402 protein-coding genes, 7 tRNA genes, 3 rRNA genes, 5 pseudogenes and 1 riboswitch (2 of these 418 running past the window's edge) are annotated in these 461,373 nt (G+C 69.4%); of the genes and pseudogenes, 127 read left to right on the top strand and 290 right to left on the bottom strand.

Annotated features, from left to right (window positions below; genetic code table 11):
• Positions 1-227, bottom strand: partial view of a hypothetical protein gene (locus J2S35_RS08765; protein ID WP_309852363.1) — the beginning only. 1,417 nt of this gene lie to the left of the window's left edge; only the first 227 of its 1,644 coding nucleotides appear in the window; its start codon is at positions 225-227; its stop codon lies off the left edge, out of view.
• A 190-nt stretch (positions 228-417) separates the two neighbouring features.
• Here J2S35_RS08765 and J2S35_RS08760 point away from each other — a divergent pair, with 190 nt between their 5' ends.
• From J2S35_RS08760 to J2S35_RS08750, 3 genes are all read left to right on the top strand, one after another.
• The gene (locus J2S35_RS08760; RefSeq protein WP_309852360.1) at positions 418-1,509 is read left to right on the top strand and encodes an AI-2E family transporter; all 1,092 of its coding nucleotides are present in this window, start codon (positions 418-420) and stop codon (positions 1,507-1,509) included.
• 52 nt (positions 1,510-1,561) lie between these two features.
• On the top strand, positions 1,562-2,257 hold the full coding sequence (gene nucS, locus J2S35_RS08755) for an endonuclease NucS (RefSeq protein ID WP_309852357.1): 696 nt from the start codon (positions 1,562-1,564) through the stop codon (positions 2,255-2,257).
• A gap of 334 nt (positions 2,258-2,591) precedes the next feature.
• Entirely contained in the window at positions 2,592-2,795 is a 204-nt protein-coding gene (locus J2S35_RS08750; RefSeq protein ID WP_309852355.1) for a cold-shock protein, read from the top strand.
• A 237-nt stretch (positions 2,796-3,032) separates the two neighbouring features.
• On the opposite strand, the gene J2S35_RS08745 is transcribed toward J2S35_RS08750, so the two are convergent.
• From J2S35_RS08745 to J2S35_RS08685, 13 genes and pseudogenes are all read right to left on the bottom strand, one after another.
• Positions 3,033-3,410 carry a DUF2550 family protein gene (locus J2S35_RS08745; protein ID WP_309852351.1) on the bottom strand — a complete coding sequence of 126 codons (378 nt, stop codon included), beginning with the start codon at positions 3,408-3,410 and terminating at the stop codon, positions 3,033-3,035.
• 115 nt (positions 3,411-3,525) lie between these two features.
• Positions 3,526-3,834, bottom strand: coding sequence for a F0F1 ATP synthase subunit epsilon (locus tag J2S35_RS08740; protein ID WP_309852347.1), 309 nt, complete (start codon positions 3,832-3,834; stop codon positions 3,526-3,528).
• Positions 3,835-3,836: 2 nt separating this feature from the next.
• Entirely contained in the window at positions 3,837-5,297 is a 1,461-nt protein-coding gene (atpD, locus tag J2S35_RS08735; RefSeq protein WP_309852344.1) for a F0F1 ATP synthase subunit beta, read from the bottom strand.
• 71 nt (positions 5,298-5,368) lie between these two features.
• Positions 5,369-6,262 (bottom strand): F0F1 ATP synthase subunit gamma, encoded by an 894-nt coding sequence (locus J2S35_RS08730; protein ID WP_309852342.1) that lies wholly within the window; start codon positions 6,260-6,262, stop codon positions 5,369-5,371.
• A 96-nt stretch (positions 6,263-6,358) separates the two neighbouring features.
• Positions 6,359-7,891 (bottom strand): annotated as a pseudogene (atpA, locus tag J2S35_RS08725) (F0F1 ATP synthase subunit alpha); the annotation flags it as partial.
• A 118-nt stretch (positions 7,892-8,009) separates the two neighbouring features.
• Entirely contained in the window at positions 8,010-8,819 is an 810-nt protein-coding gene (locus tag J2S35_RS08720) for a F0F1 ATP synthase subunit delta (RefSeq protein ID WP_309852340.1), read from the bottom strand.
• Entirely contained in the window at positions 8,819-9,373 is a 555-nt protein-coding gene (locus tag J2S35_RS08715; RefSeq protein WP_309852336.1) for a F0F1 ATP synthase subunit B, read from the bottom strand. The genes J2S35_RS08720 and J2S35_RS08715 overlap by 1 nt, the downstream gene beginning before the upstream one ends.
• A 59-nt stretch (positions 9,374-9,432) precedes the next feature.
• A complete protein-coding gene (locus J2S35_RS08710) occupies positions 9,433-9,636 on the bottom strand; it encodes a F0F1 ATP synthase subunit C (protein ID WP_309852333.1) in 204 nt (67 codons plus the stop codon).
• A gap of 117 nt (positions 9,637-9,753) precedes the next feature.
• Entirely contained in the window at positions 9,754-10,548 is a 795-nt protein-coding gene (atpB, locus tag J2S35_RS08705) for a F0F1 ATP synthase subunit A (protein ID WP_309852330.1), read from the bottom strand.
• 138 nt (positions 10,549-10,686) lie between these two features.
• On the bottom strand, positions 10,687-10,902 hold the full coding sequence (locus J2S35_RS08700) for a hypothetical protein (protein WP_309852328.1): 216 nt from the start codon (positions 10,900-10,902) through the stop codon (positions 10,687-10,689).
• Complete coding sequence (locus J2S35_RS08695; RefSeq protein WP_309852326.1) at positions 10,899-11,357, bottom strand: hypothetical protein; 459 nt, start codon at positions 11,355-11,357, stop codon at positions 10,899-10,901. The genes J2S35_RS08700 and J2S35_RS08695 overlap by 4 nt, the downstream gene beginning before the upstream one ends.
• The gene (locus tag J2S35_RS08690) at positions 11,354-12,394 is read right to left on the bottom strand and encodes an MraY family glycosyltransferase (RefSeq protein WP_309852323.1); all 1,041 of its coding nucleotides are present in this window, start codon (positions 12,392-12,394) and stop codon (positions 11,354-11,356) included. The genes J2S35_RS08695 and J2S35_RS08690 overlap by 4 nt, the downstream gene beginning before the upstream one ends.
• A 6-nt stretch (positions 12,395-12,400) precedes the next feature.
• A complete protein-coding gene (locus J2S35_RS08685) occupies positions 12,401-14,236 on the bottom strand; it encodes a polysaccharide biosynthesis protein (RefSeq protein WP_309852320.1) in 1,836 nt (611 codons plus the stop codon).
• A 116-nt stretch (positions 14,237-14,352) separates the two neighbouring features.
• On the opposite strand from J2S35_RS08685, the gene J2S35_RS08680 reads away from it, so the two are divergent.
• Genes J2S35_RS08680 through J2S35_RS08670 form a run of 3 tightly spaced genes read left to right on the top strand, consistent with a single transcriptional unit; the run spans position 14,353 to position 17,487 of the window.
• The gene (locus J2S35_RS08680) at positions 14,353-15,360 is read left to right on the top strand and encodes a glycosyltransferase (RefSeq protein ID WP_309852318.1); all 1,008 of its coding nucleotides are present in this window, start codon (positions 14,353-14,355) and stop codon (positions 15,358-15,360) included.
• 1 nt (position 15,361) lies between these two features.
• Positions 15,362-16,426, top strand: coding sequence for a glycosyltransferase (locus J2S35_RS08675; RefSeq protein WP_309852316.1), 1,065 nt, complete (start codon positions 15,362-15,364; stop codon positions 16,424-16,426).
• The gene (locus J2S35_RS08670) at positions 16,423-17,487 is read left to right on the top strand and encodes an NAD-dependent epimerase/dehydratase family protein (RefSeq protein WP_309852313.1); all 1,065 of its coding nucleotides are present in this window, start codon (positions 16,423-16,425) and stop codon (positions 17,485-17,487) included. The genes J2S35_RS08675 and J2S35_RS08670 overlap by 4 nt, the downstream gene beginning before the upstream one ends.
• Here the strand turns inward: J2S35_RS08670 and J2S35_RS08665 are convergent.
• The 9 genes from J2S35_RS08665 to argS form a co-directional block, all read right to left on the bottom strand.
• Positions 17,484-18,494, bottom strand: a complete 1,011-nt coding sequence (locus J2S35_RS08665) for an L-threonylcarbamoyladenylate synthase (RefSeq protein WP_309852310.1) — start codon at positions 18,492-18,494, stop codon at positions 17,484-17,486. The genes J2S35_RS08670 and J2S35_RS08665 overlap by 4 nt on opposite strands.
• Positions 18,491-19,402: a peptide chain release factor N(5)-glutamine methyltransferase gene (prmC, locus tag J2S35_RS08660; RefSeq protein WP_309852307.1), complete on the bottom strand. Its 912-nt coding sequence runs from the start codon at positions 19,400-19,402 to the stop codon at positions 18,491-18,493. The genes J2S35_RS08665 and prmC overlap by 4 nt, the downstream gene beginning before the upstream one ends.
• Positions 19,386-20,468: a peptide chain release factor 1 gene (gene prfA, locus J2S35_RS08655; RefSeq protein WP_309852304.1), complete on the bottom strand. Its 1,083-nt coding sequence runs from the start codon at positions 20,466-20,468 to the stop codon at positions 19,386-19,388. Before prfA ends, prmC begins: the two co-directional genes overlap by 17 nt.
• Before the next feature lie 142 nt (positions 20,469-20,610).
• The gene (rho, locus tag J2S35_RS08650) at positions 20,611-22,641 is read right to left on the bottom strand and encodes a transcription termination factor Rho (protein ID WP_309852302.1); all 2,031 of its coding nucleotides are present in this window, start codon (positions 22,639-22,641) and stop codon (positions 20,611-20,613) included.
• A 275-nt stretch (positions 22,642-22,916) separates the two neighbouring features.
• Positions 22,917-23,912 (bottom strand): homoserine kinase, encoded by a 996-nt coding sequence (thrB, locus tag J2S35_RS08645; protein ID WP_309852298.1) that lies wholly within the window; start codon positions 23,910-23,912, stop codon positions 22,917-22,919.
• Positions 23,909-25,009: a threonine synthase gene (gene thrC, locus J2S35_RS08640; protein WP_309852295.1), complete on the bottom strand. Its 1,101-nt coding sequence runs from the start codon at positions 25,007-25,009 to the stop codon at positions 23,909-23,911. The genes thrB and thrC overlap by 4 nt, the downstream gene beginning before the upstream one ends.
• Positions 25,010-25,011: 2 nt before the next feature.
• The gene (locus J2S35_RS08635) at positions 25,012-26,325 is read right to left on the bottom strand and encodes a homoserine dehydrogenase (protein ID WP_309852292.1); all 1,314 of its coding nucleotides are present in this window, start codon (positions 26,323-26,325) and stop codon (positions 25,012-25,014) included.
• 87 nt (positions 26,326-26,412) lie between these two features.
• Positions 26,413-27,819, bottom strand: a complete 1,407-nt coding sequence (gene lysA, locus J2S35_RS08630; protein WP_309852289.1) for a diaminopimelate decarboxylase — start codon at positions 27,817-27,819, stop codon at positions 26,413-26,415.
• Positions 27,820-27,822: 3 nt separating this feature from the next.
• The gene (gene argS, locus J2S35_RS08625) at positions 27,823-29,472 is read right to left on the bottom strand and encodes an arginine--tRNA ligase (RefSeq protein WP_309852286.1); all 1,650 of its coding nucleotides are present in this window, start codon (positions 29,470-29,472) and stop codon (positions 27,823-27,825) included.
• Between the two features lie 196 nt (positions 29,473-29,668).
• Here argS and J2S35_RS08620 point away from each other — a divergent pair.
• The 3 genes from J2S35_RS08620 to J2S35_RS08610 all read left to right on the top strand — a co-directional run bounded on the left by J2S35_RS08620 (position 29,669) and on the right by J2S35_RS08610 (position 32,547).
• A tRNA-Arg gene (locus tag J2S35_RS08620) sits at positions 29,669-29,744 on the top strand.
• Between the two features lie 599 nt (positions 29,745-30,343).
• Complete coding sequence (locus J2S35_RS08615) at positions 30,344-30,922, top strand: hypothetical protein (RefSeq protein WP_309852283.1); 579 nt, start codon at positions 30,344-30,346, stop codon at positions 30,920-30,922.
• Positions 30,923-31,101: 179 nt separating this feature from the next.
• Positions 31,102-32,547 carry a dihydrolipoyl dehydrogenase family protein gene (locus J2S35_RS08610; protein ID WP_309852280.1) on the top strand — a complete coding sequence of 482 codons (1,446 nt, stop codon included), beginning with the start codon at positions 31,102-31,104 and terminating at the stop codon, positions 32,545-32,547.
• A 143-nt stretch (positions 32,548-32,690) separates the two neighbouring features.
• Here J2S35_RS08610 and J2S35_RS08605 read toward each other — a convergent pair whose 3' ends face one another.
• Genes J2S35_RS08605 through J2S35_RS08595 form a run of 3 tightly spaced genes read right to left on the bottom strand, consistent with a single transcriptional unit; the run spans position 32,691 to position 35,437 of the window.
• Positions 32,691-33,464, bottom strand: a complete 774-nt coding sequence (locus J2S35_RS08605) for an ABC transporter permease (RefSeq protein WP_309852278.1) — start codon at positions 33,462-33,464, stop codon at positions 32,691-32,693.
• On the bottom strand, positions 33,461-34,363 hold the full coding sequence (locus J2S35_RS08600; RefSeq protein ID WP_309852276.1) for an ABC transporter ATP-binding protein: 903 nt from the start codon (positions 34,361-34,363) through the stop codon (positions 33,461-33,463). Before J2S35_RS08600 ends, J2S35_RS08605 begins: the two co-directional genes overlap by 4 nt.
• A 15-nt stretch (positions 34,364-34,378) precedes the next feature.
• Positions 34,379-35,437 (bottom strand): ThiF family adenylyltransferase, encoded by a 1,059-nt coding sequence (locus J2S35_RS08595; RefSeq protein ID WP_309852274.1) that lies wholly within the window; start codon positions 35,435-35,437, stop codon positions 34,379-34,381.
• Positions 35,438-35,895: 458 nt separating this feature from the next.
• On the opposite strand from J2S35_RS08595, the gene hrpA reads away from it, so the two are divergent.
• The gene (hrpA, locus tag J2S35_RS08590; protein WP_309852272.1) at positions 35,896-39,987 is read left to right on the top strand and encodes an ATP-dependent RNA helicase HrpA; all 4,092 of its coding nucleotides are present in this window, start codon (positions 35,896-35,898) and stop codon (positions 39,985-39,987) included.
• On the opposite strand, the gene J2S35_RS08585 is transcribed toward hrpA, so the two are convergent.
• The gene (locus J2S35_RS08585; RefSeq protein WP_309852270.1) at positions 39,984-40,373 is read right to left on the bottom strand and encodes an HIT family protein; all 390 of its coding nucleotides are present in this window, start codon (positions 40,371-40,373) and stop codon (positions 39,984-39,986) included. The genes hrpA and J2S35_RS08585 overlap by 4 nt on opposite strands.
• Before the next feature lie 44 nt (positions 40,374-40,417).
• Complete coding sequence (locus tag J2S35_RS08580) at positions 40,418-41,590, bottom strand: NAD(P)-dependent alcohol dehydrogenase (RefSeq protein WP_309852268.1); 1,173 nt, start codon at positions 41,588-41,590, stop codon at positions 40,418-40,420.
• A 211-nt stretch (positions 41,591-41,801) separates the two neighbouring features.
• Between J2S35_RS08580 and J2S35_RS08575 the strand changes: the two genes are divergently transcribed.
• Positions 41,802-42,797: a PLP-dependent cysteine synthase family protein gene (locus tag J2S35_RS08575; protein ID WP_309852266.1), complete on the top strand. Its 996-nt coding sequence runs from the start codon at positions 41,802-41,804 to the stop codon at positions 42,795-42,797.
• Positions 42,798-42,937: 140 nt separating this feature from the next.
• Positions 42,938-43,345 carry a Fur family transcriptional regulator gene (locus J2S35_RS08570; RefSeq protein WP_309852263.1) on the top strand — a complete coding sequence of 136 codons (408 nt, stop codon included), beginning with the start codon at positions 42,938-42,940 and terminating at the stop codon, positions 43,343-43,345.
• Between the two features lie 12 nt (positions 43,346-43,357).
• On the opposite strand, the gene J2S35_RS08565 is transcribed toward J2S35_RS08570, so the two are convergent.
• The 5 genes from J2S35_RS08565 to J2S35_RS08545 form a co-directional block, all read right to left on the bottom strand.
• A complete protein-coding gene (locus tag J2S35_RS08565) occupies positions 43,358-44,209 on the bottom strand; it encodes a metal ABC transporter permease (protein ID WP_309852258.1) in 852 nt (283 codons plus the stop codon).
• Complete coding sequence (locus J2S35_RS08560; protein ID WP_380083431.1) at positions 44,206-45,078, bottom strand: metal ABC transporter ATP-binding protein; 873 nt, start codon at positions 45,076-45,078, stop codon at positions 44,206-44,208. Before J2S35_RS08560 ends, J2S35_RS08565 begins: the two co-directional genes overlap by 4 nt.
• The gene (locus J2S35_RS08555) at positions 45,068-46,066 is read right to left on the bottom strand and encodes a metal ABC transporter solute-binding protein, Zn/Mn family (protein ID WP_309852255.1); all 999 of its coding nucleotides are present in this window, start codon (positions 46,064-46,066) and stop codon (positions 45,068-45,070) included. Before J2S35_RS08555 ends, J2S35_RS08560 begins: the two co-directional genes overlap by 11 nt.
• 179 nt (positions 46,067-46,245) lie before the next feature.
• Positions 46,246-47,292: a hemolysin family protein gene (locus J2S35_RS08550; RefSeq protein ID WP_309852254.1), complete on the bottom strand. Its 1,047-nt coding sequence runs from the start codon at positions 47,290-47,292 to the stop codon at positions 46,246-46,248.
• Positions 47,289-48,644 carry a hemolysin family protein gene (locus J2S35_RS08545; RefSeq protein ID WP_309852251.1) on the bottom strand — a complete coding sequence of 452 codons (1,356 nt, stop codon included), beginning with the start codon at positions 48,642-48,644 and terminating at the stop codon, positions 47,289-47,291. Before J2S35_RS08545 ends, J2S35_RS08550 begins: the two co-directional genes overlap by 4 nt.
• Before the next feature lie 312 nt (positions 48,645-48,956).
• Here J2S35_RS08545 and J2S35_RS08540 point away from each other — a divergent pair, with 312 nt between their 5' ends.
• From J2S35_RS08540 to J2S35_RS09950, 3 genes are all read left to right on the top strand, one after another.
• Complete coding sequence (locus J2S35_RS08540) at positions 48,957-52,736, top strand: multifunctional oxoglutarate decarboxylase/oxoglutarate dehydrogenase thiamine pyrophosphate-binding subunit/dihydrolipoyllysine-residue succinyltransferase subunit (RefSeq protein ID WP_309852248.1); 3,780 nt, start codon at positions 48,957-48,959, stop codon at positions 52,734-52,736.
• A gap of 101 nt (positions 52,737-52,837) precedes the next feature.
• Complete coding sequence (locus J2S35_RS08535) at positions 52,838-53,437, top strand: GDSL-type esterase/lipase family protein (RefSeq protein ID WP_309852245.1); 600 nt, start codon at positions 52,838-52,840, stop codon at positions 53,435-53,437.
• 94 nt (positions 53,438-53,531) lie between these two features.
• A complete protein-coding gene (locus tag J2S35_RS09950; RefSeq protein ID WP_104061284.1) occupies positions 53,532-53,606 on the top strand; it encodes a 50S ribosomal protein bL37 in 75 nt (24 codons plus the stop codon).
• A gap of 224 nt (positions 53,607-53,830) precedes the next feature.
• On the opposite strand, the gene rsrA is transcribed toward J2S35_RS09950, so the two are convergent.
• Together rsrA and J2S35_RS08525 are read right to left on the bottom strand one after the other, a co-directional pair.
• Entirely contained in the window at positions 53,831-54,094 is a 264-nt protein-coding gene (gene rsrA / locus J2S35_RS08530; RefSeq protein ID WP_309852242.1) for a mycothiol system anti-sigma-R factor, read from the bottom strand.
• Between the two features lie 53 nt (positions 54,095-54,147).
• Positions 54,148-54,798 carry a sigma-70 family RNA polymerase sigma factor gene (locus J2S35_RS08525; RefSeq protein WP_309852239.1) on the bottom strand — a complete coding sequence of 217 codons (651 nt, stop codon included), beginning with the start codon at positions 54,796-54,798 and terminating at the stop codon, positions 54,148-54,150.
• A 178-nt stretch (positions 54,799-54,976) separates the two neighbouring features.
• On the opposite strand from J2S35_RS08525, the gene J2S35_RS08520 reads away from it, so the two are divergent.
• The 5 genes from J2S35_RS08520 to J2S35_RS08500 are packed head-to-tail and all read left to right on the top strand — an operon-like array spanning position 54,977 to position 59,838.
• Entirely contained in the window at positions 54,977-55,567 is a 591-nt protein-coding gene (locus J2S35_RS08520) for a DoxX family protein (RefSeq protein WP_309852237.1), read from the top strand.
• Positions 55,567-56,919 (top strand): 3-phosphoshikimate 1-carboxyvinyltransferase, encoded by a 1,353-nt coding sequence (gene aroA, locus J2S35_RS08515; RefSeq protein WP_309852233.1) that lies wholly within the window; start codon positions 55,567-55,569, stop codon positions 56,917-56,919. Before J2S35_RS08520 ends, aroA begins: the two co-directional genes overlap by 1 nt.
• A complete protein-coding gene (gene rsgA, locus J2S35_RS08510) occupies positions 56,916-58,076 on the top strand; it encodes a ribosome small subunit-dependent GTPase A (RefSeq protein WP_309852230.1) in 1,161 nt (386 codons plus the stop codon). Before aroA ends, rsgA begins: the two co-directional genes overlap by 4 nt.
• Positions 58,073-59,023, top strand: a complete 951-nt coding sequence (gene hisN / locus J2S35_RS08505) for a histidinol-phosphatase (RefSeq protein ID WP_309852227.1) — start codon at positions 58,073-58,075, stop codon at positions 59,021-59,023. Before rsgA ends, hisN begins: the two co-directional genes overlap by 4 nt.
• Before the next feature lie 17 nt (positions 59,024-59,040).
• On the top strand, positions 59,041-59,838 hold the full coding sequence (locus tag J2S35_RS08500) for a class I SAM-dependent methyltransferase (RefSeq protein ID WP_309852225.1): 798 nt from the start codon (positions 59,041-59,043) through the stop codon (positions 59,836-59,838).
• A gap of 50 nt (positions 59,839-59,888) precedes the next feature.
• Here J2S35_RS08500 and J2S35_RS08495 read toward each other — a convergent pair whose 3' ends face one another.
• Positions 59,889-60,932 (bottom strand): NADP-dependent oxidoreductase, encoded by a 1,044-nt coding sequence (locus tag J2S35_RS08495; RefSeq protein ID WP_309852222.1) that lies wholly within the window; start codon positions 60,930-60,932, stop codon positions 59,889-59,891.
• A gap of 109 nt (positions 60,933-61,041) precedes the next feature.
• Here J2S35_RS08495 and J2S35_RS08490 point away from each other — a divergent pair, with 109 nt between their 5' ends.
• The 4 genes from J2S35_RS08490 (at position 61,042) to J2S35_RS08475 (ending at position 63,208) form a co-directional block, all read left to right on the top strand.
• Entirely contained in the window at positions 61,042-61,449 is a 408-nt protein-coding gene (locus J2S35_RS08490; protein WP_309852220.1) for a winged helix-turn-helix transcriptional regulator, read from the top strand.
• 198 nt (positions 61,450-61,647) lie between these two features.
• Positions 61,648-62,355 (top strand): metal-dependent transcriptional regulator, encoded by a 708-nt coding sequence (locus J2S35_RS08485; RefSeq protein WP_309852217.1) that lies wholly within the window; start codon positions 61,648-61,650, stop codon positions 62,353-62,355.
• Complete coding sequence (locus J2S35_RS08480) at positions 62,352-62,786, top strand: fluoride efflux transporter FluC (protein ID WP_309852212.1); 435 nt, start codon at positions 62,352-62,354, stop codon at positions 62,784-62,786. Before J2S35_RS08485 ends, J2S35_RS08480 begins: the two co-directional genes overlap by 4 nt.
• Positions 62,783-63,208: a fluoride efflux transporter FluC gene (locus J2S35_RS08475; RefSeq protein WP_309852209.1), complete on the top strand. Its 426-nt coding sequence runs from the start codon at positions 62,783-62,785 to the stop codon at positions 63,206-63,208. Before J2S35_RS08480 ends, J2S35_RS08475 begins: the two co-directional genes overlap by 4 nt.
• Positions 63,209-63,217: 9 nt before the next feature.
• Here J2S35_RS08475 and xerD read toward each other — a convergent pair whose 3' ends face one another.
• From xerD to J2S35_RS08430, 9 genes are all read right to left on the bottom strand, one after another.
• Positions 63,218-64,198: a site-specific tyrosine recombinase XerD gene (gene xerD / locus J2S35_RS08470; RefSeq protein ID WP_309852206.1), complete on the bottom strand. Its 981-nt coding sequence runs from the start codon at positions 64,196-64,198 to the stop codon at positions 63,218-63,220.
• Positions 64,182-64,859, bottom strand: coding sequence for an NUDIX hydrolase (locus J2S35_RS08465; protein WP_309852203.1), 678 nt, complete (start codon positions 64,857-64,859; stop codon positions 64,182-64,184). Before J2S35_RS08465 ends, xerD begins: the two co-directional genes overlap by 17 nt.
• Entirely contained in the window at positions 64,859-66,550 is a 1,692-nt protein-coding gene (locus J2S35_RS08460; protein WP_309853103.1) for a CTP synthase, read from the bottom strand. The genes J2S35_RS08465 and J2S35_RS08460 overlap by 1 nt, the downstream gene beginning before the upstream one ends.
• A 1-nt stretch (position 66,551) precedes the next feature.
• Positions 66,552-68,297, bottom strand: a complete 1,746-nt coding sequence (gene recN, locus J2S35_RS08455; RefSeq protein ID WP_309852200.1) for a DNA repair protein RecN — start codon at positions 68,295-68,297, stop codon at positions 66,552-66,554.
• Entirely contained in the window at positions 68,294-69,316 is a 1,023-nt protein-coding gene (locus J2S35_RS08450; RefSeq protein ID WP_309852195.1) for an NAD kinase, read from the bottom strand. The genes recN and J2S35_RS08450 overlap by 4 nt, the downstream gene beginning before the upstream one ends.
• Positions 69,317-69,442: 126 nt before the next feature.
• A complete protein-coding gene (locus tag J2S35_RS08445) occupies positions 69,443-70,345 on the bottom strand; it encodes a TlyA family RNA methyltransferase (protein ID WP_309852192.1) in 903 nt (300 codons plus the stop codon).
• Positions 70,342-70,587: a hypothetical protein gene (locus J2S35_RS08440; RefSeq protein WP_309852190.1), complete on the bottom strand. Its 246-nt coding sequence runs from the start codon at positions 70,585-70,587 to the stop codon at positions 70,342-70,344. The genes J2S35_RS08445 and J2S35_RS08440 overlap by 4 nt, the downstream gene beginning before the upstream one ends.
• Positions 70,584-71,414 (bottom strand): HAD-IIA family hydrolase, encoded by an 831-nt coding sequence (locus J2S35_RS08435; RefSeq protein WP_309852185.1) that lies wholly within the window; start codon positions 71,412-71,414, stop codon positions 70,584-70,586. The genes J2S35_RS08440 and J2S35_RS08435 overlap by 4 nt, the downstream gene beginning before the upstream one ends.
• Positions 71,411-72,427 (bottom strand): hypothetical protein, encoded by a 1,017-nt coding sequence (locus tag J2S35_RS08430; protein WP_309852182.1) that lies wholly within the window; start codon positions 72,425-72,427, stop codon positions 71,411-71,413. The genes J2S35_RS08435 and J2S35_RS08430 overlap by 4 nt, the downstream gene beginning before the upstream one ends.
• A gap of 3 nt (positions 72,428-72,430) precedes the next feature.
• Here J2S35_RS08430 and J2S35_RS08425 point away from each other — a divergent pair, with 3 nt between their 5' ends.
• The 3 genes from J2S35_RS08425 (at position 72,431) to J2S35_RS08415 (ending at position 75,279) form a co-directional block, all read left to right on the top strand.
• A complete protein-coding gene (locus J2S35_RS08425; RefSeq protein ID WP_309852179.1) occupies positions 72,431-73,405 on the top strand; it encodes a hypothetical protein in 975 nt (324 codons plus the stop codon).
• 118 nt (positions 73,406-73,523) lie between these two features.
• Positions 73,524-74,480, top strand: coding sequence for a phosphotransferase family protein (locus J2S35_RS08420; protein ID WP_309852177.1), 957 nt, complete (start codon positions 73,524-73,526; stop codon positions 74,478-74,480).
• A gap of 157 nt (positions 74,481-74,637) precedes the next feature.
• Positions 74,638-75,279: a TetR/AcrR family transcriptional regulator gene (locus J2S35_RS08415; RefSeq protein ID WP_309852173.1), complete on the top strand. Its 642-nt coding sequence runs from the start codon at positions 74,638-74,640 to the stop codon at positions 75,277-75,279.
• 197 nt (positions 75,280-75,476) lie between these two features.
• Here J2S35_RS08415 and rrf read toward each other — a convergent pair.
• From rrf to argC, 14 genes are all read right to left on the bottom strand, one after another.
• Positions 75,477-75,593, bottom strand: a 5S ribosomal RNA gene (gene rrf / locus J2S35_RS08410).
• A 204-nt stretch (positions 75,594-75,797) separates the two neighbouring features.
• A 23S ribosomal RNA gene (locus tag J2S35_RS08405) occupies positions 75,798-78,932 on the bottom strand.
• 479 nt (positions 78,933-79,411) lie between these two features.
• Positions 79,412-80,942, bottom strand: a 16S ribosomal RNA gene (locus J2S35_RS08400).
• The 16S, 23S and 5S rRNA genes sit together here, the layout of an rRNA operon.
• A gap of 519 nt (positions 80,943-81,461) precedes the next feature.
• A complete protein-coding gene (gene tyrS / locus J2S35_RS08395; RefSeq protein ID WP_309852169.1) occupies positions 81,462-82,805 on the bottom strand; it encodes a tyrosine--tRNA ligase in 1,344 nt (447 codons plus the stop codon).
• On the bottom strand, positions 82,802-85,102 hold the full coding sequence (locus tag J2S35_RS08390; protein WP_309852167.1) for a HelD family protein: 2,301 nt from the start codon (positions 85,100-85,102) through the stop codon (positions 82,802-82,804). Before J2S35_RS08390 ends, tyrS begins: the two co-directional genes overlap by 4 nt.
• A 61-nt stretch (positions 85,103-85,163) precedes the next feature.
• Positions 85,164-85,745 (bottom strand): pyridoxamine 5'-phosphate oxidase family protein, encoded by a 582-nt coding sequence (locus J2S35_RS08385; RefSeq protein WP_309852165.1) that lies wholly within the window; start codon positions 85,743-85,745, stop codon positions 85,164-85,166.
• A 118-nt stretch (positions 85,746-85,863) separates the two neighbouring features.
• Positions 85,864-87,309 (bottom strand): argininosuccinate lyase, encoded by a 1,446-nt coding sequence (gene argH, locus J2S35_RS08380; RefSeq protein WP_380084119.1) that lies wholly within the window; start codon positions 87,307-87,309, stop codon positions 85,864-85,866.
• Positions 87,309-88,544 carry an argininosuccinate synthase gene (locus J2S35_RS08375; RefSeq protein WP_309852161.1) on the bottom strand — a complete coding sequence of 412 codons (1,236 nt, stop codon included), beginning with the start codon at positions 88,542-88,544 and terminating at the stop codon, positions 87,309-87,311. The genes argH and J2S35_RS08375 overlap by 1 nt, the downstream gene beginning before the upstream one ends.
• A gap of 211 nt (positions 88,545-88,755) precedes the next feature.
• A complete protein-coding gene (argR, locus tag J2S35_RS08370) occupies positions 88,756-89,247 on the bottom strand; it encodes an arginine repressor (RefSeq protein ID WP_309852158.1) in 492 nt (163 codons plus the stop codon).
• Entirely contained in the window at positions 89,244-90,221 is a 978-nt protein-coding gene (gene argF / locus J2S35_RS08365; RefSeq protein WP_309852155.1) for an ornithine carbamoyltransferase, read from the bottom strand. Before argF ends, argR begins: the two co-directional genes overlap by 4 nt.
• Complete coding sequence (locus tag J2S35_RS08360; protein WP_309852154.1) at positions 90,218-91,444, bottom strand: acetylornithine transaminase; 1,227 nt, start codon at positions 91,442-91,444, stop codon at positions 90,218-90,220. Before J2S35_RS08360 ends, argF begins: the two co-directional genes overlap by 4 nt.
• Positions 91,441-92,388, bottom strand: a complete 948-nt coding sequence (gene argB / locus J2S35_RS08355) for an acetylglutamate kinase (RefSeq protein ID WP_309852151.1) — start codon at positions 92,386-92,388, stop codon at positions 91,441-91,443. Before argB ends, J2S35_RS08360 begins: the two co-directional genes overlap by 4 nt.
• 13 nt (positions 92,389-92,401) lie before the next feature.
• Positions 92,402-93,619: a bifunctional glutamate N-acetyltransferase/amino-acid acetyltransferase ArgJ gene (gene argJ, locus J2S35_RS08350; protein WP_309852149.1), complete on the bottom strand. Its 1,218-nt coding sequence runs from the start codon at positions 93,617-93,619 to the stop codon at positions 92,402-92,404.
• 26 nt (positions 93,620-93,645) lie between these two features.
• Positions 93,646-94,692, bottom strand: coding sequence for an N-acetyl-gamma-glutamyl-phosphate reductase (gene argC, locus J2S35_RS08345; protein WP_309852147.1), 1,047 nt, complete (start codon positions 94,690-94,692; stop codon positions 93,646-93,648).
• A 154-nt stretch (positions 94,693-94,846) separates the two neighbouring features.
• Here argC and J2S35_RS08340 point away from each other — a divergent pair, with 154 nt between their 5' ends.
• From J2S35_RS08340 to J2S35_RS08330, 3 genes are read left to right on the top strand one after another with little or no spacing between them, the layout of a single operon-like run.
• Positions 94,847-95,806, top strand: coding sequence for a quinone oxidoreductase family protein (locus J2S35_RS08340; protein WP_380084121.1), 960 nt, complete (start codon positions 94,847-94,849; stop codon positions 95,804-95,806).
• Entirely contained in the window at positions 95,803-99,708 is a 3,906-nt protein-coding gene (locus tag J2S35_RS08335) for a Pls/PosA family non-ribosomal peptide synthetase (RefSeq protein WP_309852141.1), read from the top strand. The genes J2S35_RS08340 and J2S35_RS08335 overlap by 4 nt, the downstream gene beginning before the upstream one ends.
• Before the next feature lie 16 nt (positions 99,709-99,724).
• The gene (locus J2S35_RS08330) at positions 99,725-101,059 is read left to right on the top strand and encodes a M1 family metallopeptidase (protein WP_309852139.1); all 1,335 of its coding nucleotides are present in this window, start codon (positions 99,725-99,727) and stop codon (positions 101,057-101,059) included.
• 221 nt (positions 101,060-101,280) lie between these two features.
• Here J2S35_RS08330 and J2S35_RS08325 read toward each other — a convergent pair whose 3' ends face one another.
• From J2S35_RS08325 to J2S35_RS08305, 5 genes are read right to left on the bottom strand one after another with little or no spacing between them, the layout of a single operon-like run.
• Positions 101,281-102,573 carry a SulP family inorganic anion transporter gene (locus J2S35_RS08325; protein ID WP_309852135.1) on the bottom strand — a complete coding sequence of 431 codons (1,293 nt, stop codon included), beginning with the start codon at positions 102,571-102,573 and terminating at the stop codon, positions 101,281-101,283.
• A 9-nt stretch (positions 102,574-102,582) separates the two neighbouring features.
• Entirely contained in the window at positions 102,583-103,167 is a 585-nt protein-coding gene (locus J2S35_RS08320; RefSeq protein WP_309852134.1) for a 4'-phosphopantetheinyl transferase family protein, read from the bottom strand.
• Positions 103,168-103,190: 23 nt separating this feature from the next.
• Positions 103,191-105,776 (bottom strand): phenylalanine--tRNA ligase subunit beta, encoded by a 2,586-nt coding sequence (pheT, locus tag J2S35_RS08315; RefSeq protein ID WP_309852132.1) that lies wholly within the window; start codon positions 105,774-105,776, stop codon positions 103,191-103,193.
• Positions 105,777-105,779: 3 nt separating this feature from the next.
• Positions 105,780-106,847, bottom strand: a complete 1,068-nt coding sequence (pheS, locus tag J2S35_RS08310) for a phenylalanine--tRNA ligase subunit alpha (protein ID WP_309852129.1) — start codon at positions 106,845-106,847, stop codon at positions 105,780-105,782.
• Positions 106,848-106,904: 57 nt separating this feature from the next.
• A complete protein-coding gene (locus J2S35_RS08305) occupies positions 106,905-107,435 on the bottom strand; it encodes a (deoxy)nucleoside triphosphate pyrophosphohydrolase (protein ID WP_309852126.1) in 531 nt (176 codons plus the stop codon).
• Positions 107,436-107,491: 56 nt separating this feature from the next.
• On the opposite strand from J2S35_RS08305, the gene J2S35_RS08300 reads away from it, so the two are divergent.
• Both J2S35_RS08300 and J2S35_RS08295 read left to right on the top strand, forming a co-directional pair.
• On the top strand, positions 107,492-108,712 hold the full coding sequence (locus J2S35_RS08300; protein ID WP_309852124.1) for an MFS transporter: 1,221 nt from the start codon (positions 107,492-107,494) through the stop codon (positions 108,710-108,712).
• A gap of 93 nt (positions 108,713-108,805) precedes the next feature.
• Complete coding sequence (locus J2S35_RS08295) at positions 108,806-109,756, top strand: DUF808 domain-containing protein (protein ID WP_309852122.1); 951 nt, start codon at positions 108,806-108,808, stop codon at positions 109,754-109,756.
• Between the two features lie 32 nt (positions 109,757-109,788).
• On the opposite strand, the gene J2S35_RS08290 is transcribed toward J2S35_RS08295, so the two are convergent.
• The 4 genes from J2S35_RS08290 to infC all read right to left on the bottom strand — a co-directional run bounded on the left by J2S35_RS08290 (position 109,789) and on the right by infC (position 113,162).
• Positions 109,789-110,706 (bottom strand): TrmH family RNA methyltransferase, encoded by a 918-nt coding sequence (locus tag J2S35_RS08290; protein WP_309852119.1) that lies wholly within the window; start codon positions 110,704-110,706, stop codon positions 109,789-109,791.
• A 160-nt stretch (positions 110,707-110,866) separates the two neighbouring features.
• Complete coding sequence (rplT, locus tag J2S35_RS08285) at positions 110,867-111,568, bottom strand: 50S ribosomal protein L20, sunset domain variant (protein WP_309852116.1); 702 nt, start codon at positions 111,566-111,568, stop codon at positions 110,867-110,869.
• A gap of 109 nt (positions 111,569-111,677) precedes the next feature.
• Entirely contained in the window at positions 111,678-111,872 is a 195-nt protein-coding gene (gene rpmI / locus J2S35_RS08280) for a 50S ribosomal protein L35 (RefSeq protein WP_309852113.1), read from the bottom strand.
• Between the two features lie 126 nt (positions 111,873-111,998).
• Entirely contained in the window at positions 111,999-113,162 is a 1,164-nt protein-coding gene (infC, locus tag J2S35_RS08275; protein WP_407649788.1) for a translation initiation factor IF-3, read from the bottom strand.
• 236 nt (positions 113,163-113,398) lie between these two features.
• On the opposite strand from infC, the gene J2S35_RS08270 reads away from it, so the two are divergent.
• The gene (locus J2S35_RS08270) at positions 113,399-113,764 is read left to right on the top strand and encodes a DUF1844 domain-containing protein (RefSeq protein ID WP_309852110.1); all 366 of its coding nucleotides are present in this window, start codon (positions 113,399-113,401) and stop codon (positions 113,762-113,764) included.
• 171 nt (positions 113,765-113,935) lie between these two features.
• Here J2S35_RS08270 and J2S35_RS08265 read toward each other — a convergent pair whose 3' ends face one another.
• The 8 genes from J2S35_RS08265 to J2S35_RS08230 form a co-directional block, all read right to left on the bottom strand.
• Entirely contained in the window at positions 113,936-115,255 is a 1,320-nt protein-coding gene (locus tag J2S35_RS08265) for an MFS transporter (protein ID WP_309852107.1), read from the bottom strand.
• A gap of 87 nt (positions 115,256-115,342) precedes the next feature.
• A complete protein-coding gene (locus J2S35_RS08260) occupies positions 115,343-116,263 on the bottom strand; it encodes an SseB family protein (RefSeq protein WP_309852103.1) in 921 nt (306 codons plus the stop codon).
• Positions 116,260-116,994 carry a bifunctional 1-(5-phosphoribosyl)-5-((5-phosphoribosylamino)methylideneamino)imidazole-4-carboxamide isomerase/phosphoribosylanthranilate isomerase PriA gene (gene priA, locus J2S35_RS08255; protein WP_309852099.1) on the bottom strand — a complete coding sequence of 245 codons (735 nt, stop codon included), beginning with the start codon at positions 116,992-116,994 and terminating at the stop codon, positions 116,260-116,262. The genes J2S35_RS08260 and priA overlap by 4 nt, the downstream gene beginning before the upstream one ends.
• A gap of 41 nt (positions 116,995-117,035) precedes the next feature.
• On the bottom strand, positions 117,036-117,197 hold the full coding sequence (locus J2S35_RS08250; protein WP_309852096.1) for a hypothetical protein: 162 nt from the start codon (positions 117,195-117,197) through the stop codon (positions 117,036-117,038).
• Positions 117,194-117,835 (bottom strand): imidazole glycerol phosphate synthase subunit HisH, encoded by a 642-nt coding sequence (gene hisH, locus J2S35_RS08245; RefSeq protein ID WP_309852092.1) that lies wholly within the window; start codon positions 117,833-117,835, stop codon positions 117,194-117,196. The genes J2S35_RS08250 and hisH overlap by 4 nt, the downstream gene beginning before the upstream one ends.
• On the bottom strand, positions 117,832-118,470 hold the full coding sequence (gene hisB, locus J2S35_RS08240; protein WP_309852091.1) for an imidazoleglycerol-phosphate dehydratase HisB: 639 nt from the start codon (positions 118,468-118,470) through the stop codon (positions 117,832-117,834). The genes hisH and hisB overlap by 4 nt, the downstream gene beginning before the upstream one ends.
• On the bottom strand, positions 118,467-119,669 hold the full coding sequence (locus tag J2S35_RS08235; RefSeq protein WP_309852089.1) for a histidinol-phosphate transaminase: 1,203 nt from the start codon (positions 119,667-119,669) through the stop codon (positions 118,467-118,469). Before J2S35_RS08235 ends, hisB begins: the two co-directional genes overlap by 4 nt.
• 135 nt (positions 119,670-119,804) lie before the next feature.
• Positions 119,805-120,188: a LysM peptidoglycan-binding domain-containing protein gene (locus J2S35_RS08230; RefSeq protein ID WP_309852087.1), complete on the bottom strand. Its 384-nt coding sequence runs from the start codon at positions 120,186-120,188 to the stop codon at positions 119,805-119,807.
• Between the two features lie 280 nt (positions 120,189-120,468).
• On the opposite strand from J2S35_RS08230, the gene lexA reads away from it, so the two are divergent.
• On the top strand, positions 120,469-121,281 hold the full coding sequence (lexA, locus tag J2S35_RS08225) for a transcriptional repressor LexA (RefSeq protein WP_309852084.1): 813 nt from the start codon (positions 120,469-120,471) through the stop codon (positions 121,279-121,281).
• A 61-nt stretch (positions 121,282-121,342) separates the two neighbouring features.
• On the opposite strand, the gene J2S35_RS08220 is transcribed toward lexA, so the two are convergent.
• A complete protein-coding gene (locus tag J2S35_RS08220; protein WP_309852081.1) occupies positions 121,343-123,385 on the bottom strand; it encodes an ATP-dependent DNA helicase in 2,043 nt (680 codons plus the stop codon).
• A gap of 200 nt (positions 123,386-123,585) precedes the next feature.
• On the bottom strand, positions 123,586-125,193 hold the full coding sequence (gene hflX, locus J2S35_RS08215; RefSeq protein ID WP_407649785.1) for a GTPase HflX: 1,608 nt from the start codon (positions 125,191-125,193) through the stop codon (positions 123,586-123,588).
• A gap of 108 nt (positions 125,194-125,301) precedes the next feature.
• On the opposite strand from hflX, the gene J2S35_RS08210 reads away from it, so the two are divergent.
• Positions 125,302-126,021, top strand: a complete 720-nt coding sequence (locus J2S35_RS08210; RefSeq protein WP_309852076.1) for a class I SAM-dependent methyltransferase — start codon at positions 125,302-125,304, stop codon at positions 126,019-126,021.
• An 85-nt stretch (positions 126,022-126,106) separates the two neighbouring features.
• Here J2S35_RS08210 and J2S35_RS08205 read toward each other — a convergent pair whose 3' ends face one another.
• From J2S35_RS08205 to J2S35_RS08115, 20 genes and pseudogenes are all read right to left on the bottom strand, one after another.
• Positions 126,107-127,159, bottom strand: a complete 1,053-nt coding sequence (locus J2S35_RS08205; RefSeq protein WP_309852074.1) for a diaminopimelate epimerase — start codon at positions 127,157-127,159, stop codon at positions 126,107-126,109.
• A gap of 67 nt (positions 127,160-127,226) precedes the next feature.
• Positions 127,227-128,150, bottom strand: a complete 924-nt coding sequence (gene miaA, locus J2S35_RS08200; protein ID WP_309852072.1) for a tRNA (adenosine(37)-N6)-dimethylallyltransferase MiaA — start codon at positions 128,148-128,150, stop codon at positions 127,227-127,229.
• Positions 128,147-129,694, bottom strand: coding sequence for a tRNA (N6-isopentenyl adenosine(37)-C2)-methylthiotransferase MiaB (gene miaB / locus J2S35_RS08195; RefSeq protein WP_309852069.1), 1,548 nt, complete (start codon positions 129,692-129,694; stop codon positions 128,147-128,149). Before miaB ends, miaA begins: the two co-directional genes overlap by 4 nt.
• A 35-nt stretch (positions 129,695-129,729) precedes the next feature.
• Positions 129,730-130,119 carry a RecX family transcriptional regulator gene (locus J2S35_RS08190; protein WP_380084113.1) on the bottom strand — a complete coding sequence of 130 codons (390 nt, stop codon included), beginning with the start codon at positions 130,117-130,119 and terminating at the stop codon, positions 129,730-129,732.
• Positions 130,120-130,347, bottom strand: a pseudogene (locus tag J2S35_RS09945) (hypothetical protein); the annotation flags it as partial. It lies immediately after the preceding gene.
• Entirely contained in the window at positions 130,344-131,396 is a 1,053-nt protein-coding gene (gene recA, locus J2S35_RS08185; RefSeq protein WP_309852066.1) for a recombinase RecA, read from the bottom strand. The pseudogene J2S35_RS09945 and the gene recA, both read right to left, overlap by 4 nt.
• A 188-nt stretch (positions 131,397-131,584) precedes the next feature.
• On the bottom strand, positions 131,585-131,806 hold the full coding sequence (locus J2S35_RS08180) for a DUF3046 domain-containing protein (protein ID WP_309852063.1): 222 nt from the start codon (positions 131,804-131,806) through the stop codon (positions 131,585-131,587).
• Between the two features lie 138 nt (positions 131,807-131,944).
• Positions 131,945-132,361 (bottom strand): helix-turn-helix domain-containing protein, encoded by a 417-nt coding sequence (locus tag J2S35_RS08175; RefSeq protein WP_309852058.1) that lies wholly within the window; start codon positions 132,359-132,361, stop codon positions 131,945-131,947.
• A 246-nt stretch (positions 132,362-132,607) separates the two neighbouring features.
• A complete protein-coding gene (locus J2S35_RS08170) occupies positions 132,608-133,189 on the bottom strand; it encodes a CinA family protein (protein WP_309852055.1) in 582 nt (193 codons plus the stop codon).
• The gene (gene pgsA, locus J2S35_RS08165; RefSeq protein ID WP_309852052.1) at positions 133,186-133,842 is read right to left on the bottom strand and encodes a CDP-diacylglycerol--glycerol-3-phosphate 3-phosphatidyltransferase; all 657 of its coding nucleotides are present in this window, start codon (positions 133,840-133,842) and stop codon (positions 133,186-133,188) included. Before pgsA ends, J2S35_RS08170 begins: the two co-directional genes overlap by 4 nt.
• 9 nt (positions 133,843-133,851) lie before the next feature.
• On the bottom strand, positions 133,852-137,031 hold the full coding sequence (locus J2S35_RS08160) for a DNA translocase FtsK 4TM domain-containing protein (RefSeq protein WP_309852049.1): 3,180 nt from the start codon (positions 137,029-137,031) through the stop codon (positions 133,852-133,854).
• A 101-nt stretch (positions 137,032-137,132) separates the two neighbouring features.
• Positions 137,133-138,818, bottom strand: a complete 1,686-nt coding sequence (locus J2S35_RS08155; protein WP_309852046.1) for a ribonuclease J — start codon at positions 138,816-138,818, stop codon at positions 137,133-137,135.
• Between the two features lie 8 nt (positions 138,819-138,826).
• A complete protein-coding gene (gene dapA / locus J2S35_RS08150; RefSeq protein ID WP_309852043.1) occupies positions 138,827-139,768 on the bottom strand; it encodes a 4-hydroxy-tetrahydrodipicolinate synthase in 942 nt (313 codons plus the stop codon).
• Positions 139,769-139,784: 16 nt separating this feature from the next.
• On the bottom strand, positions 139,785-140,231 hold the full coding sequence (locus tag J2S35_RS08145; protein ID WP_309852040.1) for a hypothetical protein: 447 nt from the start codon (positions 140,229-140,231) through the stop codon (positions 139,785-139,787).
• The gene (gene dapB, locus J2S35_RS08140) at positions 140,231-140,983 is read right to left on the bottom strand and encodes a 4-hydroxy-tetrahydrodipicolinate reductase (RefSeq protein ID WP_309852038.1); all 753 of its coding nucleotides are present in this window, start codon (positions 140,981-140,983) and stop codon (positions 140,231-140,233) included. Before dapB ends, J2S35_RS08145 begins: the two co-directional genes overlap by 1 nt.
• Entirely contained in the window at positions 140,980-141,609 is a 630-nt protein-coding gene (locus J2S35_RS08135) for an arsenate reductase/protein-tyrosine-phosphatase family protein (protein ID WP_309852035.1), read from the bottom strand. Before J2S35_RS08135 ends, dapB begins: the two co-directional genes overlap by 4 nt.
• Positions 141,606-142,925: a M16 family metallopeptidase gene (locus J2S35_RS08130; RefSeq protein ID WP_380084123.1), complete on the bottom strand. Its 1,320-nt coding sequence runs from the start codon at positions 142,923-142,925 to the stop codon at positions 141,606-141,608. The genes J2S35_RS08135 and J2S35_RS08130 overlap by 4 nt, the downstream gene beginning before the upstream one ends.
• Before the next feature lie 63 nt (positions 142,926-142,988).
• Positions 142,989-145,223 (bottom strand): polyribonucleotide nucleotidyltransferase, encoded by a 2,235-nt coding sequence (locus J2S35_RS08125; protein WP_309852028.1) that lies wholly within the window; start codon positions 145,221-145,223, stop codon positions 142,989-142,991.
• 284 nt (positions 145,224-145,507) lie between these two features.
• Positions 145,508-145,777, bottom strand: a complete 270-nt coding sequence (gene rpsO, locus J2S35_RS08120; protein ID WP_309852024.1) for a 30S ribosomal protein S15 — start codon at positions 145,775-145,777, stop codon at positions 145,508-145,510.
• A gap of 138 nt (positions 145,778-145,915) precedes the next feature.
• The gene (locus J2S35_RS08115) at positions 145,916-146,908 is read right to left on the bottom strand and encodes a bifunctional riboflavin kinase/FAD synthetase (protein ID WP_309852022.1); all 993 of its coding nucleotides are present in this window, start codon (positions 146,906-146,908) and stop codon (positions 145,916-145,918) included.
• 239 nt (positions 146,909-147,147) lie between these two features.
• Between J2S35_RS08115 and J2S35_RS08110 the strand changes: the two genes are divergently transcribed.
• The gene (locus tag J2S35_RS08110) at positions 147,148-148,299 is read left to right on the top strand and encodes an IS1249 family transposase (protein ID WP_309852019.1); all 1,152 of its coding nucleotides are present in this window, start codon (positions 147,148-147,150) and stop codon (positions 148,297-148,299) included.
• Positions 148,300-148,420: 121 nt separating this feature from the next.
• Here the strand turns inward: J2S35_RS08110 and J2S35_RS08105 are convergent, their stop codons facing one another.
• The 10 genes from J2S35_RS08105 to J2S35_RS08065 all read right to left on the bottom strand — a co-directional run bounded on the left by J2S35_RS08105 (position 148,421) and on the right by J2S35_RS08065 (position 156,830).
• Entirely contained in the window at positions 148,421-148,753 is a 333-nt protein-coding gene (locus J2S35_RS08105) for a hypothetical protein (protein ID WP_309852016.1), read from the bottom strand.
• Positions 148,741-149,247, bottom strand: coding sequence for a hypothetical protein (locus J2S35_RS08100; RefSeq protein ID WP_309852013.1), 507 nt, complete (start codon positions 149,245-149,247; stop codon positions 148,741-148,743). Before J2S35_RS08100 ends, J2S35_RS08105 begins: the two co-directional genes overlap by 13 nt.
• Before the next feature lie 159 nt (positions 149,248-149,406).
• Positions 149,407-149,820, bottom strand: a complete 414-nt coding sequence (locus J2S35_RS08095) for a hypothetical protein (protein ID WP_309852010.1) — start codon at positions 149,818-149,820, stop codon at positions 149,407-149,409.
• 38 nt (positions 149,821-149,858) lie between these two features.
• A complete protein-coding gene (locus tag J2S35_RS08090; RefSeq protein WP_309852008.1) occupies positions 149,859-150,236 on the bottom strand; it encodes a hypothetical protein in 378 nt (125 codons plus the stop codon).
• Entirely contained in the window at positions 150,236-151,156 is a 921-nt protein-coding gene (truB, locus tag J2S35_RS08085; protein WP_309852006.1) for a tRNA pseudouridine(55) synthase TruB, read from the bottom strand. The genes J2S35_RS08090 and truB overlap by 1 nt, the downstream gene beginning before the upstream one ends.
• Positions 151,157-151,597 (bottom strand): 30S ribosome-binding factor RbfA, encoded by a 441-nt coding sequence (gene rbfA, locus J2S35_RS08080; RefSeq protein WP_309852003.1) that lies wholly within the window; start codon positions 151,595-151,597, stop codon positions 151,157-151,159.
• Between the two features lie 198 nt (positions 151,598-151,795).
• A complete protein-coding gene (gene infB, locus J2S35_RS08075; protein WP_309851998.1) occupies positions 151,796-154,684 on the bottom strand; it encodes a translation initiation factor IF-2 in 2,889 nt (962 codons plus the stop codon).
• A 167-nt stretch (positions 154,685-154,851) separates the two neighbouring features.
• Positions 154,852-155,172, bottom strand: a complete 321-nt coding sequence (locus tag J2S35_RS09940) for a YlxR family protein (RefSeq protein WP_407649787.1) — start codon at positions 155,170-155,172, stop codon at positions 154,852-154,854.
• Between the two features lie 73 nt (positions 155,173-155,245).
• Entirely contained in the window at positions 155,246-156,259 is a 1,014-nt protein-coding gene (gene nusA / locus J2S35_RS08070) for a transcription termination factor NusA (protein ID WP_309851996.1), read from the bottom strand.
• A 1-nt stretch (position 156,260) separates the two neighbouring features.
• Complete coding sequence (locus J2S35_RS08065) at positions 156,261-156,830, bottom strand: ribosome maturation factor RimP (protein WP_309851993.1); 570 nt, start codon at positions 156,828-156,830, stop codon at positions 156,261-156,263.
• Positions 156,831-157,128: 298 nt separating this feature from the next.
• Between J2S35_RS08065 and J2S35_RS08060 the strand changes: the two genes are divergently transcribed.
• The gene (locus J2S35_RS08060; protein WP_309851992.1) at positions 157,129-158,079 is read left to right on the top strand and encodes a hypothetical protein; all 951 of its coding nucleotides are present in this window, start codon (positions 157,129-157,131) and stop codon (positions 158,077-158,079) included.
• Positions 158,080-158,242: 163 nt separating this feature from the next.
• Positions 158,243-159,484, top strand: a complete 1,242-nt coding sequence (locus J2S35_RS08055; protein WP_309851988.1) for a PRC-barrel domain-containing protein — start codon at positions 158,243-158,245, stop codon at positions 159,482-159,484.
• Between the two features lie 129 nt (positions 159,485-159,613).
• On the opposite strand, the gene J2S35_RS08050 is transcribed toward J2S35_RS08055, so the two are convergent.
• The 6 genes from J2S35_RS08050 to dxr form a co-directional block, all read right to left on the bottom strand.
• Positions 159,614-160,408, bottom strand: coding sequence for a TSUP family transporter (locus tag J2S35_RS08050; protein WP_309851983.1), 795 nt, complete (start codon positions 160,406-160,408; stop codon positions 159,614-159,616).
• 5 nt (positions 160,409-160,413) lie between these two features.
• Positions 160,414-162,213 carry a proline--tRNA ligase gene (locus tag J2S35_RS08045; RefSeq protein ID WP_309851980.1) on the bottom strand — a complete coding sequence of 600 codons (1,800 nt, stop codon included), beginning with the start codon at positions 162,211-162,213 and terminating at the stop codon, positions 160,414-160,416.
• A gap of 234 nt (positions 162,214-162,447) precedes the next feature.
• Positions 162,448-163,374, bottom strand: a complete 927-nt coding sequence (locus J2S35_RS08040; protein WP_309851977.1) for a GNAT family N-acetyltransferase — start codon at positions 163,372-163,374, stop codon at positions 162,448-162,450.
• 5 nt (positions 163,375-163,379) lie between these two features.
• Complete coding sequence (ispG, locus tag J2S35_RS08035; protein WP_309851974.1) at positions 163,380-164,534, bottom strand: flavodoxin-dependent (E)-4-hydroxy-3-methylbut-2-enyl-diphosphate synthase; 1,155 nt, start codon at positions 164,532-164,534, stop codon at positions 163,380-163,382.
• Between the two features lie 74 nt (positions 164,535-164,608).
• Complete coding sequence (locus J2S35_RS08030; RefSeq protein ID WP_309851970.1) at positions 164,609-165,952, bottom strand: M50 family metallopeptidase; 1,344 nt, start codon at positions 165,950-165,952, stop codon at positions 164,609-164,611.
• On the bottom strand, positions 165,949-167,160 hold the full coding sequence (dxr, locus tag J2S35_RS08025) for a 1-deoxy-D-xylulose-5-phosphate reductoisomerase (RefSeq protein WP_309851968.1): 1,212 nt from the start codon (positions 167,158-167,160) through the stop codon (positions 165,949-165,951). The genes J2S35_RS08030 and dxr overlap by 4 nt, the downstream gene beginning before the upstream one ends.
• Before the next feature lie 94 nt (positions 167,161-167,254).
• Between dxr and J2S35_RS08020 the strand changes: the two genes are divergently transcribed.
• Positions 167,255-167,731 carry a GNAT family N-acetyltransferase gene (locus J2S35_RS08020; RefSeq protein WP_309851965.1) on the top strand — a complete coding sequence of 159 codons (477 nt, stop codon included), beginning with the start codon at positions 167,255-167,257 and terminating at the stop codon, positions 167,729-167,731.
• Here the strand turns inward: J2S35_RS08020 and J2S35_RS08015 are convergent.
• The 6 genes from J2S35_RS08015 to rpsB form a co-directional block, all read right to left on the bottom strand.
• A complete protein-coding gene (locus J2S35_RS08015) occupies positions 167,728-168,681 on the bottom strand; it encodes a hypothetical protein (protein ID WP_309851963.1) in 954 nt (317 codons plus the stop codon). The genes J2S35_RS08020 and J2S35_RS08015 overlap by 4 nt on opposite strands.
• Before the next feature lie 22 nt (positions 168,682-168,703).
• Entirely contained in the window at positions 168,704-169,552 is an 849-nt protein-coding gene (locus J2S35_RS08010) for a phosphatidate cytidylyltransferase (RefSeq protein WP_309851960.1), read from the bottom strand.
• 31 nt (positions 169,553-169,583) lie between these two features.
• Positions 169,584-170,147 (bottom strand): ribosome recycling factor, encoded by a 564-nt coding sequence (gene frr, locus J2S35_RS08005; RefSeq protein WP_309851957.1) that lies wholly within the window; start codon positions 170,145-170,147, stop codon positions 169,584-169,586.
• 65 nt (positions 170,148-170,212) lie between these two features.
• On the bottom strand, positions 170,213-170,938 hold the full coding sequence (pyrH, locus tag J2S35_RS08000) for a UMP kinase (RefSeq protein WP_380083971.1): 726 nt from the start codon (positions 170,936-170,938) through the stop codon (positions 170,213-170,215).
• Positions 170,939-171,114: 176 nt separating this feature from the next.
• Positions 171,115-171,951, bottom strand: coding sequence for a translation elongation factor Ts (tsf, locus tag J2S35_RS07995; RefSeq protein WP_309851950.1), 837 nt, complete (start codon positions 171,949-171,951; stop codon positions 171,115-171,117).
• 42 nt (positions 171,952-171,993) lie between these two features.
• Positions 171,994-172,839, bottom strand: a complete 846-nt coding sequence (gene rpsB, locus J2S35_RS07990; protein WP_309851947.1) for a 30S ribosomal protein S2 — start codon at positions 172,837-172,839, stop codon at positions 171,994-171,996.
• 319 nt (positions 172,840-173,158) lie between these two features.
• On the opposite strand from rpsB, the pseudogene J2S35_RS09935 reads away from it, so the two are divergent.
• A pseudogene (locus J2S35_RS09935) lies at positions 173,159-173,677 on the top strand (M23 family metallopeptidase); the annotation flags it as partial.
• A 150-nt stretch (positions 173,678-173,827) separates the two neighbouring features.
• On the opposite strand, the gene J2S35_RS07985 reads toward J2S35_RS09935, so the two are convergent.
• A complete protein-coding gene (locus tag J2S35_RS07985) occupies positions 173,828-175,012 on the bottom strand; it encodes an acyl-CoA dehydrogenase family protein (protein WP_309851944.1) in 1,185 nt (394 codons plus the stop codon).
• Positions 175,013-175,228: 216 nt separating this feature from the next.
• Here J2S35_RS07985 and J2S35_RS07980 point away from each other — a divergent pair.
• Positions 175,229-175,302 (top strand) — tRNA-Ile (locus J2S35_RS07980).
• Between the two features lie 231 nt (positions 175,303-175,533).
• Here J2S35_RS07980 and J2S35_RS07975 read toward each other — a convergent pair.
• From J2S35_RS07975 to J2S35_RS07950, 6 genes are all read right to left on the bottom strand, one after another.
• The gene (locus J2S35_RS07975) at positions 175,534-176,718 is read right to left on the bottom strand and encodes a glycosyltransferase (RefSeq protein WP_309851942.1); all 1,185 of its coding nucleotides are present in this window, start codon (positions 176,716-176,718) and stop codon (positions 175,534-175,536) included.
• A complete protein-coding gene (locus J2S35_RS07970; protein WP_309851939.1) occupies positions 176,705-177,715 on the bottom strand; it encodes a DMT family transporter in 1,011 nt (336 codons plus the stop codon). Before J2S35_RS07970 ends, J2S35_RS07975 begins: the two co-directional genes overlap by 14 nt.
• 144 nt (positions 177,716-177,859) lie before the next feature.
• Complete coding sequence (locus J2S35_RS07965; protein WP_309851937.1) at positions 177,860-178,819, bottom strand: phage holin family protein; 960 nt, start codon at positions 178,817-178,819, stop codon at positions 177,860-177,862.
• A gap of 160 nt (positions 178,820-178,979) precedes the next feature.
• Positions 178,980-180,401, bottom strand: coding sequence for a sugar porter family MFS transporter (locus J2S35_RS07960; protein ID WP_309851935.1), 1,422 nt, complete (start codon positions 180,399-180,401; stop codon positions 178,980-178,982).
• A 90-nt stretch (positions 180,402-180,491) separates the two neighbouring features.
• Positions 180,492-181,781 (bottom strand): LssY C-terminal domain-containing protein, encoded by a 1,290-nt coding sequence (locus J2S35_RS07955; RefSeq protein ID WP_309851931.1) that lies wholly within the window; start codon positions 181,779-181,781, stop codon positions 180,492-180,494.
• Positions 181,782-181,789: 8 nt separating this feature from the next.
• The gene (locus J2S35_RS07950) at positions 181,790-183,346 is read right to left on the bottom strand and encodes an FMN-binding glutamate synthase family protein (protein ID WP_309851928.1); all 1,557 of its coding nucleotides are present in this window, start codon (positions 183,344-183,346) and stop codon (positions 181,790-181,792) included.
• A 230-nt stretch (positions 183,347-183,576) separates the two neighbouring features.
• Between J2S35_RS07950 and J2S35_RS07945 the strand changes: the two genes are divergently transcribed.
• Positions 183,577-184,182: a hypothetical protein gene (locus J2S35_RS07945; protein ID WP_309851925.1), complete on the top strand. Its 606-nt coding sequence runs from the start codon at positions 183,577-183,579 to the stop codon at positions 184,180-184,182.
• A gap of 173 nt (positions 184,183-184,355) precedes the next feature.
• On the opposite strand, the gene J2S35_RS07940 is transcribed toward J2S35_RS07945, so the two are convergent.
• The 3 genes from J2S35_RS07940 to J2S35_RS07930 all read right to left on the bottom strand — a co-directional run bounded on the left by J2S35_RS07940 (position 184,356) and on the right by J2S35_RS07930 (position 188,297).
• Complete coding sequence (locus J2S35_RS07940; RefSeq protein WP_309851922.1) at positions 184,356-186,509, bottom strand: MMPL family transporter; 2,154 nt, start codon at positions 186,507-186,509, stop codon at positions 184,356-184,358.
• 269 nt (positions 186,510-186,778) lie between these two features.
• Positions 186,779-187,489 (bottom strand): hypothetical protein, encoded by a 711-nt coding sequence (locus J2S35_RS07935; RefSeq protein ID WP_309851920.1) that lies wholly within the window; start codon positions 187,487-187,489, stop codon positions 186,779-186,781.
• A gap of 735 nt (positions 187,490-188,224) precedes the next feature.
• Positions 188,225-188,297 (bottom strand) — tRNA-Asn (locus J2S35_RS07930).
• Between the two features lie 302 nt (positions 188,298-188,599).
• Here J2S35_RS07930 and J2S35_RS07925 point away from each other — a divergent pair.
• Positions 188,600-189,925 (top strand): hypothetical protein, encoded by a 1,326-nt coding sequence (locus J2S35_RS07925; RefSeq protein ID WP_309851918.1) that lies wholly within the window; start codon positions 188,600-188,602, stop codon positions 189,923-189,925.
• Between the two features lie 45 nt (positions 189,926-189,970).
• Here J2S35_RS07925 and dnaG read toward each other — a convergent pair whose 3' ends face one another.
• The 6 genes from dnaG to J2S35_RS07895 all read right to left on the bottom strand — a co-directional run bounded on the left by dnaG (position 189,971) and on the right by J2S35_RS07895 (position 197,719).
• Positions 189,971-191,821 (bottom strand): DNA primase, encoded by a 1,851-nt coding sequence (gene dnaG, locus J2S35_RS07920; protein ID WP_309851917.1) that lies wholly within the window; start codon positions 191,819-191,821, stop codon positions 189,971-189,973.
• A 100-nt stretch (positions 191,822-191,921) separates the two neighbouring features.
• Positions 191,922-193,205, bottom strand: a complete 1,284-nt coding sequence (locus J2S35_RS07915) for a deoxyguanosinetriphosphate triphosphohydrolase (RefSeq protein ID WP_380083979.1) — start codon at positions 193,203-193,205, stop codon at positions 191,922-191,924.
• Positions 193,198-194,373, bottom strand: coding sequence for a tRNA dihydrouridine synthase DusB (gene dusB, locus J2S35_RS07910; protein ID WP_309851914.1), 1,176 nt, complete (start codon positions 194,371-194,373; stop codon positions 193,198-193,200). Before dusB ends, J2S35_RS07915 begins: the two co-directional genes overlap by 8 nt.
• Positions 194,370-195,350, bottom strand: a complete 981-nt coding sequence (locus tag J2S35_RS07905) for a GNAT family N-acetyltransferase (protein WP_309851912.1) — start codon at positions 195,348-195,350, stop codon at positions 194,370-194,372. The genes dusB and J2S35_RS07905 overlap by 4 nt, the downstream gene beginning before the upstream one ends.
• A gap of 4 nt (positions 195,351-195,354) precedes the next feature.
• The gene (locus J2S35_RS07900) at positions 195,355-196,737 is read right to left on the bottom strand and encodes a glycine--tRNA ligase (protein WP_309851909.1); all 1,383 of its coding nucleotides are present in this window, start codon (positions 196,735-196,737) and stop codon (positions 195,355-195,357) included.
• Between the two features lie 64 nt (positions 196,738-196,801).
• Positions 196,802-197,719: a DMT family transporter gene (locus J2S35_RS07895; RefSeq protein WP_309851907.1), complete on the bottom strand. Its 918-nt coding sequence runs from the start codon at positions 197,717-197,719 to the stop codon at positions 196,802-196,804.
• Between J2S35_RS07895 and J2S35_RS07890 the strand changes: the two genes are divergently transcribed.
• Positions 197,718-198,023, top strand: a complete 306-nt coding sequence (locus tag J2S35_RS07890) for an RNA-binding S4 domain-containing protein (RefSeq protein WP_380083983.1) — start codon at positions 197,718-197,720, stop codon at positions 198,021-198,023. The genes J2S35_RS07895 and J2S35_RS07890 overlap by 2 nt on opposite strands.
• Here the strand turns inward: J2S35_RS07890 and J2S35_RS07885 are convergent.
• Complete coding sequence (locus J2S35_RS07885) at positions 198,001-198,627, bottom strand: alpha/beta hydrolase (protein ID WP_309851904.1); 627 nt, start codon at positions 198,625-198,627, stop codon at positions 198,001-198,003. The genes J2S35_RS07890 and J2S35_RS07885 overlap by 23 nt on opposite strands.
• A 72-nt stretch (positions 198,628-198,699) precedes the next feature.
• On the opposite strand from J2S35_RS07885, the gene J2S35_RS07880 reads away from it, so the two are divergent.
• Positions 198,700-199,569, top strand: a complete 870-nt coding sequence (locus J2S35_RS07880) for an SGNH/GDSL hydrolase family protein (protein ID WP_309851901.1) — start codon at positions 198,700-198,702, stop codon at positions 199,567-199,569.
• A 73-nt stretch (positions 199,570-199,642) separates the two neighbouring features.
• Here the strand turns inward: J2S35_RS07880 and J2S35_RS07875 are convergent, their stop codons facing one another.
• The 16 genes from J2S35_RS07875 to ligA form a co-directional block, all read right to left on the bottom strand.
• On the bottom strand, positions 199,643-200,380 hold the full coding sequence (locus J2S35_RS07875; protein ID WP_309851898.1) for a CE1759 family FMN reductase: 738 nt from the start codon (positions 200,378-200,380) through the stop codon (positions 199,643-199,645).
• Positions 200,381-200,392: 12 nt separating this feature from the next.
• Positions 200,393-201,550, bottom strand: coding sequence for a CE1758 family FMN-dependent luciferase-like monooxygenase (locus tag J2S35_RS07870; protein ID WP_309851895.1), 1,158 nt, complete (start codon positions 201,548-201,550; stop codon positions 200,393-200,395).
• Between the two features lie 209 nt (positions 201,551-201,759).
• Entirely contained in the window at positions 201,760-203,367 is a 1,608-nt protein-coding gene (locus J2S35_RS07865) for a solute symporter family protein (protein WP_309851893.1), read from the bottom strand.
• Positions 203,364-203,738 carry a DUF485 domain-containing protein gene (locus tag J2S35_RS07860; RefSeq protein ID WP_309851890.1) on the bottom strand — a complete coding sequence of 125 codons (375 nt, stop codon included), beginning with the start codon at positions 203,736-203,738 and terminating at the stop codon, positions 203,364-203,366. Before J2S35_RS07860 ends, J2S35_RS07865 begins: the two co-directional genes overlap by 4 nt.
• Positions 203,739-203,883: 145 nt before the next feature.
• A complete protein-coding gene (gene metX / locus J2S35_RS07855; protein WP_309851888.1) occupies positions 203,884-205,092 on the bottom strand; it encodes a homoserine O-acetyltransferase MetX in 1,209 nt (402 codons plus the stop codon).
• Between the two features lie 35 nt (positions 205,093-205,127).
• Positions 205,128-205,247: riboswitch (SAM riboswitch) on the bottom strand.
• 171 nt (positions 205,248-205,418) lie between these two features.
• Entirely contained in the window at positions 205,419-207,476 is a 2,058-nt protein-coding gene (locus J2S35_RS07850) for an ABC transporter ATP-binding protein (protein ID WP_380083987.1), read from the bottom strand.
• Positions 207,473-209,209 carry an ABC transporter ATP-binding protein gene (locus J2S35_RS07845; RefSeq protein WP_309851885.1) on the bottom strand — a complete coding sequence of 579 codons (1,737 nt, stop codon included), beginning with the start codon at positions 209,207-209,209 and terminating at the stop codon, positions 207,473-207,475. Before J2S35_RS07845 ends, J2S35_RS07850 begins: the two co-directional genes overlap by 4 nt.
• Before the next feature lie 50 nt (positions 209,210-209,259).
• Entirely contained in the window at positions 209,260-210,063 is an 804-nt protein-coding gene (locus J2S35_RS07840; protein ID WP_309851883.1) for a CPBP family intramembrane glutamic endopeptidase, read from the bottom strand.
• A 35-nt stretch (positions 210,064-210,098) separates the two neighbouring features.
• The gene (locus J2S35_RS07835) at positions 210,099-210,677 is read right to left on the bottom strand and encodes an HNH endonuclease family protein (protein WP_309851880.1); all 579 of its coding nucleotides are present in this window, start codon (positions 210,675-210,677) and stop codon (positions 210,099-210,101) included.
• Positions 210,678-210,871: 194 nt separating this feature from the next.
• Complete coding sequence (locus J2S35_RS07830) at positions 210,872-212,089, bottom strand: glycine C-acetyltransferase (protein ID WP_309851878.1); 1,218 nt, start codon at positions 212,087-212,089, stop codon at positions 210,872-210,874.
• Positions 212,090-212,111: 22 nt separating this feature from the next.
• Positions 212,112-213,155, bottom strand: a complete 1,044-nt coding sequence (gene tdh / locus J2S35_RS07825; protein ID WP_309851875.1) for an L-threonine 3-dehydrogenase — start codon at positions 213,153-213,155, stop codon at positions 212,112-212,114.
• Between the two features lie 205 nt (positions 213,156-213,360).
• Entirely contained in the window at positions 213,361-214,857 is a 1,497-nt protein-coding gene (gene gatB, locus J2S35_RS07820; RefSeq protein WP_309851874.1) for an Asp-tRNA(Asn)/Glu-tRNA(Gln) amidotransferase subunit GatB, read from the bottom strand.
• Positions 214,857-216,392 carry an Asp-tRNA(Asn)/Glu-tRNA(Gln) amidotransferase subunit GatA gene (gene gatA / locus J2S35_RS07815; protein WP_309851872.1) on the bottom strand — a complete coding sequence of 512 codons (1,536 nt, stop codon included), beginning with the start codon at positions 216,390-216,392 and terminating at the stop codon, positions 214,857-214,859. The genes gatB and gatA overlap by 1 nt, the downstream gene beginning before the upstream one ends.
• Before the next feature lie 8 nt (positions 216,393-216,400).
• A complete protein-coding gene (gene gatC, locus J2S35_RS07810; protein ID WP_309851870.1) occupies positions 216,401-216,697 on the bottom strand; it encodes an Asp-tRNA(Asn)/Glu-tRNA(Gln) amidotransferase subunit GatC in 297 nt (98 codons plus the stop codon).
• A gap of 155 nt (positions 216,698-216,852) precedes the next feature.
• Positions 216,853-218,136 carry an inositol monophosphatase family protein gene (locus J2S35_RS07805; RefSeq protein WP_309851867.1) on the bottom strand — a complete coding sequence of 428 codons (1,284 nt, stop codon included), beginning with the start codon at positions 218,134-218,136 and terminating at the stop codon, positions 216,853-216,855.
• A gap of 114 nt (positions 218,137-218,250) precedes the next feature.
• On the bottom strand, positions 218,251-220,527 hold the full coding sequence (ligA, locus tag J2S35_RS07800; protein ID WP_380083991.1) for an NAD-dependent DNA ligase LigA: 2,277 nt from the start codon (positions 220,525-220,527) through the stop codon (positions 218,251-218,253).
• A gap of 232 nt (positions 220,528-220,759) precedes the next feature.
• Here ligA and J2S35_RS07795 point away from each other — a divergent pair, with 232 nt between their 5' ends.
• Complete coding sequence (locus tag J2S35_RS07795) at positions 220,760-221,461, top strand: hypothetical protein (protein ID WP_309851861.1); 702 nt, start codon at positions 220,760-220,762, stop codon at positions 221,459-221,461.
• 95 nt (positions 221,462-221,556) lie between these two features.
• Here J2S35_RS07795 and J2S35_RS07790 read toward each other — a convergent pair whose 3' ends face one another.
• The 6 genes from J2S35_RS07790 to J2S35_RS07765 all read right to left on the bottom strand — a co-directional run bounded on the left by J2S35_RS07790 (position 221,557) and on the right by J2S35_RS07765 (position 227,615).
• Positions 221,557-222,120: a hypothetical protein gene (locus tag J2S35_RS07790; RefSeq protein WP_309851858.1), complete on the bottom strand. Its 564-nt coding sequence runs from the start codon at positions 222,118-222,120 to the stop codon at positions 221,557-221,559.
• Between the two features lie 350 nt (positions 222,121-222,470).
• Positions 222,471-223,685 (bottom strand): Nramp family divalent metal transporter, encoded by a 1,215-nt coding sequence (locus J2S35_RS07785; RefSeq protein ID WP_309851855.1) that lies wholly within the window; start codon positions 223,683-223,685, stop codon positions 222,471-222,473.
• A gap of 158 nt (positions 223,686-223,843) precedes the next feature.
• Positions 223,844-225,133: an adenylate/guanylate cyclase domain-containing protein gene (locus tag J2S35_RS07780; protein ID WP_309851854.1), complete on the bottom strand. Its 1,290-nt coding sequence runs from the start codon at positions 225,131-225,133 to the stop codon at positions 223,844-223,846.
• Positions 225,130-225,699, bottom strand: coding sequence for a PH domain-containing protein (locus J2S35_RS07775; RefSeq protein WP_309851852.1), 570 nt, complete (start codon positions 225,697-225,699; stop codon positions 225,130-225,132). Before J2S35_RS07775 ends, J2S35_RS07780 begins: the two co-directional genes overlap by 4 nt.
• A complete protein-coding gene (locus J2S35_RS07770; RefSeq protein WP_309851849.1) occupies positions 225,696-226,655 on the bottom strand; it encodes a biotin--[acetyl-CoA-carboxylase] ligase in 960 nt (319 codons plus the stop codon). The genes J2S35_RS07775 and J2S35_RS07770 overlap by 4 nt, the downstream gene beginning before the upstream one ends.
• An 81-nt stretch (positions 226,656-226,736) precedes the next feature.
• Positions 226,737-227,615: an SDR family oxidoreductase gene (locus J2S35_RS07765; protein ID WP_380084034.1), complete on the bottom strand. Its 879-nt coding sequence runs from the start codon at positions 227,613-227,615 to the stop codon at positions 226,737-226,739.
• An 86-nt stretch (positions 227,616-227,701) separates the two neighbouring features.
• Between J2S35_RS07765 and J2S35_RS07760 the strand changes: the two genes are divergently transcribed.
• Together J2S35_RS07760 and J2S35_RS07755 are read left to right on the top strand one after the other, a co-directional pair.
• On the top strand, positions 227,702-229,321 hold the full coding sequence (locus J2S35_RS07760) for an acyl-CoA carboxylase subunit beta (RefSeq protein WP_309851844.1): 1,620 nt from the start codon (positions 227,702-227,704) through the stop codon (positions 229,319-229,321).
• Complete coding sequence (locus J2S35_RS07755) at positions 229,318-229,563, top strand: acyl-CoA carboxylase subunit epsilon (protein ID WP_309851841.1); 246 nt, start codon at positions 229,318-229,320, stop codon at positions 229,561-229,563. Before J2S35_RS07760 ends, J2S35_RS07755 begins: the two co-directional genes overlap by 4 nt.
• An 87-nt stretch (positions 229,564-229,650) precedes the next feature.
• Here the strand turns inward: J2S35_RS07755 and J2S35_RS07750 are convergent, their stop codons facing one another.
• Together J2S35_RS07750 and J2S35_RS07745 are read right to left on the bottom strand one after the other, a co-directional pair.
• Positions 229,651-230,187: an acyltransferase gene (locus tag J2S35_RS07750; RefSeq protein ID WP_309851839.1), complete on the bottom strand. Its 537-nt coding sequence runs from the start codon at positions 230,185-230,187 to the stop codon at positions 229,651-229,653.
• A gap of 7 nt (positions 230,188-230,194) precedes the next feature.
• Positions 230,195-231,415, bottom strand: coding sequence for a glycosyltransferase family 4 protein (locus J2S35_RS07745; protein ID WP_309851837.1), 1,221 nt, complete (start codon positions 231,413-231,415; stop codon positions 230,195-230,197).
• A gap of 76 nt (positions 231,416-231,491) precedes the next feature.
• Here J2S35_RS07745 and J2S35_RS07740 point away from each other — a divergent pair, with 76 nt between their 5' ends.
• The 3 genes from J2S35_RS07740 to J2S35_RS07730 all read left to right on the top strand — a co-directional run bounded on the left by J2S35_RS07740 (position 231,492) and on the right by J2S35_RS07730 (position 235,800).
• On the top strand, positions 231,492-233,201 hold the full coding sequence (locus J2S35_RS07740) for a DUF885 domain-containing protein (RefSeq protein WP_309851834.1): 1,710 nt from the start codon (positions 231,492-231,494) through the stop codon (positions 233,199-233,201).
• The gene (locus J2S35_RS07735) at positions 233,198-233,827 is read left to right on the top strand and encodes a Maf family protein (protein WP_309851831.1); all 630 of its coding nucleotides are present in this window, start codon (positions 233,198-233,200) and stop codon (positions 233,825-233,827) included. Before J2S35_RS07740 ends, J2S35_RS07735 begins: the two co-directional genes overlap by 4 nt.
• A 185-nt stretch (positions 233,828-234,012) precedes the next feature.
• The gene (locus J2S35_RS07730; RefSeq protein WP_309851830.1) at positions 234,013-235,800 is read left to right on the top strand and encodes an ATP-binding protein; all 1,788 of its coding nucleotides are present in this window, start codon (positions 234,013-234,015) and stop codon (positions 235,798-235,800) included.
• A gap of 137 nt (positions 235,801-235,937) precedes the next feature.
• Here J2S35_RS07730 and J2S35_RS07725 read toward each other — a convergent pair whose 3' ends face one another.
• Positions 235,938-237,344, bottom strand: coding sequence for an MFS transporter (locus J2S35_RS07725; RefSeq protein WP_309851828.1), 1,407 nt, complete (start codon positions 237,342-237,344; stop codon positions 235,938-235,940).
• A 135-nt stretch (positions 237,345-237,479) separates the two neighbouring features.
• Positions 237,480-238,412 (bottom strand): N-acetylglucosamine kinase, encoded by a 933-nt coding sequence (locus tag J2S35_RS07720; RefSeq protein ID WP_309851826.1) that lies wholly within the window; start codon positions 238,410-238,412, stop codon positions 237,480-237,482.
• A 76-nt stretch (positions 238,413-238,488) separates the two neighbouring features.
• Between J2S35_RS07720 and J2S35_RS07715 the strand changes: the two genes are divergently transcribed.
• Positions 238,489-240,303 (top strand): tetratricopeptide repeat protein, encoded by a 1,815-nt coding sequence (locus J2S35_RS07715; RefSeq protein ID WP_309851824.1) that lies wholly within the window; start codon positions 238,489-238,491, stop codon positions 240,301-240,303.
• Between the two features lie 163 nt (positions 240,304-240,466).
• Here the strand turns inward: J2S35_RS07715 and J2S35_RS07710 are convergent, their stop codons facing one another.
• From J2S35_RS07710 to galU, 3 genes are all read right to left on the bottom strand, one after another.
• Positions 240,467-241,102 (bottom strand): hypothetical protein, encoded by a 636-nt coding sequence (locus tag J2S35_RS07710; RefSeq protein ID WP_309851822.1) that lies wholly within the window; start codon positions 241,100-241,102, stop codon positions 240,467-240,469.
• A 309-nt stretch (positions 241,103-241,411) separates the two neighbouring features.
• Positions 241,412-242,056, bottom strand: coding sequence for a GNAT family N-acetyltransferase (locus tag J2S35_RS07705; RefSeq protein ID WP_309851820.1), 645 nt, complete (start codon positions 242,054-242,056; stop codon positions 241,412-241,414).
• Positions 242,057-242,088: 32 nt separating this feature from the next.
• Entirely contained in the window at positions 242,089-242,991 is a 903-nt protein-coding gene (gene galU, locus J2S35_RS07700) for a UTP--glucose-1-phosphate uridylyltransferase GalU (protein WP_309851818.1), read from the bottom strand.
• Positions 242,992-243,084: 93 nt separating this feature from the next.
• Between galU and J2S35_RS07695 the strand changes: the two genes are divergently transcribed.
• Together J2S35_RS07695 and J2S35_RS07690 are read left to right on the top strand one after the other, a co-directional pair.
• The gene (locus J2S35_RS07695; RefSeq protein WP_309851816.1) at positions 243,085-243,744 is read left to right on the top strand and encodes a 5-formyltetrahydrofolate cyclo-ligase; all 660 of its coding nucleotides are present in this window, start codon (positions 243,085-243,087) and stop codon (positions 243,742-243,744) included.
• 94 nt (positions 243,745-243,838) lie between these two features.
• Positions 243,839-244,501: a hypothetical protein gene (locus J2S35_RS07690; RefSeq protein WP_309851814.1), complete on the top strand. Its 663-nt coding sequence runs from the start codon at positions 243,839-243,841 to the stop codon at positions 244,499-244,501.
• A 407-nt stretch (positions 244,502-244,908) separates the two neighbouring features.
• Here J2S35_RS07690 and J2S35_RS07685 read toward each other — a convergent pair whose 3' ends face one another.
• From J2S35_RS07685 to groES, 9 genes are all read right to left on the bottom strand, one after another.
• The gene (locus J2S35_RS07685; RefSeq protein WP_309851811.1) at positions 244,909-248,718 is read right to left on the bottom strand and encodes a DUF4011 domain-containing protein; all 3,810 of its coding nucleotides are present in this window, start codon (positions 248,716-248,718) and stop codon (positions 244,909-244,911) included.
• A 50-nt stretch (positions 248,719-248,768) separates the two neighbouring features.
• Entirely contained in the window at positions 248,769-250,316 is a 1,548-nt protein-coding gene (gene guaA, locus J2S35_RS07680) for a glutamine-hydrolyzing GMP synthase (protein WP_309853084.1), read from the bottom strand.
• A gap of 135 nt (positions 250,317-250,451) precedes the next feature.
• On the bottom strand, positions 250,452-250,862 hold the full coding sequence (locus J2S35_RS07675) for a DUF3817 domain-containing protein (protein ID WP_309851809.1): 411 nt from the start codon (positions 250,860-250,862) through the stop codon (positions 250,452-250,454).
• A complete protein-coding gene (locus tag J2S35_RS07670) occupies positions 250,859-251,719 on the bottom strand; it encodes an SURF1 family protein (protein WP_309851806.1) in 861 nt (286 codons plus the stop codon). Before J2S35_RS07670 ends, J2S35_RS07675 begins: the two co-directional genes overlap by 4 nt.
• A 5-nt stretch (positions 251,720-251,724) precedes the next feature.
• The gene (locus tag J2S35_RS07665) at positions 251,725-252,852 is read right to left on the bottom strand and encodes a GuaB3 family IMP dehydrogenase-related protein (RefSeq protein ID WP_309851804.1); all 1,128 of its coding nucleotides are present in this window, start codon (positions 252,850-252,852) and stop codon (positions 251,725-251,727) included.
• Between the two features lie 66 nt (positions 252,853-252,918).
• Positions 252,919-254,466, bottom strand: a complete 1,548-nt coding sequence (guaB, locus tag J2S35_RS07660) for an IMP dehydrogenase (RefSeq protein WP_309851801.1) — start codon at positions 254,464-254,466, stop codon at positions 252,919-252,921.
• Positions 254,467-254,514: 48 nt separating this feature from the next.
• Entirely contained in the window at positions 254,515-256,638 is a 2,124-nt protein-coding gene (locus tag J2S35_RS07655) for an acyltransferase family protein (RefSeq protein ID WP_309851798.1), read from the bottom strand.
• 198 nt (positions 256,639-256,836) lie between these two features.
• A complete protein-coding gene (groL, locus tag J2S35_RS07650) occupies positions 256,837-258,450 on the bottom strand; it encodes a chaperonin GroEL (RefSeq protein WP_309851794.1) in 1,614 nt (537 codons plus the stop codon).
• 86 nt (positions 258,451-258,536) lie between these two features.
• Positions 258,537-258,833, bottom strand: a complete 297-nt coding sequence (gene groES / locus J2S35_RS07645) for a co-chaperone GroES (protein ID WP_309851791.1) — start codon at positions 258,831-258,833, stop codon at positions 258,537-258,539.
• Positions 258,834-259,012: 179 nt separating this feature from the next.
• Between groES and J2S35_RS07640 the strand changes: the two genes are divergently transcribed.
• Positions 259,013-260,311 (top strand): class I SAM-dependent methyltransferase, encoded by a 1,299-nt coding sequence (locus tag J2S35_RS07640; protein ID WP_309851788.1) that lies wholly within the window; start codon positions 259,013-259,015, stop codon positions 260,309-260,311.
• 92 nt (positions 260,312-260,403) lie between these two features.
• Here J2S35_RS07640 and J2S35_RS07635 read toward each other — a convergent pair whose 3' ends face one another.
• Positions 260,404-262,107, bottom strand: coding sequence for a glycoside hydrolase family 3 N-terminal domain-containing protein (locus J2S35_RS07635; RefSeq protein WP_309851785.1), 1,704 nt, complete (start codon positions 262,105-262,107; stop codon positions 260,404-260,406).
• Positions 262,108-262,246: 139 nt separating this feature from the next.
• Between J2S35_RS07635 and J2S35_RS07630 the strand changes: the two genes are divergently transcribed.
• On the top strand, positions 262,247-263,428 hold the full coding sequence (locus tag J2S35_RS07630; protein WP_309851783.1) for a glutamate--cysteine ligase: 1,182 nt from the start codon (positions 262,247-262,249) through the stop codon (positions 263,426-263,428).
• A gap of 61 nt (positions 263,429-263,489) precedes the next feature.
• Here the strand turns inward: J2S35_RS07630 and tsaD are convergent, their stop codons facing one another.
• The 4 genes from tsaD to alr are packed head-to-tail and all read right to left on the bottom strand — an operon-like array spanning position 263,490 to position 267,535.
• The gene (gene tsaD, locus J2S35_RS07625; RefSeq protein WP_309851780.1) at positions 263,490-264,569 is read right to left on the bottom strand and encodes a tRNA (adenosine(37)-N6)-threonylcarbamoyltransferase complex transferase subunit TsaD; all 1,080 of its coding nucleotides are present in this window, start codon (positions 264,567-264,569) and stop codon (positions 263,490-263,492) included.
• The gene (gene rimI / locus J2S35_RS07620; protein WP_309851777.1) at positions 264,566-265,063 is read right to left on the bottom strand and encodes a ribosomal protein S18-alanine N-acetyltransferase; all 498 of its coding nucleotides are present in this window, start codon (positions 265,061-265,063) and stop codon (positions 264,566-264,568) included. The genes tsaD and rimI overlap by 4 nt, the downstream gene beginning before the upstream one ends.
• Positions 265,060-265,824 (bottom strand): tRNA (adenosine(37)-N6)-threonylcarbamoyltransferase complex dimerization subunit type 1 TsaB, encoded by a 765-nt coding sequence (gene tsaB / locus J2S35_RS07615; RefSeq protein WP_309851774.1) that lies wholly within the window; start codon positions 265,822-265,824, stop codon positions 265,060-265,062. The genes rimI and tsaB overlap by 4 nt, the downstream gene beginning before the upstream one ends.
• A complete protein-coding gene (alr, locus tag J2S35_RS07610; RefSeq protein ID WP_309851772.1) occupies positions 265,817-267,535 on the bottom strand; it encodes an alanine racemase in 1,719 nt (572 codons plus the stop codon). The genes tsaB and alr overlap by 8 nt, the downstream gene beginning before the upstream one ends.
• A gap of 408 nt (positions 267,536-267,943) precedes the next feature.
• Between alr and J2S35_RS07605 the strand changes: the two genes are divergently transcribed.
• Entirely contained in the window at positions 267,944-269,341 is a 1,398-nt protein-coding gene (locus tag J2S35_RS07605) for a sugar transferase (protein WP_309851769.1), read from the top strand.
• 54 nt (positions 269,342-269,395) lie between these two features.
• Here J2S35_RS07605 and J2S35_RS07600 read toward each other — a convergent pair whose 3' ends face one another.
• A complete protein-coding gene (locus J2S35_RS07600; RefSeq protein WP_309851767.1) occupies positions 269,396-269,749 on the bottom strand; it encodes a holo-ACP synthase in 354 nt (117 codons plus the stop codon).
• 180 nt (positions 269,750-269,929) lie between these two features.
• The gene (gene glmS, locus J2S35_RS07595; RefSeq protein ID WP_309851763.1) at positions 269,930-271,816 is read right to left on the bottom strand and encodes a glutamine--fructose-6-phosphate transaminase (isomerizing); all 1,887 of its coding nucleotides are present in this window, start codon (positions 271,814-271,816) and stop codon (positions 269,930-269,932) included.
• 70 nt (positions 271,817-271,886) lie between these two features.
• Here glmS and coaA point away from each other — a divergent pair, with 70 nt between their 5' ends.
• Together coaA and mscL are read left to right on the top strand one after the other, a co-directional pair.
• Positions 271,887-272,867, top strand: a complete 981-nt coding sequence (coaA, locus tag J2S35_RS07590) for a type I pantothenate kinase (RefSeq protein ID WP_309851760.1) — start codon at positions 271,887-271,889, stop codon at positions 272,865-272,867.
• Positions 272,868-272,974: 107 nt separating this feature from the next.
• A complete protein-coding gene (gene mscL / locus J2S35_RS07585; protein WP_309851757.1) occupies positions 272,975-273,352 on the top strand; it encodes a large conductance mechanosensitive channel protein MscL in 378 nt (125 codons plus the stop codon).
• 211 nt (positions 273,353-273,563) lie between these two features.
• On the opposite strand, the gene glmM is transcribed toward mscL, so the two are convergent.
• Positions 273,564-274,907, bottom strand: a complete 1,344-nt coding sequence (gene glmM / locus J2S35_RS07580) for a phosphoglucosamine mutase (protein ID WP_309851755.1) — start codon at positions 274,905-274,907, stop codon at positions 273,564-273,566.
• A gap of 124 nt (positions 274,908-275,031) precedes the next feature.
• On the bottom strand, positions 275,032-275,763 hold the full coding sequence (locus J2S35_RS07575; protein WP_309851752.1) for a glucosamine-6-phosphate deaminase: 732 nt from the start codon (positions 275,761-275,763) through the stop codon (positions 275,032-275,034).
• Between the two features lie 115 nt (positions 275,764-275,878).
• Between J2S35_RS07575 and J2S35_RS07570 the strand changes: the two genes are divergently transcribed.
• On the top strand, positions 275,879-277,081 hold the full coding sequence (locus J2S35_RS07570) for an N-acetylglucosamine-6-phosphate deacetylase (RefSeq protein ID WP_309851750.1): 1,203 nt from the start codon (positions 275,879-275,881) through the stop codon (positions 277,079-277,081).
• Between the two features lie 184 nt (positions 277,082-277,265).
• Here the strand turns inward: J2S35_RS07570 and rpsI are convergent, their stop codons facing one another.
• The 8 genes from rpsI to infA all read right to left on the bottom strand — a co-directional run bounded on the left by rpsI (position 277,266) and on the right by infA (position 282,531).
• Complete coding sequence (gene rpsI / locus J2S35_RS07565) at positions 277,266-277,769, bottom strand: 30S ribosomal protein S9 (RefSeq protein WP_309851748.1); 504 nt, start codon at positions 277,767-277,769, stop codon at positions 277,266-277,268.
• Between the two features lie 38 nt (positions 277,770-277,807).
• The gene (rplM, locus tag J2S35_RS07560) at positions 277,808-278,251 is read right to left on the bottom strand and encodes a 50S ribosomal protein L13 (RefSeq protein WP_309851746.1); all 444 of its coding nucleotides are present in this window, start codon (positions 278,249-278,251) and stop codon (positions 277,808-277,810) included.
• A 224-nt stretch (positions 278,252-278,475) separates the two neighbouring features.
• Positions 278,476-279,351, bottom strand: coding sequence for a tRNA pseudouridine(38-40) synthase TruA (truA, locus tag J2S35_RS07555; RefSeq protein WP_309851744.1), 876 nt, complete (start codon positions 279,349-279,351; stop codon positions 278,476-278,478).
• A 156-nt stretch (positions 279,352-279,507) separates the two neighbouring features.
• A complete protein-coding gene (gene rplQ, locus J2S35_RS07550; RefSeq protein WP_309851742.1) occupies positions 279,508-279,978 on the bottom strand; it encodes a 50S ribosomal protein L17 in 471 nt (156 codons plus the stop codon).
• A 75-nt stretch (positions 279,979-280,053) separates the two neighbouring features.
• Positions 280,054-281,067, bottom strand: a complete 1,014-nt coding sequence (locus J2S35_RS07545; RefSeq protein ID WP_309851740.1) for a DNA-directed RNA polymerase subunit alpha — start codon at positions 281,065-281,067, stop codon at positions 280,054-280,056.
• A 154-nt stretch (positions 281,068-281,221) separates the two neighbouring features.
• The gene (gene rpsK, locus J2S35_RS07540; protein ID WP_226337795.1) at positions 281,222-281,623 is read right to left on the bottom strand and encodes a 30S ribosomal protein S11; all 402 of its coding nucleotides are present in this window, start codon (positions 281,621-281,623) and stop codon (positions 281,222-281,224) included.
• 90 nt (positions 281,624-281,713) lie between these two features.
• Complete coding sequence (gene rpsM / locus J2S35_RS07535) at positions 281,714-282,091, bottom strand: 30S ribosomal protein S13 (protein ID WP_309851738.1); 378 nt, start codon at positions 282,089-282,091, stop codon at positions 281,714-281,716.
• 218 nt (positions 282,092-282,309) lie between these two features.
• Positions 282,310-282,531: a translation initiation factor IF-1 gene (gene infA, locus J2S35_RS07530; protein WP_309851736.1), complete on the bottom strand. Its 222-nt coding sequence runs from the start codon at positions 282,529-282,531 to the stop codon at positions 282,310-282,312.
• Positions 282,532-283,058: 527 nt separating this feature from the next.
• On the opposite strand from infA, the gene J2S35_RS07525 reads away from it, so the two are divergent.
• The 3 genes from J2S35_RS07525 to J2S35_RS07515 all read left to right on the top strand — a co-directional run bounded on the left by J2S35_RS07525 (position 283,059) and on the right by J2S35_RS07515 (position 286,228).
• A complete protein-coding gene (locus J2S35_RS07525; protein WP_309853081.1) occupies positions 283,059-283,922 on the top strand; it encodes a carbohydrate ABC transporter permease in 864 nt (287 codons plus the stop codon).
• A complete protein-coding gene (locus J2S35_RS07520; RefSeq protein ID WP_309851734.1) occupies positions 283,919-284,773 on the top strand; it encodes a carbohydrate ABC transporter permease in 855 nt (284 codons plus the stop codon). The genes J2S35_RS07525 and J2S35_RS07520 overlap by 4 nt, the downstream gene beginning before the upstream one ends.
• 111 nt (positions 284,774-284,884) lie before the next feature.
• The gene (locus J2S35_RS07515) at positions 284,885-286,228 is read left to right on the top strand and encodes an ABC transporter substrate-binding protein (RefSeq protein WP_309851732.1); all 1,344 of its coding nucleotides are present in this window, start codon (positions 284,885-284,887) and stop codon (positions 286,226-286,228) included.
• A 154-nt stretch (positions 286,229-286,382) separates the two neighbouring features.
• Here J2S35_RS07515 and map read toward each other — a convergent pair whose 3' ends face one another.
• The 33 genes and pseudogenes from map to rpoB form a co-directional block, all read right to left on the bottom strand.
• Positions 286,383-287,210 (bottom strand): type I methionyl aminopeptidase, encoded by an 828-nt coding sequence (gene map, locus J2S35_RS07510; RefSeq protein WP_309851730.1) that lies wholly within the window; start codon positions 287,208-287,210, stop codon positions 286,383-286,385.
• A 3-nt stretch (positions 287,211-287,213) separates the two neighbouring features.
• Complete coding sequence (locus J2S35_RS07505; protein ID WP_309851727.1) at positions 287,214-287,789, bottom strand: adenylate kinase; 576 nt, start codon at positions 287,787-287,789, stop codon at positions 287,214-287,216.
• Positions 287,786-289,102 (bottom strand): preprotein translocase subunit SecY, encoded by a 1,317-nt coding sequence (secY, locus tag J2S35_RS07500; protein ID WP_309851725.1) that lies wholly within the window; start codon positions 289,100-289,102, stop codon positions 287,786-287,788. The genes J2S35_RS07505 and secY overlap by 4 nt, the downstream gene beginning before the upstream one ends.
• A 224-nt stretch (positions 289,103-289,326) precedes the next feature.
• A complete protein-coding gene (gene rplO / locus J2S35_RS07495) occupies positions 289,327-289,791 on the bottom strand; it encodes a 50S ribosomal protein L15 (protein WP_309851723.1) in 465 nt (154 codons plus the stop codon).
• Positions 289,792-289,793: 2 nt separating this feature from the next.
• Positions 289,794-290,000, bottom strand: coding sequence for a 50S ribosomal protein L30 (gene rpmD / locus J2S35_RS07490; protein WP_309851721.1), 207 nt, complete (start codon positions 289,998-290,000; stop codon positions 289,794-289,796).
• Between the two features lie 2 nt (positions 290,001-290,002).
• Entirely contained in the window at positions 290,003-290,692 is a 690-nt protein-coding gene (gene rpsE, locus J2S35_RS07485; RefSeq protein ID WP_309851719.1) for a 30S ribosomal protein S5, read from the bottom strand.
• 29 nt (positions 290,693-290,721) lie between these two features.
• Entirely contained in the window at positions 290,722-291,105 is a 384-nt protein-coding gene (rplR, locus tag J2S35_RS07480) for a 50S ribosomal protein L18 (protein WP_309851714.1), read from the bottom strand.
• A gap of 2 nt (positions 291,106-291,107) precedes the next feature.
• On the bottom strand, positions 291,108-291,644 hold the full coding sequence (gene rplF / locus J2S35_RS07475) for a 50S ribosomal protein L6 (protein ID WP_309851712.1): 537 nt from the start codon (positions 291,642-291,644) through the stop codon (positions 291,108-291,110).
• 27 nt (positions 291,645-291,671) lie between these two features.
• Entirely contained in the window at positions 291,672-292,070 is a 399-nt protein-coding gene (rpsH, locus tag J2S35_RS07470) for a 30S ribosomal protein S8 (RefSeq protein ID WP_309851709.1), read from the bottom strand.
• Between the two features lie 64 nt (positions 292,071-292,134).
• Complete coding sequence (gene rplE, locus J2S35_RS07465) at positions 292,135-292,701, bottom strand: 50S ribosomal protein L5 (RefSeq protein ID WP_309851707.1); 567 nt, start codon at positions 292,699-292,701, stop codon at positions 292,135-292,137.
• On the bottom strand, positions 292,701-293,060 hold the full coding sequence (gene rplX, locus J2S35_RS07460; protein WP_309851704.1) for a 50S ribosomal protein L24: 360 nt from the start codon (positions 293,058-293,060) through the stop codon (positions 292,701-292,703). Before rplX ends, rplE begins: the two co-directional genes overlap by 1 nt.
• Positions 293,061-293,063: 3 nt before the next feature.
• Positions 293,064-293,432 (bottom strand): 50S ribosomal protein L14, encoded by a 369-nt coding sequence (gene rplN, locus J2S35_RS07455; RefSeq protein ID WP_043119386.1) that lies wholly within the window; start codon positions 293,430-293,432, stop codon positions 293,064-293,066.
• A gap of 200 nt (positions 293,433-293,632) precedes the next feature.
• Complete coding sequence (locus J2S35_RS07450) at positions 293,633-295,348, bottom strand: ABC transporter ATP-binding protein (RefSeq protein ID WP_309851696.1); 1,716 nt, start codon at positions 295,346-295,348, stop codon at positions 293,633-293,635.
• Between the two features lie 3 nt (positions 295,349-295,351).
• The gene (locus tag J2S35_RS07445) at positions 295,352-296,542 is read right to left on the bottom strand and encodes an ABC transporter ATP-binding protein (RefSeq protein ID WP_309851693.1); all 1,191 of its coding nucleotides are present in this window, start codon (positions 296,540-296,542) and stop codon (positions 295,352-295,354) included.
• 432 nt (positions 296,543-296,974) lie between these two features.
• Complete coding sequence (gene rpsQ / locus J2S35_RS07440; RefSeq protein WP_309851688.1) at positions 296,975-297,265, bottom strand: 30S ribosomal protein S17; 291 nt, start codon at positions 297,263-297,265, stop codon at positions 296,975-296,977.
• Between the two features lie 14 nt (positions 297,266-297,279).
• Positions 297,280-297,504: pseudogene (gene rpmC, locus J2S35_RS07435) on the bottom strand (50S ribosomal protein L29); the annotation flags it as partial.
• 1 nt (position 297,505) lies between these two features.
• A complete protein-coding gene (gene rplP / locus J2S35_RS07430) occupies positions 297,506-297,922 on the bottom strand; it encodes a 50S ribosomal protein L16 (RefSeq protein WP_309851685.1) in 417 nt (138 codons plus the stop codon).
• Positions 297,923-298,729, bottom strand: coding sequence for a 30S ribosomal protein S3 (rpsC, locus tag J2S35_RS07425; protein ID WP_309851681.1), 807 nt, complete (start codon positions 298,727-298,729; stop codon positions 297,923-297,925).
• Positions 298,730-299,098, bottom strand: a complete 369-nt coding sequence (rplV, locus tag J2S35_RS07420) for a 50S ribosomal protein L22 (protein WP_309851678.1) — start codon at positions 299,096-299,098, stop codon at positions 298,730-298,732.
• Between the two features lie 31 nt (positions 299,099-299,129).
• On the bottom strand, positions 299,130-299,411 hold the full coding sequence (rpsS, locus tag J2S35_RS07415; RefSeq protein WP_309851676.1) for a 30S ribosomal protein S19: 282 nt from the start codon (positions 299,409-299,411) through the stop codon (positions 299,130-299,132).
• A 12-nt stretch (positions 299,412-299,423) separates the two neighbouring features.
• Positions 299,424-300,260, bottom strand: coding sequence for a 50S ribosomal protein L2 (rplB, locus tag J2S35_RS07410; RefSeq protein ID WP_309851673.1), 837 nt, complete (start codon positions 300,258-300,260; stop codon positions 299,424-299,426).
• A 30-nt stretch (positions 300,261-300,290) separates the two neighbouring features.
• Entirely contained in the window at positions 300,291-300,596 is a 306-nt protein-coding gene (gene rplW, locus J2S35_RS07405; protein ID WP_309851671.1) for a 50S ribosomal protein L23, read from the bottom strand.
• Positions 300,593-301,207 carry a 50S ribosomal protein L4 gene (gene rplD / locus J2S35_RS07400; RefSeq protein ID WP_309851669.1) on the bottom strand — a complete coding sequence of 205 codons (615 nt, stop codon included), beginning with the start codon at positions 301,205-301,207 and terminating at the stop codon, positions 300,593-300,595. The genes rplW and rplD overlap by 4 nt, the downstream gene beginning before the upstream one ends.
• A 4-nt stretch (positions 301,208-301,211) precedes the next feature.
• Complete coding sequence (gene rplC, locus J2S35_RS07395) at positions 301,212-301,865, bottom strand: 50S ribosomal protein L3 (protein WP_309851667.1); 654 nt, start codon at positions 301,863-301,865, stop codon at positions 301,212-301,214.
• Positions 301,866-301,876: 11 nt separating this feature from the next.
• Positions 301,877-302,185 carry a 30S ribosomal protein S10 gene (rpsJ, locus tag J2S35_RS07390; RefSeq protein WP_013349689.1) on the bottom strand — a complete coding sequence of 103 codons (309 nt, stop codon included), beginning with the start codon at positions 302,183-302,185 and terminating at the stop codon, positions 301,877-301,879.
• Positions 302,186-302,614: 429 nt separating this feature from the next.
• Positions 302,615-305,086, bottom strand: a complete 2,472-nt coding sequence (locus J2S35_RS07385; RefSeq protein WP_309851640.1) for a hypothetical protein — start codon at positions 305,084-305,086, stop codon at positions 302,615-302,617.
• Positions 305,087-306,993: 1,907 nt separating this feature from the next.
• Positions 306,994-308,184, bottom strand: coding sequence for an elongation factor Tu (tuf, locus tag J2S35_RS07380; RefSeq protein WP_309851638.1), 1,191 nt, complete (start codon positions 308,182-308,184; stop codon positions 306,994-306,996).
• A 230-nt stretch (positions 308,185-308,414) separates the two neighbouring features.
• The gene (gene fusA / locus J2S35_RS07375; protein ID WP_309851635.1) at positions 308,415-310,529 is read right to left on the bottom strand and encodes an elongation factor G; all 2,115 of its coding nucleotides are present in this window, start codon (positions 310,527-310,529) and stop codon (positions 308,415-308,417) included.
• Between the two features lie 87 nt (positions 310,530-310,616).
• Positions 310,617-311,087 (bottom strand): 30S ribosomal protein S7, encoded by a 471-nt coding sequence (gene rpsG, locus J2S35_RS07370; RefSeq protein WP_309851631.1) that lies wholly within the window; start codon positions 311,085-311,087, stop codon positions 310,617-310,619.
• A complete protein-coding gene (gene rpsL / locus J2S35_RS07365) occupies positions 311,087-311,458 on the bottom strand; it encodes a 30S ribosomal protein S12 (RefSeq protein ID WP_309851629.1) in 372 nt (123 codons plus the stop codon). The genes rpsG and rpsL overlap by 1 nt, the downstream gene beginning before the upstream one ends.
• A gap of 358 nt (positions 311,459-311,816) precedes the next feature.
• Positions 311,817-313,922: a neutral/alkaline non-lysosomal ceramidase N-terminal domain-containing protein gene (locus tag J2S35_RS07360; protein WP_309851627.1), complete on the bottom strand. Its 2,106-nt coding sequence runs from the start codon at positions 313,920-313,922 to the stop codon at positions 311,817-311,819.
• 463 nt (positions 313,923-314,385) lie between these two features.
• Positions 314,386-318,276 carry a DNA-directed RNA polymerase subunit beta' gene (locus J2S35_RS07355; protein WP_309851624.1) on the bottom strand — a complete coding sequence of 1,297 codons (3,891 nt, stop codon included), beginning with the start codon at positions 318,274-318,276 and terminating at the stop codon, positions 314,386-314,388.
• 115 nt (positions 318,277-318,391) lie between these two features.
• Complete coding sequence (gene rpoB / locus J2S35_RS07350) at positions 318,392-321,898, bottom strand: DNA-directed RNA polymerase subunit beta (protein WP_380084023.1); 3,507 nt, start codon at positions 321,896-321,898, stop codon at positions 318,392-318,394.
• Positions 321,899-322,150: 252 nt separating this feature from the next.
• Here rpoB and J2S35_RS07345 point away from each other — a divergent pair, with 252 nt between their 5' ends.
• Positions 322,151-323,350: an acetyl-CoA C-acyltransferase gene (locus J2S35_RS07345; RefSeq protein WP_309851620.1), complete on the top strand. Its 1,200-nt coding sequence runs from the start codon at positions 322,151-322,153 to the stop codon at positions 323,348-323,350.
• Between the two features lie 180 nt (positions 323,351-323,530).
• Here the strand turns inward: J2S35_RS07345 and rplL are convergent, their stop codons facing one another.
• From rplL to J2S35_RS07310, 7 genes are all read right to left on the bottom strand, one after another.
• Positions 323,531-323,902 carry a 50S ribosomal protein L7/L12 gene (gene rplL, locus J2S35_RS07340; protein ID WP_309851617.1) on the bottom strand — a complete coding sequence of 124 codons (372 nt, stop codon included), beginning with the start codon at positions 323,900-323,902 and terminating at the stop codon, positions 323,531-323,533.
• Positions 323,903-324,015: 113 nt separating this feature from the next.
• Positions 324,016-324,552: a 50S ribosomal protein L10 gene (rplJ, locus tag J2S35_RS07335; protein ID WP_309851614.1), complete on the bottom strand. Its 537-nt coding sequence runs from the start codon at positions 324,550-324,552 to the stop codon at positions 324,016-324,018.
• Positions 324,553-325,019: 467 nt separating this feature from the next.
• Positions 325,020-325,727, bottom strand: a complete 708-nt coding sequence (gene rplA / locus J2S35_RS07330; protein WP_309851611.1) for a 50S ribosomal protein L1 — start codon at positions 325,725-325,727, stop codon at positions 325,020-325,022.
• 123 nt (positions 325,728-325,850) lie between these two features.
• Positions 325,851-326,282, bottom strand: coding sequence for a 50S ribosomal protein L11 (gene rplK, locus J2S35_RS07325; protein ID WP_309851609.1), 432 nt, complete (start codon positions 326,280-326,282; stop codon positions 325,851-325,853).
• A gap of 132 nt (positions 326,283-326,414) precedes the next feature.
• Complete coding sequence (gene nusG, locus J2S35_RS07320; protein ID WP_309851606.1) at positions 326,415-327,254, bottom strand: transcription termination/antitermination protein NusG; 840 nt, start codon at positions 327,252-327,254, stop codon at positions 326,415-326,417.
• 166 nt (positions 327,255-327,420) lie between these two features.
• On the bottom strand, positions 327,421-327,681 hold the full coding sequence (secE, locus tag J2S35_RS07315; RefSeq protein ID WP_309851603.1) for a preprotein translocase subunit SecE: 261 nt from the start codon (positions 327,679-327,681) through the stop codon (positions 327,421-327,423).
• A gap of 134 nt (positions 327,682-327,815) precedes the next feature.
• Positions 327,816-327,888 (bottom strand) — tRNA-Trp (locus tag J2S35_RS07310).
• Between the two features lie 137 nt (positions 327,889-328,025).
• Here J2S35_RS07310 and J2S35_RS07305 point away from each other — a divergent pair.
• From J2S35_RS07305 to J2S35_RS07295, 3 genes are all read left to right on the top strand, one after another.
• The gene (locus J2S35_RS07305) at positions 328,026-329,255 is read left to right on the top strand and encodes a pyridoxal phosphate-dependent aminotransferase (protein ID WP_309851600.1); all 1,230 of its coding nucleotides are present in this window, start codon (positions 328,026-328,028) and stop codon (positions 329,253-329,255) included.
• Between the two features lie 4 nt (positions 329,256-329,259).
• Positions 329,260-329,532 carry a PspC domain-containing protein gene (locus tag J2S35_RS07300; RefSeq protein ID WP_309851597.1) on the top strand — a complete coding sequence of 91 codons (273 nt, stop codon included), beginning with the start codon at positions 329,260-329,262 and terminating at the stop codon, positions 329,530-329,532.
• 105 nt (positions 329,533-329,637) lie between these two features.
• A complete protein-coding gene (locus J2S35_RS07295; protein WP_309851594.1) occupies positions 329,638-330,666 on the top strand; it encodes a 6-phosphofructokinase in 1,029 nt (342 codons plus the stop codon).
• Between the two features lie 24 nt (positions 330,667-330,690).
• Here J2S35_RS07295 and J2S35_RS07290 read toward each other — a convergent pair whose 3' ends face one another.
• The 4 genes from J2S35_RS07290 to J2S35_RS07275 all read right to left on the bottom strand — a co-directional run bounded on the left by J2S35_RS07290 (position 330,691) and on the right by J2S35_RS07275 (position 333,919).
• Positions 330,691-331,146, bottom strand: a complete 456-nt coding sequence (locus J2S35_RS07290; protein WP_309851592.1) for an ankyrin repeat domain-containing protein — start codon at positions 331,144-331,146, stop codon at positions 330,691-330,693.
• Positions 331,143-332,288, bottom strand: a complete 1,146-nt coding sequence (gene ygfZ / locus J2S35_RS07285) for a CAF17-like 4Fe-4S cluster assembly/insertion protein YgfZ (RefSeq protein WP_309851591.1) — start codon at positions 332,286-332,288, stop codon at positions 331,143-331,145. The genes J2S35_RS07290 and ygfZ overlap by 4 nt, the downstream gene beginning before the upstream one ends.
• Positions 332,285-332,974: an FABP family protein gene (locus tag J2S35_RS07280; protein ID WP_309851588.1), complete on the bottom strand. Its 690-nt coding sequence runs from the start codon at positions 332,972-332,974 to the stop codon at positions 332,285-332,287. The genes ygfZ and J2S35_RS07280 overlap by 4 nt, the downstream gene beginning before the upstream one ends.
• 177 nt (positions 332,975-333,151) lie before the next feature.
• Positions 333,152-333,919, bottom strand: coding sequence for a hypothetical protein (locus J2S35_RS07275; protein ID WP_309851586.1), 768 nt, complete (start codon positions 333,917-333,919; stop codon positions 333,152-333,154).
• Positions 333,920-334,025: 106 nt separating this feature from the next.
• On the opposite strand from J2S35_RS07275, the gene J2S35_RS07270 reads away from it, so the two are divergent.
• The 8 genes from J2S35_RS07270 (at position 334,026) to asd (ending at position 342,467) form a co-directional block, all read left to right on the top strand.
• A complete protein-coding gene (locus J2S35_RS07270; RefSeq protein ID WP_309851584.1) occupies positions 334,026-334,712 on the top strand; it encodes a winged helix-turn-helix domain-containing protein in 687 nt (228 codons plus the stop codon).
• Positions 334,713-334,995: 283 nt separating this feature from the next.
• Positions 334,996-336,057: a mycothiol synthase gene (mshD, locus tag J2S35_RS07265; protein ID WP_309851581.1), complete on the top strand. Its 1,062-nt coding sequence runs from the start codon at positions 334,996-334,998 to the stop codon at positions 336,055-336,057.
• 65 nt (positions 336,058-336,122) lie between these two features.
• Positions 336,123-338,333, top strand: a complete 2,211-nt coding sequence (locus J2S35_RS07260) for an RNA degradosome polyphosphate kinase (protein ID WP_309851579.1) — start codon at positions 336,123-336,125, stop codon at positions 338,331-338,333.
• Entirely contained in the window at positions 338,320-339,324 is a 1,005-nt protein-coding gene (locus tag J2S35_RS07255) for an NUDIX hydrolase (RefSeq protein ID WP_309851576.1), read from the top strand. The genes J2S35_RS07260 and J2S35_RS07255 overlap by 14 nt, the downstream gene beginning before the upstream one ends.
• Positions 339,325-339,332: 8 nt before the next feature.
• Positions 339,333-339,863, top strand: a complete 531-nt coding sequence (locus J2S35_RS07250; RefSeq protein WP_309851574.1) for a hypothetical protein — start codon at positions 339,333-339,335, stop codon at positions 339,861-339,863.
• Positions 339,860-340,669 carry a thymidylate synthase gene (locus J2S35_RS07245; RefSeq protein WP_309851572.1) on the top strand — a complete coding sequence of 270 codons (810 nt, stop codon included), beginning with the start codon at positions 339,860-339,862 and terminating at the stop codon, positions 340,667-340,669. The genes J2S35_RS07250 and J2S35_RS07245 overlap by 4 nt, the downstream gene beginning before the upstream one ends.
• Positions 340,666-341,241 carry a dihydrofolate reductase gene (locus tag J2S35_RS07240; RefSeq protein WP_309851569.1) on the top strand — a complete coding sequence of 192 codons (576 nt, stop codon included), beginning with the start codon at positions 340,666-340,668 and terminating at the stop codon, positions 341,239-341,241. The genes J2S35_RS07245 and J2S35_RS07240 overlap by 4 nt, the downstream gene beginning before the upstream one ends.
• Before the next feature lie 104 nt (positions 341,242-341,345).
• Positions 341,346-342,467: an aspartate-semialdehyde dehydrogenase gene (gene asd / locus J2S35_RS07235; RefSeq protein ID WP_309851566.1), complete on the top strand. Its 1,122-nt coding sequence runs from the start codon at positions 341,346-341,348 to the stop codon at positions 342,465-342,467.
• 101 nt (positions 342,468-342,568) lie between these two features.
• Here asd and J2S35_RS07230 read toward each other — a convergent pair whose 3' ends face one another.
• The 6 genes from J2S35_RS07230 to J2S35_RS07205 form a co-directional block, all read right to left on the bottom strand.
• The gene (locus J2S35_RS07230) at positions 342,569-343,675 is read right to left on the bottom strand and encodes a UDP-N-acetylmuramate dehydrogenase (protein WP_309851564.1); all 1,107 of its coding nucleotides are present in this window, start codon (positions 343,673-343,675) and stop codon (positions 342,569-342,571) included.
• Positions 343,672-344,115, bottom strand: coding sequence for a MaoC family dehydratase (locus J2S35_RS07225; RefSeq protein ID WP_309851562.1), 444 nt, complete (start codon positions 344,113-344,115; stop codon positions 343,672-343,674). Before J2S35_RS07225 ends, J2S35_RS07230 begins: the two co-directional genes overlap by 4 nt.
• Positions 344,112-344,564 (bottom strand): FAS1-like dehydratase domain-containing protein, encoded by a 453-nt coding sequence (locus J2S35_RS07220; RefSeq protein WP_309851558.1) that lies wholly within the window; start codon positions 344,562-344,564, stop codon positions 344,112-344,114. The genes J2S35_RS07225 and J2S35_RS07220 overlap by 4 nt, the downstream gene beginning before the upstream one ends.
• A gap of 159 nt (positions 344,565-344,723) precedes the next feature.
• A tRNA-Met gene (locus J2S35_RS07215) sits at positions 344,724-344,797 on the bottom strand.
• Positions 344,798-344,842: 45 nt separating this feature from the next.
• Positions 344,843-344,914, bottom strand: a tRNA-Thr gene (locus J2S35_RS07210).
• A gap of 67 nt (positions 344,915-344,981) precedes the next feature.
• Positions 344,982-347,084 (bottom strand): DEAD/DEAH box helicase, encoded by a 2,103-nt coding sequence (locus J2S35_RS07205; RefSeq protein WP_309851555.1) that lies wholly within the window; start codon positions 347,082-347,084, stop codon positions 344,982-344,984.
• 299 nt (positions 347,085-347,383) lie between these two features.
• On the opposite strand from J2S35_RS07205, the gene J2S35_RS07200 reads away from it, so the two are divergent.
• Positions 347,384-347,827 carry a hypothetical protein gene (locus tag J2S35_RS07200; protein ID WP_309851552.1) on the top strand — a complete coding sequence of 148 codons (444 nt, stop codon included), beginning with the start codon at positions 347,384-347,386 and terminating at the stop codon, positions 347,825-347,827.
• A gap of 52 nt (positions 347,828-347,879) precedes the next feature.
• On the opposite strand, the gene J2S35_RS07195 is transcribed toward J2S35_RS07200, so the two are convergent.
• Positions 347,880-349,043, bottom strand: coding sequence for a cystathionine gamma-synthase (locus tag J2S35_RS07195; RefSeq protein ID WP_309851550.1), 1,164 nt, complete (start codon positions 349,041-349,043; stop codon positions 347,880-347,882).
• Between the two features lie 93 nt (positions 349,044-349,136).
• Complete coding sequence (locus J2S35_RS07190) at positions 349,137-350,579, bottom strand: pyridoxal-phosphate dependent enzyme (RefSeq protein WP_309851546.1); 1,443 nt, start codon at positions 350,577-350,579, stop codon at positions 349,137-349,139.
• Positions 350,580-350,658: 79 nt separating this feature from the next.
• Here J2S35_RS07190 and J2S35_RS07185 point away from each other — a divergent pair, with 79 nt between their 5' ends.
• Entirely contained in the window at positions 350,659-351,609 is a 951-nt protein-coding gene (locus J2S35_RS07185; protein ID WP_309851545.1) for a DNA-3-methyladenine glycosylase family protein, read from the top strand.
• Positions 351,610-351,739: 130 nt separating this feature from the next.
• Here the strand turns inward: J2S35_RS07185 and trxA are convergent, their stop codons facing one another.
• Complete coding sequence (gene trxA, locus J2S35_RS07180; RefSeq protein WP_309851543.1) at positions 351,740-352,135, bottom strand: thioredoxin; 396 nt, start codon at positions 352,133-352,135, stop codon at positions 351,740-351,742.
• A gap of 40 nt (positions 352,136-352,175) precedes the next feature.
• Positions 352,176-352,652, bottom strand: a complete 477-nt coding sequence (locus J2S35_RS07175) for a MarR family winged helix-turn-helix transcriptional regulator (RefSeq protein WP_309851540.1) — start codon at positions 352,650-352,652, stop codon at positions 352,176-352,178.
• Positions 352,653-352,813: 161 nt separating this feature from the next.
• Here J2S35_RS07175 and J2S35_RS07170 point away from each other — a divergent pair, with 161 nt between their 5' ends.
• Positions 352,814-353,965, top strand: a complete 1,152-nt coding sequence (locus J2S35_RS07170; protein WP_309851537.1) for an IS1249 family transposase — start codon at positions 352,814-352,816, stop codon at positions 353,963-353,965.
• Between the two features lie 109 nt (positions 353,966-354,074).
• On the opposite strand, the gene J2S35_RS07165 is transcribed toward J2S35_RS07170, so the two are convergent.
• A tRNA-Tyr gene (locus tag J2S35_RS07165) sits at positions 354,075-354,156 on the bottom strand.
• A gap of 150 nt (positions 354,157-354,306) precedes the next feature.
• On the opposite strand from J2S35_RS07165, the gene J2S35_RS07160 reads away from it, so the two are divergent.
• On the top strand, positions 354,307-354,798 hold the full coding sequence (locus tag J2S35_RS07160) for a YajQ family cyclic di-GMP-binding protein (protein WP_309851534.1): 492 nt from the start codon (positions 354,307-354,309) through the stop codon (positions 354,796-354,798).
• Positions 354,799-354,966: 168 nt separating this feature from the next.
• Here the strand turns inward: J2S35_RS07160 and efeB are convergent, their stop codons facing one another.
• The 3 genes from efeB to efeU all read right to left on the bottom strand — a co-directional run bounded on the left by efeB (position 354,967) and on the right by efeU (position 358,487).
• The gene (gene efeB / locus J2S35_RS07155) at positions 354,967-356,307 is read right to left on the bottom strand and encodes an iron uptake transporter deferrochelatase/peroxidase subunit (protein ID WP_309851532.1); all 1,341 of its coding nucleotides are present in this window, start codon (positions 356,305-356,307) and stop codon (positions 354,967-354,969) included.
• Positions 356,304-357,470 carry an iron uptake system protein EfeO gene (gene efeO, locus J2S35_RS07150; RefSeq protein ID WP_309851529.1) on the bottom strand — a complete coding sequence of 389 codons (1,167 nt, stop codon included), beginning with the start codon at positions 357,468-357,470 and terminating at the stop codon, positions 356,304-356,306. The genes efeB and efeO overlap by 4 nt, the downstream gene beginning before the upstream one ends.
• A 135-nt stretch (positions 357,471-357,605) precedes the next feature.
• The gene (gene efeU, locus J2S35_RS07145; RefSeq protein WP_309851526.1) at positions 357,606-358,487 is read right to left on the bottom strand and encodes an iron uptake transporter permease EfeU; all 882 of its coding nucleotides are present in this window, start codon (positions 358,485-358,487) and stop codon (positions 357,606-357,608) included.
• A gap of 363 nt (positions 358,488-358,850) precedes the next feature.
• On the opposite strand from efeU, the gene J2S35_RS07140 reads away from it, so the two are divergent.
• The 8 genes from J2S35_RS07140 to J2S35_RS07105 all read left to right on the top strand — a co-directional run bounded on the left by J2S35_RS07140 (position 358,851) and on the right by J2S35_RS07105 (position 371,131).
• Positions 358,851-359,831, top strand: a complete 981-nt coding sequence (locus J2S35_RS07140) for an ABC transporter permease (protein WP_309851524.1) — start codon at positions 358,851-358,853, stop codon at positions 359,829-359,831.
• 4 nt (positions 359,832-359,835) lie between these two features.
• Positions 359,836-360,849: an ABC transporter permease gene (locus tag J2S35_RS07135; protein ID WP_309851521.1), complete on the top strand. Its 1,014-nt coding sequence runs from the start codon at positions 359,836-359,838 to the stop codon at positions 360,847-360,849.
• On the top strand, positions 360,846-363,104 hold the full coding sequence (locus J2S35_RS07130; RefSeq protein ID WP_309851518.1) for an ABC transporter ATP-binding protein: 2,259 nt from the start codon (positions 360,846-360,848) through the stop codon (positions 363,102-363,104). The genes J2S35_RS07135 and J2S35_RS07130 overlap by 4 nt, the downstream gene beginning before the upstream one ends.
• A 30-nt stretch (positions 363,105-363,134) precedes the next feature.
• Positions 363,135-364,841 (top strand): ABC transporter family substrate-binding protein, encoded by a 1,707-nt coding sequence (locus J2S35_RS07125; RefSeq protein ID WP_309851516.1) that lies wholly within the window; start codon positions 363,135-363,137, stop codon positions 364,839-364,841.
• 473 nt (positions 364,842-365,314) lie between these two features.
• A complete protein-coding gene (locus tag J2S35_RS07120; protein ID WP_309851513.1) occupies positions 365,315-366,295 on the top strand; it encodes an ABC transporter permease in 981 nt (326 codons plus the stop codon).
• A gap of 2 nt (positions 366,296-366,297) precedes the next feature.
• Positions 366,298-367,248 (top strand): ABC transporter permease, encoded by a 951-nt coding sequence (locus J2S35_RS07115; RefSeq protein ID WP_309851511.1) that lies wholly within the window; start codon positions 366,298-366,300, stop codon positions 367,246-367,248.
• Positions 367,245-369,398 (top strand): dipeptide ABC transporter ATP-binding protein, encoded by a 2,154-nt coding sequence (locus J2S35_RS07110; RefSeq protein ID WP_309851508.1) that lies wholly within the window; start codon positions 367,245-367,247, stop codon positions 369,396-369,398. The genes J2S35_RS07115 and J2S35_RS07110 overlap by 4 nt, the downstream gene beginning before the upstream one ends.
• 14 nt (positions 369,399-369,412) lie before the next feature.
• Entirely contained in the window at positions 369,413-371,131 is a 1,719-nt protein-coding gene (locus tag J2S35_RS07105) for an ABC transporter family substrate-binding protein (RefSeq protein WP_309851505.1), read from the top strand.
• A gap of 190 nt (positions 371,132-371,321) precedes the next feature.
• Here the strand turns inward: J2S35_RS07105 and htpX are convergent, their stop codons facing one another.
• Together htpX and J2S35_RS07095 are read right to left on the bottom strand one after the other, a co-directional pair.
• Complete coding sequence (gene htpX / locus J2S35_RS07100) at positions 371,322-372,218, bottom strand: zinc metalloprotease HtpX (RefSeq protein WP_309851503.1); 897 nt, start codon at positions 372,216-372,218, stop codon at positions 371,322-371,324.
• Between the two features lie 53 nt (positions 372,219-372,271).
• On the bottom strand, positions 372,272-373,045 hold the full coding sequence (locus J2S35_RS07095) for a type 1 glutamine amidotransferase domain-containing protein (RefSeq protein ID WP_309851500.1): 774 nt from the start codon (positions 373,043-373,045) through the stop codon (positions 372,272-372,274).
• A 204-nt stretch (positions 373,046-373,249) separates the two neighbouring features.
• Between J2S35_RS07095 and J2S35_RS07090 the strand changes: the two genes are divergently transcribed.
• Together J2S35_RS07090 and J2S35_RS07085 are read left to right on the top strand one after the other, a co-directional pair.
• Entirely contained in the window at positions 373,250-373,768 is a 519-nt protein-coding gene (locus J2S35_RS07090; protein WP_309851498.1) for a Fur family transcriptional regulator, read from the top strand.
• Positions 373,761-375,203, top strand: a complete 1,443-nt coding sequence (locus tag J2S35_RS07085; RefSeq protein WP_309851495.1) for a catalase — start codon at positions 373,761-373,763, stop codon at positions 375,201-375,203. Before J2S35_RS07090 ends, J2S35_RS07085 begins: the two co-directional genes overlap by 8 nt.
• A 173-nt stretch (positions 375,204-375,376) precedes the next feature.
• Here J2S35_RS07085 and J2S35_RS07080 read toward each other — a convergent pair whose 3' ends face one another.
• Both J2S35_RS07080 and J2S35_RS07075 read right to left on the bottom strand, forming a co-directional pair.
• On the bottom strand, positions 375,377-376,060 hold the full coding sequence (locus tag J2S35_RS07080; RefSeq protein ID WP_309851493.1) for a TetR/AcrR family transcriptional regulator: 684 nt from the start codon (positions 376,058-376,060) through the stop codon (positions 375,377-375,379).
• A gap of 136 nt (positions 376,061-376,196) precedes the next feature.
• Complete coding sequence (locus J2S35_RS07075) at positions 376,197-378,317, bottom strand: sigma-70 family RNA polymerase sigma factor (protein ID WP_309851489.1); 2,121 nt, start codon at positions 378,315-378,317, stop codon at positions 376,197-376,199.
• 158 nt (positions 378,318-378,475) lie between these two features.
• On the opposite strand from J2S35_RS07075, the gene J2S35_RS07070 reads away from it, so the two are divergent.
• Positions 378,476-379,204: a hypothetical protein gene (locus tag J2S35_RS07070; RefSeq protein WP_309851485.1), complete on the top strand. Its 729-nt coding sequence runs from the start codon at positions 378,476-378,478 to the stop codon at positions 379,202-379,204.
• Positions 379,205-379,290: 86 nt separating this feature from the next.
• On the opposite strand, the gene J2S35_RS07065 is transcribed toward J2S35_RS07070, so the two are convergent.
• Positions 379,291-380,697 (bottom strand): FAD-dependent oxidoreductase, encoded by a 1,407-nt coding sequence (locus tag J2S35_RS07065; protein WP_309851483.1) that lies wholly within the window; start codon positions 380,695-380,697, stop codon positions 379,291-379,293.
• A 120-nt stretch (positions 380,698-380,817) separates the two neighbouring features.
• Between J2S35_RS07065 and rarD the strand changes: the two genes are divergently transcribed.
• Positions 380,818-381,777: an EamA family transporter RarD gene (gene rarD / locus J2S35_RS07060; protein WP_309851480.1), complete on the top strand. Its 960-nt coding sequence runs from the start codon at positions 380,818-380,820 to the stop codon at positions 381,775-381,777.
• 69 nt (positions 381,778-381,846) lie between these two features.
• Positions 381,847-382,359, top strand: a pseudogene (locus J2S35_RS09930) (helix-turn-helix domain-containing protein).
• A 227-nt stretch (positions 382,360-382,586) separates the two neighbouring features.
• Here J2S35_RS09930 and J2S35_RS07045 read toward each other — a convergent pair.
• The 3 genes from J2S35_RS07045 to J2S35_RS07035 all read right to left on the bottom strand — a co-directional run bounded on the left by J2S35_RS07045 (position 382,587) and on the right by J2S35_RS07035 (position 386,818).
• A complete protein-coding gene (locus tag J2S35_RS07045; RefSeq protein WP_309851475.1) occupies positions 382,587-383,234 on the bottom strand; it encodes a hypothetical protein in 648 nt (215 codons plus the stop codon).
• Positions 383,235-383,849: 615 nt separating this feature from the next.
• The gene (locus J2S35_RS07040; RefSeq protein ID WP_309851473.1) at positions 383,850-384,923 is read right to left on the bottom strand and encodes a hypothetical protein; all 1,074 of its coding nucleotides are present in this window, start codon (positions 384,921-384,923) and stop codon (positions 383,850-383,852) included.
• A gap of 221 nt (positions 384,924-385,144) precedes the next feature.
• Complete coding sequence (locus tag J2S35_RS07035; RefSeq protein ID WP_309851471.1) at positions 385,145-386,818, bottom strand: glycoside hydrolase family 13 protein; 1,674 nt, start codon at positions 386,816-386,818, stop codon at positions 385,145-385,147.
• 132 nt (positions 386,819-386,950) lie between these two features.
• Between J2S35_RS07035 and J2S35_RS07030 the strand changes: the two genes are divergently transcribed.
• From J2S35_RS07030 to J2S35_RS07010, 5 genes are all read left to right on the top strand, one after another.
• A complete protein-coding gene (locus tag J2S35_RS07030) occupies positions 386,951-388,207 on the top strand; it encodes an ABC transporter substrate-binding protein (RefSeq protein WP_309851468.1) in 1,257 nt (418 codons plus the stop codon).
• Between the two features lie 70 nt (positions 388,208-388,277).
• Complete coding sequence (locus J2S35_RS07025; RefSeq protein WP_309851465.1) at positions 388,278-389,297, top strand: carbohydrate ABC transporter permease; 1,020 nt, start codon at positions 388,278-388,280, stop codon at positions 389,295-389,297.
• Between the two features lie 50 nt (positions 389,298-389,347).
• Positions 389,348-390,220, top strand: coding sequence for a carbohydrate ABC transporter permease (locus J2S35_RS07020; RefSeq protein ID WP_309853078.1), 873 nt, complete (start codon positions 389,348-389,350; stop codon positions 390,218-390,220).
• Positions 390,221-390,298: 78 nt separating this feature from the next.
• A complete protein-coding gene (locus J2S35_RS07015; RefSeq protein WP_309851462.1) occupies positions 390,299-390,535 on the top strand; it encodes a hypothetical protein in 237 nt (78 codons plus the stop codon).
• On the top strand, positions 390,532-391,599 hold the full coding sequence (locus J2S35_RS07010; RefSeq protein WP_309851459.1) for a LacI family DNA-binding transcriptional regulator: 1,068 nt from the start codon (positions 390,532-390,534) through the stop codon (positions 391,597-391,599). Before J2S35_RS07015 ends, J2S35_RS07010 begins: the two co-directional genes overlap by 4 nt.
• Before the next feature lie 115 nt (positions 391,600-391,714).
• On the opposite strand, the gene gabT is transcribed toward J2S35_RS07010, so the two are convergent.
• Complete coding sequence (gene gabT / locus J2S35_RS07005) at positions 391,715-393,058, bottom strand: 4-aminobutyrate--2-oxoglutarate transaminase (RefSeq protein ID WP_309851456.1); 1,344 nt, start codon at positions 393,056-393,058, stop codon at positions 391,715-391,717.
• Positions 393,059-393,226: 168 nt separating this feature from the next.
• On the opposite strand from gabT, the gene J2S35_RS07000 reads away from it, so the two are divergent.
• The 5 genes from J2S35_RS07000 to J2S35_RS06980 all read left to right on the top strand — a co-directional run bounded on the left by J2S35_RS07000 (position 393,227) and on the right by J2S35_RS06980 (position 398,112).
• Positions 393,227-394,747 (top strand): helix-turn-helix domain-containing protein, encoded by a 1,521-nt coding sequence (locus J2S35_RS07000; protein ID WP_309851453.1) that lies wholly within the window; start codon positions 393,227-393,229, stop codon positions 394,745-394,747.
• Between the two features lie 7 nt (positions 394,748-394,754).
• Complete coding sequence (locus J2S35_RS06995; RefSeq protein WP_309851450.1) at positions 394,755-395,408, top strand: trimeric intracellular cation channel family protein; 654 nt, start codon at positions 394,755-394,757, stop codon at positions 395,406-395,408.
• Positions 395,409-395,503: 95 nt separating this feature from the next.
• Positions 395,504-395,926 (top strand): hypothetical protein, encoded by a 423-nt coding sequence (locus J2S35_RS06990; protein ID WP_309851448.1) that lies wholly within the window; start codon positions 395,504-395,506, stop codon positions 395,924-395,926.
• Between the two features lies 1 nt (position 395,927).
• The gene (locus tag J2S35_RS06985) at positions 395,928-396,500 is read left to right on the top strand and encodes an HIT family protein (RefSeq protein WP_309851444.1); all 573 of its coding nucleotides are present in this window, start codon (positions 395,928-395,930) and stop codon (positions 396,498-396,500) included.
• A gap of 136 nt (positions 396,501-396,636) precedes the next feature.
• Positions 396,637-398,112 carry an MFS transporter gene (locus tag J2S35_RS06980; protein WP_309851441.1) on the top strand — a complete coding sequence of 492 codons (1,476 nt, stop codon included), beginning with the start codon at positions 396,637-396,639 and terminating at the stop codon, positions 398,110-398,112.
• A 54-nt stretch (positions 398,113-398,166) separates the two neighbouring features.
• On the opposite strand, the gene J2S35_RS06975 is transcribed toward J2S35_RS06980, so the two are convergent.
• From J2S35_RS06975 to J2S35_RS06965, 3 genes are all read right to left on the bottom strand, one after another.
• Positions 398,167-399,180, bottom strand: coding sequence for a polyprenyl synthetase family protein (locus J2S35_RS06975; protein ID WP_309851438.1), 1,014 nt, complete (start codon positions 399,178-399,180; stop codon positions 398,167-398,169).
• 122 nt (positions 399,181-399,302) lie between these two features.
• On the bottom strand, positions 399,303-400,586 hold the full coding sequence (locus tag J2S35_RS06970) for a geranylgeranyl reductase family protein (RefSeq protein WP_309851436.1): 1,284 nt from the start codon (positions 400,584-400,586) through the stop codon (positions 399,303-399,305).
• Complete coding sequence (locus J2S35_RS06965) at positions 400,586-401,380, bottom strand: demethylmenaquinone methyltransferase (protein WP_309851433.1); 795 nt, start codon at positions 401,378-401,380, stop codon at positions 400,586-400,588. The genes J2S35_RS06970 and J2S35_RS06965 overlap by 1 nt, the downstream gene beginning before the upstream one ends.
• Before the next feature lie 66 nt (positions 401,381-401,446).
• Here J2S35_RS06965 and J2S35_RS06960 point away from each other — a divergent pair, with 66 nt between their 5' ends.
• The 4 genes from J2S35_RS06960 (at position 401,447) to J2S35_RS06945 (ending at position 405,332) form a co-directional block, all read left to right on the top strand.
• Positions 401,447-402,796, top strand: coding sequence for an isochorismate synthase (locus J2S35_RS06960; RefSeq protein ID WP_309851430.1), 1,350 nt, complete (start codon positions 401,447-401,449; stop codon positions 402,794-402,796).
• A gap of 74 nt (positions 402,797-402,870) precedes the next feature.
• Complete coding sequence (locus tag J2S35_RS06955; protein ID WP_309851427.1) at positions 402,871-403,662, top strand: ABC transporter substrate-binding protein; 792 nt, start codon at positions 402,871-402,873, stop codon at positions 403,660-403,662.
• Between the two features lie 94 nt (positions 403,663-403,756).
• Positions 403,757-404,548, top strand: a complete 792-nt coding sequence (locus tag J2S35_RS06950; RefSeq protein ID WP_309851425.1) for an amino acid ABC transporter permease — start codon at positions 403,757-403,759, stop codon at positions 404,546-404,548.
• A 10-nt stretch (positions 404,549-404,558) separates the two neighbouring features.
• Positions 404,559-405,332: an amino acid ABC transporter ATP-binding protein gene (locus tag J2S35_RS06945; RefSeq protein WP_309851422.1), complete on the top strand. Its 774-nt coding sequence runs from the start codon at positions 404,559-404,561 to the stop codon at positions 405,330-405,332.
• A 90-nt stretch (positions 405,333-405,422) separates the two neighbouring features.
• Here J2S35_RS06945 and menD read toward each other — a convergent pair whose 3' ends face one another.
• Complete coding sequence (menD, locus tag J2S35_RS06940) at positions 405,423-407,243, bottom strand: 2-succinyl-5-enolpyruvyl-6-hydroxy-3-cyclohexene-1-carboxylic-acid synthase (protein ID WP_309851419.1); 1,821 nt, start codon at positions 407,241-407,243, stop codon at positions 405,423-405,425.
• 128 nt (positions 407,244-407,371) lie between these two features.
• On the opposite strand from menD, the gene J2S35_RS06935 reads away from it, so the two are divergent.
• Entirely contained in the window at positions 407,372-409,321 is a 1,950-nt protein-coding gene (locus tag J2S35_RS06935) for a hypothetical protein (protein ID WP_309851416.1), read from the top strand.
• Between the two features lie 2 nt (positions 409,322-409,323).
• Positions 409,324-409,980 carry an ATP-binding cassette domain-containing protein gene (locus J2S35_RS06930; RefSeq protein ID WP_309851413.1) on the top strand — a complete coding sequence of 219 codons (657 nt, stop codon included), beginning with the start codon at positions 409,324-409,326 and terminating at the stop codon, positions 409,978-409,980.
• Positions 409,981-410,072: 92 nt separating this feature from the next.
• Here J2S35_RS06930 and J2S35_RS06925 read toward each other — a convergent pair whose 3' ends face one another.
• The 4 genes from J2S35_RS06925 to J2S35_RS06910 all read right to left on the bottom strand — a co-directional run bounded on the left by J2S35_RS06925 (position 410,073) and on the right by J2S35_RS06910 (position 415,525).
• Positions 410,073-412,127 (bottom strand): PhoX family protein, encoded by a 2,055-nt coding sequence (locus J2S35_RS06925; protein ID WP_309851411.1) that lies wholly within the window; start codon positions 412,125-412,127, stop codon positions 410,073-410,075.
• 114 nt (positions 412,128-412,241) lie between these two features.
• Positions 412,242-413,366, bottom strand: coding sequence for an enolase C-terminal domain-like protein (locus J2S35_RS06920; RefSeq protein WP_309851409.1), 1,125 nt, complete (start codon positions 413,364-413,366; stop codon positions 412,242-412,244).
• A 9-nt stretch (positions 413,367-413,375) separates the two neighbouring features.
• Positions 413,376-414,644, bottom strand: a complete 1,269-nt coding sequence (locus J2S35_RS06915) for an MFS transporter (protein ID WP_309851407.1) — start codon at positions 414,642-414,644, stop codon at positions 413,376-413,378.
• Positions 414,641-415,525 carry an MBL fold metallo-hydrolase gene (locus J2S35_RS06910; RefSeq protein ID WP_309851404.1) on the bottom strand — a complete coding sequence of 295 codons (885 nt, stop codon included), beginning with the start codon at positions 415,523-415,525 and terminating at the stop codon, positions 414,641-414,643. The genes J2S35_RS06915 and J2S35_RS06910 overlap by 4 nt, the downstream gene beginning before the upstream one ends.
• Positions 415,526-416,113: 588 nt before the next feature.
• On the opposite strand from J2S35_RS06910, the gene ptsP reads away from it, so the two are divergent.
• Positions 416,114-417,847, top strand: a complete 1,734-nt coding sequence (gene ptsP / locus J2S35_RS06905) for a phosphoenolpyruvate--protein phosphotransferase (protein ID WP_309851401.1) — start codon at positions 416,114-416,116, stop codon at positions 417,845-417,847.
• 140 nt (positions 417,848-417,987) lie between these two features.
• Here ptsP and J2S35_RS06900 read toward each other — a convergent pair whose 3' ends face one another.
• The 8 genes from J2S35_RS06900 to J2S35_RS06865 form a co-directional block, all read right to left on the bottom strand.
• Positions 417,988-418,260 (bottom strand): HPr family phosphocarrier protein, encoded by a 273-nt coding sequence (locus J2S35_RS06900; RefSeq protein WP_309851398.1) that lies wholly within the window; start codon positions 418,258-418,260, stop codon positions 417,988-417,990.
• Positions 418,261-418,379: 119 nt separating this feature from the next.
• Entirely contained in the window at positions 418,380-419,525 is a 1,146-nt protein-coding gene (locus J2S35_RS06895; protein ID WP_309851396.1) for a mannitol-1-phosphate 5-dehydrogenase, read from the bottom strand.
• Positions 419,525-421,582 carry a PTS mannitol transporter subunit IICBA gene (locus tag J2S35_RS06890; RefSeq protein ID WP_309851393.1) on the bottom strand — a complete coding sequence of 686 codons (2,058 nt, stop codon included), beginning with the start codon at positions 421,580-421,582 and terminating at the stop codon, positions 419,525-419,527. The genes J2S35_RS06895 and J2S35_RS06890 overlap by 1 nt, the downstream gene beginning before the upstream one ends.
• Positions 421,583-421,590: 8 nt before the next feature.
• Positions 421,591-422,472 (bottom strand): TetR/AcrR family transcriptional regulator, encoded by an 882-nt coding sequence (locus tag J2S35_RS06885; RefSeq protein ID WP_309851389.1) that lies wholly within the window; start codon positions 422,470-422,472, stop codon positions 421,591-421,593.
• Positions 422,473-422,533: 61 nt separating this feature from the next.
• Complete coding sequence (locus tag J2S35_RS06880) at positions 422,534-423,817, bottom strand: APC family permease (RefSeq protein WP_309851387.1); 1,284 nt, start codon at positions 423,815-423,817, stop codon at positions 422,534-422,536.
• Positions 423,818-423,858: 41 nt separating this feature from the next.
• A complete protein-coding gene (locus tag J2S35_RS06875; RefSeq protein WP_309851385.1) occupies positions 423,859-425,313 on the bottom strand; it encodes a dihydrolipoamide acetyltransferase family protein in 1,455 nt (484 codons plus the stop codon).
• Between the two features lie 2 nt (positions 425,314-425,315).
• A complete protein-coding gene (locus J2S35_RS06870; RefSeq protein WP_309851382.1) occupies positions 425,316-426,308 on the bottom strand; it encodes an alpha-ketoacid dehydrogenase subunit beta in 993 nt (330 codons plus the stop codon).
• Positions 426,305-427,585 carry a thiamine pyrophosphate-dependent dehydrogenase E1 component subunit alpha gene (locus J2S35_RS06865; RefSeq protein WP_380083856.1) on the bottom strand — a complete coding sequence of 427 codons (1,281 nt, stop codon included), beginning with the start codon at positions 427,583-427,585 and terminating at the stop codon, positions 426,305-426,307. The genes J2S35_RS06870 and J2S35_RS06865 overlap by 4 nt, the downstream gene beginning before the upstream one ends.
• A 299-nt stretch (positions 427,586-427,884) precedes the next feature.
• Between J2S35_RS06865 and J2S35_RS06860 the strand changes: the two genes are divergently transcribed.
• Positions 427,885-428,361, top strand: coding sequence for an Lrp/AsnC family transcriptional regulator (locus J2S35_RS06860; protein ID WP_309851377.1), 477 nt, complete (start codon positions 427,885-427,887; stop codon positions 428,359-428,361).
• A 23-nt stretch (positions 428,362-428,384) separates the two neighbouring features.
• On the opposite strand, the gene J2S35_RS06855 is transcribed toward J2S35_RS06860, so the two are convergent.
• The 7 genes from J2S35_RS06855 to paaA all read right to left on the bottom strand — a co-directional run bounded on the left by J2S35_RS06855 (position 428,385) and on the right by paaA (position 433,651).
• Positions 428,385-428,885 (bottom strand): FBP domain-containing protein, encoded by a 501-nt coding sequence (locus J2S35_RS06855; RefSeq protein ID WP_309851374.1) that lies wholly within the window; start codon positions 428,883-428,885, stop codon positions 428,385-428,387.
• A gap of 30 nt (positions 428,886-428,915) precedes the next feature.
• On the bottom strand, positions 428,916-429,692 hold the full coding sequence (locus J2S35_RS06850) for an enoyl-CoA hydratase/isomerase family protein (RefSeq protein WP_309851371.1): 777 nt from the start codon (positions 429,690-429,692) through the stop codon (positions 428,916-428,918).
• Between the two features lie 28 nt (positions 429,693-429,720).
• Positions 429,721-430,893, bottom strand: a complete 1,173-nt coding sequence (paaE, locus tag J2S35_RS06845; protein WP_309851368.1) for a 1,2-phenylacetyl-CoA epoxidase subunit PaaE — start codon at positions 430,891-430,893, stop codon at positions 429,721-429,723.
• The gene (paaD, locus tag J2S35_RS06840; protein ID WP_309851365.1) at positions 430,894-431,379 is read right to left on the bottom strand and encodes a 1,2-phenylacetyl-CoA epoxidase subunit PaaD; all 486 of its coding nucleotides are present in this window, start codon (positions 431,377-431,379) and stop codon (positions 430,894-430,896) included.
• A gap of 6 nt (positions 431,380-431,385) precedes the next feature.
• Positions 431,386-432,246: a 1,2-phenylacetyl-CoA epoxidase subunit PaaC gene (gene paaC / locus J2S35_RS06835; RefSeq protein ID WP_309853074.1), complete on the bottom strand. Its 861-nt coding sequence runs from the start codon at positions 432,244-432,246 to the stop codon at positions 431,386-431,388.
• A gap of 107 nt (positions 432,247-432,353) precedes the next feature.
• Positions 432,354-432,644, bottom strand: coding sequence for a 1,2-phenylacetyl-CoA epoxidase subunit PaaB (gene paaB / locus J2S35_RS06830; RefSeq protein WP_309851363.1), 291 nt, complete (start codon positions 432,642-432,644; stop codon positions 432,354-432,356).
• On the bottom strand, positions 432,641-433,651 hold the full coding sequence (gene paaA, locus J2S35_RS06825; protein WP_309851360.1) for a 1,2-phenylacetyl-CoA epoxidase subunit PaaA: 1,011 nt from the start codon (positions 433,649-433,651) through the stop codon (positions 432,641-432,643). The genes paaB and paaA overlap by 4 nt, the downstream gene beginning before the upstream one ends.
• Before the next feature lie 187 nt (positions 433,652-433,838).
• On the opposite strand from paaA, the gene J2S35_RS06820 reads away from it, so the two are divergent.
• Positions 433,839-435,326, top strand: a complete 1,488-nt coding sequence (locus tag J2S35_RS06820) for an alanine/glycine:cation symporter family protein (protein WP_309851358.1) — start codon at positions 433,839-433,841, stop codon at positions 435,324-435,326.
• Between the two features lie 525 nt (positions 435,327-435,851).
• Here J2S35_RS06820 and J2S35_RS06815 read toward each other — a convergent pair.
• Positions 435,852-437,372: a serine hydrolase domain-containing protein gene (locus tag J2S35_RS06815; RefSeq protein WP_309851357.1), complete on the bottom strand. Its 1,521-nt coding sequence runs from the start codon at positions 437,370-437,372 to the stop codon at positions 435,852-435,854.
• Positions 437,373-437,536: 164 nt separating this feature from the next.
• Here J2S35_RS06815 and J2S35_RS06810 point away from each other — a divergent pair, with 164 nt between their 5' ends.
• A complete protein-coding gene (locus J2S35_RS06810) occupies positions 437,537-440,527 on the top strand; it encodes an FAD-binding and (Fe-S)-binding domain-containing protein (RefSeq protein ID WP_309851355.1) in 2,991 nt (996 codons plus the stop codon).
• A 47-nt stretch (positions 440,528-440,574) separates the two neighbouring features.
• Here the strand turns inward: J2S35_RS06810 and J2S35_RS06805 are convergent, their stop codons facing one another.
• Entirely contained in the window at positions 440,575-440,982 is a 408-nt protein-coding gene (locus J2S35_RS06805) for a hypothetical protein (RefSeq protein WP_309851352.1), read from the bottom strand.
• A 173-nt stretch (positions 440,983-441,155) separates the two neighbouring features.
• On the opposite strand from J2S35_RS06805, the gene J2S35_RS06800 reads away from it, so the two are divergent.
• From J2S35_RS06800 to J2S35_RS06785, 4 genes are all read left to right on the top strand, one after another.
• Complete coding sequence (locus J2S35_RS06800; RefSeq protein ID WP_309851350.1) at positions 441,156-443,378, top strand: S9 family peptidase; 2,223 nt, start codon at positions 441,156-441,158, stop codon at positions 443,376-443,378.
• A gap of 253 nt (positions 443,379-443,631) precedes the next feature.
• Complete coding sequence (locus tag J2S35_RS06795) at positions 443,632-444,174, top strand: PaaI family thioesterase (RefSeq protein ID WP_309851348.1); 543 nt, start codon at positions 443,632-443,634, stop codon at positions 444,172-444,174.
• Positions 444,175-444,268: 94 nt separating this feature from the next.
• Positions 444,269-445,585: a phenylacetate--CoA ligase family protein gene (locus J2S35_RS06790; RefSeq protein ID WP_309851345.1), complete on the top strand. Its 1,317-nt coding sequence runs from the start codon at positions 444,269-444,271 to the stop codon at positions 445,583-445,585.
• Positions 445,586-445,714: 129 nt separating this feature from the next.
• On the top strand, positions 445,715-446,314 hold the full coding sequence (locus J2S35_RS06785; RefSeq protein ID WP_309851342.1) for a TetR/AcrR family transcriptional regulator: 600 nt from the start codon (positions 445,715-445,717) through the stop codon (positions 446,312-446,314).
• 58 nt (positions 446,315-446,372) lie between these two features.
• On the opposite strand, the gene paaZ is transcribed toward J2S35_RS06785, so the two are convergent.
• On the bottom strand, positions 446,373-448,439 hold the full coding sequence (paaZ, locus tag J2S35_RS06780; RefSeq protein WP_309851339.1) for a phenylacetic acid degradation bifunctional protein PaaZ: 2,067 nt from the start codon (positions 448,437-448,439) through the stop codon (positions 446,373-446,375).
• Between the two features lie 252 nt (positions 448,440-448,691).
• Here paaZ and J2S35_RS06775 point away from each other — a divergent pair, with 252 nt between their 5' ends.
• The 6 genes from J2S35_RS06775 (at position 448,692) to J2S35_RS06750 (ending at position 452,695) form a co-directional block, all read left to right on the top strand.
• Positions 448,692-449,306, top strand: coding sequence for a sunset domain-containing protein (locus J2S35_RS06775; RefSeq protein ID WP_309851337.1), 615 nt, complete (start codon positions 448,692-448,694; stop codon positions 449,304-449,306).
• A 67-nt stretch (positions 449,307-449,373) separates the two neighbouring features.
• Positions 449,374-449,781, top strand: a complete 408-nt coding sequence (locus J2S35_RS06770; RefSeq protein WP_309851335.1) for a PaaI family thioesterase — start codon at positions 449,374-449,376, stop codon at positions 449,779-449,781.
• 48 nt (positions 449,782-449,829) lie between these two features.
• Entirely contained in the window at positions 449,830-450,237 is a 408-nt protein-coding gene (locus J2S35_RS06765) for a helix-turn-helix domain-containing protein (RefSeq protein ID WP_309851332.1), read from the top strand.
• 152 nt (positions 450,238-450,389) lie between these two features.
• Positions 450,390-450,890 (top strand): VOC family protein, encoded by a 501-nt coding sequence (locus tag J2S35_RS06760; protein ID WP_309851330.1) that lies wholly within the window; start codon positions 450,390-450,392, stop codon positions 450,888-450,890.
• Positions 450,891-450,906: 16 nt separating this feature from the next.
• Positions 450,907-451,653: a MerR family transcriptional regulator gene (locus tag J2S35_RS06755; RefSeq protein WP_309851326.1), complete on the top strand. Its 747-nt coding sequence runs from the start codon at positions 450,907-450,909 to the stop codon at positions 451,651-451,653.
• A 571-nt stretch (positions 451,654-452,224) separates the two neighbouring features.
• The gene (locus J2S35_RS06750; RefSeq protein ID WP_309851323.1) at positions 452,225-452,695 is read left to right on the top strand and encodes a hypothetical protein; all 471 of its coding nucleotides are present in this window, start codon (positions 452,225-452,227) and stop codon (positions 452,693-452,695) included.
• A gap of 258 nt (positions 452,696-452,953) precedes the next feature.
• Here J2S35_RS06750 and J2S35_RS06745 read toward each other — a convergent pair whose 3' ends face one another.
• The 4 genes from J2S35_RS06745 to J2S35_RS06730 form a co-directional block, all read right to left on the bottom strand.
• Positions 452,954-453,898 (bottom strand): 3-hydroxyacyl-CoA dehydrogenase family protein, encoded by a 945-nt coding sequence (locus J2S35_RS06745; protein WP_309851320.1) that lies wholly within the window; start codon positions 453,896-453,898, stop codon positions 452,954-452,956.
• On the bottom strand, positions 453,895-454,689 hold the full coding sequence (locus tag J2S35_RS06740; protein ID WP_309851317.1) for an enoyl-CoA hydratase/isomerase family protein: 795 nt from the start codon (positions 454,687-454,689) through the stop codon (positions 453,895-453,897). Before J2S35_RS06740 ends, J2S35_RS06745 begins: the two co-directional genes overlap by 4 nt.
• A complete protein-coding gene (locus J2S35_RS06735; protein ID WP_309851315.1) occupies positions 454,686-455,915 on the bottom strand; it encodes a thiolase family protein in 1,230 nt (409 codons plus the stop codon). The genes J2S35_RS06740 and J2S35_RS06735 overlap by 4 nt, the downstream gene beginning before the upstream one ends.
• Positions 455,916-456,177: 262 nt before the next feature.
• Positions 456,178-456,546: a roadblock/LC7 domain-containing protein gene (locus J2S35_RS06730; protein WP_309851312.1), complete on the bottom strand. Its 369-nt coding sequence runs from the start codon at positions 456,544-456,546 to the stop codon at positions 456,178-456,180.
• Between the two features lie 305 nt (positions 456,547-456,851).
• Between J2S35_RS06730 and J2S35_RS06725 the strand changes: the two genes are divergently transcribed.
• The 3 genes from J2S35_RS06725 to J2S35_RS06715 all read left to right on the top strand — a co-directional run bounded on the left by J2S35_RS06725 (position 456,852) and on the right by J2S35_RS06715 (position 458,336).
• On the top strand, positions 456,852-457,430 hold the full coding sequence (locus J2S35_RS06725; RefSeq protein ID WP_309851309.1) for a hypothetical protein: 579 nt from the start codon (positions 456,852-456,854) through the stop codon (positions 457,428-457,430).
• Positions 457,427-457,897 carry a roadblock/LC7 domain-containing protein gene (locus tag J2S35_RS06720; RefSeq protein ID WP_309851306.1) on the top strand — a complete coding sequence of 157 codons (471 nt, stop codon included), beginning with the start codon at positions 457,427-457,429 and terminating at the stop codon, positions 457,895-457,897. Before J2S35_RS06725 ends, J2S35_RS06720 begins: the two co-directional genes overlap by 4 nt.
• Positions 457,898-458,036: 139 nt before the next feature.
• Complete coding sequence (locus J2S35_RS06715) at positions 458,037-458,336, top strand: helix-turn-helix domain-containing protein (protein ID WP_309851304.1); 300 nt, start codon at positions 458,037-458,039, stop codon at positions 458,334-458,336.
• Positions 458,337-458,450: 114 nt separating this feature from the next.
• Here the strand turns inward: J2S35_RS06715 and J2S35_RS06710 are convergent, their stop codons facing one another.
• Positions 458,451-459,968, bottom strand: coding sequence for an amino acid permease (locus tag J2S35_RS06710; RefSeq protein WP_309851301.1), 1,518 nt, complete (start codon positions 459,966-459,968; stop codon positions 458,451-458,453).
• A gap of 245 nt (positions 459,969-460,213) precedes the next feature.
• On the opposite strand from J2S35_RS06710, the gene J2S35_RS06705 reads away from it, so the two are divergent.
• Both J2S35_RS06705 and J2S35_RS06700 read left to right on the top strand, forming a co-directional pair.
• Entirely contained in the window at positions 460,214-461,173 is a 960-nt protein-coding gene (locus J2S35_RS06705; RefSeq protein WP_309851299.1) for a 1,4-dihydroxy-2-naphthoyl-CoA synthase, read from the top strand.
• 30 nt (positions 461,174-461,203) lie between these two features.
• On the top strand, positions 461,204-461,373 hold the 5' end (the start) of the coding sequence (locus J2S35_RS06700) for an AMP-binding protein (RefSeq protein WP_309851296.1). The gene runs 991 nt beyond the window's last position; 170 of the gene's 1,161 nt are visible here — the first part of the coding sequence; the start codon lies at positions 461,204-461,206; its stop codon lies beyond the right edge, outside the window.

Genomic DNA, 461,373 nt, shown 5'->3' with positions numbered 1-461,373 from the left:
GCCTTGACGTCCAGGGAGCGGATGAGGGACACGTTCCACGGGCCCTGCCCGTCGATGGTCAGGTCCAGGCCGTCCTGGCCGCCGACCTCGGCGGGGATGCGCAGGATCTTCGAGTGCTCACTGCCCGCAGGCATGGCCACGTTGACCGTGGACTGCTCCGTGGTCTTCAGGAAGGTGAGGCCGGCGGCGCCGACCAGGGCGAGAAAGAGGCCGACGATGGCGGCCACGATGGGTAGTTTTGTTCGCACGACTCGTACCTGACGTCTCAGAGATGGGGATAGCAGCCCGTCGCCGCTCTGGGCACGGGAAAATGGCCAGATTCCATCGTATCGAACGCCCGCCTCGGCGCGGGCGCCGGGCCCGATGCCTCACCGACCGGGCCGGGAGGCGAGGACGCCCGTGGACTATCGTGGACAGGTGAGCAGTTCTTCCCTCCCCCAGCAGCGAAATCGCCCCCACGACCACCGCGGGCTGCGGCCCCAGGGCCCCTTGGCCGTGGGCTTCTTCGGCACCGTCGGGGTCGGCCTCGCTCTCCTCTTGTACTACATCTTCGACCACACCGGCCCCCTCCCGATGTGGATCACCGCCGCCCTCTTCATCGCCCTGGGCCTCGACCCGGTCGTCCGGTTCCTCCAGAACCGGAAGGTGCCCCGCGGCGCCGGCGTCCTCATCGTCTTCCTCGGCGTGGCGGGCGTCGTCGCACTCTTCGTCAGCCTCATCGTCCCCGTGACGGTCAGCCAGCTGACCATGTTCTTCCAGTCCCTCCCGCGCACGCTCGAGGAAGCGACCCAGACGCCCACGTTCCAGAAGATCAACTCGGCGATCGGCGTCCAGGACCAACTGACACAGGCCATCAACAAGCTTGCGAAGGACGCCACGAACCCCGGCGGCCTCATCGAGCGGGCCATCTCCGCGGGGCAGGCCATCGTCAACGGACTCTTCGGCACCCTGATCGTCCTGGTGCTGACGCTGTACTTCCTCGTCTCCCTGCCGACGATGAAGAGTTGGTTCTACAGCCTCGTTCCCAGCTCGCGGCGCAAGCGGGTCTCCGAGCTGACCGAGGACATCACGAAGTCCGTCGGCTCGTACGTTCTCGGCCAGACGACCGTCGCGGCCCTCAATGCGACGTTCGCGCTCATTGTCATGCTCATCGTGGGCGTCCCCTTCCCCTGGCTCTTCTTCTGCGTGGTCGCCCTCCTCGCCGTCATTCCTCTCGTGGGGCCGCCGATCGCCCTCGTCGTCGTCTCTCTCGTCGCCCTGACGGAGGGGTGGGGCACCGCCGTCGGCTTCGCCATTCCCTATATGGTCTACCTCCAGGTCGAGGCCTACCTGATCTCACCGCGCATCATGCAGCGCGCTGTCTCGGTTCCGGGGCCGGTCGCGGTCATCGCGGTCATCGCGGGCGGCTCCGTCCTCGGCGTCCTCGGGGCGCTCATCGCCATCCCGACGGCGGCGGCCGTGATGCACCTCCTCCGCGAGGTCGTCATCCCACGCCAGGACAGGCGCTAGAACCTCCCCGGAGCCGGGCGGGAAGCGCCCCCACGCCGTAGAGTGGGATCTCGTGCGACTACTCATTGCCGATTGCTCAGTGGACTACATCGGGCGCCTCAACGCCCACCTCCCCCTTGCCCGACGACTCATCGTCGTCAAGGCGGACGGCTCCGTCCTCGTTCACTCCGACGGCGGCTCCTACAAGCCGCTCAACTGGATGTCGCCGCCCGCGCGCCTGCGCATCGCCACTCCGGAGGAAAGCGGGGCCGGCGAGGGCGTGGCTGAGTCGTGGATCGTCCAGCACGCCAAGAGCGACGACAAGCTCGTGATCCACATCCACGAGGTCCACTCGGACTCCGAGCACGAGCTTGGAGTCGACCCAGGGCTCGTCAAGGACGGCGTCGAAGCTGACCTCCAACGCCTCCTGGCCGAACAGATCCATCGCCTCGGCGAGGGGTTCACCCTCGTCCGCCGCGAGTACCCGACCGCCATCGGCCCGGTGGACATCCTCGCGCGCGACGCGACAGGCGGCTGCGTCGCGGTCGAATTGAAGCGGCGCGGGGACATCGACGGCGTGGAGCAGCTCTCCCGGTACCTCACTCTCCTCAACCGTGACCCGCGCCTGGCGCCGGTCCGAGGGGTCTTCGCGGCGCAGCAGATCAAGCCCCAGGCGCGGGTTCTCGCGGAGGATCGCGGCATCACGTGCCTGACGCTGGACTACGACGAGATGCGCGGCGTCGACGACTCGCACACCCGCCTGTTCTGATCCAATCCGCACCTCAGGGTTTGGCCATTATTCACCCAGGATCCATTTATGGGCTTTTCGGCACCCGCCTGAAATCCTCGCTCAAATGACCGGCATCCCGCGAGAAATGAGCCAGATCTCGGCCATTCGCGCCTGAGCCCGAGCAGGCCATGCGGCGCCTCAGGCAATTGACAAGCCCTCAAGGGCGTGCCATGCTTACAGAAGCGGCCCGTCATCCAGGCAGGTCGTGAAAGCGTAGGGCACCATTTGCATTACCAGCTAAACCCTTCTCGCTTTTTATCTCACTCACGCGTTCCAAGAACATTGGTCCGCATAATGCTTGAAGGAGCACATCATGGCTGAAGGAACTGTCAAGTGGTTCAACGCTGAAAAGGGCTTCGGGTTCATCACCCCGGACGGCTCGAACGACGATGTTTTCGTCCACTACTCCGAGATCTCCACGAACGGATTCCGCACGCTCGAGCCCGAGCAGCGCGTTTCCTTCGAGATCGGCGAGGGCGCCAAGGGCCCGCAGGCCACCGGCGTCAGCCCCCTCTAAGCACTCGCGTCTCACCGGCGCTTCGCGCCCCTCGGCTCCGGCCTTGAGCGACCGCGCCTGAGATAGCAGGAAGGGCCCGCACACAATGTGTGCGGGCCCTTTCGCATGCCCAGAGGACGCCTGGGGGCCGATCAGGTAGACCATGCGCCCCGTGGGCGCTCGTGGGCACCGTGGGCGCTCCTTGGGGACCGTAGCCGCTGCTGGGCACCGCGGGCGCCCGTCCTGCCAGTCCCCCAGCTACTCCCGCCAGTCCCCCAGCCCGACGACTCCGAGCGCCTCGATCCACGCGCACACCCCGGCGGAGGCCGCGAAGTCCATGGCCAGGAACTCGTCGTAGACGAGGTCTGGAGACGAGAAGCGGACGACGACCCACCCGTGCCTCTCAGGACCGCCGGAGTCCCGCACAGAGCGCGTGAGGGCAGACTCGGGGGCGAGGCGCTGCATGTCCAGCCGCCTCCTGCCCAGGCGCAGGCAGGAACCAGGGCGCACCGACGCGTCCTTGTACCAGTGGATGGCGTCGGGGCGCGTATGGGCTGTCCCCTCGTGCCAGACGCCGTCGCGCAGGAGGAGAGCCGGGAACGCACCAAGGGTGCGCCGCAGTTGCCTGCGACGCACCCTTGATGCCATTCGGATTCCGAGCGTGCCGAAGAGCGCAAGGCCCGCAAGGGCTGCGCAGACTCCGATCAACCAGAACCCGTGGTGATTCATGCTGGTGCTAGAGAATCACCATCTATGAAGCGACAGAGACCGGCCCTGCGGCGGGGGCCTCTGTCCGTGTGCAGTTGTCCGCTACGACGATCACGCGGCCGCCATCGCCCTCGACGGACAGGAATCCGCCGTCGGCGTGGAAGTGCTCGCGCGCGCCGCCCGCCGCGGCCACGACGAGCTCGCCCGCGCCCAGGACGGCGAGGAGGGGCTGGTGCCCCGGCAGGATGCCGATCTCGCCTTCCGTGGTGCGCACGCGGATCATCGACGCCGCGCCGGACCAGACCTGAGAGTCCGGCGCGACGATCTCAACGTGAAGTTCGGAAGCGGCCATGGCTACTTCGTCGACTTCTGGATCTCAGCCCACTGGCGCTCGACGTCGTCCATGCCGCCGACGTTGAAGAAGGCCTGCTCCGCGATGTGGTCCACATCGCCGTTGCAGATGGCGCGGAAGCCCTCGATGGTGTCCTTGATGGACACGGTGGAGCCTTCGACGCCGGTGAACTGCTTGGCGGTGTAGGTGTTCTGCGAGAGGAACTGCTGGATGCGACGAGCTCGCGAGACCGTCACCTTGTCCTCCTCGGAGAGCTCATCGACGCCGAGGATGGCGATGATGTCCTGGAGCTCCTTGTTCTTCTGGAGGATCTGCTTGACGCGGACCGCCGTGTCGTAGTGATCCTGACCGATGTACTGCGGGTCGAGGATGCGGGAGGTCGACGTGAGCGGGTCAACGGCCGGGTACAGGCCGCGCGAGGCGATCTCACGGGACAGCTCGGTCGTCGCGTCGAGGTGCGCGAACGTCGTGGCCGGGGCCGGGTCCGTGTAGTCATCGGCGGGGACGTAGATGGCCTGCATCGACGTGATCGAGTGGCCACGCGTCGAGGTGATGCGCTCCTGGAGGAGGCCCATCTCGTCGGCAAGGTTCGGCTGGTAGCCCACGGCGGACGGCATGCGGCCGAGCAGCGTGGAGACCTCAGAACCGGCCTGCGTGAACCGGAAGATGTTGTCGATGAAGAGCAGCACGTCCTGGTTCTGAACATCGCGGAAGTACTCCGCCATGGTCAGGGCCGAGAGGGCCACGCGGAGTCTCGTTCCCGGCGGCTCGTCCATCTGGCCGAACACGAGGGCCGTGTCCTTGAGGACGCCGGCCTCTTCCATTTCGACCCAGAGGTCGTTGCCCTCACGCGTGCGCTCGCCGACGCCGGCGAACACCGAGGTGCCGCCGAAGTTGCGGGCCACGCGAGTAATCATCTCCTGGATGAGAACGGTCTTGCCGACGCCTGCGCCGCCGAAGAGGCCGATCTTGCCACCCTTGATGTAGGGCGTGAGGAGGTCGATGACCTTGATGCCGGTCTCGAGCATCTCCGTCGAGCCCTCGAGCTGAGCGAAGTGCGGGGCCTTCCGGTGGATGGGCCAGCGCTCGGAGACCTGAATCTCAGAGTTCGGGACGTCGAGGGCGTCGCCCAGGACGTTGAAGATGTGGCCCTTGACGCCGTCGCCGACGGGCACGGAGATCGAGTCACCCGTGTCCTGGACGATGGCACCGCGAACGAGGCCGTCGGTCGCCTGGAGGGAGATTGCACGCACGAGGTTGTCGCCGAGGTGCTGCGACGTCTCGAAGGTGATCGTGCTCTCTTCACCGTTCAGGTTGATGGTGGTGGTCAGGGCGTTGTAGATCGCCGGCATCGCGTCGGAGGGGAACTCGACGTCGACGACCGGCCCGATGACACGAACGATACGGCCCGTGGCACCAGAGGGAGCGGCAAGCTCAACGTGCTCAACAGTGTGGGCAGTCATCTCTCTCACTTCTCAGGTTGATGGCAAAAACGGTCAGGTTGCTGGGCTGCTTCGCCCGGCATGAGGTGTGGTTAGGCGCTGAGCGCGTCGGCGCCGGCAACGATCTCGGACAGCTCCTGCGTGATCTCCGCCTGGCGGGCGTTGTTGCGCAGTCGCGTGAACTTCTTGATGAGCTCCCCGGCGTTGTCGCCGGCAGCCTTCATGGCTCGCTGACGCGCCGCCAGCTCACTGGCCGCCGCGAGAAGCATGGCGCTGAAGACCTTGGACTCGATGTAGCGCGGCATGAGCTCGTCCAGGACGCTGTAGGCGTCTGGCTCGAACTCGTACAGCGGCAGCGGGCCGGCAGCCTTGGCCTCGGCGTCGACCTCGTCCTTGGTCAGGGGCAGGAGCATCCCGGAGGTGGGCTCTTGGACGACCATGGAGTCGAAGCGCGTGTAGACGAGGTGGACGTCGTCCACTCCCCCGTTCTCCGATCCCTTGACGAACTGCTCGAGGAGGGCCTCGCCGATCTCGACGGCCGTCTCGTGGACGGGCGCGTCCGTGTTCCCGGTCCAGAACGCCTTGTACGGCATCTGGCGGAAATCGAAGTATGCCTGTCCCTTGCGGCCATAGAGGTACACATCGACGTCCTGACCGGCAGCCTGGAGCTGCTCAATGAGCGCCTCGGCCTCCTTGAGGACTGACGAGGAGTAGGAGCCGGCAAGCCCGCGATCGCTCGTCATGATGAGGACCGCGGATCGCTTCACAACGGCCCGCTGGGTCGTGAGCGTGTGGTCGATGTCCGCCTGGGCGGACACGGCGGCCACCGCGCGCGAGATGGCATCCGCGTACGGGCCCGCAGCGGAGACGCGCTGACGCGCCTTGCCGATGCGAGAGGTCGCGATCAGTTCCATCGCCTTGAAGATCTTGGCCATCGACTGGGTCGACTTGATCTTCTCGCGGTAGACCCGAATCTGGGCTCCCATGCTCTTCCTTTCTTGCCCACCCGGCCCGGGGCGTCGTCTCGACGCCCCGGGACCGAGGGATCAGCGGCCTTAGTTGGCTGTCGTCTCGCTCGGCTGGAAGCCGGACTTGAACTCGGACATCTGGGCCTTGAGCTCGTCAACCGTGGAGTCCTCGAGCTTGCCGGTCTCGGCGAGCGTGGTGAGGACCTGGCTGCGGTGGCGCAGGTGACCGATGAACTCCGACTCGAAGCGGCGGACGTCGGCGACGGGGATGTCGTCGAGGTAGCCGTTCGTGCCGGCCCACACCGAGACGACCTGGTCTTCGACCGGGTACGGCTGGTACTGGCCCTGCTTGAGGAGCTCCATGAGGCGCGCGCCTCGCGTGAGCTGCTGGCGCGAGGCGGCGTCCAGGTCCGAGGCGAACATGGCGAATGCCTGCATGTCGCGGTACTGGGCGAGCTCGAGCTTCAGCGTGCCGGAGACCTTCTTCATGGCCTTGACCTGCGCTGCGCCGCCGACTCGGGAGACGGAGACACCGACGTCGACCGCCGGGCGCTGGTTGGCGTTGAAGAGGTCCGACTGCAGGAAGATCTGGCCGTCGGTGATGGAGATGACGTTGGTCGGGATGAACGCCGAGACGTCGTTGGCCTTCGTCTCGATGATCGGCAGACCCGTCATCGAGCCCGCACCGAGCTCGTCAGAGAGCTTGGCGCAACGCTCGAGGAGGCGGGAGTGCAGGTAGAAGACGTCACCCGGGTATGCCTCGCGTCCCGGCGGACGGCGGAGGAGGAGGGAGACAGCGCGGTAGGCCTCAGCCTGCTTGGAGAGGTCATCAAAGACGATGAGGACGTGCTTGCCCCCGTACATCCAGTGCTGACCGATCGCCGATCCGGCGTACGGGGCGAGGTACTTGAAGCCGGCCGGGTCGGAGGCCGGCGAGGCCACGATGGTCGTGTACTCCAGCGCGCCGTTGTCCTCGAGGGTCTGGCGCACGGCCGCGATCGTCGAGGCTTTCTGACCGATGGCGACGTAGATGCAGCGAACCTGCTTGTTGACGTCGCCGGACTCCCAGTTGGCCCGCTGGTTGATGATGGCGTCCACCGCGATGGCGGTCTTGCCGGTCTGGCGGTCGCCGATGATGAGCTGGCGCTGTCCGCGGCCGATCGGGATCATGGCGTCGATGGCCTTGATGCCGGTCTGAAGCGGCTCGTGAACCGACTTGCGTTCGGTCACGCCCGGCGCCTGAAGCTCGAGGGCGCGGCGGCCCTCGGGGACGATCTCGCCGAGGTCGTCGATGGGCTGACCCAGCGGGTCAACGACGCGGCCGAGGAAGTTGTCGCCGACGGGGACAGAGAGGATCTGCCCCGTGCGCTGAACTTCCTGGCCCTCTTCGATCTTGTCGAAGTCGCCGAGGACGACGACGCCGATCTCTCGCGTGTCGAGGTTCTGGGCGAGGCCCAGGGTGCCGTCCTCGAAGCGAACGAGCTCGTTCGCCATGACGGACGGAAGTCCCTCGACGCGAACGATGCCATCGCTCGCGGTGATAACGCGTCCGACCTCTACGCGGTCGGCCTTGCCCGGCTCGTATGACGCCGCGAACTCGTTCAACGCACTGCGGACGTCATCGGCATTGATGGTCAACTCGGCCATCTGTGCTCCCTGCTCTCCGTGTCTTGGGATTCGCTCCATGGTGCCGGCTCTGCCGGAGTGATCCGGAGCGGATCGTCGTGTACTGCTCCCGCCCGGCTTGGGCCGGGGACGGGGGTGACTAGCTCGCTAGCCGCTGCTTGAGGCGGTTGATGTGCGCGAGGGCCGAGGAGTCGATGACCTCGTCCCCGACGGTGATGCGCACGCCGCCGATGAGCGACGGGAGCGTCGTCGCGTTGATCTTCAGTTCGCGGCCGAAGTAGCGCGTGAGCGCTTCAGCCAAACGCTGACCCTGCTCCGGGGTCAGCTCCTGCGACGTCTCCACGTGCGCGATCCACAGGTTGTGGCGGGCTGCCACGAACTGCGAGAAACGCTCCACGAGGGTGACGACCTTGAGCCCGCGGGGGCTCAGCACTGCCTGCGTGATCAGGACACGAGCGGGCTCGGACACGTGTGCCGTGAGCCCCTGCGCGAGTCGTTCACGAGATTCGCGGGGAGCCGAGACCATGCTCAGCGCCCGCTGCAGCTCGTGGCTGTCACCGACAGCGTTGCGGAAGGCGAACAGCTCGTCCTCGAGCCGTGCGATGCCGGTCTCGCCGCCGCGCTCTGCCACGAGGCAGGTCGCGTCGACACCGAGCGTCTCGAACGTATCGAGGAAGTCGCCCATGGAGGAGAAACGGCTTCCGGCAACCTGCGCAGCGAGATCGACGACGATGTCCGACACCTGGCCACTGAAGAGCCGCCGTGCCAGTGCACCACGCTCTTCCGTGCTCCGGGCCGGGTCCGTCAGGGCCCGCTGGAGGGCCGGGTTTTCGTCGAGGACACCCAACACGCCGAAGAGGTCCGTTGCCGTCTTCAAGGAGACGGAGTCGCGGCTTCCCTCCAGCGCTGCCCGCGCCGTTGCCAGCGATTCACTCGAGACGCTAGCCATCAGCGGGTCACACCTGCGCTCGTCGAGGACTCGAGGTCCGCGATGAAGCGGTCAACGACGCGCTGCGAGCGTGCGTCGTCCTCGAGGGATTCGCCGACGATCTTGCTCGCGAGCTGCGTTGCCAGCGTGCCGACCTCGCTCCGGAGCGAGACGAGTGCAGCCTGGCGCTCGGACTCGATCTGGACGTGGGCCTGCTCCGTGATGCGAGCAGCATCCGCGGCGGCGCGGGCCTTGAGCTCCGCGAGAATCTGCGCGCCCTCGGCACGAGCCTCTTCGCGAATGCGGTTGGCCTCTGCTCGCGAGTCAGCGAGCTGGCGCTCGTACTCTTCGAGCTTGGCGTTGGCCTCGGCCTGAGCCCGCTCGGCCTTCTCGATGCCGCCTTCAATTGCCGCCACGCGATCCTGGTAGACCTTCTCGAACGCCGGAACGACGAACTTGACGACGATGTAGAGGAGGACCAAGAACGTAATGGCCGCGACAATGATGTCCCACGTGGCCGGAACGATCGGGTTGATCTTGCCCTCAGCCGCGATGACTGAAAGAGATTCCTTCATGAGTTCACCCATCCTTAAGGGTCAACGAGCAATAATGATTGCCTCGCACCTGGGACGGACTAGAGAACGAACGCGAGAACCAGGCCGAGGATGGCGAGGGCCTCGGTCAGCGCGAAGCCGAGGAGGGCGATCTGGTTGAGGACCGCGCGGGACTCGGGCTGGCGAGCAACACCGTTGATGTACGCCGCGAAGATGAGGCCGACGCCGATGGCGGAGCCGATTGCCGCGAGACCGTAGCCGACGAGGTTGAGGTTGCCTTCCATTGTGTTTCCTTTCGATGCCAAGGACTCTTACCTTGGAGGTTTAATTGGGAGGTCATCCCCCCGCAAGCGGGGGAAAACTAGGAATCTGTGAGCTCCGGCGGCTGAACCGCACGGGAACTAGTGCGCGTCAGCGTGCTCGGCACCCTGAATGTAGATCGCCGTGAGGAGCGCGAAGACGAAGGCCTGGAGAACCATGATGAGGGCCTCGAGGAGTCCCATGGCCACGGCGCCGCCGATGACAAAGATGCCCGCGCCCTTGAGGAAGAGGTTTTCCTGGACCGTGATGAGGTACTCGGCACCCGTGGCACCGAGGGCTGCGATGAGGTGGCCCGCCAGCATGGTGGCCATGAGTCGCAGCGAATGTGTCACGGGCCGGACGATGAAGTTCGAGATGATCTCGATCGGCACGAGGATGAACAGAAGCATGAAGGGGACACCCGCGGGGACGACCATGAGCTTGAAGAACTTCAGGCCGTACTTCTTGATGCCGACCCCGACCCACGTCACGTAGATCATGGCTGCGATGGCATAGGCGCTGCCCACGTGAGAGAAGCTCGGCAACTGGAGAATCGGGATGAGCCCGAAGATGTTGTTGACGAGGACGAAGAAGAACACCGTGAACAGGAGCGGGACCCACTTGAGGAAGCCCTGGCCGATGATCTCGCGGCCCAGGGAGTTGCGCACGAATGCGTAGCCCTCCTCCGCCACGAACTGCAGCTTGCCCGGCACCATGGCTCGGTGGCGGATGGCCACGAGGAAGAAGCCGGCGATGAGGATCACCGAGAGAACGAGGAGCAGCATCTGCTTCGTGAGCCCGAAGTCCCCAATCTCGAAAATGGGGGGCAAGTGAAGATCTTCCAGGGTCGGAGGAACAAACTTCTCCGCCCCGGCCGGGAGTGCAAGCGCGTTCAACGCGTTTCCTCTCTGCTGTGTCCGTCGTCGGGCAACGTCCGCCCTGTCTTGTGTCAGGGAAGACTTGGTTTCGCGGCGTTCTGAGCGGCTTCCCCGAGAAGTCCCCGGGGGCCGCACTGTTCGTCCTTGAGGGCCTCGTCAGGGACGGTCTTCGGAGTCTGCCGGGGGTTGCCCGGCGTTCTTCTCGTCCATCCTCTGCCGCAGGAAAGCCATGTAGACCCCGCCAGCCAGACCGACCAACAAGCCTACGTATCTCAGGAAGTTCACATGGAACAGCGCATCCAGCCCCCAGCCTATCAAAAACCAGGCGATGAGACCGCCGAGGATGTACTGAACGAGGTAGGAGGCCTTCATCGCCGTCCCCTTTCGACCGTCGGAGTCGAGTCGCCGGTTGGCGAGTCGAAGAGCAGAACCCGGGAGCGCGCGACCGCACGGAAGGCGACGGCTTGCCACATCAGCACGGCCACGCCCGCGGCCAGAACCGCAGGAACAGGACGCAGCCAACCAGGCGCGCTCAACGTCAAGACCAGAATCGCAACCACGAAGACCTTCAGCACGTAGACAGCGATACCCGCAAAGACAATGCCCTGCCCCAGGCGCGGCGCCAGCACGGCCATGATCACGGCCGAGGCGCCGAAGGACACCCACACCACGCCGACGCCGAGAAGCGCCGACAGGCCGGCGTCGTGGCCAGGAAGAAGCGCCCAGGCCCCGGCGAGCACCGCAAGCGCGAGGGACGCCAGGCTCCCCGTCTTGAGCTGATCCCAGTGCTGGCGCCCGATGGCGGCGCCGCCCGTATCCGTGGTCACGAGACTCCTTCGCGGTGCGGGCGGGAGGGGCCGCGCAGTGCGCGCACCGCCTCGGGCAGCACCAGGTAGATGATGATGGCCGCCACCGTGGCGAAGGCGGCAACGTTGAGCCGGTTCCCCTGGCCAGACGCGCCGAGCGTGCCGAGGACGCACGTCAGCACCGTGAAGCCGATGACCGTGCCCGCCGCGCCCACGTGGGAGAAGCCGACGTCGGTCAGCCGCTGGTAGACATGCTCGCGGTGCGAGAGGGTGACCTGTGCGCCGGTGATGACCCGCCGGGCAAGGGTGTAGCCCGTGTCCGCGAGATAGATGAGGAACGGTGCGGCGACGCGCTCGATCGGCACACCGACGAAGAACGCGCCGAGCGCAAGGGCCGCGAGCGTTCCCCCGAGCAGGTACGAGCCGGAGTCCCCCATGAAGGAGGCGGGCCAGCGGAACCAGCCGAAGTTCCACGGCAAGAAGCCGACGAACGCGCCAGCAAGGGTGAGGCCCGCGATGGCGAGCCACGGCTCCGCGTACTCGGCCCCCTGCAGGGCGAAGAACCCACCCGCCACAAGCCCGTACAGGCCCGAGATTCCATTCACGCCGTCCATGAAGTTCACGGCGTTGACCAGCACGGGCACCGCGGCCGCGCCCGCGAGGAGGAACCACGGGCTGATGTCGACGGACGCGAGCATGATGGCGCACGTCACGAGGCCGATCCCGGCCTGGACGGCCATGCGCCCAACAATGGACACCCCCCTCAGGTCCTCCTGCCACCCGAGCGCCCCGCACGCGAGGCCGCAGGCGAGACTCGCCCAGCCGAGGCCCGCGCTCTCGAGGCGGTGAGAGAGGTAGAGGGCAGCCGGCGTCGCAATGGCCATGGCGAGCACGCACGAGAGACCGAGACCGCGCACCACCGTCCCCACGTGCGAGGAGCGCGCCGAGGCGACGTCCACGACTCCGAGGCGCTCGAGGCGAGGCCGCAGCCACACGGGCGCCGCGAGGGACGCGAGCAGCGAGAGCGCTGCCGCGACGAGAAGGTGGTCTGAGTGCATGCCGGCCTAGGACTCCGGCGTGATCCGGCGGGCCACGCGCAGGGCCTCGGTGGCGGGGCGGGAGGCGCGGCCCTGACGGAAGAGGTCAAGGTCCAGCTCTCCCGGGGCGAGCGGCGGGACGGCGGTGTGGGCGATGAGGGGATGGAAGGGCGAGCAGACCTCCTCGTCCTCGCGGACAAGCGCCTCCGTCATCTTCTCCCCAGGGCGCAGACCGGTGATGACGATCTCCGTGTCCCGGCCGGAGAGGGCAATGAGCTGGCGGGCAACGTCGATGATCTTGACCGGCTGGCCCATGTCGAGGATGAGGACCTCTCCCCCGCGTCCCACCGCCCCGGCCTGGAGCACGAGCGCCGTGGCCTCGGGGATGGTCATGAAGTACCGCTCCACGTTGGGGTCCGTCACGGTGACAGGCCCGCCGCGCTCAATCTGCTGGGTGAAGAGCGGAAGCACGGAGCCCCGGGAGCCGATGACGTTGCCGAACCTCACCGAGACGTAGCGCGCGTTGGACACCCCGGCCGCCCAGGAGGTCAGGCGCTCCCCCAGCCGCTTCGCGTGCCCCAGGGCGGTGGAGGGGTCGGCCGCCTTGTCCGTGGAGATGTTGACGAAGGTCTCGACGCCCGTGTTGATGGAGGCGATGAGAACGTTGGCGGTGCCGAGGACGTTGGTCTTCCACGCCTCGAGCGGGTACTGCTCCAGGAGGGGGACGTGCTTGAGGGCCGCCGCGTGGAAGACGACCTCGGGCCTGCGGCTCGTGAAGATCTCCTCGAGGGCCTGGGCGTCGCGGATGTCCGCGAGGACGGTCTCCGAGCCGGTGAGGAGGCCCGTGCCCGTCAGGGAGAGGCTCGTGGCCTGCATCGCTGACTCGTCCCGCTCCAGCAGGATGAGCTCGTCGGGCCCGAGCTCGGCGACCTGCCGGCAGATCTCCGAGCCGATGGACCCGCCCGCACCCGTGACGAGCACGCGGCGGCCCTCGATGTAGGAGCGCAGGCTGGGGACGTCGAGGTCAACGGGCGTGCGGCCGAGCAGGTCCTCAAGGCGCACCTCTGTCAGCTGGTCCGCGAGGGCGTTGTCCTCGGGGTGCAGGAGCTCGGAGAGCCGGGGCATGCGGAGCAGGCGAGCGCCCGTGTCCCTCAGCTGCTCGTTGAGCCGGCGGAGCATCGCGGGGTCCGCTTGGGCAACGGCAACGACGACGACGTCCGCGCGGTGCTTCTCCACGAGCGCGCCGAGATCCCGTGTGGACCCGACCACGGGGACCGAGGCCACCCGCAGGTACTTCTTGTGGGGGTCGTCGTCGACCATGCCGACCACCTGGAACTGTCCCGCCGGGTCGTGCATCATCTGGTTGACCATCCCCGTGCCGAGGAAGCCCGCACCCACGACAAGGGCCCGCCGCACCGGAGCCGCGGGCCGCGCCTTGCCCTCGACGTACATGCGCTTCAAGTAGCGCACGCTCGCCATGAAGAGGCACGCGAAGGGGAAGGCGATGATGCCGGAGGAGCGGGGGATGCCGAGGGCGAGGCCGAAGAAGAGACTCGTCGTCACCAGGAGCGCGGTCACCGCGCCCGTGACGACGACGAGCAGACGCAGCTCCTCGAAGCTGCCGAAGGGGTGCTTTCCCCGGTACAGGCCCGCCAGCCACCCGATGATCATCTGAGCCGTGACCGCGAGGGACGCGAAGACGGCGAAGCCGCTCCAGTCGATCGTGTCCACCGTGAGCTCGTAGCGCAGCACCAGGCCGAGGATGATGGCCACGCACCAGCTCAATGCGTCGCAGAGACACTGGACCACGATCCAGAGGCGCGGCTTCTCGTCGGCGACGACGGCGCGGGCGGTGGGGCTCATCGTGGGCTTGCTCTCCTCGGTCCCGGTGGACGGTGCGGCTGTGGAACTAGACTGTGGGGTGCGGCTCGGGCGAGCAGCCTCTGCCGCCGAGCCTCCCGCCGATGAAAGCGAGAACCATGCCCCTGCTGGACGCCGACTCCGTGGCCGTGGCGGCCGTGACGTACAACCGGCCGCAGGATCTTGCGGTCCTCCTCGGCGCCCTGGGGTCCCAGTCACAGACCATCGTACGCATCAGCGTCGTCGATTCGGGGACTCAGCCGGCGTCGGATGTGCTGGAGAATGCCCGCCCGGGGCTCGCCGCCGCCGGGACGGAGCTCGACGTCATCCGCAGCGAGGCCAACCTCGGCGGGGCCGGCGGGTTCTCCCTCGCCATCCTCCACGCTCTCGCCTCAGGCGCTCAGTGGGTCTGGATCATGGACGACGATGCGCGCCCCGAAGACCCTGACTGCCTGTCTGTCCTCTTGTCCGAGGCGCGCGCCCGCTCCCTGCCCGTCGTCCTGCCGATTGTCGCGTCCCCCGAGGACGAGCGCCGCCTCTCCTTCGGCTTCCGCCTCGACGGGCGGCTCGAGTTCAGCCGGAACGCCGTGGAGCGCAAGGGCTTCCTGCCGGACGTGGGCCACTTCTTCAACGGGGCCCTCGTCCACCGTGACGTGTTCTTCCGCGTGGGCCTGCCCGACCTCAAGCTCTTCATCCGCGGGGACGAGACAGACTTCATGCTGCGCCTGCGCCGCGCTGACATCCCCTTCGGCACGGTGTCGACGACGGCGCTGCGCCACCCGACGGGATGGTCCGAGGTCCGCCCCGTGCTCGGCGAGCGCTGGCACGTGCTGGTCCCCGACACGGCGATGAAGCGCGAGGCGTTCTTCCGCAACCGCGGCTATCTCATCCGCCGCCACCGCCGCCTGAAGTCGTTCGTGGCGGACGCCGTGGGATACCCCGTCCACTTCGCTCGCACGCGTGACCTGGCGGGCCTGCGCGAGTGGTCGCGCCCCTTCCTCGACGGGCTCCGGGGCCGCGGGTTCTCCGCCCCCGAGGCTGCGCCGGCCGCCCAGCCTGGTCAGGCGGCGCCCCGGTCCGCGGCTGGCGGCGCCGCGCCTGCCCCCACGCCCCACACGGGAGACTGACGTGACACCGCGTCCCCCGGTCACGGCCCCGTACGCCGGCTCCCCGCTCCTGACTCCGGGGCGGACCATCGCGGTCATCACGACCTACAACCGGGCGAGCCTGCTGGCTGGGCTGCTCGAGTCGATCGCGCGGGAACCCGTCGCGCCAGCCGCCGTCGTCGTCATTGACAACGCGAGCGAGGACGAGACGCCCGCGCTCCTGGAGGGTCTCGCAGGCGGCCTCGAAGGCCCCCGCGGCCACACCGTGCCGCTCGTGGTGGAGCGCCTGCCCCGCAACACGGGTGGGGCAGGCGGCTTCCGGCGCGGCATGGAGCTCGCGCTCTCGGAGCGCTTCGACGCGCTGGTCCCCCGGGAGGAGCGGTGGGTCTGGCTCATGGACGACGACGTCGCGCTCATCCCGGGCGGGCTCGCACGCCTTGCGGCCCGGGAGCTCCGCGCGGACGTCATCCACGGCGCGCGGCTCAACGCGGACGGGACGCCCTTCTTCTGGCGGCACGTGCTCGACCCGGCGACGGGCGTGCACTGGCCCATGCGGGAGCCCGCCAGGAGCGCCCCCGTCGCGGAGACGAACGTCGCGTGCTTCGAGGGCGCGCTCGTCTCGGCGCTGACGGCGGAGACCGTGGGGCTGCCTGACGCGCGGTTCTTCCTCGGCTCGGACGACACGACCTACGGGTTTCTGGCCTCCCGTGCCGTCCGCGTGGTCGTGTGCGATGAGCCGCTGCTGCGCAAGATGCGCGCCCAGGCGTCGATCGACCTCCGCGTACGGCACCTCAACGACGCCTCAGATCTCTCCCGGCGACTCACCCTGCGCAACCGGGCGCTCATGGCTCAGCACCTCGCGCGCGTCGGTGCCCACTCCCCCGCGAGATTCGCCCTGGGCACGGCGCTGACCGCCGCCAAGGAGGCCGTCCGCCTCCTCGCTGTCGAGGCGCCGGCCGCAGTCCGGGAGGACGGGGTTCGGGCGGCGGCGGCCAGGGCCGCGCGCTCGGCGGCCGCCATCGCCCGGGGCCTGCGCGAGGCCAGGCAGGTCAGATCGGGGCGGCTCGACCTGGGGCCCCTGCCGTGAGCGCACCCCGTGGACCGCTGCCCTCGCACGCTGGCCAGGCGGGCGCCCTCGACGCCCGCGAGGCAGCACGGCGCGCCGCGGGAACGGGCCCGCTGACCATCGCCGTCGTCGGGGCCAGCGGTTTCGTCGGCCGGCACGTCGCGGCGGAGGCCGAGGCGAGAGGGCACCGGGTGCTCCGCGTCAGAGCGCCCCGCCTTGACGCCCCGCTTCGCGGCGGCCGCGCCCCGCTCTGGCGCGAGCACGAGGCCCTCGCCCACCGCGCGGCGGAGTTTGCCGCGAGCCTGACCGTGCCCGCCGACGCCGCGAGGGCCCTGGGGCGCGCCGACATCGTCATCAACGCGGCGGGCCTCGCCCGGCCCGACGGGGCCGCCGAGGCTGCCCTCCTCGGGGCCAACGCCGTCCTGCCGCCCCTCCTCGCCCGGGCCAGCGGCGCGCCCCTCATCCATCTCTCCTCGGCGGCCGTCCTCGGGGACCGCCCGCTGACGAGCGCGGCGGAGTGCGCGCCGTTCTCCGACTACTCGGCGTCCAAGGCGGCCGGCGAGCTCGCACTCGACTCCGCCGGCTCGCCGGTGTGCATTGTGCGCGCCACGAGCGTCCAGGGGCCAGAGCGCGCCACGACACGCGCCTTCGCCCGTCTCGCCTGCTCCCCCGCGGGCACATGGAGCGACGACGCGCCGACGCCGCTCACCTCTGCCCTGTCCCTCGCGCGGCTGACCGTGGGGCTCGCGGAGGACGCCGCTGCTGGAAGGGACGTTCCGCGCCGGGTCCTCCAGCCCTGGGAAGGCGCCACGACGCGCTCCGCCCTCGACGCAGCCCGAACCGCGGCTGGACTCGGACCGGCGCGCCGCGTCCCCGCCCCCGCCGCTCGGGCAGCCCTGTGGGCGGCGAGCTCTGCAGGGCGTGTGCCGGGACCCGCCGGGCAGAAGGCGTCCGCGGCACAGCGCAGGCTCGAGCTCTTGTGGCGCGGGCAGCCCCAGACAGACGAATGGCCCCGAGCGAGTCTCCTCGCGGGGCCATCCGAGATTCACGGCGTGCTGGCTGACACCGCCCGTTCACGCTAGAGGGCGCGGCGCGGCTCCGTCGAGGGCCGCGGCACGTCCTCGTCCGCGAGGTTGGGCAGCGGATCGAGGTTGACGGCGTCGCGCGTCGTGTCCGCCCGGCGCGGCCCGGCGGGAGACGCGTGCTCCTGTACCGCCTCGTCGGGGCCCGGCGTGCCGGCGGGGTCAACCTGTGCGGGCGGCGCGTCGTCGAGCACCGCGACCGCCGGGTCCGGCTCGTCCGCGGCCTCCGCTGCTGCCGCAGGCGCGTCGTCGTGCACCCCGCCTGCGAACTCCGCCTCGACGCCCTCCGCGGGCGGCTCGCTGGCCTCGCCCACCGCCTCGCCTGGCGTCTCAGGCTCCTGCGAGGGAGCCTCCTCACCGAGGCCAAGGATGGACGGCACCACGTCCCGCAGCGCCTCAAGGCTGATGGCCCCCTGACGGACGACGCGCAAGACCTCGCCGGTGGCGTCGACGATCGTCGAGGCGACGCCCTCGCCCCCGCCGCGCGGACCCGCCGAAAGGTACGCGTCCACCGCCTCTCCGAGCTGCTCCTGAGCGTCCTCGGCCGTCTCCGCGGCAGGATGGCCCGTGCGGTTCGCAGACGAGACCGCGAGCGGTCCGGTGAAGGCGAGAAGATCGAGGGCGACATCGTCGTCCGGCATGCGCACAGCGACCGTGCCCATGGAATCCCCGAGATCGAGGTTGACGCTCGGCTGCTGGTGGACGATCACCGTCAGTGCACCGGGCCAGAAGGCGGCAGTCAGGTCCCGGACCTCCTGAGAGATCTCCGTCCCGATGCCGTCGAGCGCCTCAGGCCGGTGAACGAGCACCGGCGCGGGCATGGAGCGCCCTCGGCCCTTCGCAGCGAGAAGAAGGCCCACCGCGTGCGGCTCGAAGGCGTTGGCGCCCACGCCGTACACCGTGTCGGTCGGCAGCACCACGAGGCGGCCGTCCTGAATGATGGCCGAGGCGGCGGCAAGGCCCTCACGGCGCTGGATGGGGTCCGTCATGTCAAAGAACTGGCTCACGATGTCATCCTTCCATGTCTGAGCACGCCGTGGGTCATTCGCTCCCGCCCCGTGAGGTCCGGCGACGAGCGCACGTCCTCGAAGCCAAGGCCCGTGAGAGCCTCGCGCAAGGGCTGGCCCTGCCGTTCACCGTGCTCCATGACGAGGAACCCGCCCGGGCGCAGCCACTCCGCGGCCCGCTCCGCGAACAGGAGCGGCAGCCGCAGGCCGTCCGCCCCGCCCCCGTAGAGGGCGATGGCCGGGTCGGCGGCGGCCTCGGGCTGGGTGGGGCGGTCGTCGTCGGGCACGTAAGGCGGGTTGGCGACGACGACATCGAAGGAGGAGAGGAAGTCCTCGCTCGGCGCGGTCGCGTCGGCCTCGATGAGACGCACGCGCGTCCCCAGAAGGTTGCGGGCGGCCCACGCGAGGGCCTCCGGGGAGATGTCGACGGCGGTCACGCGCGACTGGGGCCTCTCCTGCGCTACGGCGGCTGCGATGGCCCCCGACCCCGTGCCGAGATCGATGACATCCATCGCGCCGTTGACGTCGATGCGCTCAAGGACAAGGTCCACGAGGAGCTCCGTCTCGGGACGGGGGACGAGACAGCCCGGGCCGACCTGCAGCTCCAGACGCCGGAACGGGGCCGTGCCGAGGACGTGCTGAAGGGGGACCCGCTCGCGGCGGCGCAGCGCCACCGCCGTCAGCCGGCCCGCCTCCTCGTCCGTCAGCGGCCTGTCCCCCACACTCGGCAGGATGAGGTCGCGGGGCTCAGCGGAGACGGCCGCCGCGGTGAGCGCCCGCGCGTCGTGCCCCGGAGAGTCCACGCCGGCCTCGCGGAGCACTCGCTCCACGGCCCGGTGGGCCTCCCTGACCGAGACGCCGGGGCCGATTCCGGGCAGGTGCGCCTCTGCGCTACTCGCCAGTGCCACCGATGGCCTCCAGCCGGCTCGCCTCGTCGGCGTCGATGCAGGACTGGATTACGGCCTGGAGGTCGCCGTTGAGGACCTGGTCGAGGTTGTACGCCTTGTACCCCGTGCGGTGGTCCGCGATGCGGTTCTCGGGGAAGTTGTACGTGCGGATGCGCTCACTGCGGTCCATGGTGCGGATCTGCGACTTGCGCTGCTCGGCGTTCTCGGCGTCGATCTGCTCCTGCTGGTGCGCCAACAGGCGCGAGCGGAGCACGCGCATGGCGGCCTCGCGGTTCTGCAGCTGCGACTTCTCGTTCTGCATGGCGACGACGATGCCCGTGGGCAGGTGCGTGATGCGCACGGCGGAGTCAGTCGTGTTGACGGACTGGCCGCCCGGGCCGGACGAGCGGTAGACGTCGATCTTGAGGTCGTTCTGGTGGATCTCCATCTCCTCGGGCTCGTCCACCTCCGGCAGCACGAGCACGCCCGCCGCCGACGTGTGGATGCGGCCCTGAGACTCGGTCACCGGCACGCGCTGGACGCGGTGGACGCCGCCCTCGAACTTGAGGGACGCGTACACGCCCTGGGCCGGGTCGTTGGACTTGCCGTGGATGGCCATCTGGACGTCCTTGTACCCGCCCTGGTCCGACTCGGTGGCCGAGATGATCTCCGTCTTCCAGCCGCGCGTGTTCGCGTAGCGCTCGTACATGCGCAGGAGGTCGCCGGCGAAGAGCGCGGCCTCGTCGCCGCCCTCGCCGCCCTTGACCTCAAGGATGACGTCGCGCGCGTCGTTGGGGTCCCGCGGGATGAGGAGGCGGCGCAGCTTCTCCTGCGCCTGCTCGAGGTCGGCCTCGAGCTGGGGGATCTCCGACGCCAGCTCAGCGTCCTCCGCCGCGAGCTCCCGCGTTGCCTCGAGGTCCTCGGTGAGCTGCGTGTAGCGACGGTGCGCGTCCGCGATGCCCGTCAGCTCCGCGTAGCGGCGCCCGAGCTTCTTCGCCAGGGAGGCGTCGGCGTGGACAGCCGGGTCAGAGAGACGGATCTGGAGTTCGGCGTGCTCGTCGAGCAGGCCTTTGACTGATTCGAACATGGTTCCTCTCACCGTGAGGCGGCTGCCTCACCAGGGTATCGGCGTGGGGGCTTCCGCCCCCGGGGTACGACGACGGCGCCCGCCCCACTCCGCCCCCGCCCCGGATGGGGGCAGGGTACGGGGCGGGACGGGCGCCGGGCCGCTAGTCGTCGTCGGACTTGACGCCGAGCGTGGTCTTCTGCACCTGCATGAGGAACTCGACGTTCGAGCCCGTCTCGCGGATGCGCTGCGTGAGCAGCTCCAGCGCCTGCTGGGTGTCCAGACCCGAGAGGACGCGGCGGAGCTTCCACATGATCTTGACCTCTTCGCTGGACATGAGGTTCTCCTCGCGGCGCGTGCCGGACGCGTTGACGTCCACGGCCGGGAAGATGCGGCGGTCCGCGAGCTGGCGCGAGAGCCGAAGCTCCATGTTGCCCGTGCCCTTGAACTCCTCGAAGATGACCTCGTCCATCTTGGACCCGGTCTCGACGAGCGCCGTGGCGAGAATGGTCAGCGAGCCGCCATTCTCGATGTTGCGGGCTGCACCGAAGAAGCGCTTGGGCGGGTACAGCGCCGCCGAGTCCACGCCTCCGGAGAGGATGCGGCCCGAGGCCGGGGCCGCGAGGTTGTACGCGCGCCCCAGGCGAGTCATCGAGTCGAGGAGGACGACGACGTCCTTGCCCATCTCGACAAGGCGCTTCGCGCGCTCGATCGCGAGTTCGGCGACGGTCGTGTGGTCGTCGGCAGGGCGGTCGAAGGTCGAGGCGATGACCTCGCCCTTGACGGAGCGCTGCATGTCCGTGACTTCTTCGGGGCGCTCGTCGACGAGCACCATCATGAGATGGACCTCAGGGTTGTTCGTCGTGATCGCGTTGGCGATGGACTGGAGGACCATCGTCTTGCCCGCCTTGGGCGGCGAGACGATGAGGCCGCGCTGGCCCTTGCCGATGGGCGCCACGAGGTCGATGACGCGCGTGCCCACCTTCTTCGGCTCGGTCTCGAGTCGCAGGCGCTCCTGCGGGTAGAGGGGCACGAGCTTGTTGAACTCGACGCGATCCTGGTTGGACTCGGCCGGGCGCCCGTTGATCGTCGTCACGCGCAGGAGGGCGTTGAACTTGGCGCGAGCGGAGTTGCCGCGGTTCTGCTCCTCCCCGTCGCGGGGCGCGCGCACGGCGCCGACCACGGCGTCGCCCTTGCGCATGTTGTACTTCTTGACCTGGTTGAGCGTCACGTAGACGTCCTTGGGGCCCGGGAGGTACCCGGAGGTGCGGACGAACGCGTAGTTGTCCAGGACGTCGAGGATGCCAGCCACGGGCAGGAGGACGTCGTCCTCGGTCAGCTCGGTGTCGTCGACATCCGGCTGTCCGCCGCGGCGGCGGTTGGTGCGATCGTTGCGGTCGTTCCGGTTGCGGTCCCGGCGGTTGCGCCGCGAACGGCGGTCCCCGTCCTGGTCCGAGTCGCCGTTGCGGCCGTTGCGCCCGCCGCGGTCCGACTGCGAGTTGCGGTCCGACTGCGAGTTGCGCTCGTCGTTGCGCTCGCTCTTCTCGGAGCCATTGGCGCTCTTGTCCCCGCGGCGCTCGTTCTTCTCGCCTCGGTCCTGGGTGTTCTCGGCCTCGCCGTCGCGGCCGCGACGGTTGCGGTTGCGGCGGTTGCGGCTGGGGCGCTCGCCGTCCTGGCCGTTGTCCTGGCCGTTGTCCTGGCCGCCGTCCTGCTTCTCGGCCTTCTCGGCGGGCTGCTCGGAAGAGCTCTCTGCGGCGGCCTCGCTCGGCGCCCCTGCGGGGCTCGTGGCCTTGCGGCGGGTGCGGCCGCGGCGGCTGCCGCTCTCCTCGGCCGGGGCCTCGGTCTGCTCGGCCTGAGGCGCGTCCGCTGCGGGGGCCTCTTCGGCCTTCGGCGCGCGACGCTGGCGCGCGGGCTTCTCTGCGGCAGGCTCAGCGGCCTGCTCCGGCGCCGCGGCCTTCTCGGCGCGTGCGCGGTCCTCAGCCTGGTCCTTCGCCACAATGGCGGAGCCGCGCTGGTGATCCTGGATGGCGGACACGAGGTCCGACTTGCGCATGCGCTTGGCCCCGGTGATCCCGAGCTGCGATGCGAGGTTCTGAAGCTGGGCGAGCTTGAGGCTCGCGAGTCCGGCGCCCGCAGTGGAGCGTGCCGGAGAGGTCGATTCCGTGCCTGGCGTCAGGTCGGTGGATTCGGTCACGAAGGTTCCTTCCCCCTCGTCGGGCGCCCCCTCGGCAAGGCGGGGAGCGCGGTGTGTGTGTCTTCGGGCCTGGCCACTGTGGCCGGCATATGCCGATCTGCTCGGCGCACGCGCCGATTCATCAGGGAAGACTCGAAAGAGGCTGTCCGGCGGCTGATGCGGCGAGTCTTCTCAGACAGGGTGGTTCATGAGCGGAGCGTCAAGGCGGGTCAACCGCAGGACGGGGTCCGGTTCACGGCACACATGCGAGCAAGACTCGTCTGGCCGGGTTCGCGTCAACCCGAGGTTCCAGAGGCGGCCTCGCGATTCGACGACAACTCCACCCTAGCACCGCAGTCCGTGAATTCGGGCGTCAGGACGGCGAAGCCGCGCCGTGCGAACTCCTGCGAGGCGGCGTCGGCCTCCCCCGCGTCCCGGGCGAGCGCGATGACCGTGGGGCCCGCACCGGAGATCGCCGCAGCGACGGACGCCGAGCGCAGCGACTGCATCGCCTCATAGGCCTCGGGCATCGCGCTCGCCCGGGCGTCCTGGTGCAGGTAGTCGCGAGTCGCGGCCATGAGGAGCTCGGGCCGCTCGGTGAAGGCGAGGAGCAGAAGTGCCGCGCGCCCCGCATTCGCGGCGGCGAGCGCGTGGGGCACGGCGGCGGGGAGGGCGGCGCGCACCGCCTCCGTCTTCACCTCGAACTCGGGGATGCCGACGACGGGCGTCACCCCCGCCGAGGGCTGGACCACGGCCGTCTCGAAGCGCCCGCCCCCAGCGTCCTCCGTCCACGAGACGCTCAGGCCGCCGAACACGGCTGGGGCGACGTTGTCCGGGTGCCCTTCGAGGCGGCTCGCCCGCTGGAAGATGTCCGCCTGTGAGGGCCTCAGATCCGGGTCCTCGACGAGGGCCGCGGCGGCGGAGAGCGCGCCGACGATTGCCGCCGCGCTCGAGCCCAGTCCCCGTGCGTGGGGAATGACGTTCTCGCAGGAGAGCTCCAGGACGAGCCCGGTGAGGTCGGCGCCGAGCTCCCTCCAGGAGCGGGCCATGAGGTCCGCGATGAGGTGCGTCGCGTCCGAGGGCAGGCTGTCCGCACCGTGGCCGGAGACGCGCACCTGGGCCGAGAACGGTGCGCTCTCCTCGCCGGCGCGCTCGAGGCGGGCGGTCACGGAGTCGCGGAGGCCCAGCGCGAGGCCGGCCGAGTCGAATCCGGGGCCCAGGTTCGCGCTCGTCGCGGGCACGGAGACCGTGACGACCTCCCCCAGGCGGAGAATGCCGCCGGCGGGGCTCACGCGAGGCCCAGGGCAGCGGCCACCTGGACGACGTCGTTCTCGACGACCGTCGGAGTGATGTCCGAGCCGTCCGCGGCCCGCAGCGCCCACTGGGGGTCCTTGAGCCCGTGTCCCGTCACGGTGATGACGATGGTCTTGCCGCTCGGCAGCTCCCCCGCCTCGTGCATCTTGAGCAGCCCGGCCACTCCCGCCGCAGAGGCGGGTTCGACGAACACGCCCTCCTTCGCGGAGAGCCAGCGGTGAGCCTCGAGGATCTCCTCGTCCGAGACCGAGTCGATCCGCCCCCCGGACTCGTCCCGCGCCGCAATGGCGCCGTCCCACGAGGCGGGGTTGCCGATCCGGATGGCCGTGGCGATGGTCTCCGGCTCCGTGACGGGGTAGCCGGCCACGAGCGGCGCCGCGCCGGCCGCCTGAAAGCCCATCATGGCGGGTCGCTTCGTCGAGACGGCGGGAAGCACACGCCCGTCCGCCGTCGTGAACTCCTCCGCATACTCCTTGTACCCCTTCCAGTACGCGGTGATGTTCCCGGCGTTCCCGACGGGCAGGAAGTGGAAGTCCGGGGCGTCGCCGAGGAGGTCGACGACCTCGAAGGAGGCCGTCTTCTGGCCCTCGATGCGTGCCGGGTTGACGGAGTTGACGAGGTACGCAGGGTAGTTCTCGGAGAGCTTGCGGGCGATCTCGAGGCAGTCGTCGAAGTTGCCCTCGACCTGCAGGAGCTCCGCGCCGTGCGCCACGGCCTGCGAGAGCTTGCCCATCGCAATCTTCCCGTTGGGCACGAGAACGGCGCACGTGATGCCCGCCTGCGCGGCGTAGGCCGCGGCGGACGCGGACGTGTTGCCCGTCGAGGCGCAGACCACGGCCTCGGCCCCGTCCGCGATCCCGCTCGTCACGGCCATCGTCATGCCGCGGTCCTTGAACGAGCCGGTGGGGTTCATCCCCTCGACCTTGAGGAGGACCCGGTTGCCCGTGTGCGCGGAGAGCTTCGGCGCCTCAACGAGCGGGGTGCCGCCCTCGCCGAGCGTGATGACGCGCGTCTCCTCGGTGACGGGGAGGCGGTCGGCATACTCGCGGATCACTCCGCGCCAGACATGGGCCATGGCTATTTCGCTCCTACTCGCATGAAGGTGGGCTTGCGGATGACGGACGGCAGGGAGGCGAGGTCCTGGACGGTCGCGTGCAGGTCCCCCTCCGCGCCCTCGTGGGTGATGATGCGGAGCTCCGCCGCCGCGTCCGCTCCCTCGGGCGCACGGCCCTGGGACATGGACTCGATGGACTGGCCGTGCGCCGAGAAGACGCGCGCAATCTGCTCCAGGACGCCCGGGCGGTCCTCGACGACGACAGCGACTGCGTACCTCGTCCGCGACTCAGCGAAGGGCAGCGCCTCGATGCTTCGGGCCGCCGCCTCCGTCCGGCCCGGTCCGCCGGCGACGACCCGCCGGGCCGCCGAGACCAGGTCGCCCATGACGGCCGAGGCGGTGGGGGCGCCGCCCGCACCCTGGCCCATGAACATCAGCTCGCCCGCGTTGTCCGCGGTGACGTAGACGGCGTTGAACGCGCCGCGGACGGCCGCGAGCGGATGATCGGCGGGCACGAGCGTGGGGTGAACACGGACCGAGGCGGCGTCCGCGCCGCCTTCGCGTGCCACCCGCTCGGCGATGGCCAAGAAGCGGATGACGTGGCCGGACGCGCGTGCGGCCTCGATGTCGCGGCTCGTCACCTCGGTGATGCCCTCGGTGTGCACAGCCTCGAGGGGGAAGACGGTGTGCAGGCCGAGGGAGGCCAGGATGGCCGCCTTCGCCGCGGCGTCCCCGCCCCCGACATCGGCCGTGGGGTCCGCCTCCGCGTAACCGAGCTCCTGGGCACGCGCCAGCGCGTCGTCGAACCCCGAGCCGTGCGTGGTCATCATGTCGAGGATGTAGTTCGTCGTGCCGTTGACGATGCCCATGATGGACGTGATCCGGTCGCCGGCCAGCGAGTCCCGGATGGGGCGCAGGATGGGGATGGCTCCCGCAACGGCAGCCTCGTAGGAGAACTGCACTCCGCTCTCCGTGGCAGCCGTCGACAGCTCCTCGAGGCGGGCGGCGATGAGCGCCTTGTTCGCGGAGACGACGGTCTTGCCCGCGCGCAGGGCCCGGAGGATGAGCGACCCGGCCGGCTCAAGGCCGCCCATGAGCTCCACGACGATGTCGGCCCGGTCCACGAGCCCCTCGAGGTCCGCAGTGACGATGTCTCGGCTCACGTGCGGCCCGCGATCAGCCGAGGTGTCCCGCACGCCCACCCCGACGAGGTCCAGACGGGCCCCCGTGCGCGCGGCGAGCTCCTCCGCGTCCTCCATGAGAATGCGGGCCACTTCCTGGCCGACAGTGCCGCAGCCGAGGAGGGCTACGGAGAGTGCAGTGGGGCTCGGGGCCATGATGTGCGGTCTCCTAGAACGGGGTCAGGTCTGGGTCCTTCAGGGCGGCGTCGTTGACGGCGGGGGCCCGGCGCCGGTCAGCCGTGCTCAGCCGATGTCGCGCGCCAGCAGGTCGTCCTCCGTCTCACGGCGGACGATCAGCCGCGCCTCGCCGCCGCGCACCGCGACGACGGCCGGGCGGGGAAGGTAGTTATAGTTGCTGGACAGCGCCCAGCAGTAGGCGCCCGTGGCCGGAACCGCGAGGAGGTCCCCAGCGGCCACGTCGCCGGGCAGGTAGGCGTAGCGGACCACGATGTCACCGGACTCGCAGTGCTTGCCGACGACCCGGCTGAGGACCGGCTCCGCAGCAGACGTGCGCGAGGCGAGCGTCACCGAGTAGTCCGCCCCGTAGAGGACGGGACGGGGGTTGTCGCTCATGCCGCCGTCCACCGCGACATAGCGCCGCACCGCGCCACCCGCGCCGGACTCGAGGCGGACATCCTTGACCGTCCCGGCCTCGTAGAGCGTGAAGGTCGTGGGGCCGACGATGGCGCGGCCGGGCTCCACAGACACACTCGGGACGGCCAGGGAGTGGGCCGCGCACTCGCGGGCGACGACGTCCGCGCTCGCCTCGGCGAGCTCCGCGACGGGGCGGGGCGTGTCCTCGGGGGTGTACGCGATGCCGTGTCCGCCGCCGAGGTCCAGCTCACTCAGCTCAACCCCGTGCTCGTCCCGGATCTCCGCAAGGAAGGCGATGAGACGCGCAGCGCTCTGCTCGAAGCCCGTGGGCTCGAAGATCTGCGATCCCACATGGGCGTGGACGCCGAGGAGCTCGAGGTGCTCGCTCGCGATGGCCCGGGCGGCGGCCTCGTGCGCCTCGCTGCGTCCCTCGTCTGAGGCCATCGAGAGGCCGAACTTCTGGTCCTCGTGCGCCGTGGCGATGGACTCGTGGGTGTGCGCCTGCACCCCGGTCTTGAGCCGGAGCATGACGGGGGCGACGACGCCGCGTTCCCGCGCGATCCGCTCAACGAGGCTCAGCTCGTCGAGCGAGTCCGAGACGATGCGGCCAACGCCGTCGTCCAATGCCCGCGCGATCTCCGCCGCCGACTTGTTGTTGCCGTGGAGCGCGACCCGCGCGGCCGGGAAGCCGGCCCGCCTGGCCACGAGCATCTCCCCCGCCGAGCACGTGTCCAGGCCGAGACCCTCGGACTCGACCCAGCGCGCGACCTCCGTGCAGAGGAACGACTTGCCCGCATAGTAGACCTCGGCCTCGGCACCGATCCTCTTGAACGCCTCCGCGAAGGTGTCGCGGAACAGGCGCGCTCGGCGGCGGAAGTCCTCCTCGCTCAGGACGAAGAGCGGGGTGCCGAACTCGCGCGCGAGCTCCGCCGCGGGGAGGCCGGCGACGGACACCTCCCCCGCGGCCGACCGGGCGACGTCGGCCGCCCACTCATCCGGGCGCAGGGCGTTGACGTCGTCTGGGACCGTGAGCCAGGCAGGGGCGTGCGCGTTCATGCCCTACATCCTTGTCGGAGCGGAGACGCCGAGCAACGCGAGTCCATTGGCCAAGACCTGCGTCGTCGCGTCGTTGAGGTGGCGGCGCGCGTGGTGCGCGGGGGTCAGGTCCTCGCCCGCGCGCGGCGCGATGCGGTTCTCCCCATACCAGGAGTGGTAGTCGCTCGCGAGGGACTCGAGATAGCGCGCCACCCGGTGCGGCTCGCGGAAGCGGGCGGCTTCGGCGACGACGGCGGGGAAGCGGCTCAGCGCGGCCAAGAGTGCCTCGTCGCCCGCCGAATCGAGGCGGGCCGGCTCGAAACCGGTGCGCGTCACGCCGGCGGCCTCGGCCTTCTCCGCTGCGGAGCAGGAGCGAGCGTGGGCGTACTGGACGTAGAAGACGGGGTTGTCGTTGGTCCGCGAGCGCAGCAGGTCCGGGTCGATCGTCATGGGCGAGTCCGCCGGGAAGCGCGCCAGGGAGTAGCGCAGCGCGTCCGTGCCGAGCCACTCGACGAGGTCCTTGAGCTCGATGATGTTGCCGGCCCGCTTGGACAGGCGGGCCCCGTTGACGCTGATGAGCTGGCCGATGAGGATCTCGATGTTGTGGTCCGCGTTGTCCCCCGCCGCGCTGGCGATGGCCTTGAGGCGGCCGATGTAGCCGTGGTGGTCGGCGCCGAGGAGGTAGATCTTCTGGTCGTAGCCGCGGTCCTTCTTGGAGAGGTAGTAGGCGGCGTCGGCGGCGAAGTAGGTGGGCTCGCCGTTGGCGCGGATCATGACCCGGTCCTTGTCGTCCGTGAAGTCGGTGGTGCGCAGCCAGACCGCCCCGTCCTGCTCGTAGACGTGGCCCTGCTCGCGGAGGCGCTCGACAGCCTTCTCGACGGCGCCCGACTCGTGCAGGTCAGACTCGGAGAAGTAGGTGTCGAACTCGACGTTGAAGGCCGCGAGCGTGTCCTTGATGTCCTGCATCTGGAGCGCGTAGCCCTCGGCCCGGAGGACGGGGAGCGCGGCCTCGTCCGTGAGCTCCTTGACGTCAGGGTGGTCCGCGGCGATCGCGTCCGCGAGCTCCTGGACGTACGCGCCGGGGTACCCGCCCTCGGGGACGCTCTCCCCCTTGAGGCGCGCGAGGATCGAGGCTGCGAAGACGTTCATCTGCGTGCCGGCGTCGTTGATGTAGTACTCGCGGGTGACGTCCGCGCCGCTGGCGGAGAGGACGCGGCCCAGCGCGTCGCCGAGCGCGGCCCAGCGGGTGTGGCCGATATGGAGGGGGCCGGTCGGGTTGGCGGAGACGAACTCGACGTTGATGACCTGCCCGGCGAGGGAGTCGTTGCGCCCGTAGGCGGCGCCCTGCTCGAGGATCGCGGCGGCAAGCTGGCCCGTCGAGGCCGCGTCGAGACGGAGGTTGAGGAAGCCCGGGCCGGCGATCTCGACGCTCGAGACGCCCTCGATCTCCGTGAAGCGCGGGATGAGGAGTTCGGCGAGCGCGCGCGGCGCCATGCCTGCCTTCTTGCCCAGCTGGAGGGCGATGTTCGTGGCCCAGTCTCCGTGAGCTCGCGACTTGGGGCGCTCCACTCGGACCTCGGGCAGGGACTCGCCTTCGGGGAGGCGGAGGTCCCCCGCCTCGATAGCGGCGGAGAGGGCGGCGGTCAGGGCTGCGGAGAGTTGTTCTGGAGTCACCCGCCCATTCTAGGCGGCACGGCGCTGGACCGCTCGGGCGTCCGCAGGCGCCGGCCCGCCCTGGCCTCCCCTTGACGGTGCGGGGGCGGGTGTCCGGTCCGTCTTCCCTCAGGGATCACGACGACGGGGCCGCCGATTCCTCATCCCCCGTCAAGAACTGCTAATCTCGGTGATGCGCGTGTTTCATGCGCAAGCGGCCCGCGTAGCTCAGTGGATAGAGCGTCTGCCTCCGGAGCAGAAGGTCGTAGGTTCGAATCCTGTCGCGGGCACCACACAAGAGAGCCCCCGCCTGTCAGTCAATGCGCTGAACGGGCGGGGGCTCTCGCTGTCTGTCGGGGCCCCGCGGTCCCCGCCTGCCGATTCACGGCATCGTCAGCCGATCCACGTCAGCTTCCCGGCCTTCGACCCGCGACATCAGGCTCCGCTCCGAGCGCAGTTCGATCATTCATGGCGCAGACCGACACTCATCCGGAGGCCCCTTAGGCCACCTGCACCCGCGAGTCCCTGGTCACCGAAACCCCAGGCCTCGCCTTTGGGCCACGCGACTGTTGCATAGGGCTCGTGCCCGAGTGCGCGGCCGAAGAACCCACGCGAGCGGTACCCCCGCGGCGTGACCCCTCCCCGCCCGCGAGGCCACCCGCGCCCGCCAGACAGGAGCGATCTGGGTGGTTCATTGACTGGGACATCCGACCCGGCCCCAGGGGGCGCCCCAAGCGACAAGCGGCATGGAAGGCTCAGTGCGCACAAGCACCACTGCGAACCCAGGTGTCCAAAAAGTAAGACGAACGCCTTGACTACTTATTCAACATCTAGTTAGGCTAACGATGACAATTGAAAACAATTGTCCACCCACCCGAATGAGGAGACACCCTTGGCACAGTCCATCCCACGTCGCAAGATCGCCGCAGGCGCCGCGTGGTCCGCCCCCGCCGTCGCGCTGGCCTCTGCAGCCCCGGCCCGCGCCGCCTCCAAGCACTGCACCCCCTGGAGCAACTGGAACTACAGGATCGAGAATGTCCAATACGTTGGCATCGACGGGGCGCTCGGCACCGTCTCGTTCTGGACCGTCGTCGAGCCCGGCACCCAGCCCGTGGGCGGCTGCGCTGCTCCCGATGACATCAGCACGGTCAGCCTCACCGTGACCGTCACCCGCAACGCGGGCAGCGTCAACCGGTTCCGCACCGTGACACTCGCCCAGCTGGACCGCATCACGCAGGTCGTCAAGACCTACGACGTGGCCAAGACCAAGCACCACCCGATCGGCGGCACCGACTACGAGTGGGTCATCACGTTCAACCCGAGCGACGTGTACCGCCTCAACGGGCAGCACCGCTTCTACACCACGCTGCACGCCGGCGACGGCGGAATCCTCGGGGGCCGAATCACCAACCGACTCCAGATCAATGGCGTCACCCAGACGTTCGAGAACCAGGGAGACCAGGTCTTCTGATCCTGCGGAGGTGCCGCGCGCCACGGCGCACAGCCGCTCACCTGCACGGTGGGCGGCCTTCGCATGTTCCCGACGCCCCTGCCCCGCCTCCTGCTCGACACGCGGAATACGCCACCGCCGCCCGGACGTTGAACGCGAGAGAATTGATGACACGTGGACACTTCGAGCGAAAGGCAGCCATGACTGACGCGACCAGCACCCCTGACACCCACGAATCCACCCATGTCGAGACCCTCGTGATCGGCTTCGGCAAGGCGGGAAAGTCCCTCGCCGTGCAGCTCGCCAAGGCGGGACGCCAGGTGACGCTCATCGAGCAGAGCTCCCGCATGTACGGCGGCACGTGCATCAACATCGGCTGCGTGCCCACCAAGACCCTCGTGCACAGTGCCGACGTGCGCCGCGAGGCCCCGTCGTCGCCCTCCCCTGAGGAGTTCTACGCGAGCGCCGTGGAGCGCAAGGAGACGCTCCGGGAGAAGATGAACGCCGCGAACCTGGCCATGGTGGAGACCCCGGGCGCCACGGTGGTCACGGGCCGGGCCCGCTTCGTGGGCGAGCGCACCGTCGAGGTGACGGCCGGCGAGGACCGCCTTCGGATCACGGCGGACAACGTCGTCATCGGCACGGGCGCCACGCCCCGCCTGCCGAGCATCGAGGGCCTGCCGGAGAACCCCCTGGAGGACCCCCGCGTGGTCACGAGCACCGAGCTCATCGACCGCACCGAGCTGCCGCGCCGCCTCGCAATCCTCGGCTCCGGCTTCATCGGCCTCGAGTTCGCGAGCATGTACTCCGGCTTCGGCTCGGAGGTCACGGTCATCGGCCGCGAGGACCGCCTCGCGCCCCGCGAAGACGAGGCGGCGTCCGAGGCCATCGCGGAGCTCCTGGAGAAGCAGGGGGTCGCCCTGAAGCTCGGGCGCACCCTCGAGTCCGTCTCTGCGGGCGACGACGGCGGGCCGCTCACCCTGAACCTCGCGGGCGGGGACAGCGCCGAGCGGGTCGAGGCGGACGTCCTGCTCATCTCCGCCGGCCGCATCCCGGCCACCGAGGGGCTGGGCCTCGCCGAGGCGGGGGTTGAGACGGACGAGTCAGGCGCCGTCGTCGTCGACTCCCTCCTGCGCACGAGCGCTCCCGGCGTCTGGGCCGTGGGCGACGTCAAGGGAGGGCCGCAGTTCACGTACGTGTCGTTCGACGACTTCCGCATCCTCAAGGACCAGCTGCTCGCGGGCAAGGGCGAGTCCGGGCGCACCACGGAGGACCGCGGGCCCGTCCCGAGCACGACCTTCCTCACGCCCCCGTTCTCCCGCGTGGGTCTCACGGAGCGCGAGGCCCGCGAGCGCGCGGCCGACGAAGGCTGGGACGTGGCGGTGGCCCGAAAGAAGGTGGCCGAGCTGGCGGCAATGCCGCGGCCCAAGGCGCTCGGGCAGACGGACGGCTTCTACCAGGTCGTGGTCGACAAGACCTCCGGGAGGATCCTCGGCGCCACGCTCTTCGCGGTGGACAGCCAGGAGGTCATCAACCTGGTCACGATGGCCATGAAGCACGACCTGCCCTACACGGCACTGCGGGACGCGATCTACACGCACCCGTCCTCGAGCGAGGGCCTCAACGAGCTGCTCGCGGGGATCTAATCACGTAGATCTCAGCGGCGCAGTCACGGTGCCTCAAGCCGCGCGAGGCCCGCGCCTCCCAGACCCGGGAGACGCGGGCCTCTCGCGCGTCTCGTGTGTGCGGCGGCGGGCACCCCTGTGCAGGGTGCCGGCCCGCCTGCGCGTCAGCCGCGCCGCGCGACCCCCTTGAGGGCGAGGACGAAGAAGAGCGCGCCCCACGCGACGACCGAGACGAGGTCCGTCCACGCCGGGCCAGCCCCCGTGGGGAAGAAGCCCTCCCGGACGAGGTTCGCTGCGGGTGTGAAGGGCAGGATGCTGTGCACCACCACGGCCCAGTCCGGGATCCGGTCCGCGGGGTACGTGATGGGCGAGAACAGCATGGCGCCGAGGATGATCACCTGCTGGACGAGGCCGGCCATGGCGGGCGGGATCCACAGGGCCACCGAGTAGCCGATCATGAGGTACGCGAGGAGCGCGGCCAGGACGAGGATGAGCGTCCGGCCGTCCACCGTGGGCCGCACGCCCAGGTGCAGAACCGCGAGCCCGATGGAGACGAGGAATCCCGGCAGACACGCGAGCGACCAGACGGTGGCGTCCGCCAGGAGGAGGACGGGCCGCGGGATGGGCAGCGTCCTCTGGAACTCCTGGAAGCCATCGAGGAGGGAGGACGCCATCTTGGTGGGAACCACGAGGCAGCCGATCATCATGAGGCTCAGTGCCCACGAGCCAGCGGCCAGGTGCCGCGTCCACTCCGCCTGGGACGTGTCCGCCATAATGGCCAGGCCGAAGATGACGGAGCCGCTGACGAGCATCTGCAGGATGAGATAGAACGGCAGCTCCCCCTTGTTTCGCAGGAACGTGAACCGCGTCAGCTCGACGTAGGACCGAAGTGCGCTGTGGCCCCTCGGGATGGCGAGGTCCGGTGAGGTGGTCTTCATTCGTGCGCCTTTCCGTAGACGTTCTCAAGGCTCATCGGCTCGAGGACGAAGGACTCGGCCACGCCGGACTCGGTGAGGCCGGCAGCCCACCGAGCGGCGTCCGGGACCTGCGCCGGGGCGAGGAGGATGCTCGTCTGGCGGGGCAGCTCGGCGCTAACCCCGAGGTTCGGCGGGAGGCCCTCTGCCTGGGACTCCCCCGCCCAGAGCACCTTGAGCGTGGACGCCCCGGCCGCCGCTGCAATGCTCTGGGGCGTGCCGTCCATGACCACCTTGGCCTCCTTCATGAGGACAACTCGGTCAGCGGCGCGCTCCACCTCCAGGAGGTTGTGACTCACGACGACGACGATGTGCCCGTCCTCCGCGAGCCCCCGAAGGTCCCGCCAGATGACGGGGCGGCGCTGCGGGTCGACGTCGTTCGTCGGCTCGTCGATGAGGAGGATTGGCGGCGGCAGGACCACGGCCATGGCGTAGCTCGTCATGCGCCTGAGGCCGCCCGAGAGCTTCTGGCCGGGCTTGTCCGCCCACTCGCCGATGCTCAACCGCTCGATGACATCGGCCGTCCGCGCCTGCGCGTCCGCCGCCGACGCGCCCCTGAGGCGCGCCACGGACGAGATCATGGCCCGCGGCGTCATCCCCTGAATGGGCGCGTGGAGCTGGGCCATGAGCGAACACGCGCGCCGCGCCAGGTCCGGCTGGGACACGAACGAGACTTCCCCGAACCGGATGTCGCCGCTCGTGGGGCGCACGACCCCGCAGATTTGGGACAGGAGCGTCGTCTTCCCGGCCCCGTTGTGCCCGATGAGCGCCGTCAGCTCGCCCGGACGAAGCTCGATCGAGACCGCGTCATTGACGAGCGGCCCCTTTCCGTACCGCTTTGAGATGGACTCGATGCGCAACATCTTCGAAGCACCTCCTCATTTCTGCCCTGCGGATGGGTGGAATCGATTCTGGATTTGAAAGATCGGCCAGTCGTCATAGTTCCCGGATCCACATGTAGGGCAGTCACGCTCGTCACGATCCCATTCAAGAACCGTTTCGCACCGACGACTGACATAGTTGACCTCGAGCTGCCGACCCACAGACATAGGCTCACTGTACGAGTTGATAAGACGTACCACTTCATCCGAGATTGAACTGCATAGTTGCATCATCGCCGGAGGATAGGCCGAAGAGGGTGGTCTAAATCCACTATCCTCCAGGGCTTTGAACTGGTCTGCGAATTCTGGATCGACGCGGGAGTAGTATACCTGGAGGCAGTCGAAGCACCCCGAGTCATGCGGAATGACGGAGTAAACTCGGCCCGTGAAATTGAACGAAAATCCATAGACACAGGTCACACCCTCGCGAACACAGGCCTGATTCACCATTCGCTGGATGAGGAACCTCGGCTCATCGATCAAGCAGACAACGATGTCCGCTCCCTTGATGATCGGTCTAAGCTCTTCTGATGACGTAACTTTCATCTCAACCGGAGTAATGTTCAGAGATTCTGCCATCCGCGAGAGGTTCCGTGTCGCCACGTCCACTTTGGAGAGACCGACATCATCGAGTTTGTATAGAAATTGCCGGCCGAGATTTCCTGTCTCCACGAGGTCGAAGTCCAGAATGGTCAATTGCCGAACCCCAGCCCCTACAAGCATTGTGGCAACGTTGCTACCACCACCGCCTAGACCAAGGACAACAACGCGCGCCTCAGAAATAGCCTCAACCCTCGGGCGCTTCCTATCGAAAACACGATGAAACCCGTCGAAAAAATTTTGCGTCGGAATGAGAGACTTCTCAACTGAACCCTCACGCGCGTCGACATCCTTAAGGAACCCGTACTGGTCGAGAACTCGAAGGCCCTCATGAACATCGGTTTCCGAAAGACCAGAATGCCGCTGACGCACATGGGAAACGATAGACTCGACGGATCGCCCATCCAACACCTCCAGCATCGTCAGAAGCTGACCATCCGGGTCATCGAACTCCATTGTTACGCCTCTTTCAGCGCCAACCCGAATGCGGCCACTTTCCATTCGATAGTATGGAATAGACTCTTTTAGCTTAAGCTGCACCTATTCTCTCCTTCCGCGAAAACTTCAAGAAGTGTGCCGCACCGCCACTGACGATGCGGCACACCGCGTAGGTTCCTAGACGACACCCCAGCTGATCTGGATGTCCCGGACCGGGGCTGCTGCTGCAAACGTCATGACTCCCTCCTCTCTCCGACTCGAGCCAAGCGACGCTTGATCGCGCCTACTGCAATATATATCACATCCATGCGTACAAGACAAGTCTGTGGTCTCTATCCCAGTGAGGACGCTCCACTGCGGCTCTTCTTGTCTCTCAGGCGAGGCAAGGGTGCGGCTAGCGCAGCAACGGCGGCTCAACGCTCGGCCCCGCCACCCGCCGCGGCTCTCGGGCCCGCTCGGTAGACTCGAGTGCAACCATGGACATCACGTACCCCGCTTCCCTTCCCGTCTCCGCGCGCCGGGACGACATCATGAAGGCCGTCCGCGAGAACCAGGTCGTCATCGTCGCCGGCGAGACCGGTTCCGGCAAGACCACCCAGCTGCCGAAGATGCTGCTCGAGCTCGGCCTCGCCGAGCCCGGCCCCGACGGCCGCCCGCGGATCATCGGCCACACCCAGCCGCGCCGTATCGCGGCCCGCTCCGTCGCGGAGCGCATCGCGGAAGAGCTCGGGGAGAAGCTCGGCGAGACCGTGGGCTACCAGGTCCGCTTCACGGACGAGTCCTCGCGCGCCACCCGCGTCAAGCTCATGACGGACGGCATCCTCCTCGCGGAGATCCAGCACGATCCCCTCCTCACCAAGTACGGCGCGATCATCGTCGACGAGGCCCACGAGCGCAGCCTCAACATCGACTTCCTCTTGGGCTACCTCCGGCGGATCATGCCGCAGCGGCCGGACCTGAAGATCGTCATCACGTCCGCGACGATCGACCCCGAGCGCTTCGCCGCCCACTTCGCGGCGGGGGCCGCGGAGACAGCGGCGGAAGAGTCCGGCGGGTCGTCGTCGGGCTCTGGGGGCGACGACGGGCCCGCCCTGGCGCCCATCATCGAGGTCTCGGGGCGCACCTTCCCGGTGGAGATCCGGTACCGGCCGCTCGAGGCGGCCGCGGACGAGGAGCTCGACGACGAGCTGGAGGACGACAGGGACCCGCTCGACGGGGTTCGGGACGCCGTGGACGAGCTGTCCAAGGAGGCGCCCGGCGACATTCTCGTGTTCTTCTCCGGCGAGCGCGAGATCCGCGAGGCGGCGCAGATGCTCGAGGGACATATCGAGCGCAACCGGCGCCTCACGGGAACGCAAGTGCTCCCCCTCTACGGCCGCCTGTCCCTCGAGGAGCAGTCGCGGATCTTCAAGCCCTCGGGCCGCCCGCGGATCGTGCTCGCCACGAACGTCGCCGAGACGTCCCTGACCGTGCCGGGCATCAAGTACGTGATCGACACGGGCACGGCGCGCATCTCGCGATACTCGCCGCGGACCAAGGTCCAGCGCCTGCCCATCGAGCGGATCAGCCAGGCGAGCGCCCGTCAGCGCTCCGGCCGCTCTGGCCGCGTCAGCGACGGCATCGCCATCCGCCTCTACTCCGAGGAGGACTTCGAGTCCCGGCCGGAGTACACGGACCCCGAGATCCTCCGCACCAACCTCGCCTCCGTCATCCTCCAGATGGCGAGCATCGGCGTGGCCCGCGAGGCCAAGGAGGTCGCCGCGTTCCCGTTCGTCCAGCCTCCCGCGTCCCGCGCGGTGAGCGACGGCGTGGCCCTCTTGACCGAGCTCGGTGCCCTCGAGAAGAACGGCACGCTCACGCCCCTGGGCCGCAAGCTCTCCCGCATCCCCCTCGACCCGCGCCTGGCCCGCATGGTCCTCGAGGCCGAGTCCCGGGGCGCGCTCCAGGAGGTCGTGGTCCTCACGGCCGCCCTGACCATCCAGGACCCCCGCGAGCGCCCCAGCCAGGACGAGGGCGCCAAGGAGCGCGCGGCCACCCTCCACAAGCGCTTCGCGGACGACAAGTCCGACTTCATCGGCTTCCTCAACCTGTGGGTGTACCTCCAGGAGAAGCAGGCCGAGCTGTCCTCGAGCGCCTTCCGCCGCCTCTGCAAGGCGGAGCACATCAACTACCTCCGCGTGCGCGAGTGGCAAGAGCTCGTCACGCAGCTGCGCCGCGTCCTCAAGCAGATCCGCATCCCCGTGCCTTCTAGCGCGGTGGACCCGGCCGGCCGCGAGGACACGATCCACCAGAGCCTCCTCGTGGGCCTCCTCGGCCAGATCGGTGCGTACGACGACGCCAAGCGCGAATACGCCGGCGCCCGCGGGATCCGCTTCAACGTGTTCCCGGGCAGCGCGCTGTTCAAGAAGAAGCCCGAGTTCGTCATGGCGGCCGAGCTCGTGGAGACGAGCCGCCTGTGGGCCCGCACGGTCGCCGCGATCGACCCGGCCTGGGTGGAGCTCGTGGCCCCGCACCTCGTCAAGCGCCAGTACTCCGAGCCGCACTGGTCCCGGAAGCAGGGCGCCGTCATGGCGTACGAGAAGGTCACGCTCTTCGGCGTCACGCTCGTCTCCCAGCGCCGCGTCAACTACAGCCGCGTGGACCCCGCCCTGGCCCGCGAGCTGTTCATCCGGCACGCGCTCGTCGAGGGCGACTGGCAGACGCGGCACGCGTTCTTCCACCACAACCGGGCCGTCCTCGCCGAGCTCGAGGACCTCGAGACGCGCACTCGGCGTGCGGACCTGCGCCTCGACGACGAGGCCCTGTTCGAGTTCTACGACGCGAGGATCGGCCCCAAGGTCGTCTCGGAGCGACACTTCGACTCGTGGTGGAAGCAGGCCTCCCGGGAGGACCCCGAGCTCCTGCACCTCGACCGGGACAGCGCCGCGAGCGACGCGGCGGACGAGCTCAACATCGACGACTTTCCCAAGACGTGGCCGTTCGGCGCGGTGGACCTGGACCTGTCCTACGAGTTCCACCCCGTGGCGCCCGGAGCGGCGCCCAACCCGGCGGACGGCGTCACCGTCCACGTGCCCGTCGTCATCCTCAACCAGCTCTCGGAGCGGCCGTTCCTCTGGCTCATCCCGGGCCTGCGAGAGGAGCTCATCACGGCGCTCATCAAGTCCCTGCCGAAGTCCGAGCGCCGCCACTTCGTCCCCGCCCCGGACGTGGCCCGGCAGGCGCTGGCGAAGCTCACGGAGGACTTCTCCCCCGAGACCGACGACCTCCCGGAGGCCCTCGCGCTGACGCTGCGCCGCCTCAAGGGCCATGTCGTGGACCCGTCCGCCTTCGAGTGGGACAAGGTCCCGCCCCACCTGCGCATGACGTACCGGGTCCTGGGCGCGCGCGGCCAGATGCTCGGCGAGAGCATGGACCTCGCCGCGCTCCAGGACGAGCTCGCCCCCCAGGTCCGCACGGCCGTGGCCGCGTCCGTCGACCCGACGGCGATGCAAGCCCACCTCGACGCCGCCAAGCGGCGCGCGCCGAAGAAGGGCCAGAGCGGGCGGGGCGCGCAGGGGACGCCCGCAGATCAGGGCGCAGCCCGTCCTCAGGCCGGCCGCAAGGGCGGGCCAGGCGGCAAGACGGCCAGCCTTCCGGGGCCCCTCGCGACCCCCGCAGGCACAGCCGCGGCGACCTCCGCAGCCCGCGAGCGCACGGGGCTCACCTCATGGCCCAAGGACCTCGATGAGCTGCCGGCGACCGTGGGCGGCACATCCGCCGGTCACGCCGTCACAGGCTATCCGGCCCTCGTCGACGAGAAGCCCGCGAGCGGCAAGGCGACCGCGGGCGTGCGGATCTTCTCCGAGCGGGAGGAGGCCGACACAGCGCACCGCCAGGGCCTGATCCGGCTCCTCGTCTGCACGCTGCCCTCACCACAGCGGTACGTCGTCGACCACCTGAGCAACAAGGAGAGACTGACGTTCAGCCAGAACCCGCACGGCTCGGTGGCGGCGCTCGTGGACGACTGCACGCAGGCCGCCGTGGACAAGCTGCTCACTCGCGTGCCGGAGCGGCTGCCGCGCACAAAGGCGGCGTTCGACAGGGTCTTCGACGAGATTCGCGCCGAGCTGATCGACACGGTCTTCCAGGTGACGGCCGTCGTCGAGCAGACGCTCTCCCGCGCACTGACGCTCACGGTGGCCGTCAAGAGCCCGACGCCCGCCCTCGCCCCCCTCGCGGCCGACATCTCCTCGCAGCTGTCCCAGCTCGTGTACCCGGGGTTCGTGGCCGCGACGGGGCACGAGCATCTGCAGCACCTGCCGCGCTACCTCCAGGCGGCCCAGGTGCGGCTCGACCGCGCCCCGAACGCGATCGCCAAGGACACCGCGACGATGACGCTCATCCAGGACCTCGAGGACGCCTACGACGACGCGGTGGCCCGCGTCCCGAAGACCCGCGCCATCCCGGCGAGGCTCGCCGAGGTCCGCTGGATGATCGAGGAGCTGCGCGTCAGCCTCTTCGCCCCGGGCATGAAGACGGCGTACACCGTCTCCGAGAAGCGCGTCCGGCAGGCCCTCAAGGGGTTCTAGAGGGCGGCGAGGAGCTTGGCGTGCGCCGCGTCGAGGGCCTCGTCCGAGGCGGGCTTGGCGCGGCCCAGCTCGTGGTCGGCGATCTCGTTGGTCGGGAAGACGTGGATGTGCGTGTGCGGCACCTCGAAGCCAACGATCTCCAGGCCGACGCTCGCCGAGCCGAACGCCTGCTTCTGCGCCTTGGCGATGCGCTGCGCGACGACCATGAGGTGGCTCGCGAGCTCCTCCGGGAGGTCGGTCCACTGGTCGATCTCCTCGCGCGGGACGACGAGGACGTGGCCCTCGGTCTGCGGGGTGATGTCGAGGAACGCCACGCACTTCTCGTCCTCGTGGACGAACCGGCCCGGGATCTCGCGGTTGATGATCTTCGTGAACACCGTGCTCACAGTGTGCTCCTTCGTGTCTCGTGTGTGTCAGAGGCCGGGGCTGCTCAGCTCAGGCGAGCGCCCGCACCCGCCTCGAGCGACTCGGGCTCGGGCAGGGTCGCAATGTCGAGGACGAACCGATACGCCACGTCTCCGGCGACCATGCGCTCGTACGCCTCGTTGATCTCGTCCGCGCCGATCATCTCGATCTGGGCGCTCACGCCGTGCTCAGCGCAGAAGTCCAGCATCTCCTGCGTCTCGGCGATCCCGCCGATGAACGAGCCCGTGTAGGAGACGCGCTGGGCGGCGAGGATGCGGGGGTTGACGGGCGGCATCGGGTCCGCGGGCAGGCCCACCTGGACGAGGCGGCCGTCGCGGGCGATCGTGGCCAGGTACGGGTCCAGCTCGTGCGGCGCGGCCACCGTGTCGATGACGACGTCGAGGCTCTGCCTCGCGGCCGCCATGGCGTCCGGGTCCGAGGAGACGACGAAGTGGTCCGCCCCGAGCAGCCCGGCGTCGTCGGCCTTTGAATCCGTGCGGGAGAAGACGGTGACGCTCGCGCCCATCGCCTTGGCGAGCTTCACGGCCATGTGCCCCAGGCCTCCCAGGCCGACGACGCCGACTCGCGTCCCCTCACCCACGCCGGCGCGGCGAAGCGGCGCATACGTCGTGATGCCGGCGCACAGCAGCGGCGCTGCGGACGCCGCGTCCAGCGACGTGGGCACGCGCAGCACGTAGTCCGCGTCCACGACGATGGCCTGGGAGTAGCCGCCCTGGGTGCGGCCCCCGCCGTTGCGGTAGTCCACGGACCCGTAGGTGCCGACGCCGGCCCCCTGCTCGTTGCCGGAGCAGAACTGCTCGAGCCCATCCCGGCACGCCTCGCACGTGCGGCACGAGTCCACGAGGCAGCCGACGCCGACCCGGTCCCCGATCCCGAACGCCGTGACGTCCGCGCCGACCTCGCTCACGCGCCCCACGATCTCGTGGCCCGGCACGAGCGGGTACTCGACCTCCCGCCACTCGCCGCGCACCATGTGGACGTCTGAATGGCACAGGCCGCAGTACTCGATCTCGATGACGACGTCCCGCGCGCCCGGCTCGCGGCGCTCAATGGCGAGGGGGCGCAGGGGCTCGTCCGCGCTCACCCCGCCGACGGCGCTCACGCGGCGGGCCGCGCCGTCATGCGCGGTCTCGGGGGATGCTGCGGCGGACAGGGGCTCCAGGCGGTCTTGGCTCATGCTCCCCATCATGCCACCGGCGCCCTCACATCCCGCCCCCTCCCCGTTGCGCGGCGACTTCCGCACAGAGAACGGCGCCCCCGCGTGCGAACGCCGCCCGGAACGGGATGGAGGAGGACCGGGGGTGCGTGCGGGAGGCGGGCAGGGGGCGTGAGGGAGGCGGGCAGGGGCGTCCCTCGTGGGGAGGGAAATCTCTGAGAGGATCGGAGGCATGGACCAGCCGCTGTCTCGATCCCACCGGGCCTTCGTCGCCGACGCCGTCAGACACCTCCGGCACGACGCCGACACCTCGACGCCCACCCCGATGACCCGCCACGCCCTCCCCGGCTACCCGGGCATCGACGTGCTCATCAAGGACGAGTCAGCGCACCCGACCGGCAGCCTGAAGCACCGCCTGGCCCGCTCGCTCCTCCTCCAGGGCCTCGTCAACGGGCGGATCGGCCCGGACACGCTCATCATCGAGGCCTCGAGCGGCTCGACGGCGGTCTCGGAGGCCCACTTCTGCCGGGAGCTCGGCCTCCCGTTCGTCGCCGTCATGGCCCGCAGCACCTCCCCGGCCAAGGTGCGCCTCGTCGAGGAGGCCGGCGCCCGCTGCGAGCTCGTCGACGACCCGACGGGCGTCTACGAGGTGGCAGCGCGCCTCGAGCGAGAGTCGAACGGCTGCTACCTGGACCAGTTCACCAACGCCGAGCGGGCCACGGACTGGCGGGCCAACCACAATCTCGCCGAGGAGCTCTTGAGCCAGGCCCGCGACGCCACGGGCTCGTGCCCGGACTGGATCGTCGTCGGGGCGGGGACGGGCGGGACGAGCGCCACCCTGGGACGCCATATCCGCTACTGCGGGTCCGAGGCGCGTCTGGCCGTCGTCGACCCGGAGGGATCCGCGTTCTACCCGCACTGGGCGCGCCTGCGCGGGCGCGAATGGGACGCCGAGGAGGAGATCCGGCCCTCGAAGATCGAGGGGATCGGCCGGGCGCGCGTGGAGCCGAGCTTCGTCCCCGAGGTCGTTGACGAGATGTACCGCATTCCCGACGCCGAGTCCTTCGAGTGGGCCGCCGAGGCCGCGAGGACCTTCGGCGTGCACGCGGGGCCATCGACGGGCACGAACATGGCCGGCGTCATCCGCCTCGCCGAGGCCATGCGGCGCGAAGGGCGCACGGGGACCATCGCGACCCTCGCCTGCGACTCGGCCTCGCGGTACGTCTGACGTCTCCCCGGCCCGCGTCGGGGCCTTCCGGTCCGTCCCTGCGCGTCGGCGGGCCCCTCAGCGCGTCCTGACGCGGGCCTGAGCCTCCCGGCGGGGCTCCCCCGGCGCCCGCCCGCGTCGTCGTTGCTAGGCTGGAGAGCATGGCCTCACCGACCGGACAGCGCATCACCAAGCAGCGCGTCGCCGTCTCGGACGCCCTCCAGGCGCTCCCGGACTTCGTCTCCGCGCAGGAGATGCACCGCTACCTCGTGGACGGGGACAACAAGGTCTCCCTCGCCACGACGTACCGCATCCTCACGCAATTGGCCGACGACGGCCTCGTCGACACCGTCCGCCGCGAGGACGGCGAGACCGTGTACCGGCGGTGCGAGGTCGAGGCGCACCACCACCACCTCGTCTGCACCCGCTGCGGGCGGGCTGTGGAGATCGAGACCCCCGCGGTGGAGGAGCTCGTCTCCCGCGCCGCGGAGGCCCACGGGTACACGAGCGTGCGGCACACGATGGAGATCTTTGGGCTGTGCCCGGCCTGCACTGCTGAGCTCGCCTGAGACGACCGTGGCCTAGGCTCCCGCCACCGCCGGACGGGCGCGCCGACGCTTGCCGACGAGCCGACAGACCACGTAGATCCCGAACGAGATCGTGGTGACGAACGGGCTGATCGGCACGCGAGAGCCCAGCGCCACGAGGATGCCCCCGCACACGCTGACCATCGCGAACACGACCGACAGCGCGACAACGAGGCTCGGGCGGCTCGCCACGAGAGTCGCCGCGGCGGCGGGCGTCACCATGAGCGCCATGACGAGCAGCGCGCCGACCACCTGGATCGACAGCGCCACGGACACGCCCAGCACGAGCATGAAGGCCAGGGAGAGGCCCCTGACCGGGATGCCCCGCGCCTCCGCCACGAACGGGTCCGTAGACGCGAACATGAGCGGGCGCCACATGACGGCCATCGCTGCGAGGACCAGCGCCCCGCCCACGGCCATCGTCGTCAGCTCCGCCGCGTTGACGGAGACGATCTGGCCCGTCAGGAGGCTGAACTTGTTGGCGCTGCGCCCTTGATAGAGGGACAGGAACAGCACCCCGAGGCCCAGGCCGAACGGCATGAGAACGCCGATCACAGAGCCGCGCTCATGCGCCTTGACGCCGAGCGCACCGATGGCCAGCGCCGCCACGACGGACCCGATCAGCGAGCCCTGGACGACATTCGCCCCCACGAGCAAGGCGAACGCCGCACCCGCGAAGGACAGCTCCGCGATGCCGTGGACCGCGAACGCGAGCCCCCGGGCCACGACGAAGACGCCGACGACGCCGCCGACCACCCCGAGCACTGCCCCCGCGAGGACGGACTGGTACAGCAGCCCGAGCAGCTCGCCGTAGTCCTGGAAGGAGAACACGTCACTCCAGCTCACAGCGCACCTTCCTCGATGTGGTGGGCGTCCTCTCCGCCGGCGACGAGGACGCGGCCTCCAACCCGGACGACCTCGACGGGCCTCCCGTACAGCGAGCTGAGGACCTCGCTGCGCAGGACGTCGTCGGGCGCCCCCACGGAGTGACGCCCGTTGGCGAGGTAGAGGACCCGGTCCACGTGGTGGATGATCGGGTTGATCTCGTGGGTCACGAAGAGCACGGCCGTCCCGCGGCGGGCCTGGGCGGCGATGAGGTCGCTGATGCCCTGCTGATGCTTGAGGTCGAGGCTGAGGAGGGGCTCGTCGCACAAGAGCACGTCGGGCGAGGACGCGAGGGCCTGCGCGGCGCGGAGCCGCTGCTGCTCGCCGCCGGAGAGAAGGCCCACCGGCTCGTCGGCGACGTGCGCGGCCTCGACGCGTTCAAGGAGCTCGTCGACCCGCTGACGGGTTCGGCCCGGGCGCAGGCCCGGGCCCCAGCGGTGCCCGTCGAGCCCCTGCCGGACGAGGTCCCTCCCGCGCAGCGGCGTCTCGGGCGGGAAGAGGCGCTGCTGCGGGATGTAGCCGATCCGCCGGCTGCCGCGCGTGACAGGCTCCCCGCCGACCTCTGCACGCCCTGAGGTCAGGCGCGTCAGGCCGAGGAGGACGTGCAAGAGCGAGGTCTTGCCGGAGCCGTTGGCCCCGAGGACCGCCACGAACTCGCCCGGCTGCACCTCGAGGTCGAGCCCGGACCAGACGGTGCGGCCCCCGTAGTCGAGGCGGGCATCCCGGAGGGCGACGGCGGGCCTGGCGGCACCGGTCCCCGCCGCCTCGAGGGGCAGGCGCTCGGCGGCGGCAGTGCGCGGGGCCTGCCCGCCGCGGGGGTCAGCGGCCACGACGCAGCCCGGCCGCGATGGATTCGAGGATGCCAGTCATCCAGGCAGTGTATGTCGTATCCCCGGGCATCGTCTCGGCGACCGACACCACGGGGACCCCGGCCGAGCGCGCCGCGTCCGCGAGCTGCTGTGTCTGCGGCGAGGCGGTGTGGCTGTTGAACGCGAGCAGCTGCACCCTCTTCGCCCCGAGGGCGGTCTTCGCGGAGGCGAGGACGGTCGCGGGGATGTCGGTCTCGCTCTCGACGGCGGCCACGAGCTTCGGGTCCGTCGCGTCGACGCATCCGAGGTCCTGCATGAGGTACTGCGGCGCAGGCTCGGTGACCATAACGCGCGCGCCCTTGGCCGTGGGCCTCAGCGCGGCGATGCGCTCCTCGATCTTTCCGAGGTCTGCCTCGAGCTCGCGCAGGCGCCCCTCGTAGTCCTCGCGGTGCTCGGGGTCCGCCTCGCCGAGCCGGGCGGCGAGAGCGCGGGCCACCGATGTCACGGCCGAGACGCTGTACCAGATGTGCTCGTTGAACGAGCCGTCCTCGTGCGAGTGGGGCTCCCCCTCGGCGTGATCGTGACCCTCCGCGTGCTCGGCGGCCTCCTTGGCACCCGGCAGACCGGACGCGGCCGTCGCGTCCAGCACCGCGCCCTCCTTGCCCCCCGCCTTCGCGAGGGTGGTGAGGAAGGCGTCGTATCCCCCTCCGTTGGCGAGGATCAGGTCGGCGCGGGAGACGGTGAGGCGGTCCTTCGCGCTCGGCTCGTAGGAGTGCGGGTCCTGCGCCTCGGGAATGAGGGCGACGACGTCGGCCCGCCCGCCGGCGACCCGCCGGGCGATGTCGGCCCACACGCCGGTGGAGGTCACGACCTTGAGGGAGCCACCGCTTGCCTCCGGGACCCCCGGCGAGCCGCACGCCGCGAGGAGCGTGCCCAGGCCGAGGAGGCCGGCTGTCCCCAGGACGGTGCGGCGGGACGGGGCGAGGCGGGGGGCGGCGGGGTTCGGCATGGACGCGGCGAGGCCTTTCAGAGCGAGCGGGAATCACAAATGGGAATCGTTTGCAATAACCTCACTCTAGGCCGGGCGTCCCCAGTCCGCAACACGGCGGCCGCACACAGAAACACGGCAGCCGCGCGCAGAGGGGCCCGCCCCGAATCGAGGCGGGCCCTTCTGCGTGCGGAGCGGAGCTAGGAGCGCCGGGCCCCGGACTGCGTCGCGTCGTGAATCTCGCCGACGAGCTCCTCAATGACGTCCTCAAGGAACAGGACGCCCACGGTCTCGCGGCTGCGCGTCAGGACGCGGGCCATGTGCGCGCCCGTCTTCTGCATCTGGGCCAGGGCCTCCTCGACCTCGTCATCCGCGGAGATGTTGGCGAGCGTCCGAACCCGGTTGTCCGAGATCGGCCGGTCCGAGTGCAGCTCGCTGATCCCCATGACGTCCTTGAGGTGGAGGTAGCCGGTCAGCTCCCCGTCCTCTTCCACCGCAAACCGGGAGAAGCCGGTCTCGCGGACCGCCGCCTCGAACTCGTTCGGCGTGCAGCGCGCCTCGACGGTCCGCATCTGCGAGAGCGGAACCATGACGTCGGCTGCTCGCAGCTTGGAGAACTCGAGGGCAGACGAGATGACGCCCGCATCGTCCTCGACGAGGCCGCCCTTGCGGCTCTCCTCGACGATGTTCGCGAGCTCATCCTTCGTGAACGTCGAGGCGACTTCGTCCTTCGGCTCGACCCCGAGCATCCTCAGGATGCCGTTCGCCGCCCAGTTGAGGAAGGCGATGACGGGCTTGATCGCCCGGGCCACCGCCACCAGGGCCGGTGCCAGCACGAGGACGGCGCGGTCCGCGATCGACACCGCGACGTTCTTCGGGATCATCTCGCCGACGATCACGTGCAGGAGCGTCACGATGCCGACTGCCACGACGAGAGCCACGACGTCCGCCACCCCGACCGGGACGCCGACGAACTCGAGCGGCACGGCGAAGAGATGGTGGATGGCCGGCTCCGCCACGAGGAGGATGAGCAGGGAGCAGACCGTGATGCCGAGCTGGGCGCAGGCCAGCATGAGCGAGACATGCTCCATGGCCCACAAGGTCGTCTTCGCCCGCGGATTGCCCTGCTCCGCGAGAGGCTCAATCTGAGAGCGGCGCGCGCTCATGAGGGCGAACTCGCTCGCCACGAAGAAGGCGTTTCCCGCCAAGAGGACGATCAGCCACAGGATTCCCACGAGGTCGCTCATGCCGAGGCCTCCTTTCCGGCGGCGGACACGGGCCGCGGCGTCGCGTCGTCGTCGTTCTCATCCTGGGGCTCAGGCGCCGGGTGGAAGCGCACGCGGTCCACGCGCCGCCCGTCCATGCGCTCGACCGTGAGGGTGCCCCCGGGGAGCTCGATCGCGTCACCGCGCGCCGGGATGCGCCCGAGCATCTTCATGACGAAGCCGCCGACGGTCTCATAGGACCCGTCCGTCGGGATGTCGAGGACGCGGATCTGCGATGAGATCTCGTCCGGGCGGAGCATCGCCGGGAAGTACCAGTCGCCTCGGACGGACTGGAGGACGCCGGGCTTGATGCGGTCGTGCTCGTCCGCCACCTCCCCGACGATCTCCTCCACGAGGTCCTCGAGCGTCAGGGCGCCGGCCGTTCCCCCGTACTCGTCGAGGACGAGGGCGAACTGCAGGTTGGACTCGCGCAAGAGCGTCAAGAGCTCGTCCAGCTCAACCGTCTCCGGGACGACGACGATGTCCTGGCGGATGGCCATCGCCGGAATCTCCTGGCGCCGCTCCCGCGGGACCTGGACGGCCTTCTTCACGTGGACGACGCCGAGCACCTCGTCAGCAGACTCGCCGATGATCGGGAAGCGGGAGTAGCCCGTGCGGCGCGCGATGGCGATGACATCCTCCACGGAGTCCTCGTGGCCGACCGTCTCGAGCCGCACCCGGGGCGTCATGACATCAGCGGCGACGCGGTCCGAGAAGAGGAGGGTGCGGGTGAGGAACGTCGCGGTCTCCTCGTCCAGCGTTCCGGCCTCAGCCGAGTGGCGGACCATGGACTGAAGCTCCTGCGGCGTGCGCGCGCTCGAGAGCTCCTCCTTGGCCTCAAGGCCCATGCCGTGCAGGGCCCGGTTCGCGGCGCCGTTCATGACGTAGACCAGCGGACGGAAGACCGCCGTGAACGCGAGCTGAGCCGGGGCCAGGGCTCGGCCCACGGCGAACGGCTTGGCGATGGAGAGGTTCTTCGGGACCAGCTCGCCGAGGATCATCGAGATGAAGGTCGCGAGCGTCATGGACAGGAGGAAGCTCACCGTCGTCAGGACGCCCGGGGGAAGCGGCACGCTCTGCGTGGCCTGCCCGAGGATCGTGGACATGCCCGGCTCGAAGACGTAGCCCGTCAGCAGCGTGGTCAGCGTGATGCCCAACTGGCAGCTCGAAAGCTGAGTGGAAAGCGTCTTGAGGCAGCGCAGCAGGGGCTCGGCGCGCGTGTCGCCGTCGGCAATGGCGCGCTGCACGGCGCTCTGGTCGATGGCCACGAGCGCGAACTCAACGGCCACGAAGAAGCCTGTGCCCGCGATGAGCACGAGGCCAATGAGGATCATGACCCACTCATTCACGGGGCAGACCCCCGTCCAGGCAGGCGGAGCGCAGGGGCAGAGTGGACAGGGCGACGCGAGACGCGACTCGCAGAGGGTCATCCATAGTCTTGCCAGTATAGGGAACGAACCCAGGGACAGGCTTCAACGAACCTCGTTGCCGGCTCCACGCCGCCCGCACCCCGGCTCGGAGAAGAGCACGGCGGAAAGTTAGCCAGACAGCGGAACGTGTCACTAGACTGGGGTGAAGCGGAGCCGCGAGCGAGGACGCGCGCGGTTTACATGACGTCGCAGCATCAGGGAAGAGGCGAAGAGACAGTGCCAACGAATGAAGGCCACACGCTCCCCGACGAGTTCGGTGGAAACGAATGGCTCGTCGACGAGCTCTATGAGAAGTACGTCAAGGACAAGAATTCCGTTGACAAGAAGTGGTGGTCCATCTTTGAGGCCCGCGACGAGTCGGGTTCGTCCTCCAAGCCCGTCGCCGAGAAGCCGGCGGCCGCACAGCCCGTGGCCGCGTCGTCGTCCGCTTCCCCCCAGAAGCTCGCAGAGGCCAAGGCGCACGTCGCTGACGGCCCCAAGGCCGCAGAGGCGCAGGCAGGCAAGGGAGACGCCCCGGCCGACAACCCGCAGTCTGACGTCGTGGCCAACGCCCCGGCCGTGACGCCCGCGGAGCCCACCAAGGCCTCGCGGCCCGCCGAGGCCCCCAAGCCCATCCCGGCCCAGCTGCCCGCTAAGAAGGCCAGCGAGGAGCCCACCGAAGAGGACAAGGTCACGCCTCTGCGCGGACCGGCCAAGGCGATCGCTACGAACATGGACGCCTCCCTCACGGTTCCCACGGCCACCACGGTGCGCGCTGTCCCCGCGAAGCTCCTCATCGACAACCGCGTGGTCATCAACAACCACCTCGCCCGCGCGCGCGGCGGCAAGATCTCCTTCACCCATATCCTCGGCTACGCGATCGTCAAGGCTGTGACGCAGATGCCGTCCATGAACGTCATCTACGACGTCAAGGACAACAAGCCCGTGGCCATCCAGCCCGCGCACGTCAACTTCGGCCTCGCCATCGACATGCCCAAGCCGGACGGCTCCCGCCTCCTCGTGGTGCCGAACATCAAGAAGGCGGAGACCCTCAACTTCGCCGAGTTCTGGCACGCGTACGACGACCTCGTCAAGCGCGCGCGCAACGGCAAGCTCGGCGCCGACGACTACGCGGGCACGACCATCTCCCTGACGAACCCCGGCGGAATCGGCACCGTCCACTCCGTGCCGCGCCTCTCGAAGGGCCAGGCCGCCATCATCGGCGCTGGCGCCCTCGAGTACCCGGCCGAGTACCAGGGCGCGTCCCCGAAGACGCTCGCCCGCCTCGCGATCTCCAAGGTCATCACCCTGACCTCGACCTACGACCACCGCGTCATCCAGGGCGCCGGCTCCGGCGAGTTCCTCAAGATCGTCCACGGCCTTCTGCTCGGCGAGCAGGGTTTCTACGACGAGATCTTCGAGGCCCTCCGCATCCCGTACGAGCCCGTGCGCTGGTCCGCCGACATCCAGGTTGACCCGGACGACGAGATCAACAAGGTCGCCCGCATCCAGCAGCTCATCCACGCCTACCGCGTGCGCGGCCACCTCATGGCAGACGTCAACCCGCTCGAGTACGTTCAGCGCAAGCACTCCGACCTCGACATCAAGACCCACGGCCTCACGCTGTGGGACCTCGACCGCGAGTGGCCCACGGGCGGCTTCGGCGGCAAGCCGAAGCTCCTCATGCGGGACATCCTCGGCGTGCTCCGCGACGCCTACTGCCGCACGACCGGCATCGAGTACATGCACCTCCAGGACCCCGAGCAGCGCCTCTGGTTCCAGAACGAGCTGGAGCACCCCTACTCCAAGCCGAGCCGCGAAGAGCAGCTGCGCATCCTCTCCAAGCTCAACGCTGCCGAGGCCTTCGAGACTTTCCTTCAGACGAAGTTCGTCGGCCAGAAGCGGTTCTCCCTCGAGGGCGGAGAGTCCCTCATCCCGCTGCTCGACTCGCTCGCCTCTCAGGCGGCCGACGACGGGATGGACGAGGTCACGATCGGCATGGCCCACCGCGGCCGCCTCAACGTCCTCACGAACATTGCGGGCAAGAACTACGCCCAGGTGTTCCGCGAGTTCGAGGGCCGCACGGACTCCAACGAGGGCTCCGGCGACGTCAAGTACCACCTCGGCTCCTCCGGCACCTACACCTCGGACTCGGGCAACGAGACGAAGATCTACCTCGCCGCGAACCCCTCGCACCTTGAGGTCGTGGACCCCGTTCTCGAGGGCATCACGCGCGCCAAGCTGGATCAGCTCGACCCGGCCGAGAACACCTTCCCGGTCCTGCCCGTCCTCGTCCACGGTGACGCGGCCTTCGCGGGCCAGGGCGTCGTCATGGAGACCCTGCAGCTCTCGCAGCTCAAGGGCTACAAGACGGGTGGCACGGTCCACGTCATCGTCAACAACCAGATCGGCTTCACCACGGCGCCGAGCAGCTCGCGCTCCTCGGTCTACGCGACGGACGTCGCCAAGACCGTCCAGGCGCCGATCTTCCACGTCAACGGCGACGACCCCGAGGCCGTTGTCCGCGTTGCCGAGCTCGCGTTCCGGTACCGCCAGCGGTTCAACAAGGATGTCGTCATCGACCTCATCTGCTACCGCCGCCGTGGTCACAACGAGGGAGACGACCCCTCGATGACGCAGCCGCTCATGTACAACCTCATCGAGGCCAAGCGCTCTGTCCGCAAGCTGTACACCGAGGCCCTCATCGGCCGCGGTGACATCTCCCAGGACGAGGCCGAGCAGGCTCTCCGGGACTACCAGGAACGCCTGGAGCGCGTCTTCGCGGAGACTCACGCCGCGCAGACGGACTCCATGCCCGTGGTGCAGGCCGGGAACACGCGCAACGACGATGCAGTCCAGGACGTCAAGACCGCCATCTCGGCGGACACCCTCGCCGCTATCGGCGAGGCCCACGTCAACTACCCCGAGGGCTTCACGGTCCACGCCAAGCTCAAGCAGATGCTCGAGAAGCGCGCGCAGATGAGCAAGAACGGCGGCATCGACTGGGGCTTCGCGGAGATCGCCGCGTTCGCCTCGCTGACGATGGAGGGCATCCGCGTCCGCGTGGCCGGTCAGGACTCCCGCCGTGGCACGTTCGTCCAGCGCCACGCAGTCATTCACGACCGCGCCAACGGCAACGAGTGGTACCCGATCGAGAAGATCACCGAGGACGCCGCGAAGTTCGAGATCTACGACTCGCTGCTCTCGGAGTACGCGGCGCTCGGCTTCGAGTTCGGCTACTCCGTCCAGGCTCCGGATGCGCTCGTCATCTGGGAGGCGCAGTTCGGCGACTTCGTCAACGGCGCCCAGATGATCATCGACGAATACCTCTCGTCATCGGAGCAGAAGTGGGGCATGCGCTCCAAGGTCGCTCTCCTCCTCCCCCACGGTTACGAGGGCCAGGGCCCGGACCACTCGTCCGCCCGCATCGAGCGCTTCCTTCAGCTCGCCGCGGAGAACAACCTGGTCATCGCCAACCCCTCGACGGGCGCGAACCACTTCCACCTCCTCCGCCGCCACGCCCTCAGCAAGCAGGTCAAGCCGCTCGTCGTCTTCACGCCGAAGCAGCTCCTGCGTCTGAAGGCTGCGGCGACGGATGTCGACGCGTTCACCGAGGGCAGCTTCCAGCCGGTCATCCCGGATGCTGAGGCCGCGGCGTCCGCCGTCACGAAGGTTCTCCTCGTCTCGGGCCGCCTGTACTACGACCTGGCCGCAAAGCGGGCCAAGGCGGGCGACGACTCGGTGGCGATCGTGCGAGTCGAGCAGCTCTACCCGCTGCCGGTCGAGGCCATCAAGGCTGAGCTCGCGAAGTACCCGAACGCAGACGTCGTGTGGGTCCAGGACGAGCCGCGCAACCAGGGACCGTGGCCGTTCATGGCCATCAACCTGGCGCCCGAGCTGGACCGCCCGCTCACGGTCGTCTCCCGTCCGGCGTCGGCCTCCACCGCCGCTGGTTCGATGAAGCGCCACACCGGAGAGCAGGACGCTCTCCTCGGGGAGCTCTTCGAGCAGTCCTAGTCCGAACCGACGCGGGGCAGCCGGTCACGCACCGGCTGCCCCGCACTGTTGACAACCCGTCTCCGCGCACCAGCGCGGGGCACGATGAGAAGGTGAAGAACGTGGAAGAACGGACGATTCGCATCGTTGCAGTGGGCGACGAGCGCCTCGCCGGAGTCGGTGACCCCCGTGCCTTGGGATGGTACGGACGGGTGCTGGCCCGGACGAGCGACGAGGAGGTCCGTGTCGAGTCCTTCTCCCTCCCCGCGCCCGGGGAATCCGTGGAGGCGCTGTCTCTGCGGTGGTTCGAGGAGGCCATGCGCCGCTTCGGGCAGAACACGGACAACCGGCTCGTGGTCGCGCTCAACGACCGCGACGTCGACCTCTCCCAGTCCACGGCGCGCTCTCGTCTGAACCTGGCAAACATCCTCGACTCGGCGAGCCAGAACGGCATCCGCGTGTTCGTCGTCGGTCCCGCGCCGTCGGTTGACGACGAGCGCAACCGCGTCCTGAGCGAGCTCAACGCGGCCTACGCCGACGTGACCACGCGGCGGAGCCACGCCTACGTGGACGCCTTCAACCCCCTCGTGGACCACGAGAACTACCGGCGGGACCTCGCGGCCAACGGCGGTCAGCCGGGGCAGACGGCGTACGGCCTCATCGCCTGGCTCGTCCTGCACCGCGGCTGGTACCAGTGGCTTGGCCTCCCGCAGGCAGACTAGCCACCCCCGCCTCAGAGTCAGTTAGGCCACGCGGCCCGGCTGTGGGAGAATCAGAGGCAGTCTTTATTCATCACCGAGCAAGTAGGAGGCAGCCATGTCGAAGCGTGCACGCAAGCGTCGCGATCGCAAGCGCGGCGGCGCAAACCACGGCAAGCGTCCCAACGCTTAGTCCCTGCGTTTCAGCCTAGAAGGGCCCCGGCACACGATGTGTGCCGGGGCCCTTCTGTGCGTGTGGGGCGCGGTCTGCTCGCCGGTCTGCGCGGTCTGCTCGCCGATCCGCGTCATCATCGACCCAAGCGGGTCATGGTCGAAGCCTGTTTCCGGGCCTCGATCTCGCCAAAGCCGACGTGGTCCCGTCAAAGCCGGCGTGGTTGGTCAGCCCAGCCCAGCGCCCTAGTGGGCTGAGTGGTCGCCCGCCGCATCTATGCTCGCGATGATTCGGTCCTTGAGGCTCGTCGGGGCGGCCTCCTCGCACGAGCGCTTCACGGCGGCGCGGATGACGCACTCGAGGTCGTGCTGGGACGCACAGTCCGGGCACGCGTCCAGGTGGTCCTTGACAGCCGCGAGGTCTTCCTCGCTGAGCTCACCGTCGAGATACTCGTAGATGCGCTGGAGCCGGGAGTCCTCGCAGTCGCCGAGTTTGTCGCAATCGGTCATGGTGTCTCTTTCCTCCACAGTCGTCGTGGGATGGTCTGCGGGCGTCGCGGCGGTCATGCTTTGGCCTTCGAGATGCCCTGTTCGGCGGCGTAGTCCACGAGGGCGGCGCGCAAGAGCTTGCGGCCTCGGTGGAGGCGCGACATGACCGTGCCGATGGGCACGTCGAGGATGTCCGCTGCCTCCTTGTAGGAGTAGCCCTCGACGTCCACGAAGTAGACGGCCATGCGGAAGTCCTCGCTCAGGCTCGCGAGGGCATCCTTGACGTTGCTGGCCGGCAGCCGGTCCAGCGCCTCGGTCTCGGCGGATTTGAGGCCAGTGGCCGTGTGCTCCGCCGCCGCGGCGATCTGCCAGTCCTGCAGCTCGTCGCCACTGGTCTGATACGGCTCGCGCTGCTTCTTGCGGTACAGGTTGATGTACGTGTTGGTCAGGATCCGGTAGAGCCAGGCCTTGAGGTTGGTCCCGGGCCTGTACTGGTGGAAGGCCGAGTACGCCTTGGCGAAGGCCTCCTGGACGAGGTCCTCGGCGTCGGACGGGTGGCGCGTCATGCGGAGCGCAGCCGAGTACAGCTGGTCCACGTAGACGAGCGCATCTCGCTCGAAGCGTGCTCGACGCTCAGACTCGGTCTCGGTGGCACGGACGTCGTCGGACTCACGCGGAGCGGCGGCGGCAGCAGTCTCCGCAGCGGTGGTCTTGTTCTGGGGCATGGGTGTCATCCCTACCCATGGTACGGATACGCGCGGTTCCGCTAACGTAGTGCTCATGCAGTTCGCAACGCGGAGGGCACGGCGGTTATTCCGTCACGGCCCTCGGCGCATGCGCTCTTGCCGTCCCCACGACGGTCCATCGACCGTCGCACACGACACCCGGATGGAGATCCTCCTCATGACCGCAGTTCGATCGCTTGCACGCCCCCTCCTCTCCGCCAGCCTCGTCGCTTCCGGCGTGAACCAGCTTCGCCGGGCCGAGGAGACGGCCGAGTACATCGCACCCGCACTGAAGACGGTGGAGAAGGTGGCGCCCCCGCAGGCCAAGGGCATCGCCCGTGACCGCGTGCTGGTGGCCCGCGTCCTCGGCGGCGCCCAGGTCGGCGCCGGCATCCTCCTGGGCCTCGGCAAGATGCCCCGCCTCGCCTCCGCGGTCCTCATCACCACTCAGGCCGTGAACACGTTCGTTGAGCACAAGCAGGCCTCGAACACGGCCGCCACGAAGGGCGCCCGCACGCAGGCGCTCCTGAAGAACGTCTCCCTCCTTGGCGCCGTCATGCTGGCCACGGTGGACACGAACGGCCGCCCGGGCCTCGCGTGGCGTGCAGAGCACCTCGGTGAGCAGGCGAAGCGCCAGGCGTACTACATGGGCCAGGACGTCAAGTTCAAGGCCCTCGGCGCGCAGAACCAGCTGGCCCACGCGAACCTGGACCTGACCAAGGGCGCTCACGACCTCGTGGCCAAGGCGCAGAAGGCCGTCAGCCACTAATGACACCGGAGCGCCCTGCGGCGTGGCCCGCGCCGACGGCCTCGGGTCCCCTTCAGGCACGTGTCCGCCTTCCCGGCTCCAAGTCCCTGACGAACAGGATTCTCCTGCTCTCGGCCTTGTCCGGGGAGGAGACCCTGGTCCTGGGGGCCCTGGAGTCGGATGACGCGCGGGCCATGCGCTCGGCGCTGGAGGCGTTCGGGGCGCGTTTCACCCCGTCCGCCGGTCCGGACGGGGTTGCCGCGCTCCACGTCTCCCCCATTCCTCCTGCCGAGCCGGGTGCGCGCCGCGTCATTGACGCGCACCAGGCCGGCACGGTCATGCGCTTCATCCCCGTGGTGGCGGCGCTGCTCGGCGGTCAGACGGACCTGCTCGTCCACGAGTCTGCCCGTGCCCGCCCTATGGGCCCCCTCTTCGCCGCGTTGCGCGGCATCGGCGCGGAGATCGTCTCTCTCGACGACGGCGACCCGGCCACCGACCACCTTCCTGCCCGCATCACCGCTCCGCAGGCCCGCACAGAGCCGTTGCGCATCACGGTGGACTCCACCGCGAGCAGCCAGTTCCTCTCCGCCCTTCTTCTGGGGGCCTGCGCACAGGCGGCGCCCGTCGTCGTCTCCCACGCCGGGGGCAGGATCCCGAGCCGCGCGCACATCCGCATGACCCTCGAGTCCTTGCGCGAGTTCGGCGCGGAGGTCGAGGAGCTCGCCGAGGACTCCTGGCGCGTCACTCCCCGGGTCCGGTCGCCGCGCCCGATGGCTGTGGTGGAGCCGGATCTGTCCAACGCGGGCCCCTTCCTCGCGGCCGCGCTCGTGGCCGGCGGGACGGTCCAGGTGCCGGGCTGGCCCCTGGCCACCACGCAGATCGGGGACCGCTGGCGGGAGATTCTCCCGCGCCTGGGCGCCTCGGTTGACCTGGCGCACGACGACGCGGCTGGCGCCGGCACGGGAACCCTCACGGTGGCGGGCGGGCCGCGCATCCTCCCCGCTGAGATCGACGACGCCGCCGAGCTCGCCCCCGTCCTGGCCGCCCTCATGGCGCTGGCGGACGGGGAGTCCCGTCTCACGGGCATCGCGCACCTCCGGGGCCACGAGACGAACCGTCTCGCGGCGCTCGTGGAGGAGATCGAGGCCCTGGGCGCGCACGCGGAGGAGACGCCGGACGGCCTCGTCATCCGCGGCACGTCCGCCCCGCGCCCGGCACTTCACAAGGCGTGGCACGACCACCGCCTCGCGACGGCCGCCGCCGTGTGGGGGCTGACCGCGCCCGGCACGGAGCTGGACGACATCGCCGCGACCGCCAAGACGATGCCCGACTTCCCCCAGATGTGGGCCGCCATGTTGGGCCAGACCCGATGAGCCGGCTCGGCAGCCTCGGCGAGTGGGACGAGTCCCGCGTCAAGATCCGGGCCAACAAGAAGGGCTCGCGCCCGCGGACCAAGGATCGGCCCCGCCACGAGGACTCGGTGACGGGCCGCATTGTCACCGTGGATCGTGGCCGCTACCGCGCCATCGTGGCCGAGGACACCCCGGAGGAGCGCCTCGTCATCGCGGCCCGGGCCAAGGAGCTGCGGCGCCAGCCGATCGTGCCGGGTGACCTCGTGCAGCTCGTCGGGGACACGAGCGGGGCCAAGGACACGCTGGCGCGCCTCGTCCGCATCGACGAGCGGGCGTCCTTCCTCCGCCGCAGCGCGGACGACACGGACCCCGTTGAGCGGCCCGTCGTCGCGAACGCCGACCAGCTCGTCATCGTCGTTGCCGCCGCAAACCCCGAGCCCCGGACCGGGTTCATCGATCGCGCGCTCGTCGCGGCCTTCGACGCCGGGATCACGCCGGTCCTCTGCATCACGAAGTGCGACCTCAAGGACCCCACCGAGCTGATCGAGGCGTACAGCGCCATTGACATCACGGTCCTCGCGACCCGCACCCTGGACTCGGGCGGAGACGCGGCGCCGCACTCCCCCGAGGCCAACGAGCCCCGCGGCAGCGCGGACGTCGAGGAGAGCGCCGTCGAGGCCGTCCGCCGCGCCTGCAACGGCAAGGTCTCGGTGCTCCTCGGCCATTCCGGCGTCGGCAAGTCGACCCTCGTCAACGCCCTCACGGGGGCGGACCGGGCCACGGGCGGCGTGAACGCGGTGACCGGCCGCGGGCGGCACACGTCGTCGTCCGCCCTCATGCTCCGCGTTCCTGACGCGGACCCGGGGACCTGGATCATCGACACCCCGGGCGTGCGCTCGTTCGGCCTGGCTCACGTTGAGCCGGACAACGTCGTCGCCGCCTTCGAGGACCTGGCACCCGCGGTTGCCGACTGCGAGAGGGGATGCACGCACTCCCCCACCGCCCCCGGCTGCGCGCTGGACGCCTGGGTTGCCGAGGGCCACGCCGGGCCCACCGGCCCCGCCCGCCTCGCGTCCCTCCGCCGCCTCATCCAGGCGGAGACGGACGAGCACCAGCGCGAGAAGCATCTGGGCCACCACCCGGCGCCGGAGCCGGACCTGCCGAAAGGAACCCCATGACGGAGCCCCGCGAGTTCAAGACCGCGAGCGACTACACCGAGGACCTGCGCCTGGCCCATGTCCTCGCGGACTCGGTGGACAGCCTGACGATGGACCGCTTCAAGGCGCTCGACCTCACGGTGGAGACCAAGCCGGACCTGACGCCCGTCACGGACGCTGACACGTCCGCGGAGACGCTCATCCGGTCGCAGCTGGCCCGCGTCCGGCCGCGGGACAGCGTCCTCGGCGAGGAGTTCGGCGTGACGGGCTCGGGGCCGCGGCAGTGGATCGTGGACCCGATCGACGGCACGAAGAACTTCGTCCGCGGCACGCCCGTGTGGGCCACGCTCATCGCCCTCGTGGACAACGGCACGCCCGTGGTGGGGCTCGTGTCCGCGCCTGCGCTGGGCCGCCGCTGGTGGGCCTCGCTGGGCGGCGGCGCCTACACGGGGCGCTCCCTGTCCTCCGCGCGGCGCATCAGCGTGTCCCGTGTGTCCGAGATGTCCGACGCGTCCTTCTCCTACTCCAGCCTGACCGGGTGGGAGGAGCGCGGCACCCTGGACGAGTTCCTCGACCTCACCCGCGCCGTGTGGCGCACGCGGGCCTATGGCGACTTCTGGTCCTACTGCCTCGTCGCCGAGGGCGCCGTGGACATCGCCGCCGAGCCCGAGCTGAACCTCTATGACATGGCCGCCCTCGCGCCCATCGTCACCGAGGCCGGCGGCCGCTTCACGGACCTCGAGGGCACGGACGGGCCCTTCGGCGCCAATGCGCTGGCAAGCAACGGGCTCCTGCACGACGGCGCCTTGCGGATCCTGTGGCCCGTGGACGAGTCCGAGGACGCCGCGGCGGATGCTCCCGCCGGCGAGGACGCCGGGAGCTCCGCGGTCCGTTCAGAGGGTGCCCGTTCAGCGGGTGTCCGTTCTGAGGCCGGGTCCACGCGCGACGTCGATCGCGACGAGGCCTGAGCCCTAGGACCGAGAACGTGCATCACGGTCCCCGGGTGGCCCCCGAGCGCCGCGCCGAGCTGGCGAGCGCGTACGCGCACGGCGCTGGCGAGTATGACCTCGCCCGCCCTGGGTACCCGGCGGAGATTGCCGGCGTCTGCCTCTCGGGGCTCGCGGACACCTTCGGGTCCCTTCGCGTGGCCGACGTCGGGGCGGGCACCGGGATCTTCACCGAGCAGCTGCGCGCCGTCAGCGATGCTCGGGGTGAGGCGGCGGAGTTCGTCGCCGTCGACATCTCCGAGGCCATGCTCTTGCGAGCCCGCGACCGCGGGTTCCCCACGCGGGTGGCGAGCGGGGAGGACACCGGGCTCGAAGCGCAGTCCTGGCACCTGGTGACGTACGCGCAGGCCTGGCACTGGGTGGATCCGGTGGCGGCCGGCGTCGAGGCTGCGCGGCTCGTCCGCCCCAAGGGGAGGTTGGCCCTCGCGTGGAACCAACTCGATGTGACGGTGCCGTGGGTGCACCGCCTCAGCCGCATCATGCGGTCCGGAGACGTCTTCTACGACCCGGCGCGTCCGCCGCGCCCGGGAGGGCGGTGGCGCTCCCCCGAGCTCACCGTCGCGAGGTTCTCGCAGCGGGCCACGCCCGGGCAGATCACCGAGCTCGCCCGGACTCGCTCGAGCTGGCGAACGTCCTCAGCTGCGCAACGGGAGCGCACCGAGGCCAACCTCAGCGACTACCTGCGCAGCGAGCTCGGATTCGGCGAGGATGACGTGCTGGAGCTGCCCTACATCTCGTTCGTCTGGACCTTTGTCCGCAGCAGCCGAGTGGACTAGAGACCAGCCACGGCGGCAGCCGTCGTCGTCGTCATGGGTGCGGGGCAGCGCTACTCTGCGGCCGGGTGTGCGGAATCGGCGGTGACGGCCGCGGGGTCCGTGCTGACGAGAACCTTGCCGCGCGCGCCGCCGGCGAGGACGGCCTGGACGGCCTCGGGCGTGTGGTCGAACGGAAGGACGCGGCCCACGACGGGCCGCAGCGTGCCCTCGTCAGCGAGGCCCGCGAGGCTCGACAGCGCTGCGCCGTCCGGCTCGATGAAGAGGAAGCGATAGGTGACGCCCAGCCGGCGGGCACGACGGCGCAGGCGCGCACTGACCACCGCGAGGACGGCCTTGACGAGCCGGGGTGCGCCGGCCTGATCCGCCATGGCGGGGTCTGGGGTGCCAGCGATGCCGACGACGAGCCCGCCGCGCCGAACCACCTCAAGGGACCGCATGGTGATGTCGCCGCCCTGCGTGTCCAGAACGAGGTCGACGGGTGCCTGCTCCAGGACGGTGACAAAGTCCTCGGCCGCATAGTCGATGACCTGGTCCGCCCCGAGGCTGCGGACGAACTCGGCGTTGCGCGCCGACACCGTGGTGATGACGGTGGCCCCGAGGTGCTTGGCGAGCTGGATGGCGATGGTGCCGACTCCCCCGGAGCCGCCGTGGATGAGGACGCGCTGGCCGGGCTGGAGATCCCCCATGGCCACGAGCGCCTGCCAGGCGGTGAGCCCAGCCACGGGCAGCGCGGCGGCCTCGGTCAGGGAGAGGCGTCGAGGCGCGCGCGCGAGCGCCGCGGCCTCGACGAGAGCGAGCTCCGCCCACGCGCCCTGGTCCACGACGCCGGTGTAGGCCACAACCGAGTCCCCCACGCTGAATCCGGAAACGCCCTCCCCGATGGCGACGATGTCGCCGGAGAGCTCGCTGCCGGCGATCACGGGCAGCTTCGGGCGGTAGAGGAGCTTGAACTGACCGCTGCGGCTGCGCTCGTCCGCGTGGTTGATGCCAGCGGCCGCCATGCGCACGAGGACCTGACCCGGGCCGGGAACGGGCGTCGGCAGCGTGGCCTCTTCAAAGGGAGCGCCGTAGGTGGTCAGAGTGAAGGCCTTCATGCGAATGTCCATTTCAGGCGGGGCTGACCCCGCACGTAGTTTCAGAATGTAACTAGTCGACGAGGCTACACTCGAGTAGTCACAACCTGCAACTGCCTGAAGGGGTGCCATGATCGTCGACGCCCGCTCGGCCTGCCCGATCAACCGCGCCCTGGAGATGGTCGGCGACCAGTGGAGCCTGCTGATTCTGAGGGACATTGCCCTGTGGGACCGCAGGTCATTCCGCGAGCTCCTGACGAAGAGTGACGAAGGCATCAGTGCGCCGGTCCTCTCCCGGCGCCTCACCGATTTGGTGACCGCCGGGTTTCTGACCAAGGCCAGCGCCCCGCGAGGCAAGCAGGGTCAGTACTCACTGACCGAGCTCGGGCTCGCCACGATCCCGGTCATCGTGGAGCTTGCTCGCCTGGGTCGGGCGATTGCCCCGGACTCCGAGGGGCCCGAGTCCATCCCGACGGACCTCTCAGAGCACATCAGGGCGCTCCGCCTCAGCCACCTTGGCGACGCGGCCACGCCGTAGCCAGGGAGTGCCCAGTTTCATGCCGCTGACGGGCATCGGCGAACTTCTTGGCAAAGTGTTCGAGTCGGCGCCAGCCGCCGTCGTCGTGATCACAAAGAATGGTCCGGGGAGGCCCCGCAGGACCCCACTGCCAGCCGCCCAGGTACCGTAGTAACAGCCAGCCCGCCGCGCATCCGCGGCCCAGATGGAAGGACCCGCGTGACAGGGAGCCCTCGTCCCACCACCGCCGAAGAGGACTACCTCAAGGCGGTTTTCGCGCTCTCGGAATGGGCGAGCGCGCCCGTGACCTCGTCGGACCTGGCTGCGGAGCTCGGAGTGGCGAACTCCTCGGTGACGGTCATGGTCCGCAAGCTCGTCCAGCGCGGCTGGCTCTCCCACGAGAAGTACTCCCCCATCCTTTTCACGCCCGAGGGCTACACGGTGGCCCTGAGCGTGGTGCGGCGGCACCGCCTCCTCGAGACCTTCCTCGTCCGGCAGCTCGGCTATACGTGGGAGGAAGTCCACGATGAGGCGGATGCGCTCGAGCACGCCGTCTCTGACCTCTTCATCGAGCGGCTTGACGCCCTGCTCGGCCGGCCCGCGGCGGACCCACACGGGGACCGCATTCCGCGCGCGGACGGCACCCTTGAGAACACGAGCGCCATCCTCGCCGCTGTGCTCGACGACGGTCATCCCGCCGTGCTGGAGCGCGTGTCCGACGCGAACCCGGCAACCCTGCGGGCCCTGAGCCAGGCGGGCCTGGAGCCTGGCTCCCGGGTGCAGGTCAAGGGCTCGGCGCTCGTCTCGGCGGACGGCGGGACCGCCCGCGGGGTCACGGGTGACGTGTGGGTGCGGGCCCTGGAGCACGAGTCGTGCTCGCTTGAGACCATCCCGGCGTCCGACGCCGACTCCGGGGACCCGCGGTGACACAGCCCCGCGCGGGTGTCCTCGGGGCCGTCTTCGCGGGCGGCGCGCTCGGCACGCTGGCGCGGTGGGCGGTGCAGTCGCCGTTTGAGGCCTTTCCTCTTGCCGCGGCGGTGGCAACGCTGTGCATCAACACGCTGGGAGTCGCCGTCCTCGCTGCGTCCGGGCCGATCACTGCCCGCAGCGGGCCCACAGTTAAGGCCTTCATTGGGCCCGGGCTCATGGGCGGGTTCACGACGTTCTCGGCCGTCATGCTGCTCCTCGCGCACCCCGGGGCCGTGCTGGCGGCTCTGGGCCTCCCGGACACGGCCATCCTCGGCGCGGCTGCTGCGGCCCTGTGGCTGGTGGTCTCCCTGGCGCTCGGGTGGGCGGCCGCGGGCCTCGGCTCAAGGGCCGGTCATCGACTCGCCGGCGCCCGCGGGGCGCGCCCGTGACGCCGGGGGGCTCGGCCGTGCTCGTCGCGGCGGCCGTGGCTGCGGCCGGCGGCATCGGCAGCGTGGCCCGCTACCTTCTCGACACGTCGTCCCCCGCATCCGCCCAGGGCAACTGGTGGGCGCGGCAGCCGCGGGGGCTGTGGGCCGCGAATCTCCTCGCCTGCCTCGTCATCGGGGCGGCCGCTGCCGTGCGCGCGCCCTCATGGCACCTCGTCCTCGCGACAGGCCTCGCGGGCGGGCTCTCGACATGGTCGTCGTGGATCGTCGGCGCCCGCTCCCGCTGGGCGGCTGCGCGGGACCTCGACGCCGTGACCCGCCGCTCAGAGCGCCGCTCGGCCCTCGTCCAGGTTCTGGGCCAGGCAGCCGGGGGCCTCGCGTGTGCCGGGCTCGGTCTCGCCCTCGGGCGGCTCGTTCTCGTCTGAGGGCGCCCGTCAGCGCGCCCGCGGATGACTCGTCGCGTAGACCTCGCGCAGCGTGTCCACGGTGACCTTGGTGTAGATCTGCGTCGAGGAGATCGAGGCGTGCCCCATGAGCTCCTGCACCGCCCGGATGTCCGCCCCGCCCTCCACGAGGTGCGTGGCAAACGAGTGGCGCAGCGTGTGCGGCGAGACGGGGTCCGCGATCCCGGCGGCCTCCGCGGCGCGCTGGATGATGGTCCACGCGGACTGCCTGCTGAGCCGCCCGCCGCGCGCGTTGAGGAAGAGCGCTCCCCCGTTGCCCGTCTTCCCGGAGTTCTTCGCGGCAAGCGCCGGCCTCCCCCGCACCCGGTACTCGTCGAGGGCACGCAGGGCGAAGGAGCCGATCGGCACGAGCCTCTGCTTGCTCCCCTTGCCCATGAGCCTCACGAGCGCGAGCCCAGTCCCGTCGTCCTCCTCCACCTGGTGGAGGTCGTCGAGCGCAAGCCCCACGGCCTCGGACACGCGCGCTCCCGTCCCATAGAGGAACTCGAGCAGCGCCCGGTCCCGCAGCCCCAGGGGCTCCTCCACGGACGCGGACTCAAGCATCCGAGACACCTGGTCCACCGTCAGCGCCTTGGGCAGGCGGGACGGAGGCGACGGCGGCCGCACGCGCGCGGCGGGATCCGTCGTCGTCGTTCCCTCAGCGAGAAGGAACGCATGGAATCCGCGGATGGCGACGACGATGCGCGCCGCCGAGCGAGGCGCCAGAGCGGGCCCCTCATCCCCGCTCCGCAGGGCCACCGCGAAGTCCGAGACGAGGTTCGCCGTGACGTTCCCGGGACGGTCGATTCCCCGCACGGCGAGGAAGCGCTCGTACCGGGCCAGGTCCCGCCCGTAGCTGGCGATGGTGTTGGCCGCGAGCCCGCGTTCGAGGGCGAGGTGCCGCAGGTACTCGTCTGCGGCGGCCCTCAGGGGTGTGGGGGGTGCGGCGGCGGGGTCAGGACCAGTCGGCATGGCGGGGGTGGGCCTGCCAGGGCGCGTCCGCCGGGCGCAGCTCGAGGGAGCCGGCCAGGAAGCGGTCCACCGCGAGAATGCCGAGCACGGCCCCAACGTTGTGAACGGTGCCCGCGAAGACGGCGGCGACGGCCTCCTCGACTGGAACCCAGGCGCGCTCGATCTCGGCCTCCTCGGCGTCCCGCTCGTGAAGGTCCGCGTCCGGCACCGGGGTGAGCCCCCGCGCCAGGAACACGCGCGTGGCCTCCGTGGACCCGCCCGCCGAGTTCTGAACGTCCACGAGGGTGTGCCACTCGCTGGCCACCGCGTCCGCCTCTTCGGCGAGCTCGCGCGGAGCGCCGTCCCACGGGCTCTCCCCCTCAACGTCGAGAAGACCCGCCGGGAGCTCCCACATGAGCATGCGGGCGGGGTGCCGGTACTGGCGAATCATGAGGAGCTCATTGCGCTCGTTGAGCGCGGCGACGACGACGGCGCCGGGGTGCTGGACGAAGTCCCGCGTCAGCGTCACATCCCCGCTGAGCCGGAACTCCTCGCGGACGAGCGTCTGGACGTGCCCGCGCTGAAGCACCTCGTGGGAGAGGACCTCGCGCTGGCTGGGCTCGTCCACGAGCTCCTCGCGGCCCAGGCGAGGGACCGCCTGCTCCCCGGCGCCGTGCGTCATCAGGACTTCGCCGCGAGGGCCGCTTCGACGAGAGCCGCGAAGAGCGGGTGCGCGTTCGTCGGGCGGGACTTGAGCTCAGGGTGCGCCTGCGTGCCGACGTAGTACGGGTGCACCTCAGCGGGCAGCTCGACGAACTCGACGAGCTTGCCGTCCGGGGACGTGCCGGAGAACACGAGGCCGGCCTCGGCGATCTGATCCCGGTACGCGTTGTTGACCTCGTAGCGGTGGCGGTGGCGCTCGGTGACCTTCGTCGTGCCGTAGACGCCCGCGACGACAGAGCCCTCGTCCAGCTTGGCCTCGTAGGAGCCGAGGCGCATCGTGCCGCCGAGGTCGCCCTCGCCCTCGACGATCGAGGCCTGCTCGGCCATCGTCGCGATGACCGGGCTCTTGGCCTGCGGATCGAACTCCGTGGAGGAGGCGTCCTCAATGCCGACGACGTTCCGCGCGTACTCGATGACCATCGACTGGAGACCGAGGCACAGGCCGAGGGTCGGGATGCGGTTCTCGCGGGCGAAGCGCAGGGCCCCGAGCTTGCCCTCGATGCCGCGGATGCCGAAGCCGCCCGGGACGCAGATCGCGTCGACGTCGCCGAGCTCGCGGCGGGCGCCCTCCTCCGTCTCGCAGAGGTCGGACGGGACCCACTTGACGTTGACCCTGGCGCTGTTGGCGAAGCCGCCCGCGCGGAGGGCCTCCGTCACGGACAGGTAGGCGTCCGGGAGGTCGATGTACTTGCCGACGAGCGCCACGGTGACGTTGTGACGCGGGTTGTGGACGCTCTCGAGGAGCGCGTCCCACTTGGTCCAGTCCACGTCCTGGAACTTCAGGCCCAGGTGCTGGACGATGTACGCGTCGAGGTTCTGCGCGTGGAGCTTCTTCGGGATGTCGTAGATGCTCGGGGCGTCGGCGGCGTTGACCACGGCGTCCGAGTCGACGTCGCACATGCGGCCGATCTTCTCGCGCATCGCGTCCGGGACCTCGCGGTCCGAGCGGATGACGATGGCGTCCGGCTGAATGCCGATGGAGCGGAGGGCAGCGACGGAGTGCTGCGTGGGCTTCGTCTTGAGCTCCTGCGACGGGCCGATGTAGGGCACGAGCGAGACGTGGAGGAAGAAGACGTTGCCGCGGCCGACATCCTGGCGGACCTGGCGGGCGGCCTCGAGGAACGGCTGGGACTCGATGTCGCCGACCGTGCCGCCGATCTCGGTGATGATGACGTCCGGCTGGGGGCGCCCTGCTACCTTCTCGGCGGGCAGGCGCATGCGGCGCTTGATCTCGTCCGTGATGTGCGGGATGACCTGGACCGTGTCGCCGAGGTACTCGCCGCGGCGCTCCTTGGCGATGACGGTGGAGTACACCTGGCCCGTGGTCACGTTGGCGTCACCGGAGAGGGCCTCATCGAGGAAGCGCTCGTAGTGTCCGATGTCGAGGTCGGTCTCGGCGCCGTCCTCGGTGACGAAGACTTCGCCGTGCTGGAAGGGATTCATCGTGCCGGGATCCACGTTGAGATAGGGATCCAGCTTCTGCATCGTCACGGCGAGGCCGCGAGCGCGAAGGAGGTGACCCAGGCTCGAGGCAGTCAGTCCCTTGCCGAGCGACGAGGCGACACCGCCCGTCACGAAGATCTGCTTGACGGCTTGAGGGGACTTTGACGTGTTCTTTGTTCGATGCACCACGGAATTCGAGCCTATCACCTCATGCACGGCGGTGCTGTCCCTTCTTCGTTGCCTCTCGCGAGCGCGCGGCGAAGGCCGCGGCGTCGTCGAGCAGTTCCTGAGCGTGCGCCTGGGCGGCGTCCGAGGTCTCGTGGCCGGCGAGCATGCGGGCGAGCTCCGTGACGCGTTCAGCGGCAGGCAGAACCCGGACGTCGGAGCTCGTCACTCCCTCGCTCTCCCCCTTGAGGATCCGCACGTGGGTCTGCGCGAACGCGGCGACCTGCGGCAAGTGCGTCACGACAATGACCTGCACGTGCTCGGCGAGCATCGCGAGCCGCTGCCCCACCGCGACGGCGGCCTTTCCGCCGACGCCCGCGTCGACCTCGTCGAAGACGAACGTCGGCACGGGGTCCGCGGTCCCGAGGACGACCTCGAGCGCGAGCATGACGCGCGAGAGCTCACCTCCCGAGGCGCCCTTCCCGAGGTTGAGTGCGGGGGCGCCGGGGTGCGGCGCCAGGAGGAGGGCGACGACGTCCGCGCCGTGCGGGGTGAGCGCCCCGGCCTCGGTGACCTCGACCGTGAGGCGGGCCGACGGCATCGCGAGCGCCGCGAGCTCCTCCGAGACCCGCCGGGCGAGCTCCGCGCCCGCCTGCGTGCGCAGCGCCGTGAGCTCGGACGCGAGGCTCGTCGCCTCCGCGTGGGCCGCGTCCCGCTCGGCGGCGAGCCGCTCGAGTGTGGCGTCGTCGTTGCCGATCTCCTCGAGCCGCGGCCGCTTCTCCTCCGCCCAGGCGAGGACCGCCTCAGGGGTGGGCCCGTAGCGCCGGGTGACGTGGGCGATCGCGGCGCGGCGCTCCTGGATCTCGTCGAGCCGCTGCGGCCCCTCGGTGTCGAGGTCCGTGACGAACGCCGCGGCCTCGACAGCGACGTCGTTGAGGTCCGCGGAGACCGTCTCGAGGCGGGCGGCGAGCCGGCTGAGCACCGGGTCCTCCTCGGACTCGAGTGCGCGCTTGGCTGCCTCGACGAGGCCCAGGGCCGTGGGCGCGTCGCTCGCGTCTTCCGTGCCGGTGAGGGCCTCGCCCGCGAGGGCGCCCGCGCGGCGCAGGCCCTCGACGTTCTCGAGGCGGAGGGCGGCCTCCTTGAGGGCCTCGTCCTCGCCGGGCTGGACGTCGAGCGCGTCGATCTCCTTCAGCGCCGCCCGCAGCTGCTCGGCCTCAAGGAGACGCTCCCGGGCCGTCGCCGAGATCTCCTCGTGGAGGGCGCGGGCCGTCTCGTAGGCGCGGAACGCCGCCTTGTACTGGGCCTTGACGCGGGCCAGCTCCTCGCCGCCGAAGCGGTCGAGGGCGCGGCGCTGGGCTGAGGCGGTCGCGAGCCTGAGCTGCGCCGTCTGCCCGTGGACGGCCACGAGGGAGCGGCCGATCTCCCCGAGGGTCGCCGCCGGGACGGTCCGGCCCGAGACGATGGCCCGGGAGCGGCCGCTCGCTGAGAGCGTCCGGGCCAGAATGAGCTCCTCGCGGGGGCCGTCCTCCTCCGCCGCACCAGCCTCGACGGCGACGTCCCACGCAGGGGACTCCGCGGGGACAGCGATGATCGCCTCGGCCCCCGCCTTGGAGCTGCCGACCCGCACGCGGGCCGCCTCGACCTTGTCGCCGAGGATCATCGAGAGGGCCGTGAGGATCATCGTCTTTCCCGCGCCCGTCTCGCCCGTGAGGACGGTCAGGCCAGGCGAGAGCTCGAGGCTCGCCTCCTCGATCACCCCGATGTCGCTGATGCGGATCTCTTCAATCACGAGTGCTCCCTTTCAGAACTCGACTCGCCCGCCGCCAGGCCCCCGTCGTCGGCCAAGGCCCCCGGAGGGCAGCCGTCCGAGGCGAGGGACGGCGGGGCGCCCGGGACACTGTCCGCGCCCCGCCACCCCTGGGTGGGCAGATGAAACTTGCGGACCAGGCGCTCGGAGAAGGGCGTCCGGTTCAGGCGGGCGATCCGCACGGACCGCTCCGCGCGCTCGATGTCCACGCGGGCGCCGGGACCGAGCTCGATCTCCTCCCGGCCGTCGCTCCACAGCACGCCCCGGGCGTCCGTGCGGTGCAGCAGCTGCACCGACACATGCGAGCGAGGCGAGATGACGAGAGGCCTCGCGAAGAGCGCGTGCGCGGCGATGGGCGTCACGACGATCGCCTCGACCTCCGGCCAGACGACCGGGCCGCCAGCAGAGAACGAGTACGCGGTGGAGCCCGTCGGCGTGGAGATGCAGATGCCGTCGCAGCCGTACGAGGAGACCGGGCGGTCATCGACGCCGAGGACGACCTCGATCATCCGGGCCCGGTTCTCCTTCTCGATGGCCGCCTCGTTGAGGGCCCACGTGCGGTGCACCGTCTGGTCCCCGTCAACGACCGTCACCTGCAGGGCCAAACGCTCCTCCACCGTGTACCGGCGCTCGACGACGGCGCGGACCGTGTCCGCGAGATCCGCCCGCTCGCTCTCCGCGAGGAAGCCCACGTGGCCGAGGTTCACGCCGAGCAGCGGCACGTCGGCCTCGCGGACGACCGCGGCAGCCCGGAGGATCGACCCGTCCCCGCCGAGGACCATGCACAGCTCAACCGGCTGGGCGTCCTCCAGGGCCTCAACCACGAGGATGCCGGGCGCGGCCTCAAGGAGCGCCGGGTGCTCCTCCGCGTCCGCGGCGAGCAGGACAGGAGTGATGTGGGACGCCGCCAGCTGGACGAGTGCCTCGCGGGCGGCCCGCACGGCGTCCTCCCGGCCCAAGTGGGCCCGCACAAGGACGCGCCTCTCCTCGGAGCGTGTCATGGTCGGTCCCCTCCTCGTTCCTCACGGCGTTCCTCGGCTCGCCCACTGTCCGGCATCCCGATGTGGCAGCGTCACCCGACACGGGCCGCCTGGTCATCCCGATGAGACACGGCTCCTGGGCCGGCGTCACCCCGGCGGCGCGTCGAAGGCCCCCGCCGAGCGAAGCTGAGCGAGCGCCTCGGTCACGTCGATCATACGGCCCGCCCCCTGAGCGTTCCCAGGGGTGCGGGGCCCTGCCTCCGCCGCGGGGCGCGTGTCGGCGGCGGCCGGGGCGTCGTCGTCCACCCCTGCGGTCCCGCGCACCCAGTGCGCGAAGTACTCACGGTTGCCGTCCTGCCCCGGCAGGGGCGAGGGGGCCACCGCGCTCAGCGCCAGCCCATGCCGCTCCCCAGCCTCAAGGACCCGGCGCACCGCGGCCTCGCGGGCCAGCGGATCGCGGACCACGCCGCCACGGACCCGCTCTCGCCCCGCCTCGAACTGCGGCTTGATCATGAGAACCAGGTCCCCGCCCGGCACGGTGGCCCCGGCGAGAGGACCCAGCACGAGCGTCAACGAGATGAAGGAGAGATCCCCCACCGTGACGTCCACTGGGCCGCCGATCATCTCCGGTGTCAGGGCCCGCACGTTGAGGCCCTCGTGCACGTCCACGCGCGAGTCCGCCCGCAGAGAGTCCACGAGCTGCCCGTGCCCCACATCGACGGCTACCACGCGACCCGCGCCCGCGCGCAGCAGGACATCCGTGAAGCCGCCTGTCGACGCGCCCGCGTCGAGACAGCGCCGCCCAGCCACCGAGACACCCGGAAGCGCTCCCAGCGCCCCGTAGAGCTTCTGGCCCGCCCTCGAGACGAAGTCCGGCGTGGCGCCCTCCACGACCTCCACAACGTCCTCCGGCGAGACCCTGGCCCCCGGTTTGGCGGCGGCACGGCCGTTGACCCGCACCCGCCCCTCCGCGACGAGGGCCGCAGCGTGCGTGCGAGAGGAGGCGAGGCCCCGCTCCGCGAGGGCGACGTCCAGGCGGGTGCCGCTCATACCCGTCCCTCGGGGGTGCGCGGCGCGTGGCCCGCGGCGTCATCGGGTTGCGGGGCGGCCTGGCCCGCCGCGGGGGCGTCAGGAATGCGCTCGTCCTCGAGGAGGCGGCGGAGCTCGGGCTCCATGTCCTGCACGCTCACCTCGCCTGCGAGCATGCGCTCCTCAAGTCGCGCGGCCCTCGCCTGCCAGGCGGCATCCTCCGCCGCCGGGTTGCCGGCTGCGCTGCGTTGCGCGCCCGTCACCGTGCGTCCAGAGAGAACGACGACGCCTCCCCGTTCACCAAGTCCCGGAGCGACCCGATGACGAAGTCCGGGCGCTGGTCCGCGCTGGCGGCCTCCGCCGACTCGCGGGAGTCGATGCCCGTGAGCACGAGGGCCGAGGCGAAGCCAGACGCCCTGCCCCCCGCGATGTCCGTGTCGAGACGGTCCCCCACCACGAGCGGCCGGCTGCACCCCAGTGCCTTGGCTGCCCGGTGGAAAATTGCAGGCTCCGGCTTGCCCGCCACGACTGGGTCCCGGCCGGTTGCGCGCCGGACGCCCTCGACGAGGGAGCCGTTGCCGGGGGCGATGCCCTCTGCCCGCGGGATCGTCGCGTCCATGTTCGTGGCGATCCAGTCCGCCCCCGCCTCGATCGCGTAGCTCGCCGCGGCCAGGTGGCGCCACCCCGTCTCGGGGCTGAAGCCCTGGACGACGACGTCGCAGCCCTCCCCCGCCTCCATGGCGTCAAGGCCCACGACCGTGAAACCAGCGTCCGTCACGAGGTCCGCCAGGGACGGGCTCCCCACGACGAAGACACGTGCGCCCTTCTCAGCGCGGTCATCGAGGAGTGACATGGCTGTCCGGGCGGACCCGAAGACGGTGCTCTCCTCCGCGGGCACGCCGAGCTCGCGCAGGTGTGCCGCGACGTCCGCTTCCGAGCGGGAGGCGTTGTTCGTCACGAAGCCCACGGGCCGCCCCGCGTCCCGGAGCGCCGTGATGGACTCCGGGGCGCCGTCAATGGCCCCCTGGCCGGCGTACACGACGCCGTCCAGGTCGAACAAGAAACCGTCGAACTCCTCAATGAAGGTCACTGTCCCGCGTCCTCCCGGTCTGCGCGGTCCTGGTCGGCGTCGTCACGGTCTGCGCTGGCGCCGTCAGCATCGTTGCGGCCAGCGTCGTCGGCGCCCTCGCGCGCCTCGGACACGACGGGTGCCTCAGCCTCCGGCGCGCTCGGGTCGACGGCGGTGGATCCGGTCTCGGCGTCATCGGCGCTGCTGGGCGTCTCGTCGTCGGACTCGGTGCCCGCGCGGCTGGCCTCGTCGTCGTCCGCGTCCGTCCGCGCCCCGCGGTCAACGTCGTCGTCCGCGTAGCCGCCGTCCAGCGAGGTCTCCTCGTCCTCGAGGTCCTCCTCCACGTCATAGAACTCGACGTCGTCCTCGTCATCGGCGATCCCCAGCGCGCGCTCAGCGACAACCGCCTGCGCGAACCAGGTGTCCGCCTCGCCCTCACGCCCAACGTTCGTCAGCGCCTCGCCGTATGCGCGGAACAGGCGCGGCGAGAAGCTGAAGCCCTTGGTCAGGTCCAGCTGCGGCACCTCGAGGGCGGCCAGGGCCTCATCGAATCGCTCGAGGTCCCCGAGGGCGCCGGCGGCGACAATCGCCATCTCGACCTTGCCGGAGGTGTCCAGCGAGGACGCCTCCTCGCTGCGCGCCAGCTCCAGGGCCTTCTCGGGGCGGCCGAGGCCCCGCTCAGAATCGGCCATGAGCGGCAGGTGAATGTTGGAGCCGCTGATGCGGCGGAACGTCCGCAGCTCGCGCAGAGCCGCCGCGTACTCGCCGGCGGCGTAGGCGGCCACGCCCACGGCCTCCCGGACCAGGGAGACCCGCCCGCCGGACTGGGCAGCCGCAGAGGCGTGCTCAAACGCGCGGCGCGGGTCCTCATCCAGGTAGCGCCCCGCCATGACGAGGTGCTGGGCCACACGCTCTGCGTTCTTCGCCTCGAGGGTGCGGAGCTCAGCGAGGGTGCCCTTGTCGAGCTCCTTGCCCGTCACATCCTTGTCGATGGGCGGCGCCTTGGGGCCTGCCGGGCGACGACGGTCCCCCATGGCGTGTGCATCACCGTCGCGAGAGGCCGGACCGCGCCCGGCCGGGCGGCCGCCGCGGTCCTCACGGGGGCCTCGGAACCCACCGCGGTCCTCGCGGGGACGCTCATCCCGGCTGCCACGGAAGCCACCGCGGTCTTCACGCTTCTGGAAGCCACCGCGATCCTCGCGACGCTCAAAACCGCCGCGCTCCTCACGCTTCTGGAAACCACCGCGATCCTCACGGGGACGCTCATCCCGGTTGCCCCGGAAACCACCACGGTCCTCACGGGGTCCACGGAATCCACCACGGTCCTCACGCTTCTGGAAGCCGCCGCGATCTTCGCGACCCTGGAACCCGCCACGATCCTCACGGGGACGCTCGTCCCGGTTGCCACGGAATCCACCGCGGTCATCGCGACCCTGGAACCCGCCACGATCCTCACGGGGACGCTCGTCCCGGTTGCCACGGAACCCGCCACGGTCATCGCGACCCTGGAACCCGCCACGATCCTCACGCGGCCCACGGAATCCACCACGGTCTTCCCGACCCTGGAACCCACCACGATCCTCACGCGGCCCACGGAATCCACCACGGTCTTCCCGACCCTGGAACCCACCACGATCCTCACGCGGCCCACGGAATCCACCACGGTCTTCACGCTTCTGGAAGCCACCGCGATCTTCGCGACCCTGGAACCCGCCACGATCCTCACGCGGTCCACGGAATCCACCGCGATCCTCACGGGGACGCTCGTCCCGGTTGCCCCGGAACCCGCCACGATCCTCACGACCCTGGAACCCGCCACGATCCTCACGGGGTCCACGGAATCCACCGCGATCCTCACGGGGACGCTCGTCCCGGTTGCCCCGGAACCCGCCGCGATCCTCACGACCCTGGAACCCGCCACGGTCCTCACGCGGCCCACGGAATCCACCGCGGTCATCGCGACCCTTGAAGCCACCACGATCCGATCGCGCGTCGTTGAATCGGTCGCCTGAACCAGCCATGGGTGCTGTCCTCCGTAGTGAAAAGTCTGTGTGTGCGGGTGCCCCGCACGGAGCTGTCAGTCTATCGCCCCACACTGCGCCGCCGAGCGGCGACCCATAGAATGGCCCCATGAATCCACCCCTGCCCTCCCCCACCGACATCTGGGACCGGGCCGAAATGGCCTGGCTCAAGGACGTCTTCGGATCCTTCTCCGTCGAGGCAGATCTGTCCTGGGGCATCCAGGGAATTCAGGTGACGAAAATCGACACGACCCGCGGCCCCGTCGTCGTGAAATCCGGGAAGAAGTGGGTGCGGCCGGACGCCGAAGGCGAGCAGCGCGCATTGGACCCCGAACCCAATCCGCACAATCTTCGTGAGATCCGCGCCTATACCCAGTGGATGCCTCAACACAATGACCTCGCCCCGCAGCTGATTGCGGCGGAACCTCGGCTCGGGATTCTCGCCATCTCGTTCCTTGACGGAGATCTCGTCTTGGGCTCCGCGCAGGTCGAAAACCCCGAGGTGTGGCAGGCCGCTGGTGAAACGACGCGGCGCTTCCATGGCGAAGCTCGACGCGTCACAAGCTCATTCGACGGCGGGAATCTCTCGCTCCTGCCAAACCGGGTCGACGCAGCTGAGAAGGGGGCGGAATGGCTGCCGACGGACCCCAACTTGCGTTCACGCGTCATGGCCGTGGCCGAGACAGCCCGCGCATTCCTCCGGACCGCGATACCTCGCGAACTCCCTCTCTACCCGACCCACGCGGACAACTCGCCGCGCAACTGGATGATGACACCCCAGGGATTCCGGCTCATCGACTTTGGCCGCGCAGGGATAAGGCCCCGATACACGGAACTCGACTTCGCGTGGGGTGCCCCAGGACCGTGCAGGGAGGCATTCATGAACGGACTCGGCGTCCCCACCGACCTTGCTGCGTGGGATGAGCACGAGCGGGCCTCGTGCCAGCTGTACCTGCTCGCACAGTATTTCCGTAGCCTTGAGTGGGCGTGGGAGCACGGCGACCATGGCTTCTACAGTGAGGTCCTCAACCGCGACGAGACCATTCACCAATTCAGCACCGTGTAGGAGACCGAACGGCGCTCTAGGTGGCGCTTCAGCCAAGCACTGTCAACGCGGTCTGGACATGCAAGCACGAACGCCGCGCGGACCAAAACCTCCAATGTGGGCAGACTCATGACGAACGTCCAGGCAACGGCCTCGCCCGATCAATAGGCTTGAATGCGTGCAAGAACGAACAAGGCCTCAGAACGACGAACACTCAACCGGGCCCACGCGCCGCGGCCCCTACAAGAAGAGCGGACGCCGCCGCGCTGCCATAGCGCAGGCTGCCATGCGTGTCTTCTCCGTGCACGGATTCCATGGCGGGTCGGTCCAGGCGATCGCCGCGGCAGCGAAGATCTCGCCTGCCACATTGCTGCACCACTTCCCCTCGAAGAAGCATCTGTTGGAGAGCGTCCTTGAGCTGAAGAACGACCGCACCTCAAAGGCCGAAAGCGTTCTCCTTGGGCAACATGCCCCGCCCATGCGGGAAGCCATCAAGCCGGTCTGTGAGTCTTACGAGTCCACTCCGGAGCTGCGCACCCTGTATTGCATCCTGGCCTCCGAAGCCATCCATCCTCAGCACCCAGCGCATCCACACTTCAAGGAACGCTTCAATGTCAGTCGAAACGTGCTGGAGCGCGCCCTCGAACGGGAGCGTCAAGCCGGGCGGCTGCGTCCGTACGTTGACATCCCGGCCACTGCTGCCAACCTCATGGCGACCTGGTACGGGCTACAGCTTCAGCGTGCGTACACGCCTGATATCGACGTCGTCCAGCATTTCATGCACGCCGTGGACCAAGTGCTTCTCCCGGAAGAGGACTGAGAAACGACGAGGCACGAGCGAGGCCCCTCTTGGGGCCCAGCGGTGCGCCCGCGCCCGTTACGTTGACCGGGTTCGGCAACGGTGACAGGCGCGGGCAGGGCGAATGCGGGCGGCCCGGGGTGCAGATTCTGGGCATAAAAAAGAGAGGGAAGAAAAAGAACAGTGTATGTTCTTTTTCTTCCCTCTCAGGAAAAATTGTCCGGCTGCGACCTACTCTCCCACACCCTCACGAGTGCAGTACCATGGGCGCTGTGGGCCTTAGCTTCCGGGTTCGGGATGGGACCGGGCGTTTCCCCCACGCTATGACAGCCGTAACACTATACCCAACACCCACACACACATGGCGGGCTGGGAAACCTATGATCAAAACATATCCTACCACAACCCACAGCCAATCCACAAAAGACAGACCACAAAGGGGGGGTGGTGGGGTTCTTGATCAAGAACCGCATAGGGACGCGAACACAACAGTCATTGCGACGTGCACAATCAACACCCACACACAAACGGTGTGGGGGGTGGTGTAAGTTATCGGCTTATTAGTACCGGTCAGCTCCACGGGTCTTTAGTCCCCGCTTCCACATCCGGCCTATCAACCCACTGGTCTAGGTGGGAGCCTCTCACACCAAAAGGTGCATGGAAATCTCATCTCGAAGTGGGCTTCCCGCTTAGATGCTTTCAGCGGTTATCCCTTCCGAACGTAGCGAATCAGCGGTGCACCTGGCGGTACAACTGACATACCAGAGGTTCGTCCGTCCCGGTCCTCTCGTACTAAGGACAGATCTTCTCAAATTTCCTGCGCGCGCAGCGGATAGGGACCGAACTGTCTCACGACGTTCTAAACCCAGCTCGCGTACCGCTTTAATGGGCGAACAGCCCAACCCTTGGGACCTACTCCAGCCCCAGGATGCGACGAGCCGACATCGAGGTGCCAAACCATGCCGTCGATATGGACTCTTGGGCAAGATCAGCCTGTTATCCCCGAGGTACCTTTTATCCGTTGAGCGACGGCCATTCCACAATGTACCGCCGGATCACTAGTCCCGACTTTCGTCCCTGCTCGAGATGTCTCTCTCACAGTCAAGCTCCCTTGTGCACTTACACTCGACACCTGATTGCCAACCAGGCTGAGGGAACCTTTGGGCGCCTCCGTTACTCTTTAGGAGGCAACCGCCCCAGTTAAACTACCCATCAGGCACTGTCCCTGACCCAGATCATGGGCCGAAGTTAGATATCCACGATAGCCAGAGTGGTATTTCAACGATGACTCCACGAACACTAGCGTGCCCGCTTCACAGTCTCCCACCTATCCTACACAAGCTACAGCGAATACCAATACCAAACTATAGTAAAGGTCTCGGGGTCTTTCCGTCCTGCTGCGCGTAACGAGCATCTTTACTCGTACTGCAATTTCGCCGAGTTTATGGTTGAGACAGCGGGGAAGTCGTTACTCCATTCGTGCAGGTCGGAACTTACCCGACAAGGAATTTCGCTACCTTAGGATGGTTATAGTTACCACCGCCGTTTACTGGGGCTTAAATTCTCAGCTTCACACCCAAAGGATGTTAACCGGTCCTCTTAACCTTCCAGCACCGGGCAGGAGTCAGTCCGTATACATCGTCTTGCGACTTCGCACGGACCTGTGTTTTTAGTAAACAGTCGCTTCCCCCTGGTCTCTGCGACCCTGACCCGCTCACCACAGCATGTGTGGATCACAGTTGGGGTCCCCCTTCTCCCGAAGTTACGGGGGCATTTTGCCGAGTTCCTTAACCATAATTCTCTCGATCGCCTTAGTATTCTCTACCTGATCACCTGTGTCGGTTTGGGGTACGGGCAACAGCCAACCTCGCGTCGATGCTTTTCTCGGCAGCATAGGATCACTCAATCCCCCCAAACGGGGGTCCCATCAGATCTCAGGCTCACACGTGACGGATTTGCCAATCACGCACCCTACATCCTTAGACCAACTCTTCCAATCGTTGGCTGAGCTACCTTCCTGCGTCACACCTGTTAATACGCTTACCTCCCCAGTTCAGGTCCCGCGCTCCCCGTCACAGTCATCACAAAACCAAAGGCCTTGCAACAATCACGGACGGTTCGGGCGGTTAGTATCACCAGCTCAGTATGGGCGGTTGACCACTGGTACGGGAATATTAACCCGTTGTCCATCGACTACGCCTGTCGGCCTCGCCTTAGGTCCCGACTAACCCAGGGCAGATTAGCTTGACCCTGGAACCCTTGATCATCCGGCGGACGGGTTTCTCACCCGTCTTTCGCTACTCATGCCTGCATTCTCACTCGTGTGGGCTCCACGACTAGTTCACACTGCCGCTTCACTGCCCACACGACGCTCCCCTACCCATCCAGACAACTGAACCACGAAGGCTAGTCGAATATCTGAATGCCACAACTTCGGCGGTGTACTTGAGCCCCGCTACATTGTCGGCGCGGAATCACTTGACCAGTGAGCTATTACGCACTCTTTCAAGGGTGGCTGCTTCTAAGCCAACCTCCTGGTTGTCACAGCAACTCCACATCCTTTCCCACTTAGCACACGCTTAGGGGCCTTAGTTGGTGGTCTGGGCTGTTTCCCTCTCGACTATGAAGCTTATCCCCCACAGTCTCACTGCTACGCTCTCACTTACCGGCATTCGGAGTTTGGCTGACGTCAGTAACCTTGTAGGGCCCATCGGCCATCCAGTAGCTCTACCTCCGGCAAGAAACACGTAACGCTGCACCTAAATGCATTTCGGGGAGAACCAGCTATCACGAAGTTTGATTGGCCTTTCACCCCTACCCACAGCTCATCCCCTCCATTTTCAACTGAAGTGGGTTCGGTCCTCCACGACGTCTTACCGTCGCTTCAACCTGGCCATGGGTAGATCACTTCGCTTCGGGTCTAGACCGTGCCACTCAAACGCCCTATTCAGACTCGCTTTCGCTACGGCTTCCCCACACGGGTTAACCTCGCGACACAGCACTAACTCGCAGGCTCATTCTTCAAAAGGCACGCTATCACCCCACAAAAAGGGCTTTAACGGATTGTAGGCACACGGTTTCAGGTACTATTTCACTCCCCTCCCGGGGTACTTTTCACCTTTCCCTCACGGTACTTGTCCGCTATCGGTCATCAGGAAGTATTTAGGCTTACCAGGTGGTCCTGGCAGATTCACACGGGATTTCTCGGGCCCCGTCCTACTTGGGAAACAACACACAAGCGCACGCACGTAACCGGTTACGGGACTCACACCCTCTCTGGTCGGCCATTCAAAACCGTTCACCTCACGCCATGCCATCCTTGCCACAGAAAAGCAGCCCTGTGACGGTTGCTCCCACAACCCCGCTGATGCAACCCCTGCTCGGTATCACACACCAACGGTTTAGCCTCATCCGCTTTCGCTCGCCACTACTCACGGAATCACTTTTGTTTTCTCTTCCTATGGGTACTGAGATGTTTCACTTCCCCACGTTCCCTCCACATGGCCTATGCGTTCAGCCATGGGTCACCGCATCAAGTGCGGCGGGGTTCCCCCATTCGGACATCCTGGGATCAACGCTCGGTTATCAACTCCCCCAGGCTTTTCGCAGATTCCCACGTCCTTCATCGGCTCCTGATGCCAAGGCATCCACCGTGCGCCCTTAAAAACTTGACCACACCACACAACACCCACAAGGATGCCGCATGGATGATCGCACACAGAACAATCAAGAAAAAATTCTCGAACATTGCAATAAAATTGATGCTCGCGTCCACTATGCAGTTCTCAAACAACAACCCACTCCACACCAACCAACCACACACAGTGCGATCAGCCCAGCTGCAGGCAGGACAACCAGAAACACACAACCCGACCATCCAACAGGACAGCCCAGATTGTTGCTTCAGGACCCAATAGTGCACCAAAGACCAGCCACACACCCCAACACACCCCTTTCCATCCCAACCAGGCCCCCACCGAAGCAGGAAACCCATCAGAAGTACTCAGGACACGCCAGAAACATGACCAGCCACAATTCGTTGAGATTCCACCCATGAGCACTCACCACGACACACTCGGCCGTGCAATGAGTAACACTGACACACACCCACCACCACAATCGCGGTGACAGGCCATGTGTAGTAGCTCCTTAGAAAGGAGGTGATCCAGCCGCACCTTCCGGTACGGCTACCTTGTTACGACTTAGTCCCAATCGCTCGTCCCACCTTCGACGACTCCCTCCCACAAGGGGTTAGGCCATCGGCTTCGGGTGTTACCAACTTTCGTGACTTGACGGGCGGTGTGTACAAGGCCCGGGAACGTATTCACCGCAGCGTTGCTGATCTGCGATTACTAGCGACTCCGACTTCACGTGGTCGAGTTGCAGACCACGATCCGAACTGAGACCGGCTTTTTGGGATTAGCTCCACCTCACAGTATCGCAACCCATTGTACCGGCCATTGTAGCATGCGTGAAGCCCAAGACATAAGGGGCATGATGATTTGACGTCGTCCCCACCTTCCTCCGAGTTGACCCCGGCAGTCTCCCACGAGTCCCCACCATTACGTGCTGGCAACATGGAACGAGGGTTGCGCTCGTTGCGGGACTTAACCCAACATCTCACGACACGAGCTGACGACAACCATGCACCACCTGTGAACCAGCCTCAAAGAGGGGCGACCATCTCTGGCCGTTACTAGTCCATGTCAAGCCTTGGTAAGGTTCTTCGCGTTGCATCGAATTAATCCGCATGCTCCGCCGCTTGTGCGGGCCCCCGTCAATTCCTTTGAGTTTTAGCCTTGCGGCCGTACTCCCCAGGCGGGGCACTTAATGCGTTAGCTACGGCGCGGAAAACGTGGAATGTCCCCCACACCTAGTGCCCAACGTTTACGGCATGGACTACCAGGGTATCTAATCCTGTTTGCTCCCCATGCTTTCGCTCCTCAGCGTCAGTTACAGCCCAGAGACCTGCCTTCGCCATCGGTGTTCCTCCTGATATCTGCGCATTTCACCGCTACACCAGGAATTCCAGTCTCCCCTACTGCACTCTAGTCTGCCCGTACCCACTGCAGACCCGGGGTTGAGCCCCGGGCTTTCACAGCAGACGCGACAAACCGCCTACGAGCTCTTTACGCCCAATAATTCCGGATAACGCTTGCGCCCTACGTATTACCGCGGCTGCTGGCACGTAGTTAGCCGGCGCTTCTTCTGCAGGTACCGTCACTTTCGCTTCTTCCCTACTGAAAGAGGTTTACAACCCGAAGGCCGTCATCCCTCACGCGGCGTCGCTGCATCAGGCTTGCGCCCATTGTGCAATATTCCCCACTGCTGCCTCCCGTAGGAGTCTGGGCCGTGTCTCAGTCCCAGTGTGGCCGGTCACCCTCTCAGGCCGGCTACCCGTCGTCGCCTTGGTGAGCCATTACCTCACCAACAAGCTGATAGGCCGCGAGTCCATCCAAAACCACTACAAACGTTTTCCACTCCCATGCCATGCGGCAGGAAGTCGTATCCGGTATTAGACCCAGTTTCCCAGGCTTATCCCAGAGTTAAGGGCAGGTTACTCACGTGTTACTCACCCGTTCGCCACTCATCCACACCAGCAAGCTGGTGCTTCAGCGTTCGACTTGCATGTGTTAAGCACGCCGCCAGCGTTCATCCTGAGCCAGGATCAAACTCTCCGTAAAAAACATACGAAAGAACACCAGCAACCAGACCGGGAAAACGGTCACAGCACTGATGCCAATCAAAATTGGTTTTCACCATGGCTATAAAACTTTTGTCACTGACCAGCCCACGGGGTGCGGACCAGCCAGACAACTATTGTCTACAACCAAATGTAAATAATTCGGTCTCAACAAACTTGGCACACTATTGAGTTCTCAAACAACAATCACTAGTCCGGCACCACAACCAACCCGAAACCCTCAGGCTCCTCATCGTTGGCCGCTCGCTCCGAAGCAACTTTTCAAGCTTACCAGGTCTTCCAGCTCTTCGCAAGTCCTGATCCGTTCGTTCCCGAACCGTTCATCCCTTGCGCTGCTTTCCGTAACCCGGCGCGAGATAAAACTCTACACGGGCCCCGCCGAGAACACAACTCGAACGGGCTCCGAACGGCGTGACGTGCGACACCTAACGCGAGCGGGGGCCGGCCCACTGGCCGACCCCCGCTCCCCTGAGCCCGCTCCCGCGGCGCTTGCCTGGTGCTACTCAGCGTCCGTGACGAGGACGCGAGCCTTGTTCTTCTTGCCCCGCGACACGAGGTACACGCGCTCCCCCGTTGCCAGAGCCAGCGGCTCCACCTCGCTGAGCACTGTCGTCTCGTCAGAGACGCGCTCATTGTTGACGCTCACCGCGCCCTCACCCATGAATCGCCGCGCTGCCGTCTTGGACTCAGCGAACCCCGCTGCGATGACCGCGTCAAGCACGGTGTCTGCCACCCCGACCTCGGCGGAGGGGAGTTCCGCCAGGGCACCACCGAGGATGGCGGGGTCCAGGGAGCTCAGGTCCCCTCCCCCGAACAGCGCGGCAGCCGCGGCGATCACCTGGTGGGCGGCCTCCTCCCCGTGAACGAGCGCCGTGACCTCGAACGCCAGCCGCTTCTGGGCCTCGCGCTTGAACGGACGCTCCGCCACAGCCTCCGCATACTCCTCAATCTGCTCCCTCGAGAGGAACGTGAACACCTTGAGTCGGTCAACGACGTCGGCATCCGTGGTGTTCAGCCAGAACTGGTACATCCGGTACGGAGAGCACATCTCGGGGTCGAGCCAGATGGCGTTGCCCTCGCTCTTGCCGAACTTGGTGCCGTCCGAGTTCGTGATGAGCGGGGTTCCAAGCGCGTGGACTGACTCGCCCTCGACCTTGCGGATGAGCTCGGTCCCGGACGTGAGATTGCCCCACTGGTCCGAGCCGCCGCTCTGCAGCCGGCAGTCGTGACGGCGGAACAGCTCGAGGTAGTCCATCCCCTGGAGCACCTGGTAGCTGAACTCGGTGTAGGAGATCCCGGCCTCGGAGTTGAGGCGAGTGGCCACGATGTCCTTCTTGATCATCGTGCCCACGCGGAAGTGCTTGCCGACGTCGCGGAGGAAGTCGAGCGCGCTCATGGGCCCGGTCCAGTCGAGGTTGTTGACGAGAGTGGCGCCCGCGGCCCCGTCAAAGTCCAGGTACCGCTCCACCTGGCCCTGCAGCTTGGCCACCCACTCCTCGACGACCTCGCGCGGGTTGAGCACGCGCTCGGCCGTCTGCCGGGGGTCGCCGACGAGGCCCGTCGAGCCGCCGACGAGCGCCAGTGGCTTGAGCCCCGCGAGCTGGAGGCGGCGCATGACCAGGATCTGCACGAGGTTGCCCAGGTGCAGGCTCGGGGCCGTCGGGTCGAACCCGCAGTAGAACGTGCCGCCCGGCGTCGACACGAAGGCCTCGAGCGCCTCGGCGTCCGTTGTCACCTGGAGGAGGCCCCGCCACTCCAGCTCCCGATAGACGTTCGGGAATGAGGGGTCGAGCTGCTGCGGCGCGCTCGTCGTCGGCTCCCGGTCTGCGGTCTGCTGGGTCATGTCGTCAGGTCCCTTTCGTGGCTGTCCGGGCCGCTTGTGCCTGCGCGGCCCTCCTTGATTATGGCCGCCATCTCGGCCGGGAGTGAATCCACGGCGAGGATGGTGAGCCGGTGCGTCGGCCTCGTCATCGCGACGTACAGCGAGCCCGAGCGGCCCCCGGCGTCGGCCAGGATGGCCTCAGGGTCCATGAGGACCACCGAGTCGAACTCGAGCCCCTTGGCCTCGTCCGCGTCAAGGACGCGCACATCGGGGGTGCTCGCGAGTGCCTCGCGCGCCAGCGGCACGGCCCGGGAGGGGACGACGGCGGCCACGAGCCCCTCGTCCACCGCGAGAATCTCCTCCGCCACCGCGGCCCGAAGCCCGTCCCTCCAGGCGGACCCCTCCACGGTGATGAGCCGCGGCGGCTCGCCCTCGCGGATAGCCTGAGGCGCGTCGAGCTCGGCGCCCAGGGCCCGCGCGGTCTCCACGGCCGCGTCCGAGATCGGCCGCGGCGTGCGGTAGTTGATGGTGAGACGGAGCTCCTCGAAGCGGTCCGAGGCGAAGGGCTCGAGCGCCTCGCGCCACGACCGCGCGGCTCCGGGACTCGACGCCTGAGCGATGTCCCCGACCACGGTGAGGGACTTGATGGGGACGCGCTTGAACACCGTGTGCCACTGCATCTGCGTGAGCTCTTGCGCTTCGTCGACGACGACGTGGCCGTACGCCCATTCGCGGTCGAGGTCCGCGGCGGTCGCGGCGTCGACCTTCGCCGCACGGCCACGCAGGGAGGCCTTGACGTCCTCGGCCGTGACCACGCCGTCAATGCCGGCGTTCTCCAGCATGGTCTGCACGTTCTCCAGGGCCTTCTCCGCGTTGACCGTGTCCCGGGCGTCCTGCGCCTCGGCCTCCGCAAGGCGGCGGGCGTCCTGGCCCTCGAGGGGGCCGAGGAGATCCGCGAGCTCGTCGAGGAGCGGCACGTCCGAGACGGTCCACTCCCAGGCCTCGGCCCCGTCTGCTGGCTTGCGCACGAGGGACGCGATCTCAGAGCTCGAGAGCTCGGGCGCCGCGGCCACGAGCTGCTCCGGGCGAGTCCAGAGCTCGCGCAGAAGCCGCTCCGGGGTCATCGGCATCCACGCGAGGTTGACGGCGACGCGGACGTCATGTGAGGCGGCCACGTCGTCGGCCACATAGGAGCGGTCCGCGGTGTTGCCCTGACCGGACTCGGCGATCTGCTCCTTGACCCGCTCCGTCACCATGTCCATGAGCGCCTGGACGAACACCTCGCGGGCCTTGTTGTACGGCTGCCGGGTGGCCCGGGCGCGCTCCTGGGCCGCGCGGACCATCTTCGGGGTGATCGTCGTCCGGAAGCCCTCGACGTTGACGGGCCGGGGGCCCGCGAAGTTCCGCTGGCGCTGCCGCACGGCGCGCTCGAGGATCCGGCGCCAGACCAGGCGGCCCTTGACCTCGGCGGCGAGCGGCGCATCCTCGGCCGTCGCGGCCACGGACGGGTAGAGCTCCCCCACAGTGCGCATGACGACGCCCGTCTCGCCGAGGGACGGCAGGACACGCTCGATGTAGTCGATGAACGCCGTCGAGGGGCCCACGAGGAGGACGCCGCTGCGGCCAAGGCGCTCACGGTAGGTGTAGAGGAGGTAGGCGGCGCGGTGCAGGGCGACGGCGGTCTTGCCCGTGCCCGGCCCGCCCTGGACCAGGGTGATGCCGGGGAGGGGCCGCCGGATGATGGCGTCCTGCTCCTTCTGGATCGTGGCGACGATGTCGTTCATGCGCCCCGTGCGCTTCGCGGTGACGCCCCGCAGCAGGGCCGCGTCGCCGCCGGAGCCGACGGCGGGGCCGTCGTACGCCTCGGAGAGAATCTCGTCCTCGATCCCCACCAGCGCGCGGCCACGCAGGAAGAGGTGCCGACGCCGGGCAATGCCGCGGGGGTCGAAGGCCGTCGCCTGATAGAACGTGCCGGCCTCGGGGGCGCGCCAGTCGATGAGGAGGCGCTCGGAGTGCTCGTCTGTGAGGCCGATGCGCCCGATGCTGCGGTCCTGAGATCCGTCCCCCGGGGCCCCGTCCGGTGTCAGGGTGCCGAAGACGAGGCGATCCTCCACCGCATACAGCTGCGCCAGGCGGTCCTCGTAGAGCGCGGCGAAGGAGTCTCGCTCGGAGATGTTCTGGAACGTGCCGGACGGGCCCTGCCTGCGCACCTCGGCGAGCTGGGCCTCTTTCTCCGCGCGGAGTTCGTCGAGCCTCGCGTAGAGGCGGTCCACCCGGCCCTGTTCGGCGCGGCGGATCTCGTCGTCGTGCTGGCTCACGCGGTCTCTCCCCTAAGTGTTGTGGCGGCGGGCCTGACGCCCGCCTGCCCGCTGGCCGATCCTACATGCCCGGATCGGCGGCCGAGCGCGAGAACGGCTCGGCAGCCGAAGCGCGCGAATAGACCATGCGCCGGTGCTGGCGCTCGGGGTCAGCCTGCCAGAACTCCACTGACAGTGCCTCGAGCCCGTACGCCCTCCACAGGGGGTCGATCTCCGTGCCCGCCATGGGGCGCTGCCGGAAGTCCTCCGCCGAGGCCTCGTCGCCGAGGTCCCGGGCCTCGCCGCGCACGAGGACCTGCCGGCCCGTCTCAGGCCAGTAGAACGTCAGGGCCGCGCTCGGATTCTCGGCGAGGTCCGCGACCTTGCGGGTGTCCTGGTGCGTGGCGAAGTGCCACACATCCCCCTGAAGGTCCTTGAGGATGAGGGTGCGCGCCGTGACGTTGCCCGAGGCGTCCGCGGTGGAGAGCGTGGCTGCGTGCGGCTCGACGACCTGCAGGTCCAGCGCCTCGTCCAGCCACCCCAGGAACGCGTCCGCCGGGGACTCCGGCCAGGCTGCCGGGTCCGCCTCGAACGCCGGGAAGATCTCCGGGAACACCGGCAGCGCGCGGAGGCGGTGGCGAACGGGAAGCGCGGGCGTGGTCATGGGAGGGGTCTCCTTCTCGTCGCTGTGGTCATGCATCCGTCTGCCGCGGGTCGCCTCGACGGGGCGCACGACGACGGGGCTGGCGCGCGGCGCCCACCGCGGGCGCCGCACTCCCAGCCTATTCGGTGGGCTGCTGTCCGAGAACGCTCTGCGCCGCGAAGGCCTCGAGCGGTTCCCGGCACGCCTTGAGGGCCTGAAGCTGGCTCGCCACGGCCTCCGGCGCCGTCCCGCCCTGCGCGTTGCGCGTGGAGAGCGAGCCCTCCGTGGACAGCACGGACCGGACCTCCGGGGTGAGCCGAGAGTCCACTCCTCGCATCTCCTCGTCCGTCAGGTCCCACAGCTCGACACCGCGGGCCTCGGCCACGCGGACGGCCCCGCCCGAGATCTCGTGGGCCTCCCGGAACGGGACCCCCTCGCGGACGAGCCACTCGGCGATGTCGGTCGCGAGGGCAAAGCCCTGAGGCGCGAGCTCCGCCATCCGCTCCGTGTTGAAGAGGAGGGTGGCGATCATTCCGCTCACCGCCGGGAGGAGCAGCTCGAGCGTGTCGGCCGCATCGAAGACCGGCTCCTTGTCCTCCTGGAGGTCGCGGTTGTACGCCAGCGGGAGGGCCTTGAGGGTAGCCAGGAGGCCCGTGAGGTCGCCGATGAGGCGGCCCGCCTTGCCGCGGGCCAGCTCCGCCACATCCGGGTTCTTCTTCTGCGGCATGATCGAGGACCCCGTGGAGTAGGCGTCGTCCAGCGTGACGAACCCCACCTCCTTCGTGGCCCAGAAGATGACCTCCTCGCTCACGCGGGAGAGATCCACGCCGATCATCGCGCAGACCCACGCGAACTCCGCGAAGACGTCGCGGGCCGCTGTGCCGTCAATCGAGTTCCACACGGCCGAGTCGAACCCGAGGTCCGACGCCACCGCGTTGGGATCGAGCCCCAGGCTTGAGCCGGCGAGGGCGCCGGAGCCGTACGGCGAGACCGCTGCGCGGCGATCCCAGTCCATGAGGCGCTCGACGTCCCGCAGCAGAGGCCAGGCGTGCGCCAAGAGGTGATGGCTCAAGAGGACCGGCTGCGCGTGCTGCAAGTGCGTGCGGCCGGGCATCGGCGCGTTGGGGTGCCGCTCCGCCTGCTCAACGAGCGCGGCGACGGTCTCCAGGACGCCGCGGGCGATGATCCGCGCGTGGTCTCGAAGGAACATGCGGCCGAGCGTCGCGATCTGGTCGTTCCGCGACCGCCCCGCGCGAAGACGCCCGCCGAGCTCCGTCCCGGCCCGCTCAATCAGGCCGCGCTCGAGAGAGCCGTGGACGTCCTCGTCGCTCTCCGCGGGCGAGTAAGCGCCGGAGACGACATCGGCCTCGAGACGGTCGAGGGCGTCAATCATGCGCGCCAGCTCGTCGTCGGACAGAAGACCCGCCGTGGCGAGGACGCGAGCATGCGCCCGGGAGCCCGCGATGTCATACCGCGCAAGGCGCCAGTCGAAGTGCGTGGACTTCGAGAGCGCCGCGAGGGCATCCGCCGGCCCGCCGGAGAAGCGGCCGCCCCAGAGGGCGCCTTCGTTGGTTCCGGCCACGATCAGCCCAGCTTCGCGACGTCGTCGGTGGACTGGACCTCGCCGAGGCGCATAGAGCGCTCCGACGCGACCTTGGAGGACAGGCCGTAGATGTCGATGAAGCCGCGAGCGCTCGACTGGTCGAAGGAGTCGCCCTCGTCGTACGTCGCAAGGTTGAAGTCGTAGAGGCTCGTCTCGGAGCGCCGGCCGTTGACGATGGCCTGGCCGGCGTGCAGGGACAGGCGGATCTCGCCGTTGACGTGCTTCTGCGTCTCGTCGACGAACGCGTCGAGCGAGGTCTTCAGCGGTGAGAACCACTGGCCGTCGTACACGAGCTCGGTCCAGCGCTGGTCCACGGTCCGCTTGAAGCGCGCCTGCTCGCGCTCGAGGGTGATGTCCTCGAGGTGCTTGTGCGCGGTCATGAGGGTCATGGCGCCGGGCGCCTCGTAGATCTCGCGGCTCTTGATGCCCACGAGGCGGTCCTCGACGACGTCGATCCGGCCGATTCCCTGGGCGCCGGCGCGGCGGTTGAGCTCCTCGATGATCGCGAGCGGCGACAGGGCGCGGCCGTCGAGCGTCGTGGGGATGCCGCGCTCGAAGCCGATGATGACCTCGTCCGGCGCGGGCGGGAACTCGGGGGTGGCGGTGTACTCGTAGACGTCCTTCGTGGGCGCGTTCCAGATGTCCTCGAGGTAGCCGGTCTCGACGGCGCGGCCCCAGACGTTCTGGTCGATCGAGTACGGGTTCTTCTTCGTCGTGACGATCGGCAGGCTGTTGGCCTCCGCGTAGTCGATGGCCTTCTCGCGCGTCAGGGCGAGGTCGCGGACCGGTGCGAGGCACGTGAGGTCCGGGCCGAGGGTCTGGATGCCGACCTCGAAGCGGACCTGGTCGTTGCCCTTGCCCGTGCAGCCGTGGGCCACGGTGGTGGCGCCGAACTGCTTCGCCGCGGCGACGAGGTGGCGGACGATCACGGGGCGGGACAGGGCCGAGACGAGCGGGTAGTGGCCCATGTAGAGGCCGTTGGCCTTGAGCGCCGGCATGCAGTACTGCTCGGCGAACTCGTCACGGGCGTCCGCGACGTAGGCCTCGACGGCGCCGCAGTCAAGGGCGCGCTGCCGGATGGTCTCGAGGGACTCGCCTCCCTGTCCCACGTCGACGGCGACGGCGACGACCTCGGCGCCGGTGGCCTCTCCGATCCATCCGATGGCCACGGAGGTGTCAAGGCCTCCTGAGTAGGCGAGGACGACGCGCTCGGTCATGGGGGTGCTCCTTGTGTCAGTGGCGGTATGGCCCGGCCCAGCGTCAGGACGGACGGCATTGAGCCCATTCTATACATAGGGCTGAATAAATATTCACATTGGTGGGGTGGGGTGCTCGCCCCGCGCCCGGCATTCGCCCCCTCGTCTGGCGTTTGCCCCGTGCATTGCAGGGGGCAAACGCCAAAGACGGGGGCAAACGGTGGAGTGCGGGCTAGGACTCCGCGAGCGCGAGGAACGACTCCGCGAGGGCCTCTCCCCCGGCCGGGTCGGCGGAGATGACCATGACCGTGTCGTCGCCCGCGATCGTGCCGAGCACCGTCGGCAGGGCCGCCTGGTCAATGGCCTGCGCCAGGAAGTTCGCCGCGCCGGGCGGGGTCGTCAGCAGGCAGATGTTCGCGCTGGCCCGCGACGTCTCCACGAGCTCGGCGCACAGCTTGGACAAGCGGCTCGCGGCAACGCCGGGCCCCATCTCGGACGGGGCCCCCGAGGCGTCGTCGCGCAGCTGGTACCGCAAGGCGCCGTCGCCGTCTCTGACCCGCACCGCCCCGAGCTCGACGAGATCCCGGGACAGCGTCGCCTGGGTAACCTGAAGCTCGTCGTCGGCCAAGAGGCTGGCGAGCTCGCTCTGGGAGCGGACCACGCGCTCCCGGAGGATCGTGCGAATGTGGGCCTGGCGGGCCGTCTTCGTCGTGGGGATGCTCACGCCACGGCCTCCTCTCGCTCGGCCAACGCGGGCCGGCCCTGCCGCAGCAGCCACACGAGGACGGCCTTCTGGGCGTGCAGGCGGTTCTCCGCCTCGTCCCAGACAAGCGAACGGGGGCCGTCGATGACGGACGCGTCCACCTCGAGACCCCGGTACGCGGGAAGGCAGTGCAGGAACACGGCGTCCTCCCCCGCGAGCCCCATGAGCTCGTCGGTGACACGGTAGTCGGCGAACCGCGCCTTGCGCTCCGCGGCCTCGTCCTCCTGACCCATCGACACCCACGTGTCCGTCACGACGACGTCCGCCCCGCTCGCGGCCTCGCGCGGATCGGCCGTCACGAGCACGGAGCCGCCCGTCGCGGCGGCCACGGCTGCCGCCTCCTCGACGACGCCCGCGTCCGGCCAGGCGCCCTCGGGGGCCGCGATCCTCACGTGCATGCCGGCCGTCGCACCGGCGAGCAGGTAGGAGTTGCTCATGTTGTTCGCCCCGTCACCGAGGTAGGCGAGGACGCGGCCCTGCGTGGAGCCGAAGCGCTCGCGGATCGTCAGGAGGTCGGCGAGGAGCTGGCACGGGTGGTAGTCGTCGCAGAGCGCGTTGACCACGGGCACGTGCGAGATCGCGGCCATGCGCTCGAGTCCCTCGTGGGCGAAAGTCCGCCACACGATGGCCGCCACCATGCGCTCGAGCACGCGCGTCGTGTCCTCAATGGACTCCTTGTGGCCCATCTGGGACGAGCCCGGGTCCACGACGAGTGCGCTGCCGCCCAGGTCGGCGATGCCGCTCGCGAACGAGAACCGCGTGCGCGTCGAGGTCTTGTCGAAGAGCACAGCGACGGTCTCTCGGGACGCGCCGCGGGCCAGCGGCGTCGTTGAGCTGCGGTCCCGCTTCAGCTCCGCGGCGAGGTCGAGGACCTCGGCCTGCTCGGCGGGGCTCAGGTCCGTGTCCTTGATGAAGTGCCGGATGCGCTGCGTCACGAGCGCTCCTTTCCGTGGGGGTCGTGGCCGGCGGGGCCGTGGGGATCGGTGGCAGCGAGGGCTTCGCCGAGGCGCGCCAGGCCCGCCTCCGCGTCCGCCTCCGTGAGGACGAGCGGCGGCGCGAGACGGAGCGTGGACGGCCCCGTGGCGTTGACAATCACGCCGGCCTCGAGTGCGCGGGCGACGACGGCTGGCGCAGAGACCCCGCCGCGGAGATCGGCTCCGAGGAGCAGGCCCTCGCCCCGCACGGCGGTGACCTGCGGCAAGGCCTCGAGCCCGGCCCGCACGAAGTCCCCGCGGGCGGTGGCCGCCGCGAGGAGGCCCTCCCTCTCCATGATGCCAAGCGTGGCCAGGGCCGCGCTCGCCGCGAGGGGGTTGCCGCCGAAGGTCGAGCCGTGCTGGCCTTGCGCCAGCAGCGCCGTCGTGCTCTCCCCCCGCATGAGCAGCGCGCCGATGGGGAAGCCGCCGCCGAGGCCCTTGGCGAGGGTCACGGCGTCCGGCTCGATCCCCTCGGAGGCGAGCCACCGCCCGGTGCGGCCGATCCCCGTCTGGATCTCGTCCACGATGAGCAGCGCCCCGACCTCGCGAGTCCGGGCCCGGAGCGCGTCCAGGAAGCCGGGCTCAGGCACGATGACTCCCGCCTCGCCCAGAAGGGGCTCGACGATGACTGCGGCCGTGCGCTCCGTGATCTCGCGCGCGGCCAGCCCGGCGTCCCCGTACGGGATGTGCCGGACGCCGCCCGGCAGGGGCTCGAACGGGGCGCGGTACGCCTCCTTGTGGGTCAGGGCGAGGGAGCCCATCGTGCGCCCGTGGAAGGCGCCCTCGAAGGCGAGGATCTCGCCCCGTCCCCCGTGCTCCGCCCCGTGGCGACGCGCGAGCTTGAACGCGGCCTCGTTGGCCTCGGCCCCCGAGTTCGCGAGGAACACGCCCGAGCCGTCCGGCATGCCCGCGAGCCCCAGGAGGCGCTCGGCAAGCTCAACCTGCGGCCGCGAGGCGAAGAGATTGGAGATGTGCCCGAGCGTGGCGGCCTGGTCCGCGAGCGCCGCCACCCAGTCCGGGTGCGCGTGGCCCACAGAGTTGACCGCGATCCCGGCGAGGAAGTCGATGAGCTCCCTCCCGTCCTCATCCCACACGCGCGCCCCGCGGCCCCGGACCAGGCCGGCGGAGGGGCGGCCGAAGACGTCCGCGTAGGCGGCCCCGTGCCGGTCGACGAGGCCGCTCACGCGCTCTCCTCCGTCAGCGTCACCTGGGTGCCGATGCCCGCGTCCGAGAGCAGCTCGACGAGCATCGAGTGCGGCGCGCGGCCGTCGACGATGGACGCGCCCGGCACCCCCTGCTCCACGGCGAAAAGGCACGCCTCCATCTTCGGGATCATGCCCGAGGCGAGCCCGGGCAGCAGCTCGCGCAGGCGCGGGGCGGCGATCCTCGTGACGAGGCTGCTCTTGTCGGGCCAGTCCGCGTAGAGCCCCTCGACATCTGTGAGGACGACGAGCCGCGATGCCCCGAGCGCCGCCGCGATGGCGCCCGCAGCAGTGTCCGCGTTGACGTTGAGCACGGCCCCGGTCGGCTCCCCGTCCCGGAACTCGGGGGCCACGGTGGAGATCACGGGGATGCGGCCCGCGGCGAGGAGGTCGAGGACGGGCTCGGGGCGAACACCGGTGACCTCGCCGACAAGACCGATGTCCTCAAGCACCCCGTCCACGAGGACGCCGCGGCGCTCCGCGCGCAGCAGGCCCGCGTCCTCCCCGGAGAGGCCCACGGCGTAGGGGCCATGCCGGTTGACGAGGCCGATGAGGTCCCGCCCCACCTGGCCCGCGAGCACCATGCGGATGACGTCCATGGCCTCGGGGCTCGTGACGCGGTGGCCCCCGCGAAACTCGCTCGCGAGGCCCACGCGCTCGAGCATCGCGGTGATCTGGGGCCCGCCCCCGTGGACGACGACGGGGCGGATGCCGACGTGGTGCAGGAAGACGACGTCCTCGGCGAAGGCCTGGCGGAGCTCGTCGCTGACCATGGCGTTCCCGCCGTATTTGAGGACGACCGTGGTCCCGGCGAAGCGCTGGATCCACGGGAGCGCCTCGACGAGGCTGGCGGCGCGCTCCACGGCGGCGGCGAGCACGGCGGACGCGCTCTCCTCCGGCTCTGCGGCGACTGGTGCGTGAGTCATGGGTTCTCCCTGCCTACGAGGAGTAGGCGCTGTTCTCGTGGACGTAGTCATGGGTCAGGTCGCTGGTCAGGATCGTGGCGCTCGCCTCGCCTTCGTTGAGGTCGACGACGATCTCCACCTCCCGCGCGGACAGGTCGACGAGAGAGCGGTCCTCGCCCAGCCCCCCGCCCCGGCAGACCTCGACCCCGTTGATGGAGACGCTGACGCGCTCCGGGGCGAAGGCGGCGCTCGATGTGCCCGCCGCGGAGAGGATGCGGCCCCAGTTGGGGTCCTCGCCGAAGATCGCGGTCTTGACGAGGTTGGACCGGCAGATTGCGCGCGCGGTCTCCCGCGCATCGGCCAGGCTGGCGGCGCCCGCGACCGTCACGGCGGCCGTGTGGCGCGCGCCCTCGGCGTCGTCGATGAGCTGATAGGCGAGGTCCTGGCAGAGGGCCGTGAGCGCCTCGGTGAAGGCGTGCGTGTCCACGGGGCCGGCCGCACCGGAGGACGCGAGGAGGACCGTGTCGTTGGTCGACATGCACCCGTCGGCATCCGCGTGGTCGAAGGACACGGCGCACGCGCGAACGAGCGCGGCGTCAAGCTCGCCGCCGCTCAGCTCAGCGTCCGTCGTGATGAAGACGAGCATCGTCGCGAGAGCGGGCGCAAGCATGCCCGCACCCTTGGCGATGCCGACGATCCGGGCCCCGCCCGGGAGGGGGACCTCGGCCCGCTTGGGCACGGAGTCCGTCGTCATGATGGCCTCGGCCGCCTCGAGGACGCTGTCCTCGCGCGCGGCGCCGAGCGCCCCGTCCACCCCGGCGAGGAGGCGCTCGAGAGGCAAACGCTCGCCGATGAGCCCCGTCGAGGCGACGGCGACGTCGGCCGCGCTCACCCCGGCCTCCGCGGCGGCGTGCTCCGCCGTGGCGTGGGTGTCCGCGAATCCCTCGGGCCCCGTGCAGGCGTTGGCCCCGCCGGAGTTGGCCACGATGAGGCGGGCCTGGCCGTCGGAGAGCGCCTGGCGGCTCCACTGGACGGGGGCGGCCGCGAACCGGTTCGAGGTGTACACCCCGGCCGCCTCGAAGCGCGGCCCGCGGTTGGCGAGGACCATGACGTCCTTGCCGCCTGAGGCCTTGATGCCTGCCGCGACGCCCGCGGCCAGGAACCCGCGGGGCCAGGACTCGGGCTCGCGGGAGACGCCCGCCTCGGGGAAGGCGAAGAAGCGGGAGAGTGCGGCGGGGATGCCGTGGCTCATGGGCGGGTTTCCTTTCTCGGTGCCGGTCACGGGGCGAGCCCCGTCTCAGGCAGGCCGCTCGTCTCGTCCAGCCCCAAGGCGAGGTTCATGGCCTGGACGGCGGCGCCGGCGGTGCCCTTGGTGAGGTTGTCGACGACGGCGGTGACGACGACGCGCCCCGCCCTCTCGTCGACGGCGAGCTGCATGAGGACGTGGTTCGAGCCGACGACGCTGCTCGTCGCGGGCCATGCGCCCTCCGGCAGGAGCCGGACGAACGTCTCCCCCGCGTACGCCTCCTCCCAGGCTGCCCGGACCTCGCCCGCGGTGACGCCCTCGCGCAGCCTCGCCGTCGCCGTCGTGAGAATGCCTCGGGGCATGGGCGCGAGAGTGGGCGTGAAGGAGACCTGAACAGGCTCCCCGGCGGCCCACGAGAGACCCTGTTCGATCTCCGGGGTGTGGCGGTGCCCGCCCCCGACGCCGTACGGGGACATGGAGCCCATGACCTCGCTGGCGAGGAGGTGGGGCTTGAGCGCCCGCCCCGCGCCTGACGCCCCCGAGGCGGAGACGACGACGACGTCCCGCGGCTCAAGGAGGCCCGCGGCGAACCCCGGCGCCAGCGCAAGGACGGCGGACGTGGGGTAGCAGCCCGGCACGGCGACTCGGCGCGCACCCCGGAGGCGATCCCGCTGGCGCTCGCCGCCCGTGCGGGGAAGCTCGGGCAGCCCATAGGGCCAGGCCCCTGCGTGCGGACCGCCGTAGTACTGGCCCCAGTCGGACGCAGACTCGAGGCGGAAGTCCGCCCCGGCGTCGATGACGAGGACCTCGGGGCCGAGCGTCTCGGCGAGGCTCGCGCTCGCCCCGTGCGGCAGGGCCAGGAAGACGACGTCGTGCCCCTGGAGGGTCTCGGCGCTCGTGTCCTGGACGACCATGTCCGCGAGGGAGTGCAGATGGGGCTGGACCTCGCCGAGGGTGCGGGCCGCGCTCGAGGCGCCCGCGACGGTCTTGATGCTCACGCCGGGATGGCCAGAGAGGAGGCGCAGGAGTTCCCCGCCCGCGTACCCACTGGCGCCCGCGACGGCCACTTGAATCTTCATGGGGACCAGCCTATATGAAAAATTATGCACTCATGCACATATATATGCATTCTGTTCACCAAGGCCCACTATGGTTTCCTCTTGACCGGCGACACCGCGCACCCCCGCCCGACGAGGAGCCCCCGTGACCGAGCCACACACCCTGCCTGAGACGATGACCGCCGTGCGCGCCCACCGCACCGGGGGGCCCGACGTCCTCACCCCCGAGACGGTCCCCGTCCCGTCCCCCGGCGAGGGCGAGGCGCTCATCCGGGTCGCGGCCACCGGCGTCAACTTCATCGAGACCTACCAGCGCTCCGGGGCCTACCCGGTCGAGTTCCCCGCGGTGCTCGGGACGGAGGCGTCCGGCGTCGTCGTCGCCCTGGGGCCCGGGGACCACGCCGTCTCAGTCGGGGACCGCGTGACCACCGCGAGCGCCCGAGGCGCCTACGCAGAGTACTGCCTCGCGCCCTCGAGCCATCTCATTCCCGTTCCGGACGGGCTCGAGCTGGAGTTGGCGTGCGCCGCGAGCCTCCAGGGGCTCACCGCGCACTACCTCATCACGAGCGTCGCCCGGGTCGAGCCCGGCCAGTGGGTGCTTGTCCACGCGGGAGCCGGCGGTGTGGGTCAGGTGGCGATCCAGCTCCTCGCGCGCCTCGGCGCTCGGGTCATCTCGACAGCCTCGACGCCCGAGAAGCGCGAGCTGGCGAGCGCCGCGGGCGCTGAGCACTCGATCGGCTACGAGGGCTTCGCAGACACGGTCCGGACGCTGACCGACGGGCGGGGCGTGAGCGCTGTCCTCGACGGCGTGGGCCGGGCGACCTTCGACGACTCCCTCCGCAGCCTCGACCGCCGCGGGACACTGGCCCTCTTCGGCGCCGCCTCCGGCCCCGTCCCCCCGGTGGACCCGCAGGCGCTCAACAAGGCCGGCTCGGTCACGCTCTGCCGCCCGTCCCTCCCTGACTTCCTCGCGGACCCAGAGGAGCGCCGCTGGCGGGCCGAGGAGGTCTTCGGCCCCCTCGCGACCGGCGAGCTGCGCGTCGAGTACTCCGCGTACCCGCTCGCCGAGGCCGCCGCCGCCCACACCGCCCTCGAAGGCCGCGCCACGACCGGAAAGACGGTGCTCACGCCGTGACGTACGCGCCCCAGCTCCCCGGCTCGCAGCTCACGCCCGCGCCCCGCACCCTGTGGGAGGTCTTCCTCTCAAGCGTCGCCGCCCACCCGGAGGCCCTGGCCCTCGACGACTCGGACCAGGCGCTCACCTACGCCCAGCTCCACGAGGCCGTGGCGGAGCGGGCGGCCGAGCTCGCCGCCGCGGGCCTCGGGGCCGGCGACCGGATCGGCGTGCGCGTGCCCTCCGGCACCAGGGACCTGTACATCGGGATCCTCGCCATCATCTCCCTCGGCGCCGCCTACGTCCCCGTGGACGCGGACGACCCCGACGAGCGCGCCCGCCTCGTCTTCTCCGAGGCCGACGTGGCGGGAATCGTCACCGCGGAGGGCATCTCCGTGACGCGCCCGCGCGACACCCCGCTGACTCAGCGCCCGCCGGAGCTCGACGACGACGTCTGGGTCATCTTCACCTCCGGCTCGACGGGCAAGCCCAAGGGCGTCGCCATTTCACAGCGCTCTGCCGCCGCATTCGTCGACGCCGAGGCCGCCCTCTTCCTCCAGGACCGCCCGCTCGGCCCCGGCGACCGGGTCCTCGCCGGCCTCTCCGTGGGCTTCGACGCGAGCTGCGAGGAGATGTGGCTCGCCTGGGGCCACGGGGCGTGCCTCGTCCCGGCCCCGCGCGCCCTTGTGCGCTCCGGCGTGGACCTCGGCCCGTGGCTCGTCTCCCGCCGCATCAACGTCGTCTCCACCGTCCCCACCCTCGCCGCCCTGTGGCCGGCCGAGGCGCTCGAGAGCGTCCGCCTGCTCATCTTCGGCGGCGAGGCCTGCCCGCCCGAGCTCGCGACGCGCCTCGCCGTCGAGGGCCGCGAGGTCTGGAACACGTACGGCCCCACGGAGGCCACCGTCGTCGCCTGCGCCGCCCCGCTGACGGGCACGGGCCCCGTCCGCATCGGCCTGCCGCTCAACGGGTGGGACCTCGCGGTCGTCGACGAGGACGAGATCCCCGTGGCCCCCGGCGAGAGCGGCCAGCTCATCATCGGCGGCGTGGGCCTCGGCCGCTACCTCGACCCGGACAAGGACGCCGAGAAGTACGCCCCCATGCCGACGCTCGGCTGGGACCGCGCCTACCGCTCCGGGGACCTCGTCACCTACGACCCCGAAGGCCTGCTCTTCAACGGCCGCGCCGACGACCAGGTGAAGCTCGGCGGACGAAGGATCGAGCTGGGCGAGGTCGAGGCCGCGCTCCAAGCCCTCCCCGGGGTCCGGGGCGCCGCGGCCGCGGTCAAGGGCGGCGGCGCCGCTCCCCAGGTGCTCGTGGGCTACCTCGCCCTCGAGTCCGGGGCCGAGTGGTCCGAGGACGAGGCCTCCGCGCGCCTGCGGACCGACCTTCCCGCGGCCCTCGTCCCGCGGCTCGCCGTCGTCGACTCCCTCCCGACGAAGTCCAGCGGAAAGGTGGACCGCGACGCGCTCCCCTGGCCGCTGGCCGGTGCGGGGGATGACGAGGCGGACCCGTCCGCGCTCGCCGCGCTCTCCCCCGACGCCCGCTGGGTCGTCGAGGCGTGGAGCGCCGCCCTCTCGGCCCCGCCGGGGAACCTGGACGCCGACTTCTTCGCGCTCGGCGGCGGCAGCCTCCAGGCGGCGCAGCTCGTCGCGGTCCTCCGCCAGCGCTACCCCGAGGTGACGGTCGCGGACGTCTACGACAGGCCCCGCGTCGGCGCCCTCGCCGAGCACCTCGCGGGCACGCACCCCGCCGCGCCGGCCGCCGAGCCGCGCGCCGTCCGGGCCACGCCCGTGCGGAGCCAGGTGGCGCAGACCCTCGTGGGCATCCCGGCCCTCGTCCTCGTCGGCCTGAAGTGGTTCACGTGGCTGAGCATCGGCCTGACGATCCTCGCGTGGGCCGGCGCCCCGACCCCCATTCCCGTGCCGCACCCCCTCGTCACGGCGGCGCTCTGGCTCGTCATCGCGTCCCCCGTGGGGCGGATGGGCGTGTCCGTCCTCGCCGCGCGAGCCCTCCTGGCCGGGATCAGGCCGGGCCAGTACCCGCGGGGCGGCCGCATGCACATGCGCCTCTGGACGGCGGAGCAGATCGCCAACGTCATCGCCCCCGTGTCCCTCGGCTCCGCCTTCCTCGTCCCGTACTACGCGCGAGCCCTCGGGGCCAGCATCGGCCGGGACGTCGACCTCCACTCGGTCCCGCCCGTCACGGGCCTGCTCCGCGTGGGCGACGGCGCCTCGATCGAGCCCGACGTCGACCTCACCGGGTGGTGGGTCGACGGCGACGTCGTCCACATCGGCGAGGTGACCGTCGGGGCCGGCGCCCACGTGGCCTCCCGCTCGGTCCTCCTGCCGGGCTCCAAGGTCTCCCGGGGCGCGCACGTGGCGCAGGGCTCCGCCGTGACCGGCACCGTCCCCGCAGAGCGGCGCGCAGCCGGCGCCCCCGCCGTGCCCATGGGCAAGGCCAAGGCCTCGTGGCCGTCTCAGCGCCCGGCCCGCTCCCGAGCGTGGGCCGTGGTCTTCGCAGCGTCCTCCGCGGCGCTCGAGCTGCTGCCGTTCCTCGCGGCTGTCCCGGGCCTGCTCCTCGTCGCCTGGGCCACGGGCGTCGTGGAGACGGGGCTGCTCCACGCGCGCCTCGCTCCCCTCGCCTGGTCCGTCCCGCTCGCGGCCCTCATGTGGTTCGTGCTCCTCGCGGCCCTCATCGTCGGCACCGTCCGCCTCCTCGCCATCGGCCTGACGCCCGGCTACGTCCCGGTCCGCTCCCGCGTGGCCTGGCAGGCGTGGACCACGGAGCGCCTCCTCGACGTGGCCCGCGAGCGCCTCTTCCCCATCTACGCGTCCCTCTTCACGCCGATATGGCTCCGGCTCCTCGGCGCCAAGGTGGGCCGCAACGTGGAGATCTCCACGGTCCTGTGCATCCCCTCCATGACGACCATCGCGGACGGCGCGTTCCTCGCGGACGACACGATGGTCGCCACCTACGAGCTCGGCGGCGGCTGGATGCACGTGGGGCCGGCGAAGGTCGGCAAGCGCTCGTTCCTCGGCAACTCCGGCATGGCCCAGGCGGGGCGCAAGGTCCCCAAGGACTCCCTTGTCGCGGTCCTCTCGGCCGCGCCGGACAAGGCGAAGTCCGGCTCCTCCTGGCTCGGGTCTCCCCCGGCACGGTTGCGCCGCACCGCGGTGGAGGCCGACGCCGAGTTGACGTTCCGCCCTGACCCGCGGCTCAAGCGGGCCCGCGGCGCGTGGGAGCTGTTGCGCGGCCTTCCCGTGATCGTCACAGCGCTCCTGGCCGCAGGCGTCGTCGTCGGCCTCTCCGCCGTCTGGCACGGACTCATCACCGCCGGGGTGGGCGAGACGGCCGCATGGCTGCTCACGGCCCTGTCCTCCGGGATCATCGCGTTCCTGGCCTCCCTCGTGGCCGCCGCGTCCGCCGTCGCCGCGAAGTGGCTGTTCGTGGGGCGCATCCGCCCCGGCGAGCACCCGCTCTTCAGCTCCTTCATCTGGCGCAACGAGCTCCAGGACACGTTCGTGGAGCTCGTGGCCGCCCCGTGGTTCGCGTATGCGGCGCTCGGGACCCCCGCTATGACATGGTGGATGCGGGCCCTCGGCGCGAACATCGGCCGCGGCGTCTGGCTCGAGACCTACTGGCTGCCCGAGGCGGACCTCGTGCGGCTCGGGGACGGCTCCTCGGTCAACCGCGGCACCGTGCTCCAGACCCACTTGTTCCACGACCGCGTCATGTCCATTGACGCCGTGACGCTCGAGGCGGGCTCCACGCTGGGCCCCCACAGCGTCATCCTTCCTGCGGCGCGCCTCGGGGAGGGCTCGACCATCGGCCCCGCCTCGCTCGTCATGCGAGGCGACTCGATCCCCGGCTCCACCCGATGGATGGGCAACCCCGTCTCCGTGTGGCGCGAACCGACCACCTGACAAGGACTCACTCCCCGTGCAACTGCCCACTCCCCTGGCCCGCGTCCTCTCCCGCCGCGAGGACGACCCCTACCTGCCCGGGGCCGCAGCGGCCGGCATTCTCCCGCGCCACTACGACCTTGACCTCCATGTGCGCCTGTCCAACAACCGGCTGACGGGCACGGCGACGATCACGGGCGAGGCCCAGCGTGACACGGACACGTTCGTCCTCGACCTCGTGGGGCTCCAGGCGAGCAAGGCCACGGTCAACGGCCAGGCGGCGAAGGTCAAGCAGGGTCGCTCCTCCATCACGATCACCGCGCCCCGCACGGTCCCGGAAGGCGAGGAGATCGTCCTCACCGTCAAGTACGACGGCGCCCCCCGCCCACGCCGCGGCCTCTGGGGCGAGGTGGGGTGGGAGGAACTCACGGACGGGGTGCTCGTGGCCGGCCAGCCCAACGGCGCGCCGACGTGGTTCCCGTGCGTTGACCACCCCGCGTACAAGGCCACTTTCGACATCTCGTGCTGGACCGACGCGGGATACCGCGCCATCGCCAACGGCGCGCTGGAGTCCACGGCCCGCAAGGGCTCTCAGCACCGCTGGGTCTACCATGAGGCCTTCCCCACGAGCACCTACCTGGCAGCGCTGCAGATCGGCCGGTACGACGTCGTGGAGCACACGGGGCGCGTGGGCTTCGCCGCCTCGAACGCCCTGACCCGCCGGGCCCGGACGGCGCTCAAGGACCAGGAGGCGATGTTCGCGCTCTTCGAGCGGTGCTTCGGCCCCTACCCGTTCGAGTGCTACACGAGCGTCGTCTGCGAGGAGAGCCTCGAGATCCCCCTCGAGGCCATGGAGATGAGCCTGTTCGGCATCAACCACATGACGGCCGCCTGGGAGAACCAGCGGCTGATCGCGCACGAGATGTCCCACCAGTGGTGGGGGAACTCGGTGACGCTGCGGCAGTGGCGGGACCTGTGGATTCATGAGGGCTTCGCCTGCTACTCCGAGTGGCTGTGGTCCGAGGAGTCAGGGCGCTCGACGGTCGAGGCCGAGGCGCGCCTCGCCTATGCGGGGCTCGCGGCCAAGCCGCAGGACCTCGTCCTCGCTGACCCCGGGGCCGAGGACATGTTCGACGACCGCGTCTACAAGCGCGGCGCCCTCACTGTTCACGCCCTGCGTGTCCGGCTCGGCGACGAGCGCTTCTTCGCGGCGCTGCGGGCGGTGCAGGCGGCCTTCCGTCACGCGGTGGCCTCGACCGACGACGTCCTGGCCGTCCTCATGGAGGCCACGGGCGACGACGAGCTGCGCACAGTCCTGAGCCCGTGGCTCCTCGAGCCCGCGCTGCCCCCGTTCCCCGTGCGGGCGGCCTAGGGACCGCCGCCCCGCCCCCCACACCGGCCCGGCCCCCGACCCGACGGCCCGCTCCACTCACGCTGGCGTCCCCACTCACGATGGCCCCCCAGATTGGCGTCTACCCCCTGCAATGCCGGGGGCAAACACCAAGGACGGGGGCAAACGGCCCTCGCGGAGCGAACGGCGTCCTGCGGGCAAACGGGGTCTGGGGGCAAACGGCGCCCGGGGGACAAACGTGGTCAGGGGGCAAAACGCTCCCCGCGCCGCCCGCGCCGACGCGCCAGCGCCCACCCCAGGGCCGCGCCGACGACGACGCCGGCGGCCAGGTTGTGCGTCGGGACGACGATCGCGACCGTGACGAGCATGACGAGGGTCTCCGTCCAGGGGATCCGACGCAGGCTCGCGGGGGCCACGCTGCCCCAGTCGAAGGTGGTCGCCGAGATGTAGAGCATGACCGCCACGAGCACGGCCATCGGAATGTGGGCCACCACGGGGCTGAGGAGCATGACGAGCCCCAGCAGCCACAGCCCGGCCATGGCAGCCGAGACGCGGGATCGGCCCCCGCCGGTCTTGACGTTCATCATCGTCTGGCCGATCATCGCGCACCCGCCCATCCCGCCGAAGAGGCCCGCCGCGATGTTCGCGATGCCCTGGCCCCTGACCTCTCGCGGCGCGTTCGACTCGGTCTGGGTCAGTGAGTCCACGAGACGCTGCGTCATGAGGCTCTCGACAATGCCCACGAGGGCAATGGCCACGGCGTACGGGGCCACGGCGCCGAGCGCGGCGGCGTCCAGGGGCACATCCGGGAGGCCGGGCAGCGGCAGCGCCGTCGGCATCTTCCCCTTGTCCCCCACCTCCGGGACCTGCCAGCCGAGCGCCCACACGAGGCCCGTGCAGACGACGATCGCCGCGAACGGGGCGGGGACGGCGCGCGTCAGGCGCGGCATGACGATGACGAGGATGAGACCCAGCGCCGCGACCGGGTAGACGGCCCACGGCACGCCGATGACCTCGGGCAGCTGCGCGGCCGCCATGAGAATGGCGAGGGAGTTGACGAACCCTCGCATGACGGCCGGCGAGACGAACCGCATGAGCCGCGAGACGCCCGCGAAGCCGAGCCCAATCTGGATGAGACCGCCCAGAAGCACCGCGGCCACGAGGTACTCCTGCCCGTGCGAGCGCACGAGCGGCGCGGTCACGAGCGCTACGGCCCCCGCCGCGGCGGTGACCATGGCCGGCCGGCCGCCGACCACTGCGCTCGTGATGGCCATGATGACGGACGTGAACAGCCCCACGGCAGGGTCCACCCCCGCGAGGATGGAGAACGCGAGCACCTCAGGGATGAGCGCGAGCGAGGTGATGAGGCCGGCCATCGTCTCCGTCCAGAGGAGACGGGGCGAGCGAAGGACCACGCGGACGGACTGGCGCTGCGCCGGGGAGAGCCCGGCGGCGGGCCCGAGATCCGACGCGGACGGGGCGGCCACGGGGCGGGGGCTCGGGCTCCCGCTCGAGTCGGGGTGGGGAATCGTCACCGCTCGAGTTTAGTGCGTGTCAGGCGGCTGCACGAGGGCCGTGTCCAGGGCCTGGGGCTCGATCTCGAGTCCTCGCCCCGTGAGCTTCGCCAGGGCCTCCTTCTGGGTCCACACGCGCAAGCTGGCCGCCTCGGGGTCCGCGCTCGCTGCCACACGCCCGCGTTCGGCCGGCGTCAGGGCGTACTCCCCCCACCCTCGGGGGTGCGGGGCCCCCTTCCTGCCCCGCGCCTCGAGGTCCACACCCACGCGGGCCCACTCGGGCAGCGGCCCTCCCCCGGCGGAGAGGACGACGACGGCCGCGATGGCCAGGCCGCCGCCATCGAGGGAAGCCCGCGCGTACGAGATGCGGGCCAGGTCCCCACCCGCTCGGGACGCAGGGCTCGGCTCGCCGCGGGGATCAAGCTCCAGCCGGGGCTGTCCGTGCGCCACGGAGCCGCAGGCCGGGCAGACGGTGCTCAGCCTGACGGGGCGGCCGAGAACCTCGCTGGCCCACGCCTCAATCTCGCCCCGCCCCGCGCGGCGGCGGTCAAGCCCGGCGCCGGGCAGCAGGAAGGCGGCCCCGTGAAACACGAGGCCGCCAACCTGGGTGCGCACGCGGCGCAGAATCACACCGGCGACTACCGCTGCACCGCACCGAAGCGCTCGGCCGCGACGCGAACGGCCGCGGCGCGGGCCTCGCTCGCCTCGTCGGCCGTGAGCGTCCGGTCCTGGGCGCGGAACCGCATGGCGAACGCGAGGGACTTGTGGCCCTCCTCGACGCCCGGCCCCTCGTACACGTCGAAGAGGTCCACGGACTCGAGCAGCTCGCCCGCGCCCTCGCGGAGGGCGCCTTCGACATCCCCCGCCAGGGCGTCCGCGGCCACAACGAGGGCGACGTCCTGGGTTGTCGCCGGGTGCCCGGACAGCGGGCGTGCCACGACGACGTCCGGCGCGGCTTCGCTCACGGCCTCGACGTCGACCTCGAACACGGCCACGCGGCCAGGCAGGTCGAGGGACGCGGCGACCTTCGGGTGAAGCTCGCCCGCGTAGCCCACGTGGGTGCCGTCCGCGAGCGCCAGGGCGGCGCAGCGGCCCGGGTGGAACGCGTGGTGGTGAGCGCGGCTCGGCACGAGCTGCACGCCGAGGAGGTCGCCGACGAGACGGGCGGCGTCCAGAGCATCCGAGACGTCGACGGGGCGGCGGGCCACGCCTGCCCCCGCGGGGACGTCGTGCCCCACGAAGATCCCGGCGACGTGGAACGGCTGCGGCGGCAGCCCGGCGTCCAGGGCGTCGAGGGTCTGCTCGTCCGGCATCGCGCCGAGGGGCGGGATCTCACTCGTCCCGACCTTCTCGCCGGTGCGCGGCAGGAAGACGAGGCCGCCCTCGTAGAGCGCGAGGTCGCGGAAGCCGCGGGCCAGGTTGCGCTGCGCCACGCCCACGAGGCCAGGCAGGATGGAGCGGCGCATGAGCGAGAACTCGGCGCTGAGCGGGTTCTCGAGGCGGATGGCGGCCGGCGCCGCCCCGTCCCCGGAGGACCCGAAGAGCGCGTTCTGCGCCTCGGAGACGAACGGGTAGCTGAGCACCTCGGTCAGACCGGCGTCGGCAAGCCCCTGGAGGACACGGCGGCGATGCAGCTGGGCCTTCGTCAGGCCGCGCCCGGGAGGCGCCACGGGGAGCGTCGAGGGCAGGTCCTCGAACCCGCCGAGGCGGACGATCTCCTCGATGAGGTCCTCGGGCGTGGCCAGGTCGTGCCGCCAGGACGGCGGCGTGACGAGGAGGGCGTCGCTGTCTCTGCGGACGGCGCAGCCGAGCGCCTCGAGGTAGCCGATCTGCTGCTCGGCCGTGTATTCCAGGCCGATCCGCCGGGACGCGGCCTCGAGCCCCAGGCGGACCTCGGGGCGTGCCGCGGAGGCCGGCGTGGCGCCAGCCGCCGTCGTCGGACCCTCGGCCGTGACGACGAGGTCCGTGCCCTGGCCCGTGTCCCGGGCGCCGGCGAGCTCCACGAGAAGGTCGACGACGCGCTGCGCCGCGACGGGCGCGAGCAGTGGGTCCACGCCGCGCTCGAAGCGCTTTGCGGCCTCGGATGAGAGCTTGTGCGCACGCCGGGAGCGGGCCACGGAGACGCGGTCGAAGTGCGCGGCCTCGACGAGGATGCGCGTGGTTTCGGAGGAGACCTCGCTCGCGGCCCCGCCCATGACGCCGGCGATGCCGAGGGGGCCGGAGTCGTCGGCCACGACGAGGTCGCCGGCCGAGAGGGTCCGCTCCTTCTCGTCGAGGGTCGTCAGGCGCTCGCCCTCGGTGGCGCGGCGCACGGTGATGCCCCCGTCGATCCGGTCAGCGTCGTAGCAGTGGTTCGGCTGCCCGAGTTCGAGCATGACGTAGTTGGAGATGTCCACGGCGATGGAGATGGAGCGCATGCCAGCCAGGCGCAGGCGGCGCGCCATCCACACGGGCGTCGGGGCCGTGGGGTCGACGCCCTCGACGACGCGGGCCACGAAGCGGTCGCAGCCCGGCACCCCGTAGACCGGCGCGTCGTCGCGCACCGTCACCGGGTACGAGCCGTCGAGGGGGGCGGGCGTGACGGCGTCCGCGGGGTCCTTCGCCTCGGTGCCCGTGGCGAGGGCGTACTCGCGAGCCACTCCGCGCAGGGAGAACGCGTAGCCGCGGTCCGGCGTCACGTTGATCTCCGCCGCTTCCTCGGCGAGGCCGAAGAGCTCGAACACGTCCGTGCCGACCTCCGGGTCAAGGCCCATGCGGCCGAGCACGATGATGCCGTCGTGGTCCTCGCCGAGCCCCAGCTCGCGCGCCGAGGCGATCATGCCTGCGGAGACGTGCCCGTAGGTCTTGCGGGGGCTGATGCGGAAGTCGCCGGGCAGCACGGCGCCCGGCAGGGTCACGATGACCTTGTCCCCCGGCGCGAAGTTGTGCGCGCCGCAGACGATCCCCTGCACGCCGGAGGGGTCAATCCCCTCGCCCTCCAGCGCGGGCTGCCCCTCCGGGGCAACGCGCACCTGGCACCAGTTGATCGTCTTTCCGTTCTTCTGCGGCTCGGGCTCCATGGAGAGCACTTGGCCGACGACGATGGGGCCGCGGAGCTCAGCCCCGGGGCGATGCACGGCCTCCTCCTCGAAACCGACGGTGACGAGCTCGGCCAAGACCTGTTCGGCGGTGGCGTCTGCGGGCAGCGCGGTGAACTCGCGCAGCCAGTCAAGTGGAAGTCGCATGTCCTAGATCTCCATCCCGAAGTGCTGGCTGAAACGAATGTCGCCCTCGATCATGTCCCGCATGTCCGGGACCTCGTTGCGGAACATGAGGGTGCGCTCCACGCCCATGCCGAACGCGAAGCCCTGGTACTCCTCCGGGTCGATGCCCGCGGCGCGCAGCACGTTGGGGTTGACCATGCCGCAGCCGCCCCACTCGATCCAGCGGGGGCCGCCCTTGGCCCCGGGGTGCCAGACGTCGAGCTCCGCGCTCGGCTCGGTGAAGGGGAAATAGTTGGTGCGCAGGCGGATCTTGGCCTCGGCCCCGAACATCTGCCGGGCGAAGTGCTCCAGCGTGCCCTTGAGGTCCGCCATCGTCAGCCCGCGGTCCACCGCGAGGCCCTCGAACTGGTGGAAGACGGGGGTGTGGGTCGCGTCCAGCTCGTCCGTCCGGTACACGCGCCCCGGGCACAGCACGTACGCGGGGAGGTCCCGCTCGAGGAGCGCACGGACCTGCACGGGCGAGGTGTGAGTGCGCAGGACGACGTGGGAGTCGGCGGGCTCAACGAAGAAGGTGTCCTGCATTTCCCGCGCCGGGTGGTCCGGCGGGAAGTTGAGGGCGTCGAAGTTGAACCACTCCGACTCGACCTCGGGCCCTTCGGCGATCTCCCAGCCCATCGCGACGAACGCGTCAGAGACCTGCTCCTGGAGGACGCTGAGGGGGTGGCGCGCGCCGGCCTTGCGGCGGACGGGCAGGGCCGTGACGTCCACGGCCTCCTCCACGAGGATGCGGGCGTCACGCTCCTCCTCGAGCACGACCTGCCGCTCGGCGAGCGCGCGGGCGATCCGGCCGCGGGCGGGGCCGAGGATCTTGCCTGCGGCGGCCTTCTCAGACTTGTCGAGGCTGCCGATCTGGCGGTTGGAGAGGGCCAGCGGGGAGCGGTCGCCCGTGTGGGCGATCTTCACGTCCTTGAGCGCGGCCAGGTCGGCGGCACCGGCGATGTCCGCGAGTGCGGCCTCGACGGCCTGGCCGACGGCGGCCTCGTCCGTGGGGTGTGGAACCGCGGGATCCCCCGGGCTCGCAGGCTCAGTCATGGGTTTCGTCCTCCGTCGTGGGGGTCGTGCATCGGTCACAATCGTCTTCGGTCGAGTCTATCGCCCAGGCCCGCGCGCGGTCTGGCGGGCCCAGAGGGCGAGCAGTCGCTCGACGATCGGCACGTCCGCCGGGATCCACGGCACCTCCAGGGCGGCGGGGTCGAGTGGCAGCCATGCGCCGTCGTCGTGCGCATCCGTCAGGCGAGGCTCCCCGGTGAGGAGAGAGGCCCGGAAGACGCGCATCCGCAGGCCGTTCGCCAGCGTCCACCCCGCCCAGTCACCGGCCGCACCCTGCGGGCCGTCTGCCCGCTCCGCGCTGCCTGCGCCGGACGCGGCGCCGGGCCCAGCGTCGGGGCCCGGCCGGACCTCGTCATGGACCGCGATCTCGACGCCCAGCTCCTCCCGGCATTCGCGCCGCAGGGCCGTGTGAGCGTCCTCACCCGGCTCGCATTTTCCCCCAGGGAATTCCCAGAGACCAGCTAGCGTTGGGGGATACGTGCGTCGCGCCGCAAAGAACGCTCCCTCGCGGACCAGCGCAGCCGCGACGATGAGCGGGCCGCCCTGGCCGGCCGGTAGGACGTCAGTCATGCACTCCAGGCTAGTACGGCCCGCGAACCACCCAAGCGAGAGTGAGAACCACGCGAATGACCCGCACCGCTCAGGCCCCCGGCCCGGCAGCCTCGCCCGCCTCCCTGTCTCGCCGCACCCAGATCGCCATCGCGGCGCTCGCCGTCGGCGGATTCGGCATCGGCGCCACCGAGTTCACGATCATGGGCCTCCTCGACCCGATGGTGCGCGACCTCGGCATCACCATCCCCGAGGGCGGCCACGTCATCAGCGCGTACGCCCTTGGTGTCGTCATCGGCGCGCCCACGCTCGCGGCGCTCGGCTCGCGGCTGCCCCGGAAGACGCTCGCGCTCGGCCTCCTGACGTGGTTCACCCTCGCGAACGCCTCCTCGTTCTGGGCGGCGGACTACTCCTGGCTGCTCGTCACCCGCTTCCTCTCGGGGCTGCCTCACGGGGCGTACTTCGGCGTCGCCGCCGTCATCGCCGGGTCCCTCGTGCCCGTGACCCGCCGCGGCTGGGCCATGTCCATGGTCCTCATGGGACTGTCGGTCGCGAACGTCATCGGCGTCCCCCTCATCACCTGGCTCGGGCAGACCGCCGGATGGCGCACGATGTTCCTCGCGGTCGCCGTCATCGGCATGGCCGCCCTCCTCGCCGTGACGCTCACGGTGCCCCACGAGCCCGCACCGGAGGGCGCGAGCATGCGCGGCGAGCTGCGCGGCCTCAAGCACCCGCAGCTGTGGCTCGCGCTCGGCATCGGCACGGTCGGGTTCGGCGGCTTCTTCGCCGTCTACTCGTACATCTCCCCCACGCTCCTCACCGTCACCGGCATCCCCGAGGCCACCCTGCCCTTCGCCGTGGGCGTCTACGGGGTGGGCATGGTCGTCGGCAACTGGTTCGCGGGCATCCTCGCCGACAAGTCCGTCATGGGCACGATCTTCGGCGCCTGCATCGGCATCATGGCCCTCGAGGCGGGCTTCGCGCTCTTGTCCCCGTGGGCGGTGCCCGCGTTCATCCTCATCTTCCTCATCGGCGCCTCGGGCTCCTTCCTCGTGGCACCCCTCCAGAAGCGCCTCGTCGACGTCGCCCCGGACGCCCCGTCCCTTGCCGCGTCCCTCAACCATTCCGCGCTCAACATGGCGAACTCGCTCGGCGCGTTCCTCGGCGGCGCCGTCATCGCCGCAGGCTTCGGCCTGCAGGCGCCGGCCTGGGTGGGCGTGGGGCTTGCGTTCCTCGGCCTCCTCCTGGCCCTCGTCTCCCACGCGCTGGACCGCCGCAGCATCGCCCGCTCGCACTGACCCGCCGGGCCTCAGCCGCCGGGCCTCAGCCGCCGCACCCGGTAGGCTTTCTCCACGGGCACCCCGCCCGTTCCCCCACAACGGAAGAGACTCATGAGCGCCGGACTCGCAGCCCTCCTCGACGACATCGCCGCCCTCGCGAAGCTGGCCGCCGCCAGCGTGGACGACGTCGGCGCGGCAGCCGGGCGGGCCAGCGCGAAGGCCGCGGGCGTCGTCGTCGACGACACCGCCGTCACGCCCCGGTACGTCCAGGGCGTTGACCCCAAGCGCGAGCTGCCGATCATCTGGCGCATCACCAAGGGCTCGCTCGTCAACAAGATCCTCATCATCCTGCCGCTCGCCCTGCTGCTCAGCCAGTTCGCGCCGTGGCTCCTCACGCCGATCCTCATGCTCGGCGGCACGTACCTCTGCTTCGAGGGCGCGGAGAAGCTCTGGGAGATCGTCAGCGGGCACCACGAGGCCGAGGCCCCCACGTCCGAGCGCGGCAAGGACGCCGAGGATCGGGTCGTCAAGGGCGCGGTGCGCACCGACTTCATCCTCTCCGCCGAGATCATGGTCATCTCGCTCAACGAGGTCGCCCACGAGCCCCTCCTCGCGCGCACGCTCATCCTGCTCGTTGTGGCCATCGGCATCACGGCGCTCGTCTACGGCGTCGTGGGCCTCATCGTCAAGATGGACGACATCGGCCTCGCCCTGTCCCGCCGCAAGAGCGCGGGCTCGCAGCGCTTCGGGCGCGGCCTTGTCAAGGCCATGCCGCACGTCCTCAAGGTCATCTCCACCGTGGGCATCTTCGCGATGCTCTGGGTCGGCGGCCACATCATCCTCGTCGGCATGGACTCCCTCGGATTCCACGCGCCGTACGGGTTCGTGCACCACCTCGCCGAGATGGTTCACGGGGTGGCGGGCGTGGGCGCCTTCCTCGCCTGGCTCGTCGAGACGGCCTTCGCCCTCGTCTTGGGCGTCATCTGGGGCGCGGTGATCGTCGCCATCATGCATGTGCTCCCCTTCGGCAAGAAGCACGACGACGGGGCCGCCGCCCACTAGCGCCGCCGGCGCGGGGCCGCCGTCCGCGCCGACTACGCCCGGCGCTGGGCCCGCGCGGACGCGTAGAGGCACAGGGTCGCGGCCGTGCCCACGTTGAGGCTCTCCGCCTGCCCGTACAGCGGCACCCTGACCCTGGCGTCCGCGTACTGCTCCTCCTCCACGGTGAGGCCCTGGGCCTCGTTGCCGAAGAGCCACGCCCCGCGCCGCTCCAGCAGCGACGTCCCCCGGCGCGCGTGGGCCTCGTCCTGGAGCTCGTCGAGATCCGTCTCCCCGTAGCCGTCCGCCGCGAGGAGGGTCAGCCCGGAGGCCCGCAGGCGCTCGAGCGCATCCTCCCCCGCCACGGAGAAGGGCACGTGGAAGAGGCTGCCGGCCGTCGAGCGCACAACCTTGGGGTTGTACGGGTCAACGGTGCCGGGCAGGAAGACGACTCCCCCCGCCCCAGCCGCGTCCGCGGCCCGCAGGATCGTGCCCGCATTGCCGGGGTCCTGGACGCGCGCCAGAACGGCCACGCACGACGGCTGGGCCTCCAGCAGGGCCTCGAGGGGCACGTCAAGCATCCGCCCCACGGCGACCATCCCCTGCGGGCTCGTCGTATCCGCCATGGCCTGAATGACGCTCGGCTCGGCCAGCCTGACCGGCACCCCCGCCACCGAGGCCAGTTCCGCAATGTCACCGTGGCGCTCCAGCGCCGGGACCGTCGCGAAGAGCTCGGTCACGCCCCGCAGACCGGCGTCGTCGGCCCCTCTCCCGCGCCCCGCCGCAGGCGAGGCCGCCCCGGAGGCCACGCCACCCGCACGGCCGGCCACCCGGCGCGACTCGCGACCGAGCGCCTCCCGGACGCACTGCGGCCCCTCGATGAGGAACAGGCCCTCCTTGGCCCGCTGGGAGCGGGTGCGCAGGCGCGCAATGCCCCGAATGCGGTCAGCGTTGGGGTTGCTCAGAAGATCCACGGGAGGGGTCCTTTCTCAGGCGTAGGGCTCGAGGGCCGGTGGGTGAAGGCGCGCCCCGCCGGGGGGCGCAGCCCGCCCGCACGGCGACGCACAAACGCGCGTGGGCGCCGGTGTCTCCACCGACGCCCACGCGCGCATGAAAAGCGTTCAGACGCTGAAATCAGCCCTGGAACTTCTGGCGAGACTCGCCACCGGCGGGCGCGAACCCGGCGGCCTTGGCGGACTCGACAGAGTTGAACCAGAACTCAGCCTCCGTCTGCTCGTACCAGGTGGAACCCGGCACGTGGTACTTGCCGGACTGGCGGTTGCCCTTGATGACATAGCCAGCCGGGGGCTCCTCGCCCGGGACGGCCTTGACGCCCTCGGACGCGGCCTCGGTGGACGCCTCAGCGGCGGCGGGGGCCTCAGCGGCGGGAGCCTCGGCGACCTTCGCGGCCTTCGGAGCCTTGACGGCCTTCGGCGCCTTCACGGCCGTGGAGCCCTCGGAGCGCTTGGCGTTGACATCGGCCGGGAGGGCCTCCTTCGCCAGCTTGACGAGGCCGGCGAACGCGTTGGCGTCCGAGACGGCGAGCTCGGCGAGCATGCGGCGGTCAACCTGGATCTCAGCGGCCTTGAGGCCCTGGATGAGGCGGTTGTAGGTCATGCCGTTGACGCGGGCCGCAGCGTTGATGCGCTGGATCCAGAGGCGGCGGAAGTCGCCCTTGCGCTTGCGGCGGTCGCCGTAGCTGTAGACGAACGAGTGGAGCAGCTGCTCCTTCGCCTTGCGGTAGAGGCGCGAGCGCTGCCCGCGGTAGCCGGACGCGCGGTCGAGGATGACCCGGCGCTTCTTGTGGGCGTTGACTGCCCGCTTCACACGTGCCACGTGTGTACTCCTTCGAATCTGTCAGGGGCCTGCCCGGTGGGCGGCTCGTCCTGGAGGCGGTACCGTGCGCTGAACGCGCCACGGCGTGCTGGTTACGGTGGTGTGAGCCTTAGAGGCCGAGCATGCGGCGGATGGTCTTGCGATCCGCCGGAGCCACGATCTTGTCCGAGCCGAGACGGCGCGTCAGGCTGGAGGGCTTGTGCTCAAGGTAGTGGCGGCGGTTGGCCTGCTGGCGCTTGAGCTTTCCGGAACCAGTGAGCTTGAAGCGCTTCTTGGCACCGCTGTGAGTCTTGAACTTCGGCATGTCTGCCGTTCTCCTTACGTGTTCCCAACCACGGACGCGCCGCGGCGGGGGCTGATCAGCATGCGCGCCCCGTCACCGGGGGCGCCTGCTCTTGGCAATGGAACGCTCGTGGCTCTCCGAAGAGGGCTACGAGGACGCGGGACGACCTGCCCCGGGCTTCGGCTGCCCCATGGGCTTGGGGACCGGTGCCGGCTTGGGCGTGGCCGCAGGCTTGGGCGCGCCTGCTGGGCGGGGCGCCGGGGTGGCCGGCTTTCCCGTTCCAGCGGACGAGTCTGATGCGGGCTTCGGCGCGGCTGCCGGCCGGGCGACCGGCGGCTTGGCCGACGGAGTCCGCGCGGGGGCGGGGCGTCGCTCGCCTGCCGCGGCAGGCGGAGTGCGGCGTGCCTCTCCCGAGGGAGCGGACGACGACGGGCGGCGCTCGCCTGAACCCGAGGCGGGGCGTCCTCCGGACGCGGACCTCGGCGCGGAAGAACGGGCCGGCGCCTTCGAGGACGGAGCCTTGGAGGCGGGTCGCGAGGCGGCTGCCCGCTCCGCTGCCGCCTTCGCGTCTGCGGCCTTCTGGGCCTCAGTGCGAATGCCGAACTGAGGCGTCGACGGGGCTTCCGGCGCGGGGGCCTGATCCGTACCCGCCGCCTGCGAGGCCATCTGCTTCAGGCCCTCCGGCATCGCGTCCGCAAGGGACTGGCCGCTCGAGGGGACCTTCTGCGTGTCCACGCGCTCCATGCGGGATGAGCGCTGCTGGCGGCGAGTCGGCGCGCCGGGCTCCTCAGGGGCCTGGCTGCGGCGGGCCGCAGCCTTGGCCTCGGCCTTGTTCTTGAGCGGACCCACGACCATGACCATGTTGCGGCCATCAATGCGCGGGGCAGACTCGACGGCGCCGAACTCCGCGACGTCCGCAGCGAACTTCTCGAGCAGGCGGATGCCGAGCTCGGGACGCTGCTGCTCACGGCCACGGAACTGGATCATGGCCTTGACCTTGTCGCCAGCCTCGAGGAAGCGGCGAGCGTGGCCCGTCTTCGTGTCGTAGTCGTGGGAGTCGATCTTAAGGCGGAAGCGCACTTCTTTCAGGACCGTGTTGGTCTGGTTCTTCCGCGACTCGCGGGCCTTGACCGCTGCCTCGTACTTGAACTTGCCATAGTCCATGAGCTTGCACACCGGCGGCTTTGCCTGGGGTGCAACCTCGACGAGATCGAGGTCCGCCTCGGCTGCAAGCCGGAGGGCGTCCTCGATGCGCACGACGCCGACCTGCTCTCCGTTGGGTCCGACGAGTCGGACCTCCGGGACGCGGATCCGATCATTAATGCGTGTCTCGCTGATGTGAGTTGCTCCTTGACTGAGAAAACTGGGACTGCACGCGAAAAGACCTCCGCGGGCAGGTGCTCAGCGGAGGTCTCAACAATCATGCCCACCGGTCTGCGCACCGTCTCTGCCGATGCGCCCCGTCAGGGCATGTACCCGATGATCCAACGCTGCTCGCGGTCACCTAGGTGGGAGAATCTCCACTTCGCTTAGATAATGTTATCACCATGACACAGGAATCCGTGAACCACGAGTCCAACAGCCACGAGCAGGCTGCCCGCGACATCGCCGAGGTACCCGCCGTTGAGCTCATCAACACTGCGGCCGTCCACTTGCTCAGCGCGGCCGCCGTCAAGTGCGGACTCGCCGCCGGCCCGGACGCCGAGGAGCTCAAGGATCTTGACGAGGCCCGCAAGCTCATCACCGCCCTCGCGGGACTCGTGACCGCCGCCGCCCCCGAGATCGGCAGCCAGCACGCGGCCCCGCTGCGAGACGGCCTGCGCTCCGTGCAGCTCGCCTTCCGCGAGGCCTCGACCATCCCGGACGCGCCCGGGCAGGGCCCCGGCGAGAAGTTCACAGGCCCCGTCAACTAGTCCCGCTGGGCCCCGGTCTCATCACGAGGCCGGGGCCCGCTCTCTTTCCCCGCCGAACGGCGGCACCATTCGGCGAACCCTTCACCCCCTGGGGCTTTCTCCCGCTTGACGACGCCCCATTCACCATGTCGCGCCGCCACGCATGACGCGGATCGACAAGCCTCCTACGCCCTACGCCCCGCGCGTCAGAACGGTGCGTCGCCGCTGGCGGGCAAGCAGGCCCGCACCGCCGACGACGAGCCCGACGACGCCCGTGACCACGTACGCGCCGGCGGGGTGGCCAGCGTCGATGACGAGGCCCACGAGCGGCGAGCCCGCGGCCGTGCCGATCGTCATGGCCGAGCCGTACCAGCCCATGGCCTCACCCCTGACCTCCTCCGAGACGAGGGAGCTGAGACGCTCGCTCGCCGAGGAGAGGGTTGGCGCACAGAACAGCCCCGTGGGAATGGACCACCAGGCGAGCTCCCACGGGGTCCGTGCGAGCAGCATCGGGATGGCCGTGACGCCCATGAGAGCCAGGAGAATCATCGGGGAGATGGGCCGCTCCACTACGGCGTAGACAAGCCCGCCGATCACCGACGCGCCGCACCAGAAGACGAACACGAGGCCGAGCGCCTCCGCCTCCCCCACGGCGCGGAGGTTGGCGATGATGGAGACCTCCGTGCCGATGAGGACGAAGCCGCTCGCGGCCGCGGTGATGAGCGTCGCCACGACGGGCAGGGTCAGCCATGGCACGTGCCGGTCCCTGCGCTGCCGCAGCCGCTCCCGCATCCTCCGGCGGGCGATCCGCTGGCCGGCGGACTCGATGTCGCCGGCGACCTGCCCCAGGTTGGCCGGGGCGGCCGCCACCGCGGACTTCACGGAGTACTCGAGGTCGGCGTCGAGATCGGCGTCCGGACGCCTCGCCGCGGAGGATCGCGTGGGCGGGTTGAGGATCATCAGCCAGATGCCGGCGAGTGCGGCCGACCAGCCCACGGCCATGAGGCCGAAGGTCGTGGACAAGGATGCGGCGATGGCCACTGCAGCGGCGGGCCCGATCATGAAGACGATCTCCGTGCCCATGGAGTCCACCGTGTACGTCGTGCGCCGCAGCTGGCCCGTGGTCTGCACGCCGAGGGACTGGCGCACGAGCGAGAACACGGGCAGGCTCAGCATGCCGCCCAGGAACGCGAGCGGCACGAGTCCCCACAGGGGCACGTGCGCCGCGGCCGTCCAGATGAGCATCTCCGCCACGATGGACGGGATGAGCGCCCGCCGCAGCCCCACTTGGTCGATTCGCCGCCCGCGCCACGGCCCGCCCACGGCGATGCCGATGGTCACGGCGGCGGCGACAATGCCCGACTGCGCATACCCGAGTCCCAGCGTGTCCACGACGTGCAGGGTCAGCAGGATGCCCGCAGCAGCGTGCGGCAGGCGCGCGATCATGCCGACGGTGATCAGCTGAACGAGGGGCGGCCTCGCCAGGACCTCGCGGAAAGGACCAAGGTTCACGTACAGGCTCCAGGACGGCGTGCGCGGCTCAAGCGCGCGGTGGCTAGGGGTTCGAGGTGCTCAGCCTGTCCGCCAGCCGGCGCGCCGTCAGGCGGCGGGACCGGCGTTCAGGACTCTCAACGAGAGGGAGTCGGCCTTCTCGGCGACAATGCTCGAGCGCGCGATCTCCTGGGACACACGTTCCATGAGACGCGCCACTGCCTCCGCCGTCAAGCCACTGTGCACAAAAACTTGACACTGGAGCTCCGGGCCCGCTCCCCCGCCCCGGCGGGTGCCGCGGGGGCCCGTCGAGTCGACGCCGGCTCCCCTGGCAGGGCGAATCGCCGCCACCTCCGGGAACTGGGCGGCACAGGCCGCCAGGGCGTCCGAGACATCCGCCGAGTCGAAGGCCGGGGTCCACTCCTCGCCCTTGGCGAGCGCCCAGACAGCTGGTCGCCTCAGGACAAACTGGCCGTCGTCCTGCCCAGGGTCGATGACGAGCAGCGCGGCTCCGTCCTGCACGCACGACAGGGCGAGGCGGCGCGCGTCGAACGGCACGGGGCGAGCGTCCGACGCCCACTGCGCCACGAACGCCGAGTCCGTGAAGACGGGCAGGGCGCGGCGACCGTCGGGTGCGACGAGGGAGCAGATCGACATGTCGGCGGCCTTGTCCCCGGCGGCTGCGTCGTCGTGCGGATGAGACGACTGGGCACCCGGGTCCGGCGCGTGGTCCGCGCGGACCGCGACGAAGAGGCGCACGCCGGGCAGGGCCCGGGCGACCTCGGTCTCCTCCGCCTCGCCTGCACTCCAGCGAGCGAGGACGGAGGCGAAGGCGGGGTCAGCGCGGCCGTCGTCCTCGGGGTCCAGGGGACGAGAGTGCTCGAACGAGCGCCCGGCCCACGGCTGCCCCGCGGTGTCGGCGACGTTCTCGCCGCCTGCTATGCGGTTTTTCTGACGCTCAAGCGCGGCTGCGATGTGACCGGGCAGGGAGCGCGCCTCCTCGCCCCCGGGGCGCTCTGCCCCCGTCACGCGGGGCGGCCGGCGACGTCGAGCGCCTCCGGCAGGGTGAAGCGGCCGGCGTAGAGCGACTTGCCGAGGATGGCCCCTTCGAGCCCGCGCGGCACGAGCGTCGCCAGCGCCTCGATGTCCGCGAGGGACGAGATGCCCCCCGAGGCCACGACGGGCCTGTCCGTCACGTCGAGGATCGAGGCGAGCAGCTCGAGGTTCGGGCCGGTCAGCGTCCCGTCCTTCGTCACGTCGGTCACGACATAGCGCGCGCAGCCAGCATCCTCGAGGCGGCGCAGGACGTCCCAGAGGTCCCCGCCCTCGCGGGTCCACCCGCGGGCCGCGAGCGTCGTTCCGCGCACGTCGAGGCCCACGGCGATCTTGTCACCGTGAGCCTCAATGGCCCGCGCGGTCCATTCGGGGTTCTCGAGTGCGGCGGTGCCGAGGTTGACGCGCGTGGGGCCGAGCTCAAGGGCGGCTTCGAGGGAGGCGTCGTCGCGGATGCCGCCGGAGAGCTCGATCTTCACGCCGATCTCCGAGAGGACCTCCCCGATGACGGCGCGGTTGCTGCCTCGCCCGAAGGCCGCGTCGAGGTCCACGAGGTGGATCCACTCCGCCCCGTCCTGCTCCCACTGGCGCGCGGCGTCGAGCGGCGAGCCATAGGAGGTCTCGGAGCCGGCCTCCCCCTGAACGAGGCGGACGGCCTGACCGTCGGCGATGTCAACGGCGGGGAGAAGCTCTAGGTGGCGAGTCATGAGGGGCCTTTCTGGGTCGAGCACGAGAGACGGAGGGTGGGTCAGGAGGGGATCACGAGGTACGCGGCCACAAGGGACAGGCCCGCGAGGAGGAGCATGCAGATCCACGTCCAGCGCGGCAGCCCCTGCTGGCGGAGCGAGTACGCCCCGCCGAGGAGCACGCCGGCGAGGGCCATGAGGAGGACAGCGGGCGCGCCGTTCATGAGCGCAGGCTTTCGAGCCAGTTGCGCAGGAGAGCCAGACCGGCCTCGCCGGACTTCTCGGGGTGGAACTGGGTTGCGGTCAGGGGCCCGTTCTCCACGGCGGCGAGGAAGTCCCCGCCGTGCGTGCTCCACGTGACCGACGGCGGCTTCATGAGGGGCTGGGCGACGTCGAACTCCCAGCGCTGCACCCCGTAGGAGTGGACGAAGTAGAACAGCTCATCCTCAATGCCCTTGAAGAGCACCGTGTCCTCCGGCGGGCGAACTGCGTTCCACCCCATGTGGGGCACGACCTCGGCCTGGAGCCGCTCGACGACGCCCGGCCATTCGCCGAGCCCCTTCGCGGCGGTGCCGTGCTCCGAGCCTTCCTCGAACATGATCTGCATGCCGACGCAGACGCCGAGCACCGGGCGCCCGCCCGCCACTCGGCGGCCGATCATGCGGCCGCCGTGGACCGCGGTGAGCTGATTCATGACAGCCTCGAAGGCGCCCACGCCGGGGACGAACAGGCCGTCCGCGTTCTGCACGGCGTCTCGGTCCCGCGTCAGCGTGACCTGCGCGCCCACGTGCTCCAGGGCTCGGACGGCGGAGCGCACGTTCCCCGAGCCGTAGTCAAGGACGACGACGTCGGGCCGCCTCACAGTGCGCCCTTGGTCGAGGGGATCCCCGTGACGCGGGGGTCCGGTTCGATGGCGGCCCGGAGCGCACGGGCAAGGGCCTTGAACTGGGCCTCCACGATGTGGTGGGGGTCCCTGCCGCCGAGGACGGTCATATGGAGGCAGATCTGCGCGTGGAGGGTGATGGCCTCGAAGACGTGACGGGTCAGCGAGCCCGTGAAGTGGCCGCCGATGAGGTGATGCTCCAGGCCTGCCGGCTCGCCGCTGTGGACGAGGTAGGGGCGGCCGGAGATGTCGACGACGGCTGACGCGAGGGCCTCGTCCAGCGGCACGGCCGCCTGTCCGAACCGCGAGATCCCCCGCTTGTCCCCCAGCGCCTCTCGGAGCGCCTCCCCGAGGACAATGGCGACGTCCTCGACGGTGTGGTGAACGTCGATGTGCGTGTCGCCCGTGGCTTCGACGGTCATGTCGATGAGCGAGTGCTTGGACAGCGCCGTGAGCATGTGGTCGTAGAACGGCACGCTCGTGGAGATGGAGGACTGCCCGGTTCCGTCGAGGTCGAGGCTGAGCCTCACGTGGGACTCACTCGTGCGCCGCTCGATGGAGGCCGTGCGCCGGCCGGTCTGCTGCTCCGTGCGCTGGGGTGTCGGGGAGGTCATCGGGTGGTGTCCTTTGCGATGTCAGGAGTGGGTGAGTCTGTGGCGGGCGGTTCCGCCGAGGCCCCGTTCCCGGCGGGCAGGACGTGTTCGGGGGCGAGGCGGCGCATCGCTGTGAGGAAGGCGTCCGTCTCCTCACGGGTTCCAGCGCTGACGCGGAGCGAATTCGGGATGCCGACGTCTCGGATGAGGATGCCGTCGTCGAGCAGCGCCTCGAACAGCGCCTGGGAGTCGCGGACGCCCGTGAAGAAGACGAAGTTCGCGTCGGAGACGGCCGGGGAGAAGCCCAGCTCTCGGAGGGTGGCCTCGATCCGGTCCCGTTGGGCCCGGATGTCGTCGACGGTTGCGAGGAGGTCCTCGGCGTGAGCGAGAGCCCCCAGCGCCACCGCCTGGGTCACGGCGGAGAGGTGGTAGGGCAGCCGGACCAGTTGGAGGGCGTCGACGACGTGAGGGGCAGCGGCGAGGTAGCCGAGGCGCGCGCCGGCGAGGCCGAAGGCCTTGCTCATGGTCCGGGTGACGATGAGCCGCTCCCGGCCCTTCAGGAGCCGCAGGGCGCTGCGCGTGGAGTCGCGGGCGAACTCCGCGTAGGCCTCGTCAACGACGATCATGGTCCGGTACGGCTCGCTCGCCTCGTAGAGGGCCTCGATGACGTCAGGCCCAAGGGCCGTGGCGGTCGGATTGTTCGGCGAGGCGAGGAAGACCACGGCCGGCTCGGCCTCGGCAAGCTGCTCGAGGGCAGATTCCTGCGTGAGGCTGAAATCGGACCCCCGCGTTCCGGCCACGTAGTCCGTGTCCGTCCCCGCTGCGAGGAGCGGGTACATCGAGTATGTCGGGGTGAACGAGAGGAGGGCCCGGCCCGGACCGCCGAAGGTCTGGAGGATCTGCTGGAGAATCTCGTTGGAGCCATTGGCGGCCCAGACGTTCTCGTACGCGAGGTCAATGCCCTGGACCTGAGCGTTCAGGTAGTCCGCGAGCTCTGAGCGAAGCTCCACCGCATCCCTGTCTGGATACCGATTGAGCCCGCCCACAACACTGGCAACCTTGCCCACGATGGTCTCTTGGACCGCCTCCGGCAGGGGATGGGTGTTCTCGTTGACATTGAGCGCAAAGGGAACACTCTTCTGGGGTGCGCCGTAGGGCGACTTTCCCCTGAGGTTCTCCCGGAGGGGCAGGGCGGAAAGGGAATCTCGACGGTCGTTCACACGCACCAGCCTAGTCTTCCCCACGGACAGGCAGACCCTGTCACCGGGGCTTGAGACACCCCACCGAGATCCGGAGTGACGGAGTTCACGCACGCTGACCCGAGGATTGCCCCGGAGGACGCCCTCCTGCCGGGCCTACTTGAACAGGGGGACGCTCAGCTCCTGGCCAGGCTCAAGGGCGCTGGAAGCCAGCCCGTTGGCCTCGACGATCGCCGCAACGACCTCGCGCGGGTCCGTACCCGGGTTGGTGCGCTGGGCAACCTCCCACATAGACTCCCCCGGCTCGACGGTCACCACGGCGACGGACGGGGCTGCGCTCGTGGAGGCGTCGGCCTGAGTCGCCATGAACGAGCCGCCCACGATGAGGCCGAGGAGAAGCGCAAACAGCGGCAGTCCGACCAGGACGAAGCGGCCGCGCCGAGTCAGCCGGAGGGCCGAGGGCTTCGAGACGGAGACCTCGGGCTGGCGAGGGGAGACGGATGAACGCGATGAGACGGACGAGAGAGTAAGAGCGGACATGGCTGCAGATTCCTTTCCTGCGCTGGTCACCGATCCAGACGTTCTCGCTCCGGGCGGCGACTCGAACACACATTCGGCGATCGGGGGTGCGACGAGCTCCAAGAACCCGGCTGACTCGAACGCCTGTTCGATACATCAGTTCTAGCACCTATGTTCGAGGTGTGTCCAGTGGTTGTCGAAACTATGTTTGATTCCCCACATCTCAGCGCCTAAGCTGGGCTGTAGAAGAACTCACGATCCACTCAACACGGAGGGGTGGACACGATAAGGAGACGCGCAGATGACCACTGGCCGGGCGCCGGAACTGACCCCCACTCAGCGCGCGGTCATGGAGTGCGTAGAAGCGTTCCATGCGGAGAACGGCTACGCACCCTCACTGCGTGACATCGGCAAGGTCACGGGCCTCACGTCCACGTCCTCCGTGAACTACCAGCTCAAGCGCCTCGTGGAGCTCGGCTACATCCGCCGCCCCGAGAACCGCCCGCGCTCGATCGAAATCCTTCGCCCCGTCTCGGGGCAGCGGGCCACGGCGTCAGCGCCTGATTCGTCCGTGCAGGATCACGCCTCGGCGGGGGCGCCGCAGGCGGGCTCCCTGGCACGGGAAGGATCACCCGCCGCAGCCGCGTCGTCGGCCTCGCAGGAGGCGAACGGCGCCTCAGGCGCCGCCGACATCGCGGGCCTCGCACCCGTGACCCCGCTCCAGGCGCGGGAGGACAGTACGAGCGTCGGAGTGCCGCTGGTCGGACGCATCGCCGCCGGCGGGCCGATCCTCGCCGAACAGGACATCGAGGACATCGTCACGCTGCCGCGCAGCATCGTGGGCCAGGGCGAGCTCTTCATGCTCAAGGTCCGCGGAGACTCGATGGTGGACGCCGCGATCTGCGACGGGGATCTCATCGTGGTTCGCCGCCAGAACACGGCCATGAACGGCGACATCGTCGCGGCGCTGCTCAACGACGAGGCCACCGTCAAGACCTTCCGCCAGCGGGACGGCCACACGTGGCTGCTGCCCCAGAACTCGCAGTACGAGCCCATCCTCGGTGACCATGCGGTCATCATGGGCAAGGTCGTCTCGGTGCTCCGCGCCCTCTAGCCTCAGCCCGTCTGGCCTCCGCGCCCGCTCGCCTCCGCGCAGCGGGCTTCGGGAGCGGCCGCTAGGCTCCGTCGTCGTCCCGGAGGCGCGCCAGCGCCCCCTCAGCCACCTCGAGCTTCTCGGTGCGCCACAGGGGCGGGAGGCTGCGCAGGAGGAACCCGCCATAGCGCTCCGTGGCGAGGCGGGAGTCCAGAACGGCCACCACCCCGCGATCGTCCGTCGAGCGGATGAGCCGGCCCACGCCCTGGGCCAGGCGGATCGCCGCACTCGCCGCCGCGACCCCCATGAACCCGTTGCCGCCCGCCTGCGTGATGGCACGGGAGCGAGCCGTGGCGAGGGGGTCGTCGGGCCGCGGGAACGGGATCCGATCAATGACGACGAGCCGGCACCCGCGCCCGGGCACATCCACGCCCTGCCACAGCGTCATCGTGCCGAAGAGGCACGTCGACTCGGTCTCGGCGAACTCCTTGATGAGCGCCGCCGTGGCGCCGTCACCCTGGCACAGCACCTCGAAGTCGACGCGCTCGCGCACCCACTCGGCCGCCTCCTGGGCCGCGCGCTTCGAGGAGAAGAGGCCCAGTGCCGCCCCGCCGGAGGCCGTGATGAGGCGCAGCAGCTCCTCGCGCGTCTCGGGGGCCGCGTGCATGCCGGGCTTCGGCAGGTGCCGCGGCGTATAGAGGATGCCTTGCCTTTCGTAGGCAAAGGGGGATCCGACGTCGAGCTCCGCGTGAGAAGGCGCGTCCGGCCCAGCCAGACCGAGGTCGCCGGCCACCGCGTCGAAGCGGCCCCCGAGGGCCAGCGTGGCGCTCGTGAGAATGACGGTCTTGTCCTCGAAGAGGCCCTCGCGCAAGCGCATGGCCACGGAGACGGGCGCCACGTTGAGGGTGGCCTCCGCGTTGCGATCACGCGAGTACCCCTGGCCGGGCGTGAACTCGCTGGGCCTGGTGACCCAGGCGATCTCGCCTGAGTCGGCGGCGCCGATGAGCCGTTCGGCCGCCTGGAAGACGTCCTGGACGCGGGATCGGGCCAGCTGCGCGGCGGCGTCGGGGTCCTCGCCGGGACTGGGCTTCAGGTCGGAGAACGCGGCGCGCGCGGAGTCCCGGACCAGCTCCACCGCCCGGCCGAGGTTCGGGGTGAGGCCGCGGTGCAGGAGGCCCTCCTCCATGAGCGCGAGCTCGGCCTGGAGGGCCTCGGCCGCCCCGTTCATGGGCTCGTCGTCGACCTTCGCGGCCTTCCTGGCGGCACTCGCGGCGGCGGTGATCATCGCGGCGTTGAGCGTGCCGGTGACGGCGGCCGTGACGCGGTCCTGAAGCTCGTGGGCCTCGTCGACCACGACAACGCTGTGCTCGGGGAGCACCTGCATACCCTCGAACGCGGAGATCGCCAGCAGCGCGTGGTTCGTGATGACGATGTCCGCCTCCCCCGCCCTCTCCCGCGCGAGTTCACTGAAGCAGGCCTCGGCGAGCGGACACCGCTGCGCCCCAAGGCACTCTTGCGCCGTGACGGACACCTGCCGCCACGCCTTGTCGGACACGCCCGGCGTCAGCTCGTCCCGGTCTCCGGTGTCCGTGGTCTCTGCCCAGGCGCGCAGCCTCTGGACCTCCTGCCCCAAGCGGTCCGGTCCGGCGGAGAAGGTTGTGACGTTCGTGATCCGGGGCGCGGACGGGTGCGCGACCGCATGCTCGGCGGGGTCTTCGAAGAGGGGGTCTTGCTCGTCTTCCGGGTATCCGCCCTCGAGCTTGTTGAGGCATACGTAATTGGACCGGCCCTTGAGGAGGGCGACGTCCACGGGGCGGGCCAGGTGCGGCTCCACGGCGTCGAGCAGCCGCGGCACGTCCCGCCGGACGATCTGGGACTGGAGCGCCAGCGTCGCCGTCGCAATGACCATGGGGCCGTCCTCCCGCTGAGCGTGGGAGATGAGCGGCACGAGGTACCCGAGGGACTTTCCAGTGCCCGTGCCGGCCTGGACGAGCAGGTGCTCCTTGCGAGACAGCGCCCTGGCGACGGCCGCGGCCATCTCCTCCTGTCCCTCCCGCTGGGAGCCTCCGAGAGCCTTGACAGCAGCCCGGAGGAGGGTCAGGGCGCGCTCTTCGGGGGCAGGCATGGGTTACGGGCCTCATTCATCGGGGTCGGGAGACGGGTGGCGGGTGCGGACCTCTATTCAATCCCGCGGGCGCCCCGAGCCACAAGCGCGCAGGGGCCTTCCGCGAGTCGCCCCGAAGGGGCCGGATGCCGCCTCCCCGAGCCGGGCTCGCGGAGGCGGCATTCGGTGTCCCGCTCTCGCGCAGACGGAAGCCGCTGGCGCTACGTCGTGGGCGCGGCTTTCGTCTCGAATTCCTTGAGCGCGGCGGCGAGGGACTTCCGGACGCGGACGACGACGCGCGTGCCGTCCGCCAAGTGCTCCTGCTCGAGAATCTCGGAGTCGTCCTCATGCAGTCTCGCCAGGACCTGGCCCTGCGTGTACGGCACGAGCAGCTCCAGGGTCACGTCCGGGCGGGGAATGGACACCGAGATGAGCTCGAGCAGCTCGTCGATGCCCTCCCCCGTGCGCGCCGAGACGAGGATGCTGCGCGGCTCCTTCTGCCGCACGCGCTCAACGACGAACGGATCCGCCGCGTCCGCCTTGTTGAGAACGATGATCTCAGGGAGGGTGTGGGCGTCCACCTCGGCGAGGACCTGGCGCACGGCCTGGATCTGGCCCTCGGGGTCCGGGTGGGAGACGTCCACGACGTGCAGGATGAGGTCCGAGTCCGCGACCTCCTCAAGCGTGGAGCGGAAGGCCTCCACCAGCTGCGTGGGCAGGGAGCGAACGAACCCGACCGTGTCCGCGAGCGTGTACCCGATCCCGTCCGGGGTCTGCGTGTGGCGGACCGTGGGGTCGAGCGTCGCGAAGAGGGCGTTCTCCACGAGGACGCCTGCGCTCGTCAGCCGGTTGAGCAGGGAGGACTTGCCCGCGTTGGTGTAGCCGGCGATGGCGACGCTGGGAACCGAGTTGCGCCGACGGTTGGCCCGCTTGGCCTCGCGGGCCGGCTTCATGCCCTCGATCTCGCGCCGGAGCTTGGCCATGCGCGTGCGGATGCGTCGGCGGTCGAGCTCGATCTTCGTCTCACCCGGTCCGCGCGAGCCGATGCCGCCGCCCGCTGCGCCGACGCGGCCGCCGGCCTGGCGGGACATGGACTCTCCCCAGCCGCGCAGTCGCGGCAAGAGGTATTCGAGCTGAGCGAGCTCCACTTGGGCCTTGCCCTCGCGGGACTTGGCGTGCTGGGCGAAGATGTCGAGGATGAGCGCGGTGCGGTCGATGACCTTGACCTTGACCACATCCTCTAGAGCGCGGCGCTGTGACGGCGCCAGCTCGGCGTCGATCACGACTGTGTCCGCGCCCGTGGCCGCAACGATGTCCTTGAGCTCCTCCGCCTTGCCGGAGCCGAGGAAGGTGCCCGGGTCCGGCTTGGTGCGGCGCTGGACGATCCCGTCCATGACCTCGGAGCCCGCCGTCTCGGCGAGGGCGGCGAGTTCGAGGAGGGAGTTCTCGGCGTCCGCGAGGGTGCCTTCGGTCCAGAGCCCCGCGAGGACGACCTTCTCCAGGCGCAGCTGGCGGTACTCGACCTCGGTGACGTCCTCGAGCTCCGTGGAGAGCCCCGCGACTCGGCGCAGGGCGCGGCGTTCGGCGAGATCCGCCTGGTCGCCGTCTGACTCGGAGTGCTCGCGGTCAAGCTCACTCAGCGCGAGTGCGCGGCGAGATGCGAAGACGGAGCCGCGCGGGGCGTCCTCGGTGGCCAGGATGCGGTCGATGGGGTCGAGCGACGAGGCGCGGGGCGAGGATTCGCCTTGGCCCTGATCGGGGAGTTCCGCCACGGTGTCCTTTGCGTAGTGATGGTGTCGTGCGATTGACGCGCGAGTGCTACTTGCCATGCTATTCCTCCATCCCGCCGCCGGGTGCACCGGGCGTGGCCGGCCGGGGCGAAAAGTGATTGAGACAATTCTACCACTTCGGTGAAAGCGCGCCGATAGGATGGCCCCATGCCCGCCACACCCCGCGAGGGCCGCTCCGTGCCCCAGGCCCCGTCCCCCGCTCCGTCCGCACGTGCGCCCCATGCCCCGTCCGCGCAGACGCCCGCCCAAGATCACTACTTCACGGGCACTCCCGAGGGGCCGCTGCTCCGGAAGACCCTCACCGTGGAGCTCGCGGGGCGCACCGTCACGGTCACGACGGCGTCCGGCATCTTCTCGCCAGGAGGTGTGGACAAAGGCACCCAGGTGCTCCTGAAGAACGCCCCGTGGGGCCCGCTGATCCGCCCCGACGAGACGGTCCTCGACATCGGCTGCGGGTGGGGTCCCATCACCCTCACAGCGGGGCTCCACACGCCGGAGGCGCGCCTCGTCGCGGTGGACGTCAACGAGCGCTCACTGACCCTCGCGCGGGAGAACGCTTCAGCGCTGGGGCTCGCCCTCACGGCCGGCCTGCCGGAGGAGATCGACCCGGACCTGCGCTTCGAGCGGATCTACTCCAACCCGCCGATCCGCGTGGGCAAGGCCGTCCTTCACGACATCCTCCGCACCTGGCTCCCCCGGCTCGCACCTGGCGGAATGGCGTGGCTCGTGGTCCAAAAGAACCTCGGCTCCGACTCGCTCCAGGCGTGGATGGAGGCGGAGTTCGCCGGCGAGCTCGCCATCCGCCGCCACTCAACGGACAAGGGCTTCAGGATCCTCACGGCGGAGCGGACGACGACGGGCGGCTAGCGCCTGGCCCTCCCCCGCCCGGACGGGGCGGGCCGCCGTGGACCCCTGCCCGCCCCGCTGAGACGGGGCCGGCCGCCGTCGGCCCTCAGAGCGCCGCGGTCCCCGAGCCGACGATGACGGCCGGACCCGCGAGGACGGCGTGCTCCGCCCCGTTGCGCCCCGTCTGGAAGGAGACGCGCACGCGGCCTCCGGGCATCTCGACGATGTAGTCGCTCGGGGCCGCCTCCCCGCCCCACACGCGCGTCGCTGCCGCTGCTGCGGCCGCGCCCGTGCCGCAGGCCATCGTCTCACCGACGCCGCGCTCGACGACACGCATGCGGAACTCGCCCACCCCGCTGAGGTCCGAGTGGTCCGCAGGGACAACGAACTCCACGTTGCTCCCGTTGTCCGGCCGGGGCTCAACGTGGGGGGCCTGCGAGAGGATGAGGGCCTCAAGCTCCTCGTCGCGGGCGAGAGCCACGACGGTGTGGGGGTTGCCCATGTCCACGGAGAGGGCGGGCCTCGGGACGTCCAGACCGGCCGTCGTCACGAGGCTGTCCGAGACCGAGTCGGAGCCGGCCGGCAGCGTCCACGGCCCGAGGTCCACCGCATAGTAGGCCACCTCGCCGAGCTGGACGGACGCCTCGCCGGCAGGCACGCGGGCGCCTGTGGCATCGTCCCCGGGCGCTCCGGCACCGGGGCCTGCCGGCTCCACCCGCGTGGCCGCACCGGTGTGGGCCTGCGCGGCCCGGGGATCCACAGCCGCCGGCGCCACCCGCGCCACGGCCTTGACCCCGGCGCGAGTCGCCACATGCATCGACTCGCCCTCGGCAAGTTCGGCGAGGCCAGCCTGGCGAAGGAAGTGGACGAACACGCGCACCCCGTTGCCGCACATCTCCGCGACGGACCCGTCCGCGTTGCGGTAGTCCATGAACCACTCGGCGCGGGGGTCCGCCTCCACCAGGTCCTGGACCTCCGGGACGTTCTCCGTGCGCACAGCCCGGATGAAGCCGTCCCCGCCGATGCCCGTGCGGCGGTTGCACCAGCGCGCGACATCCGCCGCAGAGACGTCGAGGCGCCCCTCCGGGTCCGAGAGAAGAACGAAGTCGTTGCCGGTTCCGTGCCCCTTGGAGAAGGCCTGAAGATTCGCGTGGGTCATGAGAGTCAGCCTATAGGGAACGGCGCGCCAGCGGCCTGAATGACGCCGGGCCCAGGCCCGTTCCGCGCTAGGCAGCCCCCGTGGCCCAGGCGGCGGCGCGTGCCTCCCGCTCGCGGGACTCGGCGGGCAACCAGAGGACCCTCGGGTCCGCGCGGAACCACGTCTCCTGACGCCGCGCGAACTGCCTCGTCTTGACGAGCGTCTCGGCCGCCGCCTCGTCCCGAGTCATCCCACCCTGGAGCACCGCGAGCGCCTGGGCGTATCCGATGGCCCGCGCCGCCGTCTTCGTCCGCGAGAGGCCCCGTTCCTCGAGCCGCTCCGTCTCCTCGATGAGCCCGTCCGCCATCATCCGGCCGATGCGACGCTCGAGACGCTCGTGAAGCGTGGCCCGGTCCATGCTCAGCCCGATCTGCACCGCCGGCGCAGCGTAGCGCCGCTCCGGCATGAACGAGGAGAACGGCCGCCCCGTGAGCTCCACGACCTCGAGGGCACGGATGATGCGCCGCGCGTCCTTGACGGCCGTGGCCGAGACGGGATCAGCCTCCGCGAGCCGGACACGGAGCGCCTCAAGCCCGTCTTCCTCTGCCTCAGCCTCGAGACGCGCCCGCACGGCGGGGTCAGTCGGAGGGAACTCGATGACATCGAGCACAGCCCGCGTGTACAGGCCCGAGCCGCCCACGAGGATCGGCCTCTTGCCCCGCCCTTGGATGTCGCGAATGGCCTGACGTGCGGCGTCCCGGAACACGGCGACACTCGCCTCCTCGTGGAGGTCGAGGACATCCAGCATGTGGTGCGGGAGGCCACGGCGCTCCCCCACGGGAACCTTCGCGGTCCCGATGTCCATGCCCCGGTAGAGCTGCATGGCGTCCGTGTTGACGATCTCGCCCCCCAGTCTCTCGGCGAGGTCCATCGCGAGATCGCTCTTCCCGGTCCCGGTGGCGCCCACAATGGCGACGACGGGCTCGGCTGGCGCCAGCACCGTCGTCGTCATGCTGAGGCGGACCCGCGCGGGGGCAGGGCCGGCATCCCCAGGGAGACGGCGCGCCCGGCCCCGTCCTGGCGAGGCGTGCCGGGTGTGACGGGGACGCCGCACGACTCGGCCTGGGCGCGGTCCCACGCGTCGCCGGCCCGGGTGCGACGCAGGCGGTAGTCCTCCGGGCGCGGATCGGACAGGAGGTGGAAGCCTGCCGCCTCGGTGATGGGCGCCGTCACCATGTCCCCGGGGCGCGGGGCCTCGCAGCCCTCCGGCACCCGAACGTGCACGAGCCGCTGATCCGGCGCGCGCCCGGCGAGGCGCCCCGTCTCGGCGCTCTTGCGGCCCGTGTCCGCGGTGATGAGCAGCTCGACGGTGCGGCCGACCTGGGCCTCGTTCTCCTCCCGAGAGATGCGGTCCTGCAGGGCGACGAGGCGCTCGTAGCGCTCCTGGACGACGGCCTTGGGCAATTGGTCTGGCAGCTCGGCCGCGGGAGTGCCCGGGCGCTTGGAGTACTGGAACGTGAAGGCGCTGGAGAAGCGGGAGGCCTCGACCACGCGCAGCGTCTCCTCGAAGTCCTCCTCCGTCTCGCCGGGGAAGCCGACGATGATGTCGGTCGTGATGGCGGCCTCAGGGATTCGCTCGCGGACGCGCTCGAGGATGCCGAGGAAGCGGGCAGAGCGGTAGGAGCGCCGCATGGCCTTGAGCACCCGGTCCGAGCCCGACTGCAGCGGCATGTGCAGCTGCGGCATGACGTTGGGCGTCTCAGCCATGGCGGCGATGACGTCGTCCGTGAACGCGGCGGGGTGCGGGGAGGTGAAGCGGACGCGCTCCAGCCCAGGGATCTCGCCACAGGCCCTCAGGAGTCGCCCGAACGCGAGGCGGTCTCCGAATTCCACCCCGTACGAGTTGACGTTCTGCCCGAGCAGCGTCACCTCGACGACGCCCTCCGCGACGAGGGCCTCGATCTCCGCGAGGATCTCGCCCGGGCGGCGGTCCCGCTCCTTGCCGCGGAGGCTCGGAACGATGCAGAAGGTGCACGTGTTGTTGCAGCCGACGGAGATGGACACCCATCCCGAGTGTGTGGACTCGCGCTTGGTCGGCAGGGTCGAGGGGAAGACGTCCAGGGACTCGAGAATCTCCACCTGGGCGCGGCGGTTGTGCCGGGCGCGCTCCAGCAGGACCGGCAGCGAGCCGACGTTGTGGGTCCCGAAGACGACATCCACCCAGGGCGCCCGCTCCGCGATGGCAGCCTGGTCCTTCTGCGCGAGGCAGCCGCCGACGGCGATCTGAAGGTCCGGCCTGCGCTCCTTCTCCGGGGCGAGGAGGCCGAGGTGCCCGTACAGCTTGTTGTCGGCGTTCTCCCGGACTGCGCAGGTGTTGAAGACGACGACGTCGGCGAGGCCCTCCTTGACCGGGACCAGACCGGCCTCTTCGAGCAGCCCGGACATGCGCTCGGAGTCGTGGACGTTCATTTGGCAGCCAAACGTCCGCACGTCGTAGGTACGCGGGCGAGCCTGCCCAGCGGGGGCGGCAGGGGTTTCGGTCACAGAGGAAGTCACCGTTCAAGTCTAGTCAGCTGGGTCCAGCCCGAAGCCTAGCGAAGGGCCTCGAGCTCGGCGTCGAGGGCGCGGCGGGCCCACTCGAAGGCGCGCGAGGGCGAGTGCCCCTTGCGGGCCACGGCCGCGACGATGCTGCGCAGCGCCTTGTCCCGCCCCGCCCGCTCTTCCAGGGCCGAGGCCCCGATCCTTCGGACTGCGGCTCGTGCCTTGACGCGGGCCAGCTCCTCCCCTTGGGACTCCTCGGTCTCGGGCGGCAGTTCAGCGGCCAGCGCGGCCTCGATCACTGCCGCCGCCACGCCTTTGCGGCGAAGCTCTTCTCGCAGGGCCGTGGCGCCAACCATTTTCAGGCGGGAGCGTTCGGCCACCCAGACGCGGGCAAAGCGGGCGTCGTCGATGAGTCCGACGTCCTCGTAGCGGTCCAGCACGTGGGCGACGACGTCAGCCGGGATGTCTTCGCCCAGGAGCTTGGTCTCCAGCTGTGAGCGGGTCCGGGGCGCGGCGTTCAGCGACCGCGTGGCGGACTGCCGCGCTGCTTCAGCAGCCTGCTCCCACGCGAGATCCCGCTCCCCGGGGCCGTTCTTCTCGAGAGCCTCGAGCGCCTGGCGAAGGCGGGCGAGCCGGTCAGGGCCCGCCGCGCCATCTGCGGGGCTCAGAAGGACGCGCCTTCCGGCGTCTGTGCCCCGGCGCCTTCCGGCTGGGCGGCGGGGGCGTCGATGCCCACGGTCTCGCGAATGCGCCGCTCGATCTCGGCGGCCAGCTCGGGGTTGTCCTTGAGGAAGTTGCGGGCCTTCTCCTTGCCCTGGCCGAGCTGGTCCCCCTCATAGGTGAACCACGCACCGGACTTCCGGACGATGTTGTGCTCCACGCCCAGGTCCAGCAGGCCGCCCTCGCGAGAAATGCCGTGGCCGTAGAGGATGTCGAACTCGGCCTGCTTGAACGGCGGAGCCATCTTGTTCTTGACGATCTTGGCGCGCGTGCGGTTGCCGACCGCGTCCGTGCCCTCCTTGAGGGTCTCGATCCGGCGGACGTCGATGCGCACCGAGGCGTAGAACTTCAGCGCCTTGCCGCCCGTGGTGGTCTCCGGGGAGCCGAAGAAGACGCCGATCTTCTCACGGAGCTGGTTGATGAAGATGGCCGTGGTCTTGGTCTGGCTCAGGCGGCCAGTGATCTTGCGCAGGGCCTGTGACATGAGGCGCGCCTGGAGACCAACGTGGGAGTCTCCCATCTCACCCTCGATCTCCGCCTTGGGGACCAGGGCGGCGACGGAGTCGATGACGACGATGTCCAGCGACCCGGAGCTGACGAGCATGTCCATGATCTCAAGCGCCTGCTCGCCCGTGTCCGGCTGGGAGACGAGGAGGGCGTCCGTGTCCACGCCGAGCTTCTTGGCGTACTCCGGGTCAAGGGCGTGCTCGGCGTCGATGAAGGCCGCAATGCCGCCATTGCGCTGTGCGTTGGCCACCGCGTGGAGGGCGACGGTGGTCTTGCCGGAGGACTCCGGCCCGTAGATCTCGACGACGCGGCCACGCGGAAGCCCGCCAATGCCGAGGGCGATGTCCAGCGCGATGGAGGACGTGGAAATGGTCTCGATCGGCGCGCGCGTCTCCTCGCCAAGGCGCATGACCGAGCCCTTGCCGAACTGCTTGTCGATCTGCGCGAGAACTGTCTCCAGCGCCTTCTCGCGGTCCATTCCTGCTGCCATGGGACTCCCCCTGCTTCTGGTTGCCCCGCGGAGGCGGGGACGTCAATTCGATTCGCACTCAACGCTATAAGTAGCCCTGGACACGATGAGCGCACACGGCCCAAACGTGGACAACTGGCGCTCTGAAGTCCAACTATAGCGCGGATCGAACACGTGTTCGATACCGGGGCGTCCCCCGGCGCGCCGCCCTACCTGCGCGGAGGGCGATCCTTGCCGAGACGGCGCTCCACGGGCACGTCCTGCTGCTCGCACAGGGCCATCCAGACGTCGCGGGGGTCACGGCCGGCGGCCAAGGCGTCGTCGGCCGTCAGCCCGCCCACCCCGGCGAGGTGGACGCTGGCGCGAACATGCGCGCCATAGGCCACGCCGAACTCGTCGGCCACCAGGCGCTGAAAATCGCTTCGCCTCACGGCTCCTCCTTGCCACCGCACTCGTGCGGCGTTCGCGGGTCAGGGCACTGAAAAGGCCCCCCGGCTCAGCCTAGGGGCCTGTCAGTGCCATGTGGTCCGCCGCCCCGTCTCGCGGGCCGGCGGCCTGGTGGGTGGCCGCTACGCGGTCGTCGCGGCCTGGCGCCCGCCGTAGTTGCGAGCCATCTGATCCGGCACGGTGTCGGGGACGGTCATGCCGAGCGGGACGCCCTCCTGCAGCGCGATGCGATCCGACACGTCGCGGAGCAGGTTGGACATCGGGACGTCCAGCGCCTCCGCGATGGAGGCCAGAAGCTCGCTCGAGGCCTCCTTCTGGCCGCGCTCCACCTCGGAGAGGTACCCGAGGGACACGCGGGCGTCGTGGCTGACCTCGCGCAGGGTCCGGCCCTGGCGCTGACGGGATTCGCGGAGAACCTCGCCGATCTCGTGACGGAGGATGATCGCCTTGGGCTCTGCAGGCACCGCCGCACGCTCCTGCGGCATGCCCACATCTCGCCAACGAACGACGCCGTTCACGGACACGGGTTGCTTAGCCATGTGTGTGCTCACTCCTGTGCATTTCGTGGTGCCAGCCCCTGGGGGCTTCAGCGGCGAAAGCCGCTTGACTCTCCTCAACCGCGGGCGACGGCATTTCATTCCCGGTGGCGTTCCCCGCCCGGCTCTGAGCGAGGACGACTCAACTCCTGTTCGTCAAGCCTACCGGCTCGCCGTGCCGCTTGGCCCCGTCCCTGCGGGGTTCTCCGCTCATTCACGGCCAACTGACGGGCTCGGGACAGTGACCCCTCAGGATCGCCCTGCGGCGCCCCGCACGGCCTCCAGCAGGAGGGCCAGGGCGGCATCTGCCGCCCGTCGGCGCACCTCGGCCCGGTCACCCGGGAGGTCGACGACGCGCGGCTCCAGCCCCGTCGCGGCGAGCCACACGCGGCCCGCTGGCACGCCGTCCGCAGGTCCGGGCCCCGCGACCCCCGTCGTCGAGACCCCGAGGTTCGCGGCGAAGCGCTCCCGCGCCGCCTCCGCCATGCGCTCGGCCGTCCGCGGGTGGACCGGGCCGTCGTCGGCGAGGTCGTCGGCGTCGAGCCCGGCCACGGTCGCCTTGGTCTGTGTCGCATAGACGACGAATCCGCCGCGCAGCACCGCCGACGCGCCCGGCGTGTCAGCGATGCGCGCAGAGACGAGGCCGGCCGTCAGGGACTCGCATGCGGCCACCGTCAGTCCGGCCGCGGTGGCCTCGGCAACGAGAGCTTCAGAGAGACCCTCGGCCTCCATGGCCTCGTCAGGGCCCTGCTCCGCCGTGGACCCAGGAGCCCCGCCGGGGGCGGCCGTCGCCGCGGCCCCGAGCGGGAGGGAGACGCTGCCCCGGCTCATGCCCGCGAGGCGCCCCGGCCGCCCGGTGCCCGCCGCGAGGCGGCCACGAGCCGCGCCGCCTTGATGACGTAGTCCACGCCCGTCACCACGGTGACGATGAGGGCCGCCGCAACGACGATCATCGCCACGAGGTGCCACACCGGGTTGGCCGTGAAGGGAATGAGGAGCATGCCGAGACCCAGGGTCTGGAGCACCGTCTTGAGCTTGCCGCCCTTGGACGCGGCCATGACCCCATACCGGACCACGCCGAGGCGCATGAACGTAATGCCCCACTCCCGCACGAGGATGACGATGGTGATCCACCACGGAAGGTCCCCGAGCACGGAGAGGACGATCATCGCCGCCCCCGTGAGCGCCTTGTCGGCGATGGGGTCGGCGATCTTGCCGAAGTCCGTGATGAGGTTGCGCTTGCGGGCGATCTGCCCGTCCAGCATGTCCGTGTACATCGCCGCGGCGAAGAGCCCGAAGGCCACCCACCGCGCCGCCGCGTACTCAGGCGCGCCGTCCGCCCCCCGGTCCGCGAGGAGCGCCCAGACGAAGAACGGCACCATGACGATGCGGAGCATGGTCAGCACGTTCGGGAGGTTCCACACCTGCGAGCTGCGGGCGGGGTCCTGGGCAGGACGGGGCGTGTCAGCGGTGGGGTTCGTCACGCGCCCAGCCTACCGCCCCGTCAGGTCCCAGGCGTCGGTGCTCTCCTCCGCCTCGACCTCCTCGAGCCCTGCGGTGCGCGCGTCGAAGTCGCGGGCGACGGCGTCCGAGCCGTACGGATCGGCCTCCGCGTCCCGGGGCCCGGCGTGGTTGGCCGCCGCGTTCTCGGACAGCGCCTCCGCCTCTGCCCCCGCGCCGGTGCCGTTGATGGCGGCAAGGGTCGCGGCGAGGTCGTCTGGCTTGACGAGCACGTCGCGCGCCTTGGAGCCCTCTGTGGGGCCCACGACGCCACGGGACTCCATGAGGTCCATGAGGCGCCCCGCCTTCGCGAAGCCCACGCGGAGCTTGCGCTGAAGCATGGACGTGGAGCCGAACTGGCTCGTGACCACGAGCTCCACGGCCTGGAGGAGCAGGTCGAGGTCGTCGCCGATCTCCTCGTCGATCTGCTTGGCCGGGGCCTCGGCGGCGACGTCCTCCCGGTACTCGGCCTTCATCTGGCCCCGCACGTGCTCGACGACGCGCTCGATCTCCGACTCGTTCACCCACGCGCCCTGAACGCGCATCGGCTTGGAGGCGCCCATCGGCAGGAAGAGCGCGTCGCCCTGGCCGATGAGCTTCTCCGCGCCGGGCTGGTCGAGGACGACACGGGAGTCGGTCACGGAGGAGGTGGCGAACGCCATGCGGGACGGCACATTCGCCTTGATGAGGCCCGTGACGACGTCCACGGACGGCCTCTGGGTCGCGAGCACGAGGTGGATGCCGGCTGCGCGGGCGAGCTGGGTGATGCGCACAATCGAGTCTTCGACGTCCCGCGGCGCAACCATCATGAGGTCGGCGAGCTCGTCGACGATGACGAGGAGGTACGGGTAGGGACGCAGGACGCGCTTCGAGTCCGGCGGCAGGGTGACCTTGCCCGCGCGCACGGCCTTGTTGAAGTCGTCGACGTGCTTGAACCCGAACGCCGCGAGGTCGTCGTACCGGGTGTCCATCTCGCGCACGACCCACTGGAGGGCCTCAGCGGCCTTCTTGGGGCTCGTGATGATCGGCGTGATGAGGTGCGGCACGCCCTCGTAGGCGGTGAGCTCCACGCGCTTCGGGTCCACCATGACCATGCGGACCTCGTCGGGCGTCGCCCGCATAAGGATGGAGGTGATCATCGCGTTGACGAACGCGGACTTGCCCGCGCCTGTCGCGCCCGCGACGAGCATGTGCGGCATCTTCGCGAGGTTCGCCACAACGTAGCCGCCCTCGACGTCTTTGCCGACGCCCATGACCATGGGGTGCTCAGTCTTCCGCGCCACGTTGGAGCGCAGGACGTCGCCGAGGGAGACGGTCTCGCGGTCCGCGTTGGGGATCTCGATGCCAATGGCGGACTTGCCCGGGATGGGGCTGAGGATGCGCACGTCGGACGAGGCGACGGCGTACGAGATGTTCTTCGACAGCGCCGTGACCCTCTCCACCTTCGTGCCGGGCGCGAGCTCGATCTCGTACCGCGTGACGGTCGGGCCCCTCGAGAACCCGGTGACCTGCGCGTCCACCTTGAACTGCCTGAGCGTCTCGGTCAGGGCGTTGACGACCTGGTCGTTCGCCTCCGAGCGCTCCTTCGGCGCGGGGCCTGCGGGGAGGAACTCGGGGCTGGGGAGGACGTACGTCACCTCTCCGTCGAAGCTGAGCTGCTCGCTTCGTGCCGGCAGGGGCGCGGGGGCGGCCGGCGCGGAGACGGCGGCGAGCGCCGTGGTCGCCACGTCGTCGGGTGCGGACGACGACGCAGCCGCGGCGCCCTGCCCCGCGGGCCCGTCGAGCCCCTGCTGGCGGCGGAGCGCCTGGGTGGCGAGCTCGTCGCGGGTCGGTCGGCGCACGCCCGGGGGCACTGCAGCCTCATGGGAGTCAGCGGGGCCGGCGGGGGCGGGCTCAGCGGAGACCTCGCTCGCGGCGGCACCGAAGGCGCTCCGCTCGGCGACGTCCCCGAGGGGGTCCCGCTCGGTGCGGGCGCCATCGTGCGGCTGGGCGTCATCGGCCGGGGCGGCCCGGTGCGAGCCCGAGTGCACGCGGCCCTCCTCCGGGTCCTCGGGGAAGACTTCGGCGGCATCGAACGGGAGGCCGTGGGCGGGAGCCGGCTCCTCGGCCGGGCGCTCCGCGTCGAAGAACACGGGGGTTCGCTTGTCCCCGCGGCGTGAGGCCGCCGTGCGCCGCCCCTCCACGGCCTCGCGGGCGGCATCGTCGTCGTGCGGTCCGGAGCCGAGGCGCCGGTCCTCCGCGCGCTCCACCATGGCCGCCGAATCGAAGGCGCGCGTCCGCGACTCACTGCCCTCCTCCCCTGAGCCGGAGGCGTCCCGCCCGCCGAAGATCCGCGAGAGGAGGCTCTGCCGGCGCGCGGGCGGCTCGCTCGGGTGCCCGGTGTGCTGGTCAAGGTAGGACTGGTCGTGCTCGGGGGCGGTGACGTCCACGCCGCTGGCCTTCTTGGGGCCGCGCGGGTCCTCGCCCATGAGGCGGTGAACCGCCTGGGAGATGCGGAAGGGGACGTGGCGCACGGGCGTGGCCGTCAGGATGAGGAGGCCGATGAGCCCGACGGCCACCATGAGGATGCCCGTGAGAATCGGCGTGATGACGGCCGCCGGTGCGCCGCCCGCCAGGCCGCCGAGGAGTCCGCCCGCGTCCGCCGCCGCCGGGGAGAGCAGCGCAGGGACGCCCTTGACGACGTCCAGGAAACCGCAGGCCGCCACGAGGATGACGAACTCGCCGATGGCGATGCGCGTGTTCGCGCGGTGGTCGACGGGGTGCCGGAAGAGGCGCCAGGCGTTGAGGCCGAGGCCGATCGGCAGCAGCACAGTGCCGAGCCCGAAGAGTGTTGCGAGGACGCCCCGGAGCCAGGCGAAAAGGGCGAGATCGCTCCCCCACCAGGACGCGACGGCCACGAAGACCGCGCACAGGAGAAGGAAGAAGCCCGTCCCGTCCCGGCGCTCGGCCTTGGGGACCCGCAGGTTGACCCCGAGCTGGCGCACAAGCGCGCCCGTGGGCGCCGCGAGCACCATCCACGCCGCATAGAGCACGCGGGCTGCGGCCGACGTCTCCTCGGGAGGTTCGGCGGCTGTGCGAGAGCGGGGGGAGGCAGCGGCAGAGGACTTCTTTTTGACGTTGGACGTCTTGGTGGTTCGGCCTTGCTGCGACCGGGAGGAAGAACTGGTCGGCATGATCTCCAAACTACCAGTCGCGCGTGTGAGGCGCCCGAGAAGCAGTGCTCCTCGGGCGCCTCACACGCGCGCTCTCACCCCGCACTGCGGGGCGGTGGTGCCTAGGCCTCGAGGACCACCGGCACAATCATGGGCTTACGACGCAGACGCCGGTTGACCCACGTGCCGATGACCCGGCGGACCGTCTGCTGGAGCTGGTGCGTCGTGTGGTCGTGGACCTGCGCCGCCTTCTCGAGCTCCTCGATGATCTTCGGGCGGATCTCGTCGAAGACGTCCTCGTCCGGGGCGAAGCCGCGGGCGTGGATCTCCGGGCCCGTGATAATCTTTCCGGTGGAGCGGTTCACGACGGTGATGACCGAGATGAAGCCCTCCTCCGCGAGCGTGCGGCGGTCCTTGAGGTCGTCGTCGGTGATCTCGCCGACCGTGGACCCGTCCACGTAGACGTAGCCGCACTCGACCTGGCCGACGAAGCGCGCGACACCGTCGCGCATGTCGATGACCGAGCCGTCCTCGCCGAGGAGGACGTTCTTCGGGTCGACGCCTGTCTCGATGGCGAGCTTGCCGTTGGCGATGAGGTGGCGCGTCTCGCCGTGGACCGGCAGCACGTTCTTCGGCTGAAGGATGTTGTAGCAGTAGATGAGCTCGCCCGCGGCCGCGTGGCCGGAGACGTGGACCCGGGCCATGCCCTTGTGGATCACGTCAGCGCCGAGCTTGAGGAGGCCGTTGATGACGCGGAAGACCGCGTTCTCGTTGCCCGGGATGAGGGAGGAGGCGAGGATGACCGTGTCTCCCTTGCCCACCTGGACGCGGTGGTCGCCGTTGGCCATGCGCGAGAGCGCGGCCATCGGCTCGCCCTGCGAGCCCGTGGACATGAGGACGACGCGGTCCTGCGGGAGGTCGTCTACCTTCTTGATGTCGACGAGGATTCCCGGCGGAACGTTGAGGTAGCCGAGCTTCTCCGCGATCTGCATGTTGCGGACCATGGAGCGGCCCACGAAGGCGACCTTGCGCTTGTGGACGGCGGCGGCGTCGAGGACCTGCTGCACGCGGTGAATGTGGGAGGAGAACGAGGCGACGATGATGCGCTTCTTCACCTGTCCGAAGAGGCGCTCGAGGACGGGGCCGATCTCCTTCTCCGCAGCCGTGAAGCCGGGGACGTCCGCGTTCGTGGAGTCCGGGACGAAGAGGTCAACGCCCTCCTCGCCCAGCCGGGCGAAGGCGCGCAGGTCGGTGATGCGGCCGTCGAGCGGCAGCTGGTCCATCTTGAAGTCGCCCGTGTGGAGGACGGTTCCCGCGCTCGTGCGCAGGAAGACCGCGAGGGCGTCCGGGATGGAGTGGTTGACGGCCACGAACTCGCACTCGAACGGGCCGATCTGCTCGATCTGGTCCTCGACGACCTCAAGGCACAGCGGCTTGATGCGGTGCTCGAGGAGCTTGGCCTCGATGAGCGCGAGCGTCAGGCGGGAGCCGATGAGCGGGATGTCCTTGCGCAGGCGCAACAGGTACGGGACGCCGCCGATGTGGTCCTCGTGACCGTGGGTCAGGACGATGCCGACGATGTCCTGGAGGCGGTTCTCGATGTACGAGAAGTCAGGGAGGATGAGGTCGACGCCCGGCTGCTCCTCCTCAGGGAAGAGCACGCCGCAGTCGACGATGAGGAGCTTGCCGTTGAGCTCGTACACCGTCATGTTGCGGCCGATCTCCCCCAGGCCGCCGAGGGGGACGATCCGAAGGGTGTCGTCCTTGAGCTTCGGGGGACGCTGGAGTCCTACGGGTGCTTCCTGCATGGAATCCTCTACTTCTGGCGTGAGCCGTTGTCTGCTGGGATCTCCCAGCTCGATTCGGCCATGGCGGCCAGCACGGGGGCGAGTTCCGCCTCGCTCGCCGTGACCAAGGGAAGCCTCACGTCCTCGCGGGCGAGCACGCCCGCGCGGGCGAGGAGGGCCTTGGCCGCCATGACTCCTGGAATGTGCGTCATGACCGCGCGCACGACGGGTTCAAGTTCACAGTGGGCCTCGCGGGCCGCAGCGTAATCCCCGGCCAGCGCCGAGTCGATCATCCTGCGGAACAGCGGGGCGGCCACATGAGCCGTCACAGAGACGACGCCGACGGCGCCGACCGAAATCAAGGGGAGAGTGAGAGCGTCCTCTCCAGAGTAGACGGCGAGGTCCGTCTTGCAGATGACCTCGCTCGTCGCGGCGATATCGCCCTTGGCGTCCTTGAGGGCAAGGACGGTGTCCACGCCGGCGAGCTCGATGAGGGTGCTCGTGCGCATGGGGATCCCGGCGCGGCCGGGGATGTCGTAGAGCATGATCGGCAGCTCGGTGGCCTGGGCCACGGCCTTGACGTGGCCAATCACGCCGGACTGCGTGGGCTTGTTGTAGTACGGCGTGACGACGAGCTGGCCGTCGACGCCGGCCTTGACAGCCCGGTGCGCCATCTCGATCGAGTGGCTCGTGTGGTTGGTGCCCGTGCCCGCGATGACCCGGGCGCGACCTCCGACGGCGCTGACCACGGCACGGAACAGGTCTTCCTTCTCGGAGTCCTCGAGCGTCGAGGTCTCTCCGGTCGTGCCCGAGACCACGAGGGAGTCGTTCCCCTGCCTCACGAGATAGTCCGCGAGGGCCTCGGCGCCCGCGTAGTCCACGGCGCCGCTGGCCGTGAAGGGTGTCACCATCGCCGTGGCGAGGGTACCGAAGATGTCCTTCGCCTGCGAGAGCGAGTCCGTGCTAGTCATGGGTTCCAGCCTACCGTCAGGAGGCGTCGGCTCGCTCCAGCGAGATGGCCCGGCGTGCGGCCTCCCGGGCGCGTCGGCGGTCCCCGGAGGCGTCGTAGGCGAGGGCCAGGCGGTACCAGGCCCTCCAGCTCTCCGGCGCGGCCTCGGTCTCGGCGCGGTAGGCGCCGAACTGCTCGTCAGCCACCGCGCGGTCGATCCGGCCGCCGGGGCTGCGCGGCAGGTCGTCGACGGGCAGGCCGCCCTCCGCCTCGAGCCGGCGCCCGAGGCGCTGGGACTGGAAGCCGAAGAGGAGCTCGCGCCCGCTGACCCAGGCCCCGACGAGCGCGACGACGACGACGCCCGCCCCGATGCCCCGCGCCGCCCAGTCCGGCTGCATCATGAAGAGCACGCCTCGGTGGACGATGAGGACGAGGAAGAACAGGCCCAGGGCCGTGATGAGGGCGACGCCGATCTTGGAGGCCATCAGGCACCCAGGTCCAGGTAGGCGTCGAGCCCGTAGGCCAGGCCCGGCCGGCTCGCCACGGTCCGCAGGCCCAAGAGGACGCCCGGCATGAACGAGGCGCGGTCGAAGGAGTCGTGGCGGATCGTCAGCTGCTCCCCCGGCCCGCCGAAGAGGACTTCCTGGTGGGCGACAAGCCCGCGCAGGCGCACCGAGTGCACGGGGACGTCCCCCACGATCGCGCCGCGGGCGCCGTCCAGGCCGGACTCGGTGGCGTCCGGCATGGCCTCCCGGCCTGCCTCGGAGCGCGAGCGCGTCATGAGCTCCGCCGTGCGGGCGGCCGTGCCGGAGGGGGCGTCCGCCTTGTCCGGGTGGTGCAGCTCGATGATCTCGGCGGACTCGAAGTACCGGGCCGCCGTCGCCGCGAAGGCGGTGGCCAGCACGCTGCCGAGCGCGAAGTTCGGGGCAATGAGCACGCCGACCCCCGTGTGCCTCGCGAGGAGGTCCTCGAGGCGCCCCCGGCGGGACTCGTCCCAGCCCGTCGTCCCGACGACCGCATGGAGGCCGTGCTCCACGGCGAAGCGAACGTTGGCCTCGGTCGAGCCCGGGACGGTCAGGTCAACCACGTGCGTGGCCCCGGCGTCGACCACGCTCTCCAGGGAGTCCTTGGAGCCGAGGCGGGCCACAAGGTCCATGTCCGCCGCCGCCTCCACGGCGGCGACGGCCTCCGCGCCCATGCGCCCCGTGGCGCCGAGGACGGCGACGCGGGGCCTCACGCCTCGGACCGTTCGGCCGCCACTGCCGAGACGCCGCGCATGGCGCGCTCGAACCCGGCGATGGTCGCGACCGCTTCCTCGATCTCCGCGGCGGCGGTCTCGTACATCTCGATCTCGCGGCCGTACGGGTCCTCGATGTCCGGGGAGTCGAGCTCGGCGTTGACGCGGGACCGCGCGCGGGCCGCGTGCTGCGTCACCGTCCGCCACCGCTCGGCGGCGGAGAGCCCCTCGTACGCCGAGGAGTCGCCGTCGAGGATCCCCTGGAGGATCGCCTGGAACTCGCGGAGCGTGAAGGAGCGCTTCAAGAGCGACGGCGTGCGCCGCAGCACCTCGTCGCGGTGCTCCGTCGTCAGCCCAAGCACGACGTCCGCCATCTCCAGGAGCGGAGTGGTCATGCGGCGGGACTCAAAGTCAGTGTGGTCGATCCCCCGCTTCTCGAGGTACGAGTCGAGCGGCGGGTTGACGGGCTTGTTCCGCAGACCCATCGTCCCGGCGGACCCCACCTCGAACTCGCCCGGGGCCATCGCGTCGAGCTCAGCCTGAAGCAGCAGCTCCGCGTACGCGGAGCGGCAGATGTTGCCCGTGCAGACGATGAGGATGCGCACGGGGCGGGAGATGTCCGTCATGAGAGTTCTTCCTCCAAAGCGTTTCTGAGGGTGTCCAGGGAAGGGACGCGCCCGACGACGACGGCCGTCGGCGGCTGGCCGATGAGCTCCCGGGCGAGATCGCGGATCTCGTCGAGGGTCACCGAGTCGATGCGGCGCAGCGCTTCTGCCGCGTCAACGAATTCTCCTGTGACGAGCTCTGCACGGCCCAGCCGGGTCATGCGCGAGCCGCAGTCTTCGAGGGCCATGACCGACGCGCCGCCGATCTGTCCGCGGGCCCGCACGAGCTCCTCCTGGGTCACGCCGTTCTGCGCGACCTCTCGGAGCGTGCGGCGAATGACCTGGACGGTCTCGACGAGCCGGGCCGGAGAGCACCCCGCGTAGACCCCCACGAAGCCGGCGTCCGAGTACGAGCTCGCGAACGAGTAGACGGCGTAGGCCAGTCCGCGCTTCTCGCGCACTTCCTGGAAGAGGCGGGAGGACATGCCCCCGCCGAGGATCGCGTTGAGCACGCTCAGTGTGTAGCGCCGGGGGTCGGTGGCGGTGATCGCCGGGACCCCCAGGAGCACGTGGGTCTGCTCAGATTCGCGCTCGACGACGGTCAGACCCCCGACGGGCTCGATCCCCGCGGGAGCGACGGGGCGCCGTGGCGTCGGCGCGGCAGGCACGGAGAGGTCCCAGCCCGCCTCTTCGAGCCGCTCGGCGACCAGGTTGCAGAACTCCTCGTGGTGGACCGCGCCGGCAGCCGTGACGACGAGGTCCTGGGGCCGGTAGGAGGCCTCGTAGTGGGCGCGGACGGCGTCCGCGGAGATGGAGCGGATGACGGCCTCGGTCCCGCCGATGGGCCGGCCGAGGGGGTGCTCGCCGAGGACGGCCTGCGCGAATCGCTCGTGGGCGACATCCGTCAGGTCGTCGGCGTCCATGGCGAGCTCTTCGAGGATGACGCCGCGCTCTTGCTCGAGGTCCTCGCCGTTGAGCTCGGGGCTTGCCACCATGTCGGCGATGACGTCGACTGCGCTCGGCAGGTCACGGGCGAGGACGCGCGCGTAGTAGCACGTGCTCTCTTTCGCGGTGGCGGCGTTGGACTCGCCCCCCACGGCGTCGAACGTCTCGGCGATCTCGAGAGCCGTTCGACGCCGTGTGCCCTTGAACAGGAGGTGCTCAAGGAAGTGGGTCGAGCCTTCGTGGCCCGGGGCTTCGTCGCGGGAGCCCACGCCCAGCCAGAACCCCACGGACACGGAGTTCATGCTCGGCATGTGCTCCGTGAGGACGCGGACCCCGCTGGGGAGGACGGTGCGCATGACTCGCGCGCCGTTCTCCCCCGCGTGGAGCGTCATGTCCGCGGCGCCTGGCTCGGCGAGGAGCGGCAGAGCGGCGACGTGCCCCAAGCCGGCAGGCCCTTAGGCCTCGTCGGACGTGGACTCGGCGTCCTCGTCCGCCACGACGGGCGAGAGGGAGAGCTTGCCGCGGTCGTCGATCTTGGTGATCTCCACCTGGATCTTCTGGCCGACCTCGACGACGTCGTCGACATCGTCAACGCGCTTGCCGCCGGCAAGCTTGCGCAGCTCGGAGATGTGCAGGAGCCCATCCTTGCCCGGCGTCAGCGAGACGAACGCGCCGAAGGTCGTGGTCTTGACGACCGTGCCGAGGTAGCGCTCGCCGACCTCGGGGACCTGCGGGTTGGCAATCGCGTTGATCGCGGAGCGCGCGGCCTCGGCGGAGGAGCCAGCCGTGGCGCCGATGAGCACGGTGCCGTCGTCCTCGATGGAGATGTCCGCGCCGGTCTCCTCCTGGATCTGATTGATGACCTTGCCCTTGGGGCCGATGACCTCGCCGATCTTGTCCACGGGGATCTTGACCGAGATGATGCGCGGTGCGAACTCGCTCATCTCGTCCGGGGCGTCGATGGCCTGGTTGAGGACGTCGAGGATGTGGAGGCGGGCCTCACGAGCCTGGGTCAGCGCGGCGGCGAGGACCGAGGCGGGGATGCCGTCGAGCTTCGTGTCGAGCTGGATGGCCGTGACGAACTCGCTCGTGCCGGCAACCTTGAAGTCCATGTCGCCGAACGCGTCCTCGGCGCCGAGGATGTCCGTCAGGGCGGCGTAGCGCGTCTCGCCGTCGACCTCGTCAGAGACGAGACCCATGGCGATGCCCGCGACAGGCGCGCGGAGCGGGACACCCGCGTTGAGGAGGGAGAGCGTCGAGGCGCAGACGGAGCCCATCGACGTGGAGCCGTTGGACCCGAGAGCCTCGGAGACCTGGCGGATCGCGTAGGGGAACTCCTCGCGCGTCGGAAGGACCGGCACGAGGGCGCGCTCGGCGAGGGCGCCGTGGCCGATCTCGCGGCGCTTGGGCGAGCCCACGCGGCCGGTCTCGCCCGTGGAGTACGGCGGGAAGTTGTAGTTGTGCATGTAGCGCTTCGACGTCTCCGGGGAGAGGGAGTCGATCTGCTGCTCCATCTTGAGCATGTTGAGGGTCGTGACGCCCATGATTTGCGTCTCGCCGCGCTCGAAGATCGCGGAGCCGTGCACGCGGGGAAGGACCTCGACCTCGGCGCTCAGGGCGCGGATGTCCGTGAGGCCACGGCCGTCGATGCGGACCTGATCCCGGAGGATGCGCTGGCGGATCGTCTTCTTCGTCACCGAGTTGAAGGCGGCAGAGACTTCCTTGCCGCGGCCCTCGAAGCGGGCGCCCTCGCCGGTGAGCTCGTCGATGGTGGCCTGGATGAGCTGGTCCGAGGCAGCCTCGCGCTCGAGCTTGTCGGCGATCTGGAAGATGCGGGACAGCTCGGCGCCGGCCTTCTCCTCAACGGCGGCGAGGATCTCGTCGTCGTAGTCGCCGAAGGTCGGGAGCTCCATCGCCGGCTTGGCGGCAACGCGGGCGAGCTCGGCCTGGGCCTCGCAGAGCGCGCGAATGAAGGGCTTGGCAGCCTCGAGGCCCTCGGCGACGACCTCTTCGGTCGGGGCCGTGGCGCCGTTCTCCTTGATGAGCGTCCAGGAGTCGTCGGTGGCCTCGGCCTCGACCATCATGATGGCGACGTCGTCGCCCACCACGCGGCCGGCCACGACCATGTCGAACACGGCCGACTTGAGCTGGGTGTGCGTCGGGAACGCGACCCACTGGTTCGCGCCGTCCTCAGTCACGAGGGCGACGCGCACGCCGCCGATGGGGCCCGAGAAGGGGGCGCCCGTGAGGGTCGTGGACATCGAGGCCGCGTTGATGGCGACGACGTCGTAGAGCTCGTCAGGGTTGATCGCGAGGACCGTCACGACGACCTGGACCTCGTTGCGCAGGCCCTTGATGAACGCGGGGCGCAGCGGGCGGTCGATGAGGCGGCACGCGAGGATCGCGTCCGTGGAGGGGCGGCCCTCGCGGCGGAAGAACGAGCCCGGGATGCGGCCCGCGGCGTACATGCGCTCTTCGACGTCAACCGTGAGCGGGAAGAAGTCGAAGCCCTCGCGCGGCGACTTGCCGATGGCGGTGGCCGAGAGAAGCGTGGTGTCGTCGTCGATGGTGACGAGGGCGGCGCCGGCCGCCTGCTTCGCGAGACGACCGGTCTCGAATCGGATGGTGCGCTGTCCGAAGCGGCCGTTGTCGATAACGGCTTCGGTGAACTGAACGTCGGTGCCCTCCATGGAGGCCTGCCTTTCGTTGGTCGAATGGGGTGTCCCCACACGACGAGCACGCCATCCGGTCTTCGATCGAGGCCCACGGGCTCCTCTGCGGCGCCAGACTGCTCGTCTGGGCCGGGGGTCCCGGAGGCCACTACCGAGGACCGCGAATGGGCCGCGCTCGGCGGATGGGTCAAGCTGCGTGCGGCGCGAGCCCCTGAATCAATCACGGGGCGCCGGGTGCGGCAAGAGGCGACACCCAACAGGGTGCCGCCTCTTCAGTCTACCCGCGTGGGGCTCGAACTCAGTTATCGACGCAGGCCGAGGCGCTCGATGAGCGAACGGTAGCGGTCGATGTCGGTGTCCGAGAGGTACGCGAGCATGCGCTTGCGGCGACCGACCATCGCCATGAGGCCACGGCGCGTGTGGTGGTCGTGCTTGTGCATCTTGAGGTGCTCGGTGAGGTCAGAGATGCGGCGCGTGAGGACCGCGATCTGAACCTCGGGGGAACCCGTGTCACCCTCGTGGGTGGCGTATTCCTTGATGATCTCCTGCTTGACAGCGGGGTCAAGTGCCATGAGCTGCTCCTTGCGGTTGTGCCGTGAGGCCCGGCCAGGGTTGTCCCTGCCGGGGGCGCAGCCGTGGAGACTGCGGCGTCCAGCAGCCACGGACCGCAGCCAGACGCACCGACCAGTCTACACCGCGGCCGCGCGACCCTAGGCTTTGTCCCTGCCGCTCGCGGCGTCGTTGTCGAGGAGGGCCTTGGCACGGGCCACATCCTCGGAGATCTGGGCCACGAGCAGGTCGATTCCCTGGAAGGCGACCATGCCGCGGAGGCGGTGGACGAACTCGAGGGAGACGTGCTGACCGTAGAGGTTGAAGGACTCGACGTCCTCCCCCTCGGGGCGCCCGAGCACGTGGGCCTCGACGGTGACGCGCTTGACGCCGTCGAACGTCGGGTTGCGGCCCACGGAGATCGCGGCGGGCCACCGCTCCCCCGCCTCGTCCGTCAGCCAGCCCGCGTAGACGCCCTCGCCGGGGATGAGCCCCTGGACCTCGGGCGCCAGGTTCGCGGTGGGGAAGCCGAGCTCACGCCCTCGCGCGAACCCGTGCACGACGGTGGCGCTCACGCGGTGCGGCGCGCCGATGATTTCGGCGGCGCGCTCCACGTCGCCTGCGGCGAGGAGGGAGCGAATCCATGTCGAGGAGCAGCGACGACTCCCGTCCCCGTCGGCCGCCTCGTACTCGTCCACCACGACGACCTCGAAGCCGTGCTTGGACCCCAGCTCGGTCAGCGTGCGAACATCGCCCGAGTTGCCGGCGCCGAACCGCATGTCCGGCCCGACCACGACGCACGCGGCGTTGAGTCGGCCCACGAACGTCGAGGACACGAACTCCTCGGGAGACTGGGCGGCGAACTCAAGCGAGTAGGGAATGACGACGACGGCGTCCAGCCCACGGGCATCCAGTGCCGCGACCTTGTCCCCCAGCGCCATGATCTGGGAATGGTCTTGGTCAGGGCGGTGCACGGTGGCCGGGTGCGGATCGAAGGTCAGGGCGACCGAGGTGGCCTGGGTCCGCTCGGCCCGGTTCAACACCTCCGCGAGGACGCGCTGGTGCCCGCGGTGCACCCCGTCGAAGTTTCCGAGGGTGACGACGCTCGGCCCGAAACCCTCGGGAAGGGCATCCAGACCCTCGAAATACTGCACGTCGCTCCTCGTTGTTGCCGCTTGACTGACCCTGGCCACTTTATCCCAGGCGCCGCCGCCGGGCTGGACGCTCAGCGTCGGTGAGACCGCCGCATCCACCACAGGCCTTCATGAGACTGAGGAGCACGTCGGCCCACGCAGAGCGAGGGTTAGCGGCCAAAAAGTGTGTGTGGCAGGGGCCTGCTTCCCAGTCGGCAGTAGGGCTATACGCCCGTTGACTTACTCTGCAAGCATGATGAATGCCCCTTCCCGCGAATCGGCCCCGTTGTGGTGTATGCGCCCAGCCCCTGATCAAGAACGGCACGACCAGCGCAGGACGCCCGCGCTACCGATGCTCATCCTGCGGAGCGTCCACCACCCCAGCCCGCCGGGGTGACCTGACGCGGGCCCACCAGATCCACCGCTTCGAGGACTGGCTCCTTGGACGTACGACCCAGGGCGAGCACGGGCCCGCTCGCACATTCCGCCGCCAGCATGCCTGGTGCTGGAACGTGGCCCCGGAACCAGTACTGACCGGGGAAGTCCACCGGGTGCTGATGCTGGATGGGACGTACTTCAACGCCTGGTGCGCGCTCGTGGCCTACACCGGTGAGCATGTCGTGGCGTGGCAGTTCTGCGACCGGGAGAAGCGCGCGTCCTGGGCCGCGCTGCTGGAGATGATCCCGGCCCCGGACATCGTCATCGTCGACGGGAACGCCGCGGCTCTGACCGTGATCGGCGAGCTGTGGCCCGCCACCCGGGTTCAACGGTGTCTCTTTCATCTGCTTCACCGGGTGGATGAGCATCTCACTCGCCGGCCCGTGCTACAGGCAGGGCGGCAACTTCGGTCGCTGGCCCGGGCGTTGCCGAAGGTCTCCTCCCTGGACCAGGCGGCCTCGTGGGAGGCTTCGTTGGCCGCGTGGCATGGGGCCTGGCGGGCGTTTCTGACGGAGCGCACGTACGCCCGTGCTGGCCTGGTGAGGCCCTCGAGCGTGCCTGTGAGCGCGGCGTGGTGGTACACGCATCAGCGTCTTCGGCGGGCGTATTTCACCCTGGAACGCGTTCGCAAAGCCGGGCATCTCTTCACGTGGTTGGAACAAGCCAGGCCCGGGGAAGTGCTGCCGCGTACGACAAGTCCGCTCGAGGGTGGGGTTAATGCCGGGCTCAAGGAGCTCTTCCGACTGCATCGCGGGATCCCCAAGCACCGGGCCCCCGTGGCGGCGGCCTGGTATTTCCGGTCCTTGAGCGTGGACACTCGACCAGCGAGCGAGCTCATCCGCGCCGAGCACTACCAGGCCCGGGAGGACACCATCGCGGGCGTCGAGGAGGTCATCGGGCCCGAGCTGTGGGGCCACGGATTCAGCTGGGAGGACGGGAACGGAACCCAGCAAGGGTGGGCAGGACGGCCATGACACGCCCGAGAAAAACACACTTTTTGGCCGCTAACCCCAGAGCGAAGGGCGCGCACCCCCTCATGCCCAAGGGGTGCGCGCCGCCTCTCAGATCGTGGGCCTCAGGGTCACACCCACCTGTTCATCGTTTGGCATCGGGAGCGCGCGTCGTCTCCTTGATAGTCTCCGTCCAGGACGCGTGCGGATGCTCCTCTAGGTACCGCGCCATGGCATCGGGGTCAATTCGATCCTTCTCCTCGGGAGACAGATCGAGGTCCACTTTTCCGATACTCAGCTGCCACGCCGCGAACCCGAACACGCTTCCGATCAGCATGACCGTGTATCCGAGGGAGTCGTTCTTCGGCGGCCCGAACATCAGGAACAGGCCTAGTCCGAAGAGGGCGAAGTCGATCCCCCAGAGCAATGCCTTGTGGCGACTTCCCCACTCGCGCATACGTTCGATCACGAGAAGCACTCTCGCTCGACCTTGTCGATCCCGAAGAAGATCTTGACGAGATCGTATGTTGCGCTGCCCATCTGCTTGGCGATGTGCAGGTTGCCCTTGGTCCGTCGGATTTGGTCGACGGCCTTGCCTACACCCCCCACTGCACTCACGAGACGCTTGAGCTTCAGAATCTTCGCAGCAGGCACGGCGACTCCGGCCACGGCTTTCGCCACTGCCATCGAGCAGCCGAACCACGAACCTGCGTTCTCCTCTGACAAGGCTGCTTGAGCCCACGCACGCGTAGCCGCATCCCCGCTCTCGAGCACTTCGTCTGGGATCGAGTTCACGAAGGACAGAGCCTGGTAGACCTCAAGCTCCTCCATATCGAACGCCGTGTCAGATGCTGCTTGCGCAGACGACATTTGCGCGTCCGCGTAAGCCGGCGTGGCACCGAGTCCTACACCGTACACCGACAGCGATGCCGTCAGGACGGCCGCGACGCCAACTTTGGCAAACACCTTCATTCGGAAGGCTCCTTTCTGTGAAGCGCTCGGTTCGAGCTCAACCGTGTGGCTGTGATCACAGACTAGAGCAAAGTAGATCATGCGTCATGATTATGACGTATTGTTACGTCTCTCTCGCGGCCTCTCTGGACCCGGCGGAGACCGCGCCGGGCTGGCCGCTCAGCTCCGGTGGGACCGCCGCATCCACCACAGCCCCAGAAGGGGCAACACGAGCGGGATGAACCCGTAGCCGCGGCCGAACCCGGACCAGACCGTGTCCTTCGGGAAATCCTGCGGCACGGCCACACTCAGGGCCCCCACGCCGACGACGCCGACCAGCTCCACGAGCAGGGCCCCGACCGCGACCCGATCCCAGCCCGCGCCTCGCTTGGCCAGCGCCACGGTGACGACAATGTAGACCGCCCCCGCCACGAGGCTGAGGATGTACGCGAGCGGAGCCTCCGAGAACTTCGTCAAGACCTGAAACAGGCCCCGCGCCGTGGCGGCCGCCGCGAAGATCGCGTAGACGAAGACGAGAAGGCGCCCGGCCCCACGGGTCTTGCCCGAGGCGGCCTCCCGCTCGGAAGCGGGCACGCGACCCCGCGGCCCCGTCGTCGCTCCCTCCCCCGCGCTCACGCTCCGTACCCCGCTACTCCGTACCAAATCTGATTCATGCGGGCCGCCATGACAATGCCCACAAGGCCGACGGCGGCCAGCACGAGGTTGGACCAGCGGGTCCGCTCGACGAGCGACCACCAGATGCCGCCGACCGGCAGGACCAGCTGCGTGAGCATGTACGCCCAGAACTCCGCGACGTTGCCCGTTGCGGGGTCCCCGACGAGCGGGCGGATGACGCTCGCCGCCGCGTAGACCACGGTGGCGAGGAAGACGAGGCCGGCCGCGACGATGGTCACGTCGTTCGGCGGGTCGTTGCGCAGCGCGAACCAGATGCCTGCCGCCGCGCACAGGGTGCCGACGACAGCCATGACCCAGAACCAGAGATCGAACATCACGCGGCCTCGCCCGGGCGGAAGACGACGAGGGACTTGGCCGCACCGGCCCTGTCCTCGACGATGGCCACGACCTCGCCGCTCGGGGCGACGGCGGCCGTGGGCCCCTCCCAGCCGCTCGCCGGGATCCGGCGGCCGAAGCCCAGCTCTACCGTCTCCGCCTCCGTCAGGCTGCGATTGGGCAGGAGGGCGCGCGCGGCGTCGTCGAGGGGCACGAACGAGAACTCGTCCGCCAGGTCCTCAAGCGTCCGGGCCTGCTGGAGCGTGTACGGGCCGACCTCGGTGCGGCGCAGCGCCGTGAGGTGCGCTCCGACGCCGAGGGCCTCCCCGATGTCCCGCGCGAGAGCGCGGATGTACGTGCCCGAGGAGCAGCGGACGCGGATGTCGACGTCGATGGTCTTGGCCGTCGAGGACTTGCGGAAGTCGAGGACCTCGAGCTCCGAAATGGTGACGGGGCGCGCGGCGAGCTCGACCTCCTCGCCCTTGCGGACCATGTCGTACGCCCGCTGGCCCTTGACCTTGATGGCGCTGACGGAGGACGGCACCTGCTCGATCTCGCCGCGGAACGCCGCCGCGGCCTCCTCGAAGGACTCCGGCGTGACCGCCGCGGCGATCCGCTCCTCGACGACCTCGGACTCGGCGTCGTCCGTGACGGTGCGCTGGCCGAGGCGCAGCGTGGCCTCATACTCCTTGCCCGTGCCGACGATGAACGTCAGGAGGCGCGTGGCCTTGTTGATGCCGACGACGAGCACGCCCGTGGCCATGGGGTCCAGCGTGCCCGCGTGGCCTACCTTGCGCGTGCCGGCCAGCCGCCGGACGCGCGAGACCACGTCGTGACTCGTCAGCCCCTTCGGCTTGTCGACGACGACGAGGCCGTGATGGGCGTCAGCCCCGTCGTGAGTTCGAGAACCGCGTGCCATCTAGTGCTCGTCCTCCTCCGCCTCGTCGTCGCTCTTGTACGGGTTCTCGCCGGCTGCGTACTCTGCGCCCTGGGCGAGGCTCGCGACCTCGGCGTCGCGCTCACGGGCCGCGCGGAGCAGGTCCTCGACCGCCTGGGCGTTCTCGGGGACCTCGTCCGCGACGAGGGTCAGGGTCGGGGTCAGGCGCGTGCGGATGTTGTCGCCGATCGCCTTGCGCAGGCGACCGCGGTTGGCTTCGAGGGCCGCCACAGAGCGGGCCTTCGACTCTTCGTCGCCGAAGACCGTGTAGTACACGGTGGCGTGCTGAAGGTCATTCGTCACGCGGGCGTCCGTGATGGTGACGAACCCGAGCCGCTCGTCCTTGATGCGCGTCTCGAGGGCGCGGGCCACGATGGCCTTGATGCGGTCTGCGAGCTTGGCGGCGCGTGCTGGATCTGCCATGGGGTTCCTCCCGGAAGCGTGGTCTGGCCCCGGCGCGGCGGCGCGGGACGCTTGATAGTCAGTCTAATTGGGGGCTGCGGCGGGGCCCGGAGGCCGCGCCGCAGCGAATCAACAGCATGAGGCCCGGCCCCGCGCGTGGCGGGACCGGGCCTCCCCCGCGCCTCCGGCTAGGCCAGCGGGCGCGGACTGCTGAGAGCGCTAGTCGCGCGGCTTCTCACGCATCTCGAACGTCTCGATGACGTCGCCGTCCTTGATGTCGTTGAACGAGCCGAGGCCGATACCGCACTCGAAGCCCTCACGGACCTCGGTGGCGTCGTCCTTGAAGCGGCGCAGCGACTCGATGGCGAGGTTGTCGCCGACGACGTTGCCGTCGCGGACAAGACGAGCCTTCGAGTTGCGGCGGATGATGCCGTCGCGGACGATCGAGCCGGCGATGTTGCCGAACTTCGACGAGCGGAAGACCTCGCGCACCTCGGCGGAACCGAGCTGCACTTCCTCGTACTCCGGCTTGAGCATGCCCTTGAGGGCCGCCTCGATCTCGTCGAGTGCCGCGTAGATGACGGAGTAGAAGCGCATGTCGACGCCTTCCTTCTCCGCAAGCTCCGCAACGCGCTCGGCGGGCCGGACGTTGAAGCCGATGATGATCGCGTTGTCGACCGTCGCCAGGTTGACGTCGTTCTGCGTGATCGCGCCAACGCCGCGGTGGATGACGCGCAGCTGCACTGAGTCGTCCACCTCGATCTTGAGGAGCGAGTCCTCGAGGGCTTCCACGGCACCGGACACGTCACCCTTGAGGATGAGGTTGAGGGTGTCGATCTTGCCCTCGGCCACGGCCTGGTCAAGGTCCTCGAGGCTGACGCGCTTGCGGCGCTTGGCCAGGAGGGCCGCGCGGTCCGCAGCCTCTCGCTTCTCGGCGATCTGACGGGCGGTGCGCTCGTCGTCGGTCACGATGAACGTGTCACCAGCGCGCGGGACGGTGGACAGGCCGAGGACCTGGACCGGGCGGGACGGCCCGGCGGTCTTGAGCTTGTCGCCGTTCTCGTCGAACATGGCGCGCACGCGGCCGTGAGCCACGCCGGCGACGATCGCATCGCCGACCTCAAGCGTGCCGGACTGGACGAGAACCGTCGCGACGGCGCCGCGGCCCTTGTCGAGGTTGGCCTCGATCGCGATGCCGCGAGCGTCCTTGTCCGGGTTCGCCGTGAGCTCAAGCGCAGCGTCGGCCGTGAGGAGGACAGCCTCGAGGAGGTCGTCGATGCCCTCGCCGCGCAGAGCGGAGACGGGCACGAACATCGTGTCGCCACCGTACTCTTCCGGCACGAGGCCGTACTCCGTCAGCTGGCCCTTGATCTTGTCCGGGTTGGCCCCGTCCTTGTCGATCTTGTTGACAGCGACGACGATCGGCACGTTTGCGGCCTGGGCGTGGTTGAGCGCCTCGACCGTCTGCGGCATGACGCCGTCATCGGCGGCCACCACGAGCACGGCGATGTCCGTGACCTTGGCACCACGGGCACGCATGGCCGTGAAGGCCTCGTGACCCGGTGTATCGATGAACGTGATCTCGCGGTCTTCGCCCTCGTGCTCAGCGGACACCTGGTAGGCGCCGATGTGCTGGGTGATGCCGCCGTGCTCGCCCTCGATGACGTTGGACTTGCGGATCGCGTCGAGGAGGCGCGTCTTACCGTGGTCGACGTGGCCCATGACCGTGACCACGGGGGGACGCGGCACGCGGTCTTCGTCGCTCTCGCCCTCGAGCTCATCCTCGAGGTTGATGTCGAAGGCCTCGAAGAGCTCGCGCTCCTCGTCCTCCGGCGAGACGACCTCGATCTTGTAGCCGAGCTCGGCGCCGAGGACCTCGAACGTTGCCTCGTCCAGGGACTGCGTGGCCGTGGCCATCTCTCCCAGGTGGAAGAGGACCGTGATGAGGGCCGCGGGGTTGGCGCCGATCTTCTCGGCGAAGTCCGTGACCGACGAGCCGCGGCGGAGACGGACGACCGTCTCACCGTTGCCGCGGGGCACGCTCACGCCGCCCAGCGACGGGGCGCTCATCTGCTCGAGTTCCTGCCGCTTGGCCCGCTTCGACTTGCGCTGCTTGCCACGGTTGGCGCCGCCCTTGCCGAACGCGCCGGCTGTGCCGCCGCGGCCGCGACCGCCGCCACCGGGGCGGAAGCCGCCGCCCGGCGCGCCGCCGGGAGCACCACCCGGGCGACCGGGTGCGCCGCCGGGACGGCCGGGGCGGCCGCCGGTGGGCGCCGGGCGCTCCTGGCGCGCGGGCATCATGTTCGGGTTCGGACGCGGGGCTCCCGGGCGGGGACCGCCCTGACCGGCCTGGGCCGGACGCGGAGCACCCGGACGGGCGTCCCCGCGAGGCGGACGCGGGGCGCCGGGGCGGGGACCGCCCTGGCCTGCCTGGCCGTCACGCGGCGCGCCGGAGCGCGGCATGCCCTGGGACGCGGCGAACGGGTTGTTGCCCGGGCGGGGTGCGCCGGGACGAGGGCCACCGGGACGGGGACCGCCCTGGCCTGCCTGGCCCGGGCGCGGGGCCGCGCTGCGGGCACCCTGGCCGACGCCGAACGGGTTATTGCCGGGGCGCGGGGCTCCCGGGCGGGGACCGCCCTGACCGGCCGGAGCCGGGCTCGGCGCGGATGCGGCCTTGGGGGCGGCCGGCGCGGCGGGCTTGTCCGTCGGCTGAGCCGGAGCAGCCGGAGCGGCTGGCGCCTGGCCCTTGGGGGACGTCGGCTGAGCGGCAGGGGCCTGCGGCTCGGCAGGCGACTTGCTCGGGCGCGGACCCGGGGCCGGCGCAGTGGAGGCCTCGGCGGACTTGGGCGCAGCCGGGGCAGCGGGGGCCGACTTGGCAGCCGCGGGCTTCGGCGCGGAGGCCTTGGCCTCAGCCGGCTTGGCCTCAGCGGCCTGCTCGCTGCCGCCGGACTTGCCTGCGTAGGCGCCCCGGAGCTTCTTGACGACGGGGGGCTCGATGGTCGAGCTGGCAGAGCGAACGAACTCGCCCATGCCCTTCAGTGTTTCAAGCGCCTCTTTCGAGGTGATGTTGAGCTCTTTGGCGAGCTCGTGAACGCGGACCTTAGCCACTCTTCTCCTGTCTGGGCCCTGCCCGACAGGCGGGGCCGATTAGTCTTCGCTGTTCGCGGCCTGAATGGCAGGCGCGGGGCAGCAGTCTTGGACGCGCAGCATGGACTTCATCGTGAAGTGCTCATCGCTGGTTGCTCATCGGGTTTCCATTGGTGTCAGACCCGCTTTCATGCTGGATTCCTGGTCAGGTGTTCCGATGCGGCAAGCCACTCGGACAACGGGGCGTGATTGACGCCCTCGCGAAACGCACGGCTCGCGGCCTTCCGCTTCACCGCGAGAGCTGCACAGCGAGGATCCCGGTGGATCCAGGCGCCTCTCCCGGGGAGGGAGCGGCTCTCGTCGATGACGATCTCGGACGGGGCCCCCGCGCTTCGCGGAGCGAGGGCCAACCGCACAAGCTCCGAGACGTCAACGACGGCCCGGCAGCCTATGCATGTTCTCTGTGGGGCCGTCCTGGAGCGCGCGGGGCGCTCCGACGGCTTGTCCACAGATTGAGTCACCCTTCATTCTAACCCGAAACGCGCCTTGCCGCTTCCCGCGAGGGCCGACCCCCCGCGGATTTCAGCGCTCGCCGTCGCCCGAGCCCGCAGCAGCAGCCGAGGCCGACTCGGCGCGCGACTGGGGCTTGATGTCGATCCGCCACCCCGTGAGCTTCGCCGCGAGACGTGCGTTCTGGCCCTCCTTGCCGATGGCGAGGGACAGCTGGTCATCGGGCACGATGACCCGGGCCGCGCGCAGCGATTCGTCGAGGATTGTGACACTCGTGACCTTGGCCGGACTGAGCGCGTGGGCGATGAACGCGGCAGGGTCCTTGTCGAAGTCCACAATGTCGATCTTCTCGTCGTTGAGCTCCGCCGTCACTGCGCGCACACGCGTGCCCATTTCGCCGATGCACGCACCCTTGGCATTGATGCCCGCCACCCGCGCGGACACCGCGATCTTGGAGCGGTGGCCGGCCTCGCGGGCGAGCGCGACGATCTCGACCTGTCCCGACTGGATCTCCGGCACCTCAAGCTCGAAGAGCTTCTTCACGAGGCCCGGGTGCGTCCGGGAGAGCGTCACCTGCGGCCCCTTGAAGCCTCGCTCCACGCGGACGACGAAGGAGCGCAGGCGGCGCCCGTGGCGGTAGTCCTCGCCCGGGGCCTGCTCACTCGGGGGCAGCGACGCCTCGACAGAGCCGAGGTCCACCTTGATCACGCGCGGGTCGCGCCCCTGCTGGATGACACCGGAGAGGATTTCGCCGACCTTGTCCTTGAATTCGCCGAGGATTGTGTCATCCTCCGCCTCGCGCAGGCGCTGCTGGATGAGCTGACGAGCCGTCGAGGCCGCCACCCGCCCGAAGCCGTTCGGGGTGTCGTCGAACTCCCCGATGACGGTGCCGTCCTCCTCGACCTCTGGGGCCCAGATCGTCACCTTGCCTGTCGAGCGGTCCAGCTCGGCCCGTGCCCGAGAAATGCTTCCGGGGGACTTGTGGTAGGCCGTGAGAATGGCCTGCTCAATGGCGGGGATGATGCGTTCGAGCGGAATGTCGCGCTCCGTCTCCAGCATGCGCAGTGCGCTCATGTCGATATCCATGTCAGGCCTCCTCGACCTCGGTCTGCGCGTCGCGGGCAGACATGTCAACGTTGATCTTTGCGCGGCGGATCTCCGCGAAGGGAATGGTCTGGGGCTCTGCCGCCTTGGGCTTGACGCCCTTCTTCGCCGGCAGCTCGCCCTGGACTTCCAGCTGTGAGGGGCCGACGGCGTTGAGCCGCCCCTCCACGACACCGTCGGCGGTCTTGACGGTGAGCCAACGACCCACACTCCGCTCGAAGTGGTGCCGGTGCGTCAGCGGCCGGGAGAGCCCGGGCGTGGACACCTCGAGCTCGTACGCCTCGCCGCCGATGGGATCAGCTGCGTCCAGCGCGGCCGAGATCGACTCAGAAATGCGGGCCACGGCGTCCAGGTCAAGGGGAGCATCCTCGTTCTCGAGGGCGTCGACCGCAATCTGCAGCAGACGGTGCCCGCCCGACTCACGGAAGGAGACGTCCTCCAGGTAGGCCCCGTGGGCGTGTGCCGCGGAGGCGACGGCCGCAACGACGGCGGCCTCCGCCTGGCTCGGCTGTGGGGCGTCGTCCTCGACCCCGACGACTCTCTCGAAGTCCAAGTCCTCACCTGGGAAGGGCACTGAGCATCTCCATTCAGTTGTGGGCGGCCACGAAAAGCGGGCCTGCGCGTCCTTCAAGGGTACCCAGTTCGCGCCGCTCCGCCCAGCCCTCCGCCGCTCCACCCCTGCGCGCGCCCCGTGCCCCATGCCCCGTGCCCCGTGCCCCATGTCCCCCATTGCCCCGAGCTGGCCCCGTGCCCCGTCGAAGCCACACCAGCGCCCCGTGCTCCGTCGAAGCCACACCAGCGCCCCGTGCCCCACACGCCGGCCGGTGCGGCCATCGTGGAAGAATTGCGACATGACCCATCGCCCAGCCTCCGCCCGGCCCCGTGGGGGCTCCGTGCCGACGCAGGGCCCCGTCCGGGACCGCCCCGTCGGACGCCGGTCCGCACTCGTGGCGGCGGCCCTGATCCCGGCTGGCCTGGCCGGCGCCGGATCGTGGTGGGGTGTCGCGCAGTGGCGGCGCGGCATGGTCCAGGATGAGTCTCGCGACGCAGCTCAGAACGTCGCGGAGAGAATCGCGGCTGCTCGCGCGGACCTTCGCGCATCCGACCCGCGAGCCGAGGCCTCGACGGCTGCCCTGGCCTCCCGCCTCGGAATTGCGCTGCCCGCCCTCGCGCCGTCGGCGCCTCCGTCATCTGCAGCCCCCGCGGCCAGCCCGACGGCATCGAGTGCCCCGCGCTCCGCCGCCGCGCAGTCCAGCACCGCCGTGACTGGCGTACCCTCGCCGGGCCCGCTGGGCGCTGCCGTCAACATCGTCCGGCAGGGGACACAGCCCGGGGCGGCGGGCCCAGCCTGGCAGTGGCTCCTCTTGTGCGCGGCGTCGCTCGGGGCGAACGAGAGGCAACTCACAGACGCACTCGGCGACCTGGCCGAGGCGCGGTCAGCGAACGAGGCCCTGTCTGGCGGGGAGTCTCACCTCGTCGAGGCCATGGTCGAATCGTCGCGAGCCTCGTGGTGGCTCACGGCCCAGGCCGCCCGAGGCGGCCAAGCGGCCCGTTCGCGGGCGGCAGCCGCAGCGTCGTCGTACTCCCTCATCTCCGAAAGGCTCGCGGACGCGACAGGACGAGGCGCCGAGATCCCCCTGGGGTGGGGGCTCCCCGCCGGTGCCGCCCCGTCAGCGGAGGCGACGGACGCGCAGACTCGCTGTGCCCGCTCCCTCGCCGCTGCCCTGGGCCAGACGCCGGGCCAGGCGCCGCAGGACGTCGTGACATCCTCACTCTCGGCATTCAGGAACCTCCCTGACTGAATCCGGAGAACTCTCGGGTGCCGAACAGGCTCCTGCCTTGTGAACGCCGCCCCAAACGGGTAGACAAGTACATAAGCGCGCCTATCACCAAGGAAAGCATTCCGGGACGAGACCGCGCGAACGTCTCATTCCCACTGGTCCCGGACCTCAAGGAGAGTCTCTTATGTCCACGATCGACGCAGCATCCCTGTTCACGAAGACTGTTTTCGACCTCAACGGCGAGAAGGTGGACGACGTCCAGCAGGTCTTCGCCAACGACAAGACCGGCGAAGCAACCTGGGTCACGGTCAACACCACGGGCGCCACGGATCGCGAGGTCTTCATCCCCCTCGATCACGTGACCATTGACGGCGAGTCCATCCGCGCGCCGTACACCAAGGACTCGATTGTCCAGTCGCCCAAGATGACGAACGACAAGTCCCTCACCGCCGAAGAAGAAGAGACCCTCCGCGGGTACTACGCGGGCGTCCGCAACAAGGGCGGCCGCCAGGATGCCGAGGCCGCCGGCGCGGAGACGGCGAACGCAGCTGCTCCTGCAGCGTCCACGGATTCGGATCTCACCGCCGGCGCCGCCCCGAAGCAGGCCCGCGACCTCGACGTCACCCCCGCCACCAACCCGGCCCCCGCTCACGAGGAGACGCCTGAGCTCCGTGCTCGCCGTGCCGCTCGCCACGACGCCGCCACCGCGGCTGGCGCCGGTGCTGCCACGGGCGCGGCTGCCGGTGCCGCGGGCGATGCCTCGCCGGCACGTGCCAAGGACGCTGCGGCTCAGACCCCGAACCGCGCTGCGGGCCTCGGCGAGTCCTCGAAGACCGCTGAGGGCAACGGCCCGATCGTCTCGGACGCCAACGCGGAGCAGAAGAAGGACCAGGACCAGTCCCCCGCACCCGTCGTCCCGGAGGCGAACGCGGCTGAGAAGGCCTCTGCCGCGGCCAAGGACGCGGCCGAGACGGCCAAGTACAAGGCTGAGGGCGTCAAGGAGGACCTTGAGCCCAAGGTCGAGCACGCCAAGGCCGCCGCAGCCGAAAAGGCTGAGGACGTCAAGGCCAAGGCCGAGGAGACCAAGGCCGCGGCCGCCGACAAGGTCGAGGACGTCAAGGCCAAGGCCGAGGAGACCAAGGCCGCCGCCGCCGACAAGGTCGAGGACGTCAAGGCCGCCGCAGCCGAGAAGGCTGAGGACGTCAAGGCCAAGGCCGAGGAGACCAAGGCCGCTGCCGCTGCGAAGTCGGACGAGGTCAAGGCTGCCGCAGCCGACAAGGTCGAGGCCGCCCGGGCCAAGGTCGACGAAGTCCGCGCCAACGTGGCACCGAAGGCCGAGGAGTACAAGCAGTACGCCGTCGGTTTCTGGGGCCGCCTCAAGAAGTTCGCGGCCCAGGAGGTCCAGAACTTCAAGGAGAAGCGCTAACCCACACTGCCCTGCGGGGCGTGAGGCGTCCCGCCCGTAGAAGCGGGATGTGATGAGGGGCCCGGCTGATGCCGGGCCCCTTTCGCATGCCTGACGCATGCCTGCTGGGCTCGTGGCCCCCGGTGAGCTCTACGAGGAGAGGCTCCGGGCCCAGTCGGCACCCAGCTTGACCAGGAGAACCGAGACCACAACAATCATCGCCACGCGAACGAAGCCCGAGCCACGGTTCATGGCCGTGCCCGCACCAAGACGCGCCCCGATCATGTTGCCAGCGGCAAGGACCAGACCCACGCCCCAGTGGACCGCACCGCTAGGAATGAAGATCAGGAGCGCGCCGACGTTCGTGCACCAGTTCAGGATCTTGGCGCGCGCGCTCGAGTTGAGGAACGAGTAGCCGAGCCACCCGACGAGGGCCATGACGAAGAAGGACCCCGTCCCCGGCCCCAGGACCCCGTCGTAGAAGCCGATGCCCGTCGCGAGGACGACACCGCGCCCTGTGCGCCCCCGGTCCGTGTGGCGCAGGGCCTCGACCTGCCCCAGGGACGGGCGGAGGATCGTGATGACGAGGATGCAGAACAGGGCCGCCAGGATGATCGGGGTGAACAGCTCAGACGGCAGCTGCTTGGCCACCTGGGCGCCCGCAAGAGAGCCCGCAAGGGCGCCGGCGCCCATGAGCACGAGCGGCTTGGGCTCCGGGCGGATCCGCCGGGCGTACGTCACCGCGCTGACGCTTGTGCCGAACACGCTCCCGACCTTGTTCGTCGCCACCGCCTGGATCGGCGAGAACCCCGGTATGAGCAGGAGCGCAGGAAGCTGGATGAGGCCTCCCCCGCCGACCACCGCGTCGACCCACCCGGCCGCGAGTCCCGCGGCAAAGACGAGCAGGAGGAGCCACGGGCTGATGTCGCCGAGGAAGGCCTCCATCAGCGTCAGCCGACCAGCAGCTGACGCACGGCCTGCTCCACGTTGGCGAGCTCGACCTCGGTCCGCTCACCCGAGCGGCGATCCTTGACCTCGACACGGCCGTCCTTGAACGCGCGCCCGACCACGACGATGACCGGCATGCCGAGGAGCTCGGTGTCCCCGAACTTCACACCCGGGGAGACCTTGGGACGATCATCGAGGAGCACCTCGAGCCCGGCCTGCTCCAGGGACTCCGCGAGCTCGGCGGCCCCGTCGAGGATCTCGGCCTGCTTGCCGGCTGCCACAACGTGGACCTGGGCCGGCGCGAGCGACGCGGGCCAGATGAGGCCGTGCTCGTCGTGCCCCTGCTCGGCGATGGCCGCGAGCGCGCGGGACACACCGATGCCGTACGAGCCCATCGTCACCGTGACGAGCTTCCCGTTCTCGTCCAGCACCTTGAGCCCGAGGGCCTCCGCGTACTTGCGGCCCAGCTGGAAGATGTGGCCCATCTCCATGCCGCGCGCAATCTCGAGCGGGCCAGAGCCGTCCGGCGCGGGGTCCCCCGCGAGGACCGTGGCGCATTCGAGGTACCCGTCCGCGGCGAAGTCCCGTCCAGCCACGAGGCCGATGACGTGCTTCCTGGCCTCGTTGGCGCCCGTGATCCACGTGGTTCCGTCGACGACACGGGGGTCGAGGAAGTACGGCAGCGCCGTCGTGCTCTTCTCACCGAGGACGGGGCTGTCGAGGGAGGTGCCGGGGCCGATGTACCCGCGCACGAGGCCCGGGTGCTTGGCGAAGTCGGCGTCCGTGGCGGCCTCGACGTCGGGCTCGCCAGCGAACCCAAGGAGGGCGCCGATGTTCGCCTCAATGCGCTTGAGGTCGGCCTCGCGGTTGCCCGGCATGCCGACGACGACGATCTGCCGCTCCCCTTCGGCGCTCGTCACGGCCAGGACGACGTTCTTCAGCGTGTCGGCCGCGGTCCAGTCGCGCGAGGCCTGCGGGAACTCGGCGTTGGCGAACTCGACGAGGGAGGAGATGGTCGGGGTGTCTGGGGTGTCGACGACACGGCACGGCGGGGCGTCGGTGAAGTCGATCGGCTCCGGCACCGTTGTGGCCACGGCCTCGACGTTTGCGGCGTACCCGCCCGCGGAGCGCACGAACGTGTCCTCGCCGGCCTCGGACGGGTGGAGGAACTCCTCGGACTTCGATCCGCCCATGGCGCCGGCGGTCGCGAAGACCGGCACGACCTCGAGCCCCAGTCGCTCGAAGATCCGCAGGTAGGCCTGACGGTGCGCCTCGTAGGACGCGTCCAGGCCCTCGTCGCTCACGTCGAACGAGTAGGAGTCCTTCATGATGAACTCGCGCCCGCGCAGGAGGCCCGCGCGCGGACGTGCCTCGTCACGGTACTTCGTCTGGATCTGGTACAGCGAGACGGGGAGGTCCTTGTAGGAGGAGTACAGGTCCTTGACGAGGAGGGTGAACATCTCCTCGTGGGTGGGCGCCAGGAGGTAGTCGGCGTCCTTGCGATCCTTGAGTCGGAAGAGGTTCTCGCCGTATTCGGTCCAGCGGCCCGAGGCCTCGTAGGGCTCTCGCGGCAGGAGGGCCGGGAAGTGGACCTCCTGGGCACCGATCGCGTTCATCTCTTCGCGGACAATGCGCTCAATCTTGGTCAGCACCGCGAGGCCGAGCGGCAGCCAGCTGTAGACGCCCGGTGCGGCGCGGCGGATGTACCCGGCGCGGACGAGGAGCTTGTGGCTCATCACCTCCGCGTCAACCGGGTCCTCTCGCAGAGTGCGGAGAAACAAATGCGACATCCTCAAGACCACGATGGGAACCCTTTGCTAGAACGTGTACGGCGCGGCGGACGGGGCGCGGGGCGCGCCCGTGTGCTCCACTCAACATAGCAAGCCGTGCGGCTCCCTGTGCGCCGTGGCCCCCACGGTGCGCCGTGGCCCCCACGGTGCGCCGTGGCCCCCACGGGGCGGCGGACGACGACGGCGGCTGGCGCCAACGGGGCGCCGCGGGGCGACCAGCGATGCAACGCTGTGGCTCGCGCGGCCCTAGAGCATGATCGTCGAAAAGGTCCCGACCTGACGGAAGCCTGCCCGCGCATAGGAGGCGAGCGCGGCGTAGTTGTAGCCGTTGGCGTACAGGCAGACGCGGCGGCTCGAGGCCAGCCCGTGGACGGCGAGGGCCCGCATGTACCCCGAGGAGAGTCCCCGCCCACGCAGCCGGGGGGCCAGCCACACGCCCTGCACGAATGCCGCCTCCGGCGTCACGGCCGCGAACTCGGCCTTGAAGAGGACCTCCCCGTTCTCTACGTGGGAGAAGGAGCGGCCCTGGGTGATGAGCTGGCGGACCCGCTGAACGTATGAGGCGGCGTCCGGACGAATGACGCGCCCCGCCCACACGGAGGGCTCCACTGGAGAGTAGCCGACCTCCTCGGTGAACATCGCGACACTCGCTCGCAGGAGGGCGGCCTCGTCCTCCAGTCGAGACGGCGCCACCTTGCGCGCCGGTCCCGTCTGGTAGGGCTCGGCAAGCTCAAGGTCGTCGCCGTCCATGGCGAGCAAGGGCTGGTGGCGGCGTTCCTCGGCAGCGCGCAAACCGCCCCGTTCCAGCTCGTCCCAGAGCGGCAGGACCGCCGAGGAAGGACCGTAGATCGAGGCGGGACGGCGCTCGTGCGGGGCGAAGAGCCTCTCCGCCAGGGGCCCCAAGGCGCGGCTCCAGTCCCCGTGAGGGAAGACGTTGACGCCCGCGAACGCGACCGCGCTGAGCCGGGGCTCAGGGCCGCCCGCGGGGCCGTCGACGAGGGCGTAGAAGCGGGCGTCGGCCGAGGTCCGCCCCGAGTGCCCCGCAGCCGCAAGGCGGTCGAGGAGGAGCGCGGTCCCCACCGGGTCCCCTGCGCAATACGCGCGAAGGGCCGGTGCGTCAGCGGCGGTGAGCTCGCGAACTCGGGGCGCGCTCCCCCGGCGGAACGGCCGCATGCACCCTAGCTGACCGAGACGGAGGGGGCGCCCTCGGGGGCGTCCTCGCCCATCTCTTCGGCGATGCGCATGGCCTCTTCGATGAGCGTCTCGACGATCTGGTCCTCGGGGACGGTCTTGATGACCTCGCCCTTGACGAAGATCTGGCCCTTGCCGTTGCCGGAGGCCACGCCGAGGTCGGCCTCGCGGGCCTCGCCCGGGCCGTTGACGACACAGCCCATGACAGCGACGCGCAGGGGCACTTCCATGCCCTCCAGGCCCGCAGTGACCTGATCGGCGAGCGTGTACACGTCCACCTGGGCGCGGCCGCAGGACGGGCAGGAGACGATCTCGAGCTTGCGCTCGCGCAGGTTGAGCGACTGGAGGATCTGCAGGCCGACCTTGACCTCCTCCGCCGGCGGAGCGGAGAGGGAGACGCGGATCGTGTCGCCGATGCCCTGCGAGAGGAGCGCGCCGAAGGCGGTCGCGGACTTGATGGTGCCCTGGAATGCGGGGCCGGCCTCGGTCACGCCGAGGTGGAGGGGCCAGTCGCCCCGCTCCGCGAGGAGCTCGTAGGCGCGGACCATGATGACAGGGTCGTTGTGCTTGACCGAGATCTTGAAGTCATGGAAGTCGTGCTCCTCGAAGAGGGACGCCTCCCAGACAGCCGACTCAACAAGGGCCTCCGGGGTGGCCTTGCCGTACTTCTCCATGATGCGCTTGTCGAGAGAACCGGCGTTCACGCCGATGCGGATCGAGACGCCGGCGTCCTTGGCCTCCTTGGCGATCTCCTTGACCTGGTCATCGAACTTCCGGATGTTGCCGGGGTTGACGCGGACGGCGGCGCAGCCGGCGTCGATCGCAGCGAACACGTACTTCGGCTGGAAATGGATGTCGGCGATGACCGGGATCTGCGACTTCTTGGCGATGATCGGGAGGGCCTCGGCGTCATCCTGGGAGGGGCAGGCCACGCGGACGATGTCGCAGCCCGAGGCCGTGAGCTCGGCGATCTGCTGGAGGGTCGCGTTGATGTCGGTGGTGGGGGTCGTCGTCATGGACTGGACGCTCACGGGCGATTCACTGCCCACGCCGACGCTGCCCACCTTGATCTGACGCGTCTTGCGGCGCGGGGCCAGAACGGGCGGCGGGGCGGCGGGCATGCCGAGGTTGACCGAGGTCATCAGGGGAGCTCCTCTTCGTGAAGGCGGGTTGATTCAAGCGTAGTCCGGGCTCCCGCCCGGCGGTGGCGATTTCGCTATCGGAGCGAGACGGGATGGACCAGGTCCACGAAGATGAGCAGGACGCTCATGAGCGCGAACACGCCGAAGACGGCGGCGGAGAGCGGCGCGAGCTTGGCCGTGTCGAACGGCGGGGGCGCGTGGCGGCCCCGGATCTTGGCCCACAGCCGCCGCAGTCCGTCCCACAGGGCGGCGGCGATGTTGCCGCCGTCGAGCGGCGTGAGCGGGATGAGGTTGAAGACGAACAGCGCAATGTTGAGGCTGCCCACAATCATGATCACCGAGGCGATCTTCGACTTCCACGGGATCTCGTGGTCGGCCGTGATCTCGCCGCCGATCCTGCCGACCCCGACCACGCTCATGGGCCCATTGGGGTCCCGCTCCTCGAGCCCCAGTGCCACGCGCCCCACTTGGTAGAGCCGCTGCGGCAGGTGCAGGACCACGTTGGCGACGGCCTTGATGTTCTCTCCGGTCATGTCGAGGCCCTGCCCCAGCGTGGCCGGCTGGATCGTCTGTACCGGCGCCACGCCAATGAAGCCCACGTCCGTGTAGACGGGCTTGCCGGCCGCGTCCGTCACGGGCTTGCCGAGGGCGTCGACGGCCGGGCGCGCGGAGCGGATCGGCGTCACCTCGAGCGTGACCTCCTTCCCGTCGCGTTCGACGACGACGGGCGAGCGCGTCCCGGCGGCAGCGCGAATCGCCTGCTGGGCCTCGTTCCACCCGGACACTCGCGCGCCGGCGAAGGCCACGATGCGGTCCCCCGGCTTGATCCCTGCCGCGAGGGCGGGCGTCTTCGGGTCGCCCGGCGCACACGAGCCGGCCCCGTCGTTCTGGGCTGCTGGCCCCGTCTTGACGCATTCGGACACGGCGGCCACCGTCGTCGTCGGCGTAGCGATCCCGAAGCCCATGACGGCCGTGAGGATCAGCGCCGTCCCGACCACCAGGTTGACGAGGGGCCCGCCGAGCATGATGACCACGCGCTTCCAGACGGGCATCCGGTAGAACAGGCGGTCTTCATCGCCGGGCTTGACCTGCTCCAGGTCCACCTGCCGGGTGTCCTCGACGAAGCGGCCGAGAAGGGAGGTCGTGGCGGCGGGGACGGTGCCCGCCGGGTCGGTGGGCCGGGGCGGGATCATTCCCACGATCTGCACGTAGCCCATGAGCGGGATGGCCTTGATGCCGAACTCGGTCTCGCCCCGTCGGAAGGACCACAGTGTGCGCCCCGCGCCGAAGAAGAACTGCGGGATCCGTGCGCCGAAGAGCTTCGCGGGGATGAAGTGGCCGAACTCGTGGAGAACCACCGAGACGAAGACGCCCAGGGCGATGAGCAGGACGCCGACGAGGAAGAGGAGGACACTCACGCCGCGTCCCCCTGACGGGTGATGAGCTCCTGGGCGAGGCGCCGGGCGTCCCGCTCCGCCGCGAGGACGTCCTCAAGGCTGGGCTCTGGAACCCCCGAGTGCGCGTCGAGGGCGGCGCGGACGACCTCGAGAATGCCGGGGAAGGAGATCCGGCCCTCATGGAAGGCGTCCACGGCCTCCTCGTTCGCCGCGTTGAACACGGCCAGGTGGGTCCCCGACGCGCGGCAGGCGTCCTTGGCGATCTGCACGGCGGGGAAGACGGACTCGTCGAGCGGCTCGAACGTCCAGCTCGACGGCTCCGCGAACGTGGCCGGCGGCACCGCCCCGCGGACACGGTGCGGCCAGGCGAGGCCGAGGGCAATGGGCAGACGCATGTCCGGGGGGCTCACTTGCGCCATCGTGGAGCCGTCCACGAACTCGACCATCGAGTGGACCATGGACTGCGGGTGCACCGCGACGTCGATCCGCTCGAGCGGGATGCCGAAGAGATAGTGGGCCTCGATGACCTCGAGGGCCTTGTTGACCATCGACGCGGAGTTCGTCGTCACGACGCGCCCCATGTCCCACGTCGGGTGCGCGAGGGCCTGGGCGGGCGTGACGGAGCGCAGCTGCTCCGCCGTGTATCCGCGGAACGGCCCGCCTGAGGCAGTCACCACGAGGCGCTCCACCTCGTCCGGCGCCCCGGACCGCAGGGCCTGCGCCAGCGCCGAGTGCTCCGAGTCCACGGGGACAATCTGCCCCTCCGCTGCGGAGTCGACGACGAGGCGACCGCCCACAATGAGCGACTCCTTGTTGGCCAAGGCGAGCATGGACCCCGCCCGGAGGGCAGCGAGCGTGGGGCGCAGGCCGATGGACCCGGTCATGCCGTTGAGCACGACGTCCGCGCCGCAGCCGGCCAGCTCCACAACGGCCTCTTCCCCGACGCCGAGGTCCATCGGCATGCTAGCGCCGGCGGCCTCCAGCACGGCCCGGACCTCGGGAACGGAGCCGCGGGCCACGGCCACCTGCCTCGGGCCGAACTCCGCGACCTGCTCACCGAGCAGGCCCAGCGACGAGCCCCCGGCGGCGAGCGCCACGACCTCGAAGGCGTCCGGGTTCCGACGGATGACGTCGAGCGCCTGGGTGCCGATCGAGCCCGTCGACCCGAGAATCGCAACGGTGCGCCGTGCCCCGCGTGGGAGAGGACCAGGGAAGGGAAGAGAAGTCACCCGCCCAGTATCTCAGGCCCCGTCTGGACGCCGCCCGAACGCCGGAGCCGACGCGTCCAGCCTGCAGGCAGGCCGGTCCACTAATGTGGTGAACATGACTTTCTCGCTGCACCTGCGCCCCGTCGAAGCCCCCGACCTCGACGCGTTCTTCGAGCACCAGAAGGACCAAGACGCAAACCACATGGCCGCCTTCGGCGCCAAGAACCCCCACGACCGCGGCGTCTTCGATCTGCACTGGCAGGGAATCCTCGACGACGAGTCGATTTCTGCCCGCACGATCGACGTCGACGGCACCGTCGCCGGACACGTCCTGCGCTACACCGAGAACGACGGCCTCGAGCTCAGCTACTGGCTCGGACGCGAGTTCTGGGGCCGCGGCATCACCACCGAGGCCGTGGGCCAGTTCCTCAAGGAGTTCCCCGAGCGACCCCTGCGCGCCCGCGCCGTCGCTGACAACGAGGCATCCATCCGCATCCTCACGGGCCACGGCTTCGTCGAGACCGACGAGACCCGGTCCTTCTCCACGAGCCGCGGCGAAGTGGTGCGCGAGGTCATCCTCGAGCTGAACTAGTCGGACTCCCCGCCGGGCTCGGCCGCGCGACGGGGCCGATCCGATGCCCCCTGGCGGCTGGGCCGCCGAATGTCCGCGCGGACGTCCGGTGAGATGACCGGCACGCGCGTGGTCGCGGGCTCAGCCACGGTCGGTTCTGGCGCGGAAGGCGCCTCCCGCGCTGCATCCTGTGGACTGGCCGGCGCCGCCGCATGCGGCCCCGCCGCGAGCGACTCAATCCCTCGCCGGGCCTCGACGACCCCCGGGCTGGCGGCAACGGGGGCATCCGGAGCATCGGCCGCCACTGGCGCGTCCGGCGTCGCGCCGCCCAGCTGCCGCCGCACCGCGTCCGCGTCAATGGCCACGCGCGGGTCCAGCCGCAGCCCCTCGAACACCGCCAGGAGGCGCGCGGCGTCCTCCAGGAAGGCATCGACCTGGGCCTCCTCATACCCCCGGATGGCCCCGTTGGAGCTCGGCGCCGCCTCAAAGACGCTCGTGCGCACCCCGGTGGACGTCAACACGGCGTGAGGCTCGGGCCAGCCCCGCGGGGCCCTATGATCGGAGGCGAACGGGCCGCCGCCAGGCGCACCGTCGTCGGGCAATGACCCGCCCGGCCAGCCAAGCGCCTCAACGAGACGCTCGCACAGCTCATCCACTCCCCTCGGGGCATACGCGGCGCCACGCGCGCGGGACGGGGCCCTGAAGCGCCGCCCCGCCGGCCGAAGGGCCCGCGCAAGCACCTCGACAGCCAGGCGCCCCGTCTCCCCCGTCAGGCGACCCTCGCGCTCGTCCCCGCGGGCAGCCGCAACGGCGCGACGGTCCTCGCGGAGGTCGACGAACTCGTCCACCTCCACGGGGTTGAACCCGCCCTTCACGGAGCGGAACGTCGGCCCCGCATGCCCGGCCACATACCGCTTGACGTCCTGGGGCTCATAGCCCGTCCGCTGGGACGAAACACGGGAGAAAGTCATCCGGTCAGGATCCACGAGCACCTCAGACGGCCGAGAGATAGAAAAGGGACACGGCATAGACCACCACGACGCCGAACACCATGGAGTCCAAGCGGTCCATGACCCCGCCGTGCCCAGGAAGAATGTTGGACATGTCCTTCATGCCGAGCTCGCGCTTGACCATGGACTCCGCGAGATCCCCCGACGTCGCGGCAATGACGACCGCGACGCCCAGGACCACGCCGAACCACCACGGGGCGTTCAGCAGGACCAGGCCGGAGACCACGCCCACCGCGCACGCGCCCACAACGGAGCCCGCGAAGCCCTCCCAGGACTTCTTGGGACTCACGGTGGGGGCCATCGGGTGACGCCCGAACCTCACGCCCGCGATGTAGCCGAAGGTGTCGTTGGCCACGACGAGCAACAGAAGCACCAGAAGGCGCTCCTTGCCGTCCGGCAAATGCATGAGCAGAAGCGCGAACGAGATGAAGAACGGCACCCACAAGAGCACGAAGAACGCAGCCAAGACGGCGCGGAAGCTTCCCGGCTCCGGGTCCATCGCCCTCACAAGCACGACTGCGACAGCCGTGGCCACGAGGACAAACGTCAGGACCTGCTCCCCACCGGCATACGCCGCGGGCGGCATGAGGACCGCCGCGGCGAAGAGCGGCGCCTGAGGAACCCGGATGCGCGCCAGGCGGAGCGCCCGACACACCTCCCACACGCCCAGCCCCGCGAAGAGGCAGCATGTGACCACGAAGAGCGGCGGAAACCACATGACGCCCACAAGCACGAGCGCCCCCAGGCCGACGCCGACGCCAATGGCAGCCGGAAGGTCCCGGCCGGCTTTGGAGTTCTTCGGCGCAGGCGCATGGGCATGGGTCTGTGTCATGGGTGTACGGCGTTCCTCAGGTCCGGGATGCTCAGACTTCGAGCAGCTCGGCTTCCTTGCGCTTGAGCATGTGGTCGATGATCTCGATGTGCTTCTTGGTCAGGGCGTCAAGGTCCTTCTCGGCGCGAGCGCCGTCATCCTCGGAGACCTCGGAGTCCTTGTCCTTGACGAGCTTGTCGACGGCCTCCTTGGCCTTCCGGCGAGCGTTGCGGACAGAGACGCGGGCGTCCTCGGCCTTGCCACGCACAATCTTCACGTACTCCTTGCGGCGCTCCTCCGTCAGCTCCGGCATGACGACGCGAATGACCTTGCCGTCGTTGGACGGGTTCGCTCCGATTTCGGAGTCCGAGAGGGCCTTCTCGATGTCGCGGAGCGCCGAGGAGTCAAACGGCGTGATGAGGATCGTGCGCGCATCAGGGGTCGCGAACTGCGCCAGCTGCTGCAGCGGGGTCGGCGAGCCGTAGTACATGACCATGACCTTGCTGTAGAGGCCAGGGTTGGCGCGGCCGGTGCGGACTGTCGCGAAGTCCTCGCGTGCCGCCTCCACGGACCGGTCCATCATGTCGCCGGCATTGTTCAGAGTCTCGTCAATCATTGGGTGCTCCTCGCTCGAAGGTGGGCGGGGCCAGCCGGCCCCGAGAAAGTGTGTGTGGAAGACGGTCAGACAGTCACGGAGGTTCCGATGTTCTCACCGAGGATGGCCTTCGTGACGTTGCCCTCCCCCTCCATGCCGAAGACGCGCATCGCGAGGCGGTTGTCCTTGCACAAGGCGAAAGCCGTCTGATCCATGACGCGGATGTCACGCTGGAGCGCCTCGTCATACGTCAGGGCGTCAAGCTTCACCGCTGTCGGGTCCTTATGGGGGTCTGCGGTGTACACGCCGTCCACACCGCTCTTGGCCATGAGGACCTCATCAGCGTGCACCTCGAGCGCGCGCTGGGCGGCCACCGTGTCCGTGGAGAAGTACGGCAGACCCGCTCCCGCTCCGAAGATGACGACGCGGCCCTTCTCCATGTGCCGGATGGCACGGCGGGGAATGTACGCTTCGGCGACCTGGCCCATCGTGATGGCAGACTGAACGCGCGTGTCCACCCCGGCCTGCTCAAGGAAGTCCTGGAGGGCAAGGCAGTTCATGACCGTCCCCAGCATGCCCATGTAGTCAGCGCGGGAGCGGTCCATGCCTGACTGGCTGAGCTCGGCCCCTCGGAAGAAGTTGCCTCCACCGACGACGACTGCGACTTCGACCTCGCCGACCGTGTCTGCAATCTGGCGAGCAATCCCCTTGATCGTCGCGGTGTCCACGCCGAGCTTGCCGGCGCCGAACACCTCGCCCGACAGCTTCAACAGGACTCGGCGACGATGCTGTGTCGTCTGGGGGTTCGCCACGGACGCTCTCCTCATGATGTGGGGACGGCGCTCAGACGCTCATGGCCGGCGCGGTCCTGGAACTCGGTACCGTGAATCCACTCTAGCGGACGACGAAGGCCGGTCACCCTCGCGGGTGACCGGCCTTGCGACCGTGCGCTGCGCCTGCGTCGACGGCAGGCTCACGCCACAGAGAGTTAGGCTCCGACGCGGAAGCGAGCGAAGGCGACAGGCTTGACGCCAGCGGCCTCGAAGACCTTGCCCACCGTCTGCTTGGCGTCCTTGGCGAACGCCTGGTCGACGAGGACGATCTCCTTGAAGAAGCCCGTGAGGCGGCCTTCAACGATCTTCGTCAGCGCGGCCTCGGGCTTGCCCTCGGCGCGAGCCGTCTCGTCAGCGATGCGGCGCTCGTTCTCGACCGTCTCGGCCGGAACTTCGTCACGGGAGAGGTAGGTCGGGGCCAGAGCGGCGGTGTGGACAGCGACGTCGTGGGCAACGGCCTGAGCCTGCTCGCCCGTGCCGTCGACGGCCATGAGGACGCCAACCTGAGCGGGGAGGTCCTTGGACGTCTTGTGGAGGTAGGCGTCAACCGTGGCGCCCTGAACGCGGGCGATGCGGCGGACGACAACCTTCTCGCCGAGGACGGCGCCCTCTTCGACGACGACGTCGGAGAGCTTCTTGCCCTCGACCTCGACGGCGAGGAGCGACTCGAGATCAGCAACGTCGTTGGCGACGGCGGCCGAGAGAACCTTGTCGGCAAGCTCAACGAACTTGGCGGACTTCGCAACGAAGTCGGTCTCGCAGTTGACCTCGATCATGTAACCGGCGCCGTTCTCGACGCGAGCGGCCACGAGGCCCTCGGCGGTCGAGCGGCCCTCGCGCTTCGTGGCGCCCTTGAGGCCCTTGACGCGAATGATCTCAACGGCCTTGTCGGCGTCGCCGTTGGCCTCGTCGAGAGCCTTCTTGACGTCCATCATTCCCGCACCAGTGCGCTCGCGGAGCGCCTTGATGTCAGCAGCAGTGTAGTTCGGCATGTGAATCCCTTCTTGTCCTGTCGTGAATCGGGAGGACCGGTGCTACTTGGCCTCGGCAGCGGGCGCCTCAGCGGCGGCCGACGCCTCTGCTGCGGGGGCCTCTGCGGCAGCGGACTCGGTGGAGGCGGACTCGCCCTGAGCGAGAAGCTCGCGCTCCCACTCGGCCATGGGCTCCGCGGGGGCATCCTTGGAGCCGCCGTTGCGGATCATGAGGCCCTCGGCGACGGCGTCAGCGATGACGCGCGTCAGGAGGTTGACGGAGCGGATCGCGTCGTCGTTGCCCGGGATCGGGTAGGTGACCTCGTCCGGGTCGCAGTTCGTGTCGAGGATGGCGACAACGGGGATGCCGAGCTTCTGCGCCTCGTCGATGGCGAGGTGCTCCTTCTTGGTGTCGACAACCCAGATCGCGGACGGCGACTTCGTGAGGTTGCGGATGCCACCGAGGTTCGACTGGAGCTTCGTGAGCTCGCGCTTCAGAAGGAGGAGCTCCTTCTTCGTGTGGCCGGAGCCCGCGACGTCGTCGAAGTCGATCTCCTCGAGCTCCTTCATGCGCTGGACGCGCTTGGAGACCGTCTGGAAGTTCGTGAGCATGCCGCCGAGCCAGCGGTGGTTCACGTAGGGCTGGCCGACGCGGTTGGCCTGCTCGGCGATGGCCTCCTGGGCCTGCTTCTTGGTGCCGACGAAGAGGACCGTGCCGCCGTGGGCAACGGTCTGCTTGACGAAGTCATAGGCGCGGTCCACATAGGAGAGGGACTGCTGCAGGTCGATGATGTAGATGCCGTTGCGCTCGGTGAAGATGAAGCGCTTCATCTTCGGGTTCCAGCGGCGGGTCTGGTGTCCGAAGTGGACGCCGGAGTCGAGCATCTGACGCATGGTAACGACGGGCATGTCGTCACTCCTTCCAGACAAGGGTAGGACCCCGGGTGCAAAGAAGTGGCGCCGGGCCCTTGTCCATTGATGTTCACGGTTCACGCCGGCCCCGGGTGGGTCCGGCCCTGGTGGTCTTCCGCCTTCAGGCGCCTCGCGGCAGCCGGGCGAGCCCGGACCGTTGCCGACGAGGAATCTCAAAAGATAGAAGAGGCCACGCGAAGTCAGCGCGTTGAACGCGCTGCTCCATCAATGATACATGGCGCGGACGCAGCGGGAGTTATCCACGTAGTGAGGCTGCCGGGCACGCGCCGTTCCCTGTTCGGATCACCATGTCCTCATGAATGCTCGACGCCGCACCTGGCTCCACCGACTCACCGCCGGCCTGGTGGCGGCCGGTCTGGCCGTCTTCACCCCGCCGGGGTCGGCCGCGCGCCCGCCTGAGAGCACGCGCCGCCAGGAGGGCTCTGCGACCAGCGCGCAAGCCCGGTCGGCTCGTCCCCCCGCATGGGTGCGGCCTGTTCCCCGCCACGGGGCGGGCGGGGCCGGGCGGCTGCGCGCATTCCGCCCGCCGAAGGAGCGCTGGCTCGCAGGCCATCGCGGGGTCGATCTGCCCGCAAGGCCCCACGTAGCGGTGCGCTCCCCCGCAGCTGGCACGGTGACGTTTCGCGGGATGGTGGCCGGGCGGCCCGTCGTCGTCGTCGATCACGGCCAGGGGCTCGTCTCGGCGTTCGAGCCCGTGGCGAGCGAGACCCGCCGGGGACAGCGCGTCAGGCAGGGAGAGGTGATCGGACGCGTGGACGGGCTCGCCCACGGGCGGGAAGTCGGCATCCACTGGGGCGTGCGCCGCAATGGCGACTACACGGACCCACTGGCGCTCATCGGCGAGGACTCCCGCCCCTCAGTGCTCCGGCCCCGGCAGGGCAACACGGCTCTCTCTCCGAGATCCGATGCTCCGGGAACCGCCCGGGGCCGGCACGCGGGGCTGGGCCTCAGAGAGCCCGAGCCGCTAGACGATCGCCGAGACGCCGGTGATCGCGCGCCCCGTCACAAGAGTGTTGACCTCGTGCGTGCCCTCGAACGTGTAGATCGCCTCCGCATCCGCGAACACCTTGGCGATCTCGTAGTCGGCGACAATCCCGTTTCCACCGAAGATCGAGCGGCCCATCGCCACGGTCTCCCGCATGCGCGCCGTCGTGAACGCCTTCGCCAGCGCCGACTGCTCGTCCTTGGCGACACCCTCGTCCTCGATCTGGGAGAGGCGCATCATCATCGCCGTCGAGGCCGTCAGATTGCCGAGCATCTGCACCAGCTGCTCCTGGATCATCTGGAACGACGCAAGCGGCCGACCGAACTGGGTGCGCTCCACGGCATACGACCGGGCGAGGTCGAACGCGGCACGCTGGAGCCCCACGGCCTGCCACGCCACCGCGAGACGCGTGACGCGAAGGACCTTGTTGACGTCCTTGAAGGTCGAGCAGTTCGCCAGGCGGCGGGATTCGGGGACCACGACATCCTTGAGCTGGATGTCGGCGTTCTGAACCGTCCTAAGAGAGATCTTGTTCTCAATCTTCTGCGCCGAATACCCCTCCGAGGACGTGTCGACCAAGAATGCCTTGACACCGCCCTCGTCGGCGTCCTTCGCGAAGATGACCACCCAGTCGCTCCATGTCGCGTTGCCGATCCACCTCTTGGCGCCATTGAGCACCCACGAGTCGCCCTCGCGGCGCGCCGTCGTCTGCAGGCCGCCCGCCACGTCCGAGCCCGCGAGCGGCTCTGTGAGGCCGAACGCGCCAATCTCCCGGAACGCGTAGATCGCAGGCAGCCACTCTGCCTTCTGCTCCTCAGAGGCCAAGGCCTCGATGGTGCCCGTGAACAGGCCGTCATGGACGCCGAGGAACGTGGCGAATGACGCATCCACGCGGTTCAACTCAGCGTGGACCAGGCCCGCGAAGACATTGGACCAGCCCTTGCGGCGGACGGGCGAAATGATGTCCAGCTCGGCGAACTCCTCAATGAGCTCCGACGGGAAGGTCGCATCCACCCAGTTCTGCACGGCCACAGGACGAAGGCGCGTCTCCAGCCACTCGCGCACCGCGAGGAATGCCTCCTTCTCCTCGCCGGTCAGGAGGGACTCGAATCCGTAGAAGTCTCCGTGCTCGCTGGCAAGCGAGGAAAAGTCTTCGGGCTGCATGTCAGGTCCTTTCGTGGATGGTCACGGCGGCAGGGTCAACCCTCAGGTGCACTGGCGGGCGCGACGTGGAGGCTCGCGCAGCCTCTCCACGCGCATGTGACCCACCGCACGTTCTTTTCCGATCCTACCCCTCGACCCGGGATAAGATGAGCACGTGCGCGTCAGCCCCGCCCGGCCCGAGCAAGACAGCCGAGACCGAGGCAGCGGAACGCGCAGGGGGCGGTAGCTCAGTCGGTCAGAGCAGAGGACTCATAATCCTTTGGTCGTGGGTTCAAGCCCCACCCGCCCTACAGAACCGCGAGATTCCGGCGATTTTCCCGGGTCGCCACCGGGGCCAATGGTGCTAGACACGCATAGATGCGCGGCAAAGTGGCGAGTAAGTCGTGAGTCCACGGCGCGTGAGCGCTCAGCGGGGCTCCGAGCATGAGCGCTCAGCACGGCCCAGAGCATGAGCGTTCCGCGCGGCCCGGCAGAACTCCCAGTGAACGGTTGAGTCCCAACGGCCTACTCGTCCGCCGCTGCTACCCCCGGTACAGGCGTTCGAACGCGTCCAGCGTGGCATGGAGACTATGGGCCTCGGCCATCTCGAGGCTGCGGCGGCCGAACGCAGCCAGGGCGTCGTCGTCCAGGGACAGCACGCGAGCCATCTTCTCGGCGAGGTCATCAACATCCCCCGGCTGGAAGAGCCAGCCATTGGCCCCCTCGTCCACGAGATGGGGCAGGGCCATGGCATCCGCAGCGACAACGGGGGTCGAGGCGCTCATCGCCTCGAGCGTAGCCAAGGACTGGAGCTCGGCCGTTCCGGGCATGACGAAGAGCGCTGCGCGGCGGTAGGCACGGCGCAGGTCCTCCTCCGACACGTAGCCGAGGAACTCGATGCGATCCGCCGCGCTGGACTCGGCGGCCTGCTGGCGCAGCGCCGCTTCGAGCTCGCCCGTCCCGGCGATGACGAGGCGGGCACCCGGGTGGGACAACTTCTCGAACGCCCGAATGAGGAGATCCAGATGCTTCTCCCCCGCGAGCCGGCCCGTGAAGAGGATCTCGCGCGTTCCGGGTGCGGGCTCGGAGTCCCCCGGCCGGGCCGCGTAGTCGCTCGTCTCGATGCCATTGGAGATCGGCAGGATGCCGCGCAGGCGCGTCAGGCGCTCGTGCGTCTGGGCAGCCAGGGGCGTAGGCACCGTGAGGACATCCGACTTGGAGAGGATGAACTCCGCGTGCCGCCACAGGATCCAGCCGCTCGCTCGCTTCAGCCACTCCGGGAACGGGAAGTGGGGGTAGAGGTTCTCCGGCATCGTGTGGTTGGTGGTCACCACGCGAATCCCTCGCTTGCGCGCCTCCCGCACCGCCATCTCGCACACGAAGTACTGGGACTGTGAATGGACGACGTCCGGCTGGAAGTCGTCCAGGAGCGAGGCGACTCCCGCCTTGGCGTCCCACCACATGCTGATGCGGAACTCCTTGAAAGTGGCCGCCGCATGGGACGGGACGCTGTAGACCACGGCCTCCGGGCGACGCTCGATGAGCGGCCCACCCGCGCTGGCCCGAGGCGTCACCACTCGCACCTCGTGCCCCCGAGCGGTCATGCCCTTGGCCAGCCGATAGCAGAACTGCGCCGCGCCGTTGATGTTCGGCGGGTACGTCTCGGCGGCGATGAGGATCCTGAGCGGTCGCCCACCTTCGGGGGCCACGTGGTCAGAGGTGTGCACGAGTGCTCCTTGCGTCTGGCGTGGACGTGCGTGTCACGTCGTCGGATGGCAGCGACGTGGCGGCCACGTCGTCGGACAAGAGTTCGGGGCGGCGATGGGAGGCCTTGCTGCCGTCTACATCGGGGTGGTGCCGGGCCAACGTGATGACCCCGAGCATGGCCACGACCGCCGCCAGCGCCATGCCCATGGCCGCGGCGGGCGGCACATCGGGGCGGAGCTCGTGGAACACGGCGATGCCCACGGCGACGCCCACGAAGGGGTCGATCACCGTCAAACCAGCGATGACGAGGTCCGGCGGCCCCGAGGCGTAGGCCTTCTGAACGAACCAGCCGCCGAGGACCGCCGCGACGACGACCCCCGCGAGGACCGCCCAGCGGAGATCCTCGGTGAGCCAGCCCCACAAGCGATCCGGGCTGAGTCCGTCGAGCCCCATGACGCTCGTCGCCAGCACCTTCACCTGCACCGCCACGAGTCCGTAGAGGACACCAGAAACGACGACGCAGGCGAACGCCGGCAGACGGCGGGCCCCGAAGGCCACCAGCGCCGCACACACGGCGATGGCCGCCCAGGTGAGGATGAGGACGACGACGGTCTCCGCATGGCCGATTCCCGCCGCCTCGTTCCGCACCCGCAGCCCCAGGATCACGAACGCTGCGCTGCCCACCAGGCATGCCCCGATCGCGGCGAGCATCCGCGGGCCAAGCCGAGCCGACGTGGCCCGGGCGTTGAGGACGGCGGTCATGACGAGAGCCAGGGCGCCAATGGGCTGGACCACGGTGATCGGCGCCAGCGCGAGCGCGATGACGTTGAGGACCGTGCCCACGGCCATGAGACCCAGGCCGAAGAGCCACCGAGGATGCCTGAAGAGAGAGCCCAGGGCAGAGAGCCCGACGCCTGCGTGGTGATCCTTGCGCACGGCCCCGCCCTGCCGCTCCGCTCCCCAGGCGAGGCACACCGAGGAAAGCAGCGCGCAGGCAATGGCGAGCGGGAAGTTCACAGAATCATTTCCTCGTGGCGGTCAGTCGTGGACATCATTCTAAACGAGCCCCTCGCACGCTCCCTGGGAACGCAGAAGCGGCCCGGACACTCCTGTCCGGGCCGCTTCAGTGGTCATCCACGCGCGCGAGGCTGCGCGAGACCGCTACTTGCGACGGCCGAGCTTGCTCGCGAGAACCGCGAACACGCTGAGCGAGGCACCGGCGGCGGCGACGGCGCCCTTGCGCTCAGCAAGGCGGTCGGCGAGGGACTCACCCTGTCCCGCGACGCGAGCCGGCCGGCTCGGTGCGTGCGCCCCATGCACACCCACGGCGGCCGTGGACGTGTGGTTCGAGCGAGCCTCGATCTTCTCCGCAGCGACGGCCTTGGCCTGCTCGAGGCGGGTCTCGGCGTTGAGCTTGGCCTCACCCAGCTTGCGGGAGGCGCTCTTCTGGAAGGAGCGAACCGCCTGGGCGGCGTCCGTCTTGGGCGAGCGGCGCGCGGCGCCAGCCTGCTTCGGGGCGGCGGGATCCTCGATGGGCAGTTCCTCGACGAGCTCGTCTCGGGTGCCAGCGATGTTCTGGCGGCGCTGCGAGGTCAGGCTGAGCAGCTGCTCAAGGGTGAGCGGCTTGGCATCCGGGTCAATGCCCTGGTCGATCTTCTGCTGGCGCTTCTTGGCTTCGCGCTCCTCGGCGGCACGCTTGGCGTCAGCCTCACGCTGCTCCTTCGTGCGCGTGTCCACAAGGCTGCGCTCGTCGAAGCGGCGGCCTTCCTTGAGAACGCCGATATCGTGCTTGATGCCGCGGATGGCGCGGTTCGGCTTGAGCGGGAGGTTCTTCTTCAGGCGGGACAGGCCCACGAGCGCGAGAATCGCGGCGATGACGAGGAACGCGCCGGCCACAATGAGGGCCGTGATGGCGATGCGGCCCGCACCGGCAATGCCCGCGATCATGGCGACGAGGAGGCTCGTCACGAGGAACGTCACCAGGACGAGCGCCCCGACGAAGAGACCGGCGGCCACGCCGAGCCCGATCCCCTTCTTCTTGAGCTCGAGGATCGCAATCTGAACTTCGTCCTGAAGCTGGCGCGGGGCAAGGCGGAAGAGAGTCTTCGCGAGTGCGGGCACAGTTCGGGTGGAGGATCCAGACGCGGCAGTACGGGTCGCCGAAGTCATCGCGGGCCTTTCGATAGTTCAAGTGGGGATGGGCCGCAGGGCGGCAAAGCTGTTTCTATTCCATCATGCGAGAGGCTGAGACGTGGGCGTCACAGGCCCTCAACCTCTCAGCCTAAGCGTCTGCGGGACGATCTTCCAGTTCCCGCCCCGAGAATTCCGGGAAGAACTTGATCACGAACACAAAGGAGAGCGCGGCAAAGAACGCGAATCCGGCGTAAAGGGCGCTGGTGCCGAATCGCGCGGTCACGATCGGCACGAGAAGCGTCACGACGAAGTTGGCGATCCAGTTCGCGCTCGTGGAGACGCCGAGCGCGCGGCTGCGCATGCGATTCGGGAAGATCTCCCCCAGGGCCACCCAGAGGATAGGGCCCCACGTGGCGGCGAAGAAAACGACGAAGAGGTTGGCTCCGACCAGCGCGATGGGGCCATACGGGGCGGGGAGCGAGAGCTCGCCGCCCACCGTCGTGGCGTGTGCGAAGGAGTATGACGCCATGACCAGGCCCACGAACATCCCGACGGAGCCCCAGAGGAGCAGACGGCGGCGCCCGACGCGGTCCACGAGCCCAATGGCCACGAACGTCATGGCGACGTTGACGATGGCCGTGATGACCGAGGTCGTGAACGAATCCTCCTCGGAGAATCCGACCGACTTCCACAGAGTGGTCGAGTAGTAGAAGATTGCGTTGATTCCGACGAACTGCTGGAGCACGGCCATGCCCATGCCCACCCACAGCAGCGGGTGAAGACCGAGCACGCTTCCCTTCAGGTCCGCGAGGCTGCGGCGGCTCTCAAGGTCGGCAGTGCGCCGAATCTCGGAGATCTTGTGGGCGGGGTCCTCCACGCCGGTCACGGTGCGCAGCACCTCCGCCGCCTCATCGTCCCGCCCGGCCCGCACGAGGTACTGGGGAGACTCGGGGATCCGCCACGACAGAATTCCGTAGACGAGGGCAGGCACGACGCCGACAAGGAGCATCCAGCGCCAGGCCGCCATCCCCAGCCACAGGGTCTCCGATGCGCCGCCGGCGAGCGCCGCCAGGCCGGCGTCGTTCAGGAGGGACAGGAAGATGCCCACCGTGATCGCCAGCTGCTGGAGCGAGGCGAGGGCACCCCGGTACTTCGCCGGAGCGATTTCCGAGATGTAGGCCGGCGCGATCACCGAGGCCGCGCCGATGGCGAGACCGCCGAGCAGACGCCAGGCCATGAGGTCATACGCCGAGAAGGCGAAGGCGCTTCCGGCCGACTGGACGACGAAGACCGCCGCCGCCAGGGTCATGACGGGGCGGCGGCCGAACCGGTCCGCGAGGCCGCCCGTGAACCACGCTCCGACGGCGCAGCCGATGAGGGTGATGGCGACCGTGAAGCCGAGGACGGACTCGCTCACGCCAAACTCGCCCTTGATGGCGTCGACGGCGCCGTTGATCACCGCAGTGTCGAAGCCGAAGAGAAGGCCGCCTAATGCGGCTGCGACGGTGACGGCAATGATGCGACCGCGATGGGCCGTCTGAGTGGGTGTGGGGTCATGCCTTGTCGTCACGGCTCATCCTCCGGTGTTCTGCTGCTGCCCTAAGTTCTCTCACGCGCGCTTCCCACACTACGGAGCCCGGGGAACGTGTCCTCAACCTAATCACGACGACGCGGCTGGCGCCAGCACGCCCCGCCCGCCCCGTGGGGCCCCGTCCAGGCTCCGCGCCGCCTCCCGGCTCGAGAGCAGCACAAGCGCGCTCGTCAGCCACGTGGCGTGGAGGGCCGTGGCGAGGAAGAGACGAGTGCTCTGCGTCCCGGCGTCGAGGAGCGTGACGGTGAAGGCGGCGACGAGGACCACCATGAGGACCGACCGGGCGCCCCGGGAGCCCCTCAGCGCACCCCAGGCCAGTACGGCAATCGCGAGAGCGAGAGTCGCCGTCGCCGCCTGCCCGACGCCGAGTCCAGAGTGGATGACCGACGCGGCGATGACCTTCTCAGCCGCCTGGAGCAGCGAGAGTCCGAGGAAGACGTAGGCCAGGAAAACCTCGAGCGGGCGTCGGCGTACGAGATCAGCCACGGTGCGTCCGCGGACCGAGCCGGCGGGGGCCGAGGCCGCGCCAGCCGTCGTCGTCGTATCCCCCGACCCCAGGGAGATGATGTCCAGGGCGCCGTCCGTCACGAAGACGTCCCCGCCGCCGTTGCGCGAGCGATAGCCGCTCGAGAACGCCGTGAGGCGCCTGACGTTGAGGCCCGGCTGCGCGGCGCTGAGCGTGGAGACGACGTGGTCGCGCTCCGAGTCGGTGTCCGCCGCCACCCGGTGTGTCACCTGAAGTGTGTAGAGGCTCAACCGCACCGCCTTGTCGTACGTGGCTCCCCCGAGCCACTGCACCGCATCGCCACCCGGCAGACGCCAGCCCTCAGGACATGCCCAGAACCGCACGTGATGTCGTTGCTTCGGGTTCCCGTCCACCTGCATCTCAAAGGCCAGGTCCTTAGGGCGCCCGAAAACCAGCAGCGGGGAGACAGGCGCGCTCGGGTAGGAGGACCGCCGCAGCGTCGAACGGATGATGCCCCACGACGACCGGGCTGTGATGGGGTCGGCCACCACCCAGCCGGCAGAGGTCATGATGCGAATGAGGTGCTCGCGGCTGCCTGAGACAGCAAGATTGACTGGATCGCCCAGGAGCCCATCGGAGGTCCGGGCCCTCCCCATGAAGTTGGCGGGGACATAGACATCCGCGAGCGCCGCGTTGAGACGGGGCAGCGCAAGGTACGCGAGCACGCCCCAGGCCGGCACCACGAACGCCACCCCGAGCCACCCGTGGCGGAAACCGCCGGCGATGAGGAAGACGGCAAGCCCGAGCGAGGCGAGACCCGCGAGGGCCACCATGAACTGGTCGAGCATGGACGGGGGCATCGGCTCCGCCCCCGGCACCGTGCGGTGGGGCACGGGGCACATCAGGTGCGCTCGCCGTCCACCCGGAACGACTCAGCCGAGACAAGGTCCCAATCCCGCTTCCACGCTGCCTCGTCCTCATTCCTCGGGTCTGTGCCCTCAACGAGGGAGCGCGGGGAGAGCCACTCGTACAGCTCTGCGTACGAGCGGCTCACGCCGGGGGCGACGACGCGGCGGAGCATCCACGGGCGCAGGTCCTCCGGACGATCGACCCCCATGGCAGCCATCATGGACATGGCCTGACGTACGGTGGTCCGCTGATAGGCGGCCACACGGTGGGACTTGTCGGGGACGTCGATGGCACGCTGACGGCGCTTGTCCTGAGTGGCCACGCCCGTGGGGCACTTGCCCGTGTCGCACGCTTGCGCCTGAATGCAGCCGACCGCCATCATCATGGTCCGAGCCGAGTTCGTGAAGTCTGCGCCTTGGATGATGCGCTTGACGATGTCACTCGAGACCGCGACCTTGCCGGAGGCCCCGATTTTGACGCGGTCCCGCAGGCCCGCTCCGATGAGGGCGTTGTGCCACATCATGAGTCCCTCCGTCAGCGGCATGCCGACGTGGTCCTCGAACTCGAGCGGGGCGGCACCCGTGCCTCCCTCCGATCCGTCGACGATCACGAAGTCAGGCGTGACGCCGAGCTCCACCATGGCCTTGCACAAGGCGAGGACCTCGAGACGGGAACTGACGCACATCTTGAATCCTGCAGGCTTGCCGCCGCTCAGCTCTCGCATCGTGGCGATGAACTCGATGAGCTCCTTCGGCGTGCTGAAAACTCGGTGGTATGGCGGGCTGACAACGGTCTCCCCCACCGGGACGCCTCGGATGGCAGCGATCTCCTCCGTGACCTTCGGCCCAGGGAGAACGCCGCCCAAGCCGGGCTTGGCGCCCTGTGACAGCTTGAGAGAGACCATCTTGACGGCGCTCTGACGGGACTTCTCGCGGAAGGCTTCCGGGTCGAAATCACCCGTAGCCGTTCGGCATCCGAAGTAGCCGCTGCCGATCTCCCAGACGAGATCGCCGCCGTTCTCGAGGTGGTAGGTCGAAATGCCGCCCTCTCCCGTGTCGTGCGCAAAGCCCCCAATAGCCGCGCCCTTGTTGAGCGCCCGAATGGCGTTGGCAGAAAGGGAGCCGAAACTCATGGCGGAGACGTTCATGAGCGCCATGTCGTACGGCTGCGTGCAGTCCGGACCGCCGATTCGAACGCGAGGCGGCTCCTCGGCCTGCGGGACCGGGACGATGGAATGTGCGAGGTACTCGTACCCCTCCTCCAGGACGTCGCGCTCAGTGCCGAACGGCTGCGTGCCCTCCTCGCCCTTGGACCGCGCATACACCGTGCTCCGCGTATCGCGGTCAAATGGGCGCCCGTCCCAGTTGCGCTCAATGAAGTACTGCTGGATCTCGGGCCGGATCGCCTCGAGTGCGAACCGCGCATGGCCCACAACGGGGTAATTCCTGAGAATGGCGTGCTTCTTCTGCACGAGGTCCCAGATGGCGAGCCCGCCGAGGCCAGCCCCGACGCTCGACGTGATCCCAGTCCACACCGCACGCTTCTTCATCAAATCTCCCTATCGTCCTCCGCAAGCCAATTTTCGGCTGCCCCAGACCAGACTATGCCTCGCGAGCATGAGAAAGGGGCCCGAACAGGCCGCGTTGCCCTCGCCGTTCAGCCACCGCGAGTGACGGCGAAGATGATCAACCGATTCATACATGCGCCACAGCCTGGAGACAGCCGAGGGGAACAGAGTGGATACAGCTCCACCAGGGAGCCACGATCGAAGGAGAGACCATGAACAAGCGAACCCGACAGGTCACGACAGGCGCCGTCCTCGGCGTGACCCTCCTGGGCGGCGGAGCGAGCCTCCTCGCGTCCACGCCAGCCTTCGCGGCTGCAGCCGCCAGCTCCACGGCCGCGAGTTCGAGCGGCACGGACACCACTCATCAGGACGCAGACGGCCAGCGCACTGAAGGCCATCACCACAAGCACGGCGGGCACAACGGGCAGCGCCACACGCCCCTCACGGGCGAGACCGCGACCAAGGTGGCTGCCGCGGCGAAGGCAGCCAACCCCGGGGCCACCGTCAAGACGTCCTTCGCCTCGACTCGCGACGGCGGCGCCTACACAGCCCTCATCCAGAAGACAGACGGGACGCGGGCTCGCGTCACGCTGGACAAGGATTTCAAGGTCATCAAGACTGAGGCCGCGCCGACACGCGACAAGGGGCAGCACTCGGGCGACAAGGACTCCGCACGGAGCGAGGGTTCCGGCTCGTCTACCGGGAACGGGAAGGGATCCGCGCCCAGCGGCACGTCAACACCGGGCACGACCGCATCTCCGAGTTCGTCCCCCTCGCCGAGCACCTCCTCGTCGAGCAGCGCACCGGCGGGGTCCTAGGGGGCGGGAGGCCCGTGGCCCCAAGGCGGCCGGGCCTCTCAACGGCGGATGCAAGGCCGCGCCCAGGACGGATGTCGAGCGACGCGTCCGCCCAGGGGAATGGCCGGGATCACCTCAAGGTGAGCCCCGGCCATTCCCGGCGCGGGACCCGTCGTCTGCTGACCCTGCCGCGGCTACGGCGCCTCGCTGTTCGCGCCCCGCGAGGCCTGGCGAAACCATGGCCACCAGACCCGGTCCCCGAGGTCGCGAGTCAATGCCGGTACCAGAATGCTGCGCGTCACAAACGTGTCAAGGAGGACGCCGAACCCGACAATGAACGCAATCTGGGCCATGAAGATAATCGGCAGGATGGACAGGGCTGCGAAAGTGGCCGCCAGCACGAGACCCGCGCTGGTGATGACGCCGCCCGTCACCGCTGTGGCCGTGATGATGCCACGCTCTGTGCCCTCCGACAGAGACTCCTCCCGGGCCCGGACCATCAGGAAGATCGAGTAGTCCACGGCCAGCGCGACGAGGAACACGAAAGCCAGCAGAGGCGTCGATGCATCCGCGCCCTTGAAGTGAAAGACGTGATTGAACACGAGGGCTGAGACGCCGATCGACGCCGCGAAGCTCAAAACATTGACCAGGACGATCATGAGCGGGGCCGTGAGGGATCGGAGAAGGCCGATCAGGAGCACGAACACCACCGCGAGAATGGCCGGCATGACCGTGCGCTCATCGTGCTTCGCTGCCTCGAGAGTATCGAGGCTCACGGCGGCAGGGCCCCCGACATTCGCATTCGGGGCCGTATCCGCGAGCGCGCCGCGCAACGCCGTGATCGAGGCCTCCGCCTCCGGAGTCTCGGAGCCATGGGTCAGCGTGGCGGTCAAAAGCACTCGATCCCCGTCCCGGCTCGGCGTCGTCGTGATTTCCTTCGGATTCACGCCCTCCGTCCGTTCAAGCACGGATTTCGCGGCGTCGGCCTCATTTTTTGCTGCCGTCACCTGAACTGCCGACGGCTCCCCCGAGGGGAAATGCCGCTCCAGGACAGCGTTTCCCTCAACCGACTCCACGGGCGTTGTGAAAAAGTCAGCCTGGCTGATTCCGTCTGCCTTGAACGTCGGGGCAAAGAGGCTCAGGGCCACGAGCGCCAACCCGGTCACGGCCCACGTCAGGCGCGGGCGCCGAGTCACGCGCTGGGCATGCTTTGTCCAGCCTCGATGCTGCATTTCGCGGCCAGCCTTCGGAATGGCCGGCCAGAAGGCGGCCTTTCCAAGAAGCAGAAGGAGGGCGGGCAGGAGTGTCAGGGAGGCGACGACGGCGGCCGCCACACCCAGCGCACCGATGGGACCGAGGGACGAGATGTTGCCCAGATCCGCCAAAAGAAGGCAGAGCAGCCCGGCGATGACGGTCACACCGCTCGCAATGATGGACTCTGCCGAGCGCTTCCACGCAGTGACAACCGCCTGCAGACGCGTGCCTTGCGTAAATTCCTCGCGATAGCGGGCCACGAACAACAGGCAGTAGTCCGTGGCAGCGCCCACGACGAGGATGAACAGGATTCCCTGGCTCTGGCCCGAGAGCTGGAGTGCACCGCTGCGGGCGAGCGGGAAAATGACGAGTGCCGCGAGTGCGAGGGCACTGACCGCGGTGAAGAGGACGGCGATGGGCAGGATCGGGCTCCGGTAGACGACGACGAGAATGACCAGAACAACTGCGAGGGTGACGAGCAAGAGGACACCGTCAATGCCGCCGAATGCCGTCAGCAGATCCGCCGCGAATGCGGCCGGACCTGTGACCAGAACCGTCGCACCTTGGATCTCGGGGCGATTCTCGCGGAGCTCGTCCACGATGACGTTCGAGATCTGCTTCTCTTTCGACGCCCCGTCCGGGGTGATGTTCCCGTCGACCTTGTCTGCTGCGAGATTCACAGGGATGAGGAATGCGGAGCCGTCTTCCGACGGGATCAGAGGCGGCGCGTCCTTCGTCACCAGGTAGTCGCCCAGCGTGCCGCTGAGCCCTGGGATGGACAAGCCAATCAGGCCCTTCGCGTACCCCTGAGCCTGCGCAAAGTCCTCTCGTCCCATTCGCGAGTCCTTTTCCACCGTGATGAACAGTGGAAGCGACTCCTCCGTCTTGAAGTCCTCAAGACTGCGAGCCACCTGGGTGGATTGAGCCCCGTCCGGCAGGAAGGACTGCGTGTCATTGTTCTGGACACTGCCGAGTTTGCCGACCAGCGGTCCGCCAATGCCTGCAAGACACACCCACAGGACGAGGGCGAGCACGGCAATGAGCTTGACCCGTCCAGGGGCTCCGCTCGGATCGGCTGCACGGGAACTGGGCATCTGTCTGGCTTCTCTCTGTCGAGTATCGGGGCGCATGTCATGGGCCGACGAGGAGGTAAGCGAACCACGGCCCCGGGGTCAGACGACCCCATCAGCAGCCTTGCCTGTCTGAGAAGCGGGCTTTCTAGCCTCTCCCCCCCCCCTCACGCCGTGTCCTCACTGATCAGCCTAATCGCCGCCCTGTGAGGAAGCACGAACGCGGCGGCGCAGCCCTTTCTGGGCTGCCCCGCCGCGCCGGCGTTCGCGCGCATGGCGCGGACGGTTGCCCGTTAGTGGAGGTTAGACGTGAAGACGCCCGAGCCCCACGGCGAGGTTGTGGCGACCTGGTACTGGACCGTGCCGACAGACGGCGGCGAGAAGAGGTCGAACGTGATGGCGCTGGAACCGTCTGACGGGGCGACCGTGTCCTTGAGGAAGGTCAGCGTCCACGTCCACGTGGGGTTGCCCGCGGCATCCGTGCCCGGGACTCCGGAATACTCGGCGCTCGTGCCGCCGTTGGTGGGGCCAACAGCGGAGTAGGAGGAGACTGAGTACCAGCCGGAGTCACGGAGCACGAGGAACGGCCACGCGTCGCCCGTCGCGTTGCGCACCGTTCGCGGCGTCGAGGCATAGGTGTTCGTGCCAGCGATGCGCGTCACGGTGATGGTGATCGACTGGCCTGCACCCGTTGGCTTGCTGTAGTCCGGCGGGAAGGAGGCCGAACCATTGGGGTTGCCCGCGTTGGCTGCAACGCTGGCCGCGCTAAGGGAGTAGGTGCCGTTGGGCGTCGAAGGGTACATCACGTAGGAGAGCCACGTATTGTCGGCGGCGAAGTTGTTCTTCTGGGTGCCGAAGGTGTTCGACCACGGAACGGCGATGAGGTTGCCGGTCGTCTCCGGCGCGGGGGAGGCCGAGGCTGACGGCGCGGCGGAGACGAGGAGCATCGCGGGGGCCGCCCAGGCAGCGCCCTTCGATACCTGACGACGTGAGACGTGATTCATGATAGGTATTCCTAACGGTTTCAGAATTGTGGGGATCCACTCACAGCAGATACTCGGCCAGCATGGCACATAGATAGGTCGCTGAGCAAACTATTTTTTTGCCGAATCCGAGAACTTTCCGGTAGGAATCGGGCGCGCACCACTCATTCACGCCCCCCCCCCATTTCTCGGCGCATTCACCCTACTATCCAGTAGAAACGGCAGCCCTCTGGTGCATTCAACCCACCCGCGCTCCACACACCCCCCTCCCCTCAAGGACAACGGGGACCACCGACCCTGAGACATCGAGGCCAACGGCCCTGAGAGACCTCACGACACCCTTTGGCCCACAGTGACCACACAAGAGATCACACCCCTGCCGCGACAGGCTCAGCGTCTAAAAAATATGTGTTACACGGGATCGATTTTGATTCAGCGGGAAACGCTCTGACCCCATGGGGGATCCCAATCGAGCCGGATTTTATTTCGAGGCTGAGTCCTGCGACTCAAGACGCTATAGCCACACTCCGGAGGAACAGCGATCCCCCGGACGGGCCCGACCCTGACCCTATGACCGCTTCCCCGGCTGAACCCGGGGCGGATGAGCCCGGCGACCGCAAGGAGCCCGTGCCTTACGCACGTTTTAGCCTATGACCCCGCATTTTTGGCCGCTAACCCCTAACCCCACCCCCAGCCACTGCGCCGCGAAACGCGAAGAAGCCCCGTGATCTTCTCGATCACGGGGCCTCCGGTAAGCTCCCCCGACTGGACTCGAACCAGTAACCCTTCGATTAACAGTCGAATGCTCTGCCAATTGAGCTACGGGGGAAAGCAACGGGTACGAGTCTACCCACCGCCGCCCGGCATGTCAACTCCGCGCCCTTGGGTAGGCGAACGGGCCCACCTGGACCCACCCAGCACGAACGTGCGTGTTACTATGAATTAACTTTGTTCCTCCCACACTGCTCCTCCTTGGGCCCCGCAGAGTGGGATGTCCCCCGTCGCTGCCCTCACAGGCTGGCGCCTGGGCCCGCGCCGTCCTGTCTGGAGAGGATCAACCGGACCGTGGAAACGTCCCCCTCGTGTGCGTGTCGTAGGCGCTCGGACATCCTGCACCAGGACGCCTCGGCAGTGAGCACGACGACGCCTCAGCCGCCCGCGCCAGCCGCCGCCGTCGTCTGGGGCGCTGTCGCCGTCTTCGCGGCGGCTGTCGTTCGTCTGCCCCTCATGTTCATGCCCGGTCATGCCGGGGACAAGGGCTACTTCGTCAACTGGGCCAAGCTCTTCACGCAACGTCCGCTCGAGGCAGCGTACCTGCCGGGCAGGTTCCAGCCCGATCATCTCCCGCCGGACCTCATCATCCACTGGGGCCTCGCGTCGTCCTTCCTGAGCATGGGCGGAAAGTCCTTCGAGTCCACGGCGTACTCGCTGCTCCTCAAGGCCTTGCCGACCTTCACTGACCTGGTCATGGCGGTCCTCGCCTACGTCTTCCTCTCGGCCGTCCGCGGACGGGTCACGGGCGTCATCGGTCTGAGCCTGGTCCTCCTGGCGCCGCCCATGGTCCTGACAAGCTCCCTGTGGGGCCAGTGGGACTCTCTGGCGATCTGCCTGCTGGCCGGCACAGCGTTCTGTGCCTGGCGTTGGCCGCGCGTGTGGGGTCTCTTCCTGCCGCTGTCGGTGTACGCGGTGTTCATCAAGCCGCCGCTCGCCGTCGTCGTCCTTCCGGTCATCGCCGCCGAATTCTTCCGAGTGCCCCCTCCCCGGCGGGATGAGACAGCGCCCAAGGGCGGGCGCGGGTCAGTCGTCAGGTTCCTCATCAACATGACGGGCGGCGGTGCCGCAGGCCTCGCTCTCGTTGCGGCTGTCTCGGCCCCGTTCAACGTCTCCCTCATCAAGACTCCCGGATCCCTGTATTTCCTGGACCTCGTGAAGTTCGCGGGAGACAAGTTCACGTTCCGGGCCATGAACAGCCCCAACTTCTGGGGGTTCCTTCAGCACCCAAAGGAGCGGGTCTTGGACACGCGCCCGCTGTTCCTGGACCTCTCCGCGAGCACGTGGGGCATGCTCATGTTCGTGGCCGCCGCGCTCCTCATCGGGATCATCGCCCTGGCCCGCCGCCGCGCCCCCGCCCTGGACCGCCCGTGGGTCCTCGGCATCTGGGGCGCCACGGCCACAACCTGGGCCAGCACGTTCTTCCTGACGCGCGTCCACGAGCGCTACCTTCTGCCCTGCGTCGTCGCCTCACTTCTCTTGGCTCTCTTGACGCAGAGCCGGGTGGCCTGGGCCGCGTTCGCCCTCGCGGCCGTGGCCTCGACCGTCTGCACGGTGTCTGGCCTCCTTCAGGCCAACCGGATGGTCATGGACCACGGCGCCTGGATCGCCGGCTGCGTGGCCTACGCCCTGACCGGCGCCCTGCTGCTCGCGTTCCCGTTTACGAAACCGCGCATCGCTGCCTGAACCGCGACGCTCTTCCGGGCCGCGACGCTCGTCCGGGCCACGGGGTCAGTCGCGCCGCAGGGCCCGCCGCTGCTTCTCCAGGTCGAGGAGGGCGCGGGACACCTGCCCGGCTCGTTCCCTGTCCGCCTCCGGATCCAGCCGGGACAGCTCGCTCACGAGATCGGCCTTCTGCCTCGTGATGTTCATCTCGCTGATGCGGCCCAGCACCTCGGCGCCATAGTGAAGCATGCTGTCCTCATCTCTCGCAGGAACGGGCAGGGCCGAGAGCTCGTACACCATCGGGCGCAGCTCATCCGGCACATGCTCGGCCACTCCCGCAACCCAGCGGGGCAGAGGAACCTGGTTCCGGGCTGCGGCGAGGATGCCGACGTGGACTGCTGCCAGCGCGGGCGTGTGCAGGCGCAGCCGCGTGAACGGCGGCCACCGCAGCTTGTCCAAGAGCTGGGGCATCTGCAGCGCAACGGCCATGACGTCCCGCTCGAGCCGGGTGACCGGGTCTCGGAGGTCAAGGGACACGGAGGGCCGCGCCGGCTGTTCCGCCATCGACGCGGTCCGCGACGCAGAACCGCGGGAGCGCCCGGCAGACCCCACAGCTTGTTCAACGGTGCCCAAGTCCATCCCAAGCCACTGGGAGAGCTGGCGCGCATACTCCGGCCGCAGGGTGGAGTCCCGGATCTGGGACACGATCTCCGCGGCAGCCCGCAGCGCCCCGACCCGCCCCTCGGCGGTGGACACGTCGAAGCGGGCAATCTGGCTCCGGATCGCAAACTCGAAGAGCGGCCGCTTGCTGGCGATGAGATCCCGCACGGCCTGATCCCCGCGGGTCAGGCGCACATCACACGGGTCCATGCCGTTCGGCTCAACGACGACGTACGTCTGGGCCACGAACTTCTGATCCTCCTCGAAGGCCCGAAGTGCGGCCCTCTGACCGGCCTCGTCACCGTCGAAGGTGAAGATGACGGAGCCGCCAGGCCCGTCGTCGCGCATGAGGCGCCGCGCCACCTTGATGTGATCCGCGCCGAAAGCCGTGCCGCATGTGGCGACGGCCGTCTCAATGCCAGCCAGCCGGGCTGCCATGACGTCCGTGTACCCCTCGACGACCACGATCTCCCGACGCTGCGAAATGGCCTTCTTAGCCGTGTCCACGCCGTAGAGGACCTGCGATTTCTTGTAGAGCGGCGTCTCGGGCGTGTTCAGGTATTTCGGGCCTTGATCGTCCTCGTAGAGCTTTCGGGCCCCGAAGCCAATCGTGGCTCCAGTGAGGTCGCGAATGGGCCAGATGAGGCGGCCGCGGAACCGGTCGTACACGCCCCGCTGGCCTTGGGAGACAAGCCCGCCCTCGAGCAGCTCCTCCCGGGTGAAGCCCTTGCTCGTGAGGTGCTTGAGCAGCGCATCCCAGCCCTGGGGGGCATACCCGCACCCGAAGTCCCGGGCGGCCTGGCCGTCGAACCCCCTCCCCGCCAGGAATGCGCGGGCCGGGGCGGCCTCGGGGTCCTTGAGCTTCTCAGCGAAGAACTCCTCCGCGATCTTGTGGGCGTCGAGGAGGCGGCGGCGTCGGCCGATCTCCTCGGGCTTGGCCCCGGTGCCGCCGTCCTCATACTCAACGGGGATCCCCGTCATCTGGGCGAGTTTCTCCACGGTCTCGGCGAAGGTCGTGTGGTCCTGCTTCTGGAGGAACGAGATGACGTCCCCGCCCTCGCCGCAGCCGAAGCAGTGATACGTATTGGTGGAGGTGCGGATGTAAAAGGACGGCGTGCGCTCGTCGTGGAAGGGGCAGAGGCCTTTGTAGGACCCGACGCCGCTTGAGCGCAGAGACACGTACGTCTCGACGACGCTGCGGATGTCGGCCCGATCCCGCACCGCGTCGATGACATCCCGCTTAATGAGCCCACCCATAGTTCAACTCTAGCGGCCGGGCTCGGGCCCTGCAGATGGGTGGGATGCCGCCCACAGTGCGCCGATGCCCGGCAACGCGGCACCAAGCCACCGGGGACCGCTAGAGCAGGCTCGGCGTCCCTCCGAAGATGCGCTCGTACAGGTCCAGCGCGCTGCGGTCGGTCAGCGAGGCCACCTGGTCGACGACGATCCGCAGCCGCTCGGCGTCCCCCGCCGCCTCGGCGAGGTCCCCCGCGAACATCGGCTCGAGCCACTTCTCGCCAGTGCGGTTGAGCTCGTCGACGAGTTCGAGCAGGATCTCCCGCTGACGCGCGTAGAGGGGCTGCCGCATGTCGCTCTCCATGACGAACGTGGTCGCGAGGCCCTTGAGCACGGCGATCTCAAGCCAGGTCTCCTCCGGCACCACAACGGACCCCGCGTACCGGGTCAGGGCCGCAGCGTCATACGTGGCCCTGGTGGCCTCGAATGCCGCGGAGGCGAAGCGGCCGATGAGCCCGCTCGTCATGTTCTTGATCCGCGCCATGTCGGCTCGGGAACCGCTGGACTCCCGGACCCACCCGGGCGTCATCTCGAGGCGGGCCAAAGCGGCATCGACGTCAGCGGGGCTCGTCTCCGGCAGGTACCACTCACGGGTGTAGCCGATCACGCGGGCCCGCTGGTCCACGTTCTCCACCCACTTGAGCTGGAGGTGGCCGCCGACGATCGCGTCCTCCACGTCGTGAACCGAGTAGGAGATGTCGTCGGAGAGGTCCATGACCTGGGCCTCCATGCACGCCCGCCCCTCGGGTGCGCCACGGCGGATCCACGAGAAGACAGGCAGGTCGTCATCGTATGCGCCGAACTTTGAGGAGCGGAGGCCATTGGGCTTGAGCGGCGCGTCCGCCGCCGCCCAGGGGTACTTGCAGGCGGCGTCGAGGCTCGCCCGCGTGAGGTTGAGCCCGGCGGGCCGACCGTCGTCGTGAAGAACCTTGGGCTCCAGGCGCGTGAGGATCCGGAGGGTCTGCGCGTTGCCCTCGAATCCGCCGATGCCTGCGGCCGCCTCGTGGAGCGCCTTCTCCCCGTTGTGCCCAAAAGGCGGGTGGCCGAGGTCGTGGGAGAGGCAGGCCGCGTCGACGATGTCCGGGTCGCAGCCGAGCACGCGGCCGAGCTCGCGACCGACCTGCGCGACCTCGAGGGAGTGCGTCAGCCGGGTGCGGATGAAGTCGTCCGTCACGGGTGCAAGGACCTGGGTCTTGGCGCCCAGCCGCCTCAAGGCGGACGAGTGGAGCACCCGCGCCCTGTCCCGCTCGAAGTCCGTCCGGTAGGCGCTCTTCGGCGGCTCGGGCCGCCAGCGCTCTTTGTCCCGCGGCGAGTAGTGGTCAGCGTGCCAGAACAGCTCAGCCACCGGAGACGTCCACCTCCGCGGCCTTGATCATCTCTGCGCCCACGCCCGTGAGCTCCTGAGAGTCCAGCCATCCGTCCGGCAGGGCCGTCCGCTTGGGGCGACCGGCGCGGCCTCGCGGCCCCTCGGCGTCCTGCCCCGGGTAGGGCGACTCCGGGTCCAGCTCGCCGAGGATTCGCCCCAGCTCCTCGAGGGTGGGCACTGTGGCGAGGCGCGTGCGGATGTCGGACCCGACGACGTACCCCTTGAAGTACCACGCCATGTGCTTGCGAATGTCCCGCATGGCCACGATCTCGTCCCCGCCGAACGTCTCGACGAGCAGCTCCCCGTGCCGGTAGACGGCCGCAGCCACCTCGCCCAGCGCGGGCGTCTTCCGCTCGTCGGAGCCCTCGAAGGCCGCCTGGAGGTCAGCGAACAGCCAGGGGCGCCCCTGGCAGCCTCGGCCAATGACGACGCCGTCCACGCCCGTCCGGTTCACCATGGCCACGGCGTCCTCCGCGGACCAGATGTCGCCGTTGCCAAGCACGGGCACATCCGGCAGGGCCTCGCGCAGCTCGGCGATGGCGTCCCAGTCAGCGTGGCCCGAGTAGAACTGGTTGGCAGTGCGCCCGTGCAGGGCCACCGCGGCGACGCCGGCGTCCCGCGCGATCCGCCCCGCGTCGAGGAATGTCAAGTGATCCGCATCGATGCCCTTGCGCATCTTCACGGTCAGCGGCACGTCCCCCTTGGAGGCCTCCCGCACGGCGGTCTCGACGATCGCCTTGAACAGGTCCTTCTTCCACGGCAACGCCGCGCCGCCGCCCTTGCGGGTCACCTTGGGCACGGGGCAGCCGAAGTTGAGGTCGATGTGGTCCGCGCGGTCCTCCTCGACGAGGAGGCGCACGGCGGCGCCCACCGTGACCGGGTCCACGCCGTAGAGCTGGACGGAGCGGATCGGCTCGTCGTCGTCGTGCTCAATGATGCGCAGAGACTCGGGCGAGCGCTCCACGAGGGCGCGGGAGGTGACCATCTCCGTCACGAAGAGGCCGCCGCCGTTCTCCCGGCACAGGCGCCGGTAGGCGCGATTGGTGATGCCGGCCATGGGCGCGAGGATCACGGGCGTCTCGATGGTGTGCCGGCCGAGGTTGAGCGGCGGCAGGTCCAGCTTGGCCGGGTGGGTCTCGAGGCTCATGCGCCCTCTCCTCGCGTGGCCGCGATGGTCGTCGACGACGTGACGCGGGCCGTCCCGTCCTTCTCCAGTGCCGCGAGGACGCGCACGAGCGGTGCCATGGAGCTGTCCACCTCGACGCTCACCGGCCGCTCCGCCGCCATGACGCCGAGCAGGTCAGCGATGGCGCGGATCTGCGTGTCCTCGTCCGTCTCGGGGTCCCACCCGATGAGCACGTCAGCGGCCTCGTCCCCGGGCTCGGCGCGCTCCTGGGCGTAGCTGATGGCGAAGGCCCGGATGGCCCCCGCACGGGCCCCCTCCGGGGCGTCCTCGGGCAGCGGCGACCCCGAGCGGACCACGAGGGCACCGTGGGCCCCTGCCTGCGGGGACAGGAGCATGCGGGCGATCTGCCCGGGCGTCGTCACAGCGGGGTCCCACGAGGCGTGGACGGCGTCGTAGAAGCGCTGCGCGGCGAGCGTGAGCTCCACGGAGCCGGTGGCGATGTCCGTGACGTGCCGCGTCCCCGCCGAGGCGTCCTCGAAGTCAGGGAACGGGACGGCCTTGGGCGCCACTTCCACCTGCCGGGAGACCTGGATGGTCTCGAGCCCGAGCCTCGCGGCCAGGCGCTCGGCGCCCGGGTTCCCCGCGCTGGCCCACCTCGCCTTCAGCTGGGCGGTTGGGGATGCGCCCGACGACGCGGCGGAGCTCAGCTCGGCGGCAAGCCGACGGGCGAGCTCAGCCCCGATCCCCTGGCGGCGCACCTGGGGCGCCACCTCCACGTAGATCCAGGCTCGCTCCGGGTGCAGCGGGGACACGGCGACCGACCCGGCTGCGACGGGGATGCCCTCGTCTTCCGCCACGATGCCGCGGGCAAAGGGTGCGTCCGAGCGCCCCTGGAGGAGGGCACGGTCAACGAGAGACTGGTGATCCCCGGCGTCCGGCCACAGCTCCAGGAGGGCGAGGTCGTCCCCGTCTTTCCACTCGCGGTACGTGACGGTCATCGAATCAGCCCAGGAGGCGTTCTGCGAGGTATCCGCGGACCTTGTCGAGGGCCACGCGCTCCTGCTGCATCGAGTCGCGCTCGCGGATGGTCACGGCCTGGTCCTCGAGGGTGTCGAAGTCCACGGTGATGCAGAACGGCGTGCCGATCTCGTCCTGGCGGCGGTAGCGGCGTCCGATTGCCCCGGAGTCGTCGACGTCGATGTTCCACTGGCGGCGCAGCTCCGCGGCGAGCTTCTGCGAGGGCTCGACGAGCTCGGCCTTCTTGGACAGCGGCAGCACGGCGGCCTTGACCGGTGCCAGTCGCGGATCGAGGCGCAGCACGGTGCGCACGTCGACGCCGCCCTTCGTGTTGGGGGCCTCGTCCTCGTGGTAGGCCTCGATGAGGAACGCCATCATGGCGCGCGTCAGGCCGAAGGAGGGCTCGATGACGTACGGGGTGTACCGCTCGCCCGTGGTCTGGTCGAAGTACTGGAGCTTCTGGCCGGAGGCCTCGGAGTGGTTCGTCAGGTCGAAGTCGGTGCGGTTGGCCACGCCCATGAGCTCGCCCCACGCGCCGCCCTGGAATCCGAACTTGTACTCGAGGTCGATCGTGCCGGCGGAGTAGTGTGCGCGGTCCGCCTCGGGGACGTCGAGCTTGCGGAGGTTCTCCTCCGAGATGCCGAGGTCGACAAACCAATTGTAGCAGTCCTCGACCCAGCGCTTGAAGTGCTCGTCCGCCTCGTCCGGGGCGGTGAAGTACTCGATCTCCATCTGCTCGAACTCGCGCGTGCGGAAGATGAAGTTGCCGGGCGTGATCTCGTTGCGGAACGCCTTGCCGATCTGGCCGATGCCGAACGGCGGCTTCTTGCGGGCCGCCGTGACGACGTTGTTGAAGTTGACGAAGATGCCCTGCGCGGTCTCGGGGCGCATGTAGTGCAGCCCCTCCTCGTTGTCGACCGGGCCGAGGAACGTCTTCATGAGGCCCGAGAAGTTCTGGGGCTCGGTCCACTGGCCCTTGGTTCCGCAGTTGGGGCAGGCGATGTCCGCCATGCCGTTCTCCGGGGCGCGGCCCTTCTTCTCCTCGTACGCCTCGATGAGGTGGTCCTGCCGGAGGCGGCGGTGGCACGAGAGGCACTCGACGAGCGGGTCCGTGAAGGTCGCAACGTGCCCCGACGCGTGCCAGACCGGTGTCGGGATGATGACGCTCGAGTCCAGGCCGACCATGTCTGCGCGAGAGCGCACGAAGGTCTGCCACCACTGGCGCTTGATGTTCTCCTTGAGCTCCACGCCGAGTGGTCCATAGTCCCATGCGGAGCGGGAGCCGCCGTAGATCTCGCCCGCCTGGAAGACGAAGCCCCGGCGCTTGGCCAAGGAGATGACGGACTCGAGGGCAGACTTTTCAGCCACGGTTCAGGCCTTTCGACGGCGGGGATCTGGTGGGTGCAGGACGGGGATCCTTGAAGACTTAAGACTAACGGTTCCGGGCGCGGATGTTCATGATGCCCATGGCGGCGAACGTGAGAAGCAGGCCCGCGACCGTCTCGGGGCCGACCCGGCTCCCGGGCGCGGGCAGGACGAGGTCGAGGACAAGCGAGCCGAGCAGCTGGCCGGCGACCGTCCCGATGACGGTCGCGAGGACGCCGAGATGCCTGAGGAGCCACGCGTTGACGGCGATGAACACGCAGCCGCACAGGCCGCCGAGATACATCCACCACTCCCCTCCCAGCCGGGGGAAGCCCTGGCCCAGGTGCAAGAGCGCCCACAGCGCCGTGAGCCCGAGGAAGCCTGCGAGGAAGTTCACAGCCGTGGCCGCGAGCGGGGAGCCGTAGGCCCGCGCGGAGTGGCCGTTGGCGGCCTGCTGGAAGCTCATGAGGAAGCCCGCGGCGAGCGGCAGCGCCATCCACCACGCCACGCCCGGGCCCGCGTTCAGGCGCCCGGAGACGGACAGCGCCACGGCGGCAATCATGAGGACGACGCCGATGACGCGCGCGGGGGTGATCCGCCGCCGTCCGCCCGGCGCCAGCCCCCAGTGGTCCACGAGGAGGCCCGAGACGGACTGCGCCCCGACGACCCCCACGGTGAAGAGGGCGATCCCGATGAACGGGACCGAGGCGGACTGGGCGACGACGACAAAGGCGCCGATCAGCCCGGCGAGGACGTAGTAGCGCGGAATCGTCCGGTTGCGCAGGACCGGCACAATGGACCGCGCCGCCGCCCGGGGGCCAGGGACAAGGATGAGGACGAGGACGAGGAGAAGCAGCCCGGAGCCGAAGCTGACCGTCGCGGCGGCGATCGGGTCCTTGAGGTACTGCCCCAGCGCCCCGTTGGCCCGGGACTGGACGGGCATCGTCAGCCCCGCCGCCACGGCGATGAGGAAGAATACGAGCATGACTGAGAACCGCGAGCGCCCCTCCTCGGGCGAAGCCCCCACCGCCTCCGGCACAGGCACGCCCCGTCCCCCGGCCCCGCGAGGCGCTGAGCCCCTGCCCATCCGCGACGAGAGCATCCGGCTCGGCCAGGCCCTCAAGCTCGCCAACCTCGTCGAGGACGGCTCCGAGGCCAAGCTCGTCATCGGCGAGGGCCTCGTGACCGTCAACGGCGAGATCGACACGCGCCGGGGCCGCCAGCTCGTGCCCGGCGACTGGGTGCGCCTCAACGGCCAGGCGGCGGTCATCGAGCGAGAGCCTCGCTGAGGAACGCGGAGACGTCCTCCATCTCCTCGGCGCACACCGAGTGCCCGAGGCCCTCGTAGACGCGCTCCGTCACATTGGGCGCGCCGGAGAGCACGCGGCGCGTCTGCTCGATATACCGGGCCGGGATGACCGGGTCCGCGCTGCCGCGGCCCCAGAAGACGGGGCGGCCTGACACCGGCGCAGCCGCGTCGTCGTCCCCTTCCGCCCAGAAGCCGGAGAGCCCGACGACGGCGGCGAGATCCCCGTCAACGCGGGACGCCGCCGCGCTCGCAACCGCCATCCCCTGCGAGAAGCCGAGGAGGCTGACGCTGCGGAAGTCGGAGGGCCGGAGGTCGGCGCTGATGCAGCGGGCCACGGCCTCGCCCGCGTCGAGGACGTCGGACGGACGGAAGCTGATGTCGCTCGAGAGCGCGAACCACGCGAACCCGGGGCCAGCGGGCAACGGCGCGCGCAGCCCGACGCAGACAAGGCCGTCCGGCAGCATGGGCGCGAGCCCCAGGAGGTCCATCTCGTGGCTGCCGTACCCGTGCAGAAGGACGAGGAGGTCCTCGGTCCCGTCGCGCTTCGGCTCGTGCGAGTAGCGTGATGTGAGTTCCCCATTCATGCCTTCAAACGTACTGGAGACAGCGTGGAATCCACCACGCACCGCGCCCCCGAGAGAAAGGACGCTCACCACATGACCCAAGACCCTCAGACCAGCCCCGCCCAGCCCGGCACGCCCTCGGATGCAGAGGGGGTCGTCCACCCGTGGCACAGATTCGTGGCCCTGGGCGACTCATTCACGGAAGGCATCGGGGATCCCCTCCCGGACGGCGGGCACCGTGGCTGGGCGGACCGCGTCGCGGAGGTCCTCGCCTCCACCCAGGAGGACTTCTCGTACGCCAACCTCGCCGTCCGAGGGCGCCTGCTTGACCAGATCCGGGACGAGCAGACGGCCCGCGCGCTCGAGCTGCAGCCGGACCTCATCAGCCTCTGTGCGGGCGGCAACGACTGCATCCGCCCCGGGGGCGACCCGGACGTCATTGCGGCGCGTCTCGAGGCGCTGGTCAGCATCCTCGCAACCTCGGGTGCGACAATCCTGCTGTTCACGGGGCCGGACGTGGGAAGCACGCCCGTCCTGGGCGGCGTCCGCGGGCGCGTGGCCATCTACAACGAGCACATCCGCGGCATTGCCGCGCGTCACGACGCGGTGGTGGCGGACATGTGGAACCTGCACGAGCTCAAGGCGAAGCCCATGTGGCACGCCGACCGGCTCCACTTCTCCCCGCTGGGGCACCAGACGATCGCGGGCATGGCGCTCGACGCGCTCCAGGTCCCGCACGACCTCTCCCCCGAGACCGTCGAGGCCGAGCCGGTCCGGGCGTGGCGCGAGGCGCGCGTGGACGACCTGCGGTGGGCGAGGCAGCACCTCGTCCCGTGGGTGGTCCGGCGGCTGCGAAACCAGTCCTCGGGAGACGGCATCCTGCCGAAGCGGCCGCACGCCGTGCCCCTCTACGGCGAGTCCATGCCTCTCGGGTCCCACGAATCGGAGATCGCCGGCGAGTAGCCCGGGTGGGCCACTCGCCGGCGAGGCTCCTCACGCGCCTGCGGCTCGGTGCCGCCTCACGCTTCGATGCCGACTAACGCTTGAGCATGTCCTCCATGGTCGGGACGTCCGTGAACGGGTCCCGAGCTCGGCTGCGGGTGCCCGCCAGCGTGCGGCGCGCGTTCGGGCGCTGCAGTTCCTCCAGGTTGGCCCGGCCCACCGTCGGGGCCTGGCCCGCGTCCTCGGACTCCCCTGGCTCGCCCGCGTCCCGGGCCGGCGGGGCTGGCGGGGTCGAGAAGCCCAGGGCGCGGACGAGCTCGTCCGCGGCCTCGCCGATGCGCGCCTCGAGGCTGCGCTGGCCCCAGTCCTCCGCCGCGACATAGATGCCGGTCGGGGCAACGCAGGCCTTCATGTAGGCGAAGAGGGTGCGCAGGGCCGTGTCCGTCATGAGGGAGTGTCGCGGTGACCCTCCCGTGGCGCCGAGGATCACTGGCACGCCAGACATGATGCCGTCCGGGGTCACATCCCAGAAGGCCTTGAACAGGCCCGTGAAGCTCGCCTTGTACGTCGGTGAGACGGCGATGACCGCATCCGCGTCCGCCACCGCGTCATAGGCCTCAGCGAGCTCGCCTGCGGCGAAGCCCGTGATGGACGCGGAGGCGATCTCCTGCGCGAGGTCGCGGATGGCGATGCGCCGTGGCGTCACCACCACCCCCGCCTCCTTCCCGCGCTCGACGACGGCTGCCGCGAGCGCATCGCCGAGGCGGTGCGTCGCCGACTCCTCGCTCAGGCCGCCGCTGACGACGACGAGGCTGTACCTGGGGGTGCTCATGGTGCTCTCCTCTCAGCGCTCTTCGGCGCGCGTGCCGGTGACGTCGTCCGCCTGCGGGGCACGGGGCCCCGGCTCCGGCGCCCCGTCTCCTGCAGCGGCGCGGGCCGCGACGAGGGACGCATGCGAGGGCGCGTCCGGTACGCCGGGCGCACGCCGGGTCCCCATCTCCTTGCGCAGCTCGGGGACGACGACCGTGCCGAGGAGCTCGATCTGCTTCATGACGTCCGCGTGCGGCAGGCCTGCGTGGTCGACGAGGAACAGCTGGCGCTGGTAGTCGCCGATGTAGTCCCGGAAACCGAGCGTGCGCTCGATGACTTCCTCCGGGGTGCCCACCGTGAGCGGCGTCTGCTCCGTGAACTGCTCCAGGGTCCCGGAGCCTCCGTAGACGGGTGCGTTGTTGAAGTAGGGGCGGAAATGCTCGCGCGCCGCGCTCGAGGAGGACTCCATGTAGGTCTGGCCTCCGATGCCGACGATGGCGTCCTGCGCGCGGCCGTGGCCGTAGTGCTCGAAGCGCTGGCGGTAGAAGTCCACCATCTGCTTGGCGTGCTGGGGCGGCCAGAAGATGTGGTTGTGGAAAAAGCCGTCGCCGTAGTAGGCGGCCTGCTCGGCGATCTCGGGGCTGCGGATGGACCCGTGCCAGACGAAGGGCGGCACGCCGTCGAGCGGCCGGGGCGTCGACGTGAACCCCTGGAGCGGGGTGCGGAACTTGCCGTCCCAAGAGACGTTCTCCTCACGCCACAGCTTGTGCAGGAGCGCGTAGTTCTCGATCGCGAGCGGGATGCCCTCGCGGATGTCCTTGCCGAACCACGGGTAGACGGGGCCCGTGTTGCCGCGGCCGAGCATGAGGTCCACGCGGCCGTCGGCGAGATGCTGCGCGTAGGCGTAGTCCTCGGCGATGCGGACGGGGTCGGTCGTCGTGATGAGCGTCGTGGACGTCGAAAGGATGATGTTCTTCGTCTGGCTGGCCAGGTGCGCCATGAAGATCGCCGGGTTGGCCGGGGCGATGAACGGCGGGTTGTGGTGCTGCCCCGTGGCGAACACGTCGAGGCCGACCTCGTCGGCGAGCTTGGCCATCTCCACCGTGTTCTTGATGCGCTCGTGCTCGGTGGGGGTGCGGCCGCTGACCGGGTCCGTGGTGACGTCACCGACGGTGAAAAGTCCAAACTGCATATTCTCTTCCAAACGTTCGAAGGGGATCTGAGGCGGCGCCGTCTTCGCTGCGCCGTCCGTCATTCGCTCTCGCCTGTCAACTGCCCCGGCGCGCCGGATATTCCACGTCGAGCGCTTGGAGGCGCGCCCTCTGGGACGGGTGGGCGGAGCACCGACGGGGCCCGAGCCGTCTGGCCCGAGCCCCGTCGGTGTTCGCAGCGTCGCCGTGCCTAGTGGTCGACAGCCTTGGCCGCCCCAATGCCGGTCAGGCTCCGAACATCCATCTCGGCATACTTGGCGGGCGACTCCCCGACGCGGTCGGTGACCGAGCCGATCCATCCGAGCAGGAAGGCGAGCGGGACGGACACGATGCCGGGGTTGGACAGCGGGAACACCGCGAAGTCCGCGTCCGGGATCATGGATGTGGGCCCCCCGCTCACGACGGGTGAGAGGGCGATGAGCACGAGGGAGCCGATGAGGCCGCCCAGCATGGACCAGATCGCCCCGCGCGTCGTGAACCCCTTCCAGAAGAGGGAGTAGAGGATCGTCGGGAGGTTCGCGGAGGCGGCGACGGCGAATGCGAGCGCCACGAGGAACGCGATGTTCTGTCCCTGCGCCCCGATGCCTCCCACGATGGCGAGAATGCCGATGACAACGACCGTCCGTCGGGCCACCTTGACCTCGGCCTGAGGATCGCTCTGCCCCTTCTTGAGGACATTCGCATAGATGTCGTGGGAGAACGAGGCGGCCGCCGTGAGGGTCAGGCCGGCCACGACGGCGAGGATCGTGGCGAAGGCCACCGCTGAGATGAGCCCCATGAGGACTGTGCCGCCGAGAGAGAAGGCGAGGAGCGGCGCCGCCGAGTTGACGCCGCCCGGCGCCTTGGCGATGGCTTCCTGGCCCACGAGCGCGGCCGCGCCGTAGCCCAGCACCAGCGTGAACAGGTAGAAGAGGCCAATGAGAATGATGGCGACGACGACGGACCGCCGGGCCTCCTTCGCCGTCGGCACGGTGTAGAAGCGCATCAGCACATGCGGCAGCCCGGCAGTGCCCAGCACGAGGGCCAGGGACAGCGAGACGAAGTCGAGGCGGGTGATGTCGTTCTTGCCGTACTTGAGGCCGGGCTCGAGCAGCTCCGGCTTCCCGGTGGTCTCCACGGCGTGGCCGAGGAGGCTCGAGAAGTCGAACCCGTGCATGGCGAGCACCCAGACGCTCATGATGCCCGCGCCGAGGATGAGGAGGACGGCCTTGATGATCTGCACCCACGTGGTGCCCTTCATGCCGCCGATGAGGACGTACGCGATCATGAGGACGCCGACCACCGCGATGACGAGCGACTGGCCCGTCTTGGAGTCCACCCCGAGGAGCAGGGAGACAAGGCCGCCGGCGCCGGCCATCTGTGCGAGGAGGTAGAAGAAGCAGACGGCGAGCGTCGTCAGGGCGGCGACGATGCGCACGGGGCGCTGACGGAGCCGGAAGCTCAGCACGTCCGCCATCGTGAAGCGTCCCGTGTTGCGCAGGAGCTCCGCCACGAGGAGGAGGGCCACCAGCCAGGCCACGAGGAATCCGATGGAGTAGAGGAATCCGTCGTACCCCTGGACGGCGATAGCGCCGACGATCCCGAGGAACGACGCCGCTGAGAGGTAGTCGCCGGCAATGGCGAGGCCATTCTGCGAGCCGGAGAACGAGTGCCCGCCCGCGAGGTAGTCCGCGCTCGTGGTGTTGGCGCGCGAGGATCGGATGACGATGATCATCGTCACGATGATGAAGGCCGCGAAAATCGAGATGTTGAGGACGGGGTCCCCGACGGCGGCGGCGATGGTCGGCGCGGCAATCATGCGCGGTCCTCCTTGTCAGCGGAGCCGAGGGCGGGGCCCGTGGCGTCGGCGTAGTCGGCCCTGATCTCCTCGCCCAGCGGGTCCATGGTTCGGTTCGCGAAGCGCACGTACATCGCGGTGATGACAAACGTGCTCACAAACTGGAGAAGACCGAACACCAGGCCGATGTTGATGTTGCCCATGACCTTGATGGACATGAAGGAGTGCGCGTAGGCCGCCAGAATGACATAGGCGAAATACCAGACGAGAAAGGCGATCGCCAGGGGGAAGACGAATCGCCGGTGGCGGCTCTTGAGCTCTCGGAACGGTGCGGAGTCCTGGACCGCCTCGTAGGAGTCCAGCCTCCGTTCGTCTGCGCGTGGCTGATGCATGGCCGCGGCCCTACCTTCACACTCAGTGGGCCGCCGTCGTCTCTCGCTCGGCGTGAGGGCGGGCCCCATTGTCCTCTCGACGGGCGTTCCCGCGAGTTGGATCGAGATTAACAGAGACCTAGATCACAGTCACATATGTGTCGGATCACATTGCCGAGTCGGTGCCGAGGAGCCCCCGGACAGGGCCCTCGAGGAGAGCCGCGTGCGTGAGAAATGCGTCGTGCCCGTTCGGGGCCGAGATGCTCACATGGGGCGCCCCCAGAGCACGCGCTAGCCGCTCCGACTGCGCCGGCAGGTAGAGCCGGTCCGTGTCCACGCTCGCCACGAGGAACCTCACCCCGGCAGCCCGCGCGAGCGCAGCCTTGACCCCGCCCCGTCCCCGCCCGACGTCGTGCCCCATGAGCGCCTGCGTGAGGCGCAGGTAACTGTTCGCATCGAAGCGCCGGGAGAGCTTGGCCCCCTGGTGACGCAGGTACGACTCGATGGCGAACCCCTCCGCCCCGTCCCCCTCCTGCGGGCACCGGGAGAACCGCGCCTCAAGCTCAGCCTCGGAGCGGTAGGAGACGTGGGCGATCTGCCGCGCGAGGCTCAGGCCCTGCACGGGGGGCCGCTCCCGCGAGTAGAAGCCGCCCCGGAAGTCGGGATCCGCCCGGATGACGTCGCACTGGACGGCGCCGAGCCCGATCTGCTCAGCGGAGGACGCCGCCGTTGAGGCGATGACGGCGCAGGCGTCCACGAGGCCGGGGAACGTCACGGCCCACTCGAGCGCCCGAGCCCCGCCCAGCGAGCCGCCCAGAACCGCCGCCCACCGGGCCACCCCGAGACGCTCCATGAGCAGCCGCTCCGCCCTGACCCCGTCCCGTAGCGTCACCGCGGGAAAGGCCCCCGCGTACGGCCGCCCCGTCCTGGGGTTGAGCGAGGTCGGCCCCGTCGATCCCGCGCACCCGCCGAGCACGTTGACGGCGACCACGAAGAAGCGCGTGGTGTCCACGGCCCGCCCCGGCCCGATCAGCGCGTCCCACCATCCCGGATCCGCCCCTGCCCCGTGCGCGTGGGCGTCCCCCGTGAGCGCGTGCAGGACCAGCACCGCGTTCTGCCCCCGCGCGTCCAGCGTCCCCCAGGACTCCCACGCGAGGCTCACGTCCTCGAGCCTCTCGCCTGACTCGAGGTCAAGGGGGCCGACGACGGTGACGCCTGCGGCCGTGGGTGCCCCGCCGTCGCGGTCCGGGCCGCCCGGGCTCGCCGCCCCGTCCGGGCGCAGTGCCTGCGAGGAAGCGGCGCCAGAGGGGGTCGAGGGCGCGTGAGCGGGTGACTGGGTGCGGGCGGGTGACGGGGTGTGCTGAGACAAGGTCATCGGCGGCCTTCCAAGATCCCAGGCCGCACTCGAGGCGGCCGCGCTTGCCCGCGCGCCGGTTGTGGCTGCGGACCAGGTCCTCACCCGGGGCACCCCGCCGCGGTGGGAGGGTTGCCGACCAGCTAGCCGGGGCTTGTCAGCTGGTACTCGTGACCTAACCCGTCCATTGTGGACCGAAGCCCCGCCCCCTCGCAACGCCCTGCGCGCGCTGCACGGGTCCCAGGCCCGCCCCGTGCAGCGCCCCCGAGTGTCCAGCGGCTCGCACCACATGAGACGGGGCCGCCCGCGCGCGACGCGCGGGCGGCCCCGTGGCAGGCTCCTGAGGGCTATGCCTTGGCGGCGGCCTCCTCGGCCTCGAGGTCCACTCCCTGCGTGAACTGGGACATGTAGAGGCGGTAGTACGCCCCTTCGCGGGCGATGAGCTCCGCGTGCGTGCCCTGCTCGACGATGTCGCCGTCCTCCATGACGAGAATGATGCTCGCGTCCCGAATGGTGGACAGGCGGTGGGCGATGACGAAGCTCGTCCGGTCCGTGCGCAGGGCCGCCATGGCCTTCTGCACAAGGAGCTCGGTCCGGGTGTCAACGGAGCTCGTCGCCTCGTCCAGGACCAGCAGCGAGGGCTGGGCAATGAACGCGCGGGCAATGGTGATGAGCTGCCGCTCACCGGCGGACACGTTGGTGCCCTCGTCGTCGATCACCGTGTCATACCCGTCCGGCAGGGCCCGGACGAACCGGTCCACGTAGGTGGCGCGGGCCGCCTCGACAACCTCCTCGTCCGTCGCGTCCAGGCGTCCGTACCGGATGTTCTCCCGGATGGTGCCCCCGAAAAGCCACGCGTCCTGGAGGACCATGCCCACCTTGGAGCGGAGCTCGGTGCGGGAGAGGTCCCGCACGTCCACGCCGTCCAGGCGGATCGAGCCGGTCTTGATCTCATAGAACCGCATGAGGAGGTTGACGAGCGTCGTCTTGCCCGCGCCCGTCGGTCCCACGATGGCCACGGTCTGGCCAGGCTCGGCGGTGAACGTGAGGTCGCGGATGAGCGGCTTGTCCTCCACGTAGGAGAAGCCGACGTGGTTGAACTCGACACGGCCCTCGACTCGCGCCGGAAGGACCGAGCTCTCACCCTCGGACGCCTCCTCGTCGGCCTCGAGGAACTCGAACGTCCGCTCCGCGGAGGCCACGCCGGACTGGAGCATGTTCGCCATGCCGGCGATCTGCCCCAGCGGCTGCGTGTACTCGCGCGAGTACTGGATGAACGCGGTCGCGTCGCCGAGCGTCATCTGGCCGGAGGCCACGCGGAGCCCGCCGAGCACCGCAATGCCGACGTAGCTCAGATAGGACACGAACTGCATGACCGGCATGATCATGCCGGAGATGAACTGCGCCCCGAAGGACGCCCGGTAGAGCTCCTCGTTGCGCTCGTCGAAGCGGGAGATCATCTCCTCCTCGCGGCCGAACACCTTGACAAGGTCGTGGCCTGAGAAGGACTCCTCGATCTGCCCGTTGAGGGCGCCCGTGTTCTTCCACTGCTCCTTGAACTTCGCCTGGCTGCGGGAGCCGATCACACCCGCCGCGACGCCGGAGAGCGGCAGCGCGATGAGGGCCACGAGAGCCAGTTGCCACGACACGATGAACATCATGACGATGATGCCGACGACCTGGATGATCGACGACAGCAGCTGCGAGAAGGCCTGCTGGAGCGCTTGCTGGATGTTGTCCACGTCGTTCGTCACGCGGGAGAGCACGTCGCCGCGCTGACGCGTGTCGAAGTACCCGAGGGGAAGAGCGTTGATCTTCGCCTCGACCCGCTCGCGCAGACCGTAGACGGCCTTCATGACCATCCGGTTGAGGAGGTAGGCCTGGAGCCACAAAAGCACGGACGCGCCGAGATACATGGCCAGCACTGTGAGGATGAGCCGCAGGAGCTTGTCGAAGTCGATGCCCTGCCCCGGCGTGAAGTCCATGCCGGCGAGCATGTCGGCCATCTTGGAGTCGCCGCTCGCGCGCACGCCGTCGATGACCTGCTCCCGCGTGGCCCCCTCGGGGACGCTGCCCGCCATCTGCTTGCCGACCACGCCGCCGAAGATCACGTCCATTGCGTGGCCGAGGATCCTCGGCGCGATGACGTTGAGCATCGAGGCCGCGACCACCATGAGGGTCACGACGAGCATGCCCACACGCTGCACTGCCAGCAGGCTGAAGAGCTTCTTGGCGCTCGGCCAGAAGTCCTTGGCCTTCTTGCCGGACGAGCCCCCGAACATGTCGCCGTCCATCTCGCCGGGCGTGAAGTCGTCGAACTCATCCGGCCCGGCGGCTGCCGCGTCGAGCTCCAGAGGCTCCTGCGCGGCGGCCTCCTCCTTCGCCTTCATGCGCCTGCTGCTCATGCCGCCTCCTCCGCGCTCATCTGGGATTCGACGATCTCCTGATACGTCGTGCTGCTCTTCAGGAGGCTCTCATGCGTTCCCCTGTCGACGATCTCGCCCTTGTCGAGGACGAGGATTTGGTCGGCGCCGCGGATCGAGGAGACGCGCTGGGCCACGATGATGACCGTCGCATCTCGCGTCGGCTCCTCCAGGGCCGCCCGCAGGCGCGCGTCAGTGGCCACATCCAGGGCCGAGAACGAGTCGTCGAACAGGTACACCTTGGGCTTCATGACGAGGGTCCGGGCGATGCACAGGCGCTGCCTCTGCCCGCCGGAGACGTTCGTTCCGCCCTGAGAGATGGGCTCGTCGAGGCCCTTGCTCTTCGCCTCGACGAAGTCGCGCCCCTGCGCAATGGCCAGCGCCTCCCAGAGCTCGTCGTCCGTGGCGTCCTGCTTGCCGAAGCGGAGGTTCGAGGCGATCGTTCCCGAGAACAAGTACGGCTTCTGCGGCACCATCGAGACGATCTCCTTGAGGTCGTCCCGGCCGATCTCCGCCACGGGCACTCCGTCAACGAGCACCTCGCCCTCCCCCGCATCGTGCAGGCGGGGAATGAGGGACAGCAGGGTCGTCTTTCCGGAGCCAGTGGACCCGATGATCGCGGTCGTCTTGCCGGGGCGCGCGGTGAAGGTCAGGTTGGACAGAACCGGCGCCTCGGCGCCCGGGTAGGCAAACGAGACGTTCTTGAAGTCGACGACGCCGGTGGCCCGCTCGGCGGCGAGCCCCGAGGCCGCGGTGTCCCGCATGGACGGGACGACGTCGAGCACGTGGCCAATACGGTCCGCGGAGATCGAGGCGCGGGGAATCATCATGGCCATGAACGTGCCCATCATGACGGCCATGAGGATCTGGAGGAGGTACTGAAGGAAAGCGGTCAGCGCGCCGACTTGCATGTTTCCGTCGTCCACCCGGTGCCCGCCGAACCAGAGGACGGCGGCGGTGGCCAGGTGGAGGATCATCATGATGATCGGGAACATGATGGCGAAGATGCTGCCCACTCGCAGGGACACGTCGGTCATGGCCCGGTTGGCGTCGGCGAAGCGATCCGTCTCGTGAGGCTCGCGCGTGAACGCACGCACGACGCGCATGCCCGTGATCTGCTCCCGAAGCACACCGTTGATGCCGTCCAGCTTCTCCTGCATCGAGCGGAAGAGGGGCATGAGCATCCAGACGAGGCTGCCGACGACCACGAGGAGCACCGCCACGGACACCCACACAAGCCAGGAGAGGGAGACGTCCTCTCGCAGGGCCATGATGATGCCGCCGATGCACATGATCGGGGTCATGACCATGAAGTTCAGTCCCATGAGGGTCACCATCTGAACCTGTTGGACGTCATTGGTCCCGCGAGTGATGAGGGTGGCGGCGCCGAACTCGTTGACTTCTCGGGCGCTGAACGCGGAGACCTGCCGGAACACGCTCCGGCGCAGGTCCCGGCCGAGGCCCATGGCGGCCTTGGACCCGAGATAGACGGCGATGATCGCGGCGATCACCTGACCGAAGGCGACAGCGAGCATGAGGCCGCCCGTGCGCCAGATGTAGTCCGTGTCTCCGTTCGCCACGCCCTTGTCGATGATGCGGGCGTTGAGGCTCGGCAAATACAGGGTGGCCAAGGTGGCGAGGAGCTGGAAAATGACCACGCCAATCACGAGGCCGGTGTACGGCTTCATGTAGCGGGCCCAGAGTTTCAAAAGCATGAAGGCGGGGCTTTCAGGGACGGGGAAAGGTCACGCCCCGGGCCCCCGCCTCACAGCCTGGCGTACCAGGACGCGGCGAAGAAGGCGGTGGCGTCGAGCAGAACGTGAGCCACAATCAGGGGGGCTAAACGCCCAGTCCTACTGTAAATGACGCCGAAGATGATGCCCATAGCGAGGTTGCCTGCAATTGGCCCCACGCCCTGATAGGAGTGGTAGAGACCACGCAGAATTGCACTCCCCACAATGACCTGGGCCGGTCCCCAGCCCATCTGACGGCCGCGCCAGAAAAGGTACCCGATCATGATGATCTCCTCCAGCAGGCCGTGCCGCACGGCCGACAAGAGAAGGATCCCGTGGTTCCACCATTCGAGGCTCAGCCCGCTCGGGTTCAGCCTCGCAGTCACGCCCAAGGCCCGCCCCGCCGCGTAGACGCCGAGCGTCCCCAGGCCAATGAGGAGGAACAGCCCCAGTCCTCCGACGACGTCGCGCGCCGCCCCGCCCCTCCCCCGCGGGGCCGCGAGTCCAAGTCTCGCGAGCGCCCCGCGGAGCCCTGGGCCAGCGAGAAAGATCACGAGCGCCACGGGTGCCAAGGAGAACAGGATGAGCGCAGTCTGCCGGATGGCGTCGAGGACTGGGCTGGCCGCCGTGGGTGCATTGAGCGTCACCGTCTGGTCGGCCAGCGTCCCGCCCGTCAGCGCCTCGATGAGATCCAGGACGGAGAACACCGCCGAGCGTCCCAGCGAGAGGCAGAGGACGATCCCGATCTCCCACCCGATGAGACGCCGCGCGCGCCTCGACACCGGCCCCCGTTCGTCATGCAGGGGCAGCTCGGCGGGGCGCGCGGTGCTGGGCATGGCTCGATCTTAGCGAGGCGTCGCACTCACACCGTTCAGCAGGACGCGAGCACGCGACGGATGGCGTCCTGCTCGGCCGGTGTCATCCAGAGGCCGTAGCGCGCCTTCACGCGGGTCTGCCGGGCGGTGTACTCGCACCGGTACTGCTTGTTCGGCGGCAGCCATGTGGCTGCATCCCCCGAGCCCTTGGCCGAGTTGACCGCGCCCGAGACCGCGAGCAGCTCCTCCGGGTCGTTGGCGAACTCCATCCGCCGCTCGGCACTCCACGACTGCGCGCCCTTCTGCCAGGCGTCCGAGAGCGGGACGACGTGGTCAATCTGCACGCGCTGCGAGGTGTCCCGTCCCCGGACAAACTCCACGACGGCCCCCGTGTAGGGATCCGTCAGGATGCCTGAGACGACGACGCAGCCGTCCGCACGGACCACCGTCGCCGCGAGGTCCCGCCGGAGAATGTCGTTTCGGGAGTCGCAGCCGTTGCGGTCTGGATCCTTCCAGCCGCGGCCGAACTCGTCGCGGCGGTACCCCGTCTTCGGGGCCCGGCCGCGCGCCGGGATGCTTTCAAGCAGGGCCAGCGCCGCGCGGGCCTCCTCTCCCCGGGCCGAGGGCCCAGGCACACTCCGCCCGCCCGGGGGCGCACCGGTGCTGAAGGGCGCGGATGAGACGGACGGGCTCGGCGCGGCGGTGGGCCCGCCGGGCACGGCCGAGGTGGCCGGCGGGGTGGGATCCGCCGAAGGCAACGCCGTCGCGCACCCGGACAGTGTCAGCCCGAGGAGCGCGACGGCGATGCTGGCGCGATGCCTGAGACCGCTCAGGCAGCAGCCCCGGCAGACTCGCGAGCCTTGACGAACGCGTTCACGGCGCGCTCGATGTCCTCGTCCGAGTGGGCAGCCGAGAGCTGGACGCGGATGCGCGCGGCGCCCTTGGGGACGACCGGGTAGCTGAAGGCCGTGACGTAGACGCCCTGCTCCAGCATGGCGTCCGCGACCCGAGCTGCGAGGGCCGCGTCCCCGAACATGACGGGCACGATGGCGTGCTCGCCGTCGAGGAGCTCGAAGCCCTCTTCGCCCATGCGCTTGCGGAAGAGCGAGGCGTTGGCGAAGAGCTTCTCCCGGAGCTCGCCGGACTCGGCCACGAGCTCGAGCGCCCTGAGCGTGGCCTCGACGATGGCCGGGGCCACCGAGTTCGAGAACAGGTACGGGCGGGCCTTCTGGCGGAGCATCGCGACGATCTCGCCGCGCCCGGAGACGTAGCCGCCGGAGGCGCCGCCGAGCGCCTTGCCGAACGTGCCCGTGTAGATGTCGACACGGTCCGAGACGCCCGCGTGCTCCGGCGTACCGGCACCGTTGGCGCCCATGAACCCGACCGCGTGGGAGTCGTCCACCATGACGAGCGCGCCGAACTCCTCGGCGAGGTCGCAGATCGCCTCGAGCGGCGCCAGGTAGCCGTCCATGGAGAAGACGCCGTCCGTGACGATGATCGTGCGGCGGGCCCCCTTGCCGTCATTGAGCTGCGCTGCGGCCTCGAGCTGCGCGCGCAGGTCTTCCATGTCCTGGTTCTTGTAGCGGAACCGCGCCGCCTTGGAGAGGCGGATGCCGTCGATGATCGAGGCGTGGTTCAGCGCATCCGAGATGATCGCGTCTTCCTTGCCGAACAGGGACTCGAAGACGCCGCCGTTCGCATCGAAGCAGGAGGAGAAGAGGATCGTGTCCTCCGTGCCGAGGAACTCGGAGAGCTTGCGCTCAAGCTCCAGGTGGCGGTCCTGGGTGCCGCAGATGAAACGGACGGAGGCCATGCCGAAGCCGCGCTCGTCGAGGCCCTTCTTGGCCGCCTCGATGAGACGCGGGTCGTCCGCGAGGCCCAGGTAGTTGTTGGCACAGAAGTTCAGCGTCTCGACGGCCTCCTCGCCGATCTGCCCGGCGAGGATGCGGTTGGACTGGGCGGAGTCGATGTGGCGCTCGCGCTTGGTGAGGCCCTCGGCCTCGATGCTCTGGAGCTCGGCTGCAAGCTCGTCCTTGAAGGAGAACATCTCAATCCTTTCGGGGGTTGGTTCAGACGGTCCAGTCGAGGACGATCTTGCCGCTCTTTCCGTCGCCGGCGAGCTTGAAGCCCTCGGCCCATTCGGAGGCGGGGATGGTGTGCGTGATGATGCTCTCCACGCGCTGGCGGAGGACCGGGTTTGAGGAGAGCATGGCGCTCATGGCGTACCAGGTCTCGAACATCTCCCGGCCGTAGATGCCCTTGAGCGTGAGCATGTGCGTGACGACCTTTGCCCAGTCGATGTCAATGGACTCCGCGGGCAGACCGAGCATAGCGATCTTGCCGCCGTGGTTCATGTTGTCGATCATCTCGGGCAGCGCCGTCTTGTGCCCGGACATCTCGAGTCCGACGTCGAAGCCCTCGAGCATTCCGAGCACCTGCTGAGCCTCCTTGATGCGTGTCTTGGAGACGTCGACGGCGGCGTCCACGCCCGTGGCCTCGGCGAGCTCCAGGCGCGGCTTGGACACGTCCGTGATGGCGATCTTCCGCGCGCCAGCGTGGCGGGCCACCGCCGCCGCCATGAGGCCGATGGGCCCCGCGCCGGTGATGAGAACGTCCTCACCGACCAGCGGGAAGCTCAGCGCCGTGTGCACGGCGTTTCCGAGGGGGTCGAAGACCGCGCCCAGCGCCGGTGTGATGGTGGGGTCCCTGTGAACCCACACGTTGGTCTCGGGGATGACGACGAACTCGGCGAACGCGCCGTCCCGCTGCACGCCCACGGACTCGGTGTGAATGCACATCTGGCGGCGGCCTGCGCGGCAGTTGCGGCAGACGCCGCAGACCACGTGACCCTCACCGGAGACGCGGTCCCCGACCTTGACGTGGCGAACGTCCTCTCCGACCTCGACGACCTCGCCGTAGAACTCGTGACCGGCGATCAGCGGCGCGTTGATGGTCGAGGCGGCCCACTTGTCCCAGGCCAGGATGTGCAGGTCCGTGCCACAGATGCCCGTGGTCATGACGCGGATCTTGACGTCGTCGGGGCCGGGGGTGGGCTCGGGGCGGTCGGTCAGTTCAAACCCGGCTTCAGCGGCGGGCTTATAGAGAGCGCGCATGCGGCGACGGCTCCTTCTCTTGCGGTTCTCGAGGTGGGATCGGCACGCGTTTGCGAACGTGTGGCATATGCCTTCAGCCTATCGGAAATCGGCCGTGGGGGCACCGTTGCCGAGCATGCCTCGGCTCTGCGGCGCCGGACGGCAGAAGGCGCCGGCCCCCAGGGGACCGGCGCCTGTCTGCGTCGCGGGGTCGCGCGTCAGCGTGTCAGACGCCGAGCCGCTCGAGGATCATCGAGCGCACCGCTCCTGCGTCAGCCTGGCCGCGCGTGGCCCCCATGACCGGGCCGATCAGCGCGCCGATGGCCTGCATCTTGCCCGCCTTGATCTTCTCGACGACGTCCGGGTTCGCCGCGATCGCCGCGTCGACGGCCGCCCCGAGCGCACCCTCGTCAGAGACCACCGCGAGGCCTCGCTTCTCGACGATCTCCCCAGCCTTGCCCTCGCCGTCCGCGATGAACTCAAGGACCTGCTTGGCGATCTTGTCGTTGATCTTCTTCTCGCCAATGAGCGCTTCGAGGTCGACGACGTCGGCTGGCGCCACGCCGAGGGCCGCCGGCTCCACCTCACGCACGTTGGCAAGACGGGAGATCTCGCCCATCCACCACTTGCGCGCCGCGGCGGGGGTGGCCCCGGCGGCGATGGTCTCCTCGATAGCCTCGAGGAGGCCCGCGTTGACGACGTCGCGGAACTCCTTGTCGGCGTAGCCCCACTCGGCCTGGAGGCGCTTGCGGCGCACCGCCGGCATCTCAGGAAGCGTGGCGCGCAGCTCCTCGATCCACTCGGCGTCGGTCACGACGGGGACGAGGTCCGGCTCGGGGAAGTACCGGTAGTCGTCGGCGTCGGACTTCGGGCGGCCAGCCGTCGTCGACTTGGTGTCCTCATGCCAGTGACGCGTCTCCTGGGTGATGGTGCCGCCCCCGTTGAGAACCGCCGCCTGGCGCTCGATCTCGTGGCGCACAGCGTTCTCCACCGCGCGGGTCGAGTTGACGTTCTTCGTCTCCGTGCGGGTGCCGAATGTCGTGGCGCCCTTGGGCATGAGAGAGACGTTGGCGTCGCAGCGGACGTTGCCGCGCTCCATCCGGGCGTCGGAGACGTCCAGCGCCTTGACGATGTCGCGGATGGCCGTGACGTAGGCGCGCGCGAGCTCTGCTGCCCGCTCCCCCGCGCCGACGATGGGCTTCGTGACGATCTCCACGAGAGGCACGCCCGCGCGGTTGTAGTCCACGAGGGAGTACTCGGCGCCCTGGATGCGGCCCGTGGACCCGCCGACGTGCGTCAGCTTGCCCGCGTCCTCCTCCATGTGCGCGCGCTCGATCTCCACGCGGAAGACCTCGCCGTCGGACAGCTCGATGTCAAGGTAGCCGTCGAAGGCGATCGGCTCGTCGTACTGCGACGTCTGGAAGTTCTTCGGAGTGTCCGGGTAGAAGTAGTTCTTCCGGGCGAAGTGGGAGACGGGCGCAATCTGGCAGTTGAGCGCGAGACCCAGGCGGATCGAGGACTCGACGGCCGCCTTGTTGACGACCGGCAGGACGCCCGGCAGGCCGAGGCAGACCGGTGTCACGTTGGTGTTGGGGAGGTCGCCGAACTCGTTCGGGGCATCCGAGAACATCTTGGTCTTGGTGTTGAGCTCAACGTGGACCTCGAAACCGAGGACGGGATCGTACGTGGCGAGGGCCTCGTCATAGGACACGAGTTCGGTCATCACTTCTCTCCCTGCGCTGCGGCCTGGCCGGCCGGGGTCTCTGCGGACTCAAGGTCCTGGATCTGGTTGCTGATAGGCCCGCCCCACTGCTCCTCGAGCAGGCGCTCGAGGCCGGCAGCGACCTGGTACATGCGGGCGTCCTCCTTGGCCGGGGCGAGGAACTGGATGCCCACGGGCAGGCCCTCGGAGAGGCCGCCCGGGACGGAGATGCCCGGCACGCCCGCGAGGTTCGCGGGGATCGTGGCGATGTCGTTGAGATACATCTCGAGCGGATCGCTCGTCTTGGACCCCAGCTCGAACGCCACGGTGGGGGCGGTCGGGGACATGAGGACGTCGGCCTTCTCGAACGCCGCGTCGAAGTCCCGCTGGATGAGGGTGCGGATCTTCTGGGCGGAGCCGTAGTAGGCGTCCTTGTAGCCCGCGGAGAGCGCGTAGGTTCCGAGGATGATGCGGCGCTTGACCTCTGCGCCGAATCCCTTGGCGCGGGTCGTCGCCATGACGCGCTCGATCGTCAGCGGCGGCTCGGCCGGCAGCTCGCGGTTGCCGAAGCGGACGCCGTCGAACTTGGCCAGGTTGCTGGAGACCTCCGAGGGCATGACGAGGTAGTACGCCCCGAGAGCGTGCTTGAAGTTCGGGCAGCTCACCTCGACGATCTCGGCGCCGGCCTCGCGGAGTGCCTCGATGGACTCGCGGAAGCGCTCCATGACGCCGTCCTCGTAGCCCTCGCCCATGAGCTCCGTGACGATGCCGACCTTGAGGCCAGCGATGTCGCCGGACGCGGCGGCCTCGGCCAGGCCCGTGAGCGGCTCGGCGAGGGAGGTGGAGTCCTTGGGGTCGTGCCCGCCGATCAGCTCCTGGAGCAGCGCTGCATCCTCGACGGTGCGGGCCACGGGGCCGATCTGGTCCAGCGAGCTCGCCATGGCGATGGCCCCATAGCGGGACACCGCACCGTAGGTGGGCTTGGCCCCGACGGTGCCCGTGACGGCGCCGGGCTGGCGGATCGACCCGCCGGTGTCCGTGCCGAGGGCGAGAGGAGCCTCGAAGGCGGCAACGGCCGCGGCCGAGCCTCCGCCCGAGCCACCCGGAATGCGGTCCAGGCCCCAGGGGTTGCGGGTGGGGCCGAACGCCGAGTGCTCCGTCGAGGACCCCATGGCGAACTCGTCGAGGTTGGTCTTGCCGAGGATCGGGAGCTTGGCGTCACGGATGCGCTCGATGACGGTCGCGTCGTACGGCGAGACCCAGCCCTCGAGCATCTTCGAGCCGGCCGTGGTCGGCTGGCCCTTCGTGACGATGAGGTCCTTGATGGCAATCGGCACGCCTGCGAGCCTGTGGAGCGTCTCTCCGGCGGCACGGGCCGCGTCGACTTCGTCGGCCACGCGGAGCGCCTCCTCCGCGTTGATGTGGAGGAACGCGTGGACCTTGGGCTCTACGGCCTCGATGCGGTCCAGGTGGGCCTGGACGAGCTCACGGCTCGTGATCTCGCCTGCCGCGAGCTTGTCCGCCATCTGCGCGGCGGAAAGGGTGATGATGTTCATGGTGCTCCTTATTCGCCGTCGAGGATCGCTGGGACCTTGAACCGGCCGTCGGCGCTGTCCGGGGCTCCCGAGAGGGCCTCGTCCTGGGTCAGGGTCTTGCCCACCACGTCCTCGCGCATGACGTTGCTCAACGGCAGCGGGTGGCTGGTCTTGGGGACGTCCTCGCCTGCGACGTCGCTGATGCTCTTGACCGCGTCGACGATGACTCCGAGCTCGTCTCCGAGCTTCGAGAGCTCATCCTCTGTCATCTCGATGCGGGCGAGGGCGGCCAGGTGGGCCATCTCCTCGACGCTGAATGCGCTCATAGGTGCAGTGTCCTTGACTCGTCGGGGCTGAAATCTACTGTCGTCCAGCCTAATAGGCTCGCGGCGTCCGGTCTGGACGGCCCGGGAAAACGTGGACAGCGCCCGCCCCGTGCGGCGCGGGCGCTGCCTGTGGCGGCGTCTGCCTGGCGTGGGGGCTACGGGCGGACCTTGAGCGAGTAGACGAGGAGGCGAATGTCCGTGTTCGGCACGAACCAGTCCCGCCGAGGCTGGCCCACGAACCCGAGCGCGGCGTACGCAGACCGTGCGGCCCGCCACTCGCTGCCCGTGGTCAGGACCACGTCGGTGATCTCCGGGTCCACGCGGGCCTCGTCGATGACGGCCTCGAGGAGCGCGCGTCCGGCCCCCGAGCGCTGGGCCCCGGGGTCCACTGCGAGGAGCCGGAACTCGAGCTCGCCCGGGCGCGCGATGTCCGCCCACGGCTCTCCGTGGCGCGCGATGGTCACGGATCCGACGATCCTCCCGCGCCGCTCCGCCACGAGGATCGTCGCGGACTCCGCGCGGCTCTGCGTGTCCGCGATCTTCTTCATGTACTCGTGCTCGGGGTCGTCGAAGTGCCCGGCGGCGAGGTAGCTGCGCACCGTGATGCGCCCCACGGCCTTGTAGTCTTCCGGGCGAATGCGGCGGACCGTGACGCGCTCGTCCGGCTCCGTGCGCTTCTTCAGCCCGGCGGTGACAAGCGGGAGGTCGCGGTACGCGCCGTCCCTCACCGAGTCTTCCGCGGGGCGGGTGACGACGACGCCGGCCGTCTCGGCGATGAGCAGGCCCGCCGCCCAATCGTGCTCGTAGAGACCTCGCTCGGTATAGGCGTCGAGCGTCCCATCCGCCACGAGGCAGAGATCGAGGGCCGCCGCGCCGAGGCGCCGGACGTCCGCGAAGTCCCCCATGACGGACTCGAGCTCCTTGAGCTGCTTGCGGCGACGCTTGGGGTCGTGCCCGAAGCCCGTCGCGATGATGCGAGCCTCACGGTCCGGGTCCGGCCCGTGCAGCTGGACGGGCGCCTGCCCCTCGTCCTGGCGGAACGCCCCGCCGGACTGGGACGCCCACCATGTGGTCTTGAGCGCAGGGGCCGCGACGGCGCCGGCGAGCCAGTCCCCCTCAGGCCCCGCGACGGCGACGCTCGTCGCGTAGTAGGGGATCCCGCGGACGAAGTTCGTCGTGCCGTCGAGGGGGTCCACGCTCCAGCGGTAGCCGCTCGGGTCCTGGGGGACGGTCGAGCCGCCCTCCTCGCCCGTGATGGCGTCGTGCGGGCGCGCCTCGGCGATGACCGCTCGAACGGCCTCCTCCGCCCTCTTGTCGAACTCCGTCACGAGGTCCGAGGCCGCGCTCTTCGTCTCCCCGCCGAGCTCCGCGAAGGCCACGGGACCCACCGGGCGCTCGGCGAGGACGGCCGCGCCGGCCGCTGCTGCTCGCCGAGCCACGGCAACGAGATCTGAAGGTGTCGGGGCGGGGGCTGACGCAGGATTCGAGGGAGAAAGACTCATGCGTCCATTGTCCCCCAACCGGACCCTCGGCGGGCCCCTCGAACGCGCGGCCTACTCGGTCACGGCCTCCGGCCCGCCTGCGAGCAGACGCTCGAACCCGGCCTCGTCCAACACGGGCACCCCGAGCTGCTCGGCCTTGTCCCGCTTGGAGCCGGCGGCCTCCCCGGCCACGACAAAGCTCGTCTTCTTCGACACAGACCCGGAGGCCTTGCCTCCGCGCACGAGGATGGCCTCCTTCGCCGAGTCCCGCGAGAACCGCTCCAGGGTCCCGGTGACCACGACGGTCACGCCTTCGAGCGTCTTGGGCAGGGACGGGTCCGCCTCGTCCTCCATGCGCACCCCAGCCGCAGCCCAGCGGTCCACGATCTCCGCGTGCCAGTCCTCGGCGAACCACTCGACGACGGCGCTCGCGATGGTCGGCCCAACGCCGTCGACCTCTGCGAGGTCCTCAAAGGACGCCGCGCGGATGGCCGCCATGGACCCGAAGGCCGTGGCGAGGGCCCTCGCCGCCGTGGGCCCGACGTGCCGGATGGACAGGGACACGAGCACGCGCCACAGCGGCTGCGCCTTGGCCTTCTCCAGCTCCTCGAGCAGCTCGACCGCGTGCTTCTGCGGCTCGTTGCGCCGCAGGCCCTTCTCCCCCGCCGGGGCGTCCACCGGGACGCGCCCGAAGAAGTAGGGGGTGAGGGCCTTCTCGCCCGTGGGGATGAAGCGCCCGGCCTCGTCCTTGACGAGCCTGCCCGTCGAGGGGTTCTTCGCGAACACGTCGCGGAGCACCTCAAGCGGTGCGAGCCTCTCGAGCGTCAGCTCGAACAGGCCCGCCTCGCTCGTCAGCGGCCCCCGCTCGGGCGAGTCCGGCGTCACGAGGGCGCGCGCGGCCTCGGCCCCGAGTGCCTCAATGTCGAGCCCGCCGCGGGAGCCGATGTGGATGACGCGCCGCACGAGCTGCTCCGGGCAGGACTTCGCGTTGGGGCAGCGGAGGTCGACGTCCCCCTCCTTGGCGGGCGCGAGCGGCGTGCCGCACGAAGGGCAGTTCTCCGGCATCGTCCACTCAGTTTCCGTGCCGTCGCGCAGCGCCGGGACGCTCGTCACCACCTCCGGGATGACGTCGCCGGCCTTGCGGAGGATGACCGTGTCGCCGATGAGCAGGTTCTTCGCCTTGACGACATCCTGGTTGTGGAGGGTCGCCATGGCCACCGTGGACCCCGAGACGAAGACCGGCTCGAGCTGCGCGTAGGGCGTCACGCGCCCCGTGCGGCCGACCTGCACGCCGATCCCCAGCAGCTTCGTGTGAACCTCCTCAGGCGGGTACTTGTACGCCACGGCCCATCGCGGCACGCGGCTCGTGTGGCCCAGGCGGCGCTGCTGCGCGAAGTCGTCGAGCTTGACCACAATCCCGTCAATCTCGTGCTCCAGTGAGTGCCTCTTCGCGCCTTGCTCTTCAATGAAGCGGACGACGTCGTCCAGCTTCTCGAAGACCCGCGCGTGCGGGGACGTCGGCAGGCCCCAGCGGGCCAGCAGGGCGTACGCCTCGGACTGGCTCGCGGCGAGGGCCCCTAGCGGGGTCCCGACGCCGTGGATGTACAGGGCCAGCCTCCGCTTGGCCGTCAGGGCGGGGTCCTTCTGGCGCAGCGAGCCGGCCGCGGCGTTGCGAGGGTTCGCAAAGGGCGCCTTGCGCTCCTCGAGGAGGGCAGCATTGAGCTGAGCGAAGGCCTCGGACGGGATGAAGATCTCGCCGCGGACCTCGAGCTCGGCGGGCACGTCGTCGCCCTCAAGACGCCGCGGCACAGACTCGATGGTCAGGACGTTGTGGGTGACGTCCTCCCCCGTGACGCCGTCGCCGCGCGTGGCCGCCCGGACGAGCTCGCCGTTTCGGTAGAGGAGGCTGATCGCGAGACCGTCGATCTTCAGCTCCGTGAGCCAGCGCGGGGCACCGCCATCCAGCGAGGCCTCAGCACGCTCGAGCCACGCGCGCAGCTCATCCAGGGAGAAGACGTCCTCAAGGGAGTACATGCGGTGCAGGTGCGTGACGGGGGCGAAGGCGCTGGACGGCGTGGCGCCGACGTCCTGCGTGGGCGAGTCATTCGTGACGAGCCGGGGGTGCTCCGACTCCATGCGCTCGAGGTCCCGGTAGGCGCGGTCGTAGTCGGCGTCCGAGACGAGGGGTGAGTCCTCCATGTAGTAGGCCACCCGCTGCTCCCGGATGAACTGCGCCAGGGCGCCGTGCCGTGCCGCGAGCGCCTCCTCGTCAAGGGCCGCGAGGGCTTCGGGGGCGTAGTCGGCGGGGTCGGGGATCACGACAGCTGGGGAGTCACTCACGCCTCCCATTATGGCGGACACTCCTCGGGGCCGACGGGCCTCGGCCCAGAGCCGCGGCGAGCGCCCCCATGGGGAGCCGATCCCGCGGGTCAAGCGATGGGCGCGCCCAGGCAGAGGGCCCGTCGGTCACGGCGAGGCTCCAGGAGGGCGCGAGTTTGCATCTCTTTGGGGACCGTGCCTATGCTCATGACGGATGGTTTTTTAACCTCCTGCTATATCGTCTGAGGAAAGTCGATCAGCCATGTACTCCCCCCCCCCTGACCTAACTCGCGCTGTCAGTCGCCGCCGCGTCCTCTCCGGCGCCGCGTGGGCCGCGCCCGTCGTCACCCTCGCGCACGCAGCCCCCGCTGCCGCCGCCAGCTGCACGCCATCCTCGCCACCCGTCTCCACCTTCAGCGCAGCCCTCGTCCACCCCAGGTACGACGCAAGATCAGGAACCCTTGAGGGGTCCCAGTTCCAGTTCGCCGGCCTCGACGCGGACGGACTCCGCTTCTCGGGCCACACAGAGGCTGTCAACGGCGAGCGCGAGCGCGTCTCGCGCCCCTGGGTGGAAATCGCCATCCGCGCCGAATACGGCCGCATCGCATGGACCCTCGATTCCACGTCTCCCGACACAGACTGGACCCCCGCCGACATCCGCGGACCAGAGACCGCTGCGGACGGCACCTCCGTGTACGTCTACCGATTCACGAACCTCCGAGACTGGAGCAATGTCGGTGGGGCCCCGCAGCTTCATCTGCAGTTCTATTTCACCGGCACGCCCGAACGCCCACTGCCCCCAGGCACGGACGTCAAGTCCATGACCGACCGCATCACCGCAGGGTTCCCGACCTACGACGCCGTCTGCAGGTCCGGCATACGAGTCCTCGAGGCCAGCGAGCCCACGCAGACGACCACGCCACCGGCCGAGTTCCTGGAGGAGTGGCACATCGTCGGCGAATGACCACTATGCCCCACATCTGCGATGCCCTGGGCCGGGATGCGTCTGCCACTCATGAAGGGCAGCGCACCCTGGCCCATGGGCAGCGCACGAGACTCCTAGGAGGCGCGGTAGCGGATCGTGAACCTCATGTTCTGGACCAGCGTGTCGTTGGCCGGGTCGAGATCCGGCGCAGCGCGGCCGTCCAGGGTGAATGTCGTCACGGCCGGCAGGGTGACGTACTGCATGCTCTCGAGCGTGACATGCGAAACGGTCACTCGCCACGAGACACTCACGCGCTCACCCGCCTTGAGCGGGGTGGCGAGGCGGAAGTCCTGCCGACGCATGATGTCGTGCGGGGGAGTGACATTCTGCGTCTCGTAGGGGGCGCCGGAGGGCACGAGCTCAACACCGTTCGTCACGCTGACGAGCTCCGGGAAGGAGGCCACGCGGATGGACTCGTATTCCGGGGTCGTCACATATCGGCGGCCGGTGGCACCGACGGACAGGGTCACCCTGGAGCCCACGGGGGCATCGCACGCCCCACTGTTCTCCAGGACGGACACCATGGTGAGCGTACGGTCCGGGCTTCCGGGGAAGAGGTCGTACTCGGGGACGCGGCGCGGCGGACGACCCATGAACCTCACCCGGTTCGCAGGTTCGAGGGGATGGGAAATGGACACGGGGTGCACCTCATAGGTACACCCCGGGACAGTCGCCGAGACCGCCCGAGCAGGGGCGGAGCTGGCGAGGGCCACGGCAGGAACCGACCACGCGGCGCCTGCCACGACGCGACGGCGTGAGGGCAGTGATTGAGACAAGCTGGACTCCTTCGCTCAGGGGATGGCGTGGCCGGCCGAAACCGAGACCACCACGACCTGAGCGTAGGAACCCATTCTATAGCAGACGAAATAAATAATGTCACACTCGCGCTAGTGAGCACCCCTGTCCTTATTCCACCTCACGATTCCACCTCACGACCCAGCAGCCCTCGCAGCCCGAGGGAGCGCCCTTGATCAGAGCGCAGACTGGTCTACTCGACGCCCGCCGCGAGCAGCACGAGCAGGGCGCCATTGAGGGCCACGATCAGGAAGGCTCCCAGACCGGCGAGAACGGCAACCCACCGCGGGTCGGCATACTCGCCCATGAGGGCGCGACTCCGTGTGAAACCGCACAGGGGGATGAGCGCAAACGGCACCGCGAAGCTCAGCACAGCCTGACTGAGAACCAGCGCCGCAGTGGGATCCGCCCCCATCCACAGCAGGCCCACCGCTGGAATGATCGAGACACACCGCCGGAGCCACATCGGCACGCGCCGCCCGAGGAACCCGCCCATGACGACGTCACCCGAGTACGCTCCGACCACGGTTGAGGCGAGCCCTGAGGCCAAGAGGCCGACCGCGAACATGACCCCCACCACGGCCCCGAACTGCTCGGCAATCGCCGCCGCCGCACCCTCCAGCGTGTCCACACCATCCACGCCCCGCAGCGTGGCCGCCGCCGTGACGAGCATGCCGATGTTGACGGCGCCGGCCACGGCGAGCGCCAGGCCGACATCCCAGCGGGTGGCCGCCAAGAGGCGCCGCCCCTCCCCGCGCGAGCGAATCCTCCCGTGCCGCTTCAGCGCTAGGTCCGAATGCACGTAGACCGCGTGCGGCATGACCGTCGCCCCGAGCATGGACGCGGCGAGAAGCACTGACCCCACGCCCTCGAACCGCGGCACCAGACCCGCAGCCACGTCCCGCGGGGCCGGCGCGGAGACGACGAGCCCCGCCAGAAAACCAGCCGCGACCACCGCGAGCATCGCCACGATGACCGCCTCGAACGCCCGCTGCCCCCGCGCGTCCCTCGCCAGGAGCAGGAGGACAGAGAACACGCCCATGACGAGCCCTCCCGCCCAGAGCGGCACTCCCCAGAGGATGTGGAGGGCGACGGCGCCGCCGATCACCTCAGCCATATCCGTCGCGATGATGGCCAGCTCCGCCTGGACCCAGTACGGCCAGCGCCAGCGCGGCCCGACAGCCCGCGCAATGTGCTCCGGCAGGGTGCCCCCCGTGACGAGGCCGAGCTTCGCGGACTGATACTGCACGAGAGCCGCCATGGCATTCGCCGCGACGAGAACCCACACGAGCAGGTATCCGTACTGGGCCCCCGAGGCCATGTTGGCCGCGACATTGCCCGGGTCCACGTACGCCACGGCGGCAACGAGGGCGGGTCCCAGCAAGAGAATCAACCGAGATTTAGACATGTCTAAATATCTATCAGACATGTCTATGCCGTGTCTCGCCGACACGGAATGAGAGGGGAGAACGGCGCATCAGGGCCACGCCGAAGGCCACGCGGCCGAGCCGGGGCCCAGCGCCCCCGGCACCGCGCGGCAAGGGGCTCAGTGGCCCCCGGCACCGCTCAGTCGAGGCTCAGCCCATGTCCGCGGCCCCGGGACACGGTCACAGGCTGAATGTCGCCGAACCCGCGCACCGAGCGCACGGACTGCGGCAAGAGCACGTAGCGCTCGTCCCCAGCGAGGGCCGCCGCCGTGGGCGCGTCCGTGAGCACCGTACCGGGCTCCGCAAGCGATGTCAGGCGGGCAGCGAGGTTCACTGTGGGCCCGTAGATGTCGCCGAGGCGCGAGAGGATGCGCCCCCACACGAGGGACACACGAGCCGGGGGGAGCTTGTCGTCGTCGGTGATGGCGCTCGCAAGGGCCAAGGCGATCTCCACGCCGGCCTCGGGGGTGGGGGCGATGAAGAGGACCTCATCGCCAATCGTCTTGACGAGGCGGCCACCGCCCACGGAGATGATCTCCGAGCAGGTCCGGTCGAACCGCTGGACGAGCTGGGCCAGCGTCCGCTCCGACATCTGTCGAGACAGAGCCGTGTACGACACAAGGTCGCAGAAACCCACGGCTCGAGCGAGCGGCAGGGCCCGATCCGCCCCGTCCCCTGTCCCGTGGCCGGGTGTCGCGGGCCCAGAGTCGAATCGCACCGCGAGCCGGTCCACCGCAGCAGTGAGGTTGCGTCTCCACGCATAGATGATCGAGCGCTCGAGGGGCTCAATGAGGCTCGGGAGCTCGTGGACGAGCCGCCGCCGCGCCTCTTCGTCGCTCAGCCCCTGGTGGGCGATCATCTCCTCAATGAGCGCCTCAACCTGCCAGACCACCATGCGATCCGTCATCTGGCCGATCGAGCGGGTGATCGAGATGGCCGCATCCTCCGTCAGGCTGCGGTCCCGCACGAGCGAGACGAGCGCGTCCAGCGCCTTCTCGTCCTGCGGCGTGAACGCCACGTCGTCGTCGTCGAACTCCGGCAGGCCCAACGCCCTCCAGAGCTTGCGCGCGGAAAGGAGGGACACGCCAGCCCCTGCGGCGATGTCTCGACGGCGCAGCCGGCGCTCGGAGCCGAGGAGGATGCGCTCGAGCCGGCCGAGCGCCGCCTGGGTGGCCTCGCGGTCGAAGGGGCGGCTCTCCCCGATCGCCCGCCCCGCGAGCTCGTCCCCCCGCTGGTCGGCGTCGAAGGACGTCGGGTAGTCCGCAATGGGGCTGCCCGGCCGAATGATCGGCAGGGACAGGGTCAGCGGCCGGGCGTCCTGGGACGAGGGGGCGCCTGCGGGCGTGCCCTCCTCCGGCAGGGAGTCCGGCTCCGGCCCGCGATGCCGCTCGAGCCAGGAGTCCTCGGGCCGGGAAATGGACGAGCTCATGCGTAGCCTCTCTCGGACTGCCCAAACTGCTGCTCGGCGAGGGGACGGTGCCAATGGCGCTGCTGTGACTTGGACACCGCATCGATGACTTCGGCCCGGAAGGCGGCCACGTGCGGCACATCGTGGAGAGCGAACTCACTCCCCTGGGCCACGAGGAACCGGAGCGTCCCCGTGTCCCCCGTCCGCTGGAGGAGGCGCTGGCGGATGTCGACACGGTAGATGGCAGGCAACGGCACGCTGTCCTCCCGCGCCCCGCCCAGACCTCGGCGCACAATGAGCCGCTCATCGGTCAGGACATAGGCGGTGGTCATCCAGTGCCTCACACGCCGGAAGCCCAGAACGTCAAGGAACCACAGGCCCGCCAGCACGGCCACAGACCTCATGGCCAGTTCCAGCTCCGGGCCCACGCCTCGCCCCGCAGCCGCGAGCGCGGGCATGACGAGACTGGCCACCGCCCCCACGGCAACGGCGCCCAGAAAAACGCGTGCGAGGGGGCCGATCAGCGTGCGCGCGCTCGGGCGCTCGCGGAGGATGACCCGCTCCCCCTCGGCCAGAGTCAGCCTCACGCGGCACCCCCCGAATCGGTGCGGGGGGCGTCGCTCGCCGGCTGGGCCTGGGGATGGTCGTTGTGCCCGGTCCGCGGAGCCTCTTCGGGACGCATGTGCCAGACGTCCCCAGCGTGAACGGTCACGAGCTCGCCGGAGTCCGTGCGCAGCATGAGCCCCCCGCTCGGGTCCAGCCCCACGGCCGTCCCCGTGACGTCCCGCGAGGGGTCGTCCGCCACGAGCTCCGCCCTGACGCGGCGCCCCAGGGTGTCCATGACGGCCTCAACCGGGCCGAGGTCACCGGCGGACATGGCGGCCTGCGCCGCCGCCAGGATCCCGGCCACGAGGTCGGCGGCAAGCTCCGAGGCGTCGTCCAGGACCGCGTGCGCGGCAGCCCCCAGCTCCACGGCCAGGGACGTTGCGGTCGCCACCGGCAGCTGCTCGTGCGTCTGGCGGACGTTGAGCCCCACTCCCACGACGACGGCGAGGCCGCCCGGCTCTGTCACCGCCTGGCACAGGACCCCGGCCACCTTCCGGCCGCCGATGAGGACATCGTTGGGCCACTTGGTCATGGCGTGGAGCCCCACGCGCTCGCGGAGGGACCGGGCCACGGCCGCCCCAGCCGCGAGGGGCACGAGGCCCAGCCGCTCGGCGCCCGCAGGGGTCTCGGGGCGCACGATCACGGACAGAAGAATGGATGAGTCGGGCTCCGCCGACCACGACCGCTCGAGGCGTCCCCGCGCGCGCGTCTGGTGCCGCGCCAGGACGGCTGCGCCGCTCGGCGGGCGTGCGCCGCCTGGGGCCCCCGAAACGGCCTCGATGGCCACCGCGTTGGTCGAATGCGTCTCGTCCAAGACCTCAAGGGCACGGCAGACGTCAGGGCCGAGGCCGCGGTCCGCGAGGGCACCGCGGACCGCGTCTGCGCTGACCAGCGGGGCCGCGGGGCCGCGGGGCGTGTCCGGTGTGGTCTCAGGCATAGAACCGATCCTATCGACCCTGCGTGGACGCCTGCTGAGAGGACCGTGCACCCGGCCCCCGGGGGCGGCGAGGAGGGAGGCTCAGTCGAGGAAGTGGTCCCGGGCGAACGGGCCCTCGCCCCCGTACACGGACAGGTCCGTGACACCCACGGCCGCGAGGACGTCCTCGTCGATGAGGAAGCGGCCCGTGACCTCGCGGGACTCCTGGGTGAGGATCGCGTGCGCCGCGTCCGCGACAATCTCGGGCGTCCGGCTCACGGCCGCGAGCTTCTCCCCGCCGATGACGTTGCGGACGGCCGCGGTGTCGATCGTCGTCGCGGGCCACAGGGAGTTGACCGCGACCCCCGCGTCCTTGAGCTCCTCGGCCAGGCCTATGGTCGTCATCGACATCCCGTACTTCGCCATCGTGTAGGCGAGGCTCCCGCCGAACCACGCCGGGTCGAGGCTGATCGGCGGCGAGAGCGTCAGGATGTGGGGGTTGTCCGAGGCCTTCAGGGCGCCCAGGGACAGCTTGCTCAGGAGGAACGTGCCGCGCGCGTTGATGTCCTGCATGAGGTCGTACTTCTTCATCGAGAGGCTCTCCGTGCCGGAGAGGTCAATCGCGCTCGCATTGTTGACGACGACGTCGATGCCGCCGAACTCGGCCACGGTCTGCTCAACCGCCGCGGCCACGCTCTCGTCGTCGCGCACATCCCCCACGATGGCGAGCGCGCGTCCTCCGGCCGCCCGAATCTCCTCCGCCGCCGTGTGGATGGTGCCCGGCAAGGCAGGATGCGGCTGATCCGTCTTGGCCATGATGGCCACGTTGGCGCCGTCCTGCGCCGCTCGCAGCGCAATGGCGAGGCCGATTCCCCGCGAGCCGCCGGACATGAGGAGCGTGCGCCCGGACAGGTCGCGGCCAGTCGGGCGCAGGCCCTCGGCAGGCGTCGGCGCGCCGGGCGTGTACAGAGGAGGGATCATGTGAGCCATGTCTCTGAGCATAAGTCATGGCGCGGTGAGAGGCAGGGGGTGCGCGTCGCCGGTGGCCTGCGGCTAGCATGAATGGCATGACCGCCCAGGGACACGACACGAACGCACGGGATCGAGGCTTCGATCTCTCGACGACCGCCGGAAAGATTGCAGACTTCAAAGCGCGCCGCGCTGAGGCCCAGGCCCCCGCGGGTCAGGCGGCCCTGGACCGGCAGATCGCCCGCGGCAAGGGCACAGCCCGATCCCGCATCGAGTCCCTCCTCGACGAGGGATCGTTCGTGGAGTTCGACCAGCTCGCCGTCCACCACTCCACTGCGTTCGGCATGGACAAGAAGCGCCTCCTCACGGACGGCGTCGTCTCTGGCTACGGGACCGTGGACGGCCGCCAGGTTGCCGTCTACTCGCAGGACTTCACGGTCTTCGGCGGCTCGCTGAGCCAAGTCAACGGCGAGAAGATCGTCAAGGTCCAGCAGTTCGCCCTCAAGACGGGCTGCCCTGTCATCGGCATCAACGACGGCGGCGGGGCCCGGATCCAGGAGGGCGTCGCCTCACTCGCGATGTTCGCCGACATCTTCCGCAACAACGTTCACGCCTCGGGCGTGGTCCCCCAGATCTCCCTCATTCTCGGCCCGTGCGCCGGCGGCGCCGCGTACTCCCCGGCCCTCACGGACTACGTCGTCATGGTGGACAAGTCGAGCCACATGTTCATCACGGGCCCCGACGTCATCAAGACGGTGACGGGCGAGGAGGTGGACATGGAGACGCTCGGCGGCGCCCGCGCCCACAACGAGAAGACGGGCACCGCGACCTACCTCGCGCAGTCCGAGGACGACGCCTTCGAGTTCGTCCGCGAGCTTCTCGACTTCCTCCCGAGCAACAACCTCACGGAGACGCCCACCGCGCCCTTCGAGCAGCCGGAGGAGGAGACCGCGGAAGACCTCGCCCTCGACGCCCTCATCCCGGACTCCGCCAACCAGCCGTACGACATGCACCAGGTCATCGAGACCATCGTCGACGACGGCCACTTCCTCGAGATGCAGGCCCTCTACGCACCGAACGTCATCATCGGGTACGGCCGCGTCGAAGGACGCCCCGTGGGCATCGTCGCCAACCAGCCCATGCAGTTCGCGGGAACCCTGGACATCGCGGCGTCCGAGAAGGCTGCCCGGTTCGTCCGCACCTGCGACGCGTTCAACATCCCGATCCTCACGCTCGTCGATGTCCCCGGGTTCCTCCCCGGCACGGACCAGGAGTTCCAGGGCATCATCCGGCGCGGCGCCAAGCTGCTCTACGCCTACGCTGAAGCGACCGTCCCCAAGATCACCGTGATCACCCGCAAGGCCTACGGCGGGGCGTACATCGTCATGGGCTCGAAGAAGCTCGGGGCGGACATCAACCTCGCCTGGCCCACCGCGCAGATCGGCGTTATGGGGGCCCAGGGCGCCGTCAACATCCTCTACCGCCGCGAGCTCGCGGCCATCGAGGCCGAGGGCGGGGATGTCGCCGACCGCCGGGACGAGCTCGTGCAGTCCTACGAGGAAGAGCTCCTCAACCCGTATCAGGCCGCGGAGCTCGGGTACGTGGACGCGGTCATCGCCCCGAGCGAGACCCGTCTCCAGATCATCCGGGCGCTTCGCGCGGCGCGGGACAAGCACGAGCGCCTCCCCGCGAAGAAGCATGGGAACATTCCTCTATGAGTTCCGTCGAGTCTTCACCTGTGGCCGAGCCCGCCCAGCCCCCTCGCCTGTCCGTCGTCTCCGGGGACATCACGGAGGAAGAGCTGGCGGCGCTCACCGTCGTCGTCATGGCGACCGGCTCCTACGCGCCGCCGCCCAAGACCGAGCCCGGGCCCCGCTCGCAGGCCCGCGCGTTCGTGCGCCGCGCCCTTCTCGCCCTGCCGAACATTCCCGGCCCGGGATCCTGGCGCCGCAAGCGCTGACCCGCGCTCTCCCGATGCAGGAATGGTGCCTGCTCGCCAAGAACGGACTCGTTGTGGGCGGGCAGGCACCATTCGCGTGTGGGGTGCTCAGGCCCCGGCTGCGCGCTCCTGGATGACGCGGGCCGGAACGCCGCCGACGATCACCTTCGGCTCCACGTCGCGAGTCACGCAGGCCATCGAGGCGACGATCGCGTCCTCGCCCGTCGAGGCGCCGGGCACGAAGACGGCGCGCGTCCCGACCCACGTGCGGGCCCCAATGGTCACGGGGGCGTCATACATGCCCTGCTGCTGAATGGGCTTGCCCGTCTCGCTCGAGACGTGAGTGCGGGTGAGGATGACCGTCTCGAAGCCAATGAGAGCGTGGTCCTCGAGCGTGAGCTTTCCTCGCGCGTCCAGGGTGCAGTCACGGGCCACGACGACGCCGTCCTTGACCGTCAGGCCCTCCGGACCGACGACTCGGGTGCCCGTGCCCAGGTAGGCCGTGGGGGCGATCGTGGCGCCGAGGGAGCGGAGCACGGCCATCCGGGCCCGCCGCGGCAGCGTTCCGGGCATGACCCGGAGCACGCGCTCGTCGAGGACCGAGAGGGCCTTCGTCCGAATCTTCTTCGACAACGGTTGAGTCATGGCTTTCCTAACGTGTGATGTGGTCGGTCAGCTCGCGTTCGACGGCCTCGGCCGCGGCGGCTTCGTAGTCAGCCCAGCTGCCGGACGAGACGAGCCCGGGGGCCGCCTCACGGAAGGCCCGCTGCTGCGCTGGGTTCTCGACGAGCTCCTTGACGGCTTCCGCAATGGCCTCGGGGCTGCGGACGGGGACGACGCGACCCGCGATGCCGTCCACGCCGAGGTCTCCGCCGGCCGTGCGAGGAGTCGTGATGACCGGCAGCCCCGCGCCGAGGGCCTCCGGCACGACGAGGCCGAAGCCCTCGAAGAGGCTCGGCAGGACGAGCGCATGGCTCTCGGCGAATCGCGCGGCCAGCTCGGAGCGGGGCACGCTGCCAGGAATGCGCACGAAGTCCTCGGCCTTGGCCGAGGCGACGACGTCCCTCGCGATCGACTCGTCCGAGGTGTAGAGAGTGAGCACGGCCTTGATGCCGTGCTCCTCCCGCAGTAGGCGCGTGGCCTCGATGGCGTCCTCGATGCGCTTCTGACTCGTCATCCGCCCGGCGTAGACGAGTCGAGTGTCCCCGGTCGTGGCGAGACACTCGGGCTCGACCTTGAGCCGGGCAGGCTGCTCGAAGCCCGGCGCGCGCCGAACGACCCGCACATCCGGCCGCACGAGGCGAACTGACTCCTCGATCATGACGCTCGAGGCGAGGACGAGCGCCGCCGTGCGGATCTCCGTGGCGCGGGGGACCTCGCCGTGGTGCATCCTCATGAGCTCCTCGGGGAACTCCTGCTGGAGGAAGGGCACCGTGGGCTGGGGAAGGTACGTGAAGAAGGGAATCCCGAGCTCGTCGCAGAGCCCCGCGACTTCCTGGCTCATCGACGCCGTTCCATAGACCGCGTCCGGGCGCTCGGCCCGGATCAGCCGGGTGACCCTCGCCTGGACGGCCGCCACCATGCGGTCCGTCAGGGCCTGCGTCTGCCGGGTCAGGCCCGCGCGGTTGGTGGCCACGCGGGCGATGTCCGCGACAGTGGCGGCGTTGACGACTCGCTCGCGCGTGAGCGGCGAGGGCAGGCGCCGGCGCTCCAGCTCGGCCCGAGCCGGTCCGGGGAGTGCGGCAGGGACGGCCCCGTCTGACGGCACCGCGAACGCCGTGACGAAGGTGAGCGCATGGCCGCGAGCGGCGAGGCCTGCCGCGAGGTGAATGGGCGCTGGGTGCGTCGAGGGGGCACAGAAGAGGAGTTTCATAACACGTTGAATCGTATCGCGGGAACCTTTGGGCTGACCCCCAGCCAGGACGGGCACAGGTCCCTATGATGGACCCATGGACATTGTGAACCACGCCACCCCGTCCCCCATCGACGAGCTCGCCGAGGCCCACGCGGCCCGCGTGCTGGAGCTCAGCCCCGAGACAGCCACGAGCATGGGCATCCCGGGCCGCGAGACGGAGTACGGCGACTACTCCCCCACCGGCCTCGACGCCTACGCGGACCTCTGCCGCGAGACGCTCGCCGCCCTCGCTGAGCTCGCCCCGTCCACGGAGAACGAGGCCGTGACCAAGGACGCGATGCTGGAGCGGCTCGGCCTGGACATCGAGTCCCACGAGGCGCTCGACCCGCACTCGAGCCTCAACAACATCGCCTCCCCGGCCCAGGAGATCCGCGCGATCTTCGACCTCATGCCCCAAGAGAGCGCCGAGGACTTCTCCCACATCGCAGGCCGCCTCGCCAATGTGCCGGCGGCCATCGACGGCTATACCGCCTCCTTGCGGTACGCAGCCGATCGCGGCGCGGTCTCCGCCCGGCGGCAGGTCGCCGTCGTCATTGAGCAGAGCCGCGCCTACGGTGCGGAGGACGGATTCTTCACCGCCCTCGCCGCCCGGGGAGCCGAAGCGCACCCGGAGCTCGCAGAGAGCCTCCGGGAGGGCGCACAGGCCGCGAACGCCGCCTACGCCCGCCTCGTCGAGTTCCTCGAGGGCACGCTCATGCCCCTGGCCCCACACAAGGATGCTGTGGGCCGGGAGGCCTACGCGCGGGGCTCCCGGCGCTTCCTCGGCGAGACCGTGGACCTCGAGGAGACGTACGCGTGGGGCATCGAGGTCCTCGCGGACATCGTCGCCGAGCAGGAGGCCCTCGCCTGCGAGATCAAGCCGGGCGCGTCCATCGAGGAGGCGAAGGCCATCCTCAACGCGGACCCCTCCCGCGTCCTCCACGGCACGGACGCGCTGCGCGAGTGGATGCAGGGCATCTCGGACACGGCGGTCGCGGAGCTCGGCCGGGAGCAGTTCGACATCCCCGAGCCCCTGCGCACCCTCGAGTGCTGCATCGCCCCCACCCAGGACGGTGGCGTCTACTACACGGGGCCGAGCTCCGACTTCGCCCGCCCGGGCCGCATGTGGTGGTCCGTCCCGCCGGGAGAGACCGAGTTCACCACGTGGGGCGAGACCTCCACGGTCTACCACGAGGGCGTCCCGGGCCACCACCTCCAGGTCGGCACGGCGACGTACCTCAAGGACACCCTCAACACGTGGCGGCGGGACCTGTGCTGGACATCCGGCTACGGCGAGGGGTGGGCGCTCTACGCTGAGCGGCTCATGGACGAGCTCGGCTACCTGTCCGACCCGGGCGACCGCATGGGCATGCTCGACGCACAGCGCATGCGCGCGGCCCGCGTCGTCTTCGACATCGGCGTCCACCTCGAGCTCGAGATGCCCCGCGAGTGGCAGGAGCGGACGGGCCAGCGCGTCTGGACGCCGGAGATCGGCAAGCAGTTCCTCGACGAGCACCTCGAGGGCTCCGAGGGCACCCGCTCCTTCGAGTTCGTGCGCTACCTCGGCTGGCCGGGCCAGGCCCCGAGCTACAAGGTCGGCCAGCGCGTCTGGGACGAGCTGCGCCGCGAGGCCGCAGAGCGCGAGGGCGAGAGCTTCGACGTCAAGGCCTTCCACAGCCGGGCCCTGAGCCTCGGATCGCTCCCCCTGTCCACGCTCGTCAAGGCGATGCGCGGCGAGCTGGCCGTCGAGGCCCCGGGCGCGTGAGCGGCGAGGCAGTCCTCACCCTCGCATCCCAGTCCCCCGGGCGCGCGGCGGTCCTCACGCAGGCCGGGATCCGCTTCCGCCAGATCGTCTCGGACGTGGACGAGGACGCAGCCACGGCCGCGGCCGGCCCCGTCTCCCCTGGCGAGCTTGCCCTTGTCCTCGCCCGGGCCAAGGCGGAGGCCGTCGCCGCGTTGCCCGAGGCGGCGGGCTCCCTCGTCCTCGGGTGCGACTCGGTCTTCGAGGTGGACGGCGCCCCCTTCGGCAAGCCCTACACCCGCGAGCGGGCCGCTGAGCGCCTTCGCGCCCAGTCCGGCCGCACGGGTGTCCTCCATTCCGGCCTGTGGGTCTGTGACCGGCGCTCGCCCTCCAGCGGGGTTCCGGACGGGGGCACGACGACGAGCACTGGCGTGACCTTCGCGCCGCTGTCCGAGGACGAGATCCAGGCCTACGTGGCCACGGAGGAGCCGCTTCACTGTGCGGGGTCCTTCACGATCGACGGCCGCGGCGCCGCCCTCGTGGAGCGGCTAGACGGCGATCCGTCCGCCGTCGTCGGGATCTCCGTCCAGGTCCTCCGCGTGCTCCTGCGGCAGCGAGGCGTCCCTCTCAGCGATCTCTGGGGCCCGTGAGGAGGCGCCGCGGAGCCCCCCGCCCGCGTTTCGAGTGGGGCGAGGGGGCCCGGGCGGCGTAAGCTCGGGTATCGAACGAGACTCCGTGGTCACCGCCGCTGGAGGATCACGGCGGCCCCGCCTCATGCCGCCGCGCACACACATCAGCACGCACATGTCAGAGGTTCCATCGTTTGGGAGTCGGATTGAACGAGTTCACCAAGGTTTTGATCGCCAACCGCGGCGAGATCGCTGTTCGCATCGTGCGGGCAGCGCGGGACGAGGGTCTGTCGACCGTCGCCGTGTACGCGGACTCGGACCGGGATGCCCTCCACGTCCGGCTCGCTGACGAGGCCTACTCACTCAAGGGCGAGACCGCCGCGCAGTCATACCTGGACCAGGACAAGATCCTCGAGATTGCCCGCAAGTCCGGCGCCGACGCCGTGCACCCGGGCTACGGCTTCCTCGCCGAGAACGCGGACTTCGCTGGCCGCGTCATCGACGCCGGCCTGACGTGGATCGGCCCCTCGCCGTCCGCCATCTCGGCGCTCGGCGACAAGGTCCAGGCCCGCCACATCGCCGAGAAGGTCGGGGCGCCCCTCGTGCCCGGCACGTCGGACCCCGTCTCGAGCAGCGACGAGGTCCTCGCCTTCGCCGACGAGTTCGGCCTGCCCGTGGCCATCAAGGCCGCGTTCGGCGGCGGCGGCCGCGGCATCAAGGTCGCCCGCACCCGGGAAGAGATCCCGGAGCTCTACGACTCCGCGGTGCGGGAGGCCACGGCCGCCTTCGGTCGCGGCGAGTGCTTCATTGAGCGCTTCCTCGATGCACCCCGCCACGTCGAGACGCAGTGCCTGGCTGACGTCCACGGCAACGTCGTCGTCGTCTCCACCCGCGACTGCTCCCTGCAGCGCCGCAACCAGAAGCTCGTGGAGGAGGCGCCCGCGCCGTTCCTCAGCGAGGACCAGGTGCGCCGCCTCTACGAGTCCTCGAAGGCCATCCTCAAGGAGGCCCACTACACGGGCGCCGGCACCTGCGAGTTCCTCGTGGGCACGGACGGGACGATCAGCTTCCTCGAGGTCAACACGCGCCTCCAGGTCGAGCACTGCGTCTCCGAAGAGGTGACGGGGCTTGACCTCGTGCGAGAGCAGTTCCGCCTGGCCAGGGGCGAGGCCCTCGGCTACTCGGACCCGGAGATCACGGGGCACTCCTTCGAGTTCCGCATCAACGGCGAGGACGCCGGCCGCGGCTTCCTCCCCTCCCCCGGCAAGATCACGTCCCTGACGTGGCCCGGCGGCCCCGGCGTCCGCGTGGACTCCGGCGTCACGGCGGGAGACTCCATCACGGGCAACTTCGACTCGATGCTCGCGAAGCTCATCGTCACGGGCCGCGACCGCGAGGAGGCTCTCGTCAGGGCTCGCCGCGCGCTCGCCGAGCTCAAGGTCGAGGGCATCCCGACCGTGGCGAACTTCCACCTCGCCGTGGTCTCCGACCCGGACTTCGCGCCCCGCGACGGCGCCCCGTTCCGGGTTCACACCCGGTGGATCGAGACCGAGCAATCCACCGAGTTCGAGCCCTTCACGGGCGGGGAGGACCCGGAGCAGTCCGAGCCCTCGACCCCCGTGACGGTTGAGGTCAACGGCAAGCGCATCGAGATCGTGCTGCCGGCTGGCCTCGGCACGGCCGCCGCCGCACCGGCGCAGGCTGCCCCTGCGGGCCGCCCGGCCCGCGGAAAGGCGGGGTCCCGCCGCGGCCGCCCGGACGCCGCCGCTGCCACGGGCGACGACGTGACCGCCCCCATGCAGGGCACCATCATCAAGGTGGCCGCCGAGAACGGCGCCACCGTCGCCAAGGGCGATCTCATCGTGGTCCTCGAGGCCATGAAGATGGAGCAGCCCATCACCGCGCACAAGGCGGGCGTCCTGGAGGGCCTCTCCGTGGAGGTTGGGCAGACCGTCACGGCGGGCACGGCGATCGCTCGGATCGCGGACGCCTGAGCCGCACAGCCGCCAAGGGGCGCTTGCCGGAAGATCTCTTCCGGCAGGCGCCCCTTCTTCTGTGTGACTGGCCTCGCGGACAGGCCGACCCCGCCGCCCGGGCCCGGGTGACGGGGTCGGCCTATTCCGGGGCCGGATCAGGCCACGTTGTCCTCGAAGGCCACGTCCCGCGTGTCCTTGGAGAAGAACACAGCGGCGAGCGTGATGAGGGCCGCGAGCGCGAGGTACAGGCCCACGAGCACCGCGTTGCCGCCCACGTGCCACAGCCACACGGCCACGAACGAGGCGGGGGCGGCGCCGATGACGGACGAGAGGTTGTACGCCACGGCTGAGCCCGTGTAGCGAACGTTGGACGGGAACATCTCCGGCAGGTACGCGGCCATGGGGCCGAACGTGGTGCCCATGAGGGCGAACCCGATGATGAGGAACGCGATGACGCCCGGTCGGCCCATCGACAGCAGGGGCTGCCACACGAGACCGAACGCCGCGATGGCCACCGAGACCCCGATGACGAGCTTGCGCCGGCCGAGGCGCTCCGCCCACGGCCCGGAGAGGACCGTGAAGATGCCGAAGAAGACCACGCCGATGATGAGGAGCCACAGGAACTCGGTCCGGGCGAAGCCGAGGCCCGGGACGAAGTCCGCCGCATTGAACGGCTTGCCCGCGGACTTGGCGGCGGCGGCCGCGGCGGCCTCCGTCTTGGGCGCCGTTCCGTACGTCAGGGTGAACGAGGTCATGAGGTAGAAGAGCACGTAGGTCGCGAGCATCGCGACGGTTCCAAGGGCGACGGCGCGGCCGTGGCGCACGAACACGTCCGACATCGGGAGCTTGGCGACGACGCCCGCCTCCACGACCTTCTCGAAGGATGCGGACTCGACGAGGCGCAGCCGGACGTAGAGGCCCACGATGACCATGACCGCGGAGAGGAGGAACGGCACGCGCCAGCCCCAGGCCATGAACTGCGCGGCGGAGAGCTGCGTGCTCATGACGATGAAGAGCAGGTTCGCGAGGATGAAGCCGATCGGCGCGCCGAGCTGCGGGAACGTGCCGTAGATGGCGCGCTTGCCCTCCGGCGCGTTCTCCGTGGCGAGCAGGGCCGCGCCGGACCACTCGCCGCCCAGCGCGACGCCCTGGAGGAAGCGGAGGATGACGAGGAGGGTCGGGGCGACGACGCTCAGGACGTCGTTCGTCGCCGTGGGCAGACACCCGATGAGGAACGTCGAGACGCCCATGATGAGCAGAGACGCCACGAGGGTGACCTTGCGCCCCAGGCGGTCCCCGTAGTGCCCGAAGAGGAAGGCGCCGACGGGGCGGGCCAGGAAGGCCACGCCGAAGACGGCAAAGGAGCTGAGGACGGCGTTGAGCTCCGTCGCGTGCGGGAAGAAGAGCTTCGGGAAGACGAGGACCGAGGCGGTGGCGTAGATGTAGAAGTCGTAGAACTCGATCGTCGTGCCGATGAGGCTCGCGAAGATCACGCGCCCACGGGAGTTGCGCGGCTGCGTCTCGCGCGCGGCGGGCGCGAGGTGGGTTGACGTGTGACTCATTCGTGCTGCCTTCGTGTCCATGCGGCCCGCGGCGCCAGGACCGCGGGGCGCCCTGATCGCGGGCGCTCCCACACTCTCCCGCATTCCACATGGTGGATCATTCTGGGTCCAGAGAGTGGACCCAGGGCGCGGGCATCAGCGGGACGCGACGTACAGCGCACCCATGACGGGCTCGCGCTCCAGGACCTGCATCTCGGGCAGGCCCTCCCCCGCGAGCCGCTCCGCCAGGCGGGACGCGAACGAGGGCTGGTTCTGCACGAGCCCGCCCCCGCACACCACGGGCCCCTCGCTCCCGAGGCGGTCCGCGACGGACACGATCAGGTCAGCGGCCGCCTCGACACCGCCCTCGATGATCGCCGCGGCGCGTGCTGACCCGGCGGCGGCCGCCTCGAAGACGACCGGGGCGAGCCCGGCCCACCGCGTCCGCGACGGGTCCTCGTGAAACGCGCCGATGAGCCGCTCTGCGGAGGCGACCCCGGCGCGGTCGACGACGAGCGGCACCAGGGCGTCGTCGTCCTCCGACTCGAAGGCCCGCAGGGACTCGCGGACCGCCTCGCGGCCGAACCACCAGGCGCTCCCCTCATCGCCGAGCAGATACCCCCATCCGCCGGAGCGGGACTCCCGGCCCTCCGCCGTCACCCCCCAGGCCACGGAGCCCGTGCCGAGAATGACGCCGATGCCCGTGTCGTGGTGATTCGCCGCCAGGATGAGGCGAGTGTCATGGACAACCCGGAAGCGCCCCCGGGGGATGCCGAGCTGCTCGGAGGCGAGAGAGGCGAGGCGCGCGGCGTCCTCAGGCGTGTCCACCCCGCCGGCCCCGATGACGACGCTCCCGACCCGCCCGGCCCACCCCGGGCTGGCGGACTCGAGCTGGGACGCGAGGGAGGCCAGCGCCGCTGCCGCCTCCTCCCGCGAGACGTTCTGGACGTTCGCGCTCCCGGCGCGCGCGGAGGCATGCGGCGTGTCCGGGGAGTCCTGCGAGGCGAGGACGGCGCTCGTCTTCGTTCCGCCGATGTCGATGCCCAGGTAGTCCCCTCGGCGAACTGCCGAGCCGCGTAATTGCCCCATGCGCCCACAGCGTAATGCACACGGCGTGCAACCCCAAGCCGGGCGATTCCGCGTGCCGACCTCGTACCCTGGAAAGATGAGCATCACCCCGGAGCACGAGCACCAGGAGAACCGCATCTCCCCCAGGCTCGCGGCGGACCTCCGCGACCGCCTCCTCGACCTCGACACCGCGTCCTCCGGCGCCGCCTTCGCCCTCGACACTCCGCGCGACTTCCTCAACCGGGCCACCGAGCTCATGTGCGCCGACAACCCTCGCGGCGCCCTCGAGACCCTCCTCGACGGCTGGGGAATGCTGACCGGCCTCCGGGAGCGCGGGGACGCTGCAGCGGACCCTGAGACCGTGCTCACCTACCTCGGCGCGCTCATCGACTGCGCGGAACAGTCAAAAGACGACGACGCCTCGGCCGCCTGGCGCGAGCGCCGGATCGAGCTCCTGACCGAGCTCGGGCGGACCATGCAGGCCGGCCTGGAGCGGGTCCTCGGGCCCCTCGCCTTCCGGCAGCCCACGGCCGAGACCGTCACCGAGATCGAGCCCCTCGCGGCCCCGCTCGGCGCGGACGAGCCCCAGGCGCTCGATCTCCGTGTGCTCTATGGGCTGTGCCTTCAGCGCGCCGGACGTCACACCGATGCCATCGCCGTGCTTGAAGGCGTGCACGACCTCGCGGAGCGCCTGGGCCACGCAGAGTCCCAGGTGCTGGCCCGCTTCCTCGTCGAGGACTCCTACGTTCAGATCGGGGATGAGGAGACGGCGCTCGCGTACATCCACGACATCGTCCGTCTGAGCGACAACCGGGCCATGATCGCGATGATGCTCATGAAGCGCGCCCAGCTCGCGGCGGGAGCGCCGAGCAAGACACCGGCCGTCCTCTTCGACCTCGTCAACGCCCTCGAGCTCTTCGCCGCCTGCGGCATCCGGCCCGGCGCCATCATGGCGGCCATGGCCATGGGCGGGCTGCTGTCTGAGAACGCCGCGCACGAGGCGGCCGCGGCGGCCTATGGGGTTGCGCTGGACGAGGCGGAGCGCGCCGAACACCCGCTCGGGCCCCAAATCGCCGTATCGCTCGGCAACGCCCTGCTTCAGGCAGAAGAGCCCGCGCGAGGCGCCGCCGTGCTCAGCCGCTTCCTCGACACCCCCGAGCCCGTGGACGGCAGCCAGGCCGCCGAGCGCGCGGCGGCCCTCGCGACGCTGGGGCACGCCAAGCTCGCGGAGGGAGAGGCTGCCGAGGCCTACGCCGCGTGGAGCCAGGCCAGTGGCCGCTTCCTCGCCGGCGGGGACCACACCGCCGCCGCGGCTGCCGCTTCCAACTGCGGCAAGATCTGTGCTGCGGCCGGCAAGATGGACGAGGCGCGGGCGTGGGCCGAGAAGGCGCTTCAGGCGTCCCAAGAGGCCGGGGAGCACCCGCTCCAGGCGGCAGAGCACTCCATGTTCCTTGCGAGCGTCATGGCCCGCCAGGGGGATCAGGACTCGCTCGAGATCGTCGACGCGGCCCTCGAGATCGCCGTCGAGTACGAGGCGGAGTTCCACGCGGCGCAATTCGCGGAGACTCGAGGATCCGTCCTTCACGCTCTCGGACAGACCGACGACGCCATCGCCGCCATCCTCCGTGCCGCCGACGCCTACGCGTCCGTCAGCCTGAGCGACGAGGGGACGCGGTGCGACATCCGCGCGGCGGACCTCTTGCGGTCAGAGGGCCGGGACGTCGAGGCTGCGAGCGTGTACCGCTCGGCGATCGACCGCGACGTGGACCGCCCGGACTACCTCTTCGCGGCCTACAAGGGGCTCTCCCAGGCGCTCGGCTCGCTCGGGCAGGACCTCGAGGCGAGCGCAGCCCGGGCCGAGTCGGAGTCGTGGGCCGCACGGGCCCGCGCCATGGGGCTCAGCCTCGACTGAGCAAGAAACGGGCTCTGTGTGGCCTGAGCAAGATACGGGCTCGAGCGCGCCCTGAGCAGGGAGCGTGCTCTGCCGTGGCCCGAGCAAGAAGAGAACCCCGTCTCGCCTGAGTGAGATCGGGGCTCTCCGGGTCGCGGTCTGCCTCGGCAGGGCCGCGTGTGTTCTAGGCGCGGCGGCGGCGCAGCACTTCGTCGAGGTCGATGCGCGCGGGGACCATCGTGGACGAGGCGTCCGGCTCGACCTCCGCAGGACGGTGGCGGGACGCCTCCGGCGCGCTGAGGTAGGTCGGCTTGGGCACCTGGACCGGGTCCCAGGTGCGGGGCGCCTCAAGCTCAGGGCCCTCTGCCTTCGCGGGGGCCTCGACGGACGGCTCATCGGCCTCCTCGACGTCGAGCGACCCGGCGTCGAAGACCTGGGCCTCGCGGCGGCGGCGCGCACGCTCCTCGATGACCCTCGGGTCCTCCTGAAGGCTCGCGACGCGCGCGAGCTGCTCCCGCTCGGAGGCCATGGCGGCCCGGAAGGCCTCCTCGAGACGGGCACGGCGCTCCCGGACGGTGGACACGCGCATGGCTACGACGGCCACCGCGGCGAGCAGGAAGCCCACGAGGGGCCACGCCGGGCCCACGGCGCCGATCAGGGCCGGCACGAGGGTCAGCAGCGCAGTCAGGAACGCGACAGCCCCGACGACGGCGATGAGCCGCCGGGCGCCCTTCGGGGAGAGACGGGCGCTCCGCTCGCCAACCGGCGTTGCGGATTCGCGCACGGGTCCTGCGGGCCTCGTGCTCTTCGGCGTCGTCATCTTTGGATCCTGTCCTGCGGTTGATTCTGTGGTCATATCTGCGTCTGGTGAGGCGGTGCTCTCACCCTGCACGGCAGGGAGATCGCGCACCTCGCGAATCGCGGTGAGGAGCACCCCGATAAGGACGACGACAACAATGGCCGCCGACACGAGCGGAGGAAAAGACACGTCTAGCAGCATGTCCTGACGTGGTCTCCGCCATCACCAACCCGATTCACACCTTAACGCTACGGGGCCAACCTGCGATTACACCGGATGCGGGGCGGTGTGTCGCCTCATCCCCCACGCTGGGCCGGGGCGCAAAGCGCATCAGGCGCGAAACGGGGCCGCCGCCTCAGGCCCCATCCGCTCCAGCAACGGCTCCAGAACGCCGCCCGGGCAATCCTCGGCGAAAAGGGCGAAGCTGCGATGGTCACGCCAGTCGCCGTCGATATGGAGGTATCTCTCCCTCACGCCCTCGTCACGGAACCCGAGTTTCTCGACGACCCGAAGACTCGGGGCATTCTCGGGGCGAATGTTGATCTCGACGCGGTGGAGCCTCAGCTCGCGGAAGCAGTAGTCCGAGGCCATGGCCACCGCGACGGGCATGATGCCGCGGCCCGCCAAAGACGCGTCCACCCAATAGCCCATCGTGCAACTGCGAAATGCGCCGTACGTGATGCTGGAGACGCTCAATTGTCCGGCAAACCGCGGGACAGACCGCACGGTCTCAGCCCATTCGATGGCGAATGGCAGGCCTGCGCCGGCTTTCGCCTGCCGATTCATGAGCCGCCACATGGCCGCGTAGTTCCTCGGCCCCTCCCCAGGAATGGGGGTGGTCGCGTCCCAGGGGCCAAGCCAGGCGGCGTTCCGTGCCCGGGTCTCCGACCAGGCCCGCTCGTCGCGGCGCGAGAGAGGCCGAAGGCCGATGCGCCCCTGTTCGAGGCGCACCGGCCAGGCGGTGTTCATGGGCATGCGTCAGCGCTGCAGAGGGGAAGGGGCGGCCACTAGGCAGAGGGCTTCGCGGAGAACCCGCTCAGCCACTCGCGCAGCGCCGGCCCGAGGTCCTCGCGCTCGCTCGCCAGGGTGACGACAGCCTTGATGTACTCGAGCTTGTCACCCGTGTCGAAGCGGCGTCCCTTGTAGACGACCGCGTACACGCCCGCCCCCTCGCCCTCGGCCTGGGCCAGGGTCTCGAGAGCGTCCGTCAGCTGGATCTCCCCGCCGCGGCCCGGCTCCGTGTTCTCGAGGACCTCGAAGACGCGCGGGTGCAGGACGTACCGGCCGATCACGGCGAGGTTGCTCGGCGCCTCTTCACGGGCCGGCTTCTCGACGAGCATGTTCACCTTGACGTAGTCCTCGCCCTCGACGGGGGTGGCGTCCACCACGCCGTAGGAGCTCACCTGCGCGGGATCCACCTCCATGACGGCGACGACGGAGCCGCCCGTCTTCTCCTGGACGGCGATCATCTCGGAGAGGAGATCGTCCGCGGGATCCATGAAGTCGTCGCCGAGGAGGACGGCGAACGGCTCGTTGCCGACGTGCGAGGCAGCACAGCCGACCGCGTGGCCCAGGCCTCGGGGGTTGCCCTGGCGCACGAAGTGCATCTGTCCGAGATCGCTCGACTCGTGCACGGCGGCAAGCTTCTTGGCATCGCCCTTGGCCTCGAGGTTGGCCTCGAGCTCGGGGACGCGATCGAAGTGATCCTCCAGGGCGCGCTTGCTCCGCCCGGTGATCATGAGGATGTCCGAAAGACCGGCCTTGGCTGCTTCTTCGACCACGTACTGGATCGCGGGGCGATCCACGACGGGGAGCATCTCCTTGGGCGTGGCCTTGGTGGCGGGAAGGAAGCGAGTGCCCAATCCCGCCGCGGGGATGACGGCTTTGCGGATAGACTTGCGTGCGTTCATAATCATGATCCTACGCAATATCCCGTTGCCGCGAGACGCACGGCCTCATGGGCCGCCTCTCCAGCACCCCCGTCGAGGATGCGAGGGACCCCCGTGACCCTGCCCGCCGCCGAGCGCAAGAGCGCTCTCCGCCGCCAAATCCGCGCCGCCCGCGCCGCACTCACCGCGCAGGATCGAGCCCGCGCCAGTGAAGGGCTCGCCGCCTCCGTCCGCCGAGCCCGCGCCCTCGCCGGCGCAGGGGACACGACCCTCGCTTTCCTTCCCCACGCCTCCGAGCCCCCCGTGATGGCCGCCCTCGAGGAGCTGCACGCCACGGGCTCGCGCGTCCTCGTCCCCCGGGTCCTGCCGGAGCGGCGCCTGGAGTGGGTGCTCTGGCAGCCTGGCGAGCCGCTGGTCCGTTCGCCGCACGTCCCCCTCGACGAGCCGAGCGGGCCTGCCGCGAGCGACCTTCGCCCCAGCCTCGTCCTCGTTCCCGCCCTGGGCATCGGGGAGAACGGGGTGCGCCTCGGCCAAGGGGGCGGGTTCTATGACACGTTCCTCGCCTCCCTCCCGGCCTCGGATTCGGTCCTCGTCGCGGCTGTCGTGTACGACGACGAGCTGGCGCTCCCCGACGCCCCCGCCGAGCCGTGGGACGCCGTGCTCGAGTGGGCGGTCACCCCGGGCGGCCTCTGGCGGCGTCGTCCTCCACAGGCCGCTGAGACGCGGGTGGCACCTGGACGTTGTCCACGTTCCACACGCTGGCGGCTCGCCTGACGAGTCAGCCTCCTAGCGTGGGCGCATGGTTTTCACCCGATCGACCCACCGCCCAAGAGCACGGTCCCTGAGATCAGCGCGCCCCTCAGCCACCTTGAGGCCCCTGCGCCTGGCCCTGTTCCGGTACAGGGCCCTGGTCAAGGGTGCCCTCGGTGCTGTGGGAGCGGCACTGACGCTCGTGACGCTCGGTGCCCTCTCCCCCGGAGCGTCGCCCCCTGTTCTCGTCGCTGGCGCGGACATTCCCGCCGGGACCCTGGGCCAGGACGCGGCCACCTCCCTGTCCGGCGCAGGCCCCGGGGTGAATCCGGCAGACGGTTCGGGCCCGCCGGGGCTCGTCCGGGACACACAGGCCCTCAAAGACCGTCGCTTCGCGGTGCGAGTGCCGCGGGGCGCCCCCATCGCCGAGCGAGACCTCGTCCCCGCCCACGGCGGCCTCAAGCCCGGCGAGGCGCTCGTCATGGTCTCCGTGTCGCGAGACGAGGCTCGCACGCTTCAGCGAGGCAGCAGCGTCACCGTCCACGTGGACGGGCGGGAGGCGGCCAAGCCTGAGTCTGCGCACCGTGGGGACGGGGACGGCACACCCGCCCGCGTGCTCTGGACGGTCGAGCCGGAGCGGGGCGTTGTGCGCATCGGCGGCGGCCCGCAGACGGAGGCTCTCGTGGCCCTGGCCCTGCCAGAGAAGCGCGTCGGAGCCGTGGCGGCGGCAGCTCGCCGCGGGGGCGTCGTCGTCGCCCTGAGAGGGGACGAGGGTCCGTGAGGCGCAAGGGCTGGAGCGAGGAGAGGGCCAGGGCCCTCGAGCCGAGTGCCGTGCGGCTCGTGCCGGGTGGCACGCCGCCCGGACGAGAGCGGCTCACGGGTCCGGACGCGGCCGGGGTCACCAGTGGGGCGGGCGCTCCCGGAGGAGGAAGTCTCCCAGATCGTCCTGGGGATCCCCCCAGACCTCGGGCCTGTCCGCCCCGGCCAGCGCGCGCAGGGTCGAGGAGGCAGCCCCTGGCGCTGATCGGGCCCCCGGCGTTGATGGGGCCCCCGGAACACTCCCGGCGGCGGGCCCCAGAGTGGGCTTGGCGGGCAGCGGTGGCGCGGGAGCCGGCCAGCGCCCCTGGTCGGCGGTCTGCGAGCCAACCGGGCCCGCTGGAGAATGCGCCCGGCGCCGGGGCCTGCGGGTCATTCCCCCGGGGCCTCTCGCGCGGCGCCCGCGGAGGCCACGGAATCCGGGTTCTCCTCGCCCTCCGCCGTCTGCTCCTGCTCCGCGGCGATGGGTGTCGGAGCGGCCGCCGGGGCGGACCCCGAGGCTGCCATGACGCGATCCGCCGCGGCGTTCGGATCAGTGAAGACCTCCACGGACCAGGCCGGCACGGGGGCCCATCCGAAGCGTTCGAGGCGCTCGGGGCGCAGGCGCGAGCGCTCACGGACGCCCGTCTGCTGGTACTCCCTCGTGGAGTCGGAAATCACCGCGACGGGCGCGGCGTCCCGAGCCGCGGCCCCCTGCTCAAACACGGCAAGGTCGATCACCCCGTCAACGTGCTCCCGCACGCGGGCACCCCGCGCACGCAGGCGCCGCGAGAGGTCGCTGACGAGCGGGCTGGACTCGCGGTCCTGCCCGGTCCTCGGCTCCGGCGAGGACTCAGCGGCGAGGAACTCGTAGAGGTCAAGTGCCCCGTAGCCCAGCGAGGACGCCTCGACGTCAGACGGCCTGAAGCACGAGAGCACGTGGAGCGCCACCCGGGCGCGCGTCATGGCCACGTTGAACAGCTCGCGGCCGCCTGCCTCGGACAGGGGGCCAAACGACGTGGCCGGGCGCCCGTCCGAGGAGCGTCCGAAGCCGATGGAGAACACGACGTGGTCCCGCACGTGGCCCGCGGCGCGCTCGAGGGGCAGGATGAGGAACGGCTCGGAGCCGGAGCGGAAGAAGCTCGCCGCCCACGGCTCATGGGCCATGCGAACGCGCACAGCCTCGGCGACGCGCGCCGCATGCCGCTTGCTCGCCGTGACAATCGCGAGGGAGCGATCCGGCGTGCTGCGGATGTGGTCGAAGACGAGGTCCACGCACCGGTCGACCTCGGCCTGGACCGACTCGATCTCCACAGTCCGGGCCGTCTGCGGGCCGACACCCCCAGCGAGGTACTCGACCCGCACGCGGCGCAGGCCCGCGGCCAGGGCATCCCCGCTCGGGAGCACCTCAACCTGGTCCCCGTAGAACTCGTGGCTGATCCGCGCGGCGAGAGTCGAGTCCACGCATCGGTACAGGTGTTCCAGGGCCATGGTCGGGCGCACCTCGGAGAGCGCCTGGTAGAGGCTGACGGGCGCCTCGGAGGCGCTGTCGTGGGCTGCCTCCGCGGTGCTCCCGTCCGCGCTCGCCGCGGCGGTGAAGCTGCGGGGCCCGGGGAGCATAGGATCGCCGAACGCCACGACCTGCGGCGCACGGGCCAGCGCGCCGAGCGCGTGCGCCACATTGAGGGCATGAGCGTCGAGGACGATGACAGCGTCTGCAGTGAAGTCGTCCCCGAGGATCATCGGCAGCGTGTGGACAGAGCCCAGCCAGACGGGGTGGACATGAGTGACGAGCTCCGCGTCCTCAGCCCCGAGGTTGCGCACAGTCACCTCCCCGTCGAGGAGGAGCGCCCGCAAGGAGGCGCCTGCCGCGCGGCGGCGCTCGACCGACCGGCGCCAGCGCTCGCCGACAGCCTCGATGAGCCGACCGGGTCCGCTCGCAATGTGGGCCCGGTCCGCAGAGCGGTACTCCGACTCGAGGGTGAAGAGGGCCTCCGCGTCGAAGCTCGTCAAGTGCGGGTCGCGCTCGATGATCTGCTCCAGCACCGAGCTCCACCAGGACAGCTCAAGCTCGGGGCCGACCTCGTCTGCCGTGAGCTCCCGCTCCCCCATGTCGTCGAGCAGGGGGTTGAGCCCGAGGCCCAAGAGATAGTCGGAGAGGTGCGTCCGCTCCGGCAGGGTCGAAAGCGCGGAGCGGCCCTCGACGAGACGCTCGGTCTCCCGACGAATGTCCTCAATGGGCGCTTGCCCCGGCCGCTGTGGGAACGCCGTCCCGCGAGCGTGGACCGCGAGGGCCGTCGCATCACGGTGGATCCGCTCAACCATGCGGCTCAGCTCCGCCACGCCGCCCGTCTGAGAGGGGAGGTGGCCCGGAATCGCGTATCGCTTCCAGGCGTCGTACTGCTCGTTGACGAGGCTGAGTGCCTCGTTGAGGTCGTCGATGAAGACGTCCTTCTTGATGAGCTCCTTGGCCACACGGCGGAGCCGGGACCGCGTGAAGGTTCCCATCTGGATGCCGTGCTGCCGGCGCCACGCCCCCGTGGACGTCGCAGCCAGGAGATCCTCGACGCCCCGATCAAAGATGTCCGGCTCGAAGCGCGCCAAGGATGCGTCGAGAGACTCGATGATCCGCAGCTGTTCGCGCCACTCCTCGAGCGTGCGCCCGGGCCGCATGCCGGCACTCTGTGCCGCCGCCTCCATGCGCTCGGCGAGGGTGCCGAGGAAGCCGTGAATGTGCGTCGCCTGGGAGAGCGCCTCCAGTGTCGCCTCGGAGCTCGTCATGTGGGCCCCGTGCCACGGGTTGGCCCGCATCTCGGCACTGAGGCCGCCGAGCTCGGCGAAGCGGCGCAAGCGCGCCGTCGGCGTCGTTCGATCCGTCAGACGCAAAAGAACAGGCTCGGGCAGGCGAACGCTCGTCGTCGGCGCGTTCGCACCACTTGTCAGGGCCGCGAGCGCCTGCATGGCGTCGTGCACGGAGACGCCCCACTGCGGCCGCTCGTCGTGAAGTGCCCGCACGTTCTCCGCAAGGAGCTCGCGGCGGCGCGCGACGAGGCGCTGAAGGTCGGCGAGGTCGAGCTTCTCGGCGCGCTCGTTGCGCGCCACAGCGGCGATGGCGTGCCGACGGACGTCCTGCGGGTCCGCATCCGCGTCGACGAGGCGGGTCATCGTGCCGAGCCCCAGCTCACTCAACGTGTCCTCGAACTGCTTGACGGCGCTGCGACGCTCCGCCACAACGACGACCCGGCGGCCGCGGTACGCGAGGCGGGCCGCGACGTTGACCGCGGTCTGGGTCTGACCCGTTCCCGGAGGCGCCGAGACAACGAAGGACTCACCCGCCTCTGCCCGATCCACGACAGCGTGCTGCGAGGCGTCCGCGTCGAGGACGAGGAACTCCTCGCTCGGGTGCAGGTCATCGGGACTCGGCGGCGCCGGCGAGGCGAAACGGGGCTCGCCAGCCTCCGGGTCCCGGGGCGCGGCGAGGTCGCGGATCACGGGGTGATGAGCGGTGACCCGCGGGTCGTCCAACGGATCCACCATGCGCACGAACGTCGCAACGAAGACCTGCTGGACCACCTGGGCGTCGCGCAGGCCCTCGGTCGCGTGACGGATCGCGTCCAAGACGGGAAGCGGGTTCAGACGTGCAGTCGCGTATGCGCTGCGCTCGATCGACGCGGCGTCCAGCTCAATCCCGTGATCCTGCGACAAGTGCCGCAAGAGCAGCGGGTTCAGGCGTGCGGGACCGGCAATCTGCACCTCGTACTCGTTGTGACTCGGGTGGATCGTCAACCGGATCGGCGAGAGCAGGATGGGCGCCGCAATGGGCGTCGACTGCCCGTCCGCCCCCGTGAAGCGCCAGTAGGCCATGCCCGTGGCCAGGAAGCCCGCGTCAATGCCGCGCTCCTGGCCAACGTCGAAGATCCGCGACCTGATCCCGCGGCCCGCGCGCATGGCCTCCGCGAGCGTCTCCTTGTCCCGCAGCATCGTCGAGAGCCGCGTCTTCCTGCCAGAGAGCAACTGTGTCAGACCCGACGGATGTGCAGCCGTCAGGTCGATCGCCGTGCGAGACGTCGGCCTGAACCGCAAAAGGTCCGCCGCGGTGAGCCCCCCGTCTCCGCGCGTGAGCGAGCGAAGCCACCGCTTCACCTGAACCTGCTGGGCGTCGGAGGGGCTCTGCTCGGGGCTGGAGGGCCGTGGGTCAGTCACTGCGTGTCAGTCTTCCTGCCAGGATGTCGGGGATACGGAAACGGGGAGGGCTACTCCCACTCGATGGTTCCCGGCGGCTTGCTCGTCACGTCGAGGACAACGCGATTGACACCGTCCACCTCGTTCGTGATGCGGTTCGAGATCCGGGCGAGGAGTTCGAACGGCAGGCGGGACCAGTCCGCCGTCATGGCGTCCTCGCTCGAGACCGGGCGCAGGACGATCGGGTGCCCGTACGTGCGCCCGTCGCCCTGGACGCCCACACTGCGGACGTCCGCAAGGAGGACCACGGGCATCTGCCAGACCTCGTCGTCAAGGCCGGCCGCCGTGAGCTCGGCCCGAGCGATGGCGTCCGCCTTGCGCAGGAGGTCCAGGCGCTCGCCCGTCACCTCGCCGACGATGCGGATGCCGAGGCCCGGGCCCGGGAACGGCTGGCGGCCGACAATCTCCGGCGGCAGACCGAGCTCGGCGCCCACGGCGCGGACCTCGTCCTTGAAGAGAGCCCTGAGGGGCTCCACGAGCTCGAACTTGAGGTCCTCGGGAAGGCCGCCGACATTGTGGTGGCTCTTGATGTTCGCAGCACCCTCACCCCCACCGGACTCCACGACATCCGGGTACAGGGTGCCCTGGACGAGGAACCGGATGGTCTCGCCCTCGGCCGCGGCCTGGGCGATGATCTGGCGCTCAGCTTCCTCGAACGCGCGGATGAACTCCCGGCCGATGATCTTGCGCTTCTGCTCCGGATCCGTGACGCCGGCCAGGGCCGAGAGGAAGCGCTCCTGCTCGTTGGCCACGTACAAGTTGACGCCCGTCGCCGCGACGAAGTCGCGCTCCACCTGCTCGGCCTCCCCCTCGCGGAGCAGGCCGTGGTCGACGAACACACACGTCAGCTGGTCTCCCACAGCGCGCTGGACGAGGGCGGCTGCAACGGCGGAGTCAACGCCGCCGGACAGGCCGCAGATGACCCGGGAGTCGCCGATCTGCTCGCGGATGCGCGAGACCTGCTCGTCGAGAATGCCTCGCGTGCTCCAGTCCCGGCGGACGCCCGCGAGGTCGAGGAAGTTCTCGATGACGCGCTGGCCATGCGCCGAGTGCTTGACCTCGGGGTGCCACTGGACGCCGTACAGGCGGCGCTCCTCGTTGGCGAAAGCGGCCACCGGGGCGCCAGCCGTCGTCGCGAGAGTCTCAAAGCCCTCCGGCGCGGAGTGGACCGAGTCACCGTGGCTCATCCACGTGCTCTGGACCTCCGGGATGCCGTTGAGGATGGAGCGGGCGCCGCCCTCGGCGCGCGTCTCGGTGGCGCCGTACTCGCGCAGACCCGTCTGGGCCACGGTGCCGCCCATCGCGTTGGCCATGGCCTGGAATCCGTAGCAGATGCCCAGGACGGGCACGCCCTGCTCGAAGAGGTCGGCACCGACGCGGGGAGCGCCGTCCGCGTACACGCTGGACGGCCCGCCGGAGAGGATGATCGCGGCCGGGTCCTTGGCCAGGATCTCCTCTGTGGAGAGCGTGTGCGGCACGATCTCCGAGTAGGCGTCCGCTTCGCGGACACGACGGGCGATGAGCTGGGCGTACTGAGCGCCGTAGTCGACGACGAGCACAGGCCTGTGAGCGGAGTTGGCCTCCGGAATCGAGGCGTCGTCTCCGGGGCCCAGCGCGGGCTCTGATGTGGGGCGAGAGTCTGAAGTCACCCCTCAACCATAGTCGCCCCGGGCCACCTCGCGCAGGTCCGCTCGTCAGGCCGCGTAGCGGGGGCCGCTCTCCTCAATGGACTCGAGCTGGAGCTCAACCTCACGGTGAACGCGCCGCTCAAGGATGAAGGACAGGAACGGGATGACGCCGCCGAGCGCGATGAGGAGGAACTTGCCCAGGCTCCAGCGGAGCTTGCTGAAGAGGTTGAAGTCAGCGAAAAGGTACACCAGGTACAGCCAGCCGTGAATGATGAGCACGGTTCGGGACAGGTTGATCCCGCCGGCGATGAGCTCGTAGTGGAAGCCCCACTTCGCGATCATCTCGATGCACAGGAGCAGGAGGAACACACCGGTCAGGTTCGCGCTGATGCGGAAGAACGTCAGGGCGCTGCGGATTTGGCCCGCGGTGGCACGAAGCGGGCGCGGGCGCCGGGGGGCCGGGGAAGTTGAAGTCATGCTGTCGGTCCTTCGGTGTTGTCGGGGCGGGGTGCCTCTGGCTGGGCGGCGTCCAGCTCGTCAAGGTGCCTGTTCCGCGCCTCCTGGAGAAGCCGGAACCACACGAAGAACGCCACCCCGGCGAATGCCATCCACTCCAGCGCGTAGAAGACGTTGAGCCAGCTGATCGCGGTCGTCTGCGGCTGGGCGCCCACCACCACGCGCTCAAGGCCCTCAGGCGGCGGGTCGGGCACGGATGCGTTGGAGACGATGAAGGCGTCGTACGCAGGCGCATCCCAGAGGTTGGCGAGCTCGGACGGCGCGAGGGACTCGACGGCCTCCTCCCGCGGCTCCTTGGCCGGCCCAGCAACGGGGGCCTCGGGCGGCAGGAGACGGCCGACGACGGTGACCTCGCCGGAGGGCACGCCGCCGGGAATCTCGGGTTCCTGGGTCCATCCGCGGACCACCGGAATGACGTGGTCCCCGCCGGAGACGCGCAGAGGCGCCACAACCCACCACCCCGGCGTGCCGGACTGGAGGCGGTGGGCGACGAGGACCTGCTTGTCTGCGTCGAACACGCCCTTCGCCTCGACAATGTGGTCGACCTGGGAGCCGAGAAGCTCCCGCCCCGGCTTGAAGACGCTGGACAGGGGCTTGACCTGGTCCGTGACCGAGGCCGGCGGGGGCGGGGCCGAGTGGGAGCGGGACCACTGCCACTTGGCGAGGAAGCCGAACGAGGCGGCGACGACCACCGCCAGGAGGAACCCGGCGATCCAGCGCGGCGTCAGCGCGAGCTCACGAAGGCTCGGGACCTCTACTGCAGGGCTGCCCTGCATGTCGGGGTCCTCGCGGCGGCGGCCGTCTCCGTTGTGGGGCATGGGTGTCAGCGCAGCTCCTGCGGGGAGACGACGACCTCGCACCGCTGGAACTCCTTGATGTCCGAGTAGCCGGTCGTCGCCATCGAGCGGCGAAGCGCACCCAGGATGTTGCTCGTGCCGTCGGCGGTGTCGGCAGGGCCGAAGAGCAGGCGCTCGAGGGGCGCCACCGTGCCGACGTGCTTGTGGTCACCGCGCGGCAGCTCCGGGTGGTGGGCCTCGGGCCCCCAGTGGTAACCCTGGCCGGGTGCCTCCTCCGCGCGGGCCAGGGCTGTGCCAAGCATGACGGCGTCGGCGCCCATGGCGATGGCCTTGGCGACATCGCCGCTCGAGCCCAGCCCGCCGTCGGCGATGACATGCACGTACCGACCGCCGGACTCATCGAGGTAGTCGGTGCGAGCGGCAGCGACATCGGCGATCGCCGTGGCCATCGGCGCCTGAATGCCGAGGGCGCGCCTCGTGGTGGAGCTCGCTCCCCCGCCGAAGCCGACGAGGACGCCTGCGGCTCCCGTGCGCATGAGGTGGAGGGCCGGCGTGTAGCCGGCGGCCCCGCCCACAATGACCGGCACGTCGAGCTCGTAGATGAACTGCTTGAGGTTGAGCGGCTCAGCGTCGCGGGAGACGTGCTCTGCGGAGACGGTCGTCCCGCGGATGACGAAGATGTCGACGCCGGCGTCCAGCACTGTCTTCGAGAACTCTTGCGTCCGCTGGGGGGTGAGGGAGCCGGCCACGGTCACCCCGGCCTCCCGCATCTCGGCGAGCCGCGCCGTCATGAGCTCAGCCTGGATGGGGGCCGCGTAGATCTCCTGCATGCGCTTGGTCGAGTTGACCCCGTCCGCCTCGAGGGCGGCGATCTCGTCCAGAAGGGGCAGCGGGTCCTCGTACCGGGTCCACAGGCCCTCAAGGTTGAGGACGCCGAGTCCGCCGAGTCGCCCGAGGGCGATCGCGGTGGCCGGGCTCATCACGGAGTCCATGGGCGCGCCGACGACCGGCATGTCGAACGTGTAGGCGTCGATCTGCCACTGGATGGAGACGTCGTGAGGCGTCCGTGTCCTCCTGGACGGGACGACTGCGACGTCGTCGAGGGAATAGGCGCGGCGTCCGCGCTTGTTGCGGCCGATTTCAATCTCGCTCACGGGAAAGGCTTTCTGCTCGGGTCAGGGGCCGGACGGACTGGGGCGCGCGGGGCGCCCCAGTCCCGATCAGCGGGACTTGTAGTTGGGGGCCTCGACGGTCATCATGATGTCGTGCGGGTGGGACTCCTTGAGCCCCGCCGAGGTGATGCGCACGAACTTTCCGCGGGCCTTGAGCTCGTCGATCGTCGGCGCGCCCACGTAGAACATCGTTTGGCGGAGGCCGCCCGAGAGCTGGTGGACCACAGCCGAGAGCGGGCCACGGTAGGGAACCTGGCCCTCGATTCCCTCAGGGATGAGCTTCTCGTCGCTCGGCACGTCCGCCTGGAAATAGCGGTCCTTCGAGTACGAGGTGTTCTTGCCGCGCGTCTGCATGGCGCCGAGAGAGCCCATGCCCCGGTACGCCTTGAACTGCTTGCCGTTCATGAAGACGAGGTCCCCCGGGGACTCGGCCGCGCCCGCGAGGAGCGAGCCGAGCATGACGGTGTCCGCGCCGGCCACGAGGGCCTTGCCGATGTCGCCGGAGTACTGGAGGCCGCCGTCGGCGATGACGGGCACGCCGGCCGGACGCGCGGCCTTGGAGGCCTCGTAGATGGCCGTGATCTGGGGGACGCCGACGCCGGCGACGACACGCGTGGTGCAGATGGAGCCCGGGCCGACACCGACCTTGACAGCATCCGCGCCCGCGTCGATGATCGCCTGCGCGCCGGCCTGCGTGGCAGCCTGACCGCCGATGACGTCGACGTGAGCGGCCGCGGGGTCCTTCTTCAGGCGCGCAATCATCTCGAGCACGCCGTTGCTGTGGCCGTTGGCCGTGTCGACCACGAGAACGTCCACGCCGGCCTCCACGAGGCTCATGGCGCGGTCGTAGCCGTCGCCGAAGAAGCCGATGGCGGCGCCCACCCGGAGGCGGCCTTCGTCGTCCTTCGTGGCCTGCGGGTAGCGGTCGGCCTTGTCGAAGTCCTTGACCGTGATGAGGCCCTGGAGGCGGCCGGACTCGTCAATGAGCGGGAGCTTCTCAATGCGGTGGCGTGCGAAGAGGCTGAGCGTCTCCTCCTTCGTGATGCCGGGGTGGCCGGTCACGAGCGGCATCTTCGTCATGACGTCCTTGACGAGCGTCGAGTCGAAGGCGGCGTCCTCGATGAAGCGCGTGTCGCGGTTCGTGATGATGCCGAGGAGCACCCCGTCCTCGTCCACGACGGGCAGGCCCGAGACTCGGTAGTTGGCGCAGAGGTCGTCGAGCTCGCGGAGCGTCGCGTTGGGCCCCACCGTCACGGGGTTGGAGATCATCCCGGACTCGGAGCGCTTGACGCGGTCCACGTGCTCGGCCTGGTCCTGGATGGAGAGGTTGCGGTGAATGATGCCGATTCCGCCGAGGCGCGCCATGGCGATGGCCATGCGGGACTCCGTGACGGTGTCCATCGCGGCAGACAGGAGCGGCGTCTCGACACGGATCCGCTTGGTCAGCTGGGAGGAGGTGTCCGCCTCTGACGGGATGACGTCCGTGGGCCCGGGGAGCAGCAGGACGTCGTCGTAGGTCAGACCAACAAAGCCGAAGGGGTCATTTTCAGTCACTTGGTACACGCACTCTTTCCATCGACGGACGCTCGTTCCCATGCGCGCGGCAGGGACTCCTAGTCTATGCCGTCGCGCCGAGTGCGCTCCCTACTTCTCAGCCTCCAGCTGAGCCTCCATGGCCCGCGTGAACGCGGGCGCCATCGAACTCGCATAGGTCTTCGTCAGGTGATGCGAGTCGAGGTAGACGATGACGTTGCCCACGACGGCGGGGCACTCCGTGGGCGTGCAGATCGCGTCGGTGAGGTCGATCGTCGTGACGCCCGGGACGTCCTTGAGCCTGCTGAGGGCCGAGTCGGCCGCGATGTGTTTCGCTCGCGGCGCAGTGCACGCGCTCGGATCGTCCGGATTGTCCTGGATGCACCTCACCGGGGGCACGGAGAAGCGGGGGTTGTCCCGGATGGCGATGACCTGGGTCCCCTCCGCGGCGATCTCCCGCAGGACCTCGACGAGGGCGTCGGAGACGATCTCATTCGGGGAGTCCGCCACCGCCTCGGTCCCGATCGTGACGACATAGGCGGGCTTGACCTGGCGAATGTACTTCCGCACCTCCTCGTTGTAGACGCGGCAGTCCTCCGTGTCCTTGCCTGTCGAGGGCGCCACTCGGCATCCGCCCAGAATCGTGTCCGTCACCCGGTAGCCCCGGTCCGTGAAATAGGGCACGACGACGGGCATGATCTGCTCCGCGTGCGAGTCTCCGACGATGAGCACTTCCCCCTTGGACGGGCTCTGATCGGCGGCCATGGTCGTGCGGCAGCGGTTCTTGATCCGCTCGAAGTCCGTCTTGGGGACGTGGTCCCCCGCGCAGGCGAAGGGCAGGGACGCGAACTGGCCGGGCATGACGGACATGGCGGGCTTGAGCGGCGTGCCGTCCGGAACCTCGTCGACGTACCCCTCGAGGAGCGCTGCGGCGCCCGGGTGGGACGCGTCGATGGCCACCGTCTCCTGGGAGTCCGCCTTGAGCTGGCTGGCCCACAGCGTGGAGGGCAGCACCGCGGCGGCGAGGAGGCCCGCCACGACGAGGCCGGCCACGACAGGCCGGCGCTCCGGCGCACCCCATGCCCGAAGCGGACGCTCGACGAGGCGCGTCGTCAGCCATGCGAGCACGAGCGAGACGAGGATGATGAAGAGCCCCGCCCTCGGCGAGACGTGGTCGTATCCCTTGACGACGAGCCACGTGATCATGACGGGCCAGTGCCACAAGTACATCGCGTAGGAGTAGTCGCCCAGGGCCTTGACGGGGGGAAGGGTCAGGAGCCAGTCCACGGACCCCGGGACCCGCGTGCGGCCAGCCACGATGATCGCGCTCGCCGCGAGGACCGGCCAGAGGGCCACGATCCCGGGGAACGTGCCGTTGACGTCGACGAGGAAGCCGCACGAGAGCATCGCCACGAGCCCGGCCCATCCCAGCGCGAAGCGCGCCCCGAGGGGCAGGCGGAGACGGTCGACGACGATGGCCAGCATGCCGCCGAACGCGAACTCGTAGAGCCGCGCCCCCGTGTCGAAATAGGCCCACCCCTGCGCGGTCGCCGTCCGGTAGATCGAGTATCCGAGGGACACGACGAAGATCGCGGCCATGACCCAGAAGAGAGCCCTCGAGGGCTTGCGCATGCGCCCGCGCGCCCACAAGCCCACGGCGAGGGCGAGGATCGGCCACAGGAGGAAGACCTGGCCCTGGACGGAGAGGGACCAGAAGTGCTGGAGGGGGCTCGCAAGCGAGTGGTCCGCTGCGTAATAGTCCACGGACTGGGCCGCGAGGAGCCAGTTCTGCCAGTAGGTCGCGCTGGCGAGGCCCTGCTGCGCGACCTCCTGCCAGCGGTCGGCCGGGAAGACCCAGCGCACCGTGACGAGGACGGCCAGAATGACCACGACGGCGGCCGGGAGCAGGCGGCGGAACTGGCGCGACCACCGCCGGAAGGGGTTGAGGGACCCGCCGGAGTCGAGGGCCCGCGCAAGCGACCCGGTCAGGAAGAACGCCGAGATCATGAGGAAGATGTCGACGCCGCCCGAGACCCGCCCGAACCAGATGTGATAGCAGACGACCATGAGCAGGGCCACCGCGCGGAGGCCCTGGACCTCGTGTCGGTAGGTCGGCGCGGTGGGCCGGGCTGCTCGCCGGGCCGCGGCGGCGCGGGTCGCCCCGTTCTCCCTGGAGCCAGACGGGCGGAAGCGTCCCCGAGAGGCGGGTGGCTCAGTGGAGGCGCGTCTGGGCATGGTCGAGGCCTTTCTTCAACGGACGTGGAAGTGGACCAAAACCCGCTTGGACCCCTAACTTTCAAATGCTAATGACACGGGGACCCGACGTCCAACGGCTCGCAGAGAACCGCCCCGCCGCTGCCCGCCCGACGGGCAGAAAAAAATCGCCGTCCCGGCGGCCTCTCGGCCACCGGGACGGCGATCAACGCGCTAGCGTCAGTGGGCGTGGCCGTGGCCGGCCTCGTCCTCCGCCGGCTTGTCGACGACGAGGGTCTCCGTCGTCAGGACGAGCGAGGCGATGGACGCCGCGTTGCGAAGCGCGGAGCGGGTCACCTTGACCGGGTCGATGACGCCGGCTGCGATGAGGTCGCCGTACTCGCCCGTGGCGGCGTTGTAGCCGTGGCCGAGCGGGAGCTCAGCGACGCGGTGCGCGACGACGTACCCGTCCTCGCCCGCGTTCTGGGCGATCCAGCGCAGCGGCTGGACGAGTGCACGGCGAACGAGGTCGACGGCGGTGGCCGCGTCGCCCGTCAGGGCCTTGACGTCGTCGCTCTCATCGAGGGCCTTGAGCGCCTGGACGAGCGCGGAGCCGCCGCCCTGCACGATGCCCTCGTCGAGCGCCGCGCGGGTCGAGGAGACGGCGTCCTCGATGCGGTGCTTCTTCTCCTTGAGCTCCACCTCGGTGGCAGCGCCGACCTTGATGACACCGATGCCGCCCGAGAGCTTCGCGAGGCGCTCCTGGAGCTTCTCGCGGTCCCAGTCGGAATCGCTGCGCTCGTACTCGGCACGGAGCTGCTTGACGCGATCCTGCACGTCGGAGGCATCGCCCGCGCCGTCCACGATGGTCGTGGAGTCCTTCGTCACCGTGACGCGGCGAGCCGTGCCGAGGACCTCGAGGCCCACCTGGTCCAGCTTGAGGCCGAGGTCCGGGGAGACGACCTGCGCACCCGTGAGGGTGGCGATGTCCTGCATCATCTGCTTGCGGCGGTCGCCGAAGCCCGGGGCCTTGACGGCGACGGCGTTGAGCGTGCCGCGGAGCTTGTTGACGACGAGCGTCGAGAGGGCCTCGCCCTCCACGTCCTCGGCGATGATGAGCAGCGGCTTCTTCTCCTGGAGGACCTTCTCCAGCAGCGGGAGGAACTCCTGAACCGTGGAGATCTTCCCGGAGTTCACGAGGATCAGGGCATCCTCGAGGACGGCCTCCTGGCGCTCCGCGTCCGTGACGAAGTGCGGGGACAGGTAGCCCTTGTCGAACTGCATGCCCTCGGTGACGACGAGCTCGGTGTTCGTCGAGGAGGACTCCTCGATGGTGATGACGCCGTCCTTGCCGACCTTCTCGAAGGCGGAGGCGAGGAGCTCACCGACCTCCTGGCTCTGGGCGGAGATGGCGCCGACGTGCGCCACCTGCTCGTGCCCCTGGACCTCGACGGCGTTGGCGAGGAGGCGCTCGGACACCGCGTCGACGGCGACCTCGATGCCGCGGCGGAGCTCGGAGGGCGCGGCGCCGGCGGCCACGTTGCGCAGCCCCTCGGTGAGGAGGGCCTGGGCGAGGACCGTGGCGGTGGTCGTGCCGTCGCCCGCGACGTCGTTGGTCTTCGTGGCGACTTCCTTGGCGAGCTGCGCGCCGAGGTTCTCGTACGGGTCCTCGAGCTCGATCTCGCGGGCGATGGTCACGCCGTCGTTCGTGATCGTGGGCGAGCCCCACTGCTTGCCGAGGACGACGTTGCGGCCGCGGGGGCCGAGGGTCACCTTGACGGTGTTGGCGAGCTTGTCGACGCCCGCCAGGAGGGCGCGGCGAGCGTCCTCGTGAAATTCCAGCTGCTTGGCCATGTGGCTTCTCCTAGTGTCAGTCGTGACAGACGCGAACCGGCCCCGGCGGTGATGTTCGATCTGCCGCGGGGCCGGTGCGTGGGGTGCTACTTGGTGACGATCGCGAGGACGTCACGAGCGGAGAGCACGAGGTACTCCTCAGCTCCGACCTTGACCTCGGTGCCGCCGTACTTGGAGAAGAGGACGACATCGCCCTCGGAGACGTCAACGGGAATGCGGTTGCCCTTCTCGTCGAAGCGGCCGGCGCCGACGGCGACGACCTCGCCCTCCTGGGGCTTCTCCTTGGCGGTGTCCGGGATCACGAGGCCAGAGGCAGTGGTCTGCTCGGCCTGGAGCGGGCGGACGACGATGCGATCCTCGAGGGGCTTGATAGAGACCGACACTTCGGCTCTCTCCTTTGCTGTCAGCTTCAGAAGTTCAGCGCTCCCCCGGTTCGCGGCCAGTGGTGTTCGCGCGTCGTCGCGGTGCCGCGCGGTGGCCTTGAGGGGCGAGCGTGAGCGCTCGCATGGGGCGCGCGCTCTTCTTGAACTGTAGGACGAGCGTTAGCACTCGGTCAAGACGAGTGCCAGCCGATAGCGTTGAGGTCATGGACCTCCGAGCGCCCGCCCCCGTCCCCTCCGGTCACCTCTCCGCTCTTCGGGCGGCTGAGGCGCTGGGCCCGTCATCGGCCGACGACGCGCTGGCGCACTCGTCGGCCCTTCGCTCCGCCGGGCACTCCCCGGAGGAGACCGCGTGGGCGCTGAGCCAGCGCGCGTTCAGGGCATCCGCGGCCCCGCGCCTCGGGGCCCGTGCTGCGTCGATGCTCTTCACGCGGGCCGGACTCGAGCAGGCCTCCCGGGCCGAGCTCGCGGCCCGCCACGCTCGCCTCGTGGTCGAGGCGGGGGCGCGCAGGGTGGTCGACGCCGGATGCGGGCTCGGCACGGACTCCTTGGCCTTCCTCGACGCGGGCCTGGAGGTCGTCGCCGTGGAGATCGACCCCGAGACGGCTTCGCTGACAGCGTGGAACCTGGCCCAGCACCCCCGCGGCGGCAGCGCCCGCGTCGTCGTCGGGGACGTCGTCGCCCTCATGGAGGCCGGGGCCTTCGAGGATGAGTGGGCGGACTGGTCCGTGTGGTTCGACCCGGCGCGCCGCGAGGGCGGGCCGCAGGGGCGCCGCCGCCGGTTCGATCCAGAGGCGTTCTCCCCGCCGCTGTCGAGGATCGCGCGCCTCGCCGAGCGGTCGTCTGGCCGGGTCATCGCCGCCAAGCTCGGGCCGGCTCTCGACGCCGCGGACGCGCCCCAGGGCTTCGACGTCGACTGGACGACCCACCGCCGGGAGACGAGCGAGGCGCTCATCCTGGGCCCCCGCGAGTCGCCGCGCCTGCGGGCCGTGGTCATCTCCGAGTCGGGCGAGGACGTCCGTGAGCGCCCCCGCGCCACCGAGACTGCCGAGCCTCCCGCCACGGCCCCGAGCATCGAGCCCGGAGACGTCCTGTGGGAGCCGGCCGGGTCTGTGATGAGGGCCGGGCTCGTCGAAGACCTCGCCGTGGAGCTCGACGCGGACCTCCTCGCGCCCGAGATCGCCTACCTCCTCTCGCCGGCCGCGGCCTGGCCCGGAACAGCGCGGCACCCGTTCGCCGCGGCCTACCGCGTCCGCGAGGTCCTTCCCCTGCACACCAAGCGCCTCAAGGCTTGGGTGGCCCGCAACGCGGTGACGGAGCTGACGATCAAGAAGCGCGGGATCGACGCCGACCCGGCCCAGTGGCGCAAGACGCTCCTCGCGGGGTCCAAGCCGGGGCGCAAGCCGCGACGCCCGGCGACGATCGTCCTGACACGGCACGGCGAGAACCGGGTGGCGGTCGTCGTCGAGCCGGAGGCGTAGGGCGAGCGGCCGGCCTCCGCTCAGTCGGCGCGGCGGCCGCGCGTCGGCACCCGCGCCGCAGGGGCCCGCCTGCGGCTGTCAGGCGGAGGAGCCTACTCGCCGCAGCCCGTGCCGACCGGATACGTCCCGACCTTCGTGGGCAGGTGACCGCCGGGCTTGACCGTTCCGAGGAGGATGGCTGAGAGGGCCGCGAACGCCGGCGGCGTGGACGAGTACAGTGCGATCTTGACCTTCGCGGGCGAGGACGCGAGGACCCAGGGCCCGTCCGTGGCCACCGCGATGTCCGCGTCCACGGGCGCGGAGCCGTCCGCCGCGAGCGCGACGCGCCTGCCCCCCGGGCCCACGGTGAGCCCGGCGGCCTTCGCGGCGTCCATGAATCGCTGCTTCTCCTCCGCCGTCCCGGACACGAGCGTCACGGTCTTCGAGGGCAGCAGGCGGCCCGTGCACTGCCCCGTGAGGAGCGTGGCACCGGCCGCGCTGGCGGAGCGCGCCGCGTCCGCCCCGCTCCCCGGCTCCGCAACCCTCATGCGCTGAGCGACGAGAGACTTCTGCCACAGACCGAGGGCGACGACGCGCGTGGCCGCCTCGTCGAGCCGCGACACGGGGATCTTCTTCGCGGCGACGGCGGAGACGATCCCGGAGTGGGCCTCGGCGACGTCCTCCGGCATGAGCAGCAGGTCAGCGCCCGCCGAGAGGGCCTTGACCGCCGCCTCGGAGGCCCCGTACTGCTCGGTGATCGCGCCCATGTTGAGCGCGTCGGTCATGATGACGCCCGTGAACCCCATGGAGCGCAGCTGCCTGTACGCAGGCGCGGACAGGGAGGACGGCACGCCGGCTTGGAGGGCCGGGACCTCGATGTGGCCCATCATCATGACGCTCGCCCCCGCGTCGATGGTCTGCTGGAACGGGACGAAGTCCGTCCTCTTGAGCTCGGCGAGGGACTTCTTCTGCACAGGCAGGCCGACGTGCGAGTCGGTCGTCACGGAGCCGTGACCCGGGAAGTGCTTGACGCTCGTGACGACGCCCGCCTTCGCGGCCCCCTCGATGCTTGCGACGGCCATGCGCGAGACGAGGCCCTGCTCCGAGCCGTAGGAGCGGGCCCCGATCGTCGGGTCGTCCGCTCCGATGGTCATGTCCGCGAGCGTCGCATTGTTGAGGTTGAACCCCAGCCCGCCGAGCTCGGAGTTCATCGCGGCCGCCGCCTTCTCCGTCCGCGTGGTGTCCCCGGCGGCGCCGAAGGTCATGGGCGTGGGCCACTCGGTCAGGGGCGCCCGCAGCCGCGCGACGGCCCCGCCCTCCTGGTCGATCGTGAGGATGCTCCCCCACGGGCGGCTCTTCACCCCGGCCGTGAGCGTGGAGAGGGCAGACCTGAGCTCGTCCAGGTCGGCGGCCCCATCCGCACCCATGGGGATGTTGTCGCCCATGATGATCGTGCCGCCGAGCTTCAGGTCCCGCGCCAGTGCGGCCGCGCGGTTCGGGTCCGTGCCGGCATACTTCTGCACGAGGACGGCACCGGCCTTGTCCGCGGTGCTCATCCCCTGGACGTACTTCTTGGCCGTCTCGTACTGCTCCTCGCTGGGCCCTGCCAGCTTGTCCTCGAGCGGCTCCGGGCGGTCCGAGGCGCTCGGCGAGGCGCTGGCCCTGGCGCTCGCGGAGGGGCTCGCAGAGGGGCTCGCGGCGGGGCCTGTGCTGGGCGTGCTCCCCGTCGTCGTCCCGGAGGAGGACGCGGAGGGCGAGGCCGACGACGACGCCTGCGGCTCGGGTGCGCCGGAACAGCCGGATGCAAGGAGAGCCACGCAGGAGAGCGCGGAAACGGAGGCGGCAAGGCTACGGAGTCTCAGGGTATGGGGCACGCGGCCAGTCTAGCGGCGCGTCCTTAGTATGCTGAGTTGACCTCGTCCGCCCCGGGCCGAGGTCAACGACAGCAGGAGCACCGTGAAGATCGATTTTGCGAAGTCGGCGCAGTCCACCCTGGGTCTCGAGTGGGAGATCGCACTGGTTGACCCGACCACGGGCGACCTGGTCCCCAAGGCACCCGAGGTCCTGGCCGCGGCCATCGCCCGCCAGAAGGGGCTCGCACAGGGTGACGAGCACCCCTTCATCAAGCGGGAGCTCCTTGAGAACACCGTCGAGCTCGTCACGGGCGTCAACTCGACCGTCCCCGAGGCCATCGCGGATCTCGGCGGCTGCCTCGACGAGCTGCGCGCGGTGACGGACGAGCTCGGCGTCGAGCTCTACTGCCAGGGCTCCCACCCGTTCGGCGGGCCCCGCCTGCAGAGCGTCTCGGACAAGGAGCGCTACTCGCGGCTTCTCGACCGCACCCAGTGGTGGGGCCAGCAGATGCTCATCTACGGCGTCCACGTCCACGTCGGGATCGACTCAGTGGACAAGGCCCTGCCCGTCGTCAACACGCTGGCCCGCTACGTCCCGCACTTCCAGGCGCTCACCGCCTCGAGCCCCTACTGGAGCGGCGACGAGACCGGCTACGCATCCCAGCGCGCCCTGATCTTCCAGCAGCTGCCGACGGCGGGCCTGCCCTGGCAGTTCTCGGACTGGTCCGAGTACGAGGGCTACGTTGAGGACATGTTCCGCACGGGCGTCGTCGACGAGCTCAACGAGATCCGGTGGGACATCCGCCCCGTGCCGAACCTCGGGACCGTGGAGATGCGCGTGTGCGACGGGCTCGCGAGCCTCCGCGAGATCGGGGCCATCACCTCCCTGACCCAGTGCCTCGTCCACGAGACGAGCGCCGCCGTCGACGCGGGGGTCGAGGTGCCGCCGCTGCAGCCGTGGCACGTCAAGGAGAACAAGTGGCGCGCGGCCCGCTACGGGCTCGAGGCGATCGTCATCCTCGACCGGGAGGGAACCGAGCGCCTCGTCACCGAGCACCTGGCGGAGGACGTCATCCCTCGTCTGCGCCCCATCGCCGAGTCCCTCGGATGCGCCGAGCAGCTCGAGGACGTCCTCGCGATCATCGAGGCCGGGGCCGGCTACCAGCGCCAGCGCTGGGTCGCCGAGCAGGCCAGCGGGGACCTGACGGCCGTGGTGCTCGACGGCGTCGCGCGCTTGCGCAACAACGAGCTCCCCACGGCGGCCGCAGGACACCCGAAGGCCTAGGCGCACGGGCGCCGCCCCGGGGGTCAGCCCTCTCGGCTGGCCCCCGGCTTCTCGTGCGCGCTCAGGCGGCGGGGATGCTCACACGGGTCACGGGCAGGGACGGGTCCGTCGCAAAGTCCAGCCCCGAGGGCTCCACCCCGTGGGCCACGAGGTGCGCCCCGAGCGCGGCGACCATCGCCCCGTTGTCCGTGCAGAGCCGCAGCGGGGGTACGCGCAGGGTGATCCCTGCGGACTGACACCGCGCCGCGAGCAGCCTCCGCAGCCCAGCGTTGGCGGCGACGCCTCCCCCAAGCAGGAGGGTGTCCAGCCCGTGCTCCTGGCACGCGCGGACCGCCTTCGCCGTGAGCACGTCCGCCACTGCGGTCTGGAAGCTCGCGCAGACGTCCGCCACGGGCACCTCGAGGCCCTCTCGCTCGAAGTGGTCGAGGCTCCTCGAGACGGCTGTCTTGACGCCGGAGAACGAGAAGTCGTGCCTGTGCGGGCCCGGCTCCTCCGCCGTCCCCGTGAACTTCGGCAGCGTGAGCCCCCTCGGGTACCGGATGGCCTTCGGATTCCCCTCCGCGGCCAAGCGGTCGACGACGGGGCCGCCGGGGTATCCCAGTCCGAGCATCCGGGCGACCTTGTCGTAGGCCTCCCCCGCAGCGTCGTCGATGGTTGAGCCGAGCAGCTCGACGTCGTCGGCCAGAGAGCGCACCCGAAGGATCTCGGTGTGCCCCCCGGAGACGAGGAGGGCGCCCAGGCGGTCTGGGAGGCTCCCGCCCTCGAGGACGGCGACGCCCACGTGCGCCACGAGATGGTTGACCCCGTAGAGCGGCTTGTTCGCCGCGAGCGCGAGGGCCTTGGCCGCCGCGACCCCGACCATGAGGGCGCCGTTGAGACCGGGGCCCGCGGTCACGGCGATCGCGTCGACGTCCTCGAGCGTCACGTCCGCCTCCGCGAGCGCCGCCTGGAGGGTGGGCACCATGGCCTCGACGTGGGCGCGGGCCGCGATCTCGGGGATGACGCCCCCGTAGGCGGCGTGAAGGTCCATCGAGCTCGCCACGGCGTTCGCGAGGAGCGTCTGGCCGCGGACGATCCCGATTCCGGTCTCGTCGCACGAGGACTCGATCCCGAGGACGAGGGGCTCGTCGCGTGCGGTCATCGGGGGTCTCCTGTCGGTGTGAGCTTCAGCTGCATGATGAGGGCGTCGCACCCGTCACGGTAGTAGCGCTTGCGGACGTGGATCTGGGAGAAGCCCTCGCTCTCGTAGAGCGCGCGGGCAGGCGCGTTGTCCTCGCGCACCTCGAGGAGGATGTCCTCGGCCCCGCGGGCGCGACTCGCCTCGACGAGCCGTCGGAGCAGCGCGCGCCCGAGCCCGCGCCCCTGGGCCTCGCGGGCGACGCCGATGGTCTGGATGTCCGCGATGGGCGGCACGCACATGATGCCTCCGTACGCGATGATCCGCCCGCCCGCCTCAGCGGCAACATACTCCCGTGTCTCCGGCTGGAGGAGCTCCGCCTCGAAGCCGTCCCGGGGCCAGGCGTCGGCGCCGAAGAGCTGGTCCTCGAGCCCCATGATCTCATCGAGGTCGTCCGTCCGGAGGTGGCGCCACCGGGCGGCTCCGGCAGCTGCGGGCAGGGCGCTCTCCCCCGTCACGCCGTGGCCCGTCCACGCTGCGCTGGCAGCTTGGCGTCCGAGTCGCGGAGGTACTGCACGCCGAGCCTGGGCAGCGCCGCGCCGGCTGCGAGGGCGTGGGCGGCAATGCGCGCCACGCCGGCAGCGGAGGGGCGCGCGGCCTCTCCGAGGTGGCGGCGCGCGGCCGGCAGGGCCTCGTCGAGGGCATCAGCGTAGAGGAGCGCTCCTTCGCCGACGACGCTCATGGCCCCGGGCCAGAGTTCCCGGGCCCGTTCGGCGGCCTGGCGCGCGGCGCCCACGGCAGGGCCTGCCAGGCGGCGGCCCTCCGGCGAGTACAGCGCCCAGTAGATCTCGCGGCGGCGGGCGTCGGTGGCCACAAGCAGGGCCTCGCCCCCGTTCTGCGCGGGCGGTGTCGTCTCGTCCTCGCTCCCGGCGGGGGCGGGGGCGGCGCTGACCACGTCCTCGCGCAGCGCGTCCAGGGAGTCCACCGTGTCGAGGGGCACGCCCCACGCGAAGGCCAGGGCCTCCGCGGCGGCCACGCCCACGCGCAGTCCGGTGAAGGGCCCCGGCCCCATGCCGACGGCCACGCGGGCAGGGCGGCCCCAGCGCTGCGTGAGGCGGCTGACCATGCCGGCGAGCTCCTCGGCGTGCGATGTCGCGTCGCCGCTTTCCTCGGAGGCGAGCACCCCCTCGGGGTCCGCGAGGTCCACGGCGGCGACGCTCGCGCGGGCCGAGGTGTCGATGCCCAGGACGTAGGCGGGGGCGGTGCGGTTCTCAGTCATTCTGGCTCTCCTCGCGCCCTGCTGCCGCCGCGGGGGCGTCGAGCGAGACGGAAATGGTTCGCGGGTCGGCGGCCGCGTCGTCGGACCCGAAGTCAAGGGTCCCGTCCGCCTCAGTCACCGTGTCAGGCGCGCCCGCGCGCCCGATGCGCACCCTCACGGTGCGCGTGCCGAGCCCGGCAGGCAGGTGCTCGCCCCACTCGACGACGGTCACGCTGGAGTGGGCCGTGTCCTCGAGCGCGAGCCCGTCGAGGCCGCCTTCGTCGCCGAGCCGGTAGGCGTCGACGTGGACGAGGTCGGGCCCGCCGGGCCTCGGGCCCTCGGGGTCGTTGGGGTGGACTCGGGCGAGGACGAAGGTCGGAGACGTGACGCGGCCGCTGACCCCGAGCCCCTCGGCGATGCCCTGGGTCAGGGTCGTCTTGCCCGCGCCGAGGTCGCCCGTGAGGACGAGGACGTCGCCGGGCTCCAGGACCTGTCCGAGCCTCGCCCCGAGCGCCCGCATCTCCTCGGCCGTCTCCGCGGCGAAGACCCGCGAGCCGGAGGGCCCCACGAGCGCGCCCAGGCCCTCGGGCTCCGTCCAGACCCGCTCCACGCGCGGGGAGATGCGCGTGACAATCTCGTAGTTGATCGTGCCCGCCGCGGCGGCGACGTCCTCAACCGGCTGCCCTCCCGCTCCGAAGACGACGGCGTCCGCCCCGAGCAGATCCATCGCCGACTCGTCAGCGCCCAGATCCACGATCATCTGGTCCATGGCAATGCGCCCCACCACAGGCTGGTCCACCCCGCCGATCCGCACACGCAGCCCCTCCGCCACGCGCGGAATGCCGTCCGCATACCCGAGCGGCACGAGCCCGAGGTGCGTCGGCGTGGGCGCCGTCCACAGGAGCCCGTACGAGGCGCCGTGACCTTCCTCGACGCGCTTGACGAGGGAGACTCGGGTCGAGAGCGTCATGACCGGCCGGAGCCCGAACTCCTCGGCCGCCCGGTCGCTGAAGGGGCTGAGGCCGTAGAGCCCCAGGCCCACCCTGCACATCTCGTAGCGCAGATCCTCGCGGACGAGGGAAGCGGGCGTGTTGGCCAGGTGCCGCTGCAGGGGGCTCAGCCCATGCCGCCCGGCCGTCTCCACGGCCCGCTCAAAAGCCTGCCGCTGGAGGTCCGTCTCGGGACGGCCGGGCTCGTCGGCCACGGCCAGGTGGCTCATGATGCCGACGACGACGGCGCGGCCGCTCGCCGACAACTCCGCGAGGCGCGCGAAGAACGCGTCCCACGTCTCGGAGACGGCCCCGTTGCGGCCGAGCCCCGTGTCGACGATCGCGTGCAGTCGGGGCGTGCAGCCCGTTGCGCGGGCGGCCTCGAGGATGGCGTCGAGCTCTGAGCCGTTGACACCCAGCTCGATCCCCGCGCGCAGGGCCGCTGCGAAGTCCGTGGCGCTCGTGTGCAGCCAGGCGAGGATGCGCGGCTCGGGGCCAACGGCCTCCCGCAGCTCGAGTGCCTCGCTCACGTGCGCGACCCCGAAGTCCCTGAAGCCGGCCCCCGCGAGCGCGCGCCCGGCGGCCGCTGCCCCGTGCCCGTACGCGTCCGCTTTGAGGACGGTCATGAGGCGGGAGGGGGCGATCCGAGCCGCGATGCTCCGTGCGTTGGAGACGAGCGCGCCGAGGTCCACGGTGGCGGCTCTCTCCGGCAGCATGGTCACGGTCCCGTATGCGTCTCGCATTGCGCTCTTCACTTTCCGTTCGGCCTGGGCTCGGCGGGCCGAGCCCAGGCATCCGACGCCGAGCTCGTGGCCGGGCCTCCCCTGGCCGCGCCCGTGACGTGGACGGCGCTCCGCGCCCGTCTTCGTCGAGTTCAGTTACAATCGTAACTATGAAATCTGCGGCGTAGCGCGCGTTATTTGATCCGTCTACGCACCCCCATGCCGCGGCCCATCCGGTCCCCTCACCCAAGGATGACAAGGCCGCGGACTGTTCATGGTCCCGCACGTCCTTGTCGCAGACTGCAGTTTGGCTGTCCCCACGGCTGACGATCACTGTCCCCCCATAGGTCTTCGTTGTCAGGATAAAACGCGCCGATGCCCGAACGCCCCTCAGCTCACACTTGGTCCCGGTCCGCCGCTCGCAAGCTGATGCTCAGCGACGCCATCATGGTGTTCTTGGCCCTGACCACAGCCAACATCTGGCGCTTCGGCCTGACCCGCGAGCAGCTCCACGTGGACGAGACCGCCACCTCCTACTGGTCCGTGACGGCCATCATCGCCGTGGTCTGGTGGGTCTTCCTGGGTCTGTGGGGGTCCCGCTCACCCGGCATTCTCGGCCAGGGATTCGAGGAGTACAAGCGCACCGTCTCCGCAACGCTGTCTCTCTTCGGCGCCATCGCCATCCTGTCCTACCTCTCCCGCGTGGACACGTCCCGCGGCTACGTCGCCATCGCCCTCCCGGCAGGCCTGCTCCTCCTGCTCCTCTCGCGTGCGTTCTGGCGCCGGAGGCTCATCCAGGCGCGTCTCGCTGGCCACTGGAACTACCGAGTCATGCTCCTCGGCAGCCCGAGCAGCGTGCTCCACCTGCACTCGTCCCTGTCCGCCCATCCCCAGGCGGGATACGACCCGATCGTCGCGTACCTCCCCGGCTTCTCCCGGACCGCGCCGAACGGTGACGAGCTTCCCCTGCCCGTGGCCGGCACAAGCCTCCAGGTGGACGGCATTCTCGCCGCCATCGAGGACTACCGCCTCGACGCGGTGGCCATCTCCTCGAGCGCGTCACTGTCCCCGCGCGCCATCCGCCGGCTCGGATGGGAGCTCGCGGACCGCCACATCCGGCTGATCATGGCGCCCGCGCTGACCGACGTCGCCGGCCCCCGCATCCACACCCAGCCCATCGCCGGCCTGCCGCTCATCCACGTCTCGACTCCCCGCCTCAGCGGCATCAACGCATTCCTCAAGCGCTCCTTCGATGTCGTCCTCGCCTCGCTCGCGGCGATCCTCCTCTCCCCCGTCCTCATTGCCACGGCCCTCGCCGTCAAGCTGGACTCCCCGGGGCCTGTGGTCTTCAACCAGGAGCGAGTGGGCAAGAATGGCAAGCGCTTCCAGATGCACAAGTTCCGTTCGATGGTCACCGACGCGGAGACCAAGGTCTCGGCGCTCGCCCCCGAGACGGATGCGGGAAACGAGGTCCTCTTCAAGATCAAGGACGACCCGCGCATCACCCGCGTCGGCCGCTTCATCCGCCGCTACTCCATTGACGAGCTGCCCCAGATCCTCAATGTCCTCAAGGGCGAGATGAGCCTCGTGGGCCCGCGCCCACCGCTTCCGCGCGAGGTCGCGAAGTACGAGGACCATGTGCACCGCCGCCTCCTCGTCCAGCCGGGCATCACGGGCCTCTGGCAGGTCTCTGGGCGCTCGGACCTCTCCTGGAACGACACGGTCCGCCTGGACCTCTACTATGTCGAGAACTGGTCCCTCGCGCAGGACGTCCTCATCATCTTCAAGACGTTCCGGGCGGTCGTGGCGTCCAAGGGCGCGTACTAGCCTCCCTTCTCTGCACGACGACGGCGCCTGGCGGCCCCTCTCCCCCGCGGAGATCTACCCCTCGAGGATGACAACGGCCTGGGCTACGGGCTCGTCGTGCGTCAAGGAGACGTGCCACCGTGTGGCCCCGAGCTGAGCCGCCCGGTCCGCGCAGGTCCCCGTGAGGCGGATAACCGGGGGCTCGCCCCGGCCGCCCTCGATCACGGCGTCGTGCCACGCCAGGCCCCCGGGTGCGCCCAGCGCCTTGGCCAGTGCCTCCTTGGCGGCGAACCGGGCCGCCAGGGATCGGGCTGTGAGGCCCTCGCTCTCCTTCGCCGTGAAGAGCCGCCCGACCAGCGCGGGCGTGCGGCGGATCGTCTCCGCGAAGCGCTCGATGTTCACGACGTCGATGCCGATTCCCCGGATCACGATCTCCCCTTCCTGTGGTTCGCGTTCCCTGCCGTGCCCCGTCTGCGTGGGCTGCGGACTGCGCCACCCCATTCTGACACCCGGGCCGCACCACGGCGGCACCCCCACGGAAACGGCGCCCCCGCTCGCCCCTGGGCAGGGGCGGGCGGGAGCGCCGTCGTCGTTCTCTCTGAGGGAGGGCTACTCCACCGTGACCGACTTCGCGAGGTTGCGGGGCTGGTCCACGTCGTAGCCCTTCGCGCCGGCGAGGGCTGCCGCGAAGATCTGGAGCGGAACCGTCGCGAGGAGCGGTGCCAGGAGGGGCTGCGTCTCCGGGATGAAGAAGACCTCCTCGGCGTACGCCTTGACGGCCTCGTCCCCCTCCTCCGCGATGACAAAGGTGCGGGCGCCGCGGGCGCGGACTTCCTGGATGTTGGAGACGACCTTCGCGTGGAGCGAGTCGCGGCCGCGGGGTGACGGCACGACGATGAAGACCGGCTGGCCCTCTTCGATGAGCGCGATCGGGCCATGCTTGAGCTCGCCGGCAGCGAAGCCCTCCGCGTGGATGTAGGCGATCTCCTTGAGCTTCAGGGCACCCTCAAGGGCCACGGGGAAGCCGACGTGGCGGCCGAGGAAGAGCACGGAGTCCGCGTCCTTCATCGAGCGGGCCAGTTCGCGGATTGGGTCTGCGTTGTCGAGGACGGACTGGATCTTCGCGGGAATCTTGTTGAGGTCCGCGAGGATGTCCTTGATCTCGCCCTGGAACTTGTTGCCGCGCAGCTGGGCCAAGTACAGGCCGAGGAGGTAGGCGGCGACGATCTGCGCGAGGAACGCCTTCGTGGAAGCCACGGCGATCTCGGGTCCTGCATGCGTGTAGAGCACGGCATCGGACTCGCGCGGGATCGTGGAGCCGTTCGTGTTGCAGATGGCCATGGTGCGCGCGCCCTGTTCGCGGGCGTAGCGGACGGCCATGAGCGTGTCCATCGTCTCGCCGGACTGGGAGAGGGAGACGACGAGGGTCGTCGGCGTGATGATCGGCTCGCGGTAGCGGAACTCGTGTGCGAGCTCCACCTCGGTGGGAATGCGGCACCACGTCTCGATGGCGTACTTGGCAACGTGGCCTGCGTAGGCCGAGGTGCCGCAGGCGAGGACGATGATCTTGTCGATCTTCTTGAGCTCTTCGGGGTCGATCCGCATCTCGTCGAGCGTCAGGCGCCCGTCGATGTCCGAGCGGCCCAGGAGAGTCTGGAGCACGGCCTCGGGCTGGTCGTGGATCTCCTTCTCCATGAAGGAGGGGTAGCCGTCCTTCTCGGCGGCCGCCGCGTCCCAGTCGACCGTGAACTCCTTGCCCTGGGCGGGGCTGCCGAAGAAGTCGGTGATCTCAAAGGACTCGGGCGTGATGGTGACGACCTGGTCCTGCGCAAGCTCGACGGCCCGCTTGGTGAAGTCGATGAAGCCCGAGACGTCCGAGCCGAGGAAGTTCTCGCCCTCGCCGAGCCCGATGACGAGCGGCGAGTTGCGGCGGGAGGCGACGACGACGCCCGGGTGGTCCTTGTGGATGGCCAGAAGCGTGAAGGCACCCTCAAGGCGCTGGGACGTGAGCTGCATGGCCCGCGTCAGGTCACCCTCAGACTCCGTGTCGTAGACCTTGGCGAGGAGGGCGGCGGCCACCTCGGTGTCCGTCTCGGAGACGAACTCGACCCCGTCGGCCTCAAGCGCGGCCTTGTGCTCCGCGAAGTTCTCGATGATGCCGTTGTGGATGAGCGCGAGGCTGCCGCCGTCGACGACGTGCGGGTGCGCGTTCCGGTCCGTGGGGCCGCCGTGCGTGGCCCAGCGTGTGTGGCCGATGCCCGTGTACGCGACCGGGAGGGGGCTGGCCTCGAGCTCCGCCTCAAGGTTGGCGAGCTTGCCTGCCTTCTTGCGGCTCTCGATCCCCTGGTCCGTCAGGACGGCGACGCCCGCCGAGTCGTAACCACGGTATTCGAGGCGCCGAAGCCCTTCGATGAGCACGTCGAGAGCCGAGTGCTGGTGACTGTCCGCACTGCCTGCGGCGGGGGCGTTGCCCACATATCCAACGATTCCACACATACGAGTCATCCTAGCGGGTGCGGCGGGCCTCGTCCGTGGCCAGTCGCTGGGCGTGAGGCAGAATTGCGGAGTGACCTCCGAATCCGAACTTCTCTCCTCCCGTGCCCCGGGCAGCCAGGGCTTCACTCCCTTCGTGGAGCTGAGCCGCGAGGACTGGGCGCGCCTCTCCAACGACCTGGAGCAGCCCCTCGACGCTGCTGATATCGCGCATCTGCGAGGAACGGGAGACCGCCTGGACCTTCGCGAGGTGGCCGAGGTGTATCTCCCGCTCTCCCGCCTCCTCAACCTGTACGTCTCGGGCGCCGAGCAGCTCCACCGCGCCACGAGCACCTTCCTCAAGGACGACGTCGAGCGCACGCCGTTCGTCATCGGCGTAGCGGGCTCCGTGGCGGTCGGGAAGTCGACGACGGCGCGCGTGCTGCGCGAGCTCCTCCGCCGCTGGCCGGGGACGCCGAACGTCGAGCTCGTGACCACGGACGGCTTCCTCTACCCGAACGCCGAACTGGAGCGCCGGGGCCTCATGCAGCGCAAGGGCTTCCCCGAGTCGTACGACCGACGCCGCCTGCTGCGGTTCGTCAGCGAGGTCAAGTCCGGCGCGGACGAGGTGCGCGCACCTTGGTACAGCCATTTGACGTATGACATTGTCCCTGAGCGCGAGGTGATCGTCCGGCGGCCTGACGTCCTCATCGTCGAGGGCCTCAACGTGCTGGCACCCGCGAGGCTGCGCAGCGACGGGACGCAGGGGCTCGCCCTGAGCGACTTCTTCGACTTCTCGATCTACGTCGATGCCCCGACGGCCTCAATTGAACGGTGGTACATCGAGCGGTTCATGAAGCTCCGCAGCGGCGCCTTCAGCGACCCTGACTCCTACTTCCACCGCTATGCGACCCTCTCGGACGAGGAGGCCGCAGCGACGGCCAAGGGCATCTGGACGCGGATCAACGAGCCCAACCTGCGAGAGAACGTCATTCCGACGCGCGGACGCGCAAAACTCGTCCTCTCCAAGGGGCCGGACCACGGCATCCGGCGAATGCTCCTCCGCAAAACCTAGAGGCGACCTCCCGGAAGGCCGCACCCCCTCCCCATGATGTCCGACACATCCGCTGGAAAGGGCCCTAACAGCTTTCCTTCCTGCCCATAAGACTTTAAGCTGAGTGAATGCTTAAAGGATTCAAAGACTTCATCATGAAGGGCAACGTCGTCGACCTTGCCGTCGCCGTCATTCTTGGCGCCGCATTCAGCAAGGTCATCGACGCGCTTGTCGCGAACGTGCTCATGCCGCTCATCGCGCGCCTGTTCCAGTCCCCCAACTTCGACAGCTTCCTCGCATGGGGCGACGTCAAGGTTGGTGTGCTGCTCACCGCCATTATCAACTTCCTCATCGTCGCGGCGGCTCTGTACTTCGTCGTCGTCATGCCGATGAACAAGATGATCGAGCGCCGCAACCGCAAGCTCGGCATCAACCCGACCGAGGAAGAGGCAGACCCGCAGGTCGCTCTCCTCACGGAGATCCGCGACGCGCTTCGCACCCGCTGATCCCGCTGACCGCACCTAGCATCAGCGCGCTGCGGCGGCCATTCGCCCGGCTCGTCTGACGCAGGGACACAAAGGCGGCCCTCCCCAACCCGGGGAGGGCCGCCTTTTTTGCGTCTGTTCTGCCTCTGGCGGGCGCGGCCCGCATCAAGCAGGGCGGGCAACTGCCGACCCCAGCACCAGGGGCGGGCCGCCGGGCCCGCCCCTGGATTGCTCAGAGCGCCAGCTCGCGCCGGACCACGTCGGCGAGCTCGTCCGCTTTGGCCTGGGCCGTGTCCGCGTCGGGGGCCTCGACCATGACTCGCACGAGCTGCTCCGTGCCGGAGGCCCGCAGGAGGACGCGGCCCGTCTCGCCGAGCTCGGCCTCCACCGCCGCCACAGCGGACTGGACGGTCTCGTTGGAGGAGACGCGCGCCTTGTCCACGTCCTTGACGTTGATGAGGACCTGCGGCAGGCGCGTCATGAGCTGTGAGAGCTCCTTGAGGCTCTTGCCCGTCTGGGCCACGCGCGCGGCAATCTGCAGGCCGGTGAGGACGCCGTCGCCCGTCGTCGCGAAATCCGCAAAGATGACGTGGCCGGACTGCTCGCCGCCCAGGTTGAAGCCGCCGTCCCGCATGCCCTCAAGGACGTAGCGGTCCCCGACGGCCGTCTGCTTGACCGTGATCCCCGCCTCCGTGAGGGCGAGCTTGAGCCCAAGGTTGCTCATGACGGTGGCGACGAGCGTGTCGTCGGCGAGCTTGCCCGCCTCTTTGAGCGCGAGAGCGAGGATCGTCATGATCTGGTCGCCGTCCACGACCGTGCCCTCGTGGTCCACGGCAAGGCAGCGGTCGGCGTCGCCGTCGTGCGCAATGCCGAGGTCCGCGCCGTGCTCGACGACGGCCGCCTGAAGCTTCTCGAGGTGGGTGGACCCGTATCCCTCGTTGATGTTGATGCCGTTGGGCTCTGCGCCGATGACGATGACCTTGGCGCCCGCGTCCGTGAAGACCTCGGGCGAGCAGCCGCTTGCGGCCCCGTGCGCGCAGTCGAGGACGACGGTCAGGCCGTCGAGCCGGTGCGGAAGTGTGGAGAGAAGGTGGAGGACGTAGCGGTCCTCGGCGTCGGAGAAGCGGCGGATCTGACCGACGGCACCGCCGGTGGGACGCGGGGCCGGCTGCTCAAGCTGTGCCTCGATGCGGTCCTCCAGCTCGTCGGAGAGCTTCTTGCCGCCGCGGGCCAGGAACTTGATGCCGTTGTCCGGGGCCGGGTTGTGCGAGGCAGAGATCATGACGCCGAAGTCCGCGTCGAGGTCCGCCACGAGGAAGGCGGTGGCCGGCGTGGGAAGGACGCCCGCGTCGTAGACGTCCACGCCGCTCGCTGCGAGTCCCGCCTCGATCGCGGCGGAGATGAACTCGCCGCTGATGCGGGGGTCGCGGGCGACGACGGCGACGGGCCGCTCGCGCTTCGACTCCTCCCGCCCCAGGACCACGGCAGCAGCCTGAGCCAGGCCCATCGCCAATTCTGGCGTGATGAGCTCGTTCGCTTTTCCTCGCACGCCATCCGTGCCAAATAACCTAGTCATCGGCTATATCCTAGGCCGTTTGGGCGTGTTCGCGCGACGCCGGCGGGCAGGGAGCGCCCGCGTCTGAGCCGCCGCGGCCCGGTCCCGTGCGGCGTCGGGGCGGGCGCCGGGGCGCCGTCGCGGATCAGCGCACCTGTGAGGCCGCCTCACGGTCCAGGAGGACGAGGACGCTCGGATGAGATCGAAGCGCCGTGGCCGGGCAGTGCTCCCCCACGGGCCCCTGAATCATGGCGGACACAGCCTCGGCCTTGCCCGCACCGCTGGCCACGAGAACAATCTGCCGCGCCTCCCGAATGGTCCCGATCCCCTGAGTGAGACACTCCTGTGGGACGTCCTCGATTCGGCCGCCGAAGAACCTCGCGTTGTCCCGCCGGGTGCGTTCGTCGAGCCTCTGCCTGCGCGTCCGGCTCTGGAACGAGGAGCCCGGCTCATTGAACCCAATATGCCCATTTGCCCCGATGCCCAGGATCTGGATGTCGACGCCCCCTGCGGCCTGGATGGCCCGCTCGTAGGCACGGCACTCGGCGTCGGCATTCCTCGCCCCACCGTCCAGGACGTGCACGCGCGCGGGATCCAGCCCGAGCGGTCGTGTGACCTCCCGGTCCACCACGCTCCTGTAGCTCTGCGGGTGCGCGGGATCGAGGCCAAGGTACTCGTCGAGGGCGAAGGCCGTGACGCGGCGGGGGTCGAACCGGGCCTCGGCGGACGCGCGGGCCAGGCTCGCGTACAGGTGCTCAGGGCTTGACCCCGTGGCCAGTCCCAGCACGGGATCGGGGCGAGACGCGAGGGCGTCGATGACCGCTCGGGACCCCGTCTCGCCGGCGGCCTCTGCGCTGTCCTCGACGATGATCTCCATGCGGCGCATTTTACCGGCCAGGGGTGAACGGGCGCCCCCGGGCGTCCGCACCGCCGCGGGGCTAGAATCAGGGCGCAGGGGCCCGCGCCCCGGAATCCTCGTGGAAAGGCGCCTCGTGAACGTGCTCCCCCTTCAGGACGCCCTCCGCGCGCAGGGCACCCTTGAGCCGCCGCGTTCCAGCGCCCCACGCACCTCCACCGAGCCCCCCGCTGCGCGCGTCCTCGTGCACTCCGGGCGGCCGTGGACCGCGGGGGCTCCGGAGTGGGCGCTCGTGGAGGAGGGCGTGATCGTCCGCAGCGGCGTGGGCTCGGGCTGGCGGGATGCGGCCTTCCGGCACGACGACGGCCTTGCGGTGCTCGACGCCGGCGGGATGACCCTGACGCCGGCCTTCGTCGACAACCACGTGCACGGGGCGGCCGGCTGCTCATTCGAGGACCCGGACGGGCATCGGGCGATTGCGGCCGAGCACGCTCGTCACGGGACGGCCGCCCTCACGGCGTCACTCGTTGCAGCCCCTCCCGCCTCGCTTGAGATCTCAGCCGCGAGGATCGCCGCCGCGCGAGCCGAGATTCCCTCGCTCGCTGGCATCCACTTCGAGGGCCCCTGCCTCTCCCGGCTGCACAAGGGCGCGCACGCGGAGCACGCGCTGATCCGCCCCACTCGCGCCCTCGCGGAGCGGCTCCTGGAGGCCTCCGCCGGAGCACTCCGACAGGTCACACTGGCCCCCGAGCTCGACGAAGGGCTCGTCGTCACTCGATACCTCGTCTCGCAGGGGGTTCGTGTGGCGGTGGGCCACACCGACGCCGACTACGACACGGCGCGGGCCGCGTTCGACGCGGGGGCCAGTATTCTCACCCACGCCTTCAACGCCATGCGAGGGCTGCACCATCGCGCCCCGGGCCCCATCGCCGCGGCGCTCGACTCCTCCCACGTCACGGTGGAGCTCATCGCGGACGGGATCCACGTCCACCCGCCGATGGCTCGCCTGCTCTTCGCGTCGGCGCCCGGCCGGATCGCGCTCATCACCGACGCCATGGCGGCGACGGGGCGCCCCGACGGCCACTACCTGCTCGGAGGGCTCGGCGTCACCGTGCGGGAGGGGGTGGCCCGCCTCGACGAGGGCGGCGCCATCGCCGGCAGCACCCTCACCATGGACCGAGCTGTGCTCAACGTCATGGACTGGGGCGTTCCAGCGGAGGAGGCTGTACGGGCGGCGACCGTCACGCCTGCTGCCGCGCTCGGCCTGGATCGCGTTCCCGGTTTCGAGGGAGCTGGTCTTCTTGTCCCGGGGAGCCCCGCGCCCCTTCTCCTGGGCTGAGCCGGCCGCGCCCCACCGCGGGCAGGACGCCGCCCACACTGAGTTCGAGGGAGACGGCCCTCCAAGGGGGGATCCGAGTTAACCGCTTAATTGATCCTCAGGCCCCGGTGCGCTGCACCGGGTCCCCGAACGCGGGAAGGCCCCGCCACTTCCGTGACGGGGCCTTCCTGTGAAGCGCGAGGATTTAGCGCTTCGAGTACTGCGGAGCCTTGCGGGCCTTCTTGAGGCCTGCCTTCTTGCGCTCGATGACGCGAGCGTCGCGCGTCAGGTAGCCGGCCTTCTTGAGCGCCGGGCGGTTGTTCTCCCGGTCGATCTCGTTGAGGGCACGGGCAATGCCCAGGCGAAGCGCGCCGGCCTGGCCGGAGGGGCCGCCGCCGTCGATGCGGGCGAGGACGTCGTACGCGCCATCAAGCTCAAGGAGCTTGAACGGCTCGTTGACATCCTGCTGGTGCAGCTTGTTCGGGAAGTAGTCAGCCAGCTCGCGGCCGTTGATCTTCCACTGGCCCGAGCCGGGCACGAGGCGGACGCGGGCGATAGCCTGCTTGCGGCGCCCAACGGCCCCGCCGCCGACCGTCAGCTCGCCGCGCTCGCGCTTGGCTGCCGAGGCGGACTGCTCCGGGGACTCGGACGTGTAGCTGGTCAGCTGCTCTTCGGTGTTCTCTACGAGCTCTTCAGTGTTCTGAGCCACGGTGTCTCCTTGATTCTCTGGTTACTGGGTGGCCAGGACTACTGAGCGACCTGGGTGATCTCAAAGGCCTTGGGCTGCTGAGCAGCGTGCGGGTGCGTGGGACCCGCGTAGACCTTGAGCTTGGACATGAAGACGTCGTTGAGCTTGTTCTTCGGGAGCATGCCGCGAACAGCCTTCTCGACGGCGCGAGTCGGGTGCTTGGCAAGCATCTCGGTGTAGTTCATCGACGAGAGGCCGCCCGGGTAACCCGAGTGGCGGTAGGCCCGCTTCTGCTCGAGCTTGGAGCCGGTGAGGGCAACCTTCTCGGCGTTGATGATGATGACGAAGTCGCCCATGTCCTGGTGGGGAGCAAAGGTCGGCTTGTGCTTACCGCGCAGCAGGGTCGCGGTGTGGGTGGCAAGACGGCCGAGAACGACGTCAGTGGCGTCGATGACGTGCCACTGGCGGTCTGCGTCGCCGGGCTTCGGAGTGTACGTACGCACAGTTATTGCCTTACGTTGTTGTTGACGGTGGCCGCGGGCCCGTGAGAGGACCCGAGGCTGAGATCGCTTCGATCAGTGCGTAGGACGTCCGCGAACTCAGGTGAGGACTGAGCCCGCCGCCGCACCCTGGCTAACGGCACCGATCCGCCACGGCTACACGACCCTGCAACTGGGCCACCGGCGGAGGTTCTGCCGAAACAGGACACGCACAACGACTCTCCATCTTACCGCACTCCCCCACTTCCGCCCAAGTCGGGCGTCCGCAGGGCGCGCGTGACGGCATTGCGGGCCGCCAGCTCGGCGTCCGGCGGGTAGGAAATCCCCTCCAGAACCAGACCGTGCGGCGGCGCCATGGCGGGCACGGGCCCCTGCCACTGCCCCGCGAGCCGTGCCGCGATCCGCTCAGGTCCGCTCTCCCCCCGGCCGACGACGGCGAGGGCCGCCACGATCATCCTGATCATGTGATGACAGAACGCGTCCGCGGTGATCCTCACCTGGACGAGGCCGTCCGCACCGCGCCCCACGGCGGCCGACGTGACGCCGCGGATCGTCGTCGCCCCTTCCCTCGGCTTGCAGAAGGAGGCGAAGTCATGGACGCCCGCGAGCAGGCGAGCAGCCGAGGCCATGGCGTCAATGTCGAGCCGCTCGGGCACCCACCAGGCCGTGTGCCGGCTGACGGGGTCCCACGCGCTCCGGTCGTCGGCGATGCGGTAGGAGTAGGTCCGGTCCAGCGCCGAGAAGCGGGCGTCAAACGCCGGGTGCGCCTGCGCTGCCCTCTGGACGACGACGGAGCCGCGGAGTGACCCGAGGACCCGCGCCAAGGTCCCGTCGAGCCGCCGCACGAGAGCCGCCTCGAGACCGTCCGGTGAACGTCCGATCACGCGCCCGGCCTGCTCCTCCGTGAGGTCGAAGTGGACCACCTGGTGCCGCGCGTGGACACCAGCATCCGTGCGGCCGGCCACCACGACGCGGACGGGCGCGCGCACGATCATCTCCAAAGCGTCCTCCAGGGTCTCCTGGACGGTGCGCAGGCCCGGCTGGCGGGCCCAGCCGTGGAACTCGGTGCCGTCGTAGCCGAGCGTGAGCGCGATCCGAATCACGCGATCCTCCTCATGAGGTCTCCGGGGCGGGGTGGTGTGCGGGCGAGTCCGAGCAGGGAGGCATGGGCTCGAAGCGCAGACGCCGAAGGCGCGCTCCGTCTGGGACGAAACGCGCCTTCGGGCGGGACGGCGGCGTCAGGCCGCCGAGAGCACGTGCTACTCGGCCTCGGTGGCCTCAGCCGGCTGCTCGGCGTTCTGCTCGGCAGGCTTCTCAGCGGCAGCCTTCGTGGCGTTGGACGCCTCGCGGACCACAGCCTGCTTCGGGGACACGGGCTCGAGAACGAGCTCGATGACCGCCATGGGGGCGTTGTCGCCCGCGCGGTTGCCGATCTTCGTGATGCGCGTGTAGCCGCCCTCGCGCTGCGCCATGGCCGGAGCGATCTCGTCGAAGAGCTCGCGAACGACGAGCTTGTCGGAGATCGAGCGGAGAACGCGGCGGCGAGCCGCCAGGTCGCCGCGCTTGGCGAACGTGATGAAGCGCTCGGCGACGGGGCGAAGGCGCTTGGCCTTCGTCACGGTCGTCGTGATGCGCTTGTGCTCGAAGAGCTGGGCGGAAAGGTTCGCGAGCATGAGACGCTCGTGCGCCGGTCCGCCTCCGAGGCGGGGACCCTTAGTGGGCGTAGGCATGGTATTTCTCCTTGTTGTACTCCGCGAGGCGCCTCAGCGCCCGGGAAACCGATGTGGTGGCGTCGAGCAGGCCGTCTACTGGAGCTCGTCGTTGTTGCTGAAGACCGATTCCTCTTCGATCTCCTGCGCACGAGCGGCGAGATCGAACCCTGGAGGCGAGTCCTTGAGGGCGAGGCCGAGCTCAACGAGCTTGTCCTTGACCTCGTCGATGGACTTGGCACCGAAGTTGCGGATGTCCATGAGGTCTGCCTCGGAGCGGGAGACAAGCTCGCCAACCGAGTGGATGCCCTCACGCTTGAGGCAGTTGTACGAGCGCACCGAGAGCTCAAGCTCCTCGATGGGCAGCGCCAGGTCTGCCTGCGCGGACTGGTCCACGGGGCTCGGGCCGATCTCGATGCCCTCAGCGGCGGTGTTCAGCTCGCGAGCCAGGCTGAACAGCTCCACGAGGGTGGAGCCCGCCGAGGCGATGGCGTCCCGCGGGGAGATGGCGGCCTTGGTCTCGACGTCGACGATGAGCTTGTCGAAGTCGGTCCGCTGCTCGACGCGAGTCGCCTCGACGCGGAACGTCACCTTGAGAACGGGCGAGTAGATCGAGTCAACCGGGATGCGGCCGATCTCCTGATCTGCGGACTTGTTGAGAGCCGCCGAGACGTAGCCGCGGCCGCGCTCGATGGTGATCTCCAGCTCAAAGCGGCCCTTGTCGTTGAGGGTCGCGATGTGCAGGTCCGGGTTGTGGATCTCGACGCCGGCGGGCGGCGCGATGTCCGCTGCCGTGACGACGCCGGGGCCCTGCTTGCGCAGGTAGGCGACGACGGGCTCGTCGTGCTCAGACGAGACCGACAGGTTCTTGATGTTGAGGACGATCTCGGTGACGTCCTCCTTGACACCCTCGACAGTGCTGAACTCGTGGAGCACGCCGTCCAGGCGGATGCTCGTGACAGCGGCCCCCGGGATCGAGGAGAGCAGGGTGCGGCGGAGGGAGTTTCCGAGCGTGTAGCCGAAGCCGGGCTCGAGCGGCTCGATGGTGAACCGCGAACGGTTCTCTGACACGACTTCTTCAGTCAGCGTGGGGCGCTGTGCAATGAGCACGTGGTCTTCCTTTCGGCGTGCGTCCGCTATATGACGCAACACAAGTGGTGGAAAGGTCTGACGGCGTGGCACCGTCTGGCGGGCGCATCACCCGCCGGGCTCAGCCCTGGCTGTCAGGGTTGAGGACACCGGCGGGTGACACGGACTGAGGAAACTAGCCGCGGCGGCGCTTCGGCGGGCGGCAGCCGTTGTGAGCGCTCGGCGTGACGTCCTGGATCGTGCCGATCTCAAGGCCCGTGGCCTGGAGGGAGCGGATCGCCGTCTCGCGGCCCGAGCCCGGGCCCTTGACGAAGACGTCGACCTTGCGGACGCCGTGATCCTGAGCCTTCTTGGCTGCGGACTCGGCGGCCATCTGAGCGGCGTACGGGGTCGACTTGCGCGAACCCTTGAAGCCGACCTCGCCCGAGGAGGACGAGGAGATGACGGCACCGGTGGTGTCCGTGATCGAGACGATCGTGTTGTTGAACGTGCTCTTGATGTGCGCCTGGCCCATCGAGATGTTCTTCTTGTCCTTGCGGCGCGGCTTGCGGACCGCTGCGCGGGTCTTCGGGGGCATATCTCTCCTACGAAATCTTGGGTCTTGGTGCGACTGCCTGGTCCATCACCGTGGTCATCCCTCGAGCGAGGGGTGACACGACGGGGAGGATCAGCGGCCGGCCTTCTTCTTGCCTGCGACGGTGCGCTTCGGGCCCTTGCGGGTACGAGCGTTGGTCTTGGTGCGCTGGCCGCGCACGGGAAGGCCGCGGCGGTGGCGGAGGCCCTCGTAGGAGCCGATCTCGACCTTGCGGCGGATATCGGCGGAGACCTCGCGGCGGAGGTCGCCCTCGACCTTGAAGTTGCCCTCAATGTAGTCGCGGAGCTGAACGAGCTGCTCGTCCGTCAGATCCTTCACGCGGATGTCGCGGGAAATGCCCGTCTCCGCGAGCGTCTGCTCTGCACGGGTCTTGCCCACGCCGTAGATGTAAGTAAGCGCAATGACGACCCGCTTCTCGCGCGGGATGTCAACGCCAGCCAGACGTGCCATATGGCAGTCCTCCTTGGTTGTTCAAACGGAGGTGTGTAGCAAGACATCCGGATCCGTGGATCCGGCCCCGGCCTCCGCACCGGGGGTGTGTGTTGACGCGCTCCAACACTGTCTTGCCTTGAATGGTGATACGACGCGTGGGCGGCGAACGGGCTGGCTCATGGCCAGCGGGCGTTCGGCCCGGGTGCGCAGCACTCGGCCTTCAGGCCGAACGCTGCCTACTTGTAGCGGTAGACGATCCGGCCGCGGCTGAGGTCGTAGGGGCTGAGCTCCACGACGACCCGGTCCTCCGGGAGGATGCGGATGTAGTGCTGCCGCATCTTGCCTGAGATGTGGGCCAGCACGATGTGCCCGTTGCTCAGTTCAACGCGGAACATCGCGTTGGGGAGAGCCTCGGTTACCGTGCCCTCGGTCTCAATGACGCCGTCCTTCTTGGCCATGTCCTCCGCTAACGTTGGGGTTTGGCGGCTCAGGCCGCCCTGGGGTTCGCGCTCCAGCCGGGGCCGCAGCGCGGGGTGCCGTAAGCCGCGTTCGGACGCACGCACGCGCACGCCAGACTTCACGGAGAGACACCCAACGTCTCACTATATCCCATGGCCACCCCGCAAGCCACCCCCGCTGGCCCGCGGTGGACGGGAGGGGCTGCCCCGGCGTCGCGCACCTGACCCGCGCTGGAACTCTGCGTGAACACTCCGTTCCTGGCCCCGAATCCCCCCTAGCCCCCCTCCCACAGGTGATGAGATACATCCTGGCGCGCCACTCGGCGCCGCCCCGGCGGGCTGACCCACACCCGCCCGCATTCCGCCAGCGGAGCCCCCGGCCGCGCGATCTCGTCTTCAGGAGCACACCCGTGGCTTCCACCTCCGCACCTCCGAGGCGCCCGGCGCCCTCGCGGGCCGAGCAGCCAGCTCGACCGTCGCAGCGCCCGCGGCCTCGCCGGCTCTCCGGCTCCCCGGGCCGCCGCACGATGGCCGCCTGGCTCACGTTCGCCTCGTTCGTCCTCCCGAACCTCGCGCTCATCGTCGCGTTCACGTATGTGCCGCTCGTGCAGAACATCGGCTTCTCCACGCTCGACTGGCCATTCGGCTCGGACTCAGCGACCCGGATCGGGCTCGGCAACTACGTCGAGTTCTTCACGAGCGAGTCCGGCCAGGACGTCTGGCGCCGCACCGCCATCTTCACCGCGGCCACCGTGGGCGGCTCCATGGTGCTCGGCCTCACCCTGGCCCTGCTGCTCAACTCAAAGGTGCGCGGCCAGGGCTTCTTCCGCGCCACCGTGTTCGCGCCCTACGTCCTCTCCGGCGTCGGTGTCGGCCTCGTGGCTCTCTTCGTCTTCAACCCGACGTATGGCCTCCTGGCGCAGGTCATGCGGGTCCTGGGCTTCGCGTCTCCCCAGTGGATCCTCAACCCGGACCTGTCGCTCCTCATGGTGATCATCGTCTACGTGTGGAAGAACGCGGGCTACTGCGCGCTCGTGTACCTCGCCGGGCTGCAGGGCATCAACCAGGACGTCCTCGACGCCGCGGCCCTCGACGGGGCCTCTCCCGCCCGGGGCTTCTTCTCCATCACGCTGCCGCTGCTCAGCCCCACGACGTTCTTCCTCCTCGTGACCACCCTGCTCAACTCGCTCCAGGCCTTCGACCTGCTGCGGACCATCAAGCCCTCCGGCGACGGGGTCAACACGCTCATCTTCGAGAGCTACATCCAGGTGTTCGGCGGCCCGGGCCGTGCGGGCTACTCGGCGGCGATCTCCGTGGTCCTCTTCGTCGTCCTCCTCGTCGTCACCCTCGCCCAGCTGCGCTTCGTCGAGAAGAAGGTGCACTACTCATGAGCCGTTCCGCACGCATGGCGGCGCCCAGCCGCACTCCCGGCCTCGTAGGCACGTACCTCGCCCTCGGGCTGGCGGTCCTCATCATCGTCCTGCCGCTGCTCATCATGGTGTTCGGGTCCTTCATGCCCGCGAAGGACATCGTCACGCTGATGCCTCACCTCCTGCCCTCGGAGTGGACGATGGACAACTACAGGAAGGTCTCCGGCCACGTCCCGCTCGGCCGCCTCCTGCTCAACTCCCTCGCCGTCACGGCCATCGGCACAGCCATCAAGGTCTTCCTGGCGCTGACCACGGCCTACGCGCTCGTGTTCATCAACGTCCGGTTCAAAGGCGTCATCTTCGCGCTGATCCTCGTGGCCCTCATGGTGCCGCCTCAGGTGTCGATGCTCCCGAACTACCAGCTCATCTCAAGCATGGGCGGCGTCAACACGCTCTGGGGCATCATCCTGCCGGGCCTGGGCACGGCATTCGGCACCTTCCTCTTGAGGCAGCAGTTCCTGAGCATCCCGGCCTCGGTCATGGAGGCCGCTGAGCTCGACGGCGCGAGCCACCTCCGGCGCCTCTTCCAGATCGCGGCCCCCGTCTCCCTCCCGACCATCGCGACCGTCACCCTCGTGACACTCGTCAACGAGTGGAACGACTACCTCTGGCCCCTCGTCATCACGAACGACCCCCAGAACATGACCCTCCCCGTGGGGCTCGCCTACCTGCAGTCCGCCGAGTCCTCGGCCGGCGGCTACGGCATCCTCATGGCCGGCGCGGTGCTCGTGATCGTGCCCGTCCTCGTCGTCTTCACCCTCCTCCAGCGCAATATCGTCGCTGGACTCACGCGCGGGTCAGTCACCGGCTGATTGCCCTGCCCGACGGCGGCCTGGCGGACCGCGGCCGCCGTCGTCGACCTCAACCCGATTCCAGGCTCCATGCGCACCCAGCAGTTCACCCCTCCCACCGAAGGACACACCATGAAGAACGTCACCCGACGCACCGTCTTGTCGCTCAGCGCCGCCGGCGCCGCCGCCGCCTTCCTCTCCGCATGTGGAGGCCCCTCCACGTCCGGCGGGGGCTCCTCCGCCGCTCCCACGGCCGCGAGCCTCGAGGGGGTCAAGCCCGCAAGCGAGATCCAGTTCTGGAGCAACCACCCCGGCCAGTCCAGCGAGATCGAGAAGTCGATCATCGCAGCGTTCGAGAAGGCCAACCCGGGCATCAAGGTCAAGCTCATCACCGCCGGAAAGAACTACGAGGAGGTGTACCAGAAGTTCAACACGGCCTATGCGAGCGGCAACGCGGGCGACGTCGTCGTGGCCTCGGACGCGACCTGGTTCAAGTACTTCCTCAACAAGCAGATCATCCCGCTGGACGACCTCTTCGCGAGCCAGAAGTTCGACGTCGAGGACTTCCGCACGGCCCTCCTCGAGGACTACAACTACAAGGGCAAGCACTACGGTGTGCCGTACTCCCGCTCCACCCCGGTCTTCTACTACAACAAGGACCACTTCAAGGCCGCCGGCCTCCCAGACCGCGCCCCGAAGACGTGGCAGGAGCTCGCCGAGTGGGCCCCGAAGCTCAAGGCCGCCAGCACGAAGGCCCAGCAGGTGTTCACGGTCCCGGACGCCGAGAGCTACAACGCGTGGACCCTCCAGAATGTCATCTGGGGCTACGGGGGCGGGTTCTCCAAGGATGGGGACTTCGCCCTCACGAAGTCCCCTGAGACCAAGGAGGCCGTGTCCTTCCTTCAGAAGGCCATCCACGGGGACAAGTGGGCCGCCATCGGCTCCGGCGAGCCGGCCGACCTCTTCACGTCCGGCGCCACCTCCACCGTCGTCGCGTCGACGGGCTCCCTCAAGGGCATCCTCTCCGCCGCGACGTTCAACGTGGGCGTGGGCTTCCTTCCCGGCGGGCCGAAGGAGACGGACAAGATCGTCCCCACGGGCGGCGCCGGCGTCGCGATCAACGCGAAGGCCTCCCCCGAGCGCCAGCTCGCCGCCGCGATGTTCATCAAGTTCCTCACCAACGCCGAGAATGCCGCCGCGTTCTCCAAGGCCACCGGCTACCTTCCGACGCGGACCTCAGCTGACATGAAGGACGCCATTCAGGCCACCCCCCAGCTCAAGATCGCCATCGACCAGCTGGAGAAGACGCGCCCCCAGGACGACGCGCGCGTGTTCCTCCCGGGCGGCGACCTCGAGCTCGCCAAGGCCCTCCAGGGCATGCTCACGGCGGACTCGGACCCGCAGCCCAACCTTGACGCCCTCTCCACGAAGCTGGAGGGCATCTACAACAAGGAGCTCAAGCCGCGGCTCGGCTGAGCGCGCATGCGGTGGACGGGCCACGGCTGAGCGCGCCTCCGCGAGGCGCGGCGGGGTCTGAAGGCCCCGACCGCAGAGAGGAGAAGGCCCCGACCGTATGGTCGGGGCCTTCCTGGTGCCGCCGTGGCGGGCGGCTTCCTGCTGGGGGCGTCCTTTACTCCGACAGGGGCACGGGCGTCACGCCCAGCGGCTTGAGCCGGGCGGCCCCGCCGTCGTGCGCCGTGAGGACCCAGATCCCCCGGCTGTGCACGGCGACCGTGTGCTCCCACTGCGAGGCGCGGGAGCCGTCCGTGGTGACCACGGTCCAGTCGTCATCCAGCGTCACCGTGTCGATGCCGCCGCGGACGAGCATCGGCTCGATCGCCAGGCACAGGCCCGGGCGCACCTTGGCGCCCTTGTGGCCCGTCCGGTAGTTGAGGACGTCAGGCGGCTGATGCATCGCGGTGCCGATGCCGTGGCCGACATAGTCCTCCAGGATGCCGAGCGGAGCGCCGGGCTGCGAGGAGACGAAGTCGTCGATCGCATCTCCGATGTCGCCGACATGCGAGGCGCTGGCCAGCGCCGCGATCCCCTGCCACATGGCGTCCTCGGTGACCTGAGAGAGCCTCCGGTCCTCCGGGTCCCCCTCGCCGACGATGACCGTGCGCGCGGAGTCCGCATGCCACCCGTTGACGATCGCGCCGCCGTCAATGGAGAGGATGTCGCCCTCCTCGAGGACGCGCCCGCCGGGGATGCCGTGGACCACTTCCTCATTGACGGAGACGCAGATCGTGGCAGGGAACCCGTGGTAGCCCAGGAAGTTGCTCTGGGCACCGTGCGCGTCGAGGACGCCCCGGAAGACTCCGTCGAGGTCTGCGGTGGTGATGCCGGGCCGCACAGCCGCCACGGCCGCGTCGAGCGCCTCGGCCAGGACGAGCCCGGCGCGGCGCATGGAGAGAATCTGGTCGTCGGTCTTGTACTCGATCCGCTGCCGGCCGAACATCGGCTACGCGCCGTGCTCGCGGAGCGCCGCGAGGATCCGAGCCGTGACCTCTGAGATCTCGCCCAAGCCGTCGACCTGCACGAGCAGACCGCGATCCCGGTAGACGTCCACGAGCGGCTTGGTCTCCTTGGCGTAGAGCGCGAGGCGGTGCTCAATGACCTCAGCCGTGTCGTCCGCCCGTCCCTCCTGCTCAGCACGACCGAGGAGACGCTTGACGAGCTCCTCGTTGTCGGCCGTGAGCTGGAGAACAATGTCGAGCTTCGTGCCGAGCTTCTCAAGCATCGCGTCGAGGGCGTCGACCTGCCCGCGCGTGCGGGGGTAGCCGTCCAAGAGGAAGCCGTCGGCGACGTCGTCCTGAGCCAGGCGATCCGCGACCATCGAGTTCGTCACGGAATCGGGGACGAAGTCTCCCGCGTCGATGTACTTCTTCGCCTCGACGCCGAGGGGGGTGCCCTCCTTGACGTTGAAGCGGAAGATGTCACCCGTGGAAATGGCGACGATGCCGAGCGAATCCGTGATCCGTGCAGCCTGGGTTCCCTTGCCGGACCCAGGCGGACCGATGATGAGCATGCGTGTCATCGCAACAACCCTTCGTAATGACGCTGCTGGAGCTGCGCGTCGATCTGCTTGACGGTTTCCAGTCCGACGCCGACCATGATGAGGATCGACGTGCCGCCGAACGGGAAGTTCTGATTAGCGCCGACCCACACAAGGGCGACGAGAGGCACAGCCGCGATCAGACCCAGGTACAGAGCACCCGGCAGAGTGATCCGGCTGATGACGTGCGAGAGGTACTGGGCCGTGGGTCGGCCCGCACGCACGCCGGGGATAAACCCTCCGTACTTCGTCATGTTGTCGGCAACCTCGTCGGGGTTGAACGTGATCGTGACGTAGAAGTACGTGAAGAAGATGATGAGGAGGAAGTACACGGCCATGTACACGGGGTGGTCACCGCGGACAAGGTAGGTGTTGATCCACTGAACCCATCCCGGCGGAGTCTCACCGGGACCGGTGGGCGTGTTGAACTGCGCAAGGAGCGACGGCAGGTACAGCATCGACGAAGCGAAGATGACCGGGATGACGCCCGCCATGTTGACCTTGAGCGGGATGTAGGTCGTCGTGCCACCGTAGGACCGGCGCCCGATCATGCGCTTGGCGTACTGGACCGGGATGCGCCTCTGCGACTGCTCGACGAACACGACGCCCACGACGATGGCCAGGCCGATGACGAGGACGAGTGTGAAGACGCCCCAGCCCTTGGCCTTGATGATGGCGTCCATGGCCGCAGGGAAGCCGGAGGCGATGGAGATGAAGATCAGCAGCGACATGCCGTTGCCGACGCCCCGCTCCGTGATGAGCTCGCCCATCCACATCATGAGGGCCGTACCCGCAGTCAGCGTGATGATCATGAGGAGGATCGTCACGATGTCATCGTTGGGGATCACGGGCAGGGGGCACTGGTGGTTGAAGAGCGCACCAGTGCGGGCCGTGGTGATGAGCGTCGTTGCATTGAGGATGCCGAGCGCAATGGTCAGGTACCGCGTCCACTGGGTCAGCTTCGCCTGGCCCGTCTGCCCCTCCTCATGGAGCTCCTGGAAGCGAGGGATGATGACGCGCAGAAGCTGAACGATGATGCTCGCCGTGATGTACGGCATGATGCCGAGCGCGAAGATCGAGACTTGAAGGAGCGCTCCGCCGGAGAACAGGTTGACGAATTGGTAAGCGCCGCCCTGGGTGACATTCATGTTCAGGCACTGCTGCACGTTCTCGTAGCTCACGCCCGGCGCGGGGATGAAGACACCCAGCCGGTAGATCGCAAGGATCAACAGCGTGAACAAGAGCTTGCGGCGCAAGTCCTGCGTTCGGAATGCACGGCCGATAGCGGTCAGCAAGCGTCCTCCTCAGACGTAAAACAGGTGGCGGACACGGCCGCTCCAGTAGGGTGCCCGTGCCTGGCACGGACCCAAGACAAGTAGTCTACCGGGCCTGCCCCAGGGGCGCTTTCACTCTGGGGATAACTGTCGTTGCCCGGATGCAAGGACGACCCCCGCTCCTCATGAGACGAGGAGCGGGGGTCGCAGTGCTTCGCCCGGCGAGCCGGGACCGGAGGCTCTGTTTAGAGCTCGCCGGTGATCGAGCCGCCAGCGGCGGTGATCTTCTGCTCAGCCGAAGCGGAGAAGGCGTGAACCTTCACGTCGACCTTGACGTTGATCTCGCCGGATCCGAGGACCTTGACGAGCTCGTTCTTGCGCACGGCACCCTTGGCGACGAGATCGTCGACCGTGATGGTGCCGCCCTCCGGGAAGAGCTCCTGGATGCGGTCAAGGTTGACCACCTGGAACTCGACACGGAACGGGTTCTTGAAGCCGCGAAGCTTCGGAAGGCGCATGTGCAGCGGAAGCTGCCCGCCTGCGAACCCGGCCTTGACCTGGTAACGAGCCTTCGTGCCCTTGGTGCCGCGGCCAGCCGTCTTGCCCTTGGAGCCCTCGCCACGACCCACGCGGGTCTTGGCCTTCTTGGCTCCAGGCGCCGGACGGAGGTGGTGCACCTTGAGCGCGTGCTCAGTGGTGTTCTCTGCCATTGTTACTTCGCCTCCTCGACCTGCACGAGGTGGGAAACAGTGTTGACCATGCCGACCGTCACGGCGTCAGCCTTGCGCACAACGGTGTCACCGATGTGCTTGAGGCCGAGCGACCGCAGCGTGTCGCGCTGGTTCTGCTTTCCGCCGATGCCGGAACGAATCTGAGTGATCTCGATGTTCGCGTCGTTTGCGACCAGTCGCTTAGCCATGGTCACGCACCTGCCTTTTCGTTCTGCATCGCCCGAAGGATGGACGCGGGAACGACCTCGTCGAGGGCAAGCCCGCGGCGCGCGGCAACAGCTGCCGGCTCCTCGAGGCCCTGGAGCGCCGCGACCGTCGCGTGGACGATGTTGATCGCGTTCGAGGAACCCAGCGACTTCGAGAGGACGTCGTGGATGCCAGCGCACTCGAGCACGGCGCGGACGGGACCACCGGCGATAACACCGGTACCCGGCGATGCCGGACGCAGGAGCACGACGCCGGCAGCGGCCTCGCCCTGGACGATGTGCGGGATGGTGCCGCCGATGCGGGGGACCCGGAAGAAGGACTTCTTGGCCTCCTCGACCGCCTTGGCGATCGCGGCGGGAACTTCCTTGGCCTTGCCGTAGCCGACACCGACCATGCCGTTGCCGTCACCGACGACGACGAGGGCGGTGAAGCTGAAACGCCGGCCGCCCTTGACGACCTTGGCGACACGGTTGATGGTCACGACGCGCTCAAGGAACTTGTCCTTGTCGTCGTTGCCACGGCTGTCGCGGGAATCGCGGCCACCACGGCCACCCTCACGACGTCCGCCGCGCTCGCCGCCCCGGCCGCCGTCACGGCGAGCGCCGCGACGATCCTCGGAGCCGGAGTTGGCCGTAGCCGCTTCAGTTGCCTCAGCAGCGTTTGCTTCAGTCACCTGAGTTTCCTTTTCGTTGGTTGCTTCGCTCACAGTGCCAGACCGCCTTCACGTGCGCCCTCGGCCACCGCGGCCACACGGCCGTGGTAGCGGTTGCCGCCGCGGTCGAAGACGACCGCCTCGACGCCCGCAGCCTTTGCGCGCTCGGCAACGAGCTCACCGACGCGCTTGGCCTTGGCCGACTTGTCGCCGTCGAAGCCGCGCAGGTCGGCTTCCATCGTCGACGCGGAGGCCACGGTCACGCCGCGGGAGTCGTCGACGACCTGCACGAACATGTGACGTGCGGAGCGGTTGACGACGAGACGCGGCCGTGCAGCCGTGCCCGCGATGCGCTTGCGGATGCGAAGCTGACGGCGCGAACGCGCAGCCTGCTTGTTCTTCGTGTTGCGCTTCTTGTTGATGTTGATCGCCATGGTTACTTACCAGCCTTTCCGACCTTGCGGCGGATCTGCTCGCCGGCGTAACGGACACCCTTGCCCTTGTACGGGTCCGGCTTGCGGAGCTTGCGCACGTTGGCGGAAACCTCGCCGACCTGCTGCTTGCTGATGCCAGACACGCTGAACTTCGTCGGGCTCTCGACCGTGAAGGTGATGCCTTCCGGAGCCTTGACGGTGATCGGGTGCGAGTATCCGAGAGCGAACTCCAGGTCCTGGCCCTTGGCCTGGACGCGGTAGCCCGTTCCGACGATCTCGAGCTTCTTTTCGTATCCCTGGGTCACGCCGATGATCAGGTTGTTGATCAGCGAACGCGTGAGGCCGTGGAGCGAGCGGGACTCGCGCTGGTCGTCGGGGCGAGACACCTGGAGGGTGTTCTCGTCCAGCGCGACCGTGATCGGCGAAGCAACCGTGTGCTCCAGGGTGCCCTTCGGGCCCTTGACGGTGACGAGGTTGCCCTCGACCTTGACCTCAACGCCGGCGGGAACCGAGATGGGGAGACGTCCAATGCGGGACATTGTTTATTCCTTTCCCTTGTTCCCTGATTACCAAACGTAGGCGAGGACTTCTCCGCCCACGCCCTTCTTGGCAGCCTGGCGGTCAGTGAGGAGACCGGAGGACGTGGACAGGATTGCGATGCCGAGGCCGCCCAGAACGTGCGGGAGGTTCGTCGACTTCGCGTAGACACGCAGGCCGGGCTTCGAGATGCGGCGGATGCCGGCAATCGAACGCTCGCGCTGCGGGCCGAACTTGAGCTGGAGGGTGAGCGTCTTGCCGACCTCAGCCTCTTCCTCGCTCCAGTCCTTGATGTAACCCTCGGCCTTGAGGATGTCCGCAACACGTGCCTTCAGCTTGCTGAACGGCATGGAAACGGACTCGTGGTATGCCGAGTTTGCGTTGCGCAGACGCGTCAACATGTCTGCGACGGGATCTGTCATGGTCATGACGGGGCCTTAGCCCTTCCTCATAACGGTTTCCGCGGTTCGCGCGGACCTGTTACGTAGTGGTTTAGTTCTCGGTCTTGAACGGGAAGCCCAGCGCCTTGAGGAGCGCGCGGCCTTCGTCGTCGGTCTTGGCGGTCGTGACAACCGTGATGTCCATGCCGCGCACGCGGTCGATCTTGTCCTGATCGATCTCGTGGAACATGGACTGCTCGGTCAAACCGAACGTGTAGTTGCCGTTGCCGTCAAACTGCTTGCCCGAGAGGCCGCGGAAGTCGCGGATACGCGGGAGAGCAAGGGTCACCAGACGGTCGACGAACTCCCACATGCGGTCGCCACGAAGCGTCACGTGGGCGCCAATGGGCATACCCTCGCGGAGCTTGAACTGGGCGATCGACTTGCGGGCCTTGGTCACCATCGGCTTCTGGCCGGTGATGGCCGTGAGGTCGCGAACAGCACCCTCGATGAGCTTCGAGTCCTTGGCGGCGTCGCCGACACCCATGTTCACGACAACCTTGACCAGGCCGGGGACCTGGTTGACGTTGACGTAGTTGAACTCGCTCTGGAGGGACTCACGGATCTCACCGGCGTACTTGGACTTCAGGCGCGGCGCGACTGCGGTGGTCTCAGACATCAGAGATCCTTTCCAGTGGCCTTGGAGACGCGGATGCGGACGGTCTTCTGCTTGCCGTCGCGCGTCACGGTCTCGAGTCGGTAGCCGACGCGGGTCGGCTTCTTGGTCTCGGGGTCAACGAGAGCCACGTTGGAGACATGGATCGGGGCCTCGACCTCGATGATGCCGCCTTCCGTGGAGCCCGCGGCCGTCTGGCCGGCGCGCACGTGCTTCTTGACGCGGTTGATGCCCTCGACGAGGACGCGGTTCTCCTTGGGAAGGACCTGGAGGACCTTGCCCTGCTTGCCGCGGTCTCCCCCACGCTCGGCCTTTGCGCCGGTGATCACCTGGACGAGATCGCCCTTCTTGATCTTTGCCATGAGTTAGAGCACCTCCGGGGCGAGCGAGACGATCTTCATGAACTTCTTGTCGCGCAGCTCGCGGCCCACGGGGCCGAAGATGCGCGTGCCACGGGGGTCGCCGTCGTTCTTCAAGATGACTGCTGCGTTCTCGTCGAACTTGATGTAAGAGCCATCCGCACGGCGGCGCTCCTTCTTGGTGCGGACGACGACAGCCTTGACGACGTCGCCCTTCTTCACGTTTCCGCCAGGGATTGCATCCTTGACGGTGGCGACGATGACGTCGCCGATGCCTGCGTAGCGACGGCCAGAGCCACCGAGAACGCGGATGGTGAGGATTTCCTTAGCACCCGTGTTGTCGGCGACTTTGAGTCGCGACTCCTGCTGAATCAATGTCTACTCCTGTCGTCGCGCTGGTTCTCACGCCATCTGCGTGAGCCTTGCGGAACGGATATGTGCAACCCGCATTCCATGCTCGCAACATAGGTGCGTCCGAACAGCGGGGCTACGGGGTCCGCCGTCTGCCATGCTCCTCGCGGCAGAAGTGGGCGCGCGAAAAGGGCACAGACGTGCAGATCTTCTACTCTACAGCCTCAGACGCCCGCCGGACGAATCGGCTCGGCGGCGACCACGCCGTCATCAAGACGGAAGACCATGTCGAAGGCCGGCAGGATCGTGTGGTCGTGCACCACGCTGAGCGAGGCCGTCCCAGGTGGGATTGCCGCTAGGATCCGCCGCTGCTCCTCCAGCGTCTTGCCCGCGAACGTCTCGTCGAAGAGGATCACCAACGGCGGGCGCCACAGCAGGCGCAGCAGTCCCAGGTCCCGCAACTGCCCGGCCGAGAGATCGTCCGACGTGCAGTCAGCATCGAGATCGAGCCCCACAAGCAAGTGCAGCCCCGCCTCGCGGATGAGGGCCCGCACCTGCTCCTTGTCCCGTAGTGAGCCTCCCCCCGGCGTCAGCAGAACGTTCTCCCCCACCGTCCCGGCGAAGGAGAACGGCTCCTGGCACGCATAGAGCATGAGATCTCGGCCTTGAGTCTCCGCGTCCATCGCGTGCGCTGCGGGGACCCCGGCAAGAGTCACCTCTCCGGAGGTCGGCTCCAATTGCCCGGCCAGTATGCGCAGGAGTGTGCTCTTCCCTGACCCGGACAGGCCCACGAGCGCGGCGTGCTCCCCCGGCCGTAGAGTCAGGCTCACCCCGCGCAGCGTCTCCTCACGGGCACCCGGATACGCAAACGGGACGCCGTCGCAGGCGATGGCAGGGCCAGACGCGCGCACCTTCATCGGCTCAGGGCCGCGCGCCTCCACATGCTCCAGCCCGAAGATGCGCCGAAAGGCGAGCTGCGTCAGCTGCACCTCGTCCACCCAGAAGACTGCCTCCCCGATCACCGCTCGCAAAGCCACTCCCAGCGCCACGGCGCGGGCGACGTCGTCCGCCCCCAGCGCTCCCGCCCCCTGCGGGAGGAGAGCCGCAAGGATCATGGGGCCGACGACGAGGGCGCCCGTGGCGAGCCCCTCGACGACGGCGAAGCGCGTCTGGACGGCGCGCACGCGGGCCTGAGCTTCGGCCTTCCTGTCGAGGGCCAGGACGGTGTCCTCGCGCGCGAGATCAAGCCATCCCGCCTGCTCGAGCCGCCGACCGCCTGTGGCGAGGGTGCCAAGACGGCCGAGCGCCTGCGCATCAGCGGTTGCCTCCCGTTCTGCAGCCGCGCGCGACCGGGGAAGCATCCATGCGAGGCCAGCCGCGGTCAAAGCCAGGGCGGCCGTCATGGGCGCAAGGAACCACGGCCCCAGCGCTGCGAGGAAGACGAGACTGAAGAGTGCCTGTGCCGCGAGAAGGAGGATGGACGGCAGCCCGTTCGCCACGAGGTCCCCAACCCGACGGCAGTCCCGCACGGAGCGGGCCGTGAATTTCTCAGGCCCCAGACATTCCACGGCCCTCGGGTGCAGTCCCATGACTCGTTTGACGGCGTATTCGCTCAGACCCGCGTAGATGGCGAGGCCGAAGGACGAGGCGGCCCGCTGCTGCGCGGCGCTCACCACGGGTTTGAGCACAAACGCGGCGATCCCAAGACCGACGAGCGTCGGCACGTGCGGTGCGCGGCCCTGCGCCAGGGCCGTGACCTCCCCGACGACGCTGGGGAAGACGAGGAACAGCACGCCCGCCGCGAGAGAGAGGACGGCACTGGCTATTGCGCCTCGCCGGTGTGGGCCGCTCAAGATCGCCAGATGGCGGAGGACCTCGCGTGGGGTGGCCAAGGGGAGGCCGTCCGGCCCGAGCTGGACCTGCGTTGGGTGGGAGGACACTGTCTACCCCTCCCCTCTCATCGACGGCTCGAGCCAAGTCGCTGCGGGGTCAGCCGGGGTTGCGTCCGCATCCGGAACGTCACCCGTCAGATTGCCGGGGCCTCCAGGCAGCGCCACCTCCGTCACCACGACACGCTCCCAGGCACTCAGGGCCGTCGTGATTCGCTCCCGGGTCGGCTCGTCGACCGAGTCCAGGGCTCCAATCATGTGCAGACGAAGCTCCGGGACATCAGGCCCGGACTCGCTTTCGACTTCCGGCGCACCGAGAAGACCGCCCCCGTTCCCGGCACCATAGCGTCTTTGCTTCCCAGACATCTCCCACAGCGCGTGTGCCAGGAGGAGTCGCTGGCGCTGCCCGCCCGAGACGAGCCCCTCTGGATCCCGCGTTTCTCGGGCGACGGCGGGCTCGAACCTGCGAAGCACCTCGTCGGCATGGGCCGCCTCCAGGGCAGCGGCCAGGCCAGGGTCCCCGGATCCCCTGGCGCGGAGGAGCCCCTCGAACAGGGGCGCAATGAGCGGCGTGTCTGAGAACAGGCGCACCGAGGACGGACCCGACGCCGCGTTGGATGTGTCGAGCGCCGCGAGCCTGCGCCGGGCCTCCCGCGCGGGCTGGAGCAGGACGAACACGTGGGCTGCCCACGGAATGGCATCGCTCAGGCGGGGGAAGAGAACCATGGCCGTCGTCGCCTCCCCGACCGAGAGCGCACCGCGGGAGGTGAGCGCCCAGATCACCCCCGCGAAGCCGAGGAGCGCCGCTCCCCCGAGTGCCTCCTGGACCGACATGTGGGCGCTGTTCGTGCGGATGACCGCACGGTCATGCTCAAGCGACGTTCGCAGGCTCGCGGAGAACCACGCGCTGAGGCGGGGGCCCGCTTTGAGTCCAGCGATCATGCGGGACCGGCTGGCGATCTCCTCCGCGCGCCGCACGGCCATCCCATAGCTTTCTCGGGAGTGCGAGACCCGCGCCGCCACCCTCCGGTTGACCGTCACCATGAGGCCGTAGGCGACCACCGTCGCTGCGCATGCGACGACGCCCAGCCAGACGTGGAAGACGAACATGACGAGCGCCGCACCGAGTCCCAAGCAAATGCGGAGGGCTGCGCGCGGGACGAACTCGCCGAGGCGCACCACGCTAGACACGTCCGAGGTCAGGGCCGTGGTGTAGTCAGCAGACCGGGGCCGTACCGTGCGCACGAGGCGCGTTGACAGGCACCGAGCGCCCTCGGCCTCCACAAAGCTCGTGAGGTATACCGAAGTTGCTCCGAGAGCGGCGTCGACAGCGAGGAGCGCCGTAACGACCCCCACCGAGGCCCACAGCTCACCACCGTCGCGGGCTACGAGGGCCTCCACGCAACCCCCAATAGCCAGAGTCAGGCCGCCATACGTGAGGACCTGCAGGGCGACGACGGCTGCCGCGCAAGCGCCAGAACGAGATGGTCTACACACTGCGGCAATCCCCTCCCCAGTTGAGGGGAGTCAATCATACGCACGCCCGCTTTGACGACTCGCCGTTATGACGGAGGACGCAGAGAGGCCCCCGCTCTGGACGAATCCAGAACGGGGGCCTCCGTTCAGCTCTGTGGTGCGGTCATCCGAGACCCTGGGGGTCCCGGCTCACCGCGGGGATCAGCGAGCCTTTTCGATGATCTCCACAAGGCGCCAGCGCTTCGTTGCCGAAAGCGGGCGGGTCTCCGAGATGAGGACCAGGTCGCCGATGCCGGCCTGGTTCTCTTCGTCGTGGGCCTTGACCTTCGACGAACGGCGGAGCACCTTGCCGTAGAGGGCGTGCTTCACGCGGTCCTCGACCTCGACCGTGATCGTCTTCTCCATCTTGTCGGAGACGACGTAGCCGCGACGGGTCTTGCGGTAACCGCGAGTGGTGGACTCTTCAGTCACTGCGACTTCCTTTTCGCTCACTTGTCATCTCCCTTGACGTCTTCGACGATCTTGAGCTCGCGCTCGCGCAGCACCGTGTAGATGCGGGCGATGTCGCGGCGCACGGCACGGAGACGGCTGTTGTTCTCCAGCTGACCGCTCGCGGCCTGGAAGCGCAGGTTGAACAGCTCTTCCTTGGCCTTCTTCAGCTCCTTCGTGAGGCGCTCGTTGTCGAAGCTGGTCAGCTCCTTGATGGCAAGATCCTTGGATCCAATAGCCATGTTATTCACCACCCTCACGACGGACGATACGTGCCTTCAGCGGCAGCTTGTGGATAGCGAGTCGGAGGGCCTCACGGGCCACTTCCTCGCTGACGCCGGAGAGCTCGAAGAGAACTCGTCCCGGCTTGACGTTCGCAACCCACCACTCCGGCGAACCCTTACCGGAACCCATGCGGGTTTCGGCAGGCTTCTTCGTCAGCGGACGGTCCGGGTAGATGTTGATCCAGACCTTGCCGCCACGCTTGATGTGGCGAGTCATCGCAATACGAGCCGCCTCAATCTGGCGGTTCGTCACATAGGCGGGCGTGAGGGCCTGAATGCCGTACTCACCGAAGCTGACAGTCGTTCCGCCCTTGGCAGCGCCGGAGCGCTTCGGGTGGTGCTGCTTGCGGTGCTTCACTCGACGTGGGATAAGCATTTAAGCCTCTCCTCCCTCTGCAGCCACGGGGGCCTCGGCCGGAGCCTGAGCCGGTGCCTGCGCCGGACGGTCGTTGCCACGGCGACGACGCTCGCCACCGCGACCCGGGCGCTCTCCGCCGCGGCCGCGAGCGGGAGCTGCGGCAGCCTGCGCTGCGAGCTCCTTGGCCGTGACGTCACCCTTGTAGATCCAGACCTTGACGCCGATGCGACCGAAGGTCGTCTTGGCCTCGAAGAATCCGTAGTCGATGTTCGCGCGGAGCGTGTGCAGGGGAACGCGTCCCTCGCGGTAGAACTCCTTGCGGCTCATCTCGGCGCCGCCAAGGCGACCGGAGCACTGGACACGGATGCCCTTGGCGCCGGCGCGCTGCGCGGACTGCATGGCCTTCTTCATCGCGCGGCGGAACGCCACACGCGAAGCGAGCTGCTCAGCGATGCCCTGGGCGACGAGCGTCGCGTCGGCCTCGGGGTTCTTGACCTCGAGGATGTTCAGCTGAACCTGCTTGCCCGTGAGCTTCTCGAGCTCGCCGCGGATGCGATCGGCCTCGGCGCCGCGGCGGCCGATGACGATGCCCGGGCGGGCGGTGTGGATGTCCACACGGACGCGGTCACGCGTGCGCTCGATCTCGATCTTCGCGACGGCGGCGCGGTCCATGCTCGGACCCTGGAACATTTCGCGGATCTTGACGTCCTCGACCACGAAGTCCTTGTACCGCTGACCCGGCTTGTTGCTGTCAGCGAACCAGTGCGACGTGTGGGCCGTCGTGATTCCGAGTCGGAATCCGTTCGGGTTGATCTTCTGTCCCATTTACTTCTCCCCACCCTTCTCTTCCGGAAGCGCGACAACCACGGTGATGTGGCTCGTGCGCTTGTTGATGCGGTAGGCGCGACCCTGTGCACGGGGCTGGAATCGCTTCATCGTGGGACCCTCGTCAACGAAGGCTTCGCTGATGAACAGCTCGTCCTCCTTGAACGCGACGCCGTCACGGTCGGCTGCGACGCGAGCATTCGCGATCGCAGACGCCAGAACCTTAGACACCGGCTCCGAAGCTGCCTGCGGGGCAAACTTCAGAATCGCCAGGGCCTCATTCGCCTGCTTGCCACGAACGAGGTTGACGACGCGCCGGGCCTTCATAGGCGTTACGCGGATGTGACGCGCAATTGCCTTGGCTTCCATTGCTTTCCTTCTCTCTGAAAGGCAGCCCCGCTTAGCGGCGCTTGCCCTTCTTGTCGTCCTTCACGTGGCCGCGGAAAGTCCGCGTCGGGGCGAATTCGCCGAGCTTGTGCCCGACCATCGACTCCGTCACGAAGACGGGGATGTGCTTGCGTCCGTCGTGAACGGCGATCGTGTGGCCGAGCATGTCGGGCACGATCATCGAACGGCGGGACCACGTCTTGATGACGTTCTTGGTGCCCTTTTCGTTCTCGGCAGCGACCTTGACGTACAGGTGCTGGTCAACGAAGGGACCCTTCTTCAGGCTGCGTGGCATGTCTCCAGGCTCCTATCGCTTGTTCTTGTTACGACGGCGACGCACAATGAGCTTGTCGCTTTCCTTGTTCGGGCGGCGCGTGCGGCCCTCAGGCTTGCCGTTCGGGTTGACCGGGTTACGGCCACCGGACGTCTTGCCTTCGCCACCACCGTGCGGGTGGTCGACCGGGTTCATGGCGACACCGCGGACGGTCGGGCGAACGCCCTTCCAGCGCATGCGGCCAGCCTTGCCCCAGTTGATGTTCGACTGCTCGGCGTTGCCGACCTCGCCGACCGTCGCGCGGCAGCGGACGTCGACGTTGCGGATTTCACCGGACGGGAGACGAAGCTGCGCGTAGCGACCCTCACGGGCGACGAGCTGAACGCTCGCACCAGCGGAGCGGGCCATCTTCGCGCCGCCGCCGGGGCGGAGCTCGACGCAGTGGATGACCGTACCCACGGGGATGTTCCGGAGCGGGAGGTTGTTGCCGGGCTTGATGTCCGCGTTGGGACCGGCCTCGACGATGTCACCCTGCTTCAGGCGGTTCGGAGCGATGATGTAGCGCTTCGCACCGTCCACGTAGTGGAGGAGGGCGATGCGGGCCGTGCGGTTGGGATCGTATTCGATCTCAGCCACGCGGGCGTTCACGCCGTCCTTGTCTGCGCGACGGAAGTCAATGAGGCGGTACTGGCGCTTGTGGCCACCACCCTTGTGACGAGTCGTGATCTTGCCGCTGTTGTTGCGGCCACCGGTCTTGGGGAGCGGACGCACGAGCGACTTCTCCGGCGTCGACCGGGTGATTTCTGCGAAGTCGGCTACGGACGAGCCACGACGGCCCGGCGTAGTCGGCTTGTACTTGCGGATTGCCATAGTTAGTTTCCTCGTTAAAGTGGTCTCCGCTTAGGAAAGCGGACCGCCGAAGATGTCAATGGACTCCCCATCGCGAAGCGTCACGATCGCACGCTTCGTCGCCTTGCGGGAGCCCCAGCCGAAACGGGTGCGCTTGCGCTTGCCCGCCCGGTTGATGGTGTTCACCGAGTCAACGTTGACGGAGAAGATCTGCTCCACCGCCACCTTGATCTCGGCCTTGTTCGAGCGCGGGTCGACGAGGAAGGTGTAGCGTCCCTCGTCGATAGCCCCGTAGCTCTTCTCAGAGACGACGGGAGCAATGATCACGTCGTGCGGAGTCTTGTTGAGCGCGCTCACTTGGCGGCCTCCTTCGCGGCAGTCTTAGCGGCGACGAATGCCTCGTAAGCCGCCTGGGTGAAGACCACGTCGTCGGCCACAAGCACGTCGTACGTGTTGAGCTGGTCCACGTAGAGGCAGTGGACGTTCTCGAGGTTGCGAACCGACAGCGCGGCGACATCGTTCGAGCGCTCGATGACGACGAGCACGTTGCGGCGGCCCGTGAGCTCGCGGAGGGCAGCAAGCGCGCCCTTCGTGCTCGGGGTGTCACCGGCGACGATGGAGTCGACGACGTGCACGCGGTCGTGACGGGCACGATCCGAGAGCGCGCCGCGGAGAGCCGCGGCAATCATCTTCTTGGGCGTGCGCTGCGCGTAGTTGCGCGGCGTCGGCCCGTGGACAATGCCACCACCGGTCATGTGCGGGGCGCGGATGGAGCCCTGACGAGCCCGGCCGGTGCCCTTCTGCTTGAACGGCTTGCGGCCTGCGCCGGAGACCTCAGCACGGGTCTTGGTCTTGTGCGTGCCCTGGCGCGCGGCGGCGAGCTGGGCGACGACGACCTGGTGCAGAAGCGGGACGTTCGTCTGAACGTCGAAGATCTCTGCGGGGAGATCAACCTTGACAGTAGCCATTTCCTTATGCTCCCTTCACAGCGGAACGGACGAGGACGACCGAGCCGCGAGCACCCGGGAGGGCGCCCTTGATGAGCAGCAGGTTCTTCTCGGCGTCAACGGCGTGAATCGTGAGATTCTGCGTCGTGTGACGGACGGCGCCCATGCGGCCTGCCATGCGGAGGCCCTTGAAGACGCGCGACGGCGTCGAGGCGCCACCGATCGAGCCCGGCTTGCGGTGGTTCTTGTGAGCACCGTGCGAAGCGCCGACGCCGGAGAAGCCGTGACGCTTCATGACGCCTGCGAAGCCCTTGCCCTTGGTCTTTCCGACGACGTCCACCTTCTGGCCGGCCTCGAAGAGGTCGACGTTGAGCTCCTGGCCGAGCGTGTACTCGCCGGCGTCAGCCGTGCGAAGCTCGACGAGGTGACGGCGCGGCGTGACGCCGGCCTTCTCGAAGTGGCCCGCGAGGGGCTTGGTGACCTTGCGCGGGTCGATCTGGCCGTAGCCGATCTGCACGGAGGTGTAGCCCTCGGCCTCGTCGGCGCGGAGCTGGGTCACGACGTTGGTGTCCGCCTGGACGACGGTGACGGGGATGAGGCGGTTGTCCGCATCCCAAACCTGGGTCATGCCAAGCTTGACGCCGAGCAGGCCCTTGAAAGTGCGCTGAGTGGTCGACATATCCGATCCTCCTACAGCTTGATCTCGATGTTGACGTCCGCGGGGAGGTCGAGACGCATGAGCGAATCGACTGCCTTGGGCGTCGGGTCCACGATGTCGATGAGGCGCTTGTGCGTGCGCATCTCAAAGTGTTCGCGGCTGTCCTTGTACTTGTGCGGCGAACGGATAACGCAGTACACGTTCTTCTCCGTCGGAAGGGGAACCGGTCCCACAACCGTTGCGCCTGCACGCGTGACCGTCTCAACGATCTTCCGGGCCGAAACGTCAATGACCTCGTGGTCATACGACTTCAGCCGGATGCGGATCTTCTGTCCCGCCATGGCGTCGTGCCTCTTTCTGTTCTTGACACTGGATGAATGCGCCCATCACGCTCCCCCGGGCCATCCCGTGGTTTCGCTGTCAGCGCTCCAACGGCCCTGAATCCTCCCTGCCTGTCTCCAGGCTCGGGCGGGTTCCTCAAGACCGCCGGACACCGTACCCCGCGCTCGGGCGTGTCGTCCTTTCGAACGGACAGCGCCGCATGTTTTCTACAGGGTCGGCGCGTTGTGCTTATGCCGCATCAGGCGCCCCGCGCCGGGCATTATCCCGGCCGGGCTCCTGCATTTTGGCAGTGGCCGCTCGAGGTTGCCCTCGAGCTGTGGGCACACGAAGGTGCGCACACAACTTATCCAGTATGGCAGAATCCCGGAACTAGCGCCAGTCGCGTCTCGGCCTTCCGGTCTTTGCGCCGGAGCATGGGCGGCGCGGCGTCATTCTCCCTTGGCCCCGCGACTGCCGCGGCGGAGTTTCCACACCGCGAGGATGAAGAGCCCGGCCGCGAGGCCGAGCAGAGTGGCCATCGTGGCCCCCGCGGCGAACCTCAGCACGGCGAAGATCAGGCCCGCAAGACCGACGGCGGAGAGCTCGACTCGCTTTCTCAGCGCCCCGAGCGCGACAAGTGCCGCAAATGAGGCAAGTTGCGCCGCCCGGAGTGCGGGCTCGCCCGTCAGGGGGACCAGGGCCACGAGAACCCAGAGGCCCGCCGCCGCCCAGTGCAGGGCGCGCTCAGCCACCGGGTATTGCCTCGCCTCGGGCAGAAGCGAGAGACCCATGAGCAGCGTGCCTGCGGCCAGAAGGTCGGCCCTCAGCCATGCGTCGCCGTCCGTCACGTCCAGCCTGTGAAACGCCGCGAGCACGATGCTCGCGCGGGCCCCCCACACGACGAGTCCCGGAACGCGGATTCTGGCCCCGACCAGGCGACGCGGGGCACCCCCGGCTGCGATCGGGCGGGCGTCGGACGGAGCGGAGGAGGGTGCACAGCCAGGACCACAGGGGCCCCTGGGGCCGAAGCCGAGCGCTTCCCCGCCCCGCCGCAAGGCCTCGACGGCTCCCAGGAGTGCGACGCACCCGCCCAGCCACACGGCCAGTCGCCCGTCGAGCAGCGCCAGGACTCCCGCAGCAGCCAGGAGGGCCCCCGATGCAAGGCGGCTGGCGGCCTTGCCCCACGCCGGGTGCCGCATGGAGCTGGCCGTCACCCCGGAGGCGATGGCGAGGAAGGCGGCCCAGCGCGCCGGGCTCGTGGGCGTGTCCAGGCCTACGACGGTGGCGAGCCCCCACGTCACGAGGACCGCCCCTACAGCAACATGCGCGGCATCCGTCCCGACGGCCCGGGAGGGCGCAAGGCAGGGGCGCGCCACGAACCACCCAGCCGCGCAGAGCGCGAGCGCGGCTCCGTTGAACGAGTCCGTGAGCGCCCCGCAGACCAGCAGCCCCGCCGTGAGCATCCCCAGCGCCTCGAGCGCCCTGCGAGGCAGCTGCCCAGTGGTCAGCCCCAGCCCCTCAGCCGGCAAGGGGCCCCGCCCCCGCCCGGATCCCTGGGGCACGCGGGTTTCATTCCGAGTGCATGCGCCTGCCCCCGCATCCCCGCCCTGCGTTCCGTCTGCCCCCTCCGGGCATCCAGGACGCCCGAGGATCACGACGACGGCTGCCGCCGCAGTGAGCGCCGAGAGCACACCCATGTAGACCCGTCCTAGAGGGGTGACCCCATCCGGAAGGAGGCCGACTCCGGCGGCGAGTGCGACCAACCAGGCGAGTGCGCCGTTGACAAGGCCTGCCCGCCTCAGAGGGGCTGGCCGTCCGGACCTGCCGAGGACGAGGGCGACGCCCGCCAGGGCAACGCTCACACCGACCATCGGCAGGAAGACAGCCGGCGCCCCGAGCGTCGGGGGAAGGTGGTGCGTGATCCATCCGGTGCCGGCACCCGCACTCGTCGCGAGAGCCGGACCCGTGATCCAATGCGGGGCGGAGCGCAAGGGCGTGCTTGCGACGTGAATCCCAGCGCCGATGGCTGTGGCCGCGATGGCCCACGTGGCCATCGGCGTCACGGCTCGCTCCGCCTCAATGGCCAGGAGCATGCCCAGCAGGCCGACCGCCGCTGTGCCCCAGATGAGGGCGTCTGCGACCGCCCGAGGCGCACATGCAGTCCGGGCCGAGCCGGATGGGCTCATGAAGGAGGCAGTGGCCACTGCCGGGCTGCGGAGCGGCTCGTGAGCGTCACCTCGTTCTGGGGCGTGGACACCGTAGAGCACGGCCCGCCTTGTGACGAGGGCCGCGGCCGCGGCTCCTGTGGCGAGTGCCCCGCCCCAGGCTGACAGGGTCCCGCCCGCCACGGCGAGCACCGCACACGAGACACCCACAACGGCATACGCCCCGGCCAGGAGCATCTGCGCCCAGGGCCCGCCACCCTGGAGCGCACGTTGTGTGCCGAGGGCATGCTCAGGAACCGCATTCTTCAGCCGCAGCGCTCCGGCCGCGAGCCAGGCGCCCAGCGCGGCGCCGCCGAAGACGGCCTCGTCCGCCTCGAGGGACATGCCAATACGCGCGGCGAGCAGCAGAAGAGCCAGCGCATGCACGGCGTCGACCCAGAGGGGCACGCGTTTCGAGCGAATCAGCAGCCAGGAGGCGGCCAGCACGAGGCAGGCAAGCACCGCCTGGTGGGCCCCTGGGACAACCTCGACGGGGGTTGTGAGGCCCAAGACCACGAACGGGGAGGAGGCCGCAACGCCTCTCCTTCCCGCTCCCTTCCACGCGACGAGGGCCACGGCCACCACACTGAGTGCGAAGAAGAGCAGCCCCGCCGACTGGACCGGCGTCAGTGCGGCATCGGCTGTGCCGCCAGTCGCGCCTCCACCTCCCCACGAGAGCGCGGCACCCCACGGCAGGACGACAAGACCCAGCCCCAATGCGCACCCTGCCCAGACGCCAGGGACGCCCCGTGGACCGCGATCCGCAGCGTGTGCGGGCGGTCCGGACGTTTGCTGCTTCCCGAGACCTCCATCGGCACGGACCGTCCCCCCTGAGCCCGCTCGACACCCTGCCTGGCGCCCGCTTGCAAGCCCGGTCCACCCCAGGGCGATCAGGCTCGCCGCCAGCAGCGCTGGACCCAGGGCAGACCCCGGCTCCGAACCACGCACGGCCCGAGGCATGAGCGCGGCGGCCTGCAGGAATGCCACGGCAACGACGAGCGCCAGGCGGACAAGCCCTGACCTTCCCCCCGTCCTCACCAAGAGAGCCGTGCCAGCCACGATTCCGCCCGCGACCCACGCGCTGCGCGGTTCCCACACGGCCGCCATGACCGCAGCGGCCCCTCCGAGCCCAAGCCATGCGCTCACGCCCGCGCCGGTCCACCCCCACGACACAGACACCGACACTCCAGCGCGCGACTCCGCCCCATCCTCACCCCTCAGGCCGGCACGTGGCCCAGACGCGAAGCGTGCGCTCCCCTCGGCAGTTTCACCGGGCGCGGTGCCAGCGGCTCCGGCCCACCCCCGTGGCATGATCACGCCGCCCAACACCGCCTGGAAGGATGATCCCGCAGCGAGGGCAGCCGGCCACGACGCCTCCAGCCCCCACAGCCACGCGCCCACCGCGAGTGGAAGCAGAACAAGGTTTCCCTTAAGCGCCGCCCACTCAGCGCCCCGCCTCACTGCGCCAAACCTCACTGCGCCTGCCACGACAAGAATGGCGCACAAGAGCGACCACTCCCCCGCCGTCAGGCCCCCACGTGCGAAGGCCACGACCCCAGCCCCGCTGACACCCGGAAGGAACCACGGCCCCAACCCGGCAAACGCCCGCCGCAGCGGGCCGGGCACCCACTCTGGCTTGCGGCTCACCAGCGCCGTCACAAGGGCGGAAAGGACGACGACGCCCCCCAGGCTCACCAGCACACCGCGGGACAGCACAGCTCCGATGGAGAGGGACGAGGAGACGAGCACCAGCAGGCCGAGATATCCGAGCACAATCGAGTCCAAGGCAGCAGCCGCCCAGACGTAGAGCACGACCCCGGCGGCGGAGGCCAGCGCCCAGGCCAGGACTGCGTCATGCAGCCACCAGGCGTGCAGCCCCCACCCCATGAGTGGCACGAGCGCAAGGGAGATCCCAAGGCAGGCAACGGCAACTGGCCTGAACGTGTCCCCCAGGCGCCGGACGCCGAGACCTGCCGCGAAGAACCCTGCCGTCGCCGCTGTCAGCACGGCCGCCTTTGCGGTCGCGGCAAATGGCTGGGAGAGGAAGACGCCTGTTGCGGCAAGGACGAGAACCGCGGCCGCCACGAGCGTGATGGGCACCGTGTGCCGGGCTTCAATCCTTGCGCGCGGAGCGTTGGGTGAGACATGGGCTGGCGGGTGTGCCGATGGGGTTGCGCCATACACGGGAGCCTGCGCCTCATGCGCCTGCGGCCTAGGGGCCTGGAGCCCTCGGGGCGCCGCGGGACCGGGCGCGGGAATTACGGGTACGGGGAGGGCGGGAATCGGATGCGTCACCCTCGCAGCACGGGTGCCGGCTCTGAACCCCCGTGACTTGCCCAGGGCATAGCCCGCCCAGAACGCGAGTCCTGCGAGAACAGACGGGAAAGCGAGCAAGGCCAGCACGACGCTCATGACACCTCCTTGCACCAACGTTAGCCATGAGGTCGTCGTACTTCCGCGTGGGCGGGCAATTGTTACGGACACTGGGATTCTCCTGAACGGCCCGTCGTCGCTCACTCCCTGCAGGCCCGCAGACGCACAAAGAGGGCCCGCCCACCCCTGATGGGGTGAGCGGGCCCTCTGAGCGCTAGCCCGTCAGACGGGCGAGACCGCTAGCAGATGAACTACTTGACGATCTTGGTGACGCGGCCCGAGCCAACGGTGCGGCCACCCTCGCGGATGGCGAAGCCGAGGCCCTCTTCCATGGCGATCGGCTGGATGAGCTCGACCGACATCTCGGTGTTGTCGCCAGGCATGACCATCTCGGTGCCCTCGGGCAGCGTGATGACGCCGGTGACGTCCGTGGTGCGGAAGTAGAACTGCGGACGGTAGTTCGAGTAGAACGGGTTGTGACGCCCGCCCTCATCCTTGGAGAGGATGTACACGTTGGCCTCGAAGTTCGTGTGCGGGGTGATGGAACCCGGCTTCACGACAACCTGGCCACGCTCGACATCGTCGCGCTTGAGACCACGGAGGAGGAGGCCACAGTTCTCGCCGGCCCACGCCTCGTCGAGCTGCTTGTGGAACATCTCGATACCGGTGACCGTGGTCTTCTGGATCGGGCGGATGCCGACGATCTCGACCTCGGAGTTGATGGCGAGGGTACCGCGCTCGGCGCGGCCCGTGACGACCGTTCCACGACCGGTGATCGTGAAGACGTCCTCGATCGGCATGAGGAACGGCTTGTCGCGGTCACGCACGGGATCGGGGATGTTCTCGTCAACAGCCTCCATGAGGTCCTCGACGGACTTGACCCAGGTCGGGTCGCCCTCGAGGGCCTTCAGGCCCGAGACGCGGATGACGGGAGCGTTGTCGCCGTCGAACTCCTGCGAGGAGAGAAGCTCACGAACTTCCATCTCGACGAGGTCGAGGAGCTCCTCGTCCTCCACCATGTCGGCCTTGTTGAGCGCGACGAGGAGGTAGGGAACGCCAACCTGGCGAGCGAGGAGAACGTGCTCGCGCGTCTGGGCCATGGGGCCGTCCGTCGCGGCAACCACGAGGATTGCGCCGTCCATCTGGGCGGCACCCGTGATCATGTTCTTGATGTAGTCAGCGTGACCCGGCGCATCAACGTGCGCGTAGTGGCGCTTCTCCGTCTGGTACTCGACGTGGGAGATGTTGATGGTGATGCCGCGCTGGCGCTCTTCCGGTGCCGAGTCAATCGAGCCGAAGTCGCGCTGCTCGTTGAGATCGGGGTACTTGTCCGCGAGCACCTTGGAAATGGCAGCCGTCAGCGTCGTCTTGCCGTGGTCGACGTGACCGATGGTGCCGATGTTCACGTGCGGCTTGTTCCGCTCGAACTTTGCCTTAGCCACTTGTTCCTCCTAGAACTGAATTCAGAAGACTGAATGATTCAGCCGAGTCTCTCGGCTGATGCTTGTTCAAGTCTACTGGGGGCAGGTATTTTCTCGAAATTGCGATCCATGGACTCGCGGCTGTGACCGGAGAGGATCGCTGCACAGGCCGCCCAGACAGGGCCGGGCGGCAATGCCGGGGCACGGGGGCCGCTCTGAGTGAGCGGCCCCTCGCGCCTCGGCGTCCAGAATTACTCGCCGCGAGCCTTCTGGATGATCTCGTCGGCCACGGCCTTCGGAACCTCAGCGTAGGTCTCGAAGGTCATCGAGTACACGGCGCGGCCCTGCGTCTTGGAACGCAGGTCGCCGATGTAGCCGAACATCTCGGACAGCGGCACAGAGGCGCGGATGACCTTGACGCCAGCGGCGTCTTCCATCGACGCGATCTGGCCTCGGCGGGAGTTCAGGTCGCCGATGACGTCGCCCATGTACTCCTCCGGCGTGCGGACCTCGACGGCCATGACCGGCTCAAGGAGCACGGGGTTGGCACGGCGGACGCCTTCCTTGAACACCTGGGAGCCGGCGATCTTGAACGCCATTTCCGAGGAGTCGACGTCGTGGTACGCGCCGTCGATGAGGATCGCCTTGACGCCGACCATCGGGTAGCCAGCGAGGACACCGAGCTGCATGGCGTCCTGGATGCCGGCGTCCACCGACGGGATGTACTCACGCGGAACGCGGCCACCCGTGACAGCGTTCTCGAACTCGTAGAACACCTCTTCGGTGGTCTCGAGGGGCTCGAACGTGACCTGCACCTTAGCGAACTGGCCAGAACCGCCGGTCTGCTTCTTGTGCGTGTAGTCGACCTTCTCGACGCGCTTCTTGATCGTCTCGCGGTAGGCGACCTGCGGCTTGCCGACGTTGGCCTCGACGCGGAACTCACGACGCATGCGATCGACAAGGATGTCGAGGTGAAGCTCGCCCATGCCGCCGATCTCGGTCTGGCCGGTCTCCTCGTTCTGGTTGACCGTGAACGTGGGGTCCTCAGCGGAGAGCTTCTGGATGGCGGTCGAGAGCTTCTCCTGGTCACCCTTCGTCTTCGGCTCGATGGCCACGAAAATCACGGGGTCCGGGAACGTCATGGACTCGAGGACGATGGGGTTCTGCGGGTCGCAGAGGGTGTCGCCCGTGGTCGTGTCCTTGAGGCCGATGACCGCGTAGATGTGGCCAGCGTGGAGGTCCGGAACCGGGTTCTCCTTGTTGGCGTGCATCTGGAAGAGCTTGCCAACGCGCTCGCGCTTCTGCTTCGTCGAGTTGAGCACCTGGGCGCCGGACTCGAGCGTGCCGGAGTACACGCGGATGAAGTTGAGCTGGCCGAAGAACGGGTGTGCCGCGATCTTGAACGCAAGAGCGGAGAACGGCTCATCCTCGCTCGGCTTGCGCGTGAGCTCGATGGACTCGTCCTTGGGGTCGTGACCGATCATGGCGGGCACGTCGACCGGGGAGGGCAGGTAGTCGATGACAGCATCGAGCATCGGCTGCACGCCGCGGTTCTTGAACGCCGAGCCACAGAAGACCGGGTAGATCTCCGAGTTGATGACCATCTTGCGGATGCCGGCCTTGAGCTCCTCGACCGAGATCTCCTCGCCCTCAAGGTACTTGTCCATGAGCTCATCGGAGGACTCGGCGACGGCCTCGACGAGGGCTGCGCGGTACTCTTCAGCCTTCTCCTGGAGATCCTCGGGGATCTCGCGGGTCTCGTAGGCGGCACCCATGGTGACGTCGCCCTTGGCGTCGCCAGGCCACACGAGGGCCTTCATCGAGAGGAGGTCGACGACGCCGATGAAGTCGTTCTCAGCGCCGATGGGCAGCTGCATGACGAGCGGCTTGGCGCCGAGGCGCTTGATGATCGTGTCGACGGTGAAGTAGAAGTCAGCGCCGAGCTTGTCCATCTTGTTGACGAAGCAGATGCGGGGAACTTCGTACTTGTCGGCCTGGCGCCAGACAGTCTCGGACTGCGGCTCAACGCCTTCCTTGCCGTCGAAGACGGCAACGGCGCCGTCGAGGACGCGCAGCGAGCGCTCAACCTCGACCGTGAAGTCCACGTGGCCCGGGGTGTCAATGATGTTGATCTGGTTGCCGTTCCAGAAGCAGGTCACCGCGGCCGAGGTGATCGTGATGCCGCGCTCCTTCTCCTGCTCCATCCAGTCGGTCGTCGAAGCACCGTCGTGCGTCTCACCGATCTTGTGGTTGACACCCGTGTAGAACAGGATGCGTTCCGTCGTCGTCGTCTTGCCGGCATCGATGTGGGCCATGATGCCGATATTGCGGACCTTCGAAAGGTCGGTAAGCACGTCCTGTGCCACGGTTTCTCCCTGGGTTGAGGCGAGTTGAGCGAGAAGGGAAGGGAACCGGCGCCCGCCGCGGAAGAGCGGCGAGCGCCGGTTGGCGCTCTACCAGCGGTAGTGCGCGAAGGCCTTGTTGGACTCGGCCATCTTATGCGTGTCCTCGCGGCGCTTCACAGCGGCGCCCAGGCCGTTGGAGGCGTCGAGCAGCTCGTTCATGAGACGCTCGGTCATCGTCTTCTCGCGGCGAGCCTTCGAGTAGCCGACGAGCCAGCGGAGGGCGAGCGCCGTGGCGCGGCCCGGCTTGACCTCGACGGGGACCTGGTAGGTCGCGCCGCCGACGCGACGGGAGCGGACCTCGAGGGTCGGGCGGACGTTGTCCATGGCCTTCTTGAGGATGGCCACAGCGTCGCCGCCGGACTTGTTGGCAACGCCCTCGAGTGCACCGTAGACGATGCGCTCGGCCGTCGACTTCTTGCCGTCGACGAGGACCTTGTTGATGAGCTGCGTCACGAGCGGCGATCCGTAGACCGGGTCGTTGACGAGGGGACGCTTCGGAGCAGGACCCTTACGAGGCATTACTTCACCTTCTTCGCGCCGTAGCGGCTGCGTGCCTGGCGACGGTCCTTGACACCCTGGGTGTCAAGCGCGCCGCGGATGATCTTGTAGCGAACACCGGGGAGGTCCTTCACGCGGCCGCCGCGGACGAGCACGATGGAGTGCTCCTGGAGGTTGTGGCCGACGCCCGGGATGTACGCGGTGACCTCGATGCCGCCGTTGAGGCGAACGCGAGCGACCTTGCGGAGAGCCGAGTTCGGCTTCTTCGGGGTCGTCGTGTAAACACGGGTGCACACGCCGCGGCGCATGGGGCTGCCCTTGAGCGCGGGCGCCTTGGTCTTGACGACCTTCGGCGTGCGGCCCTTGCGGACCAGCTGCTGAATAGTAGGCACTATGAGTATCTTTCTGACGTAAGTTCAGGTGTCCCCGGCCGGTTTTTGGCCTGGGTTCCAGACGTGCGAAAGCGTGGCATTTGTCGCGCAAGTTCCCCGCGACCCGGAAACAGGTCCTAGCCGTCCGTTGCCGGACTCGGCCGCCTTCATCCTCTGCCACACAAGTCAATCAAGTTCAAGGATATCAGAGTTCGAGCGGTCCCTCACCCGCGCCATCCCGCCGAACCGGCCGACGGGCTCGCATCGACCCCTCCTCGCTGCCCGCGGCTGGAGACGCAGGCGGCGATGGGCGGACGGCGGGGCTCACACTCGGCGGCCCCGCCGTCGTCGTCTCTCCGCCTGCCCCTCCCGTCACGCGCTAGCGGACGACGAAATGGCTGGAGGTCCCGCGGATGGGCGAGATCCGTCCGGCGCCGTCCCTCGCGGCGCCCTCGTACCGGAACCGATAGACGCCGGGCCGAGCATCGGCCGGCACAGTCCACTGGAGGTCCACCTTGCTTCGCGCGGCGAGGAAGCGCGTCCAGACGAACCGGGTGGCGAAGTCCGTGTCGTCAGCGACCTTGACCCACCGGCCTCTCTCCTGGCGCTCCACGAACATGTAGGACGCGCCTGTGCGCAGGTCGTTGTTGGGGTGAGCCCCAGAGAACTGAGCGGACACGAGCTGCCCCCGGGCGACGGAGGCGGCGGGGCGGCGCAGCTCCTTGCCGTACCGGCCGTGAGTCGGCAGGTCGTAGAGGACCTTGCCGCTCAGGGACTCCCCCATGGCTCGGGACCTGTTGACAGGCTTTTGTCCCAGCGGGACGGAGCGGCCGCCCTTCATGGCCGCGGCGAGGTCAGCCGCAGTCTGCGCATAGGCCGCCAGCTGATGCCGACCGAAGAGCGTGGCACCGCCCTCGTAGTGCTGCGCCGAGTACTCCTCGGGCGTGGTGACGTAGTGGGCGTAGGCGTTGGAGAGGCCCTGGATGATGACGTTGTCGGCGCTCACGCCGATCCTGTCGGCCACCGCGTCCTTGACGACAAGGGCGGACGCGGCCGTGACCTCAGACGGCAACCCCACCACGTACCTGTCCCCAATGCGCATGACCTGGATGGGCACATTGGTCTGCGACCACTTCATGTCGCCGGTCGCCAGAAGAATCTGCTTGTTCTTCTGGCATGCGACGAGCTTCGGGTTCGCGACATGGAGATAGGACGAGAGGAAGCTGGCGAGCGGGTTCTTTCCCGCACCCTCCGCGAAGACTGGCAGACCGCCCCCGCCGTCCTCTGTGCTCCCGGCCCCGAACGGGCCTCCCAAGGCGCCCGCGCACGTGCGCTCGCTCCTGCCGGTGCCTGAGTATTCGGGGCGGACGACGGCGCCATTCATGTTGACGTACGTGATCCGAGAGTCGATCCCACCCTGCGTCAGGGGCGTGCCCGGGGCAGACAGCTGCTGCTCCACGGCGTCGGCCTGGCGAGTGCCGAGAATCCGCATGTTCTCGAAGGAGTCGCTCGTGGGGCCCTGTCCGGGGCGGAGCCAGAGGTTGGGGCTCGCATCTCCAGCGGCGCCAGACGAGAAGGCGGCGACCATGGAGGGGCGCCCGGAGGCCAGGTAGTCCACGCCTCGCCGGCCGCGCTCAGTCAGGTACTCGGCGTAGCCCTTGTTGTCCGTGGAGAGGAGACGGTTCTCAGTGGGCAGGCTCGTTCCATGCACGGAGAACCAGTTCAGCAGGGCGTCCGTCCGCCCCTCCCGCTCGAAGCGCATGGTCACCGAGGACGGGTCCACGCCGTTGGGGAGCCTGCGCTTGAGGTCGGCCCGGTTCTTCTCGAACGCCTCGCGGGAGCGGTTGACGCTCGCCCCCCTCAGCTCGGAGCGGGAGAAGGTCACCTCGCCTGGGGCCAGGTCTCGGTCCGCCCTGACGATCGACTCGACGATCCCGCCGACGACTGCGTTGTACGACTTGGGGTGGTAGCCGTTCGTCGTGACGTTGTAGAGGTTGTGCCACGAGTAGCCGCCCGTCGCCGAGTGGGTGTGCGTCGCCGTCAGAAGCACGTTCGCCTCGCCGTACTGCGCTCCCAGGCGCGCGCGCAGGCGCTCGAGAACGCCCTGGCGCACCGAATCGAAGACGGCCAGCATGTCGGCAACGACGACGACCTGCTTGCGCCCGGTCCGAGCATCCTGAACGGCGAAGGCCCTCGCGAACTGGCGCATGTGAACGCCCTGCCCCTTCTGGCGCCCGTCTCCGTATCCCATGAAACCGACCTCCGCCGGCTCTGAGGTGATGTCCGCAATGCCTCGACCGACGTTGAACTGGGGCGCGGTGGCCTGCGGGCGCGGCTCTTCTCTCTGGTGGGCCGCCGGGCCTGAGGGGCGCTGCGTTGCATCCGCGTCCGCCGGCGCAGGCTTCTCGGCGGGCGCCGCAGGGGTGGACGGCGACGGCTTCTGTGCGGGCTGCGTGGCCTGTCCGTGCCGAAGCCAGAGCGGCAAGCGCGCCTCGGCTGGAGGCGCTGCCGCTCCGCACAGTGCTATGACGGTCAGGGCAGTGACAGCCGCACGGGCTCGCCCCGTGCGCCGCCCCGTGCTCCTCGTCTGGCTGGGCTGTTGACTCGTTGCCTGCTTGTGTTGGCGCAAGGCGGCCTCCGTTCCGCGTCCAGCTCCGGAGAAACTCAGCGGCCCTCGACGAAGCACAGTGGTTAAGCACTTAACAATGCAGCGCGGACGGAGCCGTCAGCGATCGTCCGCACTCGTCAAATACTAACAAACGTACTTGGTTTGATGGGTCCGACTCCTTCGAGGCCGGACGAAGGCTTGGAGCATCGTGGAGCGACCCACCAGCGCATGGCCGCAGGGTCCCGTCCTGCCACGCGCGCGCCCGGCGCACTCCCCGGATACGACAGACGGGGGCCGCGCCGAAGCGCGACCCCCGTCAGGGACAAAGTCAGATCAGGCCCTAGGCGTGATCCTGACCCATCGAGTAGTCATCCAGGCTCACCGAGTGGAACTCGGGGGCGAAGGAGTCATCCAGCCCCGAGTAACCGAAGTCGGGGAAGGCCGTCGCCGCCGAGTACAGCGCGGACTTGGCCTCCTCCGTCGGCTCCACGGAGACGTTGTTGTAACGCTCCAGGCCAGTGCCGGCCGGGATGAGGTTACCGATGATGACGTTCTCCTTGAGGCCGAGCAGCGGGTCGCTCTTGCCCTCCATCGCGGCCTGCGTGAGGACGCGAGTGGTCTCCTGGAAGGATGCCGCCGAAAGCCACGACTCAGTCGCGAGCGAGGCCTTGGTGATGCCCATGAGCTCCGGACGGCCGGACGCAGGCTGCTTGCCCTCGGCCACCGCCCGGCGGTTCTCGGACATGAAGCGCGCCCGGTCCACGAGCTCGCCCGGGAGAAGGTTCGTGTCGCCCTGGTCGATGACCGTGATGCGGCGAAGCATCTGGCGCACGATGACCTCGACGTGCTTGTCGTGGATGCCGATGCCCTGCGAGCGGTAGACGCCCTGGACCTCGTCGACGAGGAACTTCTCCGCGGCGCGCGGGCCGAGGATGCGGAGGATCTGCTTGGGATCCACCGGGCCGTTGACGAGCTGCTGCCCGACCTCGACCGAGTCCCCGTCCGCCACGAGCAGGCGCGAACGACGGAGCACGGGGTACGCGATCTCCTCATCGCCGTTGTCCGGCGTGATGACGATGCGCATCTGCTTCTCGCCGTCCTCGATCGTCACGCGGCCAGCGGCCTCGGCGATCGGGGCGACACCCTTCGGCGTACGCGCTTCGAAGAGCTCCTGGATTCGGGGAAGACCCTGCGTGATGTCGTCCGCGGAGGCGGAGCCGCCCGTGTGGAACGTACGCATGGTCAGCTGCGTGCCAGGCTCACCGATGGACTGAGCCGCGATGATGCCCACGGCCTCTCCAATGTCCACGAGCTTGCCAGTCGCGAGCGAGCGGCCGTAGTCGAGGGCGGAGATGCCCACCTCGGAGTCCGAGGTCAGGACCGAGCGGACCGACACCTCGCGGATTCCGGCGGCGAAGAGCTTGTCGATGAGCTCGACTCCGACGTCGTCATTGCGGCGAGCCAGGACCGTTCCGTCCTCCGCCACGACATCCTTCGCGAGGTTGCGCGCGTAGACGCTCGTCTCGACGTTCTCGTGGAGCACCCAGTTGCCTGCCGCATCCTGCTGCGCGATCGGCAGCGTGAGGCCGCGCGTCGAGCCGCTGTCGTGCTCGCGAACAATGACGTCCTGCGAGACGTCGACGAGACGACGCGTGAGGTAACCCGAGTTGGCGGTACGCAGAGCCGTGTCCGCGAGGCCCTTGCGGGCGCCGTGGGTGGCGATGAAGTACTCGAGAACGGTCAGGCCCTCACGGTAGGAGGACTTGATCGGGCGCGGAATGATCTCGCCCTTCGGGTTGGCCACGAGGCCGCGGATGCCGGCAATCTGGCGGATCTGGTTCCAGTTGCCACGCGCGCCGGACGTCACCATGCGGTAGACGGTGTTGAGCTTCGGGAAGCTCTCCTCCATCGCCGCCGCGACATCGGCAGTGGCCTTGTTCCAGATGTCGATGAGCTCCTGACGGCGCTCATCCTCAGCGAGAAGACCGTTCTCGTACTCGCGCTCCACCTTCGCGGCGCGCTCTTCGTAGCCCGCCATGATCTCCGGCTTCGACGGGGGTGCCGCGACGTCGGAGATGGCCACGGTGACGCCCGAGCGCGTGGCCCAGTAGAAGCCGGCGGCCTTCAGGTTGTCGAGCGTCTGCGCCGTGACGACCTTCGGGTAGCGCTCTGCGAGGTCGTTGACGAGGGTCGAGAGCGAGCCCTTGTCGGCGACGCGCTCGAACCACGGGTAGTCCTCGGGGAGCGTCTCGTTGAAGATGACCTGGCCGAGAGACGTCGTGATGAGAGCGGGCTGACCCGGCTCCCAGCCCTCGGGAGCAGGCTGCTCGTCAGACGGAACGAAGCCCTCGATGCGGATCTTGACGATCGCGTTGAGGTGGATCTCGCGGGCGTCGTGCGCCATGACAGCCTCGGCGGGGGACGTGAACACGCGTCCCTCGCCCAGCGCACCCTCGCGCTTCGTCGTCAGGTGGTGCAGGCCGATGATCATATCCTGCGAGGGCAGGGTGACCGGCTTGCCGTCGGACGGCTTGAGGATGTTGTTCGAGGAGAGCATGAGCACGCGTGCCTCAGCCTGCGCCTCCGGGGAGAGCGGCAGGTGCACGGCCATCTGGTCGCCGTCGAAGTCAGCGTTGAACGCCGCGCAGACGAGCGGGTGCAGCTGCAGGGCCTTGCCCTCGACGAGCTGCGGCTCGAACGCCTGGATGCCGAGGCGGTGAAGCGTGGGCGCGCGGTTGAGCAGCACCGGGTGCTCCGTGATGATCTCTTCGAGGACATCCCAGACCTGCGGGCGGTAGCGCTCGACCATCCGCTTCGCGGACTTGATGTTCTGCGCGTGGTTGAGGTCCACGAGTCGCTTCATGACGAAGGGCTTGAAGAGCTCGAGCGCCATCTGCTTCGGCAGGCCGCACTGGTGCAGCTTGAGCTGCGGGCCGACGACGATGACCGAACGGCCCGAGTAGTCGACGCGCTTGCCGAGGAGGTTCTGGCGGAAGCGGCCCTGCTTGCCCTTGAGCATGTCAGAGAGCGACTTGAGCGGACGGTTGCCGGGGCCCGTGACGGGGCGGCCGCGACGGCCGTTGTCGAACAGCGAGTCAACGGCTTCCTGCAGCATGCGCTTCTCGTTGTTGACGATGATCTCGGGGGCCCCGAGATCGAGCAGACGCTGAAGGCGGTTGTTGCGGTTGATGACACGACGGTAGAGGTCGTTGAGGTCGCTCGTCGCGAAACGGCCGCCGTCGAGCTGAACCATCGGGCGCAGCTCCGGCGGGATCACCGGAACGGCCTCGAGGACCATGCCCAGCGGGCTGTTGTCGGTCGTGAGGAACGAGTTGACGACCTTGAGGCGCTTGAGCGCACGGGTCTTCCGCTGCCCCTTGCCGTTGGCGATGATGTCGCGGAGGATCTCGGACTCGGCGGCCAGGTCGAAGCCCTCAAGGCGCTTCTTGATGGCCTCGGCGCCCATGGAGCCCTCGAAGTACATGCCGTAGCGGTCACGGAGCTCGCGGAAGAGGCTTTCGTCGCCCTCAAGATCAGCGACCTTGAGGTTCTTGAAGCGGTCCCACACGCGATCGAGCTTCTCGATCTCCGCATCGGCGCGCTTGCGCACCTGCGCCATGGCCTTGTCGGCCTGGTCCCGGACCTTCTTCTTCTCGGGCGCCTTGGCGCCCTCGCCCTCGAGGCGGGCCAGGTCCTTCTCGAGATCCTGGGCGATCCCGGCGATGTCGGCGTCGCGCTGGCTCTCGAGGTTCTTGCGCTCGAGATCGTGCTCGGCCTGGAGGTTCGGAAGGTCCGCGTGACGCGACTCCTCGTCCACGCTCGTCACCATGTACGCGGCGAAGTAGATGACCTTCTCAAGGTCCTTCGGCGCGAGGTCGAGGAGGTAGCCGAGGCGCGACGGGACGCCCTTGAAGTACCAGATGTGCGTCACGGGCGCGGCGAGCTCGATGTGGCCCATGCGCTCGCGACGGACCTTGGCTCGGGTCACCTCGACGCCGCAGCGCTCGCAGACGATGCCCTTGAAGCGGACGCGCTTGTACTTGCCGCAGGCGCACTCCCAGTCACGGGAAGGGCCGAAGATCTGCTCGCCGAACAGGCCGTCCTTCTCGGGCTTGAGGGTGCGGTAGTTGATGGTCTCGGGCTTCTTGACCTCGCCGTGCGACCATGCGCGGATCTGGTCCGCGGTGGCCAGGCCGATGCGCATCAGGCTGAAGGAGGATTCAGTGGACATAGGTCCTTGTCTCTCTTCTCTCTAAAAATTCTAGTGAAGTCTGGGGTGTGGAGGGAGTGGACGGGCGACGCGCCCCGTGAGGCCCTCAAGGCCTCACGGGGACTGCGTCAGCGGGTCAGACTTCCTCGACGGAGCTCGGCTCGTTGTGAGACAGATCGATGCCGAGTTCCTCCGCAGCGCGGAAGACTTCATCATCCGAGTCACGCATCTCGATCGCGCTGCCGTCCGCGCCGAGAACCTCGACGTTCAGGCAGAGCGACTGCATTTCCTTGATGAGGACCTTGAAGGACTCGGGAACACCCGGCTCGGGGATGTTCTCGCCCTTGACGATGGCCTCGTACACCTTGACGCGCCCGTGGATGTCATCCGACTTGATGGTCAGGAGCTCCTGGAGGGTGTAGGCCGCGCCGTATGCCTCGAGCGCCCACACCTCCATCTCACCGAACCGCTGGCCGCCGAACTGCGCCTTACCGCCCAGCGGCTGCTGGGTGATCATCGAGTACGGGCCGGTGGAGCGGGCGTGGATCTTGTCGTCCACGAGGTGGTGGAGCTTCAGGATGTACATGTAGCCCACGGAGATCGGGTCCGGGAACGGCTCGCCGGAGCGGCCGTCGATGAGCTTCGCCTTGCCCGAGGCCCCGATGAGGCGCTGGCCGTCGCGGGTCGGGTTCGTCGAGTCCAGGAGCGCCGTGATCTCGTTCTCGTGGGCGCCGTCGAACACCGGGGTCGCCACCGTGGTGGGGCCGGTCTCGCGCGGGAGGCTCGGAAGGGCGCGGGCCCACTCCGGATCTCCCTCGATCTTCCAGCCCTGCTTGGCGGCCCATCCCAGGTGGATCTCGAGGACCTGGCCCAGGTTCATGCGGCCCGGGACGCCCAGCGGGTTGAGGACCACGTCGACAGGCGTGCCGTCCTCGAGGAACGGCATGTCCTCGATCGGGAGGATCTTGGAGATGACGCCCTTGTTGCCGTGGCGGCCAGCGAGCTTGTCACCGTTGGTGATCTTGCGCTTCTGGGCGACGTAGACGCGAACGAGCTGGTTGACACCCGGCGCAAGCTCGTCGTCGTTCTCACGATCGAAGATGCGCACGCCGATGACCGTGCCGGACTCGCCGTGCGGCACCTTGAGGGAGGTGTCGCGGACTTCGCGGGACTTCTCGCCGAAGATGGCGCGCAGGAGGCGCTCCTCCGGGGTCAGCTCCGTCTCGCCCTTCGGGGTGACGCGGCCGACGAGGATGTCGCCTGCCTCGACCTCGGCGCCGATGTGGATGATGCCGCGCTCGTCGAGCTGGCTCAGCATCTCCTCGGAGACGTTCGGGATGTCCCGCGTGATCTCCTCGGCGCCAAGCTTCGTGTCGCGAGCGTCAACCTCGTGCTCCTCGATGTGGATCGAGGTCAGCATGTCGTCGGAGACGACGCGCTGGGAGAGGATGATGGCGTCCTCGAAGTTGTGGCCTTCCCACGACATGAACGCAACGAGCATGTTGCGGCCAAGCGCGAGCTCGCCCTGGTCGGTCGACGGGCCGTCGGCGAGGACCGTGCCGGCCTCGACGCGATCGCCCTCGTTCACGACGACGCGCATGTTGTACGCGTTGCCCTGGTTGGAGCGGGCGAACTTCATGACGGGGTACGTGGACTGGGTGCCGTCGTCGTTCATGACAGACACGAGGTCAGCGGAGACCTCGCGGACCACGCCCGGCTTGACCGCGAGGGCCGAGTCGCCGGCGTCGATGGCCGCGTAGCGCTCCATGCCCGTGCCCACGAGCGGACGCTCGGTGCGCAGCAGCGGCACCGCCTGACGCTGCATGTTCGCGCCCATGAGGGCGCGGTTGGCGTCGTCGTGCTCGAGGAACGGGATGAGGGCCGTTGCCACGGAGACCATCTGGCGCGGGGAGACGTCCATGTAGTCCACGCGGTCAGCCTCGATGAGGATGGGCTCTCCACCGCCGCCGCGCTGGCGGACGAGAACGAGCTCCTCCGCGAACTTGAGGTCCTTGGTCAGCGGCGCGTTGGCCTGCGCGATGAAGTTCTCCATCTCGTCATCGGCCGTGAGGTAGTCCACCTCGTCCGTGACCTGGCCGTTGTGCACGCGGCGGTACGGCGTCTCGATGAAGCCGAACGCGTTGATGCGGCCGTAGGACGCGAGCGAGCCGATGAGGCCGATGTTCGGGCCTTCAGGCGTCTCAATGGGGCACATGCGGCCGTAGTGCGACGGGTGAACGTCACGCACTTCCATGCCTGCGCGGTCACGGGACAGACCGCCCGGGCCGAGGGCCGAAAGACGACGCTTGTGCGTCAAGCCCGCGAGCGGGTTGTTCTGGTCCATGAACTGCGAGAGCTGGGACGTTCCGAAGAACTCCTTGATCGCAGCGACGACCGGGCGGATGTTGATGAGCGTCTGCGGCGTGATGGCCTCGACGTCCTGCGTGGTCATCCGCTCGCGGACGACGCGCTCCATGCGGGACAGGCCCGTGCGGACCTGGTTCTCGATGAGCTCGCCGACGGCGCGGATGCGGCGGTTCGCGAAGTGGTCGATGTCGTCGACCTCGACGCGGACCTCGACGGACTCGCCGTCTCGGACACCCTTGATCGTCTTCTCGCCTGCGTGCAGCGCCACGAGGAAGCGGACCATCGCGGCGATGTCGTCGACCGAGAGCACGGAGGCGTCAGGGTCGTCGAGCGGGCGGTCAACGCCGACCTTGCGGTTGAGCTTGTAACGGCCCACCTTGGCGAGGTCGTAGCGCTTCGGGTTGAAGTACAGGTTGTTGAGCAGCGACTCAGCAGCCTCGACCGTGGGCGGCTCGCCCGGACGGAGCTTGCGGTAGATGTCGAGGAGGGCGTCCTCGCGCGTCTCGACGTTGTCCTTCTCGAGGGTCGCGCGGATCGAGTCGTACTGGCCGAACTCCTCGAGGATGCGGGACTCGCTCCAGCCGAGGGCCTTCAGGAGAACCGTCACAGACTGCTTGCGCTTGCGGTCGAGGCGCACGCCGACCTGGTCGCGCTTGTCGATCTCGAGCTCGAACCACGCACCGCGGGAGGGGATGACCTTCGCGGTGAAGATGTCCTTGTCACTCGTCTTGTCAGCGGCCTTCTCGAAGTAGGCGCCGGGCGAGCGGACCAGCTGGGACACGACGACACGCTCGGTGCCGTTGATGATGAACGTGCCCTTGTCCGTCATGAGCGGGAAGTCGCCCATGAACACGGTCTGCTGCTTGATTTCGCCCGTGTTGTTGTTCATGAACTCGGCCTTGACGTACAGGGGGGCCGCGTAGGTGGCGTCGCGGTCCTTGCACTCGGCGATCGTGAACTTCGGGTCGGCGAACTCGGGGTCCGAGAAGCTCAGGGACATCGTCTCCTGGAAGTCTTCGATCGGGGAGATCTCTTCGAAGATCTCTGCGAGTCCGGAGGTGTTGTTGAGGCCCTTGACGCCGGCCTCGACGGCGCGCTGGACGCGCTCCTGCCAGCGCTCGTTGCCAACGAGCCAGTCGAACGACTCGGTCTGGAGGGCGAGAAGATCGGGGACGTCAAGCGGCTCCGGGATCTTGGCGAATGAATGGCGTTCCGCGGCTTGTGCACGCGCTGGCACGTTAGCGGCTTCAGAAGTGGAGGTGCTCGAGGCGACCAAGAGGGATCCTTTCACAGATCTGACGAGTCAGCTTCAGACACGTTCGGGGCCCACCGCTATATGAAGGCACGCAAGATGAACAGAGAAGCAAAAACTCAGTCTATGCCAGTCTTGCTTCCCTTGTCCACCCCCAATGTGGTATTGAACGACGACGGCGGCCGCCCGCCGGGACTAGTCTTGAGAGGAGACCCTCATCACAGGATCGGCCGCCCGTTGCGAGCCCGCGCATCCGCCCCGACGCCAGGAGAATCCATGTCACGCCACACCCCCACCCCCGAGGACGTCGTCATCGTCGGCGGTGCCCGGACGCCCCAGGGCCGCATCATGGGTGCTCTGTCCTCCCTGAGCGCCGTCGAGCTCGGCGCAGCAGCCATGGCCGGGGCCCTCTCGCGGGCAGGCGTGGCGCCAGAGGCGGTGGAGTTCGTCCTCATGGGCCAGGTCATCCAGGCGGGGTGCGGCCAGAACCCGGCCAAACAGGCGGCCGTCGCTGCGGGCGTCCCACGGGCGGTCCCCGCGATGACGCTCAACAAGGTCTGCCTGTCCGGCCTCAGCGCGGTCATCGACGCGGCCCGGCTCGTTCGTCTCGGGGATGCCGAGGTCGTCGTCGCAGGCGGCATGGAGTCCATGAGCCAGGCGCCCCACCTCTTGCCCGGCTCGCGGCGGGGATGGACGTACGGGGACGTCACGGCGCTTGACGCCGCCGCCCGCGACGGCCTCACCGACGCCGCGAGCGGGGTCTCCATGGGCCTCGCCACGGAGCGGGATGCGCAGGGGCTCGCCATCTCTCGCGAGGATCAGGACCGGATCGCCGCCGCATCCCACACCCGGGCGGCTGCCGCTGCGGCCCGGGGCGCCTTCGCCGAGGAGATCGTCCCCGTCCAGGTCCCCCAGCGAAAGGGAGACCCTCTCAGCATCACGGACGACGAGGGCATCCGCCCGGACACGACGCCCGAGGGTCTCGCCCGCCTGCGCCCTGCCTTCTCGCCCGAGGGCACGATCACCGCCGCCTCATCGTCCCCTCTCTCCGACGGGGCCTCCGCCCTCATTGTCACGAGTCGCCGCCGAGCCGAGGCTGAGGGCTGGCAGGTGCTCGCTGCCGTCTGCTCCGCCGGACAGGTCGCCGGGCCGGACTCATCGCTCCTCCCCCAGCCGGCCAACGCCATCCGAGCTGCCCTCGAACGGGAGGGACTGGGCCTCGACGAGGTCGACATTGTCGAGGTCAACGAGGCCTTCGCCGCCGTCGTCCACCAGTCAGCGAGCCTCCTTGGGCTCCCAGCAGAGCACATGAACACGAACGGCGGGGCCATCGCGCTCGGTCACCCCATTGGGGCCTCCGGGGCCAGGCTGGCCCTGACGGCCACCGCCCAGCTCGTCCGCCGCGGCGAAGGCACCGCCGTCGTCGCCCTCTGCGGAGGAGGAGGCCAGGGCGAGGCGCTCATTCTCCGCCGCTGACGCACACCGCTCGCCTCCCCTGCCCGGCTGGGCCCCCTGACGGGCCCTGGCCCAGCCCATCACGACGCCCCGCCCGCCACAGCGCGGGCCCGCCCGGTCCCAACGACAAGACCCCCGCACCCAGGACGGGTGCGGGGGTCTTGCTGAGCGTCAGGTCACGCCGCCAAGGCGGCGCACAGACTACTTGAGGGTGACGGAAGCGCCAGCGCCCTCGAGCTGCTCCTTGGCCTTCTCGGCCGTCTCCTTGTTGGCGGCCTCGAGGACAGCCTTGGGGGCGCCGTCAACGAGATCCTTGGCTTCCTTGAGGCCAAGACCGGTGAGGGCACGCACCTCCTTGATGACCGCGATCTTCTTGTCGCCAGCGGCCTCGAGGATGACGTCGAACTCGTCCTTCTCCTCTTCGGCAGCGGCCTCGCCGGCCGGGCCCGCGACGGCCACGGCGGCAGCCGTGACGTCGAACTCTTCCTCGAAGGCCTTGACGAACTCGGAGAGCTCGATGATCGTCATTTCCTTGAATGCTGCCATGAGCTCTTCGTTGGTGAGCTTAGCCATAAGTGGCTTCCCTTCTGGTCTGCGCCCCCGCTGTCAGTGCGGGGCCGGAATGTCTAGTGTCGGCGGCGGGGCCGTGTGGCCTGCCGCCAGGGTGAGTCCCTGTGGAGCAGGAACTACTCGGCGGCCGGTGCGTCCTCTGCGGGAGCCTCGGCGGCCGGTGCGTCGCCACCCTGCTCCTGCTTGGCGCGGAGCGCGTCGACGGTGCGGACGAGCTGGGACATCGGGGCCTTGAGGACAGCCGCGACGCGCGCGAGCTGCTTCTCACGGGACTCGAGGGCCGCGAGTGCCGCGACCTCGTCCGAGCTCAGGGCCTTGCCCTCGAAGAGACCCGTCTTGATGACGAGCTTCGGGTTGGCCTTGGCGAAATCCGTCAGGGACTTGGCGGCTGCAACAGCGTCGCCCTTTACGAAGGCAATCGCGGTGGGGCCGGAGAGCTGACCCTCGAACGCGTCGATGCCAGCCTCCTTCGCCGCGATGCCCGTCAGGGTGTTCTTGACGACCGAGAACTTGTTGTCCTGGCCGAGGGAACGACGCAGCTCCTTGAGCTGTGCAACGGAAAGCCCACGGTATTCGGTCAGGACAGCGGCGGTGGACTCCTTGAAGTCCGCGGCGATCTCCTGGATCGCAGCATTCTTGCTCGGCGTTGCCATAACCCTCCTTCCGGGGTGGTAAGTGAAGTCCGGCGGCGGAGGGCTGGCAACAGAAAAGCCCCGTGCAAGATGCACAGGGCCTGGACTCCCGTGAGGGCGTCAATGCTTGTGTCACCTGCGTGGGCACCCCGCTGTTGCGAAGCCTTCGGACCTCTTGCGGGCGCAAGCGGTCAACCGACGGTCATTGGTACAGACCTAGCCTACCAGAGTCTCGGGGCCCGGTCACCCCCGGGGCCGTGTGGGAGGGGCCTCCTCCCCCACTCCCGAGGGCGTCCGTTTCCTGCTCCTTCTAGGCCGACGACGGTGCCTGCGGCCACCTGGCGCCGACTGCAGCGTCTTGCGCCGCCTCGGCACAGATCCCCCCTGAGGCGGGACGTCGCCATGCGAGCGACCGCCGCCAACGCACACAGGCCGGGTCCCCGCGAGGGGACCCGGCCTGTGTGGTGAGGCGAACGCCTCAGGGTGAACTACTCGCCCGCAACAACCTTGGTCACGTTCGGGTCGATCGAGATGCCCGGACCGAAGGTCGTGGCGATCGTCGACTTCTGGATGTAGCGGCCCTTGGAGGAAGCCGGCTTGAGACGAAGAACCTCTTCGAGAGCCGCGGCGAAGTTCTCCGCGAGCTGCTCCACCGAGAAGGAGGACTTGCCGATGATGAAGTGGAGGTTCGAGTGCTTGTCGACACGGAAGTCGATCTTGCCGCCCTTGATGTCGTTGACAGCCTTCGTCACGTCCATCGTCACCGTCCCGGTCTTGGGGTTCGGCATGAGGTTACGCGGGCCGAGGATCTTGCCGAGGCGGCCAACCTTGCCCATGAGGTCCGGGGTGGCAACGGCGGCGTCGAAGTCGACCCAGCCGCCGGCGACCTTGGCGATGAGGTCGTCGGAGCCGACGAAGTCAGCGCCGGCCGCGCGAGCGGCCTCGGCCTTGTCGCCGTTGGCGAAGACGACGACGCGGGCCGTCTTGCCCGTGCCGTTCGGAAGGTTGACCGTGCCGCGGACCATCTGATCAGCCTTGCGGGGGTCGACGCCGAGGCGGAACGCGACCTCGACCGTGGCGTCCGACTTCGACGGGTTGGTCTCCTTGGCCAGCTTCACGGCCTCGAAGGGGGTGTACAGCTTGCCAGCCTCGATCTTGGCTGCAGCTGCCTCGTATGCTTTGCTGCGCTTTGCCATCTGCTTTTCTCCTTGTGCAGTTGTGGTCTTCGGACCGCGCGGGCCCTGCCACGGGCGAGCCGAGCGGCTCACCCATTGATGAATGGGGTGCGGATCGAAAGCGATCCGCGGGCTGCGGTGAGGTTAGCCCTCGACCGTGATGCCCATGGAGCGGGCAGTGCCGGCGATGATCTTGGCCGCGGCCTGGACATCGTTGGCGTTGAGGTCTTCCATCTTCGTGGTGGCGATTTCCTCGACCTGCGCCTGCGTCAGCTTGGCGACCTTGGCCGTGTGCGGGGTCGCGGAGCCCTTCTGGACGCCTGCGGCCTTCTTGATGAGCTCTGCCGCCGGCGGGGTCTTCGTGATGAACGTGAACGAGCGGTCCTCGTACACCGTGATCTCGACGGGGACGACGTTGCCGCGCTGCGACTCGGTCGCGGCGTTGTACGCCTTGCAGAACTCCATGATGTTGACGCCGTGCTGACCGAGCGCCGGACCGATCGGCGGCGCGGGGTTCGCGGCGCCAGCCTGAATCTGGAGCTTGATGAGGCCGGTGACCTTCTTCTTGGGAGCCATGAGCTGGTCCTTCTTTCTGTACTCTCCCCGCGGGGCAGGAGCGCCGGGCGCGGGTCGTGGCCGCCCTGGCGAGGCGGCCGCCGTCGTCGCCCTCCCCCAAAGCACGGGGAGGTGACGACACGTCTGTGTGGTTTACGGGATCTTCGTGACCTGGTCGAACGAGAGGGTCACGGGGGTCTCCCGCTCGAAGATCGTCACGAGAACAACGAGCTGCTGGGCGTCCAGCTTGATCTCGGAGATCGTCGCAGGCATGGTCGCGAACGGGCCGTCGTTGACGGTCACCGACTCGCCGACCTCGAAGTTGACGGTGATGGACTGGACGTTCGGCTCGACCGGCTTGGACGGGTCCGTCACGGGCTCGGCGATCGTGTGCTCAAGCATGGAGAAGACCTCCTGGAGCGAGAGCGGCGCGGGGTCGTGGGCGTTGCCCACGAAGCCCGTCACACCCGGTGTGTGCCGCACGACGCCCCACGAGGCGTCCGTCAGGTCCATGCGGACGAGGACGTAGCCGGGGATGCGAACACGGCGCACAAGCTTGCGCGTGGTGTTCTTGACCTCGATGACCTCCTCCATGGGGACCTGCACCTCGTAGATGTAGTCCTCCATGTCGAGCGTCTGAGCGCGCGTCTCGAGGTTCTGCCTCACGCGGTTCTCGTAGCCCGCGTAGGAGTGGATGACGTACCAGTCGCCGGGAAGGCGGCGGAGCTTCGTGCGGAACTCCTCAAGGAGCTCCTCGCGCGTCTTGACGGGCTCGTCGCCCTCCTCGTCCGCGCTCTCCGTCTCGGCCGCGTCGCCTGCTGCCGCAGGCGCGTCGTCGGCGGATTCCTCACGGGAGGGTGCGTCCTGGTCCTCACCGGACGGGGCGGTCTCCTCAGCAGGGTCGACGACGTCACCCGCCGACTCGGCCTCAGCCGAGTGCTCCGGGAACTCGTTCTGCTCGAGCGGCTGCTCGGACACTTCTGCGTCGGACACTACTCTCCTGCTTTCTTGTCTCTCCATCGGGCGCCAAGCGGATGCTCGGGGCCCCGGATCTCAAACACGCGGACAGCCCAGGCAGTGGGCACTGCTGGGCTGCAACTTCTCTCGCACGGCCGGACTGCGGACATCGCCGAGCGTGGGCCGATCATCCGATTCTACGTCAGTTTTCCGGCGAGCCGCCGAAAACGCTCATTGCCGCCCGCCCGAAGACGAAGTCCAGGCCCATGACGAGCAGCATCATGACGATGACGAACACGAGCACGACGGCCGTGTACCGCATGAGCTCGGGGCCTGTGGGGTACGTGACCTTCTTCAGCTCGCCGATGACCTCGCGAAGGAACTGGATGATCCGTCCGAAAAAGCCCTGCTTCGAGGACCGTGTGCGTCCGACCTCAGCGCTCGTGGCGGTGTGTGCTGTCATACAAGTCATTCCTCACCATGCGACGAAAGGTCCCCGCCATGAGACGAGAACCTCAGCGCCCCGGGGTTCGGCGTGAGCCGGACACGAGACGTATCGGGGCCTGAAGCCTCCCGCATAGACGGGGGCGGGCCTCGCAGGGCAGACAGGACTCGAACCTGCAACCTGCGGTTTTGGAGACCGCTGCGCTACCAATTGCGCCACTACCCTAGGCCTTCCGTGAGGAAGGGCCGCGCACCGGGCATCTCACCCAGCACGAGTCACCATAATACTGCAGAAATCCCTCGCAGTCGAACTCGCCGCAGAACGGCCCCCTGCTGCGGAGGGTGAGCAACTAGACTGGGTGCATGTCTGAGACTCGCCCCGCCAGCCCTGCCCGTGTGAGCGCACGCGTCGCCGCCATCGCCCCCTCCGCCACCCTCGCCGTGGACTCCAAGGCCAAGGCCCTCAAGGCCGAGGGCCGCCCGGTGATCGGCTTCGGCGCCGGAGAGCCCGATTTCCCGACGCCTGACTACATCGTCGAAGCCGCCGTCGCCGCCGCCCGCGACCCCAAGAACCACCGCTACTCACCCACGGCCGGGCTCCCAGAGCTCCGCCGCGCGATCGCCGAGAAGACCACCCGGGACTCCGGCTGGGACGCCGAGCCGGAAAACGTCCTCGTGACCAACGGCGGCAAGCAGGCCGTCTACCAGGCGTTCGCCACGCTCCTGGATCCGGGGGACGAGGTCATCGTCCCCGCCCCCTATTGGACGACGTACCCAGAGGCCATCAAGCTGGCCGGCGGCGTCCCCGTCGAGGTCTTCGCGGGCCCCGAGCAGGGCTACAAGGTCACGGTGGAGCAGCTCGAGGCCGCCCGGACCGAGAAGACCAAGGTCGTCCTCTTCGTCTCCCCCTCCAACCCGACCGGCGCCGTGTACTCCCCGGAACAGGTCCGAGCCATTGGCGACTGGGCAGCCGCGGCGGGGCTCTGGGTCATCACGGACGAGATCTACGAGCACCTGACGTACGACGACGCCGTGTTCACCTCAATCGCCTCCGTCCCTGCCCTCCGGGACACGGTGGTCATCCTCAACGGCGTCGCCAAGACCTACGCCATGACGGGCTGGCGCGTCGGCTGGATGGTGGCCCCTCTGGACATCATCAAGGCCGCGAGCAACCTCCAGTCCCACGCCACCAGCAACGTGAACAACATTGCTCAGCGCGCGGCCCTCGCCGCCCTCACAGGCGGCCTCGAGGCCGTTGAGACCATGAAGGAGGCGTTCGACCGCCGCCGCACGCTCATGGTCTCAATGCTCAACGAGATCAAGGGCATCGAGTGCCCCACGCCCACCGGAGCCTTCTACGCCTATGCGGACGTCCGGGGCCTCCTCGGGCAGCCCATCGAGACGGGCTCGGGTGTGAAGACTCCCGCCACGAGCGGCGAGCTCGCGGACCTCATCCTTGAGGCCACGGACGTCGCGGTGGTCCCCGGCGAGGCCTTCGGCCCCAGCGGGTACATTCGACTCTCCTACGCGCTTGGAGACGACGACCTCGTCGAGGGCGTCTCCCGCATCCAGCGCCTGATCGGAAAGAAGTAAGCCCATGAACTGGTTCAAGCTCGCCTCCCCCCTCTTCGGAGCCCTCCGGGCCGTCCCGTTTGAGCGGTCCGCCCACGGCCTCCTCGGCGGCATCTGCGCCGGCGTCTCCGAGAAGTTCGGCACCAACGTGTGGATCGTCCGCGCCGTGGCCGTGGCCGCCAGTTTCCTCCCTGTCGTCGGGATCGGCCTCTACGCGGCGGCGTGGGCGCTCCTGCCCGACCGCCTGGGCAAGATCCATGCCGAGGAGTGGCTCCGCGACGCCAGCACGAAGGCGTAGGCTTCCCTCAACCACAACCCGCGCAACGACGCGCACTGCTCTCCCGATTCGGCAACGGCGCCGTTCCTTATCCCCCTTTCTCCAAGACAGCGTAAGGACAGCACCATGAGAATCGGCATCTTGACCTCCGGCGGGGACTGCCCCGGCCTCAACGCGGTGATCCGCTCGGCGGTGTTCTCCGGAACACGGCTTCACGGGCACGAATTCGTCGGCTTCCGCCACGGCTGGCGGGGCGTCGTCGAGGGGGACACGATCGACCTCCCCCTCGTGCGTGTCCGGGGCATCGCCAAGCAGGGCGGCACCATTCTCGGCACCTCCCGAACCAACCCCTTCGAGGGCCCCAACGGCGGACCGGAGAACATCAAGCGCATGATGGCGGACAAGGGCGTGGACGCCCTCATCGCCATCGGCGGCGAGGGGACGCTGGCAGCTGCGCAGCGCCTTCACGCGGCAGGCATCCGCATGGTGGGCGTGCCGAAGACCATCGACAACGATCTCAGCTCGACCGACTACACCTTCGGGTTCGACACCGCCGTGCAGATCGCCACGGACGCGCTGGACCGCCTCCGCACGACGGGCGAGTCCCACTCACGCTGCATGGTCGCCGAGGTCATGGGCCGCCACGTCGGCTGGATCGCCCTCCACTCCGGCATGGCGGCCGGTGCCCACGCGATCCTCATCCCTGAGCAGCAGGTCTCCTACGAGCAGGTGGCCTCCTGGGTCATGGACACGCAAGCGCGCGGCCGCGCTCCCCTCGTCGTGGTGGCCGAGGGATTCGTCCAGGAGGGCGAGGCGAGCCCCCACTCGTACCGTGGACTCGACGCCTTCGGTCGGCCGCGCCTCGGCGGGATCGGCGAGATCCTGGCGCAGGAGATTGAGGAGCGCACGGGCATTGAGACTCGCTCCACGGTCCTGGGGCACATCCAGCGCGGCGGCACGCCGACGGGCTTTGACCGGGTCCTCGCAACACGGTTCGGCATGGCCGCGGTGGAGATGGTGACGAAGGGCCAGTGGGGCCACATGGCGGCCCTGAGGGGCACGGACATCCAAGCCGTGTCCTTCGACGACGCGCTCGGCAGCCTCAAGACCGTGCCGGAGGCGCGGTACCGCGAGGCTGAAATGCTCTTCGGCTAGGCACCTGCAGGCCCCCTGAAGGGCTTAGGCCTCGCTGGCCTGGAAGCGGGCGGCGAGCTCGGCGTTCTGGAACATCCTCGCGGTGTCCAGGGCGCTGGGCGTGCCGTGCCGCGGGTCGGCGCCTGCGGCGAGGAGCGCTTCGATGACCTCAGCCTCGCCCTTGAACACGGCGCCGGCAAGCGGAGACTGTCCTCGGTCATTGACGCGGTTGGGGTCCGCACCGAGCGCGGCCAGTCGCGCCACCGCATCCGCGTGGCCGTGGTACGCCGCGAGCATGAGGAGTGTGTCCCCGGACCCGTTCGCGAGATCGGCGGGGGCCCCGGCCCGGACGTACGCCTCGAGGACGTCCGCCTGGCCAGCACGGGCGGCGTCGAACAGCGCGGCCGCCAGCTCCTGGAGCTCCTCGGACGGCGCCTCGCCCCCGGCCGGACCCGGCGCTCCGGGCCCCTGCGGGGCAGGCTCGTGTGCTGGCGTGGTCATGAAAGCCTCCTGATGCCGGATGGGCGGCCGACGACGGACCCCGCGTCCGGAGCCACAACGGGCGTCTGGGCGGCGGCGTAGCGCTCCCCCTCATCCACGACGACGAGGTCCGCGGCGGCGTCCGCCGTCCGCTTGACGACCGCGAGCCCAATGGGGCCCGCCTCCTCGTGCAGCGCCACGGACGTCAGCGTGCCGATGGGGCGGCCGTCCTCTGCTCCGCTGACGAACACCTCCGAGCCCGGGGCCGGGAGCGTATGCGCGGAGCCGTCGATCTCAAGGAAGACGAGCCGGCGCGGCGGGTGGCCCAGGTTGTGGACGCGCGCCACCGTCTCCTGGCCCTTGTAGCAGCCTTTGGCGAGGTGGACGGAGGTCCGCAGGAGGTCCAGCTCGTGAGGCACGGTCCGCTCGTCCGTCTCGGCTCCCGCCGCCGGCTTGAGCGCCATGATGCGCTGGGCCTCGCGGGCGAGCAGGCCGGCCGGGGTCAGCCCGGTCTCGAGCAGCGCGGCCACAAGTCCCTGGAGGCTCCCCTGGGGCACGAGGGCCTCGGTCCAGCGGTAGTCCGCCGCCTGGAGATGCGCGGCGGCCTCGGCGGTCAAGTACGTGTAGCCGCCCACCGCGCTCTGGGCCCACGGGTCCTCGAACAGGACCAGAGCGGCCTCGGCGATGGCGGCGTCCGCGGCCTCGGGCCACGCGCCTCCCGGGCGCCACCCGAGCAGCGCGTGGGAGTCCGCGAGGTTCTCGACCTCCACACGCAGCATGAAGCGCATGCGCTCGAGGAAGGATGCGAGCCGTGCGGCGTCCTCGCGCTGCGAAATGAGGTAGACGGCGGTCTCGGAGGCGACGACGTCCACGTCGACGTCAACCCGCCCCTGCCCTGTGAGGAAGAGTGCGCGACGGGACTCTCCCGGCGAGAGAGACTGGAAGTCCTGGGACGCCAGGGAATGCAGCCAGCTCAGGCGGTCCTCTCCCGTGACGCGCACAGCGGACCGGTCTCCGACGACGACGAAGGCGCCGCCGCGCGCTAGGCGCCGCTGCTCCGCGACAGGCTGGCCGTAGTGGGCGTCTCCGCCCGCCAGGCGCCCCTCAGCGGGGACGGCGCCAGGCAGGCCGAGGGCTGTTCCGCGTGCGAGGGGCAGGGTCATTCGCCCTCAGCCGGGTTCACCCCGGTGCCGTCGGCGCCCTCGGAGGGTTTGCCGTCTCCGGCCTCCTCGCGGGGCTCCGGCGCCGGGGGCTCGGCAATCTTGGCCATGGCCACCGAGGCGTGGGGCTTCATCTCGCCGTCCTCCTGGACATCCCAGCGGAAGAAGAGGCTCCCGTTGACGAGTCCGTAAAGACGCGTGGCCGCGGCGTACTCCTTCGAGGAGCGTCCGCGCATGACGAGGTCCGTCCCGAGCTCGACCACGGCGCCCTTGATGCTGCCGTAGTAGAGCTCGGCGATGCCTCCGGGGTGGACGATCGTAGCCGTGATGTCGAAGCCGCCCGCCTCGTTGCGGAGCTCCTCCACCTCCTCCGCCGACTTGAGCGCGGGAACGATCTCGGCGGGGCGCATGCCCGGGCCGACGTCCGCGTCCGTCATGGGGCGGTCGAGCGCCCAGAAGCCCGCCTCGCTCGTCAGCGGGCGGATCTGGCGCCCCTCCCCATCCACGAGCCACGAGCGGGCCTCATAGCGCAAGAAGGGCAGGCCGTCCTGACTGAACGTGACCTGCTGACGGATGCGCTCATCCCCCTCATTGCCCGCGCCGAGGCGCCCCTCGCCGCTCCACGTGCCGAGGAGCCACGAGAGCGGAACGAGCTCAGGCGTCAGATGAGTGGGGATCTCGACGGGCATGGGTTACTTCTGGCCCTTGAAGAGGCCTGCCACCACGAGAGCAGCCACGCCGGCAATGCCGAGCGTCGCGAGAACGAGAAGGGACGTGAAGAAGATTTCAAGGCCTGCGTACATGTGATCCATCCTAGATCCAAAGGCGGCCGGACGGTGAATCCGCTGGCGAAGCCCCTGGGCGGGTCAGACGAATGTGGCGCCGAAGAACGCGACGGCGCCGAGGAGACCGATCCCGCCTAGCCCCGACGCGACGTGGGTGCGCTTGGTCAGGGATCCCTCGGCGCGCTGCGACAGCGTCACCACTGCGCCGGTCAGTGCACCCGTGATGCCGCCGAGCACCACGGACGAGCCCAGCGCCAGCTCCGTCGTCGACCCCACGAGGATGCCGAAGAAGAGGCCCACGCCGACGATGACGACGGACGTGCTCGAGAGGATGCGAGGCTGAATGAGCGGAATGAGCGCGCCGACGAGCGCGCACACGGCGACGCACAGGGCTGCACCCTGGCCCCGGCTCGCCTGCTGGATGATCTCTTGCGAGGGGTACTGCTGGGCTACTTGGGCCACCGCCACCCAGCCCGCGCCGGAGCCCATGAGGAAGATGCCTGCGGAGAGGCCGATGAGCGACTCCATGCGCCGCACCTGGCCCGTGCCGCGCAGCAGCTGGACGATGAAGCTCGCGGCCACGCCGAAGCCCACGTAGAGCGGGACGAACCGGAGGGGGGCGTCGGAGGGCGCGTAGAGGGGGCTCGTCACGGCGAGGATCGACGCGATGGCACCCACCGTGGACACCGTCCGCTTGGCCGGAATGCCGAGCAGGTACGGGTAGGCGTACGCGAAGACGGCGCTCACGGCTGACATGGTCACCGCCGTGGCGACGGGTCCGCTCCACACGGCCCCGACGAGCGCGGCCAGGGCCACGCCGAGGACGAGGACTGCTCCAGAGATCTTCACCCCTCATATGGTGCCATGTCCGCGCGAGCGCGGCTGTGCGGCGGGCCTCCGGGCGCGCTCCCGATATACTCGGGCAAACGTTAGGGGACGGGAGAGAAGTCGGCACATGCGCATCCACTTCGCCAGTGACACGGACGCGCCTGCCCCCGCCCTCGAGGCGCTTGAGCTCCTGGGCCACGAGGTGCGCCGCGCCCCCTTGGAGGCGGACGCGCCTCGAGCCGACGAGCCGGTCATCGTGGACGCCCGGGACCGCCTCCTCCTCGCCAAGAACGCCCTCGTGCGGATCGCCGCGACGAGCGACGCCCCTCGGATCGCCCTCGTCAGCGCCGACGGCTTCGGCGCGGTCAACGAGTCCTGGCCCGTGGACGACCTCCTGCTCGACACGGCCCGCCACGCCGAGGTCGAGGCCCGTCTCAGGCTTGTCCTGGCCCGCCGCCGCGCCTTCGCACTCGAGTCCCGGCCTCCGGCCCTCGTGCGGGAGGCCGGCATCGAGGTGGACGAGGGCTCGTACACGGCGCGCGTCGATGGGCGCCCGCTCAACCTCACCTACAAGGAGTTTGAGCTTCTCAAGTTCCTGGCCGGATCGCCGGACCTGGTCTTCTCCCGGGATGAGCTGCTCGCGGAGGTCTGGGGCAGCGACTACTACGGCGGCAGCCGGACCGTGGACGTTCACATCCGGCGTCTGCGGGCCAAGCTGGGCTCGGACCACGAGGCGGTCATCCGGACGGTGCGGAACGTCGGGTATATGTTCGCACGGACCGCTTCGGCGGACGACGACGGCGGCCGCGGGTAGGCGGCGCCGCGGACCGCGCCAGCCACGTCGTCGTGAGCACGAGCGCCGCAGGCCCACAGCCAGCAGACGCGCAGAAGGCCCGCTCCAGGTCTGGAGCGGGCCTTCTGACTTCTGTGGAGGACATACGGATCGAACGTATCGAGGGCGTCCCAACTGACGCATCCCCCTCGCTGAAACGAACCCCGAGAAAACGCCCGGTGTCCGTTCCGACAACAGACGACTCTACACACCCCGGCGCCAGAGTACAAAACGGCATCCCCGGCGAGCGCCTAGGCTGGAGGTCATGGACTCTGTGACACCCGACGTGACACCCGAACCAGACCGCTCGGCGGACGACGAGGCGACCGTGTGGAGCATCGCCCCCGTCCGCGGCGCCCTGGAGAACAACGCCCTCGCCGACATTCTCTCCCTCCTCGAGGCGGCGGGTGCCGCCGACGGCACGCGGGCGCTCTCGGACCAGTCCCTCGTGCTCCTGCGCTCCGGGGAGGAGCGCCGAGTGGAGACCTTCCTCGCCTACGCTCACGCCCCCGCGCGGATCTCCGCCCGCCCGGGCACTCACGCCCCGGGCTCACTTGAGAGCCTCGCGGACGAGGCGCGCCTCGCCGGGCTCGCGGTCGTCACCGACGCGGACGGGGCCACCCTCGAGCTCGTCGTCCACCCGCACTATCGCCAGCAGGGCCTCGGGCGCGCCCTCGTGGACGCCGCCGTCTCCACCTTGGGCCACGACGGCCTCGTCGACGCCTCCTCCCTCGGGGCGTGGGCGCACGGCAACACCGCGGCGGCCGTCCAGCTCGCCGCGAGCGCGGGCTTCGTGCCCGTCCGCCGCCTCGTCAAGATGATCCGCCCCTCCTCGACGCCGCTTCCCGCACGCCGCGAGCTGCCGACGGGCATGAAGATCCGCGCCTTCGACCCCGCCCGAGACGTGGACGCGTGGGTGCGCCTCAACGCTCGCGTCTTCGCGGACCACCCGGAGCAGGGCAGCATCACGGCCGACGACGTCAGGGCGCGCATGCGTGAGCCGTGGTTCGACGCTGAGGACTTCCTCCTCGTCGTCGACGACGCGGAGGCGATCCTCGCGTACAACTGGCTCAAGCGCACGCAGGACGAGGCGGAGATCTACGCCCTCGGCGTGGCATCCGAGGCACGCGGCCTGGGGCTCGGGGCCGTGCTGACGAGCGCCGGGATCGAGCGGCTTCAGTCCGAGGGGCCCCGCGATGTCGCCCTCTACACGGAAGGCGACAACATCCCGGCCCTCGCGCTGTACGCGGACTACGGGTTTGAGCAGGTCATGGTGGACGTGATGTATGCGCCCGCCGACGCGGGCGACGGCCAGCCGGTCACGTAGGCTTGAAAGACAGGCGCGAGGCACCCCCTCGCCGGCCACAAACGGAACATTCAGGGAGCGTTGACGTGTCACTGGGACGACCGCCGCAGAAGTCATCCGGCCTCGCGCAGACCGAGGCCGCGAGCGCGCGCGCCACCGAGGACCGGATCGAGCTGCTCCAGTCCGGGCCGAGCCGGGAGCCGGACGGCGGCTTCGGCGCGGAGAGGTTCCTTGACCGCGAGATCTCGTGGCTCGACTTCAATGCCCGTGTCCTCGAGCTCGCCGAGGATGACACCGTGCCGCTGCTCGAGAGGGTCAACTACCTCTCGATCTTCGCCTCGAACCTCGACGAATTCTTCATGGTCCGGGTCGCGGGCCTCAAGCGCCGCATCGCCACGGGCATCGCGGTGCCCTCCCCAGCCGGGGTCAGCCCCGCTGACCAGCTCGACGCCCTCGAGACTGCTGCCCTCGCCCTCCAGCTCCGCCACGCTCAGGTGTTCGCGGACACGATCCGCCCGGGGCTCGAGGACAACAACATCTTCGTCACAGGCTGGGACGCGCTGGACGCGGAGGCGCAGGCCCGCCTCACCACCTACTTCAACGAGCAGGTCTTCCCCATCCTGACCCCGCTCGCGGTGGACCCCGCGCACCCCTTCCCCTACATCTCCGGCCTCTCGCTCAACCTGGCCGTCGTCGTGAAGAATCCCGTGAGCGGCAAGGAACTCTTCGCCCGCGTCAAGGTGCCGGACCAGTTGGAGCGCCTCATCGCCGTGGACGGGCCGCGCGCGGCCGCCCACGCCTCCCGCGTGGCCCGCTACTTGCCGCTCGAGGACCTCATCGCGGTGCACCTGGAGCAGCTCTTCCCCGGCATGGACGTCGTAGAGCACCACGTCTTCCGCGTCACCCGCAACGAGGACGTCGAGGTGGAGGAGGACGACGCGGAAAACCTCCTCATGGCCCTCGAGAAGGAGCTGCTGCGGCGGCGCTTCGGCCCGCCCGTCCGCCTCGAGATCGCCCAGGACATCAACCCGAACGTCCGTGCACTCCTCGTGCGCGAGCTCGGGGTGAGCGAGGAGGAGGTCTACGAGCTCCCCGCCCCGCTGGACCTGCGCGGCCTCGCAAGCCTCGCACGGATCGACCGACCCGCCCTGCGGTTCGAGGCCCACGTGGCCCACACGAACCGCTACCTCAACGAGTCCGAGACCTCGAAGTCCGCCAACGTCTTCGCAGCCATGCGGCGCCGGGACATCCTCCTGCATCACCCGTATGACTCGTTCTCCACGTCCGTCCAGGCCTTCCTGGAGCAGGCGGCGGCAGACCCCCACGTGCAGGCCATCAAGCAGACCCTGTACCGCACGAGCGGCGACTCCCCCATCGTCGATGCGCTCATCGACGCTGCGGAGGCCGGCAAGCAGGTCCTCGCGCTCGTGGAGATCAAGGCCCGCTTCGACGAGCAGGCCAACATCTCGTGGGCCCGCAAGCTCGAGAAGGCCGGCGTCCACGTGGTCTACGGCATCGTCGGCCTCAAGACCCACTCCAAACTGAGCCTTGTCGTCCGCGCGGAGAAGGACGGGCTGCGCCGCTACTGCCATATCGGCACGGGCAACTACCACCCCCGCACGGCGCGCTTCTACGAGGACCTGGGCCTGCTCACGTGCGACCCACAGGTCGGCGAGGACGTCTCCCGCCTCTTCAACCAGCTCTCTGGCTACGCCCCGAAGTCCACGTTCAAGCGCCTCCTCGTCGCGCCCCGCTCCCTCCGCTCGGGGCTCATCGACAGAATTGAACAGGAGATCCGCCACGCCGAGGCAGGCCGCCAGGCGCGCGTCGTCGTCAAGGTCAACTCGATTGTGGACGAGGCGATCATCGACGCCCTCTACCGGGCCTCCCAGGCGGGGGTGCGCGTCGACGTGATCGTGCGCGGCATCTGCGCCCTGCGCCCCGGCATCCCGGGCCTGAGCGAGAACATCCGGGTCCGCAGCGTCCTCGGCCGCTTCCTCGAGCACTCGCGCGTGTTCGTCTTCGCCAACGGCGGGGACACGGTCGCGTTCATCGGCTCCGCCGACATGATGCACCGCAACCTGGACCGCCGTGTGGAGGCGCTTGTGCGCCTCGGGGACCAGAAGCAGGTCGACCACATCGTGGCCCTCGCCGACCGCTACATGGCGGAGACCACCGCCAGCTGGCACCTCACCCCGTCCGGCGCGTGGATTCGCCACGCGACCGACGACGAAGGCCAGCCTCTTGAGGACGTGCAGGAGTGGCTCCTCGGACAGGCGCGCCGTGGCCGCGGCTGAAGCACCGGGCCGCGCGCGCTCGTCCACGGCCGTCTACCCGCAGACGCACGGCGTCCACGTGCGCACCGGCAAGGAGGACGTCATCGCCGCCGGCGGGCTGCTGTGGCGGGAGGATGGGCGACGCCTCCAGGTCCTCGTCATCCACCGCCCGCGCTACGACGACTGGTCCTGGCCCAAGGGCAAGCTGGACCAGGGGGAGAGCCTGCCCGAATGCGCGGTCCGCGAGATCTCCGAGGAGGTCGGCGTGCGCGCGAGGCTGGGCATCCCCCTCCCCTCGATCCACTACCGCGTCAACGCCGGGGAGAAGGCCGTGTACTACTGGGCCGTCGAGGCGGGAGACCGCTCGCCGCGCCCCGACGGCAGCGAGGTGGACCGCGCTGTCTGGATGACACCTGATGAGGCCCGCGCGGCCCTGACGAACCCGGACGACGTCGCCCCCCTCGACTACCTCGAGGCCGCCCACGCGGCCGGCCGCCTGCGCACAAGCCCGCTCCTCGTGGCCCGCCACGCCAAGGCGAAGCCCCGCTCCAAGTGGACGCGCCCCGAGGGGGACCGGCCGCTCGCACCGTCCGGCTTCCGCCAGGCCGAGGCCCTCGCAGGGCTGCTCCAGTGCTGGCGGCCCGAACGGGTCGCGAGCAGCCCGTGGACCCGCTGCACCCAGACCATGCAGCCGTACATCAAGCGTGCCGCCCCCAAGGTCAAGCTCGTGGACGCCTTCACGGAGCGGGCCGCCACGGAGAACCCGGACAGGACGGCGCTCAAGTTCGCCAAGCTCCTCACGGCCAAGCGCATCGCGGTGTACTGCGGGCACCGGCCGGTCATGCCCGTCGTCCTGGGTGTCCTTCGCCGGGCAGCCGAGGGGGACGCTGCCCTCTCGCTCCCCGATTCCGATCCGTACCTCCGGCCGGCGGCGCTCATCGTGGCGCACGTGTCCGCCGCTCGGCCCGGGCGCGTCGTCGCCTTCGAGGTACACGAGCCTTTCGACGACTGACACGACCCATGACACCTCAGCTGCTCCCCTCCCCGCGGGCGGCCCGCCGCACGGGCGCCGGCTGGCTCGCGGCCGCCGCCGCGCTCGCCGTTGCGCTCCTGGCGACGGGCCTGTTGCTGCGCACCACGCTCCCCAACCCGATCTCCGCGGAGTGGCTGTGGCCCGGCGCGGGAGGAACCGTGGTGCGCACGGACTCGCCCAGGGTCCTCGTCTACCCCCTGGCGGCGCTGAGCCTCGTGGGCATCTCGGGGCTGATCCACACGGGCATGCCCCGGCTCCGGGCCCGACTCGAGCCGTTCCACGCCCAGGCGACGTTCGTCCTGACGCTCATGTGCGCCAATATCGGCGTGCTCGGCTGGCTGCGCCCCACGGTCTTCAACGCGTGGCTGGCGCTCGTCTACATTGCGGCGCTCGTGGCCCTCGTCGTCAGCCGCTCTCACGCTCGGAAAACGGCCGCGGGCGGCCAGGCCACCGCCCGCGCTGCCGACGCCACCGCCCGCACCGAACCCCGCGCCCCAGTCCAGGAGGACACCCCGTGACCCAGCCCATCGAGACCCCGTACGAGGACCTGCTCGCCAAAGTCGTGGCCGAGGGCACGCCCAAGGGCGACCGCACCGGCACGGGCACCCGCAGTCTCTTCGGCGCGCAGCTCCGCTACGGCCTCTCCAAGGGATTCCCGCTCATCACGACCAAGCGCGTGCACTTCCGCTCGGTGGCGCTCGAGCTGCTGTGGTTCCTCCGGGGCGACTCCAACGTCCGCTGGCTCCAGGAGCGGGGCGTGCGGATCTGGAACGAGTGGGCCGACGAGAACGGGGACCTGGGCCCCGTCTACGGCGTGCAGTGGCGCGCCTGGCCGGCCGGAGACGGCGAGTCGGTGGACCAGATCGCCCGGGTCGTCGAGCAGATCCGCACCAACCCGGACTCCCGCCGGCATATCGTCACGGCCTGGAACCCGGCCCTCGTGGATGAGATGGCCCTGCCCCCCTGCCACGCCCTCTTCCAGTTCCATGTCGCCAACGGCCGCCTGTCCTGCCAGCTCTACCAGCGCAGCGCCGACATGTTCCTCGGCGTGCCGTTCAACATCGCCTCGTACGCCCTCCTGACGCACATGGTCGCCCAGCAGACGGGCCTCGAGCCCGGTGACCTCGTCTGGACCGGCGGCGACGTCCACGTGTACGAGAACCACCTTGAGCAGGTCGCCCTCCAGCTCTCTCGCGACCCGTTCCCCCTCCCCGAGCTCCGCATCCGCCGGCGCCCCGAGAGCATCTTCGACTACGAGTTCGATGACTTCGAGGTCATCGGCTACGAGCACCACCCCGCCATCAAGGGCCAGGTGGCGGTGTGAGGGTAGAGCACGACGACGCGCCTGGCGGCGCCGCGCCCGCCGCCGGGAAGCCTGCCTCCGCCGGCCGCCTCGGGCTCATCTGGGCTCAGGCCCGCAAGGGTGTGATCGGCAACGAGGGCGGGATGCCGTGGCGCGTCCCCGAGGACATGCGGCACTTCGTGGAGCAGACCACGGGCCACCCCGTCATCATGGGGCGCCGCACCTGGGAGTCCATCCCGGCCCGGTACAGGCCCTTCGCTGACCGCACGAACATCGTCATCACGCGGACCGCGGGGTTCGAGGCGGACGGCGCCGTCGTCGTCGGCTCCCTTGAGGAGGCCCTCGAGGAGGCGAGCCGCGCGCCAGGGGCGGAGCTCACGTGGGTGGTGGGCGGAGGGCAGGTGTACGCGGAGGCGCTGCCGCGCGCGGACCTGGCCGTCGTCACGGAGCTGGACCTGGACACCGAGGGGGACACGGTGGCGCCGGAGCTCGGGCCCGAGTGGCGGGCTGTCTCCGCCGAGCCGGCTGAGGGGTGGCATGAGTCCACCTCCGGCATCCCCTATCGCATTCTCACCCACGAGCGGCGGTCCTGACCCGCGCGTGAACCGCCGCGCCTGGGCGTCCGGCCGCGTTCCCGGAAGTCCTGGCTGGCGGACGCCCGCTGCACCGGGAGAGCGGGGGATTCTAGACTGGGACAATGACGACTTCAGTGGGATTCATCGGTTGGCGCGGCATGGTGGGCAGCGTGCTCATGCAGCGAATGCAGGACGAGGGGGACTTCGCGGGCCTCGACCCGGTCTTCTTCTCCACGTCCAACGCGGGCGGCGCGGCCCCCGCCTTCGCCGCCGGGGCCCCCGCCCTCCAGGACGCCATGGACGTCGAGGCGCTCGCGAAGCTGCCGATCCTCGTCTCTTGCCAGGGCGGCGACTACACCCAGGACGTCTACCCGCGCCTGCGCGCCGCGGGGTGGGACGGGCTGTGGATTGATGCGGCCTCGACCCTGCGGATGGAGGACTCCTCCGTCATCGTCCTCGACCCAGTGAACCGAGACGTCATCGACTCGGCGCTCGCGCGCGGGGTCAAGGAGTTCATCGGCGGCAACTGCACGGTGTCCTGCATGCTCATGGGCCTCGGCGGCCTGTTCAAGGCCGGGCTCGTCGAGTGGGGCACGTCCATGACCTACCAGGCCGCGTCCGGCGGCGGGGCGCGCCATATGCGCGAGCTCCTGACCCAGTTCGGGGACCTCAACGCCGCGGTGTCAGCTGAGCTTGCCGACCCGGCGTCGGCCATTCTCGAGATCGACCGTGCCGTCCTCGCTGCCCAGCGCTCCCCCGAGCTCGACTCGAGCCGCTTCGGCGTGCCGCTCGCCGGCTCCGTCATCCCGTGGATCGACTCGGACCTCGGCAACGGCGTCTCCAAGGAGGAGTGGAAGGGCGGCGTCGAGACCAACAAGATCCTCGGCCGGGGCGCAGACGCGCACATTCCGTTCGACGGCCTCTGCGTCCGCGTCGGCGCCATGCGCAGCCACTCCCAGGCCATCACGCTGAAGCTCACGCGGGATGTGCCCCTCGACGAGATCGCGGACATGATCGGCGGCTTCAACGAGTGGGCTGAGTACGTGCCCAACACCAAGGATGAGACGACGACGCGGCTGACGCCCGTCGCGGCCACCGGCTCCCTTCAGATCCCCGTGGGGCGCGTGCGCAAGCTCGCCATGGGGCCGGAGTACATCTCGGCGTTCACCGTGGGAGACCAGCTCCTCTGGGGCGCCGCGGAGCCCCTGCGGCGCATGCTCCTCATCGCCCTCGGCCGCCTGTAGCCCGGGCCAGTCCCCCGCCATCCCGTTGCGGGGCGGTTTTCGCACGCCGGAGACCGGTTTCGTGGTTGAAACTCGCCCCGCAACGGGGCATGGGGCGGGTGCTAGAGGGCGGCGTTGACGAAGACGGGCTCGTTCTCGAGGCGGACGCCGAACCGGGCCTCGACCCCGTCTCGCACGGCCCGGGCAATCGCGAGGATGTCGTCGCTGCGTGCGTCGCCGCGGTTCGTGATGGCGAGCGTGTGCTTCGTGGACAACGAGGCCCGGCCGTCGGCGACCTCCCGCCCGACTTCGAGCCCGTACCCTTTGCCGAAGCCCGCATGGTCGATGAGCCATGCGGCAGAGAGCTTCACGAGGCCCTCTCCTGCCGGGTACCGCGGGGCGTCCTCAGGCAGGGCCTTCGCGGTGGCCACGGGCACGATGGGGTTCGTGAAGAACGACCCCGTGGACCACGTGTCCCGGTCCTCCGGGTTCAGGACCATGCCCTTGCTCGCGCGCAGGCGAAGGACGGCCTCACGGACGTTGGCGGTGGTGGCCTCCGGGCCGAACTCGTCCTCGAGCACACGGGCGAGCTCCGCGTACTTCGCGGGGGCGGGTTTCGTGCCTGGCAGGAGCTGGAACGTGACGGTGAGGACGACATACCGGGGGCTGCCGTTGACCGTCTCTCGCTTCAGGAGGGAGTCCCGGTAGGAGAACTCGAGTTCGCCCGCGCTGAAGGTCCTCAACTGACGCGACTGCCGGTCCCACGTCCTCACAGAGCTGATGAAGGACGCCACCTCGGCCCCGTACGCGCCGACGTTCTGGACGGGCGTCGCACCGGCCGAGCCGGGGATGCCTGAGAGCGGCTCGAGGCCCTTGAGCCCATGCTCCAGAGTCGCCACAACGAAGTCGTCCCACTCGTGCCCCGCCTGGACGGTGGCCAGCGTGCCTCCGCAGGTCGCGCCGTCGCAGCCGTCGTCGTCGAAGGAAACCCCCGTGGAGGCGATGTGGACGACCGTCCCGTCAAATCCTTCGTCCGAGATGACCAGGTTGGAGCCGCCCCCGATGACGAGGACAGGGTCCCCGGCGTCGTCCGCAGCCGTGACGGACTCGATGATGGCCTGCTCAGACTCGGCCGTCAGGAGGCGCTTGACGGGCCCGCCGACGCCGAGCGTGGTCAGGCCGGCGAGGGTCTGCTCGACGGGCACGCCCGCGGCCTCTGCCCCGCTCACGGCACGAGCCTGACGACGGCCTGGGTCTTCATGAGGACCTTGGCCCCGTTGCTCGTCACGGTGAGGTCCACGCGGGCAGTGCCGGCCTCGGGGTCAAGGGCCCCGATCTTGCCAGTGACGGTCAAGACCGCACCTGGCTCGTCTGTCCCGGTGGTGTCCTCGACGGGCACGGGCTTGGAGAAGCGCGTGGAGTAGCCCACAATGCGCCCCGGATCCTCAGCCCAGTCCCCCACGAGTCCGCTGGCCGCACCGAACGTCAGCATGCCGTGGGCAATGACGCCGGGGAGCTCGACGGAGCGGGCGAAGGCCTCGTTCCAGTGGATGGGGTTCGTGTCGCCGGAGGCCCCGGCGTAGGTGACGAGGTCAGTGCGCGTCAGGGGGATCTCGCGGGTCCCAATCTCCTGCCCGACCTCGAGCTCGCTCAGCGTGGGGGCGCTCATGCCTCGTCCTTCCCTCGAACCAGCAGTGCGGAGGTGGTCACGCCGACGAGCCGCCCCTCGGCGTCCGTCAGCGTGGCCTTCGTGGTCACCATGGCTCCGGCACCCATGGCGCGGACAGAGTCGACGACGAGCTCGGCCGCCAGCTCATCCCCCGCGACGATGGCGCGCTCCAGCTCGAACCGCTGCTCGGCGTGGACGACGCGGGAGAAGTCGATGCCCGCCTCGGGGTCCAGGACCATGCGGCTCTCGGCGCGCTGGGCGGGAATGATCGCGTAGGTGGGCGGGGCCACGAGGTCCGCATATCCGGCGGCACGCGCCGCCTCCACATCCGCGTGGAGGGGGCTGCTCGCCTTGACTGCCCGGGCGAAGTCCCGGATTGACTCGCGGCCGACGACGAAGGTCCCCTCCGCGGGGTACACCCGCCCGGCCAGGTTCTCGCTGATGCTCATGCGATCCAGCCTATCCGCATCCCACCGCGCTCGGCGGCCCGAGGCGGGGTGCCGGGACTCCGGTGGCATCAACGTGCATCGACGCCGCGACAGAGATGGCGCCGAGGGGCCCGAGAACGGAGAAACCCCCGGGATCGTCATGATCCCGGGGGTTCTGGGTAGCGGTGCCGGGACTCGATCCCGGGACCTCACGATTATGAGTCGTGCGCTCTAACCAGCTGAGCTACACCGCCACGAATATGCCACCGGCCGCGAACGGCTCAAGCAGACACATTCAGAGCCCCCGACGGGAATCGATCCCGTGACCTCCATCTTACCAAGATGGCGCTCTACCACTGAGCTACGGGGGCAACGTCCACCAACGCTACCAGGTAGCGCGGGCGAACTCAAAATCCGTGGGCTCTGCCCGCGGACTCGCTACCAGCGGGGCTTGCGGCCGGACTTGGCGTGGCCGCGGCTGTCGTCGCCGCGCCCCGCAAATCCGCCGCGATCCCCGCCGAAGCCGCCGCGATCGCCGCGGTCATTGCGGTCGCTGCCGAAGCCGCCGCGATCCCCTCGGTCGTTCCTGTCGTTGCGGTAGCCGCCCCGGTCCTCGCGGAAACCGCCGCGCTGGCCGCCCTCGCGGTCCCCGCCGAAGCCCCCGCGGGAGCCGCCGCGGTCGTCGCGTCCGCCCCGGTATCCGCCGCGGTCCTCACGGAAGCCGCCGCGTGCCCCGCGATCGTCGCGGAAGCCACCACGGGCACCGCCGCGGTCGTCACGCTCGCGCGCCGGCCGACGGCCGTTGTCGAGCTCAAGGCGAATCGGGCGGCCGCCGATGCGGGTCTCGCGCAGGGTCTCGAGCTGCTCGGGCGTCAGGTCCGCGGGGAGCTCCACGAGGGAGTGGTCCGCGCGGATGTCGATCCCGCCGATCTGGGCGGAGCTGAGGCCGCCCTCGTTGGCGATCGCGCCCACGATGGACCCCGGCATGACCCGGTCACGGCGCCCGACGGCGATGCGGTACGTCGCGTTCCCCTCGGTCAGCGAGCGGGACGGGCCGCGGGAGTTCATGCCGTCCCGGGACTGGCGCTCGCCGCGCTCACGGGCCTGCTTGGCCGGGGGCAGCGGCGCCTCCTCAAGGAGGAGCGGGCGCCCGCCCTGTGCCATGAACGCGAGGGCTGCGGCCACCTCGAGCGGCGTGGCCTCGTTCTCTTCGTCGTAGGCGGTGACGAGCTCGCGGAAGACGTCGAGGTCCTCGGTGGCGAGCGTCTTGGTGATCTGCTCAGCGAAGCGGGCCAGGCGCTTGTTGTTGACGTGGTCCACGCTCGGCAGCTCCATCTGCTCCACGGGGGACTTCGTGGCGCGCTCGATCGAGCGGAGCAGGTACTTCTCCCGCGGCGTCATGAAGAGGATCGCGTCACCCGTGCGCCCCGCGCGCCCCGTGCGGCCGATGCGGTGCACGTAGGACTCGGTGTCGTGCGGGATGTCGTAGTTGAAGACGTGGCTGATGCGCTCGACGTCGAGGCCGCGGGCTGCGACGTCCGTGGCGACGAGGATGTCGATCTTGCCGTCGCGGAGGGCCTCGACGGTGCGCTCGCGCTGCTGCTGCGGGATGTCGCCGTTGATGGCGGCCGCCTGGTAGCCGCGGGCCTTGAGCTTGTCGGCGAGGTCTTCGGTCGCCATCTTCGTGCGGACGAAGGCAATGATGCCGTCCGTCTCCTCGGCTTCGAGAATGCGGGTCATGGCGTCGAGCTTGCGCGGGCCCATGACCTGAACGTACCGCTGGCGGATGTTCGCGGCGGTGCGCGTGTCCGACTTCACGGTGATCTCGGCCGGGTTGTTGAGGTACTGCTGGGCGATCTTGCGGATCTGCCGCGGCATCGTCGCGGAGAACAGGGCCACCTGCTTGTCGGCGGGCGTCCCCGAGAGGATCTTCTCGACGTCGTCGGCGAAGCCCATGCGGAGCATCTCGTCGGCCTCGTCGAGGACGAGGTAGCTGAGCTCGGAGAGGTCCAGCGAGCCCTTCGCCAGGTGGTCAATCACGCGGCCGGGGGTGCCGACGACGACCTGCGCACCGCGGCGCAGGCCCGCGAGCTGCGGGCCGTACGCGGAGCCGCCGTAGACGGGGAGCACCGAGAAGCGGTCCATGTGCTTGGCGTAGGAGGTGAAGGCCTCCGCGACCTGGAGCGCGAGCTCGCGGGTCGGGGCCAGCACGAGGACCTTAGTGGCGTTGTCGGGGCCGTTGACCTCGGAGAGCTCGGCGAGCTTGGAGAGGACGGGCAGCGCGAAGGCTGCGGTCTTGCCGGTGCCCGTCTGGGCGAGGCCCACGACGTCGCGGCCCTCGAGGAGGGTGGGGATCGTGGCGGCCTGAATGGGTGAGGGCTTCTCGTAGCCGACGTCCTTGAGGGCGGCGAGAATGCGCGGGTCCAGCTCGAGGTCGGTGAAGAGGAGCTCAGCGGGGGCGCTCTCCGGGGTCACTGCCGAGGATCCGGCGTTCTGCTCGGAGGGCGCGTCAAAGGAGGTGTTTTCAGACAAGGGAGTCAACTTTCATCAGGTGGCGCAATCAACCCATCAGGATCGCGCTGATCATCACCCGGTTCCCTCAATCAGCTCCGCTCGCCACACACATACGAGTCACACATCGTCAGACTCCTGCCTCAAGCATTGGGCAGGAAGTTCGAGAGCAGCTCGCCCCTCATGGGGTGGGCGGCCGAGTCGTGCGCGGGCCGCCGGGGCGAATCGTGAAGATAGTTTCCACCACACAGGAGGGAAAACCGGTACCTGCCTACTCTACCGCGTCGCCCCGGCTGGCACACCCCCTGGGCGTCCGAGACAATGGTTCTATGCCCAAGATCACCACGAGGCCGTACGCGCTCACGACAGGCCTCCTCCTCTACCTCGTCCTCGACATCGCCGTCTTCGGCGTCGCCGCCTTCTCCCTCTTCGGGGAGGGGTTCCGAGGCGAGGAGGCGGTCTTCGGCTCCCTCCTGGGAGGAGTGCTCACCGCGTGCGGCATCGTCATTCTCGTCGAGACGTGGCGGGCCTCCCGGGGCCGCCGCTCCGCGCGCAAGACCCTGACGTACCTGTCCATCCTGCTCGCGGTCCTCTACGTGTGGCGGCGCCTGCTGCCGATCCTCCTCCTCGCCGTCCTCGGCGCCGTCGCGCTCGTGTTCGTGTGGCTGCCCGCAAGCGAGGCCTACTACCAGCGGATCGAGCCGAAGCGCAAGCGCATCCGGGGCTACGCCTCGGCCACGAAGAAGGCCGCCGGGGTCTTCCGAAAGAAGTGACCCCGGCGGCCCTCAGGGCGGCGCCCACCGCGTCCGGGAGCGCCTGAACCGCCTACAGCTGCTCGAGCGCCTGCTCGACGTCTGCGAGGAGGTCGGCGGCGTCCTCGATGCCGACGCTGAGGCGAACGAGGTCCACCGGCACCTCGAGCTCAGTGCCCTTGACGGACGCGTGGGTCATCTCGGACGGGTAGTTCACGAGGGACTCGATGCCGCCCAGCGACTCGGCGAGCGTGAAGACCCGCAGGGACTCGGTGAAGCGGCGCGCCGCCTGCTCCCCGCCCGCGAATCGCACGGACACCATGCCGCCGAACCGGCGCATCTGCTTCGCGGCGATCTCGTGGCCCGGGTGCTCCGGCAGCCCCGGGTACAGGACTGCGGAGACGGCCGCCTGCCCCGTGAGGAAGTCCGCGATCTTCTCGGCGTTGTCGCTGTGCGCCTCCATGCGCACGGCCAGCGTCTTGAGACTGCGGGTCGTGAGGAACGCGTCCATGGGCCCGGACACGCCGCCCGCGGCGAACTGGAGGAACTGGATCTTCTCGGCCACCTCGGCGTCTCGGGCAATGACCGCGCCGCCGACGACGTCCGAGTGCCCGCCGATGTACTTCGTCGTCGAGTGGACCACGATGTCCGCGCCCAGGGAGATGGGCTGCTGGAGGTACGGGGAGGCGAACGTGTTGTCCACGACGAGCAGCGCCCCGGCCTCGTGCGCGATCTCCGCGAGGGCCGCGATGTCCGCGATCTGCATGAGCGGGTTGGACGGCGTCTCCACCCAGAGGAGGGGGACGTCGCCGCTGCTCACGGCCGCGCGGACGGCGTCGAGATCCGACATGTCGACGGGCTGGTTCTCGATGCCCCACGGCCCCAGGACCTTGGAGATGAGACGGTACGTGCCGCCGTAGGCGTCGTTTCCGAGGACAACCTTCTGCCCGGGGCGCATGAGGGCCCGCAGCAGCGCATCCTCGGCCGCGAGCCCGGAGCCGAAGCTGAGGGCCTTGGCCCCGCCTTCAAGCGCCGCAAGCTGCTCCTGGAGGGAGTCCCGCGTGGGGTTGGTCCCGCGCCCGTACTCGTAGCCATTGCGCAGGCCGCCGATGCCGTCCTGCGCGTAGGTCGAGCTGAAGTGCAGCGGCGGGACCACGGCGCCGGTGACCGGCTCGAACGCCTGTCCGGCGTGGATGGCGCGGGTGGCGAACCCTGAGGTCGGGGTGGTCTCGGTCATCTGTGCTCTCTCCTGTACGTCGCGTCTCAGCGCCCCAGGGGGCGCCTTTCTGTCTGGTCCAACGGCGGTGCGGGCGCCTTTATGCCCGGGAGTTCATGCCCGGGAGGCCTCGACGCCCGTCACGGAGGCCACGGCGAGCCCGTCCCTCGTCAGGACGGCCACGCCCTGCTCGGCGAGCCGCTCGGCCAGGACCGCCCGGCTCTCGCCCGCGCCCACGAGGACGAGCGAGTCCGCCACGAGCCCATCCGCGAGCGCCTCGGCGAGGGTCGTCTCCCGGGTGGCCCGCCCGTCGAGAAGCGCCCTGTGAATGTCGTCCTCGCTCAGTGCGGCCTTGACCCGGCCCAGGGGCGCAGGCAGCGAGCTGGGGCCCACGAGGGCTGACCGGCGCCCCGCCGCGGCGAGGGCCTCGAGCGCGGACCCCAGCGTCGACGAGGGCTCGAGCGCCACGGCACCCTCCGCCACAGCGTCGACGAGTGGCCGCAGGCCCGTCGTCGGGCTCTGAGAGGACACAGCAGCCGGGGAGGCGCCCTCGAGAACACCGGGCACGAAGGGCACCTGCTCCCCCTCCCTCACCTCGAAGCCGCGCTCGGCCATCCAGGAGTCGTTGAACACCTTCCCGAGGTACCCTCGCCCAGAGTCGGGGAGGAGCACGACGACGACAGCGTCCGCCGGCAGATCCCGCGCGATCCGCAGGGCGCCGACGACGGCCATGCCCGAGGAGCCGCCCACCAGAAGCCCCTCCTCGCGGGCGAGGCGGCGCGTCATGGCGAACGCCTCCGCGTCCGTCACGGCCACGACCTCGTCCGGGACAGACGGGTCATAGTTGGCGGGCCACATGTCCTCGCCCACGCCCTCGACGAAGTACGGCTGCCCCGCGCCGCCCGAGTACACGCTCCCCTGCGGGTCCGAGACGACGATTCGCACGGGGCCGCCGTCCCGGGACGCCGAGACCTCCTTGAGGTACCGGCCCGTGCCCGTGACGGTGCCGCCCGTGCCGGCGCCCGCCACGAAGTGCGTCACGAGGCCGTCCGTGTCGCGCCAGATCTCGGGTCCCGTGGACTCGTAGTGGGCCTGCGGGGCGGCGGGGTTGTTGAACTGGTCCGGCTTGAACGCACCGGGGATGGCCTCGGCGAGGGCGTCGGAGACCCCGTAGTAGGACTCGGGCGAGTCGGGCGCGACGCTCGTGGAGACCACGGCCACGGAGGCCCCGTAGGCACGGAGGACGTCCCGCTTCTCCTCGCCGACCTTGTCCGGCGTCACGCACACCATGCCGTAGCCGCGCTGCTGCGCCACGAGGGCGAGGCCGACTCCCGTGTTGCCGCTCGTGGGCTCGACGATCGTGCCGCCGGGCGCAAGCTGCCCGCTGCGCTCAGCCTCCTCGACGAGCTTGGCCGCGATGCGGTCCTTCACGCTGCCGCCGGGGTTGAGGTACTCGAGCTTCGCGAGCACCGTGGCCTCGATCCCGTCCGTGACGGAATTCAGGCGCACGAGCGGGGTGTTGCCAATGAGGTCAAGGATCGAGTCTGCGTAGTCCACCCCCCTAGTCTAGGAGGGAGGCCGTCCGGCGCCAGGCGGGGCCGGGCATGCCCCGCACGGGAGAGGAGGAGGAACGGACATGAAGCCGACGGTCCGCACCCTCCGTCTCCCGCCCGGGTTCTCCGTCCGCACGGCCGTGCGCCGCCTGCGCTGGAGCTCCTCCGACCCCTCGATCCTCGAGGGCGGGCCCGAGGGGACCTGGCTCGCGTTCCGCACCCCCGACGGCCCCGCCACGCTCCGCATCCTCCCCGAGACGCGCGGCCCCGACGGGCGCTTCACCGTTCGAGCGGGGGCCTGGGGACCGGGCGGCCCGTGGGCGGCCGCCCACGCGGATGAGCTCCTCGGCCTCGCGGATGACTGGGCGGATTTCGACGACGACGTCGCTGGCGCGCTGCCGGCGCCGCTCGCTGCGCTGCGCCGCACTGCCCCCATGCTCGGGGCACCGCGGACCCGACGAGTATGGGACGCGCTGTTCCCCTCGATCCTGGGGCAGCGGGTGACGAGCATTGAGGCGAGGTTCGCCTATACCCGGCTCTCCCGCCGCTACGGGGACCCGGCCCCGGGCAGCGAGTCCGGGGTGGCCCCTCCCGGCCTGCGGCTGCCTCCCACGCGGGAGGCCGTGGGGCGCATCCCCTCCTGGGAGTGGCACGCCGCCAAGGTGGACCGGGCTCGCGCCGTCGCCGCGATGGAGGCGGCACGGGCCGCTGGCCTGGAGCGGCTCGCGGACGCCGAGGAGCCGGACGCCGCGGCACGGCTGCGGTCCCTGCCCGGCGTGGGCGTGTGGACCGCGGCGGAGACGGTGCAGCGCTCCCATGCGGCGAAGGACGAGATCAGCCTCGGCGACTATCACCTCGCCCACCACGTGGGGCAGGTGCTTCTCGGCTTCCGGGTGGACGACGACGGCCTGCTTGAGCTGCTGGCCCCGTTCGCAGGGCACAGGCAGCGCGTCGTGCGGCTCGTCATGGCCTCGGGCATCGCGAAACAGGCGTTCGGGCCCCGGCTGAGCCCGCTGGATCACCGCGCCCGCTGACGGCCCACGACTACGGCCCACGGCTACGGCCCTACCGCCGCGTCACCATCCCGTTGCGAGGCGACTTCCGCACGCTGGGTCGCGGTTCTCTGGTTGAAACTCGCCTCGCAACAGGGAGGCGGCGGGAGTACTAGGAGGCGGAGGGGGCGTCGTTGCCGCCGGCCGCAGCCTCCTGGGCTGCCATGTCCGCGCGGACCTTGTCCATGTCCAGGGCCTTGACCTGGGAGATGAGGTCCTCGAGGGCGGGGGCCGGGAGCGCGCCTGGCTGCGAGAAGACGAGAATCTGGTCCCGGAACGCCATGAGCGTGGGGATCGAGGTGATGCCTGCCATGGCCGCGAGGCGCTGCTCGGCCTCCGTGTCCACCTTGGCGAAGAGGACGTCCTCGTGCCCCTCAGACGCTTTCTCGAAGATGGGCGCGAACTGGCGGCAGGGGCCGCACCACGCGGCCCAGAAGTCCACGAGAACGATCCCGTTGTCTTCGAGGGCTTGAGGGAAACTGGCTTCGGTGAGGTCCACGGTGCTCATGTGCCTAAGGCTACCGGGCGCCGCCTCCCTGGCCGGTCCCCTACCCCTCGATGACCCTGTTGAGGACCATCAGCGCGTCCGCCAGGAGCACTTTCTCCGCGTCCGTGAGCGTCGCGAGGCGGGCGCCCAGGGCAACGGTTCGGGCCTCGAGCTCCTCCAGGTACAGCTTGCGGCCGGCCGAGGTGATGGCCACGAGGACCGCGCGGGAGTCCGTGGGGTCTGGGTGGCGCTCGACAAGCCCGTCTCGCTCGAGGCAGATGACCTGCTCCGTGACGCTCGGGACACGGATGGCGAGTTCTCGGGCCAGGACGCTCACACGCTGGGGCCCCTTGAGAATGAGGCCCATGAGACTCAGCCGGGCCGAGGTGACGCGGTGCCGACCGTCCAGGGAGCGGAAGAGCGAGGTGGCGTTTCGAATGGTGCTGCGGAGGCTGACCGCCAGTGCCTTGTCCTGATCTGAGAGCACGGGGGTCTCGCGCCGCTCAGCGAAGGGAGCCGCGGAAGTGATCATGGTCATAGAGGGGAGTATATATGACAAACGTACGATTGTACTGAGAATGAGCAGGCCCGGGACCCCCGAACTCCGGGTTAGCGGCCAAAAAGTGTGTGTGGCAGGGGCCTGCTTCCCAGTCGGCAGTAGGGCTATACGCCCGTTGACTTACTCTGCAAGCATGATGAATGCCCCTTCCCGCGAATCGGCCCCGTTGTGGTGTATGCGCCCAGACCCTGATCAAGAACGGCACGACCAGCGCAGGACGCCCGCGCTACCGATGCTCATCCTGCGGAGCGTCCACCACCCCAGCCCGCCGGGGTGACCTGACGCGGGCCCACCAGATCCACCGCTTCGAGGACTGGCTCCTTGGACGTACGACCCAGGGCGAGCACGGGCCCGCTCGCACCTTCCGCCGCCAGCATGCCTGGTGCTGGAACGTGGCCCCGGAACCAGTACTGACCGGGGAAGTCCACCGGGTGCTGATGCTGGATGGGACGTACTTCAACACCTGGTGCGCGCTCGTGGCCTACACCGGTGAGCATGTCGTGGCGTGGCAGTTCTGCGACCGGGAGAAGCGCGCGTCATGGGCCGCGCTGCTGGAGATGATCCCGGCCCCGGACATCGTCATCGTCGACGGGAACGCCGCGGCTCTGACCGTGATCGGCGAGCTGTGGCCCGCCACCCGGGTTCAACGGTGTCTCTTTCATCTGCTTCACCGGGTGGATGAGCATCTCACTCGCCGGCCCGTGCTACAGGCAGGGCGGCAACTTCGGTCGCTGGCCCGGGCGTTGCCGAAGGTCTCCTCCCTGGACCAGGCGGCCTCGTGGGAGGCTTCGTTGGCCGCGTGGCATGGGGCCTGGCGGGCGTTTCTGACGGAGCGCACGTACGCCCGTGCTGGCCTGGTGAGGCCCTCGAGCGTGCCTGTGAGCGCGGCGTGGTGGTACACGCATCAGCGTCTTCGGCGGGCGTATTTCACCCTAGAGCGCGTGCGCAAAGCCGGGCATCTCTTCACGTGGTTGGAACAAGCCAGGCCCGGGGAAGTGCTGCCGCGTACGACAAGTCCGCTCGAGGGTGGGGTCAATGCCGGGCTCAAGGAGCTCTTCCGACTGCATCGCGGGATCCCCAAGCACCGGGCCCCCGTGGCGGCGGCCTGGTATTTCCGGTCCTTGAGCGTGGACACTCGACCAGCGAGCGAGCTCATCCGCGCCGAGCACTACCAGGCCCGGGAGGACACCATCGCGGGCGTCGAGGAGGTCATCGGGCCCGAGCTGTGGGGCCACGGATTCAGCTGGGAGGACGGGAACGGAACCCAGCAAGGGTGGGCAGGACGGCCATGACACGCCCGAAAAAAACACACTTTTTGGCCGCTAACCCCGAACTCCTCCCCTGGCTCCGGGAACGCGAAGAGCGCGGCACCTTTCGGTACCGCGCTCTTCTGTCCAACCGTGGCAGATGAGGGATTCGAACCCCCGTAGGCGTTGCCAGCTGATTTACAGTCAGCCCCCTTTGGCCGCTCGGGTAATCTGCCCCGATGCGCCGTTCGCAGGTCATCCTGCGACAGGCACACGACGACTTTACACGACCGCCGCCGTCCGCGCGAATCACCCCCTCCTCTCCCCGGGCCGGGCACTAGACTGGGGCGCAGGATTTCACCCCGACAACGCTCACAGGAGGCACCGTGGCCAGCGATTCAACGTTCGACATTGTCAGCAAGGTCGACAAGCAGGAGGTGTCCAACGCCCTCAATCAGGCCCAGAAGGAGATCGCGCAGCGATACGACTTCAAGGGCGTGGGCGCGGAACTCGACTTCTCCGGCGAGAAGATCCTCATCAAGGCGAACTCCGAGGAGCGCGCCAAGGCCGTCCTCGACGTCTTCCAGACCAAGCTCGTCAAGCGCAACATCTCGCTGAAGTCCCTTGAGGCGGGCGAGCCCTTCGCCTCCGGCAAGGAGTACCGCATCGAGTGCACGATCAAGGAGGGCATCGCGCAGGACATCGCGAAGAAGGTCAACAAGATCATCCGCGACGAATGCCCGAAGTCCGTCAAGTCCGTCATCCAGGGCGACGAGCTGCGCGTCTCCTCCAAGTCCCGCGACGACCTTCAGGAGACCATCCGCGTCCTCAAGGCCGCGGACATCGAGACGGACCTTCAGTTCATCAACTTCCGCTGATCCTTCGGCTGCCGCTCCCGCGGCGGTGAGAGGACGACGACGCCCCCGACTCGGTCTCAGGCGAGGCCGGGCGGGGGCGTCGTCGTGCTCAGATGAAGGAGCGCGAGCGGCAGGCGAGCCGGACGCCCCGTGGAGCCCCGCCTGGGCGCCCCGCGAGGATCCGGGGCGTCAGGCCCCGAAGAGGCCCTGGCCGATGTACTCGCCCTCCCGAGCGCCGGGCGGGATGGCATAGAGGCCGGAGGCCACGTGCTGGAGGTACTCGACGTGAAGCCGGTCCCCCGCCGAGAGGCGGTTCTGCATGGGCGTGAAGTGCGTCCGCGGGTCCACGACGAACGCAATGAAGAAGAGGCCCGCGTCGAGGCGTCCGAGCTCGTCTGAGCCGTCCGTGTAGTTGTACCCGCGCCGCAGCATCTTGACGCCCTCGTTCGTGGAGGGGTGCGCCAGGCGCACATGCGAGTCCTTCGCGATCAGCTCCCCACGCGAGCCTTTGGCGCTGAAGTCCGGCTCCGTGAACTCCTCGCCTCCGGAGAGCGGGGCGCCCTCCGTCTTCGTGCGGCCGATCGAGGCCTCCTGCTCCTGCAGCGAGGTGCGGTCCCAGATCTCGATCCGCATGCGGATGCGCCGCGCGACAAGGTACGTGCCGCCCGTCATCCAGGCCGCCTTCGGGTCGGCGCCCTCGGGCACCCAGACGTGCTCGTCGACGCCAGCGGCGTCCTCGCTCGTCAGGTTGGCGGTGCCGTCCTTGAACCCGAAGAGGTTGCGCGGCGTCGCCTGAGCCCGGGAGGTGGATGAGGTCCGCCCGAAGCCGAGCTGCGACCACCGCATGGAGACCGTCGAGAACCCGATCCGTGCGAGGTTGCGGATGGCGTGAACGGCCACCTGCGGGTCGTCCGCGCAGGCCTGGACGATGATGTCGCCGTCGGAGCGCGCCGGGTCCAGCTTGTCGTTCGGGAAGTGCGGGAGCGGCTCGAGCGCCGCCGGCATCTTGTCCTTGATCTTGAGGAACGGCTTCTCGAAGAGGCTGCGGCCAAACCCGATGGTGATGGTGAGGTTGGCGGCACTGAGCCCCATGGCCTCGCCCGTGTCAGACGGCGGGGCGAGGTACGAGTCCGTCCCCTCGCCGAGCTTGTTGCCACGCGTCATCTCCTCGGCCGCGCGCGTCCACTCCTTGAGCAGGAGGATGAGGTCCGCGCGCGAGTCCGTGACGAGGTCGAAGGCGGCCATGTGCAGGCGGTCCTGCGCGGGCGTCGTGATCCCCGCCTGGTGCTCGCCTCGGAAGGGGACGACGACGTCGGCTGGCGCGGCGGTGTCCCCCGACTTCTCGGCGCGGGCGCCGAGCGGCCACGACGTGGCGCCGATTCCCAGGGCCGCGCCCGTGACGCCGACCGCCCCGGTGACGCCGGCTGCGGCGAAGAGGCCGCGGCGGCTGACACCGCGGCGTCGGCCCTCCTCGTCACGGGGGTCCCCGCCGCCCGCGGCGGGCGCCGGGCTCGTGGAGGAGGGCGTCACTTGGCGACGACCTCCTTCGTCAGCTTCGAGAGCGGCTCGGCCAGGCCGTCCACCGAGGTCGAGAGCGCCTTGACCTGGTCCTTGGTCAGGATCTCGTAGGAGACCCAGCCGTCGCCCTGTCGGTACTTGTCGAGCTCCTTCTGCGTGGCGGCGAAACGGCGGTCGAGCTGGTCCGCGAGGTCCTTGTTGCGCTTGAGCAGGAGGGGCTTGAGCTCCTCGTAGGCGACCTTGGCGCCGTCGAGGTTGCCCTGGAAGTCCCAGAGGTCCGTGTGACTGAAGGCCTCTTCCTCGCCCGTGACCTTGCCCGACGCGACCTCGTCCAGGAGGGCCTTGGCGCCGTTGCCGAGCTGGTCCGGGGTGAACGAGAGGTCCTTGGTGCGCTTGGCGAGCTCCTCGGTGTCCTTGACGAGCTTGTCGGCGGTCTTGGCCCGGTCGGCGGAGGACTGCGGCGTGAAGCCCTTGGGGGCCCACAGGTCCTTCTCCGCGCGGTGCCAGCCCGTCCACTCCTGGCCCTTCTCGAGGTCGGCCTCACGTGCGTCGAGCTGCGGGTCGAGGTCCCCGAAGGACTCCGCCACGGGCTCGATCCGCTCCCAGTGGAGGCGGGTCTTGGCATAGAGGGAACGGGCCTCCTCGTCACGGCCCGCCTTGTAGGCGTCCGCGAAGCGCTTGGTGCCGGCGAGGAGCTGCTCGGTCTGCTCCTTGACGTAGGCCGCGTAGTTGGCGGAGGCCGTGTCGGCGAGCTTCTTGTCGTCCGCGCTGACCACGGGCTCGTCCCCGGACTTCTCCACCGTGAAGTCGCCACGGATGCCCGAGCCGACCATGCCCGGCTTGCAGGCGGTCTTGTACGTGCCGGCCTGGGCCTGGACGACGAGCTCCCGCGTCAGCCCGGGGCCGATGTTCTCGACCTCGCCGACGATGCGCAAGCCGTCGTCGGCCAGGAGATAGAACTCGGTGACGTCCGTGCCCTCATTCTTGACGGAGAAGGTGAGGGTGCCGGAGCGGGCCGTCGTCGTGGACAGGGTGCAGGCGTCCTTGGTGCTCGTGACTGAGATGGTTCCCGGCGCCCCAGACGCCCCGCCCTGGGGACGGTTGTCCGTGCACCCGGTGGCGAGGAGGGCGAGGAGGGCAACGGCCGGGGTGGCCCGGCGCAGCGCGCGGTTCATGGCGATGAGTGTCTTTCGTGAGGGGGCGGGTGCCCGGGTGTGACGGGTGGTGCGTGACGCCGGCCAGGCGGAGGCCCGGCGGTGGCTGAGGGCGCGCAGCCGCGGGAGGGCGGCTAGGCGCGAGCGGCGGCCAGGCTAGGCGCGAGCGGTGGCCGGGGCTGCCGCGGGCGCGGACGCGGACGCGGGCGCGAGACGCGCGGAGGGGCGGCTCGGGCGGACGGCGCGGGCATAGAGGAGGACGACGGGGACCGCGTAGGCCCACCACGCCGCGAACTCCAGCCACGTGGTCTGCGGCGAGAAGTTGAAGATGCCCTTGAGCAGCGTCCCGTGCCAGCTGCCCGGCGGGACGATGGCCGTCACGTCGAAGGCGAGAGCGTGCAGGCCCGGAAGGACGCCGGCCTCCTGGAGGTCGTGGACGCCGTACGCGAGGACGCCTGCGGCCACGAGGATGAGGGCGAAGCCGGTCACCGTGAAGAAGCGGCCCAGATTGACCTTGAGGGCGCCTCGGTGAATGAGCCAGCCGATGCCAATGGCGACGGCGATGCCGAGGAGCGCGGCAACGAGCGGAGATCCGACGCCGGCCGACTGGGACTGCGCCTGCGTGGCGGCCCAGAGGAAGAGCGCCGTCTCGAGGCCCTCCCGCCCGACGGCAAGGGCCGCGACGAGGACGAGCGCGCCGCCGCCGGCCGCGAGGGCGTCGTCGACGCGGCCGCGGAGGTCAGCGCCCATCGAGCGAGCTGAGCGCGCCATGAAGAAGACCATCCACGTGACGAAGCCGACCGCGATGATCGAGAGCCCGCCGCCGATGATCTCCTGGGCCTCGAAGGTCAGGCCGCGGGGACCGAACGTGAGGATCGCGCCGAAGATCGCCGAGACGGCGACGGCGGCAGCGATGCCCGCCCACATGTACGGCAGGCGGTCGGCGCGGCCGACCTTGCGCAGGTACGCCATCAGGAGCACGACGACGAGGACGGCCTCGAGCCCTTCTCGCAGGCCGACGAGGAAGTTTGCGGTCACGGGCGAATCCTCCCGGGTGGAATCAACAAGTAGATGAGGCAAACCTTACCCCCACTCCGAGGACATTGCGAACGCCCCACGTCCCGTTATGCGGGATGGCGCGAGTTGCAGAGTGCAAATTTTACGAAGTATTTACGACGGAAGATATCAAAAACGTAACGAATGCCTGGAAGGATCCTGAGTGCCAGGCGAGAGCGACCTCCGCCACACCCGCGAGAACATGCGCTGCGTCACAGTCAGGCCACCTCCAGGCCCCGCCAGAAGCCCGGAATTGAGCTGATCCGGCCCCCGCGCGGCCTGCCTAAGATGCTGGAAATTGTCCGCCGCTGCCCCATCAGCCCGCTCTCCCCGCCAAGGTGCCCCATGTTCAAGTACCTCGCGAAACGAGCCGCCCTCTACGCGGTTCTCATCTTCGTGACAACCTCGTTCGCCTACCTGTTGGCCTCGACGTTCTTCCAGCCGGGCCAGCTCATGGAGGCGCAGGTCCCCCGCCCCACCCAAGAGCAGATCGACAACCAGCTCCGCGTCTTGGGTCTCGACCCGCACTTGTCCGCGTGGGAGCGCTACATCCAGTGGCTGCGCGGCGTCGTCTTCCACTGGGACTGGGGCCGCACGCCCACGGGAGCCTTCGTCAACCAGGAGTTCGGCGACCGAGTCTGGGTCTCAGCCCGGCTCCTGCTCGCGTCGACGATCCTCACGATGATCATCGGCGTGGCCCTCGGCGTCTACTCGGGCATCCGGCAGTACTCGGTGGGAGACCGCCTCTTCACAGGCTTCAGCTACCTCGTCTTCATCGTCCCCACCCCCGTGGCCTACCTCCTGACCCAGTTCTTCTTCATCGACATCAACGAGGCGCTCGGCCAGCAGCTCTTCTACGTCACGGGCTCGGCGAGCATCGACGTCGAGGGCTTCTGGCCCACCGTCGAGGACCAGCTCCGGCGGTACATCGCGCCGACGACGGCCCTGACCATCATGGGCTGGGCCGGATACCAGGTGGCCATGCGCCAGTTCCTCCTGGACAACGTGGACGCGGACTACGTCCGGACCGCCCGCGCCACGGGCCTGACCCGAGCCCAGGCCATCCGGAAGCACGCGCTGCGCGTCTCCGCCATTCCCGTGGCGCAGAGCGTCGCCTATTCGGTCCCCGCGATCTTCACCGGCGCGTTCTTCGCCGAGACGATCTTCAACTGGTCCGGCGTGGGCCAATGGGGCCTGCTGGCCATCCACGGCCACGACGTCAACTCCACCGTGGCCCTCATGACGTTCGGCTCTGTCCTCACGGCGGTCAGCTTCATCCTGGCCGACTTCGTCACCGTCATCGTCGATCCCCGAGTAAGGCTCTAGCACCATGTCCACAGCATCACACCCGACCGACGCGCACGAGCCGGCGCCCACACCGGAGAGCGCGGCGGCCGCCACGCCGAGCGCCCTCGCTGGCGCCCACGCCGCCGCACCGGAGGGGACGGCCTCCGCACCCCAGGACGAGGGCCGCATCTACGGCAAGAAGACGATCATCGCCCGCCGGTTCTTCCGCAACATTCCCGCAACGATCGGGCTCGTCGTCTTGACTCTCGTGGCCCTCTTCGCCGCATTCGGTCAATTCCTCACACCGTGGAAGCACGACGACCTCGACTTCTTGAACACGGCAACGGGCCCGAGCGCCGAGCACTGGCTCGGAACGAACCTCGCCGGGGCCGACATGATGGCGCTCCTCATTCAGGGAACGCGGATCTCGCTGACCATCGGTGTCGTCGTCGGCATCTCCTCCGCCCTCATCGCCGGCGTGTACGGCTGCTTCATTGCGCTGAGCACCGGCAAATGGATCGAGAAGGTCTTCATGATCTTCCTCGAGTTCATGATCCTCCTGCCCTCGTTCCTCATCATCGCCGTGCTGACGAACGGCAAGGGCGGCAGCTGGGGCGTCCTCATGGTGATGCTCATCGTCTTCGGCTGGATGGGCGGAGCCCGCCTCGTCCGCGCCCTCGCCGGCTCGCTCATCGACCGGGAGTTCGTCAAGGGAGCCCGGTACATGGGGATGTCCACCTTCGGGATCATCCGCCGCCACCTCGTGCCGAACATCGCGAGCCAGATGGTCCTCTCCATCACCACGGGCATCTGGGCCTCGATCCTCTCCGAGGTGGGCTTCTCCTACCTGGGCCTCGGTGTCAAGGTCCCTGACACCTCCCTCGGCTTGCTCATCAGCCAGGCCTCGGAGGCCTTCCACTCCTACCCGTGGATGTTCTGGGAGCCGGTCCTCATGCTCCTGCTCATCACCGGCCCGCTGGCCCTCATCAACGACGGCCTCCGCGACGCGTTCGACCCCACCTCCAAGGCTTCAGGAAAGGCGAAGAAGTCCGCATGAGCCACGCACTCCCCAACCCCGCCTCCTCGGACCGCGGCGCTCAGCCCGCGCCAGTCCCGGCGTCGTCCGCTGTGGAGCCCGCCGCCCGCGCCCGCTCAGGCGCGAACACCTCACCGGCCCGCGCAGCCGACCGCGCCGCCCGCAACGGCGAGCCCATCCTCTCCGTTCGCGACCTCAACGTCCGCTTCTCCACCGAGAACGGCACGGTCCACGCTGTGCGCGGCATCAGCTTTGACCTCCGGCGGGGCCAGGTCCTGGGCATCGTGGGCGAGTCCGGCTCCGGCAAGTCCGTCACGAGCCTCGCGATCATGGGCCTCCTCTCCTCCAACGCGGACGTCGAGGGCTCGATCAAGCTCAACGGCACCGAGCTCGTGGGGCTGTCCGACAAGCAGATGTCCAAGCACCGCGGCAAGGACGTCGCCATGGTGTTCCAGGACCCTCTCTCCTCCCTGACACCCGTGCTGACGATCGGCCAGCAGCTCATGGACGCCATCGGCATTCACCACCGGACGTGGACCAAGGAGCGCCGCAGGGAGCGGGCCGTCGAGCTGCTCACCCTCGTGGGCATCCCCTCGCCGAAGGAGCGCCTCAAGGCCTTCCCGCACGAGTTCTCCGGCGGCATGCGCCAGCGCGTCATGATCGCCATCGCCATCGCCAACGAGCCCAAGGTCCTCATCTGCGACGAGCCGACGACGGCCCTCGACGTCACCATCCAGGCCCAGATCCTCGAGGTGCTCAAGAAGGCTCAGCACGAGACGGGCGCGGCGATGATTATGATCACGCATGACCTGGGCGTCGTGGCGGGGTACACCGACGACGTCGTCGTCATGTACGCGGGCAAGCCGATCGAGACGGGCAGCGTCGACGACATCTTCTACGAGCCCCGCATGCCCTACACCATGGGCCTGCTCGCGTCGGTGCCCCGCGTGGACCGGGCGGGCGAGAAGGCGCTCGTGCCGATCCACGGCGCCCCGCCCAACCTGCTCACGCCGCCTGTGGGCTGCTCATTCGCGCCGCGCTGCCCCATGGCCCAGGACGCGTGCCGGGCCGCGGAGCCCGAGCTCGCCACGGTCGCCGAGGGTCACCGCGCCGCCTGCCTGCGCTCGGCTGAGCTCGCGGGCGTCAATGCCTACGACGTCTTCACGGCGCCGGAGATCCCCGCCTCACCCCTGGACGCCACACCCCGCGAACACCGCCCCACCGTCCTGGAACTCCGCAACGTCAAAAAACACTTCCCCCTCACCAAGGGCGCCCTCGTCAAAAAAGTCATCGGCACCGTCAAAGCCGTCGACGGCCTCACCCTCGACATCCGCGAAGGCGAATGCCTCTCCATCGTCGGCGAATCCGGATCAGGAAAAACCACCACCCTCCTCGAGGTCATGGAATTCACCAACAAAGGTGAAGGCGAAATCCTCATCAACGGCAAATCCAACCAGGACAAGACCAACCTCACCGGCGCCACCAACCGCGCCATCCGCTCCGACATCCAAATGGTCTTCCAAGACCCCTCCGGAGCACTCGACCCCCGATTCACCGTCTACGAAGTCCTCGCCGAACCCCTTCAGCAATTCGGCTACCCCAAAGACAAAATCGAACCCCGCATCCGCGAACTCATGCGCACCGTCGGCCTCCAACCCGACCACGTCAACCGCTTCCCCGCCCAATTCTCCGGCGGACAGCGCCAACGCATCGGCATCGCCCGCGCCCTGGCCTCCAACCCCAAACTCGTCGTCCTCGACGAACCCGTCTCCGCCCTGGACGTCTCCGTCCAAGCCGGCGTCATCAACCTGCTGGCCACCCTGCGCGCCGAACTCGGGCTCTCCTACCTCCTCGTCGCCCACGACCTCTCCGTCGTCCGACACATCTCCGACCGAGTCGCCGTCATGTACCTGGGCAAAATCGTCGAAATCGGCACCGCCGCCGAGGTCTTCGACAACCCCCGCCACCCCTACACCCAAGCTCTGCTCTCGGCCATTCCCATCCCGGATCCGAGAGTTGAACGGGAACGAGAGCGCATCATCCTCACCGGTGACCTCCCGACCCCGCTGGACGCACCCACCGGCTGCAACTTCTCAAGTCGCTGCCCCGTCTACCGGATGCTTCCACCAGAGAAACAGGAGCACTGCCGCTCCACCACACCACCGCTCGAGCCGGCCGGCGCGCGGCCCGGCTCTGAGTCCGGTGGGGACGGCAGCCACTCCCTTGCCTGCTTCTACCCGGCCTCGGCCGAGGAGCTGGCGCACTCACACCAGTGACGCCCCGGCGTCCAAGAGAAAGGTCATCTCATGACGATCAAGGGAAACCGCCCCCGGGCATCCCGCACGATGATGGTCTCCACCGTCGCTGTCCTCTCCAGCCTCGTCCTCGCAGGCTGCGGCGGCGCGAGCGGTGAGAAGAAGGGCCCCGCCGCCGGCAAGGAGGGCTCGACGAAGATCGACGAAAACCCGCAGCCGGTCGAGAAGCTCGAGAAGGGCGGAACGCTCCAGCTCTCCGTCGGCGGCCTCGGCCCCGACTTCAACCGTTTCTCCGCCAACGGCAACACGGTAGACCTCAGCACCATCAACGGACCGATGAACAACGCGAGCCTCTGGGAGTCCGAGGCGGACGGCAAGCCGGTTCCGAAGAAGGACTACCTCCTGGACGCGAAGTCCGAGGTCAAGGGCGGCAAGCAGGTCATCACCTACACGCTCAACCCGAAGGCGACGCGGAATGACGGCACGCCGATCGACTGGAAGACCCTCAAGAACCAGGCGGAGGTCTTCTCCGGCAAGAACAAGGACTACGCCCTCGTCACGACGGCCGGCTACGAGGACATCGAGAAGGTCGAACGCGGCAAGGACGACAGGCAGGCCATCGTCACGATGAAGAAGGAGTTCTACCCCTGGGAGGACCTCTTCACCGGCCTCATGCACCCGGCCATCAACACGCCGGACATCTTCAACAAGGGCTTCGCCAAGCCGCGCCCCGAGTGGATGGCGGGCCCGTTCAAGCTCGAGAAGTACGACTCCTCGGCCAAGATCATCTCCATGGTCCCCAATGAGAAATGGTGGGGCAACAAGCCCCTTCTCGACAAGGTCATCTTCCGTGCCATGGAGAGCCAAGCGACAATCCCCGCCTTCAAGAACGGCGAGCTCGATGCCGTGGGCATCGCCACCTTCTCCCGCTACCAGCAGGCCTCCGGCACCCCGAACTCGGAGGAGCGCCGCGGCCAGCGTCTTTCGACGATCGGCATGGTCTTCAACGCGAAGGCAGACTCGCCCGTCAAGGACCTCAAGGTCCGCAAGGCGATCTGGCAGGCCACGGACCCCGCACCGCTCCGGGAGGTCCGCTTCAAGGGCCTCAACTGGGATGAGACCCGCCCGGGCTCCTGGATGAGCATGCCGTTCTCCCCGTACTACGAGGACAACCTCCCCGTGAAGTTCTCCCGCGAGGACGCGAGCAAGACCCTCGAGGAGGCCGGCTGGAAGAAGGGCTCGGACGGCATCTTTGCCAAAGACGGCAAGAAGCTGACGGTCTCCCTGACGACCTTCGGCGACGACACGACCGGCGCCGCGCAGGCTCAGACCTACCAGAAGCAGCTCAAGGAAGCGGGCATCGATCTCAAGATCGACAACAAGGCGAGCTCGCAGTTCCAGGAGACCATCGCCAAGCGCCAGTACGAGATCGTCTTCCTCTCCTACACGGTGGGCTCGGACCCGACGAGCGTCCCGAAGCAGTACTACCACTCCAAGGGCGAGAACCTCTCGGGCACGGGCACCCCAGAGATCGACAAGATGATCGATGGGGCGAAGCCGACGGACGACGCGAAGGAGCGCGCGAAGGCCGCCAACGCCGCCGAGAAGAAGGCCATGGAGCAGTACGGCATGCTGCCGCTGTTCAACGGCCCGACGATCGGCCTCTACCGCAAGGGCCTCGCGAACTTCGGCCCGTCCCTCTACAAGACGCGCGACTGGACGAAGGTCGGCTTCGAGAAGGGCTCCACGCACAAGTAGGACCCACATGGGGTGAGTCTCGGTGAGAACCGGGGCTCGATGAGGAGGGTGCGGCCTGCGGGCCGAGCCCGCCTCTGCCCACCCGAGGGATCCACACCCCTCGGGACTTCCGCGGCGGCGCGGGATCGGTGACACCCGGTCCCGCGCCGCCGTCGTCGTCTCCTGGGGCTGGGGCAGGCGGGCCCTGTGAGCCGTTCCACTCCGTGAGAAGCAAGGGACCGGAAGGTCACGAAAGGATAACAATCCAGGCACTTGTCAGGGTTTTCACACCGATTGGGGAGTTTCGATTTCGCGAGAGCAAGCGCGCCGGAGATCTTGGGTGGCGCGCAGCAGGGCCGGTCAGGCCAGAGGCCCGATATGAAGGAACCGCTTTCGATCATGTTAGGCTCCCAGACAACGTGAGGGCAGTCACACGCTCCATGAGCGCAGGCCCACCCCACGCTGAAGTTGACCCCGAACCTGACAAGGCCGCCATGCTGAAATACCTTGCGAAGCGAGCGCTGACGTATGCAGTGATGATCTTCATCGTCACGTCAGTGACCTACTTCATCGCCTCGGCCGTCTTCTCCCCCGGCCAGGCCATGGAGGCCCGCACACCTCGCCCCACTCAGGAGCAGGTCAACAACGCTCTGCGCCTCATGGGCCTGGACCCCTCACTCAGCTCATGGCAGCGGTACGTGCAGTGGCTCCAGAACGTCGTCTTCCACTGGGACTGGGGCCGCGGCCCCGACAACTCGGTGGTCAACGAGGAATTCAGCGTGCGCGTCTGGGTCTCGGTCCGCCTGTACATCCTCGGCACCATTTTGAGCCTCCTCGTCGGCGTGGCCCTCGGCGTCATTTCCGCGATCCGCCAGTACAAGGTCACGGACCGTGTTCTCACGACGTACTCCTACCTCGTCTTCATCTTCCCGCTGCCCGCCGCATACCTCCTGATCCAGTTCTTCTTCATCTGGGTCAACCAGAAGGCCGGCACCAATCTCTTCTACGTGACGGGCTCTGCGGGCGACGACATCAACGGCTTCTGGAACGTCCTCGTCGACCAGGCGCAGCACTATTTCGTGCCGACCATCGCCATGACCGTCCTCAGCTGGGCCGGCTATCAGGTGACCATGCGCCAGTTCCTTCTGGACAACGTCAACACCGACTACGTCCGCACGGCGCGGGCCACGGGCCTGACCCGCGGACAGGCCATCACCCGCCACGCTATGCGCGTCTCCTTCATCCCCGTGGCCCAGCAGATCGCCTACGTCATCCCCGGCATCTTCATCGGCGGATTCTTCACGGAGAAGATCTTCAACTGGCAGGGCATCGGCATGTGGACCCTCCAGGCCATCGCCAACCAGGACGTCAATGCGACGGTCGCGACGACGGCCTTCGGCTGCTGCGTCACCGCCTTCAGCTTCATCCTGGCCGACTTCCTGACCGTTCTCGTTGACCCCCGAGTGAGGATCTGAGCATGTCCACCACGCAACTCGACGCGCTCGAAAACGAGCAGGCCGCGGAGAACATCCAGGCTTCCGAACAGAACGACGGCAAGGTCCTCGGCAAGGCGACGATCATCATCCGCCGCTTCTTCCGCAACATTCCCGCCGCCGTCGGCCTCGTCATCTTCCTCCTCGTCTGCCTCTTCGCGATCTTCGGCCCCCTCTTCACGAAGTGGGAGGTCGCGGAGCTCGACTTCGTCAACACCGCGAGCCGCCCCATGGAGGGCCACCCGCTGGGGACGAACATTGCAGGCGCGGACATGCTCGCCCAGCTCGTCCAGGGCACGCGCATCTCGCTCGTCATCGGCCTCGTTGTGGGTCTGAGCTCCGCCTTCATCGCCGCGATCTACGGCTGCGTGGCGGCCTACAACCAGGGCCGCTGGATTGAGAAGGTCCTCATGGCCTTCCTGGAGCTCATGATTCTCGCGCCGAGCTTCCTCATCATCGCCATCATGGCCAACGGCCGCGGCGGCAGCTGGATCCTCCTCATGTTCCTCCTCGTGGTCTTCGGGTGGATGGGCCCGGCCCGCCTCGTGCGCGGCCTCAGCTCCTCCCTCATCGATCGGGAGTTCGTCAAGGCTGCGCGGTACATGGGCGTCCCGCCGTTCAAGATCGTCATGCGCCACCTCATGCCGAACATCGCGAGCCAGGTTGTCCTGTCCGCGACGATGGGCATCTGGTCCGCGATCCTCTCCGAGGTGACGTTCTCCTTCCTCGGCATTGGCGTCAAGCTCCCGGACACGTCCCTGGGCCTGCTCATCGGCCAGTCCAGCGACGCCCTCCAGGCGTACCCGTGGATGTTCTGGGAGCCGGTCATCATGCTCCTGCTCATCACGGGCCCCCTCTCCCTCATCAACGACGGTCTGCGCGACGCGTTCGACCCGACCTCTGCCTCGAGCGGAAAGGCCAAGAAGAAGAAATGAGCCACGCAGTCAACGCCTTCTCCGAGACGCGCGAGCGCGCCGTCGACTCCCGGGAGACCGTGCTCAGCGTGCGCGGCCTCAACGTCCGATTCGGCACCGAGGCCGGCACCGTTCACGCCGTGCGCGGCATGGACTTCGACCTCCGGCGGGGCCAGGTCCTGGGCATCGTCGGCGAGTCCGGCTCCGGCAAGTCCGTCACGAGCCTCGCGATCATGGGTCTGCTGACCCCGAACGCGGACATCGAGGGCTCGATCAAGCTCAACGGCACCGAGCTCGTGGGCCTGTCCGACAAGCAGATGTCCAAGTACCGCGGCAACGACATGGCCATGGTCTTCCAGGACCCGCTCTCCTCGCTGACCCCCGTCCTGACGGTGGGGCGCCAGCTGACCGACGCGATCAAGATCCACAACAAGAGCTGGAGCGCAGCCCGCGTCGAGGAGCGCGCCATCGAGCTCCTGACCCTCGTGGGCATCCCCTCGCCGAAGGAGCGCCTCAAGGCCTTCCCGCACGAGTTCTCCGGCGGCATGCGCCAGCGCGTCATGATCGCCATCGCCATCGCCAACGAGCCCAAGGTCCTCATCTGCGACGAGCCGACGACGGCCCTCGACGTCACCATCCAGGCCCAGATCCTCGAGATTCTGCGGATCGCCCAGCGCGAGACCGGCGCCGCCGTCATCATGATCACCCACGACCTCGGCGTCATCGCTGACCTCGCGGACGACGTCATCGTCATGTACGCGGGCAAGCCGATCGAGACCGGCAGCGTCGACGACATCTTCTACGAGCCCCGCATGCCCTACACCATGGGCCTGCTCGCCTCCGTGCCGCGCATCGACGCCACCGAGTCCAAGGCGCTCGTGCCCATCAACGGCACTCCCCCGAACCTCCTCCATGCGCCGACGGCCTGCTCGTTCGCGCCGCGCTGCCCGCTCGCGGGCCCCGAGTGCATGAACGGCGAGCCGGACCTCATCAGGGTGGGGCCGGACCACGCGGCCGCGTGCGTCAAGTCCAACGAGCTGGCCGGCGTCGACGCGCGGGACATCTTCACGGCGCCGGAGATTCCCGCCTCACCCCTGGACGCCACACCCCGCGAACACCGCCCCACCGTCCTGGAACTCCGCAACGTCAAAAAACACTTCCCCCTCACCAAGGGCGCCCTCGTCAAAAAAGTCATCGGCACCGTCAAAGCCGTCGACGGCCTCACCCTCGACATCCGCGAAGGCGAATGCCTCTCCATCGTCGGCGAATCCGGATCAGGAAAAACCACCACCCTCCTCGAGGTCATGGAATTCACCAACAAAGGTGAAGGCGAAATCCTCATCAACGGCAAATCCAACCAGGACAAGACCAACCTCACCGGCGCCACCAACCGCGCCATCCGCTCCGACATCCAAATGGTCTTCCAAGACCCCTCCGGAGCACTCGACCCCCGATTCACCGTCTACGAAGTCCTCGCCGAACCCCTTCAGCAATTCGGCTACCCCAAAGACAAAATCGAACCCCGCATCCGCGAACTCATGCGCACCGTCGGCCTCCAACCCGACCACGTCAACCGCTTCCCCGCCCAATTCTCCGGCGGACAGCGCCAACGCATCGGCATCGCCCGCGCCCTGGCCTCCAACCCCAAACTCGTCGTCCTCGACGAACCCGTCTCCGCCCTGGACGTCTCCGTCCAAGCCGGCGTCATCAACCTGCTGGCCACCCTGCGCGCCGAACTCGGGCTCTCCTACCTCCTCGTCGCCCACGACCTCTCCGTCGTCCGACACATCTCCGACCGAGTCGCCGTCATGTACCTGGGCAAAATCGTCGAAATCGGCACCGCCGCCGAGGTCTTCGACAACCCCCGCCACCCCTACACCCAAGCTCTGCTCTCGGCCATTCCCATCCCGGATCCGAGAGTTGAACGGGAACGAGAGCGCATCATCCTCACCGGTGACCTCCCGACCCCGCTGGACGCACCCACAGGCTGCAACTTCTCAAGTCGCTGCCCCGTCTACCGGATGCTTCCACCAGAGAAACAGGAGCACTGCCGCTCCACCACACCACCGCTCGAAACCGATGGCAGCGGGCAGCAATTCGCCTGCTTCTTCCCGACAAGCGTCGAGAAGATCGCCACTCCCCACCCCGTGACGACGCCCTCTGCGTCATGACGAAAGGTCATCCCATGATCCAGGGATCCAAGGCCCCGGCCTCCCGCACTCTCAAGGTCTCCGCCGTTGCTCTCGTCTCCGTCCTCGCCCTCGCGGCCTGCGGTGGCGGCGGCAACGACGCGAAGATCGACGCTGGCACCTCCGGCAGCGACAAGACGGCGACCAACCCGCAGCCTGTCGACAAGCTCGACCAGGGCGGCACCCTCCAGATCCCCGTCGGCGGCATCGGCCCGGACTACAACCGGTTCTCCGCCAACGGCAACAGCTCGGACAACGCCAACATGCAGTCCCCGATGTACCAGGCGACGGTCTTCAACTACAAGGCCGACGGCTCCCCCGTCCTCAACAAGGACTTCATGGAGGACGCCAAGTCTGAGATGAAGGACGGCAAGCAGGTCATCACCTACACCTTCAACCCGAAGGCCAAGTGGAACGACGGCACGCCGATCGACTGGAAGACCCTCAAGAACCAGGCCGAGGTCCTCTCCGGCAAGAACAAGGACTACGCCCTTGTCTCGAGCGCCGGCTACGAGGACATCGAGAAGGTCGAGAAGGGCGACAAGGACAACGTCGCCGTCGTGACGATGAAGAAGGAGTTCTACCCCTGGGAGGACCTCTTCTCCGACGGCAGCGGCGAGGGCATGTTCCACCCCGCGATCAACACGCCGGACATCTTCAACAAGGGCTTCAACAAGCTGCACCCCGAGTGGATGGCAGGCCCGTTCAAGCTCGAGAAGAACGACTCCGCGGCGAAGACCGTCTCCATGGTCCCCAACGACAAGTGGTGGGGCGAGAAGCCGGTCCTCAACAAGATCATCTTCCGCGCCATTGACTCGACCGCGAACATCGCGGCGTTCAAGAACGGCGAGGTCGACGCCGTCGCCATCTCCACCGAGGCCCGCTACAAGCAGGCCGCCGGCGCCGCCAACGCCGAGGAGCGCCGCGGCCAGCGCCTCTCGGTCTTCGGCCTCGTCTTCAACGCGAAGTCGGACTCCCTCGTCAAGGACCCCGTGATCCGCAAGGCGATGTGGCAGGCCACCAACCGCGAGCAGATGCGCGACGTCCGCTACAAGGGCCTCGACTGGAAGGAAGACGCCCCGGGCTCCTGGATGAGCATGCCGTTCTCCCCCTACTACGAGAACAACTACCCCGTCCAGACGTCCGTCGAGGAGTCCAACAAGACCCTCGAGGCAGCCGGCTGGAAGAAGGGCTCGGACGGCATCTACGCCAAGGACGGCAAGCGCCTCACCGTCACGCTGACCGACTTCGGTCAGGGCGACCCGATGACGACGGCGCTCGACCAGACGATCCAGGCCCAGATGAAGAACGCGGGCATCGAGCTCAAGCTGGACGTGCGCGGCGACTCGCAGTTCAACGACACGATGGCCAAGCGGAACTTCCAGGTCATCATGATGGGCTACACGGTCGGCTCCGACCCGACGAGCGCCCCCAAGCAGTACTACAAGTCGGGCGGCGAGAACATGTCCGGCACGGGTACGGCCGAGATCGACAAGATGATCGCGGACTTCAAGATGAGCGACGACGCCTCGGCTCGCGCCAAGCAGGCCAACGCCATCGAGAAGAAGGCCATGGAGCAGTACGGCATGCTTCCGATGTGGAACGGCCCGATCATCTCGCTGTACCGCAAGGGCCTCGCCAACTACGGCCCGTCCCTCTACCAGTCGATTGACTGGACGAAGGTCGGCTTCGAGAAGGGCTCGACCCACAAGTAAAGAGACCTGCCCTGGCGAACTACCGACGCCGAGGCATAAAGGAGAGAGTGCAGGCCCGACCGGGTCTGCACTCTCTTTCTTTGTGCCCGTTCCCGGCCCGCGCGGTGGAACTGGCAGGGCGGAGCGGGCGCCGTGGAGCCGGCGCGGCCGAGCGGGCCAGCTGGGAGCAGTGCGGTGCGGAGGGCGCGGCCTAGCGGTAGAAGCCCACCTCGGTGCGCCCCTGGCCCCCTGCCATGGCCTCGAGACGGGCGATGCGCTGCTCCATCGGCGGGTGCGTCGAGAACATGTTCCCGAGCTTGGCCCCGCGGAACGGGTTGGCGATCATCATGTGCGCTGTGTTCTGCACGCGCGGGTTCTCCGCGTCCATGGGGTACCGCGAGATGCCGGTCTGGAGCTTGTTGAGCGCGGACGCGAGCGCGAGCGGGTCCTGCGTGAGCCGTGCACCGTCCTCGTCCGCGTCGTACTCGCGCGTGCGGGAGATGGACATCTGGATGACCGTGGCCGCGATGGGCGCCAGGAGAGCGACGGCGATCATCGCCAGCGGGTTTCCGCGGTTCTCCCGGCTTCCGCCGCCGAACCAGAGCATCCCCTGGGCCACGGACGAGATGACGCCTCCGATGGCGGCGGCCACCGAGCTCGTGAGGATGTCCCGGTTGTAGACGTGCATGAGCTCGTGCCCCAGGACACCGCGCAGCTCCCGCTCGTCGAGCAGCTGGAGGATGCCCTCGGTGCAGCACACGGCCGCGTTCTTGGGGTTGCGGCCCGTGGCGAACGCGTTGGGCGTGGGCGTCGGCGCCACGAAGATGCGGGGCATGGGCTGCTGGGCGCGTTCCGAGAGCTCATGCACAATCCGGTAGATCTCCGGCGCCTGATCCGGCGTCACGGGGTAGGCGTTCATAGACCGGATGGCGATCTTGTCCGAGTTCCAGTAGCTGTAGAACGTCATGACGACGCCGATGATGGCGAACCCGTAGAGGAACCCGGGCCGCCCCGTGGAGCTGGCGATGACCGCGCCGATGGCGAGGAGGACAGCGAACATGCCTCCGAAGAGAGCAGCCGTCTTGAGTCCGTTGTGATGCTCATGCATGAGGTCATTCTCCACAATGAGTCTGGGCGCCAGCCCCACGGACGGAGGCCTGGCTAGGCGTTCTCGTCGTCTGCCTCTTCAGCGGCCTTCTCCGCGTCCTTCTCGGCGCGGAGAGCCTCGGCCTCGTCCTGCTCCTGCTTCTTCTCCCGGCGGACGGCCACGGTGATGAGCTTGACCATCTCCTTGGCCACGCCTCCCGCGGAGGCCGGGTTCTGGCCGGTCACGAGGTTCTCGTCCACGACGACGTTCTCCTCGAAGGGCTCGGCCTCCTTGAACGTGGCGCCGTCGGCCTCCACCGCATCCTGAAGGAGGTACGGAACGGCCTCCGTCTTCTTGGCTGCCTCCTCCTCCGCGTTGGTGAAGGACGTGGCCTTCTTGCCCTCGAGGATGCGCAGGCCGTTCTCCAGCTCCGCGCCGAGGAGGCCGGCGATGCCATGGCACACGGCACCCACGACGCCGCCGTCGTCGTACACCGTGGAGACGAGCTTCTGGAGGGGCTCGTGCTTGGTGAAGTCGAACATGGTGCCGTGCCCGCCCACGAGGTAGACCGCGTCATAGAGGTCCGGATCCACAACCGAGACCTTGGGCGTGTTGTACAGGGACGCCTTGACGGTCTCGTCGTTGAGGAAGGCCATCGAGATCTCGTCGTCCTCGTCGACGCCGTCCTGCGGGGGCTGACCGCCGGCAATCGAGGCGAAGTCAACAAAGTAGCCCGCATCCGTGAAGACCTTCCACGGGTGGGCGGCCTCGCCGACGAAGTATCCGGTCTTCTCGCCGGTGTCTCCGAGCTGGTCGTGGCTGGTGAGGACGAGCAGGACCTTCTTCATGGTGGCCTCCTGGGGTGTTGGCTGGGGTCAGTGGGGAACGCCGCGAGGACGCTCTCTTCCCTCACCGTATCCATGCGTTCCTGGGAGAACGGTGAAACTGGCGCCCTCCGTGACGAGCGTTCGCGGCGTGCGTACAGGGGGCGAGGCGGCAAGGTGAGGCAGGCCTTATTATGAGTGATTCAGGAAAAGGGCTAGCCTGGGGGCATGGACAGTGTGACGCAGACCTCGGCCGCCCCCGCGGCGCCGGACTGGCGCGCCCTCCTCAAGGCGCGCGGACTGCGCGTGACTCGCCAACGCCTCGCCGTGCTCTCGTCTCTGCACGACGCCGGCCATCTCATGGCTGACGAGATCGCTCGAGCCATCCCCGCCGTCGCGGGCCCCGAGGCAGCCATTGCCCTGCCGTCCGTCTACGCCGTCCTGGGGGACCTCGAACGAGCCGACCTCGTTCGCAAGGTCGACCTCGGCACCGGGCGGGCCCTCTTCGAGACGCGCGTGGGGGACAACCACCACCACGCCGTCTGCCGCACCTGCGGCCGCGTGGACGACGTGCCCTGCGCCGTCGGCCACGCCCCTTGTCTCGACCCGCAGTCGACTGACATGCGGATCGAGGTCGCGGACGTCGTCTTCCGCGGCCTGTGCCACGACTGCGCCACCGCGGCCAACACCGCGCAGCCCGCCGTCGGACACGAAGATTCCACGATGAATGGAGTGAACCATGACTGACGCGAAATTCCCGTCCACCACACCCGAGGGCGCACCCGCCGTCTCTGATCGCAACTCGCTGACGATCGGCAACAACGGCCCGATCGTCCTCCACGACCACCACCTCGTGGAGTCCCTGCAGCACTTCAACCGGATGAACGTCCCGGAGCGTCGTCCGCACGCCAAGGGCTCCGGCGCGTTCGGCACGTTCGAGGTGACCCACGACGTCTCGCAGTACACCAAGGCCTCGGTCTTCCAGCCGGGCTCCAAGGTGGACATGCTCGCCCGCTTCTCCACGGTTGCAGGCGAGCTCGGCTCCCCTGACACCTGGCGGGACGTCCGCGGCTTCTCCCTGAAGTTCTACACGCAGGAAGGCAACCTGGACATCGTCGGCAACAACACGCCGATCTTCTTCGTCCGCGACCCCATGAAGTTCCCCCACTTCATCCGCTCGCAGAAGCGCCTCCCGGACTCCGGCCTGCGCGACGGCGACATGCAGTGGGACTTCTGGACGCAGAACCCCGAGTCCGCGCACCAGGTCACCTACCTCATGGGTGACCGCGGCCTCCCCGCCTCCTGGCGCCACATGCACGGCTTCGGCTCCCACACCTACATGTGGATCAACGAGGCCGGCGAGAAGTTCTGGGTGAAGTACCACTTCCGCACGGACCAGGGCGAGCAGAACCTCACGAACGAGGAAGCGGAGAAGATCGCCGGCGCGGACGCCGACTACCACCGCCGCGACCTCTTCGAGGCGATCGCGCGCGGCGAGTTCCCGTCCTGGACCCTCCACGTGCAGGTCATCCCGTACGAGGACGCCAAGACGTACCGCTTCAACCCGTTCGACCTCACGAAGACGGTGTCCCAGAAGGACTACCCGCTCATCGAGGTCGGCAAGATGACGCTCAACCGCAACCCGCAGAACCACTTCGCGGAGATCGAGCAGGCCGCGTTCGCGCCGAGCAACCAGGTCCCCGGCACCGGCTTCTCCCCGGACAAGATGCTCCTGGGCCGCGTGTTCGCGTACTCGGATGCCGCGCGCTACCGCATCGGCACGAACTTCGCGCAGCTGCCGGTCAACCGCCCGATCGTCCCGGTCAACAGCTACAGCCAGGACGGCCACATGCGGTTCGACCACACGGGCGACGCCCCGATCTACGTGCCCAACACCCTCGGCCGCCCGTACTCGGACGAGACCGGCCCGGTTGAGGACTCGTGGGAGAACGACGGCGAGCTGGTTCGCGCCGCCTACGACCTCCACTCGGAGGACGACGACTTCGGCCAGCCCGGCACGCTCTACCGCGAGGTCTTCACGGACGAGCAGCGAGAGCGCTTCCTGGAGACGCTCACGGGCCAGCTCGAGGGCCTCAAGCGGGATATCGTTCGCGAGAACTTCGTGGCCTACTGGACGAACGTGGACGCCGACCTCGGCGCCAAGCTCGCCGCCAAGAAGTAGTCCGCGCCCCGCGTGTCCGGGCCCTGTGCGGGCCCGGACACGCGCGCGCGAATGAGACGAGGGCCGCCCGGACTGATGTCGGGGCGGCCCTTCTCATGCCGAGGGCGCCCAGCACGCGCGTGCTGGGCGCCCTCGGCGCATTCTCGTGGAGGATCTTCTCTAGTGCGTGAGCGCTAACGCGCGGGGTTGGGGCGCTGGGCGACGGCGAGAGCCGGCGCATCCAGCGTCACTGAGACACGCTTCTTCATGGCATCCTCTGCGGCCTCAGGACCGCCCAGGCGCGCGACGACGAGCTCGCGCAACAGTTTCATCGACGCGGCGACGTTCCGCCTCGCCTCGGCGTCATTGCCGTTGAGGACGTAGTCGAGCCGGATGCCGCCGAACGTGTTGATCAGGCCCGCTCCGAGCGCCTCTGCGTCCTCCTTGCTCACGCCGAGCTGCATGACGAACTCGACGACGAGCGCGGACCACAGGTGCTGGAACTGGGCCAAGTTGCCCTTGGGGTTCTCACTGACGGCGTCAAGGACCGCCGCCTCGACCTGGAGGCGCAGGAGATGCCGACTCTCGGCGGTGAAAAGCTCACCCAGGCCCCTCTCGACGAGGGCCTCGAACTCGGCGTAGTCCACCTCCAGCTCGTTCGGAAGGCCGGAGTAGGTCACGCGGTAGTCGATCTCCCGCACGATGTCCCCGATGAGCGCCTCGCGATTGCCGAACTGGTACACAAGGACGTAAGAGCTGACGCCCAGGGCGTCAGCCAGCGTGCGGAACGTCACCGAGGAGAGGGTACGGGTCCGCAGGTACTCGAGAATCTCTTCCAGAAGTTGCTGCTTGCGATCAAGTGCTTTTGGTCTGCCCATGGTGTAGACACTATGACGTTTGCCGCAAAAATGTCACATTGCCGCGAGGGTCCCTCACCACCTCGACGAGCGCTCGTTGTAAGTAAGCCCGCCCGGAGGTGCCGTCAATCGATTCGGTGTCCGAAATCACTTGGCGCTACCGGCGGCCGAGCCTGTCGCTCAAGACAAAGAGGTATTCCAAAAGCGACATTGACGAGGTCGGGGTCGTCTCGCGGGCGTCAAGGACGTCCCGGGAGGGCAGCGGCGCGGGGATGACCTCGTCGTAGGGGCTCCACGCGTCCGAGACGTCATGCTCCTCCACCAGGGGATCCGGGAGGGAGCGCACGGGCCTGCTCGCGTCCGGCCGCACCGTCACGTTGATGGTGGAGTCTGTTGGCACAAGAGAGGGCACAGAATCCACCGAGTGCACCGGGGCCGTGGGTGTGGACGGATGGGGCTCGTCGGCGGGCCTGCTCGGCTCCGACGGCCTCGGCGTCGGCGTCTGCGTGGGCTCGGCAGGCTTCGGCTCCTCGGCGGGCGTGCTCGGCTCCGACGGCCTCGGCGCCGGCGTCTGCGTGGGCTCGTCGCTCTCCTGCGGGGCCTTCGGCTCCGACGACGGCGTGGGGCGGGGGATGGCGCTCGAAGAGGGGACGCGATCGAGCGGCTCGGTCCGGGGCGTCGTGGCGTCGGGACGGCTCGGATCAGCCTCCGCCGGCGCCACGGCGGACGCAACGGGCTCCGGGGCCTCCGTCGGCACTTCTGCCTCCCCATCCGGGGCAGGCTGGCTGAACGGGGCCTGGTCCTCAACCAGTGAGTCCGTCGGCGCGGGCGCCTGGGCAGTTGTGTCCGGCTGGACGGCCTCGGCCGGGGCGGGCCCACGAGGGTCAGCCACGCGCGGCGCCCCCGCAGGGGCGGCGGGCACCACTGCGAGGCCGGCGGCCTCGGCGCTGCCCGCGCCAGCAGGCGCGCCAGAGGGGCCGGACGGCTGTTGTGCGGGGTCAGCCGCCGCAGAGGCTGCAGAGGCCCCCGCAGGGGCCTGACCTGCGGCCTTCGGCGACGACTTCTGCTCGGACTTCGGGGCGGCCTGGGAGGCGCCCTGCGCGCCCGCCGTCGAGGACGCCGCGGACAGCCCCGCTGCGCGCTCCCCGCTCTGGCTCGAAGCCGGCGGCGTCTCGGCAGAGGGCGCCTTGTCCCACGGGAGCGGGGCCCCCGTGACGGCGACGACCGTCGCGGCCACCGCCACCACGCCGGCGCTCGAGGCCGCAAGGCCTGCGCCCTGGGTCATCCCCGCCCACCACGGCTTGGGCACGGCCGCGGCGGCCGGGGCCGCAGAGGCGAGCGCCCCGGCGGCGCCCGCAGCCCCCGCGGCGCCGAGCCCAGGCCCCGCCGCCTCTACGGCGGCGCCCGCGTGAGACGGGACGGCGTCGGCCGCGCCTGAAGGAGACCCCGCAAGACCACCGGCCGCACCGGAGCCAGCCGCTGCCGCGAGAAGCGTGCCGCCCCCGCCGATGAGACCGATGTGCAGCGGAAGGACGATCCCTCGCATGCCGACGCTCACGTCCTCAAGCTGAAGGATGAGCGCGGCGCACCGCGAGCACGTCGTGACGTGCGCCTCCACACGGGAGCGGTTCCGCGCGCTCAGCCCGTTGCGCACATAGGCGCCGAGCATCGCCGCGTGGGGCGCGCACTCGTCCTCGCCTGCCTGCTGGACGTGCTCCTGGAGGTAGGCGTTGCGGAGCCCCTCCTTGGCGCGCACGAGGAGAGCGGAGACCCCGTTGGGGCGCAGCCCCAGCAAGGGTGCGATCTCCGCGGGGGTCATGCCGTCGACAATCTGGTACCAGAGGACGGACTGCCAGCGCTCCGGGAGAGACAGGAAGGCGCGGGCGACGACCCCGGACTCGAACTTCTTCATGATGGGGTCAGAGGCGCCTTCGTCGGGATCGTCGAAGAGCTCGGGCTCGTCCGTGGGCCGAGACCGGTCCCCCTGCTGGTTGGCGGCGAAGGCGAGCCGGGACACCGTCGTGCAGACGTAGGCCCGGAAGAAGGAGTGGGGTCCGATCCCCCGCTGGAGGAGCTCGAGGACCTTGGCGAAGGCCTCAGACGTCAGGTCCTCGACGTCAGACTGGTTGTTGACGTGACGGCGGGCGACAGAGCGCACCGCGTCCGCGTGGCGGCGGTACAGCTCCTCAAAGGAGCCCTGGTCCCCGCTGCGCGAGGCGGCGATGAGCTCGGCGTCGGAGCGCTCGGCGAGCGAGGCGGCGGTTTCGGCAGTAGGCATCGGGGGCTGACCTTCCAACAGAGAGCTGATCCGAACAGGGGGATGGTGCTCTTCGCCCGAACACCGCAATGCACGGATCCCCTTGAGGGGGCGATCCATTCTATGATGTCCTGAATCCCCCCACAATTCGAACGGCTGACACAGGAGACCTCTAGGGCATGACGCGGCGCGCAGACGCTCTTCGGGAGCGGTGGAAACGGACCTCGCTGGCCCGCGAGTGGCGCGTGCCCGAGGACTGGGGCTGTCCGGCGACCGAGACCTTGCCGCAGCTGCTCGTGGAGCGCCGGGATGTGACCGAGGTCATGGAGGAGCTGGGCCGTCACCGCGCCAGAATCGGCGTGGGCATCGCGGAGGCCCTCGCGGACCTCTTCGCACTCTTCGACTCCTGCTCCTGGCTCGCCACCCCCGGGTGCGAGCACCAGCGGCGCTACGTCGCCGCCTACGCGGACGCCTGGGCGGACGAGAGCCTCGGCTATTCCCCCGCCATCTCCTGCGTGGACCCGGCCACCGGCCTCGCCACGTTCCCCCACTTCTCGCGTCGCCTCGAGGAAATGTACGACGACGCCGCCCGCCCGCTGGACAAGAACACCGTCCTCGCGGCCATCACCACCGACGCGGTGGGCCGCAGCGTCCCGGCCCACGAGCGAGCAGCCCTCCTGGGAGAGAAGGCCCAGGAGACTTTCGAGCCCCTCGGCGGCCTGTCCACCCTGGCCCACGGCACGCTCCTTGCCGTCTTCGTCAGCGGGCCCGAGACGATGGCCCGGCTGCACGAGCTCGTCACATGGATCAGAGAGAGCAGCGACGGGCGCTCCCCCATCCGGGCCTCGATCGAGCCACTCCCCTGCCGGCGCGAACAGCTCGCCGGCCTCCTCGAGCCGTTCCGCTGAGGCCGGACAGCGTCGCCGCACGGCAGAGACGACGACGGCTGGCGCGGCGGCAGTCGCCGCCCAGGCGCTGAAGCGCCGCTCGGGCGTCAGCGGCCGCGAGAGATCCGAACCATGTCGTCACGGTCGACGACCTTGACGCGCTCGCGCTCCACCGGCCACTCGCCGTCCGTTCCGAGGGCGCGCTCGTGGGCGTCCAGCTCCAGCCAGCCCTCCCACGTGGTGAACTCGACGCCCTTCGCCTCAAGGGCGGCATCCACGCTCTCCGGCTCGGGGCTCTCCGCCGTGTAGAGCGAGTCCGCATCCTCGAGGAGCATCGCGATGGTCTCGGAGGCGTCCGACTTGGTATGACCGATCAGGCCGACGGGCCCGCGCTTGATCCATCCCGTGGCGTAGACGCCCGGGACGATCTCCCCCGCGGAGTCCAGCACGTGGCCGCCGTCGTTGGGGAGGACGCCGCGGCGGTCGTCGTACTCCAGGCCCTCAAGGGGCGAGCCGAAGTAGCCGACGGCCCGGTACACGGCCTGGACGGGGTACTCGACGACCTCGCCCGTGGCAGTGACATTGCCGTGGCCGTCGAGCTCTTGGCGGTCGAAGGTCATGGCCCGGACTGCGCCCCGCTCGTCGGTGAGGATCTCGCGTGGCGAGTGGAGGAAGTGCAGGTGGAGGCGGCGCGAGGCCTGCTCCGTGCGCTCTTCCTGCTCGACGAGCCAGTTGGTCAGGGTGTTGACCATGGTCCTGACCTGGTTGTTGGTCCGGATGGCCTCGTCGGAGGCGTCGTCGAACTCGAAGTCCTCCTCATAGAGGACGATGTCCACGTCCCGGGAGTGAGAGAGCTCGCGGAGCTCCAGCGGCGTGAACTTGACCTGCGCGGGGCCGCGGCGGCCGAAGACGTGCACGTCCGTCACGGCGGAGGACTTGAGGCCCTCGTAGACGTTCTCGGGGATCTCCGTGACGAGGAGGTCGTCCGCGTGCTTGGAGAGGACGCGCGCGATGTCCAGGGCCACGTTGCCGTTGCCGATGACCGCGACCTCCTTCGCGGAGAGGTCCCACGTGCGAGGCACGTCCGGGTGGCCGTCGTACCAGGAGACGAAGTCGGCGCCGCCGAAGCTCCCCTCGGCCTCGATGCCGGGGATCGGCAGGGCCGCGTCCTTGACCGCTCCCGTGGCGAAGATGACGGCGTCGTAGAAGCGGCGGAAGAAGGCAAGGTCCGCGTCCTTGCCGAACTCGACGTTGCCGAAGAACCGGATCTCGTCCCGCTGGAGGACCTTGTGGAGGGCGTTGACGATGCCCTTGATGCGCGGGTGGTCCGGGGCCACGCCATACCGGATGAGGCCCCACGGGGCGGGGTAGCGGTCAAAGAGGTCAATCCGCACGGGCCGCTCCCCCGAGGACACGGGGGCAGACTTGAGCAGCAGATCCGCGGCGTACACTCCAGCCGGGCCGGCCCCAACGATGGCGACGCGCAGCGGACGGGGAGCCGTGGATTCAGTCACTGGAAATACCTCGCGGTGTGGGTGTCAATGTTGTAAGTTGCACCCTGAAACCGTATGAGGGCGCATCAGCACTTCATTCTACCGCTGGCACCTGGATAACGACACGACGAGGGACCCTTTTTGGCTGAGAACACGAGAGCGGGGGCGAGCGGCACAGGCCGCGGCGTCCTCTATGGGCTGGGCGCTTACCTTCTCTGGGGCGTTCTGCCCCTGTACTTCGCTCTCCTGGCCCCGGCCGCGGGCGTCGAGGTGGTCGCCGCCCGCGTTCTGTTCTCGGCCGTCTTCTGTGCCCTTCTCCTGACCGTCATGCGCTCCTGGGGCGACGTCCGCTGGATCGTCGCCGACCGGAGCAGCGTGGCGCGCCTGGCGCTCGCGAGCGTCCTCATCGCCGCGAACTGGCTCATTTTCGTCCTCGCGGTGCTCAGCCACAACGCGCTCGAGGCCGCGCTGGGGTACTTCATCAACCCGATGATCCCCGTGCTGCTCGGCGTCGTCGTCCTCAAGGAGCGCCTGCGGAGGATGCAGTGGGCGGCGATGGGGCTGGGAGCACTCGCCGTCGTCGTCCTGACGGCCGCCCTGGGGCGCGTGCCGTTCATCGCGCTGTCTCTCGCGCTGACGTTCGGCCTCTACGGCTTCACGAAGAAGGGCCTGCGGCCGGGAACGACCGCGCTCGGCTCGCTCACGGTCGAGACGCTCATCCTCACCATTCCGGCCCTCGTGGCCCTCGGGCTGCCGATGGCGGGGATTGCGACGGGCGTGCTGGGCGAGCCCACGCTCCTGCGCTTCGGGGCCGCGCACTTCTGGATCATGGCGGCCAGCGGGATCGTCACGGCCGTGCCACTGCTCTTCTTCGGCGCGGCGGCGTCCCGCCTGCCCCTCAGCCTGATCGGCATGCTCCAGTACGTCACGCCCGTCATGCAGTTCCTCTGCGCGCTCCTCGTCTTCCGGGAGGAGATGTCGACGGCGCGATGGATCGGGTTCGGACTCATCTGGCTCGCGCTCGCCGTGCTCACGAGCGACGCCGTCCAGCACTCCGTGCGCGCTCGAGGCGCCGTGCGCCGCGCCGCGGCCGCCTCCTAGATGCACCCGGCCAGGACGTTGGTGACCGGCCGGACTTGAAAGAAAGAGAACCTCCGAGTGGGATGTGGCTTGTCGAAGGCCCAGCTACCCACCGGAGGTTCTCATGCCTACCGTAACGCGCGACTGACGTTTCACGGCCGTTTGCTCATCGTCCAACGCCACCAGGACGGCTGGACACAAGCCCATACCGCCACCGCGATGGGCGTCTCCCGCACGTGCGTGGCCACCTGGATCAAGCGCTGCGCCGCTGAAGGTCTCCCCGCGCATGAGTCAAGGCGACCCGATGAGCGGGGCCCTCATCCGCACCTCGAAGCAAACCGCCCACCGGCATGAGCGTCAGCGTCCGGGCGAGATCGTTCATATGGATGTGAAGAAACTCGGCACAATCCCCGACGGAGGCGGCTGGCGCACCCATGGACGAGCCAACGCCCCCAAAAGCAGGGCTGGGGCGGGTACGACTTCACGAGCAACGACACCGGCACTGCAGCACTTGCACCCTGGCTGGAGAACTACACCACTCAACGAGGGCACAGCGCGCTCGGAGGCCTGCCCCCGATCAGTCGACCGTCACCTACGTGCTGACGGGTACACCTAGGCCGCCCGCAATCACACGAGAGGCCCCACCATGCCCGACGAGCGCGGATCGACGCTAGCGAGGAGAGCATGGGGGAACTTCTTGACCTCGTCGATGAGAATGACCGCCAGATGAAGGCCGGGAAGCTCACCATCGGTCCAGAGGACATCAAGGTCCACGACGGGTGAGACAGCAGCCAGTGGCCTTGAACGCCGATCGTTGTTTCTAGCCCTGGTCAGACAGGAGGGTCCAGACGCTTGATAACTAGGCCCTTATGTCCCTCAAAGTGCTTGAACCAGTGGCTGTCTGCGCGCGTGATGACCTGACGGTAGGACCAAGCCAAAATGTCCGGAAGCCCGAGGAGCGGCTCATGACTGGGGTAAGCATGGTGCACGGCCACCGAACGGCCCAGGAGGCCCTCTTTCACCAGGTCCTTGATCAGGCGAGCGTCGCGCTTCGCGATATCTTCTAGAGACGGCTTGTCGAACACGAACAGGTCAACTTCCACGTCCCGATGCAACTCAGGCGCCAAATGGCGGATGCACGCCAGGCGAGCCTTGTCACCGGTGGGATCATCGGGGCCCAGGGGCGACTGTACAACGATGTCCAAGCCATCATGGTGCTCCGCTGCCAGACGCGCTGCCTTCTCCAAGGAGTCATATTGGTTGTTCTTCCACATTGGGGAAGCATGTATGGCTCCTTCGGGGAAGACTTCCTGCAGCGCCTCCCGAGTCGAGGATCGGAACCCATCCGCGATGGTGACACATCCCAGCAGAAAGAAGGTCTCGCCCGTGCTCTCGTCTGTCTCGAAGCTCTCATCCAAGTAGGCCGTCGAGCGCTTGTTCGCCTGATAAAGACGCACCAGCTTCTCGTCTTGCCCCACTATGGATCTCCTTGTTTTGGATATAAAGCAGCCCCAGGGAGTCCGTAGACATCTGGGGCTTGACGCCTCACCGGCGAGGACAAACCGTGAGTCGGTCCCGGCGGGTTACCCGCGTTGCTTGACTCCAGACTAGCGCTTCAGGCCCCGTTCTGTCCACCTCTATGCGTGTCTATGCGTGTCTATGCAACGGACTGGATCGGCCCCGCCCCCATCGCTCGCCTGGACTACCGCGACACCTTCGCGGGTGCGCTCAACGAACCCTCACATGCGGCCAGCAGGGCCATGACGGCTACGCCAAGACGCCCGGGCGGCGTCGAATTGCCTACGCTTGGGCACAGGCAGGGCACGCCGTCACCACGTCCCCCTAGGGGCCTCAATCGTGCCCAGCGTGGCCCGGCCCATCCGGTCCAGGCGCGTCGCGAGCAGCACGTCTTCGGCCCGCATGTAGCCGCGTGCGGAGATGGGGCCGAGGCTGTTGGCCCGGGCTCCTGTTATAACGTCAGCGAAGACTCGGACCGCTCGGGCAACTTCCAGCTCTGCCACCTAAGTCTCTACGCCCTGCGCCTGCTCTCGAATGGGGACTCGTGCGTGTCGCATCAGCGCCGCGGCCGCCTCCTAGAGGGAGCCCGCCGGGAGGTCCAGGGACGGGCCCGCCGGGTTGACCCGAAGCGTGTCCACGCCCAGTTCGGCGATGAGCTCGCGCAGGCCCGCCGCGTCCATGGGCTCGGGGGCCAGCGACGTGCCGAGCGCGTCGACCTCAGCATTCGAGGTGAAGACAGGCAGGATGCGCTGGCCGGAGGGTCCCGCGAGCTCCATCGTCTCCGTGCCTGCAGCCGTGCGGCGGCGCACCACGAGCACCCTGGAGCCCTCGCCGCGCAGGATCTCGAGCCCGCGCTGCGGCGTGGGGCGCTCGGAGAGCAGGAGCTCCCGCAGCTCGGGGCTGGAGAGGCCCGCGAGCGCCTCGGCGACCTGCTCGCGGTCGAAGTCCTTGCCGGCGTCCGGCGCCACCGGGTCGAGCCGAAGGCCGCGCACCTTGGGCTGCCCGAGGACCCACGCGAGAATGACCTCGCCCGGGATCGCGGCCACCTGGCCGTTCTTGGTCAGGGCGGCCTCTGCGGAGGCCCGGTCCGAGTACACGGTCAGGAGGCGCTCGGAGGCGACGACGGCGGCCTTCAGCGTGGGGCGTCCGTCCCCGCCGGGCCCGAGGACCGCGAAGTACGGGGTGGCGATCATGTGGCGGCCCAGCTCGCGGCGCGCCCGCTCGGCCTTGAGGCCCGCGGGGGCGGCACGGAACCGGGAGAGGGCCTCAGCCGGGGTGGCGCTCGGCTCCCAGCCGTCAAGATGGCCCGTCGCGGTGAGACCGCCGGCTGGGGCCTGGGCGGGAGCCGCCTGCTGAGGCGCCGCCGGGGAGGGGACCGCGGGGCGCTCGGGGGCGCGCAGCGGCTCGGGGGCACGCCTCGGCTCCGGCGCGGTGTGCCGCGGCGCAGGGCTCTGGACGGGCCGCTCGGGGACGGCGGGCCCCGGGGTGTGGTGCTCAGGCGCGGATGGCTTGACGGGGGCCTGGGGCTGAGGAGCCTCGGCGGACGGGGCCCCCTGCGGCGGGCGCGGGGCCTCGCTCGGCTGCGCCGGCTGCCCTGTGGCCTGCTCGTCCTTCTTTCGGCGCCCGAATAGGCGGTCGAAGATCGCCATGCTCAGCTCCCCCTCGTCTCGACGGCTGTGTGCACACTGTCCTCACACAAGGGTTCCACACCCTCGCGCCGCGTCCGAACCGCGCACGCCTGGCCCGGGCGCGCCTGCCGATCCACGCCGTGAACGACCGAACCACGTCAACATCGAGACGGGATCTCGCGACCCGAGGCCCCCGAAGGTGACGGGGGTCGGGCGATGTTGACGTGGTTCGGCGGCGCGCCCTAGGAGAGGCGGACCCAGACAGCTGCGTTGGGCGGCAGGGTGGCGGCTCCTGCGAACTGCTCCTCGGAGGCGAGGATGGGCTCGTGCGGCTCCAGCTCGACGTCGTCGTCTCCCATGTTGGCGACCACCGTCACGCCGGCGACGTCAAAGGAGAGGACGCCGCGGGCCGGGTCGTGGAGGCTCGAGAAGGAAAGCTCAGCCGAGCCGAGCCCCAGTTCCCGGCGCAGCGCGATGGCTCGACGATAGAGCTCGAAGACCGAGCCCTCCACTCCGACCTGGCGGTCAGCCGCGCGCTCCGCGAACGCCTCGGGCTGGGGAAGCCACGGGGCTGCAGGGCCCTCCGCGTCGGAGAAGCCGTAGCCCGGCGCGTCCGCGCGCCACGGCATGGGAACGCGGCACCCGTCGCGGCCCCGCTCGGCGCCGTTCGTGCGGAAGAACGAAGGGTCCTGGCGGACCTCGGCGGGGAGGGTCGTGTGCTCGGGCAGGCCGAGCTCGTCACCCTCCCACACGTACGCGGAGCCGGGCAGCGCCAGCTCGATGAGCGCGGCGGCGCGGGCGCGGGCGAGGCCCAGCTCGCCGTCCGGCTGCTCATCCTCCGCGGAGATGCCGCGCGGGTACTGGGTGGGGTCCGCCAGGCCGTAGCGGGCGGAGTGCCGCACCGTGTCGTGATTCGAGAGGACCCAGGTGGCCGGGCGCCCGACGCGGGCGGAGTTCTCGAGGGTGTGCTCGATGTTCTCGCTCATCCGCTCGGCGTCCCAGCCGGCGAGGAGGAACCCGAAGTTGAAGGCCTGCTGCATCTCGTCCGGGCGGACATAGGCGAAGAGCCGCTCGGCGTCGGGGACCCACGCCTCGGCGACCATCATCCGGTCGCCGTCGTACTCGGAGAGCACGGCGTTCCAGTCGCGGTAGACCTCGTGGACGCCGTCCTGGTCGAAGTACGGGGCTCCCTCGTGGTTGGGGTCGTCGTTCTCGCCCTCGATCATGCCCGCCTTGGCGTCCCAGTCCGGGAGGCCCTCGGCCTTGATCATGCCGTGGGCGACGTCAACCCGGAACCCAGCGACGCCGCGGTCCAGCCAGAAGCGGAGAATGTCGCGGAACTCGGCCCAGACCTCCGGGTTCTCCCAATTGAGGTCCGGCTGGCTCGTGTCGAAGAGGTGCAGGTACCACTGGCCGGGCGTGCCGTCCGCGTTCTCCGTGCGGGTCCAGGCGGGGCCGCCGAAGATCGAGGACCAGTTGTTGGGGGGCGTGGATCCGTCCTCCCCCTTGCCGTCCCGGAAAATGTAGCGCGCGCGGGCCGCAGAGCCCGTCTCGCTCGCCAGGGCCTCCTTGAACCAGGCGTGCTCGCTCGAGGTGTGGTTGGGCACGAGGTCCACGATGATGCGAATCCCCCGCTCCGCAGCGGCGGCGAGGAGCGCGTCGAAGTCCGCGAGGGTGCCGAAGCGCGGGTCCACGTCCCGGAAGTCGGCGACGTCGTACCCCCCGTCATTCTGCGGCGAGACGTAGAACGGCGAGAGCCAGATCGCGTCCACCCCGAGCTCGGCGAGGTAGGGGACCTTGCTCGTCACCCCGGCGAGGTCCCCCATTCCGTCCCCGTCCGCGTCGGCGAACGAGCGGGGGTAGACCTGGTAGATGACGGCATCGGCCCACCAGGGGGCCGGGGAAAGGGGGGGCATTGGTTCCTCGTTCGATATTCGGCGGGTTCAGCGCAAGCGTTTGCGTGACGTCATCCACACTACTAAGGTGAGGTCAGTCACTACAAGTGGCCGGGCGCGTCGGAGCGCCCTCGATCCCCTCAGGAGCACACCATGAGCACACGCCGCGCCTTCTCGGCCGTCGCCGCCGCCAGCATTCTCGCCATCTCCGTCTCCGCCTGCGGCGGAGGCTCCGGCTCGTCTCAGAACGCAGCCAGCGAAGGCGAGGACGCCCGCGGTCCCATCACCTACGTCCAGGGCAAGGACAACTCGAACATCGTCCGTCCGCTCATCGAGAAGTGGAACGCCGAGCACCCCAACGAGAAGGTCACCTTCAAGGAGCAGTCGGACGACGCCAACCAGCAGCACGACGACCTCGTCCAGAACTTCCAGGCCAAGAACCCGAACTACGACGTCGTCACCGTTGACGTCGTCTGGACCGCCGAGTTCGCCGCCAAGGGCTGGCTCGTCCCCCTCGACGGCAAGAACGCGGTCAGCACCGAGGGCATGCTGCCTGCGACCGTCAAGGCCGCAACCTACAACGGCAAGCTCTACGCCGCCCCGACCTCCAGCGACGGCGGCATCCTCTGGTACCGCAAGGACCTCGTGAAGACGCCGCCGAAGACGTGGGACGAGATGATGGGCATGTGCTCGATCGCCAAGTCCAACGGCATCGACTGCTACGCCGGCCAGTTCGCCAACTACGAGGGCCTCACGGTCAACGCCTCCGAGGCGATCAACGCCGCAGGCGGCCAGATTGTGGGCTCCGACGGCAAGTCCTCTGTCAACTCCCCAGAGGCCCAGAAGGGCCTTCAGACCCTCGCCACCGCCTACGCGAACGGCAACATCCCCAAGGCCGCCATCACGTACAAGGAAGAGCAGGGCCGCATGTCCTTCGAGGACGGCAAGCTCCTCTTCATGCGCAACTGGCCGTACGTCTACAACCTCATGAAGACGGACGCGACCTCCAAGGTCAAGGACAAGTTCGGCATGGCGCCCCTCCCGGGCAAGTCCACGCTCGGCGGCCACTCCGCGGCCATGAACGTCAACTCGAAGAACAAGGCCACGGCCCGCGACTTCATCAAGTACCTCTCCTCCGAGGAGACGCAGAAGAGCAACGCGATCAAGGGCTCCCTGGCCCCCGTCACCGCATCGCTCTACGACGACCCGGCGCTGACGAAGGAGCTCCCGTACCTCTCGGTGCTGAAGCAGTCCCTCGAGTCCGCCGAGCCGCGCCCCGTGACGCCGTACTACCCGGCCGTCACCAAGGCCATCCAGGACAACTCCTACGCCGCCATCAAGGGTGAGAAGACCCCCGCCCAGGCCACGAAGGACATGGAAACGGCCATCAACGCGGCGTCTTCGAAGTAGCCACCGCGAGGAATCGGCGGGCGCGGGCAACCCCCGCGCCCGCCGTCCCCAATCCGAAACGAGTATCCCCATGTCGAGCACCGCCGCCTCCGGCGCCACCCGCCTCGAACCGCAGGCGCAGAAAAAGTCAGCCGCTCCCTGGGCCGCGCTCCTCCTCGCGCCCACCGTTCTCCTCCTCCTCGTCGTCATCGTCTACCCGCTCATCTCCGCGGTGCAGATGTCGTTCGTCAAGGACTCCGGCCTCGACCCCGCGACGGGCATGTTCGTCGAGGGCGGTCCTGCCGGCTTCAGCAACTACACGAACTGGATCCTTCAGCAGTGCGGCGGCGCCGCGTGTGCGCCCGGATCGCTCGGCGCATCCTTCTGGTCCTCGTTCGGAAACACGTTCTTCTACGCGGCCGTGACCGTGGTCCTCGAGACCGTTTTCGGCTTCTGGATGGCCATCATCATGGCCCGCACCTTCAAGGGCCGCGGCATCCTCCGCGCTGCGGTGCTCGTGCCCTGGGCCATCCCCACGGCGGTCACCGCCAAGCTCTGGTACTTCATGTTCGACTACAACGGCGTCATCAACACGATCCTGCCGGGCAACCCCATCCTCTGGCTCGGCTCCGAGACGAGCGCCAAGTGGGCCATCATCATCGCCGACGCCTGGAAGACAACGCCGTTCATGGCGCTGCTCATCGTCGCCGGCCTCCAGATGATCCCGGGCGACGTCTACGAGGCGGCGCGCATGGACGGCGCGAGCACGTGGCAGCGGTTCCGCCACATCACGCTCCCCCTCGTCAAGCCGGCCCTCATGGTCGCGATCCTCTTCCGGACGCTCGACGCGCTGCGCATGTACGACCTCCCCGCCATCCTCACGGGCGGCTCGAACAACACGAGCACCCTGTCGATGCTCGTCGTCGACCAGATCCGCCAGGGCTTCAACTCCGCCTCGGCCCTCTCCACGATCACCTTCCTCGTGATCTTCGGCGTGGCGTTCATCTTCATCCGTTTCCTCGGCGCCAACGTGACGGAAGGCAGTGGCCCCCGCAAGGCCCGCCGTCGCCCCCGACCCGCTGAGACCACCACGAAGGAGAGCCGCGCATGAGCTCCACCGTCGGAACCCCCGCCGTCGCTGCGGCCGCGGCCAAGGACAGCATGGACGCGCCGCTCCTCACCGAGGGCCACCGGCGCGCCCGCCGCGCCCACGGCTGGTCGCTCGTCCGGACGTACATCTCGTCGGCCGTCATCGTCATCTGGTGCCTCGCGCCGTTCTACTGGATGGCCGCCACGGCCTTCCGCCGCTCGGACGCGACCTTCGAGACGACCCTCTGGCCCACGGCCCCGACCTGGGACAACTTCACGACAGCGTTCAGCACGGAGATGGGCAACCACTTCGGCCGGGCCCTCATGAACTCCCTCATCGTCTCGTCGGTGTCCACGATCATCGCGCTCGCGTTCGGCGTCTTCGCCGCGTACGCGCTGGCCCGCCTCGACTTCCCGTTCAAGGGCTTCGTCATGGGCTTCATCCTCGGCGCCTCGATGTTCCCGGGCGTCGCGCTCATCTCGCCGCTGTTCAAGCTCTTCACGGACATCGGGTGGATGGGCACGTACCAGGCGCTCATCATCCCGGCCGTCTCGTTCGTCCTGCCCCTGACGGTGTACACGCTGACGAGCTTCTTCCGCGAGCTTCCGTGGGAGCTCGAGGAGGCGGCGCGCATCGATGGCTGCTCGCCCGCCCAGGCGTTCGTGAAGATCATGATGCCGCTCGCGGCCCCTGCGGTGTTCACGACGGCGATCCTCGCGTTCATTGCGTCCTGGAACGAGTACCTCATGGCCTCGGTCCTCTCGAACGACAAGACGCAGACGGTCACGGTCGCCATCGCCAAGTTCGCGGGCGCCCAGCCGCACCAGGAGCCGTACACGGCCGTCATGGCTGCGGGAACGATCGTGACGATCCCCCTCGTCATCCTCGTCCTCGTGTTCCAGCGCCGCATCGTCTCCGGTCTGACCACGGGCTCCGTCAAGTAGTCTGGTCCCACGCGGCTCCGCCTTGCCATCAGGCCGGGCGGGGCCGCGTTTCATGTCTGCACCCACCCAGGAGGCCCCGTGCGCCAGCGCCGCGACAGCCCATCCGAGCTCCTCGACGGTGCGTTGGGGTTCCTGGCCGCCTTCGCGCTGGGCCTCACGCTCCTCATCGGCTGGAGCATCCTCACGGGCCGTCAGTCCCCCGGCCCCTCCCTCGTTCTTCTCGCGCTGGTCCTCGGGATCTGGGCGCTCTGGGGAGTGCGACGACGACTGGCCGCCAGGCAGGACGCCGCCCCAGATGAGGACGAGGCTCTGTGACTCCGTCCCCGGAGAGCCCCGTCGACATCCGTGAGGTGGCCCGCGCTGCCGGCGTCGCCACGTCCACGGTCTCTCGCGCGCTGCGCTCCAAGCCCGGTGTCTCGGACCGGACCCGCGAGCGCATCCGCCGCCTCGCAGACGAGCTGGGGTATACCCCCACCTCCTCGGCGTCGGGCCTGGCCAGCGGGCGGTCCCGGACCATCGGGGTCCTCGTCCCGACCGTGGACCGGTGGTTCTTCTCCACGGTCATGTCCGGCATGGACCTCGCCCTCGCCGAGGCGGGGTATGACCTCATGACGTTCAGCCTCGGTGGCCACGGCGCCAACCGCCAGGCTGTGTTCGACAGGGCCCTGCGGGGACGGAAGATCGACGGCCTCGTCGTCGCCGGGTTCCCCGTCACCGCCGAGGAGGAGGAGCGCCTGCGCCGGGCGGGCATTCCCGTCGTCGTCGTCGGCCACGGCATCGCGGGGGTGACGAGCATCGCGGTGGACGAGGCCGCCGTCCTCGAGACCGCGGTGGATCACCTCGCCGGTCTGGGGCACACCGAGATCGGGTTCGTGCACGGGGCCCTGGAGTTCGAGATGGCGTTCGAGGTGCCGACGATGCGCCTCGAGGGCTTCCGGGCCGCCATGGCCCGCCGCGGACTGCCTGTGCGCGAGGAGTGGCTCCCCCTGGCAGCGTTCACGGCGCGCTCGACCTTCGAGGCCGTGCAGGCGTGGCTCAACGGCCTCGAGAGGCGTCCGACCGCCATCGTGGCCTCGAGCGACGAGATGGGCTTCGGCGCCGCCGCCGCTCTCCGGGCGTGCGGGCTGAGGGTGCCCCAGGACGTCTCGGTGATCGGGATCGACGACCACGCCTTCTCCGAGCCGTTCGGGCTGACGACGGTCCGGCAGGACGCCGCCGAGCACGGGAGGCTCGCCGCCCTGCACGCCCTGTCTCGGATCGGCGCGCTGCCGGCCGGCGTGACGCCCTGCTCCGGGGGGCTGAGCCTGGCCGAGGCCGTCGCAGACGCCCAGCCCCACGAGCTCATCGTGCGCAGCAGCACGGCCGCGGTGTCGGCCTAGCCTCAGCGGCGGCCGCGGGAACGCCGAGAGGCCGGCAAGACCCTGTCTCGGGTCTTGCCGGCCTCTCGCGTAGCCCGTCCTCGCCGCGCGGGGCGAGGCCGGAGCGGCCTGGGCGCTACTGCGCCGCGATGGCCTCCTTGAGCACGCCGAGCGCGTCCCGCAGGAGCTCCTCGCCGATCACGAGCGGCGGCAGGAGGCGGATGACGTTTCCGTACGTTCCGCACGTGAGGATGAGGACGCCCTCCTGGAGGCAGGCGGCGGCGATCGCCTTGGCAGCCTCCGGGTTGGGCTCGCGGGTGCCCGGGCGGACGAGCTCGAGAGCGAGCATCGCGCCGCGTCCGCGCATCTCGCCGACGACGCCCTGGCCCACGAGGGGCTCGAGCACCTCGCGGGCGATCTCCTCGATCCGGCGGGCCCTGCCGCGGAGGTCCTGCTGGTCCATCGTCTCGATGGCCGCGAGGGCAGCCGCGCAGGCGACGGGGTTGCCGCCGTACGTGCCGCCGAGGCCGCCGCCGTGGACGGCGTCGAGCAGCTCAGCGCGCCCCGTGACCGCGGAGAGCGGCATGCCGCCGGCGATGCCCTTGGCCGTCGTGACGAGGTCCGGCACGACGCCCTCGTGGTCCACGGAGAACCACTCGCCAGTCCGGCAGAAGCCGGCCTGGACCTCGTCCGCGATGAAGACGACGCCGTTGGCCGTGGCCCACTCGGACAGCGCGGGCAGGAAGCCCTCGGCGGGAACGATGAACCCGCCCTCGCCCTGGATGGGCTCGATGAGGATCGCGGCGACCTGGTCCGCGCCGACCTGCTTCTCGATCATCGTGATGGCGCGCTTGGCGGCCTCGGCGCCCGTGATGTCCGGGTTCTCCTCGCGGAACGGGTAGCTCATGGGCACCCGGTAGACCTCGGGCGCGAACGGCCCGAACCCGTGCTTGTACGGCATCGCCTTGGCGGTCAGCGCCATCGTCAGGTTCGTGCGGCCGTGGTAGGCGTGGTCGAAGACGACGACGGCGTTGCGGCCCGTGGCCGCGCGGGCGATCTTGACCGCGTTCTCCACGGCCTCCGCACCGGAGTTGAAGAGGACCGTCTTCTTCGCGTGGTCGCCGGGGGTGAGCTCGTTGAGGCGCTCGGCGACCTTCACGTAGCCCTCGTACGGGGTGACCATGAAGCACGTGTGGGTGAAGTGCGCGGCTGCCTCGGCGACGGCCTTGGCCACGGCCGGGTCGGACGCGCCGACGCTGGTCACGGCGATGCCGGATCCCAGGTCGACGAACGAGTTGCCGTCGACGTCGACGACGACGCCGCCGTCCGCGTCAGCGGCGTAGACGGGAACGCTCGAGGCGACGCCCGCGGCGACCGCGGCGCTGCGGCGCTCGGCGATCTCGCGGGAGCGGGGCCCGGGGAACTCGCCGACGCGGCGAGTCTGCTCGAGCCGCGAGCCTGAGGCGGTGGTCTGAGTCATGGGAGAGTCCTTCCGATTCGGGTCGTTGCCTCCACTCTAGTGACCACGACCACGGCCCCGAAGTGCCCCCGCACAACGACCGGTATCCTGGGTGCGACAGACGCACACCGCGCCTCGCGGGCCCTCCCCCGCGGCGACGCGCGCACGCCCTAGCCAAGGAGAGCCCCCGTGCCCGTCACCCTCTCCGACCTCCTCGCCGAGGCGGACCTCGACCTCCGGCTCATCGTGCCTCCGTCCGCGAACGGGGGCTCCGCCGTCACCGTCTCCGCCGTCGCGCCGACCGAGCTCCCCGACCCGTCCCCTTACCTCGACGGCGGCGAGCTCGTCCTGACGACCGGCGTCCGCCTCCGCACGGAGCAGCAGCGCCGCGCCTTCGTCAAGGCCGTGGCGGCGTACGGCGCGGCGGCCCTCGGCGTCGGCGTCTCCTCCCCGGGCTCCCAGCTGCCCTGGTCCGCCATCCCCAAGGCCGTGGCGGAGGAGGCCCAGGCCCAGGGGCTGCCGCTCATCGAGGTCCCCGAGCCCACGCCGTTCGTGGCCGTGGGCCGATTCGTCTCCACCCGCACCGCTCAAGAGCACGCGGCCGGCGTCACCGGCCTCCTCGACGCGCACCGCCGGCTCGCCGCCGCCCTCCTCTCCGGCGGCCGGGAGCGGGGCCGCCAGGCGCTGCTGGCCGAGCTCTCGCGCCTCATCGACGGGGACGCGCGCATCCTGCGGTACGGCTCCCTCGAGGCGGAGGCGACGACGGGCGGGCGCGACGAGACCACCACCTGGACGGAGCAGTCCATCCCCACCGGGTTCAAGGACCGCGCCACGCTCGCCACCCGCCCTGGCCCCGCGGCCGCGCTCCACGCCCAGGCCGCCGCCGACTACGCCCGCAGCCTCCTCGGCGTGGAGCTCGCCAACGACAACCGGGCACTGCTCCGAGAGCGCGAGGCCGCGGGCCAGGTCCTGCGGGACATCATCGAGGGACGCATCCGCGGCGCGGAAGCCAAGGCCCGCCTCGAGTCCCTCGGGGTCGACGACGGGCCGCACCGGATCGTCGTCGTCCGCGTCCCGGCCCCTCAGCGCCGGTCCCTCGCGGCGCTCACTCTCGGCGGGCGCGGGAACCGGGGGCTGGAGGACCTCGGGATCGAGAGGACCGCGAGCATCGAGGACGCGCTCGTCATCGTGTCCCTCACAGCGGAGACCGCCGCGCTCCACGCCGCCCTGTCCCGCGCGGGGCTCGCCGCCAGCGTGGGCGTGAGCCGCCCGTACCGCCGCAGCGGGCTGACATGGGCATGGCACGAGGCCCGCGCCGCCGCCCGCGCCGCCCGGCCAGGAGAGACGGTCCACGCCCAGCGCCTCACGCTCACCTCCCTCCTCCTCGCGAGCGCCGACGCCCCGACAGCTGAGCTCGCCGAGCAGACGATCAGGCCGCTTGCGGCGGAGGGGCCCCACCTCGTGCAGACCCTGCGTGCCTACCTCAGGCTCGACGGCGCGGTGCAGGCCGTCGCGGCCGAGCTCGGCCTGCACCGCAACTCGGTCCGGCACCGGATGGAGCAGGTCCGCGAGCTCACGGGGCACGACCCGTCCCGGACCGATGGGCTGGCGCACCTCTACCTCGCGATGAGCGCGTGGGATCTCGCGCACCCCGCCGCGCGGCCGGATTCCGGACGGGAGCCCGCCGCGCCCACGGGCGAGATGGGATGATCAGCACATGACTCTCTCCCTGGCCGCCGACCTCTTGGGCGTGTACTTCTTCGCCGTCTCAGGCTCGCTCATGGCAGCCCGGCGGGAGTTCGACATCATCGGCTCCCTCTTCTTGGCCTCACTCGTGGGCCTGGGCGGGGGTGTCGTGCGGGACCTCATCATCAACGTGGGAGTGCCCAACTCCTTCGCGAACCCTGTCTACCTGGCACCGGTGGCCCTCGCGGCGCTCAGCGTGTACGCGGCCTCGACCCAGTTCCTGAGGCAGACCAACTGGCTCCTCGTGGCGGACGCGGCCGGCCTGGCCCTGTTCTGCATCAGCGGGACCTCTCGCGCGCTCCAGCATGGCCTGCACCCCATCTCGGCGGTGCTGCTCGGGGTCACGACGGCGGTGGGCGGCGGCGTGCTCCGGGACGTCGTGGCCAACGAGACACCCAGCCTGTTCAACCGGCACGACATCTACGCGATCCCCGCCCTCGTCGGCGCAGCCCTGACGGCCGCGCTCTGGGGACTCGGGGCCTACAACCTCGTCACGGGCTTCGTCGTCGCCGCCTCAGTCTTCGTCTTCCGCATCGCGGCCCACCGCGGCGGGTGGCAGGCACCACTCTCGGTTCACGCCCGCTCGGCGGCGGCCGCCGTCCGCGTCTCCTCGCGGCGCGCATAGTCCGGTCCTCGCCTGACCAGACCGCCGCGAGGGGCGCGGGGCGGAGTTGTCCACAACCGGGTCCCGAGCATGCGGCGGGCCGGTAGGGTGGGAGCGTGCCTGAATTATTCGCGGAGAAGTTCAAGTCCCTGGTTCCCACCTACCTCGACGAGCGCTGGACCCCCGCTGAGGGGATCGAGCCGGACCGCCTCGACGCGCTCCTGGCCGAAGCCCGCGTGAGCATCCCGCTCGCCCTGCGCGAGTTCTACCTGACCCTGGGCTCCTGCGAGGAGCTCATGGAGGCGTACCACTTCTTCTGGGACCCGGACGAGCTCGAGGTGGACGAGGACGGCTTCCTCATGTTCCTCGAGGACGAGAACGAGGAGTACACGTGGGGCATGCGCGCCTCGGACGTCGCCCTCCCGGACCCCATCGTCTACCGGCGCCACAATGCCCGCGGCCAGTGGATCAGCGAGGACGGCACCTTCACGGAGTTCGTCTTCGACCACTTCGAGTGGGTCTTCGACGAGGAGGACTGACGTGACGGCGGTGTCTGAGCCGGGCGGCCCGGCGTCGTCGTCACCTGAGCGCCTCAGCGCCGCCGCAGCCGTGGCCGCGCACCCCGACCTCTTCCCGTCCCACGCGCCGCATGGCTACGCGTGCCCGTACTGCGGGCTGCGGGACGGGGACACGAGCGATCCGCGGAACCTCTGCGAGCCTGGGGACCTCGTGTGGGCGGACGGGGAGGTCCTCGTCCTCATCGCCTCGCACGGGTTCGAGCCGCGGCCAGGGCACCCCATGGTGGTCCCCCGCGAGCACACCGAGTCCCTCTACCGGATGACGGACGCCCAGCTCGCCGCCGTCTCCCGCACGGTGCGGGACGTCGCCGTGGCCGTCAAGATCGCGTGGGGCTGCGAGGGCGTGACGATCCGCCAGAACAACGAGCCCCACGGCTCGCAGCACGTCTGGCACTACCATGACCACGTCATCCCCCGCTGGGCCGACGACGGCTGGGGCCGCGGGCCGATGCGCCGCCCGATCGTGCCGCCGCACCGCCGAGCGGAGCTGGCCCTCGAGCTGCGAGAGGCGCTCCTGCGGGTCCGCGGCGGCTGAGGTCTTGACAAGCGCCACCCATTGAGTTTATGTGTTATGAATAACACAATTCTCGGTGGAGGTGATTGCGCATGCCGGATTCAACGCGCTCTTCGGGCCCCGAGCAGGCCCCCTCCCACGTGCAGAGCGCTCGCTCATGAGCGGCACGGTCACGCCGGTGCTGTCGGCCCCGGGAGCCAAGGCTGTGGTCTGCCAGCGCGTTCTGGAGACGTTCTCGTCATCCTTCATCGTGACGGGCACGCTCATCTGGCTCACGACCGGCTATCTGCCGCGCACTGAGCTCGATCCCGCGACCGCCGCGGCCGCGTTCATGGCCGTCACCGGGCTCAGCATCTTCGTCCTCCTGAAACAAGCCGGGGCGGCGGCGGATCGCTTCCGGCCCTACGGCATCTTCCGGTGGGCCCAAGCGCAAAACCTCGTCACGACCCTCTGCCTTCTCGCCGTCGTCGTCACCGCGGACCCCTCGCGCCCGTTCCTGACTCTCGGTCTGCTCGCGCTCCTGGAGGTCTTCATCTCCGCGCGGGATACCACTCTCCAGGCGGCAACCCGCATCTTCGTCGCCAACGCCTTCAGCAAGGAGGATCAGACCCGCTACCTCACCCTTGAATTCCGCATCGTCCTGTTCGCCGCGTTCTCGGCCCCTGCGATCGCCGCCGTCCTCGCTTCGCGCTCCATCGTCGCGACACTCCTGTGCGTGTGCGCCATCCATGCGGCGGCCCTCGCTCTTCTCCAGTCCCCGTCTCACAAGGCCATCGACACGCACCGCGCAGGGCAGCGCCTCCCCCTGACATGGAAGAGCATGGCCAGCATGAGCGCCGACGCCACCGCCCAGCCATGGGTCGCCCTCGCCCGCAGAGTGACAACCCGCCTCAAGAAGCGGTCTGCCCAGGTCGTCGCCGGGCAGAGTCAGGCAGAGGGGGCGCGCCACGAGAGGAACGTGAGCTCCGGGGGAACCCGCCGCGGCGGCCTCCGGTCCCTCCGCTACGTACGGCACGGCTGGATCTTCATCCTTCTCATGGTGACGGAAGCGCTCGGGAACCGTTCACGAGAGGCGTTCGGCGTCTTCTTCACGACCGAGACGTTCGGCCGCCCCACAGCCGACTTCGGCCTCCTCCAGGTCGCAGGGCCAATCGGGCTCGTGGCGGGGTCACTGCTCGTGCCCCTGACGCGATCCCGCATCACGTGGAACGGATGGCCCGCGTTCTGCTATGTGGGGTTTGGCGCCAGCTTCGTCGTCAAGGGGCTTTCCCCCCTGTGGCCCGTGGCCCTGGCCGCCACGTGCGCGGAGGGCCTTTTCCTCGGCCTGATGTCGGGCATCTTCCAGGCGGCCCGGCTCCAGGCGAGCCCTCGCGCGCTGCACGGAAACATCAGCGCCGCCTTTGCCGGGGTCTTCCAGGCGGCCTCGACGGTCGGGCTCAGCATCTGGGCGGGCTACGCCTGGTGGGGCTCGCAGATGGGCCCAGCCTTCATGGCGGAGCACGGCTACAGGATCGCCTTTGTCATCGGCGGCTGCCTCATCGCGGCGGCGGGGCTCATGAGCCACCGCGTCTTCCGCGATGTGCCGTGGCAGACCCCGCGTGCCGCCGAGAAGGACGGCGCCAGCACAGGGTGAACTGACACGCGCCCGGCGGCCGGTCCGATCGCCGTGAACTGGTTGCCGCGCGGCTTAGACGTCCCGGTGGACCACCGCGTGCGCGAAGCTCGTCAGCGCGGCCTTGACCGTGCTCTCCGGGAGCGGGGCAAGGGCCGCCACGGCCTCGTCCGCCCACGAGCGGGCGATGGCCCAGGACTCCTCGGCCACAGGGTGGGCGGCGAGGGCCGCCACGGTGTCCGCGAGCGCCTCATCCGAGCTCAGGTCCCCGTCCACGAGGCCCAGCACCCGGCGGGTGTCGTCGTCGCCCGGATCCGCAGCCGCGCGCTCCCGCAAGAGGAGCACGGGAAGCGTGGGGACGCCCTCCCGGAGGTCCGTCCCGGGGCGCTTGCCGGCCTTCTCCTTGGCCCCGGTGACGTCAATGACGTCGTCCGCGAGCTGGAACGCGACGCCGACCTTCTCGCCGTAGCGGACCATGACGTCGATGTGCTCTTCGGGCGCGCCCGCGAGCATGGCGCCGAAGTGGCCCGCGGCCGCGACGAGCGAGCCCGTCTTGCCCTCCAGCACCGAGATGTAGTGGGCGCGGGGGTCCTCCCCGTCACGAGGGCCCTGCGTCTCCTGGAGCTGGCCCATGCACAGGCGCTCGAACGTCTCCGCCTGGATCTTGAGCGCGCGCCCCCCGAGATCGGACACCAGCGTGGACGCCCGCGCGAAGATGAGGTCGCCGGTCAGGATGGCGACCGAGTTGCCCCACAGCTCGTGGGCCGTGGGAGCGCCGCGGCGCATGGGAGCGGAATCCATGACGTCGTCGTGATAGAGGGTGGCCAGGTGGGTGAGCTCGACGACGACGGCCGCCGTGACGACCTCGTCCCGCGAGGGGTCCCCGAGGTGGCTCGCGAGCACCGCGAGGAGGGGACGGATGCGCTTGCCGCCGGCCTCGACCAAGTGCCGGGACGTCTGGTCCGCGAACGCATCGGTGTTGGCGACCGACTCGCGGAGCAGCTCCTCGATCCGCGCAAGCTGGGCGGTGACCTGGGGACCCATGGCGGGGTCCTCCGCAATGAGCCCGAAGCCTGCCGGCAGGGACATGCCGGCGCTCGTCCTATCAGTCACTGAAATCCACTCTCATCTATGCGTTGAACCGAACAGTCGCCATAGGACGGGCTCGGAACGGCCGAAGGCGGGGCGCAGAGGCGCCCGCGGGGCATGATCTACATATTAGTTGTGCGCGGGGTCATTCGCTCAATGAGCCGAATCGCACGGTCTTCGAGGCCCACCGCGTCCTTCGTCGTCAGGTTGGCCATGAGGCGAACGACGAACTTCATGAGCGGCGGCACCGGCATGCCCGTGGCGAGCGCGGCGCGCATGACGCGCGGCGAGCCGATGAGCTTGGCGAACACTGATCCGAGGGCGAAGTGCGAGCCCCAGTGCCAGCGCACGCACTCGGCGTACTCGGCAATGGCCCGGTCCGCTGCCGCCCGCGCCGCGCCCGGCTCGAGGCCGCGCGCCGCGTCCCGCCCGCGGACCACGAAGTCCGCGGCGAGGCGAGCCGACTCCATGGCGTACGAGATCCCCTCGCCGTTGAACGGAGACACCATGCCGCCTGCATCGCCGAGCAGGAGGAGGCCGGGGCTGACGTGAGGGGTCCGGTTGAACCCCATCGGCAGGGCCGCTCCGAGGATGCGCCCGCGCTGGTGCTCCGGGTCCAGGGTCCACTCTGCGGGCATGGCCGCCGTCCAGTCCTTGAGGACCTGCCGATAGTCCAGCCGCCCGAACTGGCGGGAGGAGTTGAGAATGCCGAGGCCCACGTTGACCGTGCCGTCTCCCACGCCGAAGATCCAGCCGTAGCCGGGCAGGGGGCGCCCCTCCTTGTCGGGGAGCTCGAGCCAGCCCTCCATCCACTCGTCGTGGGTGCGGGGGGACTCGAAGTAGGCCCGGTAGGCCACGCCGAGGGGGCGGTCGTCCCGCTTGGCCAGCCCCTTGGACACGGCGGTCCGCGTTGAATTGCCGTCCGCGGCGAGGACGAGGTCCGCGCGGAACTCGGCGGTCTCCCCGGTCTTCCGGCCGTTCTCGTCGAGGAGCGCGGCGGAGAGCCCGACGACGCGGCCGCCCTCCTCGATGACGCCCGTGACCTGGTGTCCCTCAAGGATCTGGGCCCCGGCAGCGCGAGCGTGCTCCGCGAGCTGCTCGTCGAAGCCGAGCCGGGTGCGGACGAGGCCGTAGTCGGGGAACTCCGGCGAGGCCCAGGGCAGCTCGAGTTCGCGCCCGGCCGCGATGAGCTTGAGGCCCTTGGTGCGCGTGTAGCCCTGCTCGGGCCCGTGGGGCAGCCCGATGAGCTGCATCTCCCGCACGGCCCGCGGCGTCAGCCCGTCCCCGCAGACCTTCTCCCGGGGGAAGCGCGTCTTCTCGAGAACGGTGACCTCGACCCCTGCCGTGGCGAGGTGCCACGCGGCCGTGGAACCCGCCGGCCCGGCGCCTGCGATGACGACGCGCATCAGTACGCGGCCCGGGCCGCCCGGCGCCGCAGACGCTCAGCCGGCGTCGGCGCGCCCGGTCCCGTCTGCGCTGGCTTGACGGCGCGGTGGAGGGCGACGATGCCTCCGGTCAGGTTGCGGTATTCGACGTCCTGGAAGCCCGCCTCCGCGAACTCCTGAGCGAGCTCCTCCTGGCCGGGCCACTCGCGGATCGTGTCCGCGAGGTAGACGTACGCGTCCGGGTTCGGCGAGACGGCGCGCGCCACGGCAGGCAGCGCCCGCATGAGGTATTCGATGTAGACGGTGCGGAAGAGGGGGTTGACCGGGCGGGAGAATTCGGCGACGACGACGCGGCCGCCCGGCTTGAGCACGCGGAGCATCTCGGCGAGTGCCCGGCTCGTGTCCTGCACGTTGCGCAGGCCGTAGGAGATGGTGACGACGTCGAAGGACTCGTCCTCGAACGGCAGGTCGAGCGCGTCCGCGTAGACGAACTCGATGTCCGGGCGCCGTTCCCGGCCTACCGCGAGCATGCCCTCGGAGATGTCGCCCGCGACGACCTCGATCCCGGCGTCGGCGTAGGGCTCGCTGGACGTGCCGGTGCCGGCGGCGAGATCCAGGACCCGCTCACCCGGGCGGGCGTCCACGGCGGCAACGGTCGCGCGCCGCCAGCCCCGCGTCTGCCCGAGGGCGAGGATGTCATTGAGCAGGTCGTACCGAGGCGCCACCTGGTCGAACATCGAGGCGACCTCGGCGGGGTTCTTGTCCATCCCCGCTGTGCGCGGAGAGGTGCGGTCAGGGCCCTGGGGAGTAGTCATCACTCCTCCATTCTTCCACTGTCAGCCGCCCGCCCGTTCCGCTCGGCGAGCGATAGACTGGACCGCATGGCCCCTCCCCTCTCTTCCCTGACCGTTCCCCTGTCTGCAGGGACCGCCGAAGAGCTGGGGCTCACCGCGGGAACGCTCGGTCCGCTGACCGCCGTGGCGGGCGCATTGGCGTGGATCCGGGAGGGACGCGGCTTCGTGGGCCTCGGCGAGACGGCCCGCTTCACGGCCACAGGTCCCGGACGTTTCGCCGACCTGCAGGCGCAGTTCCGCGCGGCCACGGGCGGCGCGGGCCAGGCCCCCGGCCTCGCCGGTTCGGGCGCCTTCGCGTTCGCCAAGATCACGTACTCCAAGCGCTCCCCCGTCGCCAGCGAGCTCATCGTCCCGCGGGTCGTCGTCGGCCACCCGGAAGCCTCCTTCTCGAGGACGCACGGCGAGAGCGTCCGCCCCTGGCTGACCATCCTCTCCACCGACCCGTCCGAGGAACTGACACCGGAGCTCGCGCACGCCGAGGCCGTCCGCCTCGCAGCCCTGCGGGAGCCGGACCGGGAGCGCTCCGCCGCGGACGCCGTGACGCCCGGGGCGCTCGGCGAGGACGAATGGGTGGCGGCCGTCGCCACCGGGGTGTCCACGATCAACCAGCGCGAGGTGACGAAGATCGTCATGGCCCGGGACGTCGTCGTGCGCACCGAGTCGCCGATCTCCCGGTCCGAGCTGACCCGCCGCCTCGCCCGGGCCTACGACTCCTGCTGGACGTACTCGGTCGACGGCCTCATCGGGGCGACGCCCGAGATGCTCATCCGCGTCATCGACGGCCACGTCCAGGCGCGCGTCCTCGCGGGAACGATCGACCGCCAGGCCCGGCCGGACGCGACGATCGACGACGCCCGCGCCGAGTTCCTCGGCTCGGCGAAGCAGGTTCACGAGCACCGCCTCGCCATCGAGTCACTCGTGTCCGAGCTCGCGCCCTTCGCGCCCGAGCTCGTCCACGACTCCGAGCCCTTCGTCCTCGAGCTCCCCAACGTCTGGCACCTCGCCTCGGACGTCTCCGTCAAGGTGGGCGACGACGGCCGGGCGCCGTCCGCCCTGGACCTCGCGGAGGCGGTCCACCCCACCGCGGCGGTGTGCGGGACGCCGCGGCTCGTCGCCTCCCTCATCATCCGGGAGCTCGAGCGCATGGACCGCGGGCACTACGCGGGGCCCGTCGGCTGGGTGGACGCGGCAGGCAACGGCGAGTTCGGCATCGCCCTCCGGGGCACCGTCCTCGACTCCCCCGTCTCTGCACGGGTCTTCGGCGGGTGCGGGATCGTCGCGGGGTCCGATCCCGAATCGGAGCTCCTCGAGTCCTGGGCCAAGATGCGGCCCGTTCTGGACGCCTTCGGCCTCGAGAGGCCCTCCACCCGAATCTGACGGGTACTCTGGAGGTTCCCCGGGGCCGCACCCGCAGCGCGCCCCTCCATGAGGCCGCCTGAACGGAGACCCCCATGATCTCGAAGCCGCTCGCCGCACGAGCCGCAGCCCTCGCCGTCCTGAGCGGGCTCGTCCTCACGGCCTGCCACTCCACCAACGTGGAAGCCACCCCGGAGAACCCCTACGCTCTCAAGGACTCGTCCAAGCTCACCGTCTGCGCGGACATGCCGTACGCGCCGTTCGAGTTCATGAACGCCCAGCGGGAGATCACCGGGTTCGACATGGAGCTCGCCGACGCGATCGCCGCGGACCTCAAGGTGGAGAAGGACGTCATCGTCACGCCCTTCGAGCAGATCCAGTCCGCGTCCGCGCTCAACGCCAACGACTGCGACGTGGCCATCAGCTCCATCTCCATGACCGACGCCCGGAAGACGAAGATGGCGTTCTCCACGCCGTACTACTCGGACAACCTGGGCCTCATGGTCCCCAAGTCCTCGCCCGTGAAGAACCTCGCCGAGGCCAAGAAGGTCAAGATCGGCGTGGTCGCCGGCACCACGGGCGCCGACTTCGCGGAGGAGAAGGGCGTGGACGCCACGATCTTCAAGGACACCGGCACGCTCATCCAGGGCCTCCAGAGCGGACAGGTCCACGGGGCCATCGGCAACCGGTCCGTCCTCGGGTACACCGCAGGCGAGGGCTCGCCCCTGCACTTCATCGAGGAGTACGAGACCGGCGAGACGCTCGGGATCGCCCTCAAGAAGGGCAACGAGCCTCTCCTCAAGGCCGTCAACGAGAGCCTCAAGCGCTACGAGTCCTCCGGGCGCCTCGCTGAGTCCAAGAAGCGCTGGTTCGGCGCAGGCTCCTGACCCCGCCTGGACACGGGTTCAGCCCGCCCGCCGGGCGCTGTAAAGTACAGTCCCACCCGCTCCACCCACCTCACAGGAGAAGCAGGAACACCTCATGGCCCTCTCAGCCCGCACCCGCGCGCGCTACTGGCGCTGGGCGCAGTACGCGCTCCTCGCCGCGATCGTCGTCGCCGTCGCCCTCGCGGCTGACTGGAAGCAGATCGGCGCCTCGTTCTTCAATGTCGAGGCCGCCAAGGTCCTCTTCCCGGACATCATCACGATCGCCCTGCGCAACACCATCATCTACACGGTGTGCGCGTTCATCGCCGGTTCCCTCCTGGGCCTGCTTCTGGCGCTCATGAAGATGAGCAGCGTCCCCGTGTGGCGGTGGATCGCGACGATCTACATCGAGTTCTTCCGCGGCGTCCCGGCCCTGCTGGTCTTCGCCGCCGTCGGCATTGGCATCCCCCTCGCCTTCGAGATCCGGTTCGACCTCATCGCCTCGGTGACCATCGCCCTCGGCCTCGTGTCCGCCGCGTACGTCGCGGAGACGCTGCGCGCCGGCCTCCAGGCCGTCCCCGCGGGCCAGATGGAGGCCGCGCGCTCGCTCGGCATGCCGTCCTGGCGCGCCATGACGAGCATCATCATCCCGCAGGCATTCAGGATCGTCCTGCCGCCGCTCATGAACGAGTTCGTCGTCCTGACGAAGGACACCTCCCTCGTCTACATCATCGGCATGAGCGCTAGCCAGTTCGAGCTGACGAAGATGGGCCAGGACGGGCTCCAGCTGCCCAACATGGGCCTGACGTCCCTCGTGCTCGCCGGCGCCCTCTACCTCGTCATCACGATCCCCCTCGGGTTCGTGGTGCGCCGCCTCGAAGCCAACGCCGCCAAGACGAAGCGCTAGGAGACTCGCGATGGATCAGACTCAGACACCCCGCGCTGCTGGCGTCAGCATCGTCGGCCTGCACAAGCACTACGGCCAGAACCACGTCCTCAAGGGCATTGACCTCACCGTCGAGCCCGGACAGGTCGTCTGCCTTATTGGCCCCTCCGGCTCTGGAAAGTCAACGCTCCTGCGGTGCGTCAACCTCCTCGAGACCCCCACCGAGGGCACCATCCACGTGGGCGGCTTCGAGGCGACGGACCCCGACGTCGATTTGGACGCGATGCGCCGCCGCGTGGGCATGGTGTTCCAGCACTTCAACCTCTTCCCGCATTTGAGCGTCCTCGAGAACTGCACGGTGTCCCCCATCAAGGTGCTCAAGCGCTCCAAGGCGGAGGCCGAGAAGACCGCCCGCGGCCACCTCGAGCGCGTCGGCCTCGGCGACCTCGCGGACCGCTACCCGGCGCAGCTCTCGGGCGGCCAGCAGCAGCGCGTCGCCATCGCCCGGGCGCTGTCCATGGAGCCCGAGCTCATGCTCTTCGACGAGCCGACGTCCGCCCTCGACCCGGAGACGGTGGGCGACGTCCTCGCGATCATGCGCCGCCTCGCCAACGACGGCATGACGATGCTCGTCGTGACCCACGAGATGGGCTTTGCCCGCGAGGTCGCGGACGAGGTCGTCTTCATGGACAAGGGCGTCGTCGTCGAGCGCGGGCCCTCCGCCGAGGTCATCGGCAACCCGCAGCACCAGCGCACGCAGGACTTCCTGGCTCGCGTGCTCAACCCGAACCACGTCGAGGTCTGACTCGAGCGGGGCCGCCGGTCAGTCCGGCGCACGGGCCCCCACACCGACCGGGGCGCGCTGCCCCACCGCGACACCCTGACCGGGGCCGTCCTAGGCGAGAGCCTCGAGGACGGCCCCGTTCATGTCTGCGGCGCGCTCCGCGTCCACCCTGACCTCCACGACGCTCACCCCGCGCGGCTGCCCGTCCAGGGCTTCGAAGAGCTCCTCCGCGTGCCGCACCTCGCGGTGCTCCACTCCGTACGCACGGCAGAGCGCAGCGATGTCCACCGTGTGCGGGGTCGCGAAGAAGCGCTCGACGACGGAGCCTGCGGCGGCGTTGTCCCGCCCCACGGCGCCGTGATCCAGGAGCCCGAAGATGCGTCCGCCACCGTCGTTGAGCACCACAATCTGCAGATCCGGCCGGGCCTCGCCGGGTGCGGACTGGAGCGCCCCGGCGTCGTGCAGGAAGGTCACGTCCCCCACGAGGACGCGCGAGGGGATGCCGGAGCCGAGCGCGATGCCGAGGGCCGTGGAGACCGTGCCGTCGATGCCGGCGAGACCCCGGTTGGCGTACACGTCGATGGGGTGCCAGCCCGGCGAGGCCACGAGGTCCACGTCCCGGATGGGGTTCGAGGCGCCCAGGACGAGGTTCCCGTCCGAGGCCTCCCACACCGCGTCCGCGACATGCAGGCCGGACACGTGCTCCTCCTCCGAGGCGAGGAGGCCGTGGATGGCGGCCTCGGCGTCCGCCCCGGCCTCCTGCCAGGCGGCGAGCCAGCCCTCGGGGGCGGGCCCGGCGGCGCGCTCGAGCTCGGCGAGGTCGGTGACGAGGCGGTCTGTGCGGCGCCTCTGCTCGAACCAGGCCGGCGGCTGCGGCGCGTAGAGGAGGCGCTCGACATCCGTGCGGGCCATGAGGCGCGCGAGCGGCCGGGAGAGGGTGGGGCGGCCGAAGACGACGACGCGCTCGACCCGCTCCGCGAACTCGCCGAGGACGAGGCGGGGCGCCTGAATGGCGGACGGGCCGAAGCGCGCATTGGAGCTCGGCTCGGCGAGCAGCGGCAGGCCCAGGCGGGCGGCGAAGAACGCGGCCTGCTCCCCCGCGCCGTGCCCCGCGAGGACCGCGGTGTTGCGGGGCTCCGCGGAGACCGCGAGTTCCGGGCCTGCGACGTCCGTGGCAGTCTCCCCCGCGTTCTGCCCCTCGCCTGCGGCGCGAGCGGGGACCTGGGCCTGAGCCCGGCGGCCGGCCTCCGGCCCCCCTTGGTCTGAACTGGTGTCCTCCACGACGACGGCGTCCAGGACCCCGTCCGGGTGGGCCTCCGCCGTGCGCCGGAGCCGCTCCGCGAGCGCCGGACTGAGGTCAGACCCGTCCGCGGCCCAGCCCGGGGCCGGGGCGAGCGGGTCCCGGAAGGACACGTTGAGCTGGACCGGTCCGGCAGGATCGGTGGCCGTGCCGGCCGCGGCCGCGAGCGCCGCCCGGACGGCCTCGGCGACAACATGAGCGTCCTCGGGCTCGGCCTCGAGCTCGATGCTCGCCCGCGCATGGAGCGGGTAGAGGCCCGCCTGGCGCGTGGTCTGGTTGGCGCCGGTGCCGCGCAGCTCCTCGGGGCGGTCCGCCGAGAGGACGAGGAGGCGCACGCCCGCGTGGGCGGCCTCCATGACGGCGGGCAGGAGCTCGCCGACGGCGGTGCCCGACGTCGTCATGACAGGGACCGGGCGGTGAGTGGCGAGGCTCAGGCCGAGGGCCGTGAAGCCGGCCACCCGCTCGTCCGCGCGGACGTGGACGCGGATGAGGCCGCGGGCCTCGAGCTCAGCGAGGGCGTAGGCGAACGGGGCGCTGCGGGAGCCCGCGGCGAGAACGGCGTCGCGCACGCCGCCGTCAATGAGGTCGAGGAGGAGGGTCCGGGCCGTGTCGAGTGCGTTCAAGGCTGCCACGCGTCCAGCCTATCCCCGGCACCCGGCGGCGGCACGAGGCCCCCGAGCGCGAGACTAACCTGGGCTGGACTCGGCGCCGTCAAGGCAGGGACTTGTCACGGCAATCACGAACGTTGTAGTAATAGAGCGTGCTCAAGACGATCGTCCGCCTGTCAGTCTTCCTGCTCGTCGGCTTCGCGCTTCTCGTTTCGGATGCCTACGTCAAGAGCCGGGATTCCCATCTCCCGCTCGGCGCCCAGCACGTCCTCGGCGTCTCGGTCAAGAAGTCACCGCTTTCACGCGAGGAAATCCTCGCCGGTCTCAACGTACCGGTGGCCGAGGGCCAGTGGATCGCCAAGTCCGTCCCGGACCCGCAGGACTTCATGCACGGGCGCTCGCTGTACCGGCTGACCGGTTCAGGCCCGGCCGACGGGCCCATCCCGTGGTACGACCGCACCTTCCACGGCGACGTTCACCCTGTTACGCAATTGGGGACGGCCAACCTGGATGGCACCTATCTCGCCAGGCTGGACGAGGCGCAGTTAGCCGACCTCACCTCCTGGATGAGAGACAACGGAATCACCGTCTCCGTTCAAACGCCCTCGACGCCGCTCCTCGTTTTCGGCACTATTCTCGACAATGGCTACGGATCAGCCCTCGCTGCGGCTTTTCTCGTCATGATTCTCTGCGCCGTCAGCTGGTCCATGCACCGCTCGGCCTCCCGTGCCTTCCGAATGGCTGGAGGCATGCCGCCCTCTCGAATCCTTCGTGAAGACTTTCAGGTGTTCGCGCGCCTCGCCGCCGTCCCGGCACTCGCGGGAATGGCCATCGCTGCGCTTCTCGTCGGGCTGCTGCGGGGACAAGGCGCCTTGGCCTCCTTCGCCGCACCTGCGGCGGTCACGCTGTGCGGGGTCGCTGTCGCCACGGCTGCGTCCCTCTTGCTCGTCGGGGCCCTGACGCGGCCGAGCCTGGCCATCATCGCCTCCCGTCGCCCTCCCGTGAGCGGTCACGCGGCCGTCGGAGGGCTCGTCAAGGCCGCCTCCGTCCTGCTCGTGGCGCTCACCCTGCCCAGCACAGCCACGTCCATCGCCACGGCCGCGGGGATGTCCGCCCAGAACGCCCAATGGCGGGTCATGGGCGAGAGCGTGAGCCTCCGAGTCGCTTTCGAATCTGAGGAATTGTTCCAGGAGATCATGGGGGATGTCGCAGCGTTCACCGGCGAGCAGGACAAGGCGGGCAAGGCCCTCCTGTCCACGTCCGTGCCGCCCACCGTCACCGACGAAGGCGGCCTCGGCCAGCACGACGGCGTCTTCATCGTCAACCGCGCCTACCTCAACAGGGTCTCCCGGGAGACTGGCGCCCGCTTCATTCCCGCCAGCCCGGACACCCTCGGACCTCAGAGCTCGAAGGACCTCGCCAACTCTCTGGCACTGTGGGTCCGCGGCACGAGCCGGGGCGCCAGCGGCATCAGCTACCTGACCGTGGACCCCGCCGTGCCCCGCCCCGTCGCTGCGGTCAGCGGGACAGGGAACGCCACGCTCGTCACCGCACAGCGGCCGCTCCTGCTCACCGTGGACTCGATTCCCGACGTCTTCAACCCGAGCTTCATCGGCTCGATCATCTCCCAGTCCGGGCTGGTCTTCATGGACGCCCAGTCCGCCCTGACAGGAATCGAGAAGCACGGGCTCCAGCCGTACGTGCTCTCCGTGGACCGCGTCGCGGACCAGGGGCTCGAGCGCAGCCAGAGCGAGGCGTACAAGGCCGCCAACCGAGCGTTCGCCCTCGCCCTGATCCTCCTCGCTCTCATCGCGGGGACCGTCCTCTCGGCGCGCGTTCACTGCCTCCTGGACCGGGACCGGCTCTTCCCCCGGCGCATCGGCGGTGCCGCCTGGACCGCTGTACTCCGGCAGCGCTTCGTCACCGAGGCGCTCGTGGGCATCCTCTGCGCCGGCCTCGCCTTCGCCGTCCATGCGGCACTCGACACCCCGTTCGCGTGGGCGGCCCTGCTGGCCGTGCTCGTGTTCGCGGCCGTCACCGTGCCGGCCCACCTCGCCGCCGCCCAGTCCGTCTTCCGCCACACCCTCGCACGAAAGGCCTGACCATGGCCCAGCCCCTCATCGAGTCCTCGGCCCTGACCATGCAGCAGGGCGGCCGAACCACCCTCACCGCCCCGCCGCTCGCCTTCCCCTCCGGGCGCATCCACGGGCTCATCGGGGCCAGCGGCTCCGGCAAGACGACGCTCCTCAATTGCCTCGGCCTCCTCCTCAAGCCCACACAGGGCACCGTGAGCGTGGACGGCAAGGACACCTCCGGGTGGAGGGAGGCCCGGAAACTCCAGTTCTGGCGGGACCGAGCCGCGTTCGTCTTCCAGGACTACGGCCTCGTCCCGGACTGGACGGTTCTCCAGAACGTCTTCCTCTCCGACAAGAAGAAGGCCCCCACCGCCGCCCTCGCCGAGAAACTCGCGGAGACCCTGCGCCTCGTGGGACTGGAGGGGCGCCAGGACGCGCTCGTCAGCACCCTGAGCGGCGGCGAGAAGCAGCGCGTGAGCATCGCCCGCGCCCCCATCAAGGATGCGGCGTACCTCTTCGCGGACGAGCCCACCGCGAGCCTGGACCCCGAGAACCGCGCCACGGTCATCCGCCTCCTCCGGACGGCGGCAGAGCGCGGCGCCAGCGTCGTCGTCGCCACCCATGACGAGGAGATGATCTCCGCCTGCGACGAGACGACCCGCCTCCACACGCCCCCTCAGCCGTAGGCGCACGCAGAACGGCCCCGGTCTCCCCCGCCTGAATGCGGGGTAGACCGGGGCCGTTTCGGCTGCCTGACCGAGGTCAGGCCGTCAGGGGTTTAGCCCCAGCGGCGCACCGGGAGCGCCTGGATGACGGCCGGGCGCGGAACCGTGTTGCCCTCGTACGGGAAGGCCGAGTGCTGGTCTGCCCAGGTCCCGTCCTCGCCCGGGTGCTGAACGGCGACGACGGCGTAGCCGTCCCGCGCGTTGATGAACGGGCCGCAGGTCTCGGCCTCGCGGGGAACGGCGAGGAACTGCGTGGTCTTGCCGCGCTCCGGGCCCGTGAGCTGGACGCGGAAGAGGCCGTCCGCGTAGCCGATGCCGTCGGGGGCGCCGTCCGTGGAGATCCACAGGTTGCCCATCTCGTCGAACGCCACGTTGTCCGGGCAGGAGATCGGCGAGACCTTGTCCACAGGGAACCCGGAGAAGTAGGTGACGTCGCCCTGACGCGGGTCGCCGGCCACGAGGAGAAGGTTCCAGTCGAACTTCGTGTTCGTCTGGTCGCCCCCGCGCTCGGTGATCTCGACGACGTGGCCGTCGCGGTTCTTGACGCGCGGGTTGACCTCATCGGCCGTCTCGCGCTTGGAGTTGTTCGTGCACGCCACGTAGACCTTGCCCGTATGCAGGCTCGGCTCGACGTCCTCGCAGCGGTCCATCTTCGTGGGGCCCACGAGGTCCGCGGCGAGGCGCGTGAACACGGCGACCTGCTCCACGGTCATGCCCGGCACCATGGACTTGCCATCCTTGATGAGCGGGAGCCACTCGCCCGTGCCGTCGAACTTGCCGTCGCTCGGGGTCTTGCCCGTGCCATCGATCTCAGACTCCGGGGAGTTGCCGCTGAACTTGGCCACGTAGAGGTCGCCTTCGTCGAGGAGCGTCATGTTGTGCGCGCGGTCCCACGAGCGGTACGTGTTCTTCGAGACGAACTTGTAGAGGTAGTCGAAGCGCTCGTCGTCGCCCGAGTAGGCCACAACCTTGCCGTTCTGCGCGATGATGACGTTGGCGCCCTCGTGCTTGAAGCGGCCCAGGGCGGTGCGCTTCTTCGGCGTGGACGTGGGATTGAACGGGTCCACCTCGACGACGTAGCCGAAGCGGTGGCTCTCGTTCTCGTAGCCGGCATTCTTTGCGGAGAAGCGCGGGTCGTCAAGCTCCCACCCGTGTGTGGTCTCCTTGTCCGTAATGCCGTAGCGCTTCTCCTCGGCGCTCTTGCCCTTGCCGACGAAGTAGCCGTGGAAGTTCTCCTCGCCCGAGAGCACGGTGCCCCACGGCGTCACGCCGCCGGAGCAGTTCGCGAACGTGCCCTTGACCCAGCGGCCCTCGGGGTCCGCCTTGGTCTTGACAAGGTCGCTGCCCGCCGCGGGGCCGGTGAGCTCAAACGTCGTGTCGAGGAGGAAACGACGGTTGAGGGCCCCGCCCTTGATATAGCGCCAAGGCGAGTACACCGTCTCTCTCACCAGCTCGACGACGGTGAGCCCGTGGGCGTTCTGCGAGATGGCGCGGGCCTCGGCCTTGTCCATGCTCGGCGGGACCATGATCTCGGGGTTCGTGTACTCGTGGTTGACGAACATGACGCCGCGGAGCCCGTTGGCGAAGTTCGGGTGGAGCATGATCGTCGTGTAGTCGTTGTTGTACCCGAACTGGCGGGACTGGGCCGTGGCGCACTGGTTGTTCGGATCGAACTCGGGCGCATCAGCGAACAGCGGGTCACCCCAGCGGATGATCGGCGTCCACGTGAAGTTCGCCGGCACCGTGACCTGGTCACGGTCCGCCGGAACCGGCGCGATGGGCTGGAAGCCCACGAACCCGTCCTCCGTGAACGGGATGACGGTGGCGGTGGGAGCAGCGGGCTGTGCCGGGGCGACGGGCCCGGCGGCGGCGGCCGACGCCTCGGACGCCGCGTTCAGCGTGACCGTGGCGGCGAAGGCCGCGGCGGCGCCGGCGCCGAGGGCGGTGCGGCGGCTCACCTCGTTGGAGACGATGTCACGGAAGTAGGAGTTCTTCGACGTGTTGCAGACCTCGCCTGCGCAGGCGTTGTCGCACTTGAGCGCACACGTGACCGGCGAGCGCTTGCCGCGCGTGTGTCCGAGCATCGGAAGAAGACGGTCGATAGCCATGGTGTTCACCTCGGGAGAGAGCTTTGCCGCCGTGAGACCGGGCGGCCGTTCCCTCACCCTCCCCGACGAAGTGGGCCGCACCATGACCCGCTCACAAACGCCAGGTAAACCCCGCTATACGTCCCGGAGTATGACCTCGAAGGCCGCGCGCAGCCTCTCCTCCCAGGCCCTGTACCGGTCCACCGAGACGGCCAGGGCGTCCGCCCGCTCCGGGTCCACCTCAACCGGGCGGACGGGGAGCCTCAGGCCCCCTCCCTCCCCGGCCTCGACCCGCAGCGGCTCCCGGGCGACGTCGTCCTCAGCCAAGGAGAGCGTCCCGAGACCGCACGCGAACTCGAGGGACGGGAGAGCGGCGGCGAGCCCCACCCCGGACGTCAGCCCCACGGACGTCTCCAACGCGCTGGAGACGACGGCGGGCAGACCCGAGTCAGCGATGACCCGCAGGGCCCGACGGGCGCCGCCGAGCGGTGCATACTTGACCACGAGGAGGTCCGCGGCGTCCTCCCGGGCCACGCGGAGCGGGTCGCTGGCCTTGCGGATCGACTCGTCCGCCGCGATCCTCACCGGGGTGCCGCGGCGGGCCAGCTCCTCTCGCACGGCCCGCAGGCCCGCGACGGTCGCCACGGGCTGCTCCGCGTACTCGAGGCCGAACGGGGCGAGGCGCTCCAAGGCGTCCACCGCCGCCGAGACGTCCTCCGGCGCGGCGGACTCGGATGCGGCTGCACCGGGCACCGCGGGGCTGTCCCCCGCCAGGCGCGCGGGGTCCCCCCACCCCATGTTCGCGTCCACGCGCAGGGTGGCCCGGGGAACGGCGGCCCGCACGGCCGCCAGGCGAGCGACGTCGTCCTCAGCACCCTGGCCCGCCTCCGCGACCTTGACCTTGACCGTCAGCCCAGCGCCGTCCCCGCCGAGAGCCCGCTCCCCGTAGCGGAGCAGCACGGACTCCACCCGGTCCGGGGTCACGGCCGGCACCGTCGCGTTGACTGGCACCCAGGCGCGGCGCGGCGCAGGGAGCCCGGTGAACGCCGCCTCGACGGCGCCCCGAAGCCAGGACGCCGCCTCCCCGGGACCGTACTCAAGGAACGGGGACCACTCCGCCCAGCCGTGCGGGCCGCGAATGAGTGCGGCCTCCCGCTCCGTCACACCGCGGAAGCGGACAGCCAGGGGAATGCGGACCACGCGCAGGTTCTCGCGGACCTCGTCCCAGGACGGCAGGGCCGTGTCAGACTCGGTGTTCATCCCTCCAGCCTAGGCGGGGCGGCGCTCCTCCAACGGCGTCACCGGGCCCGGCCGGTGCGGCAGATAGGCGACGACGAGCGCCACGCCACCGAACGCCACGAGGGCCATCCACCACAGGCCAGCCGCGAGCGACACCACGTCCACGACGAGCGCGAAACTCGCCGGTCCCGCAAGCGAGCCCGACTCCTGCACGAGACGCCACAGGCCGAGGAACTGCGCCCGCCCGGGGTCCGGGCTGAGGTCCGCCGCAAGCGTCATGGCGATCCCTGAGCCGAGGCCGTTGCTCAGGCCCATGGCCACCGCCGCCGTGATGAGCGTCCACGGCCCCGAGGTCAGCGACATCCCCGCGATCGAGAGCCCCATGCCGCCCAGGCAGCCGACCCCCATGATCCACCGGCCGCGGAGGTCCATGAGCCGGCCCGCCGGGTAGAAGAGGAGCATGTCGGCCGCGCTGGAGAGGCCGACGACGATGGCCGCCTGCTGCGCGTCCAGCCCGATATGAGCGGCCCAGAGGGGAACGATCGAGTACTTCGTCTGCCGCACGGCGCTCAGAAGGACCATGGCCAGGCCGATCGTCCCGAGGCTGCGCTTGCGCTGCCCCAGAACGTCCTTGACGCGCGTGCGGGGGCCGGGTGCGGCGGCAGGCGTCGTCGCCCGCTGAGAGCCGGGGGCGCCGGAGGCGAGACGGGCGCCGACGACGCGCGCCGCAAGAGCCTCCTCGCTGGGGACCGCGAGGCACAAGAGCGCGGCGAGGGCCGCCAGGGCCGCCGTGGCGAGGAAAGCGCCGCGGAGGTCCGTGAAGGACAAGAGGAACGCCATGAGGAACGGGCCCGTGAAACTGCCGACCCGGGCCATGCCGCCCAGCGTGGAGAGCGCGCGGGCCCGCATGTGCGGCGGGGCGACAACCGTGAGGAAGGACTGGCGGGCCACCTGGAAGACACTGACCCCCAGGCCCGCCGCGAAGAGGCCCACGCACAGGGCCCACAGGCTCGTGGTCAGGCCCGTGACGGACATGCCCGCCGCGGAGACGAGGCCCGAGCCGATCAGGGCCGCGCGCTCGCCGAAGCGGGCCGTGATGAGGGAAGCCGGGACGGACATCGCGAGCGAGCCCACGCTGTACAGAGTGAGGATCATGGCCGAGACGCCCACGCTCGCCCCGGCGTCCCGCGCGGCCAGGGCCACGAGGGGAAGCATGCCGCCCGTGGCGGCGGAGTAGAGGATCGCGGGACCGTACGCGGGGACGGCGATGGAGCGAAGGGAGAACTCGGCCTCGCTCATGCCTCGAGGTGCGGGGACGCAGGCGGCGGGCTCGGCACGGGGGCGTCGAGGTCCCGCAACCGCTGGAGCAGCGCCCGAGACTGGGAGGGGCCGTAGGGGAGGATCGGGACGGCCTTGGTCAGGTCTGTGGACGTCTCCCGCATGGCCGAGCGGGTGATGCCCACGGCCTGGCGCATGGCCGCCCGCTGCACGCGCACGGCGTCCATCGTCACGGGCTCGCCGTGCCCCGGAACCACCACGCTGTACAGGTCTTCGAGAGCCGTGATCTTGCCGAGGGTTCGGACCCATTCGTCCGGGAACGAGCCCGCGAAGTGCGGGTCTCCGCCCTCCTCCACGAGGTCCCCGGCGAAGAGGACGGGGCCCACGCCCACGAGGAGGTCGTGGTCCGTGTGGCCGCGGCCCAGCCAGAAGAGGCTCGCGGTCACGCCGCCGAGGTCGATCTCGCGGGGGCTCACGCGGACCGCCCCATCCCGCCGGGACGGGCCCGGCTCCCGCTCGAGAAGGCTGTCAGGCACCGGGATGTCGGCGTCAGGAGCGCCAGGGACGGCGGAGGGGTCGACGACGGCGGCCGCCCGCCAGTCCCCCTCGTCCAGGGAGGCCGCGGCGGCGAAGTCCGGGTGGGCCCAGACCCGCTCCGCCCCGAGGGCCCGCAGGCGCGCGACCCCGAGGATGTGGTCATAGTGGGCGTGCGTGAGGACGATGTCCAGGGGGACGTCCGTGATCTCGCGGGCCGCCTCCCACACCCGGGACGCCGATTCGGGGCCGGCGCTCGTATCCACGAGGAGCGCCCGAGACTCGCCCACGACGAGGCCCGTGTTCATGGAGAGCTTGGGCTCCCGCGCGACGTAGACGCCCGGTGCGATGCGAGCGAACTGGGCCATGGCCCCACCTCCCGTGCCGGGGGCTCGCCGCGCTGACGAGCCCGCTGTGGCCATCCTATGCCCGGCCCTGAGAGCGGGGGGGGTGGCAGGGGCGAGGGGCCGGAGCCGAGGGCGGGGCCGAGAGCGGGGGCCGGGGAAGACAGAAGGCCCACTCGGCGCGTCCCCCGACGCGCTGAGTGGGCCTTTGGATCCATAGCTCCTCATCCCCCGATCAAGAGCCGCCCGAAGGCTGGATCCGGTTGAGGCGTTTGTGAACCCTGGGCGTCATCCCCTGGCCGCCCGTTGGGGCGGGTTCGCTAGCACTCATCAACGGGGTCAAGACTACCAACTGTTGTGAAGTCTGACAACCACGGAGGGGTCCGTCTTAGGTTTGCCTTACTTTTAAATTTCCTTGTTATGACTAGGAAGTAGGGCCCGCGCCCCGCATCTCCCGGCGGGATTCAATTGTGAAGTAAACACAAGGTAAACCGGAATTCGTACCACCCTCGCACCTTGATTCGTACCATCCTCCCCCGCGCCCGCACGGGATTCCCGCCTCGCTCGCGTAGGCTTGGGTCACTGATTAACCGGAACGTCGAAGGACCCCCTATGACCGCCCCCAGCGAATCCCCCTCCCTCGAGGTCACCGGCACGCCTGTGAGCGGCGGCCGCGTCGTCGGCCCGGCCCGGGTCATGGCCTCGCCAGCCCCGGAGCCCACCGCAGGCGCCACGCTCGCCCCGGATGCCGATGCCGAGGCGGAGGCGCAGCGCATCAAGGACGCCGCCGGCGCCGTCAAGGCCTCGCTGACCGAGCGCGCGGAGAGGGCCACGGGCAGCGCGCGCGACGTCCTCAAGGCCACCGCCCTCATGGCCGCCGACCCCACGCTCGCGAAGTCCGCGATGAAACTCGTGCGCACGGACCGCCGCACGCCGGAGCGGGCCGTCTGGGAGTCCGCGGAGGCGGTCATCGAGCAGCTCACCGCTCTCGGTGGCTACATGGCGGAGCGCACCGCAGACGTCAAGGACGTCCGCGCGCGGATCGTCGCCGAACTGCGCGGAGAGCCCGCCCCCGGCATCCCGGTGTCCGACGAGCCGTTCGTGCTCATCGCTGAGGACCTTGCCCCCGCGGACACTGCGACGCTCGACCCGGGCATCGTCCTGGCCCTCGTCACGAGCGACGGCGGGCCCCAGTCTCACACGGCGATCCTTGCGCGCCAGCTTGGCCTCCCTGCCGTCGTCGCCGCCCGCGGCGCCGACGAGGTGCCGAGCGGCACCGAGGTGTACGTCGACGGCGCCGCGGGGCTGCTGACGACGAGCGTCACCGACGAGCGCCGCGCGGCCGCCGCCGCGTACGCCGAGCGGGCCGCCAACCCCCTGACGTTCGACGGCGAGGGCCGCCTCGCCGACGGCCGCCGCATTCCCCTCCGCGCCAACATCGGCTCCGCCGCCGATGCCCGGGCGGCCGCCGCCGCAAAGGCCGAGGGCGTGGGCCTCTTCCGCACCGAGTTCCTCTTCCTCGACCGTGCCGACGAGCCGAGCGTCGAGGAGCAGACGGCCTCCTACGCGGAGGCGTTCGGCGCCTTCGCCGAGGTCGAGTCCCCGAAGATCGTGGTCCGGACGCTGGACGCCGGAGCCGACAAGCCCCTGCCGTTCCTCACCGAGGCGGGCGAGCCGAACCCGGCCCTCGGCGTGCGCGGCTACCGCACGCGCTCCCGCTCGCTCGCTGTGCTGACGAACCAGCTCGAGGCCATCTCCGCCGCCGCGCGCCAGACCGGCGCGGATGTGTGGGTCATGGCGCCGATGATCGCCACGGTCGAGGAGTCCGAAGACTTCGCCGCCCTGTGCGCTGAGGCTGGGCTGAAGCACGCGGGTGTCATGATCGAGGTGCCGTCGGCCGCCCTGCGTGCCCGCTCCGTGCTCCGCTCGTGCGAGTTCGCGTCCATCGGCACCAACGACCTGACGCAGTACACCATGGCCGCCGACCGCATGCTCGGCGCCCTGGCCGAGCTCAACGATCCGTGGCAGCCCGGCGTCCTGGCCCTCATCAGGGCCACCGCCGAGGGCGCGGCCGCGGCCGCGACCGACACGGGCGCGCCCCGGAGCGTGGGCGTGTGCGGCGAGGCCGCCGCCGACCCGGCCCTGGCCGCCGTGCTCGTGGGCCTCGGCGTGGACTCCCTGTCCATGACGCCGCGCGCCCTGCCAGCCGTCGCGGCCGTCCTCGCGAGCGTCTCCACGGAGGAGGCGCGGACTCTTGCCGAGGTGGCGCTCGAGTCCGACACCGCCGCCGAGGCCCGCACGGCCGTCCGCGCCAGGCTGCCCATCCTCGACGAGCTCGGACTCTAGCCTCCGAGCCCTCCCTCCGCCCCCACCCCGCACAGACGAAACGGGGCGAGTTCAGCACATGTCCGTCATGAACAATGTGCCGAACTCGCCCCGAACCGGGTGAAGGTCGTGCGAGGGGCGGGCCGTAAGGGCCCAGCGGACTACTCGGCGTCGAGGTCCCGCGAAAGGAGGTTCGCGAGCTCGTCGAGCGCCTCCTCGGCGCCCTCGCCCTCGGCGCGGAGGATGACCTCGTCACCGTAGCCCGCCCCCAGGGCCATGAGGCCGAGGATCGAGGCCGCGTCGACGCCGTCCTCGCCCGGCTTCTCAATGGTGATGTCGAGCGAGTCGTACTCGCCGGCGGCCTCCGCGAAGATAGCGGCCGGGCGCGCGTGCAGGCCCGAAGCGGATGCGATGGTCACGGTACGTTCTGCCATGGTGTCTCTCCTTGAATGGTGGTGACTGGTGAAACTCTGTGCCAACCCCTGACGCGCCCGCAGGCGGCCAGGAGCAAGGAACGGCGGGCGGGGCGCGCACGCCCCGCCCGCCGCCTGGATCAGCTGACGCGCTGCTGCGCGTCCCGCACCTCAGCCTCGACGGCCTCGAAAAGCGGGTGCTCCGGCGTCAGCCCCGTGACCTTCTCCACGAACTCCGTGGAGCTCAGGCTGGAGAGGTCGGCGGCCATCGCGGCGGCCTCGGGGTCCGACGGCGGGTCGAAGCGCAGCGCAGCCGCGACGGTCTCGACGAGCGCTCTCGTTCCGAGCCCTCGCTCCGCGGCCTCAGCCGCGGGGCCGATGAAACGCTCCTTGCGGGAGAGCTTGCGCAGCGGGGCGCGGCCCACCCGGACCACCGTGTCCGGCAGGTGCGGGTTGGCGAAGCGGACGAGGATCTTCTCGATGTACGCCTGCTGCTCCTCGGGGGCAAACCCGTGCTTGGCCACGAGCAGCCCCTTCGTCTCCGCGAGGACGGACTCGACGCGCGCCCGCACGTCCGGGTCGGCGAGGGCGTCCGAGAGCTTCTCGAACCCCGCCGCGTAGCCGTGGTAGGCGCTCGTGGCGTGACCCGTGTTGACCGTGAAGAGCTTGCGCTCGATGTACGGCCCCAGGTCCTCGACCCACGTCACGCCCGGGATCTCGGGGCGGTTGTCCCCGAACGGCGCGGACTCGACGGCCCACTCGAAGTAGGTCTCGACGGTGACGTCGAGCCCCTGCCCCGCGGCCTGGTCCGGCACGATCCGGTCCACGGCCGTGTTCGCGAACACGGCCCGGGACGCGAGCTCCTCGGCCGGGACGTGCTCGGCGATGTACTCGGCGAGCGTGTCCGTGGCGTTGATCGCGTTCTCGCACGCCATGACGGCGAGCGGGCCCTGGTCCGCGCCGCGGGCCTTGAGACCCTCGGCGATGGCGGGCGCAATGAACTTGAGCACCGTGGGCCCCACCGCGCAGGTGACGAGGTCCGCGCTGGCGATCTCCCGCGTGAGGCGCTCGGCCTCGGTCGCGGAGTTGACGCCCGTGAAGCCCGAGACGGTCACGTCCCGGCTCTCGACGCCGACCTCGTGCACCGTGTAGGAGTCAGCATTCTTGAGCGCCTCGATGAGCTCCGCATTGACGTCCGCGAAAACAATCTCCGCGCCCGCGCCATGCAAGAGCGCGCCGACAAATCCGCGCCCGATGTTTCCGGCTCCAAAATGCACTGCCTTCATCAGCTGTTGACCTTTCCGAGAATCGCCAGGATGTCCTCGCGCGTCCGCGCCGCCTCAAGCTGCGCGACGGCGGTCTTGTCAGAGAACACCTTAGCGATCCGAGACAGGATGCTCAGGTGGTCCTTGCCCTTGCCTGCGATGCCGACCACGAACTTGACCTCCTTGCCGTTCCAGTCGAGGCCCGTGGGGTAGCGAACGAACGAGAGGGCGGAGGAGTTGATGAGCCCCTTGGCCTCGTTCGTGCCGTGCGGGATCGCGAGGAAGTTGCCCATGTACGTGGGCACGCTGGCCTCGCGCTCGTGCATCGCGGGGATGTAGGACGGGTCCACCGCGCCTGCGTCGACGAGCATGCGACCGGCCTCGTCGATGGCCTCGGCCTGGTTGGAGGCGCGGCCCTGGAGCACAATGCTGTCGAGGCCAAGGATTCGGGCGTCCCCGTCCTCGTCCACAGCGCGGCGGGGCTGCGCTGCCGCAGGCTCAGTCGTCGTGGAAGAGGAGGGGGCGACGACGGCTGCCGCCGCACCCGAGGCCGCCGGCGCGGACGCCTGCGTCTCGGTGCCAGCGCCGCTCTGGGCGTCGACGGTCTCGACGATCTCGTCGTAGCGCGGCGAGTTCATGAAGTTGTCAACGGTGACGAGGCGGGCGGACGGCACGCGGGATGCGGCACGATCGGCGAGGTCCTGGTGGACGACGACGAGATCCCATTCGTCCTTGAGGTTGGCGATGGCCGAGTTCGTGACCGAGACCTCCGGGTGGCCGGCGGCCTTGATCTTGTTGCGCAGGACCGAGGCGCCCATGGCGGAGGAGCCCATGCCTGCGTCGCACGCGAAGACGATGCGGTTGATGGGGCCCGAGGCGGCCGCACCAGCGCCGGCGCCCGTGAGGGTCGAGGCGACGGAGGACTTCTTGCCCTTCATCTCCTCCATGCGGGAAGTGGCCGTGCTGAGGTCGCCCTCGCCCTTGTCCTTGGAGAAGCGGAGGATGAACGCGGAGATGACGAACGAGACCAGCGTCGCAATGAGCACGGCGAGGATGATCGTGAGACGGTCGCCGGGGGCGCCCATGCCGAGCACCGCGATGATCGAGCCCGGCGCGGCCGGTCCGACAAGGCCATCCTTGAAGATGCTGAGCGTCGCGATGCCGGCCATGCTGCCGCCGATCGTCGCGAGGATGAGCTGCGGCTTCATGAGGACGTACGGGAAGTAGATCTCGTGGATGCCGCCGAAGAAGTGGATCAGGCCCGCGCCGAACGCCGAGGACTTCGCCGCGCCCCGCCCGAAGAGCATGTACGCGAGGAGGACGCCGAGACCCGGCCCAGGGTTGGCCTCGAGAAGGAAGAGGATCGACTTGCCCGACTGCTGAACCTGCTCGGTGCCGAGCGGCGTCAGGATGCCGTGGTTGAGGGCGTTGTTGAGGAAGAGGACCTTGGCCGGCTCGATCACGAGGGCCGTGAGCGGGAGCAGTCCACTCGAGACAAGGGCGTCGAGACCCTTGCTCAGGGCGGACGTGAAGGCCACGACCAGAACCGAGACGCCCTTCATGCCGATCAGGGCGAGAATGAGACCCCAGATTCCAGCGGAGAAGTTGTTGACGAGCATCTCGAAGCCCGGCTTGATCTTGCCGTCCCAGATGCTGTCGATCTTCTTCATGGTCCAGCCGCCGAGCGGGCCCATGATCATGGCGCCGATGAACATCGGCACGCTGGCTCCCGCGATGACGCCCATCGTGGCGATGGCGCCGACGACGCCGCCGCGGTGGCCGTGCATCATCTTGCCGCCCGTGAAGCCGATGAGAATCGGGAGCAGGTAGGTGATCATCGGCCCGACGATGCCGGTCCACGGCACCTCCTTGCCGTCGACCATGTGGGTGCCGAAGCCGCCGACCTCGGGCCAGGGGAATGGCCCCTTCTCAATGAAGAGGGCCGTGATGAGGCCCCACGCGATGAACGCGCCGATGTTCGGCATGACCATTCCGGACAGGAAGGTGCCGAACCGCTGTACGCCGACTCTGGCGCTGGCCCCGGCGCTGCGCCTGGGGTTCTCGGTCTGTGCAGACATGTTGTTCCTTAAAGCCCGCGCCGGGGCGCGGGGTCGTGATGTGGGGAGGGTGCCTCCGGGCCCTGCGCTTCCGGCGTGGCGGCCAGCTGCGCGGGGTCCTCGTGGCCGGGGACGGCCGGGGTTGAGAGGCGGTCGAGCCATTGAAGGAACAGGGCAAACTCCGGCTCGGAGAGCTGCTGGGGGTTGGCCGCCTGAAGCGTCGCGTTGAGGGCGATGGCGGCGGAGACGTAGGGCGCGGGGCCGTCGTCGACCTGCCACCCTCCGCTCGTCAGGAGGGACCGAAGGATCCCGTCTCGCGAGGCGCGGGAGACGGCGAGGTCCTCGCCCTCCCCCGGGTCCGCGAGAAGCATGAGGGCCGCCCCGATGTTGGCGGCAAGGAAGGAGCGGGCGGCCGCCTCGGGGGCCACGGCCAGGCCGCCGCACGCGGCGAGGTCCGCGAAGTGGCGCCCCACGAGGCGCTCGGCGAGGTCGAGCCCGGTGCGGCCCGTGCGGGTGGCCCCGAAGAGCAGCTCGAAGAACTGGGGGTATGCCACACCGTAGGAGAGCAGGGCGTCCCACGCGGCTTCGAGCCCCCTCACCGGGGTGCGGGCGCTCCGAGACTCTTCGCGGGCGACGACGGCCTCGAAGTGCGCGGACGCCGCGGCCTCGAGGAGCGAGTCCCGGTCCCCGAAGTGGTGGTAGAGCGTGGGCGCCGTGACGCCGGCCCGGTCCGTGATGGCCCGGGTGGAGACGCTGGCCTCGTCGTGCTCCTCGAGGAGCTCGACGGCCGCGGCGAGGAGCCGCTCGCGGGCCGGGCGGCGCCCGTGGGGGCGCGTCTCGCCGGCGGCGGGGACCTGTGTGCCCGGCCGCTCGTCAGCGAGCGCCCCGGGAACCGGGAGGAGGTCTGTCATGAGCGTTATAGTACGGCATATAGCAGCGCTATATGAAGCCCGTCACAAGGCCTCGTGCTCGCTAGGCTGCGGTCCGGGCCGCGCGCAGGCGCGCGAGGCGCACGCCCACCCCGACCGCCGCCACGGCGGCGCCTCCGAGCACGGCCTCCCACGGCAGGCTGACGGCCAGCGCCGCGCAGCACACCGCTCCCGCCGCCTGCATCCAGCGCGGGTAGATGCGGTCCGCGCCGGACTGGGTCCACGCGGCGAGGTTCGCCACGAGGTAGTAGACGAGGACGCCGAAGGACGAGAATCCGATGACCCCGCGCAGGTCCCCCAGGAGCACGGCGGCGACGATGAGGCCCGTGAAGACCAGCTCGGCCCGGGCCGGCACGCCCGTCCGCGGGTCAAGCGGGGCAATCCACCGGGGCAGCTCCCCCGCCTCAGCCATCGCGTGACCCGTGCGGCTCAGCCCCGCCATGAGCCCCAGGAGCGCACCGGCGGCGGACACCGCCCCGAGGAGGCCGATCCACACGGGGAGCGCGCCCGTCGTCGGCCCGTCAGCCGCGCCCGCACCCGCGAGGAGGGCGAGAGGCGCCGCCGCCCCCGCGAGCCGCGAGGGCCCCAGGACGGCGAGGAGCGTGGCCGCGAGAACGGCGTAGAGGGCGACGACGAACCCGAGTGCCGTCACCACCGCCCGGGGGATGGTCCGCCGGGGCTCCCGGACCTCCGCCGCGAGCGTCGCGATCCGCGCATACCCGGCGAAAGCGAAGAACATGAGCCCCGCCGCCTGGAGCACCCCGCCGACGGGCAGTGGCCCAGCGGGGAGTGCCCGGGCCGGCTCGGGCTCGCCGCGCAGCCATGCCGCGAGGAGCACGGCGCCGAGTCCCGCGAGAACAAGGCCTACGAGGACGCGGGTCACCCCGGCGGTCTTCGTCACCCCGCGCAGGTTCAGCAGCGCCACCCCGATCACGGCCGCGGCCGCCGCCACGCGCGTCCACCCGTCCGGCACGAGCCCCGCCGCCCGCAGGCTCTCCGCGATGACGAGGGCCATGGCCGCACAGCTCGCCGTCTTGCCCGTGACAAAGCCCCAGCCCGCGACGAACCCCGCCCACGGCCCCAGGCGCTCCCGCCCGTAGACGAACGCCCCGCCCGCACTGGGGTACTGGGCGGCAAGCTGGGCGGTGCTCGTCGCGTTCATGAACGCGGCCGCGCCCGCGAGGAGGACGGCCGCGAGCAGCCATGTGCCGGCGGACGCGGCGGCGGGGCCGAAGACCGTGAAGACTCCGGCCCCGAGCATGGACCCCACGCCGAGGAGCGCGGCGTCCCCGGCGCCGAGAACCCTGCGCGGCTCACTGACAGACATGAAACGTGACCTCCGGTGCGGCGGGTGTGTCACGCAGCAGGCTACAGGTGAGAGATGACCCCCTTGGGGTTCTCGATGCAGTCCGCCACGAACCTGAGGAACCCGCCGGCGGTCCCGCCGTCGCAGATCCGGTGGTCGAACGCGAGCGTCAGCTCCATGACCTGCCGCGGCTTGATGACGCTGCGCCCGCCCTTGGAGACAACCCAGGGCCGCTCGATGATGCGCCCGAGCCCCAGAATCGCGGCCTCGGGGGCGTTGATGATCGCGGCAGAGCCGTCCACCCCGAAGACGCCGTAGTTGTTGACGGTGATCGTCCCGCGCGTCAGCTCGGCGGGCGAGCACGCGCCCTCTCGCGCCCGGACGGCCATCTCGCGGATGGCCGTGTCGAGCTCGGCGGCGCTGAGCCGTTCGGCGCGCTCGATCGACGGCACGACGAGGCCGCGTTCCGTCTGGGCGGCGAACCCGAGGTTGACGCCCTCGAACCCCACGATCTCCTCGCCCCCGGGCCCGGACTCCACGCGCATGCCGAGCTCGGGGTACTTCGCCAGACCGGCCACGACAAACCGGGACACGAACGCGAGCACGCTCGGCGCCCGTCCCCCGTCCCCGGCGATCTGCGCGCGCAGCCTCATGAGCCGCGTCGCGTCCACATCCACCCAGACGGTCGCCTCGGGGATGTCCCTCCGCGAGCGCGCCATGGCGGCGGAGACGGCCTTCCTCACGCCGCGCACCGGCGTCCGCGAGACGATGCCGAGCCCCGTGCGCGCGTCGCGCTCCCCGGGTGCCTGCTGCCCGCCCGCCTCGCGTGCGGCCTGGGAGGATGGGCCGACGACGGCGGGCTGCGCGGCCTCGTCCCCCGCCCCGTCTGCCGCCCCGCCGGTGCGGGCGGCCTCGATGGCGGCCTCGACGTCCTTGCGCATGATGAGGCCGTCCGGGCCCGTCCCCCTGAGCTCGGCGATCCGCACCCCGTTCTCCCGGGCCAGGCGGCGCACGAGCGGGCTCGAGACCCGCGGCGCGTCCCCCGCGGACGGGGCCGCCACGGCGGCCGTCTGCTCAAGGGAGAGGTCGTGGGTCGCGGCGGGGGCGCCGTTGCCGGGCTCCGTGGCCTCGACGGGGACCCCGGCCGCAGCCTGGGCCGCGTCCCCGCGGCCCTTGCGGCGTCGTCGTGATGACCCGGAGCCGCCCGAGGTGCCATACCCGATCAGGACGGCGCCCGAGGCCCCGTCTCCCGAGGCGGGGGCGTCAGCCGCCTCGGCGCCCGCGGGCGCCACGGTGATGAGCGGTGCGCCCACGGCGAGGGTCTCCCCCTCCGCCCCGTGCAGCGTCCGCACCGTCCCCGCGAATGGTGAGGGGACCTCGACGGCCGCCTTGGCCGTCTCCACCTCGACGATGGGCTGGTCCACGACGATCTCGTCGCCCTCGGCCACGAGCCAACGGGACACCTCAGCCTCGGTCAGGCCCTCGCCGAGGTCCGGCAGCATGAATACCTGGTCCATGGTCAGTCCTCCCACTGGAGCTGCTCGACGGCGTCGAGGATGCGGTCGACGCTCGGAAGCGTGTGCTCCTCGAGCTTGGGGGCGGGGAACGGGATGTCGAACCCGGTCACGCGCAGGACGGGGCCGCGCAGAGAGTGGAAGCAGCGCTCCTGGATGCGCGCCACCAGCTCGCTCGCCACGGACGCGAACCCGGGGGCCTCGGCGACGACGATCGCGCGCCCCGTTCGGCGCACGGCCGCCGTGATGGCCTCGTCGTCCAGCGGCACAATGGTCCGCAGGTCGAGAACCTCCAGGCTGATGCCGTCCTCCTCCGCGGCCTTCGCCGCCGCGAGGGCCACCGGGACGGACGGCCCGTAGGCGATGAGCGTCGCGTCCGCCCCCTCTCGGGCGACGACGGCGCGGCCCTCGCTCGGGGCGATCCCCTGCTGCGGCGAGTGGTCCCGCTCCACCTCCCCCTTGCCCCAGTAGAGCTTCTTGGGCTCGAAGAAGATGACCGGGTCGTCCGAGTCGATGGCCTCCCGCAGGAGCGTGTAGCCGTCCTGCGGGGTGGCCGGCGTGTAGACCTTGAGGCCCGGCGTGTGGGCGTAGTACGCCTCGGAGGAGTCGCAGTGGTGCTCTACCCCGCCGATCCCGCCCGCGTACGGGATGCGGATGACGATCGGCAGGCTCACGGCGCCGCGCGTGCGGTTGCGCATCTTCGCGACGTGGCTGAAGATCTGCTCCAGCGCCGGGTAGGCGAACGCGTCGAACTGCATCTCGATGACGGGGCGCAGGCCGTTCATGGCCATGCCGATCGCCGTGCCGACAATCCCCGACTCCGCAAGCGGCGAGTCCCAGCACCGGTCGGGGCCGAACGTGTCCGCGAGCCCGTCCGTGATCCTGAAGACGCCGCCCAGCCGGCCCACGTCCTCGCCGAACACGACGACGTTGCCGTCTGCCTCCATCGCGTCCGCGAGCGCCGCGTTGAGCGCGCCCGCGAGGGACATCTCCGTCATGCCTGGACCCCCGTCCGAGTCGTCGTGGACGCCGCGCCAGCCGCGTCGTCGCCATCCCTCGACAGCTCCTCCTCGAGGAAAGCGGCCTGCTCCCGCAGCTGAGGGGTCTGCTGCGCGTACACCCAGCGGAAGAGGTCGCCCGGATCCGGGCGGACATCGGTGTTCATGGCCTCGCGCAGGCGCGTGGCCACGACCTCCGCGTGGGAGGCGATGCGAGCCTCGGCGGCCTCGTCGAGGAGGCCTCGCTCCGTGAGGTGGGCCCGGGCGCGCAGGAGCGGGTCCTTCGGCGCCCAGGCCTGGACCTCGGACTCGTCGCGGTAGCGGGTCGCGTCGTCAGCGTTGGTGTGCGCCTGCATGCGGTAGGTGTGCGCCTCGACGAGGAGGGGACCCTGGCCCGCGCGGCACAGGCTGACGGCGCGGTCCAGGACCGCGAGCGTGGCCACGAGGTCGTTGCCGTCCACCTGCTCGCCGGCCATGCCGTAGCCGACGGCCTTGTGCGCCAGGGACGGCGCGGCCGTCTGCGCCTTGAGCGGCACCGAGATGGCGTACTGGTTGTTCTGGACGAAGAAGATGACCGGCAGTCGGTAGACGGCCGCGAAGTTGAGGGCCTCGTGGAAGTCGCCCTCGCTCGTGGCGCCGTCGCCGCACATCGCGAGGACCACGCCAGGCTCGCCCTTGAGGCGGTTCGCGTGGGCCACGCCCACCGCGTGGAGCAGCTGCGTGGTCAGCGGGGTGGACTGGATGCCCACCTTGTAGGCAGTGGGGTCGTAGCCGCCGTGCCAGTCCCCCCGGAAGAGCGTCATGGTCTCCGCGGGGCTGATGCCGCGGGTCATGACCGCCACGGAGTCCCGGTACGTGGGGAACATCCAGTCGTCCTCGCCGAGGCAGAGGGCGGCGGCGACCTGGCAGGCCTCCTGCCCGTGGCTGCTCGGGTAGACGGCCATGCGGCCCTGGCGTACGAGCGCCGAGTTCTGGTCGTTGACGCGGCGGCCGACGACGAGGGCCTCGTACGCCTCGAGCAGCCGCTCATCCCCCGGGGCGGGGTACTCGTGGCCCGGCTGCGCGCCCTGCTCCTCCGCGGCCCGGAGTGTGCCGTCCGGGGCGATCATGCTGATGGGCCCGCGCGCCGGCAGGAGGTACTCCTCGGCGGAGATGCCGAAGACCTTCCACGCCGGCTGTGCGCCGTCGACCGCGGGGCGGGTCTCGTGGCCCGCTGGGGCCGCGCTGCGCCCTGCGGTGGGGGTTCCCTCACCCGTGGGGCGGGTGTCCTCGCCCATGGGGCGGGCGTCCTCGCTCCGCGCCTGGGGCCCTCGTGCCCCGGCCTGCTCCGTGTTCTCTGTCACGGCGGCTCCTTTGCCACTCGCGGCTCCGCGCGGGGAGCCTGCCTCAATCCGCACAGTGTGACCTAGGCGACACTCGTGCTTTGTGAGATCAAGTGTCATCCCGGCACACACGTCGTGCCACCTCTGCCGCAAACTGTGAACACTCTGTTTGATCTGGCGTATTGTGATGGTCACACTGTCGTCCGGAGTCCCTCCTGCCACCCGCAACGTCTGGTGATGAGCGGCGGTATAGAGTGACGGTTGCTGTGAATGACCTAGGGGGAGGCGACGCTGTGGAACTCGACGCGACAGACCGCGGGATTCTCAAGCTCCTGCGCGAGGATGGGCGAATCTCCGTTGCGGCCCTCGCCGAACGCGTGCACGTTTCACGCACTCACGCATACTCTCGATTGAACAGGCTCCATTCCCTGGGAGTCATCACGGGATATCGGGCCGTTGTCGACCCGTCCCTCTCGGGGCGGAAGGAGAGCGCCTACGTCTTCCTCAAAGCGCGGCAGTCCTCGTGGAGGGAGCTCAAGGCGGCCCTCCTCGAGCTCGAGGAGCTGGAGCACTACGCCCTCGTCGGCGGAGAGTTCGACGTCGTCCTGCTCATCCGCGCCGCCGACTCGGCGGACCTGCGCCGCATTCTCTTCGATCGCATCCAGGCGATGCCAGGCGTCGTAGACGCCCGGACCTCGATCATTTTCGAGGACGGTGAGGGGCCTCTCTAGGCCCACTCCCGCACGGGCGCCCGCTAGCCGCGGTCCCGAATTGAGCGGACGAATGCCTCGACGTTCTCCTGCGCGCGCTCAATCTTCTCCTCGCGCGTCAAGGTCTCCTTCATCTGGAGGGATTTCTCCAAGCGGGCCCGGCCCATGAGGTAATCCAGGCACGCGGCGCCCTGGCACATGTATGTCCCGGCCGTGTTCCCCTTTCGCCCGGCTTCACCGGGCAGGGGGACGGCCATGAAGGAAATGCCCGCGCCGGCGTGAACGCTCTTGCACATTTGGCACATCTGGGCGGTGGCCGCACCGGACGGCTTCGCCGCCGCGCGGAGGACAAGCCCCACGGCCTCGCCGTCGATCTCCGCGCACAGGTAGGAGTCCAGCGGGGACTTCGGGTCACCCCAGCCGAGGAACGGGGTGTTCTCCCAGTCCACCTCGGCGGGGTCCTGGGCGAAGTTCAGGCGCTTGGCCTGCCCCTTGGAGCAGTTCATCAGACTGTCGCGGATCTCTTTCTCGGTCAGTGCACGCATGGCTCCCACCCTACGCCCCGCGCTTCCCGCCTACTCGAAGACCGGCCGGCGCTTCTCCTGGAAGGCGGCAAGGCCCTCGGCGTAGTCCGGGCTGCTCGCGAGGGAGATCTGCTCGTCGCTCTCGAACTCGAGGGCCTCCCAGAAGCCGAGGGACTTGGCCCGGATCTCGCCGAGCACCCGCTTGGACGCCTGGAACGCGAGGGCCGGACCGGCCGCGACGGCCTCCGCCTTCTCCCGCGCAAACCGCTCCAGGTCCTCCGCAGGCACGGCACGGGAGAAGAGCCCGGCGGCCACGGCGTCGGCCCCAGAGAAGAACTCACCGGTGAGGATGAGGTCCATGGTGCGCTGATACCCCATCCGATCGTTGAAGAGCCAGTGCCCGCCGCAGTCCAGGATGAGGCCGAGCGCGCCGAAGGGAGAGCCGAAGGTGGCGTCCTCCGCCACGTACGCGACGTCGGCCGCGGCCAGCACTCCAAGCCCCGCGCCGAGCACCGCGCCCTGAGCGGCGGCGACGATGGGCACCGGAAGCTCCGCCATCGTCCGCATGAGCGGAACGACGGAGTCGGTGAGGTACTCCCCCGTGTCCCCCGCGCCGGGCTCGAGGCCCTTGAGATTCCGGCCGGCCGAGAAGGCGCGGCCCTCGGCGCGGAGCAGAACGACGCGCAGGTCGCCCTGCTCGGCGAGGCGGCCGGCCTCCTCGAACGCCTCCGTGAGAGCGGCGATGTCCTCGGTGCCGAGGGCGTTCATGCGCTCAGGCGCGTTGAGGACGATCTCTGCGATGCGCCCGTTGACGCTGAACTCGATCATGGGAACTCCTGGGGTAACGGTGAAGGGGTCAGGCGTCGTAGTCGACGAGGATGCGCTCAGACGTGGGGCGGGACTGGCACGTGAGGATGTACCCGTTCTCGATCTCGTCCTTCTCCAGGGCGTAGTTCTCGTCCATCTCCGCCGAGCCCTCCACCACCTTGGCACGGCACGTGCCGCACACGCCGCCCGCGCACGCGAACGGCACGTCCGGCCGGACCCGCAGAGCGGCGTTGAGGATCGTCTCTCGCGCGGCCACGGGGCTCTGGACTGTGCCCTGGAGACCGTCGAGCGTGAAGCCCACCTCGAAGGAGGGGCCGGAGCTCTCGACGACGGCGCGGCCCCGCTGCCCCTCGACCTCGCGCGCCGCGCCGGTCGTGAAGAGCTCGAACCGCACACGGTCCTCGGGCACGCCCCGGTCCGCGAGACTGTCGCGGACAAGCTGGACGAGCTCGAACGGACCGCACAGGAACCACTCGTCCACATGCTCGGGCCGGATCACGGCGCCGAGGAGGCGCTCGATCTTCTCCGAGTCCAGCCGCCCGGAAAGGAGCGGGGAGATCCGCTGCTCCCGGGACAGGACGTGGTGCACGGCGAGCCGTGACGGCCACGCGTCCTTCATGTCCGCGAGCTCCTCGAGGAACATGACGTCTGCCGCGGACCGGTTCGCGTAGATGAGGTCGATGCGGGCATTCGGGTTCTCCGTGAGGAGGGTCCGGACGATCGCCATGATCGGCGTGATGCCGGACCCTGCCGCGACCGCCACGAAGACGTCCTCGTTCCGGACCTCGGCCGCGAGCGCCTCGGGATGGTTGAGGGACGTGGACTGGTGCCGGGAGACGAACGCGCCGGCGGGGTTCATGATGTCGATCCGGTCCCCGGCCTGGAGCCTCTCGTTGGCCCAGGTGGAGAACACGCCGCCGAGGTCCCGCTTGATGGCCACGCGGATCTCGCCGCTGCCGTCCGGGAGGGTGCGCGGTGGCGCGCAGAGGGAGTAGGACCGGCGGTACTCGCGGGTCTCGCCGCCCACCTCGAGGTCCTTGCGCAGGGCCACGTACTGGCCGGGGACGTAGTCGTACTGCTCGCGCAGCTCCGGCGGGACAGTGAACGCGACCTCGACGGAGTCTGCCGTGAGCCGGCGGACATCCGTCACGGTGAGCTCGGCGAACGCGCTGCGGCGCTTGCTGGGGGCCTGGTCAGTCATCTAGAGCACCTTGAAGTAGTCGAAGGGTTCCCGGCAGTCCTGGCAGACGTACAGGGCCTTGCAGCTGGTGGATCCGAAGCGGGACATCTCCCGCGTGTTGAGTGAGTGGCACTGCGGGCATTTCACCGTCAGGCCCACGCTGACGCGCCCGGCCGAGGCCGTGCCGGTGGGCGGGGCGATCCCGTAGTCCTCGAGCTTGGCCCGCCCCGCCTCCGTCATCCAGTCCGTGGTCCATGCGGGGCTGAGGACGAGCCGGACCTCAGGCACGGGCAGGCCCTCCTCGCGGAACGCGGCGCGGAGGTCGGCGGAGATGTGCTCCATGGCGGGGCAGCCGGAGTACGTGGGTGTGATGGTCACGGTGACCCCGCCGTCGTCCTCTTGGGTGACGTCCCGGAGGATTCCGAGATCCTCGATGGTGAGCACCGGGATTTCAGGGTCGACGACGCGGGCCGCCGTGGCCCAGAGCCGCTGGTCAGGCGCAGCCACGGCCGGTCACCACGACGCGCCGGGGTGGGAGCGGGCGAGGACCTGCATCTCGGCGAGGATGTACCCGAGGTGCTCCGAGTGCTCGCCTCGGCGCCCGCCGCCCGCGGCCGCAGGCACGTCGGGGAGAGAGAGCTCAGCCTCGCCGAGGACCCGCTCGATCTCCGCCATGACGGGCTCCCTGAGCGAGCTCGGCGCCACCGCGATGCCCCGCTCCGCCAGGCGATCCGTCAGCTCCGTGTCCCGGAAGAGCTCGTCCACGGCGGGCCACGTGACCGCGAGTCCGCGCGTCAGGCGCTCGCGGGACTCGTCCGTCCCGAGCCCCAGCCGCAGAACCCACTGCTCCGCGTGGTCCGCGTGGTACGCCGTCTCCTTGACGGCCTTCGCGGCGATGCCAGCGAGGGTCTCGTCCGTGCTGCCCTCCAGCCGAGAGTAGAGCTGCGTGAAATAGATGCCGACGACGAGCTGGCGCGCGATCGTGCGCCCGAAGTCACCGGTGGGCTGCTCAAAGAGGGCGATGCTGCGGAACTCGTCCTCGTCCCGGAAGTAGGCGAGGTCGTCCTCGGTCTTGCCCCAGGCGCGGCCGGCGTAGGTGAGGAAGCTGCGGGCGTGGCCCAGCGTGTCGAGCGCGATGTTGCCGAGGGCGATGTCCTCCTCGAGCTCCGGCGCGCGGGACACCCAGTAGGCAAGGCGCTGGGCGAGGATGAGGGCGTCGTCGCCCAGGGCGAGCGCGTACTGGGCCGTGTCCTCGTCCGGGGTGCCGGTCTGGATGGCGATGTCCTCCGGCCGGAGGGCGAAGCCGGGGGTGATGCGGGTGGCCGAGGCGGTGGCCTCGCTGCCGGCGCCGCCGATGTGCACGCCCACGGACACCTCGCCGTGCCCCTGGCTGGGCTTCTCGGCGGGACGGTCCGCGGGGGTGGCCGCGGGGCTCTCCTCGGCGGGCCCCGCCGCGGTCTCGAGCTGGGTCTGGGCGCCGCTCACAGGTGCCTCACGCCTTCGGACTTCGTGTAGTACGTGGCGTGGCGGTAGTCCTTGCCCTTGGGGGACTCGAAGAACTGGCCCTTGGAGTCCGGGTCGCTCGCGATGATCGCCTCGGCCGGGACCACCCAGAGGGACACGCCCTCGTTGCGCCGCGTGTAGAGGTCACGGGCATTGCGCAGGGCCATGTCCTCGTCCGGGGCGTGCAGGGATCCCGCGTGCACGTGGGACAGGCCCCGGGCGGAGCGGACGAAGACCTCCCAGAGGGGCCAGGACTGGTTCTCGCTCATGCTGCGTGCTCCTTTGCTGCGCGCTTGGCGGCGTAGGCGGCCGCGGCCTCGCGGACCCAGGCGCCGTTCTCGTGGGCCTCGCGGCGGCGCTCCATGCGCTGCGCGTTGCAGGGGCCGCGGCCCGCGAGGACCTCGGCGAACTCGTCCCAGTCCAGCGGGCCGTGCTCCCAGTGGCCCTCGGCCTCGTTGTAGCGGATGTTCTCGTCCGGGAGGGTCAGCCCCAGGACCTTGGCCTGCTCGACCATCATGCCGAGGAAGCGGCGGCGGAGCTCGTCGTTGGAGAACCGCTTGATGTTCCACGCCATGGACTGCTTGGAGTTCGGGGACTCGTCGTCCGGCGGCCCGAACATCATGAGGGCCGGCGCGTACCAGCGGTTCACGGCGTCCTGGGCCATCTGCTTCTGGGCCGGGGTGCCGTTGGAGAGCTCGAGAAGGATCTCGAAGCCCTGGCGCTGGTGGAACGACTCCTCCTTGCAGATGCGCACCATGGCGCGGCCGTACGGGCCGTAGCTCGCGCGGCACAGCGGAACCTGGTTGCAGATCGCCGCGCCGTCCACGAGCCAGCCGATGGCCCCCATGTCCGCCCAGGTCCGGGCCGGGTAGTTGAAGATCGAGGAGTAGCGGGCCTTGCCTGCGAGGAGGTCATCCATCATCCGGTCCCGGTTCTGGCCCAGGGTCTCGGCGGCCGAGTACAGGTAGAGCCCGTGCCCGGCCTCGTCCTGGACCTTGGCGATAAGGATGGCCTTGCGCTTGAGGCTCGGGGCGCGGGTGATCCAGTTGGCCTCCGGCTGCATGCCGATGATCTCGGAGTGGGCGTGCTGGCTGATCTGCCGCAGGAGAGTTTTGCGGTACCCGGCCGGCATCCAGTCCCGCGGCTCGACGCGCGAGTCCTGGGCGATGATCTGCTCGAAGGCCGCGAGGCCCTCGGCGTCGTGCTGGGCCTGGGCGTCGTCGACGGAGGCGTCCTCGCCCACCCGGCGGAGGTCTGGGGCTGCGTGCTCGCTCATGGTTCCTCGCTTGGCGTTCACTCGTGGGCCGCAGGTCACGGCCGTCAGGGGATGCGATCGGCGGGGAGAGACCCCCAGAATTACCGACCGCTCGTTCAGTATATGTGACCTGCACCACCGGGGCAATGCGGACGAAGGGTGTCACATTCTCCGCTCCCCGAGCGCTCGCCGACTATCATTGATGGCCATGAATCCACTTGAGAACCAAGCCCTGGCCGACTGGCTGGCGGACTACGGCACCCTCTTCTGGACCTGGCTCATCCTGCCGGTCGTCGCCGCCGTGGGCCTGTACTTCACCGTGCGCTCCGCCGCGGTCCAGGGACGCATGCTGCCCGAGATGATCCGCACCCTCCGGGACCCGGCCCTTGTCAACGAGGACGGCAGCCCCAAGTCCATCTCGGCCTTCAAGGCCTTCACCGTCTCCGCCGCGTCCCGCGTGGGCGTGGGCAACGTGGCGGGCGTGGCCACCGCGGTGGCCGTCGGCGGGCCCGGGGCCGTGTTCTGGATGTGGGCCATGGCGTTCATCGGAGGCGCCTCGAGCTTCATCGAGTCCACCCTCGGCCAGCTCTACAAGGAGCGGGACCGGGACGCCTACCGCGGCGGGCCCGCGTACTACATGCAGCACGGCCTCGGGAAGAAGTGGCTCGGCACCACGTTCGCCGTCGTGCTCATCATCTGCTTCCCCTTCGCCTTCTCATCCCTCCAGGCCAACACGATCGTCGCGTCCGTCTCGGGGGCCATGGGCCAGAAGACGCCGGACACCGCGCTCGCCGTCGGGCTCGGCGCCACCCTCGCGGTGCTGACCGGGGCCATCGTCTTCGGCGGCCTCAAGCGCATCGCCAACGTCACCAACGCCATGGTTCCCGCGATGGCGCTGGTCTACATTGTCACGGGCCTCGTCGTCGTCGTCATTCACCTTGACCAGCTCCCGCGGGTTCTAGGACAGATCATCACGGAGGCGTTCAACTTCAACGCGGCCGTGGGCGGCGGCATCGGAACGGTGATCCTGACGGGCGTGAAGCGGGGCATGTTCTCGAACGAGGCCGGCCTCGGCTCCGCGCCGAACGCAGGCGCCACGGCGGCGGTCACGCACCCGGTCAAGCAGGGGCTCGTGCAGACGCTCGGCGTCTACTTCGACACGTTCATCGTCTGCTCGGTCACCGCGTTCATCATCCTCGTCTCCGTGGACAACCCGGTGGGGTCCGAGAAGGGCATCGCGCTGACGCAGCACGCCCTGACCGACTCGCTCGGGGCGTGGAGCGGCGCGCTGCTCGCGGTCGTCATCCTGCTCCTCGCGTTCAGCTCGATCATCGGCAACTACTACTACGGCGAGTCCAACGTGGCGTTCATGACGGACAGCCCCGTGGCGCTCGCGGTGTACCGGAGCCTGGCCGTGGTGGCGGTGTTCCTCGGCTCGCTCGCGGCCGTGGATGTCATCTGGAACTTCGCGGATGCGGCGATGGGCGTCATGGCGCTCATCAACCTCGTGGCCATCCTGCTGCTGGGCCGCGTGGCGCTGCGCCTGCTCAAGGACTACGAGGCCAAGCGGCGGGCCGGCCAGGACCCGGTCTTCCTCGCCAGCGAGATGCCGGACCTCCGCGGCGTCCACACCTGGACGGCCGACGACGTCCAGTCCGGCTCGGGCACACCCGCACCCCGGCGCGCCGCGCGCTGACGGGCGGGTCCGGGCCGGGCGGGGCCACCTCCAGCCCGGACCCGCCAGCCTCGGCCGTTCGCCCCTCGTTTCGGCTTTGCCCCCTCGTTTGGCATCTGCCCCGCGCATTGCAGGGGGCGCATGCCAAACGAGGGGGCGTCACCGTGACGGGCTTCGTCGGAGAGACTGACCCGTCACGAAGAATTGCCGCTCACGAGCCGGCGGCGTCAGGATCGACGATCCGACTTAGCCCGCCAGACACCCAGAACCGTGGACACCACAATCAGGGCAAGGAAGACGACATTCGATGTGCCCTCCTCAATGATTCCGGTCGACCGAAGAATTAGCGTCGCCAATCCGAGAATCAGAACGACAATGAGACCGACATTTTTCATCGACAATCCCCCTTCTGGACTGACGTCGCGCTCGACAGAGCCACCCTAACAAGCCACGTCATCCCGACTGGGGGAGGTCATGACGAAGCCAGAGTTACCCCTCTCCCAGGGCGGCCCACCTCTCCCCGGACGTCTGGCCCCGCCCCAGCGGTCAGTCCACCGCGAGGGTGTACCCGAGGCGCATCCGGTCCGGCAGATCCAGGAATTCGCCCCGAGTCATGAGGGAGCCGTTCGCAGTGCGGACCGAGGCGGCGCGGCCATCGTCGTCGAACTCAAAGCGCGCAAGCTCCCCGTGCGCCCCGAAGCCGTACGGATCCTGCATGCGCAGGGAGGACTCGTCGACGTACTCGTACGGGAGGGACTTGGGGTCCACGGGATACCCGAGCTCGAACTCGTAGATGTTGTGCCCCAGAAACGCGAAGCGCGTGGCGCCCCACAGGCTGGAGAAGGACTCGTCAAAACGGCGGAGAACCTTCTTCTTGACGCCCGCCAGCGAGGGGTGGGCCGGCGCCAGGGCCAGGTCGGCGAGCGCGAAGAGGGAGCGTCCCAGCGTCACCGGGTCCCCGTCCACCGCGTTCGTCAGGACGGACACCACCACGCCGGTCTCCGGAACGGCCCACGTCCGGGAGATGAAGCCGGGGTAGCCGCCGGAGTGGCCGAAGGTGGCGCGGCCGCCGATCTCCTCGAACATGAACCCGAGGCCGTAGCCGCGCCCCTCCCGCACGTAGACCGGCCGCTGGGCCAGCCGCTTGGTGCCGTCCTCGAGGAGGACGTCGGTGCGCTTGCGCTCGAACTCGGTGCTCGCGGGCAGGTGCGCGGAGAAGTACCGGCAGAGGTCGCGGGCGGTGGAGTAGAACCCGGTGGCCGCGACCATGCCGCGCGAGTTGACGTGGTCGATGGGCACGCGCAGGAAGGGGTCCGTGGCGTCGGCGCCGCGGCCGGTGTACCCGGTGGCGAGCTCGTCCGCGCGGTCGTCGAGCTCCGGCCCCGTGTTGGCCAGGCGCAGCGGCCCGAGGATGCCGGACTGCACCCAGTCCGTGTAGCTTCCGCCCGTCGCCGCCTCGATGATGAGGCCGAGGAGCGAGTACCCCACGTTCGTGTACTTCATGCGCTCGTTGCGGAGGATGACGTTGCCGGTGCGGGCGATCTCGATGATCTCCTCCCGGCTCGGGAACGGGCGGCCGAGGGACCAGAAATCGGAGTCCATGCTGTCGCGCGTGACACCGGCGGTGTGGGAGAGCAGCTCGGAGATCGTCGCCTCGCCGAGCGGCGAGTCCGCGAGCTCGGGCAGCCACGCGTCCAGGCGGTCGTCGAGCCGGAGCACGCCGCGCTCGAAGAGCTGGAGGATCGCCGTGGCGGTGAAGGTCTTGGAGTGCGAGGCGACGCGCATGAGGGTCGTGGGCGTCATGGGCCGCTCGGCCTCCACGTCCGCCATGCCCCACGCGATGTCCCCGACCCGCTTGCCATCCACGCTGACGGAGACCTGGAAGCCGGGCAGCCCCACGTTCCGGGCGAGGGCGCCGAGGAGCGGCTCCCCCACGCGGAGCGCCTCCTTCCACGCGGCGATCTGCGGGTTGGGGCCGGCGGCCTTCCGCTTGGTGGCGGCCTTCGCGCTCTCGCTGGCCTTGACCTCCGACGACGCTGCTGCGCCCCTCGTCACTCCCGCATCCATGGGTCCTCCTTCAGGCTCGGGCCCCGCTCGTCGTCGAGCGGCGGCTCGGGGTGATCCACCCCACATGTCAGAACTCCCAGCGTATCGGAAAGGCATCTTTCACATTCGCCGCACCCAGCGCCGGATGGGTGCCACGGCGGCCCGGAAGGCATAACCTGGATCACATGCAGAAGCTCCTCGCCAAGAACCCTGCACGCATCGGCCGCCCCGCTGGGGCCCGGATTGAGGCCGATCGATTCCCCGAGTCCCTGAGCGGCGGGACGCCGGAGGCCCTGCGACGGGGCCTCGAGGACATCCTCGGCCCCGCCAACGTCCACTCCCGTCCCCTCGATTTGGTGGCCTACGCGTCGGACGCGAGCCCGTATCGGATGTGCCCCGCCGTCGTCGTTTCCCCGGAGTCCCCAGAGGATATGGCGAGGCTGTTCGAGTACTGCCGTGAGAATGGGCGTCACCTGACGTTCCGCTCGGGAGGCTCGTCCCTCAATGGGCAGGCGCAGGGGGATGACATTCTCGTGGATGTCCGCCGCCATTTCCGCGGAATGGCCCTGGAGGGCGAGACTCTGCGGGCCAGGCCGGGCGAGATTCTCGCGGGAGTCCAGCGGATGCTGGCCCTGCATGGGCGCCGCTTCGGGCCGGACCCGGCCTCGGCGAGCATCGCGACGATCGGCGGAATCCTCGCGAACAATTCCGGCGGGATGCGCTGCACGGTGGCCGTGGACAGCTATCACTCGATTGAGTCCGCGACCATTGTTCTTCCCTCCGGTTTCATTCTGGACACGGCCGCCGAGGATGCCGATGAGCGCCTCGCCCGCGAGGAGCCAGAAATCGCCCAGGGCCTGATCAAGCTGCGGGACGACATTCGCGCCGACGAGGCCCTCTGCGCACGCCTCCGCCGGAAATTCACCATCCGAAATACCAATGCCCTGCGCCTCGACGCGTTCCTCGACGCCGACTCCCCCGCGCAGATCCTCCGCCGCCTCATCGTGGGCTCAGAAGGCACCCTCGGTTTCGTCGCCGAGGCGCGGCTCGCCACGCAGCCCCTCCCCCGCGTCAAGGCCGTCGCCTGGGTCATGCTCCCGGACGCGGGCCAGGCGGCCGGGCGCGTCAAGGCCATCATGGACGCGGGCGCGGACGCCTGCGAGCTGCTCGTCAGCCCCGTCCTCCGCGAGTCCGTCGGGAACTTCAAGGGGGCGGACCCTGCGTGGGCTGACCTCCCGGACGAGGCCGCTGCGCTCCTCGTGGAGGTCTCCGGGTATGACGACGACGGCCTGGCGGAGCGCGTCGCCGCCGTCGAGGACATCCTCAAGGACGCCGAGCTGACCACCCCGCTGGCCTTCACGCGCGATCCGCTCGAGATGGCCCAGGCGTGGGAGATCCGCGGCGGGCTGTTCCCCCTCATCGGTCGGCAACGCCCGGCCGGGACCGCGCTCATCACGGAGGACCTGTGCGTCCCGCCGGCCGCGATCGGCGAGGCGTCCCTGGACCTCATGGCCCTGCTGCGCAAGCACGGCCACCCCGACTACGTCATGGGCCACGCGGCCTTCGGCAACCTTCACTTCTTCCTGACGCCGAGCTTCGAGACGGACGAGGACATCGCGCGGTACGCCGCGTTCATCGACGAGTTCGTGGAGCTCATCCTGGACCGCTATGACGGCTCCCTCAAGGCCGAGCACGGCACGGGCCTGTCCATGGCGCCGTTCGTGGAGCGCGAGTGGGGGTCCACGGCCTTCGGCCTCATGTGGCGGGTCAAGGAGCTGCTGGATCCGCACGGCATCCTCGCGCCCAACATCAAGCTGACCCGGGACCAGGACCTGCACCTGAAGAACTTCAAGACCACGCCCACCATCGAGGCCGTGGCCACGGACTGCGTCGAGTGCGGGTTCTGCGAGTCCGTGTGCCCGTCGCGCAACGTCACCGTGACGCCGCGGCAGCGCATTGCGATCCGCCGCGAGATGGCCCGCCAGCCGGAGGGCTCCGCCATGCTCGCCTCCCTCCACGCCGATTACGGGCACGACGCCATTGACCTCTGCGCCGCGGACGGCACGTGCTCCGTGGCGTGCCCCGTCTCCATTGACACGGGCGCGCTCATGAAGGAGTTCCGCGCGGCCGAGTCCGGGAAGGCGGGCAACGCCGCCGCCCTGGCTCTGGCCAAGAACTGGGGCCTCGTGGAGGCCGGCGCCCGCGCGGGTCTCACAGCGTCCGACGCCGTCCAGCGGGTTCTCGGCTCCAGCCTGTCCGCGAAGGTCCTCGGCGGGGTGACGGACGCCGTCCGGCGGGTCGTGTCCGAGGACCTCATGCCCACCGCCCGGGAGGGCCTGCCGCCCGCCAACCGGCGACCCCTGCCCGTGACGAGCCCCGACGGCGCCACCGCCGTCTACTTCCCCGCGTGCATCAACCGGATCTTCGGCCGCGCGGGCGAGGGCGTCAGCCTGCCCGAGGCCATCGTCCGCCTCGCCGAGTTCGCCGGCCGCCCCGTGCACATCCCGTCCGACGTCGCCGGCACCTGCTGCGGCACCCCCTTCAGCTCCAAGGGATACGTCCCCGCGAAGCGCTGGATGGCCGTCAAGGCGGCGGAGGATCTGTGGCGGTGGTCGGACGGGGGCCGCCTGCCCGTCGTCGTGGACGCGTCCAGCTGCACGCATGGGTTCGTGGGGGACGTGCGGGACGTCCTCGCCTCGGGCGCTTCAGAGGGCGACGACGACTGCCGCCGGCTGTCCGAGCAGCTCTCCACGCTAGAGGTGCTCGATGCTGTGACGTGGGCGCGGCGGGAGCTCATCCCGGCCCTGGAGGCGCGCGGGGTGGCGGGGGCCGCGGCGGGCCGCGTGGCCGTCCACCCGACGTGCTCCACGATGCACCTCGACGCGGTGGACGACCTCATGGCGGTGGCCTCGTTCGCGGCCGAGGACGCGTTCATCCCCGTCGGCGCCGCGTGCTGCGGCACCGCGGGAGACCGCGGCCTCCTGCATCCGGAGCTGGTCGAGTCCGCGACCCGCGACGAGCGGGCCGGGCTCGCCGCCGCCGAGGCCGCCGGGCCCGTAGACGCCTACGTGTCCGCGAACCGCACGTGCGAGATGGGCATGACCCAGCAGACGGGCCGCGAGTACGAGCACGTGCTGCTCCTCCTCCACGACGCGCTGAGGCCGCTCGTGCGCTGAATCTCACGCACTCTCAAGCTCCCAGGCTCTCAGGCTGTCGCGCATACTCAGGCGCGGTCGGCCCGCTTCTTGGCGGCCCACGCGAACGCAGCGGCGAAGACCACGCCCACCAGTGACGCGAGGATGAGCACGCGCGGCGCGGCCACGGCCTCGGCCAAGCTCGCGGACGGGCCCGTCGCCACATCCAGAAGAACAAAGGCCACCGTGACGACGACAAACGTACCGGCCGCCTTCAGGAGCATCGCCCCGCGGGGCAGCGCCCACATGGCGTGGACGATCGCCCCCACGGCGCTCATGGCCGCGATATCGATCCAGTGGGCGCCCGAGGCCAGTGCCGCCTCCGCATCCGCGCGGTGGCCGAAGAAGTATGACCAGAGGATGACCCCCGAGATCATGAGAACAAAGTGCAGGTAGTCTCGCCAGGGAAACTGAAACTTGTCATCGGGTTTGGCCATGGACACCTCCGCACGGTCAGTTGGCGCCGCCGGTCATTGCGCGGGCCTCAGAACACCAGCGTATCCAGGACGGGCGCCTGCCGGCACCCCGGAGGATCACGGAACGCCCCGGAGGACCACCGCGTTTGTTACGCTCCCCGCGCCCGCCAAGCCCCGCCCGCTAACCTGGTGGCATGACTCACTCTCCTGACTCTGTCCTGTCCGCCCTGGCGCAGGCAGCCGCCGCTGCCACCGCCCCCGTGGCCCGCAAGGAGCCCGTGACCCGCGAGCGCCACGGCGACGTCTTCACGGACAACTACGAGTGGATGCGGGCCAAGGAGTCGCCCGAGGTCCGCGCGCACCTGGACGCGGAGAACGCGTACACGGACGAGGTCGCGGCCCCCTTGGCTGGCCTGCGGGAGGACATCTTCGCGGAGATCAAGGAGCGCACCCGGGAGACGGACCTCTCGGTGCCGGCGCGCCGCAACGGCTACTGGTACTTCACGCGGACCGTGGAGGGCGAGCAGTACGGGGTGCGCTGCCGTGTCCGTGCCCAGGACACCGGGGACGTCCTCGCGGACTGGACGCCGCCGGTCATTGAGCCGGGCGTGCCGGTGGAGGGCGAGGAGGTCATCCTCGACGGCAACGCGCTCGCCAAGGGGCTGCCGTTCTTCGCGCTCGGCGGCCTGGACGTGTCCGAGGATGGGCGCTGGCTCGCGTACTCCGTCGACGCGGCCGGCGACGAGCGGTACACGGTCCGCATCAAGGACCTCAGCTCGGGCGAGCTGCTGCCGGACGAGATCCCTGGGACCTCCGCGGGCCTGGCCCTGGCCCCGGACGCCTCCGCGGTGTTCTACATCCTCCCGGATGAGTCGTGGCGCCCGTACCGCCTCTACCGCCACGTGATCGGCTCGGAAGGGCCGGACGAGCTCCTCTTCGAGGAGACGGACGAGGGCATGTGGACGGACTTCGGCATCTCGGGGGACAAGCGCGAGCTGGTCATCGACGTCGGCAATTCCGAGGTCTCCGAGATTCTCACCCTGCCGTTGGGGGATCCCGAGGCGCGCCCGCGCGTCGTCGTCTCCCGGGAGCAGCGGCTCCTGGCGAGTGCGGACCCGATCCTCGCCCAGGGGCGCCCCGCCTACCTCATCACCCACAACCGGCACGGCGGGAACAACGCGGTGGCGCTCGTGCTCGCGGAGGAGCTGGAGAAGCCGTTCGCGGAGCAGCGCTGGATCCCGGTCGTCGCGCACCGGGATGACGTCAAGGTGGACGGGGCGGGCGCCACGGCGGCGTGGGTCCTCGTGAGCCAGCGGGAGAACACGGCGCCGGGCTTCGTGGTCTTCCCTCGCGCTGACATCGAGGCTCTCGCCTCCTCGGGTCTGGATACCGACGACGACGCCCCGGACCTCGCCCCCATCCGGCCCGAGTTCAGGGAGGAGATCCGGGCTGTGTCCGCGGGCTCCTCCTACGAGGCGCCGTTCCTCACGCTCAACTACGTCTCGTTCGTGACGCCGCAGCGGGTCCTCCTGTTCGACCCGGCGACGGGGCAGCAGACCGTCCTCAAGGACACCGAGGTGCCAGTGGCGGACCTGACCCAGTACGAGGCCATCCGTGACTGGGCGGTGGCGCAGGACGGCACGCGCATCCCGCTCAGCATCGTCAAGCGCAAGGACACCCCGAAGGACGGGACGGCGCCGGCCGTGGTCTACGGGTACGGCTCCTACGAGGCGTCCATGGACCCGCGGTTCTCGGTGGCGCGGCTGTCCCTGCTGGACCGAGGCGTCGTGTGGGTCGTGGCGCACATCCGCGGCGGCGGCGAGCTGGGCCGGGCCTGGTACGAGAACGGCAAGAAGCTCGCCAAGAAGAACACGTTCACGGACTACGTGGACGCCACGCGCCACGTGGCAGCGGCCGGCTGGGCAGACGCCTCCCGCATCGCAGCGTGGGGCGGCTCGGCGGGCGGCCTGCTCATGGGCGCGGTGACGAACATGGCGCCGGAGCTCTACAAGGCGGTTGTGGCGCAGGTGCCGTTCGTGGACGCGCTGACGACCATCCTGGATCCGGCCCTGCCGTTGTCCGCCCTCGAGTGGGAGGAGTGGGGCAACCCGATCACGGACCCCGAGGTGTACGCGTACATGAAGTCCTACACCCCGTACGAGAACGTCCGCCCGGCCAGCTACCCGGCCATCGCGGCGGTGACGAGCCTCAACGACACGCGCGTGCTCTACGTCGAGCCGGCCAAGTGGGTACAGGTGCTGCGCGCCAACCAGGAGGGGCCAGCCCCGATTGTCCTCAAGACCGAGATGGACGGCGGCCACGGGGGCGCGTCCGGCCGGTACGAGGGCTGGAAGGACTTCGCGTGGGACGCCGCGTGGACCCTGGGCCACCTCGGGGCCACGGAGCGCGTGGGGTAGCTCAGCAGGCCCCTCCCCCTGGTCAAAGCACGTCACCATTGAACCAAGCCCGTCATCATTGAGGCCTCTGATCCCCGAGATCACGCCTCGATGGTGACGGGCTTTGTTCATTCATGACCTGGATTGACCGGGCACGCCTTGACGGCCCCGGGACCCGGTGCCAAGATACTGACCAAGCGTTCAGTAATTGTGATCTAGGTCGCAGTGAGCTTGGCCCGGGCGGCCCGGCCACCGCCGCCGGCAAGGAGCCCCCGTGACAGAGCAGCACTCCCCGGAGCCGGGCGCCGCGCCGCGATCTGACCCCACGCCCACCTCGCCCGAACCGGTCCATCCCGAACAGGGCCCCACGCCCCACTCCCCCGGCATCGAGATGGCACCGGGCCTCGAGCCGCACCCCATGCTCGCCGGAGACGCCGCGAGCGCGTGGATGGGCCTCCGCGTCGAGGACTACGCCCCCGGCCGCGCCGTCTGCTCCCTCATCCCCCGGCCGGAGATGCTCAACGGCTTCGGAATCGGCCACGGAGGCATGACGTTCGCGCTCGCGGACACGGCCTTCGCCATCGCCTGCAACGACGCCTCAGACCACGAGACGTACACCGTGGCGCAGGGCGTGGACATCAACTTTCTCGCCCCGGTCACGCCTGGCGCCCGGCTCCGAGCCACGGCCGAGCGCGCCTCACGCCCCGGCCGCAGCGCCGTGTTCGACGTGACGGTTGAACAGGAGTCTGAGGGCGGCCCCGTCGTCGTCGCCCTCTTCCGCGGACGCTCCCGAACGCTCCCGCGCGCCGGACGCTGACCCCGCCGACGCCCACCCGACCCGCACGCCGAACTCCAGCACACCGCGCCGCCGCACCCCGGCCCGCCGCCCACGACCGCCGAAAGAGGAACCCATGAGCACCCCAGCCTCCGCCCCAGCCCCACGCGACGGATTCGATCCCCTCACCGCCTCCCGCGAGGAGGTCGAGGAGCTCCAGCTGGCCCGCCTCCAGTGGACCGTGAGGCACGCCTACGAGAACGTGCCCATGTACACGGAGAAGTTCGACGCGCACGGGGTCCACCCCGACGACCTCAAGAGCCTCGAGGACCTGGCGCGCTTCCCCTACACGGAGAAGGAGGACCTGCGGCGGTGCTACCCGTTCGGCATGTTCGCGGTGCCCATGGAGCGGGTCCGGCGCATCCACGCGAGCTCGGGCACCACGGGGCAGCCGACGGTGGTCGGGTACACCGAGGCCGACCTCTCCATATGGGCGGACCTTGTGGCGCGGTGCCTCCACCTCTCCGGCGTGCGGGCCGGAGACCGCGTCCACAACGCGTACGGCTACGGGCTGTTCACGGGCGGGCTGGGCGCGCACGCGGGGGCGGAGCGGCTCGGTGCCACGGTCATCCCCATGTCCGGCGGGCAGACGGAGAAGCAGATCCAGCTCATCCAGGACTTCCAGCCCACGGCCATCCTCTGCACGCCGACCTACCTCCTGGCCATCGCCGACGCCATGCAGCGGCAGGGCCTGGACCCCCGGGCCACGTCACTCAAGACGGCGGTCCTCGGGGCGGAGCCGTGGACCGAGGAGATGCGGCGTGAGCTGGAGCTCGCCTGGGGCATCGACGCGTGCGACATCTACGGGCTGTCCGAGGTCATGGGCCCGGGCGTCGCCGGCGAGTCCTGCGAGACCAAGGACGGCTCCCACATCTGGGAGGACCACTTCAGGCCGGAGATCATCGACCCGTTCGAGCCTGAGCGCACCATGGCGGACGGGGAGCCGGGCGAGCTCGTCTTCACGTCCCTCACGAAGCAGGCTCTGCCGATCATCCGCTACCGCACGCACGACCTCACGCGCCTCCTTCCCGGTTCGGCCGCGCCGGGCCACCGCCGGATGGGGCGCATCACGGGCCGCAGCGACGACATGATCATCCTCCGCGGCGTGAACCTCTTCCCCACGCAGATCGAGGAGATCGCCCTCGGCGTCCCGGGCCTGTCCCCGCACTTCCAGCTGGAGATCACGCGGCCGGCGGCGATGGACGAGCTCACCGTGCGCATCGAGGCCCGCCCCGGCACGGAGGGGGCGGCGCGGGCAACGGCGGGGGCTGAGCTGCGGCGGCTCATCAAGGTGCGTGTCGGCTCGAGCTGCGCCATCGAGGTGGTGGACCCCGGGACCCTGGCCCGCTCCTCCGGCAAGCTCAAGCGCATCCACGACCTGCGCAACCGGTAGCCCGGGGGCGGGCGGTAGCCGGGCCGGCGGCCCTGCCGCACGCGGGGGCAGGCTGCATCCTGTCACGTCGAGCACCCTCGGAGTCACGAAGTTGCGCCCCCTCGCGTCGGCGGGGTTTGCTGGAGGCCTATGAACGCCTCACAACCGTCCCGCCGGGGGCGCCCCGGACACAGCCAGAGCAGCGTCGTTGCGGTCGCCGTCGAGACGTTCAACCGCCACGGATACGAGGCCACGAGCATGGGCATGCTCGCGGACGCCCTCGGCGTCTCCAAGTCCGCGATCTACCATCACGTCCCGAGCAAGCTGGAGATCCTTCGGCTCGCCTTGGATGACGCGCTCTCCGCTCTTGAGACAGCGGCCGACGACGCCGAGGCCGCCCCACCCAGCGCCGCCTCGGTGGCGGACCTCATGCGGGCCACTGTCCGTGTCCTCATCGAGAAGCAGTCCGAGGTCCGGCTGCTGCTGCGCCTGCGGGGCAACAGCGACGTTGAGCGCGAGGCCATCGAGCGCCGCCGCGCCGTGGACCGCCGGACCGCCGCGGTGATCGAGGCGGCCCAGGCGGCCGGCGAGCTTCGAGGGGACCTTGAGCCGCGGGAGCTCGCTCGCCTCATGTTCGGCACCGTCAACTCGGTGGTGGAGTGGCACCGCCCGGGCGGCCGCCAGTCGAGCGAGGAAGTCGCCGAGACCGTCGTGTCCCTGCTCATGGACGGCGCCCGCCAGCGCGCCTAGCCCTGTGCTTGCCCAGCGCCACCGTCCTGCGGTGCCCGCCAGCGGCTGGGCCGGCCGCCTAGCGCGTCTTGGCCACCAGGGTCAGGACGTCGTAGGTCGCCACGGTCTCCCCGTCCTGGTTGACGAGGAGTGCATCCCAGGCAACCTCCCCGTACTCGTCCGTCTCGCGCGGGGTGATCCGCTTGGCCGTCAGCTCCACGCGGATCGAGTCCCCCGCTGCCACGGGCGTGATGAACCGCAGATTCTCCAGACCGTAGTTCGCGAGGACCGGGCCCGGCTCCGGGGAGACGAAGAGCCCCGCCGCCCACGACACAAGCAGGTACCCGTGCGCCACGATGCCCGGGAAGAAGGGGTTCGCGGCCGCGGCCTCCTCGTTCGTGTGCGCGTAGAACGTGTCACCGGTCTCCTCAGCGAAGGCCTGGATGTCCTCGCGGCGCACCGTGCGGAGGGCAGAGACGAACGCGTCCCCGATCTCGAGCTCGGCCAGCGACTTGCGGAAGGGGTGCTCCAGCTCGGGGCTTCCGCCGAACTCCGGCTCGCCCGAGATGCGGCGCTCCGCGCCCCGATGCCACTGCCCCGTCACCGCCGTGAGCATGTTCGGCGAGCCCTGGATGGCGCTGCGCTGCATGTGGTGCTTGACCGAGCGGATGCCGCCCAGCTCCTCGCCGCCGCCGGCCCGCCCGGGGCCGCCGTGGACGAGGTGCGGGACGGGCGAGCCGTGCCCGGTCGAGCTGCGGGCCGTCTCGGCGTTGAGAATGTGGACGCGGCCGTGGTGGCCCGCGATGCCCAGGGTCAGCCGGGCGGCCGTCTTCGGGTCCGCCGTGCAGACCGTCGCCACGAGCGAGCCGGCTCCGCGTGCCGCCAGGCGCACGGCGTCGTCGTCCGTCTCATACCCGAGGACCGAGGTGACAGGCCCGAACGCCTCAACCTCATGGAGCTCCGTGGCCTCCGCGTCCTCCCAGACGAGGAGGACCGGGCTCATGAAGGCGCCGCCCTCAGGGACCGGCAGGGGGTCCAGGACGTTGCGGCCGCCGGCCGCCTCAAGGCGAGAGACCGCCTCCCGCACGTCACGCAGCTGATCCTCGGAGACGAGGGCGCCCATCGTCGTGCCCTCCGTGCGCGGGTCGCCCACCACCGTCTTCTCGGCGATGCGCGCGGCTACGGCCTTCTGGACCGGCTCAACCATGGCGTGGGGGACGATGACGCGGCGGATCGCCGTGCACTTCTGGCCCGCCTTGACCGTCATCTCGGTGACGACGGCGCGCACGAACGCCGAGAACTCCGCCGACCCCTCCTCGACGTCCCGGCCGAGGATGGCCGCGTTGAGGGAGTCCGCCTCGGAGGTGAATCGGGCGTTGCGCGCCAGGGCCTCCGTGCGGAGCTTCGCCGCGGTGCCGGCCGAGCCCGTGAAGGAGACCATGTCGCGGTAGTCGATGTGCTCGAGGATGTCCCGCGCGCCGCCCGCGACGATCTGGAGGGAGCCTTCCGGCAGGAGGCCTGACTCGTCCATGATCTTGACGCACTCCACGGCCAGGTAGGAGGAGGGGGTGGCGGGCTTGGCGATGGTCGGCACGCCCGCGAGGAACGCCGGCGCGAGCTTCTCGAGCATTCCCCAGACGGGGAAGTTGAAGGCGTTGATCTGCACGGCGACGCCCGGGATGCGCGAGTAGACGTGCTCGCCGATGAACGAGCCGTCCTTCGAAAGCACTTCCGTGGGCCCGTCGGGGATGACCGTGGCATTCGGGAGCTCCCGGCGGCCCTTCGAGGCCATCGTGAACAGGACGCCGATGCCGCCGTCCACGTCCACCATCGAGTCAATCCGCGTGGCGCCCGTCTTGGCGGAGAGCTCGTAGAGCCGGTCCTTGTTGGCGGTGAGGTGCTGGGCCAGCGCCTTGAGGCGCAGGGCGCGCTCGTGGAAAGTGAGGTCCCCGAGGGAATCGCGGCCGGCGGTGCGCGCGTACTCGAAGGCGCTCGCCAGGTCTGCGCTCGCCTTGGGCATGAGGCCGACGACGGCGCCCGTGGAGGCGTCTCGCAGCTCTGCGACTCCATCCTGTGCGGCGTCTGAGGGGTTCGTCCAGCTGCCGGAGAGGAAGCTGGGAAGCAGTGCGGGCGTGGTGACGCTCATGCTGGGGCGCCTTTCCTGAACGATCGGTCAGTTATGTGGTGAAGCCTATCAGCGGAGGCGCTCCCGGGCGTGACCCGCGCCACGTTTGGGTTGGCGCGGGGTGCCGTGCCCGGAACGGGGAACGGCACCCTTCTGCGGCAGCGCAGGGTCTTGCCGCAGCGGGGGCAGGGCCATACACTGAGTGGGCTGAATCACCCTGGCCCGGCAACGCATGAGCGGCTGCCTCACCGCCTCGATCCCCAAGGACACCCCATGCGCACCGCCCTGCCCGCCCGTCTTTCTGCACGCGTTTCCGCCGCAGCCGCCCTGGCTCTCATCCCCGCCGCTCTCGTCGCCTCGGCGCCGGCCGCTTCGGCAGCCACGGCCATGGCCACCCGCCCAGCGTCCTTCACCGCCAGTGCCAAGTCCGTGCCCATCACGTCAACCGTGACCTTCAAGGCCCAGGCCCAGCAGCTGCGGGCCAAGACGTGGCGCGCCACGCCCGGCGCCACGGCCACCGTGTGGTTCGACCAGGACGGCGCCAAGGCCAACACCGCCATGCGCACCATCAAGGCGGACGCCAAGGGCAACTTCTCCACCTCGTTCTCCGCGTCCGCGAGCGGGGTGTGGACCATTAGGCTCGCCCCGACGGCCACCCTCCAGGCCAGCACCTCGGCGCCGATCCGCGTCAACGTCACCATCCCTGCGTCCACGCGCCCCGCATCCGGGAGCTGGAACTGCCCGAGCTGGGCGCCCATCAAGGGCAACGCGAGCAGCCACATCTACCACGTGCCGGGCGGCCGCTACTACGCCAAGACCAAGCCGGAGATCTGCTTCTCCTCCCCCGCGGCGGCCGTCCGGGCCGGATACCGCGCCTCCAAGGCCTGATCCTCTGTACTAGGCTCCCCTGCATGAGCACACGCAGCATGGTCGCCACACAGTGGGGCGCAACCCCATGAGCGAGCACGACGTCTGGACTATTCAGCTTGGGGAGCTGGACCGCCGCATGGGCGTGGAGGTCATTGAGGAGTCCGTGGAGAAGGTCGTGACACGGATGCCGGTGGAGGGGAACAGGCAGTCGTTCGGGCTCCTTCACGGCGGGGCGATGGTGGCGCTCGGCGAGGCCACGGGCTCGTGGGCTGCGGTCAAGCACGCCTCCACGATGGGCAAGGTGTGCGTGGGCGTGGACATCAGCGCCACCCACCACCGCGGCGCCCGGGACGGGTACGTCACTGCGACGGCGCGGCCACTGTCCCTGGGGCGCACGCTGTGCTCCCACGAGGTCATCCTCACCGACGACGACGGGCGCCGACTCTGCACCGTGCGCATCACGAACCTCGTCACGCCCCCGGCGGGCGAGTAGGGACTGCGACACGATGTGCGTTTTGGGCGTTTCGCCTAGAATGCTGTCATGGCTACGACGTCGATGACCGTTCAGAAGCAGCTACGCGAAGACCTCAATGCGTTCCTCGCCGACCCTGCTCGTCAGAATGCCCTCTCCCAGGAGGACGCAGACGCCTTCCGGGAGCTGCTGTCCGTTCTTCAAACCAGCCGACGAGCCGTCATCTTTCCCTCCGATAAATCCCTGACCACGGGTGAGGCCGCCGCCGCCCTCGGGGTGAGCAGAATGACGGTGGTTCGCCTTATCGATCGTGGCGCTCTTCGCGCCAGCACAGAGGGAACCCACCGCAGGATCACCGCCCTAGAGCTTCAGCGCTACCGAGAGGACAGGGAGGCTCGTCAATTGGCGGCGCTTCACACCCTCGGCGAGGACATCACGGATGACACACCACCGGACCGAGTCATCAAGACGCGCTAGCCTTCGCACCTCGCTTGGCGACGCGAGACCGTTTGCCCCTTCGTTTGGCAGATGCCCCCTGCAATGACAGGGGCAAACACCAATTCAGGGGGCAAACCGCCCCGGGGCAGCGAGTTGACTCTTCCGCAACGTCAACCTGCAGACTCCTAGCCATGACCACACGCGAGACCGACACCCACACAGGGCCTGTAATCGACCGCTCCATCTATGCCATGCCCATGTTCGCCAGCCTCATCGTCCGCGATCTGGCTGCGGCCGAGCAGCTCTACGCAGCAGCCGGATTTGTCACTCTGGCCAGCATCCCGGACCACGAAGGCGCTCCGGCCGTCCTCCACCTGCGCCGCGAAAAGTATCAAGACATTCTCCTCGTCAAGGGGACCCCCTCTCCCGGGTCCACGACCGTTTCATTTGCGGCCTCCGACGTGGACCTCGTTTCGGTGGCCGAGCACCTTCGTTCCGCAGGGGCAGATGTCGCTGGCCCTGCTCCCACGCCCTGGTTCTCTACCGACCTCACATTCACAGACACAGACGGAAATACCGTGACGCTGACCGCGCCCCGGACCGCAGAGAAAGACGCGGCCCAGGAGTGGGTTCACGACCGCGTCACGGGAGACTTCGAACTGGTGCCCGAAACTCGCCACGGCGCAGAATAGTTAAGGACTTCACTTCATGGAATGGCCTATTCGAGACGTTGCCAGGGCTACCGGGCTGTCAAGCCGCGCCTTGCGCCATTACGAGCAGATAGGCCTCCTGCATCCGTCCCGCACCGCAGCAAACGGATACCGCTTTTATGGGGATGCCGAGATCGCACAGATCTACCGCATTCTTTCCCTGCGGGCTCTGGGCCTTCCCTTGGAGACAATTCGCCAAACGGCCGACGACGAGCTGGCGCTCCCAGACGCCATGGAAAGTCATTTGGCTCTTCTCAAGGAGAGCCTCGAGATGTTGACAAGCAAGATCGCAAATGTCGAGCGCACTCTCAATGCGCTTAGGAAATGTGCCTCTATGTCTATTGATGATGTTTTTTCCGGCAGCCACGGCGACAGCCACGAATCGGAGGTGCGAAACCGATGGGGAAATGCCGCTTGGGAACACAGCGCGCGTCGACGTGCCTCAATGAGCGACGCTGAGCTGGCCCGTGACGACAAGACAAGCCGCGATGTGAACGCTTCTCTGCGAAGAGCCGCAGAGGAGGGCGCCGACCCCTCAGGCACCCGTTTTCAGGCTGCCGTCACGGCGCATCATCAGTGGGTCACGGAGCAGTGGGGAGGGCGAAGTCCCACCGCCGAGTCATATGCAGGTCTTGCCGCAATGTACGCGGCAGATCCGCGCTTCGCCGTCGTCTACGGCGGGGAAGAGATGGCCACTAGCATCCGTGACGCAATCCTGGTCTGGATCCCAGAGAACCTGGAGTAGCTCGGCAGTATTGCGGATCTCATGTCCGAGCGTCACGGGCTCGACTGGATCGAGGCCGTACCAGCGCACGGGCACGCAAGTAGTTATCCCCGTTTCGCGCCAGACACCGTGCTGGAGAAGCAGATCCCGCCACGATAGGCGCATGTTCGACCACATCCTTGAGTCCACCCGGGCAGTCCGCGCAGAGGCCGCCCGGGGCCGCATGGTCCGGCTGGCAACTGGCCTCTATGCCGAGCGCACTGCATGGGAAAGGCTAAGCACGTGGGACCGCTACCAGCTCCAGTGCTTGGCCGTAGGCCGTAATCACGTACTCACCGGGAGGTCCGCAGCCGCTGTGCTCGGACTGCCAGTGTGGCCCGTGCCCCCGGCCATAGACATCGCCGTGTGGAGTCGCTCCAAGACAGGGCGCCGACAGCAACATGGACTCGAGCTTCCCGTCCGCGGGCACCTCATGGCGACTTCCGAAGCAGCACTTCGCTCGGCAGTGATGGTTCGCCGCCGCGCCCAGTGTCTCGACCCGTCCCTGTCATTGATGAAAGCCGCATCACTGAGCACCGTAGAGTCCGGGGTCGTGACCCTTGACGGGGCCCTGCGGCAAGGCATGGCTGGGGACGAGCTCAGGAGTGCCGCCGAACGCGCGCCCTGGTGCCACGGGCTGTCCCGCTCGGTCTTCGCCCTGTCCCAGGCCACACCCCTCAGCGAATCGCCGGGTGAGTCCTTGTCACGCCTGCGCATCGAGGAACTCGGCTTTGCGGCGCCGCTGCTCCAGCAGGAACTCACACTCAAGACGGGCCGCCATATACGCGCCGACTTCTTCTGGCCCAGCGCCCGTCTCATCGGGGAGTTCGACGGATTGGCGAAGTACTCGCTTGGAGCGGACACCGGCATGAGCCCCCATCAGGCACTCGCGGAGGAAAAGCGCCGCGCACGTGACATCCAGCGGCAGGGCTATGCCATCGTGCGATGGACCTGGGAGGACATGATGCACTTGGACATCCTCGACGACATCCTGACCCGGGCTGGCGTGCCCCGGGCTCGTTGACGCACCACCCCCATATCGCCCGTCCGGCCCGGGGCCGTCGCCTCTTCCACCTCTTACCCCCTCGTTTGGCAATCGCCCCCTGCAATGTCAGTGGCAAACACCAATCAAGGGGGCAAACCGCGGGAGGGCCGGGGCAAACGCCAATACAAGGGGCAAAACCGCCAGCGGGGGACGGAGGGTGCCTAGTTCAGGCGTCGCGCAACGGAAGCCTTCGCCACGTGGCAACCCCAGACCGCCCGGCTCCCCCGCGGCGGCTCCTCACCAGTCGTAGAACCCCTTGCCGGACTTGCGCCCCAGCTCGCCGCGCGCCACCTTCTCGCGCAGGATGGCCGGGGGCTCAAACCGCTCGCCCAGCGTCTGCGCAAGGTACTCCGCGATTCCCAGCCGCACGTCCAGCCCCACGATGTCCGTGGTCTTGAGCGGCCCCACCGGGTGCTTGTAGCCCAGGACCATCGCCGCGTCGATGTCCTCCGCGCTTGCCACGCCCTCCTCGACCATCCGCATCGCCTCCAGTGCGATGGCCACCCCGAGCCGGGAACTCGCGAACCCGGGGGCATCGCGAACGACGACGGCGGTCTTCCCGAGCCCCTCGACCCACGCACGCGCGGCCTCCGTCAGCTCCGGCGCGGTGCGGCCCGCCACAACCACTTCCACGAGCGTGGACGCCGGCACGGGGTTGAAGAAGTGCAGGCCGATGAGCCGCTCGGGCCGCCGGAGCGCCTCAGCCAGGTCCGTGACGGAGAGCGAGGACGTGTTGGTCCCGATCCAGGCCCCCTCCCCCACGGCGTCCTCGATCCGGCGCAGCGAATCCGTCTTGAGCTTGATGTCCTCGGGCACAGCCTCGATGACGAGCTCGCACCCGCCGAACAGCGCGGCATCCGCGCCCACGGAGAGCCGGGAGGCCGCCTCGGACGGGTCCCCCGCCAGCAGCCCCCGGGTGTGAGATGCCTCGATGGCCGCAAGGACGCGGCCCCGGGCGGCCTCTGCGGCGTCGTCGTCCCGCTCAACGACGCTCACGCGCGCGCCCTTCACGAGGAACGCGTGAGCGATCCCCGCCCCCATGCGCCCGCCCCCGAGGACACCGACGCGCGAAGGGACGCCGCCCCCCGCCTGCGGGCCCGAGCCCGCGAGCGCTACTGGCTGGGCCGACTCCGGGCCAGCCGACCCCGGCCCCGCCTGCGAACCCGTCTCCTGCTCAGTCATCGTGTGGACTTCCTTTCGAGGAACGCGCTCATGCGCTCGAACTTCGCCGGGGATTCAAAGAGGGTGGCCTGCGCGAGACGGTCGGCCAGCGGGTGGGCCTCCCGCGGCGCCCGGAAGACCTCCTTGGTGAGCTTGATGGCCAGGGGGTCCTGAGCGCAGATCGCCGCGGCCATCTCGGCTGCCGCGGCCTCGAGCTCCGCACTCGGCACAAGCCGCGTGATGAGCCCCCACGCCAGCGCGGTCTCGCCGTCCACGACGCGCCCCGCCAACAGGATCTCGAGCGCCCGGGCCTCGCCGATGAGCTCCTTGAGCCGCCACGACGCGCCCGCAGCCGCGAGGATGCCCAGCCCCGGCTCCGGGTTGCCGATCCGAACGTCCGGCGTCCCGATCCGCAGGTCCGCCGCGTACGCGAGCTCCGCCCCGCCGCCGAGGCAGTACCCGTCCAGCGCCGCGATGACGGGCATGGGCAGCGCGTTGATCCGCTCGAAGATCCCCGAGTTGATGCCGGCCAGCGCGTCATCCCGCCTCCGCTCGCGCAGCTGCCGGATGTCCGCGCCAGACGCGAACACTCCCTTCCGCTCGCGTCCATCGGCCCCCACGGCCGGCGGGCTTCCTGAGATGACGACGACGCGCGGGTCCCGTTCCACCTCAGCGCAGACCGCGTGAAGCTCGTCCACCATGCGCTGGTCGATGGCGTTGCGGACCTCGGGCCGGTTGAGGCGGACGCGGACGAAGTCCCCACGAGTGACCTCGATGGCCTCGAACTCGGCGCGGTCCAGGGGGGCGGTCACTTGACGCCCTCGAGGACGATCGCGCTGCCCTGACCCACGCCGATGCACATCGTGGCCAGCCCCAGCGGCCTCTCCGCGCCGGCGAGCTCCCGCTCCATGCGGCCGAGCAGGGTGATGACAATGCGCGAGCCCGAGGAGCCGAGCGGGTGCCCGAGGGCGATAGCCCCGCCGTCGGCATTGACGATCCCCTCATCCAGGCCCAACTCCCGCATGCTCGCGAGGGCCTGGGACGCGAACGCCTCGTTGAGCTCCACCGCGCCGAGGTCCCCGACCGTGACGCCCGCCTTCTCCAGGGCCTTGCGCGTGGCCGGCACCGGGCCGATCCCCATGACCTCGGGGGCCACGCCCGCGCTGGCGGAGGCGAGCACGCGCGCTCGCTTCCTCAGGCCGTACCGCTCGGCGGCGGACTCAGAGACAACAAGAATGGCGCTCGCACCGTCGTTGAGGCTGGACGCGTTGCCCGCCGTGACCACGCTGCCGCCCGCGACGACGGGGCGGAGCTTCGACAGCACCTCCGTCGTCGTTCCGGGCCGCGGGCCCTCATCCTCGGAGACGACGGTCTCCGACTTCCGCCCGCGCACGGTGACGCTGACGATCTCGTCCGCGAAGCGCCCCTCGGCGATCGCCGCGAGGGCGCGCTCGTGGGAACGCACCGCGAAGGCGTCGCAGTCCTCGCGGCTGACGCCATAGACGCGGGCGACTTCCTCGGCCGTCTCCGGCATGGAGTACGTCATCTTGCCGTCGCGGTCGAGCTCCCCGCCCGGCGCGAAGCGCTCGTTGACGAACCGCCAGCCGATCGACGTGTCGAACTGCTCGCCTGGCTTCGCGAACGCCGCGGTGGGCTTGGCCTGGACCCAGGGGGCGCGGGACATGGACTCCACTCCGCCTGCAATGACGACGTCGGCGTCGCCGCTGCGCACCATCTGCGCTGCCATCGCGATCGCCGACATGCCTGAGGCGCAGAGACGGTTGACGGTGATGCCCGGGACGGATTCGTCTCCCCCGGCGAGGAGCCAGGCCATGCGAGCCACGTTGCGGTTCTCCTCACCGGCGCCGTTGGCGTTGCCGAGAATGACCTCATCCACGGCCTCGCTGGGCAGGCCCGTGCGGCGGAGGAGCTCGGCGATGGTCAGGGCTGCCAGGTCGTCGGGGCGGACGCTGGAGAGCGCGCCGCCGTAGCGGCCAACCGGCGTGCGTACACCGGACACGAGATAGGCGTCTGACATGGGGGCTCCTCGCTGAGTCGTCCGCAGGCCCTCTCGGGCGCGGAATTACTGACCGATCGGTCAGGAGACAAGTCTAGCGACTCCGAGCCCGTGATGTGAGGTGCGCCACCAGGGCCGACTCGCCCGGAACCGGGACCCCTGAGGACTCGAGGGGCCGTGGCATCGCCGACACCCCGACGCGGCAGGGCAGGGACGGCCGACGCCCCCCGACCTGTCGCGAGTTTGCGGCAGGTGGGAGGGCGTCGTGTGGGGGCAGGAGCCCCTAGGAGAGCTTCTTCGCCGCGCGGTTGACCGCGGAACGGAGGAGGGCGAGGTTCATTCCGTCGCGCGTCGCAGCCACGTAGATGAACGTGCCGGCATCGATCATCTTGATCAGGTGCAGCTGGTCCCCGAGCGTGAGGAGCATGTCCTCGAGCTCGCTCTGGATGTTGAGGACGCGGATGGTCTTGGTCTTCGCCTTGACCATCTCGCTGTTGTACGCCGACGCCGCCTCGAGGTCGAAGTTCGGGGCTGCGGACCGCGAGGCCAGCGCCATGCCGGTCTCAAGGTCGACGACCGAAACGCCGAGCAGGCCATTGATGTCCTGCTGAATGTCGTCAAGGAGCTGGTTCAGTTCAGCCTGGTTGGCCATGTCCTTCTCTTTCGTTAGTACATATTCTTCGGGGGATCGCGGGCGAGGGACGGCGACCGACACAGACGCCGGGCCCTCTCTCCCGCGGAGAACATCCCACAGACCCATCGCTTCTCCTACGATTCTGGCGCTGTCCGCCGGAGAACCGCGGCGCAACGCCTGACGGGGCCGCAGTTTTTGATATCGTGCAGTGCACACCCTACCGTATGCATTTCCCCCGGAGTCGGTGACCTTGAGCCACGACTCGAAGGCTTTCACTCCGAGCCTCAGTCCTTTTTGTCTTTCGTTCCCCCGAAGGGATTCGCGTGACCCATTCCCCCGTCAGCGTCGGCTCAACAACCAGCTACCGGGTGGTCTTCGTCGGCCCAGTGGGCGTCGGCAAGACAACAGCCGTGCGCTCCCTCTCGGAGATCCCCGTCGTCAGCACGGAGGTCCTGCAGTCCGCCGTCGCCATGACAGGACAGATGGTCAACGGGAAATACACGACGACCGTCGGCATCGACTACGGGGAATGGGCCACAGAGCACGGCCGCATCGGCCTCTTCGGCACCCCGGGCCAGGTCCGGTTCGCCTCGGCCCGCTCCTCGGTCCTGGCCGCCCGCTCCCGCATCATCCTGTGGATCTTCGGGGATCGCGAGGACGCCGCCGAGCAGGTCACCGCCTGGATGCGGCTCCTTGGAGACGAGACCATCATTCGCCAGACCACCGTCGCCGTGACACGCCTGGAGCCCTCCCGTGCCGAGGAGGCCCTCGCTGACCTCAGGGCCCAGCTCCCCGAGCATCTCACCGGCATGCCCATCCTCGCCGCAGACCCCCGCAACCCGGGCGACGTCGCCGCGGCCGCCCTCACAGCCCTCTCCCTCTCCACGAAGGACCCCTCGTGATCGACCAGCCCGAGACACACGACACTGACATCAGCCCCGAAATCGCAGAGCACTGGGACACGTGGTCCCGTGCCATCGGGACCGCGGCGCTCCCCCGCCTCAGGCGACTCCGCGAGAACAACCCTGAGATCACATCCGCCATCCTGTGCACTGCGGACGGAATGAACCTGTGCGCCGTGGGAATTCCCGAGGAGAACGTGGGGCGGCTCGCCGCCCTCAACAGCTCTCTCTTCGCCATTGCGGCTTCAGAGGCGGAAATCGTCTCCGAGGCGGGCGCCTCACCGAGCTCCACGACAGTCCACCTCTCCACGGGCAATGGATTCATCGTCCTGGCGAGCTTTGTCCTGGAAGATCTGGGCCAGATGCTTTTGGCGCTTTCTGCTGAGGAGACGCAGTTGGGCATGCTCGCCGTGCAGGCCCGTGGGGCGGCGGACGATATTCGGCAGTGGCTTTCGCCATCCGAGTGAACAGCCGCACCGGCGCCCGCGAGACCGCTGCCGCCCTCAATACTGCGAGAATTCCGGGGCTTCACATGCCGCGCGGCCCCGACAATATTCAATGTAAATCTTGAAGACAGGGACGGGAGAAATCGGTGGCATAGATGACATGCCCCATCCGACCCTCTCTCCGACACAGGCCCGCCAGCTCGGGGACACCCTCCGCAAGCGCCGGAAGCACTTGGGCCTAAGCCAGGAGAAGGTCGCACTCGCCTCCGGGATCACGCTGCAGCACTACAGCCTGCTGGAGAACGGATACAGCGACGGCCGCCGCCGATCCCCCGCCAACCCCAGCCTGGGCCTCATCACGAGCGTCTCGCGGGCCCTGTCCATGGACATCTCCTTCCTCGTCCAGGCTCTCGACGAGGACCCCGAGCCTTCCGCCGGCGACGACGACCTCACCGCCTAGCCCCAGGCTCGCCGCCTAGACCCAGACAAAAGAACCAGCCCCCGCCGCCCGGCCCCTCTCAGGGGCCGAGCCGCGGGGGCTGGCGTGTCTCACGGGCGAAAGCCCGAGGCGAGACTAGTGATTGGCGATGTTCGCCACGGTCTCGTGCTCAACAACAGCCTGCTTGTCGTACCAGGCCTGCTCCTGGCGCTCCGGGTTGGTGCGCTTGACCAGCGGCCAGCCGATGGCAAGGAGGATGAGGAACACGGGCAGCGAGGCCACCGTGAGGAGGCCCATCGGGAAGGTGGATCCGTCCTCGAGCTCCTGGGTGTTGAAGCCGATGAGGATGAGGATGCCGGCAATCGCGGCGATCGAGATCCACGAGGCGACGATGCCGCCCGGCATCGGCAGCTTGGAGACGTTGCCGTGACGCTTGCGGAGGGCGATCTGGGAGGCGAAGATCGCAGCCCAGGACAGGAGGACGCCGACCGCGGCGGTCTCGAGGGCGAGGTCGAAGGCCACGTTGCCGGAGCCCTTGCCGCCCGTGATGAGGTAGGCCGCGACAATGCCCACGAGGTAGAAGCCGGCGATCGCGAGGATCGAGGCGTACGGGACGTGGCGCGAGTTCATCTTCGTGAGCCACTGGGGAGCGTGTCCGTTGTGGGCCATCTGGCGGAAGACACGGCCGATCGAGTACAGACCGGAGTTGCAGGACGAGAGAGCGGCGGTGACGACGACGAGCGTCATCAGCGTGCCGACCCAGCCCCAGCCGAGCTGCGAGAACACGGTCACGAACGGCGAGACGCCGGACTGGTACACGTCCGAGGGCAGCAGGAGCGCAAGGAGCGTCACGGAGCCCACGTAGAACACGAGGATGCGGACGACGACGGCGCGGATGGCCTTGGGCACTTCCTTCTCCGCGTTCTGCATCTCGCCGGCGGTGATGCCGATCATCTCGATGCCGTTGTACGCGAAGACCACGCCGGAGAGGACGAGGATCATCGGGAAGAAGCCGCTCGGGAACATCGAGCCGCCCACAGCCGTGAGGTTGTGGAAGCCGGCCTCATGACCCGCGATGTTGGTGCGCATGATCACGAGGATCGTGCCGATGAGGAGGAATGCCACGATGGCGAAGACCTTGAAGACCGAGGCCCAGAACTCGAACTCGCCGAAGATCTTGACCGAGATCATGTTGACGCTGGTCAGGAGGACGAGCGCGATGATCGCGGAGAGGATCCACGGGATGCTCGGCAGGAGGTGGCTCACGTAGAGGCCGATGGCGATGAGCTCGGCCACGCCCGTCATCGCCCAGTTGAGAACGTACGCCCAACCCGAGACGTAGGCGCCCTTGGCGCCGAAGAACTCGCCCGTGTAGGAGACGAACGAGCCGGACGTGCGGCGGTACATGATGAGCTCGCCCATGGCGCGCATGAGGAAGAAGCCGAGGAGGCCCGCGATGGCGTAGGAGAAGATGAGCGCCGGGCCCGTGGAGGCAAGGCGTCCGCCGGCCCCCATGAAGAGGCCGACGCCGATGGCGCCGCCGATGGCGATCATCGTGACCTGGCGGCTGCTCAGGGCCTTGGCGTAGCCCTCAGCAGAGAGCTCGACTCCGTCGGCCGTGGTCGGCGCGGGGTCGGTGGTTTGGTGCGACATGAAAGAGTCCCAACTCCAGTCGATATGGATGTAGACGAGTGCAGGCGCGGATGGGCGCCTACGCAACGGATCTAGTGTGAACTAGAACACCCGCAAATGTGAAACTGGGACCCTCATGTGGCGCCGCGGCGTAACAATCGCGGGCCCCTGGCGCGGCCCTGCGCGACTCCTGCGGAGGCCCTCGAGCCCGCCCTGGCCGCGGCCCGATCATCCCCCTGATCACCCTCGGGGCTAGACTGAGGCCCGTGAGCACCTCCCCCGAGTCTTCGCCCAAGTTCGTCTCTGATGTCTTCGATCCCTCGCGCTGGCGCGAGGTCGAGGGGTTCGACTTTGCCGACATCACGTACCACCGTCAGGTGGAGCGCGACGCCGCCGGCCGAATTGTGAAGGACTTGCCTACCGTCCGTGTGGCGTTTGACCGACCGGAGGTCCGCAACGCCTTCCGCCCCAAGACAGTGGACGAGCTGTACCAGGCTTTGGACCACGCCCGCATGACCCCCGATGTCGCGTGCGTCATCCTCACGGGCAACGGCCCGTCCCCGAAGGACGGCGGGCACGCGTTCTGCTCGGGCGGTGACCAGCGGGTCCGCGGCCGCGACGGCTACCGGTACGCCGAGGGCGAGACCAGAGAGACAATCGACCCGGCTCGAGCGGGCCGCCTCCACATCCTCGAGGTCCAGCGCCTCATGCGTACCATGCCGAAGGTCGTCCTCTGCGTGGTCAACGGCTGGGCGGCCGGCGGGGGCCACTCGCTGCACGTCGTCGCGGATCTGACCATCGCCTCCCTGGAGCACGGCAAGTTCAAGCAGACGGACGCCACAGTCGGCTCCTTCGACGCCGGCTACGGCTCGGCCCTCCTCGCCCGACAGGTCGGCCAGAAGACGGCCCGGGAGATCTTCTTCCTGGCCCGGGAGTACTCGGCGGAGGACATGGTCCGCATGGGCGCGGTCAACGAGGCCGTCCCCCACGAGCGTCTTGAGGAGGTCGCCCTCGAGTACGCGGCGGACATCGCCCGCCAGTCCCCTCAGGCCATCCGCATGCTCAAGTTCGCGTTCAATCTGGCCGACGACGGCCTGGCGGGCCAGCAGGTCTTCGCCGGCGAGGCAACCCGATTGGCGTACATGACGGACGAGGCCGCTGAGGGGCGCGACGCCTTCCTCGCCAAGCGCGACCCCGACTGGTCCGCCCACCCCTACTACTTCTGACCGGCCGCCCGGCCCGGAGAGGACTCGCTCGTGGATCTGCTCCCCCTCTGTTTGGGCGATGGAGACGACCCGCGCCGCCTCCTCACCCCGCTGCACGACGCCCTGTCCGGGGACGGCCCGGCGGTGGCCCCCCACATTGACCCGTCCATGGAGTTCGCGGAGACCCTGCCCAACGACGACATCGCCGTCGTCGTCTGCAC

The sequence above is a fragment of the Falsarthrobacter nasiphocae genome, from assembly GCF_031456275.1.
Lineage (GTDB): Bacteria > Actinomycetota > Actinomycetes > Actinomycetales > Micrococcaceae > Falsarthrobacter > Falsarthrobacter nasiphocae.
This window is presented reverse-complemented; position numbering and strand designations above follow the sequence as displayed.

Bases quoted from the DNA above. Each gene is read 5' to 3' on its own strand.
- J2S35_RS08230 (WP_309852087.1), bottom strand. From the start codon at position 120,188: ATGTCCGCTCTTACTCTCTCGTCCGTCTCATCGCGTTCATCCGTCTCC.
- secE (WP_309851603.1), bottom strand. From the start codon at position 327,681: ATGACAGCACACACCGCCACGAGCGCTGAGGTCGGACGCACACGGTCC.
- J2S35_RS07870 (WP_309851895.1), bottom strand. From the start codon at position 201,550: ATGCAGTTTGGACTTTTCACCGTCGGTGACGTCACCACGGACCCGGTC.
- glmS (WP_309851763.1), bottom strand. From the start codon at position 271,816: ATGTGTGGAATCGTTGGATATGTGGGCAACGCCCCCGCCGCAGGCAGT.
- J2S35_RS08445 (WP_309852192.1), bottom strand. From the start codon at position 70,345: ATGAGCGGCACCCGCCTGGACGTCGCCCTCGCGGAGCGGGGCCTCGCC.
- glmM (WP_309851755.1), bottom strand. From the start codon at position 274,907: ATGACTAGGTTATTTGGCACGGATGGCGTGCGAGGAAAAGCGAACGAG.
- J2S35_RS07830 (WP_309851878.1), bottom strand. From the start codon at position 212,089: ATGTTCTCCTTCAAGGACGAGCTTGCAGCCGAGCTCCAGAGCATCGAG.
- J2S35_RS08020 (WP_309851965.1), top strand. From the start codon at position 167,255: ATGACTTTCTCGCTGCACCTGCGCCCCGTCGAAGCCCCCGACCTCGAC.
- rplR (WP_309851714.1), bottom strand. From the start codon at position 291,105: ATGGCGATCAACATCAACAAGAAGCGCAACACGAAGAACAAGCAGGCT.
- J2S35_RS06995 (WP_309851450.1), top strand. From the start codon at position 394,755: ATGACTCTCTCCCTGGCCGCCGACCTCTTGGGCGTGTACTTCTTCGCC.
- rbfA (WP_309852003.1), bottom strand. From the start codon at position 151,597: ATGGCAGATCCAGCACGCGCCGCCAAGCTCGCAGACCGCATCAAGGCC.
- gatC (WP_309851870.1), bottom strand. From the start codon at position 216,697: ATGAGCGCATTCAGCGTCGAGGAGATGGCCCACCTGGCCGCCCTCGCC.
- J2S35_RS07070 (WP_309851485.1), top strand. From the start codon at position 378,476: ATGACGCGGCGCGCAGACGCTCTTCGGGAGCGGTGGAAACGGACCTCG.
- J2S35_RS08680 (WP_309852318.1), top strand. From the start codon at position 14,353: ATGCCCCTGCTGGACGCCGACTCCGTGGCCGTGGCGGCCGTGACGTAC.
- rsgA (WP_309852230.1), top strand. From the start codon at position 56,916: ATGAGCCGGCTCGGCAGCCTCGGCGAGTGGGACGAGTCCCGCGTCAAG.
- J2S35_RS08015 (WP_309851963.1), bottom strand. From the start codon at position 168,681: ATGACTTTCTCCCGTGTTTCGTCCCAGCGGACGGGCTATGAGCCCCAG.
- dapA (WP_309852043.1), bottom strand. From the start codon at position 139,768: ATGACTAGCACGGACTCGCTCTCGCAGGCGAAGGACATCTTCGGTACC.
- gatA (WP_309851872.1), bottom strand. From the start codon at position 216,392: ATGAACATCATCACCCTTTCCGCCGCGCAGATGGCGGACAAGCTCGCG.
- trxA (WP_309851543.1), bottom strand. From the start codon at position 352,135: ATGAGCACCGTGGACCTCACCGAAGCCAGTTTCCCTCAAGCCCTCGAA.
- J2S35_RS06910 (WP_309851404.1), bottom strand. From the start codon at position 415,525: ATGGCCCAGTTCGCTCGCATCGCACCGGGCGTCTACGTCGCGCGGGAG.
- J2S35_RS08125 (WP_309852028.1), bottom strand. From the start codon at position 145,223: ATGGAGGGCACCGACGTTCAGTTCACCGAAGCCGTTATCGACAACGGC.
- J2S35_RS07120 (WP_309851513.1), top strand. From the start codon at position 365,315: ATGCTGAAATACCTTGCGAAGCGAGCGCTGACGTATGCAGTGATGATC.
- mshD (WP_309851581.1), top strand. From the start codon at position 334,996: ATGGACTCTGTGACACCCGACGTGACACCCGAACCAGACCGCTCGGCG.
- J2S35_RS07675 (WP_309851809.1), bottom strand. From the start codon at position 250,862: ATGACTTCAACTTCCCCGGCCCCCCGGCGCCCGCGCCCGCTTCGTGCC.
- paaE (WP_309851368.1), bottom strand. From the start codon at position 430,893: ATGACTGACCAGGCCCCCAGCAAGCGCCGCAGCGCGTTCGCCGAGCTC.
- J2S35_RS06895 (WP_309851396.1), bottom strand. From the start codon at position 419,525: ATGAAGGCAGTGCATTTTGGAGCCGGAAACATCGGGCGCGGATTTGTC.
- J2S35_RS08605 (WP_309852278.1), bottom strand. From the start codon at position 33,464: ATGAAGACCACCTCACCGGACCTCGCCATCCCGAGGGGCCACAGCGCA.
- J2S35_RS06805 (WP_309851352.1), bottom strand. From the start codon at position 440,982: ATGGCCAAACCCGATGACAAGTTTCAGTTTCCCTGGCGAGACTACCTG.
- rpsG (WP_309851631.1), bottom strand. From the start codon at position 311,087: ATGCCTCGTAAGGGTCCTGCTCCGAAGCGTCCCCTCGTCAACGACCCG.
- rplD (WP_309851669.1), bottom strand. From the start codon at position 301,207: ATGGCTACTGTCAAGGTTGATCTCCCCGCAGAGATCTTCGACGTTCAG.
- J2S35_RS06815 (WP_309851357.1), bottom strand. From the start codon at position 437,372: ATGGATGCGGGAGTGACGAGGGGCGCAGCAGCGTCGTCGGAGGTCAAG.
- mscL (WP_309851757.1), top strand. From the start codon at position 272,975: ATGCTTAAAGGATTCAAAGACTTCATCATGAAGGGCAACGTCGTCGAC.
- asd (WP_309851566.1), top strand. From the start codon at position 341,346: ATGACGACTTCAGTGGGATTCATCGGTTGGCGCGGCATGGTGGGCAGC.
- truB (WP_309852006.1), bottom strand. From the start codon at position 151,156: ATGGCACGCGGTTCTCGAACTCACGACGGGGCTGACGCCCATCACGGC.
- hisB (WP_309852091.1), bottom strand. From the start codon at position 118,470: ATGACCTCCCCGACACCCCAGCGCACGGAGCAGCAGACCGGCCGGCGC.
- J2S35_RS08130 (WP_380084123.1), bottom strand. From the start codon at position 142,925: ATGACGCTCCACGCGGGGGAGAACGGCGCGCGAGTCATGCGCACCGTC.
- gatB (WP_309851874.1), bottom strand. From the start codon at position 214,857: ATGACCGAACTCGTGTCCTATGACGAGGCCCTCGCCACGTACGATCCC.
- pheS (WP_309852129.1), bottom strand. From the start codon at position 106,847: ATGACTGAGCCTGCGAGCCCGGGGGATCCCGCGGTTCCACACCCCACG.
- rplQ (WP_309851742.1), bottom strand. From the start codon at position 279,978: ATGCCTACGCCCACTAAGGGTCCCCGCCTCGGAGGCGGACCGGCGCAC.
- J2S35_RS07885 (WP_309851904.1), bottom strand. From the start codon at position 198,627: ATGAATGGGGAACTCACATCACGCTACTCGCACGAGCCGAAGCGCGAC.
- J2S35_RS08690 (WP_309852323.1), bottom strand. From the start codon at position 12,394: ATGCACTCAGACCACCTTCTCGTCGCGGCAGCGCTCTCGCTGCTCGCG.
- J2S35_RS08740 (WP_309852347.1), bottom strand. From the start codon at position 3,834: ATGGCCGCTTCCGAACTTCACGTTGAGATCGTCGCGCCGGACTCTCAG.
- rpsM (WP_309851738.1), bottom strand. From the start codon at position 282,091: ATGGCACGTCTGGCTGGCGTTGACATCCCGCGCGAGAAGCGGGTCGTC.
- J2S35_RS06755 (WP_309851326.1), top strand. From the start codon at position 450,907: ATGGAATGGCCTATTCGAGACGTTGCCAGGGCTACCGGGCTGTCAAGC.
- J2S35_RS07945 (WP_309851925.1), top strand. From the start codon at position 183,577: ATGAACAAGCGAACCCGACAGGTCACGACAGGCGCCGTCCTCGGCGTG.
- J2S35_RS08060 (WP_309851992.1), top strand. From the start codon at position 157,129: ATGACCCATCGCCCAGCCTCCGCCCGGCCCCGTGGGGGCTCCGTGCCG.
- J2S35_RS08700 (WP_309852328.1), bottom strand. From the start codon at position 10,902: ATGAAGGCCTCCTACCTCGTTCAGTACATCCTCGGCGGTCTCATCGCC.
- argJ (WP_309852149.1), bottom strand. From the start codon at position 93,619: ATGAGCCACGGCATCCCCGCCGCACTCTCCCGCTTCTTCGCCTTCCCC.
- J2S35_RS06885 (WP_309851389.1), bottom strand. From the start codon at position 422,472: ATGACAGACCTCCTCCCGGTTCCCGGGGCGCTCGCTGACGAGCGGCCG.
- J2S35_RS08155 (WP_309852046.1), bottom strand. From the start codon at position 138,818: ATGCAGGAAGCACCCGTAGGACTCCAGCGTCCCCCGAAGCTCAAGGAC.
- J2S35_RS06745 (WP_309851320.1), bottom strand. From the start codon at position 453,898: ATGACTGAGCAGGAGACGGGTTCGCAGGCGGGGCCGGGGTCGGCTGGC.
- J2S35_RS07195 (WP_309851550.1), bottom strand. From the start codon at position 349,043: ATGACCGAGACCACCCCGACCTCAGGGTTCGCCACCCGCGCCATCCAC.
- J2S35_RS06955 (WP_309851427.1), top strand. From the start codon at position 402,871: ATGATCTCGAAGCCGCTCGCCGCACGAGCCGCAGCCCTCGCCGTCCTG.
- dusB (WP_309851914.1), bottom strand. From the start codon at position 194,373: ATGAGCCTCGAGACCCACCCGGCCAAGCTGGACCTGCCGCCGCTCAAC.
- rplB (WP_309851673.1), bottom strand. From the start codon at position 300,260: ATGGCAATCCGCAAGTACAAGCCGACTACGCCGGGCCGTCGTGGCTCG.
- paaA (WP_309851360.1), bottom strand. From the start codon at position 433,651: ATGAGCGAGCACGCAGCCCCAGACCTCCGCCGGGTGGGCGAGGACGCC.
- J2S35_RS07705 (WP_309851820.1), bottom strand. From the start codon at position 242,056: ATGCCCATGAACACCGCCTGGCCGGTGCGCCTCGAACAGGGGCGCATC.
- J2S35_RS07175 (WP_309851540.1), bottom strand. From the start codon at position 352,652: ATGACCATGATCACTTCCGCGGCTCCCTTCGCTGAGCGGCGCGAGACC.
- rpsB (WP_309851947.1), bottom strand. From the start codon at position 172,839: ATGCCCGTCGTTACCATGCGTCAGATGCTCGACTCCGGCGTCCACTTC.
- J2S35_RS08750 (WP_309852355.1), top strand. From the start codon at position 2,592: ATGGCTGAAGGAACTGTCAAGTGGTTCAACGCTGAAAAGGGCTTCGGG.
- J2S35_RS08685 (WP_309852320.1), bottom strand. From the start codon at position 14,236: ATGAGCCCCACCGCCCGCGCCGTCGTCGCCGACGAGAAGCCGCGCCTC.
- rpsK (WP_226337795.1), bottom strand. From the start codon at position 281,623: ATGCCCCCGAAGACCCGCGCAGCGGTCCGCAAGCCGCGCCGCAAGGAC.
- tyrS (WP_309852169.1), bottom strand. From the start codon at position 82,805: ATGACCCAGCAGACCGCAGACCGGGAGCCGACGACGAGCGCGCCGCAG.
- J2S35_RS07850 (WP_380083987.1), bottom strand. From the start codon at position 207,476: ATGAGCAGCAGGCGCATGAAGGCGAAGGAGGAGGCCGCCGCGCAGGAG.
- J2S35_RS07515 (WP_309851732.1), top strand. From the start codon at position 284,885: ATGAAGAACGTCACCCGACGCACCGTCTTGTCGCTCAGCGCCGCCGGC.
- J2S35_RS08570 (WP_309852263.1), top strand. From the start codon at position 42,938: ATGGCCTCACCGACCGGACAGCGCATCACCAAGCAGCGCGTCGCCGTC.
- J2S35_RS06715 (WP_309851304.1), top strand. From the start codon at position 458,037: ATGCCCCATCCGACCCTCTCTCCGACACAGGCCCGCCAGCTCGGGGAC.
- J2S35_RS07765 (WP_380084034.1), bottom strand. From the start codon at position 227,615: ATGATCCCTCCTCTGTACACGCCCGGCGCGCCGACGCCTGCCGAGGGC.
- rpsH (WP_309851709.1), bottom strand. From the start codon at position 292,070: ATGACCATGACAGATCCCGTCGCAGACATGTTGACGCGTCTGCGCAAC.
- J2S35_RS06915 (WP_309851407.1), bottom strand. From the start codon at position 414,644: ATGAGCGAGGCCGAGTTCTCCCTTCGCTCCATCGCCGTCCCCGCGTAC.
- J2S35_RS08135 (WP_309852035.1), bottom strand. From the start codon at position 141,609: ATGACGGACATCTCCCGCCCCGTGCGCATCCTCATCGTCTGCACGGGC.
- prfA (WP_309852304.1), bottom strand. From the start codon at position 20,468: ATGTTCGAATCAGTCAAAGGCCTGCTCGACGAGCACGCCGAACTCCAG.
- J2S35_RS08465 (WP_309852203.1), bottom strand. From the start codon at position 64,859: ATGACGCACGGCGCCGGGGAGCAGGCGGTCCCTCGCCTGGGCCGCGAG.
- guaB (WP_309851801.1), bottom strand. From the start codon at position 254,466: ATGGGAACGAGCGTCCGTCGATGGAAAGAGTGCGTGTACCAAGTGACT.
- J2S35_RS07280 (WP_309851588.1), bottom strand. From the start codon at position 332,974: ATGCCCGTCGAGATCCCCACTCATCTGACGCCTGAGCTCGTTCCGCTC.
- J2S35_RS06790 (WP_309851345.1), top strand. From the start codon at position 444,269: ATGAGCACCCCAGCCTCCGCCCCAGCCCCACGCGACGGATTCGATCCC.
- pheT (WP_309852132.1), bottom strand. From the start codon at position 105,776: ATGCGACTTCCACTTGACTGGCTGCGCGAGTTCACCGCGCTGCCCGCA.
- J2S35_RS07270 (WP_309851584.1), top strand. From the start codon at position 334,026: ATGCGCATCCACTTCGCCAGTGACACGGACGCGCCTGCCCCCGCCCTC.
- rplL (WP_309851617.1), bottom strand. From the start codon at position 323,902: ATGGCTAAGCTCACCAACGAAGAGCTCATGGCAGCATTCAAGGAAATG.
- J2S35_RS08300 (WP_309852124.1), top strand. From the start codon at position 107,492: ATGACCCGCACCGCTCAGGCCCCCGGCCCGGCAGCCTCGCCCGCCTCC.
- J2S35_RS06850 (WP_309851371.1), bottom strand. From the start codon at position 429,692: ATGATCGAGTTCAGCGTCAACGGGCGCATCGCAGAGATCGTCCTCAAC.
- J2S35_RS08575 (WP_309852266.1), top strand. From the start codon at position 41,802: ATGGACCAGCCGCTGTCTCGATCCCACCGGGCCTTCGTCGCCGACGCC.
- J2S35_RS08055 (WP_309851988.1), top strand. From the start codon at position 158,243: ATGTCCACGATCGACGCAGCATCCCTGTTCACGAAGACTGTTTTCGAC.
- J2S35_RS06920 (WP_309851409.1), bottom strand. From the start codon at position 413,366: ATGAACACCGAGTCTGACACGGCCCTGCCGTCCTGGGACGAGGTCCGC.
- J2S35_RS08430 (WP_309852182.1), bottom strand. From the start codon at position 72,427: ATGGGGGACCGTCGTCGCCCGGCAGGCCCCAAGGCGCCGCCCATCGAC.
- ligA (WP_380083991.1), bottom strand. From the start codon at position 220,527: ATGGGAGGCGTGAGTGACTCCCCAGCTGTCGTGATCCCCGACCCCGCC.
- rplV (WP_309851678.1), bottom strand. From the start codon at position 299,098: ATGGAAGCCAAGGCAATTGCGCGTCACATCCGCGTAACGCCTATGAAG.
- lexA (WP_309852084.1), top strand. From the start codon at position 120,469: ATGACCACTGGCCGGGCGCCGGAACTGACCCCCACTCAGCGCGCGGTC.
- J2S35_RS07780 (WP_309851854.1), bottom strand. From the start codon at position 225,133: ATGAGCTCGTCCATTTCCCGGCCCGAGGACTCCTGGCTCGAGCGGCAT.
- J2S35_RS06775 (WP_309851337.1), top strand. From the start codon at position 448,692: ATGCGCACCGCCCTGCCCGCCCGTCTTTCTGCACGCGTTTCCGCCGCA.
- J2S35_RS08110 (WP_309852019.1), top strand. From the start codon at position 147,148: ATGCCCCTTCCCGCGAATCGGCCCCGTTGTGGTGTATGCGCCCAGCCC.
- J2S35_RS06810 (WP_309851355.1), top strand. From the start codon at position 437,537: ATGCAGAAGCTCCTCGCCAAGAACCCTGCACGCATCGGCCGCCCCGCT.
- J2S35_RS07890 (WP_380083983.1), top strand. From the start codon at position 197,718: ATGACTGAGAACCGCGAGCGCCCCTCCTCGGGCGAAGCCCCCACCGCC.
- J2S35_RS07085 (WP_309851495.1), top strand. From the start codon at position 373,761: ATGACTGACGCGAAATTCCCGTCCACCACACCCGAGGGCGCACCCGCC.
- J2S35_RS07940 (WP_309851922.1), bottom strand. From the start codon at position 186,509: ATGCCCAGTTCCCGTGCAGCCGATCCGAGCGGAGCCCCTGGACGGGTC.
- J2S35_RS07750 (WP_309851839.1), bottom strand. From the start codon at position 230,187: ATGACTCAACCGTTGTCGAAGAAGATTCGGACGAAGGCCCTCTCGGTC.
- J2S35_RS07895 (WP_309851907.1), bottom strand. From the start codon at position 197,719: ATGCTCGTATTCTTCCTCATCGCCGTGGCGGCGGGGCTGACGATGCCC.
- metX (WP_309851888.1), bottom strand. From the start codon at position 205,092: ATGACCTTGTCTCAGCACACCCCGTCACCCGCCCGCACCCAGTCACCC.
- J2S35_RS07950 (WP_309851928.1), bottom strand. From the start codon at position 183,346: ATGAAGAAGCGTGCGGTGTGGACTGGGATCACGTCGAGCGTCGGGGCT.
- J2S35_RS06710 (WP_309851301.1), bottom strand. From the start codon at position 459,968: ATGTCGCACCAAACCACCGACCCCGCGCCGACCACGGCCGACGGAGTC.
- J2S35_RS08295 (WP_309852122.1), top strand. From the start codon at position 108,806: ATGAGCGCCGGACTCGCAGCCCTCCTCGACGACATCGCCGCCCTCGCG.
- paaB (WP_309851363.1), bottom strand. From the start codon at position 432,644: ATGAGCGAGAACCAGTCCTGGCCCCTCTGGGAGGTCTTCGTCCGCTCC.
- J2S35_RS07025 (WP_309851465.1), top strand. From the start codon at position 388,278: ATGTCGAGCACCGCCGCCTCCGGCGCCACCCGCCTCGAACCGCAGGCG.
- rpmD (WP_309851721.1), bottom strand. From the start codon at position 290,000: ATGGCTAAGCGACTGGTCGCAAACGACGCGAACATCGAGATCACTCAG.
- J2S35_RS06770 (WP_309851335.1), top strand. From the start codon at position 449,374: ATGAGCGAGCACGACGTCTGGACTATTCAGCTTGGGGAGCTGGACCGC.
- J2S35_RS06980 (WP_309851441.1), top strand. From the start codon at position 396,637: ATGAGCGGCACGGTCACGCCGGTGCTGTCGGCCCCGGGAGCCAAGGCT.
- J2S35_RS08450 (WP_309852195.1), bottom strand. From the start codon at position 69,316: ATGACACGCTCCGAGGAGAGGCGCGTCCTTGTGCGGGCCCACTTGGGC.
- J2S35_RS06730 (WP_309851312.1), bottom strand. From the start codon at position 456,546: ATGGCCAACCAGGCTGAACTGAACCAGCTCCTTGACGACATTCAGCAG.
- J2S35_RS07305 (WP_309851600.1), top strand. From the start codon at position 328,026: ATGTCTGAGACTCGCCCCGCCAGCCCTGCCCGTGTGAGCGCACGCGTC.
- J2S35_RS06870 (WP_309851382.1), bottom strand. From the start codon at position 426,308: ATGACGGAGATGTCCCTCGCGGGCGCGCTCAACGCGGCGCTCGCGGAC.
- rpsJ (WP_013349689.1), bottom strand. From the start codon at position 302,185: ATGGCGGGACAGAAGATCCGCATCCGGCTGAAGTCGTATGACCACGAG.
- J2S35_RS08635 (WP_309852292.1), bottom strand. From the start codon at position 26,325: ATGGCCCCGAGCCCCACTGCACTCTCCGTAGCCCTCCTCGGCTGCGGC.
- rplX (WP_309851704.1), bottom strand. From the start codon at position 293,060: ATGGCAAAGATCAAGAAGGGCGATCTCGTCCAGGTGATCACCGGCGCA.
- J2S35_RS08010 (WP_309851960.1), bottom strand. From the start codon at position 169,552: ATGACACAGACCCATGCCCATGCGCCTGCGCCGAAGAACTCCAAAGCC.
- J2S35_RS07345 (WP_309851620.1), top strand. From the start codon at position 322,151: ATGTCACGCCACACCCCCACCCCCGAGGACGTCGTCATCGTCGGCGGT.
- J2S35_RS08595 (WP_309852274.1), bottom strand. From the start codon at position 35,437: ATGGAGTTCGATGACCCGGATGGTCAGCTTCTGACGATGCTGGAGGTG.
- J2S35_RS08610 (WP_309852280.1), top strand. From the start codon at position 31,102: ATGACTGACGCGACCAGCACCCCTGACACCCACGAATCCACCCATGTC.
- J2S35_RS06965 (WP_309851433.1), bottom strand. From the start codon at position 401,380: ATGACTACTCCCCAGGGCCCTGACCGCACCTCTCCGCGCACAGCGGGG.
- J2S35_RS08520 (WP_309852237.1), top strand. From the start codon at position 54,977: ATGACCGCAGTTCGATCGCTTGCACGCCCCCTCCTCTCCGCCAGCCTC.
- J2S35_RS07030 (WP_309851468.1), top strand. From the start codon at position 386,951: ATGAGCACACGCCGCGCCTTCTCGGCCGTCGCCGCCGCCAGCATTCTC.
- J2S35_RS07740 (WP_309851834.1), top strand. From the start codon at position 231,492: ATGGACATTGTGAACCACGCCACCCCGTCCCCCATCGACGAGCTCGCC.
- htpX (WP_309851503.1), bottom strand. From the start codon at position 372,218: ATGCATGAGCATCACAACGGACTCAAGACGGCTGCTCTCTTCGGAGGC.
- tsaB (WP_309851774.1), bottom strand. From the start codon at position 265,824: ATGACTGAGAACCGCACCGCCCCCGCCTACGTCCTGGGCATCGACACC.
- hisN (WP_309852227.1), top strand. From the start codon at position 58,073: ATGACGGAGCCCCGCGAGTTCAAGACCGCGAGCGACTACACCGAGGAC.
- J2S35_RS06930 (WP_309851413.1), top strand. From the start codon at position 409,324: ATGGCCCAGCCCCTCATCGAGTCCTCGGCCCTGACCATGCAGCAGGGC.
- J2S35_RS08205 (WP_309852074.1), bottom strand. From the start codon at position 127,159: ATGACCCACGCGAATCTTCAGGCCTTCTCCAAGGGGCACGGAACCGGC.
- J2S35_RS07300 (WP_309851597.1), top strand. From the start codon at position 329,260: ATGAACTGGTTCAAGCTCGCCTCCCCCCTCTTCGGAGCCCTCCGGGCC.
- J2S35_RS07875 (WP_309851898.1), bottom strand. From the start codon at position 200,380: ATGAGCACCCCCAGGTACAGCCTCGTCGTCGTCAGCGGCGGCCTGAGC.
- J2S35_RS07655 (WP_309851798.1), bottom strand. From the start codon at position 256,638: ATGCCCAGACGCGCCTCCACTGAGCCACCCGCCTCTCGGGGACGCTTC.
- J2S35_RS08420 (WP_309852177.1), top strand. From the start codon at position 73,524: ATGAATCCACCCCTGCCCTCCCCCACCGACATCTGGGACCGGGCCGAA.
- rplA (WP_309851611.1), bottom strand. From the start codon at position 325,727: ATGGCAAAGCGCAGCAAAGCATACGAGGCAGCTGCAGCCAAGATCGAG.
- J2S35_RS07770 (WP_309851849.1), bottom strand. From the start codon at position 226,655: ATGCCTGAGACCACACCGGACACGCCCCGCGGCCCCGCGGCCCCGCTG.
- J2S35_RS08270 (WP_309852110.1), top strand. From the start codon at position 113,399: ATGACACAGGAATCCGTGAACCACGAGTCCAACAGCCACGAGCAGGCT.
- J2S35_RS06975 (WP_309851438.1), bottom strand. From the start codon at position 399,180: ATGTCCCTGCCGGCAGGCTTCGGGCTCATTGCGGAGGACCCCGCCATG.
- J2S35_RS08145 (WP_309852040.1), bottom strand. From the start codon at position 140,231: ATGGCCTCCAAGATCGGCGTCGCCCTCATCACGGCCCTGGGCCTGTTC.
- dnaG (WP_309851917.1), bottom strand. From the start codon at position 191,821: ATGGGTGGGCTCATTAAGCGGGATGTCATCGACGCGGTGCGGGATCGG.
- J2S35_RS08175 (WP_309852058.1), bottom strand. From the start codon at position 132,361: ATGGCTAAGCAACCCGTGTCCGTGAACGGCGTCGTTCGTTGGCGAGAT.
- galU (WP_309851818.1), bottom strand. From the start codon at position 242,991: ATGAACGCACGCAAGTCTATCCGCAAAGCCGTCATCCCCGCGGCGGGA.
- rpmI (WP_309852113.1), bottom strand. From the start codon at position 111,872: ATGCCGAAGTTCAAGACTCACAGCGGTGCCAAGAAGCGCTTCAAGCTC.
- J2S35_RS07520 (WP_309851734.1), top strand. From the start codon at position 283,919: ATGAGCCGTTCCGCACGCATGGCGGCGCCCAGCCGCACTCCCGGCCTC.
- J2S35_RS07785 (WP_309851855.1), bottom strand. From the start codon at position 223,685: ATGTCTAAATCTCGGTTGATTCTCTTGCTGGGACCCGCCCTCGTTGCC.
- J2S35_RS07250 (WP_309851574.1), top strand. From the start codon at position 339,333: ATGACACCTCAGCTGCTCCCCTCCCCGCGGGCGGCCCGCCGCACGGGC.
- J2S35_RS07355 (WP_309851624.1), bottom strand. From the start codon at position 318,276: ATGTCCACTGAATCCTCCTTCAGCCTGATGCGCATCGGCCTGGCCACC.
- J2S35_RS07040 (WP_309851473.1), bottom strand. From the start codon at position 384,923: ATGGCGATCTTCGACCGCCTATTCGGGCGCCGAAAGAAGGACGAGCAG.
- aroA (WP_309852233.1), top strand. From the start codon at position 55,567: ATGACACCGGAGCGCCCTGCGGCGTGGCCCGCGCCGACGGCCTCGGGT.
- J2S35_RS07095 (WP_309851500.1), bottom strand. From the start codon at position 373,045: ATGAAGAAGGTCCTGCTCGTCCTCACCAGCCACGACCAGCTCGGAGAC.
- J2S35_RS07720 (WP_309851826.1), bottom strand. From the start codon at position 238,412: ATGGGGCAATTACGCGGCTCGGCAGTTCGCCGAGGGGACTACCTGGGC.
- J2S35_RS06970 (WP_309851436.1), bottom strand. From the start codon at position 400,586: ATGCGCGTCGTCATCGCAGGCGCCGGGCCGGCGGGTTCCACGGCCGCG.
- ptsP (WP_309851401.1), top strand. From the start codon at position 416,114: ATGACCGCCCCCAGCGAATCCCCCTCCCTCGAGGTCACCGGCACGCCT.
- rplK (WP_309851609.1), bottom strand. From the start codon at position 326,282: ATGGCTCCCAAGAAGAAGGTCACCGGCCTCATCAAGCTCCAGATTCAG.
- frr (WP_309851957.1), bottom strand. From the start codon at position 170,147: ATGATTGACGAGACTCTGAACAATGCCGGCGACATGATGGACCGGTCC.
- J2S35_RS08040 (WP_309851977.1), bottom strand. From the start codon at position 163,374: ATGCGGCCGTTCCGCCGGGGGAGCGCGCCCCGAGTTCGCGAGCTCACC.
- J2S35_RS08730 (WP_309852342.1), bottom strand. From the start codon at position 6,262: ATGGGAGCCCAGATTCGGGTCTACCGCGAGAAGATCAAGTCGACCCAG.
- map (WP_309851730.1), bottom strand. From the start codon at position 287,210: ATGTTCGGCCGGCAGCGGATCGAGTACAAGACCGACGACCAGATTCTC.
- rplE (WP_309851707.1), bottom strand. From the start codon at position 292,701: ATGTCTGAGACCACCGCAGTCGCGCCGCGCCTGAAGTCCAAGTACGCC.
- J2S35_RS07125 (WP_309851516.1), top strand. From the start codon at position 363,135: ATGACGATCAAGGGAAACCGCCCCCGGGCATCCCGCACGATGATGGTC.
- J2S35_RS07760 (WP_309851844.1), top strand. From the start codon at position 227,702: ATGACCGCCCAGGGACACGACACGAACGCACGGGATCGAGGCTTCGAT.
- J2S35_RS07140 (WP_309851524.1), top strand. From the start codon at position 358,851: ATGTTCAAGTACCTCGCGAAACGAGCCGCCCTCTACGCGGTTCTCATC.
- J2S35_RS08385 (WP_309852165.1), bottom strand. From the start codon at position 85,745: ATGACCACGCCCGCGCTTCCCGTTCGCCACCGCCTCCGCGCGCTGCCG.
- rplC (WP_309851667.1), bottom strand. From the start codon at position 301,865: ATGTCGACCACTCAGCGCACTTTCAAGGGCCTGCTCGGCGTCAAGCTT.
- J2S35_RS06960 (WP_309851430.1), top strand. From the start codon at position 401,447: ATGGCCCCTCCCCTCTCTTCCCTGACCGTTCCCCTGTCTGCAGGGACC.
- J2S35_RS08525 (WP_309852239.1), bottom strand. From the start codon at position 54,798: ATGCCCCAGAACAAGACCACCGCTGCGGAGACTGCTGCCGCCGCCGCT.
- J2S35_RS07075 (WP_309851489.1), bottom strand. From the start codon at position 378,317: ATGCCTACTGCCGAAACCGCCGCCTCGCTCGCCGAGCGCTCCGACGCC.
- infA (WP_309851736.1), bottom strand. From the start codon at position 282,531: ATGGCCAAGAAGGACGGCGTCATTGAGACCGAGGGCACGGTAACCGAG.
- J2S35_RS08160 (WP_309852049.1), bottom strand. From the start codon at position 137,031: ATGCCGACCAGTTCTTCCTCCCGGTCGCAGCAAGGCCGAACCACCAAG.
- J2S35_RS07525 (WP_309853081.1), top strand. From the start codon at position 283,059: ATGGCCGCCTGGCTCACGTTCGCCTCGTTCGTCCTCCCGAACCTCGCG.
- J2S35_RS08580 (WP_309852268.1), bottom strand. From the start codon at position 41,590: ATGAGCCAAGACCGCCTGGAGCCCCTGTCCGCCGCAGCATCCCCCGAG.
- J2S35_RS07575 (WP_309851752.1), bottom strand. From the start codon at position 275,763: ATGGAGATCATCGTCGAGGACAGCGCAGAGGCCGCCGGCGAGACGGGG.
- hrpA (WP_309852272.1), top strand. From the start codon at position 35,896: ATGGACATCACGTACCCCGCTTCCCTTCCCGTCTCCGCGCGCCGGGAC.
- J2S35_RS08550 (WP_309852254.1), bottom strand. From the start codon at position 47,292: ATGAGCGACCTCGTGGGAATCCTGTGGCTGATCGTCCTCTTGGCGGGA.
- J2S35_RS08375 (WP_309852161.1), bottom strand. From the start codon at position 88,544: ATGACCGAGCGCGTCGTCCTCGCCTACTCAGGAGGCCTTGACACCTCC.
- J2S35_RS08340 (WP_380084121.1), top strand. From the start codon at position 94,847: ATGACCGCCGTGCGCGCCCACCGCACCGGGGGGCCCGACGTCCTCACC.
- J2S35_RS07225 (WP_309851562.1), bottom strand. From the start codon at position 344,115: ATGAGCGCCCCCACGCTGAGCGAGCTCGAGGTCGGGCAGGAGATTGGG.
- J2S35_RS06925 (WP_309851411.1), bottom strand. From the start codon at position 412,127: ATGGCTATCGACCGTCTTCTTCCGATGCTCGGACACACGCGCGGCAAG.
- J2S35_RS07860 (WP_309851890.1), bottom strand. From the start codon at position 203,738: ATGCATCAGCCACGCGCAGACGAACGGAGGCTGGACTCCTACGAGGCG.
- J2S35_RS07935 (WP_309851920.1), bottom strand. From the start codon at position 187,489: ATGAATCACGTCTCACGTCGTCAGGTATCGAAGGGCGCTGCCTGGGCG.
- J2S35_RS07795 (WP_309851861.1), top strand. From the start codon at position 220,760: ATGTACTCCCCCCCCCCTGACCTAACTCGCGCTGTCAGTCGCCGCCGC.
- J2S35_RS08305 (WP_309852126.1), bottom strand. From the start codon at position 107,435: ATGACTGACGTCCTACCGGCCGGCCAGGGCGGCCCGCTCATCGTCGCG.
- alr (WP_309851772.1), bottom strand. From the start codon at position 267,535: ATGCGAGACGCATACGGGACCGTGACCATGCTGCCGGAGAGAGCCGCC.
- J2S35_RS07840 (WP_309851883.1), bottom strand. From the start codon at position 210,063: ATGCCCAGCACCGCGCGCCCCGCCGAGCTGCCCCTGCATGACGAACGG.
- J2S35_RS08100 (WP_309852013.1), bottom strand. From the start codon at position 149,247: ATGAAGGTGTTTGCCAAAGTTGGCGTCGCGGCCGTCCTGACGGCATCG.
- J2S35_RS08545 (WP_309852251.1), bottom strand. From the start codon at position 48,644: ATGATCCTCATTGGCCTCGTGCTCATCGCGGGCACAGGCTTCTTCGTG.
- J2S35_RS07090 (WP_309851498.1), top strand. From the start codon at position 373,250: ATGGACAGTGTGACGCAGACCTCGGCCGCCCCCGCGGCGCCGGACTGG.
- argC (WP_309852147.1), bottom strand. From the start codon at position 94,692: ATGAAGATTCAAGTGGCCGTCGCGGGCGCCAGTGGGTACGCGGGCGGG.
- J2S35_RS08210 (WP_309852076.1), top strand. From the start codon at position 125,302: ATGCCCGCCACACCCCGCGAGGGCCGCTCCGTGCCCCAGGCCCCGTCC.
- J2S35_RS07295 (WP_309851594.1), top strand. From the start codon at position 329,638: ATGAGAATCGGCATCTTGACCTCCGGCGGGGACTGCCCCGGCCTCAAC.
- J2S35_RS06855 (WP_309851374.1), bottom strand. From the start codon at position 428,885: ATGCGTGCACTGACCGAGAAAGAGATCCGCGACAGTCTGATGAACTGC.
- J2S35_RS07130 (WP_309851518.1), top strand. From the start codon at position 360,846: ATGAGCCACGCACTCCCCAACCCCGCCTCCTCGGACCGCGGCGCTCAG.
- rpsC (WP_309851681.1), bottom strand. From the start codon at position 298,729: ATGGGACAGAAGATCAACCCGAACGGATTCCGACTCGGAATCACGACG.
- ygfZ (WP_309851591.1), bottom strand. From the start codon at position 332,288: ATGACCCTGCCCCTCGCACGCGGAACAGCCCTCGGCCTGCCTGGCGCC.
- J2S35_RS08720 (WP_309852340.1), bottom strand. From the start codon at position 8,819: ATGGCTAGCGTCTCGAGTGAATCGCTGGCAACGGCGCGGGCAGCGCTG.
- J2S35_RS07170 (WP_309851537.1), top strand. From the start codon at position 352,814: ATGCCCCTTCCCGCGAATCGGCCCCGTTGTGGTGTATGCGCCCAGACC.
- J2S35_RS06875 (WP_309851385.1), bottom strand. From the start codon at position 425,313: ATGGACCAGGTATTCATGCTGCCGGACCTCGGCGAGGGCCTGACCGAG.
- argB (WP_309852151.1), bottom strand. From the start codon at position 92,388: ATGACTCACGCACCAGTCGCCGCAGAGCCGGAGGAGAGCGCGTCCGCC.
- lysA (WP_309852289.1), bottom strand. From the start codon at position 27,819: ATGAACGCGCACGCCCCTGCCTGGCTCACGGTCCCAGACGACGTCAAC.
- J2S35_RS08600 (WP_309852276.1), bottom strand. From the start codon at position 34,363: ATGTTGCGCATCGAGTCCATCTCAAAGCGGTACGGAAAGGGGCCGCTC.
- J2S35_RS06890 (WP_309851393.1), bottom strand. From the start codon at position 421,582: ATGTCTGCACAGACCGAGAACCCCAGGCGCAGCGCCGGGGCCAGCGCC.
- J2S35_RS07845 (WP_309851885.1), bottom strand. From the start codon at position 209,209: ATGCTTTTGAAACTCTGGGCCCGCTACATGAAGCCGTACACCGGCCTC.
- priA (WP_309852099.1), bottom strand. From the start codon at position 116,994: ATGACTCGCCACCTAGAGCTTCTCCCCGCCGTTGACATCGCCGACGGT.
- thrC (WP_309852295.1), bottom strand. From the start codon at position 25,009: ATGGCCCATGTCTGGCGCGGAGTGATCCGCGAGTATGCCGACCGCCTC.
- paaZ (WP_309851339.1), bottom strand. From the start codon at position 448,439: ATGAGCGTCACCACGCCCGCACTGCTTCCCAGCTTCCTCTCCGGCAGC.
- J2S35_RS07135 (WP_309851521.1), top strand. From the start codon at position 359,836: ATGTCCACAGCATCACACCCGACCGACGCGCACGAGCCGGCGCCCACA.
- J2S35_RS07715 (WP_309851824.1), top strand. From the start codon at position 238,489: ATGAGCATCACCCCGGAGCACGAGCACCAGGAGAACCGCATCTCCCCC.
- J2S35_RS07105 (WP_309851505.1), top strand. From the start codon at position 369,413: ATGATCCAGGGATCCAAGGCCCCGGCCTCCCGCACTCTCAAGGTCTCC.
- J2S35_RS06865 (WP_380083856.1), bottom strand. From the start codon at position 427,585: ATGGGCGAGGACACCCGCCCCACGGGTGAGGGAACCCCCACCGCAGGG.
- J2S35_RS07115 (WP_309851511.1), top strand. From the start codon at position 366,298: ATGTCCACCACGCAACTCGACGCGCTCGAAAACGAGCAGGCCGCGGAG.
- rsrA (WP_309852242.1), bottom strand. From the start codon at position 54,094: ATGACCGATTGCGACAAACTCGGCGACTGCGAGGACTCCCGGCTCCAG.
- gabT (WP_309851456.1), bottom strand. From the start codon at position 393,058: ATGACTCAGACCACCGCCTCAGGCTCGCGGCTCGAGCAGACTCGCCGC.
- J2S35_RS07755 (WP_309851841.1), top strand. From the start codon at position 229,318: ATGAGTTCCGTCGAGTCTTCACCTGTGGCCGAGCCCGCCCAGCCCCCT.
- xerD (WP_309852206.1), bottom strand. From the start codon at position 64,198: ATGCCGACTGGTCCTGACCCCGCCGCCGCACCCCCCACACCCCTGAGG.
- rplO (WP_309851723.1), bottom strand. From the start codon at position 289,791: ATGGCAGAGAACACCACTGAGCACGCGCTCAAGGTGCACCACCTCCGT.
- J2S35_RS08170 (WP_309852055.1), bottom strand. From the start codon at position 133,189: ATGAGCCGGGGCAGCGTCTCCCTCCCGCTCGGGGCCGCGGCGACGGCC.
- J2S35_RS07110 (WP_309851508.1), top strand. From the start codon at position 367,245: ATGAGCCACGCAGTCAACGCCTTCTCCGAGACGCGCGAGCGCGCCGTC.
- rpsS (WP_309851676.1), bottom strand. From the start codon at position 299,411: ATGCCACGCAGCCTGAAGAAGGGTCCCTTCGTTGACCAGCACCTGTAC.
- J2S35_RS06880 (WP_309851387.1), bottom strand. From the start codon at position 423,817: ATGTCTGTCAGTGAGCCGCGCAGGGTTCTCGGCGCCGGGGACGCCGCG.
- J2S35_RS07905 (WP_309851912.1), bottom strand. From the start codon at position 195,350: ATGACCGTCACGTACCGCGAGTGGAAAGACGGGGACGACCTCGCCCTC.
- rplJ (WP_309851614.1), bottom strand. From the start codon at position 324,552: ATGGCAACGCCGAGCAAGAATGCTGCGATCCAGGAGATCGCCGCGGAC.
- J2S35_RS07745 (WP_309851837.1), bottom strand. From the start codon at position 231,415: ATGAAACTCCTCTTCTGTGCCCCCTCGACGCACCCAGCGCCCATTCAC.
- J2S35_RS07605 (WP_309851769.1), top strand. From the start codon at position 267,944: ATGCTCAGCGACGCCATCATGGTGTTCTTGGCCCTGACCACAGCCAAC.
- J2S35_RS07080 (WP_309851493.1), bottom strand. From the start codon at position 376,060: ATGGGCAGACCAAAAGCACTTGATCGCAAGCAGCAACTTCTGGAAGAG.
- nusA (WP_309851996.1), bottom strand. From the start codon at position 156,259: ATGGATATCGACATGAGCGCACTGCGCATGCTGGAGACGGAGCGCGAC.
- J2S35_RS08050 (WP_309851983.1), bottom strand. From the start codon at position 160,408: ATGGAGGCCTTCCTCGGCGACATCAGCCCGTGGCTCCTCCTGCTCGTC.
- J2S35_RS07020 (WP_309853078.1), top strand. From the start codon at position 389,348: ATGGACGCGCCGCTCCTCACCGAGGGCCACCGGCGCGCCCGCCGCGCC.
- ispG (WP_309851974.1), bottom strand. From the start codon at position 164,534: ATGACCTCGGTCAACCTCGGCATGCCCGCCGCCCCGCCGCCCGTTCTG.
- J2S35_RS07880 (WP_309851901.1), top strand. From the start codon at position 198,700: ATGACCCAAGACCCTCAGACCAGCCCCGCCCAGCCCGGCACGCCCTCG.
- miaA (WP_309852072.1), bottom strand. From the start codon at position 128,150: ATGACGACGACGGTGCTGGCGCCAGCCGAGCCCGTCGTCGCCATTGTG.
- J2S35_RS07200 (WP_309851552.1), top strand. From the start codon at position 347,384: ATGCCCAAGATCACCACGAGGCCGTACGCGCTCACGACAGGCCTCCTC.
- J2S35_RS07710 (WP_309851822.1), bottom strand. From the start codon at position 241,102: ATGACGACGCCGAAGAGCACGAGGCCCGCAGGACCCGTGCGCGAATCC.
- J2S35_RS08495 (WP_309852222.1), bottom strand. From the start codon at position 60,932: ATGAAGGCCTTCACTCTGACCACCTACGGCGCTCCCTTTGAAGAGGCC.
- J2S35_RS06785 (WP_309851342.1), top strand. From the start codon at position 445,715: ATGAACGCCTCACAACCGTCCCGCCGGGGGCGCCCCGGACACAGCCAG.
- atpD (WP_309852344.1), bottom strand. From the start codon at position 5,297: ATGACTGCCCACACTGTTGAGCACGTTGAGCTTGCCGCTCCCTCTGGT.
- J2S35_RS07865 (WP_309851893.1), bottom strand. From the start codon at position 203,367: ATGATTGCCGCGCCGACCATCGCCGCCGCCGTCGGGGACCCCGTCCTC.
- J2S35_RS08715 (WP_309852336.1), bottom strand. From the start codon at position 9,373: ATGAAGGAATCTCTTTCAGTCATCGCGGCTGAGGGCAAGATCAACCCG.
- J2S35_RS07220 (WP_309851558.1), bottom strand. From the start codon at position 344,564: ATGAGCATCAGCGAGAACCTGGCCGGGCGGGTGTACCCCGCGGAGGGG.
- rpsO (WP_309852024.1), bottom strand. From the start codon at position 145,777: ATGGCACTTGACCCCGCTGTCAAGCAGGAGATCATCAAGGAATACGCC.
- rplF (WP_309851712.1), bottom strand. From the start codon at position 291,644: ATGTCCCGCATTGGACGTCTCCCCATCTCGGTTCCCGCCGGCGTTGAG.
- J2S35_RS07290 (WP_309851592.1), bottom strand. From the start codon at position 331,146: ATGACCACGCCAGCACACGAGCCTGCCCCGCAGGGGCCCGGAGCGCCG.
- J2S35_RS06765 (WP_309851332.1), top strand. From the start codon at position 449,830: ATGGCTACGACGTCGATGACCGTTCAGAAGCAGCTACGCGAAGACCTC.
- J2S35_RS06950 (WP_309851425.1), top strand. From the start codon at position 403,757: ATGGCCCTCTCAGCCCGCACCCGCGCGCGCTACTGGCGCTGGGCGCAG.
- J2S35_RS07035 (WP_309851471.1), bottom strand. From the start codon at position 386,818: ATGCCCCCCCTTTCCCCGGCCCCCTGGTGGGCCGATGCCGTCATCTAC.
- J2S35_RS06760 (WP_309851330.1), top strand. From the start codon at position 450,390: ATGACCACACGCGAGACCGACACCCACACAGGGCCTGTAATCGACCGC.
- J2S35_RS06820 (WP_309851358.1), top strand. From the start codon at position 433,839: ATGAATCCACTTGAGAACCAAGCCCTGGCCGACTGGCTGGCGGACTAC.
- J2S35_RS07985 (WP_309851944.1), bottom strand. From the start codon at position 175,012: ATGCAGCCCGAAGACTTTTCCTCGCTTGCCAGCGAGCACGGAGACTTC.
- tsf (WP_309851950.1), bottom strand. From the start codon at position 171,951: ATGCCGAACTACACTGCTGCTGACATCAAGGCGCTCCGCGAGCGCACT.
- recA (WP_309852066.1), bottom strand. From the start codon at position 131,396: ATGGCAGCAGGAATGGACCGCGAGAAGGCGCTGGAGACAGTTCTCGCG.
- hflX (WP_407649785.1), bottom strand. From the start codon at position 125,193: ATGGCAAGTAGCACTCGCGCGTCAATCGCACGACACCATCACTACGCA.
- J2S35_RS08250 (WP_309852096.1), bottom strand. From the start codon at position 117,197: ATGAACGGCGCGCCCGCTGTCCTCCTCATGGCCCTCGCCGGCGTGCTC.
- J2S35_RS07505 (WP_309851727.1), bottom strand. From the start codon at position 287,789: ATGACACGCATGCTCATCATCGGTCCGCCTGGGTCCGGCAAGGGAACC.
- J2S35_RS08555 (WP_309852255.1), bottom strand. From the start codon at position 46,066: ATGCCGAACCCCGCCGCCCCCCGCCTCGCCCCGTCCCGCCGCACCGTC.
- rplP (WP_309851685.1), bottom strand. From the start codon at position 297,922: ATGCTTATCCCACGTCGAGTGAAGCACCGCAAGCAGCACCACCCGAAG.
- J2S35_RS08490 (WP_309852220.1), top strand. From the start codon at position 61,042: ATGATCGTCGACGCCCGCTCGGCCTGCCCGATCAACCGCGCCCTGGAG.
- J2S35_RS07670 (WP_309851806.1), bottom strand. From the start codon at position 251,719: ATGCCCCACAACGGAGACGGCCGCCGCCGCGAGGACCCCGACATGCAG.
- tdh (WP_309851875.1), bottom strand. From the start codon at position 213,155: ATGCGCGCTCTCTATAAGCCCGCCGCTGAAGCCGGGTTTGAACTGACC.
- J2S35_RS06945 (WP_309851422.1), top strand. From the start codon at position 404,559: ATGGATCAGACTCAGACACCCCGCGCTGCTGGCGTCAGCATCGTCGGC.
- tsaD (WP_309851780.1), bottom strand. From the start codon at position 264,569: ATGACCGCACGCGACGAGCCCCTCGTCCTCGGGATCGAGTCCTCGTGC.
- J2S35_RS07725 (WP_309851828.1), bottom strand. From the start codon at position 237,344: ATGAGTCACACGTCAACCCACCTCGCGCCCGCCGCGCGCGAGACGCAG.
- groL (WP_309851794.1), bottom strand. From the start codon at position 258,450: ATGGCCAAGCAGCTGGAATTTCACGAGGACGCTCGCCGCGCCCTCCTG.
- J2S35_RS08220 (WP_309852081.1), bottom strand. From the start codon at position 123,385: ATGCCTGCCCCCGAAGAGCGCGCCCTGACCCTCCTCCGGGCTGCTGTC.
- J2S35_RS06900 (WP_309851398.1), bottom strand. From the start codon at position 418,260: ATGGCAGAACGTACCGTGACCATCGCATCCGCTTCGGGCCTGCACGCG.
- efeO (WP_309851529.1), bottom strand. From the start codon at position 357,470: ATGAACCGCGCGCTGCGCCGGGCCACCCCGGCCGTTGCCCTCCTCGCC.
- J2S35_RS07185 (WP_309851545.1), top strand. From the start codon at position 350,659: ATGAAGCCGACGGTCCGCACCCTCCGTCTCCCGCCCGGGTTCTCCGTC.
- J2S35_RS06800 (WP_309851350.1), top strand. From the start codon at position 441,156: ATGACTCACTCTCCTGACTCTGTCCTGTCCGCCCTGGCGCAGGCAGCC.
- J2S35_RS08710 (WP_309852333.1), bottom strand. From the start codon at position 9,636: ATGGAAGGCAACCTCAACCTCGTCGGCTACGGTCTCGCGGCAATCGGC.
- J2S35_RS08090 (WP_309852008.1), bottom strand. From the start codon at position 150,236: ATGTTCGATCTCTGGTTCTGGGTCATGGCTGTCGTCGGCACCCTGTGC.
- J2S35_RS06735 (WP_309851315.1), bottom strand. From the start codon at position 455,915: ATGTCAGACGCCTATCTCGTGTCCGGTGTACGCACGCCGGTTGGCCGC.